Origin of the sequence: Phreatobacter aquaticus (genome assembly GCF_005160265.1) — a bacterium.
In the GTDB taxonomy this organism is placed as follows: domain Bacteria; phylum Pseudomonadota; class Alphaproteobacteria; order Rhizobiales; family Phreatobacteraceae; genus Phreatobacter; species Phreatobacter aquaticus.
In genome coordinates, this window is sequence record NZ_CP039865.1 from 1,812,081 (window position 1) to 2,264,247 (window position 452,167).

Consider the following 452,167-nt stretch of genomic DNA (forward strand, 5'->3'; position numbering starts at 1 on the left):
ACCCTCGTCATCGTCGAGCACGACATGAGTGTGGTCTTTGGCCTCGCCGACCGCATCTCGGTGCTGGTCTATGGCCAGATCATTGCTTCGGGCACGCCGGACGAAATCCGCGCCGACAAGAAGGTCAAGGAAGCTTACCTGGGCGAGGAGGCTGCCTGATGCTCGAAGTCTCCAATCTCCACGCCTATTACGGCAAGAGCCACATCCTCCAGGGCGTCGACCTGCATGTCGCGGGCGGCGAGGTCGTCAGCCTGATCGGCCGCAACGGCGTCGGCCGCTCCACCACGGTCAAGGCGATCATGGGCGAGGTGCCGCCGCGCGGCTCGGTCAAGTTCAAGGGTCGCGAGATCGGCGGCCTGCCGAGCTACCGCATCGCGCGGCTCGGCATCGGCTATGTGCCTGAGCATCGCGACATCTTCCCGGAACTCACCGTCCGGCAGAACCTGATGCTGGGCATGAAGGACGCCAAGCGGGAAGGGCGCTGGACCATCCAGGGCTCGCTCGACATGTTCCCGAACCTCGCCGCGCGGGCCGATGCGCCCGCCGGCGTGCTCTCAGGCGGCGAGAAGCAGATGCTCACCATGTGCCGCACCATGATGGGCGATCCGGACCTCGTCATGATCGACGAGCCGACCGAGGGCCTGGCGCCGCTGATCGTTCGCCAGGTCGGCGAACTCATCGCGGAGATCGCCCGCCGTGGCGTCGCAATCCTGCTGGTCGAGCAGAAGCTCTCCATCGCGCTGGACATTTCCCACCGGGTCTATGTGATGGGGCATGGGCGGATCGTCTTCGAGGGCACGCCGGCCGACCTCAAGGCGAACGATTCCGTGCGCCGGGAATGGCTGGAGGTCTAGCGCTCCGCGCCAATCGGCCGTTTGGACAGCATGGCTTTCGGCTGCCGCCCGATTACAAGTTTCGATGCCTGCCGGCCGGCGAAAGCCTGTCGGCATGGCACCAACCGGAGCATGCCCTGTGGTCACCTCGCCCGCCCCCGCCATGACCATCGATGAAGTCGCGCTTGCCGCCTATCTGGAATCCGCCTGGCCGGGGTTCAAGGGCCCGGTCAAGGCCGAGAAATTCGCTGGTGGCCAGTCCAACCCCACTTTTCTCCTGACCCATGCCGGCGGCAAGGCCGTGCTGCGCAAGAAGCCGCCTGGCCTGCTTCTGAAATCGGCGCATGCCGTCGACCGCGAATATCGCGTCATGAAGGCGCTCGGCCCGACCGGCTTTCCGGTGCCGAAGATGCATGTGCTCTGCGAAGACGACGCCATCCTCGGCACGTCCTTCTTCGTCATGGAATATGTCGAGGGCCGCATCCTGTGGGACCCCGCCCTGCCGGACGCCGATGTGGCCGAGCGCGCCGCCATCTATGACGCCATGAATGCGGCGCTGGCCCAGCTGCACACCGTCGATATCGACAAGGCCGGCCTGTCCGACTTCGGCCGGCCCGGCAATTATTTCGCCCGCCAACTGTCGCGCTGGACCGACCAGTACCGCGCCTCGGAGACCGAGGTGATCGAGGACATGAACAGCCTCATCGCCTGGCTCGAAAAGGCGCTTCCGGCCGATGACGGCCGCGCCTCGCTGGTCCATGGCGATTTCCGCATCGACAACATGATCTTCTCGCCCACCGAGCCGCGCCTTCTCGCTGTGCTCGACTGGGAATTGTCGACCATAGGCCATCCGCTCGCCGACCTGTCCTACCAGTGCATGCAGTGGCGCCTGCCCAATGCCGGCGCGTTCCGCGGCCTAGCCGGCATCGACCGGCAGGCATCGGGCATCCCGACGGAAGAGGCCTATGTCGCCCGCTATGCCGCGCGCACGGGCATCGGCGATATCCCGCACTGGACCTTCTATCTCGCCTTCTCGTTCTTCCGGCTCGCGGCCATCCTGCAGGGCGTGCTGAAGCGCGCGCTCTCCGGCAATGCCTCGAACCCGGAGCGTGCCATGAAGATGCGCGAGAATGTGCCTGTGCTCGCGCGCATGGCGCTCGAGGTGATCGCGAAGGACGGCAAATGACCGAGATGAAGCGCTACCAGGGCAAGGTGGTTCTGATCACCGGAGCAGCCTCCGGCTTTGGCCGCCGCGCCGCCGAGCGCTTCGCCGCCGAGGGCGCGAAGCTCGTTCTGGCGGACATTCAGAAGGCCGGCCTCGACCAGACGCTGGCAAGCGTCACGGCCGCTGGCGCCGAGGCCATCGGTCAGGTCACCGATGTGTCGAAGGCGGCCGAGGTGCAGGCATTGGTCGACGCGGCGGTGGCGCGGTTCGGCAGGCTGGATGTGGCGCTCAACAATGCCGGTGTCGCGCACGGCACGATCAAGCTGGTCGATACCGACGAGGCGCTGATGCGCCGCATGTTCGACGTCAATGTCATGGGCGTGTTCAACGGCATGAAGGCCCAGATCGCCGTGATGGAGCGCCAGGGCTCTGGCGTCATCCTGAACACCGCGTCGGTTGCCGGCGTCACCGGCGCGCCTCTGCTCGCGGCCTATGCCGCCGCCAAGCACGCTGTGATCGGCCTGACCAAGACGGCGGCGGCCGAAGTCGCCCGCAAGGGCCTGCGCGTCAACGCGATCTGTCCGGCCTTCGCCGAGACGCCGATGCTGACGGATTCGCTGAACCAGCCGGGCCGCAGCCACGAGGAGACGGTGTCGCGCCTCGTCCAGACCATGCCGATGCGCCGCCCCGGCACGGCCGACGAGATCGTTCAGGCCATGCTGTGGATCTGCTCGCCCGAGAACTCGTTCATGACCGGCCACGCGCTGGTGGTCGATGGCGGGCTGACCGCCCTCTGAGCTGTCAGTTCATCGTCCGCTTGGCGTTCGGGACATCGAGCGAAAAGGCCGGGATCTCCGCGTCGAAGCTCTCGTCGCGATCGGTGACCATGCCGTAATGGCCAACCATGATGCCGGTCGGCGTGGCCAGCGGACATCCCGACGTATATTCGAAGGCAGCCCCCGGCTCGATCACCGGCTGCTCGCCGATGACGCCGGGGCCGCGCACCTCCTGCACATGCCCGTTCTCGTCGGTGATATGCCAATAGCGCGTGCGCAACTGCACCGTGTCCGGCGATAGGTTCACGATCTCGACCCGGTACGACCAGAAATATTGGTTGTCGTCAGGCGACGACCGTTCGGGCAAGAATTGGGGCGTGACGGTGATGCGGATGCCCCGCGTGATCGAACGATACATGGCGGGCCTCGGCGGCTTCGGACGGCGCAACCGTCGCGGAGGCGCTCGGCTCTGTCAACGGGGAACGGCATGTTCGACGTGAGGCTGCGCAGGTTGATCGACCCGGTGCTGGACCGTGCCGGTAGCGCTCTGGCGGCGCGTGGCGTCAGGGCCGATCACCTGACGATGGCAGGCCTCGCTGTCGGGCTTGCGGCGGGACTGGCCATTGCGCTTCAGGCGCCGCATCTGGCTCTGGTGCTGATCCTTGCCAATCGCCTGCTCGACGGGCTCGACGGCGCCGTCGCCCGCGCCAGTCACCCGACCGATGCCGGCGGCTTTCTCGACATCACGGCCGACTTTCTGTTCTACGGGATCGTGCCCTTCGCCTTTGCCGTCGCCGATCCGGCGGCAAATGGCCTGCCTGCCGCTGCCCTGCTTGCCTCGTTCTACGTCAACGGCTCGGCCTTCCTCGCCTTTGCCGTGCTGACGGCCAACCGTCCGGGCCTCGGCGCCGCGGGCCAGAAGTCGTTCCACTATCTCTGGGGCCTGGCGGAGGGGGCGGAGACCATCGCTTTCTTTGTGCTGATGGTGCTCTTTCCCTCGGCTTTCGCCCTGCTGGCCTGGATCTTCGCGGTCATCTGCCTGGCTTCGGGCCTCGCCCGCATCGTCTCGGGCTACCGTGCCGCGCGGGCTCAATCCTCGAGTGGCGGAAAGACGTGACGGCCATCAGGGCCGAGCGGCAGGGGCTTTACCCCGCGCACGGCGCTCATCGGCAGGTCGGCATAGAGATGGGGAAACAGCGCGCCGCCGCGCGAGACCTCCCATTTCAGCGCGGGCCCGAGCACTGCGGCATCAATGGCGACAAGGACGAGATCGGGCGCGCCGGCAAAATGCTTCGCCGCGGTCTCGACAGCCTGCGCGCCCGTGGAGAAATGGATGTAGCCATCCTTGAGATCGACCGGCGCACCGGTAAACGTGCCAGCCGCCTCAGCGGCGTCCCAGGCGTCCTTGGGTGAAATCTTGTAGATCGTCGCGGTCATGGCGCTCAGCCCGTTTCTCCGCCCTCAACCGGGCAGCTGTGAATTCTGTCTGTATATTCCGATTGACCTATGGTGAGAAGGCGTTTAGTCCTATTCACAGACGATCGTCCTCAAAATTGTGCCGAGCCTCGGTCTCCGGAGGTCTGTGATGTTCTCGCATTCCGACATCTGGACGGCGATCGACCGTCTGGCCGAAACCCACGGTCTCAGCGCCTCCGGGCTTGCCAAGCGCGCCGGGCTCGACGCCACCACCTTCAACAAGTCGAAGCGCGTGATGTTCGACGGCCGCGAGCGCTGGCCCTCGACGGAATCGCTCGCCAAGATCCTGAACGCCACCCATACCAGCTTCGACGATTTCGTCGCCCTGCTGTCGCCGTCGAAAATGCGCACCAAGCCGTTGCCGATCCTCGGCTTCGCGCAGGCCGGCGCGGGCGGCTATTTCGACACCAGCGGCGTGCCGGTGGGCAAGAGCTGGGACGAGGTGTCGTTCCCCGACATGCCCGATGAATCGATCTACGCGCTTGAAATCCAGGGCGATTCCATGCTGCCGGCCTATCGCGACGGCGACCGCATCGTCGTCTCGCCGACAGCCCCGATCCGCCGCGGCGACCGCGTCGTGCTGCAGACCAGTGACGGCGAGATCATGGCCAAGGAACTGAAGCGCCAGACCAACAAGACGATCGAGCTCGCCTCCCTCAATGCCGACCATGCCGACCGGACATTCCCGGTCAGCGAGGTCGCTTGGATGGCGCGCATCATGTGGGTCAGCCAGTAGGCCGCGTCCCAACACCAGGCCGAGCCCACAGCAGAGTTTTCCGTCATGCCCGCCACGAGGGCGGGCATGACGCATGATCTTGAGACCGAGCTCTCGCTCAGACCGGCTTGGTCACCAGTTCGCCGGCCAGCGCCTTGGTGATCAGCACGCGGACATTGTCCAGGCCGTAGAGCACGGCAAATGACCCGAAGCGCGGTCCGCGCTCCTGGCCGAGCAGCACCTGGTACATCGCCGCGAACCAGTCCGACGAGACGCCCGGCTTTTCCGGCGTCGCGCCCTTGGCCTTGAAGTCCTGATAGCGCGGCACGGTGCGGCCCACGTCATAGACCGCGCCCTGCACGTCCTCGGCCGAGGCATCGGCGGGAAGCGCGGCAATGGCTGCCGACAGCGCCTGCAGCGCCTCGCGCTCCACGTCGTCGGCGGCGCGATAGATCTTGGTCGGCTTCACGAAGTCGTGGAAATAGCGCACCGCATAGCCGGCGAGCTCGTCGAGCTTCGGGTACTTCTCGGCGGTCGCATCCGGCATGTAGCGGCGGATGAAGCCCCACAGCGCTTCCTTCTCGTGGGCATTGGAGACAGAGGCGAGGTTCATCAGCATGGAGAACGAGATCGGCACTTCCACAGCCGGCGGCGTGCCGGAATGGATATGCCAGACCGGGTTCATCAGCTTCGAGCGCTCGTCCTGCGTCGGGAACTTCTCCACGAAGGTCAGGTAGTCGTCGACGTTCCGCGGAATGACATCGAAGAACAGGCGCTTGGCGCTGCGCGGGCTCTGATACATGAACAGTGACAGGCTCTCGGGCGAGGCATAGGCCAGCCAGTCCTCGATGGTGAGGCCGTTGCCCTTCGACTTCGAAATCTTGCTGCCGGTCTCGTCGAGGAACAGCTCGTAGTTGAAGCCCTCGGGCGGCGTGCCGCCCAGCGCCTGGCAGATCTTGCTCGACTGGGTCACCGAGTCGATCAGGTCCTTGCCGGCCATTTCGTAATCGACGCCGAGCGCCGTCCAGCGCATGGCCCAGTCAGGCTTCCACTGCATCTTGGCATGGCCGCCGGTGACCGGCGTCTCGTAGCGCTTGCCCGAGGAGGGATCGCGCCAGACGATGGTGCCGTTCGCGACATTGCGCTCCTCCACCGGCACCTGCATGACCACGCCGGACTCGGGGTGGATCGGCAGGAACGGCGAATAGGTGGCGCGGCGCTCCTCGCCCAGCGTCGGCAGCATGATCGCCTGGATCGCGTCGAAGCGCTCCAGCGCCGTCAGCAGCGTCTGGTCGAAGGCGCCTGACTGATACATCTTGGTCGAGGAGACGAATTCGTAATCGAAGCCGAAGGCGTCGAGAAAGCCCATCAGGCGGGCATTGTTGTGCTCGCCGAACGAGGGATGGGTGCCGAACGGATCCGGCACCGAGGTCAGCGCCCGGCCGAGATGCTGGGTCAGCAGCTCCTTGTTGGGCACGTTGTCGGGCACCTTGCGGAAACCGTCGAGATCATCCGAGAACGCGATCAGCCGCGTCGGCACCTTGTCTTCGGTCAAGAGCCGGAACGCGGTGCGCACCATGGTGGTGCGGGCGACCTCGCCGAACGTGCCGATATGCGGCAGGCCCGAGGGGCCATAGCCGGTCTCGAACAGGATCGGCGCCGCCTTCGGCTTCCGCTCCAGGCGCGCCACCAGTTTCTTCGCTTCCTCGAACGGCCAGGCGGTCGAAACGCGGGCCGCCTCCAGGAGGGCGGGGGTGAAGCTGATCGGGGCGGGCATGGGCGGTTTCCGGACGAGTGAACGCGGGTGCGATGCAATAGGCGCGGGGGGCTTGGAGGTCAATCGACGGCCATGAGCAAAGCGTGATGGCGGCTGGCATTGACGCTCCGGAGACGCCCGGCCACAGTTGCTGCAACCGATTGCGCGAAGGGCATCCCGACACCTCCCATGGATATCCAGCTGAAGCTTGCCTGCACCCTGTCGGATCGCACACGCCCCATCGTCGAAGGCCGGATCGCTGTGCCCGGTTGCCGCTTCGAGGTGACCCTCGGCGAACCCGAGGCGATCTTCCGCCAGGCGCTGCGCGAGAAGACGTTCGACGTCACCGAACTGTCGATGGGCAGCCACATCGTCACCACGGCGCGCGGCGACAGCGCCTATATCGGCGTGCCCATCTTCCTGTCGCGGGCGTTTCGCCATTCCGGCATCTTCGTGCGCACCGATCGCGGTATTGCCTCGCTTGCCGATCTGAAGGGCAGGCGGGTCGGCCTGCCCGAATATCAGCAGACCGCCGCCATGTGGGTGCGCGGCATCATGAAGGACCAGCACGGCGTCGATGCCCGCGACGTCGAGTGGGTCACCGGTAGCCAGGAAGTCGCCGGCGGCACCGAACGCGTCGCGCTGAAGCTGCCGACCGACATCCGCGTCACGCCGATCGGGTCCGACGAGACACTGAACGGCCTGCTGGCGAAGGGCGAGATCGATGCGCTGATCACGCCGCGCCCGCCCTCGTCGTTCCTTGAGCGCACGGCCCCCGTCGATCGGCTCTTTCCCGATTTCCGCGCCGCCGAAACCGCATGGTACCGCGAGACCGGCTTCTTCCCGATCATGCATTGTCTCGCCGTCCGCCGCGATGTTGCCGCGGCCCATCCCTGGTTGCCAAAGGCGCTGTTCGAGGCTTTCGCTCAAGCCAAGGCTGAGGCGCTCGACGATCTGTCGCGCGGCAATTTCCTGCGCGTGGCTCTGCCCTGGGTGGTCGATCATCTGGCGGAAACCCGCGCCGTCATGGGCTCGAATGTCTGGCCCTATGGCGTGCCGCTGAACCGCGCTGAGATATCGGCCATGACCCGCTTCGCCGCGACCGACGGGCTCGCTGCCCGGCAGGTCGCCGTGGAGGAATTGTTCCACGAGACAACGCTGGAGCTGGCCGATCTCGGCTGACCAGTGCCCCCCAAAGGAGACGACATGATCTCCGACCAAGACCATTCGCTCCGGAGGAGATACCCGATGCCCACACTATCCCGCCTGCTTGCTGCGCTTGCCTGTCTGGCAGGCCTTGCCGGCGCGCTGCCAGCGCTCGCCCAGACCTATCCGAGCCGCACCATCACCATGGTCGTGCCATTTCCCGCAGGGGGCTCGGCGGACACGCTGGCGCGCCGCATCGGCCAGCACCTGACCGAGCGCACGGGACAGCCGGTCGTTGTCGAGAACCGACCGGGCGCCGGCGGCAATGTCGGCACCGACGCCGTCGCCAAGGCGGCCCCCGACGGCTACACGATCCTGGTCACGCCGAGCTCCTTCGCCATCTCGCCGCATCTCTATGCGCGCCTTGCCTTTGATCCCCTGAAGGACTTCGTGGCGGTGGCCGAAATCGGCTCGATCCCCATGGTGGTGATCGTCCACCCCTCCTTCGCAGCGCGTTCGCTCGCCGATCTTGTGACGCTTGCCAAGGCGGAGCCCGGCCGCGTGTCCTATGCCTCGGCCGGCATCGGCACGACCAACCATCTCGCCGCCGAATTGTTCAAGTTCCGCACCGGCGTCGACATCCTGCACATCCCCTATCGCGGCAATCCGCTGGCCGTGGTCGATGTCATCGGCGGCCGCGTGCCGGTCATGTTCGATTTCGTGCTGACCGGGCTCCAGCATGTCCGCGATGGCAAGGTGCGCGCGCTCGCCACCACCGGTCGAACCCGCGCCGCCGTCATGCCGGACGTGCCGACCGCCATCGAATCCGGCTTTGCCGATTTCGAGGCCAGCACCTGGTTCGGCGTCTATGCGCCGGCCGGCACGCCGCAGGCGATCGTCGATAAGCTCAACGCCGAGATCAATGCGGTGCTGGCGCTGCCCATCGTGCAGGAGCGGCTGGGCGCGCTCGGTGTCGAGCTCACGCCCGGCCCGGCGCAGCAATTGCGCGATCGGACCGCCGCCGAATTCGCTAAATGGGGGCCGATCATCCAGGCAGCCCGCATCCGCATCGACTAGGATCTGAGCTTTCGGGCGGTGCGACGAGAGGCGCCATGCTAGATTCGACGCCATGACGACCAAAGGACACGCCCTTTTCCAGACCGCCATCGGCGCCTGTGGCATCGCATGGGACGGCGATGTGATCGTTGGCGCTCAATTGCCCGAGGCGAGCGAGACTGCCGCGCTCGCAAGGCTGGCCCGACGCCTGCCCGATAGCGTCGAGGCGGAGCCGCCGCCGGCGATCCGCCACGTCGTCGACCGCGTCGTCGCTCTGATCTCAGGCGAGAGAATGATGTTCGGCGATGTGGCCCTCGCCATGGACGCCGTGCCGGATTTCAACCGGAAGGTCTATGAGGTCGCGCTCGCGATCCCGCCGGGTGAAACGCTCACCTATGGCGAGGTCGCCAAACGGATCGGCGAGCCAGGCGCCGCCCAGGCGGTGGGGCAGGCGCTCGGCCGGAACCCGTTCCCGATCATCGTGCCCTGTCACCGGGTGCTCGCCGCCAATGGCCGGACGGGTGGCTTCTCGGCCCATGGCAGCGTCGAGACCAAGCTGAAACTGCTGTCCATCGAGCGCGCCCGAACCTCGGCCGAGCCGACCCTGTTCGATGGAGATGCCGGCTTCGGCTTCGCTGCTCGTCCCCAGCGATAGGTCCGTCTACCGGAGCACGTGCCCCAGGGCCGCGCGGTTCGCCGCATAAGCGCGGTCATATTCGATGACTTTAGCGACGTCGTCGCGCGCCTCCGGGCCATAGATCCGGCCGATCAGATAGAGCGTTGCGTCGATGGCCAACGACACGCCGCCACCGGTCACCAGGCCGCGATCCTCCACGATTGCCGCCGCGACGGGCGACAGATCCGTGGCGAGCCCGGTGAGCAGGTCCAGCGGAGCGATCGGCTCGGTCCCGACCGCATGCCGGCGGGTGGTCGCGCTATGGCCGTCGAGCACGCCCGCGGCACCGAGGATGAGCGCGCCGGTGCAGACCGACGCGATGGTGCCTGGCCGACGCGAGCGGATGAAGCTGAGCATGGCCGGATCGCCCACCTGATCGCGCCAGCCGGGACCGCCGGTGATGATGTGGACGTCACAGTCGGGCGCGCTGGCGAAGCCATGGCTGGCGACCATGGTCAGCCCGCCTGCGAGCGCGACCAGCCCGGCGGAGGCGGCGATGGTCACTGCCTCGATCGCCGGCAAGACCCGGCGGGCCATCGACACGACGCCCATTGTGCCGCCGATATCGATCGGCTCGACGCCCTCATAGACGACCACGCCGATCAGGGCCGGGCTCGTGCGCTCTCGATACATGGTGCCTCGCTGGCTGGGACGATCTCAGCCCTAGCAAGATGCGGACCTCCCTTGCGTAAGCGTGGCATGACGCTTGCTGAACCGACTTCATCTGGACCCATCAGCCAGTTTCTGCCCCGTGATCCCCAATGGAGCCTGCGATGAAGCGCCGTGATGTCCTGAAGTCCGCCACCGCCGCCGTTCTGGCCTCATCGGCCGTTGCAGCACCTGCCATCGCCCAGTCCGCACCGACCATCCGCTGGCGCGCGACCTCAAGTTTTCCGAAGAGCCTCGACATCACCTATGGCGCGGCCGAGCAGTTCTGCAGGCATGTCTCCGAGCTGACCGATGGAAAATTCACCATCCAGCAATTCGCGGCGGGCGAGATCGTGCCGGCTTTGCAGGCACTGGACGCGGTCGCCAACAACACGGTCGAGGTCGCCTATACCGGCACGCTCTTCTATGTCGGCAAGGACCCGACCTTCGCGCTCGCCGCCTCGGTGCCGTTCCTGATGAACCCGCGCCAGCAGCACGCCTGGTACTATCATGGCGGCGGCCTCGCCATGACCAACGACTTCTTCAAGAAGTTCAACGTCTACGGCCTGCCCTGCGGCAATACCGGCATGCAATGGGGCGGCTGGTTCCGCAAGGAGATCAAGACGGTCGCCGATCTCAACGGCCTGAAGATGCGCATTGCGGGTCTCGCCGGCACGATTGCCGCGCGCCTCGGCGTGGTGCCGCAGCAGATCGCACCGGGTGATATTTATCCGGCTATGGAACGTGGCACGATCGACGCGGTCGAATATATCGGCCCCTATGACGACGAGAAGCTCGGCTTCAACAAGGTCGCGCAGCACTATTATGCGCCGGGCTGGCAGGAGGGCGGAACCGTGTTCCACGCCCTATTCAACCTGCAGAAATGGGCAGAGCTGCCGCCGCTCTACAAGAAGGCCGTCGAGGTTGCGGCCCAGGCGGCAACCACCGACATGCTGGCGCATTACGACACGAAGAACCCGGAAGCGCTGATCCGGCTGGTGGCTCAGGGCACCAAGGTGTCGCTGTTCCCGCAGGAGGTGCTGGAGCGGCTCTATGTGGAAGCCGAGGCCTATTACAAGGAGATCACCGCGACCAACACCGAATTTGCCAAGATGTTCAATCACCAGCGCGAATTCCAGCGCAAGTCGAACATCTATCACCAGGTGGCCGACTTCCAGTATGACCTGATGATGCTGCGTCTGCGGCGCGGATGAGGGGGCTTGCGGCATGAGCCAGACATTCGATCCGGCATCGGTCAGCTATGTCTCAACCATCGATGAGGTGAGGGCGCGCCACCCCGTGCCCATGTCGCGGGCGGCCGACAAGGTCATCGGCCATCTCGACAAGCACTGCAGGGCGATCATCGAGAAGGCGACGTTCTGCCTGATTGCGACCCATGGCAGTCGGGGCGCGGATGTCTCGCCCCGTGGCGATCCCGCGGGCTTCGTGCGTGTGCTGGACGACAAGCACCTGCTTCTGCCCGACCGGGTCGGCAACAACCGGTTCGACTCCATGGAGAACATCTTCGAGACCGGACTGGTCGGTCTCCTGTTCCTGGTGCCCGGCATGGCGGAAGTGTTGCGCGTCAATGGACGTGGCCGCATCACCGATGATGCGGCCCTGCTGGCCGCTTCCGAAGTGCAGGGCCGTCCGCCGAAGATCGGTATCCTTGTCGAGGTCCGCGAGGCCTATCTCCATTGCGCCAAGGCGGTGAACCGGGCGGGCCTGTGGGATGCCTCCCGCCATATCGACCGGTCGATCCTGCCGACCTACGGCGAGATGCTGGTCGACCACGTCGCCGGCCTCACCCACGAGGAAAGCGAGCGGCAGGGGGCAGAGATGGCGCGCCGGGGCATGTACTGACGGGCCGGGCATAGCCCCGGACAGTTCGTCCGTATCCGAAGCATCGGTCGTGGGGTTGCGGGCATTGTCGCCCCATGACCCACGCCATGCCCTTGCCCAAAACCCGCCGGGCGCGATCGCGCCCCGCCTGTTTCAGCGCCTTCAGATCTCTTGTCCGGATTTGGCGCGAACGCCGCGACACGCGCATCCATCTCGGCGAGCTCGAGGCGCATCACCTCGCCGATATCGGGCTCACGGAAGCGGAGCGTCGCCGTGAATGCGCCAAATGGTTCTGGCAGTAAGAGCTTCGCGCAGGCCGGCTGGTCTCAATAGGCCCCGACCGGGAAGGCCTTGAGATAGAGATCGGTATAGACGCCCTTCTCCCACAGCCGTTGCAGCGCGTGGTTGATCGCCAGACGCAAGGGCTCGTTGCCGCGCCGCATCACAATGGCCATGCCCTCGCCGAAGAAGCGGTTCTCGGTGAAGGGGCCGCCGAGAAACCGGCAGCAATCCGCTGAATCCGAGCCATTGAGCCAGAAAGCCATGCCGATACCATCGGCAAACAGCGTATCGACATCGCGGCCCGACAAGGCCTTGCGCGCCTCGGCCAGTGTCGGATAGCGGCGGATCGCCGACTGGGTGAAGAAGGCCTGGATATAGGCTTCGTGCGCGGTGCCGGTGACAACGGCGATGGAGCGTCCGGCAAGCGCCTCGGGCAGTGCCTCGGTCAGCTGCGTGTCCCGCTGCATGGCAAAGCGCGCCGGCGTTTCCAGATAGCGGTCGGACACGTCATAGCGGCGGCGGAGGTCCGGCGTGACGCGCAGCGAAGCGATGATCGCATCGCCGGCATTGCGGTCGAGGCTCTCGGTCAGCGTGTCGAAGCGGCGCGCCTGGATGGTGCAGGGCACCTTGAGCTCGACGCAGATGGCGCGGGCGAGATCGACATTGAAGCCGATCGGCTGGCCATCGGGACCCGCGAAGTTGAACGGCGGGTAATCGTCCTCGGTCAGGAAGCGGATCTGCGGCACGCGCGTCATGTCCACGCGCTCGAGCCGCTTGCGAGGATCCCAGTAATTGGGGATGACCACGCTTGGAGTTGCATCTGGAGCCGGCTGCGGTTGTTGCGCCTGCCCAAAGGAAGAAGCGATCCCCGTCAAAAACAATGCTGCTGCAAGAAGATGTCTGGCCATGATGACTAGGTTGTCGTCCTGATCTCTTCTTCCGGGTTGTTTTGCGGCTAGCATGAGACCACCTGCCCGCGCCGCCGGGCCGTCGATGTGTAACCCAGTCCATGCGTTCAGTCGATCACGTCATCCGGCCGCCGCCGATTGCCGAGCGGGTCTTTCGCCGAGCGCCAGTGCGGGCCCGCCCAGACCCCCGCGGTGCGACGGAGCCCCCGGCAAACGGCCGGCCGCTGATCGACGACCTGCTTCAGCCCCACCGTCGCAGCCTGGCGGAGCTGAAGGCGAAGGCCTGGGGTGTCGCGCCACTGCACGCAGCCCTGGCGGCCGGAATGGTCACCGAACGGCAGATTGCAGCCGCCTTGGCCACGCGGCTTGGCGCTTTCCTTGCCGAACCGCACCATCTTGAAGACATGCTGGCCGCCATCGACCCCGCCGATTGGCAACGGACGATCGCCAGGGGCTATGCGCCGGTTGTGCTGGCCGGCGGCATGAAGGCCGTCCTGCTCGCGCCGGGAGCCGCCGATGCCGAGACGATTGCGGCCAACCCGCAGCGGCTCCTGAGCCTCGGCCTGCCGATCATCGTGGGGACCCCGGCGGACCTGTCGGACCTCGTGCGCCGGCAGTGCCGCAGGGAATGGGTCGCCGAGGCGGTCGGGGGGCTGGCGAGGGACCGGCCAGAAGCTTCGGCCAACGATCGTAGGCTGATGCGGCGAACCGCCTGGATCGCCATGGTCATCGTGCTGCTCGTGTCGCTTGCGCTCGCCCTGGGGCCTGGAGGCCTCTCCGGTGCAACCGGCGCGTTCATCGGGCTGATTGTGCTCGGCTGGCTCGGCGTGCGGCTCGTCGCCTCCGTCCTGCCGGTCCGCCCGGTCCCGCGCCATCCGCTCAGCGATGCCGAACTGCCGGTCTATTCGATCCTCTGCGCGCTGCATCGGGAGGAGACCGTGGTGGCCGGGCTGATCGGCGCGCTCGGCCGTCTGACCTATCCGCGCGCCCGGCTCGACATCCAGCTGATCCTCGAGGCCGATGATCCCGCAACCCTTGCGGCCGTGCGCGCGGCCAACCCGCCGGCCCATATCCGCACCCTGATCCTGCCGCCGGACGGGCCGCGCACCAAGCCCAAGGCGCTGATGATGGCGCTACCGCTGGTCCGCGGCGATCTCCTCACCGTCTATGATGCCGAGGACCGGCCGGATCCCGGCCAGCTGCGCGAGGCAGCCGAAAGCTTTGCGGCCGGCGACGAGCGGCTCGGTTGCCTGCAGGCGCCGCTCCTCATTGCCAATCCACGCGACAGCCTGCTCACCCGCTTCTTCGCTGCCGACTATGCGGCGCAGTTCCTGGTGCTTTTGCCCGCCCTTGCAAGGCTTGGCCTGCCGATCCCGCTGGGCGGCACCTCCAACCATTTCAGGGTCGGGGCCTTGCGTGCCTGCGGCGGCTGGGATCCGTTCAATGTCACCGAGGATGCCGATCTCGGTTTCCGGTTGGCGCGGGCGGGATGGCGCATCGGCACAATCCGCGCGCCGACATGGGAGGAGGCGCCGCCGCGCTTTCGTATCTGGCTCGGCCAGCGCAGCCGCTGGTTCAAGGGTTGGCTGCAGACCCTCGCCGTGCTTGGCCGCCAGCCACGGCAGGTCGCCGCCGACCTCGGCATCCGCGGCACTCTCGCCCTCATGGCGACACTTGCCGGATCGCTCGGTCTCGCCCTGGTCCATCCGGCCTGCATCGCCGGCCTCGCCGCAGCCCTGCTGGCCGGGCACATGCCGCCCTGGGCTGGCGCCCTGGCGCTGGTCGTGGTGGCCGGCCATGCCGGCGCAGCGCTGCATCTTGCCGAGGGATTGCGCCGGTCCGGCCAGCTTCGCATCGTGGCTTGCCTGGTGATCCTGCCGGTCTCGTGGTTGTTGATCGGCATCGCGGCCTGGCGCGCGGTCTGGCAGCTCCACCGCAGCCCGTTTCTCTGGGAGAAGACCGCCCATGGCCTCGGCTCCTGCGCTCCGCCGCAGGCCGCACCGCCGCCGGCGGAGATGACCGAGCTCGACGCCCGAATCATCGGCCTGGCCGCGCGTGCCGAGCAGGTGCTGAGGGCAAAGCAGCACCTTGCCCCCGCGATGGCCGATCACCTGCCGCGCGTGCGGCTGGATGCGCTCGCCATGGGCGCCGGCCCTCTGGCAATTGCCGCGCTGGACCAGTGCCAGCGGCTGGTCGCGGCGGGGCTTGCCGGCAGGCCTCGGTCGGCACCCTGACCCTGCCTCCTATGCCGGATTGCATTCGCCTGTCCGAGCGGCGACAAGCGGTCATTCTGCCGGATGGACCGGCAAGCGGGAGCCGCTGCATGGCCGGCACGATCAAACCGACCGTCATCGTCGAGGATCTGGCGCCGCATGTCGCCCTCGTCCGCATTGAGCGGCCCGAGGCGCGCAATGCGCTCGACATACCGACCCGTCACGCCCTCGCCGAAGCCTTTGCCAGGCTGTCGGTGGATCCCGATGTCCGCGTGATCGTCATCACCGGCACGGGCAAGGCCTTCGCGGCTGGCGCCGATCTCAAGGACATGGCGCCGCGCACCTCGCCCGAGATGATCGCCAGGCGCACCCATCTCCACTGGCAGGTCATCGCGCAATGTCCGAAGCCGGTGATCGCCGCGGTCAATGGCTTCGCGCTCGGTGGTGGCTGCGAACTCGCCATGCATGCCGATCTGATCCTGGCGGCGGAGAGCGCGAAATTCGGCCAGCCCGAGATCAAGGTCGGCATCATGCCGGGCGCCGGCGGCACCCAGCGGCTGGTCCGCGCCGTCGGCAAGTTCAAGGCGATGAAGATCCTGCTCACCGGCGCGATCATCGATGCCGCCGAGGCCGACCGGATCGGACTGGTCACTGAGGTCGTGCCCGATGCGCAACTGATGGACCGCGCCCGCGCGCTGGCGGTGGAACTCGCCATGCTGCCGCCGATCGCGCTGGCCGAGATCAAGGACGTGGTGCTCCACGGCGAGGATCTGCCGCTGGGGGCGGCGCTGGCCCTTGAGCGCAAGGCCTTCCAGTTGCTGTTCTCCACTGACGACCAGAAGGAGGGCATGGGCGCCTTCCTCGACAAGCGTTCGCCCGATTTCAAGGGACGGTGAGAATGACCATTCGGCGTGTGGAGCCTGTAGCGTGACCCTGAAGCCCGACGCCAACGGCATGATCGACGGCCCGACCCATCTCAGCGAGTTCCAGAAGCTGATCGGCTGGGAGGTGCCCGTCTGGGAGGACGGCCATGCGGTCGTCACCTGCACGCTGCGCCCGGAATTCACCAACCGGCGCGGTGGCCTCCATGGCGGCCTGGTCGCGACCCTGATCGATGCGGTAGCCGGTCATGCGGCGCTCGGGCCGCCGCCCGAACGGCCGGGCGAGCCGGCTCCGCCCGGCGTCACCCTGTCGCTCACCATCAATTTTCTCGGCACGCTCCGCGAGGGCACGCTGACCGCCACGGCCAGGCGCACCGGCGGCGGCAAGTCCATCGCCTTCGTCCATGTCACGGTTGAGGGGCCGGATGGCAGCCCTATCGCCGAGGCGACAGGCACGTTCCGCAAGTTCGCGCCCAAGGGATAACCTCGGTCACTCCACCGGGTCGAACTCGCTCGGCGCGAACTTGTAGCTGGTCGAGCAATATTCGCAGGTCACCGTGATCGCGCCGTTCTCCACCATGTCGCGGCGCTCCTCGGCGGTGAAGCTCTGCACGATCTTCTCGATCCGGTCGCGGTTGCAGGTGCAGTGCTCATGCACCCGCATGGCATCCATCACCCTGACGCCCCGTTCGTGGAACAGGCGGTAGAGCAGGCGCTCCGGCGACAGCGTGCGATCGACCAGCTCATCGTCCTCGACCGTGTCGGCAAGCGCGCGCGCTTCCAGCCAGGCATCATCCGGATCGGGCGTCGTCGTGCCCTCCGGCGCATCGCCGGGGGGAAGGTCGCGGTGGATGTGGCTGCCGGCCTCGGGCAGATGCTGCACCATCATGCCGCCGGCCCGCCAGGCCCGGTGCGGCCCGTTCTCGCCGGGCACGACCTCTTCGGCTGCCGCGAGGCGCACGCGCGTGTCGATCTGCTCGGACTGCTGGAAATACTGGTGCGCGGCCTCTTCCAGCCCCTGGCCCTCCAGCGCCACGATGCCCTGATAGCGCTGCATGTCCTGGCCCTGGTCGATGGTCATGACCAGCTGGCCCTTGCCGAGCAGCCGGGCCGGATCATTGTCGCCGACCAATCGCGCGGCCTCCAGCCGGCTCTCGTCGAACCGCGCCAGCGCCCGGACCTTGTCAGGCGTCGACACATCGACCACCAGCATGCGAACAGGGCCGTCGGTCTGCGTCTGCAGGATCAGCCGGCCGTCGAACTTCAGGCCGGAGGCGAGCAACATGGTCAGCGCCGTTGCCTCGGCCAGCAGCCGCGACACCTCCGGCGGATAGCCGTGGCGGTCGATCATCGTGGTGACCGAATGGCCGAGCCGAACCACCCGGCCGCGCAGGTCGAGTTCGTCAACGTGGAACGGCAGAACGATGTCGTCGGCGCCGTGAGTGATATCGGGGATGATTGACATGACGGGCCTATATGGATGCTGGGTCGACAAATTGCGAGGGCCCCGAATCGCGGGGATTATGCTGTCTGGGGAATCACGAAGCCGTGACACCGGGCCCTATTTTCCCGATCAGTCTAGCGGGTTTTGAACGGCAACAGATAACCTGCGTTGCAACCGGGTCACACTGGGGTCGAAACCCAGCGCCGATCAGGCTTGTGCGCAGTTCCACGGTTGCATTGCGGCATTCCATCCCGTCTTCATGAATCTCGCGGTGTCGCAATGTTTCTGGTCCTCACGCAGGCCTCATCGCTCGCTCGTTCAACAGGTCAAGGTTCATCCATGCGGCGCTTTCTGCCCTTCATCGCCACGGCGGCTGCCATACTGCTCTCGGCAACCGTTGCTCAGGCCCAGCTCTTCGGCAATTCCGATCAGCCGATCTTCGATCCGGCCACCAACCAGATGATGCGCGCCGCTCCGCGCACCGACGGTGGGCCTCAGGCCGGCGTTTCCGCCAATCCCGTCCCGCGTGAGACCGTCGCCTATACCGGCGGCCATGCGCCGGGCACCATCGTCATCTCCACGCAGGAGCGCCGCCTCTATCTCGTCCAGGCTGGTGGCACTGCCATCCGCTACGGCGTGGGCGTCGGCCGTCCCGGCTTCTCGTGGGGTGGCGTGCAGACGATCACCCGCAAGGCCGAGTGGCCGGATTGGCGTCCGCCGGCGCAGATGCTGCGTCGCCGCCCCGATCTGCCGCGCTTCATGGCCGGTGGCCCGCAGAACCCGCTTGGCGCCCGCGCCATGTATCTGGGCTCGTCGCTCTACCGCATCCACGGCTCCAACGAGCCGCACACGATCGGCACCGCGGTCTCGTCGGGCTGCTTCCGCCTGACCAATGACGATGTGACCGACCTCTATGGCCGTGTCCGCGTCGGCACGCGCGTCGTCGTCCTGCGCTGATCCGCATCGGGGCGCATTGCGCCCTCAAGGTTCCCAAAGGCCGGCGGCGACGCCGGCCTTTGTCGTTTCAGGCACGGGTTGGAATCCGCTGCCGGAAGCCCCATTTTGGAACCGACCGATTCGAAAGCTGGAGCCCATGGCCGAACCCACCGCCAATCCGCAGCCAACCCTTGCCGAACGGGCAATGGCGGCGCGTTCCGGCGCGGCTGCGGCGGGCTATCTCGCCGGCCTCAATCCCGAGCAACGCGAGGCGGTCGAGACGCTCGACGGCCCGGTTCTGGTGCTGGCCGGCGCCGGCACCGGCAAGACCCGGGTTCTGACCACCCGCATCGCCCACATTCTCAGCCTGCGCAAAGCCTGGCCGGGCGAGATCCTGGCCGTGACCTTCACCAACAAGGCCGCGCGCGAGATGAAGGAGCGCATCGGCAAGCTGGTCGGTGAGGCGGTCGAGGGCATGCCCTGGCTCGGCACATTCCACGCCACCGGCGTCAAGATCCTGCGCCGTCACGCGGAACTCGTCGGACTGAAGCCCGGCTTCACCATCCTCGACACCGACGACCAGGTGCGCCTCCTCAAGCAGCTCATCGCGGCCGAGAATATCGACGAGAAGCGCTGGCCGGCCCGCATGCTCGCCGGTGCGATCGACGGCTGGAAGAACCGCGCGCTGACGCCCGACAAGGTTCCGGCCGGCGAGGGCGGTGCCTATGCCAACGGCCTCGGCGTCAAGCTCTATGCCGATTACCAGGCCCGGCTAAAGACGCTGAACGCCGTCGACTTCGGCGACCTTCTGCTCGAGGTCATCCGGCTGTTCCGCGAGAACCCGGAAGTGCTGGCGCAGTATCAGGCGAAGTTCCGCTACCTGCTGGTGGACGAGTACCAGGACACCAATGTCGCCCAATATCTCTGGCTGCGGCTGCTCGCCCAGCGCAAGCCGGGCGAGATCCAGAACATCTGCTGCGTCGGCGACGACGACCAGTCGATCTATGGCTGGCGTGGCGCCGAGGTCGACAACATCCTGCGCTTCGACAAGGACTTTCCCGGCGCCAAGGTGGTCCGGCTGGAGCGCAACTATCGCTCCACCGGCCATATCCTGGCCACCGCCGCCCATCTCATCGCCCATAACGAGGGCCGGCTCGGCAAGACGCTGTTCACCGACGGCGAGGATGGCGAGAAGCCGGCACTCACCTCCGTGTGGGATTCGGAGGAAGAGGCGCGCTCCATCGGCGAGGAGATCGAACAGATCCAGCGCCAGGGCGACAGCCTCAACGAAGTCGCGATCCTGGTGCGGGCCTCGTTCCAGATGCGCGAATTCGAAGACCGGTTCATCACGATCGGTCTGCCCTACCGGGTGATCGGCGGTCCGCGCTTCTACGAGCGCCTCGAAGTGCGCGATGCGCTGGCCTATCTGCGCTGCGTCGCCTCTCCCTCCGACGACCTTGCCTTCGAGCGCATCGTCAACACGCCGAAGCGTGGCCTGGGCGACGCCACCCTGCAGCTTCTGCACGACCATGCGCGCGCCCGGCAGGTGCCGCTGATGCAGGCCGCCAAGGTGATGGTCGAGACCGAGGACCTGAAGCCCAAGGTGCGCGGTGCGCTCCGCAGCCTGATCGAGAACTTCGACCGCTGGACATCCAAGCTCGACCTCCTGCCGCAGAACGAACTGGCCGAGCTGGTTCTCGAGGAGAGCGGCTATACCGAGATGTGGCAGAAGGACCGCACCGCCGAGGCGGCCGGTCGCCTGGAAAACCTCAAGGAGCTTGTGCGCTCCATGGAGGAGTTCGAGAGCCTGTCAGGCTTCCTGGAACATATCGCTCTTGTCACCGATGCGCGCGGCGAGGGCGAGACGGAAGACGCGGTGTCGATCATGACGCTGCACTCGGCCAAGGGCCTCGAATTCGAGACCGTCTTCCTGCCCGGCTGGGAGGAAGGCCTGTTCCCGCACCAGCGCTCGCTCGACGAGAACGGTCGCGCCGGTCTCGAGGAGGAGCGCCGCCTGGCCTATGTCGGCATTACCCGCGCCAGGCGGAAGGCGCGCATCTATTTTGCCGGCAACAGACGCATTCACGGCCTCTGGCAATCGACTGTGCCGAGCCGCTTCGTCAATGAATTGCCCGGTGACCACGTGGCCATTTCCGAGGGGCTCGGCACCGCCGGCTATGGCGGCATGGGCCGCGGCGGCTTTGGCCAGAGCCGGTTCGACAAGGCCGAGAGCTTCGGCTCGACCTATCAGACGCCGGGCTGGCAGCGCGCCCAGGCGCAAAAGTCGCTTGCCGATGCCCAGGGCCGTTTCACCGGCCGCACCGGCAGCCAGGCCTTCGGTTCGACCTTCGCCGAGGGGCGCGGCGGCTTCCAGGGGCGCCTGACAGATCGCACACCGTCGGGACGCCTGATCGAGGGCGAGCTCGTCGCCAAATCCGGCGAGCCCTCGCGCTACAAGACAGGCGACCGCGTGTTCCATCTGAAGTTCGGCTATGGCGACGTGGTCTCGGCGGATGGCAACAAGCTGCTCGTCCAGTTCGACAAGGCCGGCGAGAAGCGTGTGGTCGACAGCTTCGTCGAGGCGGCATGAGCGCTGTCGCCTAGCCGGCATTGCGGAGGGTGTCAGTTCTTCTGGAACAGCGCCCGGATATCGTCGGTCACCGGCAGGATCGCGATCGTGAAGATCACGAGGCTGAGGATATAGGCGAACGAGAAACCGGCCTGCTTGAAGCAGACGGCGCCGACAATGCCGCCGACGAAGAACATCCCGCACAACACGCTGAGCAGCCAGAGCTTGGGGCGGTCCGCCCTGACCGGCTCGGCGTCCTTGCTGACGTTGATGTAGAGCAGCTTGCCGAGCTCGATGCCGATATCCGTGGTGATGCCCGTGACATGGGTCGTCCGGATGCGGCTCTTCGACAGCTTGGTGATGATGGCATTCTGCAATCCCATGATGAAGCAGAGCAGCATCACGGTCGACGGCACGAAGAACCAGACATTGTGCTGGAGCAGGGGCCCGAGCGCGCCGAAAAGCGCCAGCAGCAGGGCTTCCAGCACGAGCGGAAAGGCATATTCGCTGTGCAGCTTCAGGCGCCGGCCCCAGTTCACCAGAATGGCCGAGACGCCAGCGCCCGCCACGAAGGACAGGAAGGCCCCGAGACCGCCGGCAACCAGGCTCAGATCGCCGAGCACGATATTGTCGGCCATGGCCGAGACAATGCCCGACATATGCGAAGTGTATTGCTGGACGGCCATGAACCCGCCCGCATTGGCCGCTCCGGCGACGAAGGTCAGGACGAAGGCAAGGTGGCGGTCAGCCTCCTCGCTGCGATCCCGTTTCGTCAGATGGCGGAAATAATAGTCCATCGCGCATCGACGCCCCTATGCCGCGGGGGAGATACCCGCCCGCAGCTGACCAGGTGGTGTGGCTGTCGGGGCAGATGTCGTGCGCATGGCGGGAAATCCTCGCTGGTGTCCCCTGCGATCAGCAGGCGATGCACTGTCATCCTATACCCAGCGAGGCCCGGTGGAAGTCCCGATCTTCGGTCGCGTGCTAGCGCGCCTTCTGCTGGATGACGCCATACCAGCCGAGGCCGCGATAGGTCTCATAGCCCGGCGTCAGGTGGAATGCGGTCGTCGTGCCGTCGGGACCGGTGATGCATCCGGAAGCCTGCCCACCGGTCGCCAGAGGGACCGTCTCGGTCAGGACACCCGCACCATCCGAGCTCGCCAGGACCCGGTTCTGGGCATCGACCAGAAGCACGCGGCTGCGCCGGGCTTCCTCTTGCGTGAGCCTGACGCCCCTGACGATGGTTTCCGCCTGCGGCTGCCAGTCGAAATGGACGGCCAGCACGCCGAGCGGCTTGCCATTGACCCGCCCGCCGTCGCGCACAGCGGTGGCATAGGTGGCAACCTCGGCACCATTGAGCGGGCCGCAGCGCGAGACATCGGAGACCGTGTAATCGTCGCCGGAGCGCAGGCCCATCGCATCGCGGAACCAGCGTTCCCCGCGCACAGATTGGCCGGTCACCGGAAAGCGCTCGGGGCGCCCGTTGGCGATGATCGTGCCGTCGGCGTCGCACAGCCAGAGATCGAGATAGACGGTATAGGCGGCAAGGATGACCGCCAGCCGCGAACTGGCGAAGGCGGCAGCCTCGCTGCCGCCGGCGAGGGCGTCGACCACGGCGGAATCGGTCGCCCACCAGCGCACGTCGCAGGTCCGCTCATAGAGATTGCGGTCCATGATCTCGATCGCGTTGAGCGCGAGATCGACCAGCCGGTCGCCCGCCGCGGTGCGGGCCATGGTCAGCGTCATGGTCTCGAGGGCGCCGATCTGCTCGGCGAGTTCGCGCGACAGCGTGTCGGCGATCTCGCCCACCGTCGTCGAGATCTGGCGCACTTCGGCGGCCACCACCGAGAAGCCGCGCCCCTGGTCGCCAGCGCGCGCCGCTTCGATCAGCGCATTGAGCGCCAGCATGCGCAGGCTGTTGGTCACTTTCTGGATGTCGTCGATCTTGCCATTGGCCACCCCCCGGACGGAGCGGGCCAGGGTGATGATGTTGTCGAGGGTGGGGGAGGAGGAGTCCGGGATCGATCGGGCAGGCACTGACATGGGGCGACGACCTTGTTTGCACTGGCCCGAAGCTCCCCGATGCTGGTTAATCAAGAATGAAATGCCAGCAAGATCAGATGATTAGATGAAAATTTGTGCAGCCTCTGACGTTACGGAAGGTAACGTGGTCTGCCCGTCAGCGGTGCTGCACAAACCTTGAGCATTTCCATGCTCTGTGGGCCGTGGGCACGTTTGCGCCGAGCGGGTCAAAACCCCTGCGAAGGCAGCCTTGACCCGTGACAGGCAGCCGTCGCCGCTTTATGGAACACCATGCTCGAAGGTCTGCACCCCGTGTCACCCACCCATCTCATGCGTCTGGAAACCTCGGAGCGCGCCGCAAGGCGCGTCGCCGACATCGTCTCCGAAACCTTCGACCCGGCGGAGACCGCGGTCGCCGCCTTCGAGGCGCCCGACGGCAAGATCTGGCTGGTCGAGGTGTTCTTCCGCGAACAGCCGGACGAAGCCAATGTGCGCGAACTGGTGCGGGCGGCGGCTGGCGATCCCGTCGCAGCCTGCCTGACCTTCCATGCGATCGAATCCAAGGACTGGGTGCGGACCTCGCTGGATGGCCTGAAGCCGGTCCAGTCCGGCCGCTTCACTGTCTTCGGCAGCCACGACCGCGACAAGGTCGCGCTGAACGCGATCCCCATCGAAATCGAGGCGGCGCTCGCCTTCGGCACCGGCCATCACGGCACGACGCTCGGCTGCCTCAATGCGATCGACCGGCTGGCCAAGCGCGGCCGCGCCTTCCGTCCGCTCGATGTCGGCACCGGCACCGGTGTTCTGGCGATTGCCGCCGCTCTGCGCCACCGCGTTCCGGTGCTCGCCTCCGACATCGATGCCATCTCGGTCATCGCCGCGCGCGAGAATGCGGTGATCAACAAGGCCCGGGCCTATGCCCAGGTGATCCATGCCGCCGGCCTGAAGGATGCGCGGTTCCGCCGTGGCGCGCCCTATGATCTGGTGCTCGCCAATATCCTCCCGCGCCCGCTGGTGGGCCTGGCGACCGATCTCGTCCGCCTCGTCGCGCCGGGCGGCACCGTGGTGCTGTCGGGCATCATTCCGCCCCACGCCAACCTGGTCATCTCGGCCTACCGCGACCGCGGCCTCCATCTGGTGAGCCGGCAATTGATCGAAGGCTGGGTGACGCTGACCATGCAGCGCGGGCGCTGAGTCCCGCATTGGCTGTCGCCATCGGCTGGCCGGCCTGCTTGCGCACCGCGCCCGTGCAATGATCAACTCCGCCTCCCCGACGGGAGAGGCTCTATGTTGCGCATCATCGGCAAGCTCGCGAAATGGACCCTGGTCCTTGTCCTGCTGCTGGTCGTCGCGGCCGTGGGCGGTGCGCTCTGGTACTGGCGCGCCGTCGAGCCGCAGGTGGCGGGAACGCTTGGCGTTCCGGGCTTCGACCGCCCGGTCGAGATCGTCCGCGATCGCGAGGGCGTCGCCCATATCTTCGCCGCAACCGACACCGACGCCAGCGCGGCGCTCGGCTTCGTCCATGCCCAGGACCGCCTGTGGCAGCTGGATTTGAACCGCCGCATCGCCAATGGGCGGCTGTCGGAGATCGTCGGGCCGCCGGGGCTGGAGACCGATCGCTTCCTGCGCACCATCGGCATTCGCCGCACGGCGGAAGCGATCTGGCGCAATGTCGATGCCGAGACCCGCGCGCACCTGCTGGCCTATGCGCGCGGCGTCAACGCCTTCCTCGAAACATCGACCTCGCCGCTGCCGCCGGAATTCCAGATCCTGCGAGCACCCCGACCCGAGCCCTGGACACCGGTCGATTCCATCGGCTGGTCGCTGATGATGGCGCTCGACCTCGGCGGCAATCTGAACAGCGAGATCATGCGCCTCAGGCTCGCCCAGGCCGGCCTGTCGATGGAGCGGATCGGGCAGATCCTGCCGCCCTATCCCGGCGAGACCTGGCCGGCGCTTCCCGACTACACCGCGCTCTACAAGGCGCTGGGGCCCGAGGCGCGCGCCGCCGCCGAAGCCATCCGGCCCTTCGACATTGGACTTGAGGGCATAGGTTCCAACAACTGGGTCGTGTCCGGCGCCCGCTCCGAGACCGGCAAGCCGCTGCTCGCCAACGATCCACATCTCGGGCTTTCGGCCCCGGCGCTCTGGTATTTCGCACGGATGACCTCGCCGGCTGGAACGGTGATCGGCGCGAGCCTGCCCGGCACGCCCGGCATCATCCTCGGGCGCAACGAGCGCATCGCCTGGGGCTTCACCAATACCGGCCCCGACGTGCAGGACCTCTATATCGAGAAGGTCGATGGCCGTGATCCCATGCTCTACCAGGCGCCGGGGGGCTGGCAGCGCTTCGACACCGTCCAGGAGCGCATCAAGGTCAGGGGAGCCGCCGATGTCACGCTGACGGTGCGCATCTCGCGTCACGGGCCGGTTATTTCCGATGGCGCCTCGCGCGGCGCCACGACGGCCACGCCGCGCGGCTATGCCCTGGCGCTGCGCTGGACCGCGCTCAGCCCCGACAACCTGACGGTGCAGGCGGCAAGCCGGATGAACCGGGCGGCCAATTGGCCCGAATTCCTCGAGGCCGTCCGCCATTTCCACTCGCCGCAACAGAACATGGTCTATGCCGATGTCGACGGAAACATCGGCTATGTCGCGGCCGGACAGGTGCCGATCCGCAAGCCGGACAACGACCTGCGCGGCCTGTTTCCGGCGCCCGGCTGGGACGCCCGCTATGACTGGGCGGGCTTCATCCCGTTCGGCGAATTGCCGCGCGAGTACAATCCCGAGCGTGGCTATCGCCTCACCGCCAATGAGCGCATCACGCCGGAGAACTACCCCCATCACATCACTTCGGAATGGGCGACCCCGCACCGCGCCGATCGCATTCGTGAGCTGCTGGCGGCCCGCGACAAGCACTCCCTCGACAGTTTCCGCGTGATCCAGTCCGACCATCGGTCGAACGCTGTCCGCGAGATCCTGCCGCTGCTGATCGCCGCCTATCCCACCGGCGACGAGGAGCGCCGGCGCGCGACACCGCCCCGCGAGCGGCAGGTGCTGGATCTCCTCAAGAGCTTCGACGGCACGATGGCGACCGACCGGGCCGAGCCCCTGATCGTCACGGCCTGGCTGCGTGAACTCACCCGCCTCGTCTATGCCGACGAACTGGGGCCACGGCTCTTCGCTGACTATTGGGACCAGCGGCAGGTCTTCATGATGTCGGTCCTGCGCAACGAGGGCGGCGCGGGCAGCTGGTGCGCCAGCCGCACGGTCCCCGCAACCTCCTGCGCGACGCTCGCCTCGCGGGCGCTGGAACTGGCGCTCGACGATCTGGAGAAGCGCTATGGCGCCGACCGGTCAGCCTGGCGCTGGGGCGTGGCTCACGATGCCCGCTCCGAACATCGCCCCTTCGCGCGCGTCGCGTCGCTCGCTCGTTTCTTCGATGTGCGCGTTCCCGTGCCCGGCGATACTTACACGGTCAACGTCAATCGCCACACGATCCGCAATGACGAGGAACCGTTCGTGTCGCGCCATTCGGCGTCGCTCCGCGCGCTCTACGACATGGCCGATCCCGAACGCTCGGTGTTCATCCACTCGACGGGACAGTCGGGCCTGCCGACCTCGTCGCTCTACCGCAATCTCGCTGAGCGATGGGCGCGGGTCGACTACATCCCCATGCGCACCCGCCGCGCGGATATCGAACAGGGCGCGATTGGGACCTTGAGGCTCAATCCGCGCTGAGGCGGTTCTGAACGCCAGTGATGGCGTGGTGCTGAAACAGGGCTTCCTCACCGGCTGTCAGCCAAGCCGACGCTTGCCCCTCACCCTGACCCTCTCCCCGCCAGCGGGGAGAGGGAACGCCTCCGCTCTCCATCCACCGTCGATCTGTCGGAACCAGCGGGAGAACCGCGCGGTCTCAAAGAGAGCGCAATCTGTTCCCTCTCCCCGCCTGCGGGGAGAGGGCTAGGGTGAGGGGCGGGGCGGAGGCCTACTCGCCCTTGGCGTAGCGGGCGCTCGGCGTGCGCATGGTCACGAGCTCTTCCGCCGCCGTCGGATGCACCGCCATCGTGCCGTCGAAATCGGCCTTGGTCGCGCCCATCTTCACCGCGATCCCGGCGAGCTGGATCATTTCACCGGCATCCGGGCCGCAGACATGGACACCGAGCACCTTGTCGGTCTCGCCGTCGACCACCAGCTTCATCAGCATGCGTGTGTCGCGCCCCGACAGCGTGTGCTTCATCGGCCGGAATGTCGCGCGGTAGATGTCGACCGCATGGCCCTTGGCGCGGGCCTGCTGCTCCGACAGGCCGACCGTGCCGATCTCCGGCTCGGAGAACACCGCGGTCGGAATGGTGGAATGATCCGCCGACCAGGGATTGCCGCCGAAGATCGTGTCGGCGAAGGCATGGCCCTCGCGGATCGCCACCGGGGTCAGGTTCACGCGGTTGGTCACGTCGCCGACCGCGAAGATCGTGCGCACCGACGAGCGGCTGCGGCCATCCACCTTGATCGCGCCCACCTCGTCGAGTGCGACGCCGACCGCTTCCAGGCCAAGGTTGGCCGTGTTGGGTTTGCGCCCGATGGCCATCAACACCTGGTCGGCCTCGATCGGCGCATGGCCGTTGCGGAACGCCACCGTCAGGCCGCCGGGGCCCTTGTCGATGCGCTCGAAGGTCTCGCTCATCACCAGCTTGATGCCCTTCTTGGCATATTCGCCCATCAGGTGATCGCGCACATCCTCGTCGAAGCCGCGCAGGATCTTCTCGCCCCGGTAGACCAGTGTGACCTCGGATCCGAGGCCCGCGAAGACGCCGGCGAATTCCACCGCGATATAGCCGCCGCCGGCAATGACGATCCGCTTCGGCTGCTCGGTAAGATGGAACACCTCATTGGACGAGATCGTGTGTTCGAGCCCCGGCAGCGCCTCGTCGGTCGAGGGGCGGCCGCCGGTGGCCACCAGGATGTAGCGGGCCTTGATGGCGCGGCCGTCGGCGAGCGTCACCTCGTTCTCGCCGGTGACCGTCGCGCGCTGCTTGACGATGGTCACGCCGGCCTTGGCGAGATTGCTGTCATAGATGCCTTCGAGCCTGCCGATCTCGCGGTCCTTGGCGGCGATGAAGGCCTTCCAGTCGAACGAGGTTGCGCCGACCGTCCAGCCGAAGCCCGCCGCATCCTCGAAATGCTCGTGATATTGCGAGGCATAGACCATCAGCTTCTTCGGCACGCAGCCGCGGATGACGCAGGTGCCGCCCATCCGGTATTCCTCGGCGAGCATGACGCTCGCCCCGTGCTGGGCCGCGATGCGGCCTGCGCGCACGCCGCCCGAGCCGCCACCGATGACGAACAGATCGACGTCGTAGGTCATACCGAATCCCTTTCAGATTGAAGGGCGAAGATAGGCATTGCCGCAGAGGCGCGACAGGGGGATATCCGTCACATCGTCCTGGCATTCCCCGTATTTGCACCTATTGGGCTTCGGGCCGGATGAGTTCAGGGTCGGCCAAAGCATTCCGGGAGTGACGCCATGACCAACCTTTCACGCCGCGAGGCCCTCGCAGCCGGCGCGGGCGCTGCCCTGTCGCTGCTGGCAAATCCGGCTTTCGCGCAGGCGCTGACCGAGATGAAGATCCTCGTGCCGGCGGCCCCTGGCGGCGGCTGGGACCAGACCGGCCGCGTCATGCAGGGCGTGCTGATCGGCCAGAAGATCGTGCGCTCGGCGCAGGTGACCAATGTGGCCGGTGCGGGCGGCACGATCGGCATTGCCCAGTTCGTCAACGGCTTCAAGGGCGACCCGACCGGCATCATGGTGTCGGGCTTCGTCATGGTCGGCGCCATTCTGATGAACAAGGCGCCGGTGACGCTCGATGCGGTCACGCCTATCGCCAGGCTCACCGGCGAATGGCAGGCACTGGTGGTCGCGCAGAACTCGCCGATCAAGACGGTGCAGGACCTGGTGGCCGCGGTGAAGACCGATGTCGCCAAGGTCAGTTGGGGCGGCGGCTCCGCCGGTGGCGTCGACCACATCACCGCCGCCATGTTCGCCGGCAAGGCCGGTGCCGATGGTTCCAAGGTCAATTACATCGCCCATTCCGGCGGCGGCGAGGCGCTGGCAGCCATCCTGTCCGGCCGCGTGACGGTCGGCGTCGGCGGCGCCAGCGAGTTCGATCAGCACGTCAAGGGCCGCCGCATGCGCTGGCTGGGCCTGACAGCACCGGCCGGCACGGCGGGCCTTCCCGGCCCGACGCTGACCGAACAGGGCTTCGACCTGCAATTGCAGAACTGGCGCGGCCTGTTCGCCGGTCCCGGCCTCTCGACCGAGCAGATCGCGGCCATCGGTGAGGTGGTGAAGCAGATGGTGAAGTCGCCCTCCTGGGCCGAGCAGCTGGCCGCCAAGGGCTGGCAGGACACCTATCTCGACCGCGAGCCCTTCGCTGAGTTCGTCAAGGCCGAGGTGCAGCGCGTCGACGGCGTGCTGCGCGAACTCGGACTGGTCAAAGCCTGATGTCGGACGCAAGCCCCCGCATGTCCGACAAGCCGGTCATCGCCATCGGCTTCGGCCTGATCGCCACCGCAGGCCTTGTCGTCTGGCAATCCTGGGGCCTTGCCGCCAGCTTCGGCAACCAGGCCATCGGCCCGCAGATGATGCCGTTCCTGGTCAGCGGTCTGCTGGCCTTCTTTGGGCTCCTCACCGTGCTCGAGGGCGTGAAGGGCGCGACCCCGCCGCGCGAGGGCGAGGACTGGGTCTCGGTCCTCTGGATCGCCGGTGGCCTCGCTGTGATGCTCGCGCTGATCAAGACGGCAGGCTTCATCCCGGCCATCGCGATCCTGTTTGCGGCCACCGCCCGCGGCTTCGGCTCAACCCGGGCGCTGGTCGACCTGGCGCTCGGTGCCGTCATGGGCCTCGTCGTCTACCTATTCTTCGTCAGGGTTCTCGGCCTGTCGCTGCCGACCGGCCTGTTCGAAACCCTGTTCTGAGGCCGTCATGGACACGCTTGCCCAGCTCCTGAACGGCCTCGCCATCGCGATCCAGCCGATGAACCTGATGTTCGCGCTGATCGGCGTGACGCTCGGCACGGCGGTCGGCGTCCTGCCCGGCATCGGTCCGGCCATGACGGTCGCGCTCCTGCTGCCCGTCACCTTCAAGCTCGACCCCGGCGGGTCGCTGATCATGTTCGCCGGCATCTATTACGGCGGCATGTATGGCGGCTCGACCACCTCGATCCTGCTCAACACGCCAGGCGAAAGTGCGTCGATCGTCACGGCGCTGGAGGGCAACAAGATGGCCAAGGCCGGCCGCGGCGGACCGGCGCTCGCCACCGCCGCCATCGGCTCGTTCGTCGCGGGCACCATCGCCACCGCCATGCTCACCATCTTCGCGCCCTGGCTGGCGGAGATCGCCATTGCCTTCGGGCCGGAAGACTATTTCGCCCTGATGGTGGTGGCCTTCATCACGGTCTCGGCGACCTTCGGCTCGTCGCGGCTTCGCGGCCTCACCTCGTTGGCCATCGGCCTGACGCTGGGCCTGGTCGGCATCGACAAGCTCACGGGCCAGGCGCGCCTGGCCTTCGGCGTACCGGATCTTCTGGATGGCCTGGAGGTGACGACGGTGGCGGTCGCCATGTTCGCGGTCGGCGAGGCCATGGCGGTGGCCGGGGGTCGCAAGCGCGAGGGCGGCTCGGGCACGATCGAGGCGATCCGCGGATCGCTCTGGATGACGAAGGAGGACTGGAAGCGCTCCTGGGGGCCCTGGCTGCGCGGCACCGCCTTCGGCTTCCCGATCGGCGCCTTGCCGGCCGGCGGCGCCGAGATCCCGACCTTCCTGTCCTATGCGACGGAAAAGAAGATCAGCAAGCACCCGGAAGAGTTTGGTCAGGGCGCGATCGAAGGGGTGGCCGGCCCCGAGGCCGCCAACAATGCCTCCGCCGCCGGCACGCTGGTGCCGCTCCTGACGCTCGGCATCCCCACCTCGGCCACCGCCGCCATCATGCTCGCCGGCTTCCAGCAATATAACCTCCAGCCCGGTCCGCTCCTCTTCGTCACCTCGCCTGACGTGGTCTGGGGGCTGATCGCCTCGCTGTTCATCGCCAATGTCATGCTGGTCGTGCTCAACCTGCCGCTGGTCGGCCTGTGGGTGAAGCTCCTGTCGATCCCGCGCCCCTGGCTCTATGGCGGCATTCTCGTCTTCGCGACCGTCGGTGTGCTGGCCGCCAAGGCCTCGCTGGTCGAGCTGTCGCTGGTGCTGGTGCTCGGATTGCTGGCCTTCGCCATGCGCCGCTTCGACTATCCGATCGCCCCCGTCATCGTTGGCATGATCCTCGGGCCCATGGCGGAGACGCAGCTCCGCCGCGCGCTGCAGATCACCAATGGCGATGCCACCGTGCTGGTCACCAGCCCGATCTCGGCGACGCTGCTGGCGATTGCGGTGCTCGCGCTGCTCGCGCCGATCCTCTGGGCGAAGCTCGGCTGGACCATGAAGGCCGACGAGGACTGAGCGGCGGGGAGGGGCGGCCCCGCCCACGTCGCCGGCCTATCCATCCGAGAACGGACGTCATCCCCGGCGACCGAGGCGCCAGCCGAGGGAGGGAAGGGGATCCAGGGGCCGTCACGCCGCTCCGTCCGCGGCGAAGGGCCGGGCAAATCAGGCGGCAGAGGGGCACGCCGAGGGATTCTGACGAGCGGCCCCTGGACCCCCTTCCCTCGCTTCGCTCGCCGGGGGTGACAGTGTCAGAGCGGCGGGGCGTCCGCTGGTCCCGTCTTGCCCGCATCGCCGCGCCTGCGATGGGCCCACCCTCCCGGCGCGCCCTCTCCGCCGTCATGGCCGGGCTTGTCCCGGCCATCCACGTCTTTCCTTGCGCCTGCTGAATTGAAGTCGTGGATGCCCGCCACAAGGGCGGGCATGACGCGGTGAGGATGGCCCGCGCCAGGCCGCGTCGCGGCTCCCTGCGTCCAAAACGACAAAGCCCGGCGCGAGGCCGGGCTTTCGAAGGTGTTTCAACTGGCCAGGCCGCCTTGGCGCCCCTCGTCGTCAGAGGCGGATGCCGCGCTTGACGAATTCCTCGCGGAAGCGGGCGACGAGATCGCGGGTCACGATCTGGCTCCACTGCTGCGAGCGGGCAAAGGTCTCTTCCATGATGGAGGGGACAGTACGCACCAGCTTGGAACCCTCGGGCGACTGGTAGAACGCCTGGATCTTCCTCAGCTCCTCCACCGAGAAGCGCTGGGCATAGGCGGCCGAGATCGCCTGGATCAGTTCCTCGACGCGCGGCTGGAACTCGCCCTTGAGCTGGTCACCGACTTCGCTGAACTGGCGGCCGAGATCCGGATTGGTCGGCAGGAACATCGCCTTGGCCTGTTCGATGAACGCCGGAATGACGTTCTGGAACGAGGCGGTGGCGCCCGACAGCTCCACCACCTGGCGGGCAAGGGCGATGTGCTCCGGTGCGAGCTGCGGTGCGGCGGGGGCTGCCGGCGGGGCAGCCTGGGCGAGCAGGCTCGGCCGCGGGGCAGCGGGGCTCTGCTGCGCAAAAGCGCCGGAGGACGCAACGACGGCGGCCACGGCTGCGGCAGCAAAGGTACGGGCGAGCATCTGGAAAACTCCTCGAGCAGGCTTTGCGCTGCGGCGGACCGCAGGCAGCTTAGTGTCCGACACGTCCTACGATCTCTGCGCCTCCAGGGGAAGCTATGATCGCAAAAGTCGCCAGACCGATGAACAGGCCGTGTTCCACCACACCGGGCACGGAATGGAGGCGGGACGCGAGCCCGGCAGCGTCGGGAATCCGCGCGCAGGCCGCATCCAGGATCATGTGACCGCCGTCCGTGACGAAAACATGGCCGTCGGCCTTGGTCCGGACGGAAATGGGGCCGCTGCACCCAGCTTTCGCCAACACTGTCTCGATGGCGCGCCGCGTTGCGGCGAGGCCGAACATGTTGACCTCGATCGGCAAGGGAAAGCGCCCGAGAGCGTCGACCATCTTGCTCTGGTCGGCAATCACGATCATCCGGCCCGAGGCCGCAGCCACGATCTTCTCGCGCAGCAGCGCGCCGCCGCCGCCCTTGATCAGGTTGAGATCCGGGTCGATTTCGTCGGCGCCGTCGATGGTGAGATCGAGCTCGGGCGTCTCGTCCAGCGTCGTCAGAGGCACGCCAAGGCTTTCCGCCTGCTTGCGGGTGACTTCGGAGGTCGGCACGCCGATCACCCTCAGTCCGCCGCGGACACGCTCTGCCAGCAGATCGACGAAGTGCTTGGCCGTCGATCCCGTGCCGAGGCCGAGCCGCATGCCATCCTCGACGAAGGTCAGCGCCTTGGCGGCGGCATCGCGTTTCAGGGCTTCCGCATCGGTCATCGTTCAAGGCCTTCGCTGCTCGTGGAAAGCGCGATAGCGCGGCCAGGCCGCGAGGTCCAGAGCTGGCTTTGCCCATGCACGGCGAAATGGCGGCAAACCGCGCGAGGCCTTCGTTAACGAGGTCTCGCTAGGATCGTTCACATTGTCCGCAATCGCATCCGGTTCCATGCTGTCTCGCGCTCTCATCCTTGCCGCCGCTCTTGGTCTCGCCACTCTTCCCGCCTCGTCGCAGACCCTGCCCGAGGCCGCCAATGGCTGGACGGTGACGCTTGGCGGCACCGTCGCCGCCGTGCCCTTGTGGACGGGATCGAGCAGGCTCGGGCCGATGATCATGCCGCGCCTGTCGCTGAGGGCGCCCGGCGCTCCGGAACGCTTCTCCTCCTTCGATGACGGCATCTCGCCGGCCCTGGTCGATCTCGGCTGGTTTCGCCTTGGCCCGAATATCGGGATCGTCGGCGCCCGCCGGGCCGGCGACGACGCAAGGCTCGCCGGCCTCGCCAATGTCGGGCTGACCATCGAGGCCGGCGCCTTCGCCGAACTGTTCCCGGTGGAATGGCTGCGCCTGCGGGCGGCGGTGCGTCATGGCATCGGCGGCCACGCGGCGCTCGTCGGCAATGCCGGCGCGGATGTCATCTGGCGGCCCGCCCAGCGCTGGACCGTCTCGGCCGGGCCACGAGCCTTCTTCGGCAGCGACCGATACGCCTCCACCTATTTCTCGGTCTCGCCGACCGAGAGCCTGGCCTCGGGCCTCACCGCCTATTCTGCGCGCGGCGGGCTCCTGCGCTATGGCGCCGCAGCTCAGGTCGCCTACGCCTTCGATGGGGGCTGGACCGTCACCGGCTTTGCCGCCTACGAGCGGCTGACGGGAAGTGCGGCGTCAGCCCCGCTGGTCGCCCAGCGCGGCAGCGTCAACCAGCTGACGGTTGGGTCAAGCGTGACCTACTCGTTCACTCTGGGGCGGTAGGGCCTCTGCAAGGCCGACCGTCCGGTCAAAATGGGGTTGAGTTCCACCGCCTTGAAACCGGCATCCGATTGCTGCTTTGCTGCCGGCGCCACAACATAGCCCGCGAGCCGACGAACGTGTCTCAGGACAAGACTGCATCGGCCCGCATGGAAGTCCTGAAACAGAAGAACCAGGCCCGGCTGAAGCGCGGCGATGCCGCCTTGGTCCTCGGCCGGACCGCGCCTGTCGTGGCCGGTCTGTGCGACCGGTTCACGATCGCGGTCGACGCGGACCACGCGATCGAACTGGCCCGATTCGGCGGTCGCTTCCCCCAGCGCGGTGACTGGTACACGAAGGGCCTATGCTACGGCCCGCCGCACGGGTCCGTGACGCAGGAGGCGCTTGCCGAGATCATCGCCGCGGAAGACCTGTCGGGATGGGTCGAGTTCTACGCGCGAACCCCGAACACCGGCGTGGCGATCATCATCGGCGTTGACACTGCCGCCTTGCCGGATCTGATCCCCGCCCTGCTCGACATGGATCAGCTGCCCGACGCGCGCTATGCGGAAACGCCGCAGTTGGACGACTGCTGGATCATCAATCGCGCTGCGCAATGGGGCCTGTTGCTCTGGCACGAGGGCCGGATCGTGCTGGAACGGCTGTAGCCGGCAATGGGCCGGGCCCGGCCCGGAACGAAATCCTTGTCGGGATCGATGCCATGATCGCCAACCGGTGGATCGGAGAATAGGCGCTGAAAGAGCGCCTAGAAATCCACCACGTCGAGCTTCGGCGTCGCGTTCGGGCTCACGACGGCCATGTCGGGTTGCGGCACGGGCTCGCCGAGATCGCGGAAGCGGTTGACGATCGGATAGCGGCGGTCGCGGCCGAAATTGCGCGCCGTCACCTTAACCCCGGGGGCCGCCTGCCGCCGCTTGTATTCGGCGATGTTCAGGAGCCGCTCCACCTTCTTGACGGTCTCCAGGTCATAGCCCTCGGCGACGATGGACGCGACGGAGGCCTCGCGCTCCACCAGCCGCTCCAGGATCGCGTCGAGCACGTCATAGGGCGGCAGCGAGTCCTGGTCCTTCTGGTTCTCGCGCAGCTCCGCCGTTGGCGGCTTGACGATGATGTTGACCGGGATCACCTCGCCGTCGGGCCCGAGCGCGCGGGCCGGCTTCCAGCGGTTGCGCAGCGCCGAGAGGCGGAACACCTCGGACTTGTAGAGGTCCTTGATCGGATTGTAGCCGCCGTTCATGTCGCCATAGATCGTGGCATAGCCGACAGACATCTCGCTCTTGTTGCCGGTGGTCACCACCATGGCGCCGAACTTGTTGGAGATCGACATCAGGATCGTGCCGCGGGCGCGGCTCTGCAGGTTCTCCTCCGTGATGTCGCGGCTGGTGCCCTTGAACAGGGGCGCGAGCGAGGATTCCAGCCCTTCGACCGCCGCCGAGATCGGCACGATGTCGTAGCGGACACCCAGCGCGCGGGCGCAGGCGAAGGCGTCCTTCAGCGATTCCTCCGATGTGAACCGGTAGGGCAGCATGACGCAATGGACCCGGTCCGGCCCGAGCGCATCGGCGGCCATCGCCGCGCAGATGGCGGAATCGATGCCGCCCGACAGGCCCAGCACCACGCCGGGGAAGCGGTTCTTCTCGACATAGTCGCGCAAGCCCAGCACGCAGGCGGCGTAATTGGCCTCGTCGCCGGTCTCATGGGCATGGACCGGGCCGGAGAAGCGCCAGGTGCCGTCCTGCTTGGTCGCCTCGACCATGGCGATCTGCTCGACGAAGGCGGGAAGCTGCAGGCCAAGCGAGCGGTCGGCATTGACCGCCAGCGAGGCGCCGTCGAACACCAGTTCGTCCTGGCCGCCGATCTGGTTCACATAGAGGAACGGCAGGCCGCTCTCGGTGATCCGCGCGACGATCGTGCTCATCCGCTCGTCATAGACGCTCTCGCGATAGGGCGAGCCGTTCGGCACGATGATCATCTCGGCGCCGGTCTCCGACAGCGTCTCGACGACTTCCGCGCCCCAGATGTCCTCGCAGATCGGCACGCCGATGCGCACGCCGCGCACATTGATCGGGCCGGGCAGGGGGCCTGGCGCGAACACGCGCTTCTCGTCGAACACCGAGTAATTGGGCAGGTCGACCTTGTAGCGTACCGCCTGGATCAGGCCGGCATCGCAATAGACCGCTGCATTGAACACCCGGCCCTGGTCGACCCATGGCGTGGTGACGATCATCGCCGGGCCGCCATCGGCGGTATCGCGGGCAAGCGCTTCCGTGGCCTGCCGGCAGGCCGCCTGGAAGGCCGGCTTCAGCACCAGGTCCTCCGGCGGATAGCCCGAGATGAACAGCTCCGAGAACACGACGAGGTCGGCGCCCGCCGCCACCGCATCGGCGCGTGCGCCGCGGGCTTTCGCGAGATTGCCTGCGACATCGCCCATGATCGGGTTCAGCTGGGCGACGGCGATGCGGAACGAGGTCGGGGTCTGGGTCATGGCACCAGATGTAACGCGCGCCCGCGCTGTTCTCAACGGACCCTGCGGATGGCGGCGATGCCGTGATGACGCAACGGCGCGTTAATGTCCATGAACGAAACGTAAATATTGCAGGCAGAACAAATGGTTGAGGCCTATCAGACTTAACCGGACGGTAACCTTGATGATTGATGAATAGGAGCCACGAGATTGCGGTTCGTCCGATGCGGACCGGCGGAGGAGGCAAAGATGGCGACGCGTTTCAGGATCGCTTCGGGCCTGGCGGCAATGGTTCTGGCGATGGGGCTTGGCGCTCAGGCCGAGGCTGCCGACATGGCGCTGCGCGGCTCCCTGCCGGGCTATGAATCGACTGGTCCGACCTGGTCGGGCGCCTATATCGGCGCCTTTGGCGGCGCGGGCACGATGAACATGAGTGTCCAGAACGCCGGCAAGAACTATGTCAACAATGTCCTGAACGGCTATGCCTTCGCTGACGGCACTGCGCAGTCCACGGCGATCTCGAACATCCTCCACCTCAACCCGGTCACCTCCGCGCCGAAAGTGTTCGGTGCCTTCGTCGGCTATCAAGTCCAGTACGAAGATGCCGTTGTTGGCATCGAGTTCGACTATACGAGGCTGATCCGCGGCAATGGCGGCACGTCCAGCTTCACGCCGCCGGCATCCCTGGTGTTCTCCGGCGATGCCTATACCGACGCTGTCCTGTCGACCACATCCGTCACCGCCCAGCTCCACGACTACTGGAGCGCGCGTGCCCGCTTCGGCTGGGCTTTCGGACGCCTCATGCCCTTTGCCACCATCGGCCCGGTGGTCGCTCGCGGCTCGACCAGCTTCGGCTACAGCGCGACCTGCGTGCGCACCGGCACCGACACGACCAGCGGGTCCACCCAGTGCATCGGCGGCTCAGGGCTCATCACGGCCAGTCAGCCGAACCGCATCAGCTTCGGCTGGACCGCCGGTGCGGGCGTCGAAGCCCTCCTGACCGACAACATCTTCCTGCGCGCCGAATATCAGTTCGTGAACATTCCGAGCCTTGGCGGCGTGCCCGTCACGCTGCAGGTCGCCCGCGCGGGCCTGGGCGTGAAATACTGACAGCGGCTGCAAGGCGTCCCGAACCAACCAAAAGGCCCGCCCGGTCACCCGGGCGGGCCTTTCTGATTGAGACGAGCTGGCCGCAGCCTTATTCGGCGGCCTCGCGCACCATCGGCCCGCGCGACAGGCGCTGGCGCTTCAGCATCTCGGCCACCTTGAACGACACTTCCAGCGCCTGCTCGGCATTGAGACGCGGGTCGCAATGGGTGTGGTAGCGGTCCGACAGGTCGAGATCGGTGATCGCGGCACGGCCGCCGGTGCATTCGGTGACGTTCTTGCCGGTCATTTCCAGATGGATGCCGCCGGCATAGGTGCCCTCGGCCTCGTGGATCTGGAAGAAGTGCTCGATCTCGCCCATGACCAGGTCGAAGGGGCGGGTCTTGTAGCCGCTCGCCGCCTTGATCGTGTTGCCGTGCATCGGGTCGCAGGACCACACGACCGTGCGGCCTTCACGCTCCACCGCCCGGATGAGCGCCGGCAGATGCTTCTCCACCTTGTCGGCGCCGAACCGGCAGATCAGCGTGATGCGCCCGGCCTTGTCCTCGGGGTTCAGGGCATCGAGCAGCTTCAACAGGCCGTCGCTGTCGAGGCTCGGGCCGCACTTGAAGGCGATCGGGTTCTGCACGCCGCGGAAATACTCGACATGGGCATGGTCGGGCTGGCGCGTGCGGTCGCCGATCCACAGCATGTGGCCTGAGGTCGCGTACCAGTCGCCGCTGGTGGAATCGACGCGGGTCAGCGCCTCCTCGTAGCCGAGCAGCAGCGCCTCGTGGCTGGTATAGACCTCGGTCGTGCGCAGTTCCGGATGGGCTTCCGGGTTGATGCCGCAGGCGCGCATGAAGTCCAGCGCTTCCTGGATCCGCTCGGACAGGTGGCGGTACTTGTCGTTCGCCGGCGTGTCCTTGACGAAGCCGAGCATCCACTTCATCGCGTTGTCGAGATTGGCATAGCCGCCATAGGCAAACGCGCGGATGAGGTTCAGCGTCGCCGCCGACTGGCGATAGGCCATGGCCTGGCGCGCCGGGTCCGGCTCGCGGGCCTCGGGCGTGAAGGCGATGTCATTGATGATGTCGCCGCGATAGGACGGCAGGGTCACGCCGTCGATCGTCTCGTTGTCCGACGAGCGCGGCTTGGCGAACTGGCCGGCGACGCGGCCGACCTTCACCACCGGCATGCCGGCGGCATAGGTCATGACGACCGCCATCTGGAGGAAGGCGCGGAAGAAGTCGCGGATATTGTCGGCGCCGTGCTCGGCGAAGCTCTCGGCGCAATCGCCGCCCTGGAGAAGGAAGGCCTCGCCCTTGGCGACTTTCGCGAGAGACTTCTTCAGATTGCGCGCCTCGCCTGCAAAAACCAGCGGCGGAAACCCGGACAAGCGCTTCTCGACGTCCTGAAGAGCAGCCTGGTCCTTGTAGACCGGCGCCTGCAGGATCGGCTTCGACCGCCAGCTCGACGGGCTCCAACGCTCGCCCATGACACTTCCCCTTCGACAATGCGCAGATCAGCCTGCGCGAAAAGTTGATCGCCCAAGACCAGCCGTTGGGTACGGTCTGACCGGGATCGGGGCTTATACACGACGATCAGGATGGGAGCGAGGGCAAGTTGGACGGGAACCAATGGGCCTTATGGACATTGCTGTCTTTGGCGCGTCGTGCGGGACCTGCATGCCTTGCGGCATCCGGGCAGCCGCGGATGGGTGCCCGACACGCGACTGCGATTGCGTTCGTGCCGCCAGTCTTGTACCCCGCGACCACCGAGCCTGAGACCGACCTCCGAGGCCTGACATGAATCGTGCTTTGCGCACCGCCCTGCTGACGGCTGCTGCTTCTGTCACCCTCGGCCTGTCCTGGCCAGCGATCGCGCAGGCGCCGGTGCATCGCTTCGATGTCACGGCCGATGCCCCCGCCTGCATCGCCGAGCCGAAGCCCGCCTGCACTGCCGAACTGGCGCTCGCCGCTGCCCGTGAGGAAAGCGAAGGCTGGGCGGCAACGGCCGCCTTCGAGGCCTTCCTGTCGACCGATCCGAACCTTGCCGAGCGCGACCGCTGGATGGCCCGTTACGAGGCCTGGGCGCAGGTCGCAACCGTCGACGGCATCAAGGAGCGCATCATCCCGGTTCGGGCCGAGCATCTTGCCCGCAAGGGCGATTTCGCCGGTGCCTATCGCGAACTCGGCCTCGACCGCGCAACCCCCGACGCCATGGCCGAGCCTTCGGTGCTGATCCTCGACGAGGCCCGAGCCGGCCGCGTGCGCGACGTGCTGCCGCGCATCGAGCGTCTGGTGGAAAGCGACAGCCGCGACGACCTGCGCATCGAGGTGCTGGAAATCGCGCTCGCCCGTGCACCCGCTGATGCCGATGCCGTGGCAGCCGCCGTTCGCGACCGGTTCTCGCGCCGCATGGCGCAGGCGCTCCAGGCTGGCGCCCGCGGCGATCCGGCCATTGCCCGCTCGATCGACGAATGGGCCAAGGGCGCCCGCGCCAATCAGACCGCCCCCTTCGACGATGCCGAGACGGCGCGCCGCGACCCCTGGGACGCCTATCTGCGCGGCGCTATCGCCGCCAACAATCTCGAGAGCTTCAAGGCCGGCATCGCCGCGCGCCCGCCGTTCAACACCTCGGCAGACGCCGAATCTGCCTCCAAGCTGCTGCGCATCCTGATGCGCGAGGGCCGTGCCGAATGGCTGGGCGTGCTGGCGCCGGCCCTCAAGCTGCCGGACGGCGATACTGTCTCGGTCGACGAGGATATCGGCCCGATGCGCAACCTGCCGGTTGAGCGGCTGCGCGCCGTGGCGGCGGCTGCCGCCGCGACCGGCCCTTCCGGCGGTGCCATCACCGACACCGCAATCGAGATGCTGGTGGCACGCGGCGCCGTCGACGAGGCGCGCGAGTTGTTCGTCAGCGCAGGCCGGCTCGACGAGATCAACCGGGTCACCTTCGACCAGGAGCGCATCGGAGTGGTCTTCGAGACGCTCTGGCGGTCCATTGTCGGCCGGGGCCCGAAGCCGGTCGTTGACGCGCTGGCTGCCCGCATCACCTCGCCCGGCGCCCGCGAATACATGGCCAAGGTCGAGCGCCTGACAGCGCGGATGAACCAGATCGCCGCCGGTAACAAGGGCGAGGAGCCCGCCGACGACGAATGGGCGATCATCCTGGATGTTGCGGTCGCCACCGCCGATCCCGTGGTCATGACCAAGATCGCCGCCGCCATGAAGGATCCGGGCCTGCGCTCCACCGCCTTCGTGCAGGTGACGCGTTTCCTGTGGGATCGCGCGGGGCGGTAGACCGCTTGCGGCGTGGTCGGAAGACCTGCGCGACAGCCTCACTCTCCCAGCGAGGCGACATCCAGAACCCATCCGTCGTCATGACCGGGCGCCCCTCTTCACCTCTCCCCAACGGGGCGAGGTGAAGGTCGTGCCGGCTGAGGCCGCCGTCCAGGACCCCGGCGACGCCAGAAGCTGCCCGGTCAGCCCTCCTTACGGATGGTGCTTCCTGACGATCTGGTCGATGGCGCCGAAGATCGAGTGCCCCTTGGCGTCCTTCATCTCCAGCCGAATCGTGTCGCCGAACATCATGAAGGGCGTCTTCGGCTGGCCCTCGCGGATGGTCTCGACCGTGCGCTGTTCCGCGATGCAGACATAGCCGAGGCCGTCCTCGGTGATCGGCAGGCCGGGGCCGCCGTCAGCATCGCGGTTGGACACGGTGCCCGAGCCGACAATCGTGCCGGCCGCCAGGGTCCGGGTGCGGGCGGCATGCGCGATCAGCGTGCCGAAGTCGAAGGTCATGTCGGTGCCGGCATTGGGCTTGCCGAAGGGCTGGCCGTTGAGGAAGGCGAGCAGTGGCCGGCTGAGCTTGCCACCGGCCCAGGCATCGCCCAGTTCGTCGGGCGTCACCGCGACGGGTGAGAAGGCGGAGGCCGGCTTCGACTGGAAGAAGCCGAAGCCCTTGCCGAGCTCACCGGGAATGAGGTTCCGGAGGCTGACATCATTGGTCAGCATGACGAGGCGGATCAGGCCACGGGCTTCGTCCGGAGTCACGCCCATCGGCACGTCGTCGGTGACAACCGCGATCTCGCCCTCGAAGTCGATGCCATGAGCCTCGTCCGGCAGGGTGATCGGATCACGGGGCCCGAGGAAACTGTCGGAGCCGCCCTGGTACATCAGCGGATCGGTCCAGAACGACTGCGGCATCTCGGCGCCGCGAGCCTGGCGGACCAGGGCCACGTGGTTCACATAGGCCGAGCCATCGGCCCATTGATAGGCGCGCGGCAGGGGGCTGGCGCAATCATGCTCGTGGAAGCGGAACGACGGCACGGAGCCGTGCTCCAGCTGCTCGGCAAGCGCTTCCAGTCGGGGAGCATAGTGCGCCCAGTCATCAAGGGCGCCCTGCAGGGTGGCAACGATCGGGAAGGCGTCGGTAGCGCGGGTGAGGTCGCGCGAGACGACGACCAGGCGGCCGTCGCGGCCGTGCTTGAGCGAAGCGAGTTTCATGGAGCCGGCCCCCCGTATCTGGTATCATGCTTGTCCGGTCGGGTTCGGCCGGGGACCTATATGAGCGTGTCCGGCGGGTCATTGCCAGAGCCTTGGTCTCTTCCAATGGAGAGAGGCGGAGCAGAGGCTCCTGCGCCGGAGCTTGAAGTGTCCGGCATGTTCCACGACACCTCCGGCTGCGGGACCCGCGCGTTGCGGTGCGGCGGCAGGGGTCCTAGGCTGCGCGCGAACCGCTTGTCGCTCCGGAAACCCCTGATGTCTCCCCGCTCCCATGGCCGGCTCGAACTTGAGACATTCCTGCCCTATCGGCTGAATGTGCTGGCCTCCGTCGTCAGCCAGGGCCTCTCCAGCGTCTATGCCGAGCGCTATGGCATCGGCATCCCGGAATGGCGCGTCATGGCGACGCTCGGTCAATTCGGCACGCTGACCGCCAAGGTGATCGGCGCCCATAGCCGCATGCACAAGACCAAGGTGTCCCGCGCCGTTGCGGCCCTGTCCGAGCGCGATCTTCTGGAGAGACGCGCCAACGAACAGGATCTGCGGGCCGCCTTCCTGACGCTCTCCCCGGCGGGCCGCGCCATCTATGACGACCTCGTGCCGGTGGCGAAGGCCTATGCCGAGGCGCTGACAGAGGGCCTCAACGCCGGCGAACGCGCGGTGCTCGACCGGCTGGTCACAGCCCTGACCGAGCGGGGCCTCAGGCTGATGGGTGCGCCACTCGACGATACATCCGACGCTTGAGGGCATGGCGCGGCTGGCGCTCTCCGCCTAGTCTCCTGATCGGGGAGCAAACGGCCATGAAACTCTACACCTACTTCCGGTCCACCGCCGCCTTCCGCGTGCGTATCGCCCTGCATCTGAAGGGCATTCCCTACGAGCCGGTGCCCATCCACCTGGTGCGCGACGGCGGCGAGCAGAAGAAGCCGAGCTACCGCGCGATCAATCCGCAGGGCCGGGTGCCGAGCCTGGAGATCGCCGCGCCCGGCGGGCCGACCGTGCTGACCCAGTCGCTGGCGATCATCGATTATCTCGACGAGACGGTCCCCGAGCCGCCGCTGCTGCCGAAGGATCCGATCCTGCGGGCCCGCATCCGGGCTGTCGCCCAGATCGTCGCCTGCGACATCCATCCGGTGAACAATTCCGGCACGATCGCCTATCTGAAGTCGGCTGTCGGCGCGCCGCAGGACGTGGTCGACCGCTGGTACGCCCATTTCCTGCGCGACGGGCTGGCCGCCGTCGAGCAACTGATCGAGCCCGGCCCCTATGCCTTCGGCGCGGCGGTGACGCTTGCCGATCTCTGCGTCGTGCCGCAGGTGTTCAATGCCTGGCGGTTCAAGGTTCCGGTCGACGACTTCCCGAAGATCATGGCGGTGACGGAGGCCTGCCTCAAGCTCAAGGCCTTTGCCGATGCGCGGCCCGAAGCGCAGCCGGACGCCGAATAGTCTAGCGGCCGAGCAGCCGCGCCAGAGCTCCGCGGCTGCGCTGCACCTGGGCAGGTCCCGACGAGATCGAGGAGCCCCAGCTCTGCAGACGGGGCAGGGCGGGATTGAGCTTGCGCATGATCAGATGCGCCAGCAGCGACAATCCGAGGATCCAGCCGGCACCGATCACCCAGACGGCGAAGACAGCCGACAAGCCGGCGCCGCGCAACTGGCTGGCGATCCAGGCGAACGTGTAGGGCTCGGGGGCGAAGCCCGGTACTGCGCCGACGCTCGCCGCGCCGGAGCCGAACAGATCGACCAAGCCATGGGCGAGCCAGGCGATCAGGGTCCAGGCCACCAGCCCCAGCAATGTTGCCCAGCGAAGCGCCCTGCGCATGGTCGAAAACCCCCTCTTGCCCAGCGGCATGCCGGCGCAACGCATGTGGGGGGCGTGGCGTTCCGTGCCAAGGGTGCGACCGTCAGGTTCTAGCGGAACAGGCGGTCCAGGAAGCCATTGCCGGCGGGCGGGCGGATGACATCGCCGCGATTGTCGGGTTCGGCGGGACGGCCGCCAGCGCGCCGGGCGGCCGGCGCATCGACACGCGAGAGCACCATGGGCTGGTCCAGGGCATCACCCGGGAGAATGCGCGAGGGCGCATTGAACTGGCGCCAGTTGCCGGGAAGGTCGACCACCTGCTGGCCGCGATGGGCTTCCGCCATCACCCGGTTCCAGATCTCGACAGGCAGTCCGCCGCCGGTCAGCCGCTTGGTTGGCTGGCCGTCATCATTGCCTAGCCAGACACCGGTGACATAGCGGCCGGTATAGCCGACGAACCAGGCATCGCGGAAATCCTGGCTTGTGCCGGTCTTGCCGGCCGTGGTCCATCCGGCGAGCCTGACGGTGCGCGCCGTGCCCGAGGCGACTGTCTCGTGCATCATGGCATTCATCATGCCGACATGACGCGCTTCCACCACCTGACCCGCATTCATCGGCCGCCGCTCGAACAGGGTGCGGCCATTGGTGGTGCGGATGCGGGTGATGACATGGGGCATCACGCCGATGCCGCCATTGGCGAAGGGCGTATAGGCACCGGTCAGTTCCAGGAGATTGACCTCCGACGTTCCGAGCGCGATCGACGGATTGGCCTCCAGCCTGGAACCAATGCCGAGACGCTGCGCCACGCGCACCACGCTGCGCGGGCCGACCTCGGTGCCGAGCCTGACGGCAACCGTGTTGAGCGATGCGGCGAGCGACGTGGTCAGCGTGACTTCGCCGCGATAGTCGCGGGTATAGTTCTCGGGCCGCCATCCCGCGATCTGCACGGGCGCATCTGTGCGGATCGTGTCAGGCGTCAGGCCGCGCTCCAGCGCCGCCAGATAGACGAAGGCCTTGAATGACGAGCCCGGCTGGCGCCTCGCGGCCGTCGCGCGGTTGAACTGGCTTTGCTGGTAGTCACGGCCACCGACGAGGGCTCTCACAGCGCCATCGGCGCCAAGGGTCACGACAGCGCCCTGACGGACGTCGAACCGGGTGCCGCTGCGCGCCAGGGTCTCGTTCAGGGCCGTCTCCGCTGCCTGCTGGAGGGGGGCGACGATCGTCGTCTCGACCACCAGATCTGTCTCGACCTTGCCGACATAGTCGTCGATCAGGTCCATGATCCAGTCGGCGACATAGTTGATCGATCCGCTGGCGGCCGTCCGGTTGGTCCGCGCGGGATTGGCGATGGCGCTCTTGGCGACGGTCTCGGTGATATAGCCCTGCTCGGCCATGGCGGCGAGCACCAGTTGCGAGCGCGCCTCCGCGGCTTCGGGATTGCGGGTGGGGGCCAGCCGCGACGGCGCCTTGACCAGGCCGGCAATGGTGGCCGCTTCCTGGACCGTCAGGGCGGTTGCCGGCTTGTCGTAATAGCGCCGCGCCGCGGCCTCGATGCCATAGGCGCCGGCGCCGAAATAGACGCGGTTCAGATAGAGTTCGAGGATCTGGTCCTTGGAGTAGTTGCTCTCCAGCCAGAGCGCGAGCAGCGCCTCCTGGATCTTGCGGCCCATGGTGCGGTCGGGCGTCAGGAACAGGTTCTTGGCGAGCTGCTGGGTCAGCGTCGAGCCGCCCTGCGAGACGCCGCGATTGGTGATGTTGGTGACGACGGCGCGGGCAAGACCCACCACGTCGATCCCAAAATGCGAATAGAAGCGCCGATCCTCGATGGAGATCAGGGCCTGCGGCACGTGTCTTGGCAAGCTGCGCAACTGGACGGCCGCGCCGCCCGTGTCGCCCCGATTGGCAAGTTCGGAGCCCTCCGCCGAGACGATCGCTATGTTCGGCGGCCGGGGCGGCACTTCCAGTGTGTGGGTCGGCGGCAGGCGAGCGGCATACCAGGCGACCACGCCGCCCATGATGATCAGGGCCCAGACAGAGGCTGTCAGGCCCCAGACCACGAGAGTACCAAGGATGCCGCGGCGGCGTTTGCGACGCTGACCACGCTCCTCGCGGGACGCCGGACGGGCCTTGGCCTTGCGGCCCTTGTCGCGCGGCGGCTCCTGGATCTCGTCGGGCTCGGGACGGCGGGCGCGGGTCTTCTGGGGCGTTGCGACGCGCACCGACGGCCGATCCTCGGGCATGGCGCGCAGGTCCATGCCACCGCGGCCCGTGCCAAAGCTCGGTTCGATCCGTCCGCCGTCGCCGCGCTTGCCCCGTGCCATCGCCCTGTTGAGCCGCCAAATTCTCTTGAACCACCCAATGAGGGGTCAAGGCGAGGTAAACAAGGCGCAATGAAGGGGCCGTTAAGGCTATCAGGCGGCGCCGCCCGATCCTCCGTCAGGGTAAATGACCGTTTACTGTGTGCCGGCTCAGCGATCGTCCTCGAGCACGCTGATCAGCACCTTTCGGATCGCCGCCTGCCTTTGCGCGGTCTGAATCTTCGCGCCCATCAGGTCGGTCACGTAGAACACGTCGACGGCCTTCTCGCCGAAGGTGGCGACATAGGCCGAGGCGATGTTGAGACTGTGGCGCGACAGCGCGGCGGTCAGATCGTGCAGAAGGCCGGGACGGTCGAGGCCGGAGACCTCGATCACCGTGTAGCGGTTCGACCAGGTGTTGTTGATCGCCACCTCGGTCGGAATGCGGAAGGTCCGGGACCGCTGGCGCGATCCGGCCTTGCGGGCGACCGCGGCCACCGCTTCCCCGACCTTGATCTCACCGCGCAGCGCCTTCTCGATGCCGTCTGCGATGCGCTTGGCGCGCCGCTCCTCGTCATCGTCGCGGTCGAAGCCGCGGGTGATCGAGATCGTGTCGAGGGCGAGCCCGTCGGTCGTCGTGTAGATTTGCGCGCCGACGATATTGGCGCCGGCGGCCGCGCAGGCCCCCGCAATGATCGATAGCAGGCGCGGATGATCCGGTGCCAGCACCGTCAGATGCGTCACGCCCTGGCCGGGGACGAGATCGACGCGGCTCGCCAGCGAGCGCCCGGCAGCCTCGGTCTCCATCAGGAAGCGGGCATGTTCGATCTTGGTCGCGAGGTCGACCTTGAGCCAGTAGGCCGCGTAGTGACGGCCGATATAGCTCTCCAGTGCAGGGCCTGGGAGGTCCGACAATCCCTCTGCAGCGGCCTTGCGGAACTGTTCCTGCGCGATTTCAACGCGCCTGGAGCGGTTGACCTCGGAGAAGCCGCCGGTGACCACCGGCTCCGTCTCGTAATAGAGCGTGCGCAGGAGCTGGCTCTTCCAGCCGTTCCAGACGCCGGGGCCGACCGCGATGATGTCGGCGGTGGTGAGGATCAGGAGCAGCTTCATGCGCTCGAGCGACTGCACGACGCCCGCGAAGGTCTCGATGGTCTTGCGCTCGCTGAGGTCACGCGACTGCGCGATGGTCGACATGACCAGGTGCTCCTCGACCAGCCAGGCGACGGTTTCCGTCTCCGCCTTGGTCAGCCCGAAGCGGGGGCCGAGCTTGCGCGCGATCTTGGCGCCCGCCACCGAATGGTCCTCGGGGCGGCCCTTGGCAATGTCGTGCAGGAACAGCGTGATGTAGAGCAGGTCGCGGTTGCGCGGTTGCACCGTCTGGATGAGCTCGGCCGCAAGCCCCAGGCTCGGATCGCCGCCGCGCTCGATCTGCTGAAGCGTGCCGATGCAGCGCAGCAGATGCTCGTCCACCGTGTAGTGGTGGTACATGTTGAACTGCATCATCGCGACGACGCGGCCGAATTCCGGCACGAAACGGCCGAGCAGGCCCGCTTCGTTCATCCGCCGCAGCACCACTTCCGGCGTGTTGGCCGAGGTGACGATGGCGACGAACAGTTCGTTGGCGGTGGCATCGTTGCGCAGCTTGTCGTCGACGAGCTTCAGCGAGCGGGTCAAGAGGCGCATGGCGTCTGGATGCAGCGCCAGATTGTAGCGGTCGGCGAGCGCGAAGATGCGGATGAGATTGACCGGATCGCGCGCGAAGGCCTGATCGTCAGAGACCGTGATCCGGTCATGGTCGATCTGGAAATCGGTGCTTTCCTTGAAGCCGCGGCGCGACTTCGGCCTGAGCCTGGCGATGAAGCGGTCGAGAACGGGGGCGGGCTTCTCGTGCCGCTCCTCCAGCTCTGCGCAGAGGATGGCGGTGAGGTCGCCGACATCCTTGGCGGTCAGGAAATAGTGCTTCATGAACCGCTCGACATCGACCAGGCCGTTATGGCCGCGATAGCCGAGGCGGGGCGCGAGTTCGCGCTGGAGGTCGAAGGACAGGCGCTCCTCGGCACGTCCGGTGAGGAAGTGAAGGTGGCAGCGCACCGTCCAGAGGAACTTCTCGCAGCGGCGGAACATCTGCGCCTCGCGGCGCGTGAACACGCCCTTCTTGGCGAGCTCCTCGTCGGTCTTCACCCGGTAGGCATAGCGGGCGATCCAGAACAGCGTGTGCAGGTCGCGGAGACCGCCCTTGCCATCCTTGACGTTGGGCTCGACCAGATAGCGCGATTGGCCGGTCTTGCGGTGGCGCTCGTCGCGCTCGGCGAGCTTGGCGGCGACGAAATCCGCGACCGTTCCCTGCACGACTTCGGCGTCGAAGCGCCGCTCCAGCTCCTTGAACAGCTTGGTGTCGCCGAGAATGTAGCGGGATTCCAGCAAAGCCGTGCGGATCGTCTGGTCGGCGCGCGCCTGTCGGATGCACTCGTCCACCGAGCGGGTGGCGTGGCCGACCTTCAGCCCCATGTCCCATAGGCAGTAGAGGATCGCCTCGGCGACGCTCTCGCCCCAGGCCGTCTGCTTGTAGGGCAGGAGGAACAGGAGATCGATGTCGGAGCCCGGCGCCAGCATGCCCCGGCCATAGCCGCCGGTCGCGACCACGGTCATGTGCTCGCCGGACGAGGGGTTGTCGGAGGGATAGAGCGCCTTGACGATCCAGTCATAGACGACGCGGATCACGTCATCCTGGAACAGTGACAGCGATTCCGCGCAGGACCGTCCGTCGGAATCGGCGATCAGCCGCTGCTCGGCGAGCTTGCGGGCTTCCGTCAGGCGTCGCTTGAGGATCTGGACGACTTCGGATCGGGCGTCGCGGGTGTTCCCCGCCTTGACCTTGATAGCGGCAAGCTCGCGGGCAAGGTCGGCGCGATCGGCCAGCGGCGAATGGTCGGCGATCCGTCTCGGGGCCGGCAGCGGGGAAAGAGTCGAATCCATGGTGTCTCGCGAAGCAGGCAGCGACCTTACGCGCTTCGCGGAACGCGCGCGACAGTCAACAGCGCAAGGGTCAGAGGCCGGCAGCTCCGCCGTCGGCGCGCGGGTCATGGGCGCCCGACAGGGTCTGGTCCGTGTGCCACGTGACGCCGCCGGCATGGCCCATCGTGTCCGAATAGGCCTCGGGGATCAGCTCTGCCTGATGGCCCATGCGCTCCAGCGCCGAGACCAGGCTCTGCTCGAAGCGGCCCTCCAGCCGAAGCCCGGTGACGGAAGAGCCCCAGGTGCGGCCGAGAAGCCAGCGGGGCCGGTCGAGCGCCTCCTCCAGCGGCACGCCGTGGCGGACGTGGCGCTCGAACACCATGGCCTGGGTCTGCGGCTGGCCCTCGCCGCCCATCGTGCCATAGGCGAACACGCGGCCGTCCTTGAGCGCGGCCAGCGCCGGATTGAGCGTGTGGAACGGCCGGCGGCCCGGCTGCAGCGGGTTCAGCGCCTTCTCGTCCAGCGCGAAGCTGGAGCCGCGGTTCTGCATCAGGAAGCCGGTCGACGGCGAGACACAGCCCGAACCGAATTCCCAATAGATCGACTGGATATAGGAGACGACGCGTCCCTCGGAATCAGCTGCGCCCATCCAGATCGTGTCGCCGGGTTGAGCGCGCTGCGGCCAGGGCAAGGCCTGGTCCATGCTGACGGCTCGCGCCTCGCGGTCGAGCACATCGGCTGCCAGATAGCCCTGCGGATGCCCTGCCAGATGGTCGAAATCGGTGACGAACCGGTCGCGGATCATGAAGGCGCGCTTGGTGGCCTCCACCAGGCGGTGGACGAAGGCGAGGCTCTCGGGCTTCACCGGCCCATGCATCTGCTCCAGCCGATCGACGATGCCGAGGATCATCAGGGACGCCAGCCCCTGCGTCGGCGGCGGCATGTTGAACACCTGGCCGAGCGAATGGGTGAGCTGGAGTGGCTCGCGCTCCACCGCATAATAGGCCTGCAGGTCGTCGCGCGTCACCGGCGAGCCGATCGCCTCCAGGTCTTTGGCAAGTTCGCGGCCAATATCGCCGCGATAGGCATCGTTGAACCCCGTGCGGGCCAGATGGTCGAGCGAGGCTGCAAGCGCCGTCTGCTTCATCATCGTGCCGGCCGCCGGCGCCTTGCCGTCGACCAGGAACGTGTCGGCGAATCCCGGGCAATCCTTCAGCTCGAACAGCTTGTCGATCGTCAGCCGCTCCTGCGAGGCCGAGACCGCGTAGCCGTTGCGCGCCGCCCGGATTGCCGGTTCCAGCAGCACATGGCGCGGCAGGTTGCCACCGGCACCCTTGGCCATGGCATTGGCGAGACGCCAGCCGCCGATCGCGCCGGGAACTGTCAGGGCTGCCAGCGGTCCGCGTGTCGGGATCTCGTAGAGACCCCGGTCCCAATAGTGCCGCATGGTGGCCTGGCTGCCGGCAAAGCCGCAGGCCTCGATGCCGTGCACCTTGCCGTTCGGCTGGCGGATCAGCCAGAAGCCGTCGCCGCCGACATGGGTCATGTGGGGATAGACCGCCGCGATCGTCGCTGCCGCCGCGATCATCGCCTCGATGGCATTGCCGCCCTCGGCAAGGATCTGGCGCCCGGCCTCGGCGGCGGCGTGATGGGGGGCTGCGACGACGCCGCGGGAATAGGGGCCTTGGGCCATGCGATGCAATCTCCGGTTCGCCCCGAGGATAGACCATCCGGCCGCATGGCGCGAAGCCGTTCCGTGGCCGTGAGCGATCGGACGTCAGAGGACGCGGGAAGAGCTGTCAGAGCGCCATCGACTGGCCGAGCGCTTCCTTGGTCACGTCCTGCTTCGGGCCGGACAGCACGACGCGTCCGCGCTCCATCACGGCGAAGCGGTCGCCGAGTTCATGGGCGAAGTCGAGATATTGCTCGACCAGCAGGATGGCGATGTCGCCCTTGCCCCGCAGATAGAGGATGGCCCGGCCGATATCCTTGATGATCGATGGCTGAATGCCTTCGGTGGGTTCATCCAGCACCAGCAGCCTTGGCCGCGTCACGAGCGCGCGTCCGATGGCGAGCTGCTGCTGCTGGCCGCCGGACAGATCGCCGCCGCGCCGGCCGAGCATGTCCTTGAGAACCGGAAACAGCGAGAAGATGTCGTCGGGGATCGAGCGGTCGGAGCGGCGGAGCGGTGCAAAGCCCGTCTCCAGGTTCTCCTTCACCGTCAGCAGCGGGAAGATCTCGCGGCCCTGCGGCACATAGGCAATGCCGCGGCGGGCGCGCTCGAAGGGCGGCATCCGCGTGATATCGCGCCCCTCCCACAGGATCTCGCCGCCCGAGATCGGCTGATGGCCGATGATCGCACGCATCAGCGAGGTCTTGCCGACGCCGTTGCGGCCGAGCACGCAGGTGACGGCGCCCGGCACGACCTCCAGCGACACGTCGCGCAGCGCTTGCGCCGCGCCGTAGTGGAGATCGACGTTCTTCACCTCAAGCATAGATCACCGCCCCAGATAGACTTCGACGACGCGGTCGTCGGAACTGACCTGATCGAGCGTGCCCTCGGCCAGAACCGAACCTTCATGCAGGCAGGTAACCTTCACGCCGAGGTCGCGGATGAAGCCCATGTCGTGCTCGACGACGACGACGGAATGCGTCTTCGCGATGTCCTTGAGCAGGTCGGCGGTGGCGGCGGTCTCCGCATCGGTCATGCCGGCGGCCGGCTCGTCGACCAGCAGGAGCTTCGGATCCTGGGCGAGCAGCATGCCGATCTCCAGCCATTGCTTCTGACCGTGGGAGAGATCGCCGGCGAGCCGGGCCCGGTGATCGCCGAGCCGTACGATGCCGAGGATCTCGTCGACACGGGCCATGATCGGGGCCGAATGCAGCGAGAACAGCGTGCCGAAGACGGAGCGGTCGGCTTTCACCGCCATCAGCACATTGTCTTCCACCGTATGGCTCTCGAACACGGTCGGCTTCTGGAACTTCCGGCCGATGCCGAGATTGGCGATGGCCGTCTCGTCGAGCTGGGTCAGGTCGATGTCGCCATTGAAGATGACGTCGCCGGTATCCGGCTTGGTCTTGCCGGTGATGATATCCATCATCGTGGTCTTGCCGGCGCCGTTGGGGCCGATGATCGCCCGCATCTCTCCGGGCGCGATGATCAGCGACAGGTTGTTGATGGCCCGGAAGCCGTCGAAGGTCTTCGACACGCCATCCAGATAGAGCAGCGACTGCGTCACCGCATGGGGCCGTGTCATCGCCGTGACGGGTGAAGCCGGAGGCTGGGTATCCACGGGATCGATCAGCATGGTGCCCTCCCTCACTTCGTGGCTTCGGCCGCGGCCTCGGCCGCAGGCGTCGGTGCGGCCTGCCGCGATGTCCACCAGCCGGTGAAGGTGCCGAGCACGCCCTTGGGCAGGAACAGGGTGACGAAGACGAACAGGCCGCCGAGCGCGAACAGCCAGGCCTGCGGGAAGGCGCCGGTGAACCAGCTCTTGGCGAAGTTGACGATGCCGGCGCCGAGCGCCGCCCCCACCAGCGTGCCGCGGCCGCCGACCGCCACCCAGATGATCGTCTCGATGGAATTGGCAGGCGAGAACTCGCTCGGATTGATGATGCCGACCTGGGGCACGTAGAGCGCACCCGCCACCCCCGCCATGATCGCAGAAACCGTCCAGACGAACAGCTTGTAGTTCTCCACCCGGTAGCCGAGGAACCGGGTGCGGGCCTCCGCATCCCGGATGGCGATCAGGATTTTGCCGGCCTTCGAGGTGACGATCGCGCGGGCGGTGAGGTAGCCGAGCATCAGCGCGATGACCGAGAGCGAGAACAGGACGGCGCGGGTCGACTGCGCCTGGATGTTGAAGCCCAGGATGTCCTTGAAGTCGGTCAGGCCATTGTTGCCGCCGAAGCCCATGTCATTGCGGAAGAAGGCGAGCAGCAGCGCATAGGTCAGCGCCTGGGTGATGATCGACAGATAGACGCCGGTGACGCGTGAGCGGAAGGCGAACCAGCCGAACACGAAGGCGAGCAAGCCCGGCACCAGGCAGACCATGAGCATGGCATAGGGGAAGGACGAGAAGCCCCACCAGGTCAGCGGCAGTTCCTTCCAGTTCAGGAACACCATGAAGTCGGGCAGGAGCGGATTGGCGTAGACGCCGCGCGGGCCGATCTGCCGCATCAGGTACATGCCCATGGCATAGCCGCCGAGCGCGAAGAAGGCGCCATGCCCGAGCGACAGGATACCGCAATAGCCCCAGACGAGGTCGACGGCGACCGCCAGCAGGGCATAGGTCATGTACTTGCCCCACAGCCCCAGCGCCGTATTCGACACGTGGAAGAACGAGCCGGGCGTGAGCAGCAGGTTGGAGGCCGGCACGAGCACGGCGATGAGCGCCAGCAGAACCAGGAACACCCAGCCGGAACGGTCGATCTTTTCGAACAGGAAACGGCTGAGCATCATTCCACCGCCCGTCCCTTGAGGGCGAACAGGCCCCGCGGACGCTTCTGGATGAACAGGATGATGAAGACGAGCAGCACGATCTTGCCGAGCACCGCGCCTGCATAGGGTTCGAGGAACTTGTTGGCGATGCCGAGCGTCATGGCGCCGACCAGCGTGCCCCAGAGATTGCCGACGCCCCCGAACACCACGACCATGAAGCTGTCGATGATGTAGCCCTGGCCAAGATTGGGGCTGACATTGTCGATCTGGCTCAGCGCCACACCGGCAAGGCCGGCAATGCCCGACCCGAGCCCGAAGGTGAAGGCATCGACCCAGTTGGTGCGGATGCCCATGGCACCCGCCATGCGTCGGTTCTGGGTCACTGCGCGGGTCTGCAGGCCGAAGGGGGTCCGCTTCAGCACCATCAGCAAGGCGGCAAAGACCAGTCCGGTGAAGATGATGATGGCCAGGCGGTTGGACGTGATGGCGAGATGGCCGATCTCGAACGAGCCCGACATCCAGGACGGCGTGGAGACCTCGCGGTTGGTCGGGCCGAACCACGAGCGCACGGCCTGCTGGAGGATGAGGCTGACGCCCCAGGTCGCGAGCAGCGTCTCCAGCGGCCGCCCATAGAGGTGGCGGATGATGCCGCGCTCGATGGCGACACCGATGGCGCCGGAGACCAGGAAGGCGAGCGGGATGGCGACCAGCAGCGATGCGTCATTCAGGGCCGGCAGGAAGGTGCGGATCGCCTGCTGCACGACGAAGGTCGTGTAGGCGCCGATCATCACCATCTCGCCATGGGCCATGTTGATGACGCCCATCACGCCGAAGGTGATGGCAAGGCCGATGGCGGCCAACAGCAGCACGGAGCCGAGCGAGATGCCGTACCAGACGTTCTGGGCGGCCTCCCACACGACCAGCGAGCGGCGCACCGCGACGATGGCGTTCTGGGCGGCCTCCTTGACGCGCGGGGAGGTGTCGGCCGGAAGCGAGCCTAGCATGGCAAGCGCATCCTGGTCGCCGCGGCGCTGGATCACGCCGATGGCGTCGATACGCTGGGCCTCGGGCGCGGACGGATCGAATACCAGGATGGCGGCGCGGGCCTCTTCCATCAGGCTCTTGATCCGCGGGTCGCGCTCTTGCGCGATGGCCTTGGTGATGGTGGCGAGCGCGGTCGCGTCCTTCGACTTGAACACGGCCTCGGCGGCGGAGGCGCGGCGGGCGGCATCCGGATGCATCAGTGACAGGGCGCCGACGGCCGCCTCGATGGCGCGGCGGACATTGTTGTTGAGGCGCACCGGCCGGGTCGTCTCAGGCGTCGCCGGCGAGCCATCGATCGCATCGACGAAGGAGCCGTTGGCCTGCCGGATGAACACGACGCGGTCGCCCTGCCGGTAGACGAGGTTGCTGTCGCGCAAGGCCTCGATCACGGCGGCGGCGCGCGGCGAACCGGAGGCGGCAAGCGCCGTCACGGCATTGGCGATCTCGCCGAAATTCTCGGTGGCAAAGCGCTGGATCAGTGCGGAATTGTCCTGGGCCCGGACTGGCTGGATGCCGAGGGCTGCAATCAGGATGGTCGCGAGCAGGAGCAAACGTCGCATCGGTCATCCGGGAAAATGCGCGAGTCCGGGACGGTCTCGCCGGGGGCAGCGCAGGTCTCGCCGCGAGAGAGAGGCGCGCCGGTTTCAGCGGCGCGCCTCCATTGTCTTGTCAGGCCGTCAGCCTCATCGCTGGGCGCCGCCGCAGCGGCCGGTCTTCACGTTGAAGTTGCCGCAGTTCATCGGCGAGCGATGATCGGCGATCAGGTCGCGCGAACCTTCCAGATGCGGCGACCATTCCTGGGCGACGACCGTGCCGGGCGTCTGCCAGACAGTGTTGATCTGGCCGTTGCCCTGGATTTCACCGATCAGCACCGGCTTGGTGATGTGGTGGTTCGGCATCATCGTGGAATAGCCACCCGACAGGTTCGGCACGGCGATACCGATCATGGCGGCGCGCACCTTGGCCGGATCGGTGGTGCCGGCCGCTTCAACAGCCTTCACCCACATGGCGAAGCCGATGACATGGGCTTCCATCGGATCGTTGGTGACCGCGCGGGGGTTGTTCTTGAACGCGCGCCAGCGGGCGATGAAGTCGCGGTTGGCCGGGTTGTCGACCGACTGGAAATAGTTCCAGGCAGCGAGATGGCCGACCAGTGGCTTGGTGTCGATGCCGGCGAGCTCTTCCTCGCCAACCGAGAAGGCGACGACCGGGATGTCGGTGGCCTTCACGCCCTGGTTGCCGAGTTCCTTGTAGAAGGGAACGTTGGCATCGCCGTTCACGGTCGAGACCACCGCGGTCTTCACGCCGGTCGAGCCGAAGCGCTTGATGGCGGCGACGCGGGTCTGCCAGTCGGAATGGCCGAAGGGCGTGTAGTTGACCGAGATATCTTCCGGCTTGATGCCCTTGGAGAGCAGGTAGGCCTCGAGGATCTTGTTGGTCGTGCGCGGATAGACGTAGTCGGTGCCTTCGAGGACGAAGCGCTTGACGCCTTCGGCGAGGAGGTAGTCCACGGCCGGGATCGCCTGCTGGTTCGGAGCGGCGCCGGTATAGAAGATGTTCGGCGAGGATTCCTCACCCTCGTACTGCACGGGATAGAACAGGATCGAGTTGAGCTCCTCGAAGACCGGGAGGACAGACTTGCGCGACACCGAGGTCCAGCAGCCGAACGTCACGGCGACGCGGTTGCGGGTGATCAGCTCGCGGGCCTTTTCGGCAAACAGCGGCCAGTTCGAGGCCGGGTCGACGACGACCGCCTCAAGCTTCTTGCCGAGCAGGCCGCCGCGCTTGTTCTGCTCGTCGATGAGCATGAGCATGACGTCCTTCAGCGTGGTCTCGCTGATCGCCATGGTGCCCGAGAGCGAATGGAGAATACCGACCTTGATCGTTTCCTGGGCCTTCACCGGCGCGGCCAGGAGGCCGGTTGCCAGCGCGGCGCCGGCAGCGAGGCCGAGCACTTTTGCCTTGAGGTTAAACATGAGTGTTCCCGTTTCTGGTGGACGTCGCTCGGCCCGCAGCAAAAGATCTGCGAGTTCCGGCGCCTTCCCTATGGCAACCGCCGTGCCAGCGCATAGCTGACCTGCCAGAGTCTTGATGGAGTTCCAGAATCTGGAACAGGCAGGTCCGGCCTTCCGGGAAACTGCGTGGTATCTCGCTGCTCGGGGAGCGTGCGGACGCACAAAAATTAATCAGGCAATGTTGCATAATTAGTGTGCATGTCTGGTCTCTGGTATACCCCCGCGGCACGCGTGTTGCTGTGCATCTCTCGACATTTCCATCTGCAACAGGATGTGTGCGGCGATGAAACAGACTGTGACGCTTCCCACCCGCTTCCGGTCGCTCGATGCCTGGCGCGGCATCTGCGCAGCTCTGGTCGTGCTGTTCCATGTGCCAATCCTGCACATGGCCAAGGATGCCCCCGCCTTCGCCAACCTTCAGCTTGGCGTGGACTTCTTCTTCGTCCTGTCCGGCTTCGTCATCAGCCATGCCTATGGCGACAGGCTGCAGGCGACCCGCGACAGCCGCGGCTTCATGGAGGCGCGCTTCCGCCGGCTCTGGCCGCTTCACGTCGTTGTCCTGGCCGCCTTCGTCCTGCTTGAGCTTGCCAAGCTTGCCTATGGCTATGTGAAGCCCGGCTTCGTCGTGGATGCGGCGCCTTTCCCGCCTGGTCGTTCGCCAATCGAGATCGTCACCAATCTCTTGTTCCTGCAATCCTTCGGCCTGCACCCGGGCCTGAGCTGGAACAGTCCGGCCTGGAGCATCGCGGTCGAGTTCTGGACCTCGGCGGTCTTCCTCGGCATCCTTCTTTGGGCCCCCAAGGCCCGCAACGGCATCTTCATCGCCCTCGCTGTGGCCTCGGCGGCGATCCTGGCCCTTGTCTCGCCGTCGTCGCTGTTCGTCAGTTCGGATTGGGGCTTCGTGCGTTGCCTGCTCGGCTTCTCGGTCGGCTGCCTGGTCTATGACCTGCGGCTGCGCCTGCCCGCGCCGACATTGCCGCTCGGGCTGCTCGAGATTCTGACAGCCATGCTCGCGGCGGCCTTTGTCCTGCTCACGCCGCAGGGACCGGCTCATCTCGCCGCCCCGCTGGTCTTCGGCGTGCTGATCTATGTTTACTCGTTCGAGGGCGGCGCCGCGTCTGCCCTGCTCATGACCCGTGTGCCGCAGGCGCTGGGCCGTTGGTCCTTCGCCATCTACATGACCCATGCCTTCCTGTTCCAGCTGATGCGGACCGCAGGTTCCTTCGCCGATCAGAAACTCGGCCTGCATAACGTCGTCATGCACAACGGTGACAAGCTCATCACCATTGGCAGCCCGACCCAGGCCATCGTCGCCCTGGTGGCTGTGCCCGCCGTGGTCATTGCGGTCGGTGCCTTCTTCCATCGCTTCGTGGAAGTGCCGTTCAGCCGCAAGCCGGCTCCCTCGGCCGCTGCAACGCCCACGCCCCGGCTTGTGCCGCGGGAAGGCGGCGTCGGCGGTGTCACGGTGCGCCGCGCGTGAAAGCGCCAGGGTTGAAACTTCGTTAACCATCAGGCAGGCACCTAGGAGGTTCTGATCCGGAGGTGACCGTGGCCGCCAGCGACCTGAACATGCGCAAAGCGGGCTGGCGCGAAGCGGCGGCCGTCTACTTCCGGCGCGACGTGCTGGTCGTGTTGTTGCTCGGCTTCGCCGCCGGCCTGCCGCTCGCCCTGTCCGGCTCGACCCTGCTCGTCTGGATGGCCGAGAGTTCGGCCAACCTGTCGACGATCGGCCTGTTCGCGCTGGTTGGAACGCCCTACACGATCAAGTTCCTCTGGGCGCCGGTGGTCGATGCCATCGACATTCCCGTGCTTTCCCGCCTCTTCGGCCGCCGCCGCGGCTGGCTGATCTTCAGCCAGATCCTGCTGATGGCGGCGATCGTCTTCCTGGGGCTGCAGAACCCGGATGTGTCGCCGTTCATGGTGGCTGTCGGTGCCGTTCTGGTCGCGACCGCCTCCGCCACCCAGGACATCGTCATCGATGCCTACCGGGTCGAGAAGCTCGACACGTCGGAGCAGGCGGCCGGCATGGGCTCCTATGTCGCCGCCTACCGGATCGGCATGCTGGTCTCCACCGCCGGCGCGCTGCTGATCGTCTCCTATTTCGAGAAGGTGCAGGGCTTTCCGAAGGCGACCGCCTGGACCCTGTCCTACATCGTCATGGCGGGCTTCGTGGTGGTCGGCATGATCACCACGCTTGCCGCCCGTGAGCCGGCCCGCTCCGACGAGGCGGTGCGTCTCGCCCGCGCCGAGGCCAATCCGGTCGCACGGGTCGCGCAGGCGGCATTCGGCGCGTTTTCCCAGTTCCTGTCCCGCGACATGGCGCTGACGGTGCTGGCCTTCGTCATCCTTTTCAAGCTCTGCGACGCCTTCGTCGGCGCCATGACCGGTCCCTTCGTCATCCGCGGCATGGGCTATGGCCGCGAGGAATATGCGGCGATCGTCAAGGGCCTGGGCCTTGCCGCAACGCTCGCTGGCGGTTTTGCCGGTGGCTTTGTCGCCCGCGCGCTCGACCTGCGCACAAGCCTCTGGCTTGCCGCCTTCCTTCAGGCCGGATCCAACCTCGTCTTCGCGCTGCAGGCCGCCATGCCGGCAAGCTACGGCATGCTGGCTTCCGTCATCGTGGTCGAGAACTTCACCGGCGCGATCGGCACGGTGATCTTCGTCGCCTACCTGTCGTCGCTGTGCAATTCGCCGCTCCACACGGCCACGCAATATGCGCTGCTCTCGGCGCTCGCCGCTGTCGGCCGCACCTATCTCTCGGCGCCGGCCGGCTGGGTCGCGGGCCAGACCGGATGGTTCTGGTTCTTCGTTCTGTCCTGCCTCACCGCCATTCCGAGCATCGTGCTCCTGCTCTGGCTGCAGGCGCGCGGCCATTTTGCGACGCTGGAACGGCCCAAGGGCCCGCTCGCCACCGATGATTGAGCTCGCATGAGCGCCTCCTTCCGCTCGTCGGGCGATCTCCTGGCCGACCGCCGCTTCGACTATGCGATGGCGGCGAAGGAGGATGGCGACCTCGAGGCCGCAGCCGACCTCATCCGCCAGACCCTCGACATTGTGCCGCGCTGGGCTCCCGGCTGGTTCGCCCTTGGTGAAGTGGAGATGGCACGCGGACGCAGCGATGAGGCCGTGGCGGCGTTCCGGCACTCGCTTGATCTGGAGCCCGCCGATCCGTTGGGCGCCGGCCTTGCCCTTGCCAGGCTGGGCGTTGCCGATGCGACGGGCGCCATGTCCCCCGCCTATGTCGCGGCGCTGTTCGACCAATATGCGCCGCGCTTCGACAAGGCCCTGCGCGAGGGGCTGGCCTATCGTGGCCCGGAATTGATCGCCGATGCGCTTCTGCGCGTCGCGCGCGAGCAAGGCCTGCCCGAGCGGTTTGAGCGTGTCCTCGATCTCGGCTGCGGCACAGGATTGTTCGGTGAGGTCTTTGCCGGTCATTGCGGCCACCTCACCGGCGTGGATCTGTCGCCGGCGATGATCGAGGCCGCCGCGCGCAAGCAGATTTATCATCGCCTTGCCGTCGGTGACCTGACGGACGCGGCACTGGCCGAGCCGCCCGGCTCCCTGTCGCTGGTCGCGGCCGCCGATGTCTTCGTCTATGTCGCCGATCTTGCGCCGGTCTTCTCAGCCTCGGCCGAAGCGCTTGGGCCAGGCGGCCTGCTGGCATTTACCACGCAGGCGGAGGAGGGAGACGCCGTCAGGCTGGGCGCCGATCTGCGCTATGCCCATCCCGAACCATTGGTCAGGCGCTTGCTGGGCGATGCCGGTTTCCAGGTGAAGGTCTGTGATCGGGCATCGACCCGCCGGGAGCGCGATGCACCGGTGCCGGGACTGGTCGTGGTGGCTCAAAAGGCGTGAGAGGCGCCGGCCTCAGGGGCCGGTCACGCGCGCCATGGCAGCCGAGAGCGGCGCCAGATAGTCCATCTTGCGGGCGCCATCGAACGCACCCAGCACCTTCATGCCATCGCGGGCAACCGAATTGACGTCCTTGTGGAAGGCCATCAGCGGCTTGTCGAGCACGGCGGGACGCGCCGCGTCGAAATGCGGATGGCCCATCGCATAGAATGTCAAAACGAGGAATGTGCCCCGGAACATGATTGTCTCGCCTGCCACTGTGGAGTGGACTGCCTGCCGGCTTGGACCGGCCTTGGCTGCCTTATGACGCATGAGCTCTGAAAGCCGCCTTGCGAGATTGCGTGCAATTTTACCGAAAGTTCGATTCGAACTCGCGGATTGACGGAAAGGGGTTTGGCGCGCCACAGGGAGCGCCATGAACTATCGCCACGCCTATCATGCCGGGAACCCGGCAGATGTGATCAAGCACGCCGTCCTCGCCTTCGTGATCGACTATCTCCTGAAGAAGGAGGCGCCGATCCGGGTGATCGACACCCATGCGGGGCTCGGCCGCTATGATCTGACATCGGATGCTGCCGAGCGCACCGGCGAATGGGTCGAGGGCATCGGCCGGCTCTGGGGGCGTGACCTGCCCGAACCGCTGGAGGCGCTGGTCGGCAGCTATATGGACTCAGTCGCCAGGCTCAATCCGGACGGTCGCCTGCGCTTCTATCCCGGCAGCCCCGATATTGCCCGGCTGATGACCCGCCCGGTCGATGGCATGACCTTCTGCGAACTGCATCCGGAGGATGGTGACGATCTTGCACGGCTCTATGCGCGCGACCGCCGCATCAAGGTGATCGGCATTGACGGCTGGCTGGCGCCGAAGGCCTTCCTGCCGCCGAAAGAGAAGCGTGGTCTCGTCCTGATCGATCCGCCCTTCGAGCAGCCGGGCGAGTTCGACCGCCTGGTCGAGGCGCTGGACAATGGCTATCGCCGCTGGGCGGGGGGCGTGTTCCTGCTCTGGTATCCGGTCAAGGATGCGGCGGCCGTGAAGCGGTTCCACCGGGCGATCGCCGAGCTCGCAATCCCGAAATGCCTGACGATCGAGACGACCTGGCGGGCTGTCGACGGCGAAAGGCTGTCGGGCGCCGGTCTTGTGACGGTCAATGCGCCCTATACGCTGGCCGAAGTGTGCCGTGCCGCCGCGCGTCCGCTCTGGGACGTGCTGGAGATGCCGAACGGCCGCCTGGACCTGTTTGGCGGCGAGGACCGCGCCTGACCTTACGGGTCGGTGCGCAGGTTCATCTGCTTCGAGGTGTCGAAGACGAACAGCGCGAGCGCGCCGCCCACTCCCAGACCTATCGCGATGATGGCGGCATCGATGAGCAGAGATGCAAGCATGACAAACCCCTGAAGGCTCGGGTGACGGTCGTCATCCACGGCTTCGGCCGTCGGGGTTTCCGCGCGCAGCTACGACAGGGTCATGCTCAAGTGATTTGTGCGATGCAGCAATGCTGTTTCTGTCTTGCTGCAATGCAACATTAGGGGTCCTGCGGCTCTGCGTGTCCGTCGCCCCCGGCGGCCAATGCCTGGAGCGCCACCCGGAAGTTTGGATGCAACAGGTTAACGCCCAGTTCACCCTTCAACCGGCGATTGGCCACTCGCTTGCACTCCCCGTAGAAGCTGCGGCCCATGGGTGACAGGCCGGCCTGCTCGAACGGGATATCGGGCGGCACCGGCACACCCAGAAGCTCGGCGGCATAGGTGATGACGTCCTGCGCCGGGGAGGGCTCGTCATCCGTGACGTTGACCACCCCGGAATAGCGCCGCTCGAAGCCGGCTAGTACGGCTTGCGCGATATCATCGACATGGATGCGGTTGAACACCTGGCCCAGCTTGATGATCCGGCGCGCCGTGCCGCGCCTCAGATTGACCAGCGCATTGTTGCCGGGCCCATAGATGCCGGAGAGCCGAAGGATGGCGACCGGCACGCCATTGGCCTGGCCGAAGGCGGTCCAGGCGCGCTCGGCCTCCAGCCGCTCCAGGCTGCGCGGACTGACCGGCTTAGGCTCGGTCGTCTCATCGACCCAGCCGCCGTCATGGTCGCCATAGACGCCGACGGTCGAGAGATAGGAGACGGCGCGCAGATGGGCCGATGACAGCGCAGGCGTGCAGGCCCGCAGGACGGGATCGCCCTGGTCGTTCGGCGGCACCGAGACCAGAACATCGTCGGCCTGCCCGATGGCCTGAGCCAGGTCGTCGCTCATCCGGCTGCCATCGAACGGGATCACGCTCACCGCCTGGCCGGCCACGCCACTCGCCGTGAGAGCCGCCGCGCGCTCGGCCGAGCGGACCGTCGCGATGATCCGCTCGTAGCGTTTGCCCGAGGCGCGCACTGTCGCAACCGACGAATAGCCAAGGCCGAAGATCAGAAGCGTGCTCATGTCGTCCATTCCTTGAGAACGTCGGGGTCCGTCTCAGACGTAGCTGGCCCGGCCGGCAGCCGCTCCGGCGCGATCTGGCGCAGTGCCCAGATGGCCGCGCCGCGCACCAGCGGCGAGGGATCGTCGAGCAGGGTGGCGGCGGGTTCGGCAAGGGAAACGTCACTGCTGTTGCCGATGGCGATCAGCACATTGCGGATGAAGCGGTCACGGCCGACCCGCTTCACCGGGCTCTTGCTGAACAGGGCCCGGAAGGCGGCATCGTCGAGGATTACGAGATCGGCGAGCCTCGGCCGCTTCAGCGCCGCGCGGGCGGCAAGCTTCGCCTGCCGGCCAGCTTCGGCAAACTTGTTCCACGGACACACGGCGAGGCAATCGTCGCAGCCATAGATGCGGTTGCCGATCGCCTTGCGGAATTCCTGCGGGATCGGTCCCTTGTTCTCGATGGTGAGGTAGCTGATGCAGCGCCTGGCATCGAGCTGATAGGGAGCTGGAAAGGCCGCTGTCGGACAGATGTCGAGGCAGGCGCGGCACGATCCGCAATGGTCGCGCTCCGGCTGGTCGGGCGCAATCTCCAGGGTCGTCATGATCGACCCGAGGAACAGCCAGGAACCGAAGCTGCGCGACACCATGTTGGTGTGCCGGCCCTGCCAGCCGAGGCCGGCGGCGGCGGCCAGCGGCTTTTCCATCAGCGGCGCGGTATCGACGAAGACCTTGATCGCGCAGCCGGTCTCGTCCACCAGCCAGCGGCCCACGGCTTTGAGCTTCGCCTTGATCACGTCGTGATAATCGTCGCCCTGGGCATAGACCGAGATGAGACCGGCCTCGCGATCGGCAAGGCCCTCAAGCGGGTTGGTCTCGGGGCCGTAATTCATCGCCAGCATGATGATGCTGCGCCCCTCCGGCCAGAGCACTTGCGGAGAGGAGCGCCGTTCCAGCGTCTCTTCCATCCAGGCCATGGAGCCATGATGGCCGGCATCGACGGCTGCCTTGAGTCGCGGCCCGGCATGAGGAATGGCGTCGGGGGTGGTGAAGGCGACCAGGTCGAAGCCCTCGGCGCGCGCGGCGTCCCGGATCGCGTCGCGCAGCGCCTGGCCGTCGCTCAGAAGTCGAGATCGGCGTAGGTCGCGCTCGCGGGCATTCCGACCACCCGATCGGCCAGCAGCGCCCGGAACGACGGGCGCGACTTCACCTTCGCGTACCAGTCCTTGGCTGTCTCGTCGTCGGTCCACGGCACATCGCCCAGATAATCGACGACCGACAGATGGGCGGCCGCCACGAGATCGGCGTAGCTCAGTTCGGGACCGGCAAGCCAGTCGTTCCGCTGCGCGAGCCAGCCGATATAGCGCAGATGGTAGCGGATATTGGCGCGCGCCGCGCGGATGGCGCTGGTGTTCGGGCCGCCGCCGCCCTGGGTTGGCGGCATGAAGCGCTTGTCGATCTTCTCCGCCACCAGTGGCCCAGAGACCTCCTCGAAGAATTTCACGCCGAACCAGTGCATGAGCCGGCGCACCTCGACCCGCTGCACCGGACCGTCTGGCAACAGCTTGCGCTCAGGCGGATGACCGACACTTTCCTCGAAATAGGTGACGATGATCTCGGCGCCGGGGATCGCCAGCTCGTCGCTGACCTCCAGCACCGGCGTGGTGCCCTCCGGGTTCAGCCTGAGGAAATCGTCATGCCGCTCCCATGGTTTTGCTTCCGCCATATCCGTCTCAAGCCCGCGCTCGGCGAGCACCAGCCTGACAAAGCGGGAGTGAGGGCAGAAGAAGCGGTGGTGCAGAAGCATTCGGTCAAGCCTGGACGGGGCCGGCAATCGAGGATGCCGGTGTGGTTTTTCCGTGACATGGCAGTCGAGCGGCGCTGCATAGCGGCTTGGAGAGCGAGAAACAACCGCGCGCCTGCTGTGTCGTTTTGGAAGGGCGACGGTTGTGGTTAACGCTTCGTGAAGGCGCCTGTGGTTGATTCGGCGCGCGGCGCGGGCGGGAGCAGTCATGGACATCGCCAATATGGGCAAGGCCCTCATCCTCGGCATCGTCGAGGGTGGAACCGAATTCATTCCGGTCTCGTCGACCGGGCACCTCATCCTCCTCGGCCATTTCCTCGGCTTTCAGTCGACCGGCAAGACCTTCGAGGTACTGATCCAGCTGGGTGCGATCCTGGCCATCCTGCTGGTCTATTTCTCAAGGTTGTTCGGGGTTCTGCTCTGCCTGCCGACCGATGCCTGGGCGCGCCGTTTCGTCGTTTCGGTTCTCGTCGCCTTCCTGCCGGCGGCCCTGCTGGGTGCGCTCCTGCACAGCCGCATCAAGGCGGTGTTCGAGCGCCCGGACCTCGTCTGCGTGGCGCTGATTCTCGGCGGCATCGTGCTGCTTGTCGTCGACCGGCTGAAGCTCGAGCCGAAGGACGACAATGCCTTCCGCTTCACGCCCTGGCTCGCCTTCAAGATCGGCATCTGCCAGTGCGCGGCGCTGTTTCCCGGCGTATCACGCTCGGGTGCGACCATTGTCGGCGCGCTGCTGATGGGCACGACCAAGCGGGCGGCGGCGGAATTCTCGTTCTTCCTCGCCATGCCGACCATGGCGGGTGCCTTCGCCTATGACCTCTACAAGAACTACAAGCTGCTCGACTTCGCCGACGCAGCCAATATCGGCATCGGCTTTGTGGCAGCCTTCATCTCCGGTCTGATCGTCGTGCGCTACCTGCTCGACTATGTCAGCCGGCACGGTTTCGGGGTCTTCGCCTGGTGGCGGATCATCGTCGGAACGCTGGGGCTCGTTGGTCTGTTCGCCTTCCGCTGAAGGCGAACGCTCAGCGCAGCTGTTCTGAGAACTGGCCCTGGCGGCGGAAGCGCCAGAGATAGCTCGGCACGATTGCTTCCACCGATTGCGGATGGATGCCGAGGCCTTCCAGGGTCCGGCCCTCGGCCTTGGCAGCCTCGCCCACCAGATTGTCGCTCTTCAGCAGTTCCACCTGGTCAACGGTCAGCATGGGCTTCGGCAGAAGCTGCATGAAGCGCGCGTTGAACGTGGCGGCCCAGAACGGCATGGGCACCAGCAGCCGCTTGCGGCCGGTGGTCGCGCAGATGAATTCCAGGAGCTCGCGGAAGCTCTTGGGCGCCGGGCCGCCCAGCTCGTAGACCGTGCCGGCCTTGGCCTTGCCATCGACGGCGGCCATCACCGCTTCGGCCACGTCTCCGACGAACACCGGCTGGAACTTCGTCTCGCCGCCGCCGACCAGCGGCAGGATCGGCATCATCTGCGCCATGCCGGCAAAGCGGTTGAAGAAATCGTCCTCGGGTCCGAACACGATCGACGGACGCAGGATGACCGCATCCGGCGCTGCCGCCAGAACCGCGGCTTCGCCGGCCGCCTTGGTGCGGGCATAGTTCGCCGCGCTCTCGGCATCGGCGCCGATGGCTGAAATGTGGATCAGCTTGGCGCCGGCCTCGGCTGCGGCCTTGGCCACTGTTCCGGCGCCGCGGGCCTGAACCGCATCGAATCGCTGCCGGCCGGTCTCGTAGAGAATGCCGACGCAGTTGACGACGAACTCGGCGCCCTCGACCGCCTGGCGCACCGAATCCGGATAGCGCAGGTTGGCCTGGACGAAATTGATCTGCCCGACGGAGCCGAGCGGCTGGAGGTGGCCGGCAAGATCGGGGCGGCGGACCGCGACGCGGATGCGGAAACCACGCTTGGCGAGTGCGCGGACGACATGGCGCCCGACGAAACCTGAGCCGCCGAATACCGTGACGAGCCGGTCAAACGTCTGCATCGCGAACCCCCGTGATTATCCGCAGATTGGCCGCTCTCTAGTCCATTTCCAGAGAGCCGTACAGGCCCCAAACCGGAACGCCCGCCAGCATCGGCATGGCTGGACGCAGGGCCGATCGCTGTGCACGATAAGAGCCGATGATCTCTGTTGAACCTGCCCATCCGCTCCCTGCACCCGGCACCAGCCAACACGCGCTGTCGATCGACGGCGTGCGCCTGGCCTTCGGCGGCGTCCAGGCGCTCGATGGCGTCACATTCGACATCGCGAAAGGGCGTCTGACGGCGCTGATCGGGCCGAATGGAGCCGGCAAGACAACACTGTTCAACGTCGTGGCCGGCCTGCTCCGCCCGGATGCCGGCCGCGTGCTGCTCGGCGGCACCGACCTTGTTGGCCTGAAGCCCGAGGCGATCACGGCCAGGGGACTGGTCAAGTCGTTCCAGATCGCCCGCGGTTTTCCGAAGATGACCGTCTTCGAGCACCTCATGGTCTATGGCCAGAACCAGCCGGGCGAGCGGCTCTGGCCGGCGTTGGTCGGGGGCGCTGCCGCCCGCAGGCGGGAACAGGAGCTGGCCGAACGCGCGCTCGGCGTCGCGAAACGGCTGCGGCTTGCCCATGTCATCGACAATCTGGTCACCGCATTGTCCGGCGGCCAGAAGAAGCTCCTGGAGATCGGCCGCGCGCTGATGGCCGACCCGGCCGTCATCCTGTTCGACGAGCCTGCCGCCGGCGTCAATCCGACGCTCGCCGAGGAGATCGGCGACGAATTGCGCGCCATCGTCGCCGAGGGCCGTACCGTCGTTCTGATCGAGCACGACATGGCGCTGATCGAGCGCATCGCCGATCATGTGATCGTCATGGCGCTCGGCAAGCGGCTGGCCGAGGGTTCGTTCGACGAGGTCCGCGACAATGTCGAGGTTCAGACTGCCTATCTCGGGGGACGTCGATGAGCGCCTTCTCGATCGAGGGTCTGGTCGGCGGCTATGGCGCGGCTGACCATGTGGTGAAGGGCGTCGATCTCCAGGCGGCCCCCGGCGAGCTCGTCTGCATCATCGGGCCGAACGGCGCCGGCAAGTCCACAGTGCTGAAACTGGCCGCGGGCCTGCTCAGCCCGAAGGCCGGTCGTGTCACGGTTGGCGAAACGGCCATTGCCAATGCCTCGCCCCAGGCGGTCCTCGCCGCCGGCTTCGTGCTGGTGCCGCAGGAAAAGAACGTTTTCGGCGGCCTGTCGGTCGAGGAAAACCTCGCCATGGGCACGCATATGCGGCCGGCGCTGTTCAAGGCACGCCGCGATGCCGTGTTCGACCGACTGCCGCTGCTTGCTGCCCGCCGCCGCCAGCTCGGCAAGACGCTCTCCGGCGGCCAGCGCCAGCTGCTCGCCATGGGCATTGCCTTGATGGCGGAGCCGAAGGTCCTGGCGCTGGACGAGCCGACTGCCGGTCTGTCGCCGGTTGCCGCCGACGGCCTGTTCGCCACGATCCGCGGCCTCGCGTCTGGCGATGTCGCGGTCGTCATGGTCGAGCAGAATGCCCTCGAGGCGTTGACCATCGCCGACCGCGCCTATGTGCTGGTCGACGGCCGGGTCGCCCGCGAGGGCCGCGCCTCCGATATCGCTGCTGACGACGACATCCGCCGCCTGTTTCTGGGGGGCCGCAAGGCCGCCTGATCGATCAAGAAGGGGAACCAACATGGCCGCCATCATCACCCGCCGCCGCCTGCTTGCCGGAGCTTCGACCCTTGGCCTCGGCCTGGTCGCCGCGCCGTCCATCCTTCGGGCTCAAGCCGGTCCGATCCGCATCGGCACGCTCACTCCGCTCACCGGCGCCGGCGGCCAGTACGGCCCGCTCATGGCCAATGTCGTCAAGGCGGTGGCCGAGGAGGTCAATGCTGCCGGCGGCCTCATCGGCCGTCAGATCCAGGTCATTTCCGAAGACGACCAGACCAATGCGGAGGCCGGCGTACGCGCCGCCCGCAAGCTGATCGATGTCGACCGCGTTTCCGCCATCATGGGCACCTGGGCCTCGGCGGTCACCACAGCCGTCGCACCGCTCTGCTGGGAGAGCAAGACGTTCCTGCTCACCGTCTCCGGCGCTGATTCCATCACCCAGCTGCCGCACAATGGCTGGCTTGCCCGCACCCAGCCGAACACCACCCTGCAGGGCCGCAAGTTCGGCGAGTTCGCGCTGGAGGTCTCCGCCGGCAAGCGGCTCTTCGTCATGATGCCGCAGACGCCGTTCACCCAGTCGACCTATGCCAACATGAAGGCCGTCTATGAAAAGGCCGGCGGCACGATCGAGTTGATGATCTATGACGACAAGAAGCCGAGCCTGCGCACCGAGGTCGATCAGGCCCTGCGCTTCCGCCCGGACTGCATCTTCCTCGGCGGCTACCTGACCGACACGACCGTGCTCGTCCGCGACCTCTATCGCGGCGGCTACAAGGGCAAGCTGGTCGGTGCCGGCTACGCCATCAACCAGCGGCTCTCGGATGCGGTTGGTCAGCCCGAGGCTCTGGAAGGCGCCTATGGCATGAACCCCTCGCCGCAGGAGGGTTCGGCTGGCTGGAAGAAGGTTTCCGAGATCATCAAGCAGGCCTCGCCCGATCCGTTCTCCTGCCAGATCTACGACCATGTGAACCTCGCCCTGATGGCGATGGCGCAGGCCAAGGACGCATCCGGGCAGGCCATTCGCGACAATATCCGCAAGGTCAGCCAGGGCGGCGGCGAGAAGGTCGAGAGCGCGGTGGCGGGCATCAAGCTGATCGCCGAGGGCAAGAAGGTCGACTATGACGGCGCGTCGGGCCCCTGCGATTTCACCGACACCGGCGACATCTCGGACGTGAAATTCCGCTACGAGGAAATCAAGGCCGGCAAGGCAACATTGCTGCGCATCTCCTGATCCGCGCATGCTGTCTGCCATCATCCAGGCCCTGATGAACGGGATCGTCTCCGGGACGATCCTCGCCGTGCCCGCGATCGGCTTCACCGCGATCTTCGCGGTGCTGCGCTATCCGAACTTCGCCATCGGCGCGCTGGCAACGGTTGGCGCCTATGCGGGCTGGCTCGCCAACACCAAGCTGGGGCTGCGCATGGAATATGCGCTGCCCTTCGCGCTTGTGGGCGCGGGCGCGGTCGGCCTTGCCGCCGAGCAGCTGGCGATCCGCCCCCTGAGCAAGGCCAGCGCGCTGATGATGGCGATCTGCTCGCTGGCCGTCGGCATCATCATCGAGAACCTGATCCGGTTCTTTTTCGGCAATGACCCCCGCGGCTTCGACGTGCCGTTGACCCGCGACGTCCGGTTCTGGGAGCTGCGCATCTCGCCGCAGCAGGTCGAGAATTTCCTGATCGCCCTGGCGATCATGACCATTCTCTGGCTCGCGCTGAACTTCACCCGGATGGGACGTGCCATGCGGGCGATCGCCGACAATCCCGATCTCGCCCGCCTCAAGGGCGTCGAGCCGGCAACCATCTCGGCGATCACCGTGTTTGTCGGCGCAGGCCTTGCCGGCATGGGCGGCATGCTGGTGGCACTCGATACCGCCGCCGATCCATTGACCGGCTTCCGGCTGGTGCTCTCGGTCTTCGCCGCAGCCGTGCTGGGCGGGCTTGGCTCGATCCCCGGTGCCGTCGGCGGGGCGCTGATCATCGGCATGGTGGAAGAGCTCACCGTGCTGCTGATCTCGCCCAATTACCGGACCGCGATCGGCTTCCTGATCATTCTGGGCGTCCTGACCATCAGGCCGGCCGGCCTGTTCGGCGAGAGGCAGAACTGATGGTCGGCTATCTCAACTACATCGTGTTCATTCTGGTCGTGGCCGGCGTCTATGCCATGCTGGCGCAATCGCTGACGCTGTCCTGGGGGCTCGCGGGCCTGGTCAATCTCGGTCTCGTCGGCTTCTTCGCCATTGGCGCCTATGCCTCGGCGATGTCGACCAAATGGGGCGGCGCGCCGATCGTCATCGGGCTGGTCGCGGCGCTGGCGGCAGGCGCCCTCATGGGGCTCATCGTCACCTTCTCGACACTGCGCCTGCGCGACGACTATCTCGCCATCGTCACGCTGGGCTTTGCCGAAGTGGTCCGCCTCGTCGCCTCCAACGAGATCTGGATGACCGGCGGCACCGACGGCATTGCCGGTGTGCCGTCCTTCATTCCGCGCGACTGGGGGCAGGGCTATCACCTGACCATGCTCGCCATCGTCTCGGCCTTCGTCATCGTGCTGCATCTCGGTCTCAAGCGGCTGGCCGAAAGCCCCTGGGGGCGCGCGCTTCGGGCCATCCGCGAAGACCAGACGGTGGCAGCGGTCGCGGGCAAGCCGGTGGTGCGGTTCAAGGCCGAAGCCTTCACGCTGGCTGCGGCGGTCGCTGGCCTCGCCGGTGCGATCTATGGCCATTACACCAGCTTTGTCGCGCCCGAGATCTACCAGCCGCTGATCACCATCTACGTCTTCCTGGCGGTCACCGCCGGTGGCGTCGGCCGTCCGCTCGGCGCTGTTGTGGGCGCCTATCTGCTGGTGATCTTCCTGGAGGCAACGCGCTTCTTCGCCGAATTCGTCCCCGGCGTCTCGCCGGTCCAGGCAGCGGCGCTGCGCGAGATCCTGGTCGGGCTGGCGCTCGTCCTGATGTTGCGCTTCCGCCCCGAAGGCCTCTTCCCCGAACTCAACCAGCGCGCTCCGGCGTCAGGAACAAGCCCATGACCGATATCGTCAAGGAACTGTCGGCGGTTGCCGCAGCCCTCACCCAGTCGAGCGATGCCAAGGCGCTCTATACCGCAGTCGATCATGCCGTGAAGCGGCTGGTCGGCCACAAGCTGTTCACCCTGCTGGTCGTGGTCAATGGTGCCACCCAGGTCGAGCGCATCTACACCAACGAGCCCGTCGCCTATCCGCTAACCGGCCGCAAGCCAATGGGCGTCACGCCGTGGAGCGACCATGTCCTCGGTGGCCTGAAGCCCTGGCTCGGCCACAATGCCGCGGATATCCGCTGGGCCTTCCCGGATCACGAGCTGATCGCCAGCCTCGGCTGCGCCTCGTGCATCAACATCCCGGTCATCCGCTTCGGCACGATGCTCGGCACGATGAACGTGCTGGATGCCGAGAACGCCTATAGCGAGAGCGATGTCGAGACGCTGAAACTGTTCGCGCCTGTGCTCGCGCTGCCCTTTGCCGAGGCGGCCCGCACCATCGACAAGACCGCCTGATCAGCGCGCTGTCTGAACGAAGCGGTTGGCGAGATAGGTGCCAACCGCGATCGAGGCCGTCACGCCGAGCGCCGCGGCCAGCGGCCAGGCGCTGTTGCCCAGCGCATGGCCGACGAACACGCCGGCAATCGCGCCGCTCGACATCTGGATGAAGCCGGCGAGCGACGAGGCCGCACCCGCCTTGTCGGGAAACGGCTTCATCGCCGCCGACAGGGTCTGCGGCATGGTGATGCCGAAGCCGAGCGTATAGGCGGCCATCGGCGCCAGGATGCCGGCAAGCCCGAGCCCGCCGATGCCAAGAGCGGCGGCCATGGCGAGAGCGCCCAGCGCCTGCAGACCGATGCCGATGCGGATGGCCATGTCTTCGCCCAACCGCGCCACCAGAGGCGTGCCGATGATCGATCCGCTGACAAAGCCGATCACGCAGGTCGAGAACGATGCGCCGGCCCCGATCGGCCCCAGCCCATAGACGCCCTGCAGGATGAACGACGACGACGAGATGAACGAAAACAGGCCCGAATAGCCGGCGGCGAAGATCAGCGTATTGGCGAGGAAGGTGCGGTCGACCACGATCGTGCCGAAGGTCCTGAGAATGCCGATCGGCGAGATCGGCGCGGTCGAGCGTTCGCGCAGCGTTTCTGGCAGCTGGACCATGACCAGGACCAGCGCGCAGGCCGCGTAGATCAGCATGATCGCGAAGGTCGAGCGCCAGCCGAAGGCGACATGCAGCACGCCGCCGAAGATCGGGGCTATCGCCGGCATCACGCTCATGAATGTGCCCATCAGGGCGAGTTCGCGGGCGGCGCGCCGTCCCTCATAGAGATCGCGCACGATGGCGCGGGCCACCACGATGGGACCGGCAGCCCCCAGGGCCTGCAGGCAACGGGCGGCGGTCAGCGTCTCGATCGACTGCGCGGCGGCACAGAGCGCCGTTCCCACCCCGTAGAGCACCAGCGCGATGACCAGCACGGGCTTGCGGCCATATTTGTCCGACACGGGTCCGTACAGGATCTGGCCGGCGGCAAAGCCCACGAGGAAGGCCGATAAGGTCAGCTGCACCTGGGCCGTCGTTGCGCCAAGGACCCGACCGATATCGGGCAGCGACGGCAGGTAAAGGTCGGTCGAGACCGGTCCCATCGAGATCAGCATCGCGAGCAGGGCGGTCAGCGCGAATGTGTCGGGACGGAATGCCATGCTGCCTCGAAACGGGAGGGGAGGGTTCACCTAGCTCCCGGCTGTCATCCTGTCGAGCGGGCCTCAGCCTGCAAAGGCGCTGAGCAGCCCTGCCGCGCCGAGCCAGATCACGGCGTAGCGGCCGGTCCGGGCAACAAGCGTCAGCAGCAGCGTCGGCACGGCCGGATAGCGCGCCATGCCGGCGACCAGCGTGATCGGGTCACCGACGACCGGCAGCCAGCATCCGAGCAGCGCCGCCCAGCCATAGCGGGTGAAGATCCTCTGCATGCGCGCGATCGTTTCGGGCGGCAGGCGGAAGCGCTTGAGCCATGCGTGACCGCTCTCGCTGTCGGCACCGCGCGCCAGCAGGCGGCCGATCCACCAGCTTGTCATCCCACCAGCGGTGTTCGCGATGGAGGCGACCACGAACAGCAGTCCCGGCCGTTCGTAGCCGGCCGCGAGAATGCCGACGAACACCAATTCCGACCCGCCGGGCAACAAGGTCGCGGCCGAGAACGCGGCGAGCGCCATGGTCGACAATGTGGCAAGATCGGCGACCAAGAGAGGCTCCCTGTTAACCGCGGTCTCATGCCACGAGAGAGCCCGCTTGCACAGGGTGCGCCAGGGCCTTTTAATACGGCTCCGAAACGAGTTGAGTACCCGATGGCTGTCGAGCTGCGTCCGGCCCAGGCGATCAAGCTGATGCACGACCTGTCGCTTGCGTTGGTGCAGGACGGTGAGCCGGACTTGTCGCCGCGCCAGCTCGCCATCCTGCTGACCATTTATCTGGAGCCGCCGCCCCATCACGTGCGCGATCTGGCCGCACGCCTGAAGGTGACCAAGCCCGTGATCACCCGCGCACTCGACACGATGGGCAAGATGGAATTGGTGTCGCGCCGCCGCGACGAGAATGACAAGCGCGACGTGATCATCCAGCGCACCGTCAAGGGGGCACTCGCCATCGAGCGGCTGGGCGACCTGCTGGTGGCGCAGGCCAAGGGTCTCCAGCCGTGACAGGCCTGCAGTCGTGAGCCGTTAACGGCCATATGCTAAGAGACGTCCATGTCGTTCGACCGCCGCCTGACGCCCGCCCGTTCCGATCTCGCCAGCCTCGCGCTGAAAGGCCGCGTTGAGGCCGAGCGCTTCGTCGAAGGCAAGCCTGCGCGCGTGACGGCCGCGGTGACGGCATTGCGCGGCAAGCCGGATCTTGCCGCCGGCATCGATACCGAACTCACCTATGGCGAGCCGGTCACGGTCTTCGACGAGGCGGACGGCTTCGTCTGGCTGCAATCGGCCCGCGATGGCTATGTTGGCTATGCGGAGGCCGGAACCATCGGCCCGGCCGGCCAGCCGGCCACCCATCGCGTGGCGGCGCTCAGGACCTATCTCTATCCCGGCCCGAGCATCAAGCTGCCGCATCTGGCTCTCGTGCCGATGAATGCGCGGTTGACGCTTGTTGGCAAGGACGGCCAGTTCGCCGTCACCGATACCGGCGCATATGTCATCGCGCATCATCTTGAGCCGCTCGGTCAAGTCGAGGCGGATTTCGTGGCGGTGGCCGAGCGCTATGTCGGCACGCCCTATCTCTGGGGCGGCCGCACCAGCCTAGGCCTCGATTGCTCCGGACTGGTCCAGACGGCTCTGGAGGCTGCCGGCATCGCCGCGCCCCGCGATTCCGACATGCAGGAAAAGGCGCTGGGCGACGCGTTCGATCTGAAGCCCGATCTCTCGAACCTCCAGCGCGGCGACCTCATGTTCTGGAAGGGCCATGTGGGCATCATGACGAGCCCGACCGAACTCCTGCACGCCAACGGCCATCACATGGCGGTGGCGAAGGAGCCCGTGGCGGAAGCAGTGGAGCGGATCAGGGAAAAGTCGTTCGGCCAGGTGACCAGCGCGCGAAGGCTCTGAAAGGTCAGTCGCAGACCGGCTTGTCGCACTGGCGCACAGCCTTGACCGCCGCTTCCAGCACCGTCCGTCCGGGCCATCCGATCAGCGCGACGCCAGCGAGCATGAAGGACGGCGTCGCCGCGAGATTGGCTGAATTGGCGAGCCGCGCCGCCTGCGCCAGGACCTGACCGGTTTCCCGCTTGTCGGCGATATCCTCGACCGCCGCCCTGTCCAGCCCGAGATCGGCGGCAACGGCAAGGCCCCTTATCCCGTCGAACACGCCGCGCGCCGCCATGGAGGCCGCCTGATAGGCCTTCGCCTTGTCCGCGCCGCCCAGCAGCTTCACCGCATATTCGACGCGGGCGGCCTGGAACGACGGGATGCCGAGGCTCGGCGCATTGATGAAGCGCACCGCCAGATCGGGATCGGCTGCCACCATGGCGTGGATGTCGCGTGCGGCACGCCGGCAGAAGCCGCAATTGGAATCGTAGATCTCTGTGATCGTGATGTCGGCCTCGGCCGACCCGATCAGCAGCGCATTGTCCAGTTCGGTGATCTCGGTCTCGATCTCGACGGGAACGCGGAAATTCGGCACTTCCCGGCCATCGGCGCCGAACAGCGGATACCAGGCACCCTGTGCCAGGGCCGGCCCTGCCATGAGGCTGAGCCCGCTGGCGAGAAGCTTGCGGCGGCTGTGTCGAAGCATCGGGTCAATCCGGAAAGCAGAACGGCCGCACCATGGAGGAGCGGCCGTTCGACTTGAAGTCACGCCTGCGTGACGGATCAGGCGGCGCGCACGGTCGCCATGAATTTCTCGACTTCGTGTCGCAGATGCTCGCTCTCCTGCGACAGCGCCTGGGCCGACGACAGCACCTGTGTCGAGGCGGCGCCGGTATCGGCGGCGCCCTTGTTGACATCGGCGATGTTGGTGGCGACTTCCGCGGTGCCCTGGGCGGCTTCCTGAACGTTGCGGGAAATCTCCTGGGTCGCGGCGCCCTGTTCCTCGACGGCGGCCGCGATCGCGGTCGCAATCCCCGCCAGCCGGTCGATCGTCGTGCCGATCTCCTTGATGGCGTTGACCGAGTCCTGGGTCGCCACCTGCATGGTGGAGATCTGTGCGCCGATCTCTTCGGTCGCCTTGGCGGTCTGCGTCGCCAGCTGCTTCACTTCCGATGCCACCACGGCGAAGCCCTTGCCGGCCTCACCGGCGCGAGCGGCCTCGATGGTGGCATTCAGCGCCAGCAGGTTGGTCTGCTCGGCAATGGCCGTGATCAGCTTCACCACATCGCCGATGCGGCCGGCCGCAACCGACAACTCGTTGATCCGCGCATCGGTCTTCTGGGCCTGCTTCACGGCCTCGTTGGCCATGCGGCTCGATTCCTCGACCTGGCGGCCGATCTCGCCGACGGAGCTCGCCATTTCCTCGGCGGCGCTGGCCACAGACTGGACATTCGCCGAGGCGTCATCGGAGGCCGAGGCCACGACGCCCGCCAGCTGTTGCGTGTTGGCAGCGGTGCGAGAGAGCCCGCCTGCCGCCGATTCCAGCTGACCCGAGGCGCGTGAGACCGTGTCGACGATATTGCCGACAGCCGCCTGGAACTCGTCGGCGAGCTTCAGCATGGCCTGACGGCGGTCGGTGGCCGAGCGCTCCTCGAGGACCTTCTGCTCGCCGCGCAGGCGCTCGGCTTCGATCATGTTGTCCTTGAAGGTCTGCATGGCGCTGCCGAGCGCGCCGATCTCGTCCTTGCGCTCGGTGAACATGGCGTCCACCGTCATGTCGCCATTGGCGAGCCGGAGCATGCCTTGCTGCAGATGGCCGAGCGGGCCAGTGACGCGGCGCGACACCAGCACGATCATGCCGACGGCGAAGATGAGTGCTGCGCCGAGCAGGCCGAGCTGGGTGGTCAGGCTCTGCATTGCGCTATCGCGAAGCGTGTTGGCGCGCTCGCGGGCAACCGACAGAGCCGCTTCCGCCACACCGAGGATGGTGCCGAGCTTTTCGACGGCCATTGGCGACCAGGTGTCGGCTGTGAAACCTGCCGGCTCCTTGCGGATCAGGGCGGTCAGCGTCTTGAGACGCAGCGCGGCGAATTCCGGGCTGATGAAGCCGGCACGCGCGCGGACCATGGCCTCGCCGAAGCGCGGCGGCATGGGCAGCATGGAAGCGAGGCTTTCCACCGATGCCCAGGCGGTCTCAAGCCGGGTCGTCAGCTGGGTATAGCCGACCATCGGATCAGCCGGCATGGGCAGGCCGGCCAGTGGGTTCGAGATGGCCACCGACGTGTCGCCGGCCGCCTGGCGGGCAACCCAGGCCTGCTGCTTGATTTCCATCAGCTGGTCGACAAAGGCGTCATCCAGCTTGATCACCCGGGTCAGATCGTTGGACACCTTGTCGAGGAGTTCGATCGCTTCGGTCGTAGCCTTGAAGAATTCCGGCGCCAGGGTTGCGCGGCGCTGTGCCTTGGGCTGAGCGAAGGCGGCAGTCGTCTCGGTATGCAGCGCCTCCAGGCGGCTGATCATGCTGTCGAGGCTGCCAATCGCGCCGGTAAGGCTCGGCAGATTGGCCTGCCGAAGGGTGGCAACCGCTGCCTTGAGTGCCGGCATCTCGGCGTCGCGGACCGGCTTGATGGTCGGGGGGACGCCCTGGAAGACGCCATCCAGCAGCAATTGGCGGTTGGTGTTGGAGCGGTCCACCCGCAGGTTGTGGAGCGCCGTGAACATGTGGGACGTCGCTTCCGCGACGGTTGCGGTCCGGTTCGCGCTCTTCAGCTTGTCCCATGACGTCCAGGCATCGAAGGACAGCTGCGAGATGACCGCGATGACGAGAGCGGTAATGACCGCCTTCAGCAAGGCGTTGACAGAAATCTTGTTGAACAAAGCGCTCTCCGGACAGCATTTATCAGCGATAAATGGACTGTCCGGCACTGTGGTAAAGGAAGCGCTAAGACAATTGAGAAAACCGTTCAGACAATTCGGCTAAACTCTCAAAAGTTAGAGTGACTTAAGGGAAGGTCTCCCTCGTCAATAGCTATGTGACGGGTCCACGACATTCGTCAGGGCGCCACCCTGCTCCGCGACCTGGATCTGTCCGGCAACATAGGCGGCAATCGCGGGCGGCGAGGAGATCGCCGAATTGTGCGGCGTGACCGTCACCTTCGGATGCAGCCAGAACGCGCTGTCGGCCGGCAGCGGCTCCACCTGGAACACGTCGAGCACGGCGGAGCCGAGCTTGCCGCTGTCCAGAGCCGCCAGAATGTCGGCCTCGTTCTGCAACCCGCCGCGGCCCACATTGATGAGAACGGGGCCGCCGATCGCCTCAGCCTTCGGCAGATGGGCGAACAGGCTGGCATTGAGAATGCCGGCCGTATCGGGGGTCAGCGGCATCACCGCCACCAGAATGTCGGACGACGCGACGAGCGCCTCCAGGCCTGAAGCTCCATGGTGCATGGTCACACCGTCAACGGCCTTCTCGCGCCGGCTCCAGCCGGCAACGCGGAAGCCCATCGCCTTGAGCTTGCCGGCGGCATCCTGGCCCAGCACACCCATGCCGAGCAGGCCGACCTGGATGTCGCTGGCCTGCGGCTGGTCGCGCAGGTCGGTCCACGAGCGCTGCTTCTGGAAGCCGTCATAGGTGCGCACCCGGCGCAGCGCCATCAGGCAGTGCATGACGATATATTCCGACATGCGGGTCGTCAGGTCGGGGTCGACCACACGCACGATCGGAATGCCGGCCGGCAGGCGCTTGTCCTTGAACAGATGGTCGACGCCGGCGCCAAGCGAGAAGATGGCCTTCAGGTTCGGCAAGCCCGCAAAGGCGCCTTCCGGCTGCTTCCAGGCCGCGGCATAGGTGATCTCGGCGGGATCGAAGGTCTCGGTGTGCAGCACGACCTTCCAGCCCGGCAGGGCGTTCTGGAAGCGCGTGCGCCAGGGTTCGGGATCCCAGCCTGACATACCAAGGAGCAAGGTGTTCACGGTGCGGGGCTTCCGTAGGCTGTGGTTTCAAGATCGAAGGCGGCGGCGAAGAGGGCCTTCGTGTAATCCTTCTCCGGATGCTTGAACACCCGTTCCGCGGGACCCTGCTCCACGATCCGGCCGTCCTTCATGACGATGATGTCGTCGGCGAGTGCCGAGACCACCTTCAGGTCGTGCGAGATGAACAGATAGGTCAGGTTCCTCTTGGCCTGGAGGTCGCGCAAGAGGTCGACAATCTGGGCCTGCACGATGCGGTCGAGGGCCGAGGTCGGCTCGTCCAGCATGATGAAGGAGGGCTCCAGCACCATGGCACGGGCAATGGCCACGCGCTGGCGCTGGCCGCCCGAGAATTCGTGGGGATAGCGGTGGCGGGTTTCGGGATCGAGGCCGACATCGACGAGGGCCGTTGTCACCCGGCGATCCACCTCATCTGCACTGATATGGGGATGGTGGACGCCGAGCCCTTCCGCGACGATTTCGCTGACCGACATCCGCGGTGACAGCGAGCCGTACGGGTCCTGGAACACCACCTGCATCTCGCGACGCTTCGGCCGCATGGCCTTCACACCAAGCCCCTGGATCGGCTGGCCCATGAACACGATCGGACCTTCCGACGAGATCAGGCGGAGAAGCGCCAGCCCGAGTGTCGTCTTGCCCGAGCCGCTCTCTCCGACAATGCCGAGCGTGTGCCCGGCCTTCACCGCGATCGTGATCCCGTCCACCGCCTTGATATGCCCGACGGTGCGCCGGAGAAGCCCCCGTTTGATCGGGAACCAGACCTTGAGATCGTCGGCCTCCATGACGAGGGCTCCGCCGTCCTTCTCGGGGCGGACCATGGGTGTCGGCTCGGCGGCCATCAGGTCGCGCGTATAGGTCTCGCGCGGGCGCTCGAAAATCTCGCGCACCGGCCCCTGTTCGACGATCTGGCCATGGCGCATGACGCAGACCCGGTCGGCGAATTTCCGTACGACGCCGAGATCGTGGGTGATGAACAGGATCGCCATGCCGAATTCGCGCTGCAGATCCTTCAGGAGCTTCAGGATCTGCGCCTGCACCGTCACGTCGAGCGCGGTGGTCGGCTCGTCGGCAATGAGAAGGTCCGGCTCATTGGCCAGCGCCATGGCAATCATCACGCGCTGGCGCTGACCGCCGGAGAGCTGGTGGGGATAGGCGTCGAGCCTGGATTCAGGATCGGGCAGGCCGACCTTGGCGAGCAGATCGATGGCACGTGCCTGTGCCGCGGTCTGCGACAGGCCGCGGTGCAGGATCAGCACTTCCGCCACCTGCTGCCCGATCGTGTGCAGCGGGTTGAGCGAGGTCATCGGTTCCTGGAACACGATGGAAATGTCGTTGCCGCGCACCGCCCGCATGTCGGCTTCCGGCGCCTTCAGCAGGTCCTGGCCTTTGAACAGGATCTCGCCCGACGGGTGTGACGCCGCTGGATAGGGCAGGAGCTTCATCACCGAGAGCGCCGAGACCGACTTGCCGGAGCCGCTTTCGCCGACCAGAGCGATGGTCTCACCACGCGCGATGTCGAAGGAGATGCGGTCGACGGCCAAGCTCTCCTTCCCGCCCTGGCGGAAGGCAACGGAGAGATCGCGGACGGAAAGGAGGGGTACGGCTTCTGGGTCTGTCATGGGAGCGCCGTCAGGAAGCGGTCAATGTCGGAGGGAATGTCGGGATTGAGATAGTTGAGCCGCGGCAAGACGGCGAGGCGGGCATCGGACGTGACGAACCAGCCGCAATCCTGCAGCGCCGCGGTTGCGAGATGAATGGCATCCGGAGACTTGAGGGCCGGCCAGCGTGCCCTGAATTCGGCGGCCTGGCGAAGCACGGGTCGCTCGACGTCGTGGCAGGCAAGTGTCGCCGTCTCGCCCGCGAAGATCCGGTCATAGACCGCCACCAGCGCGTCATCGCCGTGCCGAAGCGGGTGAACGAGAACCTCGCTCCAGGTGAGCCAGCTGGTCATGGCCGTCAGCCGGCCGGTATCGATCATGTCCCACAATTGCTCGTGCCGGACATTCTGGCCATGCGGGCTCTCCACGAGCCGGATCAGGAAATTGGCATCGAGATAGATGCTGACGGCCACTCAGATCGGCCCGCCATCGCGAATGCGCCGGACGCGCTCCACCGCTTCCAGCGTGGACTGGACACGCTTGAAATCGAGTTTGTCGGTCATGGCCCGCAGGCGCTGCGAGGCGGTGAGCACGGGCGCTGCCTCCTGCACGATCTCGACCGGGCGCGAGGGGTCTAGACCCTCCCGCAAGGCGGGCGGCAGGTCGGCTACGGAGACGATCTTGCGCACAACCTCGTTCATGGCCCGATCCTACCATGACATCAGGCGAAGGTCTTGCGGGGATCGAACGCGTCGCGCACCGCCTCGCCGACGAAGATCAAGAGCGACAGCATCACCGCAATCGTCACGAAGGCTGTCAGCGCCAGCCAGGGCGCCTGGAGGTTCGATTTGCCCTGCTGCAGGAGTTCGCCGAGCGAGGGCGAACCGACCGGCAGGCCGAAGCCGAGAAAGTCCAGCGCGGTCAACGTCATCACGCTGCCGGACAGGATGAACGGCAGGAAGGTGATGGTGGCGACCATGGCATTGGGCAGCAGATGCCGGCGCATCAGGGTAAACGAGCCGACGCCAAGCGCGCGGGCCGCCTTCACATATTCGAAATTGCGGGCACGCAGGAATTCCGCTCGCACCAGTCCCACCAGCGACACCCATGAGAACAGGAGCAGGATGCCGAGCAGCACGAAGAAGCTCGGCGCCAGCACCGAGGAGATGATCAGCAGCAGGTAGAGCGAGGGGATGGCCGTCCAGATCTCGATGAAGCGCTGGAACAGGAGATCGGTCCAGCCACCGAAATAGCCCTGCACGGCGCCGGCCGCGATGCCGATGACCGATGAGATGATCGTCAGCGTCAGGCCGAACAGCACGGAGATGCGGAAGCCGTAGATGATGCGGGCGACGACATCGCGGCCCTGGTCGTCGGTGCCGAGCCAGTTCCAGTTGCCGCGCTGGCAATAGCTCGAGCCGGCGGGACGTTCGCTCCGCGGTTTTGCCTCGGCCGCCACGCAGTCCGGCAGCTTGTCGCTCTGCGCCCAGGTCGGCGCCGAGGGAAATGGCGTCAGCGGGTCCTTCACGGTGGACGAATAGGAGTGGCGGATCAGCGGCCAGACGAGGAAGGCCTTCTTCTGCTCGAACAGGTCGAGCATGAAGGCCTCCTTGAAATCGACCGGCGTCTCGAACTCGCCGCCCAGCGCCTTCTCCGAATAGTCGAACAGGATGGGGTAGAAATTCTGCCCCTCCATGCGGATGAATAGCGGGCGGTCATTGGCCAGAAGCTCGGCGAACAGCGTCACCACGAACAGCAGCATGAACAGCCGGAAGCTCCAGAAGCCCCGGCGATTGGCGCGGAAATTCGAGAGCCGGCGCTGGTTGAGCGGCGACAGGAAGGGGCGGGGTGCGGCATCGGGTGCCGGCGCGACGGTGATGGCAGCCATGGCGCTCAGACCTCCCGCGCTTCGAAATCGATGCGCGGATCGACCCACGTATACATGAGGTCGGAGATGAGGTTCACCACCAGGCCCACCAGCGAGAAGATGAACAGCGTGGCGAACACCACGGGATAATCGCGGTTGAGTACGCTCTCGAAGCCGAGCAGGCCCAGTCCATCGAGCGAGAAGATCGTCTCGATCAGGAGCGATCCCGTGAAGAAGGCGTGGACGAAGGCGCTGGGAAAGCCGGCAATGACGATCAGCATGGCATTTCGGAACACGTGGCCATAGAGAACCGAGCTCTCGTCCAGTCCCTTGGCGCGCGCCGTCATGACATATTGCTTGCGGATCTCCTCGAGGAACGAGTTCTTGGTCAGAAGCGTCATCGTCGCGAAGGCGCCGAGCGCCATGGCGGTGAGTGGCAGCGCCAGGTGCCAGAGGTAGTCGATGATCTTCTGGTGCCAGCTCAACTGGCTCCAATTGTCCGACCACAGGCCCCGCAACGGGAACCAGTCGAGAAACGAGCCGCCGGCAAACAGCACGATGAGCAGGATGGCGAACAGGAAGCTTGGGATCGCATAGCCGACGATGATGACGGCCGATGTCCACACATCGAAGCGCGAGCCGTCGGTCATCGCCTTGCGGATGCCGAGCGGGATCGAGATCACATAGGTGAGCAGCGTCAGCCACAGGCCGAGCGAGATCGAGACAGGCAGCTTCTCCTTGATCAGGCTGATCACCGAGACGTCGCGGAAATAGCTCTTGCCGAAATCGAAGCGGATATAGTTCCAGATCATCAGGCCGAAGCGTTCATAAGCCGGCTTGTCGAAGCCGAACTGCTTCTCCAGCTGCGCGACGAATTGCGGATCGAGGCCCTGCGCGCCGCGATAGCGACTCTGCGCCGCCTCCACCGCCGTGGACGCCGCCTGCCGCGCGGCATCGCCGCCACCGCCGCCCAACCTCTGCGAGGCCGACATGTCATTGCCGGTGAGCTGCGCGATCACGCGCTCCACCGGCCCGCCGGGGGCGAACTGGATGACCAGGAAGGAGATCAGCATGATCCCGAACAGGGTCGGGACCATTAGCAGGATGCGGCGGATGATATAGGTCAGCATGGCGGCAGAGTCAGGGACAGGGACTCCGGCGTCAATAGGGTGGCTGTATGGTCGGCCAGGGATCGCCGCCGCGGGCTGCTCGTCAACCGCGGATCAGCACATCGAGATGGGCGAGCACCTCTGTCGATGACCGGTTCATCGCCTCGAACGCGGCGAGTGCGCCCGTCCTGTCGCCCGCCTGGTGCAGATCCGCCGCCCGCCGGCCATTCGTGTGAACGGCTTCATGTGCCGGCATCAGCGCCGCGAAGCTGGGATTGCGCCTGAGCCGCTCGTCGGTCACTGCGTCATACCATTTGCCGAGGCGGCACTGGTGATGGTCGGCCAGTTCGCCGGCCTTGATCACCTTCAGGCCCACCATCATTTCCGCGAGATGCTTCTTCCACATCAGGTGGTCGGACTTGGCGCGATGCAGGACATAATTCGGCACGTTGCGGGATTCGAGCTCCGCGAACTGTTCGGCGATGATCTTCTCCGAGGCGCCGACCATGGTCAGCGTTTCGTCGGCGAAGCCGGCGGATAGCCGCGAGTGATGGGCGATCGCCTGAACCCCACGCGAGATCTCGGCGACCGCTTGGTTCTGCTGGTCGAGCAGGCCGGCAATATCGGTGATCCGCCCGGTATTGCCGTCGACGATCTGACGCACGTTGACGATCTGCCGCTCGGCGTCCTCGGATCGCGCCACGCTTTCCTCGACCAGGCCGCTGACCTCCACGACATTGTCCATGACTTCCTTGACGTGTGTCTCGAGCCGGACGATGCGGGTGCGGATGTCGTCCGTTGCCCGCTGCGTCTGGCCTGACAGGGCCTTCACTTCCGACGCGACGACGGCAAATCCGCGGCCGGCCTCGCCGGCTCGCGCCGCCTCGATCGTCGCATTGAGCGCCAGGAGATTGGTCTGCTGCGCCAGCGCCTCGATCGTCGAGACGAAGGTCCCGATCTGTTGGGCGGCCTCGGCCAGGGCATCGGCGGCCGACGACATAGACCGGAACGAGGCGCCGATCTTCCGGCTGGCATCGGCCGACATGGCGGTGGCCGCGGTACCGGCCTGCATGGCGCTGCTCGCGGTTTCCATCGACTGGGCGATGTCGCGGGCGGTCGCGGAAATCTGGTCGATCGAGGCCGTCATCTCCTCGACGCCTGCGGCGATGGCCTGGGCGCGGCCGTCGGTCTCGCGGATTTCGCCGGTGATGCGCGCCGAGGCGGCCATGGCCTCGCTCGCCTTGATGGAATATTCGACGGTTTGACGCAGCATGCTCTCGTCGCGGCCACGCAGGGCGATCTGGAGGCTACGCAGCGTTTCCCTCAATTCCGGCGGCAGATCCTCGGGAATCGCGGATGGATCGCTCTTCGACAAGGCGACCAGCGCGCCGACCATCGCCATGGACGAGAATGTCAGAGCATGGGGTTCCACAGCCGGGGCGCGAGTTTTTTCGTTTTTTCGACCTACGAAAGAAAACATGATCTGCCCTGCGAGTTTTTGCGCAGAAAAGATGTAAAATCGATTGGTTAGTGGTTCATGAACGAAGAGTGCACCGGCGCCTGCCGGTGCTGGGTCCGCGACGGGGCATCGCGGGAGGCGACTCTGCCTCCCTGCACGGTCTCACCCCACAGCCAGCGTGCCGATCGCCATGGTCACCGCCGCCTGGGTCGGGTCGATCACCGGAATGCCCAGCGCATCTTCCAGCGGCTTCCTGTGCCGCGCCATGCCGGCGCAGCCCATGACGATGGCATTGGCGCCGTCGAGGTCGCGGAGCTCGCGGCCGACAGCGATCATCTTGGCGAGCGTGCCCTCGCCAGAGGCTGTCTCGGCGACCGACATTTCCAGGGGGCGCTCGCCGGCGAGGCGATCCATCAGGCCCATCTGGCGCAGATAGCGCAGATGGCGGGGTATCGAGCGCGACTTGATCGCGATCACCCCGAACCGCTCGGCGCGGGCAAGCGCCGTCAGCACGCCGGATTCGGCAATGCCGAAGACCGGACGCGTCGTGCCCTCGCGGGCGACGAACAGGCCGGGATCGGAATAGCAGGCGATGACGAAGGCATCGGCGTCATTGGCCGATTCCACCTTGCGGCGGAGCGGCAGCGTCACGCTCTCCACATGCTCCTGCGTCTCGATGCCGAGCGGGCCCTCGGGCAGGCTGATGCAGACGATCTCCGGGCCCTCGGCATAGGTGAGCGGCTTCACCGCTTCCCGAAGCCCTTCGGTGACGGCCTCGTTGGAGTTCGGATTGATCACGAGGATACGGGGTCTGCGTGCCATGGTGTTCCGCCGGACGAGAGATGATGCTTATTGTCGGGCCAGAAACTCTTCCCGTCCAGCCGGAGCGCGACATGCCTGCCACACCCTATGATCTCGTCATCCGCGGCGGAACGGTTGCGACCGCCGATGGCACCTTCGTGGCCGATGTCGCAGTGAAGGGCGGGACGATCGCTGCCGTCGGCGCAGGGCTCGGCGCAGGTACCCGCGAGATCGACGCGACGGGCAAGTTCGTGCTGCCCGGCGGCATCGACACCCATGCCCATGTCGAGCAGCTCTCGGCGGCCGGCATCGTCAATGCCGATACTTGGGAAAGCGCCACGCGCTCGGCAGCCTTCGGCGGCAACACCACGGTCGTGTCCTTTGCCGCCCAGCATCGTGGCCTCGACATGATGAAGGTGGTCGATGATTATTCGGCGCTCGCGCGCAAGGGCGCGATGATCGACTATGCCTTCCACCTGATCGTCGCCAATCCCGACCAGAAGACCATCGAGAAGGACCTGCCGGAACTGATCAAGGCGGGCCATGCCTCGATCAAGGTCTTCATGACCTATGACCTGATCAAGGTAGACGACGAGCCCCTCCTCGACGTGCTGCTCACCGCCCGCCAGAACGGCGCAATGGTCTGCCTCCATGCCGAGAACCACGGCATGATCTCCTGGATGGGCAAGAAGTTGGTCGCCAAGGGCTATACGGCGCCGAAATACCATTCGATCAGTCATCCGCGCGGCTCGGAGGCCGAGGCCTTCACCCGGCTGATCGCGCTCGCCGAACTGATCGACCAGCCGATCATGATTTTCCACGTCTCCACCGCCGAGGGCGCCGCCGTCATCCGCGAAGCGCGCGGCCGCGGCCTCAAGGTCTTTGCCGAGACTTGCCCGCAATATCTGTTCATGACCAAGCACGACCTCGACAAGCCGGGGCTCGAGGGCGCGAAATGGATGTGCTCCCCGCCGCCGCGCGAAAAGTCCGACCAGGACGCGCTCTGGCGCGCTCTCGCGCTGGGTGACCTGCAGACGGTGACCTCGGACCACGCGCCCTATCGGTTCGACGCTACCGGCAAGCTCGCCGCCGGCCCGAACCCCAATTTCAAGCAGATCGCCAACGGTCTGCCGGGTCTGGAAGTGCGCCTGCCGCTGCTGTTCGACGCGATGGTGTCGAAGGGCCGGCCGGAATTCGACGGCCGCGGGCTCGAGGCCTTTGTCGACCTCACCGCCACCCGACCCGCCGCGATCTACAACCTGCCGAACAAGGGCCGGATCCAGCCGGGCTTCGACGCCGATATCGCGATCTGGGATCCGGCAAAGCAGGTGACCATCACGGATGAGAACCAGCACGACCTCACCGGTTTCACGCCCTTCGCCGGCTACAAGGTCACGGGATGGCCGGTCCATGTGCTGCTCCGCGGCCAGGATGTGGTGAAGGGCGAGGCCCTGGCGGGCAAGCCCGGCTCCGGCCAGTGGCTGAAGCGCACCGGCGGTCCGGCGGCCAAGCCGACCGGCAATCTGACGCTGGACATGGATCCTGCGACCAATTTCGGCGCGAAGATTTTGTGAGGTGAGGGCAGCAACGGGTTTGCGTCGCCTTTGCGGTCGCCTGGACAAGCTCGCAACGCAAACTCTCCATTCCTCATCCTGAGGAGCGAGCGAAGCGAGCCTCGAAGGACCTTTTCAAATTCTGCCGTCCGCGACCGATCCTTCGAGGCTCGATCGCTTCGCGACCTCGCGCCTCAGGATGAGGACGGAAGGTGCAGAGCTTCAATACTCCCGTCCACCCCTTGAGCCCCGCCGCCTCAGCCGCCACATTGACCCCATGACACAGCTTCTCGCGACCGACCCCAATCCCTTCTTCCGTCCCTGGGCGACGCCCTTCGGCATCGCGCCCTTCGGCGAGATCGCCATCGACGATTATCGCCCGGCCTTCGAGCGGGCGCTCGCCGAGCATCGCGCCGAGGTCGAGGCGATCGCCACCAATCCGCAAGCGCCGAGCTTCGCCAACACGATCGACGCTCTCGAAGTGGGCGGCCACACGCTCGACCGGCTCTGTGGCGTGTTCTTCAACATTGCCGGTTCGGACGCGACCGACGCCATCCAGGCGATCCAGCGCGACATGGCGCCGTTGCTCGCCAAGCACGGCAATGCCATCTCGCTCGATCCCCGCCTGTTCGCCCGCGTCAAGGCGCTGCACGACAAGCGCGCCGAACTGGGCCTTTCTTCCGAGCAGATGCGGGTTCTGGAGAAGACCTACAAGAACTTCGTCCGCTCCGGCGCCCTGCTCGACGAGGCGGGCAAGGTGCGCATGCGCGCGGTCAGCGAGCGGCTGGCCGTGCTCGGCACCACCTTCGCGCAAAACGTGCTGAAGGATGAATCGACCTGGACCCTGACGCTCTCCGAGGCCGACGTGAAGGGCCTGCCGGACTATCTGAAGAGCGCGCTAGCCCAGGCCGCCAAGGATCGGGGCAAGGACGGCTATGTCATGACGCTCGGCCGCTCCATGGTCGAGCCCTTCCTTACCGTGTCGCCGCGCCGCGACCTGCGCGAGACCATCTTCAAGGCCTGGGTCAAGCGCGGCGAGATGGGCGGCGATAGCGACAACACTGCCGTCGTCGCCGAGACGGTGAAGCTCAGGATCGAGCGCGCCAACCTGCTGGGCTACCCGACCTTCGCCGCCTTCAAGCTCGACGAGACCATGGCGAAGACGCCCGGGGCCGTCCGCGACCTGCTCGACCGGGTCTGGGTGCGTGCCAAGGTGCGCGCGGCCGAGGAGCGTGCGGCGCTCGCCGAGATGGCGCTGTCGGAAGGCATGAACGAGCCGATCGAGCCGTGGGACTGGCGCTTCTATGCCGAGAAGGTGCGCCAGCAGCGCCACGCCATCGACGAAGCCGAGATGAAGCCCTATTTCCAGCTCGACCGGATGATCGAGGCCGCCTTCGACACGGCGACACGCCTGTTCGGCGTCACCTTCCGCGAGCGCACCGACGTGCCGGTCTACCATCCCGATGTCCGCGTCTTCGAAGTGGCGCGCGCCGGCCAACCGATCGGCCTGTTCCTCGGCGACTATTTCGCGCGCGGGACCAAGCGCTCCGGTGCCTGGATGAGCGCCTTCCGCAGTCAGGAGAATCTGACCGCCCCGGTCCTGCCGATCATCGTCAATGTCATGAACTTCGCCAAGCCGGCGGCTGGCGAGCCGGCGCTGCTCTCCTTCGACGACGCCCGCACCCTGTTCCATGAATTCGGCCACGGCCTGCATGGGCTTCTGTCGAATGTCACCTATCCCATGCTGTCGGGCACGGCGGTGGCGCGCGACTTCGTCGAGTTCCCCTCGCAGCTCTATGAGCACTGGCTCGCCCGCCCCGAGGTTCTGTCGCGCTTCGCCATCCATGCGAAGACGGGCGAGGCCATGCCGGTCAGCCTGATCGACAAGCTGATCGCGGCGCGCAATTTCAACCAGGGCTTCGGCACGGTGGAATATACGTCCTCCGCGCTGGTCGACATGGCGTTCCACTCGCTGGAGGATGCCGAGGGGCTCGACCCCATCGCCTTCGAGGCGGCCGAACTGAAGCGCCTCGGCATGCCCGAGGGCATGGTGATGCGCCACCGCACGCCGCATTTCACTCATGTCTTCTCGGGCGACGGCTATTCGGCCGGCTATTACAGCTACATGTGGTCGGAAGTGCTCGATGCCGACGGCTTCTCGGCCTTCGAGGAGACCGGCGACGTGTTCAATCCGGAGCTCGCCCGGCGCCTCGGCGAATTCGTCTATACCGCCGGCAATACCCGCGACCCGCTGGAGGCCTACAAGCTGTTCCGCGGCCGCGAGCCGGACCCGGAGGCGCTGCTGGTCAAGCGCGGCCTGGTGAAGGCCGCTTAAGAGCGGCTTACTGGCGCATCTCGACCGTGCCTGCTGTCGCGTTCCAGCCGGCAATGGTTGCACGGATCCAGCCGATATGGTCGCGCACGGGAATGAAGATCGGCGTCGACGTGCATTCGCGGCCGGGATCGGTGGTCCCGCCCTTGAGGATGCCGACCACCGTGAACGTGCCGCCCGAGCGCCGGTAGACCGGTCCGCCGGAATCGCCGACGCACATGCCGGAATGGTCGTGGCCGGCAAGGCCGGCAAAGCCGCGGCCCGGCACGCTCGGATTGGCCGAGCGCATCAGCGCCTCGCGCAGCACGCCGTCCCTGGCCCGCGAGCGCTCCGTCGAGCCGAAGCCGGCAATGATCAGCTCCTCGCCATTGCCGGATGAGCCGAACCAGCCGCCGCCCGGCAGAGCTGCCGCACGGGTATCGGTGCCGAAGCTGCGCCCGACCTGCAGCAGGCCGACATCGTCGGCGGCAAAGCCATGGCCGGGATCAAAGTTCGGATGGGCGGCGGTGCGCAGCACGGTGACGGTCTGGCGGCGGAACGAGCGGTCGAGATAGCGCACGCGGTAGCGACCGCGACTTGCCACGCAATGGGCGGCGGTGATAACCAAATCGGGGCCGATGATCGCGCCGGTGCAGACGCCCTCGGGCGTCTCGATCAGCACGGTGGAGCGCCTGGTGCCATTGGGATCGCGGGCGGGCTCGCCGCGCATCACGGCTTCCGCGGGATAGGATGCCCCAACCAGGGCGACCAGAGCTGCAACCCAACCGACGATGCGCGCCACGATAACCGCCTCATCTTAAGGAGCCGGAGTGCGTGTCCCCGGCGGATGGGGACAGCAGACCCCCCGGCTTGCGCCCTGTCAATGCGCAGGAGGCCGCACTTGTTCCAGAACAAGCTCCGGCGGCTCTGCCCGCAGGTTGGGCGGAACAGCCTGGCTCCCGTTGGGGAAGTCAGGCGCGGATGCCTGCCTGACAGGTGGAATGCCGCTGCATTTGCCAATTCTGGCGGCGAACCTCCGCCGAGTGCCGGACTTGTCATCCCCTTACGAAACGCGGAAACTTGTGGACTGCCCGCACCCAAGAAGGCGGCCCCAAGGAAGCTGTTGAAAGGACATCAGGTGCTGGACGCCACGACAGCGCTCTACCGGATCGTCATTGCCGATGATCATCCTCTGTTCCGTGGCGCGCTGCGCGAGGCCGTCAGCGGCCTGCCGTGCGGCCTGCACATCGCCGAGGCCGGCTCGTTTGCCGAGATGTCGGACCTGATCTCCGCCGATCCGGATGTCGATCTCGTCCTGCTCGATCTCGCCATGCCCGGCGTCAAGGGCTTCTCCGGTCTGATGTATCTGCGCGCCCAGCATCCAGGCGTGCCGGTGGTCATCGTCTCGGCGACCGAGGACCCCGGCATCATCCGGCGCTGCTTCGAGTTCGGCGCCTCCGGCTTCATCCGCAAGACGCTCGGCACCGAGGCGATGCGCGAGGCGGTGAAGACCGTGCTCGACGGCGGCACCTTCGTGCCCGACGATATCGACCTGTCGGTCAATGCCGATTCCGAAAGCGCCCGCCTCGCCGCTCGCCTCGCCAGCCTCACGCCGCAGCAGGTGCGCGTGCTGATGATGCTGTCGGAGGGCCTGCTCAACAAGCAGATCGCCTATGAGCTCACCGTCTCGGAAGCGACCGTGAAGGCCCACGTCTCGGCCATCCTCACCAAGCTTGGCGTCGACAGCCGCACCCAGGCGGTGATCGCTGCGTCCAAGATCGCCGCCGATGGCTGGCCGGGGCAGAGCCTCAACGGCTGAGGGACCACGACGATGCGACCGGCCGGCCTTTTGACCATGATGACCACCACCGCGGCGGTCAGCCTCGTTGTCCTGTCGATCATGCCGGTCTGGGCTCAGGGGCAGGCGGGTTGGCGCACGCGTCCTGAAGGCCGTTCCGTCGAGGCCTTCGCGCGCAGCGAGACGCCCGGCGCAGCACTGCGTCTCAATTGCGCCAATGGGTCGATATGGCTGACCTATGAGCCGACGAGCCGCTGGAACGGCAATGGTGCTGTAACCGTCCGCATCGGCGCCGACGCCTTTCCGATGGTGATCGACGGCGGTGGCGGCGCCATTCTCAGCAATGCGCCGAATGGCGGAATGGGCGTGACCCGGGCGGTGCTGGACAAGATCCGGACCGGCCAGACCCTTGTGCTGGAGGGAACCGCCGCCGCGCGCGTGCCGGTCGGGCAGCGCACTTTCGCGCTCGTGGGCGCCGCAGCCGCCCTCGCCGCCGTGGAACGGACCTGCGGCGGAGCGCGCTAGCGCGAAGGCCAGCCGGCTGGACAGCACGGCCCGCACGGGATCGCTGGCCGATGGCTTGCGGAGGCACAGCCTCAACGGGTGAGGCGAGCCGCGGGCATCAGCAGGATCGCCAAACCGACCAGAACCAGCACCATGCCGGCGATCTGCACCGGCTGAAAGCGCTCGCCGAGGATCAGCCAGGACGCCAGCGCGCCGATCACCGGCACCAGCAGCGGGAAGGGCGCCAGCGTGGCGGCCGGATAGGCTTGCATCAGCCGGCCCCAGGCCGCGTAGCCGAACAAGGTCGCAACCAACGCCAGGTAGAGCACCGACAGCCAACCGAGCGTGCCTGTCTCCGCGAGCGCGGTCAGCATCGCGGCCGGGCCCTGCCAGGCCAGCGCAATCACCAGGCCGGGCAGCGGCGGGATCAGGCTGAGCCAGGCGACGAGCGCTCCACGGTCGGTCACCGAGACCCTGCGGAGCAGGAGATTGCCGATGGCGAAGCTGATCGGAGAGAGGGCCAGCAGGGCCAGCGCGCCGAGGTCGAACGTCCCCCCGGTCGAGGCGGCAATCAGGCAAAGCCCGGCACTGGCCGCCGCCATCGCGGCCAGTTGCTGCCCGTTCGGCCTCTCGCCGAGCACGGGGATCGCCAGGGCGACGGTAAAGAGAACCTGGCTCTGCACGACAACGGCGGCGATCCCGGTCGGCACGCCCATCGCGATGCCGATGAACTGGAACAGGAACTGGCTGACGAACCAGGTCGCTGCAATGGCCGTCATCAGCGGCCAGCCGATGGCCGGCCGGGGCAGAACGAGGACGAACAAAGCCGCGATGGCGAACCGCAGCGCCATCAGGAGGGGCGGCGACAGCGTGTCGAGCGCGAACCGCGTGAAGACGAAGGCGAGGCCCCAGACCAGCGCCACGGCGAGGGCGAGCACAATGTCGACAGACTTCATCGCCGGACGATGCCTGTCGCCCGCGCCACCGACCAATTCATTCCCCTGATCCGAGGTATCAGGAGGACAGGCTGCTACAGTTGATTGCTCTGGAACGTGTTGCAGGCGCTGATCTGGCCGCTCCTCAGGCCCGTGGTGAACCAGCGCTGGCGCTGCTCCGATGAGCCGTGGGTGAAGCTGTCGGGCACCACGCGGCCCTGCGAGCGCCGCTGCAGCATGTCGTCGCCGATGGCAGCGGCCGTCTGCATCGCGGCGCGCACGTCGGCATCGTCGATGAAGCGATATTGCTGCTGCGTGTGATAGGCCCAGACGCCGGCGAAGCAATCGGCCTGCAACTCGACGCGCACTTGCAGGGCATTCGACTGCCGCTCGTCGCCGGCCGCCTGCTGGGCCTCGCGCACCCGCGTCAGAATGCCCATCGAATTCTGCACATGATGGCCAACCTCGTGGGCGATCACATAGGCATAGGAGAACTGGCAGGCCTTGGCATCGCCCGAGCACCCCCGGAAGCGGGTGGTCAGCTCCTGGAAGAAGGACGTGTCGAGATAGACCTTGCGATCGGTCGGGCAATAGAACGGCCCCATGGCCGATTGCGCCGTGCCGCAGGCGGAGCTTGTCACCCGGTCGAACATGATGAGACCCGGCGCCTGATAGCGGCGGCCCGCCTCCTGAAAGATCTTCTGCCAGGCATCCTCGGTGGAGCCGAGCGTGGCGGCGACGAAATCGCCCATCTGGTCGGTCGGGCGGCCCTGCTGGCCGGTGGGGCGCCGCTGCTGCTGGACCTGCCCCTGGCCGGAACCGGTCACCGCCTCATAGCCCGACAGCAGCACCGCCGGATTGATGCCGGTGAAATAGGACAGGAGCCCGACGATCAGGATGCCGCCGATGCCGAGGCCGGCCGGGCCGCCCGGAACGCCGCCACCGCCCCCGCCGCCGCCGCGCCGGTCCTCGACATTGTCGGAGCGTCGGAAATCATCGTAGCGCATCGGTTTCTTCCAAGTCTTGCCGTTGGGCATCTGCCGCGCGTGACGGGCGCAACCGGTCCGGAGGGGATCATGCCGGTCCCATGGGATGGGTGCAACTCCCGGAACGACACGCTTGTTCCGCAATGTATTAACCTTAATTGAACCAGGCAATTTACCTTTTAGGAACAGAATAAATTCACGAATAATGGTCTCGTTTAAGTATGCCTTTACCTTGAGTGGCCAATCTTGCGGCTGTGTGAAGCGTCACACTTTGTGTTGCGTATCGAGTGTCGCCCATGCGTTCGAGTTCGAACGGACCAGCCCGATCAGGTGACCGCGTACGGGCGGTCCGTTCGCCTTCGATCGTCCCGGCAATGGACCTTGGTCTTGCCGGGCGGATCATCCTTGGAGACAGCATTGCGGCCCTGGCCAGCCTGCCGCCGCACTCCGTGGATCTGATTTTCGCCGACCCGCCCTACAATCTCCAGCTGCAGGGCGATCTTCACCGGCCCGACGACAGCCTCGTCGATGCCGTCGACGACGCCTGGGACCAGTTCGAGAGCTTTGCCGCCTATGATGCCTTCACCCGCGCCTGGCTTGCCGCCGCGAGGCGCGTCCTGAAGCCCGATGGCGCGATCTGGGTGATCGGCTCCTATCACAACATCTTCCGCGTCGGCACGGCGCTGCAGGACCTCGGCTTCTGGGTCCTCAACGATGTCGTCTGGCGCAAGGCGAACCCGATGCCGAACTTCCGCGGCCGCCGGTTCACCAATGCCCACGAGACCCTGATCTGGGCCTCGCGCGACGCCAAGGCGCGCTACACGTTCAACTACGAGGCCCTCAAGGCCGGCAACGAGGACGTCCAGGTCCGCTCCGACTGGTTCCTGCCGCTCTGCACCGGCGAGGAGCGCCTGAAGGACGCTTCGGGCCGCAAGGTTCACCCCACCCAGAAGCCCGAGGCGCTGCTCGCCCGGGTGCTCCTGGCATCGTCGAAGCCCGGCGATGTCATTCTTGACCCCTTCTTCGGCTCCGGGACCACCGGGGCCGTCGCAAAGCGCCTCGGCCGGCGGTTCATCGGGATCGAACGCGATCCCGCCTATGCTGCAGCGGCCGAGGCGCGCATTGCCTCCATCGAACCCTTGCCGGAAGCATCCCTGGCAAACTTCACCACGGCCCGCGAGGCGCCCAGGGTGGCGTTTGCCACCCTCGTCGAGCGCGGCATGGTGCAGCCGGGGACCGTGCTCACCGACGACAAGCGCCGCTACCAGGCGATCGTGCGCCCCGACGGCTCGCTGATGGCGGGCCCGCAGGTCGGGTCGATCCACAAGATCGGCGCGCTGGTGCAGGGCGCCCAGGCATGCAATGGCTGGACCTTCTGGCATATCGACGATCAGGTCAGCCTGTCGCCGATCGACGCGCTGCGTGCCCGCATCCGCGAGGAGCTGGCGGCCGCCTGAGGCGACTGCCACTCGAAGAAAACATCCCGGTCTGATAGACATCAAGGCGGACTGACCGCGATCCGCGTCATCTCCTGTGCTGGTTCTACAGGGATGTTCCGATGAAACTGCGCTCTTGGGTGGTGCTGGTCGCCCTCGCCGGTCTTGGTGGGGCGGGTGTCTGGTGGCAGTACGGCCGTGGAACGGAGGTGCGCCTCCAGCCGGTCGCACGCGGCACGGCTGCCGAAATCGTCTATGCCACCGGCATTGTCGAGCCTGTCCGCTGGGCGAAGGTCGCCTCCCTGGTGCGCGAGCGGATCATCGACATCTGCACCTGCGAGGGCAAACCGGTCGCCGCCGGCGATATCCTGGCCCGCCTTGATGATCGGGAAGTGCTGGCCAATCTCGGCGAATTGCAGGCCCGCCAGGGCCTCGCCCAACGCGAGCTTGATCGTGTCTCGACCCTGATCCAGCGCGGTTCGACGACCCAGCAGGCCTATGACAAGGCGACCAGCGATCTCGCCCAGATCCGGGCGCTGGTGGCGGCCACCACCGAGCGCGTCGCCGAATATACGATCCGCGCGCCGCGCGCCGGCATCGTGCTGCGCCAGGACGGCGAACTCGGCGAGATCGCCGAATCCGGCCAGGTCCTGTTCCGCGTCGGCGACCCGCGCCCGGTCCAGGTCACCGCCGATGTCGCGGAAGAGGACATTCCCCGCGTCCGCGTCGGCCAGAAGGTGCTGCTGCGCACCGATGCCTTCAAGGATCGCCCGCTGGACGGCACCGTTCGCGAGATGACGCCGATGGGCGACACCGCCACCAAGACCTTCCGCATCCGCATCGCGCTGCCCGACGAGACCCCGCTCCATCTCGGCATGTCGGTCGAGGCCAATATCGTCAGCCGCGAGGCCGCCAACGTCCTTCTCGTCCCCGCCGAGGCGCTGGTCGGCGGCGCGGTGTTCATTGTCGACAAGGGGCGCCTTGTCCGCCGGCCGGTCGAGGTCGGCATCCGTGGCACGCGGATGATCGAGGTGCGGACCGGGCTTGCCGAGGGCGAACAGGTCGCCGTGCCCGCCGAGGCCGCCTGGCGCGGTGGCGAGCGCGTGCGGATCGCACCATGAACCTCGTCCTCGACATTGCCTGGACCCACATCCAGGCCCGTGGCCGGCAGACGCTGGTCGCGGTGCTGGGCGTCGCCATCGGCGTTGGCTTTTCCATCATGATGGCCGCCCTGATGCAGGGCTCGCAGGACGATTTCGTCAAGACGCTGGTCAATGCCCTGCCACATGTCTCGGTCAATGACGAGCGCCGCCGCGCGCCCCGCCAGCCGGCGGAGGATATGTTCGGCGCGGCCGAGATCCGGGGGCTGACGCCGGCCACCCGCCGCCCCGGCATCAGCAATCCGATGGCGATGGTCTCGGCGCTCGAGGGCTGGGTGCCGGGGTCGGTGACCCTCTCGGTCCAGGCCAAGGGCATCCTGCGCTATGCCGGCAAGGACCTCACCGCCTCGATCGTCGGCATCGATCCGCTGCGCGAGGCACGCGTCTCGCAGCTGGCGACCCAGATGCGCCAGGGAAGCCTGCCCGCGCTCTATCGCGCCACCAATGCCATCATCCTGGGCGACCGGCTGGCCGAGAAGCTCGGCGCGCGCATCGGCTCCAACATCTCGGTCTCCGCCAGTGCCGGGCGCGTGATGACCGCCCGCGTCGTCGGCATCTTCCACGCCGGTGTCCGCTCCATCGACGAGAACACCGCCTATGTGCTGATCAAGACCGCCCAGGTCCTGTCCGACCAGACCGGCCTGATCAACGAGATCCGCATGCGGCTGAACGACCCGATGAACGCCCGCGCGGTCGCCGAGCGCATCGTCGCCGATACCGGGCTGAAGGCGGTGTCGTGGCAGGAGGCGAACGAGGACATCATGTCGTCCTTCGTGATCCGCAACATCATCATGTACACGGTGGTGGGCGCCATCCTGCTAGTCGCCTCCTTCGGCACCTACAACATCATCTCCACGATCACCTTCGAAAAGAGCCGCGACATCGCGATCATGAAGTCGCTGGGGCTCACCCAGGCCACGGTGCGCCGCATCTTCGTGCTGGAGGGACTGGTGATCGGCGTTGCCGGAGGTGTTGCCGGTTCGGTGCTCGGCTATCTCCTGACGCTGGGCATGGGGTCGATCGAGATCAAGAGCCCGTTCATGGATTCAACCCACCTGCCGATGGTCTATTCGCCCCTGCATTATGCCATCGCGTCGGGGATCGCGCTCGCCGCCTCCGCCATTGCCGGCTATTTCCCGGCGCGCAAGGCGGCCCGCCTCCATCCGGTCGAGATCATCCGGGGTGCGACATGACCGCGCCTTTGGTGGAAGCACGCAAGCTGACACGCATTCTCGATGGCATCGTGCCGGTCACCCTGGTGGCCGATGTCGATCTGAACCTCGGCAAGGGCGAGTTTGTCGCGATCACCGGGCCCTCCGGCTCCGGCAAGTCGTCGCTGCTCTATCTTCTCGGCCTGCTCGATGTGCCGACCTCCGGCCAGGTCTTCATCAATGGCGGCGACACAACCGATCTCGATGACGATGCCCGCGCCGCCGTCAGGCTGGCGACCCTCGGCTTCGTGTTCCAGTTCCACTTCCTGCTGCCGGAATTCACCCTTGAGCAGAACGTCATGCTGCCGATGCGCGCGCTCGGCCGCCTGCCCATGGCGCAGATGCGCGAACGGGCTCGCGGGCTGCTGGAATCGCTTGGGCTGAAGGATCACGTCACCAAGCGGCCGGACCAGCTCTCCGGCGGCCAGCGCCAGCGCGTGGCGGTGGCACGCGCTCTTGCCAATGATCCGCCGCTGATCCTCGCCGACGAGCCGACCGGCAGCCTCGATACGAAATCGTCGGAACAGGTGTTCCAGATCCTGCGCGATCTGGTCGACAAGGACGGCCGCACCGTGGTGGCCGTGACCCATGCGATGGAACTCGCCGAGCGGATGGACCGCCGGATCCATCTGGTCGATGGGCGCATCACCGAGGACCGGCAGCAGGTGCTCCCGGCGGCGGCCATCATCCCATCCTGAATGTGGGGGCAGGGCGGCGTCGGCCTTTGCCAGGCCGCCCCGTCCGGGTGCGTCAGGAGCGCTTCTGCCCGTCCACGGACCAGATGCCCGGGCCGGTCGCGAAGATCTGCAGGAAGCCGCCGGCAATCGCCAGGTTCTTGAGGAACTGGGTCATCTGGGCGGGAACGCCGAGCTGGCCGTGGAAGAAGATGGCGGTGAGCAGGGTGAAGCCTGCCATCAGCAGGGCAACGAGCCGGGTCTGGTAGCCGATCAGGATGCAGATGCCGCCGACCAGTTCGGTGATGATCACCAGCGGCAGCAGGATGCCCGGAACGCCGGCCGACGCCATGTAGGCGGCCGTGCCCGAATAGCCGACGATCTTGTTGTAGCCGCCCAGGATGAAGATGATCGCCAGCAGCACGCGCGCGGCAAGCTTGGCCGCGTTGTTGATCGTCGGATTGTCGAAGATGTTGTCGAACATCGGTCTTCCCCTCGTTTGGTCCGGCATCGGGGCGCCGGACGGCGAGAGACTGGCATGACGCAACCGGATTCGCATCATCACGGTTGCGCGCGTGGACAGGGCCGAAACGGGTGTCCAAGAGGCGCACATCTTCACCTCTCCCGTGGGGGAGAGGTCGACCGAGGCGTAGCCGAGGGCGGGTGAGGGGCTTTCGATCTCACCGATGACAGTTCGCCCCCTCACCCGGCCGCTGCGCGTCCGACCTCTCCCCCACGGGAAGAGGTGAAGGTCCGCTCTCCCGGCAATGACCTCGCCCGCCCAGACTGGCTCCAAACGAAAAAGGGCGCCCGAGGGCGCCCTTCTCCTTAATCTGTGACGAGAGGGGCTGGATCAGAAATCCATGCCGCCCATGCCGCCGCCGCCCGGCATTGCCGGAGCAGCCGACTCCTTCTTCGGAGCCTCCGCGATCATGGCGCCGGTGGTGATCAGCAGGGACGCCACCGAAGCGGCGTTCTGCAGGGCGGTGCGAACCACCTTCACCGGATCGACGATGCCAGCGTCGAGCATGTCGACGAACTCTTCCGTCTGGGCGTTGAAGCCGAAGGTCGGCGACTTGTTCTCCATGATCTTGTTGACCACGATCGAACCCTCGACACCGGCATTCTCGACGATCTGGCGGATCGGAGCTTCGATCGCCTTCAGCACGATGTTGATGCCGGCCTGAACGTCGGCATTGTCCGACTTCAGCTTCTGGACATTGGCCTTGGCGCGCAGGAGAGCGACGCCGCCGCCGGGAACGATGCCTTCGAGAACGGCAGCGCGGGTCGCGTTGAGGGCGTCGTCAACGCGGTCCTTCTTTTCCTTGACCTCGATCTCGGTGGCACCGCCGACCTTGATCACGGCAACACCGCCGGCGAGCTTGGCAAGACGCTCCTGCAGCTTCTCACGGTCGTAGTCCGAGGAGGTCTCCTCGATCTGCGCCTTGATCTGGCCGATGCGAGCCTCGATGTCCTTCTTCTTGCCGGCGCCGTCGACGATCGTCGTCTTTTCCTTCTCGATCAGCACCTTCTTGGCGCGGCCGAGCATGGCAAGCGTGACGTTCTCGAGCTTGATGCCGAGGTCTTCCGAGATGACCTGACCACCGGTGAGGATGGCGATGTCTTCCAGCATGGCCTTGCGGCGATCGCCGAAGCCCGGAGCCTTGACGGCGGCAACCTTGAGGCCACCGCGCAGCTTGTTGACGACCAGGGTGGCCAGAGCCTCGCCCTCGACGTCCTCAGCCACGATGATCAGCGGCTTGCCGGTCTGGACGACCGACTCGAGCACCGGCAGCATGGCCTGGAGGCCAGCAAGCTTCTTCTCGTGGATGAGGATGTAGGCATCCTCGAGGTCCGCGATCATCTTGTCGGCGTTGGTGATGAAGTAGGGCGACAGGTAGCCGCGGTCGAACTGCATGCCTTCGACGATGTCGACCTCGGTGTCGAGGCTCTTGGCCTCTTCAACCGTGATGACGCCCTCGTTGCCGACCTTCTGCATCGCGTTGGCGATCATCTCGCCGATGATCGCGTCGCCATTGGCGGAGATGGTGCCGACCTGGGCAACCTCGGCCGAGGACTTCACCTTCTTGGCGGACTTCTCGAGCGTCTTGACGACGTCGAGCACGGCCATGTCGACGCCGCGCTTCAGGTCCATCGGGTTCATGCCGGCGGCGACGAACTTGGCGCCCTCGCGGACGATCGCCTGGGCCAGAACGGTGGCGGTGGTGGTGCCGTCACCACCGAGGTCGTTGGTCTTCGAGGCCACTTCGCGCACCATCTGGGCGCCCATGTTCTCGAACTTGTCGGCGAGCTCGATCTCCTTGGCGACGGTGACGCCGTCCTTGGTGATGCGCGGGGCGCCGAACGACTTCTCGATGACGACGTTGCGGCCCTTGGGGCCGAGCGTAACCTTGACAGCCTCAGCGAGGATGTCGACGCCGCGCAGCATCTTCTCGCGCGCGTCCTGGGCGAATTTCACGTCCTTAGCAGCCATTGTGGCTAACTCCTGTCGGAATGAATGGGATTACGAGGGGAGGGCGGTTCGCGAATTACTTCGCGATCACACCCATGATGTCGCTCTCCTTCATGATGAGGAGGTCGACGCCGTCGATCTTCACTTCGGTGCCGGACCACTTGCCGAACAGCACCTTGTCGCCCTTCTTGACGTCGAGCGGAACAAGCTTGCCGGCTTCGTCGCGGCCACCGGGGCCGACGGCCAGGATCTCGCCCTCCTGGGGCTTTTCCTTGGCGGTGTCCGGGATGATGATGCCACCCTTGGTCTTCTCTTCGCCCTCGAGACGGCGGACGACCACGCGGTCGTGCAGCGGACGGAACTTCATGGGTTGATGGTCCCTGACTGAGCGGCTCTGTTGGCCGCGGAATGTCGATGCAGCCCTTGGGCTGGATCGTTAGCACTCACCTCAAGCGACTGCTAACGACTGGCGCTGAGATAGGTGGGGTGGTGAAAAGAGTCAAGAACACTCGTGAAGATGGTTAATCGGCGTTAACCGGCACGCCCTGTCTTGACGCAGCCAATGTCTCGCCCAATCGTGACGCCATGACGACCAAGCCCGACCAAGCGACGCTGACGCGGATCGCCCGCTCCTGCATCTGCTTCCAGACCCGGATGACGGCCCATGCGGTGACGCGCGCCTACAACAAGGCGCTGGCGCCGCTCGGCCTCGAGGTCACCCAGTTCAACATCCTGGCGGCGCTCGCCGCGACCGACACGGCCTCCGTCACCCAGCTGTCGGAGGCGCTCGCCCTCGATCGCACGACCATGACCCGCAATCTCAAGCGCCTGGAGGCGGCCGGTCTGGTCACCGCGAGTCATGGGCCGGGACGGGCGGTGAAACCGGGGATCACGGAGACGGGGGCTGGCCTGCTCAGCGCCGCCATTCCGCTCTGGCAGGCGGAGCACGACAAGATGGAGGAGGCGGTCGGGGCCGCGCTCTGGCACGAGACGCGTGACGGATTGCGGGCGATCCGCAGGACGTTGAAGGCCCAGCAGGTCTGAGCCTTCCCTTGGTGCGGTGTTACCAATTCAGAAGTTCCGTAAGGGAAAGAAACAAAGTATCGACAATAGTGTTCTTCATTCCTTAAGAGTGGGGTCGTAATCTTCCCGAAGTGTAAGGGGCATTCCGCTGCTGTGACGACCACCAATCCTATCTCCAGATGGCGCACTTTTGCCGGCGAATGGTATGGTGGTGACGTAGTATCGCCGGAAGCTGGCCGCGTGCGGGCCGCGCAAATTCATGCCGTTGCGCGATATTCCCCTCTGACCATGACCGCCAATCTGATCAATGCGGCGGTCGTCGTGGCGGTTGTCCGGCAAACGGCCAATCCCTGGGTCCTGGCCTGCTGGGGCATCATTGTCCTGACCATGGTCGTCGCCACCACGCGCGCCTGGTTCCTGCAGCGGGCCCGCAAGCCGCGCAAGACCGCGTCGGTTCGGGCCATTCGCCGTGCGACCCACCATGCCGCCGTGCTGGCATCGATCTGGGCGCTGGTGCCGATCCTGTGGTTTCGCGACATTGGGCTGGAAGGGCAACTCGTCATCGCCTGCCTGGTCACCGGCATGATCTGCGCGGGAGGCTTCGCCCTCTCCACCATTCCCTCTGCCGCCTATGCCTATGTCACCATCCTGGCGCTAGGCGCGGCCTATGGCCTGGGAGAGACCGGCAACGGCTACATGCTGGCGCTGACCGTCCTTCTGTCCGTCTATGCGGCGATCGTTGTCCGCAGCGTCGCCGGATCGGCCCAGCTGTTCCGCGATCAGTTCCTGGCCGAGGCTCGGCTCAAGGAGCGGGGCGAGATCATCGAGCTGCTGCTCAACGAATTCGAGCAGAACAGCTCCGACTGGCTGTTCGAAACCGACACCACCTTCACGGTCACCAGCCATTCTCCGCGCTTCGCCGAGGTCTGCGGCAGAAGCGGAGAATCCCTGGCCGGCGTCCAGCTGCAGGGGCTGGCCGAGCCCCAGGGGCGGGCCGCGCTCGACGACAAGCTTGCCCGGTGCGAGCCATTCCGGGACCTCGACCTCAGGGTCAACTGCCATGGAACCCCCCGCTGGTGGACGCTGACCGCCAAGCCGCTCTACGACGAGGACAGCAAGCTGCTCGGCTGGCGCGGCGTCGGCTCGGATGTGACCGAGGCCCGGCAGGCGAGCGAAAAGGTCGCCTGGATGGCGCGCACCGACATGCTCACCGGCCTGCCCAATCGCACGCGGTTCCGGGAGCTGGCGGCGATGCGACTGGAAATCGCGCGGCGCAATGGCAGCAGCTTCGCGCTCGGTTGCCTCGATCTCGATCAGTTCAAGACGGTGAACGACACACTTGGCCATCCGGTCGGCGACGCCCTACTCACCGATGTCGCCCGCGAGCTCAGCCACCTTGCTGGCGAAGGCGTCATCTTCGGCCGGATTGGTGGCGACGAGTTCGGCATGCTGGTGACCGATTTCGCCCGCCGCGGCGATGTGCTGGCGCTCGCCCAGCGGATCATCAACGAAGTCGGCCGGTCCAAGGTCGTCCGCAATGCGCGCATCACCATCGGCACCAGCATCGGCATCGCCTTCAGTTCTGGCGAAAGCGATACGATCGACGATCTCATCCGCAATGCCGATCTCGCTCTCTACCGCGCCAAGGATGCCGGCCGTGGCACGGCGGTGGTGTTTGACGACACCATGCACCGCGAGGCGGAGGAGCGCCGGCTTCTGCAGGAGGATCTGCGGCTGGCGCTCGATGGCGGCCAGTTGCGGATTGGCTACCAGCCGATCGTCAGCGTGCGCCAGGGCGACATCATCGGCTTCGAGGCACTTGTGCGTTGGCACCATCCCGAGCGCGGACTGCTGCTGCCGAGCACGTTCATTGCTCTCGCCGAGGAAACCGGCCTGATCGAGTCCATCGGCGCCTGGGTCCTGCGCCAGGCCTGCAGCGATGCAATGACCTGGCCGGCGCACATGCGCGTGGCGGTCAACATCTCGCCCGCCCAGTTCGGCAGCGCGGCGCTGCTCAACCATGTGGCGGAGGCGCTCGCCGCAAGCGGTCTCCTGCCTGACAGGCTCGAGCTTGAGATCACCGAAGCCCTGTTCATGAACCACCTCGCCGAAAGCGACGGCTTTCTCAGGGACATGCGTGCGCTCGGCGTGCGCATCGCACTGGACGATTTCGGCACCGGCTTCTCCTCGCTCGGCTACCTCACGCGCTTTCCGATCCAGAAGCTCAAGATCGATCGCTCCTTCGTGTCGGGCGCCACCGATTTCGAGAACCGCAAGGCGGTGGTCGAGGCCATTGTCGGCATCGCGAAAAGCCTGCACTTCGAAACCACCGCCGAGGGCGTCGAGACCGCCGAGGACCTGGCTTGGGTCAGGTCGCTCGGCTGCGACCAGGCTCAGGGCTATCACTTTTCCAAGGCCCTGCCGATCGATCACGTCGGCGCCTTCATCCTGGGCTTCGGCAATGGCAGCGCCGACGCGCCCGCGACCACCCACGCCGCCTGATCCCATCCCGACGGCTGGTTGACGCGCCCGGAGCAACCCTTATCGTGCAGCTACACGACAGGGGTTCGCGCATGACCATCCGCTACGGCGTTGTTGAAACATCCGAGGCCACCGGACAGGACGGGATCGATTTCCTCAGGGGCATGATCGATCGGCGCTATCCGAGCCCGCCGATCGCCCAGACCATGGGCTTCACCCTGGTCGAGGTGGCGCCGGGCCGCGCCGTGTTCGAGGGCACGCCGACCGCCGCCTTCTTCAATCCGCTCGGCACGGTCCATGGCGGCTGGACCGCGACCATTCTCGATTCCGCGCTTGGCTGCTGCATCCACACGATGATCAAGGCGGGGCAGGGCTACACGACTGTGGAGATGAAGGTGAACTATGTCCGCGCCCTGATGCCCGAAACAGGGCTGGTGCGCTGCGAGGCCGTGGTGATCCATTCCGGCCGCACCATCGCGACGTCCGAAGCCAAGCTCATCGATACCAAGGGCCGGTTGATCGCCCATGGCACCGAGACCTGCATGATCTTCGACGCCCGCCCGCCGCGCGCCTGACCTATTTGCGCGCCACCGCCAGGCAGGCCGCGACGATCAGTGCGGCACCGGCCCAGGTGGTCCAGACCGGCACCTCGCCGAAGGCCAGATAGCCGAAGGCCGAGCCCCAGATCAGCGCGGTATATTCCAGGACGCCGAGCGGACCGGCATTGGCGTGCTTGAACGCCCAGGCAAGGCTGAGATGGCCCACCACGCCGAGCAGGCCGATGCCGGCAAACAGCACCCATGAGCGCGGATCCGGCGTCTCCCAGACGGCGATCGCGAAGGGCGCGATCAGGATCAGCGGGAATAGGTTCTGCGCCAGCACGATCAGCCCCAGCGGGTCGGTCTGGGCGCGCTGGCGCAGCAGCACGAGATTGGCCGCATAGGTCAGCGCGCAGGTGATTGCGGCCGCAATGCCGAGGATGCGCGGCAGGTCGAGCGTGCCACCGCCATTGATCTTGCCGGCGACGATCACGCCCATGCCGACGAAGCCGACGGCGATGGCCCCGAGCACCGCCGGTCGCAGCGGCTCCTTCAGGATGAGCGCTGCCAGCAGGGCCAGGAACAGCGGCGACAGGAACGACAGGGTGATCGCTTCGGCCAGTTCCAGCTTGGCGAGCGCGAAGAAGAACAGGAAGGCGGTGATCACCACCAGCACACCGCGCACCATGTGGGCGCGGACCATCGGCATGGTTGGCGCTGGCGGGCGCAACCAGATCAGTGCCAGCAGAACCCAGGGCAGGCCGCAGGCAAAGCGCATGAACACGATCTGCGGCGTCGGATGGGCTGTCGCCACGCCCTTGATGAGCGCATCCATGGCCGACAGGACCAGGATGCCGAAACCGGCGACGAGAAAGGGCATGCGGCTGGCGGGGGACATGACGCTCACGGGGTGATCAGGGCGCGCAGCGCATCCCAGAGGAGCTTGGCGCCGGCAAGGCCGACCAGCGCATAGCAGAGGCCATAGAGCTTCTCGCGGGGCAGGCTGTCATGCAGCCTGCGGCCGATCAGCACGCCGACCGGCACCATGGGAGCCAGCGCGAGCGCCTGGGTGAACACCTCCGGCGTGTCGAGCCCGGTATAGACGTAGCCCGGCAGCTTGATCAGGTTGCCGACGGTGAACACCACGATGGTGGTGGCCGCATAGGCCGACTTGGTGAGATCGCGACGCAGGAGATACATGGCGAGCGGCGGGCCGCCGGCATGGGCCACATAGGTCGTGAACCCGGCGCCGGCGCTGGCGACCAGGGCGAAGCCGGGGGAAACGGACAAGTCGGGTGCGGCCGATGCCGGCTTGACGAAATAGCGCACCGTATAGCCGAGCGTGATCAGCGCGATGACCAGCGCCACCCAGCGCTTGTCGACCAGTTCGAACACCAGAAAGCCGACGAACAGCCCGCCGATCAGGCCCGGGATCAGCCAGACGAGATCGGGCTTCGACCAGGCCGAGCGCGGAAACGAGCCGAGCGCGAAAAAGTCCATGAAGGCGACCAGGAGCGCGGTCACCACCGCCGCCGGGATCGGCTCCATGGTGAGGGCGAGCAGAGGAATGCCGAGGATCGCCAGCCCGCCGCCGAACGCGCCCTTGCCGAGCCCCATCAGGAAGGTGGCGAGGAAACCGATCGCATAGAACCAGGGATCGTGGGGGAAGGCGGCGAGGGTCATGGCGGCAGTGCTAGCGGGGTGGGAGAGCGAACGGAAGGGCGGGGCGGGACCGGCTGCAATGCGGGAGAGGGAATGGCATTTCTGAAGGTTCACTTCATCGGTTGATGCTGGTCGTGTTCACCTCCCCCTCCAGGGTAGGGTGAAGCAGGCACCGGATCTGAGGGGTCGTGTTCACGATATTTGGGGTCTGCTCTTTGCCTCATACGGCGGCTCCAACGACCGGGCGCGCTCTTCACCTCTCCCTGCTTGCGGGGAGAGGTCGGCGCCTGAAAGGCGACGGGTGAGGGGCAGGCTCCTCCGAGCCGGATGAGTGGCACCCGGCCCCTCACCCGCCCTCGGCTTCGCCTCGGTCGACCTCTCCCCGCAAGCAGGGAGAGGTGAAGGATGCGCCAGCGGGTATGGCGATCATTGCGAACGCCAATCTGCCCCCCAACCTCCCACCCCACCGCAAGAAAAAAGCCGCCACGGCGGGGGGCCATGGCGGCTGGAGGTTGCCCCGGGAAGGACGGCTGAGGGGACTAGCCGGGTCTCGGGGCGGGCTATGCGGGGTCGCGGGCCGGAGGAAACCCGCGAAACTCGGAATTCAATGGGCGGCGACCGGATGTGCGAGCCCCGAGGCGACATCGGGCACCAGCGAAGGGCCGGTCAGGTTGAGCGCATGCCGCTGGGGGCGATGGGCGCCTCGTTCGACAGCGCGGGCGGCCACGATCACGGTGGGATCACCGAAATAGCCGGCGGCCGTGGCATCTCGAATGTCGCTCCGCGTCAGGCCGATGTCGGCCAGCGTTTTGTCGTCCATCTCGCAGAGCGCGCGATAGTCGCGGCGTGCCTCAAGCCAGCGATTGAAGGCATTGACCTGAGCGCGAACGACCGAGGCAACCGACAGGACGGCGGAACCGAAGGTGACAGCGAACATGGTCATGGGGGCATTCCTTCTCAGACAGCGGGCAATCGGCGACAAAGCGTCCTTCGCGCGAGCGGGAGCTCGAACGGTCCGGGCTGTTGCCCGGCGGCAGGGGTCACTTTCCGATGCAATTGATATGTCACAAGGCAATTGATCATTGAAGCGAATGTTTTTAATGTCACTCATCAGAACTGATGATGTCAGTCCTAGCGGGGGCTCCAATGGCTGTTCTTCTCGATATCGATCAATTGCGGACATTCATGGCGATCGCCGATACCGGCAGCTTCACGCGTGCAGCCGATGTGGTGTTCAAGACCCAGTCGGCCGTTTCCATGCAGATGAAGCGGCTGGAGGAGCGGGTCGGCAAGGCGCTGTTCGAGCGTGACGGCCGCGCCTCCAGGCTGACCGAGGATGGCGAGCGGCTGCTCGATTACGCCCGCCGCATCGTCAAGCTGAACATGGAGGCCGTCTCGGCCTTCTCCGGCGCCGAACTGACGGGCCGCGTGCGGCTCGGCGTGCCCGACGACTATGCCGACCGCTACCTGCCGGAAATCCTCGCCCGCTTCTCCCATTCCAATCCCCGGGCCGAGGTCACCGTGATCTGCGAGCCCTCCTCCATGCTCGCCGACCGCATCCAGTCGAACGATCTCGACATCGCCATCATCACCCACGATCCCGAAAAGGGCCCGGCGCTGGTGTTCCGGCAGGAGCAATTGCTCTGGGTCTCATCGGCGCGCACCTCGGTCCACCTGGAAAATCCGGTGCCGCTCGCTGTCGGCCGTCCCACCTGCAACTGGCGGCGCGCGGCGACCGAACGGCTGGACTCAGCCGGCCGCCCCTACCGCATCCTCTATGCGAGCTGGAACTCGGCCGCCGTCTCCGCCGCCGTCATGGCAGGGCTCGCCGTCTGCGTGCTGCCGGAATCGGCACTGCGCCCCGGCATGCGCGTGCTGCAGCCGGGCGACGGCTTCCCGCCGCTGCCGAGCGTGCGCATCGCGCTTCTGCGCAATCCCCACGAGATGTCGGCGCTCGCCGACGCGCTCGCCGATCACGTCGTGTCGGGGCTCGATAACCTCAGCGAGCACGCGCAGGCGGCGGAATAGGCTCTCTTAGTAGGCCGCCTCGTCGAACACCGGATCGATCTGGCCCTGCCAGGGGCCGAGATATTTCTCGATCAGATGTTCTGCCGCGGTGCGGCCATCGTCGACGATCGCCTGGATCGGGTCGAGATAGCGGGTCTCGTCACCGCCATTGGCGTCGAGCCGGGCGCGCCGGCGCAGGCCCGTGCGGGCGAGCGTCAGCATCTCGCGGGCAAGCTCGCCCACCGTGATGCCGCGGATCTCGGCCTTGAAGCCGAGCTTCGGCACGTCGTTGCGCAGCGCCAGCCGCTCTTCCGCCGTCCAGTCCTTGATGAGATCGAAGGCCGCATCCAGCACGCCGTCGTCATAGAGAAGGCCGACGAAAAGGGCGGGGAGCGCCACGATGCGCGACAGCGGGCCGGAATCGGCGCCGCGCATCTCCAGATAGCGCTTCAGCCTGACTTCCGGGAAGATCGTGCCGACATGGTTGACCCAGTCGGACAGCACCGCGCGTTCGCCCGGCGCGGCTGGGTTCTTGCCCGCCAGCAGGTCGCGGAACGACGAGCCCGCAACATCGTGATAGGTGTCGCCGCGCTTGATGAAATACATCGGGACATCGAGGGCATAGTCGACATAGCGCTCGAAGCCCATGCCGTCCTCGAAGGCGAAGGGCAGCATGCCGGCGCGCTGGTTGTCGGTGTCCATCCAGACCGCCGAGCGGAACGACTGGTAGCCGTTGAGCTTGCCCTCGGTGAACGGCGAATTGGCGAAGATCGCGGTCGCCACCGGCTGCCATGCCAGCGAAACCCGCAGCTTCTTGACCATGTCGGCTTCCGACGAGAAGTCGAGGTTCGCCTGCACGGTCGAGGTCCGGTACATCATGTCGAGGCCGAGGGTGCCGACCTTCGGCATGTAGCGGGTCATGATCTCGTAGCGCGACTTCGGCATGACCGGCGTCTCGGCGCGGGTCCATTTCGGGCTCATGCCGAGGCCAAGGAAGCCGATGCCGAGCGGATCGGCCACTTCGCGCAGCTGGGCGAAATGGGCGGCCGATTCCGAACAGGTCTGGTGGATCGTCTCTACCGGTGCGCCCGACAGCTCGAACTGGCCGCCCGGTTCCAGCGAGATTGCGCCGCCGCCGGTCACATCGGCGAGGCCGATGATGTTCTCGCCGTCGAGGATCGGCTCCCAGCCGAGCAGCGCCTCCATCCCCTCCAGCACCTTGCGGATGCCCCGCGGGCCCTCATAGGGCACCGGCGTATGGTCCTTGCGGTAGAAGCCGAATTTCTCGTGCTCTGTGCCGACCCGGAACTTGTCCTTCGGCTTGGACCCTTTCTCGATCCAGGCGACGAGTTCGTCGCGGGATTCGATCGGGGTCAGGTCGACTGTATCGCGGGCCATGAGCGGGTCCTGGTCGGGGATGCGAATGCGGGCCGGCGAGATAACCACGCCGCGGCCCCAGCGAGATAGCCCGGTGAGATAACGATCCTACGACCATTTCGAAAGGGGGATGGACGTTGTTACGCCACGGCGAAAACACAGTTCAGCCACGCCCTGCGACGAGAGGCCTGTCTGCCGGCGCGATGATCGCGTCTGTCCGCGTGTTATCGTCGGCGCCGATTCGACCGGAGGACCCGACCCCAATGTCCCGCCTCGTGCCGATCCGCGCTGCCCTGGCAGCCCTGGCTGTCGTGTTGCCAAGCCTCGCGCTGGCGCAGGCCCAGCCCCAGATTCAGCCCCAGGTTCAACCGCAGGTTCAGCCGCCTGACCAGGTGCAGCCGGCGCCCATCGGTCCATCGCCCACCGATATTTCAGCCCAGGTGCGCCGCGCCCAGGAGGCGGCCGCCGGCGGCCGGTCCACCGAAGCGCTCGATGCGCTCGATGAGGCGGCCACGCTTATTTCCGAGCGCATGCCGCTCTCCATCCGCCGCGCCACCTTCGTCGCCGAGGAGCCGCAGGGCTATGGCGTGTTCAATCCGCGTGATTCGACCATCTTCGAGGCGGGACAGCCGCTGCTGGTCTATGCCGAGCTCGCGGGACAGGGCTGGCGGCGCTCCGGCGACATCTTCCGCACCGATATCTCGCTCGATTTCGAGCTGCGCACCAAGGACGGCCAGGCGCTGGTGGCGCAGAAGGCGTTCAACACGATCGCCACCGCCTCGCGCCGCCGCAACCGCGAGTTCTTCCTCTATCTCACCTATTCCTTCACCGGCGTGGAGCCGGGGGATTATGTGGTGCGCACCATCGTCAACGACCGCGCCGGCAACAAGCAGACCTCGTTCGACATTGCCTTCTCCGTCAGGAAGTAGCGGCGAAGCCTTCGAAGCCCCGATCACCGCCCCCCAAAGGTCGACAGGCCGCGGGCGCTCGGCTAGTGAGCAGCGACGATCCGCGATCAGGCGCGCCGCCTATCCCGCCCGAGGTTTGCCATGTCCGATGCCCCGAAGAAGAAATCCGGCCCCAAGGCCGCGCTGCCGCGGGGCTTTGCCGATCGCGGCCCGGCCGAGATCGCCGGCACCAATGCCATGCTCGACACGATCCGCCGGGTCTACGAGCTCTATGGCTTCGAGGCGGTGGAAACGCCGGCGATCGAGTTCACCGAGGCGCTCGGCAAGTTCCTGCCCGATCTCGACCGCCCCAACGAGGGCGTCTTCTCGTTCCAGGACGATGACGAGCAATGGCTGTCGCTCCGCTATGACCTGACGGCCCCGCTCGCCCGCTATGTCGCCGAGCACTTCGATGCGCTGCCCAAGCCCTATCGCAGCTACCGCGCCGGCTATGTGTTCAGGAACGAGAAGCCCGGCCCCGGCCGCTTCCGCCAGTTCATGCAGTTCGATGCCGATACGGTGGGCTCGGCCTCGCCGGCTGCGGATGCCGAGATCTGCATGATGGCGGCCGATACGATGGAGGCGCTGGGCATTGGGCGTGGCGACTATGTCGTGCGGGTCAACAACCGCAAGGTGCTCGACGGCGTGCTGGAGGCGATCGGCCTTGGCGGCGAAGAGAATGCCGGGCGCCGGCTGACCGTGCTGCGCGCGATCGACAAGCTCGACAAGTTCGGCCCCGAAGGCGTGAAGCTGCTGCTGGGCGCCGGCCGCAAGGACGAGAGTGGCGACTTCACCAAGGGCGCGGGGCTGGATGAGGCGGCGATTGCCCGCGTGCTGGCCTTTACGGGGGCCAAGGGCAGCGATGCCACTGCCACGTTGACCAACCTGGCAGGCGTGGTCGCGGGCTCCGAGCGCGGTCTTGCCGGCGTTGGCGAACTCAAGGACATGGCGGCGCTCATCGGCGCCTCCGGATACGATGACGGTCGAATCCTGATCGACCCCTCCGTCGTCCGTGGCCTCGAATATTACACCGGCCCTGTCTACGAGGTCGAACTCACCTTCCCCGTCACCAATGACGATGGCCAGGTGGTGCGCTTCGGCTCGGTCGCCGGCGGCGGCCGCTATGACGGCCTCGTCGCCCGGTTCCGGGGCGAGGAAGTGCCGGCCACCGGCTTCTCCATCGGTGTCTCGCGCCTCGCCGCGGCACTGAAGTCGCTCGGCAAGCTCGGCGCCGACAAGCCGGTCGGGCCCATCGTCGTCCTCGTCATGGACAAGGATCAGGTCGCCGAATACCAGGCCATGGTCGCGGAACTGCGCCAGGCCGGCATCCGCTCCGAAATGTATCTGGGCTCGTCGGGCATGAAGGCCCAGATGAAATATGCCGACCGGCGCAATGCGCCCGCCGTCATCATCCAGGGCTCCAACGAGCGCGAGGCCGGCGAGGTCATGATCAAGGACCTGGTGGCCGGCGCCGAAGCCGCGAAGTCGATCACCGACAATGCGGAATGGCGCGCCTCCAGGCCGGCCCAGTTCGCAGCGAAGCGGTCAGAGCTCGTGCAGGCGATCCGGGATCTGCTTGCCAAGGGGTGAGGGGCCGCGCTTCGACCTGGCACCATCTCTCCACCCCTCATGCCTCGGGTGCGAGCGTCAGCGAGCCTCGAAGGACCTTGCTTCCTTACCGCCAGCGGAGGGCCGCCCTTCGAGGCTCGGTCGCTTAACGCTCCCTCGCACCTCAGGGTGAGGTACGGGGAGATGGCGCTCTCGCTTCCGCGCATTTCTTGCAAGCAAGCGCGGGCGTGTGCCATGGGCCGCTGCCGCGCCTCAGCTCCCCTCGGGCGCGAACAATTCCCCTCCCACCGTCTTCGGGGGGAGGGTTAGGGTGGGGGGCGTTCGGTGATTGGCGAGTTGGGGGGCTTCCGCTACCGGAAACTACCCCGGCCCTCCCCGCAAGCGGGGAGGGAGAAGGGGCGGCGCTTCCGCGCGCTACGGCCGTGCGAGGCCTTGGGGTGAAAGTGGCGCTTGCCAGCCCCACCGCCGACCACAACTCACACCGTGAAAACCGGCCTCGGCAGCCCTTCGCGCAATGACGCTGCGGTCACCGTATTGGCCATGAGCAGCGCAATCGTCATCGGCCCGACGCCGCCGGGCACCGGCGTGATGGCGCTCGCGACGTCCATGGCTTCCGCGGTCGCGACATCGCCGACGAGCCGCGTCTTGCCCTCGCCGCGCTCGGGCGCTGGAATGCGGTTGACGCCGACATCGATCACCACCGCGCCGGGTTTCACCCAGCTGCCTCGGATCATCTCCGGGCGGCCGACGGCGGCCACCAGCACATCCGCGGTGCGGCAGATCTCCGCGAGGTTGGCGGTTTTCGAATGGGCGATGGTGACGGTCGCGTCCCGCTGCAGCAGCAATTGCGCCACCGGCTTGCCGACAATGTTGGATCGCCCGACGACGACGGCGTGTTTCCCGGCAAGCGAGGAGCCGGTCACGCTTTCCAAAAGGATCATCGAGCCGGCCGGCGTGCAGGGCACCAGCGCCTTGTCGGCGGCGCCGGCATTCAACAGGCCGACATTGATCGGATGGAAGCCATCGACATCCTTGGCGGGGTCGATCGCCAGCAGCACGCGCTCGGTATCGATGCCCTTCGGCAGCGGCAGCTGCACCAGAATGCCGTCAATGCCCGGATCGGCATTGAGCTTGCCAACCAGCGCCAGCACCTCGGCTTCCGAAACACTCACCGGCAGCGTGTGCTGCTCGGAGCGGAAACCGGCCGCTTCGGCCTCGCGGCCCTTGTTGCGCACATAGACCTGGCTTGCCGGATCTTCGCCGACCAGAACGACGGCCAGGCCCGGCGGCCGGCCGGTCTTGTCCTTGAAGGCGGCGGACGCCAGGCGAACCTTGTCGAGAACGACGGCGGCAACCGCCTTGCCGTCGATGATGCGAGCGGTCATGCGTCTCAGACCCGCATCGGCATCAGCACATAGAGCGCGCCGGGGCTGGTCGGATCGAGGATCAGCGTCGGCGAGCCCGGATCGGCCAGTTTCAGCTCCACCGTGTCGCCGTCGACCTGGGAGGCGATGTCGAGCAGGTAGCGCGAGTTGAAGCCGATATCGATGGCGTCCGATTCATAGGACACCTCGACCTCTTCCGTCGCGCTGCCCGAATCCGGATTGGTCACCGAGAGCGTCAACTTGCCGTCGGAGGCCGACAGCTTCACCGCGCGGCCGCGCTCCGACGAGACGGTCGAGACGCGATCGACGGCGGCGGCGAATTCGGCCTTGTCCACCGTCAGCGTCTTGTCGTTGCCGACGGGAATGACCCGGGCGTAATCGGGGAATGTGCCATCGATCAGCTTGGAGGTGAGCACAGTCTCGCCAAAGCGGAAGCGGATCTTGGCGGTGGAGAGCTCGATGGTCACGGCCTCGTCGGGATTGTCGGCAAGGCGCTGCACCTCGGCCACCGTCTTGCGCGGCACGATGACGCCGGGCATGCCGGCGGCACCCTCGGGGGCGTCGAATTCCACCTGGGCCAGGCGGTGGCCATCGGTCGCGACCGCACGCAAGAGGCTCTTGCCGCCCTTCTCCACCACATGGAGATAGATGCCGTTCAGATAATAGCGGGTCTCTTCGGTCGAGATCGCGAACTGGGTCTTGTCGATCAGGCGCTTCAGGTTCTTGGCGGGCACCTGGAACGTGTGGGTCATCTCGCCGGCGGCGATATCCGGGAAATCGCTTTCGGGGATCGTCTGCAGCGTGAAGCGCGAGCGGCCTGCGCGGACAGCGAGCGTGCCCTTGTCACCGACAGTCTCGACCACGACCTGCGAGCCATCCGGCAGCTTGCGCACGATGTCGTAGATCATGTGAGCCGGCACGGTGGTGCCGCCGGAGGCGCCGACCTCGGCCGCCAGGCTCTCGACCACCTCGATGTCCAGATCGGTCGCCTTCAGGCGCAGCGCCGAGCCCTCGGCCCGCATCAGCACGTTGGACAGCACGGGAATCGTGTTGCGCCGTTCGACCACGCGATGGACGTGGCCAAGCGACTTCAGGAGCTGTGCCCTTTCGACGGTGACCTTCATCAATGCGGCTCCACGACAGACATGAGATAAGAGGGCAGCTGACACGCCGCCCCCAAAACTGGGGCGGACAGTCAAGCCCGCGCCCGCACCGGATTCAAGTGTGCAGTGCGAAGGAAGCGAGTTTTACACGCTCTTTCGCGGCTTGGCATCCGTATGACCGGGCTGAATGTCGCGATTGGGGCAGGGGCGCCATGCGGGGCGGCTCAAGCCGAGTTGATCTCTTGGGTCTTGAATTCGCCACCGAAGCGGATCAATTCCTGAAGGTAATGCGTTTGAAGCAAGATTGTCCAAGGAGCCTGCCATGTCCCGCCGCAGTCTGAGCCGTTCTGTCTGGACCCGCTTCGCGCCCGTCCTGGCGATTGCGGGCGCTGTCGCTCTCGCGCCCGGCCTGGCACTGGCGCAATATTCCGGTGGTGGCGGCGGTGGCGGTTCCGATGGCGGCGCCAATTTCGCTCCGATCGACGATTATGTGAATCGCCGCACCGTGACGATCCGCACCGTGCCTGTCGGGGTTGGCTGCATTCGGGCCGTCGGGGCGGTCGGCTATGACCCGCGGCTGAACCAGCGGCTTTTCGACATCCGCTTCGATTCCGGCGTCATTGCCGCGGTCGGCGTCTCGGCCTACGAGAATGCGCTGTCGGGCGCCCGCACGGGTGCCGATGCGCAGCGCGCACTGGCCGGCGCGGCCCGTGACGCCGCGCGCTATCGGCGCGACCAGCGCTCCTGCTGATTAAATCCGCCGACCGCTTGCGGCCGGGAAGGGCAAGATCTTGCGATAGCTGCAGGATCGGCAGGAAAGAGCCCTCTCTCCTGTTCCAGAATGTCTCCGGCTCGTCCCGGCATGACGAAGGCGCGGCCGGAGCCGCGCCTCTCTGTCTGTCTCCGACTGTCCGGAATGGCCGCCTCAGTCGTTGAGGCGGCGCTTCAGCACTTCCACTTCCTCGTTCAGCGCCGGGTCCTGGCCAACCAGACCCTCGATCTTGCGCACCGCATGCAGCACCGTCGTGTGATCGCGTCCGCCGAACCGGCGGCCGATCTCGGGCAGCGAGCGCAGCGTCAGCGTCTTGGCCAGATACATGGCGATCTGGCGGGGACGCACCACGGTGGCCGTCCGCCTGGACGAGAGGATGTCCGAGCGGCTGACATTGTAGTGCTGCGCCACGATCTTCTGGATCTCCTCGATCTTGATGCGCTTGGGCTCGGCGACCCGCACGAGATCGCGGATCGACCGCTCGGCCATCTCGATGGTCACCGGCTGGGCGGTCAGCCGGTTGGTGGCGAGCAGACGGTTGAAGGCGCCGTCGAGGTCGCGGCCGTTCTGGGTGACGTTCTTGGCGACATAGCCAAGGACGGCCAGCGGCACGTCGAAGCCCTGATGCTGCACCTTCGCGTGGGTCAGCTTCTGCTTCAGGATGTCGAGCCGAAGGTTCTCGTCCAGCGGGCCGATCTCGACAGTGAGACCGCCGGCAAGGCGGGAGCGCACGCGCTCGTCGAGGTTCTCGAGGTCGGAGGGCGGGCGATCGCCGGCCACCACCACCTGCCGCCCCGCATCGATCAGGGCATTGAGCGTGTGGCAGAACTCGGCCTGCGTCTGCTTGCCCTGCAGGAACTGCAGGTCGTCGATGATCAGGAGGTCGATGTTGCGCAGGGCCTCCTTGAAGGCCATCGCGGTCTGGTTCTTGAGCGATGCCACGAAGCCGAAGGTGAACTTCTCGGCGGTCAGATAGAGAATGCGACGGCCGGCGGCCTGGGCCGTGCCGGAGATCGCCTGCAGGAGATGCGTCTTGCCGAGGCCGACGCCCGCATGGATGTAGAGCGGGTTGAACAGCACGGCGTCGCTGGAGCGCGACTGTGCCACCTGGAGGGCTGCGGCGCGGGCCAGTGTGTTCGAACGGCCCTGCACGAAGGTCTCGAAGGTCAGGCGCGGGTCGAGCGGCGAACCGCCGAGTGCCTCGCCATGGCCCTGGATCAAGGGCGCATTGTCAAAGCTGCGGTTGGGGGCTGCGGGCATCGGGCTGCGGGCCGGCTCGACGGCGGGCTTCGGCCGGACCGAGGGGCGGGCGCTGACGGCGGTGCGCACGATCACGTCGATATGCACGTCCTGGCCGGCTTCCTCGCGCCAGCGGGTGAGGATGCGGTCCTTGTAATGGTTCTCGATCCAGCTCTTCAGGAACCGGGTCGGCACCGAGAGGCGCACCATCTCACCGGCGGCCTGGTCGATCTCGATGCTCTTGAACCAGCTGTTGAAGACGTCCTCGCCGAACTCGGCACGCAGGCGGCGGCGAACTCGTTCCCAGATGGCGCCGGGGCGCATGGCATCGCTCACGGTGTCGGTCTTCTCTTCGGAATGGTCATGGGCGAGATCGGGAGCGACGAACACGGGTCTTCTCCTCCTGGGTATGAAATCGGCGAAAGGGGCGGATGGCGTCGACCCGGAGCCTGTTGGCGGCGGGCCGGGAGGGATCAGGACTGGGCCCAGGGCAGGCCCTCGAACTTCCAGCCCGCCACGTGGCCGCGCCGGCCCTCGGGGTCGAGCGGGCCTTCGAAGCCGCCGGTCACGTTGAAGCAATGGGGATAGCCCGCCGCCGTCATCGCGATGGCTGCCGCTTTCGAGCGGACGCCGGAGCGGCAGAGGAAATAGAGCGGCGTCGACTGTGCCAGCCCGCGAGCGGTCAACGCATCGCGCAGCTTGCCGACGAATTCGGCGTCAACGTCCATTTTCGGAAAAACCTGCCATTCGGCGCGCAAAGGCGTCTTGTTGACCGATTTCAGATCGGGAAGCCCGACATAGGCCCATTCCGCCGTCGTCCGCACATCAACGATCTGAGCCTGTTCGTTCTGCGTGATGGCATCGAAACTCTCGCTCGGGCTGACGTCGCCGGCATATCCGGCATGATCTGAAGACGACATTCTCACCTCGCGCCAACGGCATAGCGTTGGCGCGCCTCATCTGCGTTCAATTGTGCGGCTCGTTTGTTCAGACGCCGCCGCATACCGCAGTACGCAGCCATCCGATCCACATGGGTTTCATAGACGTCGAGAGAGAACGATCAGCCGCTTCTTGCCGTTTAGGGACAAAGACGCAGCCGCCCCGAAAACGACCGGGGTCGAACCTTCAGACCTTCAATGAAACCCGGAGTGGCCCCCCCGAGTGCTTTTGACGATACACAGGGGCCTTGGGAGCGGCAACGGAATTCGGTGAAGAAAGGGTTAATCTGGAACACTTGACTCAGAGGCAGAATTCGCGGTTTGCCGGGGCCTCTTTCAAGCCTCTGATGAATCGGCAAAATCCAAAAGGCCACGAACGGACTGCGTGAAGGGGCTGGCTGTAAGAGGCTGTCACATGGAGGTACTGGAGTGCCGCAGGCTCCATCATGTCGCCTCCGTAACGATCTGTCCCCTCGATAGGCTATTGAAAAATATACGGAAATTGTGTGAGGGCGGCTGTCAAGAAAATGACACCATCCGGGGCGCGAAAGCCGTGTAACGGCAATTTTTCGCTTGTCATCCTGCTGTGGCAATCAGGCAACGGCGACGCCGCGTCAGCTGACGTGACGGCAGTCTCGCGGAATCCCAGACAGCAAAAAGCCCGGCCAGAACGACCGGGCTTTCATGGATTTCAACGACGCCGCAGAGGAGCGATCAGGCGCCGATCTTGGCGATCTGGTGAGCCAGGCGAGACACCTTCCGGGAAGCGGTGTTCTTGTGCAGAACCCCCTTCTGGGCGGCGCGCATGATCTCCGGCTCGGCGGCGCGGAGAGCTGCGGTCGCGGCGGTCTTGTCGCCGCTGGCGATGGCGTCGTCGAGCTTGCGCAGGAAGGTGCGCATGCGCGAGCGGCGCGACTGGTTGACTGCGGTGCGCCGCGCGATAACGCGAGCGGCCTTCTTGGCAGATGCCGTATTGGCCATGGGTCTTGTCCCGGAGGCTGGTCCGGACATATCCGGATCAAACAAAATGATGTCGGCGACACGGGGGCCGCCAGAGAGCGGCGTGTATAGTCGCGACGCCCCCAGCCGTCAACTGGCCTGAGGCGGGCCCTGCAAAAATACAGCAGGACGCCCCGATCGGGCCGCATTAGAACTGCGGTCCCTTCGAGCCGAATGCCCGCGAGTGCCCATGCCCGTCGCCCAGACCCGCAATTTCGGCAAGGTCCTTTTCTGGATGATCGGCTCGCTTCTGTCGTTCTGCGCCATCGCCGTGTCAATCCGCGCGCTGCAGAACACGCTGACCATCTTCGAGATCCTGTCGCTGCGCAACCTCGGCGGATTGGTGATCCTCGGCGCCATGGCGCTGGTCGTGCCCGATCCGAGCCAACGCCTTGCGCCGGTCCGGCCCCGGATTCACATCCTGCGCAACACGATCCACTTCGTCGGTCAGGCTCTCTGGGCCTATGGCGTGACGGTGCTGCCGCTGGCCACCGTCTTTGCGGTTGAGTTCACCTCACCCGCCTGGGTGGCACTGCTCGCCGTCATCTTCCTGAAGGAACGGATGAGCTGGCCGCGCGCGGCGGCTCTGGTCCTCGGCTTTGCCGGGGTGCTGGTGATCCTGCGCCCTGGCATGGAGAGCTTCCGTCCCGCGAGCCTGGCGGTCGCCGCCGCCGCCTTCTGCTTCGGCGTCCAGCTCACGACGACCAAGTTCCTGACAGGGTCGAACTCGACCTGGACCATCCTGTTCTGGATGAACGTGATGCAATGGCCGATCAACATGCTGGCCAATATGGCGATCGGAGAGCCCTTCTGGTTCTACGGCAAGCTCAGCCTCGATCTCTGGCTGCCCCTGCTCGGCATTCTCGTCTGCGGATTGACGGCACATTACTGCGTGACCAACGCGTTCCGGTACGGCGACGCCATCGTGGTGACGCCGATCGATTTCCTGCGGGTGCCGCTGATCGGCATCGTCGGCTGGCTGTTCTATGCCGAGCAGCCGGAACTGGCGGTCTGGGTCGGCGCTGGCATCGTGATGATCGGCGTCTTCACCAATATCTACTTCGAATCCCGCGCTCGCGCGTGAGGCGTCCCGATGCGGCACGCATCCGTTAACGACCCCGGCGCTGAAAGGGCTTTCATCCACGGCACGCCGCCCCCAACCGGTCGCCGCCGCCGCATATGAAATACAGCACCATTATGGATTGGCGTGCGAAGAACAGACCGGGCTCATCGGCGTCCTCGCGATTCGGACACCCTTCGTTCGGGCAATGGACCGAAGGTTAACGTCGGACCGCCCTGAATGGCCGATCGGACACACCTGGTCTTCATCATGCTGGCCCATTCTTCCTTAGTGCTTGCGCCATCCCCCGGGATCGGCTAGGCAGATTAGGAACAGCGGGCGCAAAGCCCGCGTCTTGACCGAGGAAACGTCTTTGCCGATCGCGCGTGCCACTGCACCGATCCGCATTCGCGCATTTGGCGCCACGCCCTCGCTTTCGCTGCTTCTTCTTATTCGCCCCTGAGCACCGGCAGGGCCGATCGGCCTTGGCGCTCAGGGGAACAGCCACCGCACCCGAAACACGGGCCGGCGAAGCGATGCGCCTGAGACGCAGCCGCCGGCAGAGACCCGAAGGATCAGCATCATGACCACTTCCTCCAAGGACCGCGTCGTCATCTTCGACACCACCTTGCGCGACGGCGAGCAGTGCCCCGGCGCCACCATGACGCTCGAGGAGAAGCTGCAGGTCGCCGACCTGCTCGACGAAATGGGCGTCGACATCATCGAAGCGGGCTTCCCGATCGCCTCCAACGGCGATTTCGAGGCGGTCGTCGCCATCGCCAAGCGCATCAAGAACGCCACCGTCACCGGTCTCGCCCGGGCCGGCATGGCGGACATCGACCGCGCCGGCGAGGCTGTGCGCCACGCCGTCAAGCCGCGGATCCACACCTTCCTCTCCACGTCGCCTGTGCACATGAAGCACAAGCTGCAGAAGGAGCCGGATCAGGTCCTCGAGATGGTGATCGCCTCGGTCGCCCGCGCCCGCAACCATGTCGGCGATGTCGAATGGTCGGCCGAGGACGGCACGCGCACCGAGCACGACTTCCTCTGCCGCTGCGTGGAGGCTGCCATCAAGGCCGGCGCCACCACGATCAACATCCCCGACACTGTCGGCTACACCGCGCCCCACGAATACAAGGCGCTGTTCGAGATGGTGCGCGCCCGCGTGCCGAATTCCGACAAGGCGATCTTCTCGGTCCATTGCCACAACGATCTCGGCATGGCGGTGGCCAATTCACTGGCCGGCGTCGAGGGCGGCGCCCGCCAGATCGAATGCACGATCAATGGCATCGGCGAGCGTGCCGGCAATGCGGCTCTGGAAGAGATCGTCATGGCGATCAAGACCCGCAACGACATCTTCCGCTATGAGTGCGGCATCGACACGAAGATGCTCACCCGCGCCTCGAAGCTCGTCTCCACCGTCACTTCGTTCCCGGTGCAGTACAACAAGGCGATCGTCGGCCGGAACGCCTTCGCCCATGAGAGCGGCATCCACCAGGATGGCATGCTGAAGAACACCCAGACTTACGAGATCATGACGCCGGATTCGGTGGGCGTGAAGGCGACCTCGCTGGTCATGGGCAAGCACTCTGGCCGCAACGCCTTCAAGGACAAGCTGAAGCACCTCGGCTACTCGCTGACCGACAACCAGCTGGAAGATGCCTTCTTCCGCTTCAAGGAGCTCGCCGACCGGAAGAAGGTGATCTACGACGAGGATATCGAGGCTCTCGTCGACGAGCGGATCGCCCATTCTCAGGACAGCATGAAGGTCATGTCGCTGCTGGTGGTCGCCGGCACGATGGGCCCACAGGCGGCAACCCTGACGCTGGACCTCGATGGCGTGCACAAGACCGTGCAGGCCACCGGCAACGGTCCGGTCGACGCTGTGTTCAACGCCATCAAGGCGATCGTGCCGCACGAGGCGATCCTGGAACTCTACCAGGTTCACGCCGTCACCGCGGGCACGGATGCCCAGGCCGAGGTTTCCGTTCGCCTGCAGGCGGCCGGCCAGACCTATACCGGCAAGGGCGCCGACCCGGACACGCTGGTCTCCTCGGCCAAGGCCTACCTCTCGGCGCTCAACAAGCTGATCGCCAAGCGCGAGCGCCTGCATCCCCAGCGCGGCATCGAAGCAGCCGAGTAAGGCCACAGGCATGCGCATCGGCATCGATCTCGGTGGCACCAAGATCGAGATCCTGGCCCTCGACGATGAGGGCCGGGAATGCCTGCGCCGGCGGGTTCCGACCCCCCGGCACGACTATCGCGCGATTGTCGATGCCATCAGCAGCCTTGTCGGGGCAGCCGAGGCGGAGCTCGGCGTCACCGCGACCGTCGGCGTCGGCATTCCCGGCGCCGTGTCGCCGGCGACGGGCCTCGTCAAGAACGCCAATACCGTAGTCCTGATCGGACAGCCGCTCGATCGCGACCTTGGCGCCGCGCTCGGCCGCCCTGTGCGGGTTGAGAACGACGCCAATTGCTTCGTGCTCTCCGAGGCCGTGGACGGTGCGGGCAGGGGGGCCGACGTGGTCTTCGGTGCCATTCTCGGCACAGGCGTCGGCGCCGGAATCATCATTGGCGGGCGGATCATCCCCGGTCGTCACCTCATTGCCGGCGAGTGGGGGCACAATCCCTTGCCCTGGCCCTCCGTGGAGGAGGTCGTCCGCGCGCCCACCTGCTATTGCGGCCGCAAGGGGTGCCTGGAGACCTGGGTGTCCGGCCCGGCCTTTGCCTCGGACTTCAAGCGTCAAACCGGCCGCGAGACCTCGTCCGAGGCCATTATTGCGGAAGCGGTCGCTGGCGAGGCTCCGGCGGTCGCGGCCTATGACGCCTATCTCGACCGCCTCGCGCGCGGCCTCGCCCACGTGGTCAACATTCTCGACCCCGACGTCATCATCCTCGGGGGCGGCATGGGCAAGATCGAGCGGCTCTATGCCGACCTTCCGACTGCCGTGCGCCCCTATGTGTTCTCCGATGCCTTCACCACGCCGATCCGACCGCCGACCCATGGGGATTCCTCAGGCGTTCGGGGCGCGGCTTGGCTCTGGCCGGCCGATCCCACGCCCTGAACAGGGCAGCCAGACGGCCAATTGTTCACGATGCTGAAAATACCTGCGACAGCGTTCTGGACATGGGCGGATGTCTCTGATAGTCACCGCCCTCTCGTGAAGCGGCCTCGGTCGCGGACGGGACGGGTGATTAGCTCAGTTGGTAGAGCAGCTGACTCTTAATCAGCGGGTCGTAGGTTCGAGCCCTACATCACCCACCAAATACCCCTGACTGTTCAGGGTGTTATGAGAAGCTATGCTTCTCTCCTTCGCACCAGCTTGGCCGGCGGACCCGCTGCGGACCCCCGGAGCTTTCGGTGGTTATTTTATGCTCCTGCCGAGAACGGCGTGGGCGGTACGGTTGAGTTCAATGCCGATCAGATCCCGTGGAGCACTGTGAACACAGAGGTGGTCCCGACAATTCGACAAACGATCGCGCCCCACATGCCGTTTGACTCCTCGCCCATAGATCAACGCCGCTTGGGTATAGGGCATGCCGAAGCCGCAGCGGGCGCTTGCTCCCGCGACCCAAGGGCTTCTCTTCCTTGAGCTTCGACGTTTCGTTTGTAGCCGAAGTCGCGACTTGCCCGACCGGCGGCGAACGGAACGTTACAATATCTCGCAACACGCCTACTCGATCATGATGCGAAAAGCTTCGCTTTGGCCAACAATTAGATTCGTCCGCCTTAGGATCAAAAACGCTTCAACCAAGTGCACGCCTCGGTATTTAAGATGCTCCCAGCGGCAGTTGTCTGATTCTGGCTTCTCGAGCTTGCCGCGCAGAGCGTTCTCCCGCGCTGCTGCCTCGTCGGTGTTGGTCACGCGCCACATGACCGTGTGCTCGGCCGGAAGAAAGGGTAATCCCATTCTTGTCGTCGCCCGGAAGTGTAGCCAGTTGCCCGCTACTAGCGACTCTAGCGACTGAATCTCCTTCACACGCTGCGTACCGAGGTTGTTGCGGTGCAAATCGGCCCGCACCGTAACCAGGATTTGCTGATTGGCAGGGGCCTTGTTCCAGCGTGGAGCCTCCATGTACGGCCGCCGGTTGAAGCTCGCCGGCAGTATGCTGCCTCCGAAGCGCTTGATTGCATCTACCAGATCGCCTGCGAAATGCGATGCGTCAACCAAGTTGCTGCGCATATTCGCGACGACCACATGACCGACTGACTTGCCCTCGTCCACCACGACACCGGCGGCAAAGCTACCGCCGAACACTCGGCGCCATTTCGCGATGCTTTCGGAGCGGTCTTGCTCGTCGTATGCATCGTCGATCCATTTCCGGTACCTGTGGATCTGGTCGCGAAAGTTTGCGTACTGTTCACCCGTCCAATCGTCAGCGAAATTTTCATCCGGCAGATATGGGTTTGTGACCGCCGGCTTTAGAGGGTTCGACTGCAGCCAGTCGTCCATCCGGCCAAACAACGTTTTAAGCGCTGTCGGCGTGTCAGCGAACAGCGAACTCCCTTGGTCGACCTGGCTAATGCGATAGCCAAGGATTGTTGTGAGCAACACGGACGAGCAGTTGAATCGCGTCTTGATGTCCCTCAGGTACTTGATAAGTCGCGTGACCTTTCTGAAGCTATTTGCACCGGAGTAGCTGTTCCGCTGCACGAGCCATTCTGTGTATTGCCGTGGCTCCGTGGGCTCGAATTGGTTTGAATCGCGATTGCAGACCTCAAGCCGTTGAGAGCCCCCACGGTTCACAAGGACCGGTGCAATATCGACTTTTTTTTCGTTCGCATACGTGATGGTGACGCAGTGAGACCACCGTTTTACCATTTCCTTGTACGTGCTGTTCGCCCTGAACGCGTCGTACAGCGTTTGGATGTATTTCGCAGCCTCCCAGTCGTCGACCGGCTGTACGAAGACGATTAGGTCGGCGTCGAACTCGCCCTGATCGACCGGCTTGATGATCGTCTTGTGGGCCCAGGAACCTTGTTCCATCCATCCGCGCACGTGCGGCGCCCACGCCGACGCTCGCACAACATTCTTAATGGCCTCGGTACTCGTCTCGATGGACTTGATACGCGTATCGTCGAGGTTGACCGCATCCTTGAGAAAGTCCTTGAACAGCTCTACGTGCTTCATTGCGCCGCGCCCCTCCATTGCGCGCGCGCAGCGGCCCGGTCATTCTGATACTTCGCCCAGCGTTGCTCTAGCTCTTTCTGATAGGAGCCGTACACGAGTGGCACACTCTCGGGGCAACCCTCTACCGCGGAGTTGTAGTCGGCAAAGGCTAGCAGCACGTCGGGCATTGGGTAGCCCGCACGGTCAGCGACCATGAGCCGGTTACGGATCTGCTTAATCTCTTCGGCCGCGGCACGGTGTAGCCGCCACGCACCCAGAACGTCGGCAGATAACACAAACACCATAAGCGCGAGGAGTACGCGTGCTATCACCATGCCGGTATCGCGTTCCATCGTCGGGATGCTCACCAGTGCGATGATGAGAAACAGCGCTCCGAAAAAGAGTACAATACCAAGCATAACGTGCGCGCTCTTCCGCTGCAGAAACTCGCTGAAGAGCGCCGATTCCTCAATCATTTCTGCCAGGCGGGCTGGGCCATGAGTTTCTTTCGTGGCGTAGTAGTCGGGGTTTTCACATTCGCGCGCACGTTCCGAAGTGACCGTAAAGCGTTCCCGCAGGCTCTGTATCTCGCTTGGTGATAGGGGTTGATCGAGCCCGCCGAGCAGTAGCGCGCCTCGGCGAGCGGCTTGGGCAGCAGACCTAGCTGTGACGTAGAATTCATTTAGTGTCCACCATGCGACAAGCAGCACGGCGGCCGCGATCGCGAGCAAATAAAGCACTACCTTTTCATGATCCGGAATAACGACCGATACCGCGGCCGGCACTGCCGCGAGCAGCTGGACGAAAAATAGTCGAACTCGGATGCGGCCGGATTTGTCAAACTCTGCTCGCAGGTAGCCCACCAGGTTCTCCGATGTGAGCGTCATTGCCCCAACCCCTTTGTATCTCGGTTCGCCCGCTGCTCTACGCGACAAGCAATAGATAGAAGACGCTGCCACCGAATGGTACACGCGAGGCTCAACGATAACCAATGACGCTGAACCTCCTCCAGAGTTGGGTAGAGTCCGTCGACCATGGAGACGGACGACGCGACCCTCGCGGTTCACGGAAAAGCAGATCATCGGGATGCTGATGGAGCAGGAGGCCGGAGCGAAGACGTCTGTCGCGGGCACGGCATCTCGTCGGCGGCGTTCGACGAAGGTTTGGGTATCGAAGGATCCACGGGGTGGCCGCTTCAGGACGCTTGCCGTCGTCGACGCCTATACTCGGACATGCTTGGCGCTGATCGCTGACACCTCGCTTTCCGGCCTGCAGTCGTGCGCGAGCTGATGCTGCCATCCAGTGGCGCGGCCAGCCCGCCACGATCGTCTCCGATATCGGCACGGAACTGACCTCGGTCGCAGTCCTGCGGTGATGCCAGCAAACCGGCGTCGAATGGCACCACGTCGCGCCGGGAAAGCGCATGCCAAGCGCCTTGTCGAGAGTTTCAACGGGCGCTTCTGGGACGAATGTCTCAACGACACGCTGTTCTCGACGCTCGCTGAGGTTCGCAGCGCCATCAAATAATGGAAAGAGCGCTTCAACCGTCACCGACCGCACTCAGCGCTCGGCAACGTAACGCCGGCCGAGTTCGCAATGAAACCCACACTGGAAAGACAGGCCGCTTAAGGCCAAACCCAAGTCTCTCCCTCAAACCGGAGGAGAAAAACGGTCTCGGGTCATGCGCGGCGCCCGATGTGGTTCATGACACGACCGACGGGCGAGAGCCAGCCGGCTACAAAGAGCAGTGCCTGCGGAAAGCCATTCGGCCATCACGACCAGCCGACTCTTCAACATTATCATGGTAGCTTATGTGCTCTTGCCCACACTAGCAGGACAAATAAGTGAAGCGCTCGGATCCCGTCGGTCCCGAATTTTATGTCCCACTCACCAGCGCCGAGAGTTTCTCCGACGCCGCTTTTTATCTGGCGGCCGCGCTTTCAGTTGCCGTCCTATTCGTGGACCGCGCCGCGAATCTCCGGGCTTATGACCTCGTTCAAGGGGCATTCGCCCTTTCGGTCATATGTCATTTCCTGTCCGGAATCGTGATCAAAGTGTACTTTTCCGCCCGGGCACATGCAGCGCGTGTCGCAGACTTTGTTTCGAACGCGTTTCTAGTTCCGCTGACAGCGACCCCATCCGAGGGCTATTATAACACCCCGAGCGGTGACGCCTTTGTGAGGCTGGGAGCATCTGTACTGGAAAATGCCCTATTTACGAAAAGAATTGTTGCTCGGATGCTGTGCTTCGAGCGCTGGCGTATCTCATTGTATCTTTTCGTGTGGATCAGCGCTGTCCTCTACAGGGCCACAGACCTTGCGATTGTTGCCGTCGCCGCGCAGGTGCTCTTTAGCGAGCAGCTGCTGTCGCGCTTTGTCCGGATGGAGTGGCTGAGATTACGAGTGGAAAAGGTTCACGACGACCTTTTTCGGCTATTTCAAGGCAGTGCGGACCGTGAAAGCAAGGAGTTCCGAGCACGTGTCATCCAGGCTATGGTCCTATACGAGACGAGCAAAGCTCAAGCCGCCATCTCGCTGTCATCCCGCTTGTTTGAAAAGCTGAATGGCGAGCTGTCACGCAGCTGGGAGAATACTCGCACTCAACTCGGCTTGGCCGGCCCAACCGGCGGAGACCCATGAACAGGGGGCGCTACAGGTAGGCAGGCGAGCTTTGTCGCAAGGATCGTACGAATAGCGGGGCCGCTGACGTAAGCACCTACCTCGGCACAGCCCGAACGTGTATTGTCGACTGAGGTTGCCATCCAGTTGAAGCTGCTGATCACGATATCATCTTCATCCCAACCGATGTACTTAGCATGCACATCGTCGAGCCGCTCGATTGATATGCCTCGTTTTGCAATTTCGTCCGCGCAAGGTACATGTCCCTCTTGCAGAAGAAATTTACTTGGACGCGAATACTTGACACGGACGCTCACCCCGCGTTTAGCCGCGGTCTCCATGGGGACCAGAACCGAGATCTCCGCAGCAAGACCGTACAAGTCGCATACCAACTCGATGTCGTTCTTAGCTACGTCCCGAGCGTGTGTGATGCAGGCATAATGATCCCGATCGGTTAGGAGCGTAATAGAGTGGGTGCCACTCTCGCTTTGTACGCGAGACTGCTGCCGCATGTCCGACCAAATGGCGTTGAGTCTCCGCGCTGTCCCGCTCCATGTCCCGACCGACGGCAGTTGGCTCGTCAGCAACCGGCTCATTAGCTTAGTCGCAAACAGCAGGCTTCGAGTGCGAAGCGATACTTCAAGCCAGTCAAACTCAGAGGACAGAAAATTACAGCTTCCGACGATGGTTACCCACCTGCGCGTAGCGCGATCGTCGTAGATTATTATCTTGGCGTGCGATCCGGATGAGTCCGGCGACAAGCATACTCTGCTTTTCGCCGCTGGTGGCAGGGTAGCCAATATCGCCAGGCTATCCGTAATTTTCTTGGATGGCTTGTTGGATTCGGGATCGTTATGTAGCCCCCACAAGAGCTCGATCCTAACCCGACGTCGCGCTGCTCGCTCCAAATCAGGTAAAAGCTCTTGAATAGTGTTGGGGCTAATGAAGCACGAGTGAATCACGATCGTAGATCGTGCAGCTTCCAATGCCTCTTTCAGCATCGCCAAATGCGCATCGCCACCGACGATCAGATCGTCCGGGCCAATATCGTCACGCGCGACGCTGCCGGCCGGTTGGGCCTTGGGTGTGTAAGCGGAGACTTCTGTATCTGTCGTTCCCGCCGAGACATCCAGAAGCAACTGCCGAAGCGCCATCGGTGTGCCCGGAGGCAATCCGGTCTGGACCTCTCCAAATGCGATACCAATCCGCGCAAAATACGGCGATGGGGGACGGAACTGTGGAGTTTCAGGCTCTAGGCTCTCGTCCATGTTGAGACGGAAAAGGTCTCGGAGCGCCGCATCGTTCGGCTTGAAGGTCTGCATCTGGGCCGATATCGTTTCTTCACCCGCAGGGAGGTCTCTTTCGTGCACCAGATCTAGGTCGTCCGCGCGCATCCAGTGGCCTGTGACCCGTTCAACGCAAACCGCGTCCCACCGCACGTCCCTCTGGAGCCGCTCTGGCAGATCCTGCTGACTCGCCCATTTGCGTCCCGCAACAGTTGCGGCGAAATATGTTCGGCTATCCTGGCTGCGTACTTCCACCCAATTGGCGCGCAGCAAGTTGATGAGAGCCTCGATCACAAGTCGCTGCGGAAGATTGGAGATTATCGAAAGCTCCAGGGCTGTGCGTTTCGCTCCAGCACATTCGACGAGTAGCATATGTTCGATGATGCTCCATCGGCGGCCGAAACTAAAAGAATAGCTTACTGCCATTCGATATAGGGGTAAATACACGTATTTCATTTGTATTTAACGCGAAAGACCGTGTTTGCCTTTTCGGCCTTCCCCAGCTCATCCATGAGGCGACCGATGTAGGCGTGTTCGTCATAGTCACTTGTGTTCTCATCACATCGAGAGGCAAAGAAATCCCACGACCCGACGATCACCAGTTTATGTTTTGCACGACTGAGCAGAACGTTCATTCGGTTCTTCTCTTTTAAAAACCCGACGCTCTTCCAAGGGAGTAGTGCATTGTTGCGCACGAGGCTAACCACGACGATGTCTGCTTCCGATCCTTGGAACTCATCAACCGTAGCGCCAATCCGCTTCCCTTGGCGCAAGTCAAACGGATCCTCAAACATATGGGAGAGCCCACCATCAGCATAAGATCTTTCGATCGCTGTTCTTATGGCAGATAGCTGCCCACGATATGGCGACAGGATCTGCACATGGCACGATTTGCCCTCAACGGCTTCAAGCTGCTGAAGAACTCGTACTACCAACTCCGCTTCAGGACGGGATACAAATAGCCCTTCAATCTCCCCTTCCGCAAATTCTTCCTTGCGCTCCCAGGGTACGTCGCACCAAACGATCCTATGATCCGTTAGCCAGGAGCCTTTACGAATGCCGTACGATGCCGGCTTGGAAAAAAGTCTGTGCGTCTCATCCGGGGATTTGAGGATCGTCCCACCGTTCTGATCGGGATAGAATACTTTACCTACAAGATCCGCGATGTGAGGGTGCATGCGGTGCTGATCGGTAAGAACTGCAGCAGGCGCCGCATCTTCCCCACCGCGCATGCTTCTTATAAAAAAAGTTTCGAACAGTTTCACCATCCTAATCCATTGAGCGCAGCGATCAACGAATGGTGCCCGCTCGTCGTCGTCGGCCACCAACGAGGTGTCGACCAGGGATGATGAGGCGAACTGTGATCCCGCTTGGATCGCTTTTCTGACCTTGAGTGGGTCGCCGAGGAGGTCGGTGAACCGTTTCACGTTGAAGGGCGGCAACTGCTGGTGATCGCCTATGAGTAAGAGACGATGACTTTCCTGGAGCGCAGTCGCCATGTCGAAACCGTGCGCCTTACCAGCTTCCTCGATGACCGACCAATCGAAACGACGTCCCCGCTTTGCTAGGTCCGCGAGCTCGGCGGAGTTGAGCGTCGAGAAGGTCAGGTTTGCAGCGTCCTGCACCAAGATCTGCATCGTGCGCACGTCCGTATCGGCTTTCGCTTTGCGCGCGCCCCTGTCCACCACTGTTGACGCGAGGCGATCTCGCAAGAACTCCGGGGAGCGCTTCGCCAGGTCGCTTTCGTTCAGTTGCAGTAGCAAGGATTCTGTTACTCGTTCGGTTCCGTCTGCGTCACCATCTTCTGCTCCGAGCCTCAATACGATAGGTCGGAGGGAGTTCGGTTGGTCAAGGAACAACTTCGACAGCTTGTCACGGACGTCGTCGATCGTGTGATGCGAATGCGCGGTCACCAAGATCTGTGCAGTTGGATCTGAGTTCAAGAGCCGATCTGCAAACGCCTTGATCAGTGTCGTCTTGCCAGTTCCAGGCGGTCCCTGAATCGCGAATGAAGGCTGCATCTGCCAAAGGCGGCCGAGCGCGGTCAGCTTCGATTTATCTAGTTCTATCTTCGCTCGTGGTTGCGGGAGGTCATCCGAGTTGCTCCGTGCGACCTCGTCCGGCGCCGCCAAAAGGCGCAAGAGCCCCTCGAACAGTCGCAAATCCTCAATTGCCCTATGTCTTCGACGGATTTGAGCGATTGTGCCACCGTGGTTGCGGGCTAGATAGACTCGACCTTCGCGGACCGGCGCGACACCCTGTGTCCGGAAACTGTATCTCGGACCGGACGGCGTCGTCCACGACTTGAGGAATTTCCAACTGATCGACGGGACTTCGTTGCCGATAGAGCGCTTTTCGAGCAAGGAGTATATATCCTGCCGCGGCCCTTCCTCGTCATCCACGGTTACCGCCTCTGCGCCTAGCTTAAACCAGTCTCTTAACTGGTCAGGGGGCGACGAAAGGTTGACGTAACTGGCCAGCTCCGCCCGATCCGGCTCGCGGACAGGAGTGACCACTATAGTTGTGCCGTGATTGCGCCGGTCGATGTCCACCACGTCAACGGCGCACATCTGGGCAATTGTTATTACAGTATCAAGTTGCTGAGTTACCCGGAAAAATTCGTGCACTGTGCGAAGTTCGCTTGATTGAATAGACTTCGTCGACCGGATCGGGAACGTCTTGTCCCACTGGGCGGCCTTGTCTCTGATGGATCGCACGGTCTTGCGGACGTGGGGCAGCAGTTGGACGTCGATCCGACGCTGACCTAGACCAAAAATCTGATCATCCGGCCTCACCCTGGGAAGCCGCTCAATATTCTCGCAGTACCCAATATCCCAGGTCGTAACACCCTCTACCGACCAGTTCCTGACTCGGTATTCGAGTTTCTGACCCTTCACAATGTAAGAGAGTTTTGGGTCAGACCGTCCGACGATCCGAACGTCGCCCTGTAGATCTGTCCGGATCCAATCTCGCTGGGCGACCGGATCAATTGCCTTAGCTCTGCCTTCGGAGAGACTTTCGATTGTTCGCGCGATCTCTATGTCCATACCGAGCCTCACCGCCATGACCAAGTCCCTACTGAGGGAAGTCGTTACCGCGCTGAGGTCGCCAATGATCTGCTGAATGAGTTCCTCGATCTCTTCTGGCTCTACGAGCCTCTCCTCGGGGTTCTCGTCCAGGAGTCGTGCAATGAAGGTCCTTTCGCTTTCGCGCAGGTTGCCCAGGTTAGACACCAAGCCCTGGAGCGCCGACCGCTTTCTGATGCTCTTCAAGGGGGCGCCAAATAACTCCGCGGCCACGACACCAAAATCGTACCAATCAGTTGCGGTGGAATACTCCCCCGCCGGCTTGTCTAATTCCGGAGCTGAGAATGGGTTCTTTACGCCAACCTTAGAAGATCCGCCATCGGGTCCCGCTATCCTGAGAGACCACTCAAAACCACTCAATCGAAATTCACCCTGCCCATCCGGATTTACGAATATCGACGATGACGACAGCGCTCGGTGTAGCGTTCCTTCGCGGTGGAGGATCGATAGACCTTCCGCTATCCTTAGCAGCCCTTCCCAGAGCGGACGACGTCGGCCGACTTCGGGTAGATTCACCAGCCACGGATATCGGCTACGGTCTTGCAAAACTCTGGAAAGGACCTGACGTCGCCCACCATCCAATATGGCAAAGAAATGCTTGTCGTCTGAGTCAAGATCACGCAGCCTCACAAATAGATCAGAAGCGCCGGGATAGCCTTGGAGGCGCATTAGACCCCGGACTTCCCGATTCCATAAAGCCTGTAGCTCGTTATTGTTTCCGTCGTTCTTTGGCCATACCTTCGCATAGTAAAGATCCCCTAGGTCCTCCGCCTGCCAAAGGTCGGGAACACCCCTCTTGGGATCTCCAGGGATGATCTTCCGCGAAAGCCGATATTTGCCTAATCGAAGTTCAGCCATCGCGCCCTCGAACGGTTCCGGTTCTGACCGGAACTGAACGGTAGGGTTGCTCACGTATCACATCAACCCCGTGGAAAGGCCCATGACGAGTTTTTTGACCGTCGGTAGCGTGACGGTTCGAAATGTCTAGCTCTTTGAAGAGTCTGACGTTGCCCCTCTAGGATAATCCAGCTTGAAGTTCGTTCTGGCCCATCGATAGAACCAGAGCATAAGGCAGAAGCTTCACGGACGAGCAGATCATCGGGATCTTGAAGGAGGAGGAGGCCGGGGTGCCGGCTTCGGACCTGTGCCGTAAGCAGGGGGTCAGCGACGCCAGTATCTACAAGTGGAAGTCCCGGTTCGGCGGGATGGACGTGTCGGAGGCTAAGCGGCTGCGGACGCTCGAAGACGAGAATGCCAAGCTGAAGCGCATGCTGGCCGACGCGATGCTCGACAACGTCGCGCTGAAGGATCTCTTGGGAAAGAAGTGGTGACGCCCGCAGCCGAGCGGAAAGCTGTCGCCCACCTCATGGACGCCTATGGGGTGAGCGAACGGCAGGCGTGCAAAGCCAGCGGCTTCTGCCGCATGACCATGAGATACAGGACCACGCGCGGGGATGACACCTCGCTGCGTGAGCGGATGAAGGCCATCGCAGAGGAACGGCAGCGGTTCGGCTACAGACGTCTGCATGTGCTGCTCCGGCGCGAGGGCTTCCAGGTCAACCACAAGCGCCTGTTCCGACTGTATCGAGAGGAGCGGCTGACGTTTCGCCGGCGAGGCGGTCGCAAGCGGGCGATCGGAACACGGGCGCCGATGATGATCCCGATGCGTCCGAACGAGCGCTGGTCGCTGGACTTCGTGGCCGACCGGATGACCGACGGCCGGCGCTTCCGGATGCTGGCCATCGTGGACGACTGCACCCGCGAGTGCCTGGCACTGTTGGCGGACACGTCGCTGTCGGGTGTGAGGGTCGCTCGCGAGCTCGCCAGGCTGCTGGCAGAGCGCGGCAGGCCCAAGATGATCGTCAGCGACAATGGTAGCGAGCTGACCTCCAACGCCATCCTGGCGTGTGTTGACGCGGCCAGGATCGAGTGGCACTCATCGCGCCTGGCAAGCCGATGCAGAATGGCTTCATCGAGAGCTTCAACGGCCGCCTGCGGACGAACTGTTGAACGAGACGTTCTCCGGCCTGACCGAAGCCAGAGCCGCGCTCTTGCGATGGCAACTCGACGACAAGACCCCAAGGCCGCACTCGAACCTCGGATGGCAGACGCCGATGGACTTGCCGGCCACATTCCATCCGCGGCGGGATCAGACGCTGCGCCTTGCAAATGGCTCCACGTCTGCCCACACCGCTAAACCCGCCCGAGACGGTCAAACCAATTTCCGGAACGAACTCAAGGCTGGATAGAAGCTGGGGGGCAACGTTGAGCAAGCGGCATAAGCTGTAGCCTGCCGACTTCTATCGGCAGGCTACCGTCTAGCTCCGTTTACTCGGGCAAGTAACTCGATAACCGGAGCGGCAAGAACTCCCGCTCAAGCATAGTGAGATGCCGTGCTTAGCGCTTGGGATAGCTCGTCCGAAACGTACCGTCTTGAGGGTCGACAATGAGGATCAATCGGTGATCCGATGGACGAGCCCCAGTGCTTGGGCCGTCCGCGCGTTGATCGCTGTTTCGGTCGACGCCTCGCGTCGGAAGCGTTCGATCGGCAGCCCGGTGCGCGCGGCAAGTCGGAGCGCGTTTTCCTCGTCGATCTCGCGAAGCATCTGTGCCGCGCCCGCGAGCACATGCGATGTCACCCGATGCCCTTGAATGGGTTTGACGGCTTCCATCGCGGAAAGCGCACAGCTGTGGATCAAGAACTTGCAGGAGCGGGACGCAAAGCGCTCGGTGCCCTCGCCGAAAATCATGATGGCGGACGATGCGCATACGCCGCGAGCTACCGTTCGGACGTGCCGCCCACGCTCACGTTCAGTTCGGATCAGTGCCGAGATTCTTCGCTCCACAGCGACCGATCCGCCTGGTGAGTCGATGCTGACCTCGATGATCGCCGGGTCATCCGCCAGTTTGAGCGCCCGCTCGAACGCCTCCGCTGTCACTTGCCGGCCGATTTCGCCACGGATAGCGATGGCGAGCACCGGCCGTTGCACGACGAGAGCGTGCACCGGGGCAGCCGGCAGTTGAAGGCCGGCGATGATGCGTCTGAGATCACTGCCCCTACTCCGGCTCATCGACAACCTCCCATCTTGGCACGCCCCTCGACGTCCGTTGCGCGGGACGGGCGAGAGGAACCCCCGTCCCGCGCGCGCTACCGCCGGATGCGAGCGACGGCCGCGAACTCAGATCCCGTCAGCGAAGCGGCTCCGAAAGGCGGCTTCGAGCTGGCCCAGGTGGCCGTGAGGTAGCCGGGGTGGGCGTGCTCGAGCATCTGCGCGCTCGATCTCGACGGCCGCCTCGAGCTCGCGAAGCACGATCGCTCGCAGCCGCGCGATGATCTCGATCGCGACCGTCGCGTCTTCGTGCAGCGTGGGCGCCAAGACCTCGATGACCCGCTCGGCGTGCTGTGCGCGAAGCGGCAAGATTTCGCCGCGCAACCGGCCAATTTCTCCATCCAGCGCATCGCGCTCTGCGACCAACTGGCGAAGCCGCCTCTCGGCCGCGCGGTCGCCCGCACCTTCGCGAACCCGAGCGACGAGCGTGCCCGCCTCGGCCTGAAGAGTGTCCCTCGCTTGGATCGCCGCTGAGCGCTCCCGCTCCAGGCGAAGCAGCTGGGCCGGCCGCGGCGCCTTCGCCGCTACGATCGCGGCGGGTGATGGCCGGTTGAGCTCGTGAGAGGTCGGGAAATCCAATTTCGGGCGGAAAAGCACGTGGAAGCCTCCGGTTCGATCCGAAGAATCGCACACTTGGTCAGGCATCCGACGACACGCGTCCGGTATTTTCAAAGCCGACGCAGGTGACGTTCGACCGCAGTCCGCAGAGCTTCTGCGCTGACTTCGCCATCTGCGTCCGGCGTGAGCTCTCCGGAATCGATGAGCCGGTTGGCCAACTCGGCCAGATCGACGACCACGGCGAGGACAGCGAGACCAAGCCGAGCACGCTCTCGGGCTCGTCGATTGCGCTTCGCCGAACCGGACTGAGAAGAAGCCATTCGGGATCCTCGTTTTTCGATTTCTTGTAAGTCCAAAGCTGGCCTTCGTGGCGATCCAAACGCCTGGGGTTGCTGGCTTTGAGAGTTTTCTGAATTGCCAAAAAGACCCGATCCTGAGATTTCGGCCCCTCTCGCCTCAAAAGATTTTTTCTGTACAAGAGCCCGGGAGCGGTGCGCGCCCCCGTAGCTGTAGAGACGCGGACCCACCCCACTCCATTAGTCGCCGAGCGCGAACTCCACCTCGAGTTGCTCGACATCGAAATCCCACCAACCGCTCTCTAGCCACTGGACCAGCGACAATGGTGGCCAGCTTCCGTGAAGCGCCACGAGCAAACGTCGAGTCCCGGAAATGATGGTGTCGCCGCGATCGTTGCCATCGATGTGCGCGAAGGCGTTTCGCGCATCGCGGAGGGTAGAGCGATCGAGATGATGGCCTCCGGGCCAGATGTTGAGCAGGTGCTCGAACGGATCGCCGTCGTGGTCGATCGGTCTTGGCTGCTCACCGGTGCACGGGCGTAAGGGCCGGGAACAGGGCGACACCGCGAGTTCGGCTTTCAGTTCGATTTGATGATCAATGTTATGTTTGGCCCTCCCGTTTTGGGGTGTCTGTCCCCCAGCTATTTGGGGGGGCTGAGTCCTCGATCTTGCTGGGGGGGCGCCTGCGATCTTGCTGGGGGCTCGATTTCAGTTAGGGCCCCTGAAGATGGGGGAGGCTGCCCCCCCGCAAAGTGAGGGGGCTGATCAATCAAATTCGGTGAGAAGCCTCGCTCGAGCTGGTAGTGTGACGACACCCGACCGCTGCCTGGCCGAAGGGTGAGATAGCCGGCAGCGACCAGTGGCTTGAGCCAGATTCGAATCTGGTCCAAGTCGTCCGCGGCAAGCGCTTTTGCCAGTGTCGTGCGGCTCGGCCAGCAGAGCCCGGAGCGGCCGTCCGCGAAGCGCCCGATGGCAAATCCCACGCACTTCGACGAGGCGCCCAGGGCTGGGTCCGCCATGATCGCGTCGATCCATGCCGCGACCCCTGCGTGGATCCACCTGCCGCCCCTCGGCCGTCCGGTATGCCGGTCTCGACTTTGATCGTCACGCGTCGACATCGGCGTCCTCGCCATCGTCGGCTTCAAGCCCGGCCGCGTGCCGGACCGCCAACAACGCGTCGCCCCGCGTCGCGAAGGTTCCGAGCGCCCGCGGATCGCCGGCAGCGTCGAACGCGAACGCCCGGATCCGCCTGCCGCGGATTTCGACGCGGCCGATGCGCCGGAGTCCGGCCCGCACGTCGAGATCGCCATCCTTCAGCCGGCTCACGACTGGCCTCCGCCGGTGAGCTTGCGTGGTCTGCCCCGGCCGCGGCGGGGCGCCTCAGCGGTAGCGGCGACCGGGTCGACCGCACCGGGCGCGACCCGGCGGCGTGACGCCAGCCAGGCTAGCAAATCCGCATTGAGTATCCCGAAGCGCCTGGGTGACATTCGAACGGTAGCCGGCCCTCTGCCGGCTTCGATTTCGCGCAAAATTGTCCTCGCGGAACAGCCGCACGCAGCGGCCGCCTCGCGAAGGTTCAGAACGACGGGGGGAGCGATATGATGGACCATGAGGAAGCTCCTAGTGACTTCGGAGCCCCCTCGATGCCACGATCCCCCGCGCGATGATGCGGCAGGCAAATGGGAATTAGTGCAAGCTCTCTGCGCGGGATAAGCGCCTGTATTCGTTGAGAACTCTGTCCGTCAAACGTTCTACTTCGTCAGGAGAGTCGCGGCGAGAATCTTCGGAAAAAACCGCCTGCAATTCGCGCTCGAACGAACCTCGGGAGGTCCCGGCGAGACGGTGCGCGGCCATCCGGCGATGGAGAGCGCGGACCTCGGCTAGCAGCCAGTGATGCGGGTCCGCGAGCGGGTGGACTCGAGCCCGACCGCCGCGAGGGTTCCTGAGCCGTACCGCGCCGGCGCCAAGGAGATTGGTAAGTGCAGCGAGATCCTGGGCGTCGGCGCGGGGGGCGTTCCGCAAAGCTCGCGCCAGACGGGGCAAAAATTCACGCCCTCCCGTTGTCGCGACGACGGCGCGGATGGACCTGAGCCGATTGCTTGCTTTTGGCGGCGGGCCGCGCCCTCGCTTGATCGCCAAAAGCAAATGCCGCTCGACGAAGTCGGCCAGGGCCCCCAGCGCGCTCTTGTCAGCCGAGCGGGCCCCGCGGAGCAGGGACCAAAGCGGGTGGAGTTCTCCCCAGCGTTGGACCCGGTCAATTTCGGCGGTAATGTCCGAGCCGGACAGGTCGCGCCGGGTGAAATCGTCGAACGACCCGAAAGTCGCAACTGTTGGATCCGCTGCCGCGATGGTCACTGCCGGGAGCCCTTGCGCGCGATCGGGATGACCTGCGCGCTGCCGGCGGGTGGCGGGTCTAGAAGACCCTGCAGGCGAGTGCTCCACAAATGGACCGCCGAGCGCTGCTCCTGCTGGTATTCATGGGTCTGATAAACCCGCATCAGCCCCGTCTGCGTCGACCCTACGTGACCTAGCAGACGCTCCGTCACGGGCATCGCGACACCAAGCGCTTGCAACTGCGCGGCGAACGCTCTTCTAAGGTCGTGAAAGCGCCAGGCCGGCATTGCCTCGACTGTTGCCGGATTTTCGCCTGCGGCCTCTGAGGCACTTCTGCGCCGATCGAGGATTGCCGCGTCGAGAGAGGTCTTCGCCTTCGACCATCCCGAGAAACCCCGGCCGTCGCTTGGGAACACCAATGCCTCCGGCCTTGGATTTCCCAAATTTGGCAGCAGCGACCGCAGGATTTCGACCGCCTGTACCGCGATCGGCCGGAGGACAAACTCTCCGTTCTTGGATCTAGCTGCTGGAAGCGCCCAAGTCGCATTGTCGAGGTCGACCTCCCTCCAACGAAGCTGTGCGGCCTCCTCTCGCCGACAGCCCGTCGCGACCATGAAACGGAGGATTTTGCCAAAAGTTGTTGTGGCGTCGGTCGCGTTCCAAATCTCGACGATCTCGACGCTGGTCGGGGTCCGGTCGCGTGGCGGCGGTATGGCGATCGGAATTCTGTCGAACGGATTGGTGGCGATTCGGCCCCGAGCCATGCCCCATCTGAACAACGCGGAGCCGACCCGCTTCGTCGCGGCGGCCATGGCTGGGTGGCCGGCTGAGGCGAGCCGGTCGAACGTGTCGACAACATGTCGACGGGTGAGGTCTTCCGCCGGTCGATCAAGGTGCCGGGCGAAGGCGTGACGGAGCGACCGCTGCGCTTCCTCGCGATACTTCGGTCGGCGGGTTGCGAGGTGAAGCGCCGCCCAATCGTCGATGAACCGGCTGAGCGTAAATTGCTCGCGTTCCTTCCTCTCTCGTGCCGCCTTGACCTTCGCCTTGCGCTCGACCGCCGGGTCGATGCCCTGAGCCGCTTTGCCGAGGTAAGCCCTGGCGGCCTCGCGCGCCTGGGCGAGGCCTATTCCGCTTGCGGAGCCAATGGGTAAGCGGCGGCGCTGCCCGTCGATGGTGAACTGGAGCACGTACGATCGCGTTCCGGCCGATGTAACGCGAACCCCAAGACCCTTCTGATCGTCGTCGAAGTAGAGCGCGTCCTTGCGGCCGGCAGGGCAGGCGAGCTGATCAACAACGCGTTGGGTGAGCTTCACCGGATCCCCCTTTGGCGACCCGCTGATCGTGCGGACCTCGACTATTTCAGCGGACCTTTAGCGGACCTCCTCAAACGACATTCTGTGTCATTCGGAGTCATAACAGACGCTGACAAAATCAGAGGGTAGTTCGAAAAAGAGCGTGTTATCAAGTGTTTTTGGCAGGTCTGCGCATTTCGTGTCACGACGTGCCGAGATGCCAGCTCCTACTCTTAATCAGCGGGTCGTAGGTTCGAGCCCTACATCACCCACCAATCTTTTCAAGGACTTGTGGCTGTTCGGTCTTGTCGTTTGACAGGCCGGACGGGCCTGTTCCGGCAAACCTCCACGTTTCAGTCTCGACGCCAGGTGCTGCCCGCCTCCGCTCGCCGGTGTCTGCCGGGGAGCATGGCAGCTTTGGTCCCGATCAAGTGTCGGCAGGCCGTCACATAGGGTCGATAGCGTCCTGTGTTGCAGTGCAATGTAGGGCAATGTGACCGTGCCCACTGGACCTTCCGCGCAGTCGACCTTGGGGGCCACGTCAGGTGTGCCGCCGGTCAAGTTCGCGCCGGGCCGGCCCATTTCGATGTCGGACACTCGGCTCCGGGAGCAATCACAGCATGAATTGGGTTGAAAACCCGGCGCAGGGTCCTGCCCTGATCGAGAACCGCACCTTCGACGAACTTGTCGTGGGCGACAGCGCGAGTTCCACGCGCGTGCTGACGATGCGAGACATCAGCCTGTTCGCCATCGTCTCGGGGGACGTGAACCCGGCTCACCTCGATCCGGCTTTTGCCGAAACCGACCTGTTTCACGGTATCGTTGCTCATGGCATGTGGGGCGGCGCGCTGATCTCGGCCCTGCTTGGAACAGCCTTGCCCGGTCCCGGGACCATTTATCTCGGCCAGGACCTGACGTTCCGCAGGCCGGTTCGGCCCGGAGACACCGTCACCACCACCGTGACACTCGCCGAGAAGCACAGCGAGAAGTCGATCGCCGTCTTCGACTGCCGCTGCACGAACCAGTCTGGCGAGGACGTGATTGTCGGACGGGCGCGCGTCATCGCGCCGAGCGAGAAGATCGTGCGGCCGAGGACAGTGCTCCCGAGCGTGGCCCTGCATGCCCACGGCATCGATCCGTTTGATCTGACGGGCAAGCGCGGGCTGATCGTGGGGATCGCCAATGACCAATCGATCGCCTATGGCTGCGCTCAGGAACTGAGCAATGCCGGTGCCGAACTCGCGGTCACCTATCTGAACGCCAAGGCCGAGCCCCATGTGCGGCCCTTGGCCGAAGCCCTCGGGTGCAAGCTGATCCTGCCCTGCGACGTGCGCGAGCCCGGCCAGCTTGAGCAGGTCTTCGACAAGCTGACGAGCGAATGGGGGCGCCTGGACTTCGTCCTCCATTCGATCGCCTTTGCGCCGCGGGAAGACCTGATCGGCCGGGTGACTGATGCCTCGGCGGCAGGTTTTGGCATCGCCATGGACGTTTCCTGCCATTCCTTCCTGCGCATGGCGCGTCTTGCCGAGCCGCTGATGACCGAGGGCGGAACATTGCTGACGGTCACGTTCTTCGGCTCGGCCCGGGTTGTCGACCACTACAACCTGATGGGCCCGGTGAAGGCCGCCCTGGAGAGCGCGGTTCGTTATGTCGCGGCCGAACTTGGACCCAAGGGGATCCGCGCCCATGCCATTTCGCCTGGGCCTATTCGAACCCGTGCGGCGAGCGGCATTGACCGGTTCGACGAGCTCCTTGCCGAAGCGGCCGCCCGGTCGCCGCAGCATCAGTTGGCCGATATTGCCGATGTCGGAGCGGTCGCACGATTTCTCGTCAGCGATGCAGCAAAGCGCATCACCGGCACGACCATTCCCGTGGATGGTGGACAGCACATTCAGGGCTGACCTCAGCATCCACGGGTGTTCAGGCGCCCCCCATCGGCGGCCGGCGCCAATGGCGCGGGCATTTCCCGTCCCCGTGCATCGAGCAGCTAGCGCGCGCCCTCGCCCTCGCCGCGCAGGACCACGTAGATGGCCGGGATGACCAGCACGGTCAGCAGCGTCGATGACGCGAGTCCGAACAGCAGCGACACGGCGAGCCCCTGGAAGATCGGGTCGGTCAGGATGGTGGCCGCTCCGATCATCGCGGCAAGCGCGGTGAGCAGGATCGGCTTGAAGCGGACCGCTCCCGCTTCGAGCAATACATCGACCAGCGGACGACCCGGCCGCCTTGCATGGCGGATGAAGTCGACCAGCAGGATCGAGTTCCTGACGATGATGCCGGCCAATGCGATGAAGCCGATCATCGATGTCGCCGAGAAGGGGGCGGCAAACAGCCAATGGCCGATCAGGATGCCGATGAAGGTCAGCGGGATGGGCGTCAGGATCACCAGCGGCAGCTTGAACGAGCCGAACTGCGCCACCACCAGGATGTAGATGCCAAGCAGGGCGACGGCGAAGGCTGCGCCCATGTCGCGGAACGTCACCCAGGTGACCTCCCATTCGCCATCCCACAGCAGGACGGGTTTCGACGTGTCGGCGGGTTGCCCGTGCAGCGCGACCGTGGGGCGGGGCACGGTGCCCCAATCGATCCGGTCGAAGGCCCGGTTCACCTCGATCATGCCGTAGAGCGGCGCCTCGAAGGCACCCGCCAGCTCCGCCGTCACCATCTCGGCCGGCCGTCCGTCGCGCCGATAGATCGGGAAGGAGGCCCGCTCGCGGGTCAGCCGAACGACGTCGCCGAGTTCGACCACGCCGCGGTCGCCGGGCAGGAGATTTGACGGTACCGGCGTGGACAATGCGCGTTCATCGATGACCCGGTCGCCCTTGGCACGGGCAAGCCGGATCGGGATGGGCTGGCGTCCACCGCCGCGATGGGAATAGCCGACCGTGGTCGTGCCATAGAGCGCGCGGATCGTGTCATAGACGTCGCGGTGCTCGACACCATGGAACTCGAGATTGTCCTCGCTGACCGCAAGCCTTGCCCGCTCCGGCTGGGTGCCGAAGCTGTCGTCGATGTCGACGATGAAGGGCACCGCGGCGAAGGCCTGACGGACCTTCGCTGCCACCGCACGCCGCGTGTCGGCGTCGGGACCGTAGATCTCCGCGAGCAGCGTTGCCATGACCGGTGGGCCCGGCGGTGGCTCGACCACCTTGAGCGAGGTGCCCGCCGGCACCGACACGGATGCGATGCGCCGGCGCAGTTCGATCGCGATATCGTGGCTTGCCCGGCTGCGGTGCGCCTTGTCGGAGAGATTGACCTGGACGTCGCCGAGCTCGGGCTGGGTGCGGACATAGGAATGGCGGACGAGGCCGTTGAAGTTGAACGGCGCCGCTGTGCCGGCATGGGTCTGGAACGAGACGATCTCAGGCACCCCGGCGAGGCTCGCCGCGATGTCCTGCAGCACCCGGTCGGTCGCCTCCACGGATGAGCCCTTGGGGAGGTCGACCATGATGGCGAGTTCCGACTTGTTGTCGAAGGGCAGCAGCTTCACTGTGACGTCGCGGGTGTAGAACAGCACCATCGAGCCGAGCGTGGCGATGCCGACGAGGATCAGGAAGATCCAGGCGCTGCGACGGCTCCTGAGGATGGGCACAGCCGCACGGCGGTAGAGCCGGCCGAGCAGGCCGCCATCGGCTGCATCATGGCCGTGGCCGTGAGCGGCAGCGCCACTGCCGAACTTCACCATGAGCCACGGCGTCACGATGACCGCGACGAAGAACGAGAACACCATGGCCGCCGAGGCATTGGCCGGGATCGGGCTCATATAGGGCCCCATCATGCCGGACACGAACAGCATGGGCAGAAGGGCGGCAACCACGGTGAGAGTTGCGACGATGGTCGGATTGCCGACCTCCGCCACCGCATCGATGGCCGCCTTTTGGCGCGAGCGGCCGTCGCCCATGCCCCAGTGGCGCGCGATGTTCTCGATCACCACGATGGCATCATCGACGAGGATGCCGATGGAGAAGATCAGCGCGAACAGGCTGACGCGGTTCAGCGTGTAGCCCATCGCCTTGGCGGCGAAGAGCGTCAGCAGGATCGTGACGGGGATCACCACGGCCACAACCAGAGCCTCCCGCCAGCCGATGGCGACGAGCACGAGCATGACGATGGAGATAGTCGCGAGCCCCAGGTGGAACAGAAGCTCGTTCGCCTTGTCGTTGGCCGTGGCGCCATAGTCGCGGGTGACATGGACGGTGATATCGGCTGGGACGATCGTGCCACGGGCCCGCTCGACCGCCTCGGCGATCTCACGGCCGATCGTCACGGCATTGGCGCCAGCACGCTTGGCAACCGCCAGCGAGACGGCAGGCACGCGGGCAAGCGCGCCATCGGTGCCGCGCTGGAGATGGGCCACGCGCGTCTCAGCCGCATCACCCGCCAGGACGATGCGCGCGACATCGCGGACATAGACGGGTCGGCCGTCGCGGGTCGTCACCAGCAGATTGCCAATGTCCGCCAGGCCGTTCAGCGTCTGACCGGCCACGAGGCCGATCTGCTGGCCGCCGGACCGAATGGTCCCCGCCGGGAATGCCTTGTTGGCACCTTCCACCTTGGTGCTCAGCTGCTGCAGGGTGACGCCGGCCAGAGCAAGCTTCTCGGGGTCCGGCTCGACCCGGATTTCCTCCTGCTGATCACCGACCAGATAGGTCAGGCCGACATCGTCGAGGCGGGCGATCTCTACGCGCAATTCGCGCGCGATGCGCGTGAGATCATTGGCAGTCCAGCGGTCGGCGACCTCCGGCTTCGGCGCCAGCGTGAGAACGGTGATGGCCACGTCATCGATGCCGCGACCGACGATCAGCGGCTCGGGAATGCCGACCGGGATCCGGTCGAGATTGGCCCGGATCTTTTCATGGACGCGCAGGATCGCCGCATCAGGGCTGGTTCCGACCAGAAAACGCGCAGTGACCATCACGCTGTCGTCGCGCGTCTGGGAATAAACATGCTCGACCCCAGCAATCGACTTGACGATCGTCTCCAGCGGTTCGGTGACAAGCTTGGCCGCGTCCTCGGCCTTGAGGCCTTCGGCGCGGACGTGGATGTCGACCATCGGCACCGAAATCTGCGGTTCTTCCTCCCGAGGAAGGCTGGCCAGGGCGACGAGACCGAGGGCGAGTGCGGCCAGCAGAAACAGCGGTGTGAGCGGAGAGCCGATGAAAGCCTGGGTCAGGCGGCCGGCGAGGCCAAGTGGCGCAGCGCCATCATGATGGTTCGAGGGGCTGGTCATGGCGTCACCACGAGGTCGCCAGCGACCAGGCCGGTCAGAACCTCGACGCGTGGCCCGCCTTCCGTTTCGATCCCCGGACCGAGGACGACGGCCACCTCATGGTGCTCGCCGTTCGCCCGGCGAAGCCGCACGAGGTCGACGCCGGCCCGGTTGATCACCGCGCCGACCGGGATCGCCAGAGCCTGGCGGGTGGCGATGGGAACATGGACCGGAATGCGTTCCCCGACGAAGAAGTCGCCGAGCGTCTCGACCTCGACGTCGGCAATGACGCGGCCATTCTCGATCTGGGGGTAGAGCTTGACCAGCCGGCCGGAACCGACCGCAGCACCATCGACATTGCCGCGCTCGCCGACCGAGACCCGCGAGCCCTCGCGCAGGAGCGGAGCATGGCGCTCGGGCAGGGCGAGCCTCAGGAAGAAGCCGCCGCCTGCCACCTGGGCGACCGGTTCGCCGGGCAGCAGAACGGATCCGCGGGCGACCGGGACCTTCAACACCCGGCCGGCGATCGGTGCGAGGACCTGGCCTTCTTCGGTTTGCTGGGCAATGACCGACCGGTCAGCCAGGGCCGCGTTGAGCTGATTGGTCAGGACGTCGACCTGCGTGCGCGTCTGGTCGACACGCTGCTGGGTGCCTGCCCCGCGCGCGATCAGCGATTGTGAACGTTCGAATTCGGTCTGGGCGTTGGCGAGCTCGGAACGCACCGCCGCGATGCGGGCGTCTGACGCCTTCATCTGCAAGGCGAGCTTGGGGTCGATCACCAGGGCGACGACCTGCCCGGCCGTGACAGCCGAGCCCTCCGTGACATCCAGGCTGATCAACGTGCCGCCGATGCGCGCGCGCGCCGGGATGAGGAAGCGCGTTTCGACCCGCGCGAAGACCGCCTTTGTCTCCGTGACCGTGACGGGCTCCAGCCGGAAGTCCGCGGCCTCTGCCGCGCCGCCCGACAAGGCCAAGGCGACAAGGGTAGCGATGAGATGGGATGGATGCGATGCGGCGGACCGGCCTGTCCTCGCTGGGTGTTCGCTCCGTCGGGTCATGGCTTGCCTCACGTGTCGTCTCAACCGTCAGCTGCACATAATCGTAATTGCATGATTGCGCAAGTAAGGATATATGGTTGCCGATACGAGACTGACCCTATGAGGATCCGTGATGTTTGGTTTGTTTGGGCGCAAGGCCGTTGGACAGATTTCGCCCGAAGACGCTCACCGGCGCCATACCGCTGGCGAAGTCGAGCTGGTCGATGTGCGCGAGGCGCATGAATGGGAGAGCGGCCACATTCCCGGTGCGCGCCATGCCGCCTTGTCGACGCTTGACGCCAAGATCCACGAGTTGCCGCGCGATCGGCCTCTCGTGCTGTATTGCCTATCAGGGATGCGGTCGGGACGTGCGCTCAAGATGTGCCAGAACGCAGGCTTCACCGACGTGGCGAGCATGGCCGGCGGAATCGGCGCCTGGCGGCATCGCGGCTATCCCGTTCGGCGCTGATCGCACTTCTCGGCAGAACATCCCGCGCAGGGCGACGCGGATGCGCTCGCCTTCGACCGTCAGGCACAGGATGCAGCGACCGTTGCCAAGCGGGCTTGCAGGAACAGCCAGGCGCGAGTGCACATCCGGGAACCGATGACGGGTCAGGTCGCGGGCCCGAGGGTTCCTGGGAGCGGGTCCGCCGCAATCAGCACGGAATTGCGGTAGCGCGGATCATGGGTCACCTCCGCGCCGATCCAGGGCGGCAGGGTGATCTCGTCCGCCTCGCTGGCGAGCTCAATCTCTGCGATGATCAGGCCGGTATGCCGGCCGGCAAATTCATCGACCTCCCAGAGCCTGCCTGCGAACAGAACGTCGTGGCGGGTCTTGATGATGGGCGGCAAGACGCAGAGAGCGAGCATGGTGCGCGCCTCGTCGAGCGGGATCGGGTATTCGAACTCGTCCCGCGTGAGACCGGAGCGCTCACCCTTGACGGTGAGGCTTGCCGCCTGGTCGCGGATGCGGACACGCACGGAGACATCCGGCGAGTTCGAGAGATAGCCCTGCTCGATGCGCGAGGCACGGGCGCCCGCACGCCAGCCGTCACCCTCAACCAGGAACTTGCGTTCGATCTCGATCGCCATTGGCTGACCTCGCCGCGCCTTGACAGATGCACTGCCCGCGCCTGATCGCGAGCTCCCGGGTTGGCGGACAAAGTCCGGGAGCGCCTGTCGGAGTGTCTTTATCCGGCCTGCATCAGACTCCCGGATAGTCGGGGTCGCGCAGGAACGGGAACGGCCCCGGCGCCCTCTCCACATAAGCGGTGTGGGTTACGAGGCCGGTGCCTTTGATCCATGTGTGGAGATGGTATGCAGCCGGTTCCAGATTGAAGTGTGCCGTCAGCTTATCGGTGAGGTCGAGCACCACCTGATGAGCAACGCTCGGCGCAACCATGGCCAGCGTGCCGCCAAACACAGTCTGGATCGGCCGATGATGATGCCCGGCCAGAACCCGCACGATCTGCGGATTGCGCCGGACGATCGCCTCGAACTCGGCCTTGCCCTCGATCAGGCTGATGCGATCCATGTGCTGCAATCCGCACAGGAAGGCCGGGTGATGCATGGCCACGATCGTCGGCTTGGCCTTGTCCTCGGCCAGCCGCTCTTCCAGCCAGGCCAGCCGCTCGGCGCAGAGCCGCCCGGCGCCTGATCCAGGGATCACGGTATCGAGGCCGATCATTCGAACCGGGCCGAGATCGGTTACCCACTGGGCGAAGGTCGGATGCTGGGACAGACCGGGATAGTCGGCGAGCAGCGCCTTCAGGTTCTCCCGCCGGTCATGGTTGCCGGGGATGAGCCAGACGGGCATCGGCAGGCGGCCGAGCATGCGCTTCAGGTTATCATATTCGGCTGGCAGCCCATTATCGGTCAGATCGCCAGTGATCAGAACAAGGTCCGGGCGCGGATTGAGCGCGAGAACAGCCTCGATGGCCCGCTCCGTCAGCATGTTGGTCTCCGCTTTCCGATAGGCCGGAAGGCCGTGCGGACGCACATGAAGATCGGTCAGGTGGGCGATGAGCATGGTCGGTTTCCCCAAGGGTCGGTCTGACCGCTGCCTAAGCCACGCTCCATGACAGTGCGACGACAGGTAGCCGGCCCGCGACTCTCGTCATGGTCACGTCGTCCAACCGTCTGGGAAATGTCACGGGGACGTTGCCGTTCTGTCGTCCGATCCGCGTAACCCGGCTCCATCACGGAGTTTGGAAGTCATGCCCGGCATCGTCCTCGACCGGATCGAGAAATCGTTTGGCGAAACCCGCGTCCTGAAGGGCGTGTCGCTCGCTTTCGATGCCGGATCCTTCGTCTCGCTGGTCGGCCCCTCGGGCTGCGGCAAGACCACGCTGCTGCGCATCATCGCCGGTCTCGAACAGGCCGATCGCGGCACGGTCACCATTGCCGGCCGCGCCGTCAGCGGCATGCGCGCCGCCGACCGTGATGTCGCCATGGTGTTCCAGAATTACGCGCTCTATCCGCATCTGACGGTGGAGCAGAACATGGCGCTGCCGCTGGTCATGCGCCGCCTGTCGACGCTTGAACGGACGCCGTTCATCGGCCGTCTGGTCTCCGGCACGGATCAGCGCCGCTCCGCCATCCGGGCAGAGGTCGAGGAGGCCGCTCGCCTTCTCTCGATCGACCATCTGATGGAGCGCCGCCCAGGCCAGCTCTCCGGCGGCCAGCGCCAGCGCGTGGCGCTCGGCCGCGCCATCGTGCGCCATCCCAAGGCCTTCCTGATGGACGAGCCGCTGTCGAACCTCGACGCCGCGCTGCGCCACGACATGCGCCGCGAACTGGTGGAGCTGCACCGGCGCGTCGGCGTCACCACGGTCTATGTCACCCACGACCAGGCCGAGGCCATGACCATGTCGGACCGCGTGGCGGTCATGCTCGGCGGCAATGTCCTGCAGTTCGGATCGCCGCGTGAGGTCTATGACCAGCCAGCGACGATCGATGTCGCGCGGTTCATCGGCTCGCCGCGGATCAACATCCTGCCGGCCGAGATCGGCCCGGAAGGCCAGGTCATGATTGCCGGCCACGCGACCGGACAGGTCGGGCCCCGCTCAGGCGGCAAACTCGACATCGGCATCCGCCCCGAACATCTGACGGTTGGCGAGATCGGCTTTGCGGTCGATGTCCGCCATGTCGAGTTTCTCGGCTCCGAAGTTCTGGTTTATGCCCGCGAGCCGCGCCAGGGCAGCGACATCATCCTGCGTCTCGCACCGGAAGCGTGGGAGAGCGCGCCGTCGCGCCAGGTCCTGCGGGTCACCCCGATGGCGGGGCGCATGCTGGCTTTCGACACCTCGGGCAAGCGCGTCGAACTCGTCGCCGCCGGCATCCAGGCGGCCGTACCGGCCAGCGAACGCGACATCATTCCCCGCGTGCCGCGCTATGTCTGACGCGACCTTTCCCCACGGACTTGCCACCGCCGGCCCCGCTGTCCAGGTCCGGCTCAGCGAATCTCTCGCCGCCTGGCTGCTGACGGCGCCATCCATCATCGCCTTCGTGCTGATGCTGCTCATCCCGACGCTCGCCGTCGTGGCGATCGCCTTCAGCGACTACGAACTGGGTGCATCCAGCCTGCGCTTCGTGGGCCTGGCCAATTTCGCCGAGCTGATGGAAGACCGGGGCTTTCTGACCTCGTTCCGCAACACCGCCTTCTTCGTCGCAGTCACGACGCCGGCTTCCGTGATCGGCGGGCTGATGCTGGCCCTGCTGATCGAGAGCGGCACGCGCGGGCGCACCTTCTTCCGCGCCGTGTTCTTCCTGCCTGTCGTCTCGCTCATGGTCGCGATGGCGACGGCCTTCCAATACATGTTCCACCCGACCATCGGCCCGGTGAACGCGGCGCTCCGCACCCTCGGCATCGTCGGCCCCAACTGGCTCGGCTCCTCCGACAGCGTCATGTGGACCCTCGCCGTCATCGGCGTGTGGGAGCAGATCGGCTTCAACATGGTGCTGTTCCTGGCGGGGCTCACCGCCATCCCGCGCGACCTCTATGCGGCCGCCGAAGTCGATGGCGTGCGCTCCGCCTGGTCGCGGTTCTGGACGGTCACCTGGCCACTGCTCGGCCCCACCAGCCTGTTCGTGCTCACCATCACCATGATCCGGTCGCTGCGGGTCTTCGACATCGTCGCAACCTTGACGCAAGGCGGCCCCAACAAGGCGTCCGAAGTGCTGCTCTACACGATGTACACCGAGGGCTTCACTTTCTTCCGCATGGGCTATTCGGCCGCCATCACGGTCGTTTTCCTCATCGCCGTGGTGATCCTCATGCTGCTCCAGACGCGCGTGCTCGACCGCCGCGTTCATTACGGGTGAGGCGCCGATGACCCCGTCCTCCCCGCATGACAAGAGCCTTGTCGCCGACTTGCCGCGCCTCGCGCTGCTCTCGATCCTCGGCCTTCTGTTTCTGCTGCCCTACATCTGGATGGTGTCGGTCTCGCTGAAGCCTCTGGACGAGGTCTGGCGCGCGTCGATGTCGCTGATCCCGGAGACCTTCGCCATCGACAAGAACTACGGCCGGGTGTTCCGCGAGGTGCCGATCGGCCGATATCTCCTCAATGGCGTCATCGTCTGCGGCGGCATTCTCGTCTTCCAGCTCGCCTTCGCCCTGCCGGCCGGCTACGCGCTGGCCAAGCTCAACTTCCGCGGTCGCGAAACCCTGTTCGCCTTCGTGATGCTCGGCCTGCTGATCCCGGCCCATGTGCCGGCGATCCCGCTCTACATCGCCTTTGCCAAGACCGGCGTGCTCAACACCTATGCGGCGCTGATTGCCCCCTCGACCATCTCGGTCTTCGCCATCTTCATGTTCCGCCAGTTCTTCCGCGCCATGCCGGACGAACTGATCCACGCCGCCCGCATGGACGGGCTTGGCGAATGGTCGATCGTCTGGCGCATCATCATTCCGAATGCCTGGCCGGCCGCCACCGCCTTCGCGATCTTCTCGGTGGTGGCCCATTGGAACGACCTGTTCTGGCCGCTGATCGCCGTCTCGGGCAAGGGCGAGCTCGCAACGCCTGCCCTCGGCGTCATCTATTTCCGCACCGAAGAGGCCGGCGACGATTTCGGCGCGCTGATGGCGGCCGCCACCATCACCACGATCCCGCTGGTTGCCGCCTTCCTCATCGCTCAGCGCCGCTTCATCGAAGGCATCACGATGACCGGTCTCAAGGGATGAGCCCGGTTCCGCAATCGCCCGTCCATCCGGAGATCGCCATGACCATCCGACTGACACGACGCACCGTCCTTGCCGCGGCCGCCGGCCTTGTCGCCGCACCGCGCGTCGCGCTGGCAGCTCCCGTCGAGATCGACGTCCACTACGCCATGCCGGCGGTCTACAAGGACGTCATGGATCGCCTGGCGGCCGACTTCATGGCCCGTCACGCCGACATCAAGGTGACCTATCGCCAGGCCAGCGCCGGCTATGACGACGGCACCCAGCTGGTGCTGCGCGAGGCAGTGACCGGCCGCCAGCCGGATCTGACCTTCCAGGGGCTCAACCGCCTGCGGGTCGTCACCGAGCGCGGGCTCGCCGTCGATCTCGCTCCCCTGCTGAAGGCGGAAGGTGACAGCGCCAAATTCGGCTACACGCCGGAACTGCTCGGCCTTGGCAAGGCCGGTGGCATCCAGTCGGGCCTGGCCTTCGCCACCTCCAATCCGATCGTCTTCGTGAATGCCGATCTGTTCCGCCGGGCCGGGCTCGACCCCGACCGGAAGCTGACGACCTGGGACGAGATCATCGAGGCCTCGCGCAAGATCTCGGCTCTCGGCGATGGCATCCATGGCGCCTATTACCGCTGGCAGGGCGACTGGATCTATTCCGCCCTGCTGTTCGGCTTCGGCGGCCGGATGATGAGCGAGGACGAGCGCGAGATCGGCTTTGCCGGTCCCGAGGGCCGTGCCTCCATGACAGTTCTGGATCGTCTGGTACGCGAGGGCGGCATGCCGGCGCTTGCCGGCGAAGCCGGGGCCCAGGCCTTCGCCGCCGGCAAGGTCGGCATGTATTTCTGGTCGACCGCCTTCCTGCGACAGGCCCTGAATTCGCTCGGCTCGAACTTCAAGCTGACGACCTGGGAGTTTCCGCTCGGCGACAAGGCCCGCGGACGGCTGCCGACGGGCGGCGCGGCCGGCATGGTGCTGGCCAAGGATCCGGCCAAGCAGCAGGCGGCCTATCGGTTCCTGCGGCATTGCACCTCGCCCGAGGGCACGGCGGTCATGGTCAAGGGCACGGGCTATGTGCCGGTCAACCAGATCGCGACCGAGGATCCCCGCCATCTCGGCGACTTCTACCGCGACAATCCGCTGTTCATGACCGGGGTCCGCCAGATGCCGATCATGGTGCCCTGGTACGCCTTCCCGGGCACCAATGGCGTCCGGATCACCTCCGTCATCTCCGACAATCTCAGCCGCGTCGTGGAACAAAAGGCCAGCGTCGATGTCGCGCTGGCCGACATGGCCCGCGAAGTGACGCGCCTCCTGCCGCGCGCCTGACAGCCGTTCATGCCCCGCCGCGCCCGCAGGGGCCGGCCGGCGGGTTCACCCCCCACGCCTTTCCGTCCCCGAACCGAGGTTGCCATGTCCACGACGTTCACCCGCCGCTCGACGCTCGGCCTGATGGCCGGCGCCGCCACCATTGCCATGCCGCATGTGGTGCGTGCCCAGACGATCGAGGTCGTCGCCCATTATTCCATGCCGCCGATCTTCAAGGCTGCCATGGAGGCCGTTGCGGAGGCCTTCAACAAGACGAGCGACAAGGTGAAGGTCACCTATGTCAACCCGACCCCGACCTATGAGGATGGCGCCCAGCTCGTGCTGCGCCAGGCGACCACCGGCGGCCTGCCGGACGTCTCCTTCCAGGGCCTCAACCGCCTGCGCCTGTTCGCCGAGCGCGGCATCGCCGTCGAACTGAAGCCGTTCCTCGCCCGCGAAGCCGACGTGAAGAAGCTTGGCTATTCCGACCCGATCCTCGGTCTCGGCTTCCATGGCGGCGTCCAGTGCGGCCTGCCCTTCGCCACTTCCAATCCGATCAGCTACCTCAATGTCGATCTCCTGAAGAAGGTCGGCTCGAGCCTCGAGACCTTCCCGAAGACCTGGGACGAGGTGATCGCCCTGTCCGCCAAGATTGCCGCTCTCGGCGACGGCAATTCCGGCATGTTCTTCCGCTGGCCGGGCGACGACTGGATGTTCTCGGCTCTCCTCTACGGCCATGGCGGCCGCATGCTGACCGAGGATGAGAGCAAGGTCGCCTTCGACGGCCCCGAGGGCCTCGCCGCCGTGAAGCTGCTCGACCGCATGGTGAAGGACGGCAAGATGCCGAACCTCGGCACCGGCACGGCCGACCTTCAGGCTTTCGGAGCCGGCAAGATGGGCATGATGTTCCGCACCACCGCGCAGGTGCGCCAGGTCGCGGGTATGGTCGGCAGCAATTTCGAGCTGCAGACCACGACCCTGCCGGTGATCGACCCGGTCAAGGGCCGCCTGCCCACCGGTGGCGCCGGCGCCATGATGACCGCCAAGGACCCGGCCCGTCAGGCCGCGGCCTGGGAGTTCATCAAGTTCGCGACCTCGGCCGAGGGCACGACCCTGATGGCCAAGAACACCGGCTATGTGCCCTGCAACCAGCTCGCCATCGACGATCCGATGTATCTCGGCGAGTTCTACAAGGCCAACCCGCTGTTCCAAGCCGCGACCAAGCAGGTCCACCTGATGATCCCGTGGTACGCCTTCCCGGGCCAGAACTCGGTGCGTGTCACCCAGGTCATGGTCGATAATCTCGCCCGCATCGTCGAGCAGAAGGCCTCTCCCGAAGAGGTCCTGCGCGACATGTCGCGCGAAGTGACCCGCCTGATCCCCCGCCGTCAGGGCTGATCAGTCGCCCCGACCGACTAACGGCTCCCCCCGGAGGATCATCATCTTCCGGGGGAGTTTCTGGATGCAGCGAAGCGGAGATCCGTGGCGCGAGAGCCGGGCCCGTCCACCGGTCTGCCGCGGTTCGAGCATGTCACCACCTGACCGGTGGCTTGCGCAGAAAGAAGCGCATGAACGCATAGGCTGCCACCGCCATTCCTCCCAGCACGATCATCACTCGGATCGCGATGATCGCCGTGAACTTCAATGGCTCTTGGGCATAGGCGGCGGGACGGTTGCCGCTGCGCGGCAAGCTCACAGATCCTGTCTGGTAGGCCTCGACGAAGGCGGCGAGGTTGAAGCCGATGAGGAACACGACGATACCCGCGATCACGAGGGTGCCCACGACAATCTCCAGGATGCGCGTGCCGGACGTCGGTTCGGGATGTGGATTTTGGACCATCGGCGCCTCCTGAGCCGTCGCGATCTTAGTCGATATCGACATGCCGGCCATTGGCCGCAACATCGCCGCCGATGATCATCCCGCTGACGTCACCTCGGCGCAATGAACGGGCGGCGCTTGCCCGCGGTCCGCTCCGGCCTGGCAGCCGATTTCAGCCCCCGGACGATCCAGTGGCGCGAGTCCGTCGGATCGATCACGCCGTCGATCTCGAGGAACGACGCCATGTTGATCGCCTTGCCGAGCTGATAAAGCTCGTCGACATGGCGCTGGTAGGTCGCCTCCCGCGCGACCGGATCGGTGATTGCGGCAAGCTCGTTGCGATAGCCGAGCCGGACTGCCCCCTCGATGCCCATGCCGCCGAACTCACCGGTCGGCCAGGACACGATGAACATGGGCGCCGAGAACGTGCCGGCGGCCATGCCCTGCGCGCCGAGGCCGTAGCCCTTGCGCAGCACGATGGTGAGCAGCGGCACTGACAGATTGGCGCCCGACAGGAACAGTCGCGCGACGCGCCTGACGAGCGCGGTCTTCTCCGCTTCCGGCCCCACCATGAAGCCGGGCGTGTCGCAGAGCGACAGGACGGGCAGGCCATAGCCCTCGCAGAGCTCGAGAAAGCGGGCGCCCTTCTCCGCGCCCTCGGCATCGATCGCGCCGCCGAGATGGCGCGGATTGTTGGCGATGAGGCCCATCGGCCGGCCTTCCACCCGCACCAGGGCGGTGATCATGCCGACGCCATGGGAGGGCCGCAGCTCCAGCACGGAGCCCGTGTCGCAGAGCAGCTGGATGACCTCGCGGATGTCATAGGCGCGGAGCCGGTTCTCCGGGATCGCGGCCCGCAGGCGGTCCTGGTCGGCGCAGGTCCAGTCGGCGACCGGGCCCTGGAAATAGGAGAGATAGCGCTTGGCGGCATCCACCGCCTCGGCTTCGTCTTTCACCAGAATGTCCACCACGCCGTTCGGCGCCTGAACGCTCATCGGGCCGACCTCCTCCGGCGCGAAGACGCCAAGGCCGCCGCCTTCGATCATGGCCGGGCCGCCCATGCCGAGATTGGCATTCTCGGTTGCTATGATTACGTCGCAGCAACCGGCGACCGCCGCATTGCCGGCAAAGCACCGGCCGGACACGATGGCGATGGTCGGGGCAAGACCACTCAGGGCTGCGAGCATCCTGAAGGTCGGCACATCGAGGCCGGACACGCCCATATGGTCGGTCTCGCCCGGCCGCCCGCCACCACCCTCGGCGAACACCACCACTGGCAGCCGCTGTTCCTGGGCAATCCGGAACATGCGGTCCATCTTCTTGTGGTTCATGAAGCCCTGGGTGCCGGCAAACACCGTGTAGTCGTAGGACATCAGGATGCAGCGGGCCGCGTCGTCTTCGAACAGATGGCCGTTCACCGCGCCGATGCCGGTGATGAGCCCATCGGTGGGGCTCATCTCACGCAGTTCCTCGACGCTTCTGCGGCGGCGCTGGGCCGCCAGCACGAAGGCGCCATATTCCAGGAACGTGCCCTCGTCGCACAGATCGTCCATGTTTTCGCGGGCGGTGCGCTGGCCGGTCTTCCGGCGGCGGGCAACCGCCTTCGGCCGGTTCTCGTCGAGCAGTTCGGCCTGCCGCTGCCGAAGCTCTGCAAGGTCGGGCCGGACATAGTCCGGATCGTGGGCGGCCGTGTCGCTGGCGGCGGCTTCCACCTCAGCCGGCTCGACATGCAGGAGCGGGTCGTCGGCATCCACATTCTCGCCGGCTGCGCGGGCAACCAACCGGACGATGCCGGCGATCGTCGCATGCACCACATGCTCCATCTTCATCGCCTCGATGATGGCGACAGGCGCTCCGATCGCGACGAGTGCGCCCTCGGCAACTTCGATCGACACGATCCGTCCGCCGGTCGGCGAGATGATTGGCTCGGTTCCGTCGGGGCCGCTCAGCGCCGACGCCCGTAAGGCCTGATCGGCAGCCACAGGCATGCTCGCAGAGAAGCGGTCTACCTGTTTCGCGCCTGCGGTCAGGCCCGCCGCCCGGCGTTCCACCAGGCCGGTGTCGAAGTGGCCAGCCATGACGTCGGGGTCGTCGAGCAGGTTCTGCAGGAAGCTGCGATTGGTCTCCACGCCGGCAATCCGGAACTCCGACAGGGCGCGGGCAACCTTTGCGCGCGCATCGTCCCACCGTCCCGACGGCGCAAGGGCGACCACCTTGGCAAGTAGGGAATCGAAGCTCGTCGTCGTGCGATAGCCCGAATAGCCGAAGGTCTCGATGCGGATGCCGGCGCCGCCCGGCGGATCGAAGGCGGAAAGCGTGCCGCCGGTCGGTACGGCCGATCCGTCCGCTGCTACCCGCTCCATGTTGACGCGCACCTGCACCGCCATGCCGCGGGTCGCGATGTCAGCCTGTGCGAGGCCGAGCCCTGCCAATGTCTCGCCGGCGGCAAGCCGGATCTGGGTCTGGACCAGATCGACGCCGGTGACCTCTTCGGTCACCGTGTGCTCCACCTGCAGGCGCGGATTGGCCTCCATGAAGACGAAGCGGTTCTGCGCCTCGTCGACCAGGAACTCGACCGTCGTCAGCGTCACGACCCTCGCGGCGCGGGCAAGCGTCAGGGCGGCGGCGCAGACGGCGTCGCGCAGAGCCGGCGCCAGATTGGGAGCCGGCGCGATTTCCACCAGCTTCTGGTGGCGGCGCTGCAGGCTGCATTCGCGTTCGAACAGATGGACGATCGCACCGCTCCGGTCGCCCGCGACCTGCACCTCGATATGGCGGGCGGGGCGGATCAGTTCCTCGACATAAAGCGCATCTGATCCGAAGGCGGCGCGCGCCTCGGACCCGGCCCGGCGATAGGCCTCGGCAAGGTCTTCCGCGCGCTCCACCATGCGCATGCCGCGCCCGCCGCCGCCGGCCAGCGCCTTGACCATCACGGGACGTCCGCCGAGCGACGCCATGAAGGCCTCCGCCTCGGCAAGGCTGGTGGCGCCTTCCGTGCCCGCCGCCAGCGGCACGCCGGCCTCGCGGGCAAGGCGTCGTGCCTCGGCCTTGTCGCCGAAGCGCTCCAGCGTCTCGGGTGAGGGGCCGATGAAGGTGATGCCGGCACTCGCACAGGCCCGCGCCAGCACGGCATTTTCCGAGAGGAACCCGTAGCCCGGATGAATGGCATCGCAGCCGGTGGCAAGCGCCGCGCCGACCACCGCATCGACATCGAGATAGGCCGCAGCGCCCGATCCGGGCAGCTGCACGGCCTCATCGGCCCGCGAGACGTGAAGCGATGTCGTGTCTTCCGGTGCATAGACGGCGACGGTGCCGATGCCGAGTTCGGATGCCGCACGCGCAATCCGGATTGCAACTTCACCCCGGTTCGAAATCAGCAATCGGCGAAACATCGGATGTGTCATTCCATGACATGAGGATCAAGAGGGGACACGTTCTCGCAATAATACCGACCTGGCAATGGTCTTCCGTGCGGCTGGCGCGGTGCCCTTGTTTCGTTGCCAAGCCTATCGCGCTCCCCTGCAATCGCCAGATCGGTCAAACGGCCCGCGCCCCGCAGGCCAGTTGCTCGCTCACCGCAAAGCTGACCCGGGCGCCGCTCCGATCGTTGCCCTGTCCCTGCATTTGATCGCGACAGGGGCACCGCCAGCGCATGTGGTCAGTCCCGGTCACGAGCGATATGGAAGACCGCAAGGTGCAGAGCGGAGGAACGCGATGGCAACTGACCCCAGCGCGCGATTTCAGCGGCTCGGCGAAACAGACCGTCCGCCCGTCCACTTCGAGGTGGATGGCGCGCCTGTGACGGCACTTGCCGGCGACAGTCTGATGGTCGCCATCCTGACCAACCGTCCGGCATTGCGCCGTTCCGAATTCGGGCCCCACAAGCGGGCTGGCTTCTGCATGATGGCGGCCTGCCAGGATTGCTGGGTCTGGACCCGCGACGGCGAGCGTCTGCGCGCCTGCGACACACCGGTTCGCGCCGGGCTTTCCATTCTGACCGAACAACCGGACATCACATGGCCGATCCGCGCGTGATCATCGTTGGCGCAGGCCCGGCCGGCGTGCGCGCCGCCGAGGTCCTGGTGGCCGCGGGTCTCCGACCCGTTCTGGTCAATGAGGGACCGCGCGACGGCGGTCAGATCTATCGCCGGCAGCCCGATGGTTTCCGCCGCCCCCCAAGCGCGCTCTACGGCACGGAGACCGCGCGGGCCGAAGCTCTCCACAGCACGTTCGATGCGCTGAAGGACAAGATCGATTACCGGCCGAACCATCTCGCCTGGAACGTCACGGCAGGCGCCCTGCATACGGTCTCTGACGGCGTGGCCGACGAGATCCCATTCGATCGCCTGATCGTCGCATCCGGTGCGACCGACCGGCTGATGCCGGTGAAGGGCTGGGAACATGCCGGCGTCTACAGCTTGGGTGCCGCGCAGATCGCCTTGAAGGCCCAGGCCTGTGCCATCGGCCGCAGGGTCGTGTTCCTCGGCACCGGGCCGCTTCTGCAACTCGTTGCCTCGCAATATCGCAAGGCTGGCGTTGATGTCGTGGCGCTGCTCGACACGTCGCCCCTGTCGGCGCAGATCCGGACGCTGCCGAAGCTTGCGGCACGTCCCGATGTGCTGCTGAAGGGTGTCCGCCTGGTCGCAGGCCTCATGCTGTCAGGCGTCCCGATCCATCGCGGCGTCACGCCCGTGGAGATCCAGGGCGACAGCGAAACTGGAGTGTCCGGCGTCACTGTGCGACTGGCCAGCGGCGCCCTCCGACACTTCGACTGCGATGCCGTCGGCCTCGGCTATCATCTGCGTCCCGAAACCCAGTTGGCCGATCTCGCACGCTGCAGCTTCTCTTTCGATCCTCAAACGCGGCAGTTCCGCCCCGACATCGACGTGGACGGCCGCTCGACCACCCCCGGCGTCTATCTCGCTGGCGACGGCGTGCTGACCCAAGGCGCCGACGGCGCCGAGATCGCCGGCAAGCTTGCCGCCTATGCCGCGCTTGCCGATGCCGGGCGGACCGTGCCGCAGGCTGAGATCGCAAGGCTGCGGGCGGAGCGTGCCACCATGGAGCGCTTCCGCATTGGCCTCGTGGATGCCTATCCCTGGCCGCATGACCTTGCTGCTGGCCTGCCTGACGAGACCGTTCTCTGCCGCTGTGAAGGTGTGCTGGTCGGCGAGGTCCGTGACACCGCGCTCGCCAAGGGCGCCAGCGAGATCAACCGCGCCAAGGCGCTGAGCCGGGTCGGCATGGGCCGCTGCCAGGGGCGCTATTGCGGTCATGCCGCCGCCGAGGTCGTGGCGGCCGCGACGGGCGCATCGCTTGAGAGCGTCGGCCGCTTGCGCAGCCAGGCACCGGTCAAGCCGCTGGCCATCCGCACCCGGAAGGCCGTGCCATGAGCGAACCCATCCGGAGCGATGTCATCATTGTCGGCGGCGGCATCATGGGCGCCGCCACCGCGTTCTTTCTTGCGAAGCGCGGCCGCAGCGTCGCCCTCATCGAGCGCGGTCTGATCGGCCAGCAGGCGAGCGGCACCAATTTCGGCAATGTGCGACGGCAGGGGCGTTTCCTGCCCCAATTGCCACTGGCGAACCGCTCGCGTGCGATCTGGGGCCGGCTTGGCGAACTGCTCGGCGAGGATGCCGAGTTCCTGGCCTCCGGCCATATCCGGGTCGCCTATGCCGAGGACATGATCGGGGTCATGGAGACCTATGCGCGCGATGCCCGTGCCTATGATCTCGAGCTTGAGATGCTGTCAGGCAATGCGCTGCGCGACCGGTTTCCGTTTCTAGGCCCCGAGGTGCGCGGCGGCTCCTATTCGCCCCATGACGGCCATGCCAATCCGCGCCTGGCGGCCCCCGCCTTCGGCCGCGCGGCAGCGCGGGCCGGTGCCCAGATCTTCGAGAATACCGAGATCGTGCAGGTCGAGAAGGACGGCGCGGGGTTCAGGGTCGAAAGCGCATCGGGCCAGGTGTTCCGGGCGCCTGTGCTGATGATCTCGGCCGGCGCCTGGGCGAACCGCCTGTCGGCCCAGTTCGGCGAGCCGGTCGCGGTCGTCGCGCACGGCCCCCAGATGGCGGTGACCGAGCCGGTGCCCTATGCGATCGAGCCGGTGATCGGCGTCTCCTCCACCAATGTGGCGGAAGGGCTCTATCTGAGGCAGGTGAAGCGCGGCAACATCGTGTTCGGTGGCGGCGGCCGCGGGCCGGCCGATACCGAGACCCGGCGCGCCACTGTCGAGCCGATGTTCACGCTGCGCAAGATCGAACAGATCGCGCGTGTTGTGCCAGCGCTGAGCCGGCTCTCGATCATCCGGGTCTGGAGCGGCATCGAGGGCTACCCGCCCGATGAATTGCCGATCATCGGTCCCTCGGCCAAAGTCGACGGCCTGCACTACGCCTTCGGTTTTTCCGGCCACGGCTTCCAACTGGGTCCGGGCGTCGGCGACGTCATGGCGGAATTGATCGACACCGGCCAGACATCGACGCCGATCGAGGCCTTCAGCATCAGGCGCTTCCTGCAGCCGGGGGCGTAATCCGCCGCTTGCCCGTCAGACGGCGTGGCCGACCAGCGCGCCGATCGCGGCACTCGCCGCCATGGCGAAGGCTCCCCAGAAGGTGACGCGGATGGTCGGCTTCAGGATGCCGGCGCCGCCCACATAGGCGCCAGCGGCCCCAAGAGCCGCGAGGCTGACCAGCGACCCCGACGACACGACGATCGATGTCCAGGCGGTCGGTGTGAAGAACGCCATCGCCACGGGCAGCGCTGCACCCACCGCGAAAGTCGCAGCCGAGGTCAGCGCGGCCTGGACCGGACGGGCCACCACATGGGCCGACAGGCCGAGTTCGTCGCGGGCATGGGCGGCAAACGCATCCTTGGCGGTCAATTGCTCGGCCACCTGGCGGGCCAGATCGGGCTCGATGCCGCGGTCGACATAGATCTGCGTCAGTTCGGCGAGTTCCGCCTCCGGGGTCTCGGCCAACTCGCGCCGTTCGCGGGCGAGATCGGCCGCCTCGGTGTCGGCCTGCGAACTGACCGAGACATATTCGCCAGCTGCCATCGACATGGCGCCTGCGACCATTCCGGCGACGCCTGCGACCATGACCTCGCTTGACGTCGTCGCTGCCGCCGCCACGCCGACCACCAGGCTGGCCGTCGAGATGATGCCGTCATTGGCGCCCAGCACCGCGGCGCGCAGCCAGCCAATCCGCTCGATGAGGTGATTTTCGCGATGCAGCGGGCGCATGGTCAGGCCTCTCGGGCAGGAGCTTGGGGAGCGGGCGCGGGGCTGCCTGCCGAGAAGCGCTCGCCAAAGGACAGAAGCCTGGCCGAATTGGACAGGAAGGCCAGTTCCGACCCCACATGGATGAAGGCCGCGAACAGCGGACTGAGGTGGCCGGTTGCGGCGAGCACCATGCCCACCGCATCCACGATGAGCGTGCCGGCAAAGTTCTGCCAGATGATGCTGCGGGTGCGCCGCGCGATCTTCAGCGTTTCGACCAGCTTGCCGAGATCGCTGCCGATCAGCACCACGTCGGCGCTTTCCTTGGCGATGTCGGTGCCCGAGCCCATGGCGATGCCGAGGCTGGCGGCGGTCAGCGCCGGCGCATCATTGACGCCGTCGCCGACCATGGCGACGAGGCGGCCAGCGGCCACCAATTGCTTGACGCGGGCAAGCTTGTCCTCAGGCAGCATCCCGGCCTGCACCTCGGCAATGCCGAGATCGGCCGCCACGCGATCGGCAACCGTCTGGGTGTCGCCGGTCAGCAGCAGCGTGCGAATGCCGAGCGCGCCAAGGGCCGCCATGGCCTGCTTGGCTTCGGGCCGGATTGGATCGGCCACCACGATGTCGCCGAGGAAGCGGCCATCAGCGGCGACCAGGATCTCCGAGCCGGTCGCATCGTCGGGGATCTCCGGCACCGCGATTCCAGCCTCGGCCAGCAGCTTGCGATTGCCGACGAGAACGATCCGGCCGTCGACCTCGGCCGTGATGCCCCGTCCGAGCGTGTAGGCGAAGGTCTTCGGCTCGACAACGGCAAGCTTGCGGCGGCGGGCTTCCGCAACAACGGACTTCGCCAGCGGGTGTTCGGAATGAAGTTCAGCCGAGGCCGCGAGTGCCAGGAGTGTGTCCTGATCCCCTGCATCCGCCGGCCGGATCGCCTGCAAGGCCGGTTCGCCGTGGGTCAGCGTGCCGGTCTTGTCGAGAACCACCGTGTCAATGCGGCCGAGGGTCTCCAGATGGATGCCGCCCTTGATGATGGAGCCGAGCCGTGCCGCGCGGCCGATGCCGCCGAGGATGGCGAGCGGCGTGCCGGCGGCGATGCCGCAGGCGCCAGCCACGATCACGACCGAGATCGTGTCGCGGATATCGCGTGTGATCAGGAACGTGATGGCCGCCGCCGCCATGGCGACATAGACGAGATAGCCGGCCAGCCGGTCGGCGAGCTTCTGGACCGGCGCGCGCGACTTTTCGGCCGTCTCGACCGCCTCGATGATCCGCCCATAGCTCGTGTCCCGGCCCACATGCTCGACCAGGATGTCGAGCGTGCCCATCTGGTTGATCGAGCCGGCGAACACCGCATCGCCCGGCAATTTCTCCGCCGGCATGGATTCACCGGTGATGCGCGACTGGTCGACATAGGAATGGCCCTCCGAGACCGCTCCGTCGACCGGCACCTTTTCGCCGGGATGGACGACCGCGACATCGCCGATCGCCACATCGCCAATCGCGACCTGGATCAATTCGCCGTTCCGGCGCACCCGCGCCTCCTGGGGCACGAACTCCACGAGGTCGAGGATGGCCTGCCGCCCGCGCGCGATCGTCAGGTGCTCCAGCTCCTCGGCGATCAGCACGAAAAGGGTGACGACCAAGGCGGTGAAAAACTCCGAGATTGCCGCCGCCGCGATGATCGCGATGGTCATCGACAATTCCATCGTCATCCGGCGCGCCACCAGATTGTCGAACGCCTCCCGGAAGATCGGCCATCCCGCGATGGCCAGCGCTGTGATTCCGATGACGCTCACGCGTGGGAATGGCTCGTAGACGGCGAACCAGACCAGCGCCGCGCCGATGGCCGCCACCGCGATGCGCACGATGGAGAGCATTTCGAACGGCGCATGCTCATGCACATTGTCCGGCGCCGGGTCGGCGTCGGGCACCGGTTGCATCTGGGCTGTCGAAGCGGTCGAGCCGGTTGCGGATGTCATGATGAGCCCTCGAAGGCGCAGGTCGGCGTCACAGATTAGAATAATTCTAAATAAGGACTCCGCGACAGCAATGCAACTGCAAGCTGCCCTGCTTCCGAATAGCGCCTTTGGAGCGTTCGGCCCTTGACCGATGACAAGTGTCGCTGCCGTGCCGTGTGCCAGTGCCAGTGCTAGGGCAGGTTCTCGCGGAGCACGATCTCGGTGCGCGGTCGTTCGATTCCCTGGCTGGCTGGCCGTCCAGCCCTGAGATTCGAAAAGATCGTCATGCAATCCATCAGGGAGGCATGCGGATTCTGGGTGATCACGGCGTCCATCGTGCCATCGATCAGCAGGGCACGTGTGGTGTCGGTCAACCCATGGCCGACCAGGACGATGTCCCGGCGTCCCGCCTCGGTCATCGCGCGCGCGATCCCCTCCGGACCTCCGCCGATATTGTAGATCCCGGCGAGATCAGGATGGCGTGCCAGCAGCATCTTGGTCTGCCGGTAGTTCTTGGCTTCGTCGTCGTGCCCCTCCCGGAGGCCCACGACCTCGATGGTTGGAAATAGCTCCTGGAACAGGTGCAGGAACCCCATTTCGCGCTCCTCATGGGCGCGATAGCTGAGGCTTCCGGCAATGATCGCCACCTTGGCCGGCCTGGGGCCGATGAAGCGCGCGATGAGATAGCCCGCCGTGCGGCCGGCAGCGCGATTGTCGAGACCGACATAGGCCGCACGCCGGGAACTCGCGATGTCGGAGATCAGGGTGACGGTCGGCACGCCGCGATCGGCCAGCCCGTCGACGGCCTCGCGCACGGCCGGGTGCTCCAGCGCCATGAAGGCGATGCCATCCGCCTCGCGGGCGGCCTGGCGCAGGTGGTTGGCGAGAAGTTCCGGCTTGAAGCCCTCGATATAATCGACACGGGCGCGGATGCTCAGTGCCGCAAACTGGTCATGCAAGGTGCCGACGAGGCGCCCGAGCATGGTCAGGAAACGGTTGTTGCCGGCTGGCAACAGGAAGGCCAGCCGCAAGGGCCTGAGCGCTGCCGCAGGCAAGGTCCCGTGTTCCGGCACATAGCCCAGCGCACCGGCGACCTTCAGCACCCGCTGGACCGTGACCGGACGCACGCCCGGCCGCTCGTTCAGCACCCGGTCGACGGTTGCGGTCGAGACGCCGGCGAGCCGCGCCACATCGACAATGCGCGGCAGGTGGCGACGGGGCGGATCCGGATCATGCATCGCAGACAACATCAAAAACCATCAGGAAATGAGTTTGACGCACCTCACGCGCGATTCCTATCGTGATCGCGCGCCATCATCAAAAACGTCAATCGCCCCAGCGATGGCCGGGAGGAAACCATGACCAGCCTGACCCGCCGCACCCTCGTGGGTGCGATCGCCGCCGCGCCTGCAGTTTCCATCGTCGCCAGCCCGCGCGTGGCGCGCGCTGCCGAATTCGAACTGAAATATGGCAACAACCTGCCACTGAGCCATCCGCTCAACATCCGCGCGGAGCAGGCGGCCGAGCGCATCAAGAGCCGGTCCGGCGGGCGAGTGGAGATCAAGATCTTCCCGAACAACCAGCTCGGCGGCGATACCGACATGCTGAGCCAGGTGCGCTCGGGCGGCATCACCTTCTTCACCCCCTCGGCGCTGGTCATCGCAACCCTCGTGCCTGTTGCCGCGATCAATGCGGTGGGTTTTGCCTTCACCGATTACAATCAGGTCTGGAAGGCGATGGATGGCGGCCTGGGCAGCCATGTTCGCGAGGCTATCGCCAAGCTGAACCTCTTCGCATTCGAGAAGATGTGGGACAACGGCTTCCGCCAGATGACCACCAGCGGTCGCCCGATCCAGACCGCCAAGGACATGGATGGCCTGAAGATCCGGGTGCCGGTCAGCCCGCTGTCGATTTCCATGTTCAAGGCCCTGTCTGCTGCGCCTGCCAGCCTGCAGTTCAGCGAGGTCTATTCCGCGCTGCAGACCAGGGTCGTCGACGCCCAGGAAAACCCGCTGCCGATCATCCAGGTCGCCAAGCTCTACGAGGTGCAGAAGAGCTGCGCGATCAGCAACCACATCTGGGATGGCTTCTGGTTCATCGCCAATGGCCGCGCCTGGCGCGGCCTGCCGGCTGATCTCCAGAAGGTCGTCGGCGATGCCATCAACGATGCCGGCATGGCCCAGCGCGCCGATATCAAGGGGCTGAACGAGACGGTGCAGGCCGATCTCACGTCGAAGGGCCTCACCTTCAACGCCACCGATTCCGACAGCTTCCGTGCGAAGTTGCGCGACGGCGGCTTCTATGGCGAGTGGAAGAGCCGCTTCGGCGATGAAGCCTGGGGCCTGCTCGAGGGCGCCGTCGGCAAGCTGGCCTGAGCCCGCCGCGTCCGAATCGATCGCATCCGGGGCATGATCCATGCCCCGGTAGCCTTCCCGTCTGATCGTCAAACGAAAGCAAATGCCATGAGCCGCTTCTTCGGCCAGATCCGCCAGGCGGGTTATGTCGTCCCCGATATCGAGGCGGCGATGGACTACTGGAGCCGCGTCCTCGGCGTGGGGCCGTTTTTCTACAACGATCGCGTTCCGATCAGGAACTACCGCTATCGCGGCGAGGCCTACGAGCCGCACAATTCGGTGGCGCTCGCCAATTCCGGCCCGCTGCAGATCGAACTGATCCAGTGCCGCAACGACGTGCCCTCGATGTATCGCGACTTCACCCGGGCCGGGAACACGGGCCTGCAGCACGTGGCGTACTGGACCGAGAGCTATGATGCCGATCTCGCGCGGCTCACCGCCCAGGGCTTCGTTCCGGTGATGAGCGGAGAGGTCGGCGAGCGCGGCCGCTTCATCTATTTCGACACGGAATTCCATCCGGGAACGGTGATAGAACTGTCCGAGGTCGCAGGCCCCAAGGGCGAGATGTTCCGTCTCATCCGCGAGGCGGCCGAAACCTGGGACGGGTCCGACCCAGTCCGGCCTTTCCCCGACCTGAGCAAGCTCTGACCCATGACGTCCGCACGCTTCACCGCATCCTATCTGATCGAGACGCCGCTCGATCCCGCCAAGGTGGCGGAGGTGATGGCGGGGGAGCAGTCCTGCGGCACGTTCAAGCGCGTGGCAGGCGAGACGGATGCGCTGCGTGAGCGTGCCCGTGCCGATGTCATCGGCATCGAGGATCTTGGCCAATCGGACATCCCGGGCCTGCCCAATGCCTGGCTGGCGCGCTCGGGCATTACAGGTCCCTACCGCCGGGCGCGCGTGACGATTTCCTTCCCGATCGACAATGTTGGCGCCAATCTCGCAACGCTCGCCTCGATTGTCGCCGGCAACCTCTTCGATCTCGGCGAGGTCACGGGCCTCCGCCTCGACACGATCAGCCTGCCGGCCGAGTACCGCCGCCGCTTCCCCATGCCCAGCCAGGGTGTAGCGGGCACCCGTCGCCTGGCGGGGGTGCCAAACGGACCGCTGATCGGCTCGATCATCAAGCCCAATGTCGGCCTGACCGTTGCGGACACCGCCAGCCTCGTCGACACGCTGTGTGCGGCGGGGCTCGACTTCATCAAGGACGACGAGATTTCCGCCGATCCGGTCCACGCGCCATTGGCCGAGCGCATCCCCGCTGTGATGGCCGTCGTGCGCCGCCATGCCGACCGCACGGGGCGCAAGGTGATGGTCGCCTTCAACATCACCGACGAGACCGACGCCATGCGCCGCCATGCGGACCTCGTCGAGCGTGAAGGCGGTACCTGCGTCATGGTCAGCCTCAACTGGTGTGGCTTCTCAGGCGTCGAGACGCTGCGCCGCTCTACCGGCCTCGCGTTGCACGGCCATCGCAATGGCTATGGCGGCTTCTCGCGTCACCCGCTGCTCGGCATCTCGTTCCAGGCCTATCAGGTGCTCTGGCGGCTGGCCGGCGTCGACCACATGCATGTCCATGGCATGCAGGGCAAGTTTGCCCAGGAGGACGGCGAGGTCGTCGCCTCCGCCCGCGATTGTCTCAGCCCCCTCGCCGATGGCGTCGATGACGCGGTGATGCCGGCCTTCTCGTCAGGACAATGGGCCGGCACTGCACCCGTCACCTACGCCGCGACCGGCACCACCGATCTCCTGTTCATGGCGGGTGGCGGCATCATGGCCCATCCGGCAGGGCCTGCGGCAGGCGTCGCCAGCATCCGCCAGGCCTGGGACGCTGTCGCAGCCGGTGAGGATCTGGCAACCGCTGCCATTCGTCATTCAGAGCTTCGTGCCGCCCTCGATTTCTTCGGAGACAAGGGGTGATCCCGGCCGGCCCGCGCCTCGGCTGGTACGGCGACGATTTCACCGGCGCAACCGACACGCTGGCGGTGCTGGCCCAGAGCGGCTTGCGCGCGCTGTTGTTCCTCGACATCCCGACAGACGAGCATCTGGCCGCTGCCGGCCCGCTCGATGCCCTTGGTGTCGCCGGCGCGACCCGCGCCATGGCGCCGGAACCGATGGCCGAGGAACTGACGCGGGCAGGGCGCTTCTTCGCCGATCTCGGCGTCGATATCCTGCACTACAAGTGCTGCTCCACCTTCGACAGCGCGCCCCATATCGGCAGTATCGGCCAGGCGGTTCAGACTCTGCGCCGGCGGTTTCGCAACGCAATCGTGCCGATCGTTGGCGGCCAGCCCAATCTCGGGCGCTACTGCCTGTTCGGCAACCTTTTCGCGGCGGCCGGCATCGGCGGCGAGGTGCATCGCATCGACCGCCATCCCACCATGAGTGGCCATCCCGTGACGCCGATGGGCGAGGGCGATCTTCGCAAACATCTGGCACAGCAGGGTTTGGGCTCGATCGGGCTGATCGACTATCGCAGCTATGAGGGTGACGACGTCGACAATGTCGTATCCCGGCTAAAGACATCAGGCCTCAACGCCCTCCTCATGGATGTCTCGCGGGTATCCGACCTTCCCGTCATCGGCCGTTTTCTCTGGCAAAGTGCCGCTGCCACACCCTTGCTGGCTGTCGGTCCGAGCAGTGTCGCGCAGGCGCTGGTCGCCGACTGGCCGCACACCCGCATTGACGACGCCGATTCCGAAGCCCGCGCAATCGACCAGCGCACAGGCCCGGTTCTGGCACTCGTCGGCAGCCTGTCGCCTGTGACGCGCGCTCAGGCAGACCGAGCCACGCATTTTGACAAGATCGCTGTCGAGGCCTCGCAGCTGGTGGCCGATCCCGCCTATGCCGCGTCGCTGGCTGGCGAAGCCTGCGCGCTGCTCGCCGCTGGACGGAACGCCATGCTGATTACCGACCGTCCGGCAGGCAGTCCGGAGGGCTCGGCGGCAACCGCCTTTGCCACCGCGGCATTGCTCAATTCGGTGCTAGAGCACGCGTCGATCTCGCGCCTCGTGGTCGCGGGCGGCGACACCTCGAGCATGGCGATCAAGGCGACCCGCATCTGGGGCCTGTCCTATCGCGCGCCCATGGTGCCCGGCGCGCCGCTCTGCCGGGCCCATAGCGACGATCCGCGGCTAGATGGTCTCGATATCGTGCTGAAGGGCGGGCAGATGGGGCCGCCTACGTTCTTCGATGATGTCATGCCGGGCAGGTCCTGACGCCGCAACAGGCTCTCAGTGCGCCGTCTGCATAGCCGCATTGTGCTCGCGGTCAGCCAGAGCGAGGCTCTCGTCCAGGATCGCCAGGAGTTGCTCGGACTCCGCCTCCGAAATGATGAGCGGCGGCGCCAGAAACAGGGAGATCTGCTCGCCGCTGGTGCCGATCACGGCGCCGGACGCCAGCGCATGGGCCGAGACCCGGGAGGCGATCGGCGCATCGGGGGTATCGGCGAGCCAGTTCCGCCAGTCGGGGCCATGCAGCTCGATGGTCCAGTGCAGACCCTGGCCGGCAACCCGCGCGACGCTCGGATGGCGTTCGGCGATCTCCTTGAGCCGGCGGGCATAGAGCCCTTCGAGCGCATGGACGCGCGCCAGCAGGTCTTCGTCGCGGACGATGCCGAGATAGGCCGAGACCGCCGCCATGGCCATGGGGTGGCCGCGAAGCGTCCCGTAATTCTGCCAGCTCTTGCCGTCGAGCTCGGCCGCCACATCCTTCGACAGCACGATGGCCGCGACCGATACCATGCCGCCGCCTAGCCCCTTGCCGAGCGTCACGATATCCGGCCGGCTTTTGCCCCCCTGGAAGGCGAAGCCGCGGCCGGCGCGCCCGATGCCGGTCACCACCTCGTCGGCGATCCAGTAGGCACCTTCGCGCCGCGCGATGGTGGCCACCGCGTCCTGATAGGCGCCGTCGTGGTAGTAGCCGCCCTGCGTGTAATCGAGGATGACCGCCGCGGAATCGCGGAGCTGTTCCGGAGCGCCGGCAAGGGCCTGGTCCAGCGACGGGCGCGGGCGCATGGCCTCGGTGCCCGACAGATAGACCGCGCCCTCGGGCGCCGGCAGCACATGAACCGGCGCGCAGGGCGGCGGTACCTTGGTCCCGCCATTCGGCGCGGCAAGGCCGCCATGCCAGTGCGGTTGCACGGTGACGTCGCGGCTGAGCCCCACAAGCCCGTGATAGGCGCGCTCGCGGGTGGCAATCGCCTTGCGGCCGGTCAGTGCCTGCGACAGCGACAAGGCGACGTCGTTGGCCTCGCTGCCCGACAGACAGAAGCGCACGGCACCGGCCCAGTGATGCTCGCCGGCAAGGCCGATCTCGAACAGATCCTCCGCCGCCTGGTCGCGGCCCTTCCAGCTCCAGCCTTCGCTCACCATGGGCAGATCGGCAGCCTTGCGCAGTGCTTCCGCCATCACCGGATGGCCATGGCCGAGCGGTCCGCCGGTATTCGATCCGTCGAGAACCTTCTGGCCGTTGCTCAGGTGAAAGTGGACGCCCTTGCCACCGACGACCTGGGGCGCCTCGGTGCCGGCATTGAGGCCCGTCCGCAACAGCCTGCTCATAGCCTGTGTCCTTGAATGTGAGGGTGCCAGACTACGTCCGCCGGATGGCCTGCGACAGCGCCAGAAGTCACGGCCGTCGGTGGGCCAGATGCGTCACTCATGCCGGAAACGCGCCGATCACCTGGGCGAGACGCCGATGCGCCTCTTCGGTCGGCAAGCGGCCATAGCCGACCAGCAGCCCCTGGCGGTCGGGTTCGCCGAGATAGCATTGCGACAGCGGCTGGATGAAATTGCCCGAGCTTCGGCTGAGGTGGGAGGCCTCGCGATCGCTGATGCGGGACGCGAGCGAGGGCTTGAACAGGGCGGTCAGATGCAGGCCTGCCGGCGTCGGCGGTATCTCCAGTTCATCCGGCAACAGCGCCTGCAAGGCATCGATCACGGCGCGCTGGCGATCGCCATAGACCTTCCGCATGCGCCGGAGGTAACGCAAGAGATGGCCCTGGCGCAGAAACTCGGCGAGCGCCGGCTGCGCCGTGCCGGCGGTATGGACGTCGATCCGGCCGCGGCCTCGCCCAAAGGCCTCAAGAAACTGCGTGCTGGCGACGAGATAGCCGATGCGCAGGCTGGGCAGCATCACCTTCGAGAACGTGCCGAGATAGACGACGCGCCCCATGCGATCGAGCGACTTCAGCGAGGCCGTCATGCTGTCGCGGTGGCGGAATTCCGAGTTGTAGTCGTCCTCGATGATCCAGGCGCCGGTGCGGTTGGCCCATTCCAGCAATTCCTGCCGGCGCTCCAGCCCCATGGCGATGCCGAGCGGAAACTGGTGCGACGGTGTCACCACCGCGAGCTTCGCATTGGGCGCGCGCCGGATGCCCTCGGCGACGCAGAGGCCCTGGTCGTCGACCGGCACCGGCACGAGCTTCGCGCCGGCGGCCTTCAGGCTCCAGCGTGCCTCGATGAAGCCTGGCTCCTCCACCCACACCTCGTCGCCGGGATCGAGCAACATGCGGCAGCAGAGATCGAGCGCGCCGGAACTGGCGGAGGTGATCGCAACCTCCTGCGGGTGGCAGAGCAGGCCGCGCACCGTGCCGAGATATTCGGCGGTCGCCTCGCGCAGTGGCTGCCATCCCAGCGGCGACATGTCGAACGAGGCCGAACGCTGCGGATTGCTCCAGGTCTGCCGCAAGAGCCTGGACCAGACATCGAAGGGAAAGCCGGAAATGTCCGGCGTACCCGTCGAGAACGGCGATCCCAGATCGAAGTCGTAGGCGGTGTCGAGGACGGAGCGCCAGCGCTGCGACAGCCATTGGTCGTCGGTCGCGGCCGTCGAGGGTGGCGCGGCCGGCCCCGAGGCGCGGGCGGCTGCCGCCACCTCCACGCCACCGCGCGGCACGGAGCGCAGATAGCCCTCGGAATAGAGCAGGTCGAAGGCGGTGAGCACGATGGCGCGCGAGCAGCCGAGCTCGGCGGAGAGCTTGCGCGATCCCAGCAGCTTGGTTCCCGCCGGCAGCCTGCCATCGAGGATCTGGTTGCGTAGATGGGCTGCCACCTGCTGGTAGAGCGGCAGATCCGAGGCGCGGTCGAGCCCCATCCCGGCCATCGACATACGCTGGCCGGTGGCGCTGGCTTTCCTGGGTCGTGCCGCCGCCTTTGCCATCCGGTCCCTCGTCAAGGCCTCTGCATGAGCGGATCAGGCCCGGTCAGCCGGATTGCCGAAGCCGCCGCCGCCGCAGCTTTCCAGCGTGACGAGATCGCCCGCCTTCAGCAGCATGTTGGTCTTGCCGGGGATTGTCTCACTCTTCCCGTCGCGCTCCAGCCGGATCGTGTAGGGCTTGCCGGGCTGGCCACCCTTCAGCCCGAAGGTCGGCATCACCGAGCGCTCGACGCAGGTTGTCAGCCACATCGAGGGCGAAAGCACCCGGTAGCTGCGGACCACGCCGTCGCCGCCGTTGAACTGGCCCTTGCCGCCGGCATCCCGGCGGATCGCCTGCCGCTCGACGCGGATCGCATAATTCGCCTCCACCACTTCGGCAGGCGTGTTCGACGTGTTGGTGAGATGGACGCGGGTCGCGGGGCAACCGTCGCGGTCGTGCCGGGCGCCTTCGCCGCCGCCATGGACCTCGTAGAACATGCGCCACGATTGATCGGGCATAGGTTCTGCGAATGCCATCAGTCCTGAGGTAGCCGGTCCGCCGGCCGACAGCCGTTCGGGAATCACATGTTCCATGGCCATGAACACCGCATCGACGATGCGCATCGAGGTCTCATGATTGCCGGCGGCGACCGCGGCATTCCAGCCCGGTTCGAAGATCGAGCCGGGGCGGGTGATGATGGTCAGCGGGCGCAACGCGCCGGCATTCTGCTGCATGTCGCGGCCGCTCAGGATGCGGGCGGCATAGGCCACAGCCGAGCGCGCGATGAACGGCGTCGTGTTGCAGAAATTGGCGATCCGGTCGCTGGAACCCGAGAGGTCGAAGGTCGCCTCGTCGCCTTCGATCTTGATCAGCACATGGATGCGCGCCGGCTCACCGTTCGGCCCGCCATCGTCGAGGAAATCTTCGCCCTCATAGGTGCCGTCCGGCAACTCGGCGATCGCCGCGCGCATCTCGGCTTCCGAGAGATCGTGCAGGCGCGTCATCGCGGCGATGAACGTGTCGGTGCCATATTGCGCGCACATCTCGCGGATGCGTCGCTCGGCGGCGGTGGTTGCTGCGAGCTGTGCCATCAGGTCGCCCTCGCAGGAGACGGGATCGCGCACATTGGCCAGGATGAAGTCGAGTACCGGCTTGTTGATGCCGGCTGCTGTCGTGATCGGCATCGGCGGGATGCGGATCGCCTCCTGGAACGTGTCGAAGGCTTGCGCCAGATAGCTGCCGGGCCAGGTGCCGCCAACATCGGGCCAATGGGCGAGGCTGAGCGCGAAGGCGGTGAGCTTGCCGTCGACGAAGACGGGCCTCGCGACCTTCACGTCATTGAGGTGGTTCCCGCCGAGCGCGCCGACATTGTAGATGATCGCATCGCCCTCCTTCATGTCCGCCGCCGGGCAGACCTTGAGGAGTTCCTTGATCGTATAGGCCATGGCGCCGAGATGGATCGGGATGTCGCGGCCCTGGCCGACCAGCCCGCCCTCGGCATCGGTGATCGCCGACGACAGGTCGCCGGCCTCGCGCAGCAGCGGCGAGCGCGCCGAACGCGTCATCACCAGGCTCATCTCTTCCGCCGCAGCCGACAGGCCGTGGCGGATCACTTCGACGACGAAGGGGTCGAGCGTGCTCATGCGGGCCTCCGGGTCAGGAAGAGATTGCCGAGATCGTCGGGCCTTGCCTCCCAACCGGGCGGCAGCACGACGGTCGACCAGGCATCCTCGATGATGGCGGGCCCGGCGATCGTGCCGGCCAGCGTCTCGCGGGCGAGCACCTGGGTCTGGACCTCCTTGGCCCCGGCAAAGATGCAGGCGCGGCTGCGTCCGGCGACCGGCGGGCGGCCGATATCGGGCCTGGAGAACGGCGTGGACGAGGGCTTCACCGCCTTGATGCGGATGGATTCGATCACGCAGGTCTCTTGCGTCGCATAGCCGAAGAGGTCGCGGTGGCGGGCATGGAAATCCGCCTGCAGCTTTGCCGTGTCGAGCGGCACGAAGAAGGGGATCGGGATCGAATCCGACTGCGCCGCGTAACGCATCAGCGCGACATGCTCGACTGTGATGTCGGCCTCGGCAATGCCGTTGGCGATCAGCGGCGTGGTGGCTTCCAGCGTCAGTTCGGCGACGCGCTCCGCGAACAGCTCTGACTGGAAGCCCGCAAGCGACATGCGCACGGTGCGCTGCTGCAGGAACGAGAAATCCGCCGTCAGGCAGCCGAGCGCTGAGAACGCACTCGAGGCCGCCGGCACGATGATCTCGTTCAGCCCATACATGTCGGCAAGGCCGCTTGCATGCATCGGTCCCCCGCCGCCGAAGGCGAGCAGCGTACAGTCGCGGCCATCGACGCCGCGCTCCACCGTGACGCGCCGGAGCGCCCGCGCCATAGCGGCATTGGCGACCTGGATGATGCCGAGCGCTGTCTCGGCGAGGCCAAGGCCGAGCTTGTCGGCAATGGGCTGGATGGCACGCTTCGAGGCCTCGACATCGATTGTGATCGTGTCGCCGAGCCGGGCTTCCGGATCGAGATAGCCGAGCACCGCATTGGCGTCGGTGATGGTGGCAGCCGTACCCCCGCGCCCGTAGCAGGCGGGGCCCGGCACGGAGCCGGCGCTCTTCGGGCCAACCGTCAGCCCGCCCGGCCCGAGATTGACGATGGAGCCGCCGCCCGCACCGATCGAATGGACGGCGAGCATGGGTTGGCGCAGCGGACGCCCCCCCATCATCCGGGTATCGGTCATCTCGGCGGCGCCATCGACGATCAGGCAGACATCGGTGGTGGTGCCGCCCATGTCGAAGGTCAGCACGCGCGGGCGCTTCAGGTCACGCGCGATGCGCGCCGAGGCCGAGACGCCGGCCGCCGGTCCCGACATGGCCATGACCAGCGGGCGGCGCTTCACCGCCGGCAGGGGCACCATGGCGCCGGCCGAATGGAATACCTGGAGGCCCGCGCCGATCGGCAGCCGCTCTTCCAGCTCGGTCAGATACTCGACCGCAATCGGCATGGCCGCCGCGTTGAATGCCGTCGAAGACGCCCGCTCGTACTCGCGTGCTTCCGGGTTGATCTCGTGGGAGACGCAGACATGCGGCACGGCGCCGGCAATGCGCTCGGCCAGCAGCTTCTCGTGCGCAGGATTGGCGTAGGAATGGAGCAGGCAGATCGCGACGCTCTGCACGGCGTTGGCCTTCAGCCAGGCGAGCAGGCGCTCGATCTCGCTTTCCGCCAGCGGTTCCAGCACGGCGCCCGTATGGTCCAGCCGCTCCTTGATGCCGAAGCAGAGCGAGGGCGGCACCAGCGGCGGCGCCTTTGGCGGGATGTCCAGCCGGTAAAGCTCCTGCCGGCGATAGCGCGCGATCTCCAGCACGTCCTCGAAGCCTGCGGTCGCGACCAGCGCCACGCGCGGCAGGCGCTCTTCCACTAGCGCGTTGGTGACGCGCGTCGTGCCATGGACGAAGCGCCTGACATCGTCGGCGCCGAGGCCGACAGCCGCCAGCGCTTCCATCATGGCCTGCACCGGCGCATCGGGCCTGGACGGCACCTTGGCGATGCGGGTCTCATTGGTCCCAGATTTCACGGCAATGATGTCGGTGAACGTGCCGCCGATATCGGTTCCGATGTCCCACGACCTCATCAGCACGTCTCTCGTCTTCTCGGGCGGCCGCGGCGCCGCGTGGCGCGCAGGCTCGACCCTCAATGGGGTTCACGCCCATGAGGAAAGGCGGAACGCTGGCTCAAAGGAAGTGCCAGTTCAAGGGCAAAGACGTGAGCCAGTTGTTGCGGTGCGGCAAAATCAGTGCGTTGCTCCTGTCCGGTATCGTTTGAGCCCGCTCTTGACCAGGCAGCCCCGACGTCACCCCCGGCGAGCGAAGCGAGGGAAGGGGGTCCAGGAGTCGCTGGCGCAAATCTCTCCAACTCGGGGATGGCCCGCACCGGGCGGCCCCTGGATCCCCTTCCCTCGACGCTGCGCGTCTCGCCGGGGATGACGGATGTCCTCGCGGGGAGGGTGTGCTCCGAAGCGATTGCTCGACCGAGCGCCGCGCCTCAATCGTCAGCCCACAGCCACCGGCTTGCGATGGAGATAGCGCCCGTCGCCGGCCTTGCCGAGGAAGCGGTCATTCTCCACCGCGATCTCGCCGCGCCGGATGGTCATGACCGGCCATCCCGTCAGATCCATGCCGTCGAACGGATTGTAGCCGATCGGCCCGTAATGGCTGTCGACGGTCATCTTCCGGCGCGTGTGGGGATCGATGATGACGAGATCGGCATCGGCGCCCGCGGCAATCGCGCCCTTTTCCGGGGCGAGGCCGAAGAGCCGCGCGGCACTGCCCGCCCAGGCATCAGTGAAGCGCTCCAGCGTCATGCGGCCGGAAGCAACGCCCTGCGTGTAAAGCACCGGCAGGCGGGCCTCGACGCCTGGCATGCCATTGGCGATCGTGTCGAACCGGTCCTTGCCCAGCGCCTTGGCATGGGCGTCGTAGGAAGCATCGTCCGAGGTGACGATGGAAAGCGAACCCGAGGCAAGTCCGCGCCACAGCCGGTCCTGGGTCGCCTTGTCGCGCAAGGGCGGGCTCGCCACGAACAGATGGCCGTCGGGCCGGTCATAGACCTCGTCGGTCAGCGCCAGGTAATGGGTGCAGGTCTCGGCGCTGACCTTCCGGCCCTTCGCCTGGGCCGCCTCGATCAGGTCGAGCGCGGGGCCAGAGGCGAGGTGGAAGATGTGGATCTGCGCGCCCGCGTCATCGGCCAGCAGCATGGCGCGCGACACGGCTTCGGTCTCGGCGAGTGCCGGCCGCGACAGGGCGTGAAAGCGCGGCGCGAAATCTCCCGCCGCGACATGGCGGGCGATGGCGCGCTCGATGATCGAGGCGTTCTCCGCATGCAGCACGAAGTTCTGCCCGGTCTTCGCCGCCGCATGCATCAGCTCCAGCAGCGGGCCGTCCTTCACCTCGAGCCCTTCGGACTCGTAGATCATGTAGACCTTGAACGAGCTGGCACCCGCCGCCAGCAGGCCCGGCGCCTCGGCCAGCGTCTGGTCGTTGATGTCGGTTGCGATCAGATGCAGGCCATAGTCGCAGGCGACGTTGCCGTCGGCCTGTTTGCGGCGATAGGCGAGGCCGTCGAGCATGGAGCGGCCGCGCCGCTGCAGCGCGAAGTCGATGACGGTCGTCACCCCGCCGCGCAGCGCCGCCGCCGTGCCGGACGTGAAGTCATAGACGCTCTTCTGTCCCATGAAGGAGATGAGGAAATGCACGTGCGGGTCGATGCCGCCCGGCAGCACGATGCGGTCGCGCGCCTCGACGATGCGGGTGCCCCGACCGGTGCCGGGGCCCACGATGTCGAGGATGCGGCCGTCCTTCACCAGCACGTCGCCAAGCGCAGCACCGTCCGGCTTCGCCACCATGCCGCCGGCAATCACCAGATCAGCGTTCATCACCGTCTCCGTGGTTCTCGGACCCTCGGCGTTTAACGAGCGCCACCTCAACGCTCGTCATGCCCGGGCTTGTCCCGGGCATCCACGACTTTGGTTCCGCTCGCTCAAGTGTCGAAGGCGTGGATGCCCGCCACCAGGGCGGGCATGACGTTGGATAGTGCTGTTCAGGTCGTTTCGGATGTTCCTGAACGCGACCGGCACCTACCGCAGCATCTCGCGCGAAATCACGATACGCAGGATTTCCGACGTGCCGCCGCCGATCTCGGCGAGCTTGGCATCGCGGTAGTGCCGCTGCATGTCGAATTCCATCAGATAGCCCCAGCCGCCCATCATGCGCATGCCGTTGAGGGCCGCCCGCATATAGGTCTCGGACGAGGCCAGATTGGCGATCGCGCTCTGCTTGTTATTGGGGATGTGGCGGTCGACCAGATTGGCGCTGCGATAGAGCAGCAGGCGCGCCGCATCGATCTCCATCTCCATGTCGGCGAGCTTGGCGCGGGTCAGCTGGAAATCGGCGATCCGCTGGCCGAACTGCTGGCGCTCCTTGGTATAGGTCAGCGACTTGTCGAGGCAGGACTGCGCCGCCCCCACATTGACCGCCGAGAGGCAGCAGCGCTCGTAGTCGAGCGTCTTCAGCACGTTGCGCCAGCCGCGGTTGACCTCGCCGATCAGGCTGTCCTTCGGGATGCGGACGTCGGTGAGGAAGATCTCGTTGAGATCCATCGGCTTCAGGCCGAGCTTCTTCAGCCGCCGGATTTCGACGCCGGGCGTTTTCGGATCGAGCAGGAACATGGTGATGCCGTCATGCTTCGGCGCGTCCACGTCGGAACGGGCCATCAGCAGGATGTAGTCGGCGACCTGGGCGCAGGAGCAGAACATCTTCTGCCCGTTGATCACCCATTCATTGCCCTCCAGCACCGCGCGGGTCTTGAGGGATGCCGCATCCGACCCGGAATTGGGTTCCGACAGCGAGAAGGCGAAGCGGATCTCGCCGCGCGCGATCTTCGGCAGGAGCGTCTTCTTCTGCTCCTCGGTGCCGAAATGGGCGATCGCGTCGGCGGCGATGATGACGGACGTGTAGTAGCAATTGGCACCGGCCTCGAAGTGCCAGGCGAATTCCTCGAGGAACACCGCGATATCGGTGCACGAGCCGCCGGTGCCGCCATATTCTTCCGATATCGGCAGGCCGAGCCAGCCCTGCTTGGCCAGCTTGTCGAACAGCTCGACCGGAAAGCGCTCCTGCTCGTCGCATTCGCGGACATATTCGATCGGGCATTCGCGCGTCAGGAACTGGCGGAGCGCGTCGCGCATGGCGCGCTGGTTGTCATTCAGCTCAAAGTCCATGTCGAACCCTCGCGTCCATCTCGCATCATCATTTGCCGGTCCAGCGCGGCGGTCTTTTCTCGGCGAAGGCGCGCGGGCCTTCCAGAAAATCGTCGGAGGCGCGCATGCGCTTATGGGCGGGCAGACCCCGCTTCAGCACCGCGAAGGCCTCGGCATCGGAGAGCGCCTCCACCTCGCGGGTAATCTCCAGCAGCGCCTCGACGGCGAGCGGAGCGCACGAGACGATCTGCGCGGCAATGGCGCGGGCCTCATCCATCAGCTGGTCGCGCGGCACAATCCGATTGACGAAGCCGAGACGCAGGCCTTCCTCGGCTGAGAGCCGGCGCCCGGTGAGCAGCAGTTCGGAGGCGATATTGACCGGCAGGCGGCGATGCGCGCGCCACAGGCCGCCGGCTTCCGGAATGAAGCCGCGCTGCAGCTCCGGCAGGGCGAATTCGACATGCGGCGCGCAGATGACCAGCGTCGCCATCAGCGAGAACTCGAAGCCCCCGCCGACCGCCAATCCGTTCACCGCCGCGATCACCGGCTTGATGAGATCGGTGCGCTTCAGGCCCATGAAGCCGTTGGGCCCGAAATTCTCCGAGGTCTCGCCGGCGGCCACCGCCTTCAGGTCCCAGCCTGCCGAGAACATCCGGTCGCCGGTGGCGGTGACGATGGCGCAGCGCAGTTCCGGCGTGTCGTTCAGGCGGGTGAGCGCCGCGTCGAGATCCTGGCTTGCCTGTTCGTTGAAGGCATGGGCCGGCGGGTGGTCGAAGGTGATCTCGAGGACCGGTCCCTTCGCCTCGATCCGGACCCGCGACGGCTGGGCGCTCATGCGTGGAACTCCCGCAGCACATCCTTCGAGATGATGTCGCGGTGGATTTCGGAAGTACCTTCCCAGATGCGCTCGACGCGGGCATCGCGCCAGAACCGCTCCAGCGGCATGTCCTTGGTGACACCCATGCCGCCGAGGATCTGAAGCGCGTTGTCCGTCACGCGGCCGACCATTTCCGAGCCGAACAGGTTGACCTGCGAGGCCTCACGCTGGGTGATGATGCCGGCATCCATCTTGGCGGCGGCATCCAGAACCATCAGGCGGGTCGCGTGGATCTCGGTCGCCATGTCGGCGAGCTTGAAGGCCGTGCCCTGATATTGCCCGATGGTCTGGCCGAAGGCCTTGCGGGTATTGGCCCATTGGGCGGCAATGCCCATGGCCCGCTCGGCGAGGCCGACGCAATTGCCGGCGAGCATCACGCGGCCGGAAAAGATCCAGCTCTTGGCGATGGCGAAGCCACCGCCTTCCTGTCCAAGGATGTTGCGCGCCGGCACGCGCACGTCCTCGAACGAGATGATGCAGCTCTTCATGCCGCGGTTCGACAGCACGTCGAGCGGCGTGACCGTGATGCCGGGCGTCGCCTTGTCGACCAAGAGCGCGGTGATCCGCTTCTGCGGTCCGCGCGGCGTTTCCGCCATGCCGGTCACCGCGAACAGGATGATGAAATCCGCCCGCATCGCCATGGTGATGAACTGCTTGGTGCCGTTGACGATGAAATCATCGCCGCGCCGCTCTGCCTTGGTGGTGATGGCGCGGGCGTCGGAGCCGGCGCCCGGCTCGGTCAATGCAAAGCACTCCCAGCGCTCGCCGCGGATCGTCGGCTTGAGATAGGTCTCGATCTGGTCGCCCTCGCAGGCCTTCAGGATCGGAGCAGGGCGATTGCAGGCCATGGCGAGTGCGCGCGACGTGCGGCCGAACTCGATCTCGGCGATGCAGCGCTGGCTCGCGCCAAGCCCGCCGCCGCCATATTCCTCCGGCATGTTCAGCGCGTAATAGCCGGCGGCGATCGCCTTGTCCTGCAGCTCGCGGAACAGGTCGTCGGGCACCGCATCCAGCTTCTCGACGAGGTCCTCGTGCGGCTGCAGCTCCTTCTCGACGAAGCCGCGCACGCCCTCGGCGATCATCTTCTGCTCGTCCGTCATCGCAAGACTCATGGCGAAACCATCCGGTGGCGGTCAATTCTGGCGGGCGATGCAAGATCGCACTGCCGTTTCAATTCTGAAAACGTCGTTTCGACATATGAGCTATCGCCCAAAAGCTGTCAACGCGACGAAACGGTTTGGACGGGCCGTCTCCGGGAGGAGGCGAAAGCGAGCAAAACGGCCTCCAGACTGACCCTTTCGCAGCAAGACATCAGCGTTGCGTTTTAATATGTGAGACGGCGTTGCAAAAATGGAAGGGCCATTGCATCCTCGTAGACGTGAGATGACCAGCAGCCGGATTCATCGTGCCTCTCGACGCTCAGCGCCTCCTTTCCATCGACATGCTACCGCGCTCCGTTGCCTACGGCGACCGCGAAGCGATGCTTTATGCGCTGGCCGTCGGCCTCGGGCGAACGGGTGGCGATAGCGATCTTCGCTTCGTCTACGAAGACGGCCTCGCCGTCGTGCCGAGCTTCGCAACCGTTCTCGCCTTTGACGACAGCTGGCTCGCCGATGCGGGTATCGACCTCGCCCATGTCGTTCATGGCGCGCTTGATATTGCGTTCGAACAGCCCTTCGCGCCGGCGGGCGCCGTTGATGTCGCCTTCAGGATCGCCGGGCTCTCCGACAAGGGCGCCGGCAAGGGCGGACTGGTTCATCAGGAGACCATCCTGAGCCAGAATGGTGCTGCCGCCTGCACGGTGCTTTCTAGCCTGTTCGTGCGCGGCGGTGGCGGCTTCGGCGGCTCGGTTGGCCGCGACATTCCCTCCGAACGCCTGCCGGACCGCACGGCCGACGACAGCGTCGTGGTCGAAACCCGCCTCGAGCAGGCGCTGCTGTTCCGCCTGCTCGGCGACCGCAATCCGCTCCATGCCGATCCGGCGATCGCCAGGGCCAGCAGCTTCGACCGGCCGATCCTCCATGGCGCCTGCACCTTCGGCATTGCCTGCGCGACCGTGCTGCGTCGCTTCTGCGCCCTTGATCCCGCCCGGCTCGGCCGTTTCGCAGCCCGCTTCGCCGGCCCGCTCTATCCCGGCGAGACGCTGGGCTTCTCGTTCTGGATCGACGGCGACCGGATCGGATTTCGCGCTGTGGCCGTCGAACGCGGCGCCATCGTGCTCGACAACGGCCTCGCCATCGTCAGAGAGGCCTGAGGGACAGACCGGATGAGCGCGAGCGGCACCTATATGCTGACCCATTGGGGCGCCTACCGGGCGCAGACCGTGGGCGGCCGCCTCCTCGCACTGGATCCGCTGGAGACCGACCGGGACCCGTCGCCCATCGGCGCATCGATCCCCGGCGCGCTCACCGACGGCATGCGCATCACCCAGCCGATGGTGCGCACGTCCTATCTCGACCACGGCCCGGCCTCGCGGGAGAAGCGTGGCCGCGACACGTTCACGCCGGTCTCATGGGACATTGCGATCAAGCTGGTGTCCGACGAGATCGCCCGCGTCAGGCGCGACCACGGCCATGCCTCGGTCTTCGGCGGCTCCTATGGCTGGGCGAGCGCCGGCCGCTTCCACCATGCGCTAAGCCAGATCCACCGGTTTCTGAGGCTCGGCGGCGGCTATACCGATCAGGTCAACACGCACAGCTACGCTGCGGCTGAAGTCTTGCTGCCCCATGTGCTCGGCAGCCGGGACAGCCTGGACGGCAATCACACGCCCTGGGAACTGATCATCGGCCACACCGAGCTGTTCGTCGCCTTTGGCGGGCTGCCGCTCAAGAACGCCCAGGTGAGTGCTGGTGGCGTCGGCCATCACAATGTTCGCGATCGCCTGATGGCGGCGCGCGCGGCTGGTACCGATTTTGTCAATATCAGCCCGATCGCCGCCGACATGGACCCGGCACTCCAGGCGGAGTGGCTGGCGGTGAGGCCCAATACCGACACCGCCCTGATGATGGGCCTTGCCCATACGCTGGTCGCCGAGGGCCTGCACGACCGGGCCTTCCTCGACCGCTACACGACAGGCTTCGACCGTTTCCTGCCCTACCTCATGGGTGAGACCGACGGTCAGCCCAAGAATGCGGACTGGGCCGCCGCCATCACCGGCCTCCCGCCCGAGACCATCCGCACGCTGGCCCGCCGAATGGCGAAGAGCCGCACGATGATCGCGGTCGCCTGGGCGCTTCAGCGCGCCGACCACGGCGAGCAGCCGCTCTGGATGGCCATAACGCTGGCCTGCATGCTCGGCCAGATCGGTCTTCCCGGCGGCGGTTTCGGCTTCGGCTATGGCGGCAGCAACCGCATCGGCACCTCACCCCACGGCTTCTCCTGGCCGGCGCTGCCGCAGGGCGAGAACCCGATCGATTCCTTCATTCCCGTCGCCCGCGTCGCCGACATGCTGCTCAATCCCGGCGCGCCATTCGACTATGACGGGAAGGAATACACCTATCCCGATATCCGGCTGATCTATTGGCTTGGCGGCAACCCGTTCCATCACCAGCAGGACGTGAACAAGCTGATGCAGGCCTGGCGCCGGCCCGAGACGGTGATCGTCCACGAGCCCTGGTGGAACGCGCTGGCGAAAAACGCCGACATCGTCCTGCCCTGTACCACCTCCTTCGAGCGCAATGACCTCGGCATCGCCCGTGGCGAGGCGCATCTCTTCGCCATGCGCCAGGCGGTCGAACCGGTCGGCGAGGCGCGCAGCGACTACACCATTCTCGCCGATATCGCCGGCCGTCTCGGCTATGGCCAGACCTTCACCGACGGCCTCGACGAGATGGGCTGGGTGCGCCACCTCTACGCCCTGTCGCGCCAGCGCGCGGCCGCCAACGACCTGTCGCTGCCCGATTTCGAAACGTTCTGGGAGATGGGCCACGTCCGGCTACCGCCGCCGACCGAGTACCGCAGCCTGTTCCAGTCGTTCCGCGAAGACCCTTTGGGGCAGCCCCTCGCCACGCCGTCGGGCCGGATCGAGATCTATTCGGAGCGGATTGCCAGCTTTGCCTATGCCGATTGTCCGGGACATCCGGTCTGGCTGGAACCGGCGGAATGGCTCGGCAGCCCGGAGACCGCGCGCTTCCCGCTGCACCTGATCTCGAACCAGCCGACGACCCGGCTGCACAGCCAGTATGACAACGGCGCGGTGAGCCGCGCCTCCAAGATCAGCTGCCGCGAGCCCGTCTCGATCCATCCCGTCGATGCGGCGGCGCGCGGCATTGTCGCGGGCGATGTGGTGCGCCTGTTCAACGATCGCGGCGCCTGCCTCGCCGGCGTCATCATCACAGAGACCGTCTCGCCCGGTGTCGTCCAGCTATCGACCGGCGCCTGGTCCGATCCAGACCCCGCGACCGACGACCGGCCGCTCGACCGCCACGGCAACCCCAACGTGCTGACGCTGGATATCGGCACCTCGCGCCTGGCCCAGGGGCCGATCGCCCACAGCACGCTGGTGGAGATCGAGCGCTTTGCCGGCGAACTGCCGCCGGTCGGCGCCTTCACACCGCCGGTCATCGAGGCTCCGCGCCCATGACATCGGCCCTCATCAACCCGCCGGAGCCAGAACCCGGCAAGCAGAGCATCGGGCGGTCCTTCCGCCCATCAGGAGTGTCTTGATGACCGAGAAGACCTATTGGGCGGGAAAGCGCGCCATCGTCACGGCGGGCGCCGCCGGCATCGGCCTGTCCATTGCCGAGGCGCTCCACAAGGAGGGCGTCAAGGTCTGGATCTGCGATGTCGCCGCCGACAAGCTGGCTGAGGCCAAGGCGAAGCTGCCGGGTATCGGCGCCGTTGTCTGCGACGTCGCCGATCCGGCAGCCGTTGATAGCTTCGTCGCCGAGGCCGTGGCCGGCATGGGCGGTCTCGACTTCCTCATCAACAATGCCGGCATTGCCGGTCCTGCCGCGCCCGTCGAGGAAATCTCGACCGAGGATTGGCTGCGCACCATGGCGATCAACGTCAACGGCCAGTTCTTCGTGGCCCGTGCCGCCGTGCCGCATCTGAAGAAGAACGGCGAAGGCGTCATCGTCTGCATGGCCTCCGTTGCCGGCAAATATGCCTTCCCGCTCCGCTCGCCCTATGCCAGCTCCAAGGCGGCCGTCATCTCATTCGCGCGCGGCCTGTCGGTCGAGCTCGGGCCGCACAAGATCCGCGTCAATGCTATCGCGCCGGGCGTGGTCAGCGGCGATCGCATCCAGCGCGTCTTCACCGACCGGGCCAAGACCCGCGGCATCACCTACGAGGAGATGGAGGCGCTGGCGCTGAAGGCGGTGTCGCTCAAGACCATGGTCGATCCAGAAGAGATCGCCGAGCTCGTCAAGTTCCTTTGCGCGCCGACCGGTCGCGCCATTACCGGCCAGGTGCTCAGCATCTGCGGCGGCCTCGAATATACCGAATAAGGCGGGCAACCATGGCGAAATCACCGAAAGTCATCATCACCTGCGCCATCACCGGCGCGACCCATACCCCGACCATGTCGGAATATCTGCCGGTGACGCCCGACGCGATCATCGAGCAGGCGGCGGGTGCGGCGGAGGCGGGTGCTGCCATCCTCCATCTCCATGCGCGCGACGCCAAGACCAACCGCCCGACCGGCGATCTCGACACCTGGTTCCACATCCTGAAGTCGCTGAAGGGCCGCACCGACGCCGTCCTCAACATGACGACCGGCGGTTCCACCTACATGTCGATCGAGGAGCGCCTGGCCCCGCCGCTCGCCGCCGAGCCGGAACTCTGCTCGTGCAATATGGGCTCGATGAACTTCGGCACCTACACGATGATCCCGCGCTACCAGGGCAAGTGGAAGCACGACTGGGAGGAGGGCTATCTCGAGGCGAGCCGTGGCGCGATCTTCCGCAACACCTTCGCCGATATCGAGACGATCCTGACCAAGCTCGGCGACAAGGGCACCCGCTTCGAGTTCGAGTGCTATGACGTCGGCCACCTCTACAATCTCGCTCACATGGTGGATCGCGGCCTCGTCAAGCTGCCCATGTTCGTGCAGCTGATCATCGGGACGCTCGGCGGCATCGGCGCCGACCCCGAGAACCTGATGTTCATGAAGAAGACCGCCGACAAGCTGTTCGGCGATCAATATCGCTGGTCGGTTCTGGCCGGCGGCCGCAACCAGATTCCCCGCTGCACCATGTCGGCCTCGATGGGCGGCAATGTGCGTGTCGGCCTGGAGGACAGCCTCTATGCCGGGCCGGGCCGGCTCGCCACCTCCAATGCCGAGCAGGTGACGATGATCCGCAAGATCATCGAGGACCTGAGCCTGGAGGTCGCAAGCCCCGACGAGGCGCGCGCGATGCTCGGGCTGAAGGGCAAGGACAAGGTGGCGTTCTGAGGAGACGGGCTGACGGGCGACCGCTGCCAGGTCGCTCATTCGGCCTGCCTGCCTTCGATCCGATCCTCGTCGATGCCCGCAGCGTGTGAACGCCTCTTTCCGTCATGGCCGGGCTTGTCCCGGCCATCCACGTCTTGGGCTTCGGCGGTGGTCTTTCAGAAGGCGTGGATGCCCGCGCACCAAGGGCGGGCATGACGCACGTGAGGTGAGACGTCTTCGCCTAGCTTTCTCGCACTCCATCCTGACCTCATCCTGAGGTGCGAGGCGAAGCCGAGCTCGAAGGACCATTGCTCTCCGCCGGCGGAAAGGCGTCCTTCGAGACACGTTCGGCTGACGCCTCACGTGCACCTCAGGATGAGGTCAGGAGAGAACCGGCTCTCTCACGCAGGGGCCCTGTGGCCGCAGTGGCCTCACTCCGGCCGGTTCAGCAGCACGATTACATGGTCGCCGGAGGTGATCTTGGTGCCATCGCTGCGCACCAGCACGCCGCGCTCGGTAGCTATGCCGCGTCCGGGCTTGGAGCTTGGCCGCTTGTCGACCAATTCCAGTTCCAGATGAACAAGGTCTCCTGGCGCCAGCGGCGCATGGAACCGCACCTTGTCCCAACCGAGCGACGCCACCACGCTCTCCTCGAAACAGCCGATCTCGGCCTTGAGCCCCTCGATCAGGGCGAGGCCGAACAGCCCGTGGGCGATGCGGCCGGGAAAGCCGGCGCGCTTCGCAAAGGCCTCGTCCATGTGGACGGGATGGCGCTCGCCGGTGAGGTCGGCATAGCGGTCGATGTCATCGAGCGTGATCAGCCGCTCGGGGCTCCTCAGCACGGTACCGGGCACGAAGTCCTCGAACCAGATCTGCTCCGTCATGCCGTGCCTCCCGCGACCGCCGCGCGCTCCTGGTCCTGGAGCTTGCGCCAGTCGATCTTGTTGGAGCCCGAACGCGGCAGGGCGCTGACGAACTCCACCTGCCGCGGCGCCTTGTAGGCCGCCATGATGCCGCGCGCCCACTGGATCAGCTCTGCCGCTGTCAGTGACTGCCCGGCTTTCAGCACCACGAAGGCCTTGACCAGTTCGCCGCTATGGGAATCCGGTGCCGCGATGACGCAGCATTCCTGGATCGCGGGATGGCGATAGAGCATGGCCTCGCACTCGGCCGGCCACACCTTGAAACCGCTGACGCTGATCATCCGCTTCAGGCGGTCAACGAGGAAATAATAGCCGTCCTCGTCCCGGTAGCCGAGGTCGCCCGTGCGCAGAAAGAGATGTCCGTCCTGTTCCAGGAAAACTCCGGCATCCGCGTCGGGCCGGTTCCAGTAGCCGCGCATGATCTGCGGCCCGGCAATGATGATCTCACCCACCGTGCCATCGGGGACATTGTCCAGCGTTTCCGGGTCGATGACCTTGGAGATCGTCTCGTGGATGGGGATGCCGAGACACTGGGGCTTCGCCCGGTCCGGCGGGTTGATATGGGTCGCCGACAGGCTCTCGCTGAGGCCGTAGCCCTCCACGAAGGTCAGCCCATAGCGCTGCTGCAATTCCTCGACGACGGCCGCCGGCATGGTCGCGCCGCCGCCGGTCAGCGTCCGCAAATGCTTGAAATCGCTGGGTTCAAAACTGCTGGCTGCCAGCACGTCGACCACCATGGTGGGAGCAGCGCTCCAGCCGGTGACGTGATAGCGACGGAACAGTGGCCCGATCAGGTCGCGGTCCCAGCGGCACATGACGATGAGGGTCGCGCCGGCCGACAGCCCGCCATTCATCGAGAACTGCATGCCGGCGACATGGAACATCGGCATGAAGGCGGTGAGCACGCTGTCCTCGCCGAAGCCATACCATTCGGCCTGTGCGACGGCGGTGAACACCGCGCTCGCGTGGGGATGCATGCACGCTTTTGGCTTGCCGGTCGTGCCGGACGTGTAGGGCATGACGCAGAGATCGTTCCATCCGGCCGTATCGGGCCGGGGCGGCCGGGTTTCGCTCATCGCTGCAGCCCAACTGACGAATCCGGGGGGCAATTCGGCGGGCAGAACGCATTCTGCGATCACGGCCGGCAGCGTGAACGGCGCGGGGACGGGAATATCCTCACCATAGGCGGCAACCACGATCCTGAGCCCGTTCGCGGACAATGTCTTGAACCGCGCAATGAGCTCCGCCCCGATCAGCGCGATCTTCGCGCCGCTGTCTTCGGCGAGATAGGCGAGCTCGTCGGCGAGGTTCATCGGATTGACCGGCACGACGACACCGCCAGCACGCAGGATCGCCTGATAGGCGATGATGAAGTGCGGCGAGTTCTGCATGTCGAGCAGAACCCGGTCGCCGAAGGCGAGGCCCGCCTCATGCTGCAGCCAGGCGGCCAGCGTCTCGACCCTCGAAAGCAGATCGCGATAGCTGATCTCGGCGCCATAGAACACGATCGCTGTGCGGTCGGGCACGCGGGCGGCGGAGCGGCGCAGTGCCTCGCACATGGACTGGGGCAGGGGCCTGAGGCCGCGGCGCAAGCCCTTCGGCCAGAACGGACGCGGATCGGTGTCGGCGATGAAGGGCTCTCTATGTCCGGTCACGGTTCCCAGTCCGGTTGGCGCTTCTCGACGAAGGCGCGCGGGCCCTCGACACGGTTCGGCGATGCCCGCATCCGGCGATAGGCCGGCATGGGGCCGGTCCGCATCGCGGCATAGGCCTCCCGGATCGTCAGATGGCCCGTTTCGCGGATGATTTCCTTGGTGGCTGCGACCGAAGTGGGAGCCGCGCGCACGATCGCCGCGGCCAGTTCCAACGCTGTCGACAGCACGGCATCGGCAGCCACCACGCGGTTGACGAAGCCATGGCGGAACAGGTCCTCCGCGGTCAGCGGCAGACCGGTCAGCAGCAGTTCCATGGCGATCATCGGCGGCAGGATGCGTGGCGCGCGGATCACGCCGCCGCCCTCGGCCACCATGCCGTTTCGCGCCTCCGGCAGAACGAAGCGCGCGCCACTCGCCGCAACGACGAGATCGCAGGCGAGCGCCAGTTCGAACCCGCCTCCGGCAGCCGTGCCATTCACCGCCGCGATCACCGGCTTGTTCAGGCTGAATCGCTCGGTCAGCCCCATATAGCCGCCACGCCCGAACTGGTCCTCGTCATCGCGTCCGGCCGCGACCTCCTTGAGGTCCCAGCCCGCCGAGAAGAAGCGGTCCCCCGCACCGGTCACGATCGCCACGCGCAGGCTGGCATCGTCCTCGAACCGGTTGAACGCCGCATCCAGTCCGTCGCTCATCACCTGGTCGATGGCATTGGCCGGCGGCCGATCCATCGTGATGACGAGGATCGCGCCTTGCTCGACATGGGTGCGGATCATGACGTCACCCCTTCGGCACCTGCGACATCGACCGGGAAATGGCAGCGCACCCGGTGCCCCGGCGTGATCTCGTCGAGACGCGGCGGATGGCTGGCGCAGAAGCCAGTCTGGCGCGGGCAGCGTCCGTAGAAGCGGCAGGATGCGGGATCCGGATCGATCGGGCTGCGCGGCTCGCCGTCCAGTCGTTCGGCGGGAGGCTTCGGCGCACCCGGCAGGCGCGGAATGGCCGAGAGCAGGGCGCGCGTATAGGGATGGCGAGGCGCGCGGAACACCTCTTCCGCCGGTCCCTGCTCGACGATCTGGCCGAGATACATGACGACGATCCGGTCGCAGAGCAGGCGCACCACGTTGAGGTCGTGGCTGACGAACAGCTGCGCGATGCCTTCTTCGCGGCGCAGTCGTACGAGCAGCTTCAGGACCAGCGACTGCACGGAGACATCGAGCGCCGATGTCGGTTCGTCCAGAACCAGCAGGCTCGGCTCAACCGCCATGGCCCGCGCAATGCCGACGCGCGCCTTCTGGCCCCCGGACAGCTGGTGCGGATAGCGCGAGAACAGCTCGGGCGGCAGGCCGACCTGCGCTGCCGCGCGCGTCACCCGCTCGTCGATCGCCTGGCGGCTTTCCTTGCGGAACAGCTGGCGTGCCGGATCGGCAATGGCATCGCGCACCGAAAAGCGTGGATTGAGGCTTTCGGTCGGGTCCTGGAACACCATCTGGATGCGGCGGCGCAGCGCCGACCGCGCGAAGGCATTGGGACTGGTGCCGTGGATCGGCTCGCCATCCAGCAGGATCTGCCCGCGGTCCGGCTGGATCAGGCGGCTGATCAGGCGCGCAAGCGTCGACTTGCCGCAACCGGATTCGCCGACCAGGCCTACCGCCTCGCCCGGCATGATGGCGAGGTCGACGCCGTCGACGGCGTAGAGTTTCGGGACAGCCTGCTTGTTCAGCAACCGCTTCAACAGGCCAGCCTGCCTGCGCATCGGGAAGATCTTGGTCAGGCCGGTGGCTTCGATCACCGGTTTCATAGCGGCAGCCTGCAGGCAACGCTGTGGCCGGGGCCGCAGGGGGTGAGCGTGAGAGGCGCCGGGTCGCAGACGGCGCTGCGCCGTTCACAGCGCTCGGCGAAGCGGCAGGCGGGCAGATGGAGCCGGCGAAGATCCGGCAGCGAGCCCTCGATCGGCTGCAACTGATCGATGCTCTCGACAGCCGACGGCACGCTTGCCAGCAGCTTGGCCGTGTAGGGATGGCGCGGCGCACTGAACAGCGAGCTGACCGGCGCCGTCTCCACCACGTGGCCGGCATGCATCACGACGATCCGGTCGCAATATTCCGATGCCAGAGCCAGATCGTGGGTGATCAGGATGGCGCTCGCGCCCTCCGCCTTCACCGCATCGCGGAACAGGTCCATCACCACCGCCTGGGTGGTCACGTCGAGCCCGGTCGTCGGTTCGTCGGCGATCAGCAGCTTCGGCCGGCAGGCGAGCGCCATGGCGATGCCGACGCGCTGGCACATGCCGCCGGAGAGTTCGTAGGGGAAGGCCCGCGCGCGCCGCTCGGGGTCGGGAATGCGCACCTCGCGCAGCGCGGCCAGCGTCCGCTCGCGGATCTGCGTTGCGGGGCCTGGATCATGACGGGCAATGACATCGGCGATCTGCGTGCCGACGGCGCGGATCGGATTGAGCGCGGTGCGTGGGTTCTGGAACACGATCGACAGGTCGCGGCCGCGCAATTCGTCGAGTTCGGCTGTCTTGAGTGTCAGGAGGTCCTGGCCGGCGAACATGGCCCGCCCGGATGTCACGCGCGCTGCGGCGTCCAGCAGCCCCATCAGCGCGAAGGCGGTCACTGACTTTCCCGAACCGCTCTCGCCGACAATGCCGATCATCTCGCGCGGCTGGACGCGGAACGAGACATGCTCGAGGGCATGCACCACGCCGCTCCGCGTGCGGAACGAGACCGAGAGGTCATCGACCTCCAGCAAGGGCTGCACTGTCTCAGTCACGTCCGGCTCCGCGGGTCGACAATGTCGCGCAACCCGTCGCCGAGAAGATTGAACGAAAAGACGGCCAGCATCAGCGCCAGCCCCGGAAACAGCGCCAGCCACCAGCGTCCCGAGACGATGAATTGCGCGCCCTCGGCCACCATGATGCCCCATTCCGGCGTCGGCGCCCGCACGCCAAGCCCGATGAACGACAAGCCGGCGGCATTGAGCACGGCCCAGCCGAGATTGAGCGAGGCCTGGACCACCAGCGATGGCAACACGTTCGGTATGAGGATGGCGGTGAGGATGCGGCCATGGCCTGAGCCTCCCACGCGGGCCGCCTCAACATAGCCGAGCCCCCTGCGCACGCTGACCTCGGCGCGCGCAAGGCGGATATAGAAGGGCAGGTTGATGACGGCGGTGGCATAGACAACGCTCGACACCGAATTGCCCAAGGCTGCCACCATGGCCATGGCGAGCACGAAGAGCGGGAAGGCCATCAGCACGTCGACGACGCGACTGACGGTGGCATCCAGCCCGCCGCCGAAATAGCCGATCGTCGCGCCGATCATCGCGCCCGCCGCCATCGACAGGATGACCGCCGAAAAGGCGATCAGGAAATCCAGCCGGGTCGCGACAACGACGCGGGAGAACACGTCGCGGCCGAGTTGGTCAGTGCCGAACCAGTGGGCGAGCGACGGCGGCTGCAGCGCCACCGATGTCTGGGTGGCGATCGGGTCATAGGGAACGATCGACGGGCCGAAGATGGCACAGCCGAGTAGCGCCAGGAACAGCACCAGCGCCACGAGGTTCAGGGGGTTCTCGGCCAGGATGTAGCGCGCCAGCGCCAGCCGCTCATTCATGGGACGAGAGCCCCGCGCGCGGGTCGACCACGGAATAGGCGAGATCGACCAGAAGGTTCACCAGCACGAAGATCGCGGCCATGACCAGCATGAAGCCCTGGACCGGCGCGTAATCGAGATTGATCAGCGCATCGAGCGCATAGGAGCCGACGCCCGGCCAGGCGAAGACGCGCTCCACCAGCACATTGGCGCTCAGCATGTAGGAAAACACCATGCCGAGCGTGGTGATGATCGGCAGGAGCGCGTTGCGCAGCGCATAGGACATGACGACGGTGTGCCAGCGCAGGCCATTGGCGCGCGCGGTGCGGATGAAGTCGCTGCTCAAGGTGCCGAGCATCGCGGCGCGCGTCATGCGTGCCAGCGGCGCAATCGCGAAGATCGCCATGGTGGCTGCCGGCAGGATCAGCTGCGACAGCGCCGCCATGAAGGTCGAGCCATCGCGGGCGGCGAGCGCATCGACCAGCAGGAAGCCGGTGATGCGCGGCGGCACGGTGGCGAAGGGGTCGAGCCGACCCATCGGCTCGGGCGCAAGCCCCGCTAGATAGTAGAAGATGTAGATCAGCAGCAGACCGGTGACGAAGGTCGGCAGCGACACGCCGGCCGTGCTGACCAGCCGGCAGGCGTGATCAATGGCTGATCCCGGCTTGAGGGACGCACCGATCCCCAATGGCACGGCAATGGCGACCGCCAGCGCGAAGGCCAGCAGGGTCAGTTCGGCCGAGGCTGGCAGGCGCTGCAGCAGGTCGGTGACCACCGGTTGGCCGGAGGTGATCGAATTGCCGAGATCGCCATGCACCAGATCACGCAGATAGATCAGGAATTGCTGCCAGAGCGGCAGATGCAGGCCGAGCTTCTCGCGCACGGCCTGGATGGTTGCAGCGTCGGCCGTGGGGCTCGACGTGAAGAAAACGGCAGGGTCACCCGGCAGGATGCGGGTGAGCACGAAGGTCGCGATCGTCACGCCGAACAATGTCGGGACGATGCCGGCAATCCGACGCAGGAAGACGAACATTGACGGACCTCATCCTTGCCGGAAGCCGGCCTCGATGCGTGCCGGCATCAGCTTCGCTTGAGGGTGCGCATCTCGAGCTGGCGATGGAACAGGTATTTGTAGCCATCGACCGACTTCTGCATGCCGGTGTCGAGGGCTGGCTGCCAGAGCAGGATGATCGGGACCTCCTCCTTGGCGAGCGTGATCATCCGCTTGACGTCCGCCTCGTAGACGGCCTTGTCGGTCTCGAACCGGGTCTTCTCGACTAGCGCCGCGAATTCCGGATTGTTGTAGGTGCCGAAGTTCCAGCGCGTCGGGCCGTGGTAGAAGATGCGGAAGAAATAGTCGGCATCGGCGAGATAGGCAGCCGATCCCTCGAAGAAGAAGGGCACCTGCTTGTTCTGCAGGAGCGTGCCGAGCTGGCCGCCGGGCACCTTGTTGATCGTCACCTTGATGCCGACCTTGCCGAGGGCCTCCTGGATGAGCAGCGAGACCGGTTCGCCGATGGTTGCCTGCGACAGCTCGAACGAGAAGGTCGTCTCGAAGCCATTGGGGAAACCGGCTTCCGTGAGCAGGGCCTTCGCCTTGGCAATGTCGGTGTCATAGCCCAGCGGCTGCGGATATTCGGTCGTCTCCGGCACGCCCGGCTTGCCGCCGAACAGCGGCCGGCCGCGCTTGAAGAGAGCCGCCTCGAACATCTGCTGGTAGGGCAGGGCAAACGCGATGGCCTGGCGTACCTTCACATTGTCGAACGGCTTGATCGAGTTGTTCATGCCGATGAACTGGAACGCGCCGGCCATGGGCACGCCGACGACCTTGAGCTTGGCATCGGCGGCCAGCGACACGGCATCCTGCGGCGGGAGATCCTGCACGATGTCGGCATCGCCGCGCTCGAGCGAGGTGCGCCGCGACTGCGCATTCGGCACCACCTGCCACAGCACTCGGCGGAAACCCGGCAGCGTGCCGTTCTTCCAGCCGTCGAAGCGCGACAGCGTCAGGCTCTGGCCGGGTGTGAAGGCTTCGATCTTGAACGGTCCGCCGCCGGCGGCATTGGTCTTCAGCCACTCGCTGGCCCACGGGTCGGCAGCGGTCGCATTGGCCTTGGCGACCTTGGAATTGATGATGATCGGATAGACCGCCGCCATGTTGGGCAGGGTGAAGCGATCGGGCTTCGGCGTCGTGATCTTGATCGTGTGGGTGTCGATGATCTCGAACTGGCTGGGTTCGGTCATCGAGCCGGTCGAGAACTGCGACTTGCCGATCGCGATGCTGACGACGCGGTCAAGCGACCATTTGACGTCCTCGGCGGTCACCGGCGAGCCGTCATGGAAGGTCGCGTCGCGGCGCAGGTGAAAGGTGATGCTGCGCTTGTCGTCGGAGATGGTCCAGCGCTCGGCAAGCTCGCCCTCGATGGCGTAATAATCGTAATAGAGCGTGCCATCCGGCTGCGTCTTGGTGCCGAAGCGCACAAGCCGGTCATAAACGTTCCAGGTCGCCTGGATGGCGTTGCGGTTGACGCCCACGCCGATCGTGTCGAACGAATTGGGGCCGGCCTCGCTGAGGATACGCAGGCTTTCGGCGCGCGTCTGCGCCATCGCCCACTTGGTCGGCAGCATTCCCATTCCAGCCGCGCCCGCGGCCAAAGTCATGAAATCCCGGCGTCGCATGTGCGCTCCCCATTCCTGGCTATCGGCCCATCTGCCGGAGGATGCCCGGATCACCGGGTTTCCACAAACCTGCAGGGCGTGTGCCAAGTATGAAACCGCGTTTCTGGAATCAAAACAAGTGTCTTGCGGAGTTCCGGATTTTGAATGTCACGGCAATGCGGAAAGGCTGTTCTCCGCAGGCGTGGCCTGGCGGAAATTCTGATCCAGCATGCGGAGTTGAGCGGTGTTGGCTTGGCCGAAGCAGGTTCCAGGCCATGGATCTGGCGGCCGAACGGGCGGACTGGCGCGCCGGCGCGGGACAGTCATGCATGCGGTTGCGCTTGCACGCGTCCACCTCGCCGCTGCCTTGGCGAGGTCAGATTTCGCTGCGGCCGAGGGCGCGTGACAGTTCGATGGCTCCTTCACGCACCGCCGCCTTGGCTTTGGCGAGAGGGGCACCCTTCGCCCGCGATGTAGGCAATGTGATGCCAATCGCGCCAAGGGCCACGCCCTCGACGCCGTGGACAGGGGCGGAAACGCCGCTGACACCCTCGCGATATTCATCGAAGGCGACCGCCACTCCGTCCTCCAGTGCGACGGCGATATCCTGGCGCAGCTTGGCAAAGGTGGTGACCGTGTTGGGCGTGAAGGCCTGAAGCGGTTCTGTCCGCCCCAGCAGGAGCCGGTCCAGATTGGTCATCAGGAAGGCCTTGCCGAGCGACGAGCAGTGCAAGGGAGACCGGCTGCCGAGCGGCGAAAACGTCTGCACGGCCTGCAGGGAATCGATCTTGTCGACGATCACCACCTCGCCGCCGTCGAGGACCGCCAGCACCGTCGTCTCGTTGGTGGCCTGGTGGATCTTTTCCAGATAGGGCCTGGCCCAGAAGCGCATGTCGAAGCGACGGAACGCGCGGACGCCCACCTCCCACATGCGCACGGTCAGCATGTAGCGGCCATTCGGCTCGTCCTGGCGCACATAGCCCAGCTGGCGCATCTTCTCGAGCAGACGATAGGTCGTGCTCTTGTTCATCTTCAGTCCGAGCGACAGATCCACCAGGCGCACGGGCGCATCGTAGGTGGACAGCAATTCAAGGACCTTGATGGCCTTTTCGGCAGTTTCCGACACCCTTGTCTCCAACGTGTTCTTGGTCTTGTCGTAACAGGCGCGATCCCGAAGTCCACTATCAAACCGCTGGCCGCGCTCCTGGCGCATGCGTTCAGCGACGATCGTCGGCTTCGGGAGGGCTGTTGCGCCGTTGACAATAGCCCATGTGGTCAAAGATAAAACAAGGGTGTGATTATTGAAACGCGCTGGTCTCTCCGGCTCTCGCTGCCCCGACAACATCTGGGCATTGCCTGTTCACCCTGGCCTTTGCATGACCGCGAACACCCTTCCATCACAGGCGGCCGTGAGTGATGCGAGCCATCCGCGTCTGCGCCGGGATCTCGATGCGCTGGCCGCGATTGGGCGCGATCCCGCGGGGGGCTGGTCGCGCCTGGCCTTCGGCGAGGCCGACCGGAAGGTGCACGCCTGGTTCATGGATATCGCCAAAGCCGCCGGGCTTGCGGTGCGCATGGACAGTTTCGGCAACGTCATCGCGCGCCTCGAAGGCCCGCCTCAAGCACGGGCTATCGTCATCGGCTCCCATCTCGATACGGTCCAGAATGGCGGTCTGCTCGATGGCGCTCTCGGCGTGCTCTCCGGGTTGGAGGCGGTCCGGCGCGTGATCGAGACGGGCGCCGAGCGGCGCCATGCGATCGAGGTCATCGCCTTCCGCGACGAAGAGGGACGCTTCGGTGCGTTCAGCGGCAGTCGTGCCATGATGGGCACACTCTCGCCTGCCGATATCGCCCGGATGCGCGCCAGCGACGGAACCGGCTTGTCGGAGGCCATGCGCGAGGCCGGCTTCGACCCGGACCGGGCAGGCGAGGCGCGCCGCGAGCCGGGCGAGATCGGCGCCTATCTCGAACTGCATATCGAGCAGGGTCCGGTCCTGGAATCTCAGGCACGCTGCATCGGTGTCGTCAGCGCCATTGCCGGCCAGGAGCGCTTGTCAGTGCGGTTCACTGGCGCCCCCGATCATGCGGGGACGACGCCCATGGGCCTCCGGCGCGATGCCTTCGCCGCAGCGGCGCGATTTGCCGACCGGTTCAGGTCCTTCATTCTCGCGGAGGGAGGGCCGGAGACACGCGGGACGATCGGCATCGTCAAGGTTCTGCCGAATGCCGGCAATGTCGTGCCCTCCGAGGTGCGCATCGGGCTGGAGATCCGCGACATCGACGCAGTCCGGCTGGCGGCGCTCGCCGGAGCGATGGACGGTCTGGCGGCCGATGCGGCGCAGGCTATGAACGTCGATCACCAGGTCCGGCGGGTGTATGGCGCAGCGCCCGTGCCGATGAATGGCGAACTGACGGCTCTGCTGGACGCGGCGGCGCGCGATCTTGGTCATGAGCCCCTGTCGCTGCCGTCGGGCGCCGGACATGACGCGGCGATCATCGCGGAGTTTGCCCCGGCGGCACTCATGTTCGTGCCCTCTGTCGGCGGTCGCAGCCATTGCCCCGAGGAGCATACGGCCTGGCCTGACATCGTGGCTGGCGTCGCGGTTCTCGAGGCGGCGCTGCGCCGTCTGAGCGCGAGCCCGCTGCCAAACGGCGTGCCGCCCGGCGCGCCATGATGCCGGCCAAATGATCCGGCAGGCTTGGCAGCTTCAATCGGGCAGCCGATTCAGGTAAGGGCATGGCTCTGCAGCTGCGGTCCCCCCGGACCTTTGGCTGACAGCGGAGTCCTGGATTGACCGGCAGCCTGCCTACCGATGCCCTATCGATGCCGGCCTCCGGGGTAGAGGAGACGCTTGCGCGCGCGGCGGACATCGCAGCCGGCCCAGCATCCATGCTGCCGATCGTCGTGGATCTCGACGAGACGCTGGTTCTGACAGACACGCTGCATGAGCAGGCCCTTTTCGCCCTGTTCCATCAGCCGCTGACCCTTCTGCGCGTGCTGCCGCGGCTCAAGGATGGCCGCGCCGCGTTCAAGGCCGGGCTCGCTGCCGATCTGCCCTTCGCCGCGGTCGGCCTGCCATTGCGCACCGATCTGGTTGCCTGGCTGAAGCAACAGGCGGCGCTGGGTCGCGAGATCCATCTCTGTTCGGCCGCCAACACGGCGATCGTCCAGGCGGTCGCGGCCCGCCTCGGAATTTTTAAATCCGCCATTGGTTCCTCCGACACCAATCTGAAGGGTCAGGCCAAGGCCGATCTCCTGACCAGACTTTTCCCCGTTGGCTTCGTCTATGTCGGCGACAGCCGGGCTGATCTCGCCGTCTGGCAGGTGGCCAGCGGCGTCGTGCTGGCCGGGGCATCTCAAGCGGTTGCGGCAGGGGCGCGGGCGCTTGGCAAGCCGGTCGAGGCCGAGTTCGTCAACACGCCTCTCAGCGCGCGCGAAATCCTGAAGGCGATCCGCGTCCATCATTGGCTGAAGAACCTCCTGGTCTTCGTGCCGATCCTGCTCGGTCACGGCTGGGACGATCATCCGGCGCTGCTGCGCACGGCGCTCGGGCTGATCTGCGTGCTGGCCGTGACGTCTGCGACCTATATTCTCAACGACATCGCCGACATCGACGCCGACCGGCAGCATTGGTCGAAGCGGGGGCGCGCCATCGCGTCGGGGCGTCTGGCGGCAGCGCCGGCCTTTGTGGCATCTATCGCCGCCATTCTAGTTGCGCTCGGCTTTGCCCTTGCGCTGGAGCCCCGTTTCGCGGGCGTGCTGGCAGCCTATCTTGCCGTGACGCTGGCCTATTCCTTCGGACTGAAGCGCGTTCCCCTGCTCGACACGATGATCATCGGCATTCTCTTCACCTCGCGGCTGGTGATGGGCATCACGCTGGCGGGGCAGGCCTATTCGGAATGGTTGCTCACCTTCTCGATGTTCTTCTTCTTCTCGCTGGCAACCGCCAAGCGCCATACCGAGGTCGTCCGCGCGGGAACGTCGGGCAGCGGCAGCATTGCCGCCCGCGGCTATGAGGTTGGCGATGCGGCGCTCACCCTGGTCTTCGGCGTTGCGACCGCCGTTGCCTCGCTGCTCATCATGGTGCTCTACATCGTCGAAGAGGTTCTTCGGCGCGGTGTCTACACCAACCCGAAAATGCTCTGGGGCGTGCCGATCGCGCTGGCCATCTGGGTCGGCCGCATCTGGCTGCTGGCCCATCGCGGACGGATGAACGACGATCCCGTCAGCTTCGCTTTGCGCGACAAGGCCAGCATCGTGCTCGGCACGGCCGTCGGCATCCTCTTCGTGCTGGCGCTATGAGCAGGTTCCAAGAGACCGACAGCATCCTGTCCTGGGGTCGCGTCGTCCGCGCGAGCCATATGGCGGCGCGTCCGGCCTGGCGTGACGAACTGCCGGGCCTGCTGACCGAGGCGACGTCGGATGGCCGCTCGGTTCTGGCACTGGGGCTTGGCCGGTCCTATGGCGAGACAGGCCTCAATCCGGGTGGCGCCGTGATCGACATGACCGGGCTCGACCGGATCATCGCCTTCGATCCAGAGAGCCGCATCCTGCGCGCCGAGGCCGGGTTGTCGCTTGGCGCCATCCTCGAAGTCATCGTGCCGCATGGGCTGTTCCTGCCGGTGACACCCGGCACCCGCTTCGTCACGCTTGGCGGGGCCGTCGCGAACGACGTCCACGGCAAGAACCACCATGCCCATGGCACGCTGGGGCGATGGGTGCGCGGCCTCGGCCTGCTGCGTTCGGACGGCACGCGGCACCTCCTCGGCCCGGACGATACGACCGGCCTGTTCGCCGCCACCATCGGCGGCCTCGGCCTGACCGGCCTGATCGAGTGGGTCGAGATCGAGCTGATACAGATCGCAAGCGCCATGATCGATGCCGAGACCGTGCCCTTCGAAGGGTTGGATGGCTTCTTCGAACTGGCTTCCGAGAGCTCGGAAGCCTTTGACTACACCGTGTCCTGGATCGACTGCCTGGCGTCCGGCCCGTCGCTTGGCCGCGGATTGTTCAGCCGGGGTCGCCACAGTCCGGCAGGACCGCTGAGGGCCGCCATGGGCGCACCCGGCCCTTCCATGCCGATCGATCTGCCCGGGTTCGTCCTGAACGCCGCCTCCATTCGCGCCTTCAACGCGCTCTATCTCTGGAACGGCCGCCGTCGCAGCGGCACCTCGCGGATGCCCTACACGCCGTTCTTCTATCCGCTCGATGCGATCGGCAACTGGAACCGGATGTATGGCCGGCGGGGCATGTATCAGTACCAGTCGGTGGTGCCGCTGGCCGTCGCCGCGGATGCAACCCGTGCCATGCTCCAGGCCATTGCCGAGGCGGGGCAGGGCTCGTTTCTCGCGGTGCTCAAGACCTTCGGCGACAAGGCATCGCCAGGCCTCATGTCATTCCCACAACCGGGCACGACACTCGCGCTCGACTTTCCCAATCGGGGAGACGAGACCTTGCGCCTGCTCGCACGCCTCGATTCGATCGTGGCCGAAGCGGGCGGCCGGCTCTACCCGGCCAAGGACGGCCGCATTCCACCCGCGCTGTTCCGGTCGGGCTACCCGGACTGGGAGCGCTTCGCCGCCCATGTCGATCCGCACGTCTCGTCGCTGTTCTGGCGGCGGATGGGCGCCTGAACCGGAGATATCAGACGTGCGCGTGATCATTCTTGGGGCCACATCCGGCATCGCCGAAGCGACCGCCCGCCTCTATGCCAAGGAGGGTGCCGACCTGCTGCTGGTCGGGCGTCAGGCCGAGCGGCTGGCTGCCATCGCCACCGACCTGAAGGCGCGGGGCGCCATCAGTACCCAGGTGGCGGTCACCGATCTTGCCGCAACGACCGATGCGCGCCAGGAGTTGGCCGGTTTCATCGAGCGCCTCGGTGGTGTCGATCACGTGCTGATCGCCTACGGCATCCTGGGCGATCAGGATCAGGCATGGGCCGATCCGGCAGAGGCGGCCCGCATACTGACCGTCAATTTCAACTCGGCTGCTGCCTGGATACTCGCAATCGCTGACCGCCTCGAGCGGAAGGGCCGGGGATCCCTGGTGGTCCTCGGTTCGGTCGCGGGCGACCGCGGCAGACGGGCCAATTTCGTCTATGGCGCGGCCAAGGCGGGTCTCGCCACGCTGGTGGAAGGTGTCGCCCATCGTTTTGCCGGCAAGGGACCCCGCATCGTGGTCGTCAAGCCGGGACCGACGGTCACCGCGATGACGGCAGGCATGGTCCGCAAGGGCCCGCTCTGGGCGAGCGCCGAGCAGGTGGCGCTGGTGGTGCGCCGTGCGGCCGACCGCGGCGGACCCGTCGCCTACGCGCCCTGGTTCTGGCGCTACATCATGCTGATCATCCGGTTCCTGCCGGCACCGATCTTCAACCGGCTGGAGATCTGATGGCGACCATCATCGTCACCGGTGCCGCGGGGCTGGTCGGCCAGAATCTGATCGCCCGCCTGAAGACGCGGCCTGGTACCCGGATCATCGGCATCGATAAGCATCCGGCCAATACGGCCCTGCTGCGCCGGGTCCATCCGGAGATCGAGGTGATCGAGGCCGATCTGGCGGTTCCAGGCGCCTGGGCCGATGCCTTCGCGGGCGCCGATGCGGTGGTGATCAACCAGGCGCAGATCGGCGGCCTGGACGAAGCGGAGTTCGTTGCCAATAACGTCACCGCCACCGAGCATATCGTGGCAGCTGCCCGCACCCACGCGATCCCCTATTTCGTCCAGATCAGCTCATCGGTCGTCAATTCGGTGGCCGATGATTTCTACACCCGCTCCAAGACCGCCCAGGAGCGCTTCATCGACACCTGCGACATCCCGCATGCCGTGCTCAGGCCGACGCTGATGTTTGGCTGGTTCGACCGCAAGCATCTCGGCTGGCTGCGGCGGTTCATGGACCGCACGCCGGTCTTCCCGATTCCGGGCGATGGCCGCTACATCCGCCAGCCGCTCTATGTCGGCGATTTCGTCGCCGTCATCATGTCCTGCCTCGAGCGCCGGACGACCGGCACGTTTGACATATCCGGCCGCGAGCAGATCGATTACGGCGACCTGATCAAGCTGATCCACACGATCGTCCGGCCCAAGGCCCGCATCGTTCACATCCCCTACGGGCTGTTCTGGTTGCTGCTCACGATCTACGGGCTGGTCGATCGCAATCCGCCCTTCACCACCAGCCAGCTTGCCGCCCTGGTGATTCCCGAGACCTTTCCGGTCATCGACTGGCCCGGTATCTTTCAGGTCCAGGCAACGCCGCTCAGGCAGGCGCTCGAGGAGACCTACCTCGATCCCCGCTATGCCGGCATCACGCTCGAATTCTAGGGAGCCGCAGCTTGGCACGTCTGGTCATCATCGGAGCAGGCCCCATGGGGCTCGCCGCGGCCCACCGTGCTGTTTCGCTCGGCCATGAGGTCGATCTGGTCGAGGCTGACACGAAGCCCGGGGGCATGGCCGCTCACTTCGATTTCGGCGGCCTGTCGATCGAGCGCTTCTACCATTTCGTCTGCAAGGCGGACGATCCGACCTTCGCGCTGATGCGCGAACTCGGCATTGGTGACCGCATGCGCTGGGTGCCGACCTCGATGGGCTATTTCATCGGCGGCAAGATCCATCCCTGGGGCGATCCGGTGTCGCTTCTGACCTTCCCTCATCTTAGCCTCTGGTCGAAGTTCCGCACCGGCTTGCAGATGTTCCTGACCACGCGGCGGCGGGACTTCGCATCGATCGAGGGGCTCACTGCGCGCCAGTGGATCGAGGGCGGCTCGGGCAAGGCCGTCTTCGATACGCTCTGGAAGCGCCTGCTGAAGCTCAAGTTCTTCGAGATGGCCGATGAGGTTTCGGCCTCGTGGATCGCCACCCGTGTGCGGCGCGTCGGCACCTCGCGACGTTCCATCTTCCAGGAAGAGCTCGGCTATGTTGAGGGCGGCTCCGAGACGCTGGTCGAGGCCCTGGTCGCGGCGATCGTGGCAAAGGGCGGCCGGCTTCACCTTGGCGCGCCAGCTGAGACAGTTGAGACAGCCGATGGCCGCGTCAGCGGCGTGCGTGCCGGCGGGCGGCTGATCGAGGCCGACCATGTCATCTCCACCGTGCCGACGCCGCTGATCTCGCGTCTGGTGCCGGACCTGCCGGCCGACTGGCAGGCGCGCTATGACGCCATCCGCAACATCGGCGTGGTCTGCCTGCTCCTCAAGCTGAAGCGGTCGGTCTCGAAGAACTTCTGGGTCAACATCATCGATCCCGACATCGAAATTCCCGGACTGATCGAGTTTTCCAACCTCCGGCCGGTCGGGGAGACGGTCGTCTATGTGCCCTATTACATGCCCACCTCGCACCCGAAATGGACCTGGACCGATGCCCAGTTCATCGACGAGGCCATGGGCTATATCGGCAAGGTCAACCCCGCCATCACCCGCGACGACCTGATCGACAGTGCGGTCGGACGTCTCCGCTACGCGCAGCCGGTCTGCGAGCCGAACTTTCGCGACAAGCTGCCGCCGATCCAGACGCCGATCACCGGCCTTCAGATTGCCGACACGGCGTTCTACTATCCAGAGGATCGCGGTATCGCGGAGAGCATCCGCTATGGCCGCATGATGGCCGAGGCTATCCCGCGCGCTTGAGCGCGGTCAGCCCTGGCCGTCACCCCCGCCGCCATGAGGCAGACATGACCAGCACCCGTATCGAGACCGACACGTTCGGCCCCATTGACGTCGCCTCGGACCGCTACTGGGGCGCACAAACCCAGCGAAGCTTGCAGAACTTCCGCATCGGCGAGGATCGCCAGCCGACACCGGTCATCCGCGCTCTCGGCATCGTCAAGCGTGCGGCGGCTGAGGCGAACCGGGACCTCGGGCGCCTGGATCCGCAGATCGCTTCGGCGATCGTCGCGGCGGCTCAGGAGGTCATCGAAGGCAAGCTTGCCGGCCACTTCCCGCTTGTCGTCTGGCAAACCGGCTCGGGCACCCAGACCAACATGAACGCCAATGAGGTCATTTCGAACCGGGCGATCGAGGCGCTCGGCGGCGTGCTCGGCTCGAAGAAGCCGGTGCATCCCAATGACCATGTGAACATGTCGCAATCGTCGAACGATACCTACCCGACCGCCATGCACATCGCCTGCGCCGAGGAGATGATCCACCGCCTGATCCCGGCTCTCACCCATCTCCGCGCGACGCTGGCCGTCAAGCAGCATGCCTTTGCCGACATCATCAAGATCGGCCGCACCCACACCCAGGACGCGACGCCACTGACGCTCGGCCAGGAATTCTCAGGCTATGTCACCCAGGTCGACCACGGCATCGAACGGTTGCGCATGACGCTGCCGCATCTGATGCAGCTGGCGCAGGGTGGCACCGCGGTTGGCACCGGTCTTAATGCGCCCATCGGCTTCGCCGAGGCAGTCGCCGCCCGCATCGCCGCCATCACCGAACTGCCCTTCACCTCGGCGCCCAACAAGTTCGAGGCGCTGGCCGCTCACGACGCCATGGTCTTCGCCCACGGTGCCGTCAACACGGTCGCCGCCTCGCTGTTCAAGATCGCCAACGATATCCGGTTCCTGGGCTCCGGCCCGCGCTCCGGCCTTGGTGAACTGGCGCTGCCTGAGAACGAGCCGGGCTCGTCGATCATGCCGGGCAAGGTCAATCCGACCCAGAGCGAGGCGCTGACCCAGGTCTGCGTCCAGGTCTTCGGCAATCATGCCGCGCTGACCTTCGCAGGCTCCCAGGGTCACTTCGAGCTGAACGTGTTCAACCCGGTCATGGCCTTCAACTTCCTGCACTCGGTCCGTCTGCTGGCCGATGCCGCTATGTCGTTTGCCGACAATTGCGTCGTCGGCATCGAGGCCCGCATCGACAACATCAAGGCGGGTGTCGAGCGCTCGCTGATGCTGGTCACCGCGCTCGCCCCCGAGATCGGCTACGACGCCTCGGCCAAGATCGCCAAGACAGCGCACAAGAACGGCACGACCTTGCGCGAGGAAGCGCTGAAGTCAGGCCTGGTCACGCCCGAGACCTATGACCGCCTGGTCGATCCCGCCAAGATGATCGGACCTGGCTGACGCTGCCTGCCTCGGCCGGACGAGGGATGGACGCAGCCGGCATACTCTCTGGTATCTTCTCTGGCCTGCTGCACAATGGCAGGCAAGGCTGGGGGACCGGACGTCGCCGCCCTCTCGCCCGTTGATGAAGGACCACCATGTCGGAAGCCGTCATTCCGCCGCCGCTTGCAGGGCTTGGCGGGACAAAACCGCCCGCTCCGGCCTGGTTTGATGCGGCATTGGGCCTAGCGCCTGAGCGCGGCACGGTCGAGGTCGAAGGTGCCCAGATCGAGACGCTGGCCTGGGGTGACATTGGCAAGCCTGGCCTGCTTCTCCTTCATGGCGGAATGGCCCATGCCGACTGGTGGAGCTTCATCGCGCCCTTCTTCGCCGAGACCCATCGGGTCGTCGCCTTCTCCTGGTCCGGCATGGGCGGCTCGGGCTGGCGCGAGGCCTACAATGTCGATCTCTATGTCCAGGAGGTCATGGCGGTTGCCGAGGCGCGCGGGCTGTTCGCTTCAGACGTGAAGCCGGTGATCATGGCCCATTCCTTCGGCGGCTTCCCGACGATCGCGACGGCAGCCAAGCATGGCGGCCGGTTCCGCGGTGTGATCGTCATCGATTCCCCGATCGTCCGGCCCGAGGAGCGCGCCAAGCGGGAAGCGCAGCGCGCGGCCCAACGGCCACCGCGCGACACTGTGATCTATGACAGCCTGCCGGCGGCCCTTGCCCGCTTCCGGCTGATGCCAGTGCAGGAAAGCGACAACCTCTTCATCATCGACCATATCGCCCGCCATTCGCTGCGACAGGTGCAAAAGCCCGACGGGGCAGAGGGTTGGACCTGGAAGTTCGACCCCTTCATGTGGAGCCGAAACCGGCGCGGCAATCCGGGCGAAGAACTGCCCAATGCCCAATGTTCGGTCTGCTACATGTGGGGCGCACGTTCCTCGCTGTTTCCGAAGGCGACGATCGACTATGTCGCGAGCCTCGTTCCCAAGGGCTCGCTGCTGGTCGAGATTCCGGACTGCGACCACCACGTCATGGTCGACCAGCCGCTCGCCCTCGTGACCGCGGCCCGCACCGTGCTCTCGGCCTGGCAGGCCTGACAACGCATCAAACGGCCGGCGGAAGACCGGCTGAACGCCAATCGAAGGGGAGAACGATCATGGGCAGGCTCCAAGGCAAGCGGGCGATCATCACGGGTGCGGGCAGCGGCATCGGCCGCGCGACGGCCCGGCTGTTCGCGGCTGAAGGCGCGTCCGTCCTTGTCGTCGATCGCAATGCCGAGGGCGTCGAGGCGACCGCAGCCGAGATCAATGCCAAGGGTGGCAAGGCCATTGCGGTCGCGGCGGATGCCGGCAGCGAAGCCGATGTCACCGCCTTCATCGACAAGGCGGTCAAAGCCTTCGGTGGCCTCGACGTGCTCTACGCCAATGCCGGCATATCCGGCGGCTGGACGCCGCTGCTCGAACAGACTGCCGAGATGTGGCAGGAGATCCTGCGCATCAACCTGATCGGGCCGTTCCTGGCGATCAAACATGCCGCCCCCATCATGACGAAACAGGGCTCCGGCTCGATCATCTGCACGGCTTCGGTTGCGGGTCTGCGCGCCAATGCCGGCGGCTCGCCCTACAGCGCCTCCAAGGCCGGCGTCATCAGCCTGGTCCAGACCTCGGCGAATGCCTTCTACGGCACCGGCGTGCGGGTCAATGCGGTCTGCCCCGGTCTGATCGAGACCGGCATGACTGCCCCGATCTTCGAGGGCGCGCGTGCCCGCGGCAATGAGGGCAAGATCGGCCAGCTCAATCCGCTGAAGCGCGGCGGTCAGCCCGAGGAGATCGCGGCCGTCGTCGCTTTCCTCGCTAGCGACGAGGCAAGCTATGTCAACGGCCAGGCCGTGCCGGTCGATGGTGGCCTCTCCTCCACCTTGCCCTTTGCCCAGCAGCGCTTCTGAGCGCCGTTTCAAGCTCTGCATGGGCCTCGCGCCCGCCATCCAAGGAACCGTCCCGTGACCGCCATCAACGAAGTCGTCGATCTCGCACTTGAGGGTGCCGTCGCTGTCATCACCGTCAATTCGCCGCCAGTGAACGCCCTCTCGGCCAATGTCCGCACCGGCATCGACGAGGCCGTGAAGGCCGCAGGCGCCGATCCGGCGGTCAAGGCGATCGTGCTGCACTGCGCGGGCCGCACCTTCATCGCGGGCGCTGACATCACTGAGTTCGGCAAGCCCTGGAAGGGCGTGCCGCTGAACGACGTGAACGCGACGATCGAGGGCTCGGCCAAGCCCGTCGTCGCCGCCATCCACGGCACGGCGCTGGGCGGCGGGCTCGAGGTGGCGCTGTCCTGCCATTACCGGGTCGCCGTCCCGTCAGCCAAGCTCGGCTTGCCCGAGGTGAAGCTCGGCCTGGTGCCGGGAGCGGGCGGCACGCAGCGCCTGCCGCGCATTGTCGGCGTCGAGAAGGCGCTGGAGACCATTGCCTTCGGCGATCCCATGTCGGCCAAGGTCGCGCTCGATAGCGGCCTGGTCGACCAGATGATCGAGGGTGATCTCAGGGCCGGGGCCATCGCCTTCGCCAATGGCCTGATCACTGCCAAGGCGCCGTTGAACAAGGTCCGCGACCGTACCGACAAGCTGGCCGTCGATGCGAGTGTCTTCGCCGCCTTCCGCAAGGCCAATGCCCGCAAGTTCCGCGGCTTCGAGGCGCCGGAAGCCTGTATCCAATGCGTCGAGGCCGCCGTGAACAAGCCCTTCGACGAGGGCATGAAGTTCGAGCGCGAGACCATTCTGCGGCTGATGCCGGGCGTCCAGTCGCGCGCGCAGCGCCACGTGTTCTTCGCCGAGCGGCAGGCGGCCAAGATCCCCGACGTGCCGGAGACCACGCCGACGCGGACGATCGGACGGGTCGGCATCATCGGCGCCGGCACGATGGGCGGCGGCATCTCGATGAACTTCGCCAGCGCCGGAATTCCCGTGACCATCGTCGAGATGAAGCAGGACGCGCTCGACCGCGGCCTCGGCGTCATCCGCAAGAACTACGAGAACACCGCCAAGCGCGGCCGCCTGACCATGGCCGATGTCGAGGCGCGCATGGCGCGCTACACGCCCTCGCTCGATCTCTCCGCGCTGGCCGATTGCGACCTGATCATCGAGGCCGTGTTCGAGAACATGGAGATCAAGAAGGAGGTCTTCGGCAAGCTCGACGCCATTGCCAAGCCGGGCGCGATCCTCGCCTCCAACACGTCCTATCTCGACGTCAACGAGATCGCCGCATCGACCAAGCGGCCTCAGGACGTCATTGGCATGCACTTCTTCTCGCCCGCCAATGTCATGCGGCTGCTGGAGGTGGTGCGCGGCGCGAAGACCGCTCCCGATGTGATCGCGACCGCCATGAAGCTCGGCAAGCAGATCGGCAAGGTCGCGGTCCTCGTCGGTGTCTGCCATGGCTTCGTCGGCAATCGCATGCTGGCCCAGCGCCAGCGCGAGGCGAACAAGCTGATCCTCGAGGGCGCCATGCCCTGGGATGTCGACCGTGTGCTCTACGACTTCGGTCTGCCCATGGGCCCCTTCGCCATGAGCGATCTCGCCGGCCTCGACATCGGCTGGTCGCGCGAGACTTCCAAGAGCTCAACGCCGCGCGAGCTGCTCTGCGAACTGGACCGCCGCGGCCAGAAGACCGGCGCGGGGTTCTACGACTATGACGAGAAGCGCAATGCCAGCCCGTCCCCGGTGACCGAGAAGATCATCCTCGATCTCGCCGCCGCCAAGGGCGTCAACCGCCGCCAGATCTCCGACGAGGAGATCCTGCAGCGCTGCATCTATCCGATGATCAACGAGGGCGCAAAGATCCTGGAGGAGGGCATCGCCATCCGCGCCTCCGACATCGATACGGTCTGGGTCAACGGCTATGGCTGGCCCGTCTATACCGGCGGACCGATGTTCTACGCCGACACGATCGGGCTCGGCACGGTGCTCGACGTCATGAAGCGCTTCGAGGGCCAGCATGGCGCGGACTTCAAGCCGTCGGCGCTGCTAGAGAAGCTGGTCGCCGAGGGAAAGGGCTTCAAGGACCTCTGAGGTCTGCTCTCCTGTCCGGCCGTCGTGCTCGCTGACATGGCGGGCACGACGGGGACAAGTCTGTCCAGGCCGGCCGAACTTATCCCCGTCAGATCGTCACGCCGCCATCGATGACGATGCTCTGCCCCGTGGTGAACGAGCCGGCCTTCGAGGCCAGGAACACTGCGGCGCCGGCGATCTCGTCCGGCTCGCCGATGCGGCGGAGCGGCGTCGTCCTCGTCCGCTCGGCCAGCGCTGCCGGGTTCTCCCAGAGGGCCTTGGCGAAATCGGTTTTTATCAGGCCCGGCGCGATGCAGTTCACCCGGATATTGTGCGGGCCATATTCATGCGCAAGGTTGCGCGCGAGCTGCATGTCGGCGGCCTTCGAGATGCAATAGGCGCCGATCACCTCCGACCCGCGCAAGCCGCCGATCGACGAGACGATGATGATCGAGCCGTCCTTGCGGGCGGTCATCTCGGGCGCCACCATCGAGATCAGCCAATGGTTCGACACGATATTGTTGTCGAGGATCTTGCGGAACTGGTCATCGGCAATGCCGGCCATCGGCCCGTAATAGGGGTTGGACGCCGCGTTGCAGACGAGAATGTCGATCGGGCCGAGTTCGGCCCGCGTCGTGTCGACCAGCCGCTGCAGGTCGTCCTTCGACGAGATATTGGCCGGCACCACGATGGCGCGACCGGCGCCGTATCTCGCGTTGATCGCGTCCGCCACCTCCTGGCAGGGCGCGGCCTTGCGCGAGGAGATCACAACCTTGGCGCCGTGCTCGGCCATGCGCTCGGCGATCGCCCGGCCGATGCCGCGCGACGAGCCGGTGATGACGGCGACCTTGCCGGTGAGATCGAACAGGGACATCGGGCTTTCCTCCGGAATGGTTTTGGCGGTCTCTGCCACCTTTAAGCCCGGCCTGCCGGTGAGGCAGGCCAGGCTTGGCCGTCACGCCTCAATGGGCGTCGCGGTTGGTGTACTTGCCCATTTCCATGCGGGCGATGGAGCGGTTGTGCACCTCGTCCGGGCCGTCGGCGAGCCGCAGCGTGCGGATATGGGCATAGGCCTTGGCGAGACCGAAATCGGTGGTCACGCCGGCGCCGCCATGGGCCTGGATGGCATCGTCGATCACCTTGAGGGCGATGCGCGGTGCCGCCACCTTGATCATCGCGATCTCGAGCTTGGCGACCTTGTTGCCGACCTTGTCCATCATGTCGGCTGCCTTGAGGCACAGGAGGCGCGTCATCTCGATGTCGATGCGCGCTTCCGCGATCCGCTGTTCCCACACCGACTGTTCCGACACGCGCTTGCCGAAGGCGACGCGCGACTGCAGGCGCTTCACCATCTTCTCCAGCGCCATTTCGGCGACGCCGATCGTGCGCATGCAGTGATGGATGCGGCCCGGTCCGAGGCGGCCCTGCGCGATCTCGAAGCCGCGGCCTTCGCCCAAGAGCAGGTTGCTGGCGGGCACCCGGACATTGTCGAGGATCACCTCGGCGTGGCCGTGGGGGGCGTCATCGAAGCCGAAGACGGGTAGCATCCGCACCACCTTCACGCCCGGCGCGTCCAGCGGCATCAGGATCTGCGACTGCTGCATGTGCTTGGCAGCGCCCGTGTCGGTCTTGCCCATCACGATGGCGAGCTTGCAGCGGGGATCGCCGACGCCCGACGACCACCACTTGCGGCCGCTGATGACATAATCGTCGCCGTCGCGGCGGATCAGCGTCTCGATATTGGTGGCGTCCGAGGAGGCCACCGCCGGCTCGGTCATCAGGAAGGCCGAGCGGATCTCGCCGGCGAGCAGCGGCTTCAGCCAGCGCTCCTTGTGCTCCCGCGTGCCGTAGCGGTGCAGCACTTCCATATTGCCGGTGTCGGGGGCCGAGCAGTTGAAGACTTCCGAGCCGAAGCCGACCTTGCCCATCTCTTCCGAGCACATGGCATATTCGAGATTCGTCAGGCCGGCGCCATGAAACTCGTCCGTGTCATGGTCCTCGGACGGCGGCATGAACAGGTTCCACAGGCCCTCTTTGCGCGCCTTCGCCTTCAGGTCCTCGAGAACCGGGGCGATCTGCCAGCGATCCGCACCGAAGGCTTCGGTCTGCGCGTCGAAGGTCGGCACGGCCGGATAGACGTGCTGGTTCATGAAGGCGACCACACGGTCGCGCCAGTAACGCTGGCGCTCGGACATTGAGAAATCCACGGACTTTCTCTCCCTGCTCTGCTGTTTCTGCTGCCAAGCAGAGGGCGATTTTGGCGAGTGGTCAAGCAGCCGTTCGGCACATACCCGCGAGTATGTGCCTTCTCCGCCGGGCCATTGCGGAGCGGACCATTTCCGTGGAATGTACGCGGCCCGCCGGGGGTTATGGGCCGCCGACGGTGACACGTCCCGTGAGGTTTGCCGTGCCCGTGATCGCCGATATTGAGGACCTGCGCCTGCTCGCGAAGCGTCGGGTGCCGAGGATGTTCTACGACTATGCCGATTCCGGCTCCTGGACCGAAGGCACCTACCGGGCCAATTCCTCCGACTTCCAGGCGATCAAGCTGCGCCAGCGCGTGGCGGTCAATATCGAGACCCGCACGCTGAAGACCAAGATGATCGGCCAGGACGTTGCCATGCCGGTGGCGCTCGCGCCGACCGGCATGACCGGCATGCAGCATGCCGATGGCGAGATCCTGGCGGCCCGTGCCGCGGGCAAGTTCGGCGTGCCGTTCTGCCTCTCGACCATGAGCATCTGCTCGATCGAAGACATCGCCGAGAACACCTCGAACCCCTTCTGGTTCCAGCTCTACGTGATGCGCGACCGCGAGTTCGGCGGCCGCCTGATCGACCGCGCCAAGAAGGCGGGCTGCTCTGCCCTGGTCCTGACCCTCGACCTGCAGGTGCTGGGACAGCGCCACAAGGACCTGAAGAACGGCCTGTCGGCGCCGCCCAAGCCCACCATTGCCAACATCATCAACCTGCTCACCAAGCCGCGCTGGTGCCTGGGCATGGCCGGCACCAAGCGCCGGCAGTTCGGCAACATTGTCGGCCATGTCGATGGCGTCGCCGACATGAAGTCGCTCTCCGCCTGGACCGCCGACCAGTTCGACCCGCGCCTCTCGTGGGACGACATTGCCTGGATCAAGGACCGCTGGGGCGGCAAGCTGATCCTGAAGGGCATCCAGGACGCCGAGGACGCCCATATGGCGGTGAAGAGCGGCGCCGACGCGCTGATCGTCTCCAACCATGGCGGCCGCCAGCTTGACGGTGCCCCCTCGTCGATCACCGCCTTGCCGGGCATCGTCTCGGCGGTCGGCTCCGACATCGAGGTCTGGATGGACGGCGGCATCCGCTCCGGCCAGGACGTGCTGAAGGCCGTGGCGCTCGGTGCCAAGGGCACCATGATCGGCCGCGCCTTCCTCTATGGCCTCGGCGCCATGGGCGAGGCCGGCGTCACCAAGGCGCTCGAGATCATCCACAAGGAGCTCGATCTCACCATGGCCTTCTGTGGCAAGACGGACATCAACCAGGTCGATTCCAGCATCATCCTGAAAAGCTGAGCGGCATCAGAGGGTTGGCTGCAAGGCCAGCCGGAGGTGTCGTGGATGGACATTGCAGGAGCGTGCGCCGGGCGACCGGCGCGCGTGCTTGGCGCCTGGCATCAGCAAGCCTTTGAAAATCAATGGTTTTCGGCCTGCTTCCGCCTCGGCGTCAGAGCGATCGCAACTGGAGCCGTCGTGGAACAGGAGCGAGGTCTCGCTCCGCCGAAAGATGCGAATAGTGGGCCTTGCAGCTTCCGTTACGGTGCGCGCCTGTTTACCGCTTCAAACCCCTTGGTGCGCACTGGTCCCCCCCCACCTGCATGCCCCTCCCCGCCGCAAGCGGGGGGAGGGGAGTTTGAGCGCGCCCAGCTCCATCCGCGTTCGTGGTCGACGAGCATAACTCGCCGCATCTGGCAGCCGTTTGTGCCCGTCGCATCGGCATGCGCGCTCTTATCCCCTCCCCCCGCTTGCGGTGGGGAGGGTGAGGGTGGGGGGCTTAACCCCCGATCATCGCAGTTTGCCGGTCGCGCTGGAGGCCGCCGCCTATTCCGCAGCCCGCTTCTTCAGCCATTCCGCATAGCTGACCCGGTCGATCGCCACGACATCGCGCTGGCGGGTGTAGAGATTGCCGAACATGCGACCGAGCGGCTTGTAGGCCTCGATGTCGACATCGAAGCGCTCGTTCATCACGTCCTCGCGGACATGGACATGGGTCACCCGGCCGACCAGCAGCTCGCGCTGCGGCCCGAAGGCCAGCGACACCTCGCGCCGGCATTCGAGCGCCGCCGGGGCCTCGGCAATGCGCGGCGGCTTGACCGTGGTCGACGCGGCCTCGGTCAGCCCCATGGCGGCAAATTCCGACTGGCCGAAGGGGAAGTCGGCAGCCGTCATGTTCATCTTGTCGCCCAGCGCCTCATCCACCAGGTTGACCACGAACTCGCCGGTGTCGTGGATGTTGCGCGTGGTGTCCTTCGGGCTGAAATCGGCCTTGTGCTGCAGGCCGAGCGCCACCAGCGGCGGGGCCTCCGAGAACACGTTGAAGAACGAATAGGGAGCGGCATTGGTCACGCCATCCGCGCTCATCGTCGAGACCCAGGCGATCGGCCGCGGCACCACCAGCGAGCAGAGGATCTTGTAGACCCGGTCGGGCGGCAGGGTGTCGAGGGCAATGGAGCGCATGGGTCAAATCCGGGCGGGAGGGCGTTGATCCTCTCTAGCGACAATGTCCCGGCGGTTCGACCCTCAATCCGGCGAGGCTGATCGGCGCTGACGCATGGTAAGGCGTGAGCCTCGTCCCAAGGGGATCACATGCCCGAGTGGGCGGTGCCGCATCACCTGCCGGCCGCAGGTGGACGCCCACGCAGAAAGCCCCGCCACCGGCGAGGCCCGACGCATCTGATCAAGCCCCATGGCCGCACAGGGCGGCCAAGGCGGGCTTATTTCATGTTGTTGTTGGTGAGATTGAACGTGTTCAGCGAGTTTGAGCCGACCGTGTTTACCGCAACAATGATAACGGCGGCGATGCCGGCTGCAATGATGCTGTATTCGATCGCGGTCGCGCCCGATGAGTCCTTGATGAAGCGACGCGCTGTCGCGGCAAGTGCTTTGCCGAAGGTCATGAGTACCATCCTGGTATCGTCAGAGGACATCGCATGTCGCCGTTTACGGACAAGGATGAACTCAATGTAGCCAAAATTAGAGGAAAAAAATTAACAGCGTGCTTATGGGGTACGCGAATTCTGCCGGCATTCTCTTCTGACATGAAACGCCAAAACCACCGTCACGGGGCCCGGAGGACCTGTGAACGGTGGCGCGATGCCTGCCGGGCCGAAGCCCGGCTCGGTCATTGCGGTCTATTGCGTCAGCCGGATCGAAGCCGTGCTGCTGGTCGTTCCCGACAGGGCCGTGTTCGGGGTGAGGCGCCAGTTGAGGGAATTGAAGATGATCGTGTTGGAGACGATCTGGATCTTCGAGCCGTTGACCGTCGAGGTTGAATTATAGGTGAGATCGCGGCGCGGCAGGTAGATCAGGCCGGAGATTTCCTCGCTCACCGATGAGTTGAACACATATTGCACGGTCGAGGAGCTGGTGCTCGGCTCGAACATCAGGATGTTGGCATAGGTGCCGGTGGTCGGGGCGGAGAGCTTGGACGTGATGCCGCCGTTGAAGCGGATCTCGGAATTGGTGTCGGGGAAGTAGAAGGTGACGCCGGTGCCCTCGATGACCGAGTTGGAATTGATGATCATCCGGCCTTTGATGATGTGCAGGCCGGCACCGAACACGATCTTCGACGTGCCGTTGAAGGTGAGATCGCACCACACCGAACCGCCGGGCATCGAGTGCGCGGCGCCGCCTGACGGCGGATCGTAGACCGACTTGGTGTTGGTGCAGGCACCCACCGTCGGGGTCGGCAGCTTGCCGGCATAGGGGTCGGTCGCCGCCGCGCAGCCCGTCTCGATCGGCATCGGGTCCGATGTGTTCTTGATGATATTGGTGCCGAGAATGCAGAACCGCTTGATGTTCATCGTTGTGCCGGCATTGAAGATGGCGGCGGGCGAGGCGGTCGAGCGGACGTGAACCTCGCAGCTCGTTGCGTTGATCTTGGCGCCGGAATTGATCAGCAGCGACTGGGAGGTCGAGGGCGCCAGCGCCAGGATGCAGGGCAGGGCGCCTGTCGTGCTGTTGGACGTGGTGCGCACCGCGCTGCCGGTCACCTTCAGTGCCATGGTCTTCACACCCATGACGCCCATGAAATAGGTCGACAGGGTCGCATTGGCCGTTCCCGCCAGCGTGTTGCCGGTCAGCGTGAAGGTACTGGTCACGCCCACCTGCGCCTGGGCGTCGAGATAGGTCTTGGCGGTTGTGGTTTCCGTCCCGGTCGCCCGCAAGCCAGCCAGCAGCGAGGCGTCGAGGGCCGCCTGCAGCTGGGCCTGCGTCATGGCCCCGCGCGAGTAGTCGACAGCGGCGCCCGTCCCGGCGACCAGCGGCAGTGCCGCGATGGCGAAGGTGACGCCGACATTGCCGCTCCTGGCAGCGAAGAAGCGCGCGGCGCGGCGAAGCACGTCAGATACCGAAAGCATGATCAATCCTTGCTCACAGCCAAGAACATCGATTGATCACTCACTGCCATACCAGGCGATGCACGGAGGTTAATGCCACAACTTGATGCAATTTTTCGGATAACAGTCTCTGAACTGCCGCAGCGTCACTACCCCCGCGCCTTCCTGGCCAGAACCGCCTGATAGGCCGCCTGCAGCTCCGCGAAGACCGACCTGGCCGGTGCCGGTGCTCCCAGGTGCAGGCTGCGCAACTCGGCCATGAAAGCTTCCCAGAGAGCGGGCCCGCCGGCCTCCAGAAGTTCAGCCCTGATCGACAATTCCTCTGATACCGGTGTGTGCCGGCGGCCCCAGGCCCCCATCTGGACGAGCAGGGGCACGAGCTCGATCGCCGGCTCGGTCAGGCTGTAGATGCCCTTCTGCTTGTGGTCGGGGTCGGGGCTGCGGGTGATCAGCCCGTTTTCCGTCAGCCGCTTCAGGCGATCGGCCAGAATGTTGGAGGCGATGCCCTCCTCGGACTGGGTCTGCAGCTCGCGGAAATGCCGCCGATTGCCGAACATCATGTCGCGGATGACGATCAGGCTCCAGCGGTCGCCGAGCATTTCGAGCGTGAGGTTGATCGGGCAGCCCGATCGTCCGGTGGGTGTCATGCGGTCGATCCTTACGGATGGCTCACCTGCTTGCAAGTCACAAGCGGTGCTGATATCAAGATAGTGCTTGCATTATGCAAGTGGTTATCAGAGAGGCTCCCCCGTGCCGCGATCCATCTTCGTCAACCTGCCGGTGTCCGACCTTGCCCGTTCGACAACGTTCTACGAGGCGCTGGGCGGCACGCGAAATCCACAATTCTCCAATGAAGGCGGCGCCTGCATCGTGTTTTCCGACACGGTCTACGCGATGCTGCTGACGCACGCACGCTACGGCGAGTTCACGACGCGGCCGATCGCCGATGCCCGCGCCACCAGCGCCGGTCTTTACGCGCTGTCGTGTGACAGTATCGCGGAGGTGGACGCGGTTGTCGCAAGCGGCGCGTCCGGCGGCGGACGAGCCGATCCCAATACGAAGCAGGACCACGGCTTCATGTATGGCCGCAGCGTCGAGGATCCGGACGGCCATGTCTGGGAAATCTTCTGGATGGATCCGAAGGTCGCCGCCGGCGGCCAGGGCTGAGGGACGACCATGACCGAACTCTTCGCTCATCCCTTTTCGGCCTATTGCCAGAAGGTGCTCGTCGCCCTCTACGAGAACGACACGCCCTTCACCTACCGCATGCTCGGACCTGACGACCCGGGCGCGACCGAGACCCTGCATCGGCTCTGGCCGTTCAAGCGCTTTCCGCTGCTGGTCGATGACGGGAAGGCGATCCCGGAGGCGAGCATCATCATCGAGCACCTCGATGTCACCCGGCCGGGGGGAACGCGTTTCCTGCCGGACGATCCTGGCGAGGCGCAGGAGGTGCGGCTGCTCGATCGTGTCTTCGACAATGATGTGATGACGCAGATGCAGAAACCGGTGTTCGATGCGCTGCGTCCCGAGGCCGACCGCGATCCCTTCGGCGTGGTCCAGGCCCTGGCACATCTCGACATCGCCTATCGATGGCTGGATACCCGGCTGGAGGGGCGGACTTGGGCTGCCGGCGAGCGGTTCAGCCTGGCCGATTGCGCGGCGGCGCCCTCGCTGTTCTATGCCGACTGGGTCCACCCGATCGACCCGGGCTTCAGCAACCTGCGCGCCTACCGCGCGCGTCTGCTGGCAAGACCGTCCTTTGCCCGAGCGGTCGACGAGGCGCGGCCATTCCGCAGCTACTTCCCGCTGGGGGCGCCGGACCGGGATTAGTAGCGGGGCAGAGCGGTCAGGTGACGCGCTTCACGACTGTCACTCTCCGCACCTCATCCTGAGGTGCGAGGCAAAGCCGAGCCTCGAAGGATCGTTTGCTGGTTAGCGGCAAGACGCCCTTCGAGGCTCGCTCGCTGCGCTCCCTCGCACCTCAGGGTGAGGTGTGGAGGGACTACGTCTCAATGGCGGCCACAAACGCCCCGAGGCCAGACCCAGCCAACCTATCGCCGCGGCTGGCCCTGCTGCTGCGGAACCGTGGGCCGGCTCTGCTGCTGGCCCGGGATCAGCGGCGCCGATTGCTTGCAGTCGGTGAGCCAGACGTCATAGACGGCGTGCTCGATGCCCGACAGGCCAGGACTCGCGGCAAACATCCAGCCCGAATAGATGCGGCGCACCTCGCCGTTGAGCGTCACTTCGTCGACCTCGACGAAGGTGGTGGTCTGCGGCGTCTCGGTCGGCGGCCGCGTGTAGCAGACGCGCGGCGTCACCTGCAGCGCGCCGAACTGCACGGTCTCATCGATCGCGACATCGAAGGAGATGATGCGGCCGGTGATCTTGTCGAGGCCCGAGAACACGGCGGTCGGATTGGTGATGCGCTGGCGCGGCGGGGCAATGACCGTCTCGTCCGGCGCGGGCGCCACCGATTCGCCAGGCAGTGCCCGGCGGCGGTCGCGGGGCGCATCGCCCTGGGCAGGCCCCTGGGCATCGTCGATCGGAGCAGCCGGTCGGGCCGGCCGCGGGCGCGGCGGCGCGGGCTGGGCATTGGGCGGGGGCGGCAGGCCGGGCGTCGCCTGACCGGGCCGCTGGCCAGCCGGCGGCGGTCCAAGCTGCAACTGGGCAAGCGCCGGCGATGCGCCGAACGAACCGACACCAATGCCAAGCGAGCCGCCGACGCCTGCGATCACCAGCGTCAGGCTTGAGAGGCGGAGGAGGGCTGCACGGAGGTTCGCCAAGGCGCGGTCCACAGGGTGTCGGGGAGAAGCGATTCGGGCCGGCCTCATGCCGTCAGGCCCGCCCTTTGGCGAGCACTAACATGCCGATCGTGGCGGAACCATGCCGATGCCAGTCAGCCTCAGCTACCAGGCGTCCAGGCCTGGTAGTCGCCGGTTGCCTTGGGGCGCTTGCCGGAGGCCAGCGTCGAGCCCGGCGGGCGATAGGCCTCGGAGGTGCCGGTCATGTTCGGACGATGCGCCTTCTGCCATTCGCGGGGCTGATAGGCCTCTTCCGTCGGCGGCTTGTCGCTCTTGTGGTGCATCCAGCCCCACCAGCCCGGGGGAATGCGCGAGGCCTCGGCAACGCCATTATAGACGATCCAGCGCCGCTCATGGCCGAGAGCCGGGTCCTTGGCATAGCTCGAGCGGTAATATTTGTTGCCGCTCTCGTCCTCGCCGACGAACACGCCGTAGCGCCAGATGTTCAGCTGGGTGCCGAAGGTCTGGCTGTTCCACCACGTGAAGAACTTGAGGAAGAAGGTCTTCATCGCCCGCCCGCATCGTTGGATTCAAGCCGGTTCATGCCACCCGCGGCAGGCCTTGTCCAGAGCTGCCTTGTCCAGAGCGGGCTTGCCCGCAACAGACCTGCCGGCCGCCGGGGTTGGCCGGCGCGGCGGCTTAAACGACAACGGCCACCCGCAAGGGGTGGCCGCCGGTCGTCACGATGTCAGGCGCTGAGGATCAGACGTCTTCACCGCCGTCATAGCCCGGTTCGGAATAGTCGTTGCTGCTGTCGTAGCCGGCCTGATTGTAGCCGGGTTCCGAATAATCGCCGCCGCCGCTGTTGTTGGCGTAACCGGCCTGATTGTAGCCCGGCTCGGAATAGTCGCTGCCGCTGGTGCTGCCGGAATTGTTCCAGCTCGCCTGATCGGCACCGCCCTTGTCCCAGGCGCCCTTCGAATCGCCGCCGACATCCTGGCCGGCGCCAGCCGAGGCGCCGGTCGCACCGATGCCGGGCGTCGCGGAAGCTGCGGTCTGCTGGCCGCCGACGCCGGGAACGCCGGAACCGGAGCCGCGCATCATCGACGAGATGGCATTGGCGGCGAGCATGCCACCGGCCACGCCCACGGCGGCGGTTGCCGCTGTCGCGAGGAAGCCCGAACCGCCGCTAGCGGCAGGAGCCGGGGGAGGAGCCGCGCCGTAACCGGGGGCGGGGCGCCATAGCCCGGAGGCGGAGCACCGTAGCCCGGAGGCGGCGCGCCATAGCCCTGCTGGGGCTGCGGCTGACCCCAAGGACCCGGACGGGGTCCGCCCTGGGGCTGGAAACCACCCTGGGGCTGGCCGAAACCACCCTGCGGCTGGCCGAAGGCACCCGGCGGCGGAGCCGGCGGGGGAGCTGCCGGCTTGGAGCCGAAAATGCCCGACAGGAAACCGCCACTCTGCTGGGCAGGCGGGGGCGCCTGCTGCATGCGGGCAAGCTGGCTCTGCATCTGGGCGAGCTGGTTCTGCAGGTCGTTGACCTGCGCCTGCAGCTGGTCGTTCTGCTGGTTGAGCCCGCCGAGTGCCTGGTCAGACACATACATCGACTGGAGCAGCGCGTAGACCGCGCCTGGCTGGACGGCCAGCCGCTCCCGGATGAAGGCATCGACCTGTGGGTCGCGCTGCTGGGTTTCGGCCGATTTCAAACGGTCGAACAGGCCGGCGAGGATGTCGCGTTCCTGCTGATTCATGGGGAAGGATCCTCCGGAAGATCTCGCGTCGCTGACTACCCAGCGTCATGCCCTGATCGCATGGGCACATTGCTGGGATATGTCGCGCCGCGGCCCGGCAAGGCGCCGGACGGACGAAACATGGCCCTTCTCCCGGCATTGCGCCAGTGGGGTGCAACGCGCCGGCAAGTGGCGTGACGGTACGTCGCAGGCAGGCCGCCAAAAAGCGAAAAGGCCGGGCGAGCCCGGCCTTTCCAGCAGTCGATGAAAGGAGCGTGGTGTCAGCGCAGCGGCAGCTTGGAGTACTGCAGATCGACCGACAGGGTGGCGACCACCGAATGACCGCACCAGTTGGACCGGCCCGCACCGGTGAGCACGCCGCGATAGTCGCCGGTGGTGGCGAAGCACTGCTGCGTGGTCAGGTTGGTGCCATGGTAGCGCAGGTCGAGCGTCACGACGTCCTTGTAGGTCCACGACACGCCGGCGTTCCAGTACAGGTAGTCCTGGATGTTGAAGTCGTTGCCGGCGCCGAACACCGAGGTGGTGCCCAGCCAGTAATGGCCGACGGCGCCCGAGATCGCGAAATCGTTCGGCAGCTTGTACTTGGCATTGGCTTCGGCATAGAGGCCCGAAGCGCCGGTGCCGAGCCAGTTCGGCGCATAGTAGAGCGCGCCGCCGACGTTCAGCTGGGGCGTGATGTCGTAGCCGGCCTTGCCGTAGACTTCGAGGAAGTCGGTGTTGCGCGGGGTCCAGACGCCGGCGAGCGCGCCGGGCGGGGTCACGATGTCGGTGCGGAACTGACGCTCCGGGGTGTAGAGATAGTACATCAGACCGAAGTCGAGGGTGAGGTCGCCGATGACCGGGCGGATACCGGCATAGAGGTCGATCTCGCCGATCGGACGGGTCGGCAGCTTGGTGGTCCAGTACGCCGCACCGGCATAGAGCCAGTTGTAGCGGACTTCGGCATAGGCCGAGAAGGCCGGGCCGCGGGCCGACTGCGAGATACCGCGGAAATTGTAGTCCGACATCAGCTTGGCGCCGAAGGCGAGATCCCAGGGCGAGGCAGCGGGAGCCGCCAGCGGGGCGGCGACGTCGGCGGCCATGGCCGGGGCCGAGAGGACCGCGGCGACAACACCGGCGAGCAAGGACTTGCGAAGCATGCGATTCTCCCGAGTAACCTCAAGGGACCGATTCAGGCCGGGCCCGTCATGAATATGTCAGGATTGGGTCATGCTTCGGGTCATTGTGACAAGCCGAGAAACCGTGCAAGTGCTGGTTTCTTGCCTAATCTCTAGGCAAACTGGAACAAGTAAAAACGGCTGTGGCGAATGTGCCACAGCCGTTCGAGCGAGGAACACCAATTGGTTAACCTTAGGTTAACTCAAACGATCATTCGGTAGGCAGGCAAAGTCAGGAACTCTTCGAAGTCCGGCGCGAGCGACAAGGTCTTGAACAGGGCTATCGCCTCAGGGAAGCGACCCCCGGAGAAGGCCTTCTCCCCGACCTCGCCCTTCACCTTGTCCATCTCTTCCGCCAGTGCCGTTTCGAAGAAGGCCGGCGTGCAGGCGATGCCGCCCTCCAGCTTCACGCCGTACTTGGTCCACTGCCAGATCTGCGCGCGGGAGATCTCGGCGGTCGCCGCATCCTCCATCAGGTTGTAGATCGGCACGGCGCCGCGGCCGCGCAGCCAGGCCTCGATATACTGGACGCCGACGCGGATGTTCTCGCGATAGCCGGCCTCGTTCTTCGTGCCCTCGTGGATCTCCAATAGGGCAGTCTGGCTGGCGGTCACGTCGTCGCGCTGCTTGGCGACCTGGTTCGGCTGCGGCATCAGCCGGTCGAAGGCCTCCATCGCCACCGGCACGAGGTCCGGATGCGCCACCCAGGTGCCGTCATGGCCGATGGTCGCCTCGCGCTCCTTGTCGGCCTTCACCTTGGCGAAGGCGGCCGCATTGGCCTCGGGATTGTTCTTGATCGGGATCTGCGCCGCCATGCCGCCCATCGCGAAGGCGTTGCGCTTGTGGCAGGTCTTCACCAGCAACTCGGCATAGGCCTTCAGGAAGGCCTTGCTCATCACCACCTGGCCGCGATCCGGCAGGATGAAGTTCGGATTGCGGGCAAGCTTCTTGATGAACGAGAAGATGTAGTCCCAGCGGCCGGCATTGAGCCCGGCCATGTGGTCCTTCAGCTCGAACAGGATCTCGTCCATCTCGAAGGCGGCCGGCAGCGTCTCGATCAGCACGGTCGCCTTGATCGTGCCCTTCGGGATGCCGAGCTTTTCCTGGGCGTGGACGAACACGTCGTTCCACAGCCGCGCTTCCAGATGGCTCTCCATCTTCGGCAGGTAGAAATAGGGGCCCGAGCCCTTGGCGAGCGCGTTCTTGGAATTGTGGAACGTGTAGAGGCCGAAATCGAACAGCGCGCCCGACATCTCCTCGCCGTCCACCTGCACATGCACTTCCGGCAGGTGCCAGCCGCGCGGGCGGGGGATGATCACCGCCACCTTGTCCTTCATCGCATAGGACTTGCCCGAGACCGGGTCGGTGAAGGCGAGCGTGCCCGCCCAGCGGTCCTTCAGATTGATCTGGCCTTCGATCTGGTTGGTCCAGGTCGGGGCATTGGCGTCCTCGAAATCCGCCATGAAGCACTTGGCGCCGCAGTTCAGCGCATTGATCACCATCTTGCGGTCGACGGGGCCGGTGATCTCGACGCGGCGGTCCTGCAGGTCGGCCGGGATCGGCGCAACGGTCCAGGCGCCGTCGCGGATGTGCTTGGTCTCGGGCAGGAAGTCCGGCAGCGTGCCGGCATCGAACTGCTTCTGCCGCTCAGCGCGCAGCTTGAGGAGCCGCTTGCGGGTCTCGTTAAACTTGCGCTGCAGGTCGACCACGAAGGCGATCGCCTCGGGGGTCAGGATCTCGTCGAAGCGCGGGCCCATCGGCCCCTTGATCTCGACGCCCGGCATTGGGGTCATGCTGGTGGCGGTCATGGCGTTCTCCTCGAATGTCAGGGCTTCCCGCCCGTTTCCATGATCCACGCTAGCCGAAAGCCGCTTATGCCGGAATGGACGAAGGTGACGAGGACTTTTGCCGTTTTGGAAAAGATGGAGGCAATAAACCCGCCTCGGTCCGCCATCACTCCGGCCGGTAGAGCGCCGTGCTGAGATATTTCAGCCCCGTATCGCACATCACCGTGACGATGGTCGCCCCTGGCCCCAACCGCAGGCCGACCTGCAAGGCGGCCACCAGGTTGGCACCGGTCGATGTCCCCCCGAACAGCGCCTCTGTGCGCGCCAGCCGGCGGGCCATGGCCATGGCCTCTTCCGTCGAGACCGGCACGATCTCGTCGATCAGGTCCGGCTTCCACAGCGGCACGACAAAGCCCGCGCCGACGCCCTCGATCCTGTGGCTGCCGCTTGGGCCGCCCGACAGCACGGCCGATTCCGCCGGTTCCACCGCCACGATATGCACGTCCAGCCCCTGATGCCTGAAGCCCTCGGCCGTGCCGCGCACCGAGGCCGCCGTGCCGGTCGCCTGCACGAAGGCGTCGACCTTGCCGCCGGTCTGCTCGACGATCTCGGCGGCCATGGCGTGATAGGCGGCGAGCTGGTCGCTGTTGCGCAGCTGGTCGGTCCAGAAGGCTCCGGTCTCCGCCTGGATGCGCCGCGCCTCCGCCACCATGGCATGGGTCAGTGCGGCATCCATGCCGCCGCTCTGGCTCGGGACGATGGTCAGTTCGGCGCCGAGCGCCGCCATCTGCGCGCGCTTCTCCGCCGAGAAGGCGTCGGAGGTGACGATGCTCAAGGGATAGCCGCGCGCGGCGCAGACAAGCGCCAGCGAGACGCCTGTGCTGCCGCCGGTATATTCCACCACCCGCCCGCCGGGGTTCAGCCGGCCATCGCGCTCACCCGCCTCGATCATGGCAAGCGCCATGCGGTCCTTCATGCTGCCGGTCGGGTTTTCGCTTTCCACCTTGATCAGGATGCGCGCCGACCCGGCCGGCGCGACGGCCTTGAGCTCCAGGAGCGGTGTCGCGCCGATCCGCTGGAGAATGGAGGGGACGACCTGAAGGGGGCGGGACATCGGTATTTCCATTGCATGTAGATACAATCGATGCATATACATTGAACCATGCTAAAGCAAATCAGCACCTCATTCCCGGCCGCGTCCCCGTCCCTGACCAGCGATGCCCGCGCGGCCGTCGCCACCTGTGCCGGCATCCATGCCCGCCTCGTTGCGCGGCGCCTCTCACGGCTCTTTGACCGTCATCTCGCCCCCTTCGGTCTCGGCATCGCGCAGTTCGGCCTGATGGCCGAGATCGCCAGCGCCGCCGACGACACGATCGGCAGGTTGGCTGCCCGAACCGGCCTCGATGCCTCGACCCTGTCGCGCAACCTGCACGCCCTGGAGCGCCGGGGACTTGTCGAGATCGTCATCGCGGAGGCGGATCTGCGCCGCCGCGCCGTCTGGCTCACCGAGCAGGGCGCCCGCACGCTCGCCGCCGCCATGCCGGCGTGGAGAGAGGCGCAGGCCGAGGTTGCCGTTCTTGTCGATCCCTCCGATATCGGGCGCATCGCCGAAGCGACAGCCGTGCTGGACGCGGCCTGAAGCCCCGCTGGATTTTCCGGCCATCCCCGTCTAAGGCCTGTCCTCCCGCCCGACCGACGAGCCCATGGCCGACATCACCGCAATCGAGACCTATTCGTTCAGCCCGCCCGACCTTCGGGTCGCGGAGCGGCGGCCGGGCATTTCCGCCTTCGTGCGCACGCGCAACGGCGCGGATTTCATTGCGCCGACCATTCTCAGCCACGCGCCCTTCGTCGACGAGATCGTGGCGGTCTACAACCAGTGCACCGATGCGACGGAAGAGATCCTGGCGGGCCTGCAGGATCAGTTGGGTCCCGACAAGCTGAAGCTCTTCCACTACCAGCCGCGCGTTCACCCGCCAGGCTCGGCCGAGCATGCCGCCGAGCCGGGCAACTCGCCCCACAGCGTGGTCAATTATTCGAACTTCGCGCTGTCGCGCACCAGCCGCCAGATCGTGGTGAAGCTCGATGACGACCACATCGCCTACGAGCGGGGCCTCACCCCCATGGTCGAGGGCCTGCGCCGCGACGGTCTCGCGCCCGGCCGGATGAACTGTTTCTCGGGCCTCAATCTTGCGCGCGACGAGGATGGCGCGGTCGGCATCCATGCCGGCACGCCGTTTTCCGGCAATGGCGATATCGGCTTCTTCTCGATGACGCCCGACGCCTATTTCGTCCACGATCGCCGCTTCGAGGACTTCCGCAAATATCACTTCAAGAGGGTCTTTGCGGGCTTTGCCTACTGGCACATGAAATATCTGAAGACCGGCCTCGGCTTCGCCAATTACGAGATCGAGACCGGCCGCAATCGCCGCTTCGCCCGCAAGGAGAAGGATTTCCACCGCCGCCGTGACGTGGTGACGGTAGCGGAAGTGGCGGCGAGCCAGAGCCGGCTGGCCGCGCGCGCCCGCAGCCTCACGCCGATCGACAAATGGGCTCTGTTCGGCAACCGCTCGCGGGCGATCATGGCCGGTGCGGTGACCGATGGCGATCTGGCCGAGATGGTCGCGGCCTATGGTCTGGGCGACGTGATCGCGGCCGCCTGAGCCGGACCCGGGCCAGCAACAATCTTCTGTCTCACGCAGCCGTGACCGAACGGGCGTAACGCCAGGCCGCCGATCCGCGAAACCTGCTCATCTCCAGCGGACGAGACGAGCACGCGGCCCATGAACCAATCCCTGCCCACGACCTCTCTGCAGTTCGATGCCCTCGGCAATGCGATGACGCTGTCCAACAGCGCAGCCTTGTCCCCCTGGAACGAGACGATCGAGGCGATGCTCGGCCACAGCGCGGCGACGCCGGCCGAACTCGCCCGGACATTGGCCGCCGCGCCCGATTTCGCGCTCGGCCATGCCACCAAGGGCCTGATGCTCCTGATGATGGCGCGCGGCGAACTGATGGCGGATGCCCGCCAGTGCCTTGGCACCGCCAGGACCTGCCTCTGGACGGCGCGCGTCACGGCCCGCGAGAGGGCCTATGTCGATGCCCTCGATGCCTGGCTGGACGGCCGGCCGCTTCACGCCGCCGACCATCTCGAACAGGCGCTGGCTCTTGCCCCGCGCGATGTGCTGGCGCTGAAATTCGTCCACCAGATCCGCTTCATGCTGGGCGACAATGCCGGCATGCTGGCGAGCCTGAGGCGTCACGCGCCGGGCTTTGCCCGCACTTTCGCCGAATCCTATGTGCTGGGCTGCCAGGCTTTTGCCGAGGAGGAGACCGGCGACTTCAAGGCCGCCGAAATGTCGGGCCGTCGGGCCCTGGCACTCAATCCGGCCGATGCCTGGGGGCGGCACGCGGTGGCCCATGTGCTGGAAATGACCGGCCGCGCCAGGGAAGGCGCTGACTGGCTCTCCGCCAATCGCCAGCACTGGGGCCATTGCAACAATTTCAGCTTCCACCTCTACTGGCATCTCGCGCTGTTTCTCATCGAGCAGGGCCGCATCGACGGCGTGCTCGACCTCTATGACCGCGAGATCCGCGCCAACCGCTCGGACGATTATCGCGATCTCGCCAATGGCGCCTCGCTGCTGGCGCGCCTCGAGATCGAGGGCGTCGATATCGGCCATCGCTGGGAGGAACTGGGCGAGATCGCCGCGCGCCGCGTCGACGACCGCCGGCTGGTCTTCGCCGATCTGCACTATGTCACCGCCCTTGCCGGTGCCGGTCTAGGCCGCGAGGCTGGTCTTCTGGTGCGCAACCTCAAGGTTGACGGGCTGAGGGGCACGGCCGCCGATGCCGGACTTGCCGGATCGGTCGGCGCAATCGCCGCCGAGGGCGTCGTCGCCTTCCGAGCCGGCGAATTCGAGGCGGCCGCCCGCGCGCTCTGGGCGGTCCGGCCGCGGCTGATCGGGATTGGCGGCAGCCATGCCCAGCGCGACCTGTTCGAGCAGATGCTGATCGAGAGCCTGATGCGGTCCGGCGATCACGACCGGGCCGAGCGGCTGCTGACCCAGCGGCTTGCCGCGCGCGGCGGCAACAATGCCTTTGCCGCCCGCCGGCTGAAGCGGATCGCCCAGGGACGGCGCGGGGCGATCAGGGTTGCTGCATTGGCGCTTGGCGCCATGCCGATCGCCGCGGCGCATTGATCATTCGGAGACGTGCAGACATGACCACCGGCGCAGATCTCATGGCCCGGCGTTTCGCCGCTGCCGGCATCCGCTACGCCTTCGGCATTCCCGGCGGCGAGGTTCTGGCGCTGGTCGATGCGCTGGAGCGCGCCGGCATCCGCTTCATCCTGACCAAGCATGAGAATGCCGCGGGCTTCATGGCGGAAGCCGTCTGGCACGCCACCGGCGCGCCGGGCCTGTTTCTCGCAACGCTCGGCCCCGGCGTCGCCAATGCCGCCAATGTGGTGGCCAATGCGCTGCAGGATCGCGTGCCGCTGATCTTCGTCACCGGCTGTGTCGACCAGGCGCTGGCCGAGACCTTCACCCATCAGGTCTTCGATCATCAGGCGCTGCTCAGGCCCATCGTCAAAGCGACGTTCCGCGCCGCCTCCGGCACCGAGGACCTCGTCGCCGACAAGGCCCTGACCATTGCCCTGTCGCGCCGTCCGGGGCCGGTCCATATCGACCTGCCGATTGGGGTTGCCGAGGCTGAGGTAGCCGAGCGGCCGGTCATCGTCTCGTCCTTACCGGTGCCATCGGTGCCGGCTTCGCTCGACCAGGCGAGCGCCATGATCGCGAAGGCCGCGCGGCCGTTGGTCATTGCCGGGCTCGACCTGGTGGCGGAAGGGTCCGGCGCGGCGCTCGACGCCTTCCTCACCGCCACCGGCGCGCCGCTGATCACCACCTACAAGGCCAAGGGTCTGGTCAGCGAGACCGATCCCCGCGTCATCGGCGCGGCGGGCCTGTCGCCCAAGGCCGACCGCATCGTCATGCCGCTGATCGCGGACGCCGATCTGATCATCCTCGCCGGCTATGACCCGATCGAGATGCGCGTCGGCTGGCGCCATCCTTGGGGGCCCGACAAGCCGGTGATCGATCTGGTTGCGGAGGCCATGCCGCATGGCATGCATTCGGGCACTGTCACCCATGAGGGCGATGTCGGCCTGATGCTGGAGCGGCTTGCCGCCACGGTGACGCCGAAACCGGTCTGGTCCGGCGGCGAGCCGGCGCGTGCGCGTGATGCGCTCGCCCGTGCCTTCGCGGCGCCGGGGCCGTGGGGGCCGCACAATGTCTTCGAGACGGTGCGCGCCATCGCACCCGCCGAAACTGTCGCCTCGGTCGATTCCGGTGCCCACCGCATTCTGCTCAGCCAGATGTGGACTGCGTCCCTGCCGCACACGCTGATCCAGTCGACCGGGCTCTGCACCATGGGCTGCGCGCTGCCGCTCGCCGCAGGCCACGCGCTGGTAACGGGGCGTCCGACGCTCTGCTTCGTCGGCGATGCGGGCCTCGAAATGGTGCTCGGCGAATTGGCGACCGTGCGCGATCTCAAACTGCCGGTCGTGGTCGTCGTGCTGGTCGATGCCCAACTCGGCCTGATCGAGTTGAAGCAGCGCCAGCAGCAATTGGCGACAGCCGGCGTCGATTTCGGCCAGACCGATTTCGCCACCGTGGCGAAGGCGCTCGGTGGCCATGGCGTTTCGGTGGCCGACAAGGCGGCACTGGAGCAAGCGACGCGCGACGCTTTCGCGCGGCCGGGGTTCACTGTCATTGCCGCTGAGATCGGCCAGCGTGCCTATGACGGCGCATTCTGAGGTGAGGGCGCTGACCCTCTGCGCCATGCCGACCACCGCCGCGCAGTGAGCGGGACCGATCTCACTCGCCTGCGGCCTTGTCGAGGGCCTCGCGCAGCCTGACCAGTTCCTGCCGCAGCCTCACCGCTTCCTCCCAGGGCCGGTCGACCGCGCAGCCGATGGCGATCGGAACCGCCTTGGCGGCATCGCGCAGGCTGCGCCCCGCGTCAGTGAGCCCGATGCGCACCGAGCGCTCGTCGGCGACGTCGCGCCGGCGGGTCACCAGGCCGCGCGCTTCCAGCCGCTTCAGAAGCGGCGTCAGCGTGCCGGAATCGAGCGTCAGCTTCTCGCCGATCGCCTTCACCGACTGGTCGTCGCGGTCCCACAGGACCAGCATGACCAGATATTGCGGATAGGTGAGCCCCAGCCTGTCGAGCAGCGGCTTGTAGACGCGGTTGAACGCATGCGCCGCCGAATAGACGGCGAAACACAGCTGATCATCGAGGCCGAGATGGTCGGGCGGGTTGGGCATGCGGCGGCTCCGGATTCCAGCGGAAAGCCAAGGCACGGATATCCATTGCGCGCAATCAGATTGCGCGTTGATCCAATCACATGTTTATGATTTTGCAAAATTAGATTGCGCACAATACAAAAGGGCATTCCAACACGGCATCGAGCCGCACACAGGAGACGCGTGATGACCAAGGTTCTCTACACCACAGAAGCGACAGCCACCGGTGGCCGCGATGGCATCGCCTCCACCGCCGAGGGCAATCTGACGGTCAAGCTGAACACGCCGAAGGAACTGGGCGGCCCCGGCGGCGACGGCACCAATCCCGAGCAGCTGTTCGCGGCCGGCTATTCCGCCTGCTTCCTCGGCGCGCTGAAATTCGTCGCCGGCAAGGCCAAGGTGGCGCTCTCGCCCGAGACCACGGTCACCGCGACCGTCGGCATCGGCCCGCGCGATGACGGCCAGGGCTTCGGCCTCGACGTGGCGCTGTCGGTGGCCATTCCCGGCGTCGACAAGGCAGTTGCCGAGGATCTCGTCGCCAAGGCCCACGTGGTCTGCCCCTATTCGGAAGCGACCCGCAAGAACCTCGACGTCCGCCTGTCGGTGGCGTGAGGCAGGGGGCAGGTAACGCCCAGTCTTGTTCGCCAAAGCTCCGGAAGCGGAATGGTATCCCCTCCCCCCACGCAGTGGCGGGGAGGGTTAGGGTGGGGGGCAGGTCCGGCTAAAGCGCGCTGGTCCCCCCACCCCCAAGCCCCTCCCCGCCGCAAGCGGGGGGAGGGGAGTTCCACCCCGCATTCCGCGTAGGTGGTCCCCTGGGTTCGGCCAAAAGGCAGCTTCGCGCCCCTTACCCCAGCCGCTTCCGGTAGAAGAACTCCCAGGTCGCGCTGACATCGGCGAGATAGCGCACCACCGGTTGCCGCTCGAAGCCGAGCTTTTCGTAGAAGGCATGGCCGCGGGCAAAGCGGGTGTCGGTCCAGAGCACCATCTCGCGGGCGCCGCGGTCGCGCATCAAGCTCTCGCCCAAGGCGTAGAGCTGGTGAGACAGGCCGGTGCCGCGCGTCTCGCCGGACGCATAGACCTTGAACAATTCGCCCGACCCCGGCTGAACGAGGGCCGCCGCCAGCGAGCCGACCACCCGGCCATCCCTTTCGGCAACGAACAGGCGCCCACCCTTGGCGGCGTAATGGCTGGCCGGAGCCGCCAGTTCGGGAAACTCGTCATCGACGAACAGGCAGTTGTCGTACTCGGCGAAAATGGGCGCGATGAGCGCGCGCAGGGCTGCCCCGTCGCTATCTGTAGCCTCTCGGATCTTCATGCTGGGAGGCTGCTTCTGCTGGCGATGAGGGCGAGCGCCTCGCGCGGATCGAGCGGCTCCGGCACCCAGCGCGCGCCGCCCGAGACCGCTCGCTCGAGCATGGTCTGGTAGCTCTTGCGCGGCACTTCCACGGCACCCAGCGTCTTCAGGTGCTCGGTGACGAACTGGGTGTCGAGCAGCGTGAAGCCGCCGGCGAGCATCCGGGCCACCAGATGGACCAGCGCCACCTTGGAGGCGTCACTCTCGCGGTGGAACATGCTCTCGCCGAAAAAGGCCGCGCCGAGCCTGACGCCATAGAGCCCGCCGACCAGCCGGTCCTCGCGATAGACCTCGACGCTGTGGCAATGGCCGATGGCGAACAGCTGGCCATAGAGGTCGCGAATGCGGCCGTTGATCCAGGTCGAATCCCGCCCTTCAGCTGGAGCGGCGCAGGCGTCGATGACGGCCGGAAAATCATGGTCCATGCGGATGGTGAAGCGGCCGGACTTCACGGTGCGCGCCAGCCTGGAGGATACGATCAGCCCGTCTAGCGGAATGATGCCGCGCCGCTGCGGCTCCACCCAGTAGAGGCCGGGATCATCGGCGCTCTCCGACATCGGAAAGATGCCGCAGGCATAGGCGCGCAGCAGCACCTCCGGCGTGATCGCATTCTCGCTGTCGCTGTGGCGTGTCATGGGGAGAGAATAGGGTGTGTGCTGCGGGCGGGCCAGAGGGGCTTCGCGACCAAGACAGGTTTGTGCGCTGGCGGCGCCGGCCCCTCACCCTCGCCCTCTCCCCGCAGGCGGGGAGAGGGGATTGGAGTGCGCCGGCTCACCTTGCTGGTCCATGCTCACATCTCGTGAACGAACGATCTTGAAGCCGGGCGGAGGCGTTCCCTCTCCCCGCCTGCGGGGAGAGGGGTAGGGTGAGGGGCCAATGGCGGCAAACCCGCATTCCCGCGTCAGAACACCCGGTTGAACGTGATCTCGTTCGTGTCGGTGCGATCGATCTCGGTCCAGCCGTTCTCGCGGTAGAACCGCTCGGCCCGCGTTCCGATCCCGGTATTCAGCCAGGCCCGCCGGTGCCCCGCATCCCGCAATGCCTTGCAGGCCCGGGCCAGCAGCGCCTGCCCGGCGCCCCGGCCCTCGAAGGCCTTGTCGACGAACAGCGCGAAGATCGATCCGTCGCGCGGATCGGCCGACGAGAAGCCAGCGATCACGCCATCGATCTCGAACACCCAGAAGCCGTCGCGGTCGATCAGATATTCGACCGCGTCGACGATCTTGGCCGGGTTCGACAGCACGTTCTCCGTCACCGCCATGCGGATCTCGGTGATCCGCGGCAGATCCGAGCGGGTCGCCGTGCGGATCATTGCTTCTCGATGCCGGCGACGGTGGCCGCTTCCTGCCACTTCACCGCCTCGGTGCGCACGCGGGCGGCCAGTTCCTCGGGGCTGGAGGGCGCGATCTGCATGCCAAGCGCTGCCTGCAGCGAGTTCTGCACCTCGGGCGTGGCGGCGGCGGCGCGCACGGCGGCGTTGAGCTTGGTGACGACATCGGCCGGCACATTGGCCGGGGTGAACATGCCGAACCAGGCGATCAGCTCGTAGCCCTTCACATTGGCGGCCTCATCCACCGTCGGCAGGTCGGGCACCTGCGGCGAGCGGGTGGAGGAGGTCACCGCCAGCGGGCGGATCGTGTTGCCGCGCACCTGCGGCAGCATCACGCCGAGATCGGCGGTGAACAGCGTCACGCGGCCGGCGATCAGGTCCTGCATGGCGGTCGGGCCCTGGCGATAGGCGACATGGGTCATCTTCATGCCGGTCATCGACAGGAGCATCTCAGTCGAAACGCGCTGCGACGCCGAGGCCGACGCGAAGGTGAGGTCGGTGCGGCCGCGCGCATAGGCGATCAGCTCGGCAAGCGTCTTCACCGGCAGGTCGTTCGGCACGGCGACGATCAGCGGCACCGAGCACAGGAACGAGATCGGCTGGAAGTCCTTGTGCATGTCGAACGGCACGTTGTTGAACAGCGCCGGTGCCGCGGCATTGGTCGAATTGGTGCCGATCAGGATCGTGTAGCCGTCGGCATCGGCCTTGGCGACGGCATTGGCGCCGATCATGCCGTTGGCGCCGGGGCGGTTCTCGATGACGATCGACTGGCCGAGGGTCGCGGTCATCCGGTCGGCGAAGGCGCGCGCGACGATGTCGGTGGCGCTGCCGGCGGCAAAGGGCACGATCGCGCGGATCGCGCGGTTCGGATAGGGCTGGGCTGCGGCCTCGCGGCCAGCTGCGACAAGGCCGATGGCGGCAAACGCGATGGCGCAAACCAGAGCCTTGATTGTGAAACGGCGCATCGAACTCTCCTTGGGACTCTGTCTGTCCGGGCGTCGTTCGCGCCCGTTGCTTGAAGCCTGAATGTCTAGTGGGTTTGGCCTTGAAGGCAAGCGTGGCCGTAAACGTGATCGCAGCGCAACACGGCCGCTCCATCGTGGGGCCTGCGGGACCATGCGCTCTTGCTTCTGCCGGCGGCTCGCCTAAACCTCCCGCCCGCGATCACTTTTGCCCAAAGCCGGAGCCCCCATGAGCCGCCTCGCCCTTGCCATTCTCGGTCTTCTGGCAACGACCCCCGCCTTCGCCCAGACGGCTGAGCAGTTCATCGGCCGCTGGGGTTTCGTGTCCTACTGGAACGAGGAGGACCGGGCGAAGTCGATCACCGGCGCGCGGGCGGAGTGCGGCCATCCCTACATCATTGCCCGCGGCCCGAAGGGCGGCCCGATGATGCATGGCGCCGATGCCGCCGCGCCGAGCGAGCTTGAAATCCTCCAGGCCAATGGCAAGGCCTATCTGGTGACGCCCGATGACAACAATGCCATCACCAGCCTGACCACGCGGGAAATCGTGTTCTTCGACGCCAACACCTTCATCACCCGCTACGTGGTCGAGCAGGCCCATAGCCGGTACGGCATGATGGTCTATGCCCGCTGCGGCGCAGCGCCCGCGCGGCGCTGACAGGCAGGCTCGGCCGATACGTCGAGAAACAAAATACTGCAAGTATTTACATAATATACGAGGCTAATCCGCCGCATCGTTAAGTCTTGGAGGGCAATGGTTCCGGCGTTCCTGTTTGCCGGAGCTGTTCCGATGCGTCTCCCCTTCTCGCCCAGGTCAGGCGATCGAAAGACAGCGCGCCCCTCCTGCCTGCTCCCGTTCAAAGGGCTTGTCGGCCGATTCATGTCGGACCGGCGCGGCGGCGCCGCCATTCTTTTCGGCATCGCCGCCTTGCCCCTGCTGCTGATGGCGGGCGCCGCTGTCGACTACACCTATGCCAGCCGGGTCAAGGTGAGGCTGGACAATGCCGCGGACATGGCCGCGCTGTCTGCGGTCAACCGGACATCCATGGCGCTCTCTGCCGAAGCGGCAAAGACTGTCGCGGCCAACACGTTCGTGGCTGATGCCGGCACCCTGAACAGGACGGTCCTCACCTCCACATCGGTCACAATCGGGGTCTCCGGGACATTGCGGACCGCCGAGGTCGCCTATTCCGCGACCGTCAGCAACGTCTTCATGGGGCTCGGGGGAATTTCCACGACGACGGTCTCGGGCACCGTCAAGGCAACATCGGCCGTGCCCCTCTACATCGATTTCTACTTGTTGCTCGACAATTCACCATCGATGGGCGTAGGTGCGACGACGGCCGACATCAACAAGTTGATCGCCAATACGTCCGACAAATGTGCCTTCGCCTGCCACATTACCGGATCGACGTCCGATTATTACGCGCTCGCAAAGAAGCTGGGCGTCGCCATGCGCATCGACGTCGTGCGCACGGCCACCCAGTCCCTGATGGACACGGCAACCTCGATGCTGACGGTCGCGGGCCAGTATCGCGCGGCGATCTACACGTTCGGGTCGAGCTGCACCAAGACCGGCCTGACCACGATCTCGACACTGACTGCCAGCCTGTCCACGGCGAAGACCGCGGCCAGCGCCATCGACCTGATGGCGATCCCCTATCAGGGCTACAACAACGACCAGTGCACCGATTTCGACAACATTCTGGCAGCGGCCAACACCGCCATTCCGACGCCCGGCGACGGAACCTCGGCCGCCAGCCCGCAGAAGATCCTGTTCTTCGTCACGGACGGCGTGGCCGACTATTATTATCCGTCGACCTGCACTGAACCCACCACCGGCGGCCGGTGCCAGGAGCCGCTGACCACGGCCATCTGCACCAAGATCAAGGCGCGCGGCATCCGTATCGCGGTGCTCTACACGACCTATATCCCGCTCACCACGAACTCCTGGTACAACACCTGGATCAAGCCGTTCCAGTCGAAGATCCCGACCAATATGGAGGCTTGCGCGTCTTCCGGGCTCTATTTCGAGGTCAGCCCATCCAGCGGCATCTCCGAGGCGATGACGGCCCTGTTCCAGAAGGCGGTGGCCTCGGCCAGGCTGACGCAATGACGGGTGAATCCATATAATTCGATAATTCTAGAAAGACGGTTGACCAGCGCGGCGCAATGCTGCATCGTAGCGTCATGGACATGATTGTCATCGCCACCCGTCTTGAAGCTCTCGGCAACCCGACCCGCCTTGCGATCTATCGCGCGCTTGTGCGGGCGGGGGCTGCTGGCCTGCCGGTCGGCAAGCTCCAGGAGCGCCTGGCGATCCCGGCTTCGACGCTGTCGCATCACCTGGCCAAGCTTTGTGGCTGCGATCTGGTTTCGCAGACCCGGGAGAGCACCGTTTTGCGCTGCCGGGCGAATTATCAGGTCATGCGCGATCTGGTGGGCGCACTTGAAGATGAATGCTGCGCCGATGCCGCCTGCGGCGCCGACGTTGGAACAGACGCTGCGGTGGCCTGACGGGCTATCTCTTGGGTCTGTAAATTCGATGGTTCTGGAATGATAAAAGGAGTGGATCACATGAGCATCCTGCCCGTTATTGTCATCGGATCCGGCCCTGTGGGCCTGGCCGCCGCCGCCGAACTTGCCGAGCGCGGCCTGCCCTTCATCGTGCTGGAGAAGGGACCTCGTCCCGCCTTCGCCGTCGAATCCTGGGGCCATGTCCGCCTGTTCTCGCCCTGGTCGTTCAACGTCGCCCCCGCCGCCGAACGTCTGCTCGCCACCACCGGCTGGCGCCGTCCGCCGGGCGCCGTCCATCCGACCGGCCGCGATCTGCTTGACCTCTATCTGAAGCCGCTTGCGGCTCATGCAGCACTTGCTCCGGCGCTGGTCTTCGACGCCGAGGTGACCGCGGTCGCGCGGGCCGGCACCGACCGGGTCCGCAATGAGGGCCGGCAGGCCAAGCCCTTCCTCGTCCGCTATCGCAAGGATGGATCGGAACAGGAGGTGCGGGCTTCCGCGGTGATTGACACGTCCGGCACTTGGTCGTCCCCGAACCGCAGCGTCTCCGGCAGTCTTGGCGCCGTCGGCGAGACCGCTCCGGACGTGGCGCGCCACATATCCTATGCCATGCCCGATGTGCTGGGCGCGGGCCGGCGGCGTTTCGCCGGCCGCAAGGTTGGCGTCCTCGGCTCAGGCCATTCCGCCATCGGGACACTTCTCGATCTGGCGAAGCTTGCCGACGCCGAGCCCGGCACGAGCGTTGTCTGGCTCTTGCGCTCCGAGGCCATCGATCCGGCGTTCCGCGAAGGCGCGCGCGACCAGCTTGCCGCGCGTGGCGCTCTCTCGGTCGATGCGGCGCGGGTGGTCGATTCCGGCAAGGTCGAGGTTCAGACCGGCATCCGGCTGGCGGCCATCGAGCCGCGCACCGGTGGCCTGCGGCTGGTGACCGAGGCGGGCAGCACGATCGATCTCGACGAATTGGTGGTGGCGACCGGCTTCCGTCCCGATCATGCGCTCGCCGGCGAATTGCGCCTCGACCTCGATCCGGCGCTTGAATGCCCGACAGGCCTTGCCCCGCTGATCGATCCGAACCTGCATTCCTGCGGCACGGTGCGGCCCCATGGCGAGGCACTGCTCGCCCATCCCGATCGTGGCTATTACATCGCCGGCATGAAGAGCTATGGCCGCGCGCCGACCTTCCTCATGGCGACCGGCCACGAGCAGGTGCGCTCCATCGTCGCCCATCTCGCCGGCGACACGGTGGCGGCCGCCAGGGTGGAACTGGTCCTCCCCGAGACGGGGGTCTGTTCCAGCAGTCTGCCGGCAGCTGCAGCGCAGCCAAGCGCATCGTCCTGTTGCGGGGCGAAGCCGAAGCTGCTCGAAACGCTAGGATAAGGCGCGAGACATTGCGTTGACCGGCAGGTTGCCTGCCGCCCCAGGATGCCTGCCGGACATGTTTGCCTCGCTGCCCTTCATTCTGACCGCCCTCGGCATCACCCAGATCGTCTCCTATGGCACCATGCTCTACGGCATATCGGTGCTGGCCATGCCCATGGCGGTCGACCTCGGCTGGTCATCGACCTTCATCTATCTCGGCTTTTCGGTGTCGCTGCTGGTCGGCGGCATCGTGGCCAAGCCCGCCGCGCGCTTTCTCGAGCGGCGCGGCGGCCGCCTGACGCTGACGATCGGCTCGCTGGTCGGGTCGTTCGGCCTGTTCATGCTGTCGCAGACCCGCGACCAGGTCGTCTATGTCGCGGCCTGGATCGTGCTGGGGCTCGCGTCCCGGTTGACGCTGTATGATGCCGCCTTCGCAACGCTGGTCGAATTCTACGGCCTGCGTGCCCGCCGGCCGATCTCGATCCTGACGCTGTTCGGCGGCCTTGCCTCGACCATCTTCTGGCCGATCTGCCACTATGCCAATGAAGCCATCGGATGGCGTGGCGCCTGGCTCGTCTGCGCGGCCTCCGTTCTGGTGCTCTGCACGCCGTTGCACATGCTGATGCCGCGCCATGGTGTGGTGATGGAGAACGGCCCCGGCGAGAATGGTGCAAGCCCGGATCCCGAGCCGCTTGTGCCGGCCGAGGCCAAGTCCCAGGCCATCCTGCTGCTCGGCATCGCCTTTGCCGCCAATGCCTTCATCTCCACCGCCTTGTCGGCCCATTTCATTCCGGCCGTTGTCACCATGGGCGTCTCGGCCGCCACCGCCATGTGGATCGCCTCGCTGCGCGGCGTGTTCCAGACGCTCGGCCGCTTCCTCGAAATGCTGTTCGGCAAGAATCTCGACCCGTTCATGTTCGCCAACATCTCCACCGGCATCATGGTGGTCGCCTTCGCGCCGCTGGCCGCCGGAGGCGCCTCCACGCCGGCCCTGCTCGCCTTTTCCGTGCTGTTCGGCATCTCGCTCGGACTCATCACCATCGTGCGCGGCGCGGTGCCGCTCGTCCTGTTCGGGCGCCACGGCTATGCCGGCGTGCTGGCAAGCCTCGCAACCCCCGGCCTGATCGCCACTGCCGCCGCCCCCACCGCCTATGCCTATGTGCTGGACATGTGGGGGCCGGTCGTCGGCTTCTGGCTGATGTTCCTCGTCGCCGTCATGTCATTCGGCGCCACGCTGGCTCTTGCATGGCGCTTCCGCAAGGGCACAAGCTAGGTCCGCAGGCGGAGGGGGCCGATGATTCTGGAATTCTGGCAGGGCGTGGGCGACCCGTTCAGGGCCGCTGCGGTCATCGTGCGGGCCTTTGTCGACATCGGATCGCTGGCCACTGCCGGTCTGGCGCTGTTCCTGGTCTTCATGAGCGGCGAACTCACGACCGAGGAAACACGCAGTGCGCGCCGCTGGCTGCTGCTCATGGCGCTGATTGGGCTGATCGCAAACTTCGGCTCGTTCCCGCTCCAGGCGATCGAGGTGGCGCGCGGGCCCCAGGGCGCGCAACGCGCCGAAATCTATGCTCTCGTCATGCGCTCGCCATTTGGCGATGCCCTGCTCCTGCGCTCGGGCGGCATCCTTCTGGCACTGGCGGCGCTGGCGCGCAGTGCCGGAGCGGCGGGGATCGCGACCGTTGGCGCGGTGCTCGTCGCGGCGAGCTATGTCGCGGCAGGTCACACCACGCAATTCCGCCCTCGGCAGGAACTGGTCGTAATCCTGACCTTGCACATGACGGCCCTGGCCTTCTGGTTCGGGGGATTGCTCGGCGTGCGCGCGGTGGCGCTGCGGCGCGATCCGGAATCGGCTGCCGAGACCCTCTATGTCTGGGCACGCCAGGCCGGCTTCTTCTTCCTTCTGGCGCTGGGTGCCGGGCTGTTGGCGGCCTGGTATCTCGGCGGCACCTGGCGGAGCCTCACCGAATCCTGGTTCGGCTGGATCGTGTTCGCCAAAAGCGCCATCGTGCTGTTCGTGCTCGCCTCGGTCTATGCCGCCCGCTTCCGCCACCTGCCGCTGATGGCGCGGGGGGACGTGCTGGCCGCCGCCGCCCTCAGACGATCGGCCGGCCGGCAATTCCTGCTGGGGGTGCTGCTGATCTATCTCAGCGCCGAACTGGCCTTCGTCGCGCCGCTCGACATCGGCCATCGGTTGCCCTTGTGAGCGAACGTCCCTACCGGCCCAATGTCGGCATCGCCCTGTTCAGCCGGCAGGGCCGGGTGTTGATCGCAAGGCGCATCGGCGACGATGGCCCCGAGATGATCGAGCCGGGTTTCGAATGGCAGATGCCACAGGGCGGCGTCGATCCGGGCGAGGACCTGGAGCGCGCGGCGAGACGCGAACTGGAAGAGGAGACCGGCGTTACCTCCGTGTCGCTCATCGGGCGCATGGGGGAACCGCTCCTCTATGACTGGCCACCCTATGATGGTCCCCCGCACCGTCTCACCCGCTGGCAGGGCCAGAGCCAGACCTGGTTCGCCTACCGGTTCGACGGCGAGGATACCGAGATTGATGTGGCGCGCTTCCTGCCCGGCGAGCCGCCGGAATTCGACGCCTGGCGCTGGGAGAGGCTGGACAGGCTCCCCGGTCTGGTCGTCTCGTTCAAGCGGCCGGTCTATCTGCGCGTCGCGGAGGAATTTGCCGTTCATGCCAAAGGCGCCGGATCATGATCATGATCAGGTCATGATCGCTCGTGATGGTCCGCCCGCTGATCCCACAAGAGACCACAAGTTCCATGACATCCGCCGACACCGCCGCCGCCCAGACCGCCGTCGACAAGGCCTTCGAGGCGCTCGAACAGCACCGCCGGACGCTCGACAAGAGCACGATCGCCGACCTGCTCGCCGGTGATCCCAGGCGCTTCCAGCGGTTCTCGCTGCGGCTCGGCTCTGTGCTGATGGATCATTCCAAGACGCTGGCGACCTCGCGCACCGTGAAGCTGCTGGTCGATCTCGCCCGCGCCAGCGGCCTCGAGGCCCGCCGCGACGCCATGTTTGCGGGCGAGAAGATCAACGCGACCGAAAAGCGCGCCGTGCTGCATGTGGCCCTGCGCACTCTGTCGGGCCGGCCGATCCATGTCGATGGCCGCGACGTCATGCCGGAGGTCGCCGCCGAGCGCGAGCGCTGCTTCGCCTTTGCCGAGGCGATCCGCTCCGGCGCGCTGAGGGGCGCCACAGGCAAGCGCATCTCGACGGTGGTCAATATCGGCATCGGCGGCTCCGATCTCGGCCCCGCCATGGCCGCCCTGGCGCTCCAGCCCTATGCCAAGCGCGGGCTGACCGCGCGCTTCGTCTCCAATGTCGACGGCGCCCACATGGCCGATACGCTGCGCGATCTCGATCCCGCGCGCACGCTGTTCGTCGTGGCCTCCAAGACCTTCACCACGATCGAGACCATGACCAATGCAGCCACCGCGCGCGGCTGGGTGGCGCAGGCACTGGGCGAAGCGGCGGTTGGCCACCATTTCGCGGCGGTCTCCACCAATCTGGCCGCGGTCAACACATTCGGCATCGCGGCCGAGCGGATGTTCCGCTTCTGGGACTGGGTCGGCGGGCGCTATTCGGTCTGGTCGGCCATCGGGCTCACCTTGATGATCGCCGTCGGCCCGCGCCATTTCACCGCCTTCCTGGCCGGCGCCGAGAAGGTCGACGAGCATTTCCGCAACGCGCCCCTTGCCCGCAACATGCCGGTGATCATGGGGCTCATGGGCATCTGGCACCGCAATGTGCTGGGCTATGCGAGCCACGCCGTCCTGCCCTATGACCAGCGCCTCGCGCGTTTTCCGGCCCATCTCCAGCAGCTCGACATGGAGAGCCTCGGGAAAAGCGTGACTCTGGCCGGTGCGCCGGTCGAACGACCGACCGGTCCGGTGATCTGGGGCGAGCCCGGCACCAACGGCCAGCACGCCTTCTTCCAGCTGTTGCACCAGGGCACAGACGTGGTGCCCTGCGATTTCCTGATCGCCGCGAGCCCTCACGAGCGCGGCCGCAAGCACCATGACCTGCTGATCGCCAATTGCCTGGCGCAGAGCAAGGCGCTGATGCGCGGCCGTACCCTCGAGGAGGCGACCCAGCAGCTGATCGACGGCGGCATGGCGCCGAAGGAGGCCGCAAAGCTCGCGCCGCATCGGGTCTTCGCCGGCAATCGCCCCTCGACCACCTTCCTCTACCGCAAGCTCGATCCCGCAACGCTCGGCATGCTGGTGGCGCTCTACGAGCACAAGGTCTTCGTCATGGCGACGGTGCTCGGCATCAACGCCTTCGACCAGTGGGGCGTCGAACTCGGCAAGGAGCTGGCGACAGCGCTTGAGCCGGTGGTCGCCGGCCGCCAGGCTGCGCTCGATGGTCTCGACGGGTCGACCGCCGGCCTCGTCGCCACCCTGCGCAAGATGCGGGTGTAGGTACCCGGACGCCGTTCGGGAAACAGGCAGATCAGGGTCGCTTGCCGGTCTCTTGTGCAGGCCTTTTTCTGCGGCATAGATGGCCGCGTCTTTTTCCAGCCGCGCCTTCCGGAGCCGCCCATGTCCCGCATCGTCACCGTCGCCGCCGCCCAGCTTGGCCCGATCCAGAAGGCCGATTCGCGCGAGAGCGTGGTTGCCCGCATGATCGCGCTGATGGAGCAGGCCAAGGCGAAGGGCGCGACCTTCATCGTCTATCCGGAACTGGCGCTGACCACCTTCTTCCCGCGCTGGTATCACGAGAACCGTGCCGAGGCGGACCATTGGTTCGAGGCCACGATGCCGAGCCCGGCAACCCAGCCGCTGTTCGACAAGGCCAAGGCGCTCGGCATGGCGATGAGCTTCGGCTATGCCGAACTCACCCCCGACGGCCACCATTTCAACACCTCGATCCTGGTCGACAAGACCGGCAAGATCGTCGGCAAGTACCGCAAGATTCATCTGCCGGGCCATGTCGACTACGACACGTCCCGTAGCCACCAGCATCTCGAGAAGCGATATTTCGAGCCGGGCGATCTCGGCTGGCCGGTCTGGGAATTCGAGGGCGGCCTGATGGGCATGGCGATCTGCAACGATCGCCGCTGGCCGGAGACCTATCGCGTCATGGGCCTGCAGGGCGTCGAGATGGTCGTGCTCGGCTTCAACACGCCCTCGGTCAATGCCCAGCGCGGCGACGAGAAGATCGAAGACCGGATGTTCCATCACCGGCTGTCCTGCCAGTCCGGCGCCTATCAGAATGCCACCTGGGTCGTGGCGGTCGCCAAGGCTGGCGACGAGGATGGCCACCATTGCATGGGCGGCACGCTGATCGTCGATCCCAACGGCAAGATCGTCGGCGAGATCGACCACGAGGATGACGGCATTCTCGTTCACGCCTGCGATCTCGACGCGACGATCTTCGGCAAGGAGACGATCTTCGACTTCAAGCGTCATCGCCGGGTCGAGCATTATGGCCTGATCACCGAGCGTGTCGGTGTCGGCGCGCCGCTGGGCAAGTAGAGCCGGCAAAGGGCCCGTCGGGCGCTGGCCTTCATACAGGATTTCACCTAGGCTTAGGTGAAATTGCGTATGAGGCATTCATGTTCAGGCCCATCAGCCGGGACTGGCACGCTTCGAAAGAAGCATTCCGCGAGCTGCGCGGCAGGCGCGTTGCCTATGCCGCGCTCGCGGCATCGCTCGCCTATGCGGTCTATGCCTTCGTCCTGTTCCCGACGACTGTCGCCCGGGTCCGCCTTGGCCTGGACCTCACCGTCGGTGGGGTCACACGCTCGGCATCGAATATTGTGGAACTGCGCTCGCGCGCAGGCTTCGGCCTTGCGGGTCTTGCTGGTCCGACCCGGCCGGTCCTTCGCGGCGAGGCCGTGCCCCTGGCGCTCGGTCGCCATGCGATTCTCGTGCTGCTGCTCAGTCCGGTTGATCCCACCACACCCGCCGACTGGCCGCTTCGGCAGATCGTCGCGGCGGCGGGCGGTGATCCCCATGCCCCGCTGGACAACGCCATTGCCTGGCTTGGCCGGCAATCGGGCCGCTTCGATCTGATGAGATCGACGGCCGAGTATGGCGGCGAGAGCCGTCCCCTCCATCCGGACATGATCTTCCTGCCCGACCGTCGCGTCCCGCTGGTCGGGGCTGTCGGCGCGAGAGACTGGCGGCCCGTCGATGCCGAAGCCCCGGATTCAGTCCTTGGAACGGACTGCGCGCGCATCACGGTCTGGATCGAACCGGTCTCGCGGTTCCGGCCGATCTCGCGGGGCGACCTTGCGATCAGCCTGCCGTGGTTCAACCGCTACTGGCTGAAACATTGGGGGCCAGAACCGCCCGCCGATGGCCTGAACCCGGCAAGCCTCAAGGTCGACTGACCGGCGCACACCCCTCTGCATGCTCAGGGCGCAGGCAATTTGCTCGATTGCATACAATTCCAGCAGAGCCTTTCTGGCAGGATTGGTCCGCAATATCAGAGAGATAAGGCGGCAATCCACCTTGGCATGGAACTTGAGAGTCGTCTCCACGGATACCTGCCCGGAGACCTGGCCATGTCACGCACCGCATATTCCCGCCGCACCATGCTGAAGGCGGCAGCCGCCGCCGCCGCAAGCGCCGGCTTGCCCGACATCACCTTCGCCCAGGCCGCTTCGCAGCCGCTGCGGATCGGCATCTCGCTGTCCGATGTGCCGCGCATGTGGGGCGGGCCGGAAGGCGGCTTCGAGGGCGTGCGCTTCGGCGGCTATCTGGTGTTCGACGCGCTGATCAACTGGGACATGACCAAGGCCGACCAGCCCTCACGGCTCACCGGCGGCCTTGCCGAGAGCTGGGCGATCGATCCGGCCGACAAGAAGCGCTGGATCCTGAAGCTCCGCCAGGGCGTGAAGTTCCACGACGGCACCGCCTTCGACGCCGATGCGGCGATCTGGAACTTCGATTCCATCTTCAAGCAGGATGCGCCGCAATACCATGCGCCGCGCTCCGGGCTCGTGCGCTCGCGCCTGTCGTCGTTGGCCTCCTACGAGAAGATCGACGACAAGACCATCGCGGTCACGACCCAGTTCGTCGATTCCGCCTTCGCCTATCAGCTGGCCTATCTGTGGTTCTGCAGCCCGTCGAAGCTGCGCGAGCATGGCGGCGACTGGCAGAAATTCGCCCTCCAGCCCGCCGGCACCGGCCCCTACAAGGTGGTCTCCGTCACGCCGCGCGAGCGCACCGAGCTTGAGGCCAACACGGCCTACTGGGATCCGAAGCGCGTGCCGAAGGCACCCCGCACGGTCCTGCTGCCGATCCCCGACAGCAATGCCCGTATCGCCGCGCTGCGCGCCGGCACGATCGACCTCGCCGAGACCCTGCCGCCCGACGCGATCCCCTCGCTGAAGGCCGCCGGCATGCAGATCGTCCAGAACACCTATCCGCACATCTGGGCCTGGCGGCTGAACGTCAATCCCGGCACGCCATTCGGCGACGTGCGGGTGCGCAAGGCCGCCAACCTCGCCATCGACCGCGCCAGCATGGTGGAGCTGCTCTCCGGCACGGCACTCGCCGCCAAGGGCAATGTGCCGCCGGGCGATCCCTGGTACGGCAAGCCGAATTTCGACATCAAATTTGACGTCGAGGCCGCCAAGAAGCTGATGACCGAAGCCGGCTACAGCGCCACCAAGCGGCTGCCGGTGACCATCGTCATCGCGTCTGGCGGCGGCGGGCAGATGGTGCCCATGCCGATGAACGAGATGATGCAGGAGAACCTGAAGGACATCTTCATCGACGTGAAGTTCGAGGTGGTCGACTTCACCACGATCATCAACATGCTGCGCGGCGGCGCACGCTCCGACCAGCAGAAGAACTTCCACGGCATCAATATCGCGATCCCCACGATCGAGCCGACCGCCGGCTGGACCATCTATGACAGCCAGCTCACATCGCCGCGCGGCAACAACTGGGGCTGGTACAACAACCCAGCTGTCGACGCGCAGATCAAGGTCATGCGCGATGCCTTCGAGCCGGCAGCCTATGACGCCGCCATGGGCAAGCTGCATGAGCTGATCGTCGACGATGCCGCAGCGCTCTTCGTCGTCCACGATCTCAATCCGCGGGGCTTGAGCCCCCGCGTGAAGGGCTTTGTCCAGTCGCGCAACTGGTTCCAGGACTACACGCCGATCTCGGTCAGCTGAGGCGCCTGGCCGGCGCGAAGATGGAAGCCTTGCGGCGGGGGCCTTTGACGGCCTCCGCCTTTCATGGCATCGCCAATCCGAACTGAAGCCTCACGGGCGAGGCAGCGAGCGAGGAAAAAGCCATGAAGGTGAACGGCACCGATCTGTCCAAGGCCGAAGGCGTCTATGTGATCGCCGCGACGCCGTTCCATGACGATGGCCGGATCGACGAGAAGTCGACCGACAGCATGGTCGATTTCTACCGCTCCTGCGGCTGCACCGGCATGACCATTCTGGGCGTCATGGGCGAGGCCCCGAAGCTCTCGGCCGAGGAATCGGTGGCGATCTCCAAGCAGATCATCAAGCGCGCCGGCCCGTCCATGCCGGTCATCGTCGGCGTGTCCTCACCGGGCTTTGCCAACATGCAGACGCTCGCCAAGACCGTGATGGACGCTGGCGCCGCCGGCGTCATGATCGCGCCGCCCAACACGCTGCGCACCGACGACCAGATCGTCGGCTATTACAAGCAGGCGGTGGACGCGATCGGCGCCGACATCCCCTTCGTCATCCAGGACTTCCCGCTCACCTTCTCGGTGATCATGAGCCCGAAGGTCATCCGCTCCATCATCCAGGAGCTGCCGTCCTGCGTGATGCTGAAGCACGAGGACTGGCCGGGTCTTGAGAAGATCTCGGCGCTGCGCGGCTTCGAGGCCGATGGCTCGATGCGCCACGTCTCGATCCTCTGCGGCAATGGCGGCCTGTTCCTCGATTTCGAGTGCGAGCGCGGCGCCGATGGCGCGATGACCGGCTATGCCTTCCCCGACATGCTGGTCGAGACGGTCAAGCTGATGAAAGCCGGCAAGCGCGACGCCGCCCACGACCTGTTCGACGCCCATCTGCCGATGATCCGCTACGAGCAGCAGCCGGGCGCAGGCCTCGCGGTGCGCAAGTACCTGATGAAGAAGCGCGGCGTGATTGCCTCGGATGCCCAGCGCAAACCGAGCGCGCCGCTCTCCGCCAAGGCCCGCGCCGAGGTCGACTATCTGTTCGATCGCCTCGCCAAGCTCGACGCCCGCGCCAAGGCGGCGTGAGGTTGAGGACTGGGTGTTGGGGATAGTGGCCCCTCACCCTGGCCCTCTCCCCGCAGGCGGGGAGAGGGAATTGCACCGCGCCAGCTCGGCTCGTGGGCGCAATTTTCCTGTCCTCATCCTGAGGTGCGAGCGATAGCGAGCCTCGAAGGACCGCTTGCCGCGAGCGGATGAGGTCATGCGAGACCGGGAAGGCGGAGACATTCCCTCTCCCCGCCTGCGGGGAGAGGGTTAGGGTGAGGGGTCTCTGACCGTCGTCACGGACCAGATCCAGCTGTCCGGCAGATGACCGCGGCATTGAAAGAAAGGGGACAGTGCCATGGTCGACATGATCCCCGTCACGCCGTCGATCCGGCTGCACCCCGACGACATCACCGTCACCTTCGTGCGCGCCTCCGGGCCCGGCGGTCAGAACGTCAACAAGGTGTCGACCGCCTGCGAGCTGCGCTTCAATCTCGCAGGCTCCAATCTCCCCGAGGAGGTGAAGGCGCGCCTCGTGCCGCTGGTCGGCTCAAGGCTCACCAAGGACGGCGTGGTGGTGATCCAGGCCGATCGCTTCCGCTCGCAGGACATGAACCGTCAGGACGCACTGGAGCGCCTCGTCGAGTTCGTCCGCCGCGCCGCTGTCAGGCCGAAGCGCCGCATCGCCACCAAGCCGACCTTCGGCTCGAAGCAGCGCCGGCTGGAGGGCAAGTCGCTGCGCTCGGGGGTCAAGAAGATGCGGCAGGGCAAGCCCGGGCTGGATTGAGGGGCTGTCGCTCGCGGTGATTTCGCGAGCAAAGCTCGCTGCGCCGCCTGTGCTCTCTCACCCTCTTCGGCCCACTCTCTCCACCATCATGCCCGCCCTTGTGGCGGGCATCCACGACTTTGGAGCGGACAAGGCGTGGATGGCCGGCACAAGGCCGGCCATGACGACCTGAGAGTGTGAACCGCGGAGTGGATTTCCACCCCTCACACCAGCCCCGCCGCCTGGGCAATCCGGAACTGCCCGGCGAACGCTGCGTCCGCCGGCGCGGTCTCGGCCTCCATCCCCAGCACGTTGAACGCCGTCGCATAGCGCGCCGCCAGCGCCTCGCCGCCGACGATCAGCACCGGCCCCTCGACATCCGGCGCAAACGAGCGCGCCTCGGCGATCTCCGCTCCGATCAGCAGCCCCGACAGCCGTTCCGCCGTGGTCGCGGGGTCGAAATCGCCGAGCAGTCCGCCGGCGCGCAGCCGGAACAGCTTGCCGAGCAGGCCCGCGCCATGGTCGGCCATCCCCGCCACCACACCCGCCGAGAAGGCCTCGGCCGAAGGGCGGCGATCAGCCGTCGTCAGCCGCAGCACTGTATGGTCTTTCACCGCCGCGAAGATGTCGCCGGTCATGGCCGTGCGGAACCCCTCGATCCGGCCGGCGGTCACGCGCACCCATTTTGAATGGGTGCCGGGCATCACGGCGAGCCGCGTGCCCTCCAGCGCGAGGCCGGCGATCTGAGTCTCCTCGCCGCGCATCACGTCGGGCTCGCCGTCGCCGTGGCGGAACGACAGGCCGGTGACGAAGCCGATGGTGCGGCCGGCAGGCGTCACATGGCGCGTGAGCGCCCCCGCGAGTTCAGCCGCCCCGGCCGGGCAGGGCAGATAGGGCGTCTCCACCCAGCCTGTGCGGCTGGTCACCATGCCCGACGCGATGATCGGCAGGCGGCCAGGGCGGCCTTCCCAACTCGCGACCGTCTGGTCGAGAACGGACTCGAACCCGCGGTCCTGAACCGACAGCAAGCCATGCGGCCCATCGACGCGCCCGACGATGGCGCCGCTTTCGTCCATCAGGGCCGCACGAAACGAGGTTGTGCCCCAGTCCACGCCAATCAGAACACCCTTGTCGCTCACCAGACTTATCCCCTGTCCTCTGGTCGATTCCGCCACGGTATGGGCCTCCTGCGTCGGGGCCTCTTGCGTGGGGACCCGACGCTATCCTAACGCTCGGGGAGCTGCACTCCGCCGATCCGCCCCTTGAGCCCGCCGAAGCGTCCGCACCCATGTCCCATGATCTTGCCGTAGCCCGCGCCGCGACCCTCCAGCCGATCGCCGCGATCGCCGACAAGATCGGCATACCCTCATCCGCGCTCGATCCCTATGGCAAGCATATCGCCAAGCTCGACGAAGAGTTCCTCGCGGGACTGAAAGATCGGCCCGATGGCCGCCTCGTGCTGGTCACCGCCATCAATCCGACGCCCGCCGGCGAGGGCAAGACCACCACCACGATCGGCCTGGGTGACGGTCTCAACCGCATCGGCAAGAGGGCGGTGATCGCGCTGCGCGAACCCTCCCTCGGGCCGGTCTTCGGCACCAAGGGCGGCGCGACCGGCGGCGGCAAGGCGCAGGTCCTGCCCATGGAGGCGATCAACCTCCATTTCACCGGCGATTTCCACGCCATCACCTCGGCGCACAATCTCCTGTCGGCGCTGATCGACAATCACATCCACTGGGGCAATTCGCTCGGCTTCGACACCCGCCGCATCGTCTGGCGGCGCGTGCTCGACATGAACGACCGCGCGCTGCGTCAGCTGGTGGTCGGTCTCGGCGGCGCGCCCAATGGCTTCTCCCGCGAGGACGGCTTCGACATCACGGTGGCCTCCGAGGTCATGGCCTGCTTCTGCCTGGCCGACGGCCTCGCCGATCTCGAGGCCAGGCTCGCCCGCATCGTCGTCGGCTATACCCGCGCCAAGAAGCCAATCACGGCTGGCGAACTCAATGCGGCCGGCGCCATGACCGTCCTGCTCAAGGATGCGATCCGGCCGAACCTCGTGCAGACCATCGAGGGTTCGCCGGCTCTGATCCATGGCGGCCCCTTCGCCAATATCGCCCATGGCTGCAATTCGGTGATCGCGACGCGCGCAGCGCTCAAGCTCGGCGATTACGTGGTGACAGAGGCCGGCTTCGGCGCCGATCTCGGCGCGGAGAAATTCTTCGACATCAAGTGCCGCAAGGCGGGCCTCAAGCCCGAGGCCGTGGTGCTGGTGGCAACCGTTCGCGCCCTCAAGATGAATGGCGGCGTCGCCAAGGCCGATCTCGCCCGCGAGAACCTCGATGCGCTGTCGAAGGGCATCGTCAATCTCGGCCGTCACGTGAAGAACCTGCGCTCCTTCGGCGTGCCGGTGATCGTGGCGATCAACCATTTCACCACCGACAGCGAGGCCGAGCACGCGCTGATCGCCCGCATCTGCGCCGACGATTACGGCGTGGAGGCCGTGCAGTGCCGCCACTGGGCCGATGGCGCGGCGGGCGCCGAGGAACTGGCCCGCAAGGTCGTGGCGCTCTGCGAGGGTGGCACGGCGGCCTTCAAGCCGATCTATCCGGATGTGATGCCGCTCGCCGACAAAATCCGCACCATCGCGACGTCGATCTATGGCGCGGCGGATGTGGCCATTTCCTCGAAGGCCGCAGCCGATCTCCAGGCTTTCGAGGCTGCGGGCTACGGCAATCTGCCCATCTGCATGGCCAAGACCCAATATTCCTTCTCGGCCGATCCGACCTTGCTCGGCGCGCCCTCGGGCCATGTCGTGCCGGTGCGCGAGGTGCGCCTCTCAGCCGGCGCCGGCTTCGTGGTGGCGATCTGCGGGGACATCATGACCATGCCGGGCCTGCCAAGGCTTCCGGCGGCAGAGGCGATCCACATCAACGCCGAGGGCCAGATCGAGGGCCTGTTCTGAGGTGGCGGCGACGCCCGAACTCTGACGCCCCACCCTATCCCTCCCCGCAAGCGGGGAGGGATAGGGTGGGGCCTTTACCCCGCGCTCGGGTGCCATCCCGGCTCAAATCCATCGCGCAGAACAGCAACCATCGTCGGCGGCGTCAGCACGCTGACCTCGCCAGCCGGAAGCGCAACCGCGTCGCCATAGCCAGCAAACGACCAGGGCAGCGCCCGTCTGTTTCTCATCGCGAAGGCCCGGCCACCCACTGCGAACATCGCCCCATCCGGCAGATCAGCCGCCGTCCCCCGGTGCGCGCGCTGCGTCAGCCCGTCCACCCGCTCTGTCTGCAGCAGCGCGTCCATCTCGGGTGCTTTCGGCGGCTGTGATAGCCCCTTCGCCCGCGCCCAGTTCGCGGCGAACCTGACAGCATCGGCCCGCCGGCATTCGAAACAGGGGCGGTGCCCCGCGGCCAGCGCCGTCACTTCGTCGAGAAAGAACAGTTCGGTATAGCCGCGCCCCATCAGTGGGCGGCGTTTACGGCCCTTGAAGGCCAGCACGCAGCAGAGCCATTGATCGGAGGCCCAGGCGCGGGCCTTGAGCGTGCCATCGTCGCGATGGAACCGGCCGCCGCGATTGCCATACATCGTGCCGCGATCGGCAACCGCGTGGATGGCCCCGAAGGGATCGACGCGGTTGCGGAGCGGCATGGCCGTCAGAAGCGATTGCCGCCGGGCGGATCGCCGGCTTCACGCCGGCCACCGCCGAACAGGCTCTCGAAGAAGTTCGGCTGCGGTGGCGGGGGCGGCGGCGCCAGAACCACCGGCTCGGCCGGCGGCCGGTCGGCGGCGCGCACGACGCGAACGGGAGCTGCACCCGGCACATCATAGCTGTAGATGTCGTCGCGGAACTGCACCGTGCCGTCGGGCGCGGCCCAACCGGTCATGTAGACCCAGGCCACCGGCACCGGCTGGGTCAGCCTGACATCCTTGCGCTGGGTCTGGGTCATCTCGGCATCGACGCGCGACCGTTCCCAGCCCTGCGGCGCCAGCAGCCACGTCACGAAGTCGTTGACGTCGCCAACGCGCACGCAGCCGGACGAGAAATAACGGGCTTCCGAATTGAACAGCCGGCGCGACGGCGTGTCATGCATGTAGACGGCTTCGCGGTTCGGCATGTCGATGCGCACGCGCCCCAGCGAATTGCCGACGCCGGGATCCTGGCGCAGCGTGTAGTTCACCGCCTGCTCGGTCTGCCAGTTGATCGAGGCGGGGTTCACCTCATTGCCGTTGCGGTCGAGCATGCGCACGCGCATGGAGGCCAGCGTCGCCGGATTGCGCCGCATCTTCGGAATGATGTCGCGGCGGATGATCGAGGTCGGGATCGTCCAGGTCGGGTTGAAATTGACGACCGTCAGCCGGGTCTCGACCATCGGCGAGGCATGTTCGGGCTTGCCGACGATGACGACATGGCGGCGGCGCACGATCGAGCCTTCGACCGCCTCGGCGGCGGCGGCGGGAATGTTGACCACCACATAGCGCGGGCCAAAGGCGAAGCGGCTGTCGGCCAGCCGCTCGAGCGACTTTTCCAGCGCCGTGATGCGGCTCTGCACGGGAATGTTGAGCTGGCGGATGGTCGGGGCGGTGACCGCGCCGGAGGCGAGATGGCCGACGCGCCGCTGGAAGCGCTTCACCGCCTCGACGGTCACGTCGTCGAACAGGGGACCGGGCGACTGGTTGAGATCCAGATCACCCTCGATAGCGAGCCGCTGCTTGAGGGCAACCACCAGCGGGCCGGTCGACCCCTTGGCGATGCGCGGCGTCGAGGTCGGCAGCGCGCCCCATCCGCCGCGCTGGGCGATCTGGCGATAGCGGGCAAGTGCGCCCTGGGTCATCGCGATGGTCTGCGGGCCGTAGGTCGGCTGCGGATCGGTCGACAGCGCGGTGACGCGCGGAGCCGGCGGCGGCGTCGGACGGCGCGGGCGGGCGACCTGGGCGGCGGGGGGCGTGGGCTGGCCTGAGGCGGCAGGTGCAGTCGGGGCAGCGGCCGGATCGGCGGGTGCTGCGGGAACGGCCGGGGCCGCCGGAGTACTGACTGCCGGAGCTGGCGCCTGCACTGTCGGTTCGGCTGGCGTCTGGGCCATCGACCCCGTCGCGACCAGTGCCAGAGCTGCGCCGATGAGCGCTGCCGGGATGCGCGGTGAGGATCGATGGGTCATAGCGCTCAGTCATGCCTCCGCAGAATGTCGATTTGTTTGCGCAAATCCGGCGCTATGTTTCAACCGCGAACCGTGTCTCGCACGCGGATTTGACCGTTCCGTGGCGGAAAGGCCGCAATAGTGCTGGCCTTCTTGCGGCTCACCGCGTGTTCGCCGCCCGCGCCATCGCCGCGACCAGGCTCTCCGGGATCGGCACGGGCCGGCGCGTCGCGGCATCGACATAGACGTGGACGAAATGGCCGTGGGCCAGCGTCTCGGCGCCGCCCTTCTGGAACACACCGATCTCGTAGCGCTGACTGGAGCGCCCGGCATCGGCGAAGCGGAGGCCAACCTCCAGCGGCTCGGGATAGCTTGCGGGCGCGAAATAGGAGCAGCGCGTGTCGACCACGAGGCCCATCCATGAGCCGCCAACCGGCTCCAGCCCTGCCTCGCCGATCAGGAACGCGTTCACCGCCGTGTCGAAATAGGAATAATAGACGACATTGTTGATGTGGCCGTACTGGTCGTTGTCCGACCAGCGGGTCTGGATATCGGAGAACCAGACGAAGTCGCTGCGGGGGCGGGGAACGGGACGCTGGGTCATGGCGGGCTCGATGACGACAAGGTTCTGTCGAGCCAAGCCGATCCCGGCCGATTTGGGAAGCGCCCTCGTCAGGCCGCGACGGGCGCGATCGGCACGGATGCCGGATCAAGCGGGCGCAGGTTCGGCTCGCGCCAGCCGAGACGCGCTTCCGGCGTCATCAGATGGTCGCGGCTCCAGAACGCGAAAATGCTGTCCTTGTGGCCGAGATCGCTGTCGACAAAGCCGTTGACCAGCGCCAGCAGCGGCTCGCCCCCATGGGTCTCGACATGGCGGGCCGCAGCCCAGATAAAATACATCGTCACGGTCTCGTGGTAGCCGCGCATGTCCGTATTCACATTGCCGAGCGAGACGTTGTAGGCGCGGATGCCGTCGCGCAGCAGCGGCTTGGCCGCTTCCTCCCCAAAGGTCCAGACGAACCACAGGCCGGTCGCCAGATGGCCCTGATGGGTCCATTCGGCGAAGGGCAGGGTCAGCGTGCGAAAGCGCTCGACCACCGAGAGAACGTCTGTCTCGCTGCCATAGGGCTGGAAGCGCTTGCCCGGTGTGTCCATGCCCATGGGATGAATGCCTGTTTCAGCAGTGACGATCCGGAGATCGTATCGGATAATTTTCGGCGCTGAAATCCAAAATCCGCAATTCGAGCGGTCAAATCAGGCCCTGTCTTCCGGCACCGCCGGCTTGCTGGGAAACACGATCAGGCGGGTCATGCCGAAATTCACGACGAACGACATGCCGATCGGCACGATGGCCGCAAGCCCGAGCGGCAGATAGCGCACGGCCAGAAGGAAACTCGCCACTTCCACGGCCAGTCCGAGAACCCCTGAGGCGACGAAACGGCCATAGGTGGCAAGCGACAGGCGGCGGCCGCTCTCGGCTGCGAATGTGGTCAGCGAGTTCAGGACGTAGGAATTCGACACGGCCACGACCCAGCCGAGGAATTTGGCGAAGCCCAGCGCGGTGTCGCTGGTGGCGAGCCCCAGCGGGACCAGCACCAGAAAGGTCATGCCGACGGTGATGGCATAGTTGACCACGCCGTTGAGCGCGCCGACCACTGCGAAGGACGCCATCTTCGGGCCTTCGCGCAAAAGGGCACGCAAGAAGCCGCCGCCGGTGCTGGTTGTTCTGCTGTCGTTCATCATCGGGCTGTCATTACATGGTTTCAGTAGCTCTGGCAGCCACATCCGTGTTTCGCATTTTTCACGGGCTGTGGCCCCGCCAGGCAGTGTGTCGATCTCTTGAGTTGCGGCCTGGAGGCCGTCAGTACCATGACCATCAATAACGGGCGTGTGATTGCCTTCCCCGGTGCCGAGGCCCAGCCCTTTGGCCTGACCATCGTGGTACCGGCCTATAACGAGGCCGAGGCCCTGCCGCACACCCACCAGAAGCTGCTCGCCTTCGCCCGTTCGCTGAAGGAGAAGCGCGGGCTGGCCGTCGAGATCCTCTATGTCGACGATGGCTCCCGCGACGGCACGCTGGCGGTCGCCAACGCGCTCGCCGCCGATGGCGCGGATGTCCAGGTCCTGTCCTTCTCGCGCAATTTCGGCAAGGAGGCGGCGCTTCTCGCCGGCCTCGACAATGCCCGCTATGGCGCCGTGATCTTCATGGATGCCGACGGCCAGCATCCGACTTCGATCGCCGAGACCCTGGTCTCGCGCTGGCTCGACGACGGCTATGACGTCGCCTTCACCTACAAGGCGCATCGCCGCGACGAGCCGAAGCTGCGCACCCTGTTCGTCAATGCCTTCTACGGGCTGGTCAATTCCGGCGTGCGGCACAAGATCCCGGCCGATGCCGGCGACTTCCGCCTCTTGTCGCCCCGCGCTGCCGCGGCGCTGCGCCAGTTGCCGGAGCGTGGCCGCTTCTTCAAGGGCCTGTCGAGCTGGGTCGGCTTCCGCCAGATCGGTGTTCCATACGAGCCCGATCCGCGCCTGCAGGGCGAGGCGAAATGGAGCTTCCTCGGCCTGCTCGCCTTCTCCATCGAGGGGCTGACCTCGTTTTCCATCGTGCCGCTGCGCATGGCGAGCCTGTTTGGCGCCGTGCTGGCGACCTTCGCCTTTCTCTATGGCCTGGTGATCGTCATCGAGACGCTGGTCTTCGGCCACAACGTGCCGGGCTATCCCTCGCTGTTCGTCGGCATGATGTTCATCGGCGGCGTCCAGCTCCTGATGATCGGCGTGCTCGGCGAATATATCGGCAAGATCCTCTCCGAGATGAAGGGCCGCCCGGTCTATCTGGTCGGTGAGCAATCCCTGAAGCGCGCCAGCGAGCAGCCGGCATCCGAGCGCGGCCAGTCGACCAAATCCGGCGAATGAAGCGCCTGATCCTCTGCGCGGATGATTATGCGCTGGCGCCGGGGGTCTCGCGGGCGATCCGCGAGCTCGCCGGGACGGGACGGTTGAACGCAACCTCCGTGATGACGCCGGGCCCTGATCTCGGCCCCGAGGCCGAAGCACTGACGGCCATCGCGCCGCCCGGCTTCGAGATCGGCCTGCATGTCACGCTGACCGGCGGGCTCAGCCCCCTGACGCGCCCGGCGCTGCCGCACTATTTCGGCCTCGGCGGCCTGATGGCCCGCTGCTTCGCGCGCCGCATCAAGGCCTCGGTTATCGAGGACGAGGTCGAGGCGCAGTTCCAGGCCTTCCTCGAGGCGTTCGGCCGCGCGCCGGATTTCGTCGATGGACACCAGCACGTCCACCTCCTGCCGGTCGTGCGGCCGATCGTGGTCGCGGCCTGCCGCCGCCATGCACCGAAGGCCTGGTTGCGCCAGTGCGCCGGCGTCGGCGGCACCGGCCGCGGACCGAAGGGGCAGATCCTCGCAACCCTCTCGTCGGGCCTGAAGCATGATGCCCGCACCGGTGGCTTCGCCACCAATCCGGCCTTTTCGGGCGCCTATGATTTCCGCAAGGCGGCGGCCTTTCCCGATCTCTTCCCGCGCTTCCTGGACCGGCTGCCCGACGGCAGCCTGGTCATGGTCCATCCGGGCCATGTCGACGAGGACCTGACCCATGTCGATCCCGTTCATGGCCCGCGCGCGATCGAATATGCCTATCTCGCCGGGGACCGGTTTCCCCGCGATCTCGCGGCTGCCGGCTTCACATTGCGCTGATCGGCCGGCGCCTGCTTGGAACCACGCCACGGATCGGCCATAACTCGCCGCAACAAGGCAGGCCATGGCACGCTTCTTCTTCAACCGCAGAGGTCAGGACCCGGACACCGCCGACGCCTCGCGCCGGCTGACCCGCGACGTCCGTGAGATCCTGGCGTTGACCGAGGATGACGGCGTGACGGTCAGCGAGATCGCCTGCTCCCATCCCGAATGCGGCGATGCCGAAACGGTCATCCTGATCATGCGGCTGGGCAAGCGCACCGAGGCGGTGAAAGTTCTGAAGCCGATGGCGCAAGTCGGCCTCGACGATCTCCGTCACGCGCTCGTCAGCGCCGTGCCGTGAATGCCCTCTTCCCTTACCGGGCGGCACGTGGTCCTTAATTCCCACGAATCGTGCCGTTGATCCGCCTTCCAGCCAGTTTCCGGGGTCCTTCATGCTGCCCATCGCCATCACTGCCGGCGTTGCCGATGTCGCCATCATCGGCGCGAGGCTCGCCGGCCTGATCGACCTGCCGCCCTATATCTTCGTGCTGATGATCGCGGCCGCCGCCGCGGCCTATCTCAGCCGGCAGTCCTCGACACTGATCCGCGGCATTATCGGCTTCCTGCTGGTCTGGCATCTCGCGTCCGTCGGCATCCTGATCCTCAAGGAAGCCGGTGCCTTGCCGGCTGGTCTTGCGCCCTATCTGCCGACGCGCGCCAGCGTCCTGCTCTCGGCGATCTTCGCCATCGTGGTCTATGGCCTGAGCTTCGTCGGCACGATCAGGCAGATCGCCAAGCTCGCGGACCCGTTCTTCGAGACGCGCGACATCGGCGAACTGCGGTTGCCGTTCGGCGTCACGTTCCGCGTGCAGGAGCGCTACATCGCCCATGCCCTGCTGTTCGTGCTGCTGGCGATCAACATCGCGCAGGTTCTGGCAACCGTCCTGCTCAACCAGTGGAACAACCGCTTCTACACCGCGCTGCAGGAGAAGGCGGAAGCGACCTTCTGGATCGAGCTGCGCTATTTCACCGTGGTCGCCTTCCTGTGGGTGATCCTGGCGGTCTACGAGCTCTATCTCACCCAGTACACGCAGATGCGCTGGCGCCGCTGGATGACCGGCCGGCTCACCGGCCACTGGCTCGACCAGGGCGCCCATTACCGCATGCGCCTTGCCGGCGGACAGGCCGACAACCCCGACCAGCGCATTGCCGAAGACGTCCGCATGTTCACCTCCAACACGCTGGACCTGGTGATCCGCTTCTTCTCGGCGATCCTGTCGCTCTATGCCTTCGTGCTGATCCTCTGGGGCCTGTCGGCCAGTTTCAAATACCAGGTCTGGGGCATCAACCTGGAGACGATCCCGGGCTATCTCGTCTGGGCCGCGCTGTTCGTTGCTGTCTTCGGCACGATTTGCGCCCATTTCATCGGCCGCTCGCTCATCGGCATCAACTTCCTGCGCCAGCGTTACGAGGCCGATTTCCGCTATAGCCTGGTCCGCGTCCGCGAGAATGACGAGCAGATCGCACTGCTGAAGGGCGAAGAGGCCGAGCGTCAGGGGCTGGCCGCGCGCTTCACCAAGGTCGTCGCCAACTGGTTCGACTACATGAAATATACCAAGCGGCTCACCTGGTTCACGACCTTCGTCAACCAGGCCTCCGTGATCTTCCCCTTCGTGCTGCTGGCGCCGGCCTATTTCTCGGGCGCCGTGCCGCTGGGATCGCTCACCCAGACCGCCGGCGCCTTCGGCCGGGTCGAGGGCGCGCTGCTCATCTTCACCAACCTCTATTCGACGCTCGCCGACTACAAGTCGGTCATCGACCGCCTCACCGGCTTCGAGCGCTCGGCCGATGACGTGAAGGTGCCGCCGGCATCCGCCATCGCCTTCGAGAAAAACGGCGAAACGCTCGACCTCGCCGATCTGACCGTCACGCTGCCGGACGGCACGCCGCTGGTCGGTGCCGCCGCGCTGAGCGTCGGCAAGGGTGAGCGCGTCCTGGTGACGGGTCCTTCGGGCTCGGGCAAGTCGACCTTGTTCCGGGCCATTGCCGGCATCTGGCCGCATGGCGCGGGCAAGGTCAGCGCGCCGACCGGTGGCGACGTCATGTTGCTGCCGCAGCGGCCCTATTTCCCGGTCGCGACCTTGCGTGATGCCGTGACCTATCCGGCGGAGCGTGGCGCCTATTCCGACGCCGAGATCGTCAAGGCGCTGGCGGCGGTCAACCTGCCCGCCCTCACCACCCGCCTCGACGAGGACGCGGCCTGGCACCAGATGCTGTCGGGCGGCGAACAGCAGCGCCTCGCCATGGCGCGGGCCCTGCTCTCGAAGCCCGACTGGCTGTTCCTCGACGAGGCGACGGCGGCGATCGACGAGGTCGGCGAGGCCAATCTCTACACGACCATCCGCGAATGGTTGCCGGGCGCGACCATCGTCTCGATCGGCCACCGCTCCACGCTGGCCAATTTCCACGACCGGCGCATTCACCTGACCAAGGGCGAGGACGGCCTGCACGCGGCGGCCGATGCGCCGCTCATGGCGCTGGCCAAGGGCTGAGGAGAAGAGGGCCTGGCCTGCGCGCGCCTTCAGCCGCTTCTGCTAGCTCGCGCGGTCTCTCCATTTCGTCGTGGCCTGGCTCTTGTCCCGGCCATTCACGACTTGTGGCATTGAAAGACGTGGATGCCCGCCACGAGGGCGGGCATGACGATGGATGGATGCTGCCGGGTTGGGGGAGACGCTCCCCGCTATCGGTCCCAGACGTCCTATTGCCGTAACAGGCCCGCCGCCTCAGAACGCCGGTTCGAGCGTCACCGTGCCGCGCACGCCGGTCATCACCATGCCGCGCGTGCCATGGGGGCGCCACTTGTTGGCGCCCTGGATCGCCCAGAAGATCGCGCGCTCCTGGGCGTCGACCGGCTGGCCACAGCGCTTCTCGACGAAGTTCAGCGGCCCGAACCGCAGGTCGTTGATCCCGGGCCGGCGAAAATCGGCATGAACCGGATTGCAGCCACCGAAGCCACTCATCCTGAGATTGCCTGAGAAGGTGAAGATCGGGCGATCGCTCGCCGCCGGCCGCTGGCCATTGACGCTCACCACCGCCAGCCGGATGTCGGCTGGAAAACGCTGGTACATCATGATGTCGGCGCGGCTCGGCGGGCGTGGCCGTGCCGGTTCCCGGCGGCGCGTCTGTGCCTCCGCAATCGAACTTGCGGCAAACACGAGGAGGGTCGCGAGGGCAAGACAGGCGGGCGCGCGTCTGGTCATGACCAAACCGTTTATTCAGCCCGGCGCCGTCCCGCAAGCAGCTCGCGTCAGCCAGCCTTGAGCATCGGATCCTTCGCCCAGGCTTCGCGCTTGCGATAGATGGTCGACGGGCTGATCTCCAGCGCCGCTGCGGCGCGCGACAGATTGCCGTCGAAGGCTGCGAGCGCCTCCTCGATGATGCGCCGTTCCTGCACCCAATAGGGTTCCACCGTTCCGCGCGTCAGCGCGATGGGCTGCACCGCTGCCCGTTCAGTCGCGCTCTCATAGGACCCGTGGGCCAGCGCCAGCGGCAGCATGGGCGCGGTCACCCAGTCGCCGTCATGCATCACGACCAGGCGGCGCATGACATTCTGCAGCTGGCGGACATTGCCGGGCCAGGGGAAGGCCTGGATGATCTTCTCCGCCGCGATGTCGAAGCCATGGAAATGCCGGCCCTCTTCCTCGGCGAAGCGCGCGAGGAAGGCGCGGGCCAGCGCCAGCACGTCCTCGCCGCGCTCGCGGAGCGGCGGCAGGTGAATCGGCAGCACGCAGAGCCGGTAATAGAGGTCCTCGCGGAACCGTCCGGCCGCCACATCGGCCAGCGGATCGCGGTTGGTCGCGCAGACGAAGCGGACGTCGACCTGACGGATACGCGTGTCGCCGACGCGCCTGACCTCGCCGGTCTGGATGAAGCGCAGCAGCTTGGTCTGCAACGCCAGATCCATCTCGCAAATCTCGTCGAGGAACAGCGTGCCGCCATCGGCGAGCTCGGCGGCGCCGGTCCGGTCCTCGGTCGCGCCGGTGAAGGCGCCCTTCACATGGCCGAAGATCTCGCTCTCGATCAGGTCCTTGGGGATCGCGCCGCAATTCAGCGCGACGAACCGGCTTGCCTCCCGGCCCGAGCGATCATGCAGCGCCTGCGCGGTCACTTCCTTGCCGGTACCGCTCTCGCCGGTGACGAAGACCGGCGCGCGCGACGGCGCGATGCGGCGAATCTGATCATAGACCTCGGCCATGGCCGGTGAGGAGCCGATGAATCTCTCGAAGTCGCGGTCGGACGCGGCTTCGGTGCGGCGGGGAACAGGCTGTGCGGCGGGCTGGTCGGCCAGATGGGTTTCCAGGCGGCGGATGAGGTCGGTGGCGGCCACCGGCTTGATCAGCATGTCGGTCGCGCCGGCGCGCATGGCCTCCACGGCGCTTGTCATCGAGCCAATGGCGCTGGTGGCGAGGATCGGTCCCTCAAAGCCGGCAAGGCGGATCGCCTCGATGATGGCAGGCGAGGCCAGCCGTCCGGTGTCGAGGCAGGCGATCACGGCATCGGGCCAGTGCCTGTCGAGGGCTGCCAGCGCCTGATCCGTGTCGCCAGCCTGTTGGCAAGCGCCAAGGCCAACGAGAGAGCTTGCCATCAAGCGCCGCGCGGCCGGGTCGGCATCGACGATCAGGAAATGACGCAAACGATCATGTGCGGGCTCTTGCGAACCCATGGCAGGCTTCATGGCCGGGCGACCCCTCACGCGGACCGTAACTCAATGTACGGCGCGACTGTGAGGGAACAGGGTAAACGGGAGGTTTCATTCGGCCGAGGTCCCGGCCAAAGGTTGCAGGGAGCCAAACGGCAAAACGGGCCCGCGCGGTGAGCGCGGACCCGTTGATGCGGCGGGCCGAGGGGGGCTTTGTCCCGCCGTTGCTACCGGCTTAATCGCTCAGAGGCGGTTCGGACCCTGGCCCGGACCGCGGTTGCCCTGTCCATCCGGACCCTGGCCACCGCCCCAGCCGCGACCCCAATGGCCGCCGCCCTCGTGACCGTGACCCCAGTCGCGGCCTTCGCCGCGCATGCCGCCCATGCCACCCATCATCATGCCTCGGCCGCGCGACATCATGCGGTCGACACGGGCTTTCTGGCTGGCGTCGAGGCTCGCATAGAGTGGCTGGGCCGCGTCGGCGATCTTCTTCATGGTGGCGGCGCCTTCGGCCATCCGCTCGGCGGCGGTCCGGAGGCGCTGCACCGGATCGACCTGCTGCTGGGCATTGCGCATCTCGCGCCGCTGCTGCATGCGCTGGAAGCGCTGGTTGGCGGCTTCGCGCAGGGCTGCCTCAAGCGCCGGCCAGTGCTTTTCCTGGTCGGGCGTCAGCCGCAGCATGGCCTTCATCGCGGCCATCCGGCCGTCGAGGAACGCGGCGCGATCTTCCGGTGACAGACGCTCGAAACGACCGCCGGGTCCGCCGCCGGGGCCACCCTGGCCCTGCGGACCGGGCTGTGCGATGGCGACTGCGCCGACGAGCAGGCTGGCGATGACCGCCGCACCGATAATGCTCTTCTTCATGGACATGACCTCCATTGGTGCCGCCCAGGGCGGCGATGAGGTCAGGTTACGCCCGTGCAGTCCGCCACCCCAGTTAAACTTCGTCCATGTGGCGGCATGCTGCGAAGGATGCGGTCAGGCCTGGGGCTTCGGCTCGTCGGCGGGTTTCGGCGCAAACTTGTCGAACAGCTGTTCCAGTTGCGCCAGCTGCTGGTCCTGCAGGCCGCGGCCATGTTCGAACAACTGGCCGACTGTGGCGGTCCAGGTATCGGCGGCCTGCTGGCCGAGCGAGCGGGTGCCCGTGGCCTCGCCGGTCGGCGGACGCGTCAGGTCGCCGTTCAGCAAGGGGTTGGCGGCCTGCATGGCCTTGGCGAATTCCGCCATCTGCTCGAGGCCGGGTATGCCGCCGGCTGGCTTGGCGGCGCCGGGGACACCGCCCATGAAGCTGGAGAACATGCCCATCATGCCGCCGAGCGGGTCGGCCGGCTGCTGGCTCTGGGCCCCGGTGAACGGCGACATGGCGGCCGCCAGCAATTGCCCGAGCGGGTTCTTGCCGTCCATCGCCTGCTTCATCAGGCCGCTCATCAGGAGCGATGCCATGACCGGCATCATCTGCTTGGTCGCCTCCTGCCCGACGCCACTCATCGAAGCCGCCTGCTGGGCGATCGCCTGGGTCAGGTCGTTGGAGCCGAACACCTTGGCCATGACCTCCTGGCCCGCCTGCATCATGGCGGGACCCGCGGCCATCGGATTTTCCATCATCTTGGCGAAATCGGGCGCCTTGGCGAAGGTACCGAACAGACCGGCGACGTCGAGCGGTGATTGCACCGCGCGGTTCATGCCCATGGAGAAGGCGGGCAGCAGCGCGTCCATTGTCGCTTTGGTCTGCTCCGCGGACAGGCCGTAGACCTTGGCCATTCCCTCAAGGCCGGGGTTCTTCTGCACCTGAGCCAGGATGTCGGCGAGATTGAACATGGGCGGTGCTCCCCTGCGGCTATTGGTCTGTCATTGGCACCATCTAACCATGCCCCGCCCGATCCGTCACGCGCCGGCGGTCGCAGCCTTGCCACTGGTGAACGGCGAGTTGGCGCTGGGTGGCCCGGCCGGCATGGGCGGTTCGTCCGGAGGCCTCTGGCCCAGCCTGTCGATCACCCGGTAGCAGATGAGGATGGACGCGATGCCAAACACGATGCCACCGACCGCCTGTCCCGCGATGATGCCCTCGGCCCCGTGGGCGGGCCCTGCGATCCAGGCGCCGGCCATGGCGAAGGGAACGGTGCCAATGGTGGCGCGCGCCCAGTTGAACACGGTGGAATAGGTCGCGAAGCCGAGATTGTTGAAGGCGGCATTGGCCACGAAGACCGCGCCGTTGAACGCCCAGGCGAGTGCCGCATAGACACAGAAGAACCGGATCACCGCTGCAGCCTCGCCGGTCGCGCCGAACAGGTGGACGATCGGCCCCGACAGCGCGAACAGGATCAGCCACACCGCCAGACCGTAGAGGGCGATGAATGTCAGGGAATCGGTCAGCGTCTGGCGCACGCGGGGAAACAGCCTGGCGCCGACATTCTGGCCCATGATCGGGCCGACCGAGCCCGACAGGGCGAAGAAGGCACCGAACGCCACCGGCACCAGCCGGCCGAGCACGGCCCAGCCGGCGACAGCGCCGTCGCCGTAGCGGGCGATCATGGCGGTGACGATCGAATTGCCAAGCGGTGTGGCGAGGTTCGTCAGGATGGCCGGCACGGCGATCCTGGCAAGGGGCTTGAGGTCGGAAATGACATGGGCCGGGGTCGCCCGGCTGGTCAGCTTGTGAACGCGCACGACCGAGTGCCAGCCGAGCGCCAACATGGCGAGCCTGGAGATCACCGAGGCAATGGCCGCGCCATCGACGCCGAGCCCGAAGCCGAAGATCAGGATCGGATCGGCAATGGCGGTGACGATCCCGCCGGCAAGCGTCACCCACATGGCGCGCTTGGCATCGCCCGCGGCTCTCAGAATGCTCGAATACATCATGCCGAGGCCGAGAAACACGGTGGCCGGCATCACCATCCAGAGGAAGCGGTCGGCAATGGCGTGGGTGCGGCCGGCCGCGCCGAGTGTCGTCAGAAGCCAGCCCGAGACAGGCAGCATGCCGAGGCTGATGGCGGTCATGGCGATGGCGACAAGCACCAGGCTCGACGTCGCGAGCTGGCGGGCACGGTGGCGGTCGCCGGCGCCCAGTGCCCGGGAGACCAGGGCCGTACCGGCAATCGACAGGCCGATGCCGAAGGACGTCAGGAAGAACAGAACCGTCCCGGCATAGCCGATGGCCGCGGCCAGTTCCTGTTCGCCGAGCTGGGCGATGTAGAAGAGATTGAGGAGGTCGACGAAGAAGATCGACACCAGCCCGATCGAGCCCGTGACCGTCATCTCGACGACGTGGCGCATCGTCGAGCCCTGCGTGAACTTGGCCGGCGGCGGGGTGCTCATCCGGAAAACCTCGTCTCGTCGGACAGGACGTCCTCCGCTTCGGCATTGAGGGGCGTGGCGCGCCGGACCGGCTCGGTCAGCGGCGCCGGCATGAATTGCGGGTGCATGAGATGGCTTCCGGCGGCGGGCCCTTCCTGCTGCTGCAGGATGAGACGCTTGGCGTCGCGCTTGCGCAGGTCGACCATCACATCCTCGGCGCGGGTCTGATCGATCCCGAGTTCGACCAGCGCCTCCCGTCCGAACACGAGCGCGCTCTCGAACAATTCGCGCGTCTCGAAATCGACGCCGGCCTTGCGCAGCGCGATGGTGTGAGCCCGGTCATAGGATCGGACATAGAGCTTGGCGAATGGGAATTCCGACTTGATCAGCTCGACGATCTTGTCGGCCGCCTCGCGCTTGTCGACGCAGACGCAGATGAGCCGGGCCCTGCCGGCGCCGGCTGCGCGCAGCACGTCGAGCCTGGTGCCGTCGCCGTAATAGATGCGAAAGCCGAAGGTCGCGGCGGCCTGGATCATCTCCACGTCATTGTCGATGATGGTCACTTCGGCGCGCTCGGCCAGCAGCATCTGCGACGTGACCTGGCCGAACCGGCCGAAGCCGATCACCAGCACCTCGCCGCGCACATCGCTGTAATCCTCGTCAGGCTCGTCGGCCTTGGCCTTGCCGCGCTCCAGCATCCATTCCCCGAGCTTGTAGAGGAACGGATTGATCGCCATCGACAGGACGACCAGCGCCACCAGGATCGAGGAATGCTGGCCTGTCAGAATGCCGGCCGACTGGGCCGCGGCATAAAGCACGAAGCCGAACTCGCCCGATTGGGCCAGCAGGAGCCCCACGCGCACCGCCTGCGGGTGGTCGTGGCCGAACAGGCGCATGATCCCGTACATGACGACGGTCTTGAGTGAGAGCAGCAGCACCAGCGCGATCGCGATGCGCCACCAGGCGGCGGCCACCACCGACAGGTCAATGGTCATGCCGACCGACATGAAGAACAGGCCCATCAGGATGCCGCGGAACGGCTCGATATCGGCCTCGAGCTGATGGCGGAAGTTCGATTCGGCGAGGAACACGCCGGCCAGGAACGCGCCCATCGCCATGGACAAGCCCGCATAGTCCATCAGCGCGGCGGCCCCGACCACCACGAGAAGCGCCGCCGCCACCATGATCTCGCGGGCACCCCAGGTCGCCAGGAACCGGAACAGCGGATTGAGCAGATAGAGACCCGCCAGAACCACGGCGCCGACTGCGCCGATTGCCTTGGCCGCGGCGAGCCACCAGGCCTCGCCCGCCTGCGCCGGCAAGGGCGACAGGAGCGTCACCAGCAGAAGCAGCGGGATGACGGCGAGATCCTGGAAGATCGCCACCGCGAAGGCGCGTTCGCCATGGGGAGAATGCACTTCGCCGCGCTCTTCCAGCACCTGCATCATCACGGCGGTCGAGGAGATCGCGAGGCCAAGGCCGGCAATCAGCGAGGCCGACAGGTCCCGGCCGAAGGCAAACGGCACCCACATCACGACCAGGCCGGTGAGCACGACCTGCGCGCCGCCGAGCCCGAATATGTCCTTGCGCATCGACCAGACGCGCGACGGCTTCAGTTCCAGTCCGATGATGAACAGGAACATCACGATGCCCAGTTCGGCGATGGTGAGGATCGCTGCGGGATCGCGGAACAGGCCAAAGATCTGCGGGCCGATCAGGATGCCGGCGACCAGATAGCCGACAACCGAGCCGAGATTGATGCGCCGGAACAGCGGCACGGCGACGACCGCCGCACCGAGCAGAACAAGAGTGGGGGTCAGAAAAGCTGCGGCGGAATGTTCAGCCATGGGTCCGGAGCGTTCGGGGGAAAGAACCCTAATTAGGGTGCCTCCCTCCGCTCCGATACCCGAGGGATTTCACGAAGGTGCGACAGCCAGCCGCCGGCCTGTGGCTCAGCCCGTGCCGCCGACGGTGATCCGCTCCATCTTCAGCGTCGGCTGGCCGACACCGACCGGCACCCATTGGCCCGCCTTGCCGCACATGCCGATGCCGGTATCGAGGCTCATGTCATTGCCGATCATGGTCACGCGCTGCATGTCGGCGGGACCCGACCCGATCAGCATGGCGCCCTTGACCGGCGCGCCGATCTTTCCGTTCTCGATCCTGTAGGCTTCCGTACACTCGAACACGTATTTGCCCGACGTGATGTCGACCTGGCCGCCGCCGAAATTGACGGCATAGAGGCCGTTCTTCACGGAGGCGAGGATCTCCTCCTTCGAGTGGCTGCCGCCCAGCATGTAGGTATTCGTCATGCGCGGCATGGGCACATGGGCATAGCTCTCGCGCCGGCCATTGCCCGTGGCCTTGACGCCCATGAGCCGGGCGTTCTGGCGGTCCTGCATATAGCCGACCAGCCGTCCGTCATCGATCAGCACCGTGCGGTTGGACGCCGTGCCTTCGTCGTCGATCGAGATCGAGCCCCGGCGGCCAACGATCGTGCCGTCGTCCACCACGGTCACGCCCTTGGAGGCGACCATCTCGCCCATCAGCCCGGCAAAGGCTGACTGGCCCTTGCGATTGAAATCGCCCTCAAGCCCGTGGCCCACCGCCTCGTGCAGCATGACGCCGGGCCAACCGGGGCCAAGGACCACATCCATCTCGCCGGCGGGCGAGGCGACGCTGTCGAGATTGATCAGCGCCTGGCGGATCGCGAGGTCTGCCGCCTGCTTCCAGCGGCCCTCGGTGATGAATTCGGCATAGGCCGCGCGGCCACCAAGGCCATAGGAGCCGGTTTCCTGCCGGTCGCCGGCACCAGCGACCACCGAAACATTCAGCCGGACGAGGGGGCGAATGTCGCGATAGGTCTGCCCGTCAGCGCGGATGATCTCCACCACCTGCCAGGATGCGGCGAGAGACGCCGTCACCTGGCGGACCTTGGCCTCCTTCGACCGGGCATAGGCGTCGATCTCTTCCAGGAGCTTCACCTTGTCCGCGAAGGGCGGGCCTTCCAGCGGGTTATCATCTCCATAGAGGCGGATATTGGTGCGGGCAGGGGCCTCGGCGAGTGTACCGGCATAGCCCGAGGCGACAGCGCGCACCGTCTCGGCGGCACGCTTCAGCGCGCCCTCCGACACATTGGACGAATGGGCATAGCCGACCGCCTCGCCTTTGACCGAGCGCAGCCCGAAGCCCTGGCCATTGTCGGTCGCCGCGTTCTTCAGCCGGCCATTGTCGAACAGCAGCGATTCCGACTGCTTGTATTCAAGGAACAATTCGCCGTCATCGGCGCCTTCAAGCGCCTCCGCGACGATTCTCCGGGTGACATCGGGATCGAGGTCGGCGCGGGCGAGAAGCGAGGTTTCGGTCATGGCGATGTCCGGACGTGGGCGGGGCTCTGGCCCTTCATGTAGCCATGCCGGCCCGCCGGCGCGAGACCCGGCTCTCGATTGGCCTTACTGAAGCGCGGCAAAGCCTTCCTTGAAGCCCTTGAGCGACACCGGCACGCCGATGCCCTCCTCGGGCGTCTGGAAGATGATGAAGGTCGCCGTCTCGCCTGCCGACAGCTGGGTGACCAGGTTGTCGTCCATGATGACTTCCGCGACGCAGCCCGACGGCAGGCAGCGCACGAAGCCGGCACGGCCGACATCGGCCTGATCGATCTTCAGGCCAAGGCCAGACGGCAGCAGGACCCCGAGAGGGGCGAGGATGCGCAGGAGACGGGCGCGGCCGTCAGCCGTTCTGAGCGCGATGATGGTCAGCGCGACATTCGGCCTGTCCTCGGCGGCGACATTCTGCACCAGGGCGCATTGCTCGGTGCGTGCGCCGGGTGGCGTGTCGCAGCGGATCTGCCAGTCGCCATGGGTGGCCCGGACGGCGCCCTGGGCGTGGGCGGCTGTTCCGCCGGCAAGGGCTGTTGCCAGTGCGGAGAGCAGGAGAGCTGCCGGGAGACCGAGGGTTCGCATGATCCGATGAGACCGTTTCGCCATTGCTGGAATTCCCGTAACGCATATCGGCCGCACGTGCCGGCCCCGCCTGACGAATCGCTGAAGCCATGAGGCTAGCCGGAGGCGAGACCGGTGCGAGGGACCATCCTGTCGCACCCCTGTCAAGTTTGGCAGCCCAATCTGGGGCGCGATCATGGCCAAAGCGGAAATAATTGCGTGATCCACCGAATTCGCCTGCCCGTAACCCTTCCCGAAGGCGCAATGTGGCCCGCCGGGATGGCGCATTCATGCCGATGGCTGCATCCTCAATCGGTCGCATTGCGAGCATGGCGTTTTTGTGTTTCAAGGACTTCTAAAGTTCCCCCGCCGGCTTGGCTGCTCGCGTCTTGCGCGACGAGCCTCCGTGGAACGGATCGAGGGACGAAATGCCGCGTCAGCGGCAGGCGGCTCCGCTACGGCGCCGGCATGACAAGAGACAGGGCCCGTGGCTTTTCGTGCTTCCGGGTCGAGAATATGGAGCGGTAGACATGCTTGAGGCGATGCGAAACGGCGCGTCGGCAAGGCGGATCGGGGCAGCGATGCTCCTTGGTGCGCTTGCGGTGCTGGCGGCGTTCGAGCCGGCCTTGGCCCAGCAGGGCCAGGCACCCGGTCAGCCGGTGCCTGGCGGTATCAGCTTCCAGCCGCCGGCAACCGCCGTGGCGGAATTCCTGCAGTGGTTCCACAACGGGTTCCTGTTGCCGATCATCACCGTGATCTGCATCTTTGTCGCCGGCCTGCTCTGCTACGCGCTCTGGGCCTTCAGCGAGAAGCGCAACCCGGAGCCCTCGACCACCACCCACCATGTCGGCCTTGAGGTCGCCTGGACGGTGCTGCCGGTCTTCATCCTGATCATCATCGCCATTCCCTCGTTCCGCCTGCTCTACCAGCAGCTGAACATTCCGCGTGCCGACATCACCATCAAGGCGATCGGCTCGACCTGGAAATGGTCCTACGAATATCCCGATCACGGCAATTTCTCGTTCGTCTCGAGCATGCAGACCGACCAGGAGCGCGCCGAGCGCATCGCCAAGGGCACACCTGCCGGCGAAGTGCCGCGGCTGCTCGCGGTCGACAACGAGGTCGTCGTGCCGGTTGGCAAGGTTGTCCGCGTCCAGGTCACCGCCTCCGACGTGATCCACGCCTTCGCGGTGCCGTCCTTCGGCGTCAAGATCGATGCCGTTCCCGGCCGTCTCAACGAGACCTGGTTCCGCGCGACCCGCGAGGGCCTTTATTACGGCCAGTGCTCCGAGCTCTGCGGCAAGGACCATGCCTTCATGCCGATCGCTGTCCGCGTCGTCTCCGACCAGGCCTTCGCCGCCTGGGTCGAGGACGCCAAGAAGCGCTTCGCATCGACCGCGCCGGCAACCACATTTGCCGCCGCCACCATCGAATTGCCGTCGGCGCGCTGACGCGCCGCCCCGCAACAGCAAACGACTGATTGTCGAGGACTGAAGCACATGGCTCAGGCTCACGCGCCCGCCGACTCACATCACGCCGACCACCATGACGATCACGCCATTCCCACCGGCTGGCGTCGCTACGTCTATTCGACGAACCACAAGGACATCGGCACGATGTATCTCGGGTTCGCGATCATCGCGGGCCTGATCGGCTTCGCCCTGTCCATCGGCATCCGCATGGAGCTGATGTATCCGGGCATGCAGATCTTCACCAATCCGCACACGTTCAACGTGTTCACCACCGGTCACGGCGTCATCATGATCTTCTTCATGGTCATGCCGGCGATGATCGGCGGCTATGCCAACTGGTTCGTTCCGATCATGATCGGTGCGCCGGACATGGCGTTCCCGCGCATGAACAACATCTCGTTCTGGCTGCTGCCGCCGGCCTTCGGTCTGCTGCTCATCTCGCTGTTCGTCGATGGTCCTCCCGGCTCGCACGGCTTCGGCGGCGGCTGGACGATCTATCCCCCGCTGTCGACCTCGGGCCATCCGGGTCCGGCGATGGATTTCGTGATCCTGTCGCTCCACCTTGCCGGCGCCTCGTCGATCCTCGGTGCGATCAACTTCATCACCACGATCTTCAACATGCGCGCTCCGGGCATGACGCTGCACAAGATGCCGCTGTTCGCCTGGGCCATCCTGATCACGGCCTTCCTGCTGCTGCTCTCCCTGCCGGTGCTCGCCGGCGGCATCACCATGCTGCTGACCGACCGCAATTTCGGCACGACCTTCTTCGATCCGGCCGGCGGCGGTGACCCGATCCTGTTCCAGCACCTGTTCTGGTTCTTCGGTCACCCGGAAGTCTACATTCTGATCCTGCCGGCCTTCGGCATCGTCAGCCACATCATCTCGACCTTCTCGCGCAAGCCCGTGTTCGGCTATCTCGGCATGGCCTATGCCATGGTCGCCATCGGCGTCGTCGGCTTCGTCGTGTGGGCTCACCACATGTACACCGCCGGTCTGTCGACCGCGACGCAGGCCTATTTCGTCGCCGCCACCATGGTGATCGCGGTGCCGACGGGTGTGAAGATCTTCTCCTGGATCGCGACGATGTGGGGCGGCTCGATCCGCCTGACCACGCCGATGCTCTGGGCGGTCGGCTTCATCTTCCTGTTCACGGTTGGCGGCGTCACCGGCGTCGTCCTCGCCAATGCCGGCGTCGACCGCGCGCTGCACGACACCTATTACGTCGTGGCCCACTTCCACTACGTGCTGTCGCTTGGCGCCGTGTTCGCCATCTTCGCGGCCTGGTACTACTGGTTCCCCAAGATGAGCGGCTACATGTATTCCGAGTTCATCGGAAAGCTGCACTTCTGGGTCACCTTCGTCGGCGTCAACCTGGTGTTCTTCCCGCAGCACTTCCTGGGCGTCCAGGGCATGCCGCGCCGCTATGTCGACTATCCCGACGCCTTTGCCACCTGGAACTTCGTCTCGTCGATCGGCTCCTACATTGCCGGCGTTGGCGTCCTGATCTTCCTGTACGGCATCGTCCAGGCCTTCTCCCGCAAGCAGCTGGCTGGCGCCAATCCGTGGGGCGAAGGTGCTACCACGCTCGAATGGACGCTGACCTCGCCGCCGCCGTTCCACCAGTTCGAGGAACTGCCGCGCATCAAGTGATGCATCGAGCCTGACCGGCTCGATCGGCAAAGAAGGAAGGCCCGGGACTGACGTTCCGGGCTTTCCGCCAGACCTCAAGGCTCGTTCCGGCCTTTCCAGCGTTTCGGGTCCGGGCGACGTCCCGGTTTCCAGGCAACAGAAGTACCAGCCCTTGTCCCTCGTCGACGACACGCCCCAGAACCGCGCAGCCCTGGTCAGCCAGGGCGCACCGGGCGATTTCATCCAGCTCCTGAAGCCGCGGGTGATGTCGCTTGTGGTGTTCACGGCGCTGGTTGGCATGGTCGTGGCGCCGGGCTCGATTCATCCGGTTCTGGCCGCAGCGAGCCTGCTCGCCATTGCCGTTGGCGCCGGCGCCTCGGGCGCACTCAACATGTGGTACGACGCCGACGTCGACGCCCTGATGCACCGCACTGTCGGCCGCCCGATCCCGGCTGGCCGGGTTGCGCCCGGCGAGGCGCTGGCCTTTGGCCTGATCCTGTCTGTCCTGTCGGTCATGGTGCTCGGCATCGTCGCCAACTGGCTGGCCGCTGGGCTTCTCGCCTTCACCATCTTCTTCTATGCCGTCGTCTACACGATGTGGCTGAAGCGCTGGACGCCGCAGAACATCGTCATCGGCGGTGCCGCCGGCGCCTTCCCGCCGGTCATCGGCTGGGCCGCCGTCACCGGCTCCATCTCCATCGAGCCGCTGATCCTCTTTCTGATCATCTTCGCCTGGACCCCACCGCACTTCTGGGCATTGGCGATCCTGAAGACCGATGACTATGCCCGGGCCGGCATTCCGATGATGCCGGTCGTCGCCGGTGCCGACGAGACGCGCCGCCAGATCTTCATCTACACGCTGATTCTTGCCCCGATCGGCATCGCGCCCTGGCTCATGGGATTTGCTGGCCGCCTCTATGCGGGCGCCTCCATCCTCGGCGGGCTGATGATGCTGGCCTGCGCCATCGACATCCTGCGCCATCGCGAGGGACCCGCCGCCCGCAAGTCGGCCGGCCGGATGTTTGCCTTCTCGATCGTCTATCTGTTCGTGCTGTTTGCCGTCCTGCTCGTCGAGCGGGCCGTCCTGGCCCGGTTCATGTGAGGAGCGGGGCCATGGTGGAGCAGCAGCAGGAGCCCGGCATCATCCTCACGCCAGAGGAAAAGAAGCGTCAGCGCCAGCGCAATGTGGCGATCGCCATCGCGCTTGTCGCACTTTGCGTGCTGTTCTGGGCCGTGACCCTGGTCAAGGGTCCCGCCATGCTCACGCGGCCCATGTGAGGCGCCGGATGAGCACCGAGACACCGACCCCGAGGAACTGGAAGCGCGACGTGAAGGTCGGGCTTGCCGCCTTTGGCTTCGGCGCGGCGATGTTCGGTGCGGCCTTTGCTGCGGTTCCGCTCTACGACATGTTCTGCCGGGTCACCGGCTTCGGCGGCCGCACCATGGTCGCCGAGCGGCCGGCCGACCGGGTGATCGACCACAAGGTCGATATCCGCTTCGATGCCAATATCGCATCCGGCCTTCCCTGGCGCTTCCAGGCCGAGGCCCCTCGCCAGGCTGTCCGGGCCGGCGAGACGCACCAGATGACCTACAAGGTCACCAACACGTCGAATCAGCCGGTCACGGCGCTCGCAAGCTACAATGTCACGCCGCTCGCCACCGGCCGCTACTTCAACAAGCTGCAGTGCTTCTGCTTCACCGAGCAGACGCTCGAGCCCGGCGAAACGCGTGAATTCACCGTTGTCTATTTCGTCGATCCGGCGATCATCGACGATCAGGAAGCGCGCAGCGCCAACACGATCACTTTGAGCTATACCTTCTTCCGTCAGAACTCGCCGCCGCGCCCGCTTGCGCAGCAGTCGAGTTCGGTGCGGAGCAACTGAGCGACAGGATGTCGGGGGCAACCCCGGCCGACTTGAGGCAAATGGAGAGACCGGCAATGGCCGAGGCCCATACCAAACACCACGACTACCACCTCGTGCCGCCCAGCCCCTGGCCGTTCATCGGCTCGATGGCGGCCTTCGTGATGGCTGTCGGCGCCGTCATGTGGATGAAGGCGATGGCGCTCGGCGGGCTTCAGCTCGGCTCGGTCCTGTTCTTCGCCGGCCTCATCGGCGTGCTCTACACGATGTTCGGCTGGTGGTCGGACGTGGTGCGAGAGGGCCAGGAGGGCGATCATACCCGCGTCGTCCAGCTGCATCTGCGCTATGGCATGATCATGTTCATCGCCTCCGAGGTGATGTTCTTCGTGGCCTGGTTCTGGGCCTATTTCGACGCCTCGCTGTTTCCCGGCGAAGTTCGTCAATATGCCCGCACCGAACTGACCGGCGGTCACTGGCCGCCGAAGGGCATCGAGGCGTTCAACCCGCTCCAGCTGCCGCTCCTCGGCACGCTCGTCCTGCTGCTCTCCGGCACCACGGTCACGGCGGCTCACCATTACATCGTCACCGGCGAGCGCGAGAAGGCCAAGAGCTATCTCTGGTTCACCGTGCTGCTCGGCCTCCTGTTCACCACGCTTCAGGCCTACGAGTACAGCCACGCCCACTTCAACTTCTCCGGCCATATCTATGGCGCCACCTTCTTCATGGCGACCGGCTTCCATGGCTTCCACGTCATCGTCGGCACGATCTTCCTGCTGATCTGCGTGATCCGCATGTACAAGGACAACCACCTGACACCGGAGCGCCATTTCGGCTTCGAGGCGGCCGCCTGGTACTGGCACTTCGTCGACGTGGTCTGGCTGTTCCTGTTCGCCGCCATCTATGTCTGGGGCTATGGTTGGGCAGCGCCCGCCGGCGGCGGCCACTGATCCCGCCGAAGTGATCGATATCGAGCTTGGCAAGGGCGGCTTCGGCCGCCCTTTGTCTTGATTTGGCCGCGCTTCCTGCTGAGATCAGGGTCAGTCCTGACGACGCTCCCGCGGCGGCATGGCGCGCCGATCACAGTGCCTCCTGCCTCCCACTGGGTGCCCCCACATGACCATCACCCGCCGCTCGCTTGCCCCCACACTTGCCGCCGCTGCATTGCCGGTCTTTGCACCGGCGGTCGCCAGCGCCGCCGTGCCTGTCGAGAAGGTCTCGCGTTCGGTCCTCGCCAACGGTCTTCAGGTCATCACCATCCCGGACCACCGGGTTCCGGTGGTCACCCACATGCTCTGGTACAAGGTTGGCTCCGGCGACGAGCAGCTCGGCAAGTCGGGCATCGCCCATTTCCTTGAGCACCTGATGTTCAAGGGCACCAACCGGACACCGAAGGACGTGTTCTCGCGCGCGGTCACCGCGGTCGGCGGCAACGAGAACGCCTTCACCTCATACGATTATACCGGCTACTACCAGCGCATCGTCCGCGACCGCCTGCCGGCCATGATGGATTTCGAGGCCGACCGCATGATCGGCCTAGCGCTCACCGACGAGGTTGTCGCTCCCGAGCGCGAAGTGGTGCTGGAGGAGCGCCGCTCGCGCACGGACAATGATCCGACCGCCCGGCTCTCCGAGCGCATGAGCACCGCGATCTGGGGCGAGACGCACCCTTACGGCATACCGATCATCGGCTGGGAGCGCGAAATCCGTCAGCTGAACCGCGAGGATGCCTTCGCCTTCTACCGGCAGTTCTACGCGCCGAACAACGCGATCCTGGTGGTCGCCGGAGACGTCACGCCGGACGAGGTGGTGAAGCTCGCCGAGGCGACCTATGGCCGCAACGCCGCCAATCCCGCGATTGGCCCGCGGACCCGGCCGCCCGGACCCGACAAGGCCGAGCGCCGCTATGTCCGCCTGGCCGACGCAAGGGTCGCCCAGCCGAGCATGACCCAGACGCTGATCGTTCCGTCCTACGCGACCGCGCGTCCGGGCGAGGCCGAGGCCCTGGAAGCGCTGTCGCAGATCACCGGGACCCATCCCAATGGCCGCATGTACAAGGCTCTCGTCACCGAGCAGCAGATCGCGGTCAGCGCCGGCGCATTCTACAGCGGCGGCGCCCTCGGCCAGGGGCGCTTCGGTGTCTATGCGACGCCGCGTCCCGGCGTGACGCTCGAGCAGCTGGAAGCCGCCATGATCGAGGTGATGGCCGTTCTCCGGCGGGATGGCGTGACCCAGGCCGAGCTCGACCGCGCCAAGACCCGGCTTGTCGCCGAATCGATCTTCTCCCAGGACAGCCAGGCCTCGATGGCCCGCATGTATGGCGCGGCGCTCACCTGTGGATCGACGGTGGAGGACATCCAGGACTGGGCGAACCGCATGCGCAAGGTGACGCTCGACCAGGTCAATGCCGCGACCCAGATCGCCTTCCAGCTTGACCGCATGGTGGTCGGACAGCTCTTGCGCGAGGATCGCAGATGACCGCGTATCTGCCGCGCCGCCATCTCCTCACAGGAAGCCTCGCCATGTCCGCCGCCATTGCGCTGCCCGAACTTGCCCCAAGCCCTGCCCGGGCTGCGGGATCGGCGCGGATCGAGGTCGTCCGCTCGCCGGGTGGCATCGAGGCCTGGCTGGTCCGACAGACGCATCTGCCGATCATCGCCATCGACTTCGCGGTCCGTGGCGGGTCGTCCCAGGATGCGGCCGACAAGGCCGGCACGGCCAATTTCCTCGCCGCCATGGTGGATGAGGGTGCCGCCGAGCTGACGTCGCAGGGATTCCACCAGGCGCTGGAAGACCGGGCGATCGAACTGTCCTTCTCGGCCAGCCGCGACACCTTTTCCGGGTCCATGCGCATGCTCAGCGAGCATCGCGACGAGGCCGTGCGCCTCTTGAAGATCGCCGTGCAGCAACCGCGTTTCGACGCCGAGCCGATGGAGCGCATCCGCCAGGCGCTGCTGTCATCGATCCGCCGGTCGTCAACCAATCCCAATGCGATTGCCAGCGAAACCTTCTGGGCCACTGCCTTCCCGGGCCATCCCTATGGCCGCCGCTCGAGCGGCACCGCCGACAGCGTGCGCGCGATCAGCCGGGATGATCTGGTTGCCATGCGGGCGAGGCTGTTCGCCCGCGAGCACCTCAAGGTCGCGGTGGTTGGCGACATCGCGCCGGACGATCTCGGCCGTCTGCTCGACGATGTGTTCGGCACGCTGGCACCGAAGGCGGATCTCACAATGGTGCCCGATATCGCCATGGCGGGCCTCGGCGAGCGGCGGGTCATGCCGCTAGAGATCCCGCAGACCATCATTTCCTTCGGCTTGCCCGGTCTGAAACGGCCCGATCCGGATTTCATCCCGGCCTTCGTCGCCAATCATATCCTCGGTGGCGGCTCGTTCTCGTCCAGGCTCTATCGCGAGGTCCGCGAGAAGCGCGGTCTGGCCTATTCGGTCTCCTCCGGGCTCGCCGCTCTCGATTCCGCAGGCCTCGTGACCGGCGGCACATCGACCCGCAATGACCGCGCGGCCGAGAGCCTCTCTGTCATCCAGGCCGAATTCGCCCGGATGGGCGCTGACGGGCCGACCGATGAGGAACTGGACCAGGCCAAGCGCTACCTGATCGGGGCCTGGGCCATGCGCTTCGAGACCTCCAACGCCATCGCCGCAAACCTCATCCGCATCCAGCTCGATGGCTTCGCGCCCGACTATCTCGACAAGCGCAACGGCCTGATCGATGCCGTGACCATGGATGAGGTCCGCAAGGTGGCACGCCGCCTGTTCGGCGACCCGCGCATGCTGGTGGCAGCGGTCGGCAAGCCCGTGGGGCTCTGAGGCAGCGTCAGCGCGTGCTGGCCTGCTGTCTGGTCTGGCCATGGCTCAGGACCATGCGGATGTCTGTGGCAATCCATCGCTCGCGGCCCCAGCACGGGATTCCGCGAGCGTTGAACGCCTCCGCTATCGCTGCGTGATCCCGGGTGCCGTGAGCAAGATAGTCCCGGATCACCGGCAGGATGGCATCGACGAATCCGTCGAACAGGGCACGCGCCATCTCATTGTCGTCACGCGCCTTGCCGGATGTCATGCTCACGGAAGGGGCGTGAGATAGGACGGCAGTGCGGGTGACGCGGAGAAACGCACCACATTGTCGCGGCCGCCCTCGGCGAGTGCGAAACGGACGGCTTCCTGCCGGGTGCGAAAGACGCCCTCAGCGAGGCCCTGGCTCTCGCGCGCGATCCACAGCCCGCCTGCGGATGGGCAGACCACGAAGAACCGTGCCGAGGCTGGGTCGGGAGAGGGAAGGGCTTGTCCCATGTCCGCCTCCTCAGAACGGCACGAACAAGGCAACGCGGAGCGCCAGACTGGCTGCAACCACCAGCACAAGTCCTGTCGCGCCGAGGATCAGCGGAACGGCACGGGTGAGCAGCGGGCGAGGCGGCCGGAAGCCAAGGGCCCGGATGTGCGGGCGGGTAGGCCGGCGGTAGGTGGGGGTGTTGAAAATCAGCGCCATGGTGACCTCCTTCGGTCGCCACGATGCCTAGGGCCTATGCCCGAAAACGCGCCATATCGATTGCCGGGAACCGCATAACGCCGCCGTAAAGCTCTATGCGGCGGCCCTGAGCTTCTGGATCACGAAGGCCACGAACACGCCGATCAGCGTCAGCGCGAGGCCGAACCAGGTCAGCGCATATTCGAAATGGCGGTTGGGGAAGTCCAGCCGCGTTTCGCCGCCCTGTGGCAGCCCGCCCGGCAGGGCGACCGGGTCCGCATCGATGGAGAACGGCGCGACCACATTCGTGCCGAGACCGGCGGCCGAAGCCATCGGGCCGATATCGCGGGTGTAGAACAACCGCCGGGCCGCATCATCGGGTGCCGCCAGCATGCTGCGGGCTTCTGGAAAGCGGATGAGGCCGGTGATCGTCACGGGCCCTTCGATCTGGCCGCTGGCCCGCGTCGCCGGATCGCGCCGATCGTTCGGTACGAAGCCGCGATTGACCAGCACGGTCGCGCCATCGGCGAGAACGAAGGGCGTGAACACCAGGAAGCCCTGGCCCTGGACCTTGGCCGGGTCCGCTGCGCGGCGGCTGTCGCCGGCCACATGATAGAGATAGGTCTCGCCAGTGTTGCGGAACGTGCCCGAGACCGAGACCCGTCGATATTCGTCACGCTCCGCCGTCATGGCGCTCCAGGCAGCCGGAGAGGGCAGGGCAACCGGTGCGGCGTGGGTGCGCGCCGCAACCTGGGCCACCAGCTCATTCTTCCAGGCAAGCCTCGACAATTGCCAGGTGCCAAGGCCGAGCAGGACGGCGAGCGCCGAAAGCGCGGCAATGGCCGGCACGACAAGGGAGCGATAGGGCGAAGGGAGAGCGGTCATCGGCTGCAGGTAATGGCTCACTCACTCGCTGTCGAGCCGCCCCTGCTGAGCCTTGTTCACATATTGGAGGGCGATCATCACGCCCTTGAGCGGCCTGAGCAGGCCGAGACAGACCACCAGGATGGTCGGGCCCCAGATCACCGCATGGAGCCAGAACGGCGGCTCGTATTTGACTTCGACATAGAGCGCCATGGCGCAGATGATGAAGCCGGCGATCAGGATCACGAAGACCGCCGGGCCGTCGCCGGCATCGGCGAAGGAATAGTCGAGGCCGCAGGCTGTGCAGGCCGGCTTGGGCGTCAGGAAGCCGTCGAACAGCGCACCCTCGCCGCAGCGCGGGCAGCGGCAGCGGATGCCGGTCGAAAACGGCGATTGCGGCTGGTAGTAGGTCATGCCTGTCCCCTTGTCCGCCGCATCATAGCGCCCGCCACACTGCGGTGCGAGTGCCGCATGGCTGCCGAGCAGCCTCAACCTTTCCCTAACCCTATGCGCAGGGACGAGGATTGCGTCGCCTTTTAAACGCATTTCCTGCCTTCGATCTGTGGTTCGTTAACTGCTTCTTCAAGGCTCGCGGCTAGCGTCCAGCTTGGGATTGCTTGAACAGTTCAGGCATCCGCGGATTTTTCGGGAACGGCAATACCCAAGCGGTTGCCGCGATCTTGGAGCAGGTTTGATGGCTGTTGATCTCTCGATGCCGATCCTCGTGGTCGACGACTACAACACGATGATCCGCATCATTCGCAATCTTCTGAAGCAGCTGGGCTTCGACGACATCGATGATGCCTCGGACGGTTCGGCCGCCCTGGCGAAGATGAAGGAGAAGAAGTACGGCCTCGTGATTTCCGACTGGAACATGGAGCCGATGACCGGCTACGAGCTCCTGAAGGAAGTCCGTGCCGACGGCTCGCTGACGCGCACCCCCTTCATCATGGTCACCGCCGAATCGAAGACGGAAAACGTCATCGCGGCGAAGAAGGCCGGCGTGAACAACTACATCGTCAAGCCGTTCAATGCCCAGACCTTGAAGGCCAAGATCGACGCCGTGTTCGCCGACTGATTGGGCCAAAAGCCCTTCGTCGCATTCACGCTCACGCGTTCGAGCCCCAGCGCATGGCGCCGGGGAGCGATCTCATGCGCCTATCGGACTGACGCCGCCGCAGAAGTCCCAAGGAACCGGCCACAATGAAGCAAGTTTCGACCGATCACCTCGACCGCATCGTTCAGTACATCCGCACCAAGGGCGATGGCGGGGTCTCGCTGTCCGACGTGGTTGGACTGGCAGAGGTGACGGTTGAGTCCTTGTCGAGCTTCTTCCGCTCGATCGACATGTCGGTCTATCGCGAATTGTCCGACATCGCCGCCTTCATCACCAACATGAAGTCCGAGGTTGGCCGGCTCCAGCCGAACGACCTGAAGCACAGCCGCATTCCGGCTGCCGGTTTGGAACTCGACGCCATCGTCAAGGCGACCGAGAAGGCCACCGACACGATCATGGGCGCCGCCGAGGAATTGATGGCCGCCGACGCATCCGACCATGTCGCCTACAAGGCCATGGTCGACGAGCGGATGATGCTGATCTTCGAGGCCTGCTCGTTCCAGGACATCACCGGCCAGCGCGTCGCCAAGGTGATCGATACGCTGAAGCACATCGAGGCCCGCGTCTCCCGGTTCGCCGAGGCGATCAACGCGGCCGATGCCGATGGCTATCTCTCCGAAGAGGAGAAGAAGCGCGAAGAACGCAAGATGAAGAACATCCTGCACGGGCCGCAATTGTCCGGCGAAGGTGTCAATCAGGACGACGTCGACGCCCTTTTCGACAAGCCGGCCAAGCCTGCCAAGTCCAGCGGCAAGCAGGACGACGTCGACGCCCTCTTCAAATAGGTCTCGCCGGCCTCACCAGCTGAGATTGCGCATCGCATAGCGCGGGTGCTGTCCGGTCTCCGCGATCAGCGCCGCCAGCCCCTCCGCCTTGATGCCGTCCGGCCCGAGCACCTGTTCGGCGTGGATGCCCTCGCCCAGGAACAGGCAATCAAAACCCATCCGTGCCGCGCCCGCCACGTCGGTGCGCATCGCGTCGCCGATCGTCAGCACGCGCGACCGGTCGGTCGGCTTGCCGGTAATCCGCTCGGCATAGCCAAGGCAGGTTTCATAGGCCGGCTCGAACGGCTTGCCGGCATAGAGCACCTTGCCGCCCATTGCCTGGTAGCGGTCGCCGATGGCGCCGGCGCAATAGATCAGGTCGTGGCCGACCTCGACCACCTTGTCCGGATTGCCGCAGACGAAATAGAGGTCGCGCGCCTTCATGCGCTCCAGCCGGTCCTGGTAGTCGTCGGGCGTCTCGTTGCGGTCGTCGACCAGACCGGTGCAGACCACATAGGCGGCATCCTCGATAGCGACGAGCCGGGCATTCATTCCCTCGAACACGACCAGGTCGCGCTTCGGTCCGACATGATGGATCGGCTCTCCGGGGCGCGTGCGGATGACGTCGCGCGACACGTCGCCAGACGTGACGATGGCGTCATAGGCCGCGCGCGGGATGCCCAACCGGTCGAGCTGGCCGACCACGACCGGGCTCTGGCGCGGCGCATTGGAAATGAGGATCACCGGCACGCCTTGCCGGCGGATCGCCATCAGCGCCTGGGCGGCGGCCGGATGCGCCTTCATGCCGTTGTGCAGCACGCCCCAGACATCGGAGAGCACCACGTCATACTGGTCGGCGATGGACGAGAGACCGGAAAGGACCGGCGGCACAGCTATGGTCTGGGTCATGGCCCGCACCTATAGGAGGGGCGCCCGGCCGGTCAAGAACGAACCATCGCGTGCTTGCCGAGGCGCGTGAACTGAAACAGTCTGGGACGGGGAGAAACGGCCATGACCGAGACAGCCAGCGGCCAGACGCCGCGCCAACTGGCGGAAGCCTTCTATGAGGCCTTCGCCGCCCGCGATGCCAAGGCCATGGGCGCGCTGTATGCCGATGACGCCCAGTTCGAGGACCCGGTCTTCGGCAAGCTCGATGCCGCCAAGGTGCGCTTCATGTGGCGCCTGTTGCTGGGGCGGGCGACCGATCTCGCCGTGTCCTATGAGGTGATGGAGGCGACCGACACAACCGCGCGGGTCGCCTGGACCGCCGGCTACACGTTCGGTCAGACCGGCCGTCCGGTGGTCAACCGGGTCGTCGGCACCCTGACATTCCGCGACGGCCTGATCGTCGACCATGTCGACCGCTTCTCGTTCTGGGCCTGGGCCCGCCAGGCCCTGGGACTGCCGGGCCTCCTGCTCGGATGGACGCCGTTCCTGCAGGGTCAGGTCTCGGCCAAGGCGCGCAAGACGATCGGGCTTTAGACCGCGAGGAACGGCTTCAGGGCCGCGAGCGTGCCGGCCGGATTCTCCTCCGGGATGAAGTGACCGGAATCGACGGCCACGCCCGTCGCTTTCGGCGCGAACAGCTTCCAGGCATCGAGCGGGCTTGCGCCCTCCGACGGAATGCCAGCCGAGCCCCAGACGACATGGACCGGCACGCCGATGGTCTTGCCCGCGGCCTTGTCCACTTCATCGGCGGCAAGATCGACGGTCGCGCCGGCCCGATAGTCCTCGCAACAGGCATGGATCCGCGACGGGTCGTTGAAAAAGTCGCGGTAATGCTGGCGCGCCCGCGGATCATAGGCGGTGAGCGTGCCCGCCTTGGTCCAGAGTGCCAGCTTCTGCTCCAGATAGGCGGTCGGATCCTTGCCGATCTCCGCCTCCGGCTGGCCCTGAGGGCCGGACAGGAACAGCCAGTGCTCGGTCTTCGGCGATGGGCTGGCGCGGATGCGCTCCCACATGGTGATGGTCGGCACGATGTCGAGGAGCGCCAGGCGCTCGACCCGGCCGGGATGATCCAGCGCCATCCGGTAGGACACGCGTGCGCCGCGATCGTGGCCGATGACGGCGAAGCGGACATGGCCGAGCTGCTCCATCACCTCGATCAGGATCTTGGCCATGTCGCGCTTGGCGTAAGGGTAGTGCTGGCTGCCGCCCTCCGGTGCCACCGACCAGCCATAGCCCGGCAGGTCCGGCAGGATGAGCGTGTGCGTCTTGGCCAGTTCCGGCGCGATGCGGTGCCATTCCACATGGGTCTGCGGAAAGCCATGGATCAGCAGAAGCGGCGGCCCGGACCCGCCGGAGCGCGCGAAGATCTGCCCAACCGACGTGTCGAGCCAATGGGACTGGAAGCCGGGAAAGAGATCTGACGTGGCCATGACTGCTTGCTCCAATGCGATGCGGAGACTAGCAGGCAGCGCCCGGTATGGAAGGCGTCAGGCCTTGGCCGCCTTTTCCCGTGCCACAGCCTGCCAGCCGATATCACGGCGGCAGAAGCCACCGGGCCAGTCGACGAGATCGACGGCCTGGTAAGCCCTGGCCTGCGCGTCGGCCACCGTCTTCGCCATGGCGGTAACGTTCAGCACGCGCCCGCCATTGGCCACCAACGTTCCGTCCTTCAGCGCGGTTCCCGCATGGAACACATGCACGCCATCGACGGCACCCGCCTTGTCGAGGCCTGCGATCGGCGTGCCCTTCTCGGGCGTAGCCGGATAGCCGTTGGCGGCCATCACCACGGTCAGGGCGGCATCGTCATGCCAGCGCACGCTCATGGTCTTGAGCTGGCCGTCCACCGCACCCTGCAACAGGGTCAGGAGATCGTCCTTCAGCCGCAGCATCAGCACCTGGCATTCCGGATCGCCGAAGCGGCAATTGTACTCGATCAGCTTCGGCCCCTGGGCCGTGATCATCAGGCCGGCATAGAGGATGCCCTTGTAGGGGTGCCCCTTGGCCTTCATTGCCGCCATGGTCGGGCGAATGATCTCGGCCATGGTCCGATCGATGAGGGCCTGCGTCATCACCGGCGCCGGCGAATAGGCGCCCATGCCGCCGGTATTGGGGCCGACATCGCCGTCGCCGACGCGCTTGTGGTCCTGGGCGGTGGCGAGCGGCAGGGCCGTCTCGCCGTCGCAGAGTGCGAAGAACGAAGCTTCCTCGCCCTCCATGAACTCTTCCACCACCACTTCCGAGCCCGCCTCGCCGAGCCCGCCGTCGAACATCATGTCGACGGCGTCGAGCGCTTCCTTGAGATCCATCGCCACGACCACGCCCTTGCCGGCGGCAAGCCCGTCGGCCTTGATGACGATCGGCGCGCCGACCTTTTCGACATAGGCGCGGGCAGTCTCAACGGACGTGAAGCGTCCATAGGCGGCGGTCGGAATGGCGAAGTCGCGGCAAAGATCCTTGGTGAAGCCCTTGGACCCTTCCACCTGTGCGCAGAACTGCGTCGGGCCGAAGGCCTTGATGCCCGCGCTCGCCAGGTCGTCCACCAGTCCCGCCACCAGCGGCGCCTCAGGCCCGACAACGACGAAGGTGATCGCGTTGGCCTTGCAATAGGCCGCAACGGCTGCGTGATCGGTCACGTCGAGGCTTGCGATGATGGCATGTTCGGCAATGCCGGGATTGCCCGGCGCGCAATGGAGCGTGCCGATCAGCGGGCTCGCCGAGAGTGCCCAGGCGAGAGCATGTTCGCGGCCGCCGCCGCCGATCAGGAGCACGTTCATCAGGTCACCTCGCGTCGGATGGCTGTTGCCGCGCGGGGAAAGACCCCGAACCACATGCAAAGCGCGCTTCAATCCGTCTCGCCCTGCGTCTAGACAAGAGTCCCGCTCCGGGCAACGGATTCGCTTGATCGATGACCGATGTCGTCCCCACCAATGCCGCCGAGATCACGGTCACGGAACTCTCCTCCGCCATCAAGCGGACGGTGGAGGATGCGTTCGGCTTCGTGCGGCTGCGCGGCGAGATCTCCGGCTACAAGGGACCGAGCTCGTCGGGCCATTGCTATTTCCGCCTGAAGGACGAAGGCGCCACCATCGAGGCGGTGATCTGGAAGGGCACGTTTGCCCGGCTGAAGTTCAAGCCGCAGGAAGGCCTGGAAGTCGTCGCCACGGGCCGCGTCACCACCTTCCCCGGCTCGTCGAAATATCAGGTCGTCATCGAAAGCCTGGAGCCTGCTGGCGTCGGCGCGCTGATGGCGCTGCTCGAGGAGCGCCGCCGCAAACTCACCGCCGAAGGCTTGTTCGAGGCCTCCCGCAAGCGGCCCTTGCCCTATCTGCCGGAGGTGATCGGCGTGGTGACCTCGCCGACCGGCGCCGTCATTCGCGACATCCTGCATCGCCTGGCCGACCGCTTTCCGCGCACCGTTCTCGTCTGGCCGGTGCGCGTGCAGGGCGAGGGCAGTGCGGCCGAAGTCGCCAATGCCATCCGCGGCTTCAACGCCATCGACGACGACAGCGACCTGCCGCGCCCCGACGTCCTGATCGTCGCGCGCGGGGGTGGCAGTCTGGAGGATCTCTGGGGCTTCAACGAGGAGATCGTCGTCCGCGCCGCGGCCGAGAGCGTCATTCCGCTGATCTCCGCCGTCGGCCACGAGACCGACACGACCCTGATCGACTTTGCCGCCGATCGCCGCGCGCCGACGCCCACCGCCGCCGCCGAGATGGCGGTGCCCGTGCGCGCCGACCTGATCGCCGAAGTGACCGATCTCGCCCGCCGCCAGGTCGCTGGCATCATGCGGTTGCTGGACGACCGGCGCACCCAGACGCGCGCGGCCTCCCGCGCGCTCCCCGATGCCGAGCGCCTGCTGGAACAGGCCCGCCAGCGGCTCGACAATGCCGGCGAGCGGCTGCCCAATGCCCTGATCGCCAATGCCGCCGCCCATCGCGCCCAGCTCCTGCGCGCGGCTGGCCGCCTGTCGCCCGGCATGCTCACCGCCCGCATCGCCCGTTCCGGTGACCAGATCGTCGCGCTGTCGCGGCGCGCCGGTGCCGCGGCCGGCCGGCGCATCGAGATCCAGGACCAGGGATTTCGGACACTCTCCGCCCGCCTGTCGCGCTCGCTCGGCGTCTATGCGGCGGCCCAGACCACCCACATCGCCCGGTCTCGCGACCGGCTCGGCGATCTCTTCGCCCGTGCGCCTCGCGCGATCGATCTCATCCTGCGCCGCCGGGCCGACCGGCTGGACGGAGCCTCCAAGCTTCTCTCCGCTCTGTCCTATCAGGGCGTGCTCGCCCGCGGCTTCGCGCTGGTGCGCGATGAGGCTGGCAAACCCTTGCGCACGGCTTCTGCCGTCGCCGCAGGGGCGTCCCTGACCATCGAGTTCGCCGATGGCCGGGTGGCTGCCCAGGCCAGGGGCGAGGCTCCGCCGCGACCGGCGAAGGCCGATGCGAAGCCTGCGAAGAAGCCGCCCGGCGAAGGGCAGGGCAGCCTCTTCTGAGTACTCAGCGGGCGGGCGCCGCGTCTCTGAGCCGCGTGACAATCTCCGCCAGGCGATCAAGACCCGCCGGCTGCACTGTCGTGCCCATATGGTCGATGGCCGGCAGGATCTCGACTTCGATGCGCGGGTTTGCCGCCTTCATGGCCGCCGAATAGGCGTCTGCGCGGAACATCTCGTCATTGGCGCCGATCAGGATGGTTGTCGGCTGGCCGATGCCCCCGAGGGCTGCGCGCCAGTCGCGCGGCAGGCTCATATTGGCGAGCAGCCGATGGGAATAGATGCTGGCCCGCTTGCCCTGAGCCCCTGCTGGAACGGCATAGGCAATGGCCGGCAGGCCGTCGAAGGCCGAGAGGCCGATGATGTTGAGCAGCGACAGGGCAACGATGCGGGGCACCGCCGCATCGGCCCAGCCCCCCGAATTCGGTCGCGTGACCGAAGGTTCGTTCGACAGGAACGGCGATGTCGCCACATAGGCATCGAACTTTTTGCCAAGCGGGCCGCCGGCGATCCGCAGGGCGAAGGCGCCGCCCAGCGAATGACCGATCAGCACCTTCTTTTCCCCGGCATGGCGGGATTCGATCAGGGCCAGAAGGTCGACCATGTCGTCCTCGAGCTGGCCGCGATAGCCGATATCGCCCAGCGTGCCGCTCTCGCCATGGCCCCGGATGTCGATCGCATAGACGGTGAAACCCTGATCTGCCAGCACGCGGGCAACCCCCGTCATGCCGGAGGCGGTGCCGCTCGATCCATGGATGGCCACCGCTATGCCGCCGCCCGGACGGCCCGGATGCAGCTTGTAGCCGAGCCGTGTCCCGTCGCGGGCGGTGAGGAAGCTGTAGGGCAGCTGGTCGGCCTGCCAGCGGCTCATGATCTGGCCGGCGGCTTCCATGGTTGGCATGGGCGGTGGCGTTGCCGGCCTGAAGATGGTGATGACAGCGGCAAAGGCCGCGACGACGCAGACGACGAGGGTGAGACAGATGGCGGCGAAGATACGCATGGAAGGGCTCCGGCGGGGGTGATGCCGATTGCCTAGTCGTGGCGCCGGCCCTAGTCTCCGGCCACTTCGCGAACGGTACGATTTCTTCGCCAATGACCGACGGCCTTCCCCCACACTCCGATCGCCGGACCACACCCACGTGGCTCAGCCCGGTGCTGACCTTTGTCGGCTTCGGGGTTCTGCTCGGTCTGCTCGGTCCCTTCGGCTCCTATCTCGGCATCACCCTGCCGGTGCGGGTCGCGCATTACACGGTCAATATGGTGGTCATCAGCCTGATGGCGGTGGCCGCTCATTGGCTGGCGGCGCGGCTGGTCTTTGGTGGCCCGCCGCCGCTCTGGGCATCGCTGGCGATCGCGCTGATTCTGGCTGTGCCGGGAGCCGTGGTCGTGCTGGGCAGCCTCTGGCTGTTCGCACCGCAGGTTCTGCCGCACGTGACCTTTGCCGAGCTGTGTGTCCAGACGGCCCTGATCAATGTGCTGATCAGCGTCGTCGTTCGCATGATCCGGGCCTGGCGCATGGCGAGCAGCCAGCAGGCCGCCGCCGCCATCCATCTCTCTACGCCCCAGGCTCCTGCGGCGCCGTCAGCGGTGCTCGTGCTCGATCCGCTGCGCGAGAAGCTGCCCCTGCCGCTGCGCCGGGCACGTATCCTCGGCCTCACGGCCGAGGACCATTATCTGCGGGTCCATACCGACCAGGGGGCGGCCCTCATCCTGATGCCGCTGTCGCAGGCGATCGACACGATCGGTGCGGATGCGGGGCTCAGGATCCACCGCTCTCACTGGGTTGTCCGCGAGGCAGTGGTCGACAGCGCCCGCAAGGAAGGCCAGATCGAGGTGAAGCTTGCCAATGGCCTCGCCCTGCCGGTCAGCCGCAGCGGTCGCCGCCTGCTCGCAGAGGCTCGCCTGATCTGAGGCGGTCCGGTCCCGCCTGGAACCGGACCCTCCATCAGCGGCTACTGCAGGGTTTCCTGGGCGATCCAGGTCTTCACCGCCCGCAAGGCGTCATGGGGTGTCTCGGCAAGGCTGAGCGCCGATTTCCAGACGGTCAGCTGACCGTCCGCACTCGACCCTTCCGCAACAATGGTGCGGCAATGGGCGAGATCCTCGGCGCAGCCCATCGCCTCGGCTTCGTCCTGAACCATGTCCATCACCTCCGCCAGTGCCTGGCTGATGGTGATCGTGGTCCGGCGCGCCTCGTCGACGAAGCTGCCGTGTACGCCATAGCGCTGGGCCCGCCACTTGTTCTCTTCCGAGATAGCCCGCGTCACCGGCGACAGCTTGGCATTGACCTCCGGGTTGCGGATCAGATGGCGGACCAGCGAGCGGTAAAGCGCCGCGATCGCCATCGTGTCGTCGAGCTTCGTGCAGCAATCGGGTGCCCGTAATTCCAGCGTCGGAAAACGGCGCGACGGCCGGACCGCCCACCAGACATAGCTCGAATCCTCGATGATCCGCGCCTCCACCAGCAGCGAGACGTAGTCGTCATATTCGGCCTGGGTCGAGAACTGCTCGCCGAGCCCGGTGCGCGGCAACTCGTCATAGGCGGCGAGCCTGTAGCCCATCAACCCCGTCGAGCGCGACTGCCAGAACGGCGACGAGGTCGACAAGGCGATGATCAGCGGCACGAAGGGCATGATCCGCGACATGACGTCGACGCGTTTCGACAGGTCGTCGAACTCGGCATGGACATGCATGCCGCAGACGATGTTGCGCTGGCCGAGCATCTGCAGGTCGTGCATCACGCTGTCATAGCGCTTGGCCTCGCTGGCGCGCTGCGTCGCCCACATGGCGGTCGGGTGGGTGCCCGAGGCGAGGATCGACAGGCCATGGCTCGCCGCCACCTCGCCCAGCATGCCGCGCATCGCCTTCATCTCATTGCGCGCCGCGGTCGTGTCGCTGTGCACCGAGCTCGAAAGCTCGATCTGCGATTGCAGCAATTCTCCCTTTACCCGATCTCCGAGCCGGGTCTTCGCCGCCTCGAAGAAGCCCTGCGGCATGCGGCGCATGACAGCCTTCGTCTCCCCGTCGACAACAAAAAACTCTTCCTCGATACCAAAACGGCAGGTGTCCGACATGATTGTCTCCATCTGTGCGGGCACGGAACGTTGGGACGGAACGCGAGGATGCGTGTTCCGCCAGGCCGCGACCCAACCCAGTCCTAGGGGCCGCGACTGCCCCCAAGGCTGGCGGTTGCACAGGCAGAAATGTGACCAAAACCGGTCACGCGTTGCCGCATTTCTGTAACCATCTGAAATATGGCGTGAACTTAAATCGATTGACTTGGGGGCCGATTGGCCCGTCCCGGAGGCGTCCGGTTGCTTCGCGTCGGCGCGGCGGGCCGGCTCAGCGCCAGTCGCCGATCGCCGCCTGGACAACGGCAAGCGCCGCGACCGCCGCCGTGTCCGCCCTGAGAATCCGGGGGCCCAGCGATAGCGCGGTGGTCCCCGGACGCCGGGCGATCAGCTCGCGTTCCTCCGGTGCGAAACCGCCCTCCGGGCCGATCAGCACAGCAATGCGGCCGGGCCGCTCGGCGCGGGTCAGTGCCTCGACCGGGTTGGCGACGGCGGCATCCTCGTCGCAGAACACCAGCAGGCGATCGGCCTCCATCTCCGCCAGGATCTGGGTGAGCGGGCGGGCCTCGTCACATTCGGGAAGGGTGAGGATGCCGCATTGCTCGGCCGCCTCGACAGCATTGGCGGCCATCCGCTCGGCGTTGACACGGGTCACCTGTGTATAACGCGTGATGGCTGGAACCAGCCGGCTGGCGCCCATCTCGACCGCCTTCTGCACCATATAGTCGAGACGGGCCTGTTTCAGCGGCGCGAAGACCAGCCAGAGGTCGGCGCCTTGCGTCTGCGCACGAAGCAGGCGCTCGATCCTCAGGCCCACCGCTTTCTTGGCTATGCGCTCGATCCTGGCCAGCCACTCACCGTCGCGGCCATTGAACACATGGAGATGCGCGCCATCGGCCAGCCGCATCACATTGACCAGGTAATTGGTCTGGTCGCGATCGCAGGCGATCAGCGCGTCGGCGCCGAGCGGATCGGCGACGTGGAGCCGGGTAGCCGTGAAATCATAGTCCGCCATGGTGCGCCTCGCCGTCCGGGGCCGATAGAGCGGTCCGCGCGCGCTGGCAAGCGAGCCGTCACGCGGGGCTCGCGGCATTTGCCACGATCCCGACGGATTGATATGGAGAATGCCAATTCAGACAACCCTTTCCCGCGGACGAGAAAAAGGGGCCCGATCATGTGCCTTCCTTCACCGACCCGCACGCGCTCGCTCGTGCTCGCAGTCCTCGCCTCGGCCACCCTCGCGGCGCCGGCCTTCGCCAACGAGATCTGCGAGGCCGAGTTCAAGCCGATGATCGAGGCGCACCAGCGCGTCATGCAGCAGACCCAGGCCGCCATTCCGCGCACCCGCCCGACCACGTTCGAGCAGGCGCGCGCCAATGCCCAGCGGGCCTGCTCCGCGCTCACCACCGCCCAGGCCTCGTTCGAGCGGCTGAAGACGTGGGTCACCAACAATGCCGATTTCTGCCGTCTGCCCGAGCAGATCGTCAATGACGTGACGACCGGCACGACCAACGTGTCGCGCAACCGCACCCAGGCCTGCAATGGCGTGGCCCAGCTTGAGCGCCAGCGTCGCCAGGCTGAAGCCGGCGGTGGCGGTGCCAATCCCTTCGCGCCCAATGCCGGCCGCCGGCCGCAGCTTGACCTGCGCACGCCCGGCGCGCTCTGACCAGTCATGAGCATCACCGAAGGGCGCGTGGCCGACGCGGTCCGCGGCTCCTGGGTCGATAGCCGCGCGCCGGCAAGCTGGCGCCCCTATCTGAGACTGGCGCGCGCCGACCGGCCGATCGGATCCTGGCTGCTGCTGCTGCCGTGCTGGTGGTCGGCTGCGCTGGCAGCAATCGCGGCGCACCAGCCCTTGCCCAATCTCTGGCACATGGTCCTGTTTGCCATCGGCGCGGTAGCGATGCGCGGCGCGGGCTGTACCTACAATGATCTGGTTGATCGCGACATCGATGGCCTGGTGGAGCGCACCCGGTCCCGGCCGTTACCTGCGGGGCAGGTCACTCCGCGCCAGGCCAAACTCTTCCTGATCGCCCAGGTAGTGGTGGGTGCGCTGGTCCTGCTGGCGCTGGCCAATCCCTTTGCCTGGGGCATCGGCATCGCCTCCCTCGGCATCGTGGCGATCTATCCCTTCATGAAGCGCATCACCTCCTGGCCGCAATCGGTTCTGGGGCTTGCCTTTTCCTGGGGCGCGCTGATGGGCTGGGCGGCGGCCTTCGGCCGGCTCGATCTGCCGGCCTACCTGCTCTATGCCGGCTCGATCCTGTGGGTCATCGGCTATGACACGATCTATGCCCATCAGGACCGCGAGGACGACGCCATCGTCGGCGTGAAATCGACGGCGCTTCTGTTCGGCACGCGCACGCCGCTGATGCTCGGCCTGTTCTATGGCGGCGCGGTGCTGTTCTTCGCAGCCGCCCTCTGGCTGGTTGGCGGCTCGGTCATCGCCGTTCTCGGGCTGCTGGTCTTCGCGCTGCATCTGGCCTGGCAGATCGCCCGCCTCGACATCGAGGACCCGGATCTCTGCCTCCGCCTGTTCCAGTCGAACCGCGATGCCGGCCTGATCCTGCTTGCCGGCCTGATGGCCGAAGCGGCCCTGCGCGCACTCGTCTGATCAGCGCCGCCGGGCCTTGTCCACCTGCGCCGCGACCTCCCGGTCCATCGGCGCATCGGATGCGCCAAGACCCGCCACCACGCCGTCAATATCGGCAGCGGGCCGGTTCTGGCTCAGCTTGGCCTTGCCGTCGAAGCCCGTCACCTCGAAACGCATGCCGACGATTGCGCGCATCTGCATGGCGACGAAGTCGTCAGGCGCATCGGAGAGAGCCCAGGGGTGGCTGCGCCCGGCCTCGTGGGCAGCGGTCAGGTCGGCGAGGTTGAGCTTCAGGAAGTCGACATCCGCCGGCCAGGACACGCGGCCGCGCACATGCACGGCGGAATAGTTCCAGGTCGGCACCACCTTGGCGGTCTGCTTCTTGGTCTCGTACCAGGACGGCGTCACATAGGCCTGAGCGCCCGTGAAGATGAGCAGCGCATCGCTGCCTTCGGCGGCCCGGCCCCAATGGGGATTGGCGCGGGCCAGGTGGCCGAAGAACGCGCCCTTCGCGCCCTCGGCCGGCTTGAAGATCACCGGCAGATGGGTGGCGAACAGGCCGTCCGGCCCATGGGTCACAAGGGCTGCGAACGGGTGAGCCTGGCAGAAGCCCGCCATTTCGGCATCGTCGGCCATGGCGAAGAGCGGCGGCACATACATTCTGTGTGTCCAAAAGCAGAGAGACCCGGACGGTAGCGGAACCGTCCGGGTCTATCCAATGCCTGTTGATGATGTCTGTAATCGTACCGGCTGATCAGGCCGCCCGCACCTCGGCGACGAAGGTCTTCAGGGCGCGGTCGATCGAGGACGAGCATTCGGCGAGCCGCTGCGTCGCTTGGCCGACTTCTCCGGCCGAGCGCCCGGTATCGGTTGCCGCGTTGTCGACATCGACAATGGCGGTGCGCGCGGCATCGGCGTGATCATTCGCCTGGGCTATGGCGCGCGAGATTTCGCTGGTCGAAGCCTGCTGCTGGTCCACCGCCGCGGCGATCGCCGTGGTGATCTGGTCCATTGCACCGATCGTTTCGGTGATCGTGTTGATGGCGCCGACGGTCGCAGCGGTCGCCTGCTGCATGCGGTTGACCTGGGAGGCGATTTCCTCGGTCGCCTTGGCGGTCTGCCCGGCCAGCTGCTTCACCTCGGCGGCGACAACCGCGAAGCCCTTGCCCGCTTCGCCCGCGCGCGCCGCCTCGATCGTGGCATTGAGCGCGAGCAGATTGGTCTGCTCGGCGACCGCGGTGATCAGGCCGATGACCTCGCCGATCTTGCGGGCGGCGCCATCGAGTTCGGCGACCCGGCTGGACGTATCGCCGGCTTCCTTGACCGCACGGCGGGCAACGTCGCTGGACGAGGCGACCTGGCGGCTGATCTCACCGATCGAGGAGGAGAGCTGGGTGGCGGCTCCCGCGACCGAGTTCATGTTCATGGTTGCCTGATCGGTGGCCTGCGAGGCGGCACTGACCTTGCCGCCCATGGAACGGGATGCGCCATCGAGATTGTTGGCACTGGTGTCGAGGGCCCCGACGGCCTGCTCGGCCTCGGCGATGCGCTGGGCCATATTGGCCTCGAAGCCCATCACCACCTCTTCCAGGCGCTGGGCACGCCGGCCGCGCTCCTCGGCATCGGCAAGCCGTGCCGCTTCGGCGCTGCGGGCCTCACGAGCCGCATCGCGCAGCACCACGATCGACCGGGTGAGGTCGCCGATCTCGTCGCTGCGCTTGGTCGGTTCGATCGCCGATTCAAGGTCGCCTCCCGCAACGCGCTCGATGGCCTTGGTCGCGGCCACGAGCGGCTTGACCGAGCGGCGCACCACGACAACCGCAAGCAGCGCCAGAATGACCACAACGCCGGCCAGCATGAGGCTCATGGCCGTCATCGTGCTGATGGCTTCGGCCGCGAATTGCTCGGTCGGAATGCCGATGAACAGGATGCCGGCGACCTGGCCGTTGGCGCCGATGACCGGCTGATAGGCCGTGTAGAACGAGCGGCCGAACAGCATGGCCGGGCCGTAATAGGCTTGCGCCTGCTTCAACGGGACATTGGCCGGATGGTCGGGCGCGAGCGAGGTTCCAACCGCGCGGTCGCCGTTCTCCTTCTTCAGATTGGTCGTCCGGCGGATGAAGGCGCCCTTGTCGTCGGTGACGAAGATCGTCGCGACGCCACCGGCCGCCTGAACGGTCCGGTCGACGATGGCGTGATCGGTGAAGGTCGGCATCGCCGGCGCCCGGACATCGGCGACCCGTTCGCCCGAGATCGACAGGCGGGCATCGGGATAGGCCGCCTGGAACAGGACGGCGAGCGTCCGCATGTTCGTCTGGGCGTCGTGCAGGGCGCGGGTCTGATTGCGTGACTGGATCAGCGTCCAGCCGGACGCGATGATCGCACCTGCCGTGACGATCAGCAGGCAGACGACGAAGGCAACGGCCTTGGCGCCGAAGGAGAGCTTGGGAAATCGCAGCGACATGCGGGGGACAACCTCCAGTGGTGTCTGGAGGATGCCTGCCGTTGGTTAATGTTGTGAAAATGAGGACTTCCCACGAGGGAATGCTGCGGAAAAAGTCAGAATACCGATCAGAGTTGGCCCGAACTTACTCTGATTTCGGTAGATCAGTACCGGCCAACAGCGCCCTGGCGCGGTTGCTGTCATCGTGCATCTGCACAACCAGCGCATTCAGGTCGTCGAATTTCTTCTCGGGGCGGATGTACCCACCGAAGGCGACATCGACGATCTGCCCGTAGAGATCGCCGGCAAAGTCAAAGACATGAACCTCCAGGAGGGGGGGGCCGTTGTCGACGGTCGGGCGGCGGCCGAAGCTCGCAACGCCGTCGTGCCACACGCCACCGATGGCAATCTTCACCGCATAGATGCCGTGGGCGAGTTCCGTTGCGGGGGCCAGCGCCAGATTGGCGGTGGGAAAGCCCAGCGTGCGGCCGAGCTTGGCCCCATGGATGACCTCGCCCGATACGCTCCAGGCGTGGCCGAGGAGGCGATTGGCGACGTCGATCCGGCCGGCGGTCAGCGCCTCGCGGATGGCGGTCGACGAGGCCAGCACGCCGTCGACGCTGAAGGGCTGGACCTGGATCACGTCGAAACCGCCGATTGCGCCTGCCTTGACCAGGCTGTCCGGCGTGCCCCGGCGGCCTGCGCCATAGTGGAAGTCGCCGCCGACCACGATGGCGCGCGCCTGCAGCCAGCCGACCAGCACGTCCGCGATAAAGGCTTCCGCGCTCAGCGCCGCGAAATCCCGGTCGAAGGGCGCGCAGGCAATGCCATCGACGCCGAGCCCCGCCAAAAGGCGAAACTTGGTTGCCGGGTCGGTCAGGCGGAACATGGGCCGGTCCGGCTGGAAGAAGGCACGTGGATGCGGCTCGAAGGTGAGCGCAAGCGTCGGGCTGCCGGTTCGGCGGGCCTGGGTCATCGCCGTGGCGATGACATGCTGGTGTCCGCGATGCACGCCGTCGAAATTGCCGATCGCCACCACGCCCCCGGCGAGGCCGACGGGCAGGGGGGCAGGACGCACGAAAACCGGCGCATCCGCCGCGCTGTGCGAGGGCGGCAGGGTCAGTGGCATGGCATCTGGATGAGACGAGGGTCGGTCACGGCGCGCGGACCCTGCCGCCCCGGACCGATATCGTCAAGCACATCGGGTGTCAGGCGGCGGCGACCAGTTCGGCGCGCGAGGGAACGCGCACCCAGGCCTCGCCGTCCAGAACGACCGTCGCATCGACGGCACATTCGCAGGCGAGACGCACCCGCTGGCGCGCCTCGATGATCTCGGCCACCTCGACATGGACCCGCACGACATCGCCGATCTTCACCGGCGCCTTGAAGTTGAGCGTCTGCGACAGATAGACCGCGCCGGGGCCCGGCAACCGCGTGCCGATCACCGCCGAGATCAGGCTCGCGGTATAGAGACCATGGGCGATCCGCTGGCCGAACCGCGTCTTCGATGCGTAGAGATCGCTCAGATGGATCGGGTTCTGGTCGCCCGAAATATCGGCGAACCCTACCACGTCCTGGTCGGTCACCGTCTTGAGGACAAGCTCCGACAACCCGATGGTCAGGTCTTCGAAGGCCATGGAACGGATCGAGCGAACGGTCATGCGGTCATCTCCGGGGGCGCGCACCATCGCGCCCCTTCTTGTGCATTGCAACAATACGCCGGATGGCGGGGAAAGTTCAATCCGCGACCGCTTCGCCCTCGATTTCCACCAGAAGTTCGGGCCGCACCAGCGCGGCGATCTGGAGGAATGTCGCAGCGCAGCGATGGTCGCCGAGCTTGGCCTGCCGCACGGTACGGAATGGCACGATCGCGTCCGGCACTGTCACATAGGTGACGATCTTGACGAGGTTGGCGATGTCCATGTCGCCGGCGCGCAGCACGGCGATCAGGTTGTCGAAGGCCTGTGCGATCTGGGCTTCGAGGCCTTCCGGGACAGTGCCGTCGGGCGCCATGCCGATCTGGCCGGAAATGACCAGGCGGCGGCCCGACAGCGCGTGGGCGGCGGCATGGCTGTAGCTGGGCGAGGGGGCGTGAACGGTCGGGGGATTGAAGAAGGTCGGCATTGGTCAAGCACTCCGGCAGGTGAATCAGGGCGGCTATCCTAGCGCGGGAAATTCTCCCGGTCGCAGCTGAACCGGCGAGACGAATCACGTCGATTCGGGGCAAGGTTTGGCCCGTTCACCTTTGGTTGAAGGACTTGAGACCACTCGCCAATGCCTCGTTCGGGTTCCTTCTTCGTCGCTCTGTGCATGACCGCGATCGCTGCATCGGTGGCAGCCCTGTGCTTTCTGGCCGGCGGCGTCGAGCTCGGCTATGCGCTGGCGATCGGCTTTGCCCTGCTGCTGGCCATGGTCATCGGCCATCTGGGAGCGCTGCAGTCCGGCTCCCGCCAGATGATCGAGGCCCGCCTTGCCGATCTGAGCCGGTCCACCGGCGAGTTCGGTCGCGACATGGCCGAATTGTCCAGCCGCCTCGACCGGTTCGAGACCTCCATGCTCGACCGGACCCTGGCCGCCACCGAGCCGATGGCCGAGGAGATTGGCGAACTTGGCGCTCTGGTGAAACAGTTCGCCGAGACGCTGCAGGTCCATGAGGCCGCCATCGTGCGCGCCACCGCCGCGCCCGCCATGGCCCCGCAAAGTCAGCCGGCGGCCCAGCAGCCAGCGCCGCAGCCGGCCTATCAGCCAGTGGCGGAACCAGCCCCGAGAATGGCGCCGCCCGCGCCGCCCGTCCCCGTCATGCAGCGCTATGGCGAAGCGCTACGCCAGCGCCTCGACCCCGTCCCCCCCGCGCCGCGCCGCGCGTCCGCGCCCGATCCGACCCTGCCGGACATTTTCGCCGGCATGACGCGCGATGACGCCCTGTCGATCGTCGACGAGGCGATCGCCGCCAAGCGCTACGACCTGTTCCTTCAGCCGATCGTGACATTGCCGCAGCGCAAGGTGCGCTGGTACCAGGCCTCGGTCCGGCTGCGCAGCGCCGACGGCGCTGTGCTGCAACCGGCCGATTATCGCGAGCTTGCCGAGGGCACAGGCCTGATGCCGGCTCTCGATGCCGAGACGCTCGCCCGCTGCATCCAGGTGGTCCGCCGGCTAACCTCGCGCAACCGCGATGTCGGCCTCGTCTGCGACCTCTCCGGCGCATCGCTGGCCGATGCCGCCTTCTCCAACGAGATGGTGGAATCGCTCGACGCCGCCCGCTCGGTCGCCGGCTCTCTGGTGCTCAGCTTCCGGCATGATGCGCTGCGCGCCATGTCGCCGCTCGATATCGAGACGCTGAAGAGCCTGATGGACTACGGCTTCCGCTTCTCGCTCCACGGTGTCGGCGATCTCAGGATCGAACCGCGCGACCTCGCCGAGAAGGGCTTCCGGCAGGTCAAGGTACCGGCCGAGCTGATGCTGTCGCGTGGCCAGGATGTCAGTCTGGCGATCCATCCGGCCGATCTGCCGAGCCTGTTCGCCCGTTATGGCATCGAGCTGATCGTCGACGACATCGAGAGCGAGCAGATGGTCGTCGACCTGCTCGACTACGACGTGAAATTCGGCCAGGGCGTGCTGTTCTCGCCGCCCCGTCCGGTGCGGGCCGAGGTGCTGGCCGGCGCCGAGCCTGCCGGCATTCCGCCCACCCAGGCATCCGCCCAGCCGACCCTGTCGCGGGCTCCGCGCACCGAGCCCCGTCCCGATCCGCGCCCCGCGCCACAGGGTCCCCAGTCGATTGGCGCGGCGGCGCTCGCCGCCGGCGCAGTGCCCCAGGCACGCGACCAGCGCCGCCCGGCGGGTATCGGCCAGGGATTGCGCGCGCTGATCCGCGACCGGTCCTGACGCTGCTCGCCGCGATGGGCTAGGATAAGCCATGCCGGTCCGCCAGCTCCCCGAAGGCATCGTCAACCGCATCGCCGCCGGCGAAGTGGTCGAGCGCCCGGCTGCCGCCGTCAAGGAACTGGTCGAGAATGCGCTGGATGCTGGCGCTGGCCGCATCGACGTGCTGATCGGGGCCGGCGGGCGGCGGCTGATCCGGGTTGCTGATGATGGCCAGGGCATGACGCGCGACGATCTCGCGCTCTGCATCGAGCGGCACGCCACCTCCAAGCTCTCCAGCGACGACCTGCTTGATATCCGGACCCTCGGCTTTCGCGGTGAGGCGCTGCCCTCTATCGGCGCGGTGTCGCATCTGCGCATCGTCACCCGCCATGCGAGCGAGCCCCATGCCTGGGCGCTGTCGGTCGATGCCGGCGACAAGGCCGGGCCCATGCCGGCAGCGCTCGCCAAGGGCACGCGCGTCGAGGTCGAGGACCTGTTCTACGCGACGCCTGCCCGGCTGAAGTTCCTGAAGACCGACCGCTCCGAAAGCGCGGCGGTGGTCGATGTGGTCAAGCGCCTGGCGCTGGCCCATCCGACCGTCGCGTTCTCGCTGGCTGACGACGAGGGTGGGGTCCGCACCTATGCGGTGCAGGCCTTCGGCGAAGCCGGCCTGCTCGCCCGCATCGGCGAGGTCATGGGGCGCGACTTCGCCGACAATGCCATGCCGCTCGATGTCGCGCGTGGCGGCATCCGCCTGTTCGGCTTTGCCGGTCTGGCGACCTTCCACAAGGCGACGGCGGGCAGCCAGTTCCTGTTCGTCAACGGACGGCCCATCCGCGACCGCCTGGTCATGGGCGCGCTGCGCGGTGCTTATGCCGACGTCATGCCGCGCGACCGCCACCCGGCCGTGGCGCTGTTCCTGGAGCTCGATCCGCACGAGGTCGACGTCAATGTCCACCCGGCCAAGACCGAGGTCCGGTTCCGCGACAGCCAGCTGGTGCGTGGGCTGATCGTCGCCGCCATCCGCGATGCCATTGCCAGGGCCGATCCGACAACCGCCTCGACATTGGCCGCCGCCACCGTCACGGCGTTCCGGGGACCGTCCGGGCGGGGTGGATCTGGCCCAGCCTGGGACTGGCGGTCCTCGCCCATGCGGCCGGTATCAGGCTTCGGCGAGGCGGCGCAGGCAGCCTTCGCCCAGAGCCCGTTCGATCTCGGCGCAGCTCCCTCCGCGGATGCCCGGGCCTCCACCGCGCCGATCGATCCGGACGATCTCGACCGTCCGCTCGGCGCCGCCCGCGCCCAGGTCCACGGCACCTATATCGTCGCCCAGACCCGCCAGGGCATGGTGATCGTCGACCAGCACGCAGCCCACGAACGTCTCGTCTATGAGCGGCTCAAGCGCCAGATGGCCGAGACCGGCATTGCCCGGCAGACCCTGCTCATTCCGGTTGTCGTCGAGCTCGACCCTGCCGATGCCGCACGGCTCTGCGCGCGTGCAGGCGACCTCGAACCTTTCGGCCTGGTGATCGAGAGTTTCGGCCCCGGCGCCGTCATGGTCCGCGAGACCCCGGCCATGCTCGGCGATGTCGATGCCGAGGCGCTGGTGCGCGATCTCGCCGAGCACCTCGCCGAATGGGACTCGACCGATCCGCTGGAGCGCCGGCTCCTGTCGGTGGCCGCCACCATGGCCTGCCACGGTTCGGTGCGCGCGGGACGGCTGCTGAAACCCGCCGAGATGAACGCGCTGCTCCGTGAGATGGAGGCAACGCCGGGCTCCGCCCAATGCAACCATGGTCGGCCGACCTCGGTCTCGCTGTCGCTGACCGATATCGAGCGGCTGTTCGGCCGGCGGTGAGGCTTCGGCCGACCAGCCCTTAATAGCGGGCACGGTTTTTCGTCATGGCCGGGCTTGTCCCGGCCATCCACGCCTTCAACGGCCGAGCCAACGGAACCCAAGACGTGGATGCCCGCCACAAGGGCGGGCATGACGACGGTGAGTGCTGTCCATTGCGCAGGCCCGTCACCCCTTCCGGCTCTCAAGCAGCTCCGCCGGCGTCGCATCCAGCGCTAGCTCGATCCGGCGCTTGAGATTGTCCTTGATCGGCTCGCAGGCGGCGAAGATCTCCTTCACCTTGAAGAAATCCAGCACGCGGAAGCCCTCGACCGGCGGCCGGAGGTGAATTGTCGGCCGGTGCTCGGCAAGCCGGATGCCGCTCAGAACCTGCATCATCAGCGTCACCGACCCGAACAGGGCCTGCCACGGATCCGGGATCGTCTCGTCGATGGTGCGATCATGGGCCGAGCCGTCGAGCACATCGACCGCGATGACGATCGGCTGGCTCGCCTGATCGACCGCCACCGGATTGATCGTGCCGCCATCGATCAGCACGCGCCCGCGGTGGAGCACCGGCCGGAACGCGCCGGGGATGGCCATGGAGGCCGCGACCGCCGGAATCAGCGGTCCATCGGCAAAGGTCACATCGACCCGGGCATAATAGTCGGCGGCCACCACCTTCAGCGGGATCGCCAATTCCTCGAATGTCTGCGGCACTGTCGACGGCAGCAGGCCATCGAGCAGCTTCTGCGGGTCGATCAGCACCGGATTGGTGAAGCCGTTGGTCAGCATTTCCGTGAAGCGGCCAACGCGCGCTGCAAACACCCGGCGCAGCACTTCGGGCTTCATGCGGAACACGTCGAGCGCATAGGTCCTGAGGTCCTGCCCACTCATGCCGGCGCAATAACAGGCGCCGATGATCGCGCCGATCGAGGTGCCGATCACTTCCGCAGGCTTCAGCCCCAGTTCGTCCAGCGCCTCGAGGACGATGACATGGGCGAGGCCCTTGGCGCCGCCGCCGCCCAGCACGAGCGAGATCGGCGGCCCGGATGGGACCAGGGTCTGGCGGGGCTCTGGAAGGGTCATGGCCGCATTCTATAGCGCGGACCAGCGTCCCGCGGCAGCCGAAATGCGCGGGCATGGCTTGCGGCGGCAGGGAACGCGGGCTTTCATGGCCGCCCCTCGTCAAGGCTCGCACGCATGTCCGATTCTCTTCGTCTCGATCCCTCAGCCTTCGATCCGGCCCACGTGCCCGCCGACCAGCTGGCGGTCAATGCCGCGATTATCAAGCGCCTGCAGAGCTTCGACAATTGGTCGGCGGCACCCGCCATCATCCGCCAGATGCGGCGCGAGGGCAGGGGCGCCTTCCCGGCCCCCGTGCCATCGCCGCGCGCCACCACGATGACGATCGACGGCAAGCACGGCCCGATCGGCCTGCGGATCCTCGGGCCGGAGAACCCCAAGGCGGTCTATCTCCACATCCACGGTGGCGGCTGGACGCTCGGCACCGCCGATGGCCAGGACCAATGGTACGAGCGCTTCGCCGACCGGCTCGGCATCACCACCGTCTCGGTCGACTATCGCCTCGGCCCGGAGGACCCCTATCCGATGGGACCGGACGACTGCGAAACCGCCGCGCTCTGGCTGGTCGCCGAGGCGCAGAAGCGCTTCGGCACCGACCGCCTGCTGATTGGCGGCGAGAGCGCCGGCGCCCATCTCTCGGTTGTCACGCTGCTGCGCCTGCGCGACCGCCACGGCATCATGCCGTTCTGCGGCGCGAACCTGCATGCCGGCTGCTACGACCTTGGCCTGACGCCTTCGGCGCGCAACTGGGGCACCGAGAAGCTGGTGCTCAACACCCGCGACATCTCGATGTTCGTCCGCCATTTCCTGGTGCGCGGCGGCGATGTCTGCGATCCCGATATCTCGCCGCTCTGGGCCGACCTGAAGGGCATGCCGCCCGCGCTGTTCACGGTGGGATCCAGCGATCTTCTCGTCGACGACACGCTGTTCATGGCGCCGCGCTGGGTGGCGGCCGGCAACGCAGCGAGCCTCGAGGTCTATCCCGGCGGCTGCCACGTGTTCATCGCCTTCCCTGGCCAGAACAGTGACCGCTGCCTCGACCGGATCGAAGGCTTCATGCAGGGCGCGATCGCCGCTTGAGCTCTATTCGGCCGCCTGTTTCAGCACCCGCCACTGGGCGAGCAGCGCGCGCAGCGCCGCCGGCTTCACCGGCTTGTTCAGGAGGTGGACATTCTTGGCCTGCGCCCGGTCGCGCACCTCCTGGGAGCGGTCGGCGGTGATCAGGATGGCGGGCAGCGTCGCGCTGAACCGCCAGCGCAGCTGGGTCACCACATCGAGGCCGTTGCCCTCGTCCAGGTGATAGTCGACGATCAGCACATCGGGCACCACGAGGTCGTCGTTCAGCGCCTCATGGGCCTCGCGCCAGCTGGCCCCGGTGATCGTGTGGCAGCCCCAGCCCGCCAGCAGAACGCGCATGCCTTCGAGGATCTTCGGCTCGTTGTCGATGGCGAGCACGATCAGCCCGTCGAGCGGCGCCGCCGCGAAGGGCTGCGGCTGCGGTCCCGGCTGTGTCGCGGGCAGGGCCGGCGCGATGGGCAGCTCGACCATGAAGGAGGAGCCGCGGCCGACCTTCGACTTGATGGTCAGCCGGTGCTCCAGCACGCGGGCGATCCGCTCGACAATGGACAGGCCAAGGCCGAGGCCGCGAGCGATCTTGGCGCCCTGCTCGAGACGCTGGAACTCGTGGAAGATGATCCGCTGCTTGTTCTGCGGAATGCCGGGGCCCGTGTCATGCACCTGCAGCGACAGCTTGCGGCCGCGCCTGCGGCAACCGACCACGACGCCGCCCTTGGACGTGTACTTGATCGCGTTGGAGATCAGGTTCTGCAGCAGGCGACGCAGCAGGCGCCGGTCGGAATGGACGGCGAGGCTGGAGGGCACGAAGGTCAGTGTGAGCCCGCGCTGGCGGGCCATCGGCTGGAATTCCACCGCCAGCTGGCGGAACATCTCGTCGATCCGGAAGCTGGAAATCTCCGCCTTCATCGCGCCGGCATCGAGCCGCGAAATGTCGAGCAGCGCGCCCAGGATCTCTTCCACCGCTTCGAGCGAGGCATCGACGTTCTCGACGAGGCGCGCGTCATCGCTGCCGGCCTGCCGCTCAACCAGGCTGGTCGTGTAGAGCCGGGCGGCGTTCAGCGGCTGCAGGATGTCGTGGCTGGCGGCGGCCAGGAACCGGGTCTTGGAATGGTTGGCCTCGTCGGCCTCGGCCTTGGCCTGGGCGAGTTCGGCATTCAGCCGGGTCAGCTCCTCGGTGCGCTCGCGCACGCGGCGCTCCAGCGTCTCGTTGGCGCGCTCCAGTTCTTCCGCCGCAGCGACACTGGCTGTCACATCGGTATAGGTCGTCACCACGCCGCCATCGGGCAGTCTTGCCGAGCGCACCTCGATGAACAGGCCGCGCTTGGCCAGGCGCTCGGTCTGCGGCTCGCTTGAGTTCAAGAGCCGGTCGGCGCGTTCGGCCACCAACACGCGGGTGTCGCCTTCGCCGAATTCGCCGCGCGCGGCGAGGCTCATCAGCACATCGTCGAAACCGGCGCCGATATGCAGATCTTCCGGCGGCAGGTCGAGCACCTCGGCAAAGGGGCGGTTCCACACCATCAGCTTGCCGTCACGGTCGAACACGGCGACGCCCTGGCGCGCATGTTCCAGTGCCGTCTGCAGCACCTCGCGATTGTACTGCATGGCCGCATTGGCATCGTCGAGCAGCTTCAAGGCATCGGTGGTCGAGACCGAGCGCTTCTTCAGGAGCAGCGACAGGACGAGCCGCGACGAGGCCGTGCCGATGGCGGAAGCCAGCAGGCGTTCGGCATAGCGCAGCAGCTCGATATCGGCTTCCGACGATCCCTGCGGTTCGCCGCCGCGCTGCTGGCCATAGCTGCGGAAGGCGGCGGCGGTGCGCTCGGCGCCGAGATAGCGGGCGACCGTGCCATGCACTTCGTCGACCGAGACGGCGGAGCGCCAAAGCCGGAAGCTCGGCGCGAAGTCGGAGGGCTCGGAGGGCGCGAAGACCTGGGCCTGCAGCGTCTCGATGGCGATCGGCCGGCGCGACAGCGAGGCCGCGAGAAACACCGCGAGATTGAGCAGGAGCGACCAGAACACGCCGTGGGCGAGCGGCGGCAGGGTGACGCCGAACAATTCCTGCGGCCGCAGCGCCGCGATCCCGAACGGTCCCTCCGAGATCAGCTCCGGGCTGATGGCGCCGGTGGTCGCCAGCATCGGCAGGAGCAGCGTGTAGGTCCACACCGCCAGCCCCACCGCCATGCCCGCCACCGCCCCGCGGGCGGTGGCGCTCCGCCACATCATGCCGCCGAAGAAGGACGGCGCGAGCTGGGTCACCGCCGCGAACGACAGGAGACCGATGGAGGCGAGCTGCGCCTCGCCGGCAATCCGGTAATAGAGATAGGCGGCAATCATCACGCCGAGAATGATGGTGCGGCGGATCTTCAGGATGGTCGGACCGAGATCGCCCGGTTCGTCGCCGCCCTGCGCCGATGATGGCAGCCGGCCCCGCAACTTCAGCAGCGACGGGATCACCACGTCGTTCGAGATCATGATCGACAGCGCTACGCTCGCCACGATGACCATGGCGGTGGCCGCCGACAGGCCGCCGATGAAGGCGGCAAGCGTCAGCACCGGATTCCCGCGCGACAGCGGCAGTTCGAGCACTGTCATGTCGCTGTCGAACGATCCCGCCGGAAACAGCAGCAGCCCGGCAATGGCGATGGGCAGCACGAACAGGTTGATCAGGACGAGATAGGCCGGAAACAGCCAGGACGCCCGCCCCACCTCGCGCTCCGAATGGCTCTCCACCACCACCACATGGAACATGCGCGGCAGCAGGATGGCGCAGACGAAGGACAGGACGCTCATCGCCAGGAATGTCGAGAAATCCGGCCAGCGGATCACATGTTCCATGATGTCGGGACGCGCTGCCACCTTTGCCGCGATATCGCCGACGCCGTCGAAGATCCAGAAGGTCACATAGATGCCTATGGCGAGGAAGCAGACGAGCTTCACCACCGATTCGGCGGCCACTGCCAGCATCAGGCCGTCCTGATGCTCGGTCGCGTCGGCATGGCGGGTGCCGAACAGCATGGCGAAGGCCGCCATCGCCATGGCGACCAGCAAAGCGAGGTCGCCGAAGAACGGCAGCTCCTGGGTGGCATTGACGATGCCGCTCGGCTTGATGGTCGTCAAAAGCGAGTTGGAGACAGCCTTCAGCTGCAGCGCCACATAGGGGATCGTGCCAACCGTCACGATGAGGCAGACCATGGCCGCCACCGCCTGGCTCTTGCCATAGCGTGCGCCGATGAAGTCGGCGACGGAGGTGATGTTCTGCGCCTTCGCGATCCGCACCATGCGGGTGACCAGCGGCCAGAACAGGCCGAACATGAGCGCGGGACCGAGATAGATCGCCAGGAAGTCGAAGCCCGAGCGCGAGGCAAGGCCGACCGATCCGAAGAAGGTCCAGGACGTGCAATAGACCGCTAGCGACAGGGGATAGATCCAGGCCCGGCTGCGCAGCGCCGCCGTGGCCTTGGTGCGCTGCCGGTCGCCCCAATGGGCAAGCAGGAACAGGCCCACGAGATAGGCCAGAGCCGATATGATGATGACCAGGCCGAGTGACATGTTTGGCCGGAATTCCTCTGGGCCGGAGCGGCAAACTCACCACGGCGCGCGCCGCCTGTCCATTCGTCCGCTGGATATGTGACGCTGGGTCAGGTGGCCGGTTGCAATCGCCGGGCGGAGCCGCCACTGTCGTTTGCCGGGCCCGATACGGCCTGCCGAAGCGCAGCGGACAAGGACAGGACCATGCTTAACGAGTTCAAACAGTTCGCCCTGAAGGGCAATGTGGTCGATCTCGCCATCGGCGTGATCATCGGCGCAGCCTTCGGCAAGATCGTCGATTCGATGGTCGGCGACATCTTCATGCCGCTGCTCGGCGCCATCGTCGGCGGTCTCGACTTTTCCAACTATTTCATCGGGCTGAGCAAGGCGGTCACCGCTGGCAATCTCGTCGATGCGCAGAAGCAGGGCGCGGTCCTCGCCTATGGCAAGTTCATGACCATCGCGATCAATTTCATCATCATCGCCTGGGTCATGTTCATGGTCGTCAAGGCGATGAACCGGCTGAAGAAGCAGGAAGCCGCCGCTCCCGCCGAGCCGCCGGCCCCCTCGACGGAAGTGGTGCTGCTCACCGAGATCCGCGATCTCCTGAAGAAGTAGAAGACTTTCAAGACGGCCCGCTGGTTGTCGTCATGCCCGCCCTTGGGCGGGCATCCACGACTTGCCTAACCTTAAGCGGAAGCCAAAGACGTGGATGGCCGGGACAAGCCCGGCCATGACGAAAGACCTTGGGCTCTTGTGAGCTTCCAAAGGCGCTGTTTGCCAGTCAGGCCGCGCGCAGGATCAGGATCTGGCTGTCGCCGGCTTCGCGCTTCTCCAGGAGCGTGAAGCCGTCCGGCAGGTCGACCGTCACCTCTGCGGCCTCTTCGACGATCACCAGCGCCTGGCGCGTCAGCCAGCCGCCATCGCGCAGACTGATCAGCGCAAGCTCGGCCAGGCCCTTGCGATAGGGCGGATCGAGAAAGGCGAGGCTGAAGGGCTCGAAGGGCGCAAGCGGCCCGAGCTTGGTGGCATCGCGCTTCAACAGCCCGGTAATGCCGGACAATCCGAGCGCATCGACATTGCCGCGGATCAGTCCGCGTCCCTCGGCGCTCTGGTCGACAAAGGCCGCATAGACGGCACCGCGCGACAGCGCCTCAATGGCGAGCGCGCCGGTGCCGGCAAACAGGTCGACGACGCGGGCACCCTGGCACGCGTCGTCATAGGCATGGGCGAGAACGTTGAACAGGCTCTCGCGCAGACGGTCCGAGGTCGGACGGATGGCGTCCGACTTCGGTCCCAGCAAGGTTCGGCCTTTCAGCCGGCCACCGACGATCCGCAAGGCTCAGCGCTCCCGCTTGCCCCCGCCCGGACGGCCCTTGCCGCCGAAGGGCTTGCCACCGAAAGGCTTGCCGCCACCCGGACGATCGCCGAACGGACGGCCTTCGCTGCGGCCGCCGAAGCTCTTGCCGCCACCGCCGCCGAAGCTCTTGCCACCGCCGCCGCCGAAGCTGCGGCCACGATCCGGCCGGTCACCGGAGGGACGATCGCCGAATGGGCGGTCTCCCCTCGGCTTGAAGCCGCGATCCGGACGGTCGCCCGACGGACGGTCGCCGAACGAGCGCTCGCCACGAGGCTTGAAGTCGCGCTGCGGCCGGTCGCCATCGGGACGGTCGCCCCTTGGCTTGAAGCCGCGATCCGGACGGTCGCCGAACGGACGGTCACCGCGCGGCTTGAAGTCGCGCTGCGGCCTGTCACCCGACGGGCGATCACCGAAGGGGCGGTCACCCCTGGGCTTGAAGCCACGATCAGGACGGTCACCGGACGGACGATCGCCGAACGGGCGGTCGCCCCTCGGCTTGAAGTCGCGCTGCGGCCTGTCGCCATCGGGACGGTCACCGAACGAGCGCTCACCCCGGGGCTTGAAGTCACGCTGCGGCCTGTCGCCCGACGGACGATCACCGAACGGACGGTCACCGAACGGACGGTCACCCCTGGGCTTGAAGCCACGATCCGGACGATCACCCGACGGACGGTCGCCGAACGGGCGGTCGCCCCTCGGCTTGAAGCCACGATCCGGACGATCACCCGACGGACGATCGCCGAACGGACGGTCACCCCGCGGCTTGAAGCCACGGTCGGGCCGATCGCCTGACGGGCGATCACCGAACGGGCGGTCACCCCTCGGCTTGAAGCCCCGGTCGGGACGATCGCCTGACGGACGGTCACCGAACGGGCGGTCGCCCCTCGGCTTGAAGTCGCGCTGCGGACTCTCGCCCTCGGCACGCTCGGCCCAGGGCTTCACGTTGCGCTCGCGGTCCGCGAAGCTGCGATCCGGACGATCGCCGAAGGAACGCTCACCCCTCGGCTTGAAGTTGCGCTGCGGCCTGTCGCCATCGGGACGGTCGCCCCTGGGCTTGAAGCCACGATCCGGACGATCGCCGAACGACCGCTCTCCGCGCGGCTTGAAATCGCGCTGCGGACGTTCGCCACGGTCCTCGAAGCGGCTCGGCCGCTCCTCGCGCGCCGGGGCGTCTTCGCCACCGACCCGCTCGACCCGGACGCGACGGCCCTTGGAATCCTCCACCGGCGGGCCGCGACGGAAATCGCGGTCGCCGCCTTCGGCCGGCCGGCTGCCGCCCTTGAAGCTCGGGCGAGCCTTGCGCACCGGCATGGCTTCCGTTGCCTCGCCGTCGCGCCAGATCCGCGGACGCGAGCCGAACTTGTGCTCGGGGCTCTTGCCCTGCGGACGGTTGTCGCCCTCCTCGCGGTCGAACGAGCGCGGGCGCTCGGACCGACCTTCGAAGCGGCTCGGACGTTCGGCACGATCGCCGAACCGGCTCGGGCGCTCGTCGCGGCCACGGGCGGGACGCTCGCTGCGCTCCTCGCGACGGACAGGACGCTCGCTGCGGTCCTCGCGGCCACGGGAAGGCTTGGAACCGCCACGGTCGTCGCGGGCTCCGATCTGCTCGAACACCGGGCGGTCGAATTCGACGCCGGCCAGTTCCGAGAGCTCTTCGCCAAGCTGGTCGCGCAGCACGCGGGTGCGGACCTCGTCCACCTCGCCCTCGGGCAGCTCACCGAGCTGGAACGGACCGAACGACACGCGGATCAGACGGTTCACGTCGAGACCGATAGCGCCCAGCACGTTCTTGACTTCGCGGTTCTTGCCTTCGCGCAGCGACAGGGTCAGCCAGGAATTGGTGCCCTGGATGCGGTCAAGCTCGGCCTCGATCGGGCCATACTCGACGCCGTCGACCTCGATGCCGCCACGCAGACGGTCGAGCGTGTCCTGGTCCACGATGCCGTGGGCCCGGACGCGATAGCGGCGCAGCCAGCCGGTGGCCGGCAAAGCCAGCACGCGGGCGAGACCACCATCGTTGGTCAGCAGCAGCAGGCCTTCGGTGTTGATGTCGAGACGGCCGACGGTGACGACGCGCGGCAGGTCATCCGGCAGTGCATCGAAGATCGTCGAACGGCCCTCGGGGTCACTGGTCGTGGTCACCAGGCCAGCCGGCTTGTGGTAGAGCCACAGCCTTGTGCGCTCGCGCTCCGGCAGCCGCTCGCCATCCACCAGGATCACGTCGCTTTCGACGACGTTCAACGCCGGCGAGTTCAGGACCTTGCCATTGACGCTGACGCGTCCGGCATCGATCCATTCCTCGGCTTCGCGGCGCGAGCAGAGGCCTGCACGGGCGAGAACGCGGGCGATCCGCTCCTCGCCGCGATTGACCGGCTCGAACGAGCGGTCGATCTGGCGCGGCACGGTGTTGCGGTCGCGGGTTGCGCGGCCTTCCGTGCGCTTCGGCTGGTCGTCGCGCTCGGAGGCCGGCGGACGGGCGTCGCGCGGGTCGAACCGGCTGGTCCGCTCATCGTCACGCTCGCGCGGCTGACGCTTCGGAGCCCGGGTAAAGCCAGCCTGCGCGGCCAGCGCCTTCACTACCGGATCCTCGTCGATGTCCTCGAGGAAGGCGGGAACGTCGTCGTCGAGCTCGATCTCGAGATCGGCGTCGGGCTCGAACGTGGCCTTGGCCTTGCCGGCCTTTGCGGGCTTGGCGGCCTTTTCAGGCTTGGCGGGCTTTTCGATCTTGGCAGCCTTGGCCGGCTTCTCAGCCTTGGCCGGCTTCGGGGCCTCGACGGCCTCGGGCTCGGCAACAACCTTGGCGGCCTTGGCCGACTTGGCGGGCTTGGCAGCAACCGGAGCGGCTTCCACCGGCTCGGCCTTCACGGCCTTGGCCTTGGCGGCCTTCGCCGGCTTGGCATCGACGACGATGTCGGCCTTGGCAACAGCGGCCTTCTTCGGCGCAGCAGCGGCCTTCGGAGCAGCAGCCTTTGCCGCAGCCTTCTTGGGCGCAGCAACCTTGGCGGGTTCGGCAGCCTTCGGCTTGGCAACCGGGGCGGATTCGGGCTTGTCAGCTTTCGTGACGGCCTTCGCGGCCTTCTTCGGCGCGGGCTTGGCGGTCTCGATCAGAACGGTGGCGGCGCTCTCGTCAGCGGCGGCTTTGCTCTTGGATGTCTTGGTTGCGACGGCCTTCTTGGCGGTCTCTGTCATGCCGTTGGAATCGGCTTTTCGCGTCCGGCCGGTAGCCGGGCGATCCTTGTCGCTCTTGCGGTTCATAGGTGTCTCGTGAGATCGGGTTGTCGCGGCGCCATCCGGCGTGCGCGGCCGGGAACCCCGGCAGGAATGGGCGCCTTTAGCACGAACGAGCCGAAATGGCGAGAGAAGACGAGCATGCGTCGTTAACGCCCATGGCGGCAGCCCTCGACGAGGCGCGGCTGGCGGCGGTGCGCGGCGAGGTTCCGGTCGGCGCGGTCTTGGTCAAGGATGGCCAGATCATCGCGCGTGCCGGCAACCGGACGCTGGCCGACCATGACCCGACAGCCCATGCCGAGATCGTCGCGATCCGCATGGCCTGCCAGGCCTTGGGCTCCGAACGGCTGCCGGGTTGCGATCTCTATGTGACGCTGGAGCCTTGCCCGATGTGCGCGGCGGCGATCTCGTTCGCGCGCATCCGCCGGCTCTATTTCGGCGCCTCTGATCCGAAAGGCGGGGCGGTCGAGAACGGCGTCCGGCTCTATGGCGACCCGACCTGCCATCACAAGCCCGAGGTCTATGGGGGCATGAGCGAGACCGAGGCCTCGCACCTTCTCAAGGACTTTTTCCGCAGCCGCCGCTAGAGGCGATCAAAGCCCGCGCTCGCCGGCCTTCCGTTCCATCGCGATCATCCGCGTGATCAGGATGACCGGGATGAGGCCGATGGCAACGATCACCAGCGCGCCTGTGGACGCCTGGGCCAGCCGCTCGTCGGAAGCGAGATTGTAGACGCGCACCGCCAGCGTATCGAAGCCGAAGGGGCGGATCACCACGGTTGCCGGCAATTCCTTCAATACGTCGACGAAGGCGACGAGACCGGCGGTGAGCAGGGGGCGGCGCAGCATCGGCGCATGGATCGCGCGGGCGACTTCACCGGGCGTCGCACCGAGCGTGCGGGCGGCGGCATCAATCGAGGACGGGATCTTGCCGAGGCCGGCCTCCAGCGGCCCGACGGCCACGGCCAGGAACCGCACGAGATAGGCATAGATCAGGGCGGCCGCCGTACCCGACAGGAGCAGGCCCGGTCCCCAGCCGGTCCAGGCTTTCAGCCAGCCGTCCAGTGCATTGTCGAAGGCGCCGAGCGGCACCATGATGCCGACCGCGATCACCGTGCCCGGCACGGCATAGCCGATGCTCGCGACCCGAAGCGCGCCGGATGTCACCGGTCCCGGCGCCAGCCGCACCGCATAGGTGACGATACTGGCGATCGCCACGACGACCAGCGCGGCAATGCCGGCGAGCAGGAACGAGTTCTGCGCATAGATGAGGAAGCGGGGGCCGAGCAGCGGATCGCCGCCCGAGAGATGCAGGCGCACGAGCGAGATCACCGGCAGGACGAAGCCGAGCAGCACCGGCGCCGCGCAGGCGGCAATCGCCGCGGCCGCGGCGAAGCGGGTAAGCCTGAGCGGCGCGATCTTGCGATGCCGCCGCACACCTGCCCCGAAGCGCCGGCCGCGCCGCGCCAGCCGCTCCATGACGATCAGCAGCAGAACGAAACTCAGAAGCCCGGTGGCAAGCTGGGCTGCCGCTACCCGGTCGCCGAGCCCGAACCAGGTCCGGTAGATGGCGGTGGTGAAGGTGGTGACGCCGAAATATTGCACCGTGCCGAAATCGGCGAGCGCCTCCATCAGGGCCAGCGCCACGCCGGCGGCAATGGCCGGCCGCGCCATCGGCAGGCCGACCCGGAAGAACGCCGCCCAGGGGCTTGAGCCCAAGGTCCGGGCGGCCTCCAGCACGCAGGTCGACTGGTCGAGAAAGGCGGTACGGGCCAGCAGATAGACGTAAGGGTAGAGCACCAGGACCAGCATGGTGCCGGCCCCCCAGAGCGACTGGATGTCGGGGAACCAGTAATCGCCGCGCGCCCAGCCGAAGGCCGCCCGCAAGCTGCCCTGGACCGGGCCGGCATAGGCCAGAGCATCGGTATAGGCGTAGCCGATGATGTAAGCCGGCATGGCGAGTGGCAGCAGCAGCAACCATTCCAGTGCCCGCGATCCCGGAAACCGGCAGAGCGTGACGAGCCAGGCCGTGCCGACCCCGATCACCGCAGTGCCGACGCCGACCACGAGGATCAGGCCGACCGTGTCGAACAGGATTTCCGGCAGGACGGTGCGGGCGAGATGCGAGAGCGCATCGCCCGAGGGCTGGAACAGGCTTGCCGCCACCGCCAGGATCGGCAGTGCGACGAGCGCCGCAAGCCCGAGTGCCAACCCCATGACGGCGAGCCGCCCGGCCGATCGGTTCGGCCGGGCGCGCTCAACAGATCCGTCGAAGAAGACTGCTTCGGTCAATCCGTCACTTCCAGCCGGCACGATCCATGATCTTCAGCGCCTCGGCATTGTTGGCGGCGAAGATGCGGGCATTCAGGGAATCCGCCTTGAACGTGCCCCAGGCCTTGACGACCGGCGGCCATTCGACGCCGGCCACCACCGGATATTCCGAATTGCCGAAGGCGAAATAGCGCTGCGCCGCCGGCGTCGCCAGATATTCCAGATAGGCCTTTGCGGCGTCCAGGTTCTTGGCTTGGCGGGCAATGCCGGCGCCGGAAATGTTGACATGGGTGCCGCGGTCGCCCTGGTTCGGGAAGAGCGGGCGGACCTTGGCAACCGTGTCCTTGTCCTCGGCCTTGTCGGACAAAGCGAGACCTCCGAGATAATAGGTATTGGCCACCGCAATATCGGCCTCGCCGGCGGCAACCGCCTTGATCTGATCCCGGTCGCCACCGCGCGGAGGGCGGGCGAAATTGGCGACGAGCCCGCGGCACCAGGCCTCCGTCTTCTCCGCGCCGTGGGCGGCCAGCATCGCCCCGGTCAGCGACTGGTTGTAGACATTGGTCGACGAGCGGTTGACCACCTTGCCCTTCCACTTGGGATCGGCGAGGTCCTCATACGTTGCGATGGCGCCCTCAGGCACCCGCTCCCTCGAGACGACGAGGATGCGTGCACGGGTCGAGAAGCCGAACCAGTGGCCCTCGGGGTCGCGGTAGCTTGCCGGAATCCTGGTTGCCAGCACCTCGGAGGTGAAGGGCTGCAGCAGGCCCATCTCGCGGGCCCGCTCGGCGCGGCCGGCATCCACCGTCACCAGGATGTCGGCCGGCGAATTCGCGCCTTCCGAGCGCATGCGCTGCAGCAGAGGGTCGGCTTCCGCCTCCACGCGGTTGATGGTGATGCCGGTCTGCTTGGTGAAGTCCGAATAGAGCTGCTCGTCGGTGTCGTAATGGCGCGACGAATAGAGGTTGAGGACGCGGGTCTGGGCGCGAAGAATGGCCGGGCTGGCGACGAGAAGGGCGGCCCCGCCAATGAGGGCGCGGCGCGAGACGGTCGTGGTCATGTCTGTTCTCCTTGGCCGTTCAAGGCGGCACAGGATGGAATGCGGATAGGCGAAATCTGAACGTGGCGCATCCTAATGCGGGAAAAAATCCGTGCAAGACCAAGGAGATAGATTGGAACGGATCAAATCTGCAGATTGGAATTGCTATAGGGAGGCGGAATTGTTGAGACAATCTATCAACATGACCGGCCTCTGAATCCTGGCGCAGCCCGAACCGTCCCGCCGCGGCATACCGGTCCGGTCACGCCAGGATGTTGATGACCATCGTGCCGGCGTCGATCGGAGCAGGCGCGGAAAGCGTATCGCTGGACTGGCTTTCGCGCGCAGCGACCGTATCTTCGAGATCCTGGATCTCTTGCTCCATGCCGGCCTTGGCCTTTTCCGCCGCGTTGGCGTCGGGATCGGCGGCGTTCTTGTCCTTCAACTGGCGCACGGCGCGCTCGATGATCTGGCGGGCTTCGCGTCCGGCATCCTTGAACTTCTGCACCATCTCGCGCTCGCCGCGCGCCTTGTTGGCCGCCGCATCGATCTCGGCGGCTTTCTCCCGATAGCCTTGCCCGAGCGTCTGGCGGGCCTCCTCGGCCTCTTCGGGCGTCTGGACCTTGTCCTTGTCCGGCTTTGCGGCTGAATCGGCGGCCGCCTCCGCCGCAGGCGCGGCTCCCTGTGTCGCGGCATCTGCCCCCTCGGCCGGGGGCTCTGCTGCCGCCGTCGAAGGCGCGGCCGGCTGCGCCGTCGCAGATGGGCCGCCTTCGGACTTGAGCGCGCCGGCATATTCCTTGGCCGCGGACTTGATCTCCTCCGCGATGGCCTTGGCCTGGCGGGCGACGGATCGCGGGTCGCCGCCGTAGAGCTTCAGCATTTCCAGTTTCTTGCGCGCCTGATCCAGCTTGGCCTCCGCGGCGGCTTTCCGGTCGGCAACCATGTTGCTTCTGGCCTGCTTGAGCGTACCCACCAGATCATTGGAGGTCTTCAGTCCCTCGGCCTGCTCTTCGGTGAGCCCTTGCGCCAGCGTTGCGTTTGAACCGGCGGCATTGGGTTGAAGGATCGAAAGCGCCATCGCGGACCGCGACAAGGTGATGGTCACGAACGGGTTGGTCGAGGCGGCTTTCCCGGCAGGGGTGTCGGAGGCCCCGGATTTGGCCCGGGCGCTGGGCTTGTCGCGCAGTGTGTCGGAGGCCAGGCCGAGACTGGACGATATCGTGGACGAAATGGCCATGCCCGACCTTGCCGATCGATTGTGAAGCTGATGAACGCAGACAGCATCTGCCCCATCAAGATGTGTGATCGTCCAAGGTGGTTAAAAAGTTATGAATATCGGCCGATCTGAAGTCATATGAGAATATGGCGCAAATGAAGGGTGCCGCGAAATCATGGAGATACATGCGTGTATCGTCAGCCGGCGAACAAGTGATGCTGGAAAATATCAGCGGCGATCACGTCGCGCCGAAGGCGGCGCTCGCGGCCACATAGGCGTCGGTGCGGAACGCCTTGTCGGCGCGCCCATAGACCAGCGGCGCACCCTCAGGCGATGTGACCCGGCCACCCGCGCCGGCCAGCACCGCATGGCCCGCGGCAATGTCCCATTCGGTGATCGAGGCGAAGCGCACCGTGACGTCGGCGCCGCCCTCCGCAATCACCGCGAATTTCAGCGACGAACCCATGGCGAGCCGGTGGGTGACGTGGTGCTTGGCGAGATAGGCCTCGCCGCCGGCATCGGGGTGAGACCGGCTGACCAGAGCCAGCGCGCCCTCGGGCGGCAGGGAACGCGTGCGGATCGCGCTCCGCTGCGAGGCTGACGCAATGGGCGCCCCCGGCACGATCTGCATCGCCTCGGCCTTGTCGCCCATGCCGATCCAAAGCCGCTCCCGCGCCGGGGCATAGACCAGGCCCGCAATCGGCACGCCGGCCGAGATCAGGCCGATATTGACGGTGAACTCGCCATTGCCGGCCAGGAACTCCCGCGTCCCATCCATCGGATCGACCGCGATCAGGAGATCGGTCGAGGCGGGCAGGCGGCCGGCTGCCGCCGATTCCTCGGCCAGCACCGGCACGCCCGGCAAGAGCGTCGCAAGGCCGGCCAGGATGATCTCCTCGGCCTCATTGTCGGCGGCAGTGACGGGCGAGCCGTCGGCCTTCATCGTGGCGCTCGCGCCATAATGGCTCATGATCCGGGCACCGGCTTCCGAGCAGAGGGTGCCGAGGGCTTCAAGCAGAAGAGAATCGCGGAATCGCTGGGGCATGGCCCTGTCTAGGCCTACCGCACTGCCCGCGAAAGTCCGCCAATTGGAACTCCTGGGCCACAGCCCCGCCTCTTCATCCTTTGTTTACCGCCTTTCTTCGGATCGGATTCACTCCGGTTCGGCATGATGAAGAGGGCGTTGATTAAAACGTTCCGATTTTCGGGAAAGCCGATGAGTATCGCGTTCGGCATGGGCACGCGGGGCCGCAAGGCCCTGAAATGGTTGGCGTTCGCCGCCGTCGGGCTGTCGCTCGCGGCCTGCGGTCGCTATGCCTACGAGCGCCGCGAGCAATGGCGCTCCGACCTTGAGAGCCGCTGCATGTCGTCCGGCGCCGTGCAGATGACGCGCTATGTCCAGCGCGGCGGCGCCGCCATCAACGGCCCCGGCGGCTGCGGCATGGACTATCCGCTGCGCGTTGCCGCCCAGTCGCAGGGCCTTGTCGCCTATAACCAGCCGCAGACGCTCGCCTGCCAGATGGTGCCCACGGTGGATCGCTGGATCGCCAATGTCGTGCAGCCTGCGGCCCAGCGCTGGTTCGGCGCCGGCGTCGTCGAGGTGAAGGCCGGTTCCTTCAATTGCCGTGGCATTCGCGGTGGGTCCAGCAACCGCATGTCGGAACACGCCTACGGCAATGCGCTCGACGTCTTCGCCTTCGTGCTGTCGAACGGCCATACCGTGGTGATCCGCCAGCACTGGCGCACCGACGGTCCGGACTCAGCCTTCCTGCGCGAGGTGTTCATCCGCGCCTGCGATCATTTCACCACAGTGCTCGGCCCCGGCTACAACGCCTTGCACTATGACCATTTCCACCTCGATCTTGCGCGCCACGATCCCCAATGGACCCGGCGGGTCTGCCGGCCCCGGCCGGAGACGGTCATGATGCCGCAGAACGCCCAGCCGTTCAGCCAGTTCGGCTCGCAGTTTGGCGGCCAGCAGCAGCAACCCTTCGGCCAGCAGCAGCCGGGCGCCTATCGCCAGCAGGCCCCGTCCGGCAACCAGGGCTCCTTCGGGCTACTCGCACCCCGCTGATGCGCCGTGCTGCCTTTCGATCGTCGCACTGATCGCCTATCTCTGGTGTGTCAGAACCAGGGACGGCCTCGTTGCAGAATTCGCTGCTCGCCATCGGTTTCGCGATCATCGCCGCCATCGTCGCGGCGCTGGTCGGCCCGTGGCTGATCAACTGGAACAATCACAAGGCCTATGTCGAAGCGGAGGCCGGCCGCATTCTCGGCCAGCCGGTGTCGATATCAGGCGATCTGTCGATCCGCCTGCTGCCCTCCATCACGGTCGATGCCCGCGATGTCACCATCGGCGCTCCCGGCCATCCGACCCGCATCGGCCGTCTGCACGGCGAATTGCGCGTCGCCCCACTGCTGCGCGGTGAAGCCGCGCTGACGGCGCTGCATCTGCGCGACGCCGACATCACCTGGACGGGTGGAGCCGGCATCGGCCGTCTGCTGCTGGCGGAGAACATCATCATCGAGAATGGCCGCCTGTCCGCACTCGATGCGACCGGTACGCCATGGCTGATCGGCGAGCGCATGATGCTGACGGGCGAATCCCGCGGCAGCCGCGGTCCCGTGCGGCTCGAGGGCCGCATGGCCGCCGATGGCCGCACCGTCGCCGTGCAGACGCTCGCGAGCCTCCCCGAGCAGGGCGGCTTGAGCCTGCGGGTCCGCGCGCAGGACCAGGATCAAGGCCTCACTCTCGAGGCCGAAGGCACGATCACCGGCACTGGCGGTCCGCGCTTCGAGGGCCCGCTGATCCTGAGCGGCGCGACCGGTGGCCTGCCGTGGCGCCTGGCCGGCACCGCCACCGCATCGACGGAGAGCCTTCTGATCGACAAGGTCGAGGCGAGCCTCGGTCCCGCCGACCGCATGGCGCGCGGCAGCGGATCGATCCGCCTGTCCTGGGGCGCCAATCCCGCCATCGACGCGATCGTGACCGCTCGCCAGGTCGATCTCGACAAGCTCATCGAGGCGCCCGATGCGGCACCCCGCACGCCGCGCGACATCCTCGCCGGGCTGGTGCGCGCTGTGCCCGGGCTTGCCGGCGGCGCCTCCTGGCCCGTCACCATCGGCCTCGATATCAACGGCGTGACGCTTGGCGGCGCGCAGATCATCGACCTCAGGGGCGATCTCCACTCGGCCGCAGCGGGCTGGACGGCCGAGCGCCTGTCCGCGCGGCTTCCCGGTGACAGCGCCGTCGAGGCCTCGGGCCGTATCCTCGTCGCGCCAGATCTTGGCTTCTCCGGCGCGCTCGCCTTGCAATCGGCACGGCCGGGTGTGCTGATGTCCTGGCTCGACACGCTGCCGACCCCGGCCGGCACGCTGGACGATCCGATCCGCGTTGCCACCACCATGACCGCCGAGCCTGGCCGGCTCATCCTCGACAAGCTCGAGGCCCGGACGGCTGCCGGCGAGGCGAGGGGGCGCATCGCCTTCGACGTTCCGGCGCTCGGCCGCCATGCGCTGGCCCTCGACCTGACCGCCGAGACCCTCGACCTCGATGTCATCATGCGGCTGGCGCGCGGCGCCGGTGCCAGGCTCGATCCGGCGACGGACACGCGGCTCAAGCTCCGCGCCAACGAGGCGACACTGGCCGGCCTTGCCGCCCGTGGTCTCGACATGACGCTCGCCTCCGATGGCCGCACCTTCGATGCCGAGCGGATCAGCATCGCCGATCTCGCCGGCTTCGGCCTCGATCTCTCCGGCAGGCTCGATGGTCTCGGCGGCCCGCTGTCGGGCAATCTCGCCGGGCGGCTGACCGCCGGCACTGTCGAGGGGCTGGTCGGCCTGCTCGCCCGCAATGACCGGACATTGCCCTTGTCGCGGGCGATTGCCGAGCGCGCGGGCGTGCTGGGCCGGACGGAGCTCTCTCTCCTGTTCCAGGCAGGCTCCGGCCAGACGCTGCGGCTGAGAGCCGCCGGCAAGCTCGGCGAGGCGAACGTGCATCTGGAGGCCAGCGGCACCGGCGACCTGACCCAACCCCTTGGCCTCGCTGGCAATCTGGCTCTCGTCGTCGAAGCGCCGCGTGCCGATCAGGTGCTGACCCTGCTCTCGGGCCTCGCGCCGGCCTCGGCTGCGCCCGCGACCCCCACACGGCTCGAATTTGTTCTGGACCGCTCTCCTGCCGGCGCCGCAATTCTGCGCGGAGAGGTTGAATCCGCCGACACCATGCTGGCCTTCGACGGCACCCAGGCGCCGGACGGCCGCCGGGCCGCGACGCTCCGCCTGACCAGCCGTGATCTCGCGCCGCTCCTGCCCCTGCTCGGTGTGCCGGCCGATCTTGCCGGCCGCGTGCCGGCCGCCCTCACCGCCAGCATTGGCGGCGAGGGCGAGACCTGGCGCTTCCAGACCGCCGGCGGCTCGGTCAACCGGACGGCGGTTTCCGCCGACATCACGGGCAAGGCGCGCGTCGTCGACGGCACCGTTTCGGTCGGCGCGCTCGGCCTCGACACCTTGGCAAGCCTGCTGGTTGGCCCGGCCTTCCTGGTCGAGACCGACGCCGGTGGTTTTGCCGATGCCCCCTTTGGCCGGGCGCCGTTCGATGGCCTGGACGGACGGATTGCCCTGAAGGTCGCGACCCTGGGGCTCGGCACCTATCCGCCGCTGACTGGCTTCGAGACGACGATCAGCCGGGTGGGCTCGCGGACCGAGCTGACCGGGCTGTCTGCCCGCATCGCAGGTGCAACCATCAGCGGCGGCCTGATCGCCGACCGCTCGCCGCTGGCAACGCTCCTGTCCGCCAATCTCGCGGCGGGCGGGCTGCCTCTCGCTCTTGTCCTGCCGGGCGCCCAGGCGACCGCGAGCCTCGACCTGGTACTGACCGGCACGGGCACGAGCCCATCGGCGCTGATGGCAAGCCTGCGTGGCGAAGGCCGCCTGGCAGCCCCGGCTGCCGCCGCCAGGGGCTTCGATGGCACCGCTTTGCGGCGCATCACCCGCGAGGCCGAGCGGGCCCAGGACCGCGGCCGCCCGATCGGCGATGCAGCTTTTGCCGCTCGGCTCGGCGAGGAACTGGACAGGTCAGTCGATCTGCCGGCCATTGCCGCCGCCGTCACCCTGTCCGGGCCATTGCTGCGCATGGCGGAGATCCGGCTGGCTGTCGGCGAGGGCAGCCTTGGCTTTTCGGCGAGCGCCGATCTGGCCGCTGGCACGCTTGCCGCCACCATCAGGCTCGCACCGCCGCCTCTGGAGCCGGGCGACAGCCTGCCTCTGCTCAATCTGCGCTTTGCCGGAGCGCTGGGCCGCCCCGACCGCACGCTCGACAGCGACGATGTCGCGGGCTGGCTGGGCTTGCGGCTGGTGGAACGCGCCGGTGTCGCCATCGGCATGACCGAAAGCGACCGCTTCGAGCGGATCCGGCAGCGGCTGTTCTCGCGCTTCTCGGCAAAGCCGATCCCGCAGGTCGAGGTGCCCCTGCCGCCGGTCATCGGGCTGTCGCCGGAGCTTCTCCCACCGCCGCCCGCGCCGCCTGTCGCGCCACCTGCCCCGGAGGTGGTGTCTGAGCCGGAACCGCCCGCGGAAGCCCAGCCGGCGCCAGCACTTGTCGCGCCGGCCGATAATGCGCCCGTGCCGGTGCCAAGGCCGGGGGACCAGCGCCCGCAGCCCCGGCCGCCGCAGGTCGCGACACCGCCCGCCGGAGCGCCGATGGACCTTCCCTCCGTCGTCCGCCGCGCCCTCGACCAGCAGGGACGGCCGCCGGCCGCCGTCGCCCCCGGCGCGCCGATGTCGATCCTGCCGCCGCTTCCGCCCGCGATCGAAGTTGGCCCCGCGCCTGGAATGCGCCGCTAGGCGGCGGGCTCGCCAATCGGCCCTTTCGCAGTCGCGCCGGCTCGCCTATATTCAAGACGCCGGGGCAACCCGGATACGGCGATAAACGGTCATCGTAATAAGCCTATCGGACCCGGGGGCAGTACCCGGCGCCTCCACCAGGAGCCCCTTCGCGAAGGGATTGCTGATGGGGGCGAAACAGGATCGACGAGGGTGTAAAGGGTGTTCTTTCGCTCGGCATGGTTCCGCCGTCATCGGGCCATTCAATAGTTGCCAACGACAACTATGCTCCGGTGGCCGTTGCCGCGTAATGCGGTAATAGTACCGAAATCAAGCCCTTGCGGGTAGCACCGTAAGGCGGGGTTCGGAGGCACCTGGCAACAGAAGCCTCCACTTCCTTCCGCCTGTCCCAGGTGGTGGTAAGCGGAATGACTTGCTCCATCGCCCCTGTTCCCTGGTTCCGCTGTCACGATCGCACATGGCCACAGACCTCATCCGCTACGACCTTCTGGCCCAGGACGCGCTGCGCGGCGTGGTGCGCCGTGTGCTGACCGATGCCGCCCGTGACGGCCTCCCCGGCGACCACCATTTCTACGTCACCTTCGACACGCGGGCGCCCGGTGTCAGGCTGTCGAACCGGATGCGCGAGAAGTATCCGCAGGAAATGACCGTGGTGCTGCAGCACCAGTACTGGGACCTGATCGTCACCGAGCATACGTTCGAGGTCGGCCTATCCTTCGGCGGCATCCCTGAGCGCCTGCTCGTTCCCTTCGAAGGGGTGAAGGGCTTTTTCGATCCCTCCGTTCAGTTCGGTCTGCAATTCGAGGTTGCAGGCGTTGAGGACGAGCAGTCCGCGGGTCCCGCGCCCCGGGCGGTGCCTCAGTCCGGCGATTCCGAGGCCAAGGTCAGCACCCCCGCAAAGGCCGGCTCGGCACCAAAAGCACCGGCCAAGGCACCTGCTGTCGAGGCCGCGACACCCGATGCGGCAGCTTCCGAGGCGCCTGCCGGCGGTGCTGAAGTCGTTAGCCTGGACAAATTCCGCAAGAAATAGCGGTTATTTGCACGTTCCAGCTGAATTCGACCAAGTGTTTGAACGAACTTGGTTTAATGAAAAGTTCGCCCGGATTTCCTACAATTGGTGGTATCTAGGGAAGGTTTCAACAACTCGGGCAACGATATAGAAAGTCTCGACCTTGTTCAGCAAGGGAAGGTAGCGGTGCAATCGTGCAGCTCGTGGCAACCCGTCCTCTGACATGAGACGGGAACCTCAGGCGGCTTCTGCACCGACGATGGGTGGGGCTCCATGGGGGATGTCGTCAATCTGAAACGTGAGCGCAAGCGGGTTGCCCGCGCCGTTCGCGAGGTTGCGGCTGATGCCAACCGGGCGCGGTTCGGACGGCCGTCTGCCGATCGTCGCCTTGATGACGCGCGGGCCGAGCTGGACCAGCGCCGCCTTGACGCCCACAAGCGTTCGGAGTGACGAGGCCAATGAAGAGCCACGTGATCAAGCGTTCGATCGTTGTGGAAGGCCACAAGACCAGTGTGAGCCTCGAAGATGAATTCTGGACGGCGCTCAAGGAGATTGCCGCGGAGCGTCGGCAGACCTTGTCGGAACTTGTCGGCCATATCGACAGCGACCGCGCTCAGGGCAATCTCTCCTCGTCGATCCGCCTTTTCGTTCTGGATCACTTTCGGGCAGTACGTAAAAACACGCCCTGAAATCGCGTCTGTTGCCATGCATTTAGCCATATGATCGCACCGGAAGATTCAGCTTTTCCTGCCGCCTGATCGCTTGTATTGAGCCCGTGTGCGTGGTGTCATCCGCGCCCGAAAGCGCCGCATTCAAAGGCGCAAAGAACATGCCCGGAGCGGGGGAATATGTCAGACCAAACGAGTACCGCGGCGCCAGAGACGCGCGGCCTTATCAAGAGCCCACAAGACATGATGGCCGGCCTCTTCATGGTCGCATTCGGTCTCTTTTGCCTGTGGGCATCGTCCAACCTGACGCTCGGTCGCGGCGCCAATCTGGGGCCCGGGTCCTTCCCGCGCGGCCTCTCGTTCATGCTGATGGGTGTGGGCGCTATCATCATCATCCAGGCGCTGACCGTGGTCGGCCCAAGGCTTGAGGCCTGGGCCATTCGCGGGCCGCTGTTCGTGATCGGCGCGGTTTTGATCTTCGCGGGCACCATCCGCGGAACGACCCTGTTCGGCACCACCGTCATCCCGCCGCTCGGTCTCATCGTTGCCGGCCCGCTGACGCTGATCGTCGCGAGCCTTGCTGCCAACGAGCGCAACTGGTTCCAGACGCTGATCTTCTCGGCGGCCATGACAACCTTCTGCATTGTACTGTTCAAAATTGCGCTCAGGCTTCCTATCCCGGTCGCGCCCTGGATGAACTGGTAAGGGCTGACCGATGGACATGTTTGCCAATCTCGCGCTTGGGTTCGGCGTCGCCTTGACGATCAAGAACCTTGGCCTCTGTTTCCTGGGCTGCATGATCGGCACGCTCATCGGCGTGCTGCCGGGCGTCGGTCCCATCGCGACGATCGCGATGCTGCTTCCGATCACCTTCGGCCTCGATCCCGTCGGCGCGCTGATCATGCTCGCCGGCATCTATTACGGCGCTCAGTATGGCGGTTCGACCACCGCCATCCTCGTCAACATTCCCGGTGAGGCGACCTCCGTCGTCACGGTGCTCGACGGTCATCAGATGGCGCGCAACGGCCGCGCCGGTGCTGCTCTCGGCATTTCCGCGATCGGGTCCTTCTTCGCCGGCTCGGTCGCCACCCTGATCATCGCCGCGCTCGCCGTGCCGCTGACCCGCGTGGCGCTGCTGTTCGGTCCGGCTGAATATTTCTCGCTCATGGTCATGGGCCTGATCTTCGCAGTCGTTCTGGCGCGCGGCTCGGTGGTCAAGGCGATCGCCATGGTGCTCTGTGGCCTCATGCTCTCGACCGTCGGTCAGGATCTGGAGACCGGCGCGGACCGCATGACCTTCCGCTGGGCGGAGCTTTCGGACGGCCTCGACTTCGCGGCCATTGCCATGGGCATGTTCGGTTTTGCGGAGATTCTTCGCAACCTCGAGAACCCTGAGACACGCGATGTCCTGCGCAACCGCATCGGCAGCCTGCTGCCGAACCTGGCGGAGCTGAAGCAGTCCATCACGCCGGTGCTGCGCGGGACCTTCATCGGTTCGGCTCTGGGCATCCTGCCGGGCAACGGCGCCGTGCTCGGCCCGTTCGCCAGCTATACGATCGAGAAGAAGATCGCCAAGGACCCTTCGCGGTTCGGCAAGGGCGCGATCGAGGGTGTCGCCGGACCGGAAAGCGCCAACAATGCCGGCGCCCAGACCTCCTTCATCCCGCTCCTGACCCTCGGCATCCCGCCCAATGCGGTCATGGCCCTGATGGTCGGCGCCATGACCATCCACGGCATCGTGCCGGGTCCGCAGGTCATGGAGAAGCGGCCCGATCTCTTCTGGGGCATGATCGCCTCGATGTGGATCGGCAACCTGATGCTCCTGATCATCAACCTTCCGATGATCGGCATCTGGGTGAAGCTCCTCAAGGTGCCTTACCGCATGCTGTTCCCGTCGATCCTGATGTTCTGCTGCATCGGCATCTATTCGATCAACAACAACCCGTTCGACGTGATGATGACCGCCTTCTTTGGCGTGGTCGGCTACGCCCTGCTCAAGATGGGCTTCGAGGTCGCGCCGCTGCTGCTCGGCTTCGTGCTGGGCAAGCTGATGGAGGAATATCTCCGCCGGTCGATCCTCATGTCGCGCGGCGACTGGTCGGTCTTCGTCGATATCCAGAACCGGCCGATCTCGGCCGTGCTGATCGGCATCGCCGTGGTCATGATCATCGTGTCCTTCCTGCCGTCGATCAACAAGAAGCGCGACGCGGTCTTCACCGAGTGAACCCTTGCGGCCGGGAGATGGCCCGGCGGTGACGATCCGAAAGATGTGAACGGCCGCTTCTGTAACGAAGCGGCCGTTTCGTTTCGAAGCGATGGAACGGCACCCGCAGCGGTGCGCCATTGCCGAGGTCATCGTCATGTTTCACGAATATCTGCGCCGGCCGTCTCGCCGGGTTCTGATTGGCACCATCTGCGCAGGCCTCACGGGCCTCACCAGACCGGCTGAGGCCGCTCCGGAGATCCATACCGGCCTCCTGTCCTCCACCGCGGCCGGCGGCTACGACGTGGTGGCCTATTTCACCGAAGCGCGGCCGGTGGTCGGATCGGCCTCGTTCCAGCATGCCTGGAAGGGAGCCAACTGGCGCTTTGCATCGTCTGCCGCGCGCGATGCCTTTGCCGCCGATCCGGAGCGTTACGCACCGGCCTATGGCGGTCACTGCGCCTGGGCCGCATCGCAAGGCTACCGGGCGTCCGGCAGCCCGCATGCCTGGCGCATCGTCGAGGGACGGTTGTTCTTCAACTATGACGCGCGTGTCCACCGCCTGTGGGAAGGCAATATTGCGGGATTCGTCGAGTCAGCCGACCGCAATTGGCCTGGCATTGTGAGGCAATGAGCAGAATGAATGCTGTTCAATTGCGTAGAATTGCGACTGCAATATTCTCATGACGTTAGGGAGGCTGAATGCTAGCCTCATCTGTGCGCGGGCCGGAGGGGCTTGGCGCCTGCCGCAATCGGCACAGGGGGAGCATCATGAGCGACTGGCTTGCAGATGTGAAGAAATACGCACCGAAGGCCGATGAAGCCGCGGTGACGGGCATCATCAAATATCTCGGCATTGCCTTGCGTAACCGCGATTCATCGCTGGTGTCCTTCTCCGATCCGGAAGAGGTCGGCCGCGTGAAGAAGAATTTTGCGATGAAGAAGCTTGGACTGACCGACGAGAAGGCGATCGACGCCGCTCTGGTCAAGATCGGCGAGACCCTGAAGGCCGATCGCACCAAGAACCGCGTCACCGTCTATTACCTGCTTGCCGAGAACTTCAAGAAGCTCGACATGTTCGTCAAGAAGTGACCGGGTCAGCCGCCGCGGACCCCGGTCCCGGCGGTCACCCAGCCTGTTGATGGCGGACCAGCCCCCTGACGCGGGGCGCGCCGGCACGCTATATTCACCGGGATTCGCCCTGTCCGAAGGGAGCCTCCGGTGCGCCAGTATCACGACCTCATGGACCATGTGCTGCGTCACGGCGCCCGCAAGGACGACCGCACCGGCACCGGCACGCGCTCGGTCTTCGGCCACCAGATGCGCTTCGACCTGTCGGAAGGCTTCCCGATGGTCACCACCAAGAAGCTGCATCTGAAGTCGATCATCCACGAATTGCTGTGGTTCCTGAAGGGCGACACCAACATCGCCTATCTCAAGGCCAACGGCGTTTCGATCTGGGATGAGTGGGCCGATGCTTCAGGCGATCTCGGTCCTGTCTACGGCAAGCAATGGCGCTCCTGGGCTGCCCCCGATGGCCGCACCATCGACCAGATCGCCAATCTCCTGGCCATGCTGAAGACGAACCCGGATTCCCGCCGCCTCATCGTCTCGGCCTGGAACCCGGCCGATGTAGAGGCGATGGCCCTGCCGCCCTGCCACTGCCTGTTCCAGTTCTACGTGGCCGATGGCCGGCTGTCCTGCCAGCTCTACCAGCGCTCCGCCGACATCTTCCTCGGCGTGCCGTTCAACATTGCTAGCTATGCCCTGCTGACGCTGATGCTGGCGCAGGTGACAGGGCTGAAGCCCGGCGACTTCGTCCACACGCTCGGCGACGCCCACCTCTACACCAACCATGTCGAGCAAGCCGAATTGCAGCTCTCGCGTCCTTTGCGGCCCTTGCCGGTGATGACGCTCAATCCCGCGGTCACCGATCTGTTCAGCTTCACCTATGACGACTTCACGCTGACCGGCTACGAGCCCCATCCCGCAATCAAGGCGCCGGTGGCGGTGTGACCGGGGGGCTCGGAACGCTGCAGCTCCGCCTTGAACGGATCAGCCGGCAATATGAGGCCGAATTCGGCATCGAGCCCGGCAACGACTGGATCATGTTCAAGCTCCAGGAAGAGCTGGGCGAACTGACCCAGGCTTATCTTGCGATCACGCAGCGGTCCCGCCACCGGCTCGAGGGCGCGGAAGGCCATGAGGCGCTGGCGCGGGAACTCGCGGACGTGTTGGGCTTCACCCTCGTGTTGGCGCAGCGTATGGGGATCGATGCCGAAGCGGCCGTGAAGGCCAAGTGGCTCAAGTACGAGGCCACCCCATGACCCCCATCATGCTCATCGTGGCGATCGGCGCCAACAACGCCATGGGCCGCGACAACCGCCTGCTCTGGCGGCTGAAATCCGACATGGCCCAGTTCCGGGCGGCAACCGCCGGCAAGCCCCTGGTCATGGGCCGCAAGACCTTCGAGAGTTTCGGGCGGCCGCTGCCCAAGCGGCTGAATATTGCCATATCCCGGCAGTCAAAGCTGTCACTCGCCGGGGCCATCGTCACGGATACCCTCGGCAAGGCGCTGGCCATCGCCCATGCCGAGGCGCTGCGTACCGGCGCCGGTGAGATCGCGGTCCTCGGCGGAGCCGACGTCTATGCCCAGACGTTGCCGCTGGCTGACCGCCTGCTCATCACCCATGTCGACGATGCGCCTGAGGCCGACACGTTCTTTCCGGCCATTGACCCGGCAATCTGGTCTGGACGGGAGCTCTCGGCGCATCCCGCAGGCCCCGACGACGACCATGCTTTCCGGGTTGTCGAGTACCGCCGTCGCGGCTGAATGCCGCTCCCGCTGGCTTTGATCGGTGGTCTGGGCCATATCAGGTGTCCAAACCCGGTCGGCCTCTCCCGTCGCTTCGGCGGGAAGGGTCGGCCTGAGCCTTACGGCGCGTTGAAACGCATGCGAGGCTCTTCTATATCCGTGACCTCTGTCGGGGTCGCGACGGCTCATGCTCCGGCGCCAGCCGGGACCAGGAACGAGGACTTCTTCATGCCGTGGAACAATCAAGGCGGCGGCGGCCCTTGGGGCGGCGGCGGTGGCGGCGGCGGGCCCAAGGGTCCCTGGGGCCAGGGCCCTCAGGGCGGCGGTGGCGGCGGCGGTGGCCAGCCCCCCGACCTCGAGGACCTGATCCGCAAGAGCCAGGAGCGCCTGAAGGGTCTGCTTCCGGGCGGTGGCGGCAATATCGGCGCCAAGGGCATCGCGCTCATCGCCGTGCTCGGCATGTTGATCTACGCCTTTACCGGCTTCTACACCGTCAGCCAGAACGAGGTTGGCGTGAACACGGTGTTTGGCCGGCATATCGGCAATGCCGCTCCGGGCCTGAACTGGAATCCGCCGGCGCCGTTCGGCGCGGTCTATCGCGTGGCTGTTACCGACGTCCGCCGTTCCGAGATCGGCTATCGCTCTGGTGGCGGCCCGCGGGGTGGCAATCGCGAGGTTCTCGAAGAGAGCCTCATGCTGACCGGCGACGAGAACATCGTCGACATCGACCTTGAAATTCAGTGGGACGTGAATGCCGCCCAGGTGGCGAATTTCATCTTCCAGCTGCAGAACCCTGAAGGCACGGTGAAGTCCGTCGGCGAGAGCGCACTGCGCGAGGTCATCGGCCGGCGCAACATCCAGCCGATCCTGACCACCGACCAGTCGCAGATTGCTGCCGAAGTGCGCCAGCTCATGCAGAAGACGCTGGATGACTACCGTTCCGGCGTGAACATCCGCGTCGTGCAGCTTGTGTCGGCCCTGCCGCCGGCCCAGGTCCGTGGCTCGTTCCTGGACGTCAACGCGGCCCAGCAGGACCAGAACCGCGTGCAGAACGAAGCCCGCACCTACGCCAATCAGGTCGTGCCGGAAGCGCGCGGCCGCGCCTCGCAGATCATGCAGGAGGCCGAGGCCTATCGCGAACGCGTGGTTGCCGAGGCCAACGGCCAGGCGAGCCGTTTCCGCCAGGTCTATGAGGAATATCGCCGCGCACCCGAAGTGACGCGCGAACGCATGTTCCTGGAGACCATGGAACGCATCTTCGCCGGCACCGACAAGATCATCATCGATCAGCCGGCCGGCGGACAGGGCGTGCAGCCCTTCCTGCCGCTCGACCAGATCAACCGCCGTCCGGCGGCACCCGCAACCCCGGGGACCCAGCGATGAACAGTTCCGTGAAACTCGTTGCCGGCATCGTCGCGGCGGCCGTCATCTTCGCGCTGGCCAATTCGTTCTTCGTGGTCCAGCAGACCCAGCATGCCATCGTCCTGCGCTTCGGCCAGATCGTCCGCGAGCCGATCAGCGAGCCGGGTCTCTACTTCAAGGCGCCGTTCATCGACAACGTGGTGGCGCTCGACAAGCGTACGCTCGACCTCGACCTGCCGGTCCAGGCCGTGCTCTCCGTCGATCGGCAGAATCTCGATGTCGACGGCTTCGCCCGCTATCGCATCACCCAGCCGCTGCGCTTCTTCCAGACGGTGCGCACCATCCCCAATGCCAACACGCGGCTTGCGAGCTTCGTGAACGCGTCGATGCGCAACGTCATCGCTGGCCAGACCCTGTCGGCGCTGATCCGCACCGACCGTGCCAACCTGATGAACCGCATCCAGGAAGACGTGAACCGCGAGGCCGGCACGCTCGGCGTCGAGATCGTCGATCTCAGGCTCACCCGGGTCGACCTTCCCCAGGTCAACCAGGAGGCGGTGTTCAACCGCATGCAGACGGAACGTCGCCAAGAGGCGGCCGATCTGCGCGCAACCGGTAACCAGGCGGCGGTCACCATCCGCGCGCGTGCCGATCGCGAAGTGGTCGGCATTCTCGCCGAGGCCAACCGCAAGGCCGAGGAAATCCGGGGTGCCGGCGACGCAGACCGGAACAAGATCTTTGCCGAGGCCTATGGCCGCGACCAGGACTTCTTCACCTTCTACCGGACCATGCAGGCCTACGAGAACAGCATGAAGCAGGGCGACACACGCATGGTCATCTCGCCGAATTCGGAGTTCTTCCGGTTCTTTGGCGATCCCACCGGCCGCCGCAACGGTTCGCCGGCGCAGACCCTGCCGACACCGCCAGCCTCGCGCTGATCCAGCAATCAGGCCGCCGCTCCCCGAGCGGCGGCCTTTTTCGTCAAGCCAAGCGTCCCATGACAGAATTCCTCACGGCCCTCGGTCTCGTTCTTGTCATCGAGGGGCTGATTCTTGCGGCGTTCCCCGCGCGCGTCCGCGAAGCGCTGGAGGTGATGAGGATCACACCGGACCAGCAATTGCGCATCGTGGGTCTTGTTTCCGCGGTAGCCGGACTTGCGGTGATCTGGTGGATGCGCGGCTGAGAAATGCTGCCCTGCGGCATCGCGACCAAAGACCCGATTGACATCGAGGCGCGTAGGATTGAAGGGAAGGGTAGGCTTCGCCCACCCTGCGAGACTTGAAGAAATCCAATGGCCCAGTTCACGCTTCCGAAGAATTCCAAGATCACCGAGGGCAAGGTCTGGCCGAAGCCGTCCAGCGGCAATCGGCTGACCGAGTTCAAGATTTATCGCTGGAATCCGGATGACGGCGCCAACCCGCATATCGACACCTATTACGTCGACCGCGACGATTGCGGGCCGATGGTGCTCGACGGCCTCATCTACATCAAGAACAAGATCGACCCGACGCTGACGTTCCGCCGCTCCTGCCGCGAAGGTATCTGCGGCTCCTGCGCGATGAACATCGACGGCACCAACACGCTGGCCTGCACCAAGGGCATGGACGAGGTGAAGGCCGGCTCGGTGAAGATCTATCCGCTGCCGCATATGCCGGTGGTGAAGGATCTGGTCCCCGATCTCACCCGCTTCTACACCCAACATGCGTCCATCGAGCCCTGGCTGAAGACGACGACTGCCCAGCCCGAGAAGGAATGGCGCCAGAGCCACGAGGACCGCGAGAAGCTCGACGGTCTCTACGAGTGCATCCTGTGCGCCTGCTGCTCGACCTCGTGCCCGAGCTATTGGTGGAACGGCGACCGCTATCTCGGTCCGGCCATCCTGCTGCAGGCCTATCGCTGGCTGATCGACAGCCGCGACGAGGCCACCGGCGAGCGCCTCGACAATCTCGAGGACCCTTTCCGGCTCTATCGCTGCCACACGATCATGAACTGCTCGAAGGCGTGCCCGAAGGGTCTGAACCCCGCCAAGGCGATCGCCGAGATCAAGAAAATGATGGTCGCCCGTCAGGTCTGATCGAGCACCAACTGACCGATGCGACGGCCGGGCTTGCCCGGCCGTTTTGCTTTCCGCGCATTCCCTTCGCCGCTTTTCAGCCGTGAAAATTCCCTAGCGGAAGCGGGTTCTCTCCGCGCCACCGCCTTCACCGGCCCGTGAACTTGTCGCTCCGCTCCGGGGAGGACCGTCCATGGCCGATAGAAGCTCCATCTTTCGCTCGCCGCTGTTCAAGCTCGCCATCATCGGCGTGCTGACGCTTCTCATGGTGGTCCCCCTGGTGCTTCTGTCCGGCTTGCGGGGGGAACGCTCTCAGCGCGCCGCCGAAGTCGTTGCGGAAGTCGCCGGGTCCTGGGCCAGCGAACAGACGCTGGTCGGCCCGATCCTGCTCTTGCCTTACGTTGCGCGCGGCGGCGACCAGAACGACATGCGCACCGTCAGGCGCGTCATGGTCGTTCTGCCGGAGACGCTCAAACAGGATGGTGAGATCACGACGGAAGGCCGCCGGCGCGGCATCTTTGAAATCCCGGTCTGGCGCGGGCAGATCGCGATCGAGGCGCGGTTTGGCGCGGTCGACCTTCAGCGCATCGATCCCGCGGCGGTCGCGCCCGTCTGGGAGGAAGCGGCTGTCGTCTTCAACGTCTCCGATCCTCGCGGCCTGGAGCGCGAAGTCAGTGTCCGAATCGGCGACCAGGCGGCAGTGCTCGAGCCCGGCGGTGGTCCTTTCGCCTTTCAGGCGCCGACCCTCTTCGCCCCCGTGACCGGCCTTGACGGCTCACAGCCGTTCAATGTGTCCGCCCGCTTCGATCTCAAGGGTTCGCGCGCCTTCGGCCTGTCGCCGATCGGCCGGACGTCGACGATTGCGCTTCGCTCCAACTGGGCGCATCCGAGCTTCTTCGGCACCTTCCTGCCGACTGCCCGGGACGTGAGTGAGGCCGGCTTCACCGCAAGCTGGTCTGTGCCGCATTACGCGAGGCCCGTGCCGCAGACCTTTGTCGCGGATGCCACCATGTTCCAGCGGCTCGTCCAGGCCCGGTCCGGCGTGCGCTTCTTCCAGCCGGTTGACGTCTATCACCTGGTCGAACGGGCGCTGAAATACGGCATCCTGGTCATCGGTGCGGCCTTCATCGTGGTGTTTCTCATGGAGATCACGGCCAAGCGGCCGTTTCATCCGGTCCAGTACCTGCTCGTCGGCGTGGCGTTGGCGGTCTTCTATCTGCTGCTTCTGTCCTTCGCCGAGCATATCGGTTTCGCGGCCGCCTATGCGTTGGCAACGGCGGCGATTGTCGGTCTTGTCGCGCTCTATGTCGGCCTCGCCTTTGGGCGCTTGCGCGAGGGACTGATGGTCGGTGCCGAACTGCTGGTCGCCTATGGACTGCTCTACACAGTGCTGCGCTCGGAGGATTACGCGCTGCTCACCGGCTCGGTCGTCGTCTTTGTTGCGCTCGCGGCTGTGATGCTGATCACGGTCAAGACCGACTGGTCGGCACTGTCCAGCCCGCCGAGGCCGCAGAAACCGGCTGCGGAGCCCTCAACGATGGGTTAACCATGGCGTGAGCATTGTCGCGATTGCGCGAGCTCCGCCATCGAACCGCCGCAGGGCTTGAACAGATTGGGCGGGTTCGCACGTTGCGCCGCAGGTAAATCGGATTCGCCCATGACGCGCCTCGCCGCTGTGTTGCTTGCTACCGTCGCCCTGGCGGGTTGCACGTCCTCGCGTTTCGACGGCTTCTCGACCGCATCGGTGCCCCCCACGGGCTCCGACCGGATGGATGGTTCGTTCGGCCGTGGCCAGCCTGATATGCCGCCGCCGCAGCGCCGGCCGGGCGCCGCCGATCAGGACGTCATCCCGGGTGGCGAGCCCGGTCCTGCCGGTTCGGTGACCACCGAAGACATTCCGCCGCCGCCGACGTCTGGCGGGCGTTCCGATCTCGGCCCGCCCGCGATCGACCCGGCCTTGCGGCCGAGCGAGCCGAATGCCCAGCCACGTATCATGCAGGAAGAGCCGCCGCGCGTCGGCAGTGGTGGCCCGCCGACGCCCCCGCCGGTTGTCTCCGCCCTGCCGCGCCAGGAAACGGCGCGCGCCGCGCCTACGGCGACGGCCATCGCCGGCACATGGACCGTCACCGATGCCGGCGACCGCTGCCGCATCACGCTGACGTCTTCGCCGCTGTTTGAATTCTATCGCGCCAATCCGCAGAACTGCCGTGCACCGTCCCTGGCCCGGATCAATGCCTGGGAGCAGCGCGGCAACGAGGTTGTGCTGCTACAGCCGGGAGGCCGTGTGGCAGCTCGCCTGTTTCCTGAGGGCGGCGGCTATTCCGGCCAGACCAGCAGCGGCGCGTCCGTCACCATGCAGCGCTGAGCCGCGCCAGCACGTCAGGTGCGCGTGCCCGCAACGAACTGGCGGGAGAGGCGGGCCTGCTTGCGGAGCAACCTCACCTGCGTGTCGAACAGGGCTGCCGCAAGCGAGGACCCATCGGTCCAGGCCTCGCGCCACAACGACAGCGGGCTTGCCGGCGGGGTCGTGACATCGGCGAACACGTCCCCCGAGGCATAGCTGATCTTGCCCTCGAAACGTGCGGCCAGCCGCTGCATCGCGCGGTTCGCCGGCAGGCAGGACATGACCAGGTTCTCGACGCCGCGATTGCGGGCTGTGAGCAACAGACGGCGGAACAGTGCTGTTCCGATGCCGGTCAGGCGCCAATCGTCCTCGACTGTCACGGCAACCTCGCCCGAGCCTGTCTCGGGCAGCAGCCGAAGCTCAGCAGCGCCACGCAGCGCGCCCTCGACGAAGAAGCCATGGACCAGAGCATCCGGCCCAAGCGCCTTCTCGGCATAGGTGATGATTGTCTGGTCGGAAACGCCGGCGGCGAAGCGGCAATGCCGCGCCTGGGGATCGAGCCGCAACAGATGGTTGCGAAATGCCGCGGTTTCCCATGGCAGCAGCTTGCGGATCACGCCGGGGGTCGTGAAATCGTCCATCATCGCATCGGTCCTCGCTGTCCTGCCTTGGCGGCGGACGTGACGCATGAACCCTGAAGCCTTGAACGTGTTTCCCTGAGCGATCGTCTACCCCGAACCGCCGATGCGCGCCACCGCAAATATTGCAGTGCAGCATGACATCGGCGTGTTCCTGCCGCGCGCAAAACAAAACCCCCGGCGCGAAGCCGGGGGTTCTGGTCGCCAGAGCTGGCGGAATTCTTACTTCTTGATCGCGCCGATCGAGCCGAACTTGGCGCTGAAGCGCGACAGGCGGCCACCGCGGTCCATCAGCTGGGCCGAGCCGCCGGTCCAGGCCGGATGCGACGTCGGATCGATGTCGAGCTGCATCACGTCGCCTTCCTTGCCGTAGGTCGAGCGGGTCATGTACTCGGTACCATCGGTCATCACGATCTTGATGGTGTGGTAGTCGGGATGGATGCCGGTCTTCATGGGTTCGTCCTCAGGGGGTGCCGGGCCAACGGTCGGCACGCGGAGAGAGTGTTCAATTCGGAAAGCGGGCTCATACGCGAAGTCAGCCGGCATTTCAAGGCTGCCTGTGCTTTGATATGGATCGCGGCAGCGGTGGCGTCGCCCACTTAAGAACCCATCTGTATCAGATCGATCCGACAAGGTACGCCTGCCCTCATGACCTCCCCCGAACAGACCAAGGCTGCCGAAGCCGGAACGCCTGCGACACGCCGCCCGCGGCTGAGGCCGCTGATGATGCTGGCCCCCTTCGTCGCCCGCTATCCCGGCATGCTGGCCGGTGCGGCCGTGGCGCTTGTCTTTGCCTCGCTCGCAACCCTAGTCGTGCCGCTCGCGATCCGCCGGATGATCGATTTCGGCTTTTCGACTGATGGCATGATCACCCAGTATTTCGGCATGCTGATCGGTGTGGCGCTCGTCCTCGCGGTTGCCTCGGCGATGCGCTTCTATCTGGTCACCACGATTGGCGAACGGGTGGTCGCCGATGTCCGCGCCGCGGTGTTCCGCCATCTGACAACGCTGTCGCCGGCCTTCTTTGACACGGCGAAGATCGGCGAGGTCGTCTCGCGCGTCACCGCCGACACCACACAGATCAAATCGGCTGTCGGCGTCTCGGTCTCGATCGCGCTGCGCAACACGATCATGTTCCTTGGTGCGGTTGCCATGATGGTGGTCACCAGCCCGCAGCTTTCCCTCTATGTGCTGGGCGCCATTCCGCTGCTCGTCCTGCCGCTGGTGGCCTTCGGGCGCGACGTGCGCCGCCGCTCGCGCATCGCGCAGGACCGGCTGGCGGATGCCACCGGCTATGCCAACGAGAACATCCAGGCCGTGCGCACCATGCAGGCCTTCACGGCAGAGCCGACGGTGATCGGCCGCTTCACCCAGGCTGCCGAGGATGCCTATGCGACGGCGCGCGATGCCACCCGCGCACGATCGGTGCTCACCGCGGTCATCATCTTCCTCGTGTTTTCCAGCGTTGTCGGCATCCTGTGGGCAGGAGCCCAGCAGGTGCTGTCCGGCGCGCTGTCATCGGGACGGCTGTCGCAGTTCGTGCTCTATGCGGTGTTTGCCGCAAGTTCGCTGTCGCAGCTCTCGGAGGTCTGGAGCGAGCTCAGCCAGGCATCGGGTGCGGCCGAGCGCATCGCCGAGATTTTCGACGAACAGCCCGCCGTGAAGCCGCCGGCCCATCCGCTGCCGCTGCCCGAACCGCCGCGCGGCGAAGTCGGCTTCGTCGCGGTCCGGTTCGCTTATCCGGCAAGCCCGGACGTCAAGGTGCTGGATGGCGTCACCTTCACCATCAAGCCGGGCGAGAAGGTCGCCATCGTCGGCCCGTCGGGCGCCGGCAAATCCACCATCTTCTCGCTCCTGCTCAGGTTCTATGATCCGGCGGGCGGCGTCATCCGCTTTGACGGCGTGCCGATCAACGAGGCCGATCCGAAGGCGCTGCGCAGCCGCATCGCGCTGGTGCCGCAGGACGTCGTGGTGTTCGGCATGAGCGTTGCCGACAACATCCGCTATGGGCGCCCCGAGGCCACAGACGCCGAGGTGATGGAGGCGGCAAAGCTTGCCTTCGCCGACGAGTTCATCACGCGTATGCCCGGGGGCTATGGCAGCCTGATCGGCGAGCGTGGCGTGACACTGTCCGGCGGCCAGCGCCAGCGCATCGCCATTGCCCGCGCCATCCTGCGGGATGCGCCGCTCCTGCTGCTCGACGAGGCGACCTCGGCCCTCGACGCCGAGAGCGAGACCATGGTCCAGCGCGCGCTATCCAGGCTGATGGAAGGTCGGACCACACTGGTCATCGCCCATCGGCTCGCGACCGTGCTGACCTGCGATCGCATCCTCGTCATGGACGAGGGGAGGGTGGTCGAGGAGGGCACGCATGCCTCGCTGGTCGCGGCAGGCGGCCTCTATGCCCGTCTCGCGGACCTGCAGTTCAATCAGGGACCGGCGCTCGCCCAGGTGTCGCTGCCGGCAGCGCTATGAGCCGCCAGCCGGCGTCCAGGCCATGAGGTCGATGGCGGCGCCCTGCTCGTTGCTCCGTCCGCCGGTCCGCGTGAAGCCCTGCTTGCGATAGAAGGCGATCGCGCGGGCGTTGTCCGCGTTGACGTCGAGGCTCAGTCCACCCGGCACGAGGCGCTTGGCCTCGTCCATCAGCACCTGTCCGATATCGGTGCCCTGATGGGCCAAGCCGACCAGCATCTGGTCAATCCAGCCGGTCTGCGGATCGATGGTGACGAAGCCCGCAACCTGCTCGTCTTGGAAGGCGAGGACAACGGCAACGCCATCCCGCATGAATCCCCGGATGCGCTCGGCAAACCAATCTCGCCGTCGCTCGAAGTCGATCCGCGGATAGGCCTGCGTCCAGGCGCTGGTCCACAGCCCGGTCAGCGCCGGCAGATCGGCGTCTTCGCAGGCCTGAAGCCGCACCGTCACCGGTCGGTAAGCCTCAACTCGATGCGCCGGTTGCGCGACAGTGCCTCCGGGCTATCGCCGGGCTCGATCGGCTGGAATTCGCCAAAGCCCGCCGCCACCAACCGGCGGGGCGAGATGCCCTTCGAGATCAGGTATTGCACCACGGCGATGGAGCGCGCGGCCGAGAGATCCCAGTTCGACTGGAAGCGGCCGGCGCCTGAGATCGGCCGGGCATCGGTATGGCCATCCACCCGCAGCACCCAGGGGATGTCGCCGGGGATCTCGCGTTCCAGCTGCAGGAGGGCTGACGCGAGCTTGTCGAGTTCCGCTCGCCCGCCTGGCTCCACCACCGCCTGGCTCGAGGCAAAGAACACTTCCGAGCCGAACACGAAGCGGTCGCCCACCACCCGGATGTCTGAGCGGTCGGCAAGAATTTCGCGCAGGCGACCGAAGAATTCCGAGCGGTAGCGCGACAGTTCCTGCACGCGCTGGGCCAGCGCCAGATTGAGCCGCCGCCCCAGATCGGAGATGCGCGCCTGCGAATCGCGGTCGCGGGCCTCGCTCGCGCCAAGCGTTTCTTCCAGCGCTGCCAGCTGGCGCCGCAAGGCCGCGATCTGCTGGTTGAGCAGCTCAACCTGTGCGAGGGCCGCCTGCGATACCTGCTGCTGAATGGCGAGCTGGCCCTCCAGCGTGGCGATGCGCCCGCCGGCCGTGCCCACCTGGCCGCGTGCCGTCTCGGCAAGGGCCTGCAGCCGTCGCCGCTCGGATTCGGCTGTATCCAGCGTCGAGGTCAGCGCGTTGACATTGTCCTGCAGGCTTTGCCGCTGGCCCCGTTCCAACTGGAGAAGGTCGCTGAGCTCGGCGAGTTGCCGGTTCAGCCGGTTCATCGCGTCGTCCTTGCCGGCGATGTCGCGCGACAGGAAGAACTGCGCCAACATGAAAACCGACAGCATGAAGATGATGGCGAGCAGGAAGGTCGACAGGGCGTCGACGAAGCCGGGCCAGTAATCGATCCCGCGCTCGCCGCGGTTTCTGCGCGACAGCGCCATGTCAGGACCTGCCCGCGCGTTCGCTCAACAATTGTTCAAGCAGCTTTCGGATCTCGCGCTGGTCGCCTGACTGCGCCTCCACCCAGTCGCGGATCATCTGCTGTTCGGAACGCATGTGGGTGACAAGCCCTTGGATGCCCTCGGCCAGATTGGCCATGGCGGCAGTGGCGCGCTGGCTGGATTGCCCCTCGGCCATCGCCTCGCGCAGACGCTCGAAGGCGCGCTGAAGGTCGGCGACACTGACGCCACCCGACCCGTCACCCGTATTCGGGTTGATCACGGCCATGTCGTGCACGGTGGACGACAGCCAGTCCTCGACTTCGGTGTAGAAGCGGTTCTGCGCCTGGCTTGCCTGGAGGTCGAGGAAGCCCAGCACGAGTGAGCCGGACAGTCCGAACAGCGAGGACGAAAACGCGATGCCCATGCCGGACAGCGGCTCGGCGAGGCCGCGCTTCATGTCCTCGAAGATCGTGCCGAGTTCCCCCTGGGTCGACAGCGAATTGATCACTCGGCCCACCGACGTGACCGTTTCGATCAGGCCCCAGAACGTGCCGAGCAGGCCGAGGAAGACCAAGAGGCCGGTCAGGTAGCGGGAGAGCTCGCGGCCCTCGTCGAGGCGGGTCGCAAGCGAATCCAGCAGGCTGCGCATGGTCTGGGTCGAGATCGCCATGCGGCCGACCCGGTCGCCGAGCATGGTCGCCATCGGTGCCAGCAGGACCGGCATCCGGTCGACCGTAAGACCCGGATCGGCGAGCCTGAACGTATTGACCCAGCGCACCTCGGGAAACAGGCGGATGATCTGGCGGATCGCCAGAACGATACCGATAAAGCAGACCGCGCCGATGAGTCCGTTCAGGCCTGGATTGGCCATGAAGGCGATCATCACCTCACGCTGCAGCACGACGGCGACGAGCACAACCAGAGCCAGAAAGACCAGGATCCTGAGCAGGAAGATCCGCGGGGACGTGACCTTGAAGGGATCGAGTTCGCGGGCCATAGGCACTCTTGCAGCGGTTCACGGAGGTTCTGCGGACAAGGCTAACCCGCGCGCGCGCCGATGAGAAGCATATCGCTGTGGCTCAGCTGTGACGAAGCGCACCGCGCCCGCGCCCGAAGGCGCCGTAGCGAGACGCCAGTCTCAGCCCGAGGGCTGCAACCAGCAGGGCCACCGGCAGCACGTACCACAGGCTCATCGGCACGCGCTTGCCATTGGTGACCATGAAGCTGATCCAGATGAAGTGGGCGCCGCTCCAGTGCAGCCAGCCCCATGCTCGAGGCCCGAGCCAAGCGGCTGAGCGGTTGAACGAGGTCGCTGCCATGGCGGCGATCAGGAGATAGGCCGTCCCGCCGGAGATGATGTTGCCGAGATTGGTCAATTGCCAGAACAGCACGGGATCGCGCCGCACCAGCAGCACGAGCGCCACACCATGGATCAGGTGCGACACCGCAAAGCCGAGGCCGACCTGCCTCCGGTTGCGCCGGAGCCAGCGGGTGGGTTCGGATGGCCAGAGGCGGATGAGGCTGGAGGCAAGGAAGCTCGCGAGAAACAGCGCAAGCGAGGTTCGGGCGGTCAGCCGGATCGCGCTGCGCAATCCATCGGTATCGCCCCCCGCGACGAGGAACATCGCCACCGTGAGGCTGAGCAGGATCAGCGTGATCAGGCCAAGCAGCGGCCAGCCTTCGGTCAGATTTCGGGCATGCGGGATCATGCGGTGCCTCCTGGGCTCCGTGAGACAGGGGAGATGATGGGGGAGCGGGCCCCCTCGTCAGGTCGAGACGAGGGCCCTGGCGAGAAGCGTTCGACGCAGGAATAGGGTGATCAGCCAGCCGCCGAGGCTGAGCACGGTTATCTCGGCGATGAGCCCGCCAAGGATGAGCGCAGGCGGGAGATCGCCCGGCGCCTGCAACCAGATGCGGGCGCCGCCCGCGACAACCGATGCGGCGAGCGCCGCAAAGCTCAGGCCGGCTGCGACCGTCACCAGGATGGGGCGCCGCAGCGTCTCGTGATCCAGTGTTTCGCCCGCCGGCAATCGCCGCGCCGCCAGCCAGCCCGCGGCGCCGATGACCATCGCCGCCACCAGACCGTAGCGATCGACGAGCGGAATGAGCCCATCCAGGAGCGCGCCGCCGTCCGAAGGAGCGGCCAGGCCCAGAGTGCGCAGCCGCATGGCGAGGAAGGTCGCGGCCATCATCGTCAGCAGGGCCCACCAGAGACGCTCGGACTGGCGATCCAGCGCATCGAGGAGGTAATGGGACGCCATCGCTCGCGGCGAACCGAGCCGCGTCAGGACCCGCCGGACATCGTCCTCGCTCGGGGCTTCGCTGGCATCGAGCGCATCCTCGACATGACCGGCGATCTCCTCGCGCATGCGCTCGGCGAGGTGCGGATCGAAGCTCAACCGGCTGGAGAGGTCATCGAGATAGGCCTCGATCAGGCGGGCCATGGGCTGCCTCCTGTCACGACCGCATGGACGGCGCGGGCAAAGCGACCCCATGTCTCGCGCCGCTTGGCAAGAGCGCTGCGGCCGTCTTCGGTCAGGGTGTAGATCCGCCGCCGGCGCCCGAGAGCGGGATCAGTCCAGGCGCTGGCCAGCAGGCCGGCCTGTTCCAGACGATGCAGCGCCGGATAGATTGTCCCTTCCGGCAGGTCGAACGCCTCGCCGCTCATCCGCCGGATCGTCTCGATAATGGCATAGCCATGGGCCGGCCCTGCCTCGAGGGCTGCGAGGACGATCGTGTCGAGGTGACCCTTGAGCATCTCTGGTTCCATACCTAGAGACGCTATGCCTAGAGACGCGATGCATCAACAGGCAGGTGTTCACACTCTCGCGAGGTCGTGCGAGAGCCATGCTCATGACGCATGGCCGACCCAGCACTCCGGCCCGCTTGTGCGCCCCCGTGCCGGGTGCAACCGTGCCTTTCGTGACCGTCAAGGAGCTTCCGCATGGCCGCCGATCTGTCTCTCATCGAGAAGAGCGCAACTGACATTCTGAAGCTTCTGAAGAAGGAAGAGATCAGTCCGCTCGATCTTCTGGACACATTGGAAGCCCGGATTTCCGATGTCGACGGCCAGGTCAATGCGCTGCCGACGCTATGCTTCGACCGCGCCCGCAAACATGCCAAGGCGTTGATGAAGCGACCCAAGGAAGGCCGTGGCCTCCTCATGGGCATGCCCATTCCGATTAAGGATCTGACCGACGTCGCAGGTGTGCGCTCAACGCAGGGCTCGCCGATCTTCGCCGACCATATCCCCACGGCGTCCAACATCCTGGTCGAGAACCTTGAGGCCAGGGGCGGCGTCATCTACGCCAAGTCCAACACGCCGGAATTTGGCGCGGGCGCCAACACCTTCAACGAAGTGTTCGGCCGCACCCTCAATCCCTACAACACCAAGCTGTCGGCAGCCGGCTCATCGGGCGGCGCCGCCGTGTCGCTCGCCACCGGTCAGGCCTGGCTCGCCCACGGCTCGGACATGGGTGGTTCGCTGCGCAATCCCGCAAGCTTCTGCGGCATTGTCGGCATGCGCCCGTCACCCGGCCGTGTGGCCGCCAATCCGGGCGCCAAGATCGACTCGACGCTGGGTGTCGAAGGGCCGATGGCCCGCACCGTCGCGGACCTTGCCCTGCTGCTTGACGCCATGAGCGGCGATGACCACCGCGATCCTCGCTCGCTGCCGCTGCCGAAGCGAGGGTTCCGTGCGGCACTGCGCAGCGGCTGGAAGCCGAGGCGCATCGCCTATTCTGCCGATCTCGGCATCACCCCGGTCGACCCGGAGGTGCGCGCTATCACCCAGAAGGCGGCACAACGCTTTGCCGCTGCCGGTATCGAGGTGGAGGAGGCCCATCCGGACTTCTCGGAGGTGCACGAATGCTTCGGCACCTTGCGCGCCTATGCCTTCGCCGCGACCAAGGTCGAGCTCCTGCGCACCCACCGCGACCAGCTGAAGCCGGAGGTGATCTGGAACATCGAGAAGGGCCTTGCCCTGACGATGGAAGAATTGACGCGCGCCGAGAACCAGCGGCTGGCGATGCTCCAGCGCACGCTGACCTTCTTCGAGACCTATGACCTCTTGCTGACGCCGGCGACCATCGTCGCGGCCTATCCGGTCGAGCAGCGCTTCGTTGCCGAATGCGACGGCTTCACCTTCCCGGACTATGTCCAGTGGCTGTCGATCGCCTATGCGCTGACCACCGTGTCGTGCCCGGCTTTGTCGTTGCCGTGCGGCTTCACCTCCGATGGTCGGCCGGTCGGCCTGCAGATCGCGGCGCGGCCGCATGGCGAGGCGATGATCCTCGCCGGCGCCTCCATGCTGGAGGATATCCTCGCCCTTGATACGGTGAGGCCGATCGACCCGCGCGGCTGACGCGCGGGCCGGTCTGTCGACGATCAGAACAGCCAGCTGTTCGGATCGGCAATCGGCTCGCGCTTGTTGAGTAGCATCAGGCCGCGGATGATCCGCACCAGGAACCAGACGACCAGCACGGCAAGCAAAAGGAAGCCGATACCGACGAACATCAGCACGATGCACAGGATCGAATAGGCCAGGCTGATCCAGAAGGTGCGGATGATCCAGGTATAATGGGTGGCAAGCCATGCCGAGGCGGTGCCGCGGTTGATATAGGCCATGATGACCGCGATGATCGGCGTCAGCGGGATGATCGCGCCTGCAATGAACAGAACATAGGCCACCATCGCCATGGTGGTGGCTTCCACCACCGGCGTCTGATCCTGGGGTGGCATCTGACCGGGCTGCTGGTATGTCATGGGTCCTCGCAAGCTGCGACCGGCCTGCATTCCGGCAGGTGCCGGACGTCGAGCGCGGTCTATCGGCAGCAAGATGACCACCGGGCCAAGGTGCTTGCAAGCCGGGGAGCTACGTAAGGTGCCGCAAGCTCCGAAATCTTAACACTTTGTCGACCCAAACCAGTGGTTTTGGACCGGCTCCGGTGACCCTATGTTAAACATGAGCCTCCGGTTTCTGCGTGTGTCGGGGCTTGCGGTTGTTGCGTCTCGTTTTGGTTCTCACCGCTCTGGCGGCATTTGTGGCGGGCTCGGTGCCCGCTCTCGCCCAGCGGGACGTCAGGTCCTCGGCCATTCCCGATTTTGATCAGGTTGCCGTTAGTGCGCGCGGCCTCACCGGTCCCTATGTCGCCGCGGGCTTCGGCTATTCCATCGCCTCGCGCCGCGTCTTCTCGATCGTCGACAATTATGCCTGTCCCGGCACCGTCCTGCCGGGCTTTGGCGCGGTCCAGCTCAATGGCTCCAACGGCTGCCAGACCCATGCCGCGCCCGGCGGATTGTCGGGTCATGCCATCGTGGGCTGGAACATGTCGGGCGACAGCGGCTGGCTCTCCGGAGTGGAGATCGAGGGGCGGCTCGCCTCGGAAAGCGGCGAGGGCCGGCTCGGTGGCACAAGCCAGGTCTCGATCCCTGGCATCACCGGCTATACCAATACCGCGAGCGGCGCCTATCGCGCAGCGATCACCGGCGGTGTCGCGGCTTTCGGGCGCTTCGGCTACAATCTATCCGGCTGGGTGCCCTTCGTTCGGGCAGGGGTCGGCATCGCGCAATTCAGGGAGAGCATGGACTTTGACGCGACCGGATCGCGCTCCTGCACGCTGGTCTCGGGCCTGCCGAGCTGCACGTCAGGCGGCGTCGTCTCGTCGCGGCGGTCGAGCGTCCTCCCGTCCGCTTTGATCGGCGCCGGCCTGGAAATCCCATACGGCCGGTTCTTCGCCCGCATCGACGCGGAAGCGGAGGCCGCCTTCCAGCCCTCGCAGAACCTCATGCGCACGCTTGCCAACCAGGCGGTAGTGACCGTCACCGGCGGTTCGACGGGGACAGCGGCCTCGACGGTCGGGCAGGCGAGCCTGCGTTCGGAGAACTGGATCATTGCCCGCCGCCTGATGATTTCGGGTGGCTTCCGGTTCTGAGCCCGGACAGCTATGGTCAGCCCATGACAACACGCATGACCAAGCTCCCGTCCGGCCTGACGGTCGCGACCGAAACCTTCAGTCACCTCAAGACGGCCGCCATCAGCGTCACCGTCGGCACAGGCGGCCGAGACGAACTGCCTGACGAGCATGGCATCAGCCATCTGCTCGAGCATATGGCGTTCAAGGGCACGACGAAGCGGACGCCGCGTGGCATTGCCGAGGAGATCGAGGCGGTAGGCGGCGAACTGAATGCCGCCACAGGCTCCGAGAACACCTCCTATTTCGCCAAGGTTCTCGGCGGAGATCTTCCTGTTGCCGTCGACATGCTGGCGGACATCCTCACCGATCCGCTGTTCGATCCGGTCGAGCTCGCCAAGGAGCAGAACGTCATCGTGCAGGAGATCGGCGCCGCCGAAGACACGCCTGACGATGTGGTGTTCGACCAGTTCATGGCGTCGGCCTTTCCGGGCCAGCCGCTGGGCCGCTCTGTGCTGGGCACACCCAAGGCTGTCCGCTCGGCAACGCCGGCCAAGCTTCGCGCCTATATGAGCCGCTGCTACAAGGCGCCGACCACGGTGATTTCGGCGGCCGGCGAGGTCGACCACGACGCCCTCGTGGCGATGGTGTCGGAGAAGTTCGGGAGCTTCGTCGACGAGGCGGTGCCGGCGGTGGAACCGGGGCGCTACAAGGGCGGGATTGCCACCATCGGCAAGCCGCTCGAGCAGACCAACCTGGTCTTCGGTTTCGAGGGCATGAGCTACCGCGATCCGGACATCTACAAGGTCGGCGTGTTCACCAGCCTGCTCGGCGGCGGCCTGTCGTCCAGGCTGTTCCAGGACGTGCGTGAGGCCCGCGGCCTCTGCTACGAGATCCATTCGTTCCACTGGTCCTATGGCGATACCGGCCTGTTCGGCATTTCGGCCGGCACTGACCCGAAGGACGCGCCGGAACTGATGAACCTGACGCTGGACGTGCTGCACCAGGCGGTCGCCGGTGCCACGGAGGCGGAGGTTGCCCGCGCCAAGGCGCAGATGAAGGTCGGCCTGCTCGGCGCGCTGGAAAGCGCATCGGCGCGCACCGATCAGATCGCCCGCCAGATCCTGGTTTTCGGCGAGATTCTCGACCTCGACGATGTCGCGGCCAAGATCGAGGCTGTGACCGTCGAGGAGGTTCGCGCCGCTGCCGCCAAGCTGGTCGGTTCGTCGCCGATCACCTTCGCAGCCATCGGTCCGAAGCGTGGGCTGGACAAGGTGGCCCGTCTGGCGGAACAGTTCACCTCTTCCCATTAGGGCCGACCACTCCCCCTGGCCGGCGCGACCATGTCTTGCGATGAACACGGCGACCAGACCCTTGTCCCTGCTGCGCGCGGTTGGCCTTGCCTATGATCCGCCGGAGCCCATCGTGGCGCCGACGGTCACGTTGCGCGTGGCCGAGATGGCCGATTTCGAAGCCTGGGTGGCGTTGCGCGCGGCAAGTCGCGCCTTCCTGGTGCCATGGGAGCCGGCCTGGCCGCCGGACGACCTGACCAGGCCGTCGTTCCGCCGCCGCATCGCTCGCTATCGCCAGGACTGGCGCGAGGATCAGGGCTACGCGTTTCTGATCCATCGCCGCTCCGATGGCGCGCTGGTCGGCGGCGTCACGCTGACCAATGTCCGCCGGGGCGTCGCGCAGATGGTGTCGCTTGGCTACTGGATGGGCGAAGCCTTCGCCGGCCAGGGCTATATGAGCGCGGGCGTCAGGGCGCTGGTGCCCTATGCCTTCGGTCCGCTCGGCTTCCGGCGCATCGAAGCGGCGTGCCTGCCGCACAACCAGGCCTCACTCAGGCTTCTGGAAAAGGTCGGCTTCACCCGTGAGGGCCATGCTCGGCAATATCTCTGCATCAATGGCGAGTGGATGGACCACACCCTGTTCGCCATGCTGCGCGGCGACCCGCTGCGCTAGCGCCGGTCAGGCCGGGAGCCCGATCATCGCTCCGCCGATCTCGAAAGCCCACAGACACAGCGAGAGGCGTGCGGCATGCAGGCCGAAGCGGCAGGATGCCTGTGTGCCGGCACGGGCAATGAGCCGCTGGGCGACGGCCCGTGGTGGACGTTCGTCGGATCTGAGATTGGCCCAGATCTCAGTCGTCTCGGGGGCACGGGCGACAATCTGGCGAGCCCGCAAGAGCTGGAAGGCAGCGACGAGGGTAAAGCCCAGGGCGCCGATCTTCAGGGCCTGATCGATACTGGCGCCATAGACCAGCATGCAGACGACAACGCCGAAGGCGGTCAGGCCGGCTTCGCGCGCGGCCCATTCGAAGGCCAGTTGCTCGATACGTTCCATCCATCCCTCCAAAGGCATAGGACGAAAGTAGTATCGATCAGAAATGCTGCGTTGCACAAATCCGCGAAACTGCGGATAGTCGGCCGGTTGTCCGGCCATGCCCTCCGCGTCAGTCGACGATGAACAGCTTCGCGCCAGTCGGCGCCTTCGAGCGGTGGGCCTCGGCATTGTCGGCCACCTGATAGGTCATGCCGGGCTTCAGCTTGAAAACGCGGCCATCGGCCAGCGTCGTCTCCAGTTCGCCTTCGAGGCAGAGGATGACGTGGCCCTTCGAGCACCAATGGTCGGATTCATAGCCGGGCACATATTCGACCATGCGCACCCGAATGGGGTTGTCGGACGGTCCGAAGGTCTGGGTGCGCCACAGCGCGTGGCCGACGTCACCTGTGTGGGTCGTCGGCGCAATCGTCGACCAATCGACGGTGGTGAACGGAATGTCGGACATGCGCATGAGAGGGCTCCCGCGGAAAAGGCATCGCGGGATACCTGCCCTGAAACCACGCCCTGCGACAATCCGGATTGCCGCAGGGCGCGCCTGCCTCAGAAGAGGTGGATCAGGCCGGGCTTGAGCAGGCCGATCGCCATGAAGCCGAGGCCGACAATGCCGAGTCCGCCGGCGATCCAGCTCAGCACGATGGCGCCGGTGATCACTGTCGCGGAGGCCAGCACGATGCCGATCTGGAACGCGGCGGATGCGATTTCGAAGTCGTGGTAGCGCTTGTAGCTGACATCGCGCTTCTTTTGGGCGTCAAGCGCGCGGGCCGAAAGCTCGCGGCGGCCTTCCTGCGTCTCCGGCTCGGTTTCCCAGCGCTGTGCCGTGGCGCGCCAGGCATCGATCTGCTTGGTCATGGCAGCCTTCAGCGTCGCGTCGGTGACGGTGTCGCGGGTGATCGTCAGGTCGTCCGCGGCGGTGCGAACGGTGGTCTGCCGGATCGTCTTGGCCTGGAAGAAGGCCCAGAGGTTGGAGGCTTCCACATTGTAGTTCAGCGCGTCGGTCTGCGCGCTCTTGCCAGCCGTTTCGGCAATCGCCAGAAACAGCGCCATGACGGCAATGATCAGCGCGATTTTCTTGTTCGACGGATCAACGTGACCGTGTCCCGACATCTGATTCGTGCTCCCTGAAGCCCCTGAAGGGTGCCATTTCTCTGCCGCTTCGGAAGGCCGGACGCAAGCCGTAGATTCCCGCCTTTTGCCCTCGCGGCGCGAACGGCTTAAACAGCCATCATGACAATCTGGGGAAAACTGGGCGGGGCAGCCGCAGGTTTTGCGATCGGTGGCCCGATCGGCGCGCTGCTGGGCGCGCTGGCCGGCCATTTCATCCTGGACGAGGGCCTGCTGGCGCCGGACCAGAGGCCACCGCGCGAGACCATTGCCTTCACCATCGGCCTCGTCGCGCTGGCCGCCAAGATGGCCAAGGCCGATGGCGTCGTCACCCGCGACGAAAAGGCAGCCTTCCTGCGTCTGGTCGAGGTCGCACCGGGTGACGAGGCCCGGATCGTTGCGCTGTTCGATCTCGCCAAGCAGAGCGTCGCCGGCTTCGACGCCTATGCCCGCCAGTTGCGGGACCTCTTGAAAGACGAGCCGAAGGTCCTGGAGGATCTGATCGACGGCCTGTTCGGCATCGCCAAGGCGGACGGTGCGGTGCACGAGGCCGAGCTCGCCTATCTCTCGGAGGTCGCCAGGATCCTCGGCTTCTCCGACAATGCCTATGCCCAGATTAGGGCGCGCCATGTGGTCGAGGGCTCGATCGATCCCTACCGGATCCTCGGCATTCCGCCGGATGTGCCTGACGAAGCCATCAAGACGGCGTGGCGCTCTCTGGTGCGCGAACATCACCCGGACCGGCTGATCGGGCGCGGCGTGCCGGCCGAACTTGTCTCGATCGCAACAGCCAAGATGGCCGCCATCAATGAGGCCTATGAGGCGCTCAGGCGCGCCAGGGGATTTGCATGAGCGACCATTGCGATGATCACCACCATGAGGACGAGGGCCAGCTCGGCCGTCCGGATTCGGAGCTGGTCGGTGCTCTCTCCGCCTCGCCCAACCACGACGGCCGCAAGGGCTCAGGCGTCGATACCCTGATCATCCACTATACCGGCATGCAGGATGGCCTCGCCGCACTGCATCGCTTGTGTGATCCCAATCCGCCACGCGTCTCCGCCCATTATGTCGTGTTCGAGGATGGCGAGATCGTTCAATGCGTCGCGGAAGCGCGCCGCGCATGGCATGCGGGTGCGGGCTCCTGGGGCGGCCGAGAGGACGTCAACACTCGCTCCATCGGCATCGAGATCGTCAATCCCGGCCACGAATTCGGCTACAGGCCGTTTCCAGACGCGCAGATCGACGCGGTCGTGGCGCTGACGGCTGACATTCTCACCCGTCACGCGATCCCGCGCGCCAATGTGCTGGCCCATGCCGACATTGCCCCGACCCGCAAGACCGATCCAGGCGAGTTGTTCCCGTGGAGCCGACTGGTGGCGGTGGGTGCCGGCCTGTGGGTTCCGGCTGCTCCCCTTCAGCCCGGACCGAGCTTTGGCCCTGGCGAGGAAGGGCCGCCGATCCAGGCGATCCAGGCCCTGTTCGCCATGCTCGGCTACGGCATCCAGGTGACCGGCGTCTACGATCCGCTGACCGAGGCTGTCGTGACGGCCTTCCAGCGTCATTGGCGGCAGGATCTGGTCAGCGGCATCGCCGACGCCTCCACGCTGAAAACGCTGCGCGATCTTTTGGCGAGCCGATGATCCGCGTCGCCGACCTGTCACCGGAGCGCCGGACAGCCGTTCAGGCCGCGCTGGTGCCAGGGGAGGTTGTGCGGTGGATCGGACTGCCTGATCCATCGAAGTCGCCGGGCGGCGGCGGCCAAGGGTTCACCCCGGCCTATGTCTGGTTGGGAATTGTCGGCGTGTGGCAGGCAGGGGCGCTCACGGCTGCGCTGGCCTCGGGCCTCGCCGTTGCCTGGTACTATGTGGCGGTCGGCTGCGTCTTCATGGCTCTTGGCGGCCTGTTTTACCGGCGAGCCCTCGTCGAGCATCGGGCGGCGCAGGCCCGCCTCCACCTCGTGACCGACCGGCGCCTGCTGACGATCGATCTGGCCGATCTCAGGGCTAGCCTTGCGCTGAGCCCGGCCGAGATTGCCTATGCCGAGCCGACCTTCGGGCGGCAGGGCCATGGCGACATCGAGATCGGCCATGGCGAACCTGGCACGCTGGCGTGGGACATCGAGATGTTCCATCACATCCGGGGGGTCGGCGACGTCGAGGCGGCCATCAAGGCCCTGCGCCGCCTGCTGGCGGAGCACGGCAGGGTGCTTCTCACTGTCGCGCCCGATGATGACGATTGAGCAAGGCTCGGCATTTCCCTCGTCTAGCGGGCTTGTCGGGCGGTTTCCGTGGAGAATGGTCATGCGTTGGCCCACCGTCCTTGCTGCCGTCCTGATCAGCGGAACTGCATCGGCCCAGACCGCCATGCCGTCGGGCTTTGTCCATCTCGCCGAGGTCAATGCCTCGATCCGGCAGGACATCCGCTATGCCGGCTCGCGCAATTTCGTCGGGCGGCCAATCGCCGGCTATCGCGCGGCCGAATGTGTTCTGACGCGTGAGGCGGCTCAGGCCCTCGACCGGGTGCAGAAAAGCCTCGCCGCCCGAGGACTGACCCTGGTGGTCTGGGACTGCTACCGGCCCGCCAGCGCGGTCGCCGATTTCATGGCCTGGTCGCGCGATCTCTCCGACCAGCGCCAGCGCGCCATCTTCTATCCGGCGGTGGAGAAGCGCACGCTGACCTCGGACGGCTACCTCTCCGCCCGCTCCACCCATTCGCGCGGCTCGACCGTCGATCTCGGCATCGCGCCGGCCAGCGGCGGATGGCCTCCTTCCGGAAGTCTGGGGCCCGGCGCCTGCACGGCACCGGCCGCCCAGCGGGGCAACGAGGGCACGCTCGATTTCGGCACGGCCTATGATTGCTTCGATCCGCTGTCTCATGGGGCAGCGCGTGGCGTCGCGCGGGAGGCACAGGCGAACCGGCGCATGCTGGCGCTCGCCATGGCAGCACAGGGCTTCCGCGCCTACGCCAAGGAATGGTGGCACTTCCAGCTGCGCAACGAGCCGTTCCCGACCCAGACCTTCGATTTTCCGATCCCTCCGCGCGGCATGCGCTGAGACAGAGGCGGCTGCGCCCCACGCGTGGTGGAACCATTTCCACGCGGGCGCATTGTTATACCTGCATCATCGGAGGTCTCATCATGACGGACGCAAGCCAATCCAAGCCGCATTCGCTTGGCACTCATCTCGTTCCGCTCCGCCGCAACTGGGGCTGGCTGATGGGCGCGGGCATCGTGCTCCTGGCTCTCGGCACGGTTGGCCTGGCGGCAACGGTCATCCTCGGTGTGGTCAGCGTGCTGTCGTTCGGTGCGATGATGCTGGTGGGCGGCGGCGTTCTGCTTGTGGATGCCTTCCGCCGCGAGGGCTGGCAGAGCCGGCTGCTCATGGTCGCCATCGGCGCTCTCTATGTGATGACCGGCGCGCTGATCTTCTACAATCCGCTCTCGGCCCTGGTCGCGATCACGCTGTTCGTCGGTGTGGCGCTTGTCGCCACCGGCATCCTGCGCATCGTCATGGCGTTTCAGCTGCGTCCGGCCTCGCTCTGGATCTGGGTCCTCGCGTCCGGCCTCATGTCGCTGGTGCTTGGCGTGCTGATCCTGGCTTCTTGGCCCGCCTCCGCCTCCTGGGTGCTCGGCACGTTCCTGGCGATCGAGCTGATCTTCCAGGGCTGGACCTATCTGATGCTGGCCTTCGCCATCCGCTCCACCTTTGATGGTGTGAAGGCTCGTCCCGGGGCCGTTCCGCCGCCTGCCGCCAGCGTCTGAGCATCATCCCGATCCGCGCCGATATGGTCACCAAAGTGTTTCGGGAAACCCTTTCTTAACGGGCGCCCGCGTTAATGAGGCGTTGACGACGCGGATTCTGCGGCAGGACGCGCGCAGGGCGTTGTCGTCGTCGCTGACGCCCGTGATGCCATGCCGGTCGAAGTCGTGCCGCAGATCCCGATGCCGGTCTCCAGCGCCCTCAGCGCGGCGACCGCGATCCGGCGTCTCGCCACACGCGCCCGCAGACACACCGGCAGGAGAAGGGCCGGGGGACTGGGCATGACGAGCGGCGCACCGATCACTGGCGAGGCCTCGCGGCCCCATGTGCCGGTGCTGCTCGCCGAGGTCCTCGACGCGCTCGCCTTGCGCCCCGATGCCCTTGTCATCGACGGAACTTTCGGGGCCGGCGGCTATAGCCGCGCCATTCTCGATGCCGGTGCCCAGGTCATCGCCATCGACCGCGACCCCACAGCCATCGCTGCCGGACAGGCGCTGGTTGCCGAATCGGCCGGCAGGCTCACCCTGGTCCATGACCGCTTCGCCAATCTGGATGCAGTCGCCGACAGCCTCGGCCACGCAAGCGTCGATGGCGTCGTGCTGGATATCGGCGTCTCCTCCATGCAGCTCGACCAGGCCGAGCGCGGCTTCTCGTTCCGCTTCGACGGCCCGCTGGACATGCGCATGGCGCTGGACGGCGAGAGCGCGGCCGATCTGGTCGCAAGCCTCGACGAGACCGATCTTGCCAATCTCATCTATCGCTATGGCGAGGAGCGCCTGTCGCGCCACATCGCCAAGGCCGTCGTGCGCGAACGCGCCATCGAGCCGATCGTCACCACCCGCCGGCTCGCCGATATCGTCGGCCGGGTCGTGCGCTCCAAACCCGGCGAGATCCACCCGGCGACCCGCACGTTCCAGGCGTTGCGTATCGCGGTGAACGATGAGCTCGGCGAACTGGAACAGGCACTGGAGGCTGCCGAGCGCATCCTGAAGCCCGGCGGGCGGCTGGTCATCGTCACCTTCCATTCGCTTGAGGATCGCATCGTCAAGCAGTTCCTGGTCGAGCGTTCGGCAACTCGCTCTGGCGGATCGCGGCATCAGCCGGCAGCCGCCATGCCCGATCCGACCTTCGTGCTGGTCCACCGCAAGGCCGTGGCGGCCGGCTCCGCGGAAAGTGCCGCCAATCCAAGGGCGCGCTCGGCCAAGCTGCGTGCCGGCGTCCGCACTGCGGCTCAGGCCCGGAGTGTCCGGCCATGATGCGCTTCCTCAACACGATCGTGGTGGCGGCCCTGATCATCGCCGCCGTCGTCGTCTACCGCATCAAGTATGAGGCGACGCGCCACGCCGAGGATGTCGCCAAGCTGAAGCTGGAGATCAACCGCGAGCGCGAGGCGATCGCCGAGCTCAAGGCGCGCTGGGCGCGGCTCAACAGCCCGGACCGGCTGCAGACCCTGGCCGAACGCCATCTCAGCCTTCGGCCGCTGGCGATCGACCAATTGCACACGCTCGGCGGTCTCCCCGACAAGCCCTATGTCGACCCGGATCCGATCGGCTCGATGCTGGAGGCGATGGACGGCAATGCCGATCCGACGGCGACCGGCTCGGTTCGTTCCGCCCCGATGCCGCAGCGCCGGCCACAGGGGGGGCGCTGATGGACAAGGGTCAAGAGTTTCTGCGTCCCGGGGACCAGCGCCAGATGGAACCGAAGAAGCCTTTCCTGATGCGCGTCCGCTATTTCATGGCCTGGCTGCTCGCCGGGCCTCAGTCGGAACGCATGAAGAAGGCCAAGTCGCGCATTGGCCTCGCCATGCTCAGCTTCGGCGGGCTCTATCTGATCATCGCCGGCAGCATGATCTCCTATGCGCTGAACCGGGATTCGTCGCAGCGCTCCGCCATCCGCAGCCAGGAAGCGGTTTCGTCCGCGCGGCCCGATATCGTCGACCGCAACGGCGAGGTGCTGGCAACCGATGTGCGCACCGTGTCGCTGTTCGCCGAGCCCCGCAAGCTTGCCGCGAGCTTCGATGTCGACGAGGCGACCGAACTTCTCACCGCCGTCCTGCCCGATCTCGACCAGCGTGAAGTGCGCGACCGCCTGCGCTCAGGCAAGGGCTTCGTCTGGCTCCGGCGCGAGATCACCCTTGAACAGCGTGGCCAGATCCATCGCCTCGGCATTCCCGGCATCGGCTTCCTCAACGAGGCCAAGCGGTCCTATCCCAATGGCCCGACGCTCTCCCATGTGCTCGGCCATGTGAATGTCGACAATCAGGGCATTGCCGGCATGGAGCGCTATATCGACGGGCGCGGCCTCGCCGAACTGCACCGCGCGGGCTTTGCCACCAGCCGCAACCAGGAGCCGGTGCAGCTCTCGATCGACCTGCGCGTCCAGCACGTCCTGCGCGACGAGCTGATCAAGGCGCATCAGCGCTTCCGGGCCAAGGCAGCGTCCGGGGTGATCATCGACGTCAATACCGGCGAGATCGTCGCCATGGCGTCGATCCCCGATTACGACCCGAACCATCCCGGCGGCTCGATGGGCGACGACCGGATCAACCGCCTGACCACCGGCGTCTTCGAGATGGGCTCGGTGATGAAGGCGCTGACGATCGCCATGGCGGTCGATTCCGGCCGGTTCAATGTCAATTCGAGCATTGATTCCCGCTTTCCGCTCGTCGTCGGCCGCCACCAGGTGAAGGATTTCCATGCCCAGCGCCGGGTGCTGACCCTGGCGGAAGTGTTCACCTATTCCTCCAATATCGGCACGAGCCGCATGGCGATGACGCTGGGCGGCGAGCACCAGCGGACCTTCCTGCGGCGCCTCGGCCAGATGTCGCGCCTGCAGACCGAACTGCCGGAGAGCGCCGCGCCGCTGCTGCCGCGCCGCTGGGCCGACATCACGATCGCGACCGTCTCCTTCGGCCACGGCATCTCAGTCGCTCCGCTCCAGGCGGTGATGGGCACTGCCGCGCTGATGAATGGCGGTCTGCTGATTCAGCCAACCTTCCTGCGCCGGACACCTGAACAGGTGGCCGCGGCCTCCACGCGGGTGATCCGCCCCGAGACTTCGAACGTCATGCGCTTCCTGATGCGGCTCAATGCCGAGCGCGGCTCGGGCCGGCGCGCCGATGTCGATGGCTATTATGTCGGCGGCAAGACCGGCACGGCCGAGAAGGTCATTGGCGGTCGCTATGCCAAGGATCGCCTGCTCAACTCGTTCATGGCGGTCTTCCCGGCCGACCAGCCGCGCTATCTGGTTCTGGTGACGCTCGACGAGCCGAAGGGCATCCCGGAGACCCATGGCCTCGCGACTGCCGGCTTCAACGCGGCGCCGACGGCGGCCCGTGTCATCACCCGCGCAGCGCCGCTGCTCGGCCTGCAGCCCCGCTTCGACCTGCCTCCGGCGGCGCAATCGATCCAGGTCGGCTATCGCGGACCGGCTGCGCGTTGAGCGCGCCGCCGTAACCCCGCCACAGTGCATGCCATGCTCGCCTAGGTCCGCAGCAAAACCGTGATTCCCGCATGAACCTGCAATCCCTCATCGGCGAACAGCTCGCCCCTGCCATCGGCGCGACCGGCATTGCCGGCATCACCGCCGACTCGCGGGCGGTTGCAGCGGGGTTCCTGTTCTTCGCTCTGAAGGGCGAGAAGACCGACGGCATGGCCTATGCCGACAAGGCGGTCGCAGCTGGCGCTGCCGCCATCGTGACCGACAAGGCCGGCGCGCCAAGCTCCATTGGCGGCGTTCCGGTGATCCAGGTCGCCAATGGCCGCCGCGAACTGGCTCTGGCGGCCAGCCGCTTCCACGCGCGCCAGCCGGGCACGATTGCAGCCGTCACCGGCACCTCGGGCAAGACCTCGGTTGCCGCCTTTCTGCGCCAGATTTTTGCGGCCGGTGGGTTCCAGGCGGCTTCCATCGGCACGGTCGGAGTCGTCCGCCCCTCCGGCAAGGTCTATGGCGGGCTGACCACGCCCGATCCGGTGACGCTGCATCAGACGCTCGACACGCTGGCCGGCGAAGGCGTGACCCATGTCGCCTTCGAGGCGTCTTCGCATGGCCTCGACCAGCATCGCCTCGACGGCGTCCGGATCAAGGCCGCGGCCTTCACCAACCTCTCGCGTGACCATCTGGATTATCACCACACGGTGGAAGCCTATCGCGCGGCGAAGCTCCGCCTGTTCACCGACCTCCTGCCGCCGGACGGCACGGCTGTTGTCATGAACACCGACGAAGGCCAGCCCTTCGCCGATGCGGCGCGGGCCCGAGGCCAGAGACTGATCCTCATCGGTCGCGGCGATGAAGCCACGCAGGGCGGCATCTCGCTCCGGTCCGAGACAATCGACGGGGCAGGGCAGGTGGTCGAGATCGAGGCCTTTGGCCTGCGGACGAAGGTGCGCATCCCGCTGCTCGGTCAGTTCCAGGTCGACAACGCTCTGGTCGCGGCAGGACTCGCGATCGGCTGCGGCATTGCGCCGGACGTGGCTTTTGCTGCATTGGCCACGCTTGAGGGCGCCAAGGGACGGCTCGAATTCGTTGGCGAGGCCAATGGCGCGCCCGTCGTGGTGGACTATGCCCACAAGCCCGGCGCGCTTCAGACTGTGCTGGAAGCGGCCCGGCCCTTCGCGAGAGGCAGGCTCATCGTCGTGTTCGGCTGCGGCGGCGACCGCGACACCGGCAAGCGCCCGCTGATGGGGCGCATCGCTGTCGAGAATGCCGACCGTGTCATCGTCACCGACGACAATCCCCGCTCGGAGAACCCGGCCGCCATCCGCGCTGCCATCATGGCGGAAGCGCCCGGCGCCATCGAGATCGCCGACCGTGCGGAGGCGATCCGCAGCGCGGTCCACGGCCTCGAGCCCGGCGACCTGCTCGTCATTGCCGGCAAGGGTCACGAAACCGGCCAGATCGTCGGCTCTGTCACGCTGCCCTTTTCCGACCATGAGGTCGCGCTGGCCGCGATCCAGGAATTGCCGGCATCCAGCCTTCCGAAAGGGTCCGCCGTATGAGCCCGCATTCGACCAGCGACAACCGTCCGCTCTGGACGGCCGAGCAACTCGCGCGCGCCATGGGCGGCAAGCTTGTCGGAGACTGTCAGCCAACGATCGGCGACATTTCGATCGACAGCCGCACACTTGAGCCGGGCGAGGCCTATGTGGCCATCAAGGGCCATGCCCATGACGGCCACGCCTTCACAGCGTCCGCCCTGGAGAATGGCGCCTCGCTTGCCGTCGTGTCGCAGGAATGGGCGGCGACTGCGCCCCCGGGCCGCTATCTGGTGGTCGCCGATCCCTTGAAGGCGCTGGAAAAGGCCGGCCATGTCGCTCGCGCCCGCACCGCGGCCAAGATCATCGCGGTGACCGGATCGGTCGGCAAGACCTCGACCAAGGAGGCACTGGCCCATGTGCTGGCGCGCGAGGGCCAGACTCATGCGCCGCAGAAGAGCTTCAACAACCATATCGGCGTGCCTCTGACACTCGCCCGCATGCCGGCCTCCAGCCAGTTCGGCGTGTTCGAGATCGGCATGAACCATGCGGGCGAAATCGCGACGCTGACCCGCATGGTGAGGCCGGATATCGCGGTCATCACCAATGTCGAGGCGGTGCATGTCGAGAACCTCGGCTCCATCGAGGCGATTGCCGATGCCAAGGCGGAAATCTTCCTGGGCGTGGAGCCCGGTGGCGCCGCCATCCTGCCGCGCGACAACCGCTTCTTCGATCGCCTCGCGGCTTCCGCAAGGCGCGCCGGTGTCGAGCAGATCGTCTCCTTCGGCGAGCACGAGGAGGCTGATGTTCGCCTTGTCCGCCTGTCGCTTGCCGCCGAGTGCTCTACCGTCAGCGCGGAAATCTTCGGTCAGCCGGTCACCTACAAGCTGGGGTCGCCTGGCCGCCATCTCGCGCTGAACTCGCTGGCCGTTCTGGCAACCACCCGGCTTGCCGGCGCCGATCTCGCCATCGCAGCGCTGGCGCTCAGCGATATCAGGGCTGTGGCCGGCCGCGGCCAGCGCCTGCTGCGGCAGGTAAAATCCGGCCATTTCACCCTGCTGGACGAGAGCTACAACGCGAATCCCGTGTCGATGCGAGCCGCCCTGGCCGTCCTCGGCGCCACCAAGCCCGAGGCCAACGGGCGCCGCATCATCATTCTCGGTGACATGCTGGAACTTGGAAACGAGGGCCCGGCACTCCACGCTGCCCTCGCCGGACCGGTCGACGAGGCTCATGTCGATCTGGTGTTTTGCTCGGGACCCTTGATGGAAAATCTCTGGCAGGCCTTGCCAGCGGCCAAGCGGGGGGCCTATGCCGCAACCGCCGCGGAGCTCGAATCCGCGATCGCCCGCGCCGTCCGGCCGGGCGACGTGGTGATGGCCAAGGGCTCGCGCGGCAGCCGTACCTCTGTGCTGGTGGAGACCATCAAGGCGCGGTTCCCGGCCGTTGTCATCGATGCCGAGGCCGGCGTCGCCTGACCGGATAGCTTGCGGCTCGCCCGAAGCGCGGTTCGGCAAGAAGTGCAGTCCCGGAAGACCTGAGAGAAAAACAAGACATGTTCGCTTTCCTGGCCGACTACACGAGCCTTTTCGGGCCGCTGAACATCTTCCGCTACATCACGTTCCGCACCGGTGGCGCGATCGTGACGGCCATGTTCTTTGTCTTCATGTTCGGCCCCGGCCTGATCGAGCTCTTGCGACTGAAGCAGGGCAAGGGCCAGCCGATCCGCGCCGACGGGCCGGAGAGCCATTTCGCCAAGCGTGGCACGCCGACCATGGGCGGCCTGATGATCCTGTCCGGTCTTCTGGTCTCGACCCTGCTCTGGGCCAATCTGAAGAGCCCCTATGTCTGGATCCTGCTGTTCGTCACCATGGGCTTCGGCGCCATCGGCTTCTATGACGACTATCTGAAGGTCACCAAGCAGACCCATGCCGGCTTTTCCGGCCGCGCGCGGCTGGCGCTGGAATTCGTGATAGCCGGCCTTGCCGTCACGGCGGTGATCTTCGTCACGCGCGAGCCGTTGAACACCTCGATCTACTTTCCCTTCGTCAAGGACCTGTCGATCAATATCGGCTACCTGATGATCGTCTTCGGGGCCTTCGTCATCGTCGGTTCCGGCAATGCCGTGAACCTTACCGATGGCCTCGATGGCCTCGCCATCGTGCCGGTCATGATCGCCGCCGGCACTTTCGGCATCATCGCCTATCTCTCCGGCAATGCCTTCTTCGCCAATTACCTGCAGATCACCCACGTGCCCGGCACCGGCGAGATCGTGGTGGTGATCGGGGCGTTGATCGGGGCGGGGCTCGGATTCCTTTGGTTCAACGCGCCACCGGCCCACATCTTCATGGGCGATACCGGATCGCTGGCGCTCGGCGGTCTCGTTGGCACCATTGCGGTCGCGGTCAAGCATGAGCTCGTCCTGCTGGTGGTCGGCGGCCTCTTCGTGCTGGAGGCCGTCTCCGTCATCGTCCAGGTCGCCTCGTTCAAGCTCACGGGAAAGCGGGTGTTCCGCATGGCACCGATCCACCACCATTTCGAGAAGAAGGGCTGGTCGGAATCCCAAGTGGTGGTCCGCTTCTGGATCATCGCCTTCATGCTGGCGCTGGCGGGCCTGTCCACGCTGAAGCTGCGCTGACATGATCGCCGTCTCCACCTTCAAGGGCGCCAATGTCGCCGTCTTCGGCCTTGGTGGCTCTGGGCTTGCCACCTGCGCTGCCTTGAAGGCGGGCGGCGCGCGCGTCATCGCCTGGGATGACAATCCGGCGTCTGTCGAGAAGGCCAGCGCTGCGGGCTTCGAAACCCAGGACCTGCGTGCCATCGACTGGTCCTCTGTCGCGGCCCTCGTGCTCGCACCGGGCGTGCCGCTGACCCATCCGGCACCGCACTGGTCGGTGAGCCTCGCCCGCATGGGCAAGGTCGAGGTGATCGGCGACATCGAGCTGTTCTGCCGCGAGCGGCGGGCCAATGCGCCAGCCTCGCCCTTCATTGCCATCACCGGCACCAACGGCAAGTCGACGACCACCGCACTGATCGCGCATGTTCTGGCGAAGACCGGCCACGACGTGCAGATGGGCGGCAATATCGGCACCGCCATCCTGTCGCTGGAGGCGCCCGGCACCGGCCGCGTCCATGTCGTCGAGTGCTCCTCGTTCCAGATTGACCTTGCCCCCTCGCTCGATGCGAGCGTCGGCATCCTGCTCAACGTGACGCCTGACCATCTCGATCGCCACGGCGATCTCGCCGGCTATGCCGCGGTGAAGGAGCGTCTGGTTGCCGGCGTCGGTCCGGGCGGCACCGCCCTCATCGGCGTCGATGACAATCATTGCCAGGCGATCGCCGATCGCGTCGAGCGATCGGGCAAGCCGGTCGTGCGCCTGTCGATCCGCAATCCGGTCGCCGATGGCTTGTCGCTGGATGGGACTGACATCATCCGCACCAAGGCTGGCGCCGTGACCTATCGCTTCTCGGTCGCGGGTGTTGGCTCGCTGCGCGGAGGCCACAATGCCCAGAACGCCATGGCGGCCTTTGCCGCCTGCGAGGCGCTGGGCATCGCGCCGGACAAGATCGTCGCGGCCATGAAGAGCTTCCCCGGGCTTGCCCATCGCATGGAGCAGGTGGGCCGCATCGGTCACGTGCTGTTCGTCAATGATTCCAAGGCGACCAACGCCGATTCCGCCGAAAAGGCGTTGTCGTCGTTCGGCAACATCTACTGGATCGCGGGCGGCAAGCAGAAGGAAGGCGGCATCGAGCCGCTGCGGCCGTTCTTTCCGCGGATAGCCAGGACCTATCTTATCGGTGCCTCGTCGGACGCTTTCGCGGCGACGCTTGGCGACCATCCCCATGTCATGGCGGGCACGCTCGACAAGGCTGTCGCCATGGCAGCGATCGATGCAGCAGCAAGCGGCACAACCGATGCCGTGGTCCTGCTCTCGCCGGCCTGCGCCAGCTATGACCAGTTCCCGAATTTCGAGATCCGCGGCAAGGCATTCCGCGATCTCGTCCTGGCGTTGCCGGGTGTGAAGGCGATCTGATTTCTCTTCGATCCACCTGTCACCCCACCCCAACCCTCCCCGCAAAGCGGGGAGGGGGCTCGCATCCGCTGTCGGACGTTGAAGCGCGAGGCTTGCAGCGGGCGCGGCTATGTCCCCCTCCCCTCATCGAGGGGAGGGTCGGGGTGGGGTGTCGCGCGCAGCGACCTCCTCTTGTCCTCGTTGAGGGGAGAGCTGGGGGAACAGACGCCCCTCCCGCCGACCGAGCCCGTCGCGGTTAACGAAACGTTGAGCCGATCGCACTAACCTCCCGCGAAATGCCTGACCGCATCGACGGAGTGACCCCATGATCTCGCGTGCCGAGCGCACCACCTTCGGCGAGTGGTGGTGGACCGTCGACCGGCTGCTGCTGTTCGCGCTGTTCGGCCTGATGCTGACCGGCATCGTGCTGTCGCTTGCCGCGTCCCCGGCGGTTGCTCATCGCATCGGGCTCGACACCTTCCACTTCGTCAACCGGCAGGTGCTGTTCCTCATTCCGGCAACGATCGTGCTGCTGGTCACCTCGTTCCTGCCGCCGCGCTGGATCCGGCGCCTGGCGCTGGTCGCCTTCATCGGGGCGCTGGTTCTGGTCGTGCTGACCCTTTTCATCGGCGCCGAGGTGAAGGGCGCCCGCCGCTGGCTGAATTTCGCCGGTGTCGGCCTGCAGCCCTCCGAATTCCTGAAGCCCGCCTTCGTGGTGCTCTCGGCCTGGCTGTTCGCCGAAAGCGTCAAGCGGCCGGAAATGCCGGCAAACCTGCTCGCCATGCTGCTGCTCGCCTCCACCGTCACGCCGCTGGTGCTGCAGCCGGACGTTGGTCAGACGACGCTGATCACGGTGGTCTGGGCGGCCCTGTTCTTCATGGCCGGCATGCGCTGGCTCTGGGTGTTCGGCATGGCCGGCTTCGGCGCGGCCGGGCTGGTTGGCGCCTATTACACCTTCAGCCACGTCCGTCGGCGCATCGACAAGTTCCTCGAGCCCGGCACCGCCGACACGTTCCAGGTCGATGTCGCGATCGACGCCTTCCAGCAGGGCGGCTGGTTCGGCAAGGGCCCGGGCGAGGGTACGGTGAAGCGCATCATCCCGGACAGCCACACCGATTTCATCTTCGCCGTGGCCGCCGAGGAATTCGGCGTGATCCTCTGTCTCGTCATCGTCTCGCTCTTCGCCTTCATCGTGCTGCGCTCGCTCAGCCATGCCTTCAGGGACGAGGACCCGTTCTGCCGCTTCGCCGTCTCAGGGCTCGCCATGCTGTTCGGGCTTCAGTCCTGCATCAACCTGATGGTCAACCTGCACCTCATCCCGCCGAAGGGTATGACGCTGCCCTTCGTGTCCTATGGCGGCTCCTCGCTGATCGCGCTGGCCTTCGGCATGGGCATGCTGATCGCCTTGACACGCAGGCGCCCCAGGGCCGAAACGCTCGCCGAAATCTCGCATTACCAGTCCAGGGTCTGAAATGAGCCAGCCTCTCGTGATGGTCTGCGCCGGCGGCACCGGCGGCCACCTGTTCCCCGCCGAGGCGCTGGCGGTGGCGCTGGCCGCCCGTGGCGTCGCCGTCGATCTCGTCACCGACGAACGCGCCGAGAAATACGGCCGCGCTTTCCCGGCGCGTCAGATCCACGTGGTGGAATCGGCGACGCTCGCCTCGAAGAACCCGCTCGCCGTCCTGAAGACGGTGGCAACCCTTGGCCGCGGCTATCTGCACGCCCGCCGGCTGATCCGCACGTTGCGCCCGGCTGCCGTCATCGGCTTCGGCGGCTATCCGACCCTGCCGCCGATGTTTGCCGCGACCCATCTGGGCGCGCCGACCATCATCCACGACCAGAACGCCGTCATGGGCCGGGCGAACCGCCAGCTCTCTGCCAAGGTGAAGGCGATCGCCACCAGCTTTCCGGGCGTTCTCGACCGAGACGCGGGCCTCGCGGCGAAGGCGACCTTCACCGGCAATCCCGTGCGCCCGATGGTCATCGAGGCGTCCGCGATTCCCTATGACCCGCCACGGGCCGACGGGCCGTTCCGGCTCTGCGTGTTCGGCGGCAGCCAGGGCGCCCGCGTCATGAGCGAGGTTGTCCCTGCGGCGATCGAGGCGATCGATCTGACGCTCAGGTCACGGCTCGTGATCGTCCAGCAGGCGCGCGGCGAGGACGAAGCACTGGTCAAGGCGGCCTATGCCCGGCTCGGCGTCACGGCCGAGGTCGCGCCCTTCTTTGTCGACCTGCCGCAACGGCTCGCTGCCGCCCATCTGGTCATCGGCCGCTCAGGCGCCTCGACCGTGGCTGAGCTCGCCGTCATCGGCCGCCCCTCGATCCTCGTGCCGCTGCCCCATGCACTCGACCAGGACCAGCTGATGAATGCGGCGACCCTCGCCGCAGCCGAAGCGGCGACAGTGGTGCGGCAGAGCGACTTCACACCCCAATGGCTGGGGCAGGAATTGTCGAAGCTCCTGGCCGATCCTTCGCCGTTGATCGCCGCCGCCGCCCATGCCCGTGCCCAGGGCCATGCGGACGCCGCGGACCGTCTCGCCGAACTCGTCCTCAAAACCGCCGGAATTGCACCGGCAGGACCAATCTCATGAAACTGCCCCGCGACATCGGACCCATCCACTTCATCGGCATTGGCGGCATCGGCATGTCCGGCATTGCCGAGGTGCTGCTCAATCTTGGCTACAAGGTCCAGGGCTCGGACGCAGCCGAAGGCTATACGATCAAGCGGCTGAAGGATCGCGGCGCCACCGTCTCCATCGGCCACGCCAAGGAGAACCTCGCCGACGCCGAGGTGGTGGTGGTGTCCACCGCCATCAAGAAGGACAATCCGGAGCTGATGGCCGCCCGCGAGCGCCGCATCCCCGTGGTGCGTCGCGCCGAGATGCTGGCCGAGCTGATGCGGCTGAAATCCTGCGTCGCCATTGCCGGCACCCACGGCAAGACCACCACCACCTCGATGGTCTCGACCCTGCTCGATGCCGGCGGTTTCGACCCGACCATCGTCAATGGCGGCATCATCAATGCGCTTGGCACCAATGCCCGCCTCGGTGCCGGCAACTGGATGGTTGTGGAGGCCGACGAGAGCGACGGCTCGTTCCTCAAGCTTCCGGCCGATGTCGCCATCGTCACCAATATCGACCCCGAGCACCTCGACCATTACGGGACGTTCGACAAGGTCAAGGAGGCCTTCCGCTCCTTCGTCGAGAACATCCCGTTCTACGGCTTCGCCGTCATGTGCATCGACCATCCCGTCGTGCAGGACATGGTCGGCTCCATCGCCGACCGGCGTGTCATCACCTATGGCGAGAACCCCCAGGCGGACGTCCGCATCGTCGATATCGATCTCACTGGCGGCCGCTGCCGCTTCAAGGTGCAGTTCCGCGACCGCACCGGCCAGCTGATCGAGGAGATCGACGATCTCGTCCTGCCCATGCCCGGCAAGCACAATGCGCTGAACGCGACCTCGGCCATCGCGGTCGCCCGCGAGCTCGGCATGGCCGCGCCGCAGATCCGCAAGGCTCTGGCTGGATTCGGCGGCGTGAAGCGGCGCTTCACCAAGACCGGTGAATGGAACGGCGCGACCATCTTCGACGACTACGGCCATCACCCCGTCGAGATATCCGCCGTTCTCAAGGCGGCGCGCGCCTCGACCGACAAACAGGTGATCGCGGTCGTCCAGCCGCATCGCTACACGCGGCTTGCCTCGCTGTTCAACGAGTTCTGCACCTGCTTCAACGATGCCGACCACGTTATCGTCGCCGACATCTATGCCGCCGGCGAGCAGCCGATTCCGGGCGCCAGCCGCGACGACCTCGTGGCAGGCCTCAAGACGCGCGGCCACAAGTCGGTCACGGCGCTGGAGAATTCCGGTCAACTTGCAAGCCTCGTGGCGGGCCTCGCCAAGCCCGGCGACTATGTGATCTGCCTCGGCGCCGGCAACATCACGCAATGGGCCTACGCGCTGCCCGGCGAGCTCGAGAAGCTGGCGAAGGGATGAGCGGGACGATGAGCCTCCGCTCTTCCAGGCAAGGGGGGCGCCGTTCCGGCGTCCTTCGAGGCTCGCTGTGCTCGCACCTCAGGATGAGGGTGGAAGGGGCCTCGGCTCTTGGTGCCGGTGGACGCTCGCTCTCAGGTCCTCATCCTGAGGTGCGAGGCGATAGCCGAGCCTCGAGGGACCTTTTTCCGGCAGTCTCGCCATGAGCTTCGAAGACCTCACTCCCATCGTGCGCGCACTGGTGCCGGGCCTGCAGGGCACCGTCACGGCCAATGCGTCGATGAAGCCCTATTCGTGGTTCCGCACCGGCGGGCCGGCGCAGCTCCTGTTCGAGCCGGCGGGCGAGATCGATCTCATCGAATTCCTGCGCCACATCCCGACCGACTGGCCGGTCATGGCGATCGGTCTCGGCTCCAACCTGCTGGTGCGCGACGGCGGCCTGCCCGGCGTGGTGGTGAAGCTCGGCAAGCCATTCGGCGAGATCGAACTGCTGCCGGACTGTCAGGTCCGCACGGGCGCTGGTGCGCCGGACGTCAAGGTCGCCCGCGCGGCGGCGGAGGCCGGAATTGCCGGCTTCACCTTCCTGCGCGGGATTCCCGGCGCCATCGGTGGGGCCTTGAGGATGAACGGTGGCGCCTATGGCGGCGAGGTCAAGGACATTTTCGTCGAGGCCCGCGCCATCAGCCGCACCGGCCATGTGCTGACCTTCGACCATGCCGGCATGGGTTTCCGCTATCGCGGCACGGGCGTGCCGGCCGATGCGATCTTCGTCTCGGCCCTGTTCCGGGGCACGCCCGGCAAGCCGGAAGAGCTGCTCGCCGCCATGGACGAGATCACCCGCCAGCGCTCGGCCACCCAGCCGGTCAATACCCGCACCGGCGGCTCGACCTTCGCCAACCCGCCAGGACATTCCGCCTGGAAACTGGTCGATCAGGCTGGCTGCCGCGGCCTCAGGATCGGCGGCGCGCAGGTGTCCGAACTTCACACCAACTTCCTGATCGCTTCGCCTGAAGCGACCTCCGCCGATATCGAGGCGCTGGGCGAAGAGGTCCGCAGACGGGTCCTCGCCACCAGCGGCGTCGAGCTTCACTGGGAAATCAAGCGCGTCGGCCTCGCCGCCGAACGCCAATAGGGGCAAGCCCATGACCAAACCCCACGTTGCCGTCCTGATGGGCGGCTGGTCCGCCGAACGCCAGGTCTCGCTGAATTCCGGCAAGGCCTGCGCCGATGCGATCGAATCGCTCGGCTATCCCACGACCCGTGTCGATGTCGGCCGCGACATTGCCCTCAGGCTCGCCGAGCTGAAGCCTGACATTGCCCTCAACGTGACGCATGGCAGGCCTGGCGAGGACGGCACGCTTGCCGGCATCCTGGAGGTCATGCAGATCCCCTACAGCCATTCCGGCGTCATGGCCTCGGCGGTGGCCATGGACAAGGCCATGGCCAAGCGGATCATGGCGGCCTCTGGCATCGCTGTGCCGGGCGGGATGCGTGTGCATCGCCTTGAGGCTGCGCGTGCGCATCTTCTGCCCCGGCCCTATGTCATCAAGCCCAATGCCGAGGGCTCCTCGATCGGCGTGTTCATCGTCACAGCGGAACACGAGCATCCGCCGCAGGAGCTGACCTCGGCGGAATGGGCGCTGGACGAGACGGTTCTGGTCGAACCGTTCATTCCCGGACGCGAGCTGACCTGCGCCGTGATGGGCGATCGAGCACTCGCTGTGATTGAAGTTCTGCAGGGAAACCAGTTTTACGACTATGAGGCGAAGTATGCCCCCGGGGGGTCGAGCCACGTAATTCCTGCACCGCTTAAACCAAATATTTACTCTGAGGTCCAAAGACTGTCCCTCGCAGCGCATCATGCGCTCGGCTGTAAAGGGGTCAGCCGTGCGGACTTCAGATACGACGATACGCCCGGCGGAACCGGGCAACTTGTCTGCCTTGAAGTCAACACTCAGCCCGGGATGACCGGGACGTCGTTGGTCCCCGACATGGCCGCTCACGAAGGCATATCGTTCGCAGAGCTGGTCGAATGGATGGTTTTGGACGCTTCGCTCGATCGCTGACTTCCCGGCTCGAAAGTGCCGTGGCGGATGCGCTCGGGCATGCCAGCCAGAGCATGGTGCGCCGCCAGCGGCTCGCCAGCGAGGCCGCGGCCGCCGAAGAGAATTTCCAGCGCCCCAGCGCCTGGGCCTTCTGGCTGCGCCGGCTGTCGATCCGCATCGCCAATCTGCATCTTCCCCGCTTCGCCGGCCTTGCCGCCACCTTCATTCTGTTCGCCGGCACCGGCCTCTATGGCATCCAGCGCGGTGGTCACTGGCCGGTGGTCAATGGCTGGCTGCTCTCCGTCGGCGACCAGGCGGCCAATGCCGTCGGCCTGCAGGCCAAGGCGGTGCGCATCACCGGCAACCGCCAGTTGGCCCATGCCGACATCCTCGACCTCGCCGGCATAGGCCCCGAGACCTCGGTCCTGTTCTTCGATCCGGACGCCGCCCGTGCGCGCCTGAAGGCCAATCCGTGGATCGCCGACGCCACCGTCCAGAAGCTCTACCCCGACCAGCTGCAGGTTGCCGTAGTCGAGCGCGAGCCCTTCGCTCTGTGGCAACGTGACGGCAAGATCGTCGTCATCGGTGCCGATGGCGCCGTCATCGTCGACCATCTCGACAGCCGCTTCCAGGCCATGCCGCTCGTGGTGGGCCGCGGCGCCGATGCCCGCGTCCGCGAGATCGTCGATCTGATCGCCGACCGGCCGGAACTCTCCCGTGTGGTTCGCGCCGCGGTACTGGTGGCCGAGCGCCGCTGGAACCTGGTGCTGAAGAACGGCATCGATGTCCGTCTGCCCGACACCAATGTCGAGGCGGCACTCGCTGATCTCCTGCGGCTCGACGCCGAGAAGAAGCTGATGAGCCGCGACGTCACCATGATCGACCTCCGCGTTCCCGGCCGTGTCGCCGTGCGCCTCTCGGACGATGCCTTCAAGGCACACGAGACCGCCATGCGTGACCGCCAGAAGGCACGCCGCCGCGCTGCGGGGACCGACACATGACATCCCCGTTCAAATATGGCCTGACCCCCAAGATGCGCCCGATCTCGCCGAAGCGCTCGGCGATCATGTGCGTTCTCGACGTCGGCACCTCCAAGATCGTCTGCATGATCGTGCGGCTCCGCCCGCGCGACAGCTCCGACATCTTGCCGAACCGCACGCACAAGGCCGAGATCCTGGGCATCGGCCACACCCGCGCCCGCGGCATGAAGGCCGGGTCCATCGCCGACATGGCCAAGGCCGAGGCGGCCATTCGCCAGGCGGTCGATGCCGCCGAGCGCATGGCGCAGGTGCAGGTCGACCGGGTGATTGTCTCGGTCTCCGCCGGCCGCATCGGCTCGGAGCAATATGAGGCGCGTGTCACCTGCGCCCAGCCGCGGGTTCAGGACAACGATATCCACCGCGTGCTGGAAGCCGCTTCCGACCACTCGGTGCGCCAGGGCCGCGCCGTCCTCCATTCCATGCCGATCGGCTTCGCGCTCGACGATACGCGCGGCATCAAGGACCCGCGCGGCATGCTCGGTTCCAAGCTCGGCGTCGACATGCATGTCGCGACCTGCGACATCGCCTCTGCCCGCAATCTCATGCTCTGCGTCGAGCGCTGCCATCTGACCGTCGACGCGATGGTGGCGGCCCCCTTCGCCTCCGGCCTGGCCGTTCTCACCGATGACGAGGCGGAACTCGGCACGGTGTGCATCGACATGGGCGCGGGCACCACGACGCTTGCGGTGTTCGCCGGCGGCCATTTCGTCCATGCCGACGGCGTGGCGGTCGGCTCGCACCACATCACCATGGACCTTGCCCGCGGCTTGTCGGCCAGGCTCAGCGACGCCGAGCGCATCAAGGTGCTGAACGGCGCCTGCTTTGCCGCCAAGTCCGACGATCGCGACGTCATCAACGTCCCCTCGATCTCCGAGGACGACCGTGACCTGCCGAACCAGATCACCCGCGCCAATGTCATCCGCATCATCCGTCCGCGCGTCGACGAGATGCTCGAAATGATCCGCGACCGCCTGGTGGCCTCGGGTGCTGCGGCGGAAGCCGGCCGGCGCATCGTGCTCACCGGCGGCGGTGCCCAGCTTCCGGGCCTGCAGGATCTCGCCGCCCAGGTTCTTGGCCGCCAGGTGCGGGTTGCCCGCCCGGTCGGCATCAACGGACTTCCCGACAGCGCCAAGGGCCCGCCCTTTGCCGCCGCTGTCGGCCTCACCGTCTATCCGCAGATCGCGGGGATCGAGCATTTCGAACCGCAGCGGCGCCTCTTCGCCGCCACGGGCACGGACGGCTACTTCTCGCGCGTGGGGCGGTGGATGCGGGAGAGTTTCTAGAATTCCCCGCCGGGCGATCCGGCGGGGCGCAAATATCGATTTCCGGGCTGCCACCGGGATCGAATCCTGAGTTAGAAGTGCGACGTGGCTGTCGCGTGAGTGATTCGAACGAGGCTCATGATGACGATCAACCTGAAGATGCCCGACATTCGGGAACTGAAGCCCCGGATCACCGTGTTCGGCGTGGGTGGAGCCGGCGGCAACGCCGTCAACAACATGATCGAGGGCGGCCTGCAGGGCTGCGACTTCGTCGTGGCGAACACCGACGCCCAGGCGCTGATGTCGGCCAAGGCCGAACGCATCATCCAGATGGGCATCGCGGTGACCTCCGGCCTTGGTGCCGGCTCGCACCCGGAAGTCGGCGCGGCCGCTGCTGAAGAGGTGATGGACGAGATCCGCGACCAGCTCGCAGGCTCGCACATGGCCTTCATCACGGCCGGCATGGGTGGCGGCACCGGTACGGGTGCAGCCCCGGTCATCGCCCGTGTGGCCCGCGAACTCGGCATCCTCACCGTTGGTGTCGTCACCAAGCCCTTCCACTTCGAGGGCGTCCGCCGCATGAAGACGGCCGAGCAGGGCATTCTCGAGCTGCAGAAGTCGGTCGACACCCTCATCGTCATCCCGAACCAGAACCTGTTCCGGGTTGCCAACGAGAAGACCACCTTCACCGACGCCTTCGCTATGGCCGACCAGGTTCTCTATTCGGGTGTTGCCTGCATCACCGACCTGATGGTCAAGGAAGGCCTGATCAATCTCGACTTCGCCGACGTCCGCGCCGTCATGCGCGACATGGGCAAGGCGATGATGGGCACCGGCGAGGCCACCGGCGAACGCCGCGCCATCACTGCGGCCGAAGGCGCGATCGCCAACCCGCTGCTCGACGAGGTGTCGATGCGTGGCGCCCGCGGTCTGCTGATCTCGATCACTGGCGGCAACGACCTGACCCTGTTCGAGGTCGATGAGGCAGCGACCCGCATCCGCGAGGAAGTCGACCCGGAAGCCAACATCATCCTTGGCGCAACCTTCGATTCGGCCCTCGACGGCACCATCCGCGTGTCCGTGGTGGCAACCGGCATCGATCCTCTGACCAACCAGGCTCAGAACCCGACGCTCGCCGAGCTCACGGCCAAGCTGCGCCAGAACACGCAGAAGATCGCCGCCTCCATGGCGCCGGCCGGCAGCCAGCCTGCAGCGCCCGTCGTCATCGAGACCACCCTTGCCGATGCGGTTCGCCCGGCCCCGGCTCCCGAGCCGGTCATGGCACCCACCCCGGCCCCCGTCATGGCCCCGGCCGTGGTGACCGCCTCCGAGGTGACCCTGCAGCCGGTCGCCCCCAAGCCGTCGCTGTTCCGCGAGGCTCCGGTGGAGCTCGACCAGCCGATGACGCTGCCGCGCGACGAGCCGGCGCCCGCCCGCGACTTCATCCCGCCGGCGGCTGAAAAGCCGATGCGTCCGGTCCGCATGCCCAGCGTCGAAGACCTGCCGCGTCCGGCCCAGAACCAGCTGGCGGCCCATCTCGATGCCGGTTCGGCCCGTGGCCCGATCGACAATCCGGTGGAGCGCAAGCGCACCTCGCTGATGGACAAGCTCGCCGCCATGGGTTTCACGCGGAAGTCGGACGGTGAGGAGGCGCCTGCGCCGGCTCCCCGCATGGCGCCTCCGCTGACCCCGGCCCGTGCCCCGGCGCCCCAGATCCGTCCGGCTGCCCCGGCTCCCCAGATGAAGCGGGAACCGACGGGTCTCGACATCCACGGGCGCCCGGCGCAGCCCCAGGCCCGTTCGGAAGAGGATCATCTGGACATCCCGGCTTTCCTCCGCCGTCAGGCAAACTGACGTTAGGTCGCCTCACGGCGATTGTTACGAAATCTTGCAGACGATCAATTTACCCGGGTCCTCGTGCCCGGGTAAGTTTTTGGTAACGTTGACTTTTTATAGTGTTAACAGGGTCGCTCAATTGCGTCCGAAAGTTGGTAACAGTCGGACATAAACCGTGACTTGGCCCGCGGGAGGGCGATGTCTATGGTCCGCCGCATTCGAGCCTGCGACGAACGGCCGGGCAGTGATTCGCTGCTACGGCCTCGGAGCTTCCCCCCCCGGGGAAGAATTCGGCAGCGGGCTTGGGGGTCAAAAGGGGGCCGCCACGGCGCCAGGATCAGTCCAGGGCATCGCGCGGCAGAGACGGTTGACATGAAGACTGCGCGGCAAACGACACTTCGCGACCAGGTCCAGCTTGACGGGATCGGTGTCCATTCCAACGCTGCGGTCTCCGTCACGCTTCACCCCGCCGAAGCCGGCACCGGCATCACCTTCCTCCGCACCGACCAGGATCATCCCGAGCTTCCGGCGATCTTCCGCACCGTTTCCTCCGCCGAACTGTCGACCGTCGTCGGCAATCCCGAGCGTGGTGGCGTCGCCACCGTCGAGCACCTGATGGCCGCGCTTTCCGGCCTCGGTGTCGACAATTGCCTCGTTGAGGTCGACGGCCCCGAACTGCCGATCCTCGATGGATCCGCCGCTCCCTTCGTCGCCGCCATCGATCAGGTCGGCCTGACCACGCTGTCCGCCACCCGCCGCGCCATCAAGGTGCTGAAGTCGGTGGTCGTCGAGACCGAGCGCGGTGTCGTCGAGCTTCATCCCCATGACCGCGGCCTGCGCATGGAAGTCGAGATCGACTTCGCCAATCCGCTGATCGGTCGTCAGGTCTATGGCACCGACATCGACCCGACCGTGTTCCGCCGCGACGTTGCGCGCGCCCGGACCTTCGGCTTCATGCAGGACGTCTCGAAGCTCTGGGCCGCCAAGCGCGCGCTTGGCGCCTCGCTGGACAACACCATCGTCATCGGCGATGACCGCATCCTCAATCCGGAAGGCCTGCGCTTCCGCGACGAGTTCGTCCGCCACAAGCTTCTCGATGCCGTGGGCGATCTGGCCATGGCCGGCGCGCCGATCATTGGCCGCTTCCGCTCCTATCGCGGCGGACATCGCCTCAACCTCACCCTTCTGCAGACCCTGTTCGCCGATCCGACCGCCTATTCGATCGTCGAGCCGACTGTGCGCCGCGACCGCGGTCATGCCGATATCGGCGTCTCCGCTCCGGCCTTCGGGCCGGATGCGAGCTGAAACAAGCGGCGCCGCAATCTCGCCCAAACACCATGAGCATAAGTGTCGCCGCGGGGCAGTAGCCCTGCGAGCCGACTTCGGGTAAGAGCCTTGGCCGGGCGCGCAAGCGTTCGCCGTTAGCGCATGTGATCGGGAAGGTACGAGGCCTTGGTGAAGCGTCCCGTGGATCGAAATCTGGCAGACCAGCCGCGCCGTACGATGGTTCTGGCGGCTGTCGTGGCTGCTGCTTTCCCGCTTGCCGGCTGCTCCGGCGCACCGTCCTGGAACCTGTTCGGCGGTGGCCAGGATGCCGCCAACCTGCCCGACGAGCCGGCCGAGAAGCTCTACAACGAAGGCATCGCGCTGCAGAATCGCCGCAGCTGGCGCCAGGCTGCGCTGAAATTCATGGAGATCGACCGCACCCATCCCTACACGGAATGGGCCAAGCGGGCGCTCGTTATGGCCGCCTATTCCTATTACGAGGCGCAGGACTACGACGAGACCATCAACCAGGCCCGTCGCTTCCTCCAGCTGCACCCCGGTGCTCCGGATGCGGCTTATGCCCAGTACCTGATGGGCGCTGCCCAATACGACCAGATCCCCGACGTCAACCGCGACCAGGGCCGCACCGAGCGCGCGCTCGTCGTGCTTGAGGAAATCACCCGCAAGTGGCCGCAGTCGGAATATGCGACCGCCGCCCGCCGCAAGATCGAGGTCGCCCGCGACCAGCTTGCCGGCCGCGAGATGATGGTCGGCCGCTACTATCTCGAGCGCCGCCAGTTCCCCGGCGCCATCAACCGCTTCCGCACCGTGGTCTCGCAGTTCCAGACCACGCGTCATGTCGAAGAGGCGCTGGCCCGCCTGGTCGAGAGCTACATGGCGCTCGGCATTGTCAACGAGGCGCAGACGGCGGCCGCCGTGCTCGGGCACAATTTCCCCGACAGCCAATGGTACAAGGACAGCTACAAGCTCGTCTCCAGCCAGGGCCTGCAGCCGCGCGAAGATACCGGCTCGTGGATCAGCCGTGCCTTCCGGCGCGTGACGGGCTGACACCCTTTCGTTCGTCGTCTGTTCGCGTTAAGCCGTAGGGCGACACGCCAGCCGGGAATCGCGAACGGACCATGCTTGCCCAGCTTTCGATCCGCGACATCGTCCTGATCGACCGGCTCGACCTGACCTTCTCTGAGGGTCTGTCGGTGCTGACCGGTGAGACCGGCGCCGGCAAATCGATCCTGCTCGACGCAACCTCGCTGGCGCTCGGCGCGCGTGGCGATGCGGCACTCGTCCGCCATGGCCAGCCTCAGGGCCAGGTGACCGCCGTGTTCGACGTGGCGATGGACCATCCCGCCCGCCGGATTGCCACTGAGGCCGATCTCGATACCGACGGTGACCTGATCCTGCGGCGCGTTCAGCTGGCCGACGGGCGCACCCGCGCCTTCGTCAACGACCAGGCGGTGAGCGTGCAGGTGCTGAGGGCCATTGGCGCGGCACTGGTCGAGATCCACGGCCAGCATGCCGATCGGGCTCTGGTGGAGCCAGAGGCCCATCGCGACCTGCTCGATGCCTTCGGCGGCCTCGTGTCCGAGGTGGAGGCCGTCCGCGCGGCCTGGCGCGCGTGGCGCGATGCCCGCAAGGCGCTGGACGAGGCCCAGGCGCGTCTCGCCAAGGCGCAGGCCGACGGCGACTACCTTCGCCATGCAGTCGAGGAACTGACCAAGCTGCGCCCCGAGGTCGGCGAGGAGACAGCCCTTGCCGAGCGCCGGCAGGGCATGATGCAGGCCGAGAAGATCGCCACCGACCTGGCCGAGGCAGCCGACGCGCTGAGCGGTCCCTCCTCGGCTGTGCCCTCGCTCGCGGCGGCCTGGCGCCGCCTGGAGCGCCGCGCCCAGCAGGCGCCTGAACTGGTCGAGCCCATCGTCAAGGCCTTCGGAGAGGCGCTGGACCGGATCGAGGACGCGCGGTCTGCGGTCGAGGCCGCCCAGCGCGCCGCCGATTTCGACCCGCGCGAACTGGAGCGGATCGAGGAGCGGCTGTTCACGCTCCGCGCAGCGTCGCGCAAATATGCCGTGCCGGTCGAAGACTTGCCGGCTCTCGCCGAACGCTACCGCGCCGATGTCGCGTCGCTGGACGCGGGCGAGGGCCATCTGGTCAAGCTGACCAAGGCCGCCGCTTCAGCCGAGACGGCCTATGGCAAGGCCGCCACGGCGTTGTCGGCGAAGCGCAAGGCGGCGGCGAAGCGCCTGGACGATGCGGTCAATGCCGAACTCGCGCCGTTGAAGCTTGAGCGGGCGCGCTTCATCACCGAATTGTCCGAGGAGGCCGCCGGTCCCGGTGGCTCCGACAAGGCGGAATTCTGGGTCCAGACCAATCCGGGCACGCGGCCGGGCCCGATGATGAAGGTCGCTTCCGGCGGCGAACTCTCGCGCTTCATGCTGGCGCTGAAAGTGGTGCTGGCCGATCAGGGCTCGGCGCCGACACTGGTCTTCGACGAGATCGATACGGGCGTCGGTGGTGCGGTGGCCGACGCCATCGGCCAGCGGCTGGCACGCCTGGCTGGCAAGGTGCAGGTCCTCTCCGTCACCCACGCGCCTCAGGTCGCCGCCAAGGCGACGCGCCATTATCTCATCGCCAAGGAGGCGGCGGGCGACCGCGTCGCAACCCGCGTCAAGCCGCTGGGCTTCGATCTGCGCCGCGAGGAACTCGCCCGCATGCTGGCCGGCGAGACCATCACCGACGAGGCCCGTGCCGCCGCCGAACGCCTGCTGGCGATGGGCGGCTGAGCGCTTCCGCCGAAATGCCGCTTTCGGCGGCGAGGGTGGAACGCATGATTCGACGCCTCGCCCTTCTCGCCCTTCTCGCGCTGCTTCCGTCCGCCGTCGCGCGCGCTGAGCCCGTTCCGGCGGACGTAACGGCAGCCCTTGCCGCATGCCGGCAAATGCCAGGCGCACCGATCCGCAGCGCTGGCGTGACGCTCTGCTTCTCCGGCGAGATCGATGCCGCGAGCACGGCGCGGGCCATCACGCTGCTGCCTGCCGTGACGGCCATGGTCATCACATCCGACGGCGGCGAGGTGAGGGCGGCTCTTGCGCTCGCCCGGGCGCTGCGGGCGGGCGGCCAGCTCCTGGTCGTCGAGCGCGCCTGCGTCTCCTCCTGCGCCAATTTCCTGTTCACCGCCGCGCGTCGCAAGGCGGTGGCGCCCGAGGCCCTGGTGGTCTTTCACGGCGGCATCGCCCCGCAGGCCTTCGGCGGTCTGTTCGGCGGCGGGGACGAGCGCCAACTGCTGGGCGAGACGCAAGGCTTCTTTCGCGACATCGGCGTCGACGGGTCGATCACCTACGACCCGCCCTACCGCCGCGACCCGCGCTCAGGCGTGCGGAGCCTCGCTGACGAATGGACCGCGAGCCCGGCGGGTCTGCGCCGGCGCGGGGTCGGCGGCATCGTCTCGCTCTGGTGGCCCTCGCCCGAGGCCGTGATCCGCCAGGGCGCGCGGCAGGGCCTGCAACTCGGCATCCTCGACTGACCCTGGGATGACGTGGGCAACCGGCGAAGCCCGCTTCTCGCAGCGGCCCGGATCGGTTTATCTGTTGGCATGACCAGAACGCCCCCGCCCGCCGATCGCCCCGAGGTCGCAACGCTGTCAGCCGATGAAGCGCGCGCCGACCATGCCCGCCTCGGCGCGGCCATCGCCGAAGCCGACAAGCTCTATTATGAGTACGACGCACCGACCCTCACGGATGCGGATTACGACCAGCTGCGCCGCCGCTACGAGGAGATCGAGCAGCTCTTCCCTGAACTGGCGAGCGAGACCAGCCTGACCCGTAAGGTCGGCGCGGCGCCGTCCGCCCGGTTCGCCAAGGTCCGCCACGCGGTCCCCATGCTGTCCTTGTCGAATGCCTTCGCCGACGAGGAGGTGTTCGATTTCGTCACCCGCATACGCCGCTTCCTCGGCCTCGCCGCCGATTCGCCCGTCGCCATCACCGCCGAACCGAAGATCGATGGCCTGTCCTGCTCGCTGCGCTACGAGAACGGCAGGCTCACCGTTGCCGCCACCCGCGGCGACGGCGCCGAGGGCGAGGATGTCACGGCCAATGTCCGCACCATTGGCGAACTGCCGCAGGTGTTGAAGGGCGCGCCGGAGGTTCTGGAAGTGCGTGGCGAGGTCTATCTGAGCCATGCCGATTTCCGCGCCATCAATGCGCGCCAGGAGGAGAAGGGCCTGCCGCCCTTCGCCAATCCGCGCAATGCCGCCGCCGGCTCGTTGCGCCAGCTCGACCCCGAGATCACCCGCTCCCGTCCGCTGAAATTCTTCGCCTATACCTGGGGCGAGATCCTGCCGGCCGTGCCGAAGGACAGCCAGACCGGCATGATCGGCTGGTTCCGCGAGCTGGGCTTTCCGGTCAATCCGCTCACCGTGCGCTGCGACAGCGCCGAGGCCTTGCTGGCCCATTACCGCGGGATCGAGGCGCAGCGGGCCACCCTCGGCTACGACATCGACGGCGTCGTCTACAAGGTCGATTCGCTGGACCTGCAGCGCCGGCTCGGCTTCGTCTCCCGCTCGCCGCGCTGGGCCATTGCCCACAAGTTCCCCGCCGAGAAGGCGACGACGGTTCTCGAGGCGATCGAGATCCAGGTCGGCCGCACCGGCGCGCTGACACCGGTCGCCAAGCTCCGCCCGGTCACCGTCGGCGGTGTGGTCGTGTCGAACGCGACCCTGCATAACGAGGATTATATCAAGGGCGTCGGCGCCGATGGCCAGCCCATCCGCACGGCCGATATCCGCGTTGGCGATACCGTGACGATCCAGCGGGCCGGCGACGTCATTCCCCAGGTTCTCGACGTCGTCATGGACCAGAGGCCTGCGGATTCCAGAGCCTATGTCTTCCCGAACACCTGTCCCGCCTGCGGCAGCCCTGCCGTGCGCGAGGAGGGTGAGGCTGTCCGGCGTTGCACCGGCGGCTTTGCCTGCCCGGCCCAGACAGTCGAGCGCCTGCGCCACATCGTCTCGCGCCGTGTGCTCGATATCGAGGGCCTGGGCGCCGAGCGGCTGCCCCTCTTCATGGACGATCCCGATCTGCCGATCCACGAGCCCGCGGATATCTTCACGCTGGCAAAACGGGACGCCGGCAACCTGAAGAAGCTGAAGGACAAGGAGGGCTTCGGCGCTCTGTCGGTCAAGAACCTGTTCGAGGCGATCGAGAAGAGCCGCACCGTCGCCCTCGACAGGCTGATTGCGGCGCTCGGCATCCGCCATGTCGGTGAGACCACCGCCCGGGTCCTTGCCCGTGCCTATGGCCGCTGGGAGGCCTTCCACGATGCCGCCGTGAAGCTCTCGGAAGGCGACGAGGAAGCCCGTCACGAACTCGACGCGCTCGACCAGATCGGTGACGCCGTGATCGAGGCCATCGCCAACTATTTCCGCGAGCCGCGCAACCGCGCCATGGTCGAGCGGCTGGTGGCCGAACTGACCATCCAGGAGGCCGAGAAGCCGAAGACCGACACCGCCATTGCCGGCAAGACCGTCGTCTTCACCGGCGCGCTGGAGAAGATGACGCGCGACGAGGCCAAGGCCATGGCGGAACGGCTGGGTGCGAAAGTTGCGGGCTCGGTATCAAAAAAGACCGACTATGTCGTGGCTGGTCCGGGCGCCGGATCGAAGCTCGACAAGGCGCGTGACCTTGGTGTCGCAGTCATGACCGAAGACGAGTGGTTCGTGCTCGCCGGCGCATCACCGAGCTGATCGGTGTGTCCAGGAAAAAGAAGCAAGATCAATAAGATATGCGGGCGTGCCGCCCGGCGCGCCAGGGCTGGTTAACATTTCCTCACCAAGCCATGCGCTCACGTCAAGGCTGATGGTGCACTGCACAATGTTGCGAATCTTGTGCGATGCAACAAAATACAACCTGTCGTAAGGGAGGAAGCCTCTGAGGTTCGTCCACTCTTAACGTGAGGAGAGACAACCATGGCTACCATTACGGTCGGTAAGATTGAATCCCGCGGCGCTGATGCGTCGCCCAAGCGTTCCTGGACCTCGTTCTTCAAGAACGCCTATGACGCGATCGTCGAGGCGCAGGAACTGCGCGCCCAGACCTATGTGAACGGCTATCTGGCGCATCTGACCGATGACGAGCTCGCTCGCCTCGGCATGACCCGCGATCAGATGGTGCGCCGCACGCGCAACATGATGACCAGCCTCTGAGCCCGGTTTCCGGTCGCGGCTCCGGCATTCCAGCCGGGGCCGCGCCGCTCCGGCCAGATCCTGTATTCCCCCGTCCAGGTATTCACCGTGCTCATCGCCCTGATTGCCCGCCTCATCCGCGGGAAACCCGTCTCCAATGCCGAGCGCCGGATCCGCGCCGATCGCGCGCTGATTCCTGCCGATGAGCTGAAGCTTGCCGGCTTCCGGCGCACGCTCGGCGGTTCGGCAGCGCTGCCCTTCGCGCGCTGACCGCCCTCAGCCCTTCCGCCTGATCCCGATGACCTGACCGATGCCGTCCGGACGCTCGCGCCCGGCCGACATGGCGTGCCAGTCCTTCAGGCTCGCCATGATGTCGGGCGGGAACGGGGTCGAGCGGCGCGTCTCCATGTCGATATGCATGGAAATCGATTCCATGGTCGACGACAGCCAGCGCTCCCCGGCATGGATCAGCTCCATCCAGTAATGGATGCGCTTCTCGTCGACATCGAGGATCTGGATCCGCACCTGGACGGGATCCTTCAGGTGCACCTCGCGCAGATAGCGCACATGCAGCTCCAGCGCGAAGAAGCTCATGTGGCGCGTGCGCACATAGCTTTCCGACAGCCCGATCCGGTCGAACAGGATGTCCAGCGCCTGATCGAACAGCTTGACGTAATAGGCGACGTTGAGATGGCCGTTATAGTCGATCCAGTCTGGCTGGATCGTCATCGGCGGGGTGATCGGCAGGCCCGTATCGGGGCATAGGTCGAAGGCTGACATGGCCAATCGTTAGGCGAGCCGATCCATCCCTGCAAGCCGCAGCCGGCATGCCCGTTCGCCGGGTTTCCCAACATTGGCCTTCGGCTATATGGTCTCGGCCCCCTGTTGTTCTTGCCGACCAGCCCTGCCGAGGATGCCATGCCTGCCACCCCCATCGCGCGCCCCGCGGCCGAGACGATCCAGGCGGTCGTCCGCGAGCTTCAGGCCCAGTTCGGCAATCGCGCGGTAACCTCGCAGGCGGTGCGCGAACAGCATGGCCACACGCTGACCTGGCTGCCGAACCAGCCGCCGGACGTCGTCGTCTTCCCGCACACGACGGAGGAATGCGCCGATATCGTGAAGCTCGCCGCCCGCCACCGTGTGCCGATCATTCCCTTCGGCACCGGGTCGTCGCTGGAGGGCCATGTCAACGCGCCCTATGGCGGCATTTCCGTCGACACCTCGCAGATGAAGGCGATCATCGCCGTCCATGCCGAGGACCTTGATGTGGTCGTCGAGCCGGGCGTTACCCGCAAGCAACTCAACGAATATCTGCGCGATCAGGGCCTGTTCTTCCCCATTGATCCCGGTGCCGATGCCTCCATTGGCGGCATGACGGCCACCCGCGCCTCCGGCACCAATGCCGTGCGCTACGGCACGATGAAGGACAATGTCATCGCGCTCGAGGTCGTGCTGCCGAACGGCGAGGTGATCGATACCGCGCGCCGCTCCAAGAAGTCGTCGGCCGGCTATGATCTCACCCGGCTGATGGTCGGTTCCGAGGGCACGCTCGGGCTGATCACCAAGATCACCTTGAAGCTCCACGGCATTCCCGAGGCGATCTCGGCCGCCGTCTGCTCCTTCGCTTCGGTGAAGGACGCGGCGGACGCCACCATCTTGGCGATCCAGACCGGCATTCCGCTCGCGCGCATCGAACTGCTCGACGAGGTGCAGGTCCGAGCGGTCAATCTCTATTCCAAGCTGACCCTGCCCGAGCAGCCGCTGCTGCTGGTCGAGTTCCACGGCACGGATGCCGGCGTTGCCGAACAGGTCGAGCGGTTCCGCGCCATCGCGGATGATTGCGGCGGCGGCAATTTCCAGTGGGCCGACAAGGCCGAGGACCGCACGAAGCTCTGGCAGGCGCGCCACGATGCCTATTGGGCGGCGCTCGCCCTGAAGCCCGGTGGCAAGGGCGTGTCGTCCGACGTCTGCGTGCCGCTCTCCAGGCTCGCCGAATGCATCGATGCGACCAAGAAGGACATCGAGGAGACCGGCCTGATCGCGCCGATCGTCGGCCATGTCGGCGACGGCAACTTCCACGTCCTGCCGCTGATGGACGAGAACGATCCGGCCGAGGTCGCCAAGGTCGAGGCCTTCATGGGCCGCATCGTCGAGCGGGCGCTCGCCATGGAGGGCACCTGCACCGGCGAGCACGGCGTTGGCCAGGGCAAGATGAAATATCTGAAGGCCGAGCATGGCGCCGCGGCTCTGGCGCTGATGGCGGCCGTGAAACACGCCGTCGATCCGGAAGGGCTGATGAACCCCGGCAAGATCGTCGCTGGCTGACCTCAGCCCGCGTTGCGACGCAGCCAGCCGGCCGCATAGCCACAGCGCGGCACGATCTCGCGCCGCTCGGCCTTGGCCACCTGGACCAGGTGTTCCATCAACCGGCCGGCGGCGCCGGTACCGCGGAGCGCCGGCTCGGCCTCGACATAGTCGATGACCAGGACGCCGTCGGTGCGCCGATAGTCGGCGGTCGCAAGCTTGCCGTCGACGTCGAGTTCGAAGCGGTTCTGCTGCACATTGTCGCGAAATTGGTCGGTCACGGCACGATCCCCGGATCTGTCCTGTTCCTGCTCATATGGGAACCCGTTCGCCGCGTGTCAGGTTCCCCCTTGGGGCCGCCATAGTGCGATGGAACCACCGCGTCAGAAATTGCAGCCGAACGGCTCAAGCCCGCGCCGCATCTGCTCGCCCTGCGTGACGCAGATCTGCTGGAGCTGCGAGCGTGTCTGCGGATTTTCAGCAAGCGACCGCCAGGTCTGGCGAAGGGTCGCCACCTGCTGGGTGAAGGTCACGCGGTGGGTTGCCGGCACCTTGGTCATCACGCAGGTCTCGTAGCTGGTGATGAACCGGTCGCACTCGGGAATGCCGATATCATCGGCGGAACGGGCGATCCCGGACATGTGCACCACGAGGCCGGCGGCAAGGGCGAGAGCCAAGCGCGAGACCATGCCAAGTTACTCCTGATGCGCATCGATGGCGCACGATCCAGCCGCGGCCGGACGATGTGCCCAAGGATGCAAATTGCAGCTGGCAGGTTTCGAGGCGATGTCGTCGGGCCCCTCTTGGGTATCGAATTGTTTCGTCAAAGCCGAAAATTGAAACTTAGGAAGCCTCCTTGTATCCGCGGCGACACAGGGCGGAAATGTTCCGTCGCGCATTGTGGAGGCTGCGCTCGGGTCTGCTGGCCATCTGTGCCGGCAGCCAGGGTCCTGAATATCGCAATGTTCGCCAGCTGATCGCTGCGCGAGCAAAACCTTCTGCTTGCGATGCTTCAGTGACGTAGCGAAACCCTACCCCTTGTGGCATGATCCGTCCGGTCGTCTTCGTCCGGTCGACCTGCCGGGCAGGGGGAGAGCACACGATGGTTTCAGCCTGGCCGGACATGACGCGTTCGCCGCTTGTCAGGGCAATGGCCGCGGCAGCTGCCTTGTTCGTTCTCGGCGCCACTGCCGTCTCCGCCCGCGAGTTTCGTGTCGCGGACACCCAGACGGCCGATTATCCGACAGTCGTCGCGCTGGAGCGCATGGGCCAGCTGGTGCGCGAGCGCAGCCAGGGCCGCCACACCCTTCGCATCTTCCACTCGCGCCAGCTTGGCGAGGAGAAGGAAACGATCGAGCAGACCCGAATCGGTGCCATTGATCTCAACCGGACCAATGTCGCGCCGCTCACCAGTTTCATTCCCGAGGCGAATATCCTCGCCTTGCCGTTCCTGTTCCGCTCGGTGGACCACCTCCACCGTGTGCTGGACGGGCCGATTGGCGAGGAGATCCTGGCGCGTTTCGAGGCCCATGGTCTGATCGGCCTCGCCTTCTACGATTCCGGCGCGCGCTCCATCTACAATTCGGTCCGTCCGGTGAAGACGATCGCCGACCTCAAGGGCCTGCGCATCCGTGTCCAGCAGTCCGACATGATGGTCGACATGATGCGCGCGCTGGGCGCCGACCCGATCGCGCTGCCCTATGGCCAGGTCAATGTCGGACTGACCACCGGCCTCATCCAGGGGGCCGAGAACAACTGGCCCTCCTATGTGACGACCGAGCATTCCCGTGCCGCGCGCTTCCTCACCCTCACCGAACATACGATGAGCCCCGAGGTGCTGGTCATGTCCAAGCGCGCCTGGGAGGGGCTGTCGGATGAGGACAAGCGGATCTTCCGCGAGGCCGCGCGCGAATCCTCGCGGCTGATGCGCGAACAGTGGAAGAAGCTCGAGGAACAGTCGCGCGACGAGGCGACGCGCCAGGGTGTGCAGATCACCACGCTCACTGACCGCGCTCCGTTCGAACAGGCCGTCGCGCCTCTCCTGCCGCGCTATGTCGGCGCCCCCGCGCTGGCCGGCCTGGTCGAGCAGATCCGACAGGCGCAGTGATGGATGCAGCCGCGGCAAAGCCGGGATTGGTGGCGGCTGCCGCCCGTCCTGTGCTTGGCCGCCTCAACGCCGGCGCCGACATGCTGCGCGCCATTCCGGTGCGCTGGCGCATTGCCACAGTCGTCATCCTGAACCTCGCCTTCATCGGCCTTCTCATGCTGCTGATCGCGACGGGGGCCCGTGCCATCCGCTCGGCCTGGACCGAATTGCAGGAGGCGCGGCGCGTCGACCGCCTGCTGTCGGCCATCGAGAACGATGCCGGCCGTCTGCAGACGCTGATCCACCGCTATTTCGCTCTGCCCAACGACGCGGTGCTCAACGAGATCGAGACCCGCCGCAAGGCGCTGCTGGCCAAGCTCGCCCTGGAAAAGGAAATCGATCTCGCCCTGCAGAACCCGGCCCGCTCCGTCACTTCGGTCACCGAGCGGTTCATGCTCGGCTTCGACGAATTGCGCAGCGTGCGCGAGACGATCTCGTCGATCTACGAGAACGAGATCCGCAAGCCATCGAGCGAGCTGTCGCAGCTCTATTCGGTTGTCGAGACCGCGATGGACAGCCGTTACGCCCTCGTCGCGCCCTCGCTCGGCAAGTCGCGCGAGGCGTTCTCCATCTTCCTGGTGGCGATCAACGACTATTACCTGACCCAGTCGGTGCAGGCGCAGCGCGAGGCCTCCCGCTCGATCGAGGTGATCCAGGCCACCGCTCCCGTCATGGTCGACCTGGCCGAGACCGCCTTCCAGAAGGCGGCCCTGCAGGCGCTGCGCGAGCGCACTGACGCGCTGCGTGCCGGTTTCAATCGATTGATCCTGGTGCTTGGCATGCAGAACCGCCTGCTCCAGGTCGAGATCGACGGCAATCAGGCGGTCATGGCGACCGTGATCCAGGAGGTCGCCGAGCGGGTGCGCGCGCAGGAGGATGCTGCCCAGCAGCGGCTCGACCGCACGCTGGATGCGGTGTTCTTCCAGGCGGCGGGCATTGCGGGCCTGTTCCTGGTCTTTGTCGGCATCATCTGGACCCTCATCGCCCGTTCGATCCGCATGCCGCTCGACGATCTCGCCGGCAGCATGGCGGCCATCGTGGGTGGTGACCTCAACCGCCAGCCGTCGGCGCTGGGTGCCGCCGACGATATCGGCCGCATGGCCCGCGCCGTCGAGGTGTTCCGCCAGAATGCCATCGCCAAGCAGCGCGCCGAACTGGACCTGGTCGCCGCCAAGGACCGCGCTGAAACCGCGCTCGCCCATCTGCGCGACACCCAGGAAAGCCTGATCGAGGCCGAGAAGCTGGCGGCCCTCGGCGGGCTCGTCGCGGGCGTCGCCCACGAGGTCAACAACCCGATCGGCATCAGCCTGACGGTCGCCTCCACCTTGTCCAGGCGCATCGAGGCCTTTGGCAAGGATGTCGAGCGCGGCGAACTCCGCCGCTCCAAGCTCACCGAATTCGTCGAGGGCAGCCGCGAGGCGGCAAGCCAGCTCTCCCTCAATCTCCAGCGCGCCGGCGAGATGGTCCAGGCCTTCAAGCAGGTGGCGGTCGACCGCAGCCATGCCGACCGGCGAAGCTTCGACCTGGCCGAGGCCACTGACCAGATCGTCGCAAGCCTCAGGCCGACGCTGCGCCGCGCGCCGGTCACGCTCGCCGTGTCGATCCCGGCCAATATCGTGCTCGACAGCTATCCCGGCCCCTACGGCCAGGTCGTCACCAACCTGTTCATGAACGCCCTCAATCACGCCTTCCCCGAAGGGCGCCCCGGCATCTTTTCCATCGAGGCGCAGGTCGAGGGCGACAGCGTCGTCATGACCTTCGCCGATGACGGCATCGGCATGACGACCGAGGTTCAGCGCCAGGCCTTCGATCCGTTCTTCACCACCAAGCGTGGATCGGGCGGCACGGGTCTTGGCCTCAACATCGTGTTCAACATCATCACCCGCCGTCTCGGCGGCCGCGTGACGCTCGGCTCGGTGGCCGGACAGGGCACGACCTTCCGCATCGTGCTGCCCAAGGCCGCGCCCTTCGACAATGGAGAGCGGTCATGACGCCGCCCCTGCATGTGAACCTTTGGCCCGTTCGGGGCGACCCATTGCCGACCCATCGATTGCGAACAGCCAGATGACCCAGCATGATGACGACGACGACCTGATCAGGGTCGTCGAGGACGACGTGGTGGAGGCGCCAGTCCCGGCGCACCGCTGGAAGGTTGCCGTCATCGACGACGATCCGGCCGTCCATTCCGGCACCAATTACGCGCTCTACGACTATGATCTCGGCGGCACCAAGCTGGAGCTGCTGTCCGCCTTCTCGGCGGCTGAAGGCAAGACGCTGCTCGCGGCCCATCCCGACATGGCGGTGGTGCTGCTCGACGTGGTGATGGAGTCTGACGGCGCGGGTCTCGACCTCGTCCAGTACATCCGCAACGAGCTGAAGAATGACACCGTGCGCATCATCCTGCGCACCGGCCAGCCCGGACAGGCGCCCGAGCGGCAGGTGATCGTCGACTACGACATCAACGACTACAAGGCGAAGACCGAGCTCACTGCCGACAAGCTGTTCACAGCCCTCACCGCCGCCATCCGCTCCTACCAGCAGCTGATGCGCCTGGTGGAGACGCGCCGCGGCCTTGAGATGATCGTGGAAGCCGCTTCCGAACTGTTCGACCTGAAGTCCATGCGCAAGCTGGCCGAGGGCGTGCTGACCCAGATCGCCAGCCTCGTGCGGGCCGAATGCGACGGCATCCTCGTGCTGCGCGAAGCTGGCAAGACCGGCTTCAGCGTGCTCGCCGGTTCGGGCGTCTATCGCGGCGCTCCGGAAGAGGGCCATGCCGGCATTGACGGCGAGATGACGACCCTGGTCACCCAGGCCTTCGAGCGCCGGCGCCATGCCTTCGACCACCGCGAGAGCGGGCTCTATGTCCGGACCGCCTCCGGCCGCGAGATCGTCGTGGGGCTGCGCGCCGACAAGCCGCTCTCGGAAACCGACCGCGCGCTGGTCGCGGTGTTCTGCGCCCGGCTGTCCACCGCCTTCGACAATGTCATCCTCTACGAGCAGCTGCAGGCGGCCAACGAAACGCTCGAACAGCGGGTCGCCGAGCGCACACACCAGCTCACCGTCGCCAACGGGCGCCTGACCGCCCAGTGGCAGCGCCTGAAGCGCACCAACGACCACAAGGCCGAGGTGCTCGGCACCGTCGCCCATGACCTCAAGAACCCGCTGGGCGTCATCCTCGGCCGCTCCGAGATGATGGGCGAGCTGCTCGATCTCTCGCCGCCCAACATCGAGCGCGCCAAGATGCAGATCGAGCAGGTGCGGGCCTCCGTTGCCCGGATGACCGGCATGGTCGACGAACTGATCAACGACGCCATGCTGGACGCCGAGGACATCGTGCTGAGGCTCGCCGACATCGACACGGTGGCGGTCATCTCGGCGGTGGTCGATGCCAATGCGCCGCTGGCCGAGCGCAAGGGCCAGACGCTGATCTATAGCGGGCCGGAGAGCCTGGCCGGCCGCGCCGACCCCGACCGCCTGCGGGAGGCGATCGACAACCTCGTCTCCAATGCCATCAAATATTCGCCGCCCGGCGGCCGCGTCGTCGTGGCCCTGTCGTCAGGCGAAAGCGGCCACCGCCTGTCGGTCACCGATTCCGGTCCCGGCCTCCAGCCCGAGGACCACGACCGCCTGTTCGGCCGGTTCCAGCGGCTATCGGCCAAGCCCACCGGCGGCGAGAGCTCCACCGGCCTCGGCCTGTTCATCGCCCGCCGCATCGTCGAGCTGCACGGCGGCTGCATCAATGCCGAGAGCCATGGCGCGGGGAAGGGGGCGACCTTCTCGCTGTCGCTGCCGCCCATGCCGCTGGGAGGGCCATCATGAATGCGCATGTCGTCGTCGTTGACGACGAAGCCGCCGCCCGCGACATGGTCGGCGATTATCTGAAGCTCCACGGCTTCGAGGTGTCGCTGTGCGACAGCGGGGCGGCGCTCCGCAGCCTCATGACATCGCGGCGGCCCGATATCGTGGTGCTCGATCTCAACATGCCCGAGGAGGACGGCTTCTCGGTGGTGCGCCACGTCAAGCGCACGGCCGGCACGCCGATCATCATGCTGACGGCGACCGCGAGCCCGGTCGACCGCATCGTCGGCCTCGAGATCGGCGCCGACGACTATCTCGCCAAGCCCTGCGAACTGCGCGAGCTGCTCGCCCGCATCCGCGCCGTGCTGCGCCGCGCTGCCGCCGCACCGCCGTCGGACGAGCGCGTGCCGGTGAACGAGGCCGTGCGCTTCGGCACCAAATGGCTCGACCTCGGCGCCCACATGCTGCGCGATGACGCGGGCGAGGAACTGACGCTGACCTCGTCCGAGTTCAATCTGCTCAAGGCCTTTGCCGAGAACCCGCGGCGCGTGCTGTCGCGGGAGCGGCTTCTGGATCTCGCCGGCGCCCGCGATCCCGACGCCTTCGACCGCTCGATCGACGTGCGCATCACCCGCATCCGCCGGAAGATCGAACCGGATGCCGACCAGCCGGCCTTCATCAAGACCGTGCGCGGCGCCGGCTACATGTTCCTGCCCGACGGCGAGAAGCGCTGAGCCGATCTCAGGGGATGGCGGCAAGCTCGGCGAGCTTCGCCACTGTGTTCATGTTGCGCGCCGTGCCGGCTGCGGCCGCCGGAATGACCAGCTTCGACTGACCCATGCCCTCACCGTAATGGACGTAGATCTCACGGCGTCCGAGCGCGATGGCCTCGTCGCGGCGGAGCCGCGCCTTGGCGATCGCATCGGCCGGCGGCGGCCCGTCGAGGAAGATGGCGACCGTGCGGTTCGGCGCTTCGTGCGCGAACGGATTGGCCGCCAGCACAGCGGCCATCTCGGCGGCCGTCCGCACCATCACGCCGACCGGCCGGCCCGCATGGTCGGCAAGCCGTGCTTCGATGAGCGCCTTCACATCAGCTTCGCCAAGCGGGCTGTGGAACAAGAGGTTGCCGCTGGCAATGTAGGTGCTCACCCGCTGGAGTCCTGCCGCCTCCGCCATTGCCTTCAGGTCGGCCATGGGCAGCTTGCCTGTGCCGCCGACATTGACCGCGCGGAGCAGGGCGACGAACGAGGTCATGGAAACAATCCGGTCGGCGATGTTTCACCAAGGGCTAGAAGACCGGGCTCGCCCTGGCAAGCAGCCCGTCCGGGGCCGCACCACAGGCCTTTCTGAAACACTGGCGCCCCCGCTGAAACGACCGGCTCCGGGAACCGGCACGCCGCAGCAAAGCCTGAAACATTCACGGCCATGGCAGAAATGCGGCCATTCCGTGGACGGCAACGCAACGAAAGCCGGCCTCCCTAAGTTCTCATCAACGCGATGACGCGGCGCCGAACCGGATGAACCTTTTCCGGACCTGCCGCGACCCATCGTGGAGACCGGCCGCCCTCGAGACAGGCGGCATTCGAGAGGGAGAGCGCAAGATGACCATCCTGTCCAAGAGCTTCGTGTTTGGCGCCGTTGCTAGCCTCGCCGTTGCCGCCGCTCTCGTGCTCTCGCCCGCCGGTCGCGCCTCCGTCAATGCCGCTCCGGCGCTCACCGTGTCCTACAGCGCCGCCGACATCGACCGCGCCATGGGCGCCTTCGACAGCTTCAAGAACCGGCTCGATGGCGCCCCCCGCGCAGCCGAGACCCAGGTCGCCGCCATCCAGGGCGACCGCGCCGCCGCCCGGGAACGCGCCCATTGCGCGCAGTTCGCCTGGCCGAACATTCCGCAGTCCTGCCAGAGCTCGGCCGATGGCCAGCATCTCCGGCTGGTCCGCCAGATCCCGGTGGTGGAAGCCACCGTCGCCTCCCGCTGATACCGCATCCGGGCTGACTGGGCCCGGCACCTAACGCAAATCCCACGTGTCCTGCCGAGACCAGACACTTCAGGAGTTCCCCATGCGCCGCTTCGCCCTCGCCGCCGCCCTGTCCGTCGCCGCCCTTGCCGGCTCGCAGGCCCAGGCGAACACCAATGTCATGATCGACCCCGACACCCGCCAGCCGATGGTGAGCCTGCCGTTCATCACGGCGCCCGGCACCCAGCAGTCGCAGGCCATCCCGCGCGAGATCGTCGGTTTTGCCGGCGCCTATGCGCCGGGCACCGTGATCGTCAACACGGGCGAGCGCCGGCTCTACTACGTGCTCGGCAATGGCCAGGCGATCCGCTACGGCATCGGCGTCGGCCGTCCGGGCTTCGAATGGCAGGGCGGCCAGACCATCACCCGCAAGGCCGAGTGGCCGGATTGGCGCCCGCCGGTGCAGATGCTGCAGCGCCGCCCCGACCTGCCGCGCTTCATGGCTGGTGGCCCGCAGAACCCGCTCGGCGCCCGCGCCATGTATCTCGGCTCGTCGCTCTATCGCATCCACGGCTCCAACGAGCCGCACACGATCGGCCAGGCCGTGTCCTCCGGCTGCATCCGCATGCTGAACGACGATGTCGTCGATCTTTATAATCGCGTCCAGGTTGGAACCAGGGTCGTCGTTCTGCATTGATCTCTTGGAATAGCCGTGCATGCCCGCAGACCTCTGACTTCAAGCCCCGATGGTGCCTCATCGGGGCTTTTCTTTATGCGAGCCGAGCAGCGCCTTCCCTCGGCCGCGGAGCGCGGCGACGGGCCGTCGCGAACCGCCGACGCGCTATCCACTGACGGCTGGCGCGGGGAGGGTGGACAGGGCCGCTGGTTGCATCTATAAGCCCGCCTGCCTCGCAGCGCGGCCGTCCCCGGATGGCTCACGCGGTGCGGTCGCCCAGGTAGCTCAGTTGGTAGAGCATGCGACTGAAAATCGCAGTGTCGGCGGTTCGACTCCGTCCCTGGGCACCATTGGCCCCACACAAAATCTGATCAAGGACTGCAGGCGCAGTCGCCGTGCTCTGATGCGCAGCCGTTGGGGCATGACGCCTTCTTAGGTGAGCGATACGTGCGCCATCTCGCGTCACGTCAGCAGCCTGCGCGCATGGTCTCGCCGGTCGGGAAGAGGTGCGCCGCTCAGTCCGTGGCGACCAGCGCCGGGCGCGCACCATGGGCGATCGTGACCGTGGTGCCGTGCGGCACCGGCTCGAGGCTGACTGTCGCATCGAGCTGCTTGGCCAAGGCCTCGACAATGCTGGTGCCGAGGCCCGGCTTGTGCTCTCCGGTACCCATCGCCATGCCCACGCCGTCGTCACCGACCGACAGGACCCAGCCATCCGCCTCGGACTGGTAGCCGACCGTGATCGTGCCTTTTCGATGATGGGGAAAGGCATGTTTGAGCGCGTTGATCACCAGCTCGGTCACGATCAGCCCGAGGCTGATCGACACGTCGGGATCGACGGCACTTTCATCGATGTGGACGATCAGCTTCAGCTGGTTCTCGTCACGGATCATCGATGCGCCGAGCGACTTGCACAATTGGGTGAAATAGGGCCGCAGCAGCACGTCGCCCACCGCCGATGAGGCGAGTTGCTTCTGCACCGCCGCAACCGACATGACGCGGTTGTGCGCTGCCTTCAGTTCGGCACGCGTTTCCTCGGACTGCACGCGGCGCGCGCTCTGCATCAGCACGCTCGCGATGATCTGCAGGCTGTTCGCCACGCGATGCTGCACTTCCTGCAGGAGGATGGCCTTCTGCCGCAGAAGGTCATCCTTCTCGCGCATCAGTTCGTCGTTCAGGCGGGTTGCCGCGCGCGCCTCGGTCACGTCCAGCATGGTCAGCAAGAGTTTCGAGGCGCTGTTCGGCTCGTACTGGAGCTTGTGGGCATTGACCACCAAGCGTCGCACCCCCCGTATCGCGGTGATGAAATCAAGTTCGTAGGCTTCGATATCGATATCGCCGGAGAGGGTGGAGGTCAGCAGCGAGCGGAGCTGCGGGACATTCCATTCGCCGGACCCAAGCGCGAAGATGTCGCGGCCTTGCACGGTGCCGGGATCAATGTCGAAGGCGCGGCAGAACGAGGTGCTGGCGCCGATCACCCGCAGGTCGGCGTCGAGCATGAGCAGAGGGGCGTTCGACGACAGGATGATCGCGAGCGCCAGGTCCATGGCAACCTCCGGGGGCGGGGCAAGGGGCGAGGCCATTGTGGTCCTTTCTCCGGCGAAGGGTTGGGCGCGCAGATCGTGATCGTGTCAGTGCGGCAGCCGCTTCGAGGCAGCTCGTGGGGGGCGGTTCCAATCGTTCAGATCGTGTGCTCGCGACCATTGTCGCCACACCTTCTGTAAATTGGATTGTCTTGCTTATGATAATGGCATGGTTTTCCGCTTCAATTGTGTCGGGATTGATCGGTATTTTCCGAATTTGCCTTGGATCAAGCCCGGAAAAGTCAGCTCGGCTTCGAATGAAGACAGCGGTCATGCTTTCGGATTGTCGCACCGGAGCAGGAATATCTCGAAAAAGGTGGAGTTCTGGTCGCAGATAGGCCCGTCACTCCTCACGGAATGACGGGCCTACGATGCGGACCGGACCAACCCATCAAACGGGCGGGGGCAAGCTGGTGGATGTGAGCCCGGTCACGACGGCCACCCGGCAGGGCAGCCGCGCACCGCGTCAGGTGCGATCGACGAAGTTCGGTGCGGACTGGAGCTGGTCCTTGGTCCTCTGGACAATGCCGAACAGCTTGCCCTTGCTGTCGCGCATCCAGCGGATCTCGGTCCATGCGACGGCAACCGACTTCTCGCCGATCCCGAGGAACCCGCCGACGCCCAGCACCACATGACTGATGCGGCCATCGGTCGACATGACGAAATTCGTGACGTCGCCGATATTGTCGTGGCTGTCGCGCATCGCCTGGAAATCCGCGTCCGACATCAGGGCAGGCGCCGCAGGCGCCGGTGTCACCGCGCTGGCGTTGACCGGCCGCGGCATCGGGGTGCCCCCGGCCGACATCACACTCTTCGGAGAATAGATCGCCACCCCAAGAATGCTGCTGGAGGTGACATCCGTCAGGCCAAGCGTGGTGCTGGCCCGTGCAGCAGCGGTCGGCGCGGCGGGTGTCGCCGTCTGCGCGAAGGCGCCGCCGACCAGCGACAGCGTGAGAGCGGTGGTGATGAAAAGTCGGTTCACAATATGCCTCCTCGGCAATGCGCTGAAGGGCTGTTCACCCCCCGCGATGTCACAACGGGGCGATGGCAATAAGGTTCCGCCGCGATGCACAATGAAGAACGGGACGTCGCAGCTCTCGATGCCAAACGCGTCCTTTGCGCCGCGATCCCGGTGGTCCAGCGCCCGGTCTGCCTAGACCGCAAACGGGACGGCCAATGTCAGCTCGGCTGGCGCTGCCCCAGCACGGCCGCCAGCAGGAGGTCGTCCCGCCGCTTGTCGAGGTCGCGCAACAGGCGAATGCACTCTTCCATCAAGGCGGTATCAGCCGTGTCGCGGGCCATTGCGAAGGCGCGCTCCACGATAGAACGGGCGTAGGCGAGGTCATCCATCATCGGCATGGGACCGTTCTAGCGCCGACCGGTATAGGCTCGATTAATGGCGTGATCGGGCCGGCGCGTGTCGCGCATCCGGGTGCCTTCTCAGCGCAACCGGGCCACCACTCAGGTGCGGGCGTCCTCGTGCAAGCTCACGTAAGGGTAGCGGCCTCGCTGATCGGACCAGGCGGGGTGGTCTTGGCGCCGCCAGCACCTGGCGAAAATGTCTGTGTGTTGCCCGAGGATCACGCATCCTGGGACCGCTGTTTGCTAGATAGCGGCATGCATACCGGAGGACATACAATGAATCGCCTGCTTCTCGCCGCAACCTCGGCCCTGGCCCTTTCGACCGGCTTCGCTCAGGCTGCCGATCTCGGTTCGCGGCGTGCGCCGGTTGCCAGCGCCGTGGTCATGCCTGCGTTCAGCTGGACCGGCTTCTACATCGGCGGCCAGATCGGTGGCGCGTGGATGAACAACAGCACGCGCGAGTTCGTGACTGCCACGGGCGTGGCAACCGGCTTCCAGCAGGCCTTCCGCGCCAACGGGCTGATCGGCGGCATTCACGGCGGCTACAACTACCAGATCAACAATTTCGTCCTCGGCCTGGAGGCCGATCTCGAGGCTGCCGGCGTGAGCGGCGGCTACAGGCTTGCCAACGGCAATGGCACGCGGTTCCGCGACAACTGGCAGGGATCGGTCCGGGCGCGCGCTGGTGTCGCGGTTGATCGGGCGCTCTTCTACGTCACGGGTGGTGTGGCCTTCGCCCAGATGCGGCATAGTTATTTCACCGCGGCGGTCACGGAGAGCTTCTCGCAGACCCGCGCTGGTTGGACACTTGGCGCAGGCGTCGAATATGCGCTGGCGGCCAATTGGACTGCTCGTCTCGAATATCGCTACTCCGACTTCGGCCGCGCGAACTATGTCAACGCCGTGGCATTCCCTGGCTTCACCTATCGCCAGAATCCCAATGAGCACGCCGTTCGTGTCGGCGTCAGCTACCTCTTCTCGACGGGGCCCTCGGCTGTCGTCGCCCGCTACTGATAGCAGCCAATTCAATCTGCAAGAGGCCGCCTTCGGGCGGCCTTTTTTGTTGAGGCGACCGCGGGAGGGAACGCTGCTGTTTGACCTGACGCCAGATGCGCTTGGGAGACGCGGTCAGCCGCCGCAGTGGAATGGCAGGAATGTGCTGGCAGCGCCGGCATTCATCGCCAGGATCACCATGACATTGGCGATGGCGAGTTCCTCCGGCGATCGTGGGCAGGCCATGCCCCTGGCCTGACAGCCGGAATCGAGGAAGGCCTGATGATCAGCCAGAAATGGCGCGCTCAAGCCCTGCCTGCCGCGGCTTGCCAACGTGTGGGTCCAGGCCGACCGGTAATTGGCGCATTTGGTCTCCGACCATGTCGGGCGGCCCGTGGCCTGGGCGAGGGCAGGCGCACCCGCGCAAGCTGGAACGGTCAGAACGGCGAGGACGGTGGCGCGAAGCAGGTGGGCAATCATCGAAAAGCCAGGCTGGAACACCGGCGCAGACATCACGACCGGCGATGCGCGTCAATCAGGCGCCCAGACGACAAAGCCGGAGGCAGGATGCCTCCGGCTCGTCATGGGTGATGGGGTGTAGAGGGACCAGTGCCCCATCAGCAGCGGCGCGGCACGAGCACGTTCATGCTCGGCGTGATCGGCTGGCCGAAGCCCGGTCCGCCGAGCTTCAGAACATCTCCGCTGCACGAGGTGCGGCGGATAAGATCGTAGACGACGAGAAAGCTCGCAATGCCGACGATCGAGCCCGTGCCCCACAGGCCCGCGGCATTCGAGGCGACCGGCACCGGCACCATGTCGGCACGGCTCTCCCGGGGCGACAGCGCAACAAGCGAGACGGCAACAAGCGCGGCCGCAGCGAGGCGCGTCAGACTATTGAATTTGCACATCAGGAATCCTCCAAGGTCGAACGGTTGATTGCGGGGCCATGTCCCGCAAGCTCCAGGATCGGCCCGCATCCCGGGTGGATCGGGCCGCTTGGGTGACGGATCAGCGGGCCGGGCAGCGGCGCGGAACGAGCACGTTCATGCTCGGATTGATCGGCTGGCCGAACCCCGGTCCGCCGAGCTTCAGGACATCACCGCTGCACGAGGTGCGGCGGATAAGGTCGTAGACGACGAGAAAGCTGGCAATGCCGACGATCGAGCCCGTGCCCCACAGGCCCGCAGCATTCGAGGCGAGCGGCACCGGCACCGGCACCATGTTGGCTCGGCTCTCCCGGGGCGCCAGCGCAACAAGCGAGACGGCAACAAGCGCGGCGGCAGAGAGGCGCGTCAGACTATTGAACTTGCACATCAGGAATCCTCCAAAGGTCGAACGGTTGATTGTGGGGCTATGTCCCGCAAGCTCCAGGATCGGCCCGCATCCCGGGTGGATCTGGCCGCTTGGGTGACGGATCAGCGGGCCGGGCAGCGGCGCGGCACAAGCACGTTCATGCTCGGATTGATCGGCTGGCCGAAGCCCGGGCCGCCGAGCTTCAGGACATCACCGCTGCACGAGGTGCGGCGGATAAGGTCGTAGACGACGAGAAAGCTGGCGACGCCGATGATCGAGCCGGTGCCCCACAGGCCAGCGGAATTGGAAGCAACTGGAGCGACGGCCATGGGATAAGCAAAGCTCGTGCGGCTCGGAAGCACAACAAGAGATCCAGCAACGGCGGCGGTCGCGGCGAGATATGTCAGTTTTCTGGTCATGTGCATGACAGTCCCTCTGAGATTAGACAGGCCCTTCAAGGCCCATGTGATGTAGTCAGGCTAGATCAGGAAGGGCAGCTTTCACATGATCCATCTCAAAAAAATTCCGCCGAATATTGCGATGTATGAGATGACGATTTGCGCGGGCAGCAGGGGCATCTCGCCGAAGGCGGCGCAATGTCGATGCCCAAACGACAAAGCCGGAGGCAGGCGGCCTCCGGCTCGTCATCTGTGGGCCGTGTGGATGGATCAGCGCCCCATCAGCAGCGGCGCGGCACCAGAACGTTCTGGCCGGGCGTGATCGGCTGGCCGAAGCCCGGGCCGCCGAGCTTCAGGAAGTCGCCGCTGCAGCTGGTACGGCGGATGATGTCGTAGATCACCAGGAAGCTTGCAATGCCGACGGTGGAACCGGCGCCCCACACGCCCGCGACGCTCTTGCCGGCGACAGGCAGCGGTGCCGGGAGGGCCTGACTGGCCGAGGAGGACAGCGACAGCAGGGAGGTGGCGAGCAGGGCTGCGGCGGAGACTGCCTTGAGGCTCTTGGTGATGCGCATGAGAAGTCCTTTGGACCGAGAGTGAGTGCGGGTCATCGCGGGCCAGCCGACAAGCGACAGGATAGCCACGATCTTCAGCTTCGAATCATGGAGCTGATCGAATTCAACATTGTCAGGCCGCTGAATGTGGTCAAGCAAACGATGTTCGCTTCGTAAAATGAATCCTAAATTGTAGGCGATGATGACTTGGAGTTGCATTTTGATGCTTTGCCCCGTTGCGGTGTCTGCTCCGGCCCTTGCTATCCTCGCCCCGATCCGCCACCGCTGGCTGAGGTCCGATGCATCCGGTGATTCTGCCGGCTGCCGTCGGGCAGGAGAGTCCCATGGCGCTTCGTACCGAGTTCATCGTCATCCCGATCGTCGTCGGCAAGCGCGGCAAGCTGACGGTCGGCACCCGCGAGATGCAGAAGAGCGAGGCCGCCGCCATCCGCATGGTCGAGCGCCTGTCGCTGACCAAGGCTGGCGCGATCGCCATTGCCCAGGATGTCGATTCCGAGACCGAGTTCTTCGGCGAGCCGCGGCTCATCCTGCAGATGGGTCAGATCCCCGAGGGCTTCATCGAGGCCATGGCCGCCTGAGGCCTGCGCCTCGTCAGGCCATGGCCGGCTGGTCCAGCGCCGCGATTTCGGCCGAGAGCTGGCGGGCAAATTCTGGATAGGTCTCCGAGAGTTCGGTCAGCACGCGCCCGCGCAGCAGGGCAAGCGTCGCGGCATCCGGGTCGGCCGTGAAGGCCGGCTGGGCATCGTGGTCGAAGCCAAAACCGGTAGCCGCCTTGATCTCGTCGAGCGTATGGCCGGGATGGACGCTCTCCAGCCGGAAGCGCTTGGCCTTCCGGTCGAACGAGAACCGCCCGAGGCTGGTGAGCAGCGCATAGGGCCCGCCGGGCCGGTGCACGCCCTCCGGACTGGTGCCGGGCGCCGAGATGAAATCGACCTTGTCGACGAACACCCGCGGCGTGTGCTCCTCGCGGAACAGGATCACCCGCGGCACGACGAAATAGAGATAGCTCGAGCCGAACGAGCCCGGCCAGCGCACCTTGGTCTGCGGATAGTCGCCGCCGGTGCCGACGAGGTTGATGTTCGCCTCGCCGTCGATCTGCCCGCCGCCGAGGAAGAACGCGTCGATCCGGCCCTGGCCCGCGCAGTCGAACAGCTCGGCCGAGCCGTTGGTGAAGAAGTTGTGCTCGCGCGACCCGAGGATCGAGATGCGGACGCGTGCGGCACCCTCGCGCTCGGCCAGCGCCCGGCGCAGCATGGCGCCGGCAGCGGGAATGGGCGACGAGGCGCCGACCGCGACATGGCGGACGCCTTCGAGCAGGCGGGCGACGGTGACGATCAGCCTTTCGCGGGGCAGGAGAACGCTCACGACACCGCCTCCAGGACCCTAGCGCCTGCAAGATAGTCGCGGAAGCCTTCCTCGCTGCGGGCGGCGCGCGCGTAGCGCGTCACCTCGGCCATGTCGGCGCCGTACTCGCCCCAGAGCCCGATCGGCGCCGCGCCGCGGGGCGCCAGCGCCACTGCCTCGACATAGAGGCCGGGCAGCACGCCCGCCGCCATGGTCTCGTCAGCGAGCAGGCTCTCGTCCACGATGCGCTCTACCGTCACCAGCGTCAGTTTCGAGGCATAGGCCATGCTGGCAAGCTCCCGCCTGCGGCCGATCCAGACATTGCCGTCGCGGTCGGCCATCGGGCAGTGGAAGATCGCGACATCGGGGTGGATTGCCGGGATAGCGACGATCGGGTCCGGCGTGTCGGAGAACGGATTGTCGATCACCTTCCAGTCGGGCCGGTTGGCGAGCACGTCGGTGCCGATCAGGCCGCGCAAGGTCGCGAACGGCACGCCCTTCTGCGCGGCCAGGAATCCCGCATGGACGGCAGGGCAGGTCGCATCCATCACCCGGATCGTACCCTGCGCAATGGCCCGGTTGAAACAGGGCGCGCCACCGGCTTCGCCCAGCGTGATGGCACTGGTCTCCATCGTCTGGACCAGGCCGGCGCCAATCAGCATGTCCGGCTGCATGCCGCCGGTCGGCAGGCAGACGACGTGCAGATCGCGTAGGCCGCGCGCGATCAGCGGCCGGGTCATCGCCATGGAGACGCCGGCATAATCGACCGGCAGCGCCAGCTTGGCACCCGACGGCACCATGGCGGCGAGATCATCAAGGCTCGGCAGTCTCGGCATGGCGGGACCTCGGGGAAGGGGGACAGGCTGCGGGCGGTCATCATGCGCGCCGGGCGCGTTCGCACAATCCGGCTATCGGGGGACGGGGGCCTGATAGACCGGGGTCGGCAGGCCCTCCATCCGCGCCTTCAATTGCAGCGCCAGATAGCTCGAATAGTGCCGGGATTGCTGCAGGTTGCCGCCATGCAGCCAGAGGCCCGGCTGGCCCGTCGGCTTCCACATGGCGCGGAGTTCGCCAGCCCAGGGGCCGGGATCCCTGGTCGTGCCGGAGCCGAGGCCCCAGATCGGCCCGACCTTGTCGGCGGCGTCCTTCGAGACGAGCTTCTCCACCCACTGGCTCATCGGCCCGTAGCCGGTCGCATAGACGATGAGATCGGCGGCAAGCAGCGAGCCATCGTCCAGCCGAACGCCATCGGCCTCGATCGCCGTCACCGCCACGCCGCTCTTCAGCTTCACCGAGCCATTGGCGATCAGTTCGGAGGCGCCGACATCGATGTAATAGCCTGAGCCCCGGCGCAGATATTTCAGACCCAGACCCGTGCCGTCCTCGCCGAAATCCAGCATGAAGCCGCGCGCCCGCAGGCGATCGTAGAGATCGGCATCGCGCTTCTGGATCAGCTCGTAGACCGGCTTCTGCACCTTGGGCAGCATGCCATAGGGCATCGAGGCCATCAGGATGTCGGCCTTGTCGGTGGTGATCCCGGCGGCGAGCGCTTGCTCCGAGAACAGCCGTCCCCAGGTGAATTCCATCAGCGTCTCGGACTTCACCACCAGGGTGGACGAGCGCTGCACCATGGTGACATCGGCGCCGTTCTCCCAGAGATCGGCCGCGATATCATGGGCGGAATTGTTCGAGCCGATGACCACGCAGCTTTTGCCGGCATAGCCCTCGCCGCCGCGATGCCCGCTCGAATGGTGCTGCTCGCCCTTGAAATCCGCCATGCCCGGAAAGTCCGGCAACTGCGGAAAGCCCGACATGCCCGTGGCGATCACCACCTGCTTGGGCTTGAGAACGATCACCTCGCCGCCGCGCCGGACCTCCACGGTCCATTCCGCTTTGGCCTCGTCATAGGTCGCCGACAGCGCCTCGGTGGCACCCCAGTAATTCAGCTCCATGACCTTGGCATAGGCTTCCAGCCAGTCGCCGATCTGGTCCTTCGGGATGAACACCGGCCAATGGTCGGGGAAGGGCAGATAGGGCAGGTGGTTGTACCAGACGGGGTCGTGGAGGCAGAGCGACTTGTAGCGGCTGCGCCAGGTGTCGCCGGGCTTGTCGCGCTTGTCGATGATCAGCGTTGGCACGCCGAGCCGCTTCAGCCGCGCACCAAGGCCAATGCCGCCCTGGCCGCCGCCAATGATCAGGCAATAGGGCTGGACGCTGTGGCCGAGGCTCGCCTCTTCCTGCTGCCGCCGCTCCAGCCAGCTCTTGCGGCCTTGTCTCACGCCGTGCTCGACGCCGCGATCCCGTGTCGGGCCGCGCTTCTCCTCGAAGCCCTTCAGCGATTGCAATGTGGTGAGCAGCGTCAGCGCCCGGCCATCCTGGATGCGGACATGGCCGCGCCCGGCACCCTGCGCGGTCTCGAAGCGGATCAGGCCCTCAGCCGTGCCATTCGCGCCACGCGTCGCGCCATCCTCCGACACCCAGTTGCTCGCGCCGACATCGGCGGCCCGTTCGCTGAGCATGGCGGCAATTGCTGGCCGGCCCTCCAGCGTATGGATCGTCCAGGTGAAGGCGAGGAGATCGCGCCAATAGCCGTCGTCTGCGAACAGCGCGGCGGCGGCATCGCCGCCCTCAGCCAGCGCAGCCTCGAAACGCGCCAGCCACGCGTCGATCTCGGCCTTCGGATCCTGCATCGTTTCGTTCCCTGCAATCATCGGCCCGGTTCGAGCCGGCGCCTTTGTGGGCAATCGGACAGGCTTCGCGCCTCAAGGTCCAGCATCCTTCACGCATGGCAGGCGGGCATCGGCCAGCGGCAAGGCGCACCATGGCGCACGCTTCTTGCTTCGCCTAGGCTTGTGCTTCGCACTTCGCAGTCATGGTGATGCTGGAATGGATTTGAATACGGTCTCCGAGATCCTGAGACCCCGCCAGATCGACGCGACGACCGGCTGGCGGCCGGGCGATGCCTGGCTCGCCGGCGGCACGTGGCTGTTCTCCGAGCCGCAGCCGGAGGTGACCCGGCTGATCGATCTGACCGATCTCGGCTGGCCGGCCCTCACCATCACCGAGCGTGGCCTCGAGATCGCCGCCACTTGCACCATCGCCGAGCTCGACGCCTTCCAGGCCCCCGCCGACTGGTCTGCCGCGCCGCTGATCGGCCAGTGCTGCCGCTCCTTCCTCGCCTCGTTCAAGATCTGGAATGTTGCGACCGTCGGCGGCAATCTCTGCCTCGGCCTGCCGGCCGGCCCGATGATCTCGCTTGGCCTCGCACTCGACGGCATCTGCACGATGCTCGGGCCGGATGGCGCGACCCGCGAGATGGCGGTGACCGATTTCGTCGGCGGGCCGCTGGTCAACGCATTGCGACAAGGCGAGTGCCTGCGCAGCCTGACGCTGCCGATGGCAGCCCTCCGTCGCCGCTTCGCCTTCCGCCGGCAATCGCTGACGCCGCTCGGCCGCTCCGGCGTGCTGCTCATCGGCACGGTCGACGAGAGCGGCGCCTTCGCGCTGGCGGTGACGGCGTCGGTCCGCCGGCCGCTATCGCTCGCCTTTCCATCTCTCCCGACCGCCGCCGGGCTGGCCGACCGCATCGCCGCCGAGATCCCGGATGACCTCTATTACGACGATGTCCACGGCGCGCCGGCCTGGCGCCGCCACCTGACAGGTGTTTTCGCCGAGGAGATCCGCGCCGAGCTTTCAGGCGAGGCCGCATGAAGCTCCGCGTCAACGGCACGTCCCAGGAGGCCCAGCCGAAACCCGGCCAGTGCCTGCGCACATTGTTGCGCGAGCTCGGCTGGTTCGGCGTCAAGAAGGGCTGCGATGCCGGCGATTGCGGCGCCTGCACCGTCCATGTCGACGGCGCTCCGGTCCATTCCTGCCTCTATCCGGCAAGCCGCGCCGAGGGCCGGGCCATCACCACGATCGAGGGGCTGGCCGATGGCGACCATCTCCATCCGGTGCAGCAGGCCTTCATCGACGCTCAAGGCTACCAGTGTGGCTTCTGCACGGCCGGCATGGTGATGACGGCGGCTTGCCTCGGTAACCGTCATGCCGGTGACCTGCCGGCGGCGCTCAAGGGCAATCTCTGCCGCTGCACCGGCTATCGCGCCATCGAGGACGCGGTGACCGGCTGCCGCCATGTCGAGGAGGCGGAGCATGGTCGCGCGGTTGGTCGCAACCTCGCAGCCCCTGCAAGCCGTGGCCTCGTCACCGGCACCGAGCGCTTCACCATGGATGTGGTGGTGGCAGGCCTCACCCATCTGAAGATCCTGCGCTCGCCCCATGCCCATGCGCGCATTCGCGCCATCAATGCCACCGCGGCGCTGGCCCTGCCGGGTGTCGTCGCCGTTCTCACCCACAAGGATGCCCCGGACAGGCTGTTCTCCACCGGCCGCCACCAGATCGTCACCGACGATGTCGACGACACCCGCGTGCTCGACGATGTCGTGCGCTTCGTCGGCCAGCGGGTCGCGGCGGTGGTGGCGGAGACGGAGGCGATCGCCGAGGCCGCCTGCCGGCTGATCGCCGTCGACTACGAGATATTGGCCGCCGTCTTCGACCCCGAAGAGGCCATGCGCCCCGGTGCGCCGGTGATCCATGCCAAGGGTCCCGAGACCCGCATCCGCGATGCCAGTCGCAATCTCGTGGCGGAGGTCCATGGCCATGTCGGGGACATCGACCAGGGCTTCGCCGAGGCGGATGTGATCCATGAGGGCACCTATCGCTCGCAGCGGGTCCAGCACGCCCATCTCGAGACCCACGGCGCGATCGGCTGGCTCGACGCCGATGGCCGCCTGACCATCCGCACCTCCAGCCAGACGCCGTTCCTCACCCGCGATGCCATCGCGACCCTGTTCGACCGTCCCCGCGACAGCGTGCACGTCGTCTGTGGCCGGGTCGGCGGCGGCTTCGGCGGCAAGCAGGAAATGCTCACCGAGGATCTGGTGGCGCTGGCCGTGCTCAAGACCGGCCGTCCGGTGAAGCTGGAATTCACCCGCTCGGAACAGTTTGTCGGGGCAACGACCCGCCACCCCATGACGGTGCGTGTGAAGCTCGGTGCGCGCCGTGATGGCACGCTGACGGCCATCGAAATGCATGTCGTCTCGAACACCGGCGCCTATGGCAATCACGGCGGCGGCGTGCTGTTCCACGGCACCAATGAGAGCGTTGCGCTCTACCGCGCCCCGAACAAGAAGATCGACGGTTTCGCGGTCTATACCAACAGCGTGCCGGCCGGCGCCTTCCGCGGCTATGGCCTGAGTCAGACCAATTTCGCGGTTGAATCCGCCATGGACGAGCTCGCCCGTAGCCTCGGCATCGATCCCTTCGCGCTGCGCCGGATCAATATGGTCAGGCCCGGCGATCCCATGGTCTCGACCGGCACCGGCCTGCACGATGTCGAATATGGCAGCTACGGCCTCGACCAGTGCCTCGATCTGGTGGAGCAGGCTTTCGCCCGCCAGCCAGCCGCATCGCTCGGGCGCGACTGGCTTGTCGGACGCGGCATGGCGGCGGCCATGATCGACACCATCCCGCCGCGTGGGCATCTGGCCGAGAGCCGGATCACTTGGCTTGCCGACGGGACCTATGAGCTCAGCGTCGGCATCGCCGAATTCGGCAATGGCTCGACCACCGTCCATCTGCAGATCGTCGCTGACGTGTTGGGGACGACACCCGACCGCATCCGCTTGAAGCAGGCCGATACCGACCATGTCGGCCACGATACCGGCGCCTATGGCTCCACCGGCACGGTGGTGGCGGGCCAGGCGACCGAGCGCGCGGCGCGGGCGTTGAAGGCAATGATCGATGCGGGAGCGACCGCGCCCCTGACGGCGAGCGGCGAGGCCGGCGGCACGCCGCGCTCGGTCGCCTTCAACGTCCAGGGCTTCGAGGTGGCGGTGCACCGCCAGACCGGCGAGGTCCGCATCATCCGCAGCATTCACGCCGCCGATGCCGGCACCGTCATCAATCCCATGCAGTGCCGCGGCCAGATCGAGGGCGGCGTCGCCCAGGCGATCGGCGCGGCGCTTTATGAGGAGGTTCTGGTGGACGCGGACGGGGCGGTCGAGAATCCGACCTTCCGCGGCTACCACATCCCGGCCTTTGCCGATGTGCCGCGCACCGAGGTCATCTTCGCCGCGACCCATGACAGCATCGGCCCGATGGGCGCGAAATCGATGAGCGAGAGCCCCTACAATCCGGTGGCAGCCGCGCTCGCCAACGCGATCCGCGATGCGACCGGCGTGCGCTTCGCCGCCACGCCGTTTGCGGCGGACCGCATCTTTGCCGCAGTCCTGGCTGAGAATGGCGGAGCAGTGTCGGGCGACGCCAAGGGTGTCGGATGAGGGTGCGGGGCGGCGCCGTCGTGGCAGGCGGAGACCGGTCTCCTGCGCCGGAGCCTGTTTGCTCCGGCAATCGGCACATGCTCTCCGGCTGGAGGCCTCTCGCGTGACACGACCGATCCAGGCTTTGCGGGGCGATGCGGTGACGTTCCGAGCCGATCCGTTCGATAGGCCCTCGGCGGAATGCCTTGTTTATCAGGAGGATGCGCTTGTCATCATCGAGGATGGGCGCATCACCTCGTTCGGCGGCCATGCCGAGACGCGGCATCTGCTGCCGGAGGGTCTGGAACCCGTCCACTACACCGATTGCCTCATCTCCGCTGGTTTCGTCGACGCCCATGTCCATTATCCGCAGATGCAGGTGATCGGCTCCTATGGCGCCGAACTGCTCGACTGGCTCACCACCTACACCTTTGTGGAAGAACAGAAATTCGCCGATCCCGCCCATGCCGCCATGGTCGCCGGCCGCTTCCTGCGCGAGCTCCTGCGGGCCGGCACGACCACCGCCATGGTCTATTGCACGGTGCATCCCCAGTCGGTGGACGCTTTTTTTGCCGAGTCGTCGCTCTGGAACACCAGAATGATAGCCGGCAAAGTGTTGATGGACCGCAACGCCCCTGCCGCGCTGCTGGACACCGCCCAGCGTGGCTATGACGAGAGCCTCGACCTCATCGACCGCTGGCATGGCAAGGGACGCCAGCACTATGCCGTCACCCCGCGCTTCGCCCCGACCAGCACCGAGGCCCAGCTCGATGCGGCCGGCGCGCTGCTGACAACCCGCGACGACCTGTTCCTGCAGACCCATCTCTGTGAGAATCTCAAGGAAATCGAGTGGGTTAGGGAGCTGTTTCCGGCGCGATCCAGCTATCTCGACGTCTATGCCCATTCAGGCCTCGTCGGCCGCCGTTCGGTCTTCGGCCATGCCGTCCACATGCACGAAGGCGACTTCTGCATCTGCCACCAGGCGGGCGCCGCGCTCGCCCATTGCCCGACATCCAACCTGTTCCTCGGCAGCGGCCTGTTCCCCCTGTTCGAGGCGGTCGACCCGACCCGGCCCGTCCGGGTCGGGCTTGGCACCGATGTCGGCGGCGGTACCAGCCTGTCGCAGCTCCAGACGCTGAACGAAGCCTACAAGGTGGCCGCCCTCAAGGGGCGAAAGTTGGACGCCATCCAGGCCTTCTACCTGGCAACGCTCGGCGGCGCCCGCGCCCTCTATCTCGATGATCGGATTGGCAGAATCGCCGCGGGCTTCGATGCCGATCTCTGCGTGCTCGATCTGAAGGCGACGCCGCTGATCGACTTCCGTCGGCAGGTCTGCCGCGACATCACCGACCTGCTCTTCGTGCTGATGACGCTCGGCGATGACCGGGCCGTGCGCGCCACCTGGGTTGCCGGCGAATGCGTCTACGATCGCGAACGGCCAGAGCCGTTCCGCTATCCCGCCGCGAGCGCCTGAGCGCTCAGCCGCGTGACGGCGCCAGCGCCCGCGCGATGCCGAGCACGATCAGCGCGATGCCGGCGGGGATGACCGCAAGCACATGCCCCGAGGCCGCCAGCGCCGCTGCCGCCGCCCAGGCGATCGACGAGAAGGCTTCCGAGAAGGTCGCGACCCTGGACGCCGTCTGGCGCCTGCGGAAGGCGCTGCGCCGCGCCGTGGTGCGGAAGAACAGTTGGATGGCGGTCGCAGCCCCCGCCGAGGCCAGCACGCCGACGGCGCCCATCACCGCGGCGAAGGGCGAGAGCAGGGCGGTTGCCGCCAGCAGGGGCGCCATCGGCATGGCGACCGCGATCAGCACGGCCTCGATCTTGGCGCGCATGACGGTGCGGGGGGCGATCGGCGCGGTCGCGATCAGATCGGGCGCATCCTCGCCGGATATGGCCAGCCAGGCGAGCCCGCCGGCGAGCTGTCCCGCGGCCATCACCAGCACAGGCACGATCAGCGGCGCCGGGTCGGTGCCTTCGCCGAAACCCTGCCACAGAAGCAGGGCTGGTGGGATGAGGTAGAGCACCTGCATCAGCGTCTGTGACATGAGCCAGGGGTCGCGCGCGAGCAGGGTCAGTTCCTTGGCGCGCAAAGCCCCCACTGCGCTAAGTGCCTGGAAACGTGCGAGTTTGGTCTGGGTCTGGCTGGATCTGGCCGTTTGCCCCGCCGTCATGATGACGTGACCGGCCAATTGCCGGGACGCCCAGGCGATGGCGGCTGCCAGCAGCAGCGCCGCGCCCGCCAGCAGGGCGACAAGCGGCTCGATACTGCCCGTCGAGGCGCGCGCCGGCCACCAGGCGAGGCTGTCCAGTGCAGGCGCCATCGCAAGGGCTGCGTCGGTGCGCAGGACGGCGAACCGCTCCAGCCCCTGATGGCCCATGATGGCGGCAACCTGCAGGCCGATGACGATCGCACCGCCGACAATGGCCGCGATCACCTGGGCTGCCAGCCGCGTCCTGCGGGCGCCGATCAGCCGGAAGAGCACCAGCGTGCCGGTGATTGCCAACCCCGCCGCCGAGCATCCCATGGCGATCAGCATGCCGTAGCCGGCAAGCCAGCGCAGGCCGCCACCGAAGGCCAGCATGTTGACGAAGGGACCGATCAGCACCAGCGCCATCAGCGTGCTGCCCGCGGCGATGCCGAGGAGACGCAGTACGAAGACGCTGCGCGCCGAAGACGGCGAGGAGAGGATCAGCTCGATGTCGCCGCGCGCATAGAGCACCCGGGTCACCGATTCCATCGCCTGGCTGAGCATCAGCATCCAGCTCATGGCGATGCCGGCGGTCAGAAGAAGCAGGCTTTCGCGGTCGGGATCGGGCCCCATGGCAAGCAGCGGCCGAACCGTCAGGCCGGCGATCAGGTGGAGACCGGCAAGCGCGAAGGCGGCGATCACCAGCGTGCGGACAAGGCCATGCCGCTTGCCGTTCAGCCACCACAGCCATTCGCGCCAGGCAAGCCGGGCCTCGTGACGGGCAAACCAGGGGAGGGTGGCGGTCGTCACGCGGCCATGCCCGGCCGGACGGCGGGTTGGGGCTTGTCGGCAACGAGATCGAGGAACACCTCTTCCAGCGAGCTGCCCTGCCGGCCGGCCTGCTGCGCGAGTTGGCCGAGCGTGCCTTCGGCCACCAGCCGGCCATGGGCAATGACACCGATCCGGTCGGCCATGCGTTCGGCGACTTCGAGGATGTGGGTGGTGAGGATGACGGTCGCCCCGGCGCGCACGCGGGCGATCAGCACATCCTTGACCAGGCGGGCGGACGCCGCATCGAGGCCGGTCAGCGGTTCGTCCAGGATGATCAGGCGCGGTTCGTGGACCAGCGCGCCGGCCAGCGCCACCTTCTGGCGCATGCCCTTGGAGAAGCCCTCGCAGCGCTCATTGCAATGGGGCCCGAGCCCGATCAGATCGATCAGGTCGTGGGCCTGGCGCTCCGCGGCGCGGGGCTCGATGCCCCAGAGGCCCGCGACGAAGGCGAGATACTCCAGCGGCGTCAGCTTGTCGTAGATCATCGGCTCGTCGGCGACCCAGGCCATCGCCTGCTTGGCGGCGATCGGGTCACGCAGTGCATCGATGCCGAAGACCGAGATCGTGCCGGCATCGGGCCGCATCAGGCCGGCCACCATCCTGAGCGTCGTTGTCTTGCCCGCGCCGTTCGGCCCGAGCAGGGCGTAGAACTCGCCAGACCGGACGGTCAGGTTGAGCCCGTCGACGGCGGGACGGTCGAAGGCCTTGGCAAGGCCGGTCAGGACCAGGGCATCGGTCAAGGCGGATGCTGCTGCGGTGTCTTGGGACAAGCGAATGAGTTCCTGTCGAAGGCGAAGCGCCGATCAGACAGGGTCCGCATTGAGATGGGGTAAAGCCGGATGGTGAATCCGGCCAATAGGGCGCTTGTCAGGGCGTGGCGACATAGCCATCGCGGCGCGGATCGGCGGCGCCGACAAAGGCGCCGGATGGCGCGATGGCAACCGCCTGCATGCCACCGACCTTCATCGTCCAGCCCTCCTGGAAGGCGTGGATGTCGTGGCCGCGCTCCCGCAGGGCCGCGATGACCTGCGGGTCGATCCGGTTCTCCACCTCGATGAAGCGACCGTCCCACAGCCGCGCGCGCGGCGCTTCGATCGCGTCCTGCAGCGCGAGGCCGAAGTCGACATGATGCACCATGGCCTGAGCCTGAGTCTGCAGGATGCCGTAGCTGCCCGGCGTACCCAGCGCCAGCACCGGCTTGCCGTCGCGGGTCGAGATGGTCGGCGCCATGCACATGGGCAGGAGGTCGCCGGGCTTGGTGCGGTTCGGGCTACCCGGCTGGACGTCGGCCCAGTAGAGGAAGTTGTTGAGGCAGATCCCGGTTCCCGGAACCACCACGCCGCTGCCGAACGGGCTGCCGAGGCTCTGCGTGACGCAGATGAGGTTGCCTTGGCTGTCGGCAATCGAGAGAGAGGTCGTGTGGGCAGGGTCCTCGCCATCGGTCGGCGTCCACTGCTCGGTCGGCCCGGTGATCGGCTTTCCATCGGCGACGCGGGCGCGCAGCGTCTCGATATGGCCATCCGACAAGAGCTCGGCGAGCTTCTCCGGCGACGGATTGTTGGAGGCGATGCGTACGCCGGCCGCAAGCCTGATGGCCCTGTAGACAAGATCGAGATGCTCGACACCGTTGTGCGGCAGCTTGCCGAGGTCGAACCCTTCCAGGATGCGCAGCGTCAGCAGCATCTGGAAGCCTTCGCAGGCCGGTGGCGGCATGTTGATCGTCAGGCCGCGATAGCTCGCTGACAACGGCTCGCGCCAGACCGGTTTGGCGCCGATGAGGTCGGCCATGGTCATGGTGCCGCCGAGGCTCTGCAGATGGGCGATCACCTTCTCGCCGAGTGCGCCGCCATAGAGGTGGCCTGCGCCATGGGCGGCGATCTCGGTCAGCGTGCGGGCGAGATCCGGCTGGCGCAGGATGGCGCCGACCGATGCCGTCGTGAAGCTCGACAGGTAGTTGGGGACGAAGCTCGGCGCGAGGTCCGGGATCGCCGCCACCAGATGGGCCTGCTCGTTGAACTCATGGACGCCAAACTCGGCAAGTGGGAACCCGTCGGCAGCCAGCGCAATGGCGCCCGCGAAGACATCCTTCAGCGGCTTGGCGCCATAGGTCTCCACCAGCGTGCACCAGCCCGCGAGATTGCCGGGCGTGCCGACGGCAAGCGCGCCGCGCTCGAGGTCGGAGCGCTGCGTGAACCGGTCCGCGGGGAAGCTCGCGGGAACGCGCGGTACGAAATCGAGAATGCGGATGCGCTTCTCGGCCGCCACCCACATCGTCGCAAGCCCCTGGCCGCCCAGCCCCGACATGAACGGCTCGACGACGTTGAGCGCCGCTGCCGTCGCCGCAGCCGCGTCGAACGCGTTACCGCCTGACGCCAGAACCTGGGCGCCAGCCTGTGCGGCGAGCGGATGCGCCGCCGTCACCATGCCATGGAGCGAGGAGATCGTCGGGCGTTTGCCATGCATGGGTGAGGTTCCAGGTCCGAGGAGGGGCGATCAGGCCGTCAGACTACGTCAACCGCATCAGACTGCCAGCCGTCAGGCGTTCCGGTCTGCCATGCCCTATGAGCGTCCGTGCTGGCGATCAGGCCTCGGCGACCGGGGTCCAGCCGAGCGCCTTGGAAATGGTGGTGGCGGTCTCGATGACGAGATCGCCGAGGATCGGGATGCGCTGCTCGGGCACCCTATCGCGCAGGCCTGACACGCTGATCGAGGCGAAGACCGAACCGCCGGCATCGCGGATCGGGGCGCCGACGCATTGCCGGTTGGCCTGATGCTCGCTGCGGTCGATCGAATAGCCGCGGCGACGTGTCTCGGCGAGATCCACCCGCAACAGGTCCGGGTCGGTGATGGTGGTTGGCGTGTAGCGTCTGAGACCTGCCGCGATCACCCGGTCGATCGTGTCGTCGCCCCGATAGGCAAGGATCGCCTTGCCGACGCTGGTGCAGTAGCTGGGCGCGCCCTCGATCGTCATGACCAGAGAGCTCGGGCCGGATTCCAGTTCCTTTCGGTCGACGAACACGGCGTGCAGACCGTCGAAGATGCACAGGTGCACGGACTCTCCGGAGATCTTGGCCAGCCGGTCAACGTGGGGCTGCGCCTCGCGGTGGAGGTCGAGATTGGCCAGGAACAGGCTGCCCATCTCGAACAGCCTGAGGCCCAGCCGGTAGCGGTCGCGCCCGCGCGCCTGCTCGATGAAGCCGATCTCCTTCATCGATGACAGGAGGCGATGGGTTGTGGCCTTGGGAAAGCCGGTGCGCTCATGGACCTCGTTCAGGCTGAGCGTGCGCGCGTCCGGCCCGAAACATTGCAGGATGCGCGACATCTTATGCAGCGACTGCACCAGATCCTTGCCATTCGCTGCCGTCACCGGGACCTCGTGCATCCTGTTCCGGCCCCGGTCCGGGGCGCCATGCCGTCAACACATACGTCGATTGAGCAGCGATGCAAAACGGAAAAAGGGGGTTGACGAAGACGCAATGTGGGGGTTGTGTTCCGGTATATGGAATTGGATCACAAGAATCCAGCTGAGGAACCCCCATGTCTTCGAAACTCTACGGTGTCATTCCGCCCATGACCACGCCCTTCCGGGCCGATGGTGACATGGTTCTGGATGCAGTGAAGGCGCAGGTCGATTTCCTGATCGGCGCCGGCTCCCACGGCCTCGCCGCCGGTGGCTCGACGGGCGAAGGCCATGCCCTCGACCACGAGGAATATCGCGACCTCATGCAGGCGACCGTCGATGCGACGGCCGGCCGCGTGCCGGTGATCGCCGGCATCATCGTGGACTCGACCCGTGACGCCATCCGGCGCGGCAAGGCGGTGCGCGACCTCGGCGTGGCTGCACTGCAGGTGACGCCGGTCCACTATCTGTTCAAGCCGGACGACGACGCGATGGTGAAGCACTTCCGCACCATGGCCGATGAGACCGGCATGCCGATCATCATCTACAACGTCGTGCCCTGGAGCTACCTGTCACCGGCGCTCCTGGTGCGCATCATGACGGAAGTGCCGCTTGTCATCGGCGTCAAGCAGAGCGCGGGCGACCTCAAGCTGTTCGCCGACCTGATGATCACCGCGCCGAAGGACAAGCTGATCTTCTCCGCCGTCGATGCCTTGATGTACTCGTCCTACACGCTGGGTGCCGCCGGCTCGATCGCCGCCATCCTGTCGGCCGCGCCGAAGGCCTCGGTCGATCTGTGGAACGCGGTTCAGGCGGGCGACCACGCGACTGCCCACGACCTCCACAAGAAGCTCCTTGTGCTGTGGAACGCCATGTTCGCCGACAATCTGCCGGCCTGCACCAAGTTTGCGCAGACGCTGCAGGGTGTTCCGGCCATGCTGCCGCGCCAGCCCATGCCGGTCGCCTCTGCCGCCCAACAGGCGGCCGTCACCAAGGCACTGGCCGGTCTCGGCATCGCTCAGGCCATGAAGGGCGCCGCCTGAGCTGCCCCATGAAGATCCTCGCCCGGCGGGTCACCTGCCGGGCCGCATGCCCATAAAAAACGACATCTGGGAAGAAACGATCGAGGGAGAGGGCACATGATGCTCAACCGACGGACTTTTGCCGCCGCTGCGGCAATGATCGGCACCGGAATGGGAGGCGCGCGCGCGCAGAGCTTCCCGCAACGCGACATCACGATGGTCGTGCCATGGGCGGCAGGTGGTGGCACCGACACACTGGCGCGCACGCTGGTGAAGAACGCCAAGCAGCACATCGGCGTCGGCGTGAACGTGGTCAATCGTACCGGCGGTACGGGCGCCGTCGGCATGCAGTCTGTCGCCTCAGCACGTCCTGATGGCTACACGATCGGCCTCGTGACGTTCCATCTCAGTGTCTACAAGCTCATGGGCCTGAGCCAGCTCACCTATCGCGAGTTCCAGCCGATAGCGCTCTTGAATCGCACGCCCGCAGCGTTCTCCGTGAAAGCGGATTCGCCGTTCAAGACCCTCAAGGACCTGGTCGATTACGCCAAGGCCAATCCGGGCGTGGTGACGGTCGCCAACAGCGGTGCCGGCGCCAACACCCACCTCTCGGCGGTGACGCTGGCCAAGAACACCGGCATCAAGTTGAGTTTCGTGCCCTTCGACGGTGGCGCGCCGGCTCGCACCGCCATGGTCGGCGGCCACGTCTCGTCCCTGGTCTCCGGGCCGGACGAGGTGCTGCAATATGTGAAAACCGGCCAGGTGCGCCTTCTCGCCATGGTCGGCGAGCAGCGCCATCCGAGCTTCCCGGATGTACCGACCGTCGCCGAGGCCGGCTTCCCGATGCAGAACATCATCTATGATTGGCGTGGCATCGCAGCACCGAAGAACATGCCTGCCGATGTCCAGAAAATGCTGAGCGACGGCTTCGCCAAGATGGCGAATGATCCGGATTTCATCACCCTCATGGACCAGGCTGCGCTGCAGCGCGTCTACATGAACGGGCCGGATTTCGGCAATTTCCTCGGTGGCATGGAGACGGCGCTCGAGCCGGCGCTGGCCGAAGTCGGCCTGCTCAAGCGATGAGCGACACTCCCGTCATCGCCAAGCGGCGCATGACTGTTGCCGATCTGGTTGCCGCGGGCGTCTCGCTCGCGGCGGCAGTTTGGGCCATTGTCGAGTCGGGCCGGTGGCCCGCGCCGGAATTTGTCGGCGGGCCGGCTGTGGTGCCCCGCATCATCGCGGCGATCCTGTTCGTCGCAGCCGGTGCCTTGGTCTGGTACGCGCTGCGGGGACAGTCCGAGGTCATCGAAGAACCGCTCGACATCCCGAAGAAGCAGCGGATCGGCACGATGGTGCTGGTGACCGCGACCTATGCCGCCGCACTGGAGCCCGTGGGCTTCCTGCCCTCGACGATCGCCTATCTCGCGATTTTCGCCGTGGTCCTGGGACTCAGGCGCTGGGTTCTCATAGCGGCCTATGCAGTTCTGTTGCCGTCGGCGATCTACGTCATCTTCGGCAAGCTCCTGAAGGTGCCGCTGCCGCCCACCCACTGGCCGTTCTGACCCCCGAAGGCCGTCCGCATGCTCGATCTCAATCTCCTCTTCCAGGGTTTTCTCACTGTCCTCAGTGGCCCCAATCTGCTGGTCATCGTGCTCGGCACGATTGGCGGCATCATTGTCGGTGCGCTGCCGGGCCTTACCGCCACAATGGCGATCGCGCTGCTCATCCCCTTCACCTTCTCGATGGGGCCGACAGCCGGCATCTGCATGCTGCTGGCGGTCTACACTGCTGGCATCTATGGCGGCGGCATCGCCTCGATCCTCATCCGCACGCCTGGCACGCCCGCGGCCGTCGTCACCGTCCTCGACGGCTATCCGATGGCGCAGAAGGGCCTGGCTGGCCAGGCGCTGGGGCTTGCGACAGTCGGCTCCGGCATCGGCGGTCTGTTCTCTGCCATCTGCCTCACCCTGTTCGCACCGATCCTCGCGTCCTTCGCGCTGCGCTTCAGCGCGCCCGAATTCTGCGCACTGGCCATTCTCGGCCTGGCCGTGACCGTCACCATGACCGGCCGCTCACCGCTGAAGGGCGCGATTTCCGCCACCGGCGGCTTGCTGATCGCGATGATCGGGCTGGATCCGATCGGCGGTTTCCCGCGCTTCACGTTCGGGTCGACCGAACTTGTCGGTGGCATCAGCTTCGTGCCCATGCTGATCGGACTGTTCTCGCTGTCAGAGGCGTTTCGCCAAATCGAGATTATCGAGAAGGCCGAGCAGGTCACGGCCAAGATCGCACGGGTCGTGCCGCGCATCGGCGAACTCATCGTCCACAAATGGGTGATGCTGCGCGCCTGCCTGATCGGCATCACAGTCGGCATCATGCCCAGCATGGGGCCTGAGACTGCGGCCTTCATGTCCTACTCCGAGACCAAGCGGACATCCGAGAACCCCGAGGATTTCGGCAAGGGTGAGCCGGCCGGCGTTGTCGCCGCGCAGACCGCCGAGAACGCTTCGACGGGCGGCGACGTTCTCCCCATGATTACCCTCGGCGTGCCGGGCGATGCGGCGACCGCGGTGCTGATGGGTGCACTCACCATCCACAATCTGGAACCCGGGCCGCTTCTGTTCCGCGATCACCCGGACGTCGTCCACACCATCTTCGCCGGCATGATCGTCGCCAACCTGTCGTTCCTGTTCATCGGGCTGCTTGGCGCGCGCTACTTCGCCAAGGTGCTGAACGTCGACCGCCGCCTGCTCGTGCCGGCGATCTTCCTGTTCAGCCTGATCGGTGCCTATGCGCTCAACAACAACCCCTCCGATGTCTGGGTCGCACTGATCTTCGGTTTCATCGGCTACCTGATGCAGCGCTACGATTTCCCGGTCTCGCCCATGGTGCTGGCGCAGATCCTGGGTGCCATGGCGGAATCGAACTTCCGCCGTTCGCTCGCCATGTCGCAGGGCGATCCGATGATCTTCCTCCAGCGCCCCATCGCGGCAGCGATTCTGGTTCTCGCTGTGCTGGCGGCCGTCGCGGCGGTCCGCCGTCATATCGCAACATCCCGCCAGGTGTCGGCGGCCGGCTGATCGCCGGCTGCGCAGCATTCGCGAAGGAGCAGGGCCAGTGAAGCGGGTGATAGCGGTCGGCGTTGCGGTCATGGACAAGATCTTCGCGATCGATGCCATGCCGACCGAGGCGACCAAGGTGTTCGCCAGGTCCTATACCGAGATCGGCGGCGGGCCCGCCGCCACCGGCGCCGTCACCATCGCGCGGCTCGGCGGTGACGTCGAACTCTGGGCGCGCGTCGGTGACGACAATGTGGGCCGCCGCATCATTGAAGAGATTGCGGAATGGGGCGTCAGGCCGGCGATCCATCGCGACCCGGATGGCCGCTCCGGCGTCTCGGCCATAGCCGTTGACGGCAAGGGCGAGCGGCTGATCTTCGCCTTTGCCGACCCGCGGCTCGACACCGACCCCTCCTGGTTGCCGCTTGATCGGCTTGCACAGGCCGACGCGATCCTCTGTGATCTGCGCTGGCCACGCGCCAGCGAACTTGTGCTTACCCAGGCTCGCGATCTCGGCATTCCGACAGTGCTGGACGCCGATCTGGCTTCTGACGACGTGGCGAAGCTTCTGGTGCCGTTGCCCGACTATGCCGTCTTCTCCGCGCCCGCGCTGCGTCGGCTGACGGGCGAGGCCGATCCCGAGGCGGGCTTGCGGGCCGCGCGCGCGCTCTGTCGAGGAGTGGTGGGCGTCACGGTCGGCCGCGAGGGCTTCCTCTGGCTTGAGGACGACCGCTTGCTGCACGAACCGGGCTTCGCCGTCGAGGCGGTGGATACGCTGGGCGCCGGCGACGTCTTTCACGGCGCTTTCGCGCTCGCCATCGCCGAGGGCCGCGACATTCGCGGAGCCGGCCGTTTCGCCAATGCGGCCTCGGCGCTCAAATGCACGCGGCCGGGTGGCCGCGCCGGAATTCCGACCCGCTCCGAGGTCGATAGCCTGCTTCTTGTGTCCGAGGATCGATAATGCAGATTTCAGCTGGCAAGCTGCGCGGCCTTCGCCGCCTCTCCGATGCCAATGGCCGTTTCAAGATGGTGGCGGTGGATCAACGGCCCCCTCTCCTGAAGGCGATCGGCGAGAAGATGGGCCGCACTGCGACCTATGAGGAACTGGCGGCGGTCAAGGCGCTGCTCACCCGGCGCCTCTCGGTGGACGGTTCCGCCGTGCTGATCGACCCGGACTATGGCTACAGCGTCGCCGAGCCGGATGTGCGCCCGGATCGAGGGCTCCTCATCACGCTGGAAGATTTCCGCTTCGACGAAACACCGGGTGGCCGCAAGACGCGGCTTCCCGCTGACTGGTCGGTGGCAAAGATCAAGCGGATGGGTGCGGACGGCGTCAAGCTGCTGCTCTGGTATCGGCCTGATTCCTCCGCCGATGTCCTGAAGCACCAGCAGGATTTCGTCCGCCAGGTCGGCCGCGATTGCGCCGCCTGCGACATTCCCCTGTTGCTGGAGCTGCTGGTCTATCCCTTTGCGGGCGCGGCCAATCATACGACAGACTATATCGAGGATCGCGAGAAGCGCCCCGAACTGGTGCTCCAGAGCGTTCGCGACTTCGCCAGTCCCGAATTCGGCGTCGACATCTACAAGCTCGAAAGTCCGCTGCCCGCAGCGCAACTGAGCGATCCCGCAGCCGACAGCGCCGAGACGCGTGCGGCACAGGCCTGGTTCGACAAGCTCGGCAAGGCGATCGACCGTCCCTGGGTCATGCTGAGCGCCGGTGCTGGCATGGAGGAATTCCGCCGCGTGCTGGGCTTCGCCTATCGAGCCGGCTCCAACGGCTATCTCGCCGGACGCGCCATCTGGTGGAAGGCCTTCCAGGCCTATCCGGATCTCGTGGCGATGGACGCTTCACTTGCTGGTGAAGCCTCGGGCTATATGGCCGAGATCAACCGCATGACCGATCAACTGGCGACGCCGTGGCAGCAGGCGCCCGCCGTGGCAGGCCAGCCGTCGCTTGCGCTCGCAGGCCACGGTTTCCCCGCGGCCTATTCTTCTTTCAGCTGAGACGATTAGCGGACCGGAACGGGAGCTGCCGCCGGGACCATTTCCGGCGGCGGATCCTGGTCGTCGGTCAGGATGTTGCCGGTCGCGGCATAGAAAACCGATTCCGCGATATTGGCGGCGTGGTCGCCGATCCGCTCAAGGTTCTTGGCAGCGAACAGGAGATGGGTGCAGGCCGTGATATTGCGCGGATCTTCCATCATGTAGGTCAACAGGCTGCGGAAGATGGCGGTATAGGTGACATCGATATCGCCGTCGCCGCGCCAGACACGGAGGGCCGCCTCGGCATCGCGCGCGTCGAAGGCCGCCATGACATCCGCGAGCCGGTCGAGGACGAGGGTCGACAGCGTCTCGACACCGCCGATCAGGCGCTGTGGCTGCCTGATCTTGGTCAGCGCCACATTGCGCTTGGCAATGTTCTTGGCCAGGTCGCCTATGCGCTCGAGGTCCGCCGCGATCCGCAGAGCGGCGACAACCTCCCGCAGGTCGCGGGCCACCGGCTGGCGCCGCGCGATCAGCAGGACACCGGCCTCCTCGATTTCCTTCTGGAGGGCGTCGATCCGATCATCGTCCTTCGACACCTGACTGGCGAGGTCGCCGTCACGGTTGGCGAGCGCGCTGACGGCATCGACGACGCTGCGCCGCGCCATCAGGCCCATGTCAACCAGACGGGCCCCCAGGGCCCTCAATTCGTCATCGAAAGCAGAGACGGTGTGGTCCATTGCAAGGCGTCCTGGGTTCCGTCGCGGTCGTGGCGGCTTAGCCGAAGCGGCCTGTCACGTAGTCCATCGTTTCCTGGCGCTTCGGATTGACGAAAATGTCGTTGGTCGGACCGCTTTCAATCAGCTTGCCGAGCAGGAAGAAGCCCGTGATGTCCGAGCAGCGCGCCGCCTGCTGCATGTTGTGGGTGACGATCACGATGGTGAAGTCGCGCTTCAACTCGTCGATCAGTTCCTCAATGCGCGAGGTCGAGATCGGATCCAGCGCCGAGGTCGGCTCGTCGAGCAGGATCACGGCCGGCTTGACCGCAATGGTGCGGGCGATGCACAGGCGCTGCTGCTGACCGCCCGACATGCCAAGCGCCGAGGTCTTCAGCCGGTCCTTGGTCTCGTCCCAGATCGCCGCCTTGCGGAGCGCCCATTCGACGCGCTCGTCGAGATCGGCACGCGACAGGGTCTCGTGCAGCTTCACGCCGAAGGCGATGTTGTCATAGATCGACATCGGGAACGGCGTCGGCTTCTGGAACACCATGCCGACCTTTGCGCGGGTCAGCGCGGCCGGCGTCGCGCGGTCGATGATATTCTCGCCATCGACCAGGATCTTGCCCTCGGCGCGCTGGCCGGGATAGAGCTCGAACATGCGGTTGATGATCCGCAGAAGGGTCGACTTGCCGCAGCCCGAAGGGCCGATCATCGCGGTGACCCGCTTGTCGAGCATGTCGAAATTGATGTCATGCAGCGCCTGGTTGGCGCCATAGAAGAAGTTGAGGTTCTTGACGCTGATGCGGGCGGGCACGCCGTCCAGGGACGAGACAGTGCGCGCTTTGTTGATCAGAACTTCGGAAGCGGCGGCGGTCATAGGTTGTTACTTTCCCTGTCCGAGGGCGATGACAATGCGTGACGTGATGTTGAGGGCCAGCACGCCGAGCGTGATGAGCAGCGCGCCCGCCCAGGCAAGCGCGATGGAATCGGCGTCGGGGCTGAGCGTGAGGTTGTAGATGTGGACCGGCAGCGTCGCCATCGGCGCACCAAGGTTGGTCGTCAGCTGCGGATTGCTGAATGCGGTGAACAGAAGCGGAGCGGTCTCACCTGCAGCACGGGCGATAGCCAGCAACAGTCCCGTGAGAATGCCGGCGCGAGCCGCCTTCCACTGCACCAAGGAGATCACCGTCCAGTGCGATGCGCCGAGGGCGAAGGCGGCTTCGCGCAGCTGGGGCGGCACGAGGCGCAGCATGTCCTCGGTCGAGCGCAGCACCACCGGCAGGATGATGATCGCCAGCGCCAATGTTCCGGCCCATCCGGAGAAACGGCCGAGCGGCACCACCACGAGCGTATAGACGAACAGGCCGATGAGGATCGACGGTGCCGAAAGGAGGACGTCGTTGACGAAGCGGATCGCCTCGGCAAGCCATGAGCCCTTGCCCTGCTCGGCAAGGAAGGTGCCGGCCAGAATGCCAACCGGTGTCGCGATCAGAGTGGCGACCGCCACCTGTATCAGGGAGCCGACGATGGCGTGAGCGAGCCCCTGCGGTTGACCGAATGCGTCATTGGTCAGTGCCGAGAGATTGAGCGCGGAAAGCCCGTTCACCAGCAGGGTGCCGAGGATCCAGAACAGCAGGATCATGGCGATGCCGGCGAAGACAACCGACAGGGCTTTCAGAGCCTTGTCGAGGGCAAGGCGCCGGTTCATGCGTCCAAGTGATGGGGTGGCCATGGCGAACCTCAGTCCAGACGGCTGCGCACGAGCCAGCGCGAGATGGCCAGCACGATGAAGGAGATGATGAACAGCGAGAAGCCAAGCTGCAGCAGCGAGTGGAGCTTGAGACTGCCCTGCTCGGCTTCACCGAACTCGCTGGCGATCACCGAGGCGATCGACGAGCCTGGAGCGAAGATCGAGGAGCTGATGCGGTTGGCATTGCCGATGACGAAGGTCACCGCCATGGTTTCACCGAGTGCTCGGCCAAGGCCCAGCATGCCGGCGCCGACCATGGCCGTGCGGCCGTAGGGAATGCGCACGTTGCGGAACACTTCCCAGGTGGTAGCGCCGACGCCATAGGCCGACTCGGCCAGCATCTGGGGCACCGATTCCAGGGTTTCCACGAACATGGCGGTGATGAAGGGCAGGATCATCAGGGCCATGATCAATCCGGCGGTGAAGACACTGAACTGCTGCGGCGGGCCCTCGAACACAGCTCCCACGAACGGGATCCACGACAAGGCGGCCGACAGGGGGGCCTGGATGTAGACCGCGATGAGCGGTGCGACGATCAACGCGCCCCACATGCCATAGATGATCGACGGCACGGCCGCGAGCAACTGGATGGTCACGCCGATCGGCTTGCGAACGACCTGAGGGCATACCTCGGTGAGGAAGAAGGCGATGCCGAAGGAGACCGGTACGGCGATGACGACAGCGATGATCGAGGTGACGAGCGTGCCGTAGAGCATCGACAAGGCGCCGAACTTCTCGGTCACCGGGTTCCAGACCGCGCTTGTGTAGAAGCCGAAGCCGAATTCTCTCAGGGCCGGCCAGCCATCATAGGCGAGCAGGGCGATCATCGTGCCGAGGATCACGAGAACCAGGCCACCGCAGGTCCAGAGCGCCGTGTGGAAGACCGTATCGACGACCTGACCGCGGCGGATGGACTGCGCCAGGTGCTGGCCTCGGGGGCGGAGCGAGGAAGAGTCAGCGACAGATGTCACGTTCGGGCTCGCAGTCTGGTGGAAGGGATGTGGCGGCCTTGGCCGCGGGGAGCCGGACCTGCACCCAAAAGGGCGCAGGTCCGGTCGTCGGCATCAGTTGGTCGCGCCGGTCCAGACGGGCTGGCCCTGCGGGTTGCGCACATTGGCCCAGGCGGCCTTGACGCGCGTGACGACAGCATCCGGCAGCGGGATGTAGTGCAGCTTCTCGGCGATGTCGTCGCCCGGCTTCGACAGGGCCCAGGCGAAGAAGTCCAGAGCTGCCTTGGCCCGGCCGGCGTCACGCGGATCGCGCGGGATCAGGATGTAGGTCGAGCTGACGATCGGCCATGTCTGAGCGCCGGGACGGTTGAGCATGGTCGCGGCGAGATCGGTCGAGTTGTCCCAGTCGGCGGCGGCGGCAGCAGCCTGGAAGGACGCGGTCGACGGCGGGACGAACTGGCCGGCAACGTTCTGGAGCTGCGTCGTGACCATGGCGTTTTCGGCCGCGAAGGCATATTCGACATAACCGATCGCGCCCTTGGTGTTGCGCACGGCACCGGCGACGCCGTCATTGCCACGGGCACCAGCGCCAGCCTTCCACTGCACGGACGTGGCAGCGGAGACATCGGTCTTCCACTTGGCGCTCACTTCCGAGAGATAGCTGGTGAACACGAAGGTCGTGCCCGATCCGTCGGAGCGGTAGATCGGCTGCACGGCGAGCGCCGGCAGGTTGACGCCCGGGTTGAGGGCGACGATGCGCGGGTCGTTCCAGGTCTTGATGACGCCCATATAGATGTCGGCGACGATCTCGCCGGTGAGCTTCAGCTGGTTCTTGTTCACGCCGTCGAGATTGACCACCATGACGATGGCGCCGATCACTGCCGGGAACTGCACCAGGCGCTGCTGGGTGAGACGAGCTGCCGGCACGGGGGCGTCGGAAGCACCGAAGTCGACGGTGCGGTTCTGGATCTGGGTGATGCCAGCGCCCGAGCCGATCGGCTGGTAGTTCAGCGTGTTGTTGGTGGCGGCCTTGTAGGCCGACGCCCAAGCAGCATAGACCGGCGCCGGGAAGGTCGCGCCAGCACCGGTGAACTCAACGCTCTGCGCTGCGGCCGGTTGGGCGAACAGCGTCGCTGCGATCAGCGCCGCCGCAGTCGTGATGCGGGAAAACATGTGAATACCTCACGGGAAGTGGAGGAGTGAAAGTCTGCAAGGAAACCTCTGGCGACTCTTGATGACAGGTGTGTGACACGCGTCATCAAGCGCGCTCAGGGCCGGCAGCCCTCCGCTTTCGCATCGGTGGCCCCAACAAATCCGGGTGGCCATGAGGCGATCCGCCTTTTATGGATCACAGATACCCCGCAGACCGAGAACGCGGGTCCCTCGCAATTCGGAGCCTCGCCATGGGTGTCATCGACACAATCAAGACCTTCGAAAACGACCTCATTGCCTGGCGCCATGATCTGCATGCCCATCCGGAAATCGGGTTCGAGGAAGTGCGCACCTCCGAGTTCGTCGCCCGTTCGCTCGAAGCGTGGGGTTACGAGGTTCATCGCAATGTCGGCAAGACCGGGGTCGTCGGCCGGCTGAAGGTCGGCACGTCCGCGCGTTCCATCGGCCTGCGCGCCGACATGGATGCCTTGCCGATGGACGAGACCACGCAGCTGTCCTACCGCTCGACCATTCCAGGGCGGATGCATGCCTGCGGCCATGACGGCCACACGACCAGCTTGCTTGGCGCCGCGCGCTATCTCGCCGAGACGCGCCGGTTCGATGGCACGGTCAACCTCATCTTCCAGCCGGCCGAAGAGGGCGTGGGCGGGGCGCGCGCGATGCTCGCCGATGGCCTGTTCGAGCGCTTTCCCTGCGACAGCGTGTTTGGCTATCACAACGCGCCGAAGATGCCGCTCGGTCGCTTCGGCATCCGTCCCGGCCTGATGATGGCTGGTGGTGGCTTCTTCGACATCAAGATCGAGGGCAGGGGATCGCACGGAGCCCATCCCGAGAACGGCGTCGACCCCGTCCTGGTGGCCTGCCACATCGTCACGGCCCTCCAGTCGATTGCTTCGCGCAATGTGGGTGCCATTGATGGTGCGGTCATCAGCTGTACCCGCATTGAGGGCGGCGATGCCTACAACGTCATCCCGAACGAGGCCCATATCCGCGGGACCGCGCGCTGGTTCAAGCCGGGCATCCTTGAGACGATCGAAACGAACATGAAGCGGATCGCCACCGGCATTGCCACCGGCTTCGGAGCTCGCGCCGAAGTGGACTTCCGCGTCATCTTCGCGCCGCTTTTCAACGATCCCGCCGAGGCTGAGTTCCTCGCCGATGTCGCAGCCTCCATCGGCGGCGAAGAGAATGTCGATCGCAACCGCGACTTCATCACCGGCTCGGAAGACTTCTCCTTCATGCTGGAGAAGGTACCGGGCGCCTACATCAATATCGGCAACGGCGATTCCGCGCCGGTCCACAATCCGGCCTACGACTTCAACGACAAGGTGCTGCCGGTCGCTGCCGCCGTCTACGCGACACTGGTCGAGCGCAAGCTCGCTCCCGGCGCCTGAGGGCAGACCATGATGGCCGCGACGGAATTCGAGACCCTCAGCCTGTCGCGGCCGCACGACCATGTGCTGGTCGTGACGATGAACCGGCCCGAGGCGATGAACGCCCTCAACACCCAGATGGGGCGCGACCTCGTCCAGTGCTTCGAGGATATTGCGCTCAACCCAGGGGACGTCCGCGCCATCGTGCTGACCGGTGCTGGCGAGCGGGCCTTCTGCGCCGGCGGCGACCTCAAGGAGCGCCGGGGCATGACTGACGAGCAGTGGACGCGCCAGCACGTCATCTTCGAGCGCATGGCGCGCGCTCTGATCGATTGCCCGGTCCCGGTCATCGCCGCGGTCAACGGGGCTGCCTATGGCGGCGGCTGTGAGATCGCCTGCTGTTGCGACTTCATCTATGCCGCTGAAACTGCGCGCTTCGCTCTCACCGAAGTGACGCTTGGCATCATGCCCGGCGCCGGCGGCACACAGAACCTGTCGCGTGCGGTTGGCGAGCGGCGTGCCAAGGAACTGATCCTCACCGGCAAGCCGTTCTCCGCGCAGGAGGGCGAGACCTGGGGGCTGGTCAACGCGGTGGCCTCGCCGGCCGAACTCATGGTGGCAGCTCTGGCGACTGCGCAACGCATTGCCGGCAACGCGCCGATCTCGGTCAGGCAGGCCAAGCAATCGATCCATCGCGGTCTGCAGATGTCGCTGGCCGATGGCCTGGCCTTCGAGATCGAAGCCTATAACCGCATGGTCTCGACCGAGGATCGCCACGAGGGCGTGCTGGCCTTCAACGAAAAGCGGCCGCCGCGCTTCAAGGGGCGCTGAAGCTCACTTCGCCCGAGGCTGTGCGGTCGATCGGCGGATGACCAGGGTCGGTTCCAGCATGACGCGGCGTATGGCCCCTGCGGGATCGGACATGCGGGCGAGCAGCAGCTTGGCCGCTTCCCGGCCCATTTCGCGGGGGCCGATCCGCACCGTGGTCAAGGGTGGCTCCACCATGTCGACCAGCGGCATGTCGTTGTGTCCCACGACAGAGACGTCTCCCGGACAGGTGAGCCCCCGCGCCGCCAGTGCGCGATAGGCGCCGAGCGCCAGCAGGTCGTTTGCCGCAGCAATAGCAGTGATGCCGGGATAGGCCGCGAGGAGCGCTGCCGCAGCGCGTTCGCCTTCGTCGCGTTCATAGGCATTGGCTTCGACAATCGCCCCGGTCGGGACAGCAAGCTGATGGGCCGCCATGACCTTCTCGAAACCCTGGCGCCGGAGATGACCGGTCGACAGCGAAGACGGGCCGGCGATGTGGCCGATCTTGCGATGGCCGAGCGCGGCGAGATGGTTCACTGCCAGCGCCATGCCGGCCATGTCGTCGGAAACCACAGAGGCCGTGCGTCCCGCATCGTCGGCCCGGTTGACCAGCACGACCTTGAGGCCCGCTGCGAGACAATGCTGCAGCACCTCGTCATTGCGGCCGACGGTTGCCAGGATGAGGCCGTCCACCCGGCGTGCTGCCAGTTCGTCGACGAGGCGCAGTCGTTGGTCCCGGCCCGCCCCGGCATCGGCGACGATGGTGGAATAGCCTTCCTCCCCCAGAACCTCCGCGATCCCCGATATGATCGGTGAGAACACAGGATTGGTGATGTCGGGGACGAGCACGCCGACCAATGTCGAGCGCCGCGTGCGCAGGCTCGCGGCCACCGGGTCCGGTCGATAGCCGAGCTTGTCCGCTGCCGCGATGATCCGCTCGGCCACGTCATCGGCGACGAGGTGGCGCTTGGAGGCGTCCAGCGCACGCGAGACCGTCGAGGGATGGACACCGACTTGTTCGGCGATCCACCTGAGATTGATGCGGGAGCGTGGTTCGCTCGCCGAGCCGGTCATCATGCCTCACAGATCGGTACCGCCGGATTCAATATCCGGCAAAGGAAGGACGACCGTGCCACGCCCGAAGGCGCTAGCGCAATCATTGGGACCACGGCTCACTCAGCCGCCGAAGCGCTCGATGGCGGCGATATCCAAGGCTTCCAGGAAGCTGCGCTTTTCGGTCTCCGTGCCCGAACCCTCGATCATGATCAGCGCCTTGCCGACAATCATCTGGATATTGCCGTCGCGTCCGAGCAGCGCCGTCTTTCCCTTGACCCGGAACACCCGGCCCATGGCGCCGAGCAACTGGGCGTTTGAGAACATCGGTGCGAGTTGCAGGAACAGGGGCGAATTGGCCAGAAGCTGCACTGTTATGTCACGGCCACCCATGGAATATCGCCGCTTCGCGATCACACCTCCGCCAAACATGGCGGCCGTGCTGGCATCCGTTTCCGCTTCTCCCGCCTGCCATCCGTTCGGAGCAGGCGGCAGGTACTGGGCAAGTCCGCTGGCGTTGCGCTGTGCGATCAGCTGCGAGGCAACATCGAGTGCCGATTTTGCGGCATTGAGGTCGTTGGCCTGGTAGGCGCGGCGAGCCTCGTCGATGGCATCACTGATGTCGTCCGCGAAGGCCGGAGCAACGGCAAGCGCGCAGACCAGGGCGAGGGATGCAAGCACACGCGACACAGTCATGAATTCCAGCCTCCGCGGTTCGCCCGGTCATGCGGGCTGCAAAGACGCGGCAGCGGATGCCACGTCGCTAGCGCCTATATCTGCAAGGCGCCGATTTGGCACCCCCTGGCGCCACCTGAATCGCCGTTTCCGATCCGTGGCGCGCGAGCCTTCGTATCGAAGAGACAATTGCAATCGAATGGACATCAAGCCATGAGCGATCTCGTCGAACGTCGGGCCTGGATTACCGGGGCAGGCAAGGGCATAGGGCGCGACGTTGCCTTGCTGCTGGCGCGGCAGGGCTGGGTGGTTGCCGTAAGTTCCCGGACCGACGCCGACCTGACCGTGCTAGCTGCCGAGGCGGCAGCCTTCGGCGGGCGCATCGTTGGTTTCCGACTTGATGTCACCGACGAAAGCGCCGTCGCCGCGGTGGTCGCGCAGATCGAGGCCCAGATCGGCCCCCTGGACCTGGCGCTGCTGAACGCCGGCACGCATATCCCGGTGACGGCAGAGACCTTCGAGGTCTCTGCCTTCCGCAAGCTGGTCGAGACCAATCTGATGGGCGCAGTGCACGGGCTTGCGGCGCTTCTGCCACGCTTCATGGAGCGTGGCAGCGGCCAGATCGCTGTCGTTGCTTCGGTGGCTGGCTTCCGGGGCTTGCCGACATCGGCGGCCTATGGCGCGACCAAGGCCGCGCTGATCAACATGTGCGAGGCGCTGAAGCCCGAACTCGACGAAGCCGGAGTCGATCTCCGGCTGATCTGCCCAGGCTTTGTCGAGACGCCGCTGACAGCGAAGAACACGTTCCCGATGCCGTTCCTGATCCCGGCCGAACGCGCCGCGCGCGAGATCGTCGATGGTCTGGCCGGCCGCAAGTTCCGCATCGTCTTTCCCAAGCGCATGGCCTTCGCCATGGCGATCCTGGAGGCGCTGCCGAACTGGTTGCTGTTCAAGCTCACGCGCCGCATGGTGCGGTGAGCTCAGGCGCCTCAGCGTCGGTCCGCGACCGTCACCACGGTCTCGCCAATGGGTGCGGCAGCCTTGCCATGGGCGAAGACCGGAATGCCCTTCCACCAGAGCTTCAGAGCTTCCCAATGGATTCCGGCGACCACCTTCAGCGTCATCAGAGGGTAGGCCAGCAGCATGCGCAGAAGCCGGCCATCGCTGATTGGTACGCGGCGGCCCGCGAAAGTCGCTGTTAGAAAAAGCCCGTCGGCATCGTCCTCGGCGATCGACACCAGGACCTTGTCGCCAGGCGGGCCGATCCGGAAGCGATAGCGGCAATCCATGGCGACGAAGGGCGAGACGAAGAAGTCCTTCGCGCATTCTTGCTCAACGACGGGGCCGTCGCCTGAACGTGTCGGGATCACATAGGTGTGGCGCTCGCCATGGGTATTGGCGACCTCGTAAAGGATCGCAACCAGCTGGCCGTTGCGGTCGTGACAGAAGAAGACCGTCAGCGGGTTGAACACGAAGCCCAGAATGCGCGGGTAGCAGAGCAAACGGATCGCGCCGCCATCCGGCTCGATGCCTGCGGCCAGCAGCTTCGTCTCCACCCAGGGGCGGAGCCGCCCCGAGCCGTCGCCATGGTCGCGGTCATGGAAGGAATAGAGCGCCCGTCGGTTGTGGCCGAACAGCCTGAGGGACCGATCCAGCTGGGGCAGTTCGTCGATATCGAACAAGGCCGAGAACACGCGATAGCCGAGCCGATGAGCTCTGGGCCTCAACCGCGCGTGGGTGACCATGCCGGCATAGAGGGCGGAGGTCCCACTCATTCGGCGGCAACCAACAGGCGCTCCGGCCGCACCAGTCTGTCGGACTCGTTTGCGACCGACCAGGGCCTGCGAACACCGCCCAGCTCTTCGGCGACCGCCAGGCCCGATTGCAGACCATCCTCATGGAAGCCATAGCCGAAATAGCTGCCGCAGAACCACAGTCCGTCACGGCCCTGCAGAGACCAGAGGTCCTGCTGTGCATCGAGTGCAGCCTGATTGAACAGTGGATGGCTGTAATCAAATTCCTGCTTGATGGATCCGGCCTTCGGCTCGCGCAGCGGATTGAGAGTGACGAACAGCTGCTGCCGCTTGTCCAGGCTCTGCAGCTTGTTCATCCAGTAGCTGACGCAAAGCGGCTGGTCACCGGGTCCACCCTTGCCACCGATATAGTTCCAGCTCGCCCACACCCGTCGACGCTTGGGCATGAGACCAGGATCATCGTGAAGCACGGTCCGGTTGCGGGTATAGGCAAATGCGCCGAGCAGCCGCTTCTGGTCCGCGTCCGGATCGGTGATCAGGGCAAGCGCTTCGTCCGCATGCGCGGCGACCACGACATCGTCGAAACGTTCGGCACCGCCGAGCACGTCCTCCACCACCACCCCACCGTCGGATCTCGTCAGGCTGCGTGCACCGGGCCGGATGGTCACCCGATCCCCGAAGGCCTGCCTGATCCGGGTGACATATTCCCGGCTGCCGCCATCGACCGTCTGCCAGATCTGCTGATCGCCGATATTGAGGAGACCGTGATTGGAAAAGAACCGCAGATAGGACCGCAGCGGGTAAGCGCGGATTTCCTTGGCCGAGGTCGACCAGATGGCGGCGCACATGGGCAGGACATGGTCATCGACCAACCCCTTGGAATAGCCTTCCCGATCCAGATAATCGCCGAGCGTGATGTCGGCGATATCAGGACTTTCGACCATCGTGCGGGCCCGGCCATAGAAGCGCAGCATGTCGCGCAGCATGAACCAGAACCGTGGCCGCACGAGGTTGCCGCGCTGGCCGATAAGGCTGTTCAGATCGGAACTGGCATATTCGAACCGGCCGTCATCGACCGAGGCCGCAAACGACATGCTGGCGGGTTTGGTCGGGACGCCAAGATGTTCGAACAGCTTGGTCAGGTTGGGATAGTTCGGCGCGTTGTAGCAGATGAAGCCGGTATCGACGGCAACCGGCACATGCGGGCCGTCGACATCGACCGTGTGTGCATGACCGCCAAGCCGCGGTTCCTTCTCGAACAGCGTCACGCGATGCCGGGTGGACAGGAGCCAGGCCGCCGACAGGCCGGAAATGCCAGCGCCGATGACCGCAATGTTGCGCGGAGCCGACGCATTCAAGTCGGCAGGGCGTCCAAATGCGGGCATGATGATCTCGTTGCGATGTGATGTCATTGGCTGGGTTACGTGGGCCATAGACGCTTGGATGCGCCGCGAGGCGGAATCTTTTTGCATCGGATTGAAATCCGCGGCCGATGGCCCCGCGTAGACCGGGCCATGAACCAAGCAGTTTCGCAGTCGTTGTTCCCATGGCAGAGTGCTCTGCCCGTTCGTCGCGCGTCAGGGCGCGTCTGGCGTCCGGCCGAGGGCGATCGCATCAAGCGCGTGGATAGCATTGTGGAACGGCAGGACTCGCGAGAGGTCATTGCGCGGCGCATGGAAGATTGCATCGCTGCGATCGCCGCATCGCAGGACCGGGCAGCATTCGAGGTCCTGTTCCGTCATTTTGCACCACGCCTGCAGGCCTATCTCCGTAAGCTTGGCGCCAATCCCGCCGCTGCCGAGGAATTGATGCAGGAGGCGATGGTCCTGGTCTGGCGCAAGGCCGCCCAGTTCGACCGGAGCAAGTCCTCTGCTTCCACCTGGATCTTCACGATCGTCCGCAATCTGCGTATCGACGCGTTCAGGCGCGCGAGCCGCCCGGAAGTCGACATGAGTGATCCTGCCTTGATGCCGGATCCTGACCCGGACGCCGACATGGCGATCGTCAGCCGCCAGTCTGCCGAGCGCCTGCATGAAGCGCTCGCCGGGCTCAATGACAACGAGCGCGCGATCCTGCGCCTCGCCTATTTTGACGACCGGTCCCAAAGCGATATCGCGGCGGATCTCGGCATCCCCCTTGGGACAGTGAAATCGCGCGTTCGCCTGGCTTTCGCCAAGCTGCGTGCCGCTCTTTCCGACACGATTGGAGACCGCCCGTGACGACCGTCCACCATGTCAGCGACGAGTTGCTTGTCGCCTACGAAGCGGGGACGCTGTCGGAAGGTTGGAGCCTGGCGGTTGCGACCCATCTCGCCCTGTCGCCGCAGGCGCGCCGTGCCAGGCGTCTGGCAACGGATGTGGGCGGCGCCCTGCTTGAGGGGATTGAGCCGGAGCCGGTCACGGATGGAGCCTTCGATCGTCTGATGGCGCGGATTGCCCGGACGCAGCAGGACCCTGTTGCGCCGCCGCGCGCCTGTGCCAGGGATGATCACAACGCCGTTCCTGAGCCTCTGCGCAGCTATATCGGCGGCGATTTGCAGCAGATCCCCTGGAAGCGGCTGGGCGTCGGCGCCTGGCACTTGCCCATCAAGACGCGAGATGGGCAGACGAGCGTGCGCCTGCTGAAGATCCCGGCCGGGTCTCCTGTGCCCGAACATGGTCACAGGGGGATGGAACTGACCGTAGTGCTCGCGGGTACACTCTGCGACGGTCCGGAGGTGTTCGGGCGCGGCGACATCGAGGAGGCCGACGAAGCCGTGGAACACCAGCCGATCGCAGGTCCCGGAGGCGATTGCGTCTGTCTGGCCGTGACTGATGCGCCACTGCGGTTCAAGAGCCTGATCGTCCGGCTGGCTCAGCCGTTCCTCCGGATCTGACGGCGGCACAACACATCGCCTCCTCTCGGAGGGCAGCTCAGACTGGAGTAGGACGATGATCCAATACGCCGTGGCCTATGGCGGGACCGCAATTGTTCTGCTGGCGCTTGACGCAGTCTGGCTCACCCTCGCGTCCAAGCCCGTCTACAAGGCGCAGATCGGACCTCTGCTCCTTGAGAACCCCAACCTTGCGATCGCAGGGCTCTTCTACCTCTTCTACGCGGTGGGCCTGACGGTTTTCTGCGTGATGCCGTCGGTCAACGCCAAGTCATGGATGATGGCAGCAGGTCTCGGCGCGCTTCTCGGCTTCGTGGCCTATGGGACCTACGACATCACCAATCTCGCCACCCTCAAGGGATGGACGGTAACGGTGAGCCTTATTGATCTGGCCTGGGGAACGTTTGTGAGCGCCATCTCCGCGACCGCCGGCTATTTCACCGTCCGGACTATCCTGGCCGCCTGAACGCCTGTCATTCGCTGGCGAGGATCATGTTGCGGACGATTGGGTAGACTTGTCCCTCCCACCTTCGTCCGCTGAACACGCCATAATGGCCAACGCCCGCCTGCATGTGGTGGCGCTTCCGGAACGGCTTCAGCTTGGTGCAGAGATCGTGCGCCGCGACCGTCTGGCCGAGTGAGCAGATGTCGTCGCGCTCGCCCTCGACTGTCAGAAGCGCCGTGCGCGTGATGGCGGAAGGCCGGACCGGCCGGCCCTTGTAGGTCAGCTCCCCCTTGGCGAGCAACGCACGCTGAAACACCTTGTCGATCGTCTCGAGATAGAACTCGGCCGTCAGGTCGAGAACGGCGAAATACTCATCGTAGAAGGTCTTGATCGCCTCGGCCTTCTCGGTCTCGCCGCTAGCAATCAACCCATGCAGTTCGGTGTGCGCCTTGATGTGGCGCTCCTGGTTCATGGCCATGAAGGCGGTCAGCTGCACGAAACCGGGATAGACATGCCGGCCCGCACCGGCATTGGGCAGCGGCACCGTGTAGATCAGATTGTTCTCGAACCATTCATAGGGCTTGCTGAAGGCGAGCTCATTGACCTTGGTTGGGTTGATCCTGACGTCCACGGGGCCCGCCATCAGCGTCATGCTGCGGGGAACGTTGGGATCCTCTGTCTCTGCCATGACGGCCGCCGCGGCAAGCGCCTGCACGCAGGGCTGGCAAACCGCAACCATATGCGCACCGGGCCCGATCACGCCCATGAACTCGATCAGGTGCTCGACATATTCGTCGAAGCCGAAACGGCCCGCGGTCCACGGAATGTCCCGGGCATTGTGCCAGTCGGTGATGTAGACGTCGTGATCCGCGAGCAGCGTGCGCAGCGTGTTGCGCAGGAGCGTTGCGAAATGGCCTGACAGCGGCGCCACGAGAAGCACCCGGGGCTGGACTGTGGCCACGTCCTTCTTGAAATGCAGCAGGGTTCCAAAAGGCGTGACATGCGCCGCTTCTTCGGTGACGGCGACTTCGCTGTTGCCGACCATGACGGTCGAGATGCCGTAGTCCGGGCGGTGGTGCGTGAAACCAGCCCGGCCGATCATCTCCCAGGTGGCGAGCATTTCCGAGCCGAGCCGTCCGCCATTGGCCCGCATGGCGGGGCCGTAGGCTGCGGCAGCCCACCGCGCCGCATCCCGGAAGGGAGCGAACATTCGGCTCTGGGCTTCGAACGCGCGATAGATCATGGTAGCCGGGACCCCCCGCGAGCCTGCCGTATGGCGGCCTCTGAAAAAAGCTAGTGCACTTTCTGCTGCGCTGCGAGAGTATTCTTTTGCAGCTGCGTCGTGTGTAATGACAAGGTTCCCGGGAGGACGAGGCGATGGCGAAGGCGACGCTCACGATTTCGAGCAAGAATTATTCGTCATGGTCGCTCCGGGGCTGGCTTCTCTGCCGCATGTCGGGGATCGATTTCGCCGATCAGCCGGTGCCTATGGACGATTCAAGCCGGGCCGAACTGCTCCTGCTGTCGCCGTCATTCCTGGTGCCCTGCCTGACCGATGGCGGGATCAAGGTCTGGGATACCCTGTCGATCGCGGAATATCTCGCGGAGAAATTTCCGAAAGCGGGGTTACTGCCGACGGATCTGGCCGCACGCGCCCATTGTCGCTCGGTATCCGGCGAGATGCACTCGGGCTTTCACAACCTGCGCTCGGCCTTGCCGATGAACCTGAAGGCGAAGTTCACAGGCTTCAAGGTCTGGGCCGGCGCGCAACCAGACATCGACCGCATCCTGGCGATCTGGACCGAATGCCTGACCACCTATGGCGGGCCATTCCTGTTCGGCAAGACCCCGACATTGGCCGATGCCATGTACGCGCCGGTCTGCACCCGCTTCGTCACATATGACGTTCCGCTCGATTCGCTCGCCAATGGCTATTGCAAGACGATCCTCGACTGGGCGGCGATGAAGGAGTGGACCGCGGCCGCAAAGCTTGAGCCGGACGAGATCGATGAACTCGACGTCGAGTTCTGAGCGCCGGCATCGGCGTGCGCTTCAGGCGCCGTAGCCGGCCCGTTTCAGCCGTGTGATCGCGAGATCGAGTGCCGACAGGAACGCAGAGCGATCCTTGGGCTGAAAAGGCTTCGGACCTCGGGTCATTTCGCCTGCGGAGCGCAGCCCGTCCATCAGGTTTCGGGTCGCGAGCGCCATGCCGATGGCAGCCTGATCGAACAGTCGCCCGTTGGGTGCAAGCACGGTTGCTCCCGCCTTCACAGACCGATCTGCGAGCGGGATGTCGGACGTGATCACGACGTCGCCGGCAATGGCTCGCTCAGCGATCCAGTCATCCGCGACATCGAGGCCGCCGGGAACCACCACACGGTGGATCCAGGGCTCGCGCGGCACGGCGATCGGGCTGTTCGCCACGACATGCACTTCAAGGCCGTAGCGCCCGGCAACGCGATAGACCTCGTCCTTTACCGGGCAGGCGTCGGCATCGACATAGATCAGAATCGGTTTAGGCGCGGCGGGCAGCGTCATTCGCGGTCAGGCTTCCACTTCTTTTTCGGCGCGGCCGTCTTCTTCGGGGCGATGCCGGCAGGTTTTGCGCCAGCACGTGCGGGCGGTTTGCCCGGTGCCTTGCCCTCGAAGCGCGGCTTGTCGTCAAACCTGGGCTTGGCGTCGAATTTCGGCTTCGCGTCGAACTTCGGTTTGGTATCGAACTTCGGCTTGGCGTCAGCGCGCGGCTTGTCCTCGAAACGCGGGCGATCCTCGTAGCGGGGCCGGTCATCATAGCGGGGCTTGTCGCCATAGCCGCTGGCGGGCTTGCCGCGATTGCGGGCGACCGGCTTGCCTTCGTAACCACGCGGCCGGTCATCGGAGCGCGGCCGGGCGGCTGGCCGCTCATTGCGGTCCATGCGCTCACCGATCGGCGTGATCGGCACGTCTTCCTCGTTGCCACGCCGGGCCTGGGCAATGAACTGGTCGGCCGCGGCCTCGATCACTTCGAACTCGGTATGCGTATCGAAGATGCGGATCGCGCCGACATCGTCGCGCGTGACCTTGCCGCGCCGGCAGATCAGCGGAAGGATCCACTTCGGATCAGCGCGGTTCTGGCGGCCTGCTTCCAGCTTGAAGCGCACCATGCCACCAGTCGGCCGGGCACGGGGGCCGCGGTCCTTGTCGCGGGCACCGGGACCATAATCGCGATCCTGGGGCGAGCGCATCGGGCGCGCGGCGCCGGGATCGCTGACATCCTCGGGCTCTGGATGGCGGGCGCGATAGAGCTTGGCGAAGGCCGCGGCAATGATCTCGGGGCTCTTCTCGGCGAGCAGGGCCTCAGCCATCTTGACGTCTTCGTCGGCGGGCGCCTCGGTGAACAGCGGATCCTGCATCAGGCGCTGGCGGTCGAGCACGCGAATGTCTTCGGCCGACGGCGGTCCGCCCCATTGGGCGATGAGGCCGGCATTGGCCAGGAGGCTTTCGGCGCGCCGCTGGCGCGACGGCGGAACAACCAGGACGCTGACACCCTTGCGGCCAGCACGGCCGGTGCGACCGCTTCGGTGCTGCAGGACTTCCGGATCGCTCGGCAGTTCGGCGTGGATGACCAGGCCGAGATTGGGCAGATCGATGCCACGCGCGGCGACATCGGTCGCGACGCAGATCCGGGCCCGGCCGTCGCGCAGAGCCTGCAAGGCCTGGTTGCGCTCGTGTTGCCCGAGTTCGCCGGACAGGATGACAACGGAAAAGCCGCGCTCCATCAGCGTCGCATGCAGATGGCGGACGGCATTGCGCGTGTTGCAGAAGACGATGGCCGTCGGCGGATCGATGTGGCGCAGCAGGTTGACGATGCCGTGCTCGATCTCGTTCGGCAGGACACGCATGACCCGATATTCGATATCGGCATGGCCGCGCTCGCCGGCTGCCGCCTCGATACGGTGGGCGTGCTGCTGAAAACGCTTGGCAAGCGTCACGATGCCTGTCGGCAGCGTCGCCGAGAACAGCAGCGTGCGGCGGGTCTCCGGCGCAGCCTTCAGGATGAACTCGAGATCGTCCCGGAAGCCGAGGTCGAGCATCTCGTCGGCTTCATCCAGAACGACCGCGAGGAGCTCCGACAGATCGAGCGCCCTGCGCTCGACATGGTCGCGCAGGCGGCCGGGAGTGCCGACAACAATGTGGGCGCCTTCGGCCAACAGAGTCCGTTCGCGCTTGGGATCCATGCCGCCGACACAGGCGACGATCTTGGCGCCGGCTTCTGCATAGAGCCAGGCCAGCTCTCGCTGAACCTGCAGCGCCAGTTCGCGCGTCGGCGCGATGATCAGCGCCAGCGGGTCGCTCGCCTGGCCGAGCCGCTCGGCCTCGCCCAGAAGCGTTGCGGCGAGCGCCAGCCCATAGGCGACGGTCTTGCCGGACCCGGTCTGGGCGGAAACGAGGAGGTCGCGGTCCTGCGCGGCGAAGGACATGACGTCCTCCTGCACAGTTGTGAGGTCGGTATAGTCGCGAGCGGCGAGAGCGCGGGCGAGGGGAGGCGATATCGGAAGATCGGTCAAAGAACGGTGCGCCTTGGGCACGAGGGCGGAACGCCGCGGGTGGGTCGCGACGGATGTCGGACCTGATTGGAACTGGCGACGCTTGGGATGCTTGCCGCGGTCCTAGGCCAAAACGCGAGGAAAAGCCAATGCTGTCTGCGCTCAGGTGGATCCATCTGCATCCGGGCGGGTCCACATGGGCGCCCCGCGGCACCGTGTCGGTGTCTTCTGCCATTGCATTTGCGCATGATGGCTGCCTGACGGCAGGGATGGTCACGGCCTGCCGCTTGCTTCTGTTTGTCCCTGCCCCCTTCTCGATTGAACCGAAGACCGACAATGAGCCTCGACCCTCTTGCAGCCCTTGAAGCCCGCATCGCCGACGATCTCGGTCGGATCGCCCACCCGGCAGCACCCTGGTTGAAGCCACGCTCGGGACCCGACGGATCGAAGGCCTTGGACGTCCTGATCGTGGGTGGCGGCCAGTCCGGGGTGGTCACGGCCTTCGGCCTGAAGCGCATGCGCGTCGACAATGTGCTGGTGGTGGACAAGGCGGCCTATGGACAGGAAGGGCCATGGGTCACCTACGCGCGGATGAAAACGCTGCGCAGTCCGAAGGATTTCACGGGACCGGACCTCGACATCCCCAGCCTCACCTATCAGTCGTGGCACGAAGCGAAATATGGTGTCGATCATTGGCGGGCGCTTGACCTGATCACCCGGGAAGACTGGAACGACTACCTCCTGTTCGTCCGCAAGGTCACGGGCGTCAAAGTCGAGAACGCCACGGAGCTGACCGGTCTCTCATTCGATCGCGGGCTCATTCGCGCTGAGCTGTCGGGGCCTGAAGGCACCCGATCGGTCTATGCCCGCAAGGTCGTTCTGGCGACCGGCCAGGATTCGACTGGCCGCTGGTGGATGCCCTCATGTGTCGAAGCCCTGCCCACCGAATTGCGCGCCCATGCCGCCGACCCCATCGATTTCGATCGCCTGAAGGGCAAGGTGGTCGCGGTGCTGGGGGCCGGTGCGTCAGCTTTCGACAATGCCGCAACCGCGCTTGAGGCGGGTGCAGCCGAGGTCCATCTGTTCTGCCGCCGCATCGAGCCGCAGGTCATCCAGCCCTATCGCTGGCTGACCTTTCGCGGCTTCCTCAAGCATTTCAGCGATCTCGACGATGTATGGCGCTGGCGCTTCATGAGCCGGGTCCTGGGGCTGCGTGAAGGATTTCCGCAGGCGACCTATGATCGCTGCGCCCGGCACGCCAATTTCACCGTCCACACCGATGCGCCCTGGCTTGATGCGCGTGTCGATGGCGACCGGGCGGTGGTGACCCTCCCCCAGGGCGAGTTTGCGGCCGATTTCCTCATCGCCGGCACTGGCATCGCAATGGACTTTGGCGCGAAGCCCGAACTTGCATCATTCGCCGACAACATCCTGTCCTGGGCGGATGCTTACCAACCCCCGGAGGCCGAACGCAACGACCGCCTGGGCGGCTTTCCCTATCTCTCCGAGCACTATGCCTTTGTCGAAAAACAGCCCGGGCTGACCCCCTGGATCCGTGATGTGCACCTGTTCTCGATTGCCTCGACCATGAGCTTTGGCGCATCGGGCTCCTCGATCAACGCGATGACCACGGCCGTGCCGCGGCTGATTGATGGCATCACGCGCGGGCTGTTCTGCGACGATGTCGAAAGCCATTGGGCCGATTTCCTGGCCTACGACATACCGCAGGCAACAGTTCAGGCGACCGTGCCGGGCCTTGGGCGCGAGGCTGCCGAATAGATCTCCAGACCTTCAGATGGCGATGGCCGGCAGCCCTGCTATATGGCAGCGGCTGGCGCCCAAATGCGCCCAAGTTGAAAAAGGAGGAAGCGATGTCGATGTTCTCGTCCGGTCTGTCGCGCCGCTCGCTTGTTGGGATGGCGATTGCCGCGACCGCTGTGCCTGCGCGCGCGCAGACCTATCCAGGCCGCCCGGTCCAGGTCCTGGTGCCGTTTGCGGCAGGCGGCGGCGTCGATGTCACCATGAGGATCGTTGCCGAGGCGGCAAGTGACGTGTTCGGCCAACGCTTCGTCATCGAGAACCGCGGCGGTGGCGCGACCGTCATAGCCTCCCAGGCTGTCGCCCGTGCGGCACCGGATGGCTACACGGTCCTGACCGCACCGACCACCATGGTGATCAACGCGGCGTCGCGCCAGAATCTGCCGTTCGACTGGAAGGCAGATTTCGTGCCCGTCTGTCTCATCGCCAAGCTGCCCTTCGTGGTGGTTGCGCGGCCCGACGCACCCTATTCGACGATGAAGCAGCTTGAGGCGGCAGCGCGCTCCGCCGCGGCGCCGCTGACCTTCAGCTCGGGTGGAACCGGGACGGTTGCCCATCTCGCGGGCGAATTGTTCGCCCTGCGAACTGGCACCAAGCTGCAGCACGTGCCCTATCGCGGTGAAGGGCCGGCCCTGTCGGATCTGCTTGGGGGAACACTCAGCGTGTCATTCTCGACGCTGGCCGGTGTTCAGGGGCAGATCCAGTCCGGGGCCGTGAAGGCCCTGGCTGTGACCACGCGCGATCGGACATCTATTCTGCCTGATGTGCCGACGGTCGCCGAGCAGGGCTACGCGGACTATGACGTCTCCGCATGGATGGCGATCGTCGCGCCGAAGTCCACGCCCGTGGAAGCGGTCGATGCCATGCAGAAGGCCTTCAATACGGTCCTGGCTCGTCCAGAGATGCGCGAACGGCTGAAAGCGGTCGGGGCAGACGTGGCCGGCGGTAGCCCTGCCGATCTCGCCCGCTTCATGGAGCGTGAGGCTGGTCAGTGGGCTGAAGTGGTCAAGGCCATCAACCTGCGGACCGACTGAGGCCGATGATCGAGCTCAGTTCGCCAGCGGAAGCTCGATGCGGGCGATGAGTCCATTAGGCTGCGCACTTCGTAGCGTCAGCTGCCCGCCATGGGCGGAAGCAATCGCGCGAGCGATAGTCAGGCCGAGCCCGAAACCCGTCTTGTCGTCGAGCGCGCGGGCGACATCGCCCCGGGCGAATGGTTCGAGCATGGCTTCGCGCTGATCCGGGGGAATGCCGGGGCCATGATCCTCCACCTCAATGGCAACCCCGCCCTCGGTGCGGGTCAACCGCAGCGCGGCCGAGCCGCCATATTTGAGCGCGTTCTCGACGAGGTTCGTCACGGCTCGCTCGATCTCGCTCGGACGAATGCGAATCCTCAGGCTGTCCGGACCCTCATAGGCGATGGTCACACCGATATCGGCATACTGGTCGCGGATCGTCTCAAGGACGCTCGGCAGTTCCGTCGGCATCAGCGGCTCGCCGGTGCGGCCGTCCCGCATGTAAGCGAGGGCGCCGTGGACCATGCGCTCCATCTGGTCGAGGTCGCTGACCATGCCCTGGCGCTGGGTCGGGTCGTCCATATAGTCCGCCCGCATCCTGAGGCGAGTGATCGGCGTGCGCAGGTCGTGGCTCATGGCAGCGACAACACGCGTTCGGTCGCCGACAAGCTTCGAGATGCGCGCCTGCATCTGGTTCATGGCGAGAGCGAGTTGCCGGACCTCCATCGGACCGCGCTCGGCCAGAGGCTGTGCGACATCGTCGATCGAATAGCGTCTCGCCGCCTCCGCCGTAGTTTCCAGGGGCCCGACAACCGTGCGGGCGGCCCAGAGGCTCAGCATGACGATGGAGAGACCGACAAAGGCGAGCGTTTGTATCGCGACACCGCCGAAGGGAGGGCGAAGGGCTGGCGAGGGCAACGACAGGCTATAGGTATCGCCGTCACTGAGCCGTGCAAAGAGCTGGCCGCCATGGCCTGGGCCAATGCCGCCGTGCTCAGGATCGCTCCATGTGTTGACCCCGCCGGGCAGGTTGTGGAGCCGCAGAAAGCGGCGACCGGGGCCGTTGCCAGGAGGCTGCGATTGTCCCTCCACCTTTTGGATGCCGATCCCTGAGGCTGCAGCGTCCAGCCGGGTGACCGTGGTCGCGCGCTCCGCTGGTGGTGTCGCATCGAGAACGGCGATAATCAGTGACGCCTTGGAAAGATAATCGCCAGGGTGGGCAGGCGGGCCATTCCGGGCACTGACCAGAAAGATGGTCGTCGCAACGATATGAAAGATCGTGACTGCAGCCAGAACCAGAAGGGCGATCTGAACAGTGATTCTGCGCGGATTGAGAATTTCCGGCCAAGCCATCAGCTCGCCTCGACATCCGGCGTGAACTGGTAGCCGCTGGACCGCACAGTGACGATGGTGCTCGGTTGATCGGGGCCGATCTTGATCTTGGCTCTGAGGCGGCTCACGAGAATGTCCACGCTGCGCTCGAACGGGCTGAACGCCCGCCCCTGGGTCAGATCGATGATCTGCTCGCGGCTCAGGACGCGCCCGGGACGCTCGCAGAAGACGAGCAGGAGATCGAACTCAGCGCTGGTAATCGCGACGCGCGCACCCGTCGCATCGGTCAGCGTGCGATGAATGACATCGAGCGTCCAGCCGAGGAAACGATAGTGGCGCACTGTCGTCTCACGGGAGGGCACGCCGGCATCCTGGGTTCTTCGCAGCACTGCCTTGATCCGTGCCAGCAACTCGCGCGGATTGAAGGGCTTCGCGAGATAGTCGTCGGCACCAATCTCCAGGCCCACGATCCTGTCCAGTTCTTCGCCTTTGGCCGATACGATAACCAGCGGCACGTTCGATACGGCACGGGCGCGGCGGCACAGGCTGAGGCCATCTTCGCCGGGCAGCATGATATCGAGGACGACGAGGTCGAAGCGATGGTCGGCAAGGAGCCTGTCGAAGTCGCGTCCGTCAGGTGCGCTGGTGACCCGGTAGCCGTTCGTGCGCAGATAGCGGACCAGCAGCTTGCTGAGTTCCTGATCGTCCTCGACGACGAGAATGTGCTGTTGTGCGTTCATCAGGCTATTTGAACCCTCGGCCGCGGACCGCCACAGTTTTTTTGTTTCGTTCTGTTTCCGACGGATGGATGGACACGTCCAGAAACAATGCCAGCTCCTAAGGTGAGGTTTGGTTAATCCGGATCGCGCGTGCTCGTGATGCGCGATCCTGGAGATCGCAGGGGAACTGGAGGGTCTCGTGACCTCAATATCATCAGCCTCGTTTCAGAGGCCGTCACCACGTGAATTGCTGCAAACCAACCTCGCATCGCAGATTCAGTCTGGCGCCATTTCGTCGACGGACGAGAGCGCCCTTTCGTCGGCTCTCGACTCCATCGACAAGTCGCTTTCGTCCGAGCGTGCCTCGGGCTCAGGCGGGACGCCGCCATCACCGACGGAGATGAAGGACAAGGTCGAAAGCCTGATCGATGATCAGGTGTCGTCTGGAGCCCTGACCGAAGATCAGGCCAGCGAGTTGAAGGATCTGTTCCAGTCGACCTTTGCCCAAGGGGCTCAGGGTGGCGGCGGAGCGGGTGGGCCTGGAGGTGCCGGCGGCCCGCCGCCCGGTCCGCCCCCCGGCCCTCCGCCGGATGAATCGTCGGATTCGGCCTCGACCGATTCGACATCATCCTCGTCTTCTTCGTCGAGCGACCTCCAGTCGCTACTCGCCGACTTCCTGAAGCAGATCCAGGACAAGCTGGGTTCCTCGAGTTCGAGCTATAGCGGCAGCGGCTCTTCGTCGTCATCCTCCTCGACGACTGTTGCACTGTTCTACAACCAGACCGCATGATCGCGTCCGGTCGTGCTGGCCGGTCCCGATTCATCACTGAAACGACACTTGGCGGCGTCCGCATGTGCTGTGCGGGCGCCGCCTGCGTTTATGGCGCCTCGTGGTCTGGCTTCACCGGAATGTGAGCACCCGCCGGTAACGCCTTGTCCGGCGAGCCCGTATGGCCTTTCATCACCATACCGAAGGAGATGACTGCGCATGGCGCCTTGGCAGGATCGGTCCGGCAAGTTTTCGACGCTGAAGCTCGTGGCCTTTGTCGGCATTCTGGCCCCTGGAACTTGGCTTGCCATGCAGGCCGGTTTCGGCTGGCTTGGCTCCAAGCCCGTCACGGAGGCGATTCATCAGTCAGGCGACTGGGCGGTTCGGCTGCTGTTGGTGTCGCTGCTTGTTACGCCCCTGCGCTATGTTGCCGATTGGCCGAAGCTCATCCTGGTGCGCCGCATGGTCGGTGTTGCGGCGTTGGCTTACACGGTGCTGCATCTGGCGCTTTATGTCGTCGAGCAGCGCTACGACCTCGGCAAGGTCGTCAGCGAGATCGTCCTGCGGTTCTACCTGACCATCGGGTTTGTTGCTCTGGTGGGGCTTGCCGTCCTTGGCGCCACATCCACCGACGCGATGATCAAGCGCCTGGGGGGCATCACGTGGAACAGGCTCCACATGATGGTCTATGGTCTCACCGTTCTGGCCTTGCTGCACTTCTTCCTGCAGACCAAGATCGACGTCACTGAGCCCGTGCTGATGATCGGCTTCTTCCTGTGGCTGATGGGCTTCCGGGCCCTGAGGCGCTACTCCGTTCCGATCAACCCGTGGTCCCTGACAGGGCTGGCACTGGCGGCCCCTGTCGCAACGGCGCTGCTTGAAGGCCTCTGGTACGCCACGATGACAGGCGTCAGTGCCGTCAGGATCCTGCAGGCCAACCTGAGCATCGAATACGAATTCCGGCCGTCCTGGTGGGTGCTCTTTGCGGCACTCGCTCTGGTCGTAGTCAATATCCTGAGGACCGTGCTGCGCCGGCCGGAACCAAGACGCGGCCGGGGTGCGCGCATGGCATCACCGGCAAACATTCCCATATCAGGCCGAGCAGCGTAATTCTCGCAATCCTGGAGGTCCCCCATGAGCCTTGCCGAAAAGACCTATCCCGTCACCCGGACCGATGCCGAATGGCGCAGCCTCCTGACGCCCGAGCAGTACCAGGTCATGCGCGCGCATGGCACCGAGCGTCCCGGCAGCTGCGCACTCCTTCATGAGAAGCGCCGCGGCACCTTCTCCTGCGTCGGATGCGGGCAGGACCTGTTCGTCTCCCACAAGAAGTTCGAAAGTGGGACGGGCTGGCCAAGCTTCGACACGCCGGTGGCAGGGTCGGTCGAGGAGACCGTCGACCGTTCGTGGGGCATGGTGCGTACCGAGGTCCATTGCGCCAGTTGTGGCTCGCATCTCGGCCACGTCTTCCCGGATGGCCCGCCTCCGACCGGCCTTCGCTATTGCATCAACGGTGTGGCGCTGGCGTTCAAGCCGGAATAGCCGCGCAGCCTTGATCCGAATCATCTGCCCCGCCGATGGTGCGCGAATGCGGCATCGGCGGCAGAAGGATTGGCCGGCATCATGAGCGACGTGACACCCGCAGACGAATCCCAGCGCGCCAAGGCGCTGGTTGATGTCGGCCGCATCATGGCGGCTGGCTCATTGACCATCGGCTCGATCATGCTGACCGTCTTCGGCTTCGTCGAGCGGTCGATCGGCTTCGAACGTCTGGCTTCCGACAAGAGGCTGGCCATTGTGGCGCTGTTGCCCGGCGTTGCGGCCTTCGCCTTCCTCGTCTGCGCCCGGTCCATCGGTTCCATCTACGACACTCTTGTGCCAGCGCGGCCCTATTCCGTCATCCGTCGTGCGGGTTTGCGTGCGATGGATCTCGCCGGCGCCTATGGCCTGTTCGCGGCCATCATTTCAGCCCTCGTGGCGGTCTCGACTGGCCTGGCGGTCGCGCTCTATCTGCCTGATATCGGCCGCGACGCCATGCTTGCCGCGTCAGCGGCTGCCATTGCGTCGTTCTTCATCGCGCTGCTCGGCATGCTGACCCGAGGCACACGGTTCCGGCTGATCTGCGACGCCAGCATGGTGGCTGTGATCGTCGTCGTGATGATGCTCGACTGGGTGAGTTGAGCCGCGTCAGATCACAGCTCCGGTAGCTCCATCGATCAGGTGCATGTGGTTCAGATGGGCGGCCAGTGTCATCGGCGCTCCGTCGCGGGCGCCCGCCTCCGGGCTTGTGCGGCCGCAGAGCTGGGCGCCGTTGAGCGTGAAATAGACCAACGTCTCGTTGCCCATAGGCTCGATCACATCCAGCTGGATATCGAACGGCACCACGTCAGGCTCGGGGCTCTTCGGTGGCTCTGTCAGATGCTCCGGACGGAGGCCGAGCGCCAACCCGCTGGCGCCGACATGGGCCTTGTAGCGATCCGTCCTGCTTGCGGGCACCGGCAGCAGGATATTGTCGGTCAGCCTGAGCGCCAGCCCGCCGCCTGCCTGTTCGAGGCCAACGGGGATGAAATTCATCGCCGGCGATCCGATGAAGCCCGCCACGAAGCGGGTCTTCGGATGGTGATAGAGCTCGTTCGGCGGGCCGATCTGTTCGATCCTGCCATGGTTCATCACCACGACGCGGTCGGCGAGCGTCATCGCCTCCACCTGGTCATGTGTCACATAGACTGTGGTGGTGCGGACCTTCAGGTGCACCTTCTTGATCTCGGTCCGCATCTGCACGCGCAGCTTGGCATCGAGGTTCGACAGCGGCTCGTCGAACAGGAAGACCTTGGGATTGCGCACGATCGCGCGGCCCATGGCCACGCGCTGCCGCTGGCCGCCTGAGAGCGCCTTCGGCTTGCGGGCAAGCAGTTCCGTGATGTCGAGAATACGGGCAGCCTCGTCGACTCGCGCCTTGATCTCCGCCTTCGGGTAATGCTTCAGCCGAAGGCCGAACGACATGTTCTCAGCGACCGTCATGTGCGGATAGAGCGCGTAGTTTTGGAACACCATGGCGATGTCCCGATCCTTCGGCGGGACGTCGTTGACGACATCGCCGTCGATGGAAATCTCGCCGCCTGAAATGTCCTCCAGCCCGGCGATCATGCGCAGCGTCGTGGATTTGCCGCAGCCCGATGGCCCGACCAGCACCACGAATTCATGGTCGGCAATATCGAGATTGATGCCCCGGACAGCCTCGACATCGTCGTAGCGCTTGACGATGTTCCGCAATGTTACGCCTGCCATGTGCCCCTCGCTCAGCCTTTGGTCGCGCCGGCGGTGAGGCCTGCGATGTAGTAGTCCATGAGGAATGCGTAGATGACGAGGGGCGGCAGGGCGCCAAGCAGCGCACCGGTCATGATCTGCCCCCAGTTGAAGACATCGCCCTTGATCAGTGTCGTGATGATGCCGACCGGTAGAACCAGCTGGTCGACCGATGTGGTGAACGCGAGTGGATAGAGGAACTGCGCCCAACTGACCGTGAAGGCGAAGATCGTCGCCGCGATGATGCCGGGTAGCGCCACGGGAACGAAGATCCAGATCAGCGTCTGAAACCAGCTGGCGCCATCGATGATCGCCGCTTCGTCCAGTTCCTTCGGGATGGAGGCGAAATAGCCGATCATGATCCAGGTGCAGAACGGCACCGTGAGCGTCGGATAGACCACCAGCAGCACCCACCAGCGGTTCAGCAGCTGAATGCCCGTATACTCGTGGAAGGTCGCGAACATCTTGAACATCGGGATGAACAGGAGCGTGTCCGGTACCAGGTAGGTGAGGAACACACCCGTGGCGAGCGTCGCCGAGCCCCAGAAGCGCATCCGCGCCAGCGCGAAGGCGGCCGGGATCGAGATCAGCATGGTGATGGTGACAACGAAGGTCGAGACGATCACCGAGTTCTTGAAGAAGGTGAGATATTGCGGCGATGTGATCAGCCCGGAATAGTTGGACAAGGTCGGATTGAAGACCCACCAGGGATTAGTCGCTGCCGAGATCTCCGCGCTGGTTTTCAGCGAGGTGATGAACATGTAGAGCGGCGGCAGCAGCGAGAAGGCCGCGAAGATCACCAGAAAGAAGTAGGACCACCGCAGCGCCCAGGTGCGATCGCGGCTCATGCTGCCATATTGGGTCTTGCGGCGGGGTGCGCCCTTGTCGATTGCGGCTGCGGTCATCAGGCCTCGTTCCCCCGTTTGGTGATGTCGCGCAGGATGAAGATGGCAGCCACCGCCAGGATCGGCACCATGAACAGCGAGACCGATGCGCCGAGCGGAATGTCGGACCCCTCGATGCCGATGCGGAAGGCCCAGGTGGCGAAGAGGTGGGTCTGGTCCAGTGGCCCGCCGGCGGTCAGCACGCGCACAATGTCGAAATTGGCGAAGGTGACAATCAGCGAGAACAGCGCGGTGATCGCGATGATGTTGCGCATCATCGGCAGCGTGATGAACCAGATCCGCTGCCACCAATTGGCGCCGTCGATCTCGGCAGCTTCATAGAGCTGGTCCGGCACCGATTTCAGCGCCGCCAGGTACATGATCATGAAGAACGGCGCGCCGACCCAGACATTGACCAGAATGACCGAGAAGCGGGCCCAGTTGGCATCGCCGGTCCAGGGGATCGGTCCAATATTGAAAGCCGACAGCGTATAGTTGAAGGCGCTGTAAGAGGAATCGAACAGCCAGAGCCAGGCGAGCGTCGACATGGCCGGCGGGATGACCCAGGGGATCAGCAGCATGCCGCGCCATTTGCGCTGGCCCTTGGCGGGAATGTTGTGGACGAAATGGGCGACGATGAAGCCGATCAGGGCCTTGAAGATCACCGCCGTGATCGCGAACAGGCAGGACTGGTAGACAACCTTCCAGAACGTCTCGCGGGTGAACAGGAACTGGATGTTGCCGAACGGCACATAGCCGCAAATGGCCTCCGGCAGCCATGAGCAGTTGCGCATCCAGGCCACGCTCGCCATCGATTTGCGCAGCGTTGCCAAATAGATGGCATAGAATGCCGGGTAGACGACCAGGACCAGGATCAAGATGATCAGCGGCAATGCCATCAGGAAGGCGATGGTCGACTTCCGGTTCATGAACCGACTGAAGGCGCCAGGCCGGCCGCGTGATCGCGCGCGATCGGCGGCCTTGTCGGGAGGGGTCGTCAGCACCGCATCGGCCATGAGTCTGTCTCTGTCATGTGGCGATAAGGAGGCCTCAGGCGCGTCGGGCGCAGGGCCTTGCACGGGGCGGTTTGGCGCGCCCCGTGCGATATCGTCCGGACGGGGCTAGCCGCGCAGGAAGCCCTCGACCTCGCTCTCCACCCAGGACAGTGTCCGCTCCATCGGCTCGCCCTGGAGATGGCGCACGATCATCTTGGTCAGCGTCGCCTGGGAATAGATCTGCTGGGCGATCTTGGGCGGAGCCGGAGAGGCCGCGATCGAGAGGGTCTGGTGGTTGTGCGGGTTCGGATAGTGGTAGAGCGTGCCGACCGGCGGCCCTTCCTCTGCCCAGGTCTTGAGAGTGGTCAGCTTCTCGAAGGCCGGGATATCGTAGCCGCCTGATGCCGCCACGAACTTGGCCACCGCGGCCGGCTGGGACAGCGCCACCAACAGGCTCTTGGCCGCCGGCTTGTTCTGCGAGAACGACCAGATATTCCAGAAATAGGGCAGGAACGGCGCGAATCGACCCTTCGGACCTGCGGGCATGCCGTGGGTCCAGCACTGCTGGGCGATCTGCGGTGCGTCGCGCTTGGCAACGGCCCAGGCGCTCGGCGGGTTCATGATCAAGGCGCCGCGGCCGGACACCAGCCAGCGGTTGTTGGAGCCATCGTCCCACGCCGGCGCGTCGGCCGGATAGAACTTGGCGACCTTGACCAGGTATTCCAGCGCCTGGCGCACGGCGTCGGTCTTGACCGTGAGTTCGCCCTTGGCATTGACCAGCTCGGCACCGAAGGACTGGAAGAAGGCCCCGGCCGTGTCGACCGAGTCGGTTGTCTCCCCAAGCCCCACGCCGAACGGGACACCAGCCTTGTGACAGGCCTCTGCCGCTTTCAGATAGGTCTCCATGTTCCACGAATCGGCCTTGGGCGCGGCGCCTGCCGGGTAGAGGGCCTGGATGTCGATGCCGGCATGCTGCTTCAAAAGGTCGATGCGCGTGCAGGGCCCCTTGATCTGCGAGCCGATCGTGGCGGGCACGCCCAGCCATTTGTCGCCGAGCTTGCCGAGATATTGCACGGTGCCGTTGACTGCACCGTTCTGGGCAATCAGTTGCGGCATGATGTCGTTGCAGGATTCCACCTGATCCGCATGGGCATGGGGCCACCAGGTCGGCATGGCGAGAATGTCGTGGCCGGATTTGGCCTGCGCTTCGGCAGCGATCGTCAGCAGGTTTTTGTTACCCTGAGACGGGATGTAGTCGATCGTGACCTCGACCCGCTCTTTGGCAGCCCATTCCTGCACCACGGATGTGCAGGCGGCGTTGGCGCCGGGGACCCAATGGTCCCAGAAGCCGATGGACAATTTGCCGGCGGCATTGGCGTCGCGGACGAACGGTGCGGCGAGCGTTGTCGCCATGGCTGTCGAGGCTGCAAGGAACTGACGGCGATCAAATGTCGGTCTGCGCATGGCGTGTCCTCCCGCGGGTTCGACGCGGAAGGCTCCGCGCCAGTGATCGTCCGTCCCTCTTGCTCTTGTGAAGTCTTCACAGGCGAGAGCTCTGTCGGCAGCTCCCGCGGGTGAGACCCGGATCGGACGGACAACAGTAAACGATAAAAATCCCGATCCTCCTAGATACGGATACTCCCGGTAGTCAGCGATGTTATTTCGCAGGTGCAATATTCGCGGTCGTTTGTTTGATACAGATCGTGTTGCGCCGCACTCTTCAGTCGCCATTCCCTATGGGAATGATGTATCGCGAAATGCTGCTTGCGCTCGTTGCCCACCCGCCGCGTCGATCCGCATGATGTCGCAGCGCGGCATCAAATTGCTGCAGGCGCTGCGCACCATGCTGTGCGCGGCCACCGCTTTTCAGGCTGCGCAAAGCGCGATCACGGACATCGACAGATTGCCGAAATTCTGTTCAGACTGCTTCCAAACTAGAAACCGGAAACACCGGTCGCAGACTCGCCGGCTAGGAATCCGCAGCGCATAGGCGTCCGCGACCAAGGCGCCAGTGACAGGATCTCGAGACCGGCGACTCATTGCCTTGGGAGGTACTGCGTGAAGCCGACGGATATCGCCGATCCGGACTATTTCCATAAGGTAGTCGACTGCCAGTGGGCTTGCCCCGCGCACACGCCGGTCCCGGAATATATCCGGCGCATCTCGGCAGGCGACTATACCGGAGCTTACCTGATCAACTGGAAGTCCAATGTCTTCCCGGGGATTCTCGGGCGGACCTGCGATCGCCCGTGCGAACCGGCCTGCCGGCGCGGGCGCGTCGAAGAGGAGCCGGTTGCCATCTGCCGCCTGAAGCGCGTCGCGGCTGACAACAAGAGCGACATTGCGGCCTTCATACCCAAGCCGGAGACACGCAACGGCAAGCGCATCGCCTGCATCGGCGCCGGTCCCGCCTCCTTGACGGTTGCGCGCGATCTCAGCCCCCTCGGCTACGAGGTCGTGGTGTTCGATGGAGACGCCAAGGCCGGTGGCTTCATGCGCTCGCAGATCCCGAAATTCCGCCTGCCGGATAGCGTGATCGACGAGGAGGTCGGCTATGTCATGGCCACCGGCGTCGAGTTCCGCGCCGGCCAGCGCATCGACAGCATGAAGACGATGCTGGCCGACGGCTTCGACGCCATTTTCGTCGGCACGGGGGCACCGCGCGGCCGCGACCTCGACCTGCCGGGTCGCCAGGAGGCTGCGGCCAACATCCATGTCGGCATCGACTGGCTGTCCTCCGTGTCGTTCGGCCACATCACCGAGATCGGCAAACGCGTCATCGTGCTTGGCGGCGGCAACACCGCCATGGATTGCTGCCGGTCGTCGCGCCGCCTTGGCGGCACCGACGTCAAGGTCGTGGTCCGATCCGGCTTCGACGAGATGAAGGCCTCGCCCTGGGAGAAGGAGGATGCCATCCACGAGGGCATCCCGATCCTCAATTTCATGGTGCCGAAGAGCTTCACCCACGACGGTGGCCGCCTCACCGGCATGATGTTCGAGAAAGTCGTGGCCGAGTTCGATGCCAAGGGCCGGCGCAATCTGGTGCCGACCGGCGAGCCGGAAGTCCACATTCCTTGCGACGACGTGCTGATCGCCGTCGGCCAGGAGAATGCTTTCCCCTGGATCGAGGCTGATGCCGGCATCGCCTTCGACCGCTGGAACATGCCGGTCGTCGATCCCAAGACCTTCCAGTCGAGCCTGCCGAAGGTCTTCTTCGGCGGCGATGCCGCCTTCGGTCCGAAGAACATCATCACGGCCGTCGCCCATGGCCATGATGCGGCAATCTCCATCGACGCCTTCTGCCGCGGCGCCGATGTCGCTGACCGGCCACCGCCGATGGTGACGCTGATCAGCCAGAAGATGGGCATCCACGAATGGTCTTACGACAACGATGTGGCGCTTGATCCGCGCTATCGGGTGCCGACGCTCGACAACGCCGTCGCGCTGACCTCCATCCGCACGGAGGTGGAGCTTGGCTTTGATCCCAAGCTCGGCTTTGCCGAGGCGCAGCGCTGCCTGAACTGTGATGTGCAGACAGTGTTCGAGCCGAAGCTCTGCATCGAGTGCGATGCCTGCGTCGATATCTGCCCGATGGACTGCATCACCTTCACCGCCGACGGCGAGGAAGAGGATCTGCGCGGCCGCCTCAATGCGCCCGCGCCCCATCCGGATCAGGCGATCTACATTGCTGATGGGCTCAAGACCGGGCGCATCATGGCCAAGGACGAGGATGTCTGCCTGCATTGCGGCCTGTGTGCCGAACGGTGCCCCACGGGTGCCTGGGACATGCAGAAATCCTTGATAGAGATGACACACGCGGGGCATGCATGCCGATCGAGAGCGTAAATGATTTCGTCGTCCGGTTCGCCAATGTGAATGGCTCCGGCTCCGCGAGCGCCAATCTCCTCTTTGCCCGCTCGATCATCCGGATGGGCGTGCCGATCGCGTCGCGCAACATCTTCCCCTCCAACATCCAGGGCCTTCCGACCTGGTACGAGGTGCGGGTCACGGAGGCGGGTCATCTGGGCGCCCGTGGCGGCACCGACATGATGGTGGCGATGAACCCGCAGACCTGGGACAAGGACATCGCCTCGATCGAGCCGGGCGGCTACCTGTTCTACGATTCGTCGAAGCCCATGCCGCCCTCGAAGTTCCGGCCCGATATCACGGTCATCGGCATGCCGCTGACCGACGTGGTCAACCGGACCTATACGGATCCGCGCCAGCGGCAATTGTTCAAGAACATCATCTATGTCGGCGCGCTGGCAGCGCTTTTCGACATTGAGATCGGGGTGGTCGAGACGCTGATCGGCGAGCAGTTCAAGGGTAAGGACAAGCTGATCGCGCCGAACCTCAAGGCGCTGCATATCGGTTTCGACTATGCGCACGAGCATTTCGCCTGCCCGCTCGGCCTGCGGGTGCGCCGCGCCGACAAGATTGGCGACCGCATCTTCGTGGAGGGCAATGCGGCCGCCGGCCTCGGCGCTGTCTATGGCGGCGCGACCGTTTGCGCCTGGTACCCCATCACGCCGTCAACCTCGCTTGCCGAGGCCTTCGAGCGCTATTGCGGCCAGTTGCGCGTGGATCGCGAGACGGGCGAGAAGCGCTTCGCCATTGTCCAGGCCGAGGACGAACTGGCCTCCATCGGCATGGTCATTGGCGCCGGCTGGAACGGCGCGCGCGCCTTCACCGCGACGTCGGGCCCCGGCATCTCGCTGATGCAGGAATTCCTCGGCCTCGCCTATTTCGCCGAAATCCCCTCCGTCCTGTTCGATGTGCAGCGTGGCGGTCCCTCGACCGGCATGCCGACCCGCACGCAGCAATCCGACATCCTGCTCTGTGCCTACGCCTCCCACGGCGACACCAAGCATGTGCTGCTGTTTCCCCGCGATCCGAACGAGGCCTTCCAGTTCGGCGCCGAGGCCTTTGACCTCGCCGATCGGCTGCAGACGCCGATCTTCGTCATGCTCGATCTCGACATCGGCATGAACCAGCACCTCTGTCCGCCCTTCGCCTGGGATGACAACCGCAAGCTCGACCGCGGCAAGGTCATGACAGCTGAGGAACTGGAGGCCGGCAAGGATTTCGGCCGCTACCTCGATGTCGATGGCGACGGCATCCCGTTCCGCACCTATCCGGGAACCCACCCGACCAAGGGCGCCTATTTCACCCGCGGCACGACCCGCGACCGCTATGCCCGCTATACCGAGGAAGGCGGGCCCTATGTCGACAACATGGAGCGGCTCCTGAAGAAGTTCGAGACCGCCAAGAAGCTGGTGCCCGCTCCCATTCTCCAGAAGGCCGCCAAACCGACGCGGCTCGGTGTCATCCATTTTGGCTCCACCGGGCCGTCGATGGATGAGGCCTTCGGCTTGCTGGCCGCAGCCGGCGTCCACGTCGATTGCCTGCGTGTCCGCGGCTTCCCGTTCAGCCACGAGGTCTCTGACTTCATCGCGGCCCACGAGCAGGTCTTCGTCGTGGAGCAGAACCGGGACGCTCAGTTCCGGACGCTTCTGATGGTCGAATGCGGCATCGACCCCGCCAATCTGGTGTCGATCCTCCACTATGACGGCACGCCGATCACCGCGCGGTTCATCACCAAGGCCATCACCGACAAGGCCAAGGGCCTGCGTCCCACCCAGCAGAGCGAGGTGCTCTCGTGACCTATCTCGCCAAGCCGAAGTTCAAACACCCCTCGATCGAGACGAATGACCTCGGTCTGTCTCACCGCGACTACGAAGGTGCGATCTCGACGCTCTGCGCCGGCTGCGGCCATGACTCGATCTCGTCTGCCATCATGCGGGCCTGTTTCGAGTTGAGCCTGCCGCCTCATCGGATCGCCAAGCTCTCGGGGATCGGCTGCTCGTCCAAGACACCGACCTATTTCCTCGGGCAGAGCCACGGCTTCAATTCCGTCCATGGCCGCATGCCCTCGGTTCTCACCGGGGCCAATCTTGCCAACCGCGATCTGGTCTATCTCGGCGTCTCCGGCGACGGAGATTCGGCGTCCATCGGCTTCGGCCAGTTCGCCCATTCGATCCGGCGAGCGGTCAACATGGTCTATATCGTCGAGAACAACGGGGTTTATGGCCTCACCAAGGGCCAGTTCTCGGCCACTGCCGACACCGGCTCGAAGAGCAAGAAGGGCGTCACCAACCTGGATTCGCCGATCGATCTCGCTGCCATGGCCCTGCAATTGGGGGCGACCTTCGTGGCGCGCTCGTTCTCCGGCGACAAGGATCAACTGGTTCCCCTGATCAAGGCCGCACTGGAGCACGAGGGCGCCGCCTTCATCGATGTGATCTCGCCCTGCATCGCCTTCAACAACCATGAAGGCTCCACCAAGAGCTTCGATTATGTCCGCGCCCACAACGACGCGCTGAACACGCTCGACTTCATCACGACCAAGGCTCCCATTGCCGTCGAATATCCAGAGGGCGAGACGCAGGACGTCCGTTTGCACGACGGCTCAACCATCCGCCTGCGCAAGCTCGCCTCGCACTACGACATAGCCGACCGGCATGCCGCCATGGCCTATCTACATCAGGCCGATACAAGCGGCGAGGTTGCAACCGGCCTGATCTACATGGATGAGGATGCGGCCGACATGCATTCAAGGCTCAAGACCGCGAAACGGCCGCTCAATGCCATGCCGGACGAGGCTCTCGTTCCCGGCGCGGTGGCCCTGGCGAAGATCAACGCGAGCCTGCGCTGACATGGATGTCGCCCGCGTTCTAGGCGCCTTCAGCGAGGCGGTCGCTCGCCACGATGGAAGGGGCCTCGCGGCGGTTTTCACGCCGGACGGCGTCTATCACGACACCTTCTATGGCGCGTTCAAGGGGCGGGACCAGATCGCCAGCCTGGTCGACGACTGGTTCTTCCGCACGGCGGAGGATTTTCGCTGGGACATGCATGACCCTGTCACTGACGGGCGCATCCTCTACGCGCGATACACGTTCAGTTATCGCTCTATCCTGCCTGAGGCCGAGGGCGGGCGCGCCATGTTCGAGGGCGTGGCCATCATGAGGCTCGAGGGCGACCTGATCGCGGACTATCGCGAAGTCGCCAATACCGGTCCCGCCTTCGTCGACCTGAAATTCGCCCCCGAACGGATCGCCAAGCTCCTGAAGCGGCAGGGCGACGAGTTGAAGGCGCGCGCCGAAATGGCCCACCACCTCGCCTGACCGCAGGACAGCCATCCGCGCCCTGCGGGGTTCCCCACGCCCGAATCGTCCGCCACACTCATGGCCATCGACGTTTGCGTTGCGAGCGGCCGCATCAAGACGGCTACGGGGTGGGGACTGTCATGTGGGATTTCATCTATCGGTCGCTGGTCATGGGCATCGGCGCAACCGCACTCATCGATATCTGGTCAATCGTGCTCCAGCGGGTGGCGGGCATTCCGCCGGCCAATTGGGCGATGGTCGGGCGCTGGGTCGGCCATCTCGCGCGTGGCACCTTCGCCCATGAGGATATTGGCAAGGCCGAGCCGGTTGCCAACGAACTGGCGATCGGCTGGGTCTTCCACTACGCGGTCGGCGTCGCCTTCGGGGCGGCAACCTTGATCCTGGGTGGTGCTGGCTGGGCGGCCGCTCCGACCATTCTTCCGCCGATGATCATCGGCTGGGTCACCGTGGGTGCGGGCTGGTTCATCCTGTCGCCCGGGTTGGGCGGCGGTCTCGCCGCATCGAAGCGTCCGAACCCCAACAAAATTCGCATCCTCAACGTCGTCGCGCACACGATCTTCGGATTCGGGATGTATCTCTGCGCGCTGGCCATCCGATAAAGTGGCAGCCTTTGTCTAGTCTTCTGTGACGATATCTTTACACAATGTTCTCAAAGGCATATCGAGAAATGTGACATTGATTCGACGCCTGTCTGCGAGGCTCTGATGCTCGGTTGGTTTCAGGCAATCCTGCCCAAGGAAGAGAAGTTCTACGACTTCTTCGAGGCGCACGCGGCAACGCTGGTTGCGGGCGCAACCGCGCTGCACAGCCTTCTAGCAGGCGAGGGGGACCTTGAGAGCCGAAGCGCCGAGATCTTCGCAGAGGAACACAAGGCTGATCTGATCACTGCCGAGGTCATGCTGGCGGTCAGGCGCACTTTCATCACGCCGTTCGACCGTTCCGACATCAAGGAACTGATCGCCTCGATGGATGATGCGATCGACCAGATGAAGAAGACCGTGAAGGCCATCCGTCTTTACGAGGTGCAGAGTTTCGAGCCCGCCATGGCCGAGCTTGGCGTCACGATCGTCGAGGCAGCGACCAAGCTGGCGGAACTCGTGCCGTTGTTGCGCGCCATGAGCCGGAATTCGGCCCATGTCAATGCGCTGGCGGAGGAAATCTCCAACATCGAGGAGCGATCTGACGAAGTGCACATCAAGGGCCTGAAGGAGCTGTTCCAGAGGCACCGCAGCGGCGACGTCATGGCTTTCATTGTCGGCGCTGAAATCTTCGACCACCTCGAAAAGGTCGTCGATCGTTTCGAGGACGTTGCCAACCGCGTGAGCGGCATTGTCATCGAACATCTCTAAGGGAGGCGGGGGCCCGTGACATTGGCAAGCGCCGCGCCGTTTCTACTGGCACTCATTGCCATCGCGCTACTGTTCGATTTCCTGAACGGTCTACACGACGCTGCCAATTCGATTGCCACCATCGTGTCGACGCGCGTCCTGTCGCCGTCCTATGCGGTGGCGTGGGCGGCCTTCTTCAACTTCATCGCCTTCCTGTTCTTCGGACTCCATGTCGCAGAAACCGTCGGCAAGGGGATCGTTGCGGCGGCGATCATCGACGATCGCGTCATTTTCGGCGCCCTGGTCGGGGCCATTGCCTGGAATGTCGTCACCTGGATCGCCGGCATTCCGTCATCGTCGTCTCATGCACTGATCGGCGGGCTCGTCGGCGCCGGGTTGAGCAAGGCCGGGCTCAGTGCTGTGGTCTGGGCCGGCCTGGCCAAGACGGCGGGCGCCATCGTGATGTCGCCAGCCATTGGCTTCCTGCTGGCATTGCTGCTCGTCTTCCTGGTGTCCTGGATTTGCCTGCGGATGACTCCCCTCAGGGTGGATGGCGCTTTCCGCAGCCTGCAATTCGTCTCCGCCTCGCTCTATTCGCTGGGCCACGGCGGCAATGACGCGCAGAAGACGATGGGCATCATCGCCGTCCTCTTGTTCTCGCATGGAATGCTCGGCGATACGTTCCATGTGCCCTTCTG

Annotated in this window: 418 protein-coding genes, 2 tRNA genes, 1 other RNA gene and 4 pseudogenes (2 of these 425 only partly in view); 229 read left to right on the forward strand and 196 right to left on the reverse strand. The window is 66.0% G+C overall.

From position 1 onward, the window contains the following. The 4 genes from E8L99_RS08465 to E8L99_RS08480 all read left to right on the forward strand — a co-directional run. Positions 1-159, forward strand: the 3' portion of a protein-coding gene (locus E8L99_RS08465) for an ABC transporter ATP-binding protein (RefSeq protein WP_137099126.1). Its footprint begins 588 nt before the window's first position; 159 of the gene's 747 nt are visible here — the last part of the coding sequence; its start codon lies off the left edge, out of view; its stop codon occupies positions 157-159. Beyond that, the gene (locus E8L99_RS08470) at positions 159-854 is read left to right on the forward strand and encodes an ABC transporter ATP-binding protein (RefSeq protein ID WP_137099127.1); all 696 of its coding nucleotides are present in this window, start codon (positions 159-161) and stop codon (positions 852-854) included. The genes E8L99_RS08465 and E8L99_RS08470 overlap by 1 nt, the downstream gene beginning before the upstream one ends. Positions 855-996: 142 nt before the next feature. Then, positions 997-2,019, forward strand: a complete 1,023-nt coding sequence (locus E8L99_RS08475; RefSeq protein ID WP_137102025.1) for a phosphotransferase family protein — start codon at positions 997-999, stop codon at positions 2,017-2,019. After that, positions 2,016-2,795: an SDR family NAD(P)-dependent oxidoreductase gene (locus E8L99_RS08480; protein WP_252511298.1), complete on the forward strand. Its 780-nt coding sequence runs from the start codon at positions 2,016-2,018 to the stop codon at positions 2,793-2,795. Before E8L99_RS08475 ends, E8L99_RS08480 begins: the two co-directional genes overlap by 4 nt. Before the next feature lie 4 nt (positions 2,796-2,799). Here E8L99_RS08480 and apaG read toward each other — a convergent pair whose 3' ends face one another. Then, complete coding sequence (gene apaG, locus E8L99_RS08485; protein ID WP_137099128.1) at positions 2,800-3,192, reverse strand: Co2+/Mg2+ efflux protein ApaG; 393 nt, start codon at positions 3,190-3,192, stop codon at positions 2,800-2,802. A 69-nt stretch (positions 3,193-3,261) separates the two neighbouring features. Here apaG and E8L99_RS08490 point away from each other — a divergent pair, with 69 nt between their 5' ends. Beyond that, entirely contained in the window at positions 3,262-3,891 is a 630-nt protein-coding gene (locus tag E8L99_RS08490) for a CDP-alcohol phosphatidyltransferase family protein (protein ID WP_137099129.1), read from the forward strand. Here the strand turns inward: E8L99_RS08490 and E8L99_RS08495 are convergent. Beyond that, positions 3,864-4,211 (reverse strand): DUF952 domain-containing protein, encoded by a 348-nt coding sequence (locus E8L99_RS08495; RefSeq protein ID WP_137099130.1) that lies wholly within the window; start codon positions 4,209-4,211, stop codon positions 3,864-3,866. The genes E8L99_RS08490 and E8L99_RS08495 overlap by 28 nt on opposite strands. A 148-nt stretch (positions 4,212-4,359) precedes the next feature. On the opposite strand from E8L99_RS08495, the gene E8L99_RS08500 reads away from it, so the two are divergent. Further along, complete coding sequence (locus E8L99_RS08500) at positions 4,360-4,986, forward strand: S24 family peptidase (RefSeq protein ID WP_137099131.1); 627 nt, start codon at positions 4,360-4,362, stop codon at positions 4,984-4,986. Between the two features lie 97 nt (positions 4,987-5,083). Here the strand turns inward: E8L99_RS08500 and E8L99_RS08505 are convergent, their stop codons facing one another. Further along, positions 5,084-6,742: a lysine--tRNA ligase gene (locus E8L99_RS08505; RefSeq protein WP_137099132.1), complete on the reverse strand. Its 1,659-nt coding sequence runs from the start codon at positions 6,740-6,742 to the stop codon at positions 5,084-5,086. 168 nt (positions 6,743-6,910) lie between these two features. Between E8L99_RS08505 and E8L99_RS08510 the strand changes: the two genes are divergently transcribed. From E8L99_RS08510 to E8L99_RS08520, 3 genes are all read left to right on the forward strand, one after another. Continuing rightward, entirely contained in the window at positions 6,911-7,903 is a 993-nt protein-coding gene (locus E8L99_RS08510; RefSeq protein WP_137099133.1) for an ABC transporter substrate-binding protein, read from the forward strand. Between the two features lie 66 nt (positions 7,904-7,969). Beyond that, positions 7,970-8,944, forward strand: coding sequence for a tripartite tricarboxylate transporter substrate binding protein (locus E8L99_RS08515; RefSeq protein WP_168201608.1), 975 nt, complete (start codon positions 7,970-7,972; stop codon positions 8,942-8,944). A gap of 52 nt (positions 8,945-8,996) precedes the next feature. Beyond that, complete coding sequence (locus E8L99_RS08520; protein ID WP_137099135.1) at positions 8,997-9,578, forward strand: methylated-DNA--[protein]-cysteine S-methyltransferase; 582 nt, start codon at positions 8,997-8,999, stop codon at positions 9,576-9,578. A gap of 6 nt (positions 9,579-9,584) precedes the next feature. Here the strand turns inward: E8L99_RS08520 and E8L99_RS08525 are convergent, their stop codons facing one another. After that, entirely contained in the window at positions 9,585-10,232 is a 648-nt protein-coding gene (locus E8L99_RS08525; RefSeq protein ID WP_137099136.1) for a DJ-1/PfpI family protein, read from the reverse strand. Positions 10,233-10,372: 140 nt separating this feature from the next. Between E8L99_RS08525 and E8L99_RS08530 the strand changes: the two genes are divergently transcribed. The 3 genes from E8L99_RS08530 to E8L99_RS08540 all read left to right on the forward strand — a co-directional run bounded on the left by E8L99_RS08530 (position 10,373) and on the right by E8L99_RS08540 (position 12,391). Further along, a complete protein-coding gene (locus tag E8L99_RS08530) occupies positions 10,373-11,461 on the forward strand; it encodes a TRAP transporter substrate-binding protein (RefSeq protein WP_137099137.1) in 1,089 nt (362 codons plus the stop codon). Between the two features lie 13 nt (positions 11,462-11,474). Continuing rightward, positions 11,475-12,110, forward strand: coding sequence for an MSMEG_1061 family FMN-dependent PPOX-type flavoprotein (locus tag E8L99_RS08535; protein ID WP_137099138.1), 636 nt, complete (start codon positions 11,475-11,477; stop codon positions 12,108-12,110). Between the two features lie 74 nt (positions 12,111-12,184). Next, positions 12,185-12,391 (forward strand): DUF1127 domain-containing protein, encoded by a 207-nt coding sequence (locus tag E8L99_RS08540; RefSeq protein ID WP_137099139.1) that lies wholly within the window; start codon positions 12,185-12,187, stop codon positions 12,389-12,391. Between the two features lie 24 nt (positions 12,392-12,415). Here E8L99_RS08540 and E8L99_RS08545 read toward each other — a convergent pair whose 3' ends face one another. Further along, on the reverse strand, positions 12,416-13,177 hold the full coding sequence (locus tag E8L99_RS08545; protein ID WP_252511299.1) for a transporter substrate-binding domain-containing protein: 762 nt from the start codon (positions 13,175-13,177) through the stop codon (positions 12,416-12,418). A 203-nt stretch (positions 13,178-13,380) separates the two neighbouring features. On the opposite strand from E8L99_RS08545, the gene E8L99_RS08550 reads away from it, so the two are divergent. The 3 genes from E8L99_RS08550 to E8L99_RS08560 all read left to right on the forward strand — a co-directional run bounded on the left by E8L99_RS08550 (position 13,381) and on the right by E8L99_RS08560 (position 16,857). Then, the gene (locus E8L99_RS08550; protein ID WP_137099141.1) at positions 13,381-15,513 is read left to right on the forward strand and encodes a glycosyltransferase family 2 protein; all 2,133 of its coding nucleotides are present in this window, start codon (positions 13,381-13,383) and stop codon (positions 15,511-15,513) included. A gap of 89 nt (positions 15,514-15,602) precedes the next feature. Next, positions 15,603-16,388: an enoyl-CoA hydratase-related protein gene (locus tag E8L99_RS08555; RefSeq protein ID WP_215907062.1), complete on the forward strand. Its 786-nt coding sequence runs from the start codon at positions 15,603-15,605 to the stop codon at positions 16,386-16,388. Positions 16,389-16,419: 31 nt separating this feature from the next. After that, positions 16,420-16,857, forward strand: a complete 438-nt coding sequence (locus E8L99_RS08560; RefSeq protein WP_137099142.1) for a PaaI family thioesterase — start codon at positions 16,420-16,422, stop codon at positions 16,855-16,857. A gap of 6 nt (positions 16,858-16,863) precedes the next feature. On the opposite strand, the gene E8L99_RS08565 is transcribed toward E8L99_RS08560, so the two are convergent. Further along, a complete protein-coding gene (locus E8L99_RS08565; protein ID WP_137099143.1) occupies positions 16,864-17,838 on the reverse strand; it encodes an Hsp33 family molecular chaperone in 975 nt (324 codons plus the stop codon). Positions 17,839-18,156: 318 nt separating this feature from the next. Here E8L99_RS08565 and E8L99_RS08570 point away from each other — a divergent pair, with 318 nt between their 5' ends. Continuing rightward, positions 18,157-18,774 carry a L,D-transpeptidase gene (locus E8L99_RS08570; protein ID WP_137099144.1) on the forward strand — a complete coding sequence of 206 codons (618 nt, stop codon included), beginning with the start codon at positions 18,157-18,159 and terminating at the stop codon, positions 18,772-18,774. Positions 18,775-18,910: 136 nt separating this feature from the next. Continuing rightward, entirely contained in the window at positions 18,911-21,343 is a 2,433-nt protein-coding gene (locus E8L99_RS08575) for an ATP-dependent helicase (RefSeq protein ID WP_137099145.1), read from the forward strand. 53 nt (positions 21,344-21,396) lie between these two features. Here the strand turns inward: E8L99_RS08575 and E8L99_RS08580 are convergent. Together E8L99_RS08580 and E8L99_RS08585 are read right to left on the reverse strand one after the other, a co-directional pair. After that, positions 21,397-22,119, reverse strand: a pseudogene (locus tag E8L99_RS08580) (YoaK family protein); the annotation flags it as partial. 187 nt (positions 22,120-22,306) lie between these two features. Further along, positions 22,307-23,365: a methyl-accepting chemotaxis protein gene (locus E8L99_RS08585; RefSeq protein ID WP_137099147.1), complete on the reverse strand. Its 1,059-nt coding sequence runs from the start codon at positions 23,363-23,365 to the stop codon at positions 22,307-22,309. Positions 23,366-23,635: 270 nt separating this feature from the next. Between E8L99_RS08585 and E8L99_RS08590 the strand changes: the two genes are divergently transcribed. Together E8L99_RS08590 and E8L99_RS08595 are read left to right on the forward strand one after the other, a co-directional pair. After that, entirely contained in the window at positions 23,636-24,538 is a 903-nt protein-coding gene (locus tag E8L99_RS08590; RefSeq protein ID WP_137099148.1) for a 50S ribosomal protein L11 methyltransferase, read from the forward strand. Positions 24,539-24,631: 93 nt separating this feature from the next. Continuing rightward, positions 24,632-27,085: a penicillin acylase family protein gene (locus E8L99_RS08595; protein ID WP_137099149.1), complete on the forward strand. Its 2,454-nt coding sequence runs from the start codon at positions 24,632-24,634 to the stop codon at positions 27,083-27,085. 247 nt (positions 27,086-27,332) lie between these two features. On the opposite strand, the gene gor is transcribed toward E8L99_RS08595, so the two are convergent. Further along, positions 27,333-28,709 (reverse strand): glutathione-disulfide reductase, encoded by a 1,377-nt coding sequence (gene gor / locus E8L99_RS08600; protein ID WP_137099150.1) that lies wholly within the window; start codon positions 28,707-28,709, stop codon positions 27,333-27,335. Positions 28,710-28,868: 159 nt separating this feature from the next. Here gor and E8L99_RS08605 point away from each other — a divergent pair, with 159 nt between their 5' ends. Genes E8L99_RS08605 through E8L99_RS08615 form a run of 3 tightly spaced genes read left to right on the forward strand, consistent with a single transcriptional unit; the run spans position 28,869 to position 31,835 of the window. Further along, positions 28,869-29,846, forward strand: coding sequence for a Bug family tripartite tricarboxylate transporter substrate binding protein (locus E8L99_RS08605; protein ID WP_137099151.1), 978 nt, complete (start codon positions 28,869-28,871; stop codon positions 29,844-29,846). Between the two features lie 20 nt (positions 29,847-29,866). Further along, entirely contained in the window at positions 29,867-30,319 is a 453-nt protein-coding gene (locus E8L99_RS08610; RefSeq protein WP_168201609.1) for a tripartite tricarboxylate transporter TctB family protein, read from the forward strand. A 7-nt stretch (positions 30,320-30,326) separates the two neighbouring features. Next, positions 30,327-31,835, forward strand: a complete 1,509-nt coding sequence (locus E8L99_RS08615; RefSeq protein ID WP_137099153.1) for a tripartite tricarboxylate transporter permease — start codon at positions 30,327-30,329, stop codon at positions 31,833-31,835. A 534-nt stretch (positions 31,836-32,369) separates the two neighbouring features. Here E8L99_RS08615 and E8L99_RS08620 read toward each other — a convergent pair. Beyond that, positions 32,370-32,930, reverse strand: a complete 561-nt coding sequence (locus tag E8L99_RS08620; protein WP_137099154.1) for a DUF2059 domain-containing protein — start codon at positions 32,928-32,930, stop codon at positions 32,370-32,372. A gap of 49 nt (positions 32,931-32,979) precedes the next feature. Further along, positions 32,980-33,687, reverse strand: coding sequence for a ribose-5-phosphate isomerase RpiA (rpiA, locus tag E8L99_RS08625; RefSeq protein WP_137099155.1), 708 nt, complete (start codon positions 33,685-33,687; stop codon positions 32,980-32,982). Positions 33,688-33,853: 166 nt separating this feature from the next. Here rpiA and E8L99_RS08630 point away from each other — a divergent pair, with 166 nt between their 5' ends. After that, positions 33,854-34,651 (forward strand): MipA/OmpV family protein, encoded by a 798-nt coding sequence (locus E8L99_RS08630; protein WP_137099156.1) that lies wholly within the window; start codon positions 33,854-33,856, stop codon positions 34,649-34,651. Positions 34,652-34,797: 146 nt separating this feature from the next. Beyond that, positions 34,798-35,295, forward strand: a complete 498-nt coding sequence (locus E8L99_RS08635) for a hypothetical protein (RefSeq protein WP_137099157.1) — start codon at positions 34,798-34,800, stop codon at positions 35,293-35,295. A 98-nt stretch (positions 35,296-35,393) separates the two neighbouring features. Here the strand turns inward: E8L99_RS08635 and E8L99_RS08640 are convergent, their stop codons facing one another. Beyond that, positions 35,394-37,133 (reverse strand): NAD+ synthase, encoded by a 1,740-nt coding sequence (locus tag E8L99_RS08640; RefSeq protein ID WP_137099158.1) that lies wholly within the window; start codon positions 37,131-37,133, stop codon positions 35,394-35,396. A 228-nt stretch (positions 37,134-37,361) separates the two neighbouring features. On the opposite strand from E8L99_RS08640, the gene E8L99_RS08645 reads away from it, so the two are divergent. After that, positions 37,362-38,222: an outer membrane protein gene (locus tag E8L99_RS08645; RefSeq protein ID WP_137099159.1), complete on the forward strand. Its 861-nt coding sequence runs from the start codon at positions 37,362-37,364 to the stop codon at positions 38,220-38,222. Positions 38,223-38,310: 88 nt separating this feature from the next. Here the strand turns inward: E8L99_RS08645 and E8L99_RS08650 are convergent, their stop codons facing one another. Beyond that, on the reverse strand, positions 38,311-39,696 hold the full coding sequence (locus E8L99_RS08650; protein ID WP_137099160.1) for a class II 3-deoxy-7-phosphoheptulonate synthase: 1,386 nt from the start codon (positions 39,694-39,696) through the stop codon (positions 38,311-38,313). A 310-nt stretch (positions 39,697-40,006) separates the two neighbouring features. On the opposite strand from E8L99_RS08650, the gene E8L99_RS08655 reads away from it, so the two are divergent. Further along, positions 40,007-41,503 carry a hypothetical protein gene (locus E8L99_RS08655; protein WP_137099161.1) on the forward strand — a complete coding sequence of 499 codons (1,497 nt, stop codon included), beginning with the start codon at positions 40,007-40,009 and terminating at the stop codon, positions 41,501-41,503. Between the two features lie 192 nt (positions 41,504-41,695). On the opposite strand, the gene E8L99_RS08660 is transcribed toward E8L99_RS08655, so the two are convergent. Beyond that, positions 41,696-42,709: a fumarylacetoacetate hydrolase family protein gene (locus tag E8L99_RS08660; RefSeq protein ID WP_137099162.1), complete on the reverse strand. Its 1,014-nt coding sequence runs from the start codon at positions 42,707-42,709 to the stop codon at positions 41,696-41,698. Positions 42,710-42,964: 255 nt separating this feature from the next. On the opposite strand from E8L99_RS08660, the gene E8L99_RS08665 reads away from it, so the two are divergent. Both E8L99_RS08665 and maiA read left to right on the forward strand, forming a co-directional pair. Then, positions 42,965-43,450, forward strand: a complete 486-nt coding sequence (locus tag E8L99_RS08665) for a MarR family winged helix-turn-helix transcriptional regulator (RefSeq protein ID WP_137099163.1) — start codon at positions 42,965-42,967, stop codon at positions 43,448-43,450. 56 nt (positions 43,451-43,506) lie between these two features. Then, entirely contained in the window at positions 43,507-44,151 is a 645-nt protein-coding gene (gene maiA, locus E8L99_RS08670) for a maleylacetoacetate isomerase (protein ID WP_137099164.1), read from the forward strand. 1 nt (position 44,152) lies between these two features. Here the strand turns inward: maiA and E8L99_RS08675 are convergent, their stop codons facing one another. The 9 genes from E8L99_RS08675 to urtA all read right to left on the reverse strand — a co-directional run bounded on the left by E8L99_RS08675 (position 44,153) and on the right by urtA (position 57,222). Continuing rightward, on the reverse strand, positions 44,153-44,527 hold the full coding sequence (locus tag E8L99_RS08675) for a hypothetical protein (RefSeq protein WP_137099165.1): 375 nt from the start codon (positions 44,525-44,527) through the stop codon (positions 44,153-44,155). An 89-nt stretch (positions 44,528-44,616) separates the two neighbouring features. Beyond that, positions 44,617-46,827: a transglycosylase domain-containing protein gene (locus E8L99_RS08680; RefSeq protein WP_137099166.1), complete on the reverse strand. Its 2,211-nt coding sequence runs from the start codon at positions 46,825-46,827 to the stop codon at positions 44,617-44,619. 147 nt (positions 46,828-46,974) lie between these two features. Then, positions 46,975-49,782 carry a [protein-PII] uridylyltransferase gene (locus E8L99_RS08685; RefSeq protein WP_137099167.1) on the reverse strand — a complete coding sequence of 936 codons (2,808 nt, stop codon included), beginning with the start codon at positions 49,780-49,782 and terminating at the stop codon, positions 46,975-46,977. Positions 49,783-49,852: 70 nt separating this feature from the next. Then, positions 49,853-51,454 (reverse strand): gamma-glutamyltransferase family protein, encoded by a 1,602-nt coding sequence (locus tag E8L99_RS08690; RefSeq protein WP_137099168.1) that lies wholly within the window; start codon positions 51,452-51,454, stop codon positions 49,853-49,855. Positions 51,455-51,560: 106 nt separating this feature from the next. After that, a complete protein-coding gene (gene urtE / locus E8L99_RS08695; protein WP_137099169.1) occupies positions 51,561-52,256 on the reverse strand; it encodes an urea ABC transporter ATP-binding subunit UrtE in 696 nt (231 codons plus the stop codon). Positions 52,257-52,259: 3 nt separating this feature from the next. Further along, complete coding sequence (gene urtD / locus E8L99_RS08700) at positions 52,260-53,018, reverse strand: urea ABC transporter ATP-binding protein UrtD (protein ID WP_137102028.1); 759 nt, start codon at positions 53,016-53,018, stop codon at positions 52,260-52,262. Positions 53,019-53,080: 62 nt separating this feature from the next. Further along, positions 53,081-54,220, reverse strand: coding sequence for an urea ABC transporter permease subunit UrtC (gene urtC, locus E8L99_RS08705; RefSeq protein WP_137102029.1), 1,140 nt, complete (start codon positions 54,218-54,220; stop codon positions 53,081-53,083). Beyond that, a complete protein-coding gene (gene urtB, locus E8L99_RS08710) occupies positions 54,220-55,806 on the reverse strand; it encodes an urea ABC transporter permease subunit UrtB (protein ID WP_137099170.1) in 1,587 nt (528 codons plus the stop codon). The genes urtC and urtB overlap by 1 nt, the downstream gene beginning before the upstream one ends. Positions 55,807-55,929: 123 nt before the next feature. Further along, positions 55,930-57,222 (reverse strand): urea ABC transporter substrate-binding protein, encoded by a 1,293-nt coding sequence (gene urtA, locus E8L99_RS08715; RefSeq protein WP_137099171.1) that lies wholly within the window; start codon positions 57,220-57,222, stop codon positions 55,930-55,932. Positions 57,223-57,544: 322 nt separating this feature from the next. On the opposite strand from urtA, the gene E8L99_RS08720 reads away from it, so the two are divergent. The 3 genes from E8L99_RS08720 (at position 57,545) to E8L99_RS08730 (ending at position 61,116) form a co-directional block, all read left to right on the forward strand. Further along, a complete protein-coding gene (locus E8L99_RS08720; RefSeq protein ID WP_168201610.1) occupies positions 57,545-58,741 on the forward strand; it encodes an acyltransferase family protein in 1,197 nt (398 codons plus the stop codon). A gap of 89 nt (positions 58,742-58,830) precedes the next feature. After that, positions 58,831-60,183: an AmpG family muropeptide MFS transporter gene (locus tag E8L99_RS08725; protein ID WP_137102030.1), complete on the forward strand. Its 1,353-nt coding sequence runs from the start codon at positions 58,831-58,833 to the stop codon at positions 60,181-60,183. Positions 60,184-60,189: 6 nt separating this feature from the next. Continuing rightward, positions 60,190-61,116 (forward strand): class I SAM-dependent DNA methyltransferase, encoded by a 927-nt coding sequence (locus E8L99_RS08730; RefSeq protein ID WP_137099173.1) that lies wholly within the window; start codon positions 60,190-60,192, stop codon positions 61,114-61,116. 12 nt (positions 61,117-61,128) lie between these two features. On the opposite strand, the gene E8L99_RS08735 is transcribed toward E8L99_RS08730, so the two are convergent. After that, a complete protein-coding gene (locus E8L99_RS08735; protein WP_137099174.1) occupies positions 61,129-61,353 on the reverse strand; it encodes a hypothetical protein in 225 nt (74 codons plus the stop codon). A 175-nt stretch (positions 61,354-61,528) separates the two neighbouring features. Between E8L99_RS08735 and E8L99_RS08740 the strand changes: the two genes are divergently transcribed. Continuing rightward, entirely contained in the window at positions 61,529-62,374 is an 846-nt protein-coding gene (locus E8L99_RS08740; protein ID WP_137099175.1) for a 23S rRNA (adenine(2030)-N(6))-methyltransferase RlmJ, read from the forward strand. Between the two features lie 262 nt (positions 62,375-62,636). On the opposite strand, the gene E8L99_RS08745 is transcribed toward E8L99_RS08740, so the two are convergent. The 3 genes from E8L99_RS08745 to E8L99_RS08755 are packed head-to-tail and all read right to left on the reverse strand — an operon-like array spanning position 62,637 to position 65,325. Further along, positions 62,637-63,539: an SDR family oxidoreductase gene (locus tag E8L99_RS08745; protein ID WP_252511300.1), complete on the reverse strand. Its 903-nt coding sequence runs from the start codon at positions 63,537-63,539 to the stop codon at positions 62,637-62,639. Next, a complete protein-coding gene (gene queG / locus E8L99_RS08750) occupies positions 63,536-64,642 on the reverse strand; it encodes a tRNA epoxyqueuosine(34) reductase QueG (protein ID WP_137102031.1) in 1,107 nt (368 codons plus the stop codon). The genes E8L99_RS08745 and queG overlap by 4 nt, the downstream gene beginning before the upstream one ends. Continuing rightward, positions 64,639-65,325, reverse strand: coding sequence for a glutathione S-transferase family protein (locus E8L99_RS08755; protein ID WP_137099177.1), 687 nt, complete (start codon positions 65,323-65,325; stop codon positions 64,639-64,641). The genes queG and E8L99_RS08755 overlap by 4 nt, the downstream gene beginning before the upstream one ends. A 205-nt stretch (positions 65,326-65,530) precedes the next feature. Here E8L99_RS08755 and E8L99_RS08760 point away from each other — a divergent pair, with 205 nt between their 5' ends. Beyond that, on the forward strand, positions 65,531-66,334 hold the full coding sequence (locus E8L99_RS08760) for an undecaprenyl-diphosphate phosphatase (protein WP_137099178.1): 804 nt from the start codon (positions 65,531-65,533) through the stop codon (positions 66,332-66,334). Between the two features lie 10 nt (positions 66,335-66,344). Here E8L99_RS08760 and E8L99_RS08765 read toward each other — a convergent pair whose 3' ends face one another. After that, complete coding sequence (locus E8L99_RS08765; protein WP_137099179.1) at positions 66,345-67,307, reverse strand: complex I NDUFA9 subunit family protein; 963 nt, start codon at positions 67,305-67,307, stop codon at positions 66,345-66,347. A 137-nt stretch (positions 67,308-67,444) separates the two neighbouring features. Between E8L99_RS08765 and E8L99_RS08770 the strand changes: the two genes are divergently transcribed. Genes E8L99_RS08770 through E8L99_RS08795 form a run of 6 tightly spaced genes read left to right on the forward strand, consistent with a single transcriptional unit; the run spans position 67,445 to position 72,498 of the window. Beyond that, positions 67,445-68,254, forward strand: coding sequence for an ABC transporter ATP-binding protein (locus E8L99_RS08770; RefSeq protein WP_137099180.1), 810 nt, complete (start codon positions 67,445-67,447; stop codon positions 68,252-68,254). Next, positions 68,251-68,970 carry an ABC transporter ATP-binding protein gene (locus E8L99_RS08775; protein WP_137099181.1) on the forward strand — a complete coding sequence of 240 codons (720 nt, stop codon included), beginning with the start codon at positions 68,251-68,253 and terminating at the stop codon, positions 68,968-68,970. Before E8L99_RS08770 ends, E8L99_RS08775 begins: the two co-directional genes overlap by 4 nt. 22 nt (positions 68,971-68,992) lie before the next feature. Then, positions 68,993-70,201: an ABC transporter substrate-binding protein gene (locus tag E8L99_RS08780; protein WP_137099182.1), complete on the forward strand. Its 1,209-nt coding sequence runs from the start codon at positions 68,993-68,995 to the stop codon at positions 70,199-70,201. A 7-nt stretch (positions 70,202-70,208) separates the two neighbouring features. Further along, complete coding sequence (locus E8L99_RS08785; RefSeq protein WP_137099183.1) at positions 70,209-71,075, forward strand: branched-chain amino acid ABC transporter permease; 867 nt, start codon at positions 70,209-70,211, stop codon at positions 71,073-71,075. Then, the gene (locus tag E8L99_RS08790; protein WP_137099184.1) at positions 71,075-71,995 is read left to right on the forward strand and encodes a branched-chain amino acid ABC transporter permease; all 921 of its coding nucleotides are present in this window, start codon (positions 71,075-71,077) and stop codon (positions 71,993-71,995) included. The genes E8L99_RS08785 and E8L99_RS08790 overlap by 1 nt, the downstream gene beginning before the upstream one ends. After that, the gene (locus E8L99_RS08795; RefSeq protein ID WP_252511301.1) at positions 71,992-72,498 is read left to right on the forward strand and encodes a GAF domain-containing protein; all 507 of its coding nucleotides are present in this window, start codon (positions 71,992-71,994) and stop codon (positions 72,496-72,498) included. Before E8L99_RS08790 ends, E8L99_RS08795 begins: the two co-directional genes overlap by 4 nt. On the opposite strand, the gene E8L99_RS08800 is transcribed toward E8L99_RS08795, so the two are convergent. Beyond that, on the reverse strand, positions 72,499-73,692 hold the full coding sequence (locus tag E8L99_RS08800; RefSeq protein WP_137099185.1) for a multidrug effflux MFS transporter: 1,194 nt from the start codon (positions 73,690-73,692) through the stop codon (positions 72,499-72,501). It abuts the gene before it with no gap. Positions 73,693-73,755: 63 nt separating this feature from the next. Beyond that, positions 73,756-74,232 (reverse strand): YqaA family protein, encoded by a 477-nt coding sequence (locus E8L99_RS08805; RefSeq protein WP_137099186.1) that lies wholly within the window; start codon positions 74,230-74,232, stop codon positions 73,756-73,758. A 102-nt stretch (positions 74,233-74,334) separates the two neighbouring features. Between E8L99_RS08805 and E8L99_RS08810 the strand changes: the two genes are divergently transcribed. Beyond that, complete coding sequence (locus tag E8L99_RS08810) at positions 74,335-74,685, forward strand: MarR family transcriptional regulator (protein ID WP_137099187.1); 351 nt, start codon at positions 74,335-74,337, stop codon at positions 74,683-74,685. Positions 74,686-74,733: 48 nt separating this feature from the next. Beyond that, positions 74,734-75,582 carry a C40 family peptidase gene (locus E8L99_RS08815; protein WP_137099188.1) on the forward strand — a complete coding sequence of 283 codons (849 nt, stop codon included), beginning with the start codon at positions 74,734-74,736 and terminating at the stop codon, positions 75,580-75,582. Positions 75,583-75,586: 4 nt separating this feature from the next. On the opposite strand, the gene E8L99_RS08820 is transcribed toward E8L99_RS08815, so the two are convergent. The 10 genes from E8L99_RS08820 to E8L99_RS08865 all read right to left on the reverse strand — a co-directional run bounded on the left by E8L99_RS08820 (position 75,587) and on the right by E8L99_RS08865 (position 86,406). Continuing rightward, a complete protein-coding gene (locus tag E8L99_RS08820; RefSeq protein ID WP_137099189.1) occupies positions 75,587-76,267 on the reverse strand; it encodes a thioredoxin domain-containing protein in 681 nt (226 codons plus the stop codon). Between the two features lie 77 nt (positions 76,268-76,344). Beyond that, the gene (locus tag E8L99_RS08825) at positions 76,345-78,438 is read right to left on the reverse strand and encodes a methyl-accepting chemotaxis protein (protein ID WP_137099190.1); all 2,094 of its coding nucleotides are present in this window, start codon (positions 78,436-78,438) and stop codon (positions 76,345-76,347) included. A gap of 144 nt (positions 78,439-78,582) precedes the next feature. Beyond that, complete coding sequence (locus E8L99_RS08830) at positions 78,583-79,533, reverse strand: 2-hydroxyacid dehydrogenase (protein ID WP_252511302.1); 951 nt, start codon at positions 79,531-79,533, stop codon at positions 78,583-78,585. Then, the gene (locus E8L99_RS08835; protein WP_137099191.1) at positions 79,530-81,170 is read right to left on the reverse strand and encodes an ABC transporter ATP-binding protein; all 1,641 of its coding nucleotides are present in this window, start codon (positions 81,168-81,170) and stop codon (positions 79,530-79,532) included. Before E8L99_RS08835 ends, E8L99_RS08830 begins: the two co-directional genes overlap by 4 nt. Continuing rightward, positions 81,167-81,622, reverse strand: a complete 456-nt coding sequence (locus E8L99_RS08840) for a type II toxin-antitoxin system VapC family toxin (RefSeq protein ID WP_137099192.1) — start codon at positions 81,620-81,622, stop codon at positions 81,167-81,169. The genes E8L99_RS08835 and E8L99_RS08840 overlap by 4 nt, the downstream gene beginning before the upstream one ends. After that, positions 81,623-81,850: a hypothetical protein gene (locus E8L99_RS08845; RefSeq protein WP_137099193.1), complete on the reverse strand. Its 228-nt coding sequence runs from the start codon at positions 81,848-81,850 to the stop codon at positions 81,623-81,625. It abuts the gene before it with no gap. Between the two features lie 20 nt (positions 81,851-81,870). Then, the gene (locus E8L99_RS08850) at positions 81,871-83,037 is read right to left on the reverse strand and encodes an ABC transporter permease (protein ID WP_137099194.1); all 1,167 of its coding nucleotides are present in this window, start codon (positions 83,035-83,037) and stop codon (positions 81,871-81,873) included. 5 nt (positions 83,038-83,042) lie between these two features. Beyond that, positions 83,043-84,146, reverse strand: coding sequence for a microcin C ABC transporter permease YejB (locus E8L99_RS08855; protein WP_137099195.1), 1,104 nt, complete (start codon positions 84,144-84,146; stop codon positions 83,043-83,045). 82 nt (positions 84,147-84,228) lie between these two features. Then, positions 84,229-85,527 carry a methyl-accepting chemotaxis protein gene (locus tag E8L99_RS08860; RefSeq protein ID WP_168201611.1) on the reverse strand — a complete coding sequence of 433 codons (1,299 nt, stop codon included), beginning with the start codon at positions 85,525-85,527 and terminating at the stop codon, positions 84,229-84,231. A gap of 219 nt (positions 85,528-85,746) precedes the next feature. Then, complete coding sequence (locus tag E8L99_RS08865) at positions 85,747-86,406, reverse strand: aspartate/glutamate racemase family protein (protein ID WP_210421801.1); 660 nt, start codon at positions 86,404-86,406, stop codon at positions 85,747-85,749. A 71-nt stretch (positions 86,407-86,477) separates the two neighbouring features. Here E8L99_RS08865 and hydA (E8L99_RS08870) point away from each other — a divergent pair, with 71 nt between their 5' ends. Both hydA (E8L99_RS08870) and E8L99_RS08875 read left to right on the forward strand, forming a co-directional pair. Beyond that, entirely contained in the window at positions 86,478-87,959 is a 1,482-nt protein-coding gene (hydA, locus tag E8L99_RS08870; protein WP_137099197.1) for a dihydropyrimidinase, read from the forward strand. Positions 87,960-88,215: 256 nt separating this feature from the next. Then, the gene (locus E8L99_RS08875) at positions 88,216-90,273 is read left to right on the forward strand and encodes a M3 family metallopeptidase (RefSeq protein WP_137099198.1); all 2,058 of its coding nucleotides are present in this window, start codon (positions 88,216-88,218) and stop codon (positions 90,271-90,273) included. A 7-nt stretch (positions 90,274-90,280) separates the two neighbouring features. Here the strand turns inward: E8L99_RS08875 and E8L99_RS08880 are convergent, their stop codons facing one another. Beyond that, a complete protein-coding gene (locus E8L99_RS08880) occupies positions 90,281-91,051 on the reverse strand; it encodes a S1 family peptidase (protein WP_137099199.1) in 771 nt (256 codons plus the stop codon). A 339-nt stretch (positions 91,052-91,390) separates the two neighbouring features. On the opposite strand from E8L99_RS08880, the gene E8L99_RS08885 reads away from it, so the two are divergent. Together E8L99_RS08885 and E8L99_RS08890 are read left to right on the forward strand one after the other, a co-directional pair. After that, positions 91,391-92,068: a response regulator gene (locus E8L99_RS08885; protein WP_252511364.1), complete on the forward strand. Its 678-nt coding sequence runs from the start codon at positions 91,391-91,393 to the stop codon at positions 92,066-92,068. 36 nt (positions 92,069-92,104) lie between these two features. Beyond that, positions 92,105-92,572 (forward strand): hypothetical protein, encoded by a 468-nt coding sequence (locus tag E8L99_RS08890; RefSeq protein WP_137099201.1) that lies wholly within the window; start codon positions 92,105-92,107, stop codon positions 92,570-92,572. A 71-nt stretch (positions 92,573-92,643) separates the two neighbouring features. On the opposite strand, the gene E8L99_RS08895 is transcribed toward E8L99_RS08890, so the two are convergent. Both E8L99_RS08895 and ypfJ read right to left on the reverse strand, forming a co-directional pair. Then, positions 92,644-93,507, reverse strand: coding sequence for an EamA family transporter (locus tag E8L99_RS08895; RefSeq protein ID WP_137099202.1), 864 nt, complete (start codon positions 93,505-93,507; stop codon positions 92,644-92,646). Between the two features lie 74 nt (positions 93,508-93,581). Beyond that, the gene (ypfJ, locus tag E8L99_RS08900) at positions 93,582-94,493 is read right to left on the reverse strand and encodes a KPN_02809 family neutral zinc metallopeptidase (protein WP_137099203.1); all 912 of its coding nucleotides are present in this window, start codon (positions 94,491-94,493) and stop codon (positions 93,582-93,584) included. Positions 94,494-94,846: 353 nt separating this feature from the next. Between ypfJ and E8L99_RS08905 the strand changes: the two genes are divergently transcribed. The 4 genes from E8L99_RS08905 (at position 94,847) to E8L99_RS08920 (ending at position 98,977) form a co-directional block, all read left to right on the forward strand. Further along, positions 94,847-95,929: a site-specific DNA-methyltransferase gene (locus tag E8L99_RS08905; protein WP_137099204.1), complete on the forward strand. Its 1,083-nt coding sequence runs from the start codon at positions 94,847-94,849 to the stop codon at positions 95,927-95,929. 101 nt (positions 95,930-96,030) lie between these two features. Next, positions 96,031-97,029 (forward strand): efflux RND transporter periplasmic adaptor subunit, encoded by a 999-nt coding sequence (locus E8L99_RS08910; protein WP_137099205.1) that lies wholly within the window; start codon positions 96,031-96,033, stop codon positions 97,027-97,029. Continuing rightward, the gene (locus E8L99_RS08915) at positions 97,026-98,261 is read left to right on the forward strand and encodes an ABC transporter permease (RefSeq protein WP_137099206.1); all 1,236 of its coding nucleotides are present in this window, start codon (positions 97,026-97,028) and stop codon (positions 98,259-98,261) included. Before E8L99_RS08910 ends, E8L99_RS08915 begins: the two co-directional genes overlap by 4 nt. After that, complete coding sequence (locus E8L99_RS08920) at positions 98,258-98,977, forward strand: ABC transporter ATP-binding protein (RefSeq protein ID WP_137099207.1); 720 nt, start codon at positions 98,258-98,260, stop codon at positions 98,975-98,977. Before E8L99_RS08915 ends, E8L99_RS08920 begins: the two co-directional genes overlap by 4 nt. A gap of 52 nt (positions 98,978-99,029) precedes the next feature. On the opposite strand, the gene E8L99_RS08925 is transcribed toward E8L99_RS08920, so the two are convergent. From E8L99_RS08925 to groES, 3 genes are all read right to left on the reverse strand, one after another. Beyond that, positions 99,030-99,437 (reverse strand): DoxX family protein, encoded by a 408-nt coding sequence (locus E8L99_RS08925; RefSeq protein WP_137099208.1) that lies wholly within the window; start codon positions 99,435-99,437, stop codon positions 99,030-99,032. A gap of 369 nt (positions 99,438-99,806) precedes the next feature. Further along, on the reverse strand, positions 99,807-101,447 hold the full coding sequence (groL, locus tag E8L99_RS08930; protein WP_137099209.1) for a chaperonin GroEL: 1,641 nt from the start codon (positions 101,445-101,447) through the stop codon (positions 99,807-99,809). 55 nt (positions 101,448-101,502) lie between these two features. Further along, on the reverse strand, positions 101,503-101,793 hold the full coding sequence (gene groES / locus E8L99_RS08935) for a co-chaperone GroES (protein ID WP_106749553.1): 291 nt from the start codon (positions 101,791-101,793) through the stop codon (positions 101,503-101,505). Between the two features lie 218 nt (positions 101,794-102,011). On the opposite strand from groES, the gene E8L99_RS08940 reads away from it, so the two are divergent. From E8L99_RS08940 to E8L99_RS08950, 3 genes are all read left to right on the forward strand, one after another. Beyond that, a complete protein-coding gene (locus E8L99_RS08940; RefSeq protein ID WP_137099210.1) occupies positions 102,012-102,470 on the forward strand; it encodes a MarR family winged helix-turn-helix transcriptional regulator in 459 nt (152 codons plus the stop codon). Positions 102,471-102,602: 132 nt separating this feature from the next. Then, complete coding sequence (locus E8L99_RS08945; protein ID WP_137099211.1) at positions 102,603-104,951, forward strand: putative bifunctional diguanylate cyclase/phosphodiesterase; 2,349 nt, start codon at positions 102,603-102,605, stop codon at positions 104,949-104,951. A 71-nt stretch (positions 104,952-105,022) separates the two neighbouring features. Continuing rightward, positions 105,023-105,505, forward strand: a complete 483-nt coding sequence (locus tag E8L99_RS08950; RefSeq protein ID WP_137099212.1) for a PaaI family thioesterase — start codon at positions 105,023-105,025, stop codon at positions 105,503-105,505. 1 nt (position 105,506) lies between these two features. On the opposite strand, the gene E8L99_RS08955 is transcribed toward E8L99_RS08950, so the two are convergent. The 3 genes from E8L99_RS08955 to E8L99_RS23745 all read right to left on the reverse strand — a co-directional run bounded on the left by E8L99_RS08955 (position 105,507) and on the right by E8L99_RS23745 (position 108,074). Beyond that, positions 105,507-106,367, reverse strand: a complete 861-nt coding sequence (locus E8L99_RS08955; RefSeq protein WP_252511365.1) for a DMT family transporter — start codon at positions 106,365-106,367, stop codon at positions 105,507-105,509. Between the two features lie 5 nt (positions 106,368-106,372). After that, complete coding sequence (locus E8L99_RS08960) at positions 106,373-107,152, reverse strand: sulfite exporter TauE/SafE family protein (protein WP_137099214.1); 780 nt, start codon at positions 107,150-107,152, stop codon at positions 106,373-106,375. 583 nt (positions 107,153-107,735) lie between these two features. Continuing rightward, positions 107,736-108,074: a DUF1127 domain-containing protein gene (locus E8L99_RS23745; protein WP_168201612.1), complete on the reverse strand. Its 339-nt coding sequence runs from the start codon at positions 108,072-108,074 to the stop codon at positions 107,736-107,738. 203 nt (positions 108,075-108,277) lie between these two features. Here E8L99_RS23745 and E8L99_RS08970 point away from each other — a divergent pair, with 203 nt between their 5' ends. Then, entirely contained in the window at positions 108,278-109,159 is an 882-nt protein-coding gene (locus tag E8L99_RS08970) for a LysR substrate-binding domain-containing protein (protein WP_137099216.1), read from the forward strand. A 6-nt stretch (positions 109,160-109,165) separates the two neighbouring features. Here E8L99_RS08970 and E8L99_RS08975 read toward each other — a convergent pair whose 3' ends face one another. Beyond that, entirely contained in the window at positions 109,166-110,536 is a 1,371-nt protein-coding gene (locus E8L99_RS08975) for a glutamate--cysteine ligase (RefSeq protein WP_137099217.1), read from the reverse strand. 242 nt (positions 110,537-110,778) lie between these two features. Between E8L99_RS08975 and E8L99_RS08980 the strand changes: the two genes are divergently transcribed. Both E8L99_RS08980 and hisS read left to right on the forward strand, forming a co-directional pair. After that, a complete protein-coding gene (locus tag E8L99_RS08980) occupies positions 110,779-111,444 on the forward strand; it encodes a hypothetical protein (RefSeq protein WP_137099218.1) in 666 nt (221 codons plus the stop codon). A gap of 120 nt (positions 111,445-111,564) precedes the next feature. After that, the gene (hisS, locus tag E8L99_RS08985; RefSeq protein WP_137099219.1) at positions 111,565-113,052 is read left to right on the forward strand and encodes a histidine--tRNA ligase; all 1,488 of its coding nucleotides are present in this window, start codon (positions 111,565-111,567) and stop codon (positions 113,050-113,052) included. A gap of 455 nt (positions 113,053-113,507) precedes the next feature. Here hisS and folD read toward each other — a convergent pair whose 3' ends face one another. Next, a complete protein-coding gene (folD, locus tag E8L99_RS08990) occupies positions 113,508-114,416 on the reverse strand; it encodes a bifunctional methylenetetrahydrofolate dehydrogenase/methenyltetrahydrofolate cyclohydrolase FolD (RefSeq protein WP_137099220.1) in 909 nt (302 codons plus the stop codon). Positions 114,417-114,421: 5 nt separating this feature from the next. Further along, on the reverse strand, positions 114,422-115,540 hold the full coding sequence (gene dnaN / locus E8L99_RS08995; protein WP_137099221.1) for a DNA polymerase III subunit beta: 1,119 nt from the start codon (positions 115,538-115,540) through the stop codon (positions 114,422-114,424). Between the two features lie 301 nt (positions 115,541-115,841). Here dnaN and E8L99_RS09000 point away from each other — a divergent pair, with 301 nt between their 5' ends. After that, positions 115,842-116,270 (forward strand): hypothetical protein, encoded by a 429-nt coding sequence (locus E8L99_RS09000; RefSeq protein ID WP_137099222.1) that lies wholly within the window; start codon positions 115,842-115,844, stop codon positions 116,268-116,270. 174 nt (positions 116,271-116,444) lie between these two features. On the opposite strand, the gene dnaA is transcribed toward E8L99_RS09000, so the two are convergent. The 3 genes from dnaA to rpsT all read right to left on the reverse strand — a co-directional run bounded on the left by dnaA (position 116,445) and on the right by rpsT (position 119,449). Then, the gene (gene dnaA / locus E8L99_RS09005) at positions 116,445-117,854 is read right to left on the reverse strand and encodes a chromosomal replication initiator protein DnaA (protein ID WP_137102035.1); all 1,410 of its coding nucleotides are present in this window, start codon (positions 117,852-117,854) and stop codon (positions 116,445-116,447) included. 149 nt (positions 117,855-118,003) lie between these two features. Further along, positions 118,004-118,450 (reverse strand): rhodanese-like domain-containing protein, encoded by a 447-nt coding sequence (locus E8L99_RS09010; RefSeq protein ID WP_137099223.1) that lies wholly within the window; start codon positions 118,448-118,450, stop codon positions 118,004-118,006. A 732-nt stretch (positions 118,451-119,182) separates the two neighbouring features. Beyond that, positions 119,183-119,449: a 30S ribosomal protein S20 gene (rpsT, locus tag E8L99_RS09015; protein ID WP_137099224.1), complete on the reverse strand. Its 267-nt coding sequence runs from the start codon at positions 119,447-119,449 to the stop codon at positions 119,183-119,185. 208 nt (positions 119,450-119,657) lie between these two features. On the opposite strand from rpsT, the gene E8L99_RS09020 reads away from it, so the two are divergent. The 4 genes from E8L99_RS09020 to E8L99_RS09035 all read left to right on the forward strand — a co-directional run bounded on the left by E8L99_RS09020 (position 119,658) and on the right by E8L99_RS09035 (position 123,792). Further along, positions 119,658-120,551 carry a DMT family transporter gene (locus E8L99_RS09020; RefSeq protein WP_137099225.1) on the forward strand — a complete coding sequence of 298 codons (894 nt, stop codon included), beginning with the start codon at positions 119,658-119,660 and terminating at the stop codon, positions 120,549-120,551. A 559-nt stretch (positions 120,552-121,110) separates the two neighbouring features. Then, positions 121,111-122,670 carry a 2-isopropylmalate synthase gene (locus E8L99_RS09025; protein WP_137099226.1) on the forward strand — a complete coding sequence of 520 codons (1,560 nt, stop codon included), beginning with the start codon at positions 121,111-121,113 and terminating at the stop codon, positions 122,668-122,670. Between the two features lie 10 nt (positions 122,671-122,680). Beyond that, entirely contained in the window at positions 122,681-123,592 is a 912-nt protein-coding gene (locus E8L99_RS09030) for an ROK family protein (RefSeq protein ID WP_137099227.1), read from the forward strand. Positions 123,593-123,716: 124 nt separating this feature from the next. Next, positions 123,717-123,792, forward strand: a tRNA-Lys gene (locus E8L99_RS09035). A gap of 409 nt (positions 123,793-124,201) precedes the next feature. On the opposite strand, the gene E8L99_RS09040 is transcribed toward E8L99_RS09035, so the two are convergent. Both E8L99_RS09040 and E8L99_RS09045 read right to left on the reverse strand, forming a co-directional pair. Continuing rightward, on the reverse strand, positions 124,202-125,659 hold the full coding sequence (locus E8L99_RS09040; RefSeq protein WP_137099228.1) for an SMODS domain-containing nucleotidyltransferase: 1,458 nt from the start codon (positions 125,657-125,659) through the stop codon (positions 124,202-124,204). After that, positions 125,656-126,525 carry a hypothetical protein gene (locus E8L99_RS09045; protein ID WP_137099229.1) on the reverse strand — a complete coding sequence of 290 codons (870 nt, stop codon included), beginning with the start codon at positions 126,523-126,525 and terminating at the stop codon, positions 125,656-125,658. The genes E8L99_RS09040 and E8L99_RS09045 overlap by 4 nt, the downstream gene beginning before the upstream one ends. Positions 126,526-127,033: 508 nt before the next feature. Here E8L99_RS09045 and E8L99_RS24060 point away from each other — a divergent pair. Then, positions 127,034-127,267: pseudogene (locus tag E8L99_RS24060) on the forward strand (integrase core domain-containing protein). Positions 127,268-127,482: 215 nt separating this feature from the next. Beyond that, on the forward strand, positions 127,483-128,277 hold the full coding sequence (locus E8L99_RS09055) for a hypothetical protein (RefSeq protein WP_137099231.1): 795 nt from the start codon (positions 127,483-127,485) through the stop codon (positions 128,275-128,277). On the opposite strand, the gene E8L99_RS09060 is transcribed toward E8L99_RS09055, so the two are convergent. After that, positions 128,238-129,968 carry a phospholipase D-like domain-containing protein gene (locus E8L99_RS09060; RefSeq protein WP_168201614.1) on the reverse strand — a complete coding sequence of 577 codons (1,731 nt, stop codon included), beginning with the start codon at positions 129,966-129,968 and terminating at the stop codon, positions 128,238-128,240. The two genes, E8L99_RS09055 and E8L99_RS09060, sit on opposite strands and share 40 nt — an antisense overlap. 26 nt (positions 129,969-129,994) lie before the next feature. Then, positions 129,995-133,540 carry an AAA domain-containing protein gene (locus tag E8L99_RS09065; RefSeq protein WP_252511303.1) on the reverse strand — a complete coding sequence of 1,182 codons (3,546 nt, stop codon included), beginning with the start codon at positions 133,538-133,540 and terminating at the stop codon, positions 129,995-129,997. Between the two features lie 167 nt (positions 133,541-133,707). Between E8L99_RS09065 and E8L99_RS09070 the strand changes: the two are divergent. Beyond that, a pseudogene (locus E8L99_RS09070) lies at positions 133,708-134,877 on the forward strand (IS3 family transposase); the annotation flags it as partial. A gap of 204 nt (positions 134,878-135,081) precedes the next feature. On the opposite strand, the gene E8L99_RS09075 reads toward E8L99_RS09070, so the two are convergent. The 3 genes from E8L99_RS09075 to E8L99_RS09085 form a co-directional block, all read right to left on the reverse strand. Next, on the reverse strand, positions 135,082-135,699 hold the full coding sequence (locus tag E8L99_RS09075) for an ATP-dependent Clp protease proteolytic subunit (protein ID WP_137099233.1): 618 nt from the start codon (positions 135,697-135,699) through the stop codon (positions 135,082-135,084). A 108-nt stretch (positions 135,700-135,807) separates the two neighbouring features. Further along, positions 135,808-136,335 carry a hypothetical protein gene (locus E8L99_RS09080; protein WP_137099234.1) on the reverse strand — a complete coding sequence of 176 codons (528 nt, stop codon included), beginning with the start codon at positions 136,333-136,335 and terminating at the stop codon, positions 135,808-135,810. 40 nt (positions 136,336-136,375) lie between these two features. Continuing rightward, on the reverse strand, positions 136,376-136,717 hold the full coding sequence (locus E8L99_RS09085) for a hypothetical protein (RefSeq protein ID WP_137099235.1): 342 nt from the start codon (positions 136,715-136,717) through the stop codon (positions 136,376-136,378). Between the two features lie 214 nt (positions 136,718-136,931). On the opposite strand from E8L99_RS09085, the gene E8L99_RS09090 reads away from it, so the two are divergent. Continuing rightward, complete coding sequence (locus tag E8L99_RS09090; protein ID WP_137099236.1) at positions 136,932-137,135, forward strand: hypothetical protein; 204 nt, start codon at positions 136,932-136,934, stop codon at positions 137,133-137,135. 98 nt (positions 137,136-137,233) lie between these two features. Here the strand turns inward: E8L99_RS09090 and E8L99_RS24145 are convergent, their stop codons facing one another. The 3 genes from E8L99_RS24145 to E8L99_RS09100 form a co-directional block, all read right to left on the reverse strand. Next, positions 137,234-137,725: a helix-turn-helix domain-containing protein gene (locus E8L99_RS24145; protein ID WP_391527481.1), complete on the reverse strand. Its 492-nt coding sequence runs from the start codon at positions 137,723-137,725 to the stop codon at positions 137,234-137,236. Beyond that, a complete protein-coding gene (locus tag E8L99_RS23755; RefSeq protein ID WP_168201616.1) occupies positions 137,697-137,918 on the reverse strand; it encodes a hypothetical protein in 222 nt (73 codons plus the stop codon). The genes E8L99_RS24145 and E8L99_RS23755 overlap by 29 nt, the downstream gene beginning before the upstream one ends. 1,025 nt (positions 137,919-138,943) lie before the next feature. Next, a complete protein-coding gene (locus E8L99_RS09100; RefSeq protein WP_137099238.1) occupies positions 138,944-140,242 on the reverse strand; it encodes a tyrosine-type recombinase/integrase in 1,299 nt (432 codons plus the stop codon). Between the two features lie 599 nt (positions 140,243-140,841). Between E8L99_RS09100 and E8L99_RS24035 the strand changes: the two are divergent. Together E8L99_RS24035 and fabI are read left to right on the forward strand one after the other, a co-directional pair. Beyond that, positions 140,842-141,249: pseudogene (locus tag E8L99_RS24035) on the forward strand (MaoC/PaaZ C-terminal domain-containing protein); the annotation flags it as partial. A gap of 102 nt (positions 141,250-141,351) precedes the next feature. Continuing rightward, the gene (gene fabI / locus E8L99_RS23980) at positions 141,352-142,122 is read left to right on the forward strand and encodes an enoyl-ACP reductase FabI (protein WP_168201827.1); all 771 of its coding nucleotides are present in this window, start codon (positions 141,352-141,354) and stop codon (positions 142,120-142,122) included. Positions 142,123-142,208: 86 nt separating this feature from the next. Here fabI and E8L99_RS09110 read toward each other — a convergent pair whose 3' ends face one another. Together E8L99_RS09110 and E8L99_RS09115 are read right to left on the reverse strand one after the other, a co-directional pair. Beyond that, positions 142,209-145,451, reverse strand: coding sequence for an efflux RND transporter permease subunit (locus E8L99_RS09110; RefSeq protein ID WP_137099240.1), 3,243 nt, complete (start codon positions 145,449-145,451; stop codon positions 142,209-142,211). After that, positions 145,448-146,488, reverse strand: a complete 1,041-nt coding sequence (locus tag E8L99_RS09115) for an efflux RND transporter periplasmic adaptor subunit (protein ID WP_137099241.1) — start codon at positions 146,486-146,488, stop codon at positions 145,448-145,450. The genes E8L99_RS09110 and E8L99_RS09115 overlap by 4 nt, the downstream gene beginning before the upstream one ends. Positions 146,489-146,600: 112 nt before the next feature. On the opposite strand from E8L99_RS09115, the gene E8L99_RS09120 reads away from it, so the two are divergent. After that, complete coding sequence (locus tag E8L99_RS09120; protein ID WP_137099242.1) at positions 146,601-146,936, forward strand: rhodanese-like domain-containing protein; 336 nt, start codon at positions 146,601-146,603, stop codon at positions 146,934-146,936. A gap of 143 nt (positions 146,937-147,079) precedes the next feature. Here the strand turns inward: E8L99_RS09120 and E8L99_RS09125 are convergent, their stop codons facing one another. Next, positions 147,080-147,559, reverse strand: a complete 480-nt coding sequence (locus tag E8L99_RS09125; RefSeq protein ID WP_137099243.1) for a CYTH domain-containing protein — start codon at positions 147,557-147,559, stop codon at positions 147,080-147,082. A 112-nt stretch (positions 147,560-147,671) separates the two neighbouring features. After that, entirely contained in the window at positions 147,672-148,496 is an 825-nt protein-coding gene (locus tag E8L99_RS09130) for a phosphodiesterase (protein ID WP_137099244.1), read from the reverse strand. Between the two features lie 187 nt (positions 148,497-148,683). On the opposite strand from E8L99_RS09130, the gene E8L99_RS09135 reads away from it, so the two are divergent. From E8L99_RS09135 to E8L99_RS09155, 5 genes are all read left to right on the forward strand, one after another. Then, entirely contained in the window at positions 148,684-149,868 is a 1,185-nt protein-coding gene (locus tag E8L99_RS09135) for an ABC transporter ATP-binding protein (RefSeq protein WP_137099245.1), read from the forward strand. Beyond that, positions 149,861-150,790, forward strand: coding sequence for a carbohydrate ABC transporter permease (locus E8L99_RS09140; protein ID WP_137099246.1), 930 nt, complete (start codon positions 149,861-149,863; stop codon positions 150,788-150,790). Before E8L99_RS09135 ends, E8L99_RS09140 begins: the two co-directional genes overlap by 8 nt. 7 nt (positions 150,791-150,797) lie before the next feature. Continuing rightward, complete coding sequence (locus tag E8L99_RS09145; RefSeq protein WP_137099247.1) at positions 150,798-151,649, forward strand: carbohydrate ABC transporter permease; 852 nt, start codon at positions 150,798-150,800, stop codon at positions 151,647-151,649. 50 nt (positions 151,650-151,699) lie between these two features. Further along, the gene (locus E8L99_RS09150) at positions 151,700-152,962 is read left to right on the forward strand and encodes an ABC transporter substrate-binding protein (protein ID WP_391527488.1); all 1,263 of its coding nucleotides are present in this window, start codon (positions 151,700-151,702) and stop codon (positions 152,960-152,962) included. A gap of 84 nt (positions 152,963-153,046) precedes the next feature. Beyond that, positions 153,047-154,339, forward strand: coding sequence for an ABC transporter substrate-binding protein (locus E8L99_RS09155; RefSeq protein ID WP_137099249.1), 1,293 nt, complete (start codon positions 153,047-153,049; stop codon positions 154,337-154,339). Between the two features lie 133 nt (positions 154,340-154,472). On the opposite strand, the gene E8L99_RS09160 is transcribed toward E8L99_RS09155, so the two are convergent. Together E8L99_RS09160 and E8L99_RS09165 are read right to left on the reverse strand one after the other, a co-directional pair. Beyond that, a complete protein-coding gene (locus E8L99_RS09160) occupies positions 154,473-154,832 on the reverse strand; it encodes a hypothetical protein (RefSeq protein WP_137099250.1) in 360 nt (119 codons plus the stop codon). Positions 154,833-154,870: 38 nt separating this feature from the next. Next, positions 154,871-158,152: a carboxyl transferase domain-containing protein gene (locus tag E8L99_RS09165; protein WP_252511304.1), complete on the reverse strand. Its 3,282-nt coding sequence runs from the start codon at positions 158,150-158,152 to the stop codon at positions 154,871-154,873. Between the two features lie 322 nt (positions 158,153-158,474). Between E8L99_RS09165 and E8L99_RS09170 the strand changes: the two genes are divergently transcribed. Genes E8L99_RS09170 through E8L99_RS09180 form a run of 3 tightly spaced genes read left to right on the forward strand, consistent with a single transcriptional unit; the run spans position 158,475 to position 161,289 of the window. Then, a complete protein-coding gene (locus tag E8L99_RS09170) occupies positions 158,475-158,795 on the forward strand; it encodes a (2Fe-2S)-binding protein (protein WP_137099252.1) in 321 nt (106 codons plus the stop codon). Then, entirely contained in the window at positions 158,777-160,153 is a 1,377-nt protein-coding gene (locus E8L99_RS09175; RefSeq protein ID WP_137099253.1) for an FAD/NAD(P)-dependent oxidoreductase, read from the forward strand. The genes E8L99_RS09170 and E8L99_RS09175 overlap by 19 nt, the downstream gene beginning before the upstream one ends. Beyond that, positions 160,150-161,289, forward strand: a complete 1,140-nt coding sequence (locus E8L99_RS09180) for an NAD(P)/FAD-dependent oxidoreductase (protein WP_137099254.1) — start codon at positions 160,150-160,152, stop codon at positions 161,287-161,289. Before E8L99_RS09175 ends, E8L99_RS09180 begins: the two co-directional genes overlap by 4 nt. A gap of 15 nt (positions 161,290-161,304) precedes the next feature. Here E8L99_RS09180 and E8L99_RS09185 read toward each other — a convergent pair whose 3' ends face one another. The 3 genes from E8L99_RS09185 to E8L99_RS09195 form a co-directional block, all read right to left on the reverse strand. After that, positions 161,305-162,000, reverse strand: coding sequence for a VIT1/CCC1 transporter family protein (locus E8L99_RS09185; RefSeq protein WP_137099255.1), 696 nt, complete (start codon positions 161,998-162,000; stop codon positions 161,305-161,307). Positions 162,001-162,002: 2 nt separating this feature from the next. Then, positions 162,003-163,961, reverse strand: a complete 1,959-nt coding sequence (locus E8L99_RS09190; RefSeq protein ID WP_137099256.1) for a heavy metal translocating P-type ATPase — start codon at positions 163,959-163,961, stop codon at positions 162,003-162,005. Between the two features lie 170 nt (positions 163,962-164,131). Beyond that, positions 164,132-165,190 carry a LacI family DNA-binding transcriptional regulator gene (locus E8L99_RS09195; RefSeq protein WP_252511305.1) on the reverse strand — a complete coding sequence of 353 codons (1,059 nt, stop codon included), beginning with the start codon at positions 165,188-165,190 and terminating at the stop codon, positions 164,132-164,134. 108 nt (positions 165,191-165,298) lie between these two features. Between E8L99_RS09195 and E8L99_RS09200 the strand changes: the two genes are divergently transcribed. From E8L99_RS09200 to E8L99_RS09215, 4 genes are all read left to right on the forward strand, one after another. After that, positions 165,299-166,315 carry a TRAP transporter substrate-binding protein gene (locus E8L99_RS09200; protein ID WP_137099257.1) on the forward strand — a complete coding sequence of 339 codons (1,017 nt, stop codon included), beginning with the start codon at positions 165,299-165,301 and terminating at the stop codon, positions 166,313-166,315. An 87-nt stretch (positions 166,316-166,402) separates the two neighbouring features. Next, positions 166,403-166,942 carry a VOC family protein gene (locus E8L99_RS09205; RefSeq protein ID WP_137099258.1) on the forward strand — a complete coding sequence of 180 codons (540 nt, stop codon included), beginning with the start codon at positions 166,403-166,405 and terminating at the stop codon, positions 166,940-166,942. A 3-nt stretch (positions 166,943-166,945) separates the two neighbouring features. Continuing rightward, complete coding sequence (locus E8L99_RS09210) at positions 166,946-168,217, forward strand: ribulose-bisphosphate carboxylase large subunit family protein (RefSeq protein WP_137099259.1); 1,272 nt, start codon at positions 166,946-166,948, stop codon at positions 168,215-168,217. Continuing rightward, positions 168,214-169,515, forward strand: coding sequence for a four-carbon acid sugar kinase family protein (locus tag E8L99_RS09215; protein ID WP_137099260.1), 1,302 nt, complete (start codon positions 168,214-168,216; stop codon positions 169,513-169,515). Before E8L99_RS09210 ends, E8L99_RS09215 begins: the two co-directional genes overlap by 4 nt. 15 nt (positions 169,516-169,530) lie before the next feature. On the opposite strand, the gene E8L99_RS09220 is transcribed toward E8L99_RS09215, so the two are convergent. From E8L99_RS09220 to E8L99_RS09255, 8 genes are all read right to left on the reverse strand, one after another. Further along, on the reverse strand, positions 169,531-170,856 hold the full coding sequence (locus tag E8L99_RS09220; RefSeq protein ID WP_137099261.1) for an aminotransferase class III-fold pyridoxal phosphate-dependent enzyme: 1,326 nt from the start codon (positions 170,854-170,856) through the stop codon (positions 169,531-169,533). Between the two features lie 97 nt (positions 170,857-170,953). Further along, positions 170,954-172,456 (reverse strand): MocR-like pyridoxine biosynthesis transcription factor PdxR, encoded by a 1,503-nt coding sequence (pdxR, locus tag E8L99_RS09225; RefSeq protein ID WP_215907063.1) that lies wholly within the window; start codon positions 172,454-172,456, stop codon positions 170,954-170,956. A gap of 33 nt (positions 172,457-172,489) precedes the next feature. Then, positions 172,490-174,076, reverse strand: a complete 1,587-nt coding sequence (locus E8L99_RS09230) for a hydantoinase B/oxoprolinase family protein (protein ID WP_137099262.1) — start codon at positions 174,074-174,076, stop codon at positions 172,490-172,492. Then, positions 174,073-176,070, reverse strand: coding sequence for a hydantoinase/oxoprolinase family protein (locus E8L99_RS09235; protein ID WP_137102039.1), 1,998 nt, complete (start codon positions 176,068-176,070; stop codon positions 174,073-174,075). The genes E8L99_RS09230 and E8L99_RS09235 overlap by 4 nt, the downstream gene beginning before the upstream one ends. A 417-nt stretch (positions 176,071-176,487) precedes the next feature. Continuing rightward, positions 176,488-177,870, reverse strand: coding sequence for a dihydropyrimidinase (hydA, locus tag E8L99_RS09240; RefSeq protein WP_137099263.1), 1,383 nt, complete (start codon positions 177,868-177,870; stop codon positions 176,488-176,490). A 201-nt stretch (positions 177,871-178,071) separates the two neighbouring features. Next, the gene (locus tag E8L99_RS09245; protein ID WP_137099264.1) at positions 178,072-179,214 is read right to left on the reverse strand and encodes an acyl-CoA dehydrogenase family protein; all 1,143 of its coding nucleotides are present in this window, start codon (positions 179,212-179,214) and stop codon (positions 178,072-178,074) included. Positions 179,215-179,242: 28 nt separating this feature from the next. After that, positions 179,243-180,028 (reverse strand): enoyl-CoA hydratase-related protein, encoded by a 786-nt coding sequence (locus tag E8L99_RS09250; RefSeq protein WP_137099265.1) that lies wholly within the window; start codon positions 180,026-180,028, stop codon positions 179,243-179,245. Then, a complete protein-coding gene (locus tag E8L99_RS09255; protein WP_137099266.1) occupies positions 180,025-181,182 on the reverse strand; it encodes an acyl-CoA dehydrogenase family protein in 1,158 nt (385 codons plus the stop codon). Before E8L99_RS09255 ends, E8L99_RS09250 begins: the two co-directional genes overlap by 4 nt. A 293-nt stretch (positions 181,183-181,475) precedes the next feature. Here E8L99_RS09255 and E8L99_RS09260 point away from each other — a divergent pair, with 293 nt between their 5' ends. The 4 genes from E8L99_RS09260 to E8L99_RS09275 all read left to right on the forward strand — a co-directional run bounded on the left by E8L99_RS09260 (position 181,476) and on the right by E8L99_RS09275 (position 186,464). After that, the gene (locus tag E8L99_RS09260) at positions 181,476-182,324 is read left to right on the forward strand and encodes a MaoC family dehydratase (RefSeq protein ID WP_137099267.1); all 849 of its coding nucleotides are present in this window, start codon (positions 181,476-181,478) and stop codon (positions 182,322-182,324) included. A 12-nt stretch (positions 182,325-182,336) separates the two neighbouring features. Beyond that, entirely contained in the window at positions 182,337-184,652 is a 2,316-nt protein-coding gene (locus E8L99_RS09265) for a molybdopterin-dependent oxidoreductase (RefSeq protein WP_252511306.1), read from the forward strand. Between the two features lie 82 nt (positions 184,653-184,734). Then, positions 184,735-185,517 carry an SDR family oxidoreductase gene (locus tag E8L99_RS09270; RefSeq protein WP_137099268.1) on the forward strand — a complete coding sequence of 261 codons (783 nt, stop codon included), beginning with the start codon at positions 184,735-184,737 and terminating at the stop codon, positions 185,515-185,517. An 11-nt stretch (positions 185,518-185,528) separates the two neighbouring features. Then, positions 185,529-186,464, forward strand: a complete 936-nt coding sequence (locus E8L99_RS09275; protein ID WP_137099269.1) for a BKACE family enzyme — start codon at positions 185,529-185,531, stop codon at positions 186,462-186,464. Between the two features lie 410 nt (positions 186,465-186,874). Here the strand turns inward: E8L99_RS09275 and E8L99_RS09280 are convergent, their stop codons facing one another. The 9 genes from E8L99_RS09280 to E8L99_RS09320 all read right to left on the reverse strand — a co-directional run bounded on the left by E8L99_RS09280 (position 186,875) and on the right by E8L99_RS09320 (position 196,398). Further along, positions 186,875-187,327, reverse strand: a complete 453-nt coding sequence (locus E8L99_RS09280; protein WP_137099270.1) for a MaoC family dehydratase — start codon at positions 187,325-187,327, stop codon at positions 186,875-186,877. Next, a complete protein-coding gene (locus E8L99_RS09285) occupies positions 187,324-189,021 on the reverse strand; it encodes a long-chain-fatty-acid--CoA ligase (protein WP_215907064.1) in 1,698 nt (565 codons plus the stop codon). The genes E8L99_RS09280 and E8L99_RS09285 overlap by 4 nt, the downstream gene beginning before the upstream one ends. Next, a complete protein-coding gene (locus tag E8L99_RS09290; RefSeq protein ID WP_137099271.1) occupies positions 189,018-189,794 on the reverse strand; it encodes an enoyl-CoA hydratase-related protein in 777 nt (258 codons plus the stop codon). The genes E8L99_RS09285 and E8L99_RS09290 overlap by 4 nt, the downstream gene beginning before the upstream one ends. After that, positions 189,791-190,819, reverse strand: coding sequence for an oligopeptide/dipeptide ABC transporter ATP-binding protein (locus E8L99_RS09295; RefSeq protein WP_137099272.1), 1,029 nt, complete (start codon positions 190,817-190,819; stop codon positions 189,791-189,793). Before E8L99_RS09295 ends, E8L99_RS09290 begins: the two co-directional genes overlap by 4 nt. Continuing rightward, positions 190,816-191,793: an ABC transporter ATP-binding protein gene (locus E8L99_RS09300; RefSeq protein WP_252511307.1), complete on the reverse strand. Its 978-nt coding sequence runs from the start codon at positions 191,791-191,793 to the stop codon at positions 190,816-190,818. Before E8L99_RS09300 ends, E8L99_RS09295 begins: the two co-directional genes overlap by 4 nt. Continuing rightward, positions 191,790-192,635: an ABC transporter permease gene (locus E8L99_RS09305; protein WP_137099273.1), complete on the reverse strand. Its 846-nt coding sequence runs from the start codon at positions 192,633-192,635 to the stop codon at positions 191,790-191,792. The genes E8L99_RS09300 and E8L99_RS09305 overlap by 4 nt, the downstream gene beginning before the upstream one ends. After that, on the reverse strand, positions 192,628-193,647 hold the full coding sequence (locus E8L99_RS09310) for an ABC transporter permease (RefSeq protein WP_137099274.1): 1,020 nt from the start codon (positions 193,645-193,647) through the stop codon (positions 192,628-192,630). The genes E8L99_RS09305 and E8L99_RS09310 overlap by 8 nt, the downstream gene beginning before the upstream one ends. Positions 193,648-193,694: 47 nt before the next feature. Continuing rightward, positions 193,695-195,242 carry an ABC transporter substrate-binding protein gene (locus E8L99_RS09315; RefSeq protein ID WP_215907065.1) on the reverse strand — a complete coding sequence of 516 codons (1,548 nt, stop codon included), beginning with the start codon at positions 195,240-195,242 and terminating at the stop codon, positions 193,695-193,697. Between the two features lie 406 nt (positions 195,243-195,648). Next, on the reverse strand, positions 195,649-196,398 hold the full coding sequence (locus E8L99_RS09320; protein WP_168201617.1) for an IclR family transcriptional regulator: 750 nt from the start codon (positions 196,396-196,398) through the stop codon (positions 195,649-195,651). Positions 196,399-196,648: 250 nt separating this feature from the next. On the opposite strand from E8L99_RS09320, the gene E8L99_RS09325 reads away from it, so the two are divergent. The 10 genes from E8L99_RS09325 (at position 196,649) to E8L99_RS09370 (ending at position 209,377) form a co-directional block, all read left to right on the forward strand. Beyond that, the gene (locus tag E8L99_RS09325; RefSeq protein WP_137099276.1) at positions 196,649-197,947 is read left to right on the forward strand and encodes a Zn-dependent hydrolase; all 1,299 of its coding nucleotides are present in this window, start codon (positions 196,649-196,651) and stop codon (positions 197,945-197,947) included. A gap of 116 nt (positions 197,948-198,063) precedes the next feature. Beyond that, positions 198,064-199,575 (forward strand): UbiA family prenyltransferase, encoded by a 1,512-nt coding sequence (locus E8L99_RS09330; RefSeq protein WP_137099277.1) that lies wholly within the window; start codon positions 198,064-198,066, stop codon positions 199,573-199,575. Beyond that, complete coding sequence (locus E8L99_RS09335; RefSeq protein WP_252511308.1) at positions 199,572-200,906, forward strand: FAD-binding oxidoreductase; 1,335 nt, start codon at positions 199,572-199,574, stop codon at positions 200,904-200,906. The genes E8L99_RS09330 and E8L99_RS09335 overlap by 4 nt, the downstream gene beginning before the upstream one ends. Before the next feature lie 16 nt (positions 200,907-200,922). Continuing rightward, positions 200,923-201,660: an SDR family NAD(P)-dependent oxidoreductase gene (locus E8L99_RS09340; RefSeq protein ID WP_252511309.1), complete on the forward strand. Its 738-nt coding sequence runs from the start codon at positions 200,923-200,925 to the stop codon at positions 201,658-201,660. Next, positions 201,660-202,589: an NAD-dependent epimerase/dehydratase family protein gene (locus E8L99_RS09345; RefSeq protein WP_137099279.1), complete on the forward strand. Its 930-nt coding sequence runs from the start codon at positions 201,660-201,662 to the stop codon at positions 202,587-202,589. Before E8L99_RS09340 ends, E8L99_RS09345 begins: the two co-directional genes overlap by 1 nt. Before the next feature lie 11 nt (positions 202,590-202,600). After that, a complete protein-coding gene (locus E8L99_RS09350; protein WP_137099280.1) occupies positions 202,601-203,887 on the forward strand; it encodes an NAD(P)/FAD-dependent oxidoreductase in 1,287 nt (428 codons plus the stop codon). A gap of 44 nt (positions 203,888-203,931) precedes the next feature. Beyond that, entirely contained in the window at positions 203,932-205,323 is a 1,392-nt protein-coding gene (gene fumC / locus E8L99_RS09355) for a class II fumarate hydratase (RefSeq protein ID WP_137099281.1), read from the forward strand. Positions 205,324-205,460: 137 nt separating this feature from the next. Next, positions 205,461-206,408, forward strand: coding sequence for an alpha/beta fold hydrolase (locus E8L99_RS09360; RefSeq protein WP_137099282.1), 948 nt, complete (start codon positions 205,461-205,463; stop codon positions 206,406-206,408). Positions 206,409-206,467: 59 nt separating this feature from the next. Further along, positions 206,468-207,256 carry an SDR family NAD(P)-dependent oxidoreductase gene (locus tag E8L99_RS09365; protein WP_137099283.1) on the forward strand — a complete coding sequence of 263 codons (789 nt, stop codon included), beginning with the start codon at positions 206,468-206,470 and terminating at the stop codon, positions 207,254-207,256. 63 nt (positions 207,257-207,319) lie between these two features. After that, entirely contained in the window at positions 207,320-209,377 is a 2,058-nt protein-coding gene (locus E8L99_RS09370) for a 3-hydroxyacyl-CoA dehydrogenase NAD-binding domain-containing protein (RefSeq protein WP_215907091.1), read from the forward strand. A gap of 88 nt (positions 209,378-209,465) precedes the next feature. Here E8L99_RS09370 and E8L99_RS09375 read toward each other — a convergent pair whose 3' ends face one another. Together E8L99_RS09375 and E8L99_RS09380 are read right to left on the reverse strand one after the other, a co-directional pair. Further along, the gene (locus E8L99_RS09375) at positions 209,466-210,230 is read right to left on the reverse strand and encodes an SDR family NAD(P)-dependent oxidoreductase (protein ID WP_137099285.1); all 765 of its coding nucleotides are present in this window, start codon (positions 210,228-210,230) and stop codon (positions 209,466-209,468) included. An 88-nt stretch (positions 210,231-210,318) separates the two neighbouring features. Further along, positions 210,319-211,563 (reverse strand): acyl-CoA dehydrogenase family protein, encoded by a 1,245-nt coding sequence (locus E8L99_RS09380; RefSeq protein WP_137099286.1) that lies wholly within the window; start codon positions 211,561-211,563, stop codon positions 210,319-210,321. A 200-nt stretch (positions 211,564-211,763) separates the two neighbouring features. On the opposite strand from E8L99_RS09380, the gene E8L99_RS09385 reads away from it, so the two are divergent. Continuing rightward, positions 211,764-212,903 carry an alpha-hydroxy acid oxidase gene (locus E8L99_RS09385; RefSeq protein ID WP_137099287.1) on the forward strand — a complete coding sequence of 380 codons (1,140 nt, stop codon included), beginning with the start codon at positions 211,764-211,766 and terminating at the stop codon, positions 212,901-212,903. Positions 212,904-213,428: 525 nt separating this feature from the next. On the opposite strand, the gene E8L99_RS09390 is transcribed toward E8L99_RS09385, so the two are convergent. The 4 genes from E8L99_RS09390 to E8L99_RS09405 all read right to left on the reverse strand — a co-directional run bounded on the left by E8L99_RS09390 (position 213,429) and on the right by E8L99_RS09405 (position 216,591). After that, complete coding sequence (locus E8L99_RS09390) at positions 213,429-214,064, reverse strand: flavin reductase family protein (protein ID WP_137099288.1); 636 nt, start codon at positions 214,062-214,064, stop codon at positions 213,429-213,431. Positions 214,065-214,321: 257 nt separating this feature from the next. Next, positions 214,322-214,504, reverse strand: a complete 183-nt coding sequence (locus E8L99_RS09395) for a Flp family type IVb pilin (RefSeq protein ID WP_137099289.1) — start codon at positions 214,502-214,504, stop codon at positions 214,322-214,324. Between the two features lie 234 nt (positions 214,505-214,738). After that, positions 214,739-215,965: a TadE/TadG family type IV pilus assembly protein gene (locus tag E8L99_RS09400; RefSeq protein WP_137099290.1), complete on the reverse strand. Its 1,227-nt coding sequence runs from the start codon at positions 215,963-215,965 to the stop codon at positions 214,739-214,741. Between the two features lie 128 nt (positions 215,966-216,093). Beyond that, positions 216,094-216,591 (reverse strand): winged helix-turn-helix transcriptional regulator, encoded by a 498-nt coding sequence (locus tag E8L99_RS09405; protein ID WP_137099291.1) that lies wholly within the window; start codon positions 216,589-216,591, stop codon positions 216,094-216,096. Positions 216,592-216,694: 103 nt separating this feature from the next. Between E8L99_RS09405 and E8L99_RS09410 the strand changes: the two genes are divergently transcribed. Continuing rightward, positions 216,695-217,111, forward strand: a complete 417-nt coding sequence (locus tag E8L99_RS09410; RefSeq protein ID WP_137099292.1) for a VOC family protein — start codon at positions 216,695-216,697, stop codon at positions 217,109-217,111. A gap of 9 nt (positions 217,112-217,120) precedes the next feature. Continuing rightward, complete coding sequence (locus E8L99_RS09415; RefSeq protein WP_137099293.1) at positions 217,121-217,777, forward strand: glutathione S-transferase family protein; 657 nt, start codon at positions 217,121-217,123, stop codon at positions 217,775-217,777. Between the two features lie 221 nt (positions 217,778-217,998). On the opposite strand, the gene E8L99_RS24095 is transcribed toward E8L99_RS09415, so the two are convergent. From E8L99_RS24095 to E8L99_RS09450, 7 genes are all read right to left on the reverse strand, one after another. Further along, positions 217,999-218,730, reverse strand: coding sequence for a DUF2155 domain-containing protein (locus E8L99_RS24095; RefSeq protein ID WP_315862579.1), 732 nt, complete (start codon positions 218,728-218,730; stop codon positions 217,999-218,001). Positions 218,731-218,849: 119 nt separating this feature from the next. Beyond that, complete coding sequence (locus E8L99_RS09425) at positions 218,850-219,257, reverse strand: NADH:ubiquinone oxidoreductase subunit NDUFA12 (RefSeq protein ID WP_137099295.1); 408 nt, start codon at positions 219,255-219,257, stop codon at positions 218,850-218,852. 193 nt (positions 219,258-219,450) lie between these two features. Next, the gene (locus E8L99_RS09430; RefSeq protein ID WP_168201619.1) at positions 219,451-219,837 is read right to left on the reverse strand and encodes a hypothetical protein; all 387 of its coding nucleotides are present in this window, start codon (positions 219,835-219,837) and stop codon (positions 219,451-219,453) included. After that, a complete protein-coding gene (locus E8L99_RS09435) occupies positions 219,789-220,439 on the reverse strand; it encodes a DUF2076 domain-containing protein (RefSeq protein ID WP_137099297.1) in 651 nt (216 codons plus the stop codon). The genes E8L99_RS09430 and E8L99_RS09435 overlap by 49 nt, the downstream gene beginning before the upstream one ends. A gap of 260 nt (positions 220,440-220,699) precedes the next feature. Continuing rightward, positions 220,700-221,578, reverse strand: a complete 879-nt coding sequence (locus tag E8L99_RS09440; protein WP_137099298.1) for a TorF family putative porin — start codon at positions 221,576-221,578, stop codon at positions 220,700-220,702. 221 nt (positions 221,579-221,799) lie between these two features. Beyond that, a complete protein-coding gene (aceB, locus tag E8L99_RS09445) occupies positions 221,800-223,404 on the reverse strand; it encodes a malate synthase A (RefSeq protein ID WP_168201620.1) in 1,605 nt (534 codons plus the stop codon). Positions 223,405-223,549: 145 nt separating this feature from the next. Continuing rightward, positions 223,550-224,497: a PLP-dependent cysteine synthase family protein gene (locus E8L99_RS09450; protein WP_137099299.1), complete on the reverse strand. Its 948-nt coding sequence runs from the start codon at positions 224,495-224,497 to the stop codon at positions 223,550-223,552. Positions 224,498-224,545: 48 nt separating this feature from the next. On the opposite strand from E8L99_RS09450, the gene E8L99_RS09455 reads away from it, so the two are divergent. The 4 genes from E8L99_RS09455 (at position 224,546) to E8L99_RS09470 (ending at position 229,201) form a co-directional block, all read left to right on the forward strand. Beyond that, complete coding sequence (locus E8L99_RS09455; protein ID WP_137099300.1) at positions 224,546-225,022, forward strand: MarR family winged helix-turn-helix transcriptional regulator; 477 nt, start codon at positions 224,546-224,548, stop codon at positions 225,020-225,022. 64 nt (positions 225,023-225,086) lie between these two features. Continuing rightward, complete coding sequence (locus E8L99_RS09460; RefSeq protein ID WP_137099301.1) at positions 225,087-226,046, forward strand: glycosyltransferase; 960 nt, start codon at positions 225,087-225,089, stop codon at positions 226,044-226,046. A 120-nt stretch (positions 226,047-226,166) separates the two neighbouring features. After that, a complete protein-coding gene (locus tag E8L99_RS09465) occupies positions 226,167-227,585 on the forward strand; it encodes a tetratricopeptide repeat protein (RefSeq protein WP_215907066.1) in 1,419 nt (472 codons plus the stop codon). Between the two features lie 20 nt (positions 227,586-227,605). Then, complete coding sequence (locus E8L99_RS09470) at positions 227,606-229,201, forward strand: thiamine pyrophosphate-binding protein (protein WP_137099302.1); 1,596 nt, start codon at positions 227,606-227,608, stop codon at positions 229,199-229,201. Positions 229,202-229,262: 61 nt separating this feature from the next. Here E8L99_RS09470 and E8L99_RS09475 read toward each other — a convergent pair whose 3' ends face one another. After that, positions 229,263-229,712, reverse strand: a complete 450-nt coding sequence (locus tag E8L99_RS09475; protein ID WP_137099303.1) for a MarR family winged helix-turn-helix transcriptional regulator — start codon at positions 229,710-229,712, stop codon at positions 229,263-229,265. 165 nt (positions 229,713-229,877) lie between these two features. On the opposite strand from E8L99_RS09475, the gene E8L99_RS09480 reads away from it, so the two are divergent. Further along, positions 229,878-230,303, forward strand: coding sequence for an organic hydroperoxide resistance protein (locus tag E8L99_RS09480; protein WP_137099304.1), 426 nt, complete (start codon positions 229,878-229,880; stop codon positions 230,301-230,303). A gap of 232 nt (positions 230,304-230,535) precedes the next feature. Here E8L99_RS09480 and E8L99_RS09485 read toward each other — a convergent pair whose 3' ends face one another. The 4 genes from E8L99_RS09485 to E8L99_RS09500 form a co-directional block, all read right to left on the reverse strand. Then, entirely contained in the window at positions 230,536-231,006 is a 471-nt protein-coding gene (locus E8L99_RS09485) for a GNAT family N-acetyltransferase (protein ID WP_137099305.1), read from the reverse strand. Next, the gene (gene aat, locus E8L99_RS09490; protein ID WP_137099306.1) at positions 231,003-231,680 is read right to left on the reverse strand and encodes a leucyl/phenylalanyl-tRNA--protein transferase; all 678 of its coding nucleotides are present in this window, start codon (positions 231,678-231,680) and stop codon (positions 231,003-231,005) included. Before aat ends, E8L99_RS09485 begins: the two co-directional genes overlap by 4 nt. Before the next feature lie 266 nt (positions 231,681-231,946). Next, complete coding sequence (locus E8L99_RS09495; protein WP_137099307.1) at positions 231,947-232,357, reverse strand: GNAT family N-acetyltransferase; 411 nt, start codon at positions 232,355-232,357, stop codon at positions 231,947-231,949. Continuing rightward, positions 232,354-233,340, reverse strand: coding sequence for a Bug family tripartite tricarboxylate transporter substrate binding protein (locus tag E8L99_RS09500; protein WP_137099308.1), 987 nt, complete (start codon positions 233,338-233,340; stop codon positions 232,354-232,356). The genes E8L99_RS09495 and E8L99_RS09500 overlap by 4 nt, the downstream gene beginning before the upstream one ends. A 226-nt stretch (positions 233,341-233,566) precedes the next feature. Between E8L99_RS09500 and E8L99_RS09505 the strand changes: the two genes are divergently transcribed. The 13 genes from E8L99_RS09505 (at position 233,567) to arfB (ending at position 247,183) form a co-directional block, all read left to right on the forward strand. Next, positions 233,567-233,995: a hypothetical protein gene (locus E8L99_RS09505; RefSeq protein ID WP_137099309.1), complete on the forward strand. Its 429-nt coding sequence runs from the start codon at positions 233,567-233,569 to the stop codon at positions 233,993-233,995. A gap of 222 nt (positions 233,996-234,217) precedes the next feature. Beyond that, the gene (locus tag E8L99_RS09510; RefSeq protein ID WP_252511310.1) at positions 234,218-235,453 is read left to right on the forward strand and encodes a TadE/TadG family type IV pilus assembly protein; all 1,236 of its coding nucleotides are present in this window, start codon (positions 234,218-234,220) and stop codon (positions 235,451-235,453) included. Positions 235,454-235,527: 74 nt separating this feature from the next. Continuing rightward, complete coding sequence (locus E8L99_RS09515) at positions 235,528-235,854, forward strand: ArsR/SmtB family transcription factor (RefSeq protein WP_137102047.1); 327 nt, start codon at positions 235,528-235,530, stop codon at positions 235,852-235,854. A gap of 60 nt (positions 235,855-235,914) precedes the next feature. Beyond that, positions 235,915-237,231 (forward strand): FAD-dependent oxidoreductase, encoded by a 1,317-nt coding sequence (locus E8L99_RS09520; RefSeq protein WP_168201621.1) that lies wholly within the window; start codon positions 235,915-235,917, stop codon positions 237,229-237,231. A 58-nt stretch (positions 237,232-237,289) separates the two neighbouring features. Next, positions 237,290-238,486, forward strand: coding sequence for an MFS transporter (locus E8L99_RS09525; RefSeq protein ID WP_137099312.1), 1,197 nt, complete (start codon positions 237,290-237,292; stop codon positions 238,484-238,486). 21 nt (positions 238,487-238,507) lie between these two features. Next, positions 238,508-239,419: a hypothetical protein gene (locus E8L99_RS23990; RefSeq protein WP_252511311.1), complete on the forward strand. Its 912-nt coding sequence runs from the start codon at positions 238,508-238,510 to the stop codon at positions 239,417-239,419. Next, positions 239,416-239,925, forward strand: a complete 510-nt coding sequence (locus E8L99_RS23995; protein ID WP_252511312.1) for an RNA pyrophosphohydrolase — start codon at positions 239,416-239,418, stop codon at positions 239,923-239,925. The genes E8L99_RS23990 and E8L99_RS23995 overlap by 4 nt, the downstream gene beginning before the upstream one ends. Positions 239,926-239,990: 65 nt before the next feature. Continuing rightward, the gene (pgi, locus tag E8L99_RS09535) at positions 239,991-241,655 is read left to right on the forward strand and encodes a glucose-6-phosphate isomerase (RefSeq protein ID WP_137099313.1); all 1,665 of its coding nucleotides are present in this window, start codon (positions 239,991-239,993) and stop codon (positions 241,653-241,655) included. A 120-nt stretch (positions 241,656-241,775) separates the two neighbouring features. Beyond that, positions 241,776-242,711, forward strand: coding sequence for an N-carbamoyl-D-amino-acid hydrolase (locus E8L99_RS09540; protein WP_137099314.1), 936 nt, complete (start codon positions 241,776-241,778; stop codon positions 242,709-242,711). A gap of 80 nt (positions 242,712-242,791) precedes the next feature. Next, the gene (locus E8L99_RS09545) at positions 242,792-243,571 is read left to right on the forward strand and encodes a hypothetical protein (RefSeq protein ID WP_137099315.1); all 780 of its coding nucleotides are present in this window, start codon (positions 242,792-242,794) and stop codon (positions 243,569-243,571) included. 174 nt (positions 243,572-243,745) lie between these two features. Further along, positions 243,746-245,368 (forward strand): ABC transporter substrate-binding protein, encoded by a 1,623-nt coding sequence (locus tag E8L99_RS09550; protein ID WP_168201622.1) that lies wholly within the window; start codon positions 243,746-243,748, stop codon positions 245,366-245,368. Between the two features lie 122 nt (positions 245,369-245,490). Next, entirely contained in the window at positions 245,491-246,438 is a 948-nt protein-coding gene (locus E8L99_RS09555; protein ID WP_137099317.1) for a dihydrodipicolinate synthase family protein, read from the forward strand. A gap of 325 nt (positions 246,439-246,763) precedes the next feature. Next, the gene (arfB, locus tag E8L99_RS09560; RefSeq protein WP_137102049.1) at positions 246,764-247,183 is read left to right on the forward strand and encodes an alternative ribosome rescue aminoacyl-tRNA hydrolase ArfB; all 420 of its coding nucleotides are present in this window, start codon (positions 246,764-246,766) and stop codon (positions 247,181-247,183) included. A 203-nt stretch (positions 247,184-247,386) separates the two neighbouring features. On the opposite strand, the gene E8L99_RS09565 is transcribed toward arfB, so the two are convergent. After that, a complete protein-coding gene (locus E8L99_RS09565) occupies positions 247,387-248,301 on the reverse strand; it encodes a 2-dehydro-3-deoxygalactonokinase (protein ID WP_137099318.1) in 915 nt (304 codons plus the stop codon). Positions 248,302-248,450: 149 nt separating this feature from the next. Between E8L99_RS09565 and E8L99_RS09570 the strand changes: the two genes are divergently transcribed. Beyond that, a complete protein-coding gene (locus E8L99_RS09570; protein ID WP_137099319.1) occupies positions 248,451-250,124 on the forward strand; it encodes a formate--tetrahydrofolate ligase in 1,674 nt (557 codons plus the stop codon). Between the two features lie 74 nt (positions 250,125-250,198). Here the strand turns inward: E8L99_RS09570 and E8L99_RS09575 are convergent, their stop codons facing one another. The 5 genes from E8L99_RS09575 to E8L99_RS09595 form a co-directional block, all read right to left on the reverse strand. Further along, positions 250,199-250,813: a hypothetical protein gene (locus tag E8L99_RS09575; RefSeq protein ID WP_137099320.1), complete on the reverse strand. Its 615-nt coding sequence runs from the start codon at positions 250,811-250,813 to the stop codon at positions 250,199-250,201. Positions 250,814-250,818: 5 nt separating this feature from the next. Beyond that, complete coding sequence (locus E8L99_RS09580; RefSeq protein ID WP_137099321.1) at positions 250,819-252,321, reverse strand: L,D-transpeptidase family protein; 1,503 nt, start codon at positions 252,319-252,321, stop codon at positions 250,819-250,821. Between the two features lie 139 nt (positions 252,322-252,460). After that, positions 252,461-252,904 (reverse strand): acyl-CoA thioesterase, encoded by a 444-nt coding sequence (locus E8L99_RS09585; protein ID WP_137099322.1) that lies wholly within the window; start codon positions 252,902-252,904, stop codon positions 252,461-252,463. 68 nt (positions 252,905-252,972) lie between these two features. After that, positions 252,973-253,461, reverse strand: a complete 489-nt coding sequence (locus E8L99_RS09590) for a hypothetical protein (protein WP_137099323.1) — start codon at positions 253,459-253,461, stop codon at positions 252,973-252,975. Positions 253,462-253,554: 93 nt separating this feature from the next. Further along, the gene (locus E8L99_RS09595) at positions 253,555-253,971 is read right to left on the reverse strand and encodes a GtrA family protein (RefSeq protein WP_168201623.1); all 417 of its coding nucleotides are present in this window, start codon (positions 253,969-253,971) and stop codon (positions 253,555-253,557) included. A 198-nt stretch (positions 253,972-254,169) separates the two neighbouring features. Here E8L99_RS09595 and E8L99_RS09600 point away from each other — a divergent pair, with 198 nt between their 5' ends. The 4 genes from E8L99_RS09600 to E8L99_RS09615 all read left to right on the forward strand — a co-directional run bounded on the left by E8L99_RS09600 (position 254,170) and on the right by E8L99_RS09615 (position 258,544). Continuing rightward, on the forward strand, positions 254,170-255,216 hold the full coding sequence (locus tag E8L99_RS09600) for a glycosyltransferase family 2 protein (protein ID WP_137099325.1): 1,047 nt from the start codon (positions 254,170-254,172) through the stop codon (positions 255,214-255,216). Continuing rightward, on the forward strand, positions 255,213-256,010 hold the full coding sequence (locus tag E8L99_RS09605) for a ChbG/HpnK family deacetylase (protein WP_137099326.1): 798 nt from the start codon (positions 255,213-255,215) through the stop codon (positions 256,008-256,010). Before E8L99_RS09600 ends, E8L99_RS09605 begins: the two co-directional genes overlap by 4 nt. Positions 256,011-256,074: 64 nt before the next feature. Next, positions 256,075-256,353, forward strand: a complete 279-nt coding sequence (locus E8L99_RS09610; protein WP_137099327.1) for a hypothetical protein — start codon at positions 256,075-256,077, stop codon at positions 256,351-256,353. Positions 256,354-256,444: 91 nt separating this feature from the next. Continuing rightward, positions 256,445-258,544: an ABC transporter ATP-binding protein/permease gene (locus E8L99_RS09615; RefSeq protein WP_252511313.1), complete on the forward strand. Its 2,100-nt coding sequence runs from the start codon at positions 256,445-256,447 to the stop codon at positions 258,542-258,544. A gap of 231 nt (positions 258,545-258,775) precedes the next feature. On the opposite strand, the gene E8L99_RS09620 is transcribed toward E8L99_RS09615, so the two are convergent. From E8L99_RS09620 to E8L99_RS09655, 8 genes are all read right to left on the reverse strand, one after another. After that, positions 258,776-259,252: an META domain-containing protein gene (locus E8L99_RS09620; protein ID WP_137099328.1), complete on the reverse strand. Its 477-nt coding sequence runs from the start codon at positions 259,250-259,252 to the stop codon at positions 258,776-258,778. 47 nt (positions 259,253-259,299) lie between these two features. Further along, on the reverse strand, positions 259,300-260,715 hold the full coding sequence (locus E8L99_RS09625; protein WP_137099329.1) for a sigma-54-dependent transcriptional regulator: 1,416 nt from the start codon (positions 260,713-260,715) through the stop codon (positions 259,300-259,302). A gap of 219 nt (positions 260,716-260,934) precedes the next feature. Further along, the gene (locus E8L99_RS09630) at positions 260,935-261,555 is read right to left on the reverse strand and encodes a Spy/CpxP family protein refolding chaperone (protein WP_168201624.1); all 621 of its coding nucleotides are present in this window, start codon (positions 261,553-261,555) and stop codon (positions 260,935-260,937) included. 114 nt (positions 261,556-261,669) lie between these two features. Then, positions 261,670-262,509 (reverse strand): DUF937 domain-containing protein, encoded by an 840-nt coding sequence (locus tag E8L99_RS09635; RefSeq protein WP_137099331.1) that lies wholly within the window; start codon positions 262,507-262,509, stop codon positions 261,670-261,672. Positions 262,510-262,575: 66 nt separating this feature from the next. Next, positions 262,576-264,006 carry an MATE family efflux transporter gene (locus E8L99_RS09640; RefSeq protein WP_252511314.1) on the reverse strand — a complete coding sequence of 477 codons (1,431 nt, stop codon included), beginning with the start codon at positions 264,004-264,006 and terminating at the stop codon, positions 262,576-262,578. Continuing rightward, positions 264,003-265,832, reverse strand: a complete 1,830-nt coding sequence (locus E8L99_RS09645; protein ID WP_137099332.1) for a monovalent cation:proton antiporter-2 (CPA2) family protein — start codon at positions 265,830-265,832, stop codon at positions 264,003-264,005. The genes E8L99_RS09640 and E8L99_RS09645 overlap by 4 nt, the downstream gene beginning before the upstream one ends. Before the next feature lie 105 nt (positions 265,833-265,937). Continuing rightward, positions 265,938-267,353 (reverse strand): metalloprotease TldD, encoded by a 1,416-nt coding sequence (gene tldD, locus E8L99_RS09650; protein ID WP_137099333.1) that lies wholly within the window; start codon positions 267,351-267,353, stop codon positions 265,938-265,940. 84 nt (positions 267,354-267,437) lie between these two features. After that, complete coding sequence (locus tag E8L99_RS09655; protein WP_137099334.1) at positions 267,438-267,971, reverse strand: invasion associated locus B family protein; 534 nt, start codon at positions 267,969-267,971, stop codon at positions 267,438-267,440. 485 nt (positions 267,972-268,456) lie between these two features. Between E8L99_RS09655 and coxB the strand changes: the two genes are divergently transcribed. The 8 genes from coxB (at position 268,457) to E8L99_RS09695 (ending at position 276,710) form a co-directional block, all read left to right on the forward strand. Further along, on the forward strand, positions 268,457-269,377 hold the full coding sequence (gene coxB, locus E8L99_RS09660) for a cytochrome c oxidase subunit II (protein ID WP_252511315.1): 921 nt from the start codon (positions 268,457-268,459) through the stop codon (positions 269,375-269,377). A gap of 48 nt (positions 269,378-269,425) precedes the next feature. Next, the gene (ctaD, locus tag E8L99_RS09665) at positions 269,426-271,048 is read left to right on the forward strand and encodes a cytochrome c oxidase subunit I (protein WP_137099335.1); all 1,623 of its coding nucleotides are present in this window, start codon (positions 269,426-269,428) and stop codon (positions 271,046-271,048) included. A 151-nt stretch (positions 271,049-271,199) separates the two neighbouring features. Then, positions 271,200-272,129, forward strand: a complete 930-nt coding sequence (locus E8L99_RS09670; protein WP_137099336.1) for a heme o synthase — start codon at positions 271,200-271,202, stop codon at positions 272,127-272,129. A gap of 11 nt (positions 272,130-272,140) precedes the next feature. After that, positions 272,141-272,305: a CoxF protein gene (locus E8L99_RS09675; protein ID WP_137099337.1), complete on the forward strand. Its 165-nt coding sequence runs from the start codon at positions 272,141-272,143 to the stop codon at positions 272,303-272,305. Positions 272,306-272,313: 8 nt separating this feature from the next. Continuing rightward, complete coding sequence (locus E8L99_RS09680) at positions 272,314-272,910, forward strand: cytochrome c oxidase assembly protein (protein ID WP_137099338.1); 597 nt, start codon at positions 272,314-272,316, stop codon at positions 272,908-272,910. Positions 272,911-272,966: 56 nt separating this feature from the next. Beyond that, a complete protein-coding gene (locus tag E8L99_RS09685; protein WP_137099339.1) occupies positions 272,967-273,836 on the forward strand; it encodes a cytochrome c oxidase subunit 3 in 870 nt (289 codons plus the stop codon). A gap of 166 nt (positions 273,837-274,002) precedes the next feature. Next, on the forward strand, positions 274,003-275,364 hold the full coding sequence (locus E8L99_RS09690; RefSeq protein WP_168201625.1) for a M16 family metallopeptidase: 1,362 nt from the start codon (positions 274,003-274,005) through the stop codon (positions 275,362-275,364). Next, the gene (locus E8L99_RS09695; RefSeq protein WP_137099341.1) at positions 275,361-276,710 is read left to right on the forward strand and encodes a M16 family metallopeptidase; all 1,350 of its coding nucleotides are present in this window, start codon (positions 275,361-275,363) and stop codon (positions 276,708-276,710) included. The genes E8L99_RS09690 and E8L99_RS09695 overlap by 4 nt, the downstream gene beginning before the upstream one ends. Before the next feature lie 7 nt (positions 276,711-276,717). On the opposite strand, the gene E8L99_RS09700 is transcribed toward E8L99_RS09695, so the two are convergent. The 5 genes from E8L99_RS09700 to E8L99_RS09720 form a co-directional block, all read right to left on the reverse strand. Beyond that, entirely contained in the window at positions 276,718-276,960 is a 243-nt protein-coding gene (locus E8L99_RS09700) for a hypothetical protein (protein ID WP_137099342.1), read from the reverse strand. A gap of 2 nt (positions 276,961-276,962) precedes the next feature. After that, complete coding sequence (locus tag E8L99_RS09705; RefSeq protein ID WP_252511316.1) at positions 276,963-277,190, reverse strand: hypothetical protein; 228 nt, start codon at positions 277,188-277,190, stop codon at positions 276,963-276,965. A gap of 10 nt (positions 277,191-277,200) precedes the next feature. Continuing rightward, on the reverse strand, positions 277,201-277,386 hold the full coding sequence (locus E8L99_RS09710) for a hypothetical protein (RefSeq protein WP_137099343.1): 186 nt from the start codon (positions 277,384-277,386) through the stop codon (positions 277,201-277,203). Between the two features lie 93 nt (positions 277,387-277,479). After that, positions 277,480-278,271: an SURF1 family protein gene (locus tag E8L99_RS09715; protein WP_252511317.1), complete on the reverse strand. Its 792-nt coding sequence runs from the start codon at positions 278,269-278,271 to the stop codon at positions 277,480-277,482. Then, the gene (locus E8L99_RS09720) at positions 278,272-278,643 is read right to left on the reverse strand and encodes a DUF983 domain-containing protein (protein ID WP_137099344.1); all 372 of its coding nucleotides are present in this window, start codon (positions 278,641-278,643) and stop codon (positions 278,272-278,274) included. Positions 278,644-278,923: 280 nt separating this feature from the next. Between E8L99_RS09720 and E8L99_RS09725 the strand changes: the two genes are divergently transcribed. Both E8L99_RS09725 and E8L99_RS09730 read left to right on the forward strand, forming a co-directional pair. Beyond that, positions 278,924-279,307, forward strand: a complete 384-nt coding sequence (locus E8L99_RS09725; RefSeq protein WP_137099345.1) for a response regulator — start codon at positions 278,924-278,926, stop codon at positions 279,305-279,307. Positions 279,308-279,432: 125 nt separating this feature from the next. Then, on the forward strand, positions 279,433-280,131 hold the full coding sequence (locus tag E8L99_RS09730; protein ID WP_137099346.1) for a protein phosphatase CheZ: 699 nt from the start codon (positions 279,433-279,435) through the stop codon (positions 280,129-280,131). A gap of 12 nt (positions 280,132-280,143) precedes the next feature. On the opposite strand, the gene E8L99_RS09735 is transcribed toward E8L99_RS09730, so the two are convergent. Continuing rightward, positions 280,144-281,019 carry a TIGR01459 family HAD-type hydrolase gene (locus E8L99_RS09735; RefSeq protein ID WP_215907067.1) on the reverse strand — a complete coding sequence of 292 codons (876 nt, stop codon included), beginning with the start codon at positions 281,017-281,019 and terminating at the stop codon, positions 280,144-280,146. 102 nt (positions 281,020-281,121) lie between these two features. On the opposite strand from E8L99_RS09735, the gene E8L99_RS09740 reads away from it, so the two are divergent. After that, positions 281,122-281,592, forward strand: coding sequence for a nuclear transport factor 2 family protein (locus E8L99_RS09740; protein WP_137099347.1), 471 nt, complete (start codon positions 281,122-281,124; stop codon positions 281,590-281,592). Here the strand turns inward: E8L99_RS09740 and E8L99_RS09745 are convergent. Then, positions 281,589-282,488: an alpha/beta fold hydrolase gene (locus E8L99_RS09745; RefSeq protein WP_137099348.1), complete on the reverse strand. Its 900-nt coding sequence runs from the start codon at positions 282,486-282,488 to the stop codon at positions 281,589-281,591. The two genes, E8L99_RS09740 and E8L99_RS09745, sit on opposite strands and share 4 nt — an antisense overlap. 57 nt (positions 282,489-282,545) lie before the next feature. Beyond that, positions 282,546-283,832 (reverse strand): phosphoribosylamine--glycine ligase, encoded by a 1,287-nt coding sequence (gene purD / locus E8L99_RS09750; protein ID WP_137099349.1) that lies wholly within the window; start codon positions 283,830-283,832, stop codon positions 282,546-282,548. Between the two features lie 131 nt (positions 283,833-283,963). Here purD and xseA point away from each other — a divergent pair, with 131 nt between their 5' ends. Continuing rightward, complete coding sequence (gene xseA / locus E8L99_RS09755) at positions 283,964-285,547, forward strand: exodeoxyribonuclease VII large subunit (protein ID WP_137099350.1); 1,584 nt, start codon at positions 283,964-283,966, stop codon at positions 285,545-285,547. Positions 285,548-285,551: 4 nt separating this feature from the next. Here the strand turns inward: xseA and E8L99_RS09760 are convergent, their stop codons facing one another. After that, positions 285,552-286,544 carry an alpha/beta hydrolase gene (locus E8L99_RS09760; RefSeq protein WP_137099351.1) on the reverse strand — a complete coding sequence of 331 codons (993 nt, stop codon included), beginning with the start codon at positions 286,542-286,544 and terminating at the stop codon, positions 285,552-285,554. A 152-nt stretch (positions 286,545-286,696) separates the two neighbouring features. Here E8L99_RS09760 and E8L99_RS09765 point away from each other — a divergent pair, with 152 nt between their 5' ends. Then, positions 286,697-287,455, forward strand: coding sequence for a LytTR family DNA-binding domain-containing protein (locus tag E8L99_RS09765; RefSeq protein WP_168201626.1), 759 nt, complete (start codon positions 286,697-286,699; stop codon positions 287,453-287,455). A gap of 41 nt (positions 287,456-287,496) precedes the next feature. Here the strand turns inward: E8L99_RS09765 and E8L99_RS09770 are convergent, their stop codons facing one another. Beyond that, entirely contained in the window at positions 287,497-288,618 is a 1,122-nt protein-coding gene (locus tag E8L99_RS09770) for a carboxylate-amine ligase (RefSeq protein ID WP_137099353.1), read from the reverse strand. A gap of 268 nt (positions 288,619-288,886) precedes the next feature. Next, complete coding sequence (locus tag E8L99_RS09775; protein ID WP_137102056.1) at positions 288,887-289,630, reverse strand: 16S rRNA (uracil(1498)-N(3))-methyltransferase; 744 nt, start codon at positions 289,628-289,630, stop codon at positions 288,887-288,889. A 159-nt stretch (positions 289,631-289,789) separates the two neighbouring features. Here E8L99_RS09775 and E8L99_RS09780 point away from each other — a divergent pair, with 159 nt between their 5' ends. Both E8L99_RS09780 and ubiA read left to right on the forward strand, forming a co-directional pair. Next, positions 289,790-290,281, forward strand: coding sequence for a hypothetical protein (locus E8L99_RS09780; RefSeq protein ID WP_137099354.1), 492 nt, complete (start codon positions 289,790-289,792; stop codon positions 290,279-290,281). A 6-nt stretch (positions 290,282-290,287) separates the two neighbouring features. Beyond that, positions 290,288-291,229, forward strand: a complete 942-nt coding sequence (gene ubiA, locus E8L99_RS09785; protein WP_137099355.1) for a 4-hydroxybenzoate octaprenyltransferase — start codon at positions 290,288-290,290, stop codon at positions 291,227-291,229. Here ubiA and E8L99_RS09790 read toward each other — a convergent pair whose 3' ends face one another. The 5 genes from E8L99_RS09790 to E8L99_RS09810 all read right to left on the reverse strand — a co-directional run bounded on the left by E8L99_RS09790 (position 291,230) and on the right by E8L99_RS09810 (position 295,775). Further along, positions 291,230-291,868 (reverse strand): FMN-binding negative transcriptional regulator, encoded by a 639-nt coding sequence (locus E8L99_RS09790; RefSeq protein WP_137099356.1) that lies wholly within the window; start codon positions 291,866-291,868, stop codon positions 291,230-291,232. 94 nt (positions 291,869-291,962) lie between these two features. Then, complete coding sequence (locus E8L99_RS09795) at positions 291,963-293,672, reverse strand: methyl-accepting chemotaxis protein (protein WP_137099357.1); 1,710 nt, start codon at positions 293,670-293,672, stop codon at positions 291,963-291,965. A gap of 124 nt (positions 293,673-293,796) precedes the next feature. Next, complete coding sequence (locus E8L99_RS09800) at positions 293,797-294,780, reverse strand: bifunctional riboflavin kinase/FAD synthetase (RefSeq protein ID WP_137099358.1); 984 nt, start codon at positions 294,778-294,780, stop codon at positions 293,797-293,799. 79 nt (positions 294,781-294,859) lie between these two features. Further along, positions 294,860-295,312, reverse strand: coding sequence for a MaoC family dehydratase (locus tag E8L99_RS09805; RefSeq protein WP_137099359.1), 453 nt, complete (start codon positions 295,310-295,312; stop codon positions 294,860-294,862). Between the two features lie 76 nt (positions 295,313-295,388). After that, positions 295,389-295,775 (reverse strand): RidA family protein, encoded by a 387-nt coding sequence (locus E8L99_RS09810; RefSeq protein ID WP_137099360.1) that lies wholly within the window; start codon positions 295,773-295,775, stop codon positions 295,389-295,391. A gap of 186 nt (positions 295,776-295,961) precedes the next feature. Between E8L99_RS09810 and E8L99_RS09815 the strand changes: the two genes are divergently transcribed. Next, on the forward strand, positions 295,962-297,533 hold the full coding sequence (locus E8L99_RS09815) for an EAL domain-containing protein (RefSeq protein WP_168201627.1): 1,572 nt from the start codon (positions 295,962-295,964) through the stop codon (positions 297,531-297,533). A 31-nt stretch (positions 297,534-297,564) separates the two neighbouring features. Next, entirely contained in the window at positions 297,565-299,370 is a 1,806-nt protein-coding gene (gene mutL / locus E8L99_RS09820; RefSeq protein ID WP_137099362.1) for a DNA mismatch repair endonuclease MutL, read from the forward strand. Positions 299,371-299,535: 165 nt separating this feature from the next. Here mutL and E8L99_RS09830 read toward each other — a convergent pair whose 3' ends face one another. Further along, complete coding sequence (locus E8L99_RS09830) at positions 299,536-300,435, reverse strand: patatin-like phospholipase family protein (protein WP_137099364.1); 900 nt, start codon at positions 300,433-300,435, stop codon at positions 299,536-299,538. Positions 300,436-300,549: 114 nt separating this feature from the next. On the opposite strand from E8L99_RS09830, the gene E8L99_RS09835 reads away from it, so the two are divergent. Beyond that, the gene (locus tag E8L99_RS09835) at positions 300,550-301,512 is read left to right on the forward strand and encodes an alpha/beta hydrolase (RefSeq protein WP_137099365.1); all 963 of its coding nucleotides are present in this window, start codon (positions 300,550-300,552) and stop codon (positions 301,510-301,512) included. Positions 301,513-301,515: 3 nt separating this feature from the next. Here the strand turns inward: E8L99_RS09835 and E8L99_RS09840 are convergent, their stop codons facing one another. After that, positions 301,516-305,058 carry a hybrid sensor histidine kinase/response regulator gene (locus tag E8L99_RS09840; protein ID WP_137099366.1) on the reverse strand — a complete coding sequence of 1,181 codons (3,543 nt, stop codon included), beginning with the start codon at positions 305,056-305,058 and terminating at the stop codon, positions 301,516-301,518. Between the two features lie 183 nt (positions 305,059-305,241). Between E8L99_RS09840 and mscL the strand changes: the two genes are divergently transcribed. Then, positions 305,242-305,655, forward strand: a complete 414-nt coding sequence (gene mscL, locus E8L99_RS09845; RefSeq protein ID WP_137099367.1) for a large conductance mechanosensitive channel protein MscL — start codon at positions 305,242-305,244, stop codon at positions 305,653-305,655. A gap of 166 nt (positions 305,656-305,821) precedes the next feature. Here the strand turns inward: mscL and rsmD are convergent, their stop codons facing one another. Both rsmD and E8L99_RS09855 read right to left on the reverse strand, forming a co-directional pair. Continuing rightward, on the reverse strand, positions 305,822-306,376 hold the full coding sequence (gene rsmD, locus E8L99_RS09850) for a 16S rRNA (guanine(966)-N(2))-methyltransferase RsmD (RefSeq protein WP_137099368.1): 555 nt from the start codon (positions 306,374-306,376) through the stop codon (positions 305,822-305,824). Positions 306,377-306,379: 3 nt separating this feature from the next. Continuing rightward, on the reverse strand, positions 306,380-308,800 hold the full coding sequence (locus E8L99_RS09855) for a pseudouridine synthase (RefSeq protein ID WP_137102057.1): 2,421 nt from the start codon (positions 308,798-308,800) through the stop codon (positions 306,380-306,382). Between the two features lie 983 nt (positions 308,801-309,783). Here E8L99_RS09855 and E8L99_RS09860 point away from each other — a divergent pair. Beyond that, the gene (locus E8L99_RS09860; protein ID WP_137099369.1) at positions 309,784-310,212 is read left to right on the forward strand and encodes a nucleoside deaminase; all 429 of its coding nucleotides are present in this window, start codon (positions 309,784-309,786) and stop codon (positions 310,210-310,212) included. 6 nt (positions 310,213-310,218) lie between these two features. Here the strand turns inward: E8L99_RS09860 and E8L99_RS09865 are convergent, their stop codons facing one another. The 4 genes from E8L99_RS09865 to E8L99_RS09880 all read right to left on the reverse strand — a co-directional run bounded on the left by E8L99_RS09865 (position 310,219) and on the right by E8L99_RS09880 (position 315,195). Further along, positions 310,219-311,916, reverse strand: coding sequence for an ABC transporter permease (locus E8L99_RS09865; protein WP_252511319.1), 1,698 nt, complete (start codon positions 311,914-311,916; stop codon positions 310,219-310,221). 4 nt (positions 311,917-311,920) lie between these two features. Next, positions 311,921-312,955 carry a Fe(3+) ABC transporter substrate-binding protein gene (locus E8L99_RS09870; protein ID WP_137099370.1) on the reverse strand — a complete coding sequence of 345 codons (1,035 nt, stop codon included), beginning with the start codon at positions 312,953-312,955 and terminating at the stop codon, positions 311,921-311,923. A gap of 241 nt (positions 312,956-313,196) precedes the next feature. Beyond that, positions 313,197-314,171, reverse strand: a complete 975-nt coding sequence (locus tag E8L99_RS09875) for a hypothetical protein (protein WP_137099371.1) — start codon at positions 314,169-314,171, stop codon at positions 313,197-313,199. 217 nt (positions 314,172-314,388) lie between these two features. Further along, complete coding sequence (locus tag E8L99_RS09880) at positions 314,389-315,195, reverse strand: 3'(2'),5'-bisphosphate nucleotidase CysQ family protein (protein WP_137099372.1); 807 nt, start codon at positions 315,193-315,195, stop codon at positions 314,389-314,391. A gap of 171 nt (positions 315,196-315,366) precedes the next feature. Here E8L99_RS09880 and E8L99_RS09885 point away from each other — a divergent pair, with 171 nt between their 5' ends. The 19 genes from E8L99_RS09885 (at position 315,367) to E8L99_RS09975 (ending at position 332,466) form a co-directional block, all read left to right on the forward strand. Beyond that, entirely contained in the window at positions 315,367-316,224 is an 858-nt protein-coding gene (locus E8L99_RS09885; protein ID WP_168201628.1) for an extensin-like domain-containing protein, read from the forward strand. 71 nt (positions 316,225-316,295) lie between these two features. Then, positions 316,296-319,991, forward strand: a complete 3,696-nt coding sequence (locus tag E8L99_RS09890) for an AsmA family protein (protein ID WP_137099374.1) — start codon at positions 316,296-316,298, stop codon at positions 319,989-319,991. Positions 319,992-320,010: 19 nt separating this feature from the next. Continuing rightward, positions 320,011-320,365: a transfer-messenger RNA gene (gene ssrA, locus E8L99_RS09895) on the forward strand. Between the two features lie 83 nt (positions 320,366-320,448). Further along, a complete protein-coding gene (locus E8L99_RS09900; RefSeq protein WP_137099375.1) occupies positions 320,449-321,021 on the forward strand; it encodes an SspB family protein in 573 nt (190 codons plus the stop codon). Positions 321,022-321,273: 252 nt separating this feature from the next. Continuing rightward, on the forward strand, positions 321,274-321,450 hold the full coding sequence (locus tag E8L99_RS09905) for a DUF4169 family protein (protein ID WP_137099376.1): 177 nt from the start codon (positions 321,274-321,276) through the stop codon (positions 321,448-321,450). An 8-nt stretch (positions 321,451-321,458) separates the two neighbouring features. Beyond that, on the forward strand, positions 321,459-321,689 hold the full coding sequence (locus tag E8L99_RS09910) for a ribbon-helix-helix domain-containing protein (RefSeq protein ID WP_137099377.1): 231 nt from the start codon (positions 321,459-321,461) through the stop codon (positions 321,687-321,689). 222 nt (positions 321,690-321,911) lie between these two features. Beyond that, positions 321,912-322,373 carry a tripartite tricarboxylate transporter TctB family protein gene (locus E8L99_RS09915; protein WP_168201629.1) on the forward strand — a complete coding sequence of 154 codons (462 nt, stop codon included), beginning with the start codon at positions 321,912-321,914 and terminating at the stop codon, positions 322,371-322,373. 10 nt (positions 322,374-322,383) lie between these two features. Continuing rightward, positions 322,384-323,892 (forward strand): tripartite tricarboxylate transporter permease, encoded by a 1,509-nt coding sequence (locus tag E8L99_RS09920; RefSeq protein ID WP_137099379.1) that lies wholly within the window; start codon positions 322,384-322,386, stop codon positions 323,890-323,892. A 91-nt stretch (positions 323,893-323,983) separates the two neighbouring features. Beyond that, positions 323,984-324,505, forward strand: coding sequence for a YHS domain-containing (seleno)protein (locus E8L99_RS09925; protein ID WP_215907068.1), 522 nt, complete (start codon positions 323,984-323,986; stop codon positions 324,503-324,505). A gap of 137 nt (positions 324,506-324,642) precedes the next feature. Further along, on the forward strand, positions 324,643-324,963 hold the full coding sequence (locus tag E8L99_RS09930) for a DUF2853 family protein (protein WP_137099380.1): 321 nt from the start codon (positions 324,643-324,645) through the stop codon (positions 324,961-324,963). A gap of 129 nt (positions 324,964-325,092) precedes the next feature. Then, a complete protein-coding gene (locus E8L99_RS09935) occupies positions 325,093-325,887 on the forward strand; it encodes a thymidylate synthase (RefSeq protein WP_137099381.1) in 795 nt (264 codons plus the stop codon). Continuing rightward, positions 325,884-326,198, forward strand: a complete 315-nt coding sequence (locus E8L99_RS09940) for a pyrophosphohydrolase domain-containing protein (protein WP_252511320.1) — start codon at positions 325,884-325,886, stop codon at positions 326,196-326,198. The genes E8L99_RS09935 and E8L99_RS09940 overlap by 4 nt, the downstream gene beginning before the upstream one ends. Continuing rightward, the gene (locus E8L99_RS09945) at positions 326,195-326,704 is read left to right on the forward strand and encodes a dihydrofolate reductase (RefSeq protein WP_137099382.1); all 510 of its coding nucleotides are present in this window, start codon (positions 326,195-326,197) and stop codon (positions 326,702-326,704) included. The genes E8L99_RS09940 and E8L99_RS09945 overlap by 4 nt, the downstream gene beginning before the upstream one ends. Before the next feature lie 210 nt (positions 326,705-326,914). Beyond that, on the forward strand, positions 326,915-328,069 hold the full coding sequence (hflK, locus tag E8L99_RS09950) for an FtsH protease activity modulator HflK (RefSeq protein ID WP_137099383.1): 1,155 nt from the start codon (positions 326,915-326,917) through the stop codon (positions 328,067-328,069). Continuing rightward, positions 328,066-328,986 carry a protease modulator HflC gene (gene hflC, locus E8L99_RS09955; protein WP_137099384.1) on the forward strand — a complete coding sequence of 307 codons (921 nt, stop codon included), beginning with the start codon at positions 328,066-328,068 and terminating at the stop codon, positions 328,984-328,986. Before hflK ends, hflC begins: the two co-directional genes overlap by 4 nt. Before the next feature lie 59 nt (positions 328,987-329,045). Then, positions 329,046-329,231, forward strand: coding sequence for a DUF2065 domain-containing protein (locus E8L99_RS09960; protein ID WP_137099385.1), 186 nt, complete (start codon positions 329,046-329,048; stop codon positions 329,229-329,231). 108 nt (positions 329,232-329,339) lie between these two features. Then, complete coding sequence (locus E8L99_RS09965) at positions 329,340-330,122, forward strand: succinate dehydrogenase iron-sulfur subunit (RefSeq protein WP_137099386.1); 783 nt, start codon at positions 329,340-329,342, stop codon at positions 330,120-330,122. A 172-nt stretch (positions 330,123-330,294) separates the two neighbouring features. Continuing rightward, positions 330,295-331,647 (forward strand): cell envelope integrity protein CreD, encoded by a 1,353-nt coding sequence (creD, locus tag E8L99_RS09970; RefSeq protein ID WP_137099387.1) that lies wholly within the window; start codon positions 330,295-330,297, stop codon positions 331,645-331,647. Between the two features lie 111 nt (positions 331,648-331,758). Further along, complete coding sequence (locus tag E8L99_RS09975; protein ID WP_137099388.1) at positions 331,759-332,466, forward strand: AprI/Inh family metalloprotease inhibitor; 708 nt, start codon at positions 331,759-331,761, stop codon at positions 332,464-332,466. A 14-nt stretch (positions 332,467-332,480) separates the two neighbouring features. Here E8L99_RS09975 and E8L99_RS09980 read toward each other — a convergent pair whose 3' ends face one another. Further along, positions 332,481-333,089 carry a GNAT family N-acetyltransferase gene (locus tag E8L99_RS09980; RefSeq protein WP_168201630.1) on the reverse strand — a complete coding sequence of 203 codons (609 nt, stop codon included), beginning with the start codon at positions 333,087-333,089 and terminating at the stop codon, positions 332,481-332,483. Between the two features lie 216 nt (positions 333,090-333,305). Continuing rightward, entirely contained in the window at positions 333,306-333,536 is a 231-nt protein-coding gene (gene rpmE / locus E8L99_RS09985; RefSeq protein WP_137099390.1) for a 50S ribosomal protein L31, read from the reverse strand. Between the two features lie 195 nt (positions 333,537-333,731). Here rpmE and E8L99_RS09990 point away from each other — a divergent pair, with 195 nt between their 5' ends. Then, entirely contained in the window at positions 333,732-335,558 is a 1,827-nt protein-coding gene (locus tag E8L99_RS09990; RefSeq protein WP_137099391.1) for an ABC transporter transmembrane domain-containing protein, read from the forward strand. Here the strand turns inward: E8L99_RS09990 and E8L99_RS09995 are convergent. From E8L99_RS09995 to E8L99_RS10020, 6 genes are all read right to left on the reverse strand, one after another. Beyond that, complete coding sequence (locus E8L99_RS09995; protein WP_137099392.1) at positions 335,553-336,008, reverse strand: GNAT family N-acetyltransferase; 456 nt, start codon at positions 336,006-336,008, stop codon at positions 335,553-335,555. The two genes, E8L99_RS09990 and E8L99_RS09995, sit on opposite strands and share 6 nt — an antisense overlap. After that, the gene (locus E8L99_RS10000; RefSeq protein WP_137099393.1) at positions 336,005-337,036 is read right to left on the reverse strand and encodes a peptidoglycan -binding protein; all 1,032 of its coding nucleotides are present in this window, start codon (positions 337,034-337,036) and stop codon (positions 336,005-336,007) included. Before E8L99_RS10000 ends, E8L99_RS09995 begins: the two co-directional genes overlap by 4 nt. A 1-nt stretch (position 337,037) precedes the next feature. Next, entirely contained in the window at positions 337,038-338,033 is a 996-nt protein-coding gene (locus E8L99_RS10005; RefSeq protein ID WP_137099394.1) for a flagellar motor protein MotA, read from the reverse strand. Between the two features lie 82 nt (positions 338,034-338,115). Continuing rightward, the gene (locus E8L99_RS10010; protein WP_137099395.1) at positions 338,116-338,745 is read right to left on the reverse strand and encodes a hypothetical protein; all 630 of its coding nucleotides are present in this window, start codon (positions 338,743-338,745) and stop codon (positions 338,116-338,118) included. A gap of 57 nt (positions 338,746-338,802) precedes the next feature. Beyond that, positions 338,803-339,480 carry an HAAS signaling domain-containing protein gene (locus tag E8L99_RS10015; protein ID WP_137099396.1) on the reverse strand — a complete coding sequence of 226 codons (678 nt, stop codon included), beginning with the start codon at positions 339,478-339,480 and terminating at the stop codon, positions 338,803-338,805. Then, on the reverse strand, positions 339,468-339,794 hold the full coding sequence (locus E8L99_RS10020) for a PadR family transcriptional regulator (RefSeq protein ID WP_215907069.1): 327 nt from the start codon (positions 339,792-339,794) through the stop codon (positions 339,468-339,470). Before E8L99_RS10020 ends, E8L99_RS10015 begins: the two co-directional genes overlap by 13 nt. Before the next feature lie 186 nt (positions 339,795-339,980). Between E8L99_RS10020 and E8L99_RS10025 the strand changes: the two genes are divergently transcribed. After that, positions 339,981-341,399, forward strand: coding sequence for an amidase (locus tag E8L99_RS10025; protein WP_137099398.1), 1,419 nt, complete (start codon positions 339,981-339,983; stop codon positions 341,397-341,399). A 23-nt stretch (positions 341,400-341,422) separates the two neighbouring features. Here the strand turns inward: E8L99_RS10025 and E8L99_RS10030 are convergent, their stop codons facing one another. Continuing rightward, the gene (locus E8L99_RS10030) at positions 341,423-341,800 is read right to left on the reverse strand and encodes a DUF4870 family protein (protein ID WP_137099399.1); all 378 of its coding nucleotides are present in this window, start codon (positions 341,798-341,800) and stop codon (positions 341,423-341,425) included. A 236-nt stretch (positions 341,801-342,036) separates the two neighbouring features. Between E8L99_RS10030 and E8L99_RS10035 the strand changes: the two genes are divergently transcribed. From E8L99_RS10035 to E8L99_RS10045, 3 genes are all read left to right on the forward strand, one after another. Further along, positions 342,037-342,969, forward strand: a complete 933-nt coding sequence (locus E8L99_RS10035; RefSeq protein ID WP_137099400.1) for a hypothetical protein — start codon at positions 342,037-342,039, stop codon at positions 342,967-342,969. Positions 342,970-342,992: 23 nt separating this feature from the next. Beyond that, positions 342,993-344,261 (forward strand): M16 family metallopeptidase, encoded by a 1,269-nt coding sequence (locus tag E8L99_RS10040; RefSeq protein WP_137099401.1) that lies wholly within the window; start codon positions 342,993-342,995, stop codon positions 344,259-344,261. A gap of 61 nt (positions 344,262-344,322) precedes the next feature. Continuing rightward, entirely contained in the window at positions 344,323-344,913 is a 591-nt protein-coding gene (locus tag E8L99_RS10045) for a GNAT family N-acetyltransferase (protein ID WP_137099402.1), read from the forward strand. Between the two features lie 6 nt (positions 344,914-344,919). On the opposite strand, the gene E8L99_RS10050 is transcribed toward E8L99_RS10045, so the two are convergent. From E8L99_RS10050 to E8L99_RS10060, 3 genes are all read right to left on the reverse strand, one after another. Beyond that, entirely contained in the window at positions 344,920-345,294 is a 375-nt protein-coding gene (locus E8L99_RS10050) for a hypothetical protein (protein WP_137099403.1), read from the reverse strand. 109 nt (positions 345,295-345,403) lie between these two features. After that, positions 345,404-345,745: a DHCW motif cupin fold protein gene (locus tag E8L99_RS10055; RefSeq protein WP_137099404.1), complete on the reverse strand. Its 342-nt coding sequence runs from the start codon at positions 345,743-345,745 to the stop codon at positions 345,404-345,406. An 89-nt stretch (positions 345,746-345,834) separates the two neighbouring features. Beyond that, the gene (locus E8L99_RS10060) at positions 345,835-346,398 is read right to left on the reverse strand and encodes a DUF4337 domain-containing protein (RefSeq protein WP_137099405.1); all 564 of its coding nucleotides are present in this window, start codon (positions 346,396-346,398) and stop codon (positions 345,835-345,837) included. Between the two features lie 120 nt (positions 346,399-346,518). On the opposite strand from E8L99_RS10060, the gene E8L99_RS10065 reads away from it, so the two are divergent. The 27 genes from E8L99_RS10065 (at position 346,519) to E8L99_RS23770 (ending at position 377,048) form a co-directional block, all read left to right on the forward strand. After that, the gene (locus E8L99_RS10065; protein ID WP_137099406.1) at positions 346,519-347,247 is read left to right on the forward strand and encodes a TerB family tellurite resistance protein; all 729 of its coding nucleotides are present in this window, start codon (positions 346,519-346,521) and stop codon (positions 347,245-347,247) included. Next, a complete protein-coding gene (locus E8L99_RS10070; RefSeq protein ID WP_137099407.1) occupies positions 347,244-348,035 on the forward strand; it encodes a peptidoglycan recognition protein family protein in 792 nt (263 codons plus the stop codon). The genes E8L99_RS10065 and E8L99_RS10070 overlap by 4 nt, the downstream gene beginning before the upstream one ends. Beyond that, complete coding sequence (locus E8L99_RS10075) at positions 348,032-348,634, forward strand: hypothetical protein (protein WP_137099408.1); 603 nt, start codon at positions 348,032-348,034, stop codon at positions 348,632-348,634. Before E8L99_RS10070 ends, E8L99_RS10075 begins: the two co-directional genes overlap by 4 nt. 61 nt (positions 348,635-348,695) lie before the next feature. Continuing rightward, the gene (locus E8L99_RS10080) at positions 348,696-349,448 is read left to right on the forward strand and encodes a M15 family metallopeptidase (RefSeq protein ID WP_252511322.1); all 753 of its coding nucleotides are present in this window, start codon (positions 348,696-348,698) and stop codon (positions 349,446-349,448) included. 83 nt (positions 349,449-349,531) lie between these two features. Further along, positions 349,532-350,155 carry an HdeD family acid-resistance protein gene (locus tag E8L99_RS10085; RefSeq protein WP_168201631.1) on the forward strand — a complete coding sequence of 208 codons (624 nt, stop codon included), beginning with the start codon at positions 349,532-349,534 and terminating at the stop codon, positions 350,153-350,155. Positions 350,156-350,434: 279 nt separating this feature from the next. Continuing rightward, positions 350,435-351,409 carry a 16S rRNA (cytosine(1402)-N(4))-methyltransferase RsmH gene (gene rsmH, locus E8L99_RS10090; protein WP_137099411.1) on the forward strand — a complete coding sequence of 325 codons (975 nt, stop codon included), beginning with the start codon at positions 350,435-350,437 and terminating at the stop codon, positions 351,407-351,409. After that, a complete protein-coding gene (gene ftsL / locus E8L99_RS10095; RefSeq protein WP_252511323.1) occupies positions 351,406-351,804 on the forward strand; it encodes a cell division protein FtsL in 399 nt (132 codons plus the stop codon). Before rsmH ends, ftsL begins: the two co-directional genes overlap by 4 nt. A gap of 44 nt (positions 351,805-351,848) precedes the next feature. Then, a complete protein-coding gene (locus E8L99_RS10100) occupies positions 351,849-353,597 on the forward strand; it encodes a peptidoglycan D,D-transpeptidase FtsI family protein (RefSeq protein ID WP_252511324.1) in 1,749 nt (582 codons plus the stop codon). A gap of 71 nt (positions 353,598-353,668) precedes the next feature. Next, positions 353,669-355,153: a UDP-N-acetylmuramoyl-L-alanyl-D-glutamate--2,6-diaminopimelate ligase gene (locus tag E8L99_RS10105; protein WP_137099413.1), complete on the forward strand. Its 1,485-nt coding sequence runs from the start codon at positions 353,669-353,671 to the stop codon at positions 355,151-355,153. Beyond that, a complete protein-coding gene (locus E8L99_RS10110) occupies positions 355,150-356,607 on the forward strand; it encodes a UDP-N-acetylmuramoylalanyl-D-glutamyl-2,6-diaminopimelate--D-alanyl-D-alanine ligase (protein WP_137099414.1) in 1,458 nt (485 codons plus the stop codon). The genes E8L99_RS10105 and E8L99_RS10110 overlap by 4 nt, the downstream gene beginning before the upstream one ends. A gap of 77 nt (positions 356,608-356,684) precedes the next feature. After that, positions 356,685-357,767 (forward strand): phospho-N-acetylmuramoyl-pentapeptide-transferase, encoded by a 1,083-nt coding sequence (mraY, locus tag E8L99_RS10115; RefSeq protein WP_137099415.1) that lies wholly within the window; start codon positions 356,685-356,687, stop codon positions 357,765-357,767. A 1-nt stretch (position 357,768) separates the two neighbouring features. Then, the gene (gene murD / locus E8L99_RS10120; protein WP_137099416.1) at positions 357,769-359,163 is read left to right on the forward strand and encodes a UDP-N-acetylmuramoyl-L-alanine--D-glutamate ligase; all 1,395 of its coding nucleotides are present in this window, start codon (positions 357,769-357,771) and stop codon (positions 359,161-359,163) included. Between the two features lie 304 nt (positions 359,164-359,467). Next, entirely contained in the window at positions 359,468-360,613 is a 1,146-nt protein-coding gene (ftsW, locus tag E8L99_RS10125) for a putative lipid II flippase FtsW (RefSeq protein WP_137099417.1), read from the forward strand. A 1-nt stretch (position 360,614) separates the two neighbouring features. After that, positions 360,615-361,733: an undecaprenyldiphospho-muramoylpentapeptide beta-N-acetylglucosaminyltransferase gene (murG, locus tag E8L99_RS10130; RefSeq protein WP_137099418.1), complete on the forward strand. Its 1,119-nt coding sequence runs from the start codon at positions 360,615-360,617 to the stop codon at positions 361,731-361,733. Further along, positions 361,730-363,139, forward strand: a complete 1,410-nt coding sequence (gene murC / locus E8L99_RS10135; RefSeq protein ID WP_137099419.1) for a UDP-N-acetylmuramate--L-alanine ligase — start codon at positions 361,730-361,732, stop codon at positions 363,137-363,139. Before murG ends, murC begins: the two co-directional genes overlap by 4 nt. Before the next feature lie 199 nt (positions 363,140-363,338). Next, positions 363,339-364,268 (forward strand): UDP-N-acetylmuramate dehydrogenase, encoded by a 930-nt coding sequence (gene murB / locus E8L99_RS10140; protein WP_137099420.1) that lies wholly within the window; start codon positions 363,339-363,341, stop codon positions 364,266-364,268. A 10-nt stretch (positions 364,269-364,278) separates the two neighbouring features. Next, a complete protein-coding gene (locus E8L99_RS10145; RefSeq protein ID WP_137099421.1) occupies positions 364,279-365,202 on the forward strand; it encodes a D-alanine--D-alanine ligase in 924 nt (307 codons plus the stop codon). A gap of 20 nt (positions 365,203-365,222) precedes the next feature. Further along, on the forward strand, positions 365,223-366,182 hold the full coding sequence (locus tag E8L99_RS10150) for a cell division protein FtsQ/DivIB (protein ID WP_168201632.1): 960 nt from the start codon (positions 365,223-365,225) through the stop codon (positions 366,180-366,182). Continuing rightward, a complete protein-coding gene (gene ftsA / locus E8L99_RS10155) occupies positions 366,179-367,504 on the forward strand; it encodes a cell division protein FtsA (RefSeq protein ID WP_252511325.1) in 1,326 nt (441 codons plus the stop codon). Before E8L99_RS10150 ends, ftsA begins: the two co-directional genes overlap by 4 nt. Before the next feature lie 120 nt (positions 367,505-367,624). Beyond that, positions 367,625-369,337, forward strand: coding sequence for a cell division protein FtsZ (gene ftsZ / locus E8L99_RS10160; protein ID WP_137102063.1), 1,713 nt, complete (start codon positions 367,625-367,627; stop codon positions 369,335-369,337). A 354-nt stretch (positions 369,338-369,691) separates the two neighbouring features. Further along, positions 369,692-370,624, forward strand: a complete 933-nt coding sequence (lpxC, locus tag E8L99_RS10165; protein WP_137099423.1) for a UDP-3-O-acyl-N-acetylglucosamine deacetylase — start codon at positions 369,692-369,694, stop codon at positions 370,622-370,624. A 198-nt stretch (positions 370,625-370,822) separates the two neighbouring features. After that, positions 370,823-371,653 (forward strand): outer membrane protein assembly factor BamD, encoded by an 831-nt coding sequence (locus tag E8L99_RS10170; RefSeq protein ID WP_137102064.1) that lies wholly within the window; start codon positions 370,823-370,825, stop codon positions 371,651-371,653. A 71-nt stretch (positions 371,654-371,724) separates the two neighbouring features. Beyond that, positions 371,725-373,383 carry a DNA repair protein RecN gene (gene recN / locus E8L99_RS10175; RefSeq protein WP_137099424.1) on the forward strand — a complete coding sequence of 553 codons (1,659 nt, stop codon included), beginning with the start codon at positions 371,725-371,727 and terminating at the stop codon, positions 373,381-373,383. 44 nt (positions 373,384-373,427) lie between these two features. Next, positions 373,428-374,123 (forward strand): hypothetical protein, encoded by a 696-nt coding sequence (locus E8L99_RS10180; protein WP_137099425.1) that lies wholly within the window; start codon positions 373,428-373,430, stop codon positions 374,121-374,123. Between the two features lie 69 nt (positions 374,124-374,192). Next, positions 374,193-376,340, forward strand: a complete 2,148-nt coding sequence (ligA, locus tag E8L99_RS10185) for an NAD-dependent DNA ligase LigA (RefSeq protein WP_137099426.1) — start codon at positions 374,193-374,195, stop codon at positions 376,338-376,340. Between the two features lie 222 nt (positions 376,341-376,562). Further along, positions 376,563-376,799 (forward strand): hypothetical protein, encoded by a 237-nt coding sequence (locus E8L99_RS10190; protein ID WP_137099427.1) that lies wholly within the window; start codon positions 376,563-376,565, stop codon positions 376,797-376,799. Between the two features lie 87 nt (positions 376,800-376,886). Then, positions 376,887-377,048, forward strand: a complete 162-nt coding sequence (locus E8L99_RS23770; RefSeq protein ID WP_168201633.1) for a hypothetical protein — start codon at positions 376,887-376,889, stop codon at positions 377,046-377,048. A gap of 6 nt (positions 377,049-377,054) precedes the next feature. On the opposite strand, the gene E8L99_RS10195 is transcribed toward E8L99_RS23770, so the two are convergent. After that, complete coding sequence (locus E8L99_RS10195) at positions 377,055-377,558, reverse strand: thioesterase family protein (RefSeq protein ID WP_252511326.1); 504 nt, start codon at positions 377,556-377,558, stop codon at positions 377,055-377,057. A gap of 138 nt (positions 377,559-377,696) precedes the next feature. Between E8L99_RS10195 and E8L99_RS10200 the strand changes: the two genes are divergently transcribed. After that, the gene (locus tag E8L99_RS10200) at positions 377,697-379,103 is read left to right on the forward strand and encodes an FAD-binding oxidoreductase (RefSeq protein ID WP_137099428.1); all 1,407 of its coding nucleotides are present in this window, start codon (positions 377,697-377,699) and stop codon (positions 379,101-379,103) included. Between the two features lie 2 nt (positions 379,104-379,105). Here E8L99_RS10200 and E8L99_RS10205 read toward each other — a convergent pair whose 3' ends face one another. Together E8L99_RS10205 and E8L99_RS10210 are read right to left on the reverse strand one after the other, a co-directional pair. Beyond that, positions 379,106-379,363: a GNAT family N-acetyltransferase gene (locus E8L99_RS10205; protein ID WP_137099429.1), complete on the reverse strand. Its 258-nt coding sequence runs from the start codon at positions 379,361-379,363 to the stop codon at positions 379,106-379,108. A 102-nt stretch (positions 379,364-379,465) separates the two neighbouring features. Then, positions 379,466-379,771: a hypothetical protein gene (locus tag E8L99_RS10210; RefSeq protein WP_137099430.1), complete on the reverse strand. Its 306-nt coding sequence runs from the start codon at positions 379,769-379,771 to the stop codon at positions 379,466-379,468. A gap of 413 nt (positions 379,772-380,184) precedes the next feature. Between E8L99_RS10210 and E8L99_RS10215 the strand changes: the two genes are divergently transcribed. The 4 genes from E8L99_RS10215 (at position 380,185) to E8L99_RS10230 (ending at position 385,760) form a co-directional block, all read left to right on the forward strand. Continuing rightward, positions 380,185-381,189, forward strand: coding sequence for a TRAP transporter substrate-binding protein (locus E8L99_RS10215; protein WP_252511327.1), 1,005 nt, complete (start codon positions 380,185-380,187; stop codon positions 381,187-381,189). Continuing rightward, complete coding sequence (locus E8L99_RS10220) at positions 381,189-383,219, forward strand: sensor histidine kinase (RefSeq protein WP_137099431.1); 2,031 nt, start codon at positions 381,189-381,191, stop codon at positions 383,217-383,219. The genes E8L99_RS10215 and E8L99_RS10220 overlap by 1 nt, the downstream gene beginning before the upstream one ends. Positions 383,220-383,292: 73 nt before the next feature. Then, on the forward strand, positions 383,293-385,047 hold the full coding sequence (locus E8L99_RS10225; RefSeq protein ID WP_137099432.1) for an ATP-binding response regulator: 1,755 nt from the start codon (positions 383,293-383,295) through the stop codon (positions 385,045-385,047). Then, on the forward strand, positions 385,044-385,760 hold the full coding sequence (locus E8L99_RS10230) for a response regulator (RefSeq protein ID WP_137099433.1): 717 nt from the start codon (positions 385,044-385,046) through the stop codon (positions 385,758-385,760). Before E8L99_RS10225 ends, E8L99_RS10230 begins: the two co-directional genes overlap by 4 nt. Positions 385,761-385,767: 7 nt before the next feature. Here E8L99_RS10230 and E8L99_RS10235 read toward each other — a convergent pair whose 3' ends face one another. Further along, positions 385,768-386,280, reverse strand: a complete 513-nt coding sequence (locus E8L99_RS10235; RefSeq protein ID WP_137099434.1) for a DUF1697 domain-containing protein — start codon at positions 386,278-386,280, stop codon at positions 385,768-385,770. Positions 386,281-386,627: 347 nt separating this feature from the next. Here E8L99_RS10235 and E8L99_RS10240 point away from each other — a divergent pair, with 347 nt between their 5' ends. The 3 genes from E8L99_RS10240 to E8L99_RS10250 all read left to right on the forward strand — a co-directional run bounded on the left by E8L99_RS10240 (position 386,628) and on the right by E8L99_RS10250 (position 388,010). Beyond that, the gene (locus E8L99_RS10240; protein WP_137099435.1) at positions 386,628-387,005 is read left to right on the forward strand and encodes a hypothetical protein; all 378 of its coding nucleotides are present in this window, start codon (positions 386,628-386,630) and stop codon (positions 387,003-387,005) included. 82 nt (positions 387,006-387,087) lie between these two features. Continuing rightward, positions 387,088-387,681: a L,D-transpeptidase gene (locus E8L99_RS10245; protein ID WP_137099436.1), complete on the forward strand. Its 594-nt coding sequence runs from the start codon at positions 387,088-387,090 to the stop codon at positions 387,679-387,681. Between the two features lie 253 nt (positions 387,682-387,934). Then, positions 387,935-388,010 (forward strand) — tRNA-Phe (locus E8L99_RS10250). 165 nt (positions 388,011-388,175) lie between these two features. On the opposite strand, the gene E8L99_RS10255 is transcribed toward E8L99_RS10250, so the two are convergent. From E8L99_RS10255 to E8L99_RS23775, 3 genes are all read right to left on the reverse strand, one after another. After that, complete coding sequence (locus E8L99_RS10255; RefSeq protein ID WP_215907070.1) at positions 388,176-389,207, reverse strand: sensor histidine kinase; 1,032 nt, start codon at positions 389,205-389,207, stop codon at positions 388,176-388,178. 502 nt (positions 389,208-389,709) lie between these two features. After that, entirely contained in the window at positions 389,710-390,225 is a 516-nt protein-coding gene (locus tag E8L99_RS10260) for a PRC-barrel domain-containing protein (protein WP_137099438.1), read from the reverse strand. Positions 390,226-390,422: 197 nt separating this feature from the next. Beyond that, positions 390,423-390,602: a hypothetical protein gene (locus E8L99_RS23775; protein ID WP_168201634.1), complete on the reverse strand. Its 180-nt coding sequence runs from the start codon at positions 390,600-390,602 to the stop codon at positions 390,423-390,425. 279 nt (positions 390,603-390,881) lie between these two features. Here E8L99_RS23775 and E8L99_RS23780 point away from each other — a divergent pair, with 279 nt between their 5' ends. Then, positions 390,882-391,619, forward strand: coding sequence for an outer membrane protein (locus E8L99_RS23780; protein WP_168201635.1), 738 nt, complete (start codon positions 390,882-390,884; stop codon positions 391,617-391,619). Positions 391,620-391,733: 114 nt separating this feature from the next. Here the strand turns inward: E8L99_RS23780 and E8L99_RS10270 are convergent, their stop codons facing one another. The 5 genes from E8L99_RS10270 to E8L99_RS10290 form a co-directional block, all read right to left on the reverse strand. Beyond that, positions 391,734-392,114 carry a hypothetical protein gene (locus tag E8L99_RS10270; protein WP_137099440.1) on the reverse strand — a complete coding sequence of 127 codons (381 nt, stop codon included), beginning with the start codon at positions 392,112-392,114 and terminating at the stop codon, positions 391,734-391,736. Between the two features lie 101 nt (positions 392,115-392,215). Further along, a complete protein-coding gene (locus E8L99_RS10275; RefSeq protein WP_137099441.1) occupies positions 392,216-392,506 on the reverse strand; it encodes a hypothetical protein in 291 nt (96 codons plus the stop codon). Between the two features lie 100 nt (positions 392,507-392,606). Further along, complete coding sequence (locus tag E8L99_RS10280; RefSeq protein ID WP_137099442.1) at positions 392,607-392,912, reverse strand: hypothetical protein; 306 nt, start codon at positions 392,910-392,912, stop codon at positions 392,607-392,609. Positions 392,913-393,013: 101 nt separating this feature from the next. After that, a complete protein-coding gene (locus tag E8L99_RS10285) occupies positions 393,014-393,310 on the reverse strand; it encodes a hypothetical protein (protein ID WP_168201636.1) in 297 nt (98 codons plus the stop codon). A 260-nt stretch (positions 393,311-393,570) separates the two neighbouring features. Next, positions 393,571-394,062 (reverse strand): hypothetical protein, encoded by a 492-nt coding sequence (locus E8L99_RS10290; protein WP_137099444.1) that lies wholly within the window; start codon positions 394,060-394,062, stop codon positions 393,571-393,573. A gap of 125 nt (positions 394,063-394,187) precedes the next feature. Between E8L99_RS10290 and E8L99_RS10295 the strand changes: the two genes are divergently transcribed. Further along, positions 394,188-394,442 (forward strand): hypothetical protein, encoded by a 255-nt coding sequence (locus tag E8L99_RS10295; RefSeq protein WP_137099445.1) that lies wholly within the window; start codon positions 394,188-394,190, stop codon positions 394,440-394,442. Between the two features lie 13 nt (positions 394,443-394,455). Here the strand turns inward: E8L99_RS10295 and E8L99_RS10300 are convergent, their stop codons facing one another. The 3 genes from E8L99_RS10300 to E8L99_RS10310 all read right to left on the reverse strand — a co-directional run bounded on the left by E8L99_RS10300 (position 394,456) and on the right by E8L99_RS10310 (position 397,898). Beyond that, complete coding sequence (locus E8L99_RS10300; RefSeq protein ID WP_137099446.1) at positions 394,456-395,229, reverse strand: CoA transferase; 774 nt, start codon at positions 395,227-395,229, stop codon at positions 394,456-394,458. After that, positions 395,226-396,044 carry a CoA transferase subunit A gene (locus E8L99_RS10305; RefSeq protein WP_137099447.1) on the reverse strand — a complete coding sequence of 273 codons (819 nt, stop codon included), beginning with the start codon at positions 396,042-396,044 and terminating at the stop codon, positions 395,226-395,228. The genes E8L99_RS10300 and E8L99_RS10305 overlap by 4 nt, the downstream gene beginning before the upstream one ends. A gap of 72 nt (positions 396,045-396,116) precedes the next feature. After that, positions 396,117-397,898: a flavin-containing monooxygenase gene (locus E8L99_RS10310; protein ID WP_137099448.1), complete on the reverse strand. Its 1,782-nt coding sequence runs from the start codon at positions 397,896-397,898 to the stop codon at positions 396,117-396,119. A 196-nt stretch (positions 397,899-398,094) separates the two neighbouring features. On the opposite strand from E8L99_RS10310, the gene E8L99_RS10315 reads away from it, so the two are divergent. From E8L99_RS10315 to guaD, 3 genes are all read left to right on the forward strand, one after another. Next, entirely contained in the window at positions 398,095-398,919 is an 825-nt protein-coding gene (locus E8L99_RS10315) for an FAD binding domain-containing protein (RefSeq protein WP_137099449.1), read from the forward strand. Beyond that, positions 398,916-401,549 (forward strand): molybdopterin-dependent oxidoreductase, encoded by a 2,634-nt coding sequence (locus E8L99_RS10320; RefSeq protein ID WP_137099450.1) that lies wholly within the window; start codon positions 398,916-398,918, stop codon positions 401,547-401,549. Before E8L99_RS10315 ends, E8L99_RS10320 begins: the two co-directional genes overlap by 4 nt. Positions 401,550-401,652: 103 nt before the next feature. Then, positions 401,653-403,002 (forward strand): guanine deaminase, encoded by a 1,350-nt coding sequence (gene guaD, locus E8L99_RS10325; RefSeq protein WP_252511328.1) that lies wholly within the window; start codon positions 401,653-401,655, stop codon positions 403,000-403,002. 4 nt (positions 403,003-403,006) lie between these two features. Here guaD and E8L99_RS10330 read toward each other — a convergent pair whose 3' ends face one another. The 4 genes from E8L99_RS10330 to E8L99_RS10345 all read right to left on the reverse strand — a co-directional run bounded on the left by E8L99_RS10330 (position 403,007) and on the right by E8L99_RS10345 (position 407,918). Next, complete coding sequence (locus tag E8L99_RS10330; protein ID WP_137099452.1) at positions 403,007-404,530, reverse strand: permease; 1,524 nt, start codon at positions 404,528-404,530, stop codon at positions 403,007-403,009. Then, positions 404,527-405,321 (reverse strand): ABC transporter ATP-binding protein, encoded by a 795-nt coding sequence (locus E8L99_RS10335; protein ID WP_252511329.1) that lies wholly within the window; start codon positions 405,319-405,321, stop codon positions 404,527-404,529. The genes E8L99_RS10330 and E8L99_RS10335 overlap by 4 nt, the downstream gene beginning before the upstream one ends. Before the next feature lie 97 nt (positions 405,322-405,418). Further along, on the reverse strand, positions 405,419-407,014 hold the full coding sequence (locus tag E8L99_RS10340) for a gamma-glutamyltransferase family protein (RefSeq protein ID WP_137099454.1): 1,596 nt from the start codon (positions 407,012-407,014) through the stop codon (positions 405,419-405,421). 118 nt (positions 407,015-407,132) lie between these two features. Next, positions 407,133-407,918, reverse strand: a complete 786-nt coding sequence (locus E8L99_RS10345; RefSeq protein WP_252511330.1) for an IclR family transcriptional regulator — start codon at positions 407,916-407,918, stop codon at positions 407,133-407,135. 170 nt (positions 407,919-408,088) lie between these two features. Here E8L99_RS10345 and E8L99_RS10350 point away from each other — a divergent pair, with 170 nt between their 5' ends. From E8L99_RS10350 to E8L99_RS10375, 6 genes are all read left to right on the forward strand, one after another. Beyond that, complete coding sequence (locus tag E8L99_RS10350; RefSeq protein ID WP_137099456.1) at positions 408,089-408,994, forward strand: dihydrodipicolinate synthase family protein; 906 nt, start codon at positions 408,089-408,091, stop codon at positions 408,992-408,994. Positions 408,995-409,090: 96 nt separating this feature from the next. Further along, positions 409,091-410,059 (forward strand): Bug family tripartite tricarboxylate transporter substrate binding protein, encoded by a 969-nt coding sequence (locus tag E8L99_RS10355; RefSeq protein ID WP_137099457.1) that lies wholly within the window; start codon positions 409,091-409,093, stop codon positions 410,057-410,059. Beyond that, positions 410,056-410,538: a tripartite tricarboxylate transporter TctB family protein gene (locus tag E8L99_RS10360; RefSeq protein WP_137099458.1), complete on the forward strand. Its 483-nt coding sequence runs from the start codon at positions 410,056-410,058 to the stop codon at positions 410,536-410,538. The genes E8L99_RS10355 and E8L99_RS10360 overlap by 4 nt, the downstream gene beginning before the upstream one ends. 18 nt (positions 410,539-410,556) lie before the next feature. Then, complete coding sequence (locus tag E8L99_RS10365; protein WP_137099459.1) at positions 410,557-412,056, forward strand: tripartite tricarboxylate transporter permease; 1,500 nt, start codon at positions 410,557-410,559, stop codon at positions 412,054-412,056. A gap of 37 nt (positions 412,057-412,093) precedes the next feature. Then, positions 412,094-412,996, forward strand: a complete 903-nt coding sequence (locus E8L99_RS10370; protein ID WP_137099460.1) for a sugar kinase — start codon at positions 412,094-412,096, stop codon at positions 412,994-412,996. Beyond that, a complete protein-coding gene (locus E8L99_RS10375) occupies positions 412,996-414,039 on the forward strand; it encodes a tagatose 1,6-diphosphate aldolase (protein WP_137099461.1) in 1,044 nt (347 codons plus the stop codon). The genes E8L99_RS10370 and E8L99_RS10375 overlap by 1 nt, the downstream gene beginning before the upstream one ends. 5 nt (positions 414,040-414,044) lie before the next feature. Here E8L99_RS10375 and phoU read toward each other — a convergent pair whose 3' ends face one another. The 5 genes from phoU to pstS form a co-directional block, all read right to left on the reverse strand. After that, positions 414,045-414,758: a phosphate signaling complex protein PhoU gene (gene phoU / locus E8L99_RS10380; RefSeq protein ID WP_137099462.1), complete on the reverse strand. Its 714-nt coding sequence runs from the start codon at positions 414,756-414,758 to the stop codon at positions 414,045-414,047. 37 nt (positions 414,759-414,795) lie between these two features. Continuing rightward, entirely contained in the window at positions 414,796-415,614 is an 819-nt protein-coding gene (gene pstB / locus E8L99_RS10385) for a phosphate ABC transporter ATP-binding protein PstB (RefSeq protein WP_137099463.1), read from the reverse strand. Between the two features lie 6 nt (positions 415,615-415,620). Further along, the gene (gene pstA, locus E8L99_RS10390; protein ID WP_137099464.1) at positions 415,621-416,469 is read right to left on the reverse strand and encodes a phosphate ABC transporter permease PstA; all 849 of its coding nucleotides are present in this window, start codon (positions 416,467-416,469) and stop codon (positions 415,621-415,623) included. Between the two features lie 8 nt (positions 416,470-416,477). Then, complete coding sequence (pstC, locus tag E8L99_RS10395) at positions 416,478-417,458, reverse strand: phosphate ABC transporter permease subunit PstC (protein WP_215907071.1); 981 nt, start codon at positions 417,456-417,458, stop codon at positions 416,478-416,480. Positions 417,459-417,551: 93 nt separating this feature from the next. Then, positions 417,552-418,610 (reverse strand): phosphate ABC transporter substrate-binding protein PstS, encoded by a 1,059-nt coding sequence (gene pstS, locus E8L99_RS10400; RefSeq protein WP_137099465.1) that lies wholly within the window; start codon positions 418,608-418,610, stop codon positions 417,552-417,554. Positions 418,611-418,840: 230 nt separating this feature from the next. On the opposite strand from pstS, the gene E8L99_RS10405 reads away from it, so the two are divergent. After that, positions 418,841-420,004, forward strand: a complete 1,164-nt coding sequence (locus E8L99_RS10405) for a M20 aminoacylase family protein (RefSeq protein WP_137099466.1) — start codon at positions 418,841-418,843, stop codon at positions 420,002-420,004. A gap of 9 nt (positions 420,005-420,013) precedes the next feature. Beyond that, on the forward strand, positions 420,014-420,814 hold the full coding sequence (locus E8L99_RS10410) for an enoyl-CoA hydratase/isomerase family protein (RefSeq protein ID WP_252511331.1): 801 nt from the start codon (positions 420,014-420,016) through the stop codon (positions 420,812-420,814). Positions 420,815-420,817: 3 nt separating this feature from the next. On the opposite strand, the gene E8L99_RS10415 is transcribed toward E8L99_RS10410, so the two are convergent. Further along, the gene (locus E8L99_RS10415) at positions 420,818-421,867 is read right to left on the reverse strand and encodes a LacI family DNA-binding transcriptional regulator (protein WP_252511332.1); all 1,050 of its coding nucleotides are present in this window, start codon (positions 421,865-421,867) and stop codon (positions 420,818-420,820) included. A gap of 99 nt (positions 421,868-421,966) precedes the next feature. Continuing rightward, the gene (locus tag E8L99_RS10420) at positions 421,967-422,539 is read right to left on the reverse strand and encodes a hypothetical protein (protein ID WP_137099467.1); all 573 of its coding nucleotides are present in this window, start codon (positions 422,537-422,539) and stop codon (positions 421,967-421,969) included. A gap of 192 nt (positions 422,540-422,731) precedes the next feature. Between E8L99_RS10420 and E8L99_RS10425 the strand changes: the two genes are divergently transcribed. Further along, positions 422,732-423,496, forward strand: a complete 765-nt coding sequence (locus tag E8L99_RS10425) for an SDR family NAD(P)-dependent oxidoreductase (protein WP_137099468.1) — start codon at positions 422,732-422,734, stop codon at positions 423,494-423,496. 11 nt (positions 423,497-423,507) lie between these two features. Here the strand turns inward: E8L99_RS10425 and E8L99_RS10430 are convergent, their stop codons facing one another. After that, positions 423,508-424,293: a DUF1365 domain-containing protein gene (locus tag E8L99_RS10430; RefSeq protein WP_137099469.1), complete on the reverse strand. Its 786-nt coding sequence runs from the start codon at positions 424,291-424,293 to the stop codon at positions 423,508-423,510. After that, entirely contained in the window at positions 424,290-425,657 is a 1,368-nt protein-coding gene (locus tag E8L99_RS10435; RefSeq protein ID WP_137099470.1) for an NAD(P)/FAD-dependent oxidoreductase, read from the reverse strand. Before E8L99_RS10435 ends, E8L99_RS10430 begins: the two co-directional genes overlap by 4 nt. Before the next feature lie 54 nt (positions 425,658-425,711). Between E8L99_RS10435 and E8L99_RS10440 the strand changes: the two genes are divergently transcribed. The 3 genes from E8L99_RS10440 to E8L99_RS10450 are packed head-to-tail and all read left to right on the forward strand — an operon-like array spanning position 425,712 to position 427,610. After that, positions 425,712-426,491, forward strand: coding sequence for a sigma-70 family RNA polymerase sigma factor (locus tag E8L99_RS10440; protein ID WP_315862582.1), 780 nt, complete (start codon positions 425,712-425,714; stop codon positions 426,489-426,491). Next, positions 426,488-427,147 carry a ChrR family anti-sigma-E factor gene (locus E8L99_RS10445; protein ID WP_137099471.1) on the forward strand — a complete coding sequence of 220 codons (660 nt, stop codon included), beginning with the start codon at positions 426,488-426,490 and terminating at the stop codon, positions 427,145-427,147. The genes E8L99_RS10440 and E8L99_RS10445 overlap by 4 nt, the downstream gene beginning before the upstream one ends. 55 nt (positions 427,148-427,202) lie before the next feature. Continuing rightward, complete coding sequence (locus tag E8L99_RS10450) at positions 427,203-427,610, forward strand: DUF2177 family protein (RefSeq protein WP_137099472.1); 408 nt, start codon at positions 427,203-427,205, stop codon at positions 427,608-427,610. A 7-nt stretch (positions 427,611-427,617) separates the two neighbouring features. Here E8L99_RS10450 and E8L99_RS10455 read toward each other — a convergent pair whose 3' ends face one another. Continuing rightward, positions 427,618-428,832, reverse strand: a complete 1,215-nt coding sequence (locus tag E8L99_RS10455; RefSeq protein ID WP_137099473.1) for a polyhydroxyalkanoate depolymerase — start codon at positions 428,830-428,832, stop codon at positions 427,618-427,620. Between the two features lie 134 nt (positions 428,833-428,966). Here E8L99_RS10455 and E8L99_RS10460 point away from each other — a divergent pair, with 134 nt between their 5' ends. Next, positions 428,967-429,620 (forward strand): glutathione S-transferase family protein, encoded by a 654-nt coding sequence (locus tag E8L99_RS10460; RefSeq protein WP_137099474.1) that lies wholly within the window; start codon positions 428,967-428,969, stop codon positions 429,618-429,620. A 21-nt stretch (positions 429,621-429,641) separates the two neighbouring features. Here E8L99_RS10460 and E8L99_RS10465 read toward each other — a convergent pair whose 3' ends face one another. Next, positions 429,642-430,127 carry a YaiI/YqxD family protein gene (locus E8L99_RS10465; protein ID WP_137099475.1) on the reverse strand — a complete coding sequence of 162 codons (486 nt, stop codon included), beginning with the start codon at positions 430,125-430,127 and terminating at the stop codon, positions 429,642-429,644. Next, the gene (locus E8L99_RS10470) at positions 430,124-432,136 is read right to left on the reverse strand and encodes a DEAD/DEAH box helicase (protein WP_137099476.1); all 2,013 of its coding nucleotides are present in this window, start codon (positions 432,134-432,136) and stop codon (positions 430,124-430,126) included. The genes E8L99_RS10465 and E8L99_RS10470 overlap by 4 nt, the downstream gene beginning before the upstream one ends. 315 nt (positions 432,137-432,451) lie before the next feature. Here E8L99_RS10470 and E8L99_RS10475 point away from each other — a divergent pair, with 315 nt between their 5' ends. Together E8L99_RS10475 and E8L99_RS10480 are read left to right on the forward strand one after the other, a co-directional pair. Then, entirely contained in the window at positions 432,452-433,894 is a 1,443-nt protein-coding gene (locus E8L99_RS10475) for an NAD(P)-binding domain-containing protein (protein WP_137099477.1), read from the forward strand. 92 nt (positions 433,895-433,986) lie between these two features. After that, on the forward strand, positions 433,987-434,967 hold the full coding sequence (locus E8L99_RS10480) for a Bug family tripartite tricarboxylate transporter substrate binding protein (protein WP_137099478.1): 981 nt from the start codon (positions 433,987-433,989) through the stop codon (positions 434,965-434,967). A 15-nt stretch (positions 434,968-434,982) separates the two neighbouring features. Here E8L99_RS10480 and E8L99_RS10485 read toward each other — a convergent pair whose 3' ends face one another. Next, the gene (locus E8L99_RS10485) at positions 434,983-436,302 is read right to left on the reverse strand and encodes an ATP-binding protein (RefSeq protein ID WP_137099479.1); all 1,320 of its coding nucleotides are present in this window, start codon (positions 436,300-436,302) and stop codon (positions 434,983-434,985) included. Continuing rightward, positions 436,302-437,021: a response regulator gene (locus E8L99_RS10490; protein ID WP_137099480.1), complete on the reverse strand. Its 720-nt coding sequence runs from the start codon at positions 437,019-437,021 to the stop codon at positions 436,302-436,304. Before E8L99_RS10490 ends, E8L99_RS10485 begins: the two co-directional genes overlap by 1 nt. Before the next feature lie 379 nt (positions 437,022-437,400). Here E8L99_RS10490 and E8L99_RS10495 point away from each other — a divergent pair, with 379 nt between their 5' ends. The 4 genes from E8L99_RS10495 (at position 437,401) to E8L99_RS10510 (ending at position 439,950) form a co-directional block, all read left to right on the forward strand. Beyond that, positions 437,401-437,790 (forward strand): hypothetical protein, encoded by a 390-nt coding sequence (locus tag E8L99_RS10495; RefSeq protein WP_315862583.1) that lies wholly within the window; start codon positions 437,401-437,403, stop codon positions 437,788-437,790. 198 nt (positions 437,791-437,988) lie between these two features. Continuing rightward, positions 437,989-438,879 (forward strand): protein-methionine-sulfoxide reductase heme-binding subunit MsrQ, encoded by an 891-nt coding sequence (locus E8L99_RS10500; protein WP_137099482.1) that lies wholly within the window; start codon positions 437,989-437,991, stop codon positions 438,877-438,879. A 24-nt stretch (positions 438,880-438,903) separates the two neighbouring features. After that, on the forward strand, positions 438,904-439,311 hold the full coding sequence (msrB, locus tag E8L99_RS10505) for a peptide-methionine (R)-S-oxide reductase MsrB (RefSeq protein ID WP_137099483.1): 408 nt from the start codon (positions 438,904-438,906) through the stop codon (positions 439,309-439,311). An 81-nt stretch (positions 439,312-439,392) separates the two neighbouring features. Then, positions 439,393-439,950: a hypothetical protein gene (locus tag E8L99_RS10510; RefSeq protein ID WP_137099484.1), complete on the forward strand. Its 558-nt coding sequence runs from the start codon at positions 439,393-439,395 to the stop codon at positions 439,948-439,950. Between the two features lie 6 nt (positions 439,951-439,956). On the opposite strand, the gene E8L99_RS10515 is transcribed toward E8L99_RS10510, so the two are convergent. The 4 genes from E8L99_RS10515 to E8L99_RS10530 all read right to left on the reverse strand — a co-directional run bounded on the left by E8L99_RS10515 (position 439,957) and on the right by E8L99_RS10530 (position 444,418). Further along, positions 439,957-441,057, reverse strand: a complete 1,101-nt coding sequence (locus E8L99_RS10515) for an ABC transporter ATP-binding protein (RefSeq protein WP_137099485.1) — start codon at positions 441,055-441,057, stop codon at positions 439,957-439,959. Between the two features lie 11 nt (positions 441,058-441,068). Then, entirely contained in the window at positions 441,069-441,980 is a 912-nt protein-coding gene (locus E8L99_RS10520; protein WP_137099486.1) for a carbohydrate ABC transporter permease, read from the reverse strand. Further along, entirely contained in the window at positions 441,980-442,888 is a 909-nt protein-coding gene (locus E8L99_RS10525; RefSeq protein ID WP_137102071.1) for a carbohydrate ABC transporter permease, read from the reverse strand. Before E8L99_RS10525 ends, E8L99_RS10520 begins: the two co-directional genes overlap by 1 nt. 192 nt (positions 442,889-443,080) lie before the next feature. Then, the gene (locus E8L99_RS10530; RefSeq protein ID WP_137099487.1) at positions 443,081-444,418 is read right to left on the reverse strand and encodes an ABC transporter substrate-binding protein; all 1,338 of its coding nucleotides are present in this window, start codon (positions 444,416-444,418) and stop codon (positions 443,081-443,083) included. A 594-nt stretch (positions 444,419-445,012) separates the two neighbouring features. Here E8L99_RS10530 and E8L99_RS10535 point away from each other — a divergent pair. The 7 genes from E8L99_RS10535 to E8L99_RS10565 form a co-directional block, all read left to right on the forward strand. Beyond that, positions 445,013-446,800 (forward strand): FAD-dependent oxidoreductase, encoded by a 1,788-nt coding sequence (locus E8L99_RS10535; RefSeq protein WP_137099488.1) that lies wholly within the window; start codon positions 445,013-445,015, stop codon positions 446,798-446,800. Next, positions 446,782-448,617 carry a 2-oxoacid:acceptor oxidoreductase subunit alpha gene (locus E8L99_RS10540; RefSeq protein WP_137099489.1) on the forward strand — a complete coding sequence of 612 codons (1,836 nt, stop codon included), beginning with the start codon at positions 446,782-446,784 and terminating at the stop codon, positions 448,615-448,617. The genes E8L99_RS10535 and E8L99_RS10540 overlap by 19 nt, the downstream gene beginning before the upstream one ends. Further along, complete coding sequence (locus E8L99_RS10545; protein ID WP_137099490.1) at positions 448,614-449,669, forward strand: 2-oxoacid:ferredoxin oxidoreductase subunit beta; 1,056 nt, start codon at positions 448,614-448,616, stop codon at positions 449,667-449,669. Before E8L99_RS10540 ends, E8L99_RS10545 begins: the two co-directional genes overlap by 4 nt. A 1-nt stretch (position 449,670) precedes the next feature. Then, a complete protein-coding gene (locus E8L99_RS10550; RefSeq protein WP_137099491.1) occupies positions 449,671-450,138 on the forward strand; it encodes a nuclear transport factor 2 family protein in 468 nt (155 codons plus the stop codon). A 122-nt stretch (positions 450,139-450,260) separates the two neighbouring features. Next, complete coding sequence (locus E8L99_RS10555) at positions 450,261-450,740, forward strand: DUF2938 domain-containing protein (RefSeq protein ID WP_137099492.1); 480 nt, start codon at positions 450,261-450,263, stop codon at positions 450,738-450,740. Between the two features lie 105 nt (positions 450,741-450,845). Then, a complete protein-coding gene (locus E8L99_RS10560; RefSeq protein ID WP_137099493.1) occupies positions 450,846-451,490 on the forward strand; it encodes a DUF47 domain-containing protein in 645 nt (214 codons plus the stop codon). Positions 451,491-451,505: 15 nt separating this feature from the next. Further along, positions 451,506-452,167, forward strand: the 5' portion of a protein-coding gene (locus tag E8L99_RS10565) for an inorganic phosphate transporter (protein WP_137099494.1). It continues 340 nt past the right edge of the window; the window shows 662 of its 1,002 coding nt (coding positions 1-662); the start codon lies at positions 451,506-451,508; its stop codon lies beyond the right edge, outside the window.

What these genes read in the sequence shown, in the direction of transcription:
- E8L99_RS09605 (WP_137099326.1), top strand. Translation starts at nt 255,213, where the DNA reads ATGAAGCGCCTGATCCTCTGCGCGGATGATTATGCGCTGGCGCCGGGG.
- E8L99_RS09635 (WP_137099331.1), bottom strand. Translation starts at nt 262,509, where the DNA reads ATGTTCAATCTCGCCGACATCCTGGCTCAGGTGCAGAAGAACCCCGGC.
- E8L99_RS10235 (WP_137099434.1), bottom strand. Translation starts at nt 386,280, where the DNA reads ATGACCTCGTTCGTCGCCCTGCTCCGCGCGGTCAATGTCGGCGGCACA.
- xseA (WP_137099350.1), top strand. Translation starts at nt 283,964, where the DNA reads ATGACCGATGTCGTCCCCACCAATGCCGCCGAGATCACGGTCACGGAA.
- E8L99_RS09135 (WP_137099245.1), top strand. Translation starts at nt 148,684, where the DNA reads ATGCCCGGCATCGTCCTCGACCGGATCGAGAAATCGTTTGGCGAAACC.
- E8L99_RS09175 (WP_137099253.1), top strand. Translation starts at nt 158,777, where the DNA reads ATGGCCGATCCGCGCGTGATCATCGTTGGCGCAGGCCCGGCCGGCGTG.
- E8L99_RS10350 (WP_137099456.1), top strand. Translation starts at nt 408,089, where the DNA reads ATGTCTTCGAAACTCTACGGTGTCATTCCGCCCATGACCACGCCCTTC.
- E8L99_RS09840 (WP_137099366.1), bottom strand. Translation starts at nt 305,058, where the DNA reads ATGTCACTCGGCCTGGTCATCATCATATCGGCTCTGGCCTATCTCGTG.
- E8L99_RS09730 (WP_137099346.1), top strand. Translation starts at nt 279,433, where the DNA reads ATGAAGCAAGTTTCGACCGATCACCTCGACCGCATCGTTCAGTACATC.
- E8L99_RS09000 (WP_137099222.1), top strand. Translation starts at nt 115,842, where the DNA reads ATGTCCCGCCGCAGTCTGAGCCGTTCTGTCTGGACCCGCTTCGCGCCC.
- E8L99_RS08680 (WP_137099166.1), bottom strand. Translation starts at nt 46,827, where the DNA reads ATGGCACGGGGCAAGCGCGGCGACGGCGGACGGATCGAACCGAGCTTT.
- E8L99_RS09155 (WP_137099249.1), top strand. Translation starts at nt 153,047, where the DNA reads ATGTCCACGACGTTCACCCGCCGCTCGACGCTCGGCCTGATGGCCGGC.
- E8L99_RS09595 (WP_168201623.1), bottom strand. Translation starts at nt 253,971, where the DNA reads ATGGCGTCCTTCGCAGTGGTCGGCGCGCTCAACGGCGTGGTCAACTAT.
- urtD (WP_137102028.1), bottom strand. Translation starts at nt 53,018, where the DNA reads ATGACACGGCCCCATGCGGTGACGCAGTCGCTGCTCTATCTGGATGGC.
- E8L99_RS10100 (WP_252511324.1), top strand. Translation starts at nt 351,849, where the DNA reads ATGGAACCGAAGAAGCCTTTCCTGATGCGCGTCCGCTATTTCATGGCC.
- hydA (WP_137099263.1), bottom strand. Translation starts at nt 177,870, where the DNA reads ATGAACGCTGATCTGGTGATTGCCGGCGGCATGGTGGCGAAGCCGGAC.
- E8L99_RS09675 (WP_137099337.1), top strand. Translation starts at nt 272,141, where the DNA reads ATGGTGGAGCAGCAGCAGGAGCCCGGCATCATCCTCACGCCAGAGGAA.
- E8L99_RS09210 (WP_137099259.1), top strand. Translation starts at nt 166,946, where the DNA reads ATGACGTCCGCACGCTTCACCGCATCCTATCTGATCGAGACGCCGCTC.
- E8L99_RS08490 (WP_137099129.1), top strand. Translation starts at nt 3,262, where the DNA reads ATGTTCGACGTGAGGCTGCGCAGGTTGATCGACCCGGTGCTGGACCGT.
- E8L99_RS09230 (WP_137099262.1), bottom strand. Translation starts at nt 174,076, where the DNA reads ATGAGCACGCTCGACCCCTTCGTCGTCGAAGTGATCCGCCACGGCCTG.
- E8L99_RS10245 (WP_137099436.1), top strand. Translation starts at nt 387,088, where the DNA reads ATGCGCCGCTTCGCCCTCGCCGCCGCCCTGTCCGTCGCCGCCCTTGCC.
- E8L99_RS09030 (WP_137099227.1), top strand. Translation starts at nt 122,681, where the DNA reads ATGCGCATCGGCATCGATCTCGGTGGCACCAAGATCGAGATCCTGGCC.
- E8L99_RS10495 (WP_315862583.1), top strand. Translation starts at nt 437,401, where the DNA reads ATGAAGGACAAGGTCGAAAGCCTGATCGATGATCAGGTGTCGTCTGGA.
- E8L99_RS08550 (WP_137099141.1), top strand. Translation starts at nt 13,381, where the DNA reads ATGCGTTCAGTCGATCACGTCATCCGGCCGCCGCCGATTGCCGAGCGG.
- E8L99_RS08470 (WP_137099127.1), top strand. Translation starts at nt 159, where the DNA reads ATGCTCGAAGTCTCCAATCTCCACGCCTATTACGGCAAGAGCCACATC.
- E8L99_RS10315 (WP_137099449.1), top strand. Translation starts at nt 398,095, where the DNA reads ATGGATTTGAATACGGTCTCCGAGATCCTGAGACCCCGCCAGATCGAC.
- E8L99_RS10000 (WP_137099393.1), bottom strand. Translation starts at nt 337,036, where the DNA reads ATGGCGCTGTCGCGCAGAAACCGCGGCGAGCGCGGGATCGATTACTGG.
- E8L99_RS09315 (WP_215907065.1), bottom strand. Translation starts at nt 195,242, where the DNA reads ATGCTGCCGACCAAGTGGGCGATGGCGCAGACGCGCGCCGAAAGCCTG.
- E8L99_RS08820 (WP_137099189.1), bottom strand. Translation starts at nt 76,267, where the DNA reads ATGCTTCGACACAGCCGCCGCAAGCTTCTCGCCAGCGGGCTCAGCCTC.
- E8L99_RS09250 (WP_137099265.1), bottom strand. Translation starts at nt 180,028, where the DNA reads ATGAGCGCCCAGCCGTCGCGGGTCCGGATCGAGGCGAAGGGACCGGTC.
- pgi (WP_137099313.1), top strand. Translation starts at nt 239,991, where the DNA reads ATGACATCCGCCGACACCGCCGCCGCCCAGACCGCCGTCGACAAGGCC.
- E8L99_RS09655 (WP_137099334.1), bottom strand. Translation starts at nt 267,971, where the DNA reads ATGGCGAAACGGTCTCATCGGATCATGCGAACCCTCGGTCTCCCGGCA.
- E8L99_RS09720 (WP_137099344.1), bottom strand. Translation starts at nt 278,643, where the DNA reads ATGACCTACTACCAGCCGCAATCGCCGTTTTCGACCGGCATCCGCTGC.
- E8L99_RS08815 (WP_137099188.1), top strand. Translation starts at nt 74,734, where the DNA reads ATGTCGTTCGACCGCCGCCTGACGCCCGCCCGTTCCGATCTCGCCAGC.
- groL (WP_137099209.1), bottom strand. Translation starts at nt 101,447, where the DNA reads ATGGCTGCTAAGGACGTGAAATTCGCCCAGGACGCGCGCGAGAAGATG.
- rpiA (WP_137099155.1), bottom strand. Translation starts at nt 33,687, where the DNA reads ATGACCGATGCGGAAGCCCTGAAACGCGATGCCGCCGCCAAGGCGCTG.
- msrB (WP_137099483.1), top strand. Translation starts at nt 438,904, where the DNA reads ATGAGCCTTGCCGAAAAGACCTATCCCGTCACCCGGACCGATGCCGAA.
- folD (WP_137099220.1), bottom strand. Translation starts at nt 114,416, where the DNA reads ATGACCGCTCGCATCATCGACGGCAAGGCGGTTGCCGCCGTCGTTCTC.
- E8L99_RS09615 (WP_252511313.1), top strand. Translation starts at nt 256,445, where the DNA reads ATGCTGCCCATCGCCATCACTGCCGGCGTTGCCGATGTCGCCATCATC.
- E8L99_RS10320 (WP_137099450.1), top strand. Translation starts at nt 398,916, where the DNA reads ATGAAGCTCCGCGTCAACGGCACGTCCCAGGAGGCCCAGCCGAAACCC.
- mraY (WP_137099415.1), top strand. Translation starts at nt 356,685, where the DNA reads ATGTTCGCTTTCCTGGCCGACTACACGAGCCTTTTCGGGCCGCTGAAC.
- E8L99_RS08540 (WP_137099139.1), top strand. Translation starts at nt 12,185, where the DNA reads ATGACCCACGCCATGCCCTTGCCCAAAACCCGCCGGGCGCGATCGCGC.
- hflK (WP_137099383.1), top strand. Translation starts at nt 326,915, where the DNA reads ATGCCGTGGAACAATCAAGGCGGCGGCGGCCCTTGGGGCGGCGGCGGT.
- E8L99_RS10145 (WP_137099421.1), top strand. Translation starts at nt 364,279, where the DNA reads ATGACCAAACCCCACGTTGCCGTCCTGATGGGCGGCTGGTCCGCCGAA.
- E8L99_RS10525 (WP_137102071.1), bottom strand. Translation starts at nt 442,888, where the DNA reads ATGAACCGGAAGTCGACCATCGCCTTCCTGATGGCATTGCCGCTGATC.
- E8L99_RS09590 (WP_137099323.1), bottom strand. Translation starts at nt 253,461, where the DNA reads ATGGGCATGGACACACCGGGCAAGCGCTTCCAGCCCTATGGCAGCGAG.
- E8L99_RS09110 (WP_137099240.1), bottom strand. Translation starts at nt 145,451, where the DNA reads ATGACCAGCCCCTCGAACCATCATGATGGCGCTGCGCCACTTGGCCTC.
- E8L99_RS09540 (WP_137099314.1), top strand. Translation starts at nt 241,776, where the DNA reads ATGTCCCGCATCGTCACCGTCGCCGCCGCCCAGCTTGGCCCGATCCAG.
- E8L99_RS08865 (WP_210421801.1), bottom strand. Translation starts at nt 86,406, where the DNA reads ATGGCACGCAGACCCCGTATCCTCGTGATCAATCCGAACTCCAACGAG.
- E8L99_RS08770 (WP_137099180.1), top strand. Translation starts at nt 67,445, where the DNA reads ATGATCTCTGTTGAACCTGCCCATCCGCTCCCTGCACCCGGCACCAGC.
- E8L99_RS10220 (WP_137099431.1), top strand. Translation starts at nt 381,189, where the DNA reads ATGGATGCAGCCGCGGCAAAGCCGGGATTGGTGGCGGCTGCCGCCCGT.
- E8L99_RS09580 (WP_137099321.1), bottom strand. Translation starts at nt 252,321, where the DNA reads ATGACCCATCGATCCTCACCGCGCATCCCGGCAGCGCTCATCGGCGCA.
- E8L99_RS08480 (WP_252511298.1), top strand. Translation starts at nt 2,016, where the DNA reads ATGACCGAGATGAAGCGCTACCAGGGCAAGGTGGTTCTGATCACCGGA.
- E8L99_RS08875 (WP_137099198.1), top strand. Translation starts at nt 88,216, where the DNA reads ATGACACAGCTTCTCGCGACCGACCCCAATCCCTTCTTCCGTCCCTGG.
- E8L99_RS09475 (WP_137099303.1), bottom strand. Translation starts at nt 229,712, where the DNA reads ATGCCCAACCCGCCCGACCATCTCGGCCTCGATGATCAGCTGTGTTTC.
- E8L99_RS09960 (WP_137099385.1), top strand. Translation starts at nt 329,046, where the DNA reads ATGACAGAATTCCTCACGGCCCTCGGTCTCGTTCTTGTCATCGAGGGG.
- E8L99_RS09760 (WP_137099351.1), bottom strand. Translation starts at nt 286,544, where the DNA reads ATGCGTATCTTCGCCGCCATCTGTCTCACCCTCGTCGTCTGCGTCGTC.
- E8L99_RS08950 (WP_137099212.1), top strand. Translation starts at nt 105,023, where the DNA reads ATGACCATCCGCTACGGCGTTGTTGAAACATCCGAGGCCACCGGACAG.
- E8L99_RS10425 (WP_137099468.1), top strand. Translation starts at nt 422,732, where the DNA reads ATGAGCGATCTCGTCGAACGTCGGGCCTGGATTACCGGGGCAGGCAAG.
- hflC (WP_137099384.1), top strand. Translation starts at nt 328,066, where the DNA reads ATGAACAGTTCCGTGAAACTCGTTGCCGGCATCGTCGCGGCGGCCGTC.
- E8L99_RS10295 (WP_137099445.1), top strand. Translation starts at nt 394,188, where the DNA reads ATGGCGCTTCGTACCGAGTTCATCGTCATCCCGATCGTCGTCGGCAAG.
- mutL (WP_137099362.1), top strand. Translation starts at nt 297,565, where the DNA reads ATGCCGGTCCGCCAGCTCCCCGAAGGCATCGTCAACCGCATCGCCGCC.
- E8L99_RS10305 (WP_137099447.1), bottom strand. Translation starts at nt 396,044, where the DNA reads ATGCCGAGACTGCCGAGCCTTGATGATCTCGCCGCCATGGTGCCGTCG.
- ftsZ (WP_137102063.1), top strand. Translation starts at nt 367,625, where the DNA reads ATGACGATCAACCTGAAGATGCCCGACATTCGGGAACTGAAGCCCCGG.
- E8L99_RS09255 (WP_137099266.1), bottom strand. Translation starts at nt 181,182, where the DNA reads ATGAGTCTTGCGATGACGGACGAGCAGAAGATGATCGCCGAGGGCGTG.
- E8L99_RS09305 (WP_137099273.1), bottom strand. Translation starts at nt 192,635, where the DNA reads ATGAATGAGCGGCTGGCGCTGGCGCGCTACATCCTGGCCGAGAACCCC.
- E8L99_RS10465 (WP_137099475.1), bottom strand. Translation starts at nt 430,127, where the DNA reads ATGACGCTGCCCGCCGCGCCTAAACCGATTCTGATCTATGTCGATGCC.
- E8L99_RS08845 (WP_137099193.1), bottom strand. Translation starts at nt 81,850, where the DNA reads ATGAACGAGGTTGTGCGCAAGATCGTCTCCGTAGCCGACCTGCCGCCC.
- E8L99_RS10515 (WP_137099485.1), bottom strand. Translation starts at nt 441,057, where the DNA reads ATGGCAGGCGTAACATTGCGGAACATCGTCAAGCGCTACGACGATGTC.
- E8L99_RS09160 (WP_137099250.1), bottom strand. Translation starts at nt 154,832, where the DNA reads ATGGCCGGCATGTCGATATCGACTAAGATCGCGACGGCTCAGGAGGCG.
- urtB (WP_137099170.1), bottom strand. Translation starts at nt 55,806, where the DNA reads ATGCGACGTTTGCTCCTGCTCGCGACCATCCTGATTGCAGCCCTCGGC.
- phoU (WP_137099462.1), bottom strand. Translation starts at nt 414,758, where the DNA reads ATGGACCACACCGTCTCTGCTTTCGATGACGAATTGAGGGCCCTGGGG.
- E8L99_RS10550 (WP_137099491.1), top strand. Translation starts at nt 449,671, where the DNA reads ATGGATGTCGCCCGCGTTCTAGGCGCCTTCAGCGAGGCGGTCGCTCGC.
- E8L99_RS09270 (WP_137099268.1), top strand. Translation starts at nt 184,735, where the DNA reads ATGACCGAGAAGACCTATTGGGCGGGAAAGCGCGCCATCGTCACGGCG.
- E8L99_RS10025 (WP_137099398.1), top strand. Translation starts at nt 339,981, where the DNA reads ATGGCCGCCGATCTGTCTCTCATCGAGAAGAGCGCAACTGACATTCTG.
- E8L99_RS09485 (WP_137099305.1), bottom strand. Translation starts at nt 231,006, where the DNA reads ATGAAGATCCGAGAGGCTACAGATAGCGACGGGGCAGCCCTGCGCGCG.
- E8L99_RS08975 (WP_137099217.1), bottom strand. Translation starts at nt 110,536, where the DNA reads ATGGCCCGCGATACAGTCGACCTGACCCCGATCGAATCCCGCGACGAA.
- E8L99_RS09810 (WP_137099360.1), bottom strand. Translation starts at nt 295,775, where the DNA reads ATGCCGACCTTCTTCAATCCCCCGACCGTTCACGCCCCCTCGCCCAGC.
- E8L99_RS09335 (WP_252511308.1), top strand. Translation starts at nt 199,572, where the DNA reads ATGAGCAGGTTCCAAGAGACCGACAGCATCCTGTCCTGGGGTCGCGTC.
- E8L99_RS08605 (WP_137099151.1), top strand. Translation starts at nt 28,869, where the DNA reads ATGACCAACCTTTCACGCCGCGAGGCCCTCGCAGCCGGCGCGGGCGCT.
- E8L99_RS09245 (WP_137099264.1), bottom strand. Translation starts at nt 179,214, where the DNA reads ATGGACTTTGAGCTGAATGACAACCAGCGCGCCATGCGCGACGCGCTC.
- E8L99_RS10190 (WP_137099427.1), top strand. Translation starts at nt 376,563, where the DNA reads ATGGCTACCATTACGGTCGGTAAGATTGAATCCCGCGGCGCTGATGCG.
- E8L99_RS09645 (WP_137099332.1), bottom strand. Translation starts at nt 265,832, where the DNA reads ATGGCTGAACATTCCGCCGCAGCTTTTCTGACCCCCACTCTTGTTCTG.
- ftsW (WP_137099417.1), top strand. Translation starts at nt 359,468, where the DNA reads ATGATCTCGCGTGCCGAGCGCACCACCTTCGGCGAGTGGTGGTGGACC.
- E8L99_RS09930 (WP_137099380.1), top strand. Translation starts at nt 324,643, where the DNA reads ATGAGCGACTGGCTTGCAGATGTGAAGAAATACGCACCGAAGGCCGAT.
- E8L99_RS09770 (WP_137099353.1), bottom strand. Translation starts at nt 288,618, where the DNA reads ATGTCGGACACCTGCCGTTTTGGTATCGAGGAAGAGTTTTTTGTTGTC.
- E8L99_RS08495 (WP_137099130.1), bottom strand. Translation starts at nt 4,211, where the DNA reads ATGACCGCGACGATCTACAAGATTTCACCCAAGGACGCCTGGGACGCC.
- gor (WP_137099150.1), bottom strand. Translation starts at nt 28,709, where the DNA reads ATGACCTACGACGTCGATCTGTTCGTCATCGGTGGCGGCTCGGGCGGC.
- E8L99_RS09470 (WP_137099302.1), top strand. Translation starts at nt 227,606, where the DNA reads ATGACCACCGGCGCAGATCTCATGGCCCGGCGTTTCGCCGCTGCCGGC.
- E8L99_RS10065 (WP_137099406.1), top strand. Translation starts at nt 346,519, where the DNA reads ATGACAATCTGGGGAAAACTGGGCGGGGCAGCCGCAGGTTTTGCGATC.
- E8L99_RS09140 (WP_137099246.1), top strand. Translation starts at nt 149,861, where the DNA reads ATGTCTGACGCGACCTTTCCCCACGGACTTGCCACCGCCGGCCCCGCT.
- apaG (WP_137099128.1), bottom strand. Translation starts at nt 3,192, where the DNA reads ATGTATCGTTCGATCACGCGGGGCATCCGCATCACCGTCACGCCCCAA.
- E8L99_RS09125 (WP_137099243.1), bottom strand. Translation starts at nt 147,559, where the DNA reads ATGGCGATCGAGATCGAACGCAAGTTCCTGGTTGAGGGTGACGGCTGG.
- E8L99_RS09425 (WP_137099295.1), bottom strand. Translation starts at nt 219,257, where the DNA reads ATGAAGACCTTCTTCCTCAAGTTCTTCACGTGGTGGAACAGCCAGACC.
- E8L99_RS10450 (WP_137099472.1), top strand. Translation starts at nt 427,203, where the DNA reads ATGATCCAATACGCCGTGGCCTATGGCGGGACCGCAATTGTTCTGCTG.
- E8L99_RS09325 (WP_137099276.1), top strand. Translation starts at nt 196,649, where the DNA reads ATGACCGCGAACACCCTTCCATCACAGGCGGCCGTGAGTGATGCGAGC.
- E8L99_RS09640 (WP_252511314.1), bottom strand. Translation starts at nt 264,006, where the DNA reads ATGAGCACCCCGCCGCCGGCCAAGTTCACGCAGGGCTCGACGATGCGC.
- rpsT (WP_137099224.1), bottom strand. Translation starts at nt 119,449, where the DNA reads ATGGCCAATACGGCATCTGCCAAGAAGGCCGCTCGCGTTATCGCGCGG.
- E8L99_RS08650 (WP_137099160.1), bottom strand. Translation starts at nt 39,696, where the DNA reads ATGGGCGAGCGTTGGAGCCCGTCGAGCTGGCGGTCGAAGCCGATCCTG.
- E8L99_RS09805 (WP_137099359.1), bottom strand. Translation starts at nt 295,312, where the DNA reads ATGACCGTTCGCTCGATCCGTTCCATGGCCTTCGAAGACCTGACCATC.
- E8L99_RS08895 (WP_137099202.1), bottom strand. Translation starts at nt 93,507, where the DNA reads ATGAAGTCTGTCGACATTGTGCTCGCCCTCGCCGTGGCGCTGGTCTGG.
- E8L99_RS08740 (WP_137099175.1), top strand. Translation starts at nt 61,529, where the DNA reads ATGAACTATCGCCACGCCTATCATGCCGGGAACCCGGCAGATGTGATC.
- E8L99_RS08635 (WP_137099157.1), top strand. Translation starts at nt 34,798, where the DNA reads ATGGAAGTCCTGAAACAGAAGAACCAGGCCCGGCTGAAGCGCGGCGAT.
- E8L99_RS23745 (WP_168201612.1), bottom strand. Translation starts at nt 108,074, where the DNA reads ATGACCATGTTCGCTGTCACCTTCGGTTCCGCCGTCCTGTCGGTTGCC.
- E8L99_RS09990 (WP_137099391.1), top strand. Translation starts at nt 333,732, where the DNA reads ATGACCTCCCCCGAACAGACCAAGGCTGCCGAAGCCGGAACGCCTGCG.
- E8L99_RS10430 (WP_137099469.1), bottom strand. Translation starts at nt 424,293, where the DNA reads ATGAGTGGGACCTCCGCCCTCTATGCCGGCATGGTCACCCACGCGCGG.
- E8L99_RS10080 (WP_252511322.1), top strand. Translation starts at nt 348,696, where the DNA reads ATGCGTTGGCCCACCGTCCTTGCTGCCGTCCTGATCAGCGGAACTGCA.
- rpmE (WP_137099390.1), bottom strand. Translation starts at nt 333,536, where the DNA reads ATGAAGACCGGCATCCATCCCGACTACCACACCATCAAGATCGTGATG.
- E8L99_RS08630 (WP_137099156.1), top strand. Translation starts at nt 33,854, where the DNA reads ATGCTGTCTCGCGCTCTCATCCTTGCCGCCGCTCTTGGTCTCGCCACT.
- E8L99_RS10030 (WP_137099399.1), bottom strand. Translation starts at nt 341,800, where the DNA reads ATGACATACCAGCAGCCCGGTCAGATGCCACCCCAGGATCAGACGCCG.
- ypfJ (WP_137099203.1), bottom strand. Translation starts at nt 94,493, where the DNA reads ATGCGCTACGATGATTTCCGACGCTCCGACAATGTCGAGGACCGGCGC.
- E8L99_RS08655 (WP_137099161.1), top strand. Translation starts at nt 40,007, where the DNA reads ATGAATCGTGCTTTGCGCACCGCCCTGCTGACGGCTGCTGCTTCTGTC.
- E8L99_RS10215 (WP_252511327.1), top strand. Translation starts at nt 380,185, where the DNA reads ATGGTTTCAGCCTGGCCGGACATGACGCGTTCGCCGCTTGTCAGGGCA.
- E8L99_RS08555 (WP_215907062.1), top strand. Translation starts at nt 15,603, where the DNA reads ATGGCCGGCACGATCAAACCGACCGTCATCGTCGAGGATCTGGCGCCG.
- E8L99_RS08575 (WP_137099145.1), top strand. Translation starts at nt 18,911, where the DNA reads ATGGCCGAACCCACCGCCAATCCGCAGCCAACCCTTGCCGAACGGGCA.
- E8L99_RS09880 (WP_137099372.1), bottom strand. Translation starts at nt 315,195, where the DNA reads ATGCCCCAGCGATTCCGCGATTCTCTTCTGCTTGAAGCCCTCGGCACC.
- E8L99_RS10055 (WP_137099404.1), bottom strand. Translation starts at nt 345,745, where the DNA reads ATGCGCATGTCCGACATTCCGTTCACCACCGTCGATTGGTCGACGATT.
- E8L99_RS08955 (WP_252511365.1), bottom strand. Translation starts at nt 106,367, where the DNA reads ATGTCCCCCGCCAGCCGCATGCCCTTTCTCGTCGCCGGTTTCGGCATC.
- aat (WP_137099306.1), bottom strand. Translation starts at nt 231,680, where the DNA reads ATGACACGCCACAGCGACAGCGAGAATGCGATCACGCCGGAGGTGCTG.
- E8L99_RS09745 (WP_137099348.1), bottom strand. Translation starts at nt 282,488, where the DNA reads ATGGCCACGTCAGATCTCTTTCCCGGCTTCCAGTCCCATTGGCTCGAC.
- E8L99_RS10455 (WP_137099473.1), bottom strand. Translation starts at nt 428,832, where the DNA reads ATGATCTATCGCGCGTTCGAAGCCCAGAGCCGAATGTTCGCTCCCTTC.
- E8L99_RS10480 (WP_137099478.1), top strand. Translation starts at nt 433,987, where the DNA reads ATGTCGATGTTCTCGTCCGGTCTGTCGCGCCGCTCGCTTGTTGGGATG.
- E8L99_RS09115 (WP_137099241.1), bottom strand. Translation starts at nt 146,488, where the DNA reads ATGACCCGACGGAGCGAACACCCAGCGAGGACAGGCCGGTCCGCCGCA.
- E8L99_RS09520 (WP_168201621.1), top strand. Translation starts at nt 235,915, where the DNA reads ATGAGCATCCTGCCCGTTATTGTCATCGGATCCGGCCCTGTGGGCCTG.
- E8L99_RS08475 (WP_137102025.1), top strand. Translation starts at nt 997, where the DNA reads ATGACCATCGATGAAGTCGCGCTTGCCGCCTATCTGGAATCCGCCTGG.
- E8L99_RS09200 (WP_137099257.1), top strand. Translation starts at nt 165,299, where the DNA reads ATGACCAGCCTGACCCGCCGCACCCTCGTGGGTGCGATCGCCGCCGCG.
- hydA (WP_137099197.1), top strand. Translation starts at nt 86,478, where the DNA reads ATGCCTGCCACACCCTATGATCTCGTCATCCGCGGCGGAACGGTTGCG.
- dnaA (WP_137102035.1), bottom strand. Translation starts at nt 117,854, where the DNA reads ATGCGCCCCGGCGCCATCTGGGAACGAGTTCGCCGCCGCCTGCGTGCC.
- E8L99_RS08745 (WP_252511300.1), bottom strand. Translation starts at nt 63,539, where the DNA reads ATGAGCACGCTTCTGATCTTCGGCCTTGGCTATTCGTCGGTTGCGACA.
- E8L99_RS09020 (WP_137099225.1), top strand. Translation starts at nt 119,658, where the DNA reads ATGCCCGTCGCCCAGACCCGCAATTTCGGCAAGGTCCTTTTCTGGATG.
- E8L99_RS10275 (WP_137099441.1), bottom strand. Translation starts at nt 392,506, where the DNA reads ATGTGCAAATTCAATAGTCTGACGCGCCTCGCTGCGGCCGCGCTTGTT.
- mscL (WP_137099367.1), top strand. Translation starts at nt 305,242, where the DNA reads ATGCTTAACGAGTTCAAACAGTTCGCCCTGAAGGGCAATGTGGTCGAT.
- E8L99_RS09800 (WP_137099358.1), bottom strand. Translation starts at nt 294,780, where the DNA reads ATGCCACTGACCCTGCCGCCCTCGCACAGCGCGGCGGATGCGCCGGTT.
- E8L99_RS23775 (WP_168201634.1), bottom strand. Translation starts at nt 390,602, where the DNA reads ATGCCGATGATGGATGACCTCGCCTACGCCCGTTCTATCGTGGAGCGC.
- E8L99_RS08675 (WP_137099165.1), bottom strand. Translation starts at nt 44,527, where the DNA reads ATGCGCAGGGCGCTTCGCTGGGCAACATTGCTGGGGCTGGTGGCCTGG.
- E8L99_RS08970 (WP_137099216.1), top strand. Translation starts at nt 108,278, where the DNA reads ATGGCTGTTCTTCTCGATATCGATCAATTGCGGACATTCATGGCGATC.
- E8L99_RS09790 (WP_137099356.1), bottom strand. Translation starts at nt 291,868, where the DNA reads ATGTATGTGCCGCCGCTCTTCGCCATGGCCGACGATGCCGAAATGGCG.
- E8L99_RS09830 (WP_137099364.1), bottom strand. Translation starts at nt 300,435, where the DNA reads ATGACCCTTCCAGAGCCCCGCCAGACCCTGGTCCCATCCGGGCCGCCG.
- E8L99_RS08920 (WP_137099207.1), top strand. Translation starts at nt 98,258, where the DNA reads ATGACCGCGCCTTTGGTGGAAGCACGCAAGCTGACACGCATTCTCGAT.
- murD (WP_137099416.1), top strand. Translation starts at nt 357,769, where the DNA reads ATGATCGCCGTCTCCACCTTCAAGGGCGCCAATGTCGCCGTCTTCGGC.
- E8L99_RS09290 (WP_137099271.1), bottom strand. Translation starts at nt 189,794, where the DNA reads ATGATCCGCACCCATGTCGAGCAAGGCGCGATCCTCGTCATCACGATG.
- groES (WP_106749553.1), bottom strand. Translation starts at nt 101,793, where the DNA reads ATGAAGTTCCGTCCGCTGCACGACCGCGTGGTCGTCCGCCGTCTCGAG.
- E8L99_RS10435 (WP_137099470.1), bottom strand. Translation starts at nt 425,657, where the DNA reads ATGCCCGCATTTGGACGCCCTGCCGACTTGAATGCGTCGGCTCCGCGC.
- E8L99_RS08795 (WP_252511301.1), top strand. Translation starts at nt 71,992, where the DNA reads ATGACCGATATCGTCAAGGAACTGTCGGCGGTTGCCGCAGCCCTCACC.
- murC (WP_137099419.1), top strand. Translation starts at nt 361,730, where the DNA reads ATGAAACTGCCCCGCGACATCGGACCCATCCACTTCATCGGCATTGGC.
- E8L99_RS09795 (WP_137099357.1), bottom strand. Translation starts at nt 293,672, where the DNA reads ATGTCGCTGCGATTTCCCAAGCTCTCCTTCGGCGCCAAGGCCGTTGCC.
- E8L99_RS09280 (WP_137099270.1), bottom strand. Translation starts at nt 187,327, where the DNA reads ATGACGGAGCAGATCTGGTTCGAGGACTTCGTGCCCGGTACCGTGCTG.
- E8L99_RS09915 (WP_168201629.1), top strand. Translation starts at nt 321,912, where the DNA reads ATGATGGCCGGCCTCTTCATGGTCGCATTCGGTCTCTTTTGCCTGTGG.
- E8L99_RS09900 (WP_137099375.1), top strand. Translation starts at nt 320,449, where the DNA reads ATGGCCACAGACCTCATCCGCTACGACCTTCTGGCCCAGGACGCGCTG.
- E8L99_RS10040 (WP_137099401.1), top strand. Translation starts at nt 342,993, where the DNA reads ATGACAACACGCATGACCAAGCTCCCGTCCGGCCTGACGGTCGCGACC.
- creD (WP_137099387.1), top strand. Translation starts at nt 330,295, where the DNA reads ATGGCCGATAGAAGCTCCATCTTTCGCTCGCCGCTGTTCAAGCTCGCC.
- E8L99_RS10005 (WP_137099394.1), bottom strand. Translation starts at nt 338,033, where the DNA reads ATGGCCCGCGAACTCGATCCCTTCAAGGTCACGTCCCCGCGGATCTTC.
- E8L99_RS09310 (WP_137099274.1), bottom strand. Translation starts at nt 193,647, where the DNA reads ATGTTCGTCTTCCTGCGTCGGATTGCCGGCATCGTCCCGACATTGTTC.
- E8L99_RS08775 (WP_137099181.1), top strand. Translation starts at nt 68,251, where the DNA reads ATGAGCGCCTTCTCGATCGAGGGTCTGGTCGGCGGCTATGGCGCGGCT.
- E8L99_RS08505 (WP_137099132.1), bottom strand. Translation starts at nt 6,742, where the DNA reads ATGCCCGCCCCGATCAGCTTCACCCCCGCCCTCCTGGAGGCGGCCCGC.
- E8L99_RS10225 (WP_137099432.1), top strand. Translation starts at nt 383,293, where the DNA reads ATGACCCAGCATGATGACGACGACGACCTGATCAGGGTCGTCGAGGAC.
- dnaN (WP_137099221.1), bottom strand. Translation starts at nt 115,540, where the DNA reads ATGAAGGTCACCGTCGAAAGGGCACAGCTCCTGAAGTCGCTTGGCCAC.
- E8L99_RS08535 (WP_137099138.1), top strand. Translation starts at nt 11,475, where the DNA reads ATGAGCCAGACATTCGATCCGGCATCGGTCAGCTATGTCTCAACCATC.
- E8L99_RS09165 (WP_252511304.1), bottom strand. Translation starts at nt 158,152, where the DNA reads ATGTTTCGCCGATTGCTGATTTCGAACCGGGGTGAAGTTGCAATCCGG.
- E8L99_RS08790 (WP_137099184.1), top strand. Translation starts at nt 71,075, where the DNA reads ATGGTCGGCTATCTCAACTACATCGTGTTCATTCTGGTCGTGGCCGGC.
- E8L99_RS08720 (WP_168201610.1), top strand. Translation starts at nt 57,545, where the DNA reads ATGAAACAGACTGTGACGCTTCCCACCCGCTTCCGGTCGCTCGATGCC.
- E8L99_RS09980 (WP_168201630.1), bottom strand. Translation starts at nt 333,089, where the DNA reads ATGATGGACGATTTCACGACCCCCGGCGTGATCCGCAAGCTGCTGCCA.
- E8L99_RS08800 (WP_137099185.1), bottom strand. Translation starts at nt 73,692, where the DNA reads ATGGCATTCCGTCCCGACACATTCGCGCTGACCGCCCTGCTCGCGATG.
- E8L99_RS08590 (WP_137099148.1), top strand. Translation starts at nt 23,636, where the DNA reads ATGCTCGAAGGTCTGCACCCCGTGTCACCCACCCATCTCATGCGTCTG.
- E8L99_RS09550 (WP_168201622.1), top strand. Translation starts at nt 243,746, where the DNA reads ATGTCACGCACCGCATATTCCCGCCGCACCATGCTGAAGGCGGCAGCC.
- E8L99_RS09025 (WP_137099226.1), top strand. Translation starts at nt 121,111, where the DNA reads ATGACCACTTCCTCCAAGGACCGCGTCGTCATCTTCGACACCACCTTG.
- E8L99_RS08610 (WP_168201609.1), top strand. Translation starts at nt 29,867, where the DNA reads ATGTCCGACAAGCCGGTCATCGCCATCGGCTTCGGCCTGATCGCCACC.
- E8L99_RS10085 (WP_168201631.1), top strand. Translation starts at nt 349,532, where the DNA reads ATGACGGACGCAAGCCAATCCAAGCCGCATTCGCTTGGCACTCATCTC.
- E8L99_RS09945 (WP_137099382.1), top strand. Translation starts at nt 326,195, where the DNA reads ATGACCCCCATCATGCTCATCGTGGCGATCGGCGCCAACAACGCCATG.
- ftsA (WP_252511325.1), top strand. Translation starts at nt 366,179, where the DNA reads ATGACATCCCCGTTCAAATATGGCCTGACCCCCAAGATGCGCCCGATC.
- E8L99_RS10070 (WP_137099407.1), top strand. Translation starts at nt 347,244, where the DNA reads ATGAGCGACCATTGCGATGATCACCACCATGAGGACGAGGGCCAGCTC.
- E8L99_RS09010 (WP_137099223.1), bottom strand. Translation starts at nt 118,450, where the DNA reads ATGTCGTCTTCAGATCATGCCGGATATGCCGGCGACGTCAGCCCGAGC.
- E8L99_RS09275 (WP_137099269.1), top strand. Translation starts at nt 185,529, where the DNA reads ATGGCGAAATCACCGAAAGTCATCATCACCTGCGCCATCACCGGCGCG.
- E8L99_RS08780 (WP_137099182.1), top strand. Translation starts at nt 68,993, where the DNA reads ATGGCCGCCATCATCACCCGCCGCCGCCTGCTTGCCGGAGCTTCGACC.
- E8L99_RS08980 (WP_137099218.1), top strand. Translation starts at nt 110,779, where the DNA reads ATGTCCCGCCTCGTGCCGATCCGCGCTGCCCTGGCAGCCCTGGCTGTC.
- E8L99_RS08500 (WP_137099131.1), top strand. Translation starts at nt 4,360, where the DNA reads ATGTTCTCGCATTCCGACATCTGGACGGCGATCGACCGTCTGGCCGAA.
- E8L99_RS10020 (WP_215907069.1), bottom strand. Translation starts at nt 339,794, where the DNA reads ATGCTCAAGGGTCACCTCGACACGATCGTCCTCGCAGCCCTCGAGGCA.
- E8L99_RS09775 (WP_137102056.1), bottom strand. Translation starts at nt 289,630, where the DNA reads ATGGCGGACTATGATTTCACGGCTACCCGGCTCCACGTCGCCGATCCG.
- E8L99_RS08760 (WP_137099178.1), top strand. Translation starts at nt 65,531, where the DNA reads ATGGACATCGCCAATATGGGCAAGGCCCTCATCCTCGGCATCGTCGAG.
- E8L99_RS09390 (WP_137099288.1), bottom strand. Translation starts at nt 214,064, where the DNA reads ATGCGCTCCATTGCCCTCGACACCCTGCCGCCCGACCGGGTCTACAAG.
- E8L99_RS08925 (WP_137099208.1), bottom strand. Translation starts at nt 99,437, where the DNA reads ATGTTCGACAACATCTTCGACAATCCGACGATCAACAACGCGGCCAAG.
- E8L99_RS09120 (WP_137099242.1), top strand. Translation starts at nt 146,601, where the DNA reads ATGTTTGGTTTGTTTGGGCGCAAGGCCGTTGGACAGATTTCGCCCGAA.
- E8L99_RS08515 (WP_168201608.1), top strand. Translation starts at nt 7,970, where the DNA reads ATGCCCACACTATCCCGCCTGCTTGCTGCGCTTGCCTGTCTGGCAGGC.
- E8L99_RS09710 (WP_137099343.1), bottom strand. Translation starts at nt 277,386, where the DNA reads ATGGCGCTGATTTTCAACACCCCCACCTACCGCCGGCCTACCCGCCCG.
- E8L99_RS08520 (WP_137099135.1), top strand. Translation starts at nt 8,997, where the DNA reads ATGACGACCAAAGGACACGCCCTTTTCCAGACCGCCATCGGCGCCTGT.
- E8L99_RS08690 (WP_137099168.1), bottom strand. Translation starts at nt 51,454, where the DNA reads ATGGCCCAAGGCCCCTATTCCCGCGGCGTCGTCGCAGCCCCCCATCAC.
- E8L99_RS09835 (WP_137099365.1), top strand. Translation starts at nt 300,550, where the DNA reads ATGTCCGATTCTCTTCGTCTCGATCCCTCAGCCTTCGATCCGGCCCAC.
- E8L99_RS09455 (WP_137099300.1), top strand. Translation starts at nt 224,546, where the DNA reads ATGCTAAAGCAAATCAGCACCTCATTCCCGGCCGCGTCCCCGTCCCTG.
- urtC (WP_137102029.1), bottom strand. Translation starts at nt 54,220, where the DNA reads ATGCTCAGCCGTTTCCTGTTCGAAAAGATCGACCGTTCCGGCTGGGTG.
- E8L99_RS08565 (WP_137099143.1), bottom strand. Translation starts at nt 17,838, where the DNA reads ATGTCAATCATCCCCGATATCACTCACGGCGCCGACGACATCGTTCTG.
- pdxR (WP_215907063.1), bottom strand. Translation starts at nt 172,456, where the DNA reads ATGGCAAAGGCGGCGGCACGACCCAGGAAAGCCAGCGCCACCGGCCAG.
- E8L99_RS08585 (WP_137099147.1), bottom strand. Translation starts at nt 23,365, where the DNA reads ATGTCAGTGCCTGCCCGATCGATCCCGGACTCCTCCTCCCCCACCCTC.
- E8L99_RS09555 (WP_137099317.1), top strand. Translation starts at nt 245,491, where the DNA reads ATGAAGGTGAACGGCACCGATCTGTCCAAGGCCGAAGGCGTCTATGTG.
- E8L99_RS09885 (WP_168201628.1), top strand. Translation starts at nt 315,367, where the DNA reads ATGAGTATCGCGTTCGGCATGGGCACGCGGGGCCGCAAGGCCCTGAAA.
- E8L99_RS24145 (WP_391527481.1), bottom strand. Translation starts at nt 137,725, where the DNA reads ATGGCGAGGACGCCGATGTCGACGCGTGACGATCAAAGTCGAGACCGG.
- E8L99_RS10530 (WP_137099487.1), bottom strand. Translation starts at nt 444,418, where the DNA reads ATGCGCAGACCGACATTTGATCGCCGTCAGTTCCTTGCAGCCTCGACA.
- E8L99_RS08835 (WP_137099191.1), bottom strand. Translation starts at nt 81,170, where the DNA reads ATGACAGACCCAGAAGCCGTACCCCTCCTTTCCGTCCGCGATCTCTCC.
- E8L99_RS10540 (WP_137099489.1), top strand. Translation starts at nt 446,782, where the DNA reads ATGCCGATCGAGAGCGTAAATGATTTCGTCGTCCGGTTCGCCAATGTG.
- E8L99_RS09625 (WP_137099329.1), bottom strand. Translation starts at nt 260,715, where the DNA reads ATGGGTTCGCAAGAGCCCGCACATGATCGTTTGCGTCATTTCCTGATC.
- E8L99_RS09460 (WP_137099301.1), top strand. Translation starts at nt 225,087, where the DNA reads ATGGCCGACATCACCGCAATCGAGACCTATTCGTTCAGCCCGCCCGAC.
- E8L99_RS09145 (WP_137099247.1), top strand. Translation starts at nt 150,798, where the DNA reads ATGACCCCGTCCTCCCCGCATGACAAGAGCCTTGTCGCCGACTTGCCG.
- E8L99_RS08755 (WP_137099177.1), bottom strand. Translation starts at nt 65,325, where the DNA reads ATGCTTCTGCACCACCGCTTCTTCTGCCCTCACTCCCGCTTTGTCAGG.
- E8L99_RS09570 (WP_137099319.1), top strand. Translation starts at nt 248,451, where the DNA reads ATGTCCCATGATCTTGCCGTAGCCCGCGCCGCGACCCTCCAGCCGATC.
- purD (WP_137099349.1), bottom strand. Translation starts at nt 283,832, where the DNA reads ATGAACGTGCTCCTGATCGGCGGCGGCGGCCGCGAACATGCTCTCGCC.
- E8L99_RS08960 (WP_137099214.1), bottom strand. Translation starts at nt 107,152, where the DNA reads ATGACCCTCGCCGCCTTCCCCCACGATCCCTGGTTCTATGCGATCGGT.
- tldD (WP_137099333.1), bottom strand. Translation starts at nt 267,353, where the DNA reads ATGACCGAAACCTCGCTTCTCGCCCGCGCCGACCTCGATCCCGATGTC.
- E8L99_RS08940 (WP_137099210.1), top strand. Translation starts at nt 102,012, where the DNA reads ATGACGACCAAGCCCGACCAAGCGACGCTGACGCGGATCGCCCGCTCC.
- E8L99_RS10075 (WP_137099408.1), top strand. Translation starts at nt 348,032, where the DNA reads ATGATCCGCGTCGCCGACCTGTCACCGGAGCGCCGGACAGCCGTTCAG.
- E8L99_RS09925 (WP_215907068.1), top strand. Translation starts at nt 323,984, where the DNA reads ATGGAACGGCACCCGCAGCGGTGCGCCATTGCCGAGGTCATCGTCATG.
- E8L99_RS09610 (WP_137099327.1), top strand. Translation starts at nt 256,075, where the DNA reads ATGGCACGCTTCTTCTTCAACCGCAGAGGTCAGGACCCGGACACCGCC.
- E8L99_RS09375 (WP_137099285.1), bottom strand. Translation starts at nt 210,230, where the DNA reads ATGTCCCTGTTCGATCTCACCGGCAAGGTCGCCGTCATCACCGGCTCG.
- E8L99_RS08640 (WP_137099158.1), bottom strand. Translation starts at nt 37,133, where the DNA reads ATGACCCAGACCCCGACCTCGTTCCGCATCGCCGTCGCCCAGCTGAAC.
- E8L99_RS10355 (WP_137099457.1), top strand. Translation starts at nt 409,091, where the DNA reads ATGATGCTCAACCGACGGACTTTTGCCGCCGCTGCGGCAATGATCGGC.
- E8L99_RS08855 (WP_137099195.1), bottom strand. Translation starts at nt 84,146, where the DNA reads ATGCTGACCTATATCATCCGCCGCATCCTGCTAATGGTCCCGACCCTG.
- E8L99_RS09705 (WP_252511316.1), bottom strand. Translation starts at nt 277,190, where the DNA reads ATGGGACAAGCCCTTCCCTCTCCCGACCCAGCCTCGGCACGGTTCTTC.
- E8L99_RS10280 (WP_137099442.1), bottom strand. Translation starts at nt 392,912, where the DNA reads ATGTGCAAGTTCAATAGTCTGACGCGCCTCTCTGCCGCCGCGCTTGTT.
- pstA (WP_137099464.1), bottom strand. Translation starts at nt 416,469, where the DNA reads ATGGCCACCCCATCACTTGGACGCATGAACCGGCGCCTTGCCCTCGAC.
- E8L99_RS09415 (WP_137099293.1), top strand. Translation starts at nt 217,121, where the DNA reads ATGACCGAACTCTTCGCTCATCCCTTTTCGGCCTATTGCCAGAAGGTG.
- pstB (WP_137099463.1), bottom strand. Translation starts at nt 415,614, where the DNA reads ATGACCGCCGCCGCTTCCGAAGTTCTGATCAACAAAGCGCGCACTGTC.
- E8L99_RS10360 (WP_137099458.1), top strand. Translation starts at nt 410,056, where the DNA reads ATGAGCGACACTCCCGTCATCGCCAAGCGGCGCATGACTGTTGCCGAT.
- E8L99_RS09220 (WP_137099261.1), bottom strand. Translation starts at nt 170,856, where the DNA reads ATGAGCAGGCTGTTGCGGACGGGCCTCAATGCCGGCACCGAGGCGCCC.
- E8L99_RS08685 (WP_137099167.1), bottom strand. Translation starts at nt 49,782, where the DNA reads ATGGATTCGACTCTTTCCCCGCTGCCGGCCCCGAGACGGATCGCCGAC.
- E8L99_RS09735 (WP_215907067.1), bottom strand. Translation starts at nt 281,019, where the DNA reads ATGACCCAGACCATAGCTGTGCCGCCGGTCCTTTCCGGTCTCTCGTCC.
- E8L99_RS09515 (WP_137102047.1), top strand. Translation starts at nt 235,528, where the DNA reads ATGGACATGATTGTCATCGCCACCCGTCTTGAAGCTCTCGGCAACCCG.
- E8L99_RS09700 (WP_137099342.1), bottom strand. Translation starts at nt 276,960, where the DNA reads ATGACATCCGGCAAGGCGCGTGACGACAATGAGATGGCGCGTGCCCTG.
- E8L99_RS10210 (WP_137099430.1), bottom strand. Translation starts at nt 379,771, where the DNA reads ATGGTCTCGCGCTTGGCTCTCGCCCTTGCCGCCGGCCTCGTGGTGCAC.
- E8L99_RS09600 (WP_137099325.1), top strand. Translation starts at nt 254,170, where the DNA reads ATGACCATCAATAACGGGCGTGTGATTGCCTTCCCCGGTGCCGAGGCC.
- E8L99_RS10415 (WP_252511332.1), bottom strand. Translation starts at nt 421,867, where the DNA reads ATGATGACCGGCTCGGCGAGCGAACCACGCTCCCGCATCAATCTCAGG.
- E8L99_RS09905 (WP_137099376.1), top strand. Translation starts at nt 321,274, where the DNA reads ATGGGGGATGTCGTCAATCTGAAACGTGAGCGCAAGCGGGTTGCCCGC.
- E8L99_RS10405 (WP_137099466.1), top strand. Translation starts at nt 418,841, where the DNA reads ATGGGTGTCATCGACACAATCAAGACCTTCGAAAACGACCTCATTGCC.
- E8L99_RS10510 (WP_137099484.1), top strand. Translation starts at nt 439,393, where the DNA reads ATGAGCGACGTGACACCCGCAGACGAATCCCAGCGCGCCAAGGCGCTG.
- E8L99_RS10340 (WP_137099454.1), bottom strand. Translation starts at nt 407,014, where the DNA reads ATGCATGGCAAACGCCCGACGATCTCCTCGCTCCATGGCATGGTGACG.
- E8L99_RS10310 (WP_137099448.1), bottom strand. Translation starts at nt 397,898, where the DNA reads ATGCAGGATCCGAAGGCCGAGATCGACGCGTGGCTGGCGCGTTTCGAG.
- E8L99_RS10060 (WP_137099405.1), bottom strand. Translation starts at nt 346,398, where the DNA reads ATGTCGGGACACGGTCACGTTGATCCGTCGAACAAGAAAATCGCGCTG.
- E8L99_RS09190 (WP_137099256.1), bottom strand. Translation starts at nt 163,961, where the DNA reads ATGACATCCGCAACCGGCTCGACCGCTTCGACAGCCCAGATGCAACCG.
- E8L99_RS09860 (WP_137099369.1), top strand. Translation starts at nt 309,784, where the DNA reads ATGGCGGCAGCCCTCGACGAGGCGCGGCTGGCGGCGGTGCGCGGCGAG.
- E8L99_RS09910 (WP_137099377.1), top strand. Translation starts at nt 321,459, where the DNA reads ATGAAGAGCCACGTGATCAAGCGTTCGATCGTTGTGGAAGGCCACAAG.
- E8L99_RS09405 (WP_137099291.1), bottom strand. Translation starts at nt 216,591, where the DNA reads ATGACACCCACCGGACGATCGGGCTGCCCGATCAACCTCACGCTCGAA.
- E8L99_RS10285 (WP_168201636.1), bottom strand. Translation starts at nt 393,310, where the DNA reads ATGACCAGAAAACTGACATATCTCGCCGCGACCGCCGCCGTTGCTGGA.
- urtE (WP_137099169.1), bottom strand. Translation starts at nt 52,256, where the DNA reads ATGCTTGAGGTGAAGAACGTCGATCTCCACTACGGCGCGGCGCAAGCG.
- E8L99_RS10290 (WP_137099444.1), bottom strand. Translation starts at nt 394,062, where the DNA reads ATGCAACTCCAAGTCATCATCGCCTACAATTTAGGATTCATTTTACGA.
- E8L99_RS09265 (WP_252511306.1), top strand. Translation starts at nt 182,337, where the DNA reads ATGAGCGCGAGCGGCACCTATATGCTGACCCATTGGGGCGCCTACCGG.
- E8L99_RS10200 (WP_137099428.1), top strand. Translation starts at nt 377,697, where the DNA reads ATGCCTGCCACCCCCATCGCGCGCCCCGCGGCCGAGACGATCCAGGCG.
- ligA (WP_137099426.1), top strand. Translation starts at nt 374,193, where the DNA reads ATGACCAGAACGCCCCCGCCCGCCGATCGCCCCGAGGTCGCAACGCTG.
- E8L99_RS23780 (WP_168201635.1), top strand. Translation starts at nt 390,882, where the DNA reads ATGAATCGCCTGCTTCTCGCCGCAACCTCGGCCCTGGCCCTTTCGACC.
- E8L99_RS08645 (WP_137099159.1), top strand. Translation starts at nt 37,362, where the DNA reads ATGGCGACGCGTTTCAGGATCGCTTCGGGCCTGGCGGCAATGGTTCTG.
- E8L99_RS08810 (WP_137099187.1), top strand. Translation starts at nt 74,335, where the DNA reads ATGGCTGTCGAGCTGCGTCCGGCCCAGGCGATCAAGCTGATGCACGAC.
- aceB (WP_168201620.1), bottom strand. Translation starts at nt 223,404, where the DNA reads ATGACCGCCACCAGCATGACCCCAATGCCGGGCGTCGAGATCAAGGGG.
- E8L99_RS10180 (WP_137099425.1), top strand. Translation starts at nt 373,428, where the DNA reads ATGATTCGACGCCTCGCCCTTCTCGCCCTTCTCGCGCTGCTTCCGTCC.
- E8L99_RS10420 (WP_137099467.1), bottom strand. Translation starts at nt 422,539, where the DNA reads ATGACTGTGTCGCGTGTGCTTGCATCCCTCGCCCTGGTCTGCGCGCTT.
- ubiA (WP_137099355.1), top strand. Translation starts at nt 290,288, where the DNA reads ATGAGCATCACCGAAGGGCGCGTGGCCGACGCGGTCCGCGGCTCCTGG.
- E8L99_RS09295 (WP_137099272.1), bottom strand. Translation starts at nt 190,819, where the DNA reads ATGAAACCGGTGATCGAAGCCACCGGCCTGACCAAGATCTTCCCGATG.
- E8L99_RS08725 (WP_137102030.1), top strand. Translation starts at nt 58,831, where the DNA reads ATGCGCAAAGCGGGCTGGCGCGAAGCGGCGGCCGTCTACTTCCGGCGC.
- E8L99_RS08785 (WP_137099183.1), top strand. Translation starts at nt 70,209, where the DNA reads ATGCTGTCTGCCATCATCCAGGCCCTGATGAACGGGATCGTCTCCGGG.
- E8L99_RS10195 (WP_252511326.1), bottom strand. Translation starts at nt 377,558, where the DNA reads ATGTCAGCCTTCGACCTATGCCCCGATACGGGCCTGCCGATCACCCCG.
- E8L99_RS08510 (WP_137099133.1), top strand. Translation starts at nt 6,911, where the DNA reads ATGGATATCCAGCTGAAGCTTGCCTGCACCCTGTCGGATCGCACACGC.
- ctaD (WP_137099335.1), top strand. Translation starts at nt 269,426, where the DNA reads ATGGCTCAGGCTCACGCGCCCGCCGACTCACATCACGCCGACCACCAT.
- E8L99_RS09465 (WP_215907066.1), top strand. Translation starts at nt 226,167, where the DNA reads ATGAACCAATCCCTGCCCACGACCTCTCTGCAGTTCGATGCCCTCGGC.
- E8L99_RS10110 (WP_137099414.1), top strand. Translation starts at nt 355,150, where the DNA reads ATGAGCCCGCATTCGACCAGCGACAACCGTCCGCTCTGGACGGCCGAG.
- E8L99_RS09545 (WP_137099315.1), top strand. Translation starts at nt 242,792, where the DNA reads ATGTTCAGGCCCATCAGCCGGGACTGGCACGCTTCGAAAGAAGCATTC.
- hisS (WP_137099219.1), top strand. Translation starts at nt 111,565, where the DNA reads ATGTCCGATGCCCCGAAGAAGAAATCCGGCCCCAAGGCCGCGCTGCCG.
- lpxC (WP_137099423.1), top strand. Translation starts at nt 369,692, where the DNA reads ATGAAGACTGCGCGGCAAACGACACTTCGCGACCAGGTCCAGCTTGAC.
- E8L99_RS10485 (WP_137099479.1), bottom strand. Translation starts at nt 436,302, where the DNA reads ATGGCTTGGCCGGAAATTCTCAATCCGCGCAGAATCACTGTTCAGATC.
- E8L99_RS09195 (WP_252511305.1), bottom strand. Translation starts at nt 165,190, where the DNA reads ATGTTGTCTGCGATGCATGATCCGGATCCGCCCCGTCGCCACCTGCCG.
- E8L99_RS09345 (WP_137099279.1), top strand. Translation starts at nt 201,660, where the DNA reads ATGGCGACCATCATCGTCACCGGTGCCGCGGGGCTGGTCGGCCAGAAT.
- E8L99_RS08595 (WP_137099149.1), top strand. Translation starts at nt 24,632, where the DNA reads ATGTTGCGCATCATCGGCAAGCTCGCGAAATGGACCCTGGTCCTTGTC.
- pstS (WP_137099465.1), bottom strand. Translation starts at nt 418,610, where the DNA reads ATGTTTTCCCGCATCACGACTGCGGCGGCGCTGATCGCAGCGACGCTG.
- E8L99_RS09585 (WP_137099322.1), bottom strand. Translation starts at nt 252,904, where the DNA reads ATGACCCAGCGTCCCGTTCCCCGCCCCCGCAGCGACTTCGTCTGGTTC.
- E8L99_RS09395 (WP_137099289.1), bottom strand. Translation starts at nt 214,504, where the DNA reads ATGACCTTCGGCAAAGCACTTGCCGCGACAGCGCGTCGCTTCATCAAG.
- E8L99_RS09185 (WP_137099255.1), bottom strand. Translation starts at nt 162,000, where the DNA reads ATGCGCCCGCTGCATCGCGAAAATCACCTCATCGAGCGGATTGGCTGG.
- E8L99_RS09130 (WP_137099244.1), bottom strand. Translation starts at nt 148,496, where the DNA reads ATGCTCATCGCCCACCTGACCGATCTTCATGTGCGTCCGCACGGCCTT.
- E8L99_RS09435 (WP_137099297.1), bottom strand. Translation starts at nt 220,439, where the DNA reads ATGAATCAGCAGGAACGCGACATCCTCGCCGGCCTGTTCGACCGTTTG.
- E8L99_RS10500 (WP_137099482.1), top strand. Translation starts at nt 437,989, where the DNA reads ATGGCGCCTTGGCAGGATCGGTCCGGCAAGTTTTCGACGCTGAAGCTC.
- E8L99_RS08530 (WP_137099137.1), top strand. Translation starts at nt 10,373, where the DNA reads ATGAAGCGCCGTGATGTCCTGAAGTCCGCCACCGCCGCCGTTCTGGCC.
- E8L99_RS08615 (WP_137099153.1), top strand. Translation starts at nt 30,327, where the DNA reads ATGGACACGCTTGCCCAGCTCCTGAACGGCCTCGCCATCGCGATCCAG.
- E8L99_RS09205 (WP_137099258.1), top strand. Translation starts at nt 166,403, where the DNA reads ATGAGCCGCTTCTTCGGCCAGATCCGCCAGGCGGGTTATGTCGTCCCC.
- maiA (WP_137099164.1), top strand. Translation starts at nt 43,507, where the DNA reads ATGAAACTCTACACCTACTTCCGGTCCACCGCCGCCTTCCGCGTGCGT.
- E8L99_RS10255 (WP_215907070.1), bottom strand. Translation starts at nt 389,207, where the DNA reads ATGGACCTGGCGCTCGCGATCATCCTGTCGTCGAACGCCCCTCTGCTC.
- E8L99_RS09505 (WP_137099309.1), top strand. Translation starts at nt 233,567, where the DNA reads ATGAGCCGCCTCGCCCTTGCCATTCTCGGTCTTCTGGCAACGACCCCC.
- E8L99_RS09170 (WP_137099252.1), top strand. Translation starts at nt 158,475, where the DNA reads ATGGCAACTGACCCCAGCGCGCGATTTCAGCGGCTCGGCGAAACAGAC.
- E8L99_RS09630 (WP_168201624.1), bottom strand. Translation starts at nt 261,555, where the DNA reads ATGAAGAAGAGCATTATCGGTGCGGCGGTCATCGCCAGCCTGCTCGTC.
- E8L99_RS09060 (WP_168201614.1), bottom strand. Translation starts at nt 129,968, where the DNA reads ATGGCAGTAAGCTATTCTTTTAGTTTCGGCCGCCGATGGAGCATCATC.
- murG (WP_137099418.1), top strand. Translation starts at nt 360,615, where the DNA reads ATGAGCCAGCCTCTCGTGATGGTCTGCGCCGGCGGCACCGGCGGCCAC.
- E8L99_RS08905 (WP_137099204.1), top strand. Translation starts at nt 94,847, where the DNA reads ATGGACCTTGGTCTTGCCGGGCGGATCATCCTTGGAGACAGCATTGCG.
- E8L99_RS09365 (WP_137099283.1), top strand. Translation starts at nt 206,468, where the DNA reads ATGGGCAGGCTCCAAGGCAAGCGGGCGATCATCACGGGTGCGGGCAGC.
- E8L99_RS10410 (WP_252511331.1), top strand. Translation starts at nt 420,014, where the DNA reads ATGATGGCCGCGACGGAATTCGAGACCCTCAGCCTGTCGCGGCCGCAC.
- E8L99_RS09975 (WP_137099388.1), top strand. Translation starts at nt 331,759, where the DNA reads ATGACGCGCCTCGCCGCTGTGTTGCTTGCTACCGTCGCCCTGGCGGGT.
- E8L99_RS08890 (WP_137099201.1), top strand. Translation starts at nt 92,105, where the DNA reads ATGATGACCACCACCGCGGCGGTCAGCCTCGTTGTCCTGTCGATCATG.
- E8L99_RS08665 (WP_137099163.1), top strand. Translation starts at nt 42,965, where the DNA reads ATGTCTCCCCGCTCCCATGGCCGGCTCGAACTTGAGACATTCCTGCCC.
- fumC (WP_137099281.1), top strand. Translation starts at nt 203,932, where the DNA reads ATGACCAGCACCCGTATCGAGACCGACACGTTCGGCCCCATTGACGTC.
- E8L99_RS10555 (WP_137099492.1), top strand. Translation starts at nt 450,261, where the DNA reads ATGTGGGATTTCATCTATCGGTCGCTGGTCATGGGCATCGGCGCAACC.
- E8L99_RS09235 (WP_137102039.1), bottom strand. Translation starts at nt 176,070, where the DNA reads ATGAGGTCGTGGGACATCGGAACCGATATCGGCGGCACGTTCACCGAC.
- E8L99_RS08730 (WP_137099173.1), top strand. Translation starts at nt 60,190, where the DNA reads ATGAGCGCCTCCTTCCGCTCGTCGGGCGATCTCCTGGCCGACCGCCGC.
- E8L99_RS08850 (WP_137099194.1), bottom strand. Translation starts at nt 83,037, where the DNA reads ATGGCTGCCATCACCGTCGCGCCGGCACCCGATGCCGCACCCCGCCCC.
- E8L99_RS09920 (WP_137099379.1), top strand. Translation starts at nt 322,384, where the DNA reads ATGGACATGTTTGCCAATCTCGCGCTTGGGTTCGGCGTCGCCTTGACG.
- E8L99_RS10010 (WP_137099395.1), bottom strand. Translation starts at nt 338,745, where the DNA reads ATGATCCCGCATGCCCGAAATCTGACCGAAGGCTGGCCGCTGCTTGGC.
- E8L99_RS09440 (WP_137099298.1), bottom strand. Translation starts at nt 221,578, where the DNA reads ATGCTTCGCAAGTCCTTGCTCGCCGGTGTTGTCGCCGCGGTCCTCTCG.
- E8L99_RS09495 (WP_137099307.1), bottom strand. Translation starts at nt 232,357, where the DNA reads ATGATCCGCACGGCGACCCGCTCGGATCTGCCGCGGATCACCGAGATC.
- E8L99_RS09450 (WP_137099299.1), bottom strand. Translation starts at nt 224,497, where the DNA reads ATGTCCCGCCCCCTTCAGGTCGTCCCCTCCATTCTCCAGCGGATCGGC.
- E8L99_RS09400 (WP_137099290.1), bottom strand. Translation starts at nt 215,965, where the DNA reads ATGCTTTCGGTATCTGACGTGCTTCGCCGCGCCGCGCGCTTCTTCGCT.
- E8L99_RS10490 (WP_137099480.1), bottom strand. Translation starts at nt 437,021, where the DNA reads ATGAACGCACAACAGCACATTCTCGTCGTCGAGGACGATCAGGAACTC.
- E8L99_RS09875 (WP_137099371.1), bottom strand. Translation starts at nt 314,171, where the DNA reads ATGGCCATTTCGTCCACGATATCGTCCAGTCTCGGCCTGGCCTCCGAC.
- E8L99_RS09480 (WP_137099304.1), top strand. Translation starts at nt 229,878, where the DNA reads ATGACCAAGGTTCTCTACACCACAGAAGCGACAGCCACCGGTGGCCGC.
- E8L99_RS09500 (WP_137099308.1), bottom strand. Translation starts at nt 233,340, where the DNA reads ATGCGCCGTTTCACAATCAAGGCTCTGGTTTGCGCCATCGCGTTTGCC.
- E8L99_RS09965 (WP_137099386.1), top strand. Translation starts at nt 329,340, where the DNA reads ATGGCCCAGTTCACGCTTCCGAAGAATTCCAAGATCACCGAGGGCAAG.
- E8L99_RS08570 (WP_137099144.1), top strand. Translation starts at nt 18,157, where the DNA reads ATGCGGCGCTTTCTGCCCTTCATCGCCACGGCGGCTGCCATACTGCTC.
- E8L99_RS08735 (WP_137099174.1), bottom strand. Translation starts at nt 61,353, where the DNA reads ATGTTCCGGGGCACATTCCTCGTTTTGACATTCTATGCGATGGGCCAT.
- recN (WP_137099424.1), top strand. Translation starts at nt 371,725, where the DNA reads ATGCTTGCCCAGCTTTCGATCCGCGACATCGTCCTGATCGACCGGCTC.
- E8L99_RS09685 (WP_137099339.1), top strand. Translation starts at nt 272,967, where the DNA reads ATGGCCGAGGCCCATACCAAACACCACGACTACCACCTCGTGCCGCCC.
- E8L99_RS09815 (WP_168201627.1), top strand. Translation starts at nt 295,962, where the DNA reads ATGACCGCGATCGCTGCATCGGTGGCAGCCCTGTGCTTTCTGGCCGGC.
- E8L99_RS09780 (WP_137099354.1), top strand. Translation starts at nt 289,790, where the DNA reads ATGTGCCTTCCTTCACCGACCCGCACGCGCTCGCTCGTGCTCGCAGTC.
- E8L99_RS09620 (WP_137099328.1), bottom strand. Translation starts at nt 259,252, where the DNA reads ATGACCAGACGCGCGCCCGCCTGTCTTGCCCTCGCGACCCTCCTCGTG.
- E8L99_RS10240 (WP_137099435.1), top strand. Translation starts at nt 386,628, where the DNA reads ATGACCATCCTGTCCAAGAGCTTCGTGTTTGGCGCCGTTGCTAGCCTC.
- E8L99_RS10375 (WP_137099461.1), top strand. Translation starts at nt 412,996, where the DNA reads ATGCAGATTTCAGCTGGCAAGCTGCGCGGCCTTCGCCGCCTCTCCGAT.
- arfB (WP_137102049.1), top strand. Translation starts at nt 246,764, where the DNA reads ATGATCCCCGTCACGCCGTCGATCCGGCTGCACCCCGACGACATCACC.
- E8L99_RS08765 (WP_137099179.1), bottom strand. Translation starts at nt 67,307, where the DNA reads ATGCAGACGTTTGACCGGCTCGTCACGGTATTCGGCGGCTCAGGTTTC.
- E8L99_RS09575 (WP_137099320.1), bottom strand. Translation starts at nt 250,813, where the DNA reads ATGCCGCTCCGCAACCGCGTCGATCCCTTCGGGGCCATCCACGCGGTT.
- E8L99_RS10560 (WP_137099493.1), top strand. Translation starts at nt 450,846, where the DNA reads ATGCTCGGTTGGTTTCAGGCAATCCTGCCCAAGGAAGAGAAGTTCTAC.
- E8L99_RS08525 (WP_137099136.1), bottom strand. Translation starts at nt 10,232, where the DNA reads ATGTATCGAGAGCGCACGAGCCCGGCCCTGATCGGCGTGGTCGTCTAT.
- urtA (WP_137099171.1), bottom strand. Translation starts at nt 57,222, where the DNA reads ATGTTTAACCTCAAGGCAAAAGTGCTCGGCCTCGCTGCCGGCGCCGCG.
- E8L99_RS09725 (WP_137099345.1), top strand. Translation starts at nt 278,924, where the DNA reads ATGGCTGTTGATCTCTCGATGCCGATCCTCGTGGTCGACGACTACAAC.
- E8L99_RS09690 (WP_168201625.1), top strand. Translation starts at nt 274,003, where the DNA reads ATGACCATCACCCGCCGCTCGCTTGCCCCCACACTTGCCGCCGCTGCA.
- E8L99_RS09740 (WP_137099347.1), top strand. Translation starts at nt 281,122, where the DNA reads ATGACCGAGACAGCCAGCGGCCAGACGCCGCGCCAACTGGCGGAAGCC.
- E8L99_RS09870 (WP_137099370.1), bottom strand. Translation starts at nt 312,955, where the DNA reads ATGACCACGACCGTCTCGCGCCGCGCCCTCATTGGCGGGGCCGCCCTT.
- E8L99_RS08910 (WP_137099205.1), top strand. Translation starts at nt 96,031, where the DNA reads ATGAAACTGCGCTCTTGGGTGGTGCTGGTCGCCCTCGCCGGTCTTGGT.
- E8L99_RS09180 (WP_137099254.1), top strand. Translation starts at nt 160,150, where the DNA reads ATGAGCGAACCCATCCGGAGCGATGTCATCATTGTCGGCGGCGGCATC.
- E8L99_RS10050 (WP_137099403.1), bottom strand. Translation starts at nt 345,294, where the DNA reads ATGGAACGTATCGAGCAACTGGCCTTCGAATGGGCCGCGCGCGAAGCC.
- E8L99_RS09525 (WP_137099312.1), top strand. Translation starts at nt 237,290, where the DNA reads ATGTTTGCCTCGCTGCCCTTCATTCTGACCGCCCTCGGCATCACCCAG.
- coxB (WP_252511315.1), top strand. Translation starts at nt 268,457, where the DNA reads ATGCTTGAGGCGATGCGAAACGGCGCGTCGGCAAGGCGGATCGGGGCA.
- E8L99_RS10460 (WP_137099474.1), top strand. Translation starts at nt 428,967, where the DNA reads ATGGCGAAGGCGACGCTCACGATTTCGAGCAAGAATTATTCGTCATGG.
- E8L99_RS08915 (WP_137099206.1), top strand. Translation starts at nt 97,026, where the DNA reads ATGAACCTCGTCCTCGACATTGCCTGGACCCACATCCAGGCCCGTGGC.
- E8L99_RS09510 (WP_252511310.1), top strand. Translation starts at nt 234,218, where the DNA reads ATGTCGGACCGGCGCGGCGGCGCCGCCATTCTTTTCGGCATCGCCGCC.
- E8L99_RS10170 (WP_137102064.1), top strand. Translation starts at nt 370,823, where the DNA reads ATGGTTCTGGCGGCTGTCGTGGCTGCTGCTTTCCCGCTTGCCGGCTGC.
- E8L99_RS09040 (WP_137099228.1), bottom strand. Translation starts at nt 125,659, where the DNA reads ATGAAGCACGTAGAGCTGTTCAAGGACTTTCTCAAGGATGCGGTCAAC.
- E8L99_RS09045 (WP_137099229.1), bottom strand. Translation starts at nt 126,525, where the DNA reads ATGACGCTCACATCGGAGAACCTGGTGGGCTACCTGCGAGCAGAGTTT.
- rsmH (WP_137099411.1), top strand. Translation starts at nt 350,435, where the DNA reads ATGACGAGCGGCGCACCGATCACTGGCGAGGCCTCGCGGCCCCATGTG.
- ftsL (WP_252511323.1), top strand. Translation starts at nt 351,406, where the DNA reads ATGATGCGCTTCCTCAACACGATCGTGGTGGCGGCCCTGATCATCGCC.
- E8L99_RS10015 (WP_137099396.1), bottom strand. Translation starts at nt 339,480, where the DNA reads ATGGCCCGCCTGATCGAGGCCTATCTCGATGACCTCTCCAGCCGGTTG.
- E8L99_RS10230 (WP_137099433.1), top strand. Translation starts at nt 385,044, where the DNA reads ATGAATGCGCATGTCGTCGTCGTTGACGACGAAGCCGCCGCCCGCGAC.
- murB (WP_137099420.1), top strand. Translation starts at nt 363,339, where the DNA reads ATGAGCTTCGAAGACCTCACTCCCATCGTGCGCGCACTGGTGCCGGGC.
- E8L99_RS08660 (WP_137099162.1), bottom strand. Translation starts at nt 42,709, where the DNA reads ATGAAACTCGCTTCGCTCAAGCACGGCCGCGACGGCCGCCTGGTCGTC.
- E8L99_RS09075 (WP_137099233.1), bottom strand. Translation starts at nt 135,699, where the DNA reads ATGAGCCGGAGTAGGGGCAGTGATCTCAGACGCATCATCGCCGGCCTT.
- E8L99_RS10475 (WP_137099477.1), top strand. Translation starts at nt 432,452, where the DNA reads ATGAGCCTCGACCCTCTTGCAGCCCTTGAAGCCCGCATCGCCGACGAT.
- E8L99_RS09680 (WP_137099338.1), top strand. Translation starts at nt 272,314, where the DNA reads ATGAGCACCGAGACACCGACCCCGAGGAACTGGAAGCGCGACGTGAAG.
- E8L99_RS09695 (WP_137099341.1), top strand. Translation starts at nt 275,361, where the DNA reads ATGACCGCGTATCTGCCGCGCCGCCATCTCCTCACAGGAAGCCTCGCC.
- E8L99_RS08860 (WP_168201611.1), bottom strand. Translation starts at nt 85,527, where the DNA reads ATGGCGATGGTCGGCGCGCTGGTCGCCTTGTCGAAGAGCGATCCATCC.
- E8L99_RS09360 (WP_137099282.1), top strand. Translation starts at nt 205,461, where the DNA reads ATGTCGGAAGCCGTCATTCCGCCGCCGCTTGCAGGGCTTGGCGGGACA.
- E8L99_RS08620 (WP_137099154.1), bottom strand. Translation starts at nt 32,930, where the DNA reads ATGCTCGCCCGTACCTTTGCTGCCGCAGCCGTGGCCGCCGTCGTTGCG.
- E8L99_RS10365 (WP_137099459.1), top strand. Translation starts at nt 410,557, where the DNA reads ATGCTCGATCTCAATCTCCTCTTCCAGGGTTTTCTCACTGTCCTCAGT.
- E8L99_RS10105 (WP_137099413.1), top strand. Translation starts at nt 353,669, where the DNA reads ATGAACCTGCAATCCCTCATCGGCGAACAGCTCGCCCCTGCCATCGGC.
- E8L99_RS10520 (WP_137099486.1), bottom strand. Translation starts at nt 441,980, where the DNA reads ATGACCGCAGCCGCAATCGACAAGGGCGCACCCCGCCGCAAGACCCAA.
- E8L99_RS23990 (WP_252511311.1), top strand. Translation starts at nt 238,508, where the DNA reads ATGATTCTGGAATTCTGGCAGGGCGTGGGCGACCCGTTCAGGGCCGCT.